The following is a 461,373-nucleotide window of genomic DNA, read 5'->3' on the forward strand; positions in this document are numbered from 1 at the left end:
GGCTCCGACGCGGACGAGAAGCCCAAGCGCCGCGTTGTTCGCGTTCGCCGACCCAAGCCGGCCTCCGACGACTGACCTCATCCCTGTCCCCTCCCTTCGCCCCGCCTGTGGCGGGGCTTTGTCGTGTGCGGCTACTGGTTGCTGCCTGTCTGCGGCTCGTCGAGCAGGTGCTTGATGAGTCGGGCGATGTCGTCCGGCGAGAGGTGGCGGCGCAGGGCTGCGGCGATGGAGTCGGGTCGGCTCACGGGGACGCTGACGGTCTTGGGGCGGAATCCGGCCTGGACCATGGCGGCGTGCGCGGAGAGGCGGCCCGCGAGGACTTCGGCGTGCAGCTCCGGCTTGTCCTTGCGGAGGCGGCGGAGTGCCGCAGTCTTGGTCGTCCCCACCGGTCGGGAAGTGTTTCTGTTAGAAACACTTTCTTCGGGGCGTCCAGTCGCCTGTTGCAGTGCCTGGTCAAGCAGGTCGGTCGCCTCTGGGTCCGGTTCGACGAGCCGCTTGATCAGATTTACCGACGCGCCCAGCCCCTTAGTCGGCGGGGTGGTCACGAAGTCCACGAACCGGCCGTGCTTCACCAGCTCGCCCCGCGGGGTGATGAACTCCCGCCAGGCTCCCTCGAGCAAGACCTCCTTCACCAGGCCCGGCACAGCCTCGAGACCGTTGCCGGTACGGCGTAGCGATGAACCCAGCGCCTCCACCAGGACGGCGTTTCCCTTGGCACTCATGCCGTCACCAGCCACTGCGTCAGCAGCTCGATACGCTTCTCCAGCGTCGCGATCGTGGCCTGGTTGATGCTCTTCTCGCGGCAGAGCTTGTTCAGCGATGCGTGCACCTGCGAGTACTCGACCCCGGAGGCATGCACGTAGCGGGCGACAAGGTTGCGGATCCTCAATCGCAGCTGGGTCTTCTGTTCGGCCCGTGTCATTTCCGGCAGCCGCGGAGCCGGCGACGCCTTGGCGGCCTCGGGCTCGGCGGCCGGGCGGTTGCCCATCAGCCGGGCCAGGCGCGCCACTTCCTCTACGGTTGTCGACCGGATCCCAGCCAGCTCGGCGAGCTCCCGCGCCCGCTGCAACTCGTCCGAGGTGAACTCCTCAGCGCGGAAGATCGTGGAGTGGAGCGTGGCTTCCGACGATGCGACCGGCATTACCTCGCTGAACGTCCGCGGCTCACGCGGCAGGTCGAACTCCTCCTGCTGGTAGCGGAGCTGGCGCTCTTCCTCGGCGAGGACCTTGTCGACAGTGCGCTCGATGTCGCGCGCGTAGTCGAGGAGCGTGTCCAGTGACGGGATGTAGAGGCGTGCGGTCGTCATGTCCTCGGTTCCCCGCATGCGGACGAAACGGCCGACGACCTGGCGGAAGAACATCTGTGTGGTGATCCGCGAGGTGTAGACACCGATCGCGAGGCGCGGGATGTCGACTCCCTCGGCAACCATCTGCACGGCGACGATCCAGCGGGACGTCGCCTTCCCGAATCGCTCGATGGCCTTCGACGCTTCCGGGTCATCCGATACAGCGACGACCGCGGGCTCGCCGGTGATCTGCTGCAGGAGCTCTGCGTACCGGCGGGCGTGGCCCTGGCTGGAGGCGACGACGAGGCCGGCGGCGTCTGGCATCTCCTCGCGGGCCTGCGTCAGGTCGGTGTTGGCCTTCTGCAGGACGGACGAGATCCAACTTCCAGCTGGGTCGTAGGCCGCGAGGAGCGCCTTGGACTGCTCGTCTCCGGCTTCGGACAGCAGCGCCTGAGAGACGACTCCGGCGCTGCTCCATCGCATGTCGCCGTCCAGTACAGGGAACGACACGGGCCGCACGACGGTGCGGTCCTGGAGGGCCATGCCGTAGTCGTAGTTGTAGGAGGGGACGCAGTCGGCGCCGTCGTAGCGGACGAACGGGATGGGTCGCTTGTCCGAGCGGAACGGCGTGCCAGAGAGCAGCAGCCGACGGGCAGCGGGCGCGAATGCTTCCTGCAGGGCGCGGCCCCATGACAGGTGCTCCGCATCTCCGGCGTGGTGGATCTCGTCGAGGATGACGAGTGTGGGCGCCTGTGTGGACAGCTTGCGCCACAGCAGGGGCTGCGAGGCGACCGTGGCGTAAGTGACCACGGTGCCGTCATAGTCCCTGGCGAGGCTTCCCGCGCCGTTGGTGTAGTCGTGGTCCAGCTGAATACCAAGGCGGCTTGCCGCTCCGGCCCACTGCTTGCGGAGGTGCGCGGTCGGGACGACGACCACTATCCGGCTGACCACTCCGCGGTCGATGAGGTTCTGCGCGGCAATGAGCGCGAACGTCGTCTTCCCGGCGCCCGGGGTGGCGACGGCCAGGAAGTCGTCGCGGCTGCCCAGGAACCGGGCGAGAGCGTCTTCCTGCCAGGGGCGGAGCTTCATGTGGCGGTCGCCTTTCTTGAGGTTGCAAGCGGGGCAGAGGGCCTGGCCGTTGATTACGTCGGTGGGTCCGCCGGCTGAGTAGGGGGTTACGTGGTCGCCGTGCCAGCCGGGTTCGAGTTCGGCGTCACAGGTGGCGCAGTTGGCGTTCGCGGCGAGGTAGAGGGCAACGCGCTCGGCAGACGTAAAGCGGCGTCCGGTCATGCCGCTTCCTCGAGTTCGTCGCGGTAGCGGCGGATGTTGACCTCGAGTGCGGTGAGGCTGATTCCGAGGCGTGCGGCGGCGTCTCGGCGGCTGTAGCCCTGCTGGTTGATGAGCTCGAGGGCGTTCTCGCCGACGACGATGTGCCGGGCGGGCTCCTGGGTGGCGGGGACGAAGTGGGGGTTGTCGTAGTCGTCTTCGTCCCAGTAGCTGGTGGGGACCCAGTCTTTGGCGGCGGCCCGCTTGCGGGTGGCGTGCGCGAAGTGTGCGGGCACGCCGTTGTCTTCGGGTGTGAGCCCGGCGAGCTCGGTGCAGAGGTTGCGGACGTAGGCGGCGACCCATAGGCGGGTGCGCGGCTCGGTGTTGGTGTCGGTGTTCTGGAGGAAGACGATGAACTGCTTGTGTTTGCCGAGGCGCCGGCCGAGTTCGGCGGCGGGCCATCCGTCGGCGGCGAGTGCGCGGAGGCGACGGATGGTGCCGAGTGCCGGGGTTTGGGCGCCGCATCGGTTCTCTGCCTGGGGGGTGGGCTGTACGGCGAGGATGCGGGCTTCGGTGTTGCGGTGGATGTCGCTGGCCCCGCGCATGATCCGGTAGAAGAGGTCGGGGACGATGTTGGCGGCGGCTTGGATTTCGCGGTCGGACATGCCTGCGTTGCGGAGTCGGGTGATGTGGTTGGCGGCGCGGTGGGGGCTGGTGCGGGTGCCTCGGCCGGTTTCTCGGAGGTAGTGGCGGCGGCGGTTTTCGGCGGTGGTGGCTTTGGTGCAGGGGGTGCAGCGGCATCCGCGGCGGTAGCGGCGGGGGTCGCCGTGGTCGAATGCTTCGGCGGGGATGGCGGGCCTCACGGCGTGTCCTTTCGGGTGGTGGTGGGGAGTGCGTGGATGTCGTTGAGGGTTCGGCGGGCCCAGCGGGGGTCGTGGTGGCGGATGAGGAAGAGTTCGCGGGTGAGTCGTGCGCGGGCTTTGGCGCGTCGGTGGCGGCGTCGGATGATGCGGGTGGCGGCCCAGGCGGTGAGGAGGAACGCGGCCACGTGGAGGGCGAAGGCCACGGCGGGGCTCATGCGGTCACCTCGTGTACGGGGATGCCTGCCTGCTTGGCGAGGCGCATGCAGTTGCGGGTGCCGTAGGAAGGCCCGGTCGGGTCGGGGAAGGCGAGCATCCAATCGGCGCGCGGAAGCTTGGCCGCCATGTCTGCGTTGCGGCGGGGTCCGGCTCCGGGGCAGTAGTCGTCCAGGGAGCCGGGGTGGAAGATGTCGCCGGGCTTCTTGCGGCGCCGGTGTACGGTTCCGGGCGGGCAGTCGGGTCCGCAGTTGTCCCAGTCGGCAGCCATGGGGTCTTCGGTGACGTCGAGGCGTCCGCCGCAGTCCCGGATCCAGTCGGAGGCTGCCTGGTCGGCGGAGTTGGGGCCGGGGCAGGCGCCGTGGCGGACGATGATGGGGCCGTCGGTGATGTTGAGGGCGATGTCGGCGAGGGTTCCGGGGACGATGCCAGGCTCGGGCAGGTTCCGGCCGCCGGCCAGCAGGATGATCAGCGGGGCGTTCATGCTGCCTCTCCTCGCTGTGCGGCGCGGGTGCCTTTCCAGGTGCGGACTCCGCTGTGGTGGGCGGTGGGCCGGTTGGTGCAGGCCCAGCCGGCGGTGCGCACGTAGCCCTCGTCTTTGAGGAGGGTCATGAGCCGCCCCCAGTGGGCCTGGGGGTTGGGCGGGTCGGGGAGCTGATGGGCGTCGGCTATCTCGAAGCAGGTGAAGACGCGACCGGATTCGGCGGCGGCGACGTACTTGGGCCAGACGATGTCGAGCCAGGTCTCGTAGTCCTCGGACCGCGGGCGGGAGGCGGGTGTGGGGTCGGGTTCGGGCATGCCGTCGAGGGCGGGCTGGATGTGGTCCATGTCGCCCATTGGCACCACGGCACCGACACAGTCGGATGTTTCACGATCTCCGGGATGTTTCACGATCTTCGTCATGGCGGGTTTCTCCTGCTCAGGCGCCTCGGTCGCCGATGCGAGAAGGTGTCAATCTCGATCTCGAGGCGGTACCCGGTGTGCTTCTCTGGGTGGTGGGCTGCCGCCGGTTCGGTCGGCGGCAGCCCGGGGCGCTATCGGGTGGTGCCGTGCTTCTCGAGCTCGGCGTCGGTCATGAGGTCGTGCGGGGTGCGGCCGGTGCGGAGCACGTCGCGGACATCGTCGGCGGCCTTGCGGTAGGCGTGCGCGCGGGCGGTCTGACACTCGTTGGCGACGTTGACCTCGACGAAGAACTCGGTCGGCAGGCCCGCGGTCAGGGTCGCGGCGTGCTTGTCCCAGCGGTCGGCGAGGTCGGTGAGTGTCTGCCGGAGGTCGGCTTCGCGGGTGGCGGCCGGGTCGTAGCCGGGGCCGGTGTGGGTGAGTGCCGCGAGGAGGCGGCGGATGGTGTCGCGCATCTGTGGTCTCCTTGGGGTGGGGCCGCCCCGCACTGCCCGCGGGGCGGCTTCTGGCGTGCGGGGTTATGGGGTGGGCTCGCCGGCCCACGGGTCGTCGTTCGGCGGCGTCTGCTGCTTGCGCCCGCCGTTCTTGCCGGTGATCTCGGCGGCGGTTATGCGGGCCTGCGGGAACGCTTCGTCGACAGCGATCTCGCGGCGCTGGATCGACTTGTGTGTGATGAGGAGCTGGGCGATGTCGGCGCCGGTCCACTGGGTGCGCGGCCGGCCGAGCTTCTGCTCCAGTCGGTCGGCGTTGATGCCGAGCTTCTGGAAGACCGCTATGGCCCCTTCGATGCGCTGCTCGATCGGCTTGCCGTCGCCCTTGTTGAGGGTTTCCCGGCAGAGTTCTTCGGCCTCGCCGATGAAGAAGTCCGGGATGACCGCGAAGATCGCCTCACGGAGTCGGCGGGCACCGTTGTTGGCGTTGTTCTCGTAGATGTCGCGCAGGTCGATGAGGGCCTCGACCTTGCCCTTGGCGAACTTGGCGTGCGGGACGATGAAGGTGAGAACGTGTCGGGTGTTGGCCTCGACGTCCCACGCCCACGCCTGCATCTCGGACTGGCGGTATTCGTCGTCGCGCCGCATCTCGGAGACGCCGTACTGGATGTTGCCCCACGTCTGGGCGAGGGTCTTGGCGAGGTGGATGGTCGATCCTTCGACCGCTCCCCCGGCCCGCGGGAACTTGTAGAACGCCTTCTCAGCGAGGGCCATGGTTCCGCAGGCGGCCTGCATGTTGCTGCGGGAGCGTCCGACGTCGCGGGGGAACTGGCGGGCCACGTAGATGGCGGCCTGCACTTCGGCGACGGCGCGGGACTGCTCGACGGCGGTCTGCTGGCCGACACGGTCGGGGCCTTGGGCCTGCTGGACGGGGAAGTTCATGAGAGGTAGAGCTCCTTGTCGCGTGCCTCGGCGTAGCCGGGGAGTTCGAGGTAGTTGGGTTCGTCGTCGGCGTAGCCGGGCCAGTAGCCGGTGGCCGTGCATTTGGCGAAGGTCTCGATGGCGTGCCGGTTCTTGGCGCCGGCGATGACGCGGGAGCCGAGGGTGATGCCGATGACGTTGACCAGGTAGGGGGGCTTCTTCTCCTGTGCGATCAGGAGGAGTTCGGCGTTCTGGTCGCCGAGTCCGAGGGCGCGGGCGCCGGTCTCGTACCAGTCGGCTTGCTGGTTGTAGCCGTACTTCTCGATGTCTTTCTGCATCGCGTCGTTGCTGGCGTCGGTGGTCGTCTTGTAGTCGGGAATGATCAGGCGGCCTCCTTGGTGGGAGGGCAGCCAGTCGAAGCGGACGCGGCAGCGGATGCCGGAGGCGTCGTCGATCCAGAACCCGGACTGTTCGGGGGCTCCGTAGGCGGGGTCGAGGAGGGCGGCGGCGAGTGGGTGGCGGCGGATGGCTGCGGCCATGTCCTTGACCATCTGCATCTCGTGCTTTTTGAGCGGGATGCCTCCGCGCTCGCGGATCTCGGCGATGTGCGCTTTGGCTTTGCCCGTGTCCCAGCGGGCGCCGGGCACGACTTCGAGGTCGGGGCCGTTGCCGAGGACGAGCTTGTGGGCGGCGTTGCCGTAGTCGAAGGTCTTGCTGGCCGGCTGCGGGTGGTCCTGCTCGTAGCGGAACTTGGCCGGGCAGGACGGGGGCAGCAGCTTGCGGGCGCCGGAGGAGGACAGCGAGGTCTTGTCCGCGTGGTACGCCTCGTTGGTCAGGTCGGTGTGCAGGCCGAGGGCGGGCGCCTCGACGGCCGGTTCGGCGATGGTGGTCATGCGGCGCCGCCTTCGATGAGCGAGGTGTAGTAGCAGTGGCCGGGGCGCTCGCTGTGCAGTTCGACGAGGCCCCTGCGGTGGAGGCGTTCGAGGAAGCGGCGTGCGACGGACCGGTAGACATGGGTGCCAGCGGTCCGGTGGAGCACGACCATGGCTCGGCCCGGCGTCCACTCCCCGCCCTGGCCGTCGATGGCCTGTACCAGCGCGAGCTCCATCTGCTGCGCGTTGACGGGGTGTCGACGGGGCGCCTTTGGATTGAGCCGGTAGGCGCGACCCCCCGCGACTGTGGCGGGGATGAGGTGCCCTCGCCGGGCGAGGTCTCGGAGGTCTCGCCGCGTGGCGTTGCGTCCGATGCCGCTCCACGGGGTGGTGCGGTAGAGGGTGCGGGCGTCCCGAGTAGTGATGGGTGTCCGTGTCCCGTTCTTGATGAGGGCGAGCAGGGTGTCGCGGCGCTGGGTGACATCCAGGACGTGCCTGGCCTCGACCGTGGCGGTCACTTGCCACCGCCGTTGATGCAGCCTTCGCAGCGGTAGGTGCCGTCGCCCTGGGGCTCGAAGGGCCCGTCGGTGTCGCCGCATCCGGTGCAGGTGATTTCGGTGGGCATCAGAAGGGGTACCTTTCGACGGGCCGGGGGCCGAGGGGGATGCGGAGGCTGCGGTAGGGGTTCCAGCAGCGGCAGGGGGCGATGTCGGGGTCTTCGCCGTCGGGTCCGATGCCGGGGCCGTACTGGAGCTCTCCGGTGCCCTTGCAGTGGGTGCAGTTGGGCTTGGGCTGGCGTTGGATGTAGATGGCGCGCTGGTGGAGTTCGATCTGCCAGCGGCCGATGCGAGTTCGCATGGGTCTCCTTGGGTGGCCGCCCCGCCGCTGGTGCGGGGCAGCCGTGCGGACTGGCAGCGGGGGTCAGGCGGCCGACTCGGCGTAGAACGCATCCGGGAACTCACGGACCTGGAGATCGCCAGGGAACTGGTCGATGTCCTTGTGCTGCTTGCCCCAGCAGGATCCGAGCTGCTTGACGAACATGGCGACGCCGCTGATCTGGCACTGGTGGACGATCTCGGCGGCCCACTCGGGGCGCATGGGCCGGGCGCCGCGGCCAGACTCTCCGCCGACGATGACCCAGTCCGGGCCGTGCCAGTCCGTTAGGCGGTTGCGTACCGGGCAGTCGGCCCATCGGTGGCATTCGGGGGTGAACGCGTCCGGGTGGCCGCATGTGCCGTCGTCGCTGTCCACGTGTCCGCAACCGGGGACGGGACGGAGCCAGCGGGTGAGGTCGACGGGCCCGAGGAGGGGTTCGCAGGAGAGGAAGCGGACCGCGGCGGCTGTGTCGACGAGGGCGGGGATGCGGAGGTCGGCGCGCTTCTGGTCCTCCACGCTGACGCCCAGCCACACGTTGGGTAGCGGCCAGACCGTGTCGTACAGCGCCAGTGCGGTCTCCTCGTCGGGCGCGGCCTCGATGAGGCTCTGGCCGCCGTCGATGAGACTGCCGACCAGCGACCGCATCCGGCCGTGCCGCTTGGTCAAGATCTGGTAGGTGTGCTGAGGGGTACGCGCCATGACGGCGAACACCTGGGCGATGTACTCGTCGGGGATGTCCTTGTGGAACAGGTCGGACATGCTGTTTACGAAGACGCGCTTCGGCTTCTTCCAGCGGAACGGCAGGTCGAGCCGTTCGGGGCGGAGGGTGATGTCGAAGCCGTTCTCGAAGTGGTGGCCGGGGATGCCGCGCCACCGCTCGGCGAAGGTCTCCGCGTAGCACCGGTCACAGCCGGGCGAGACCTTGTCGCAACCGGTGACGACGTTCCACGTGGCATCGGTCCATTCGATGCCGGTGGTGTCAGCCATGGTGTGTTCTCCTTGATCTGGTCGCCCCGCCGAATTCGCCTCGGCGGGGCGTTCCTGTGGGTTGTGGCTGGTGGCCCGCGCTCCCGCTGCCCGGTGTCATGCGGCGGGGCGCGGGCGGTCTATGCGGCGTGCGGCAGGGGCACGCTGTCGGGCGCGAACGGCCGCTCGGCGGTGGCGTGCACGGCGGTGATGCGGGGCCGCTTGTTGGCGAGTTGGCGGCGGAGTCGGGCGATCGTGAGGGCGTCGCCGATGTGCTGCTGCTGGAGTCGGCGGATCTCGTCGACGGCCTTGTCGAGGTCGCTCCAGGCTCCGGTGAGTGCGATCCCGGCGGTGTCGAGCTGGGCTTCGACTCGCTTGCATTCGGCGGTGAGTGCGTCTATCGCCGTTCGGGCGGTGGCCAGCGCGCAGGCGAGGTTGGTGTTCTCGGCCTCCAACTTGCGGACCCGGTCTATGGCCCGGTGGCGGCCGGTCACGAGGCGGCCTGCGCCTTCTGCTGCTTGCGCGGCTTCACGTGGGGGCACCGCTTGGCGAGGTCGATCTCGTCCCGGTAGCGGTCCCAGCTCATGAGCTCCAGCCGGTAGCCCTGTCGCTGGTACTTGTCGCGGTCCCGCTTGAGCGGGTAGATCTCTTGCCACGCCTGCTGCTCGGTGGCGTGCGCATCGTCTTCGTAGGCTGCGGTGAGTGCTCCGCAGGGGCAGCCGCATGGTGCCCAGGTGATCCAGACGCAGTTGGTGAGCGGCAGGGTCTTGTCGTCGATCTGGACGAGCAGGTCAGGCATTGGGGGCGTCTCCGTTCGCGAGCTGCTGCGCGGTGTCGAGGGCTTCGTGGAGGGGGTAGCTGTAGGCGTCGCCGTTTCGGAGTGCGTCTCGCCAAGCCGTCCAGTCGTCGTTGATCCAGAAGCGGAGGTTGTCGTCGCGAATGGACCACAGGCCGGTGGTCAACTGTCGGGCGATGGTGATGCCGCTGCCGTCCTGTCGGGGGATGCGGAGTTCGGTGGCGAGGGCGAGTTGGGCTTCCAGCTCGACGGCCCAGTTGCGGGCCTGCTCGAGCTGCTCGACCAGCCACTTCACGTCGTCGCGGGCGTGGGCGGTGAACCGGGCGTTGTGGTAGGTCTGTTCGTCGCCGTGCGTACCGGTGAGGGTGGCGATGTCCCCGTCGTTCACGGGTCCCTCGGAGGGGATGAGGCGGGGCTGGGCTTGGACGGTGTAGGTGCCGTTGCTGTCGTAGGAGGTGCCCCAGTGGCCGGGTGTGGCGGCCTGTTCGCGGGCCTTGATGTCGGCGAGGCGGTCGTTCATCACTCGCCCGCCTTCCGCTTGGCCGCGCGGCGGCGGTATGCGCTCCCGGGGGTGTCCCTGCCGACGTGCCGACGCGCGATCCGGGAAATCGCCTCGTGCTTGGGCAGTTCGGTGAGGTTCTGCTGCCAGTCGGCGAGGGGGCCGACGTCGCGGGCGAAGTTGAGGGCCTCCAGTTCGCTCCAGAAGTCCCAGCCGAGATGTTTGCCGCTCGGGATGTGGGTGACGATCCACATGTCGTGTGCGGACTCTTGGTAGAGGCGTCGGTGTGCGACGAGGCCGGGTGTGTCGGTGGGTGTTGCCTCTACCTCGATCTGCGCACCCTTGGTGGTCCGGACCTTGACGATCATCACTCGCCCGCCTTCCGGACCTCAGCGGCGGTGCACGGGGTGGTCATTGCCGATCCGTACTCGACCGGGCCGTTGCGGAGCGCAGCGGCGCCACAGGCAGTGCAGGTCCAGCGGGACACGGATGACAGGGCGTGCGGCGGGTCGTCTTCGAAGCGGTGGCCGTTCGCCACGGCTTTCTCGGGAGCGGTGGTCACTGTTCCCCCTTGGGGTGTTGGAGTCGATATCCGAGGGCGATGAGCCCTGCGGCGGTGCCCCAGCAGATGGCGAGGGCGGTGAGGCATTGGGCGGTGAAGCGGGTCACTGGGTGTTCCGGCGGCGGTCGATTTCGGCTTGTGCCGCTTCGGCGATGGCTTCGTCGATCTGGCCGACGTAGGGCCGCCGGGTGCGGGACTCGTCCCGCATGCGTTCGAGGTCGGCGATGGTGATCTCCGGGTTGCGGAGGGCGGCGGCCACATCGAAGGTCACGGCGCCTCCCGGCGGGGCGGGTGGAGCAGCCGGTATGCGGCGTGCTCGTCCTGCTGGGCCTGGACGTTCGCCCGGCACGACTCCACGGCGTCGGTGAGGATCGCGATGCGAATGACGAGGAGCATCAGCAGCGCCGGATCCACAGCGATCAGCGGGGCGCTCATGCGGCACCACCCACGTAGCGGACGTACAACCCGGTCTCGTCGCCCAAGTCCCGGGCGACCGCCTCGAAGCCACCCTCGGCGTAGGGGCCGTACCTGCCGGTGCGCACCGTGTAGGCCATGCCCTGGGCTGTGCTGTGGGTGCGGTAGGTGCCAGCCAGGAGCCACCTGCGAGGGTTGGCGCGGGCAGCAACAGCGACGCGCTTGTGGACGATGCGCTTGCGGTGGGGGCGCTTAGGCATTGGCGCCACCTCCGGCCTGGTTGACCCGGTAGGCGGTGTCGTGCTCGTCGGGGACCTCGACGAGGTGCCCGCGCTTGGCGAGCAGGGCCAGGTCGCGGCGGGCTGTGCCGCGCTGCACGATGCCGAGCGGCCGATACACCTCCTGGGCGCGGCGGGTGGTCCAGGTGCCGCCCTCGCGGCGCACCACGGCGAGCAGGGTGCGGATACGGGCACGGGTCTCGTTGCTGCTCATGCGGCACGCTCCCCGTGTCCGGCCCACACAGCATTGATCGCAGCGTTGTAGGCGGTGACCTGGGCGGGCAGCCACGCGGTCTCATCGCGGCCGAACAGGGTGTGGAAGCGCTCGTCTACGTCGGCCAGTTCGTACTGCACCACGTCGGCTGCGGGCAGCCCGGCTACGGTGATTTCGTCGATGAGGGTCACGCCGCCACCTCCGCCGTCTCCTCGGCGCGGGCAGCCGCCTCGAACGCGGCTATCACGTCGGCGGCTGTGCGCTCGGGCTTGTCGTTCCACAGGACACCGAGGTCCCAGATCGCCATCGCCCGCTTGTAGCCGGGCATCAGGTGCTGCATGAACCGCCGTACAGCGGCCTCCACGAGCGGGACGTCCCACCTGTCGGGCTTCGGCACCCCGGTGAGGGCGATGCTGATGGCGCCGACGGCGCACACCGGGCACTCGGCCGGGGTGGGCTCTATGCCAACCCCGGTCTCCGGGATGCGGTAGTAGTCGCCCTTGTTGTGGCCGTTCTCGCGGATGATGTTGGCGGCCTCGCGGTAGGTCGCGGCGAAGTTGATGGTCACGACGCTTCACCCCGCTCGATCACGCGGCGGACGGTGTGGGTGCCGTCGGCGTGGCGGACGATGGTGTCGCCGAACTTGGCGACGATGCGGTCCTGGTAGTCGCTGCCGATGCGGAGGCCAGTGACGGTCAACTTTCCGTCCACGACCTCCCAGTAGCCCTTGGCGAACACGCCAGCCTTGTCGAGCCAGTCGTCGACGGCGCCGATGTTGCAGCGGCTGAGCGGCAACTCGAAGGTGTCGGTGTCGGCCGGGGCGGGGTCGACGTGGGTGAGGCAGATGCCGCCCGCGTAGCCGTCGACGGACACGACGGCAGCTCCGTGGCCGAGCGTCCATGCTTTGGTGCGGGTGCGAGTGATCAGCGGGGCGTCATCTCGCGTGACGGGGTAGGCCATGACCGGAGTACCGACCGGGTAGCGGGCGTTGAACTGCTCGGCGTTCACGCGGCCACCGCCTTGAGAGTGTGGGCGGCGAGTTCGAGCAGCACGGCCCCGTGGCAGTGGTCGGGCTGGCCGGGCTCCGGCAGCGGGCACGTACACGCGAGGTCCCGACCGCGCAACAGGTGGAGATCGGCGAGCACCCGGCGGCGATCGAAGACCTGATTGCCGATTCGGTAGGTCTCCTCAAACCATCCGCCCTGAGTGCCGACCCGCAGCCACTCGCGGTACGCCTGGGTCACGGCGCTGCGCGGGTTCCCCATCTCGGCCTCGATGGCCTGCTGGATGGTGAACGGGTTCCCGAAGCGGGACGGGCGGGAGACGATGACGGCGCCAAGCGGGTTGGTCGTGGCGTCGGCGAGCCGCCACCCGGGGGTGCGCTTGCGCTGGATGCGAGTGGGGGCGTTCATGCGGTCCTCCCAGGGATCCATCCGGGGTAGTCGGCTTCGGTGGAGACGTGCACGTTGGGGTGGGTGGCGAGGTAGAGGGACAGCGACAGGGCCGACACCTGGGCGTCAGCACCCAGCGCGGACTCGCGGGCAATCGCCTTCCGCAGCGGCACCTCAGCCGCCACCTGCTCGGCAGGCACATCCAGGGCGGTGATCGGATGGGGCTTGGTCGTCGCCATCACCGGTCACCCCGCTCGGAGGCGTCGGCCAGACGGCGAAGGTCTGCCGTCACCCAGTCGGCGCCGCTCTCGAACGTGTCGATGTAGCCGTCCGGCAGGTCGCGACCATCGGCCTCATCGGCGGCCTGGCGCAGCACCTTGGCGTCGTGGGCCCGCATCACGCGCCCCGCATCGTCCGGCTGCGCGTCGACCCAGGTCGTGGCCTGTGACAGCAGGTACAGGGCGCCGAGCGCGGCCGTGCCGGGATCCTCGTGATCCTCGATCAAGTTGGCCAGGGCTGCCCGCCCCTCGACGGCCGCGCGCTCCAACTCGGCAACGCGCTTCTTGGCTTCGGTGGCGCGGCGGTAGTAGTCGCCTGCCGCCTCAGCCCGGTCACGGAGACGCTCCAGCTCGCCGTCACGCTCGCCCAACAGGCGGGTGAGGCGGGAGACCTCGGCCTCGGCGGCCTTCAACGCCACATCCCGCTCGGCCAGCGCGGCGTTCGTCTGCTGCCGCTCCGCACGGATCCGGTTCAGCTCGGCGAGCAGGGCCGCAATGTCGTCCGGAGCGTGGGCCGTGAACTCGGCGTGCTGCTTGTCGCCGAACACACCTACCGAGCCACGGATCACGGAGTGCTTCGTCTCCAACACGTCCTCGACCACGTGGGACTGCTCGGGCGGGAAGACGCTCTTGGGGCCAACCGAACTGGCCCGCCAAGTGCTGCCCGTCATGACCCGGTCGCCGTTGAGTCGGTCGATGCGCTTGCGGATCTCGGTCTCGCGCTCCGGCAACAGAGGGGCGGGGGTGACGCCGGGGCACTGGTGGGCGACTCGGCCGAACATCCAGCGGTGAGCCGGGTGTGTCGCCGTGCGGTCGCACGTCTTGGGGACGAGGTTCGTGCTCATCGCGCACCGCCGATCAGGGTGCGGGCCAGACGGGCAATCGCCGCATCCAGCGACGGCGGCACCTCGTTGCCCAACACCAGCGCCATCTCACGCTCATCCAGAGCGGACGCCAGCTCCGTGCGGGCCTTCTGCTCCCGCTCATAGCGGAGTCGGGCATCACGGTCGTTCTGCCGGGCAGCCCAGTACGTGTACAGCAGCTCGTTCCACGCGTCGCCACGCTCGGCTTCCGGCAGCGACTCGTAGGCCAGCCGGCCGATGTCCTCCGGGGTGAAACCCTCCGGGCGGTCCGCCAGCAGCGTGTCCTCAGCCGCGTCGAACATCGCGGCCAGCGGGGAGACACGGCGGAGACCGGTGGTCAGCTCCTCGAAGATCGCGCCGGGTTCAGGGTTCTGAAAGAATGTGGACACGGTCCACGCTCCTGTTCTTCAGGGTTCTGGGTGTGTGGATCCAGGCCGGCGTCGGGTGGCCCCCCGGCGTCGGCCGCAAAGCCGCTAGGCGGCGGACTTGACCGGCTTGGCGTACTTGCTGGGCTTCCGCTCGCCGTTCGCCTGCACCCACCGAATGTGGGCGGCGGTCATGCGCGGCGACTTGCCGATGTAGGTGCAGGGAATCCGGCCGTCCTGGATGTTCTCGACGACCCAGTTGGTCGTCTTGCCGAGGAACGGCGCGGCCTCTTCCGGAGTGAATGCCTTCAGCTCCAGTTCGGCAGCACTCGTCACAGTGGCGACCGACTCCAGGGCGGCGATGAGACGCTCGACCTGCTCGGCGGTCGGGAGGGACTCGGCCGGCGAGCTGTCGCCGGCGGGGATGCTGGCCAGGTTGCTCCTGGTCACGGGGGTTCTCCTTTGAGGATGGCTGCGAGCGGCACGTGCAGCTCTTCAGCGATGCGGTGGAGGGTCCCGTCTGCCGCTCCGCGTTGTCCGGTTTCGACGCGTGAGAGGTAGCCGGGCGACTTGCCGATGAGGTGTGCGAGCCGATTCAGGCCCAGTTCACGCGCCTCACGAATGGCTCTGATTGCGGCCCCGTTCGGTGTCACAACACCTAAAGTAGGCCCCTTGCCGCATCGATGCAAGGTGTTACTCGGGGTTAAATGGGTGTTCCTCGGAGATCGTTAGGTGTTATTGGGTGCAAGGGGGCCGCCTAAGAGGGCGATGTCTTGATCACCGTTACGCCTGTTAGCACTTAAGTGGGCAACAAAAAACCCCACCCAACACCGATCGATACAGGTCGATTGGGGTGAAGGGTGGGTGCGTGTTGCCTAACCGTGCGGCATGATGAACCCATGGGTAGGGACTGGAAGCGCCTCGCTGACGCCGTGCGGGCTGCGCGTACAGCACTAGGGATGACGCAAGTCGAACTCGCCGACGCGGCAGGCGTCGCCGAAGCAACCGTTCAGAACCTTGAGGGCGGCAAGGACCGCAACCGCCTCCCCACTTCCCTCCCCAGAGTGGAGCGAGCTCTCAGGTGGGGTCCAGGATCGGGTGCAGCCATCCTCAACGGCGGCGAGCCAGCCTCTCTGCCGCCGACCCTCGACACTGAAACCGGAGCCGCAGAGAGCGCCCCCGCGGCAGCAGAGGGCGCTCCCCCTGGCGGGCTTCCCCTGCGGATCGTCCAAGAACTCGCCGATGGGCAACTTCTGGACACGACCGTCATGGACCTCACGCCGCTCGGCTCCGAGGCCCGCATGATCGTCGTCGTGAAGGGCAAGCCCGACGCCAGCCCCGAGCAGATCCGGCGCGACCTACTCGCATGGCAGAAAGCACAGCGCAAGCTGCAGAACCTTGGAGGCGACGACGAGGACGACCCTCCCGTGGCCAACGAGGCGTAGGGCGCCTCTTCTTGCCGCTGCCAGGGCCTCCACATGTGGAGGTCCTGTGTGCTTTGATGGCTCGATACCGACGAGAGGGCCACGCTCGAGGGTTGTGGGGGCCAATGAAGGTCCAAGTACGCCGTGTGTCCGCGATGCCGCACAACACCGAGGTGTGGATTGACGACCAGCCGGACGCCTTCATCATCAACGTCGATAAGGAGCTGCCCGTCGAACGTCTGACTCAGGTCCTGGAAGCCGCCTTCAACATAGCGGTCGATCACTGGCATCGAACGCCCAACGTCGTGGAGCGCCCACACCTCCGCCTCCACACGGGATGATCGCAGCACTGCACCGGCCCGCCCACACCCCCACTGGGCCGGGCCGGTCGTTCATTGGAGGTGAGCAGTGGCATACGCCGAGAAGCGCGGCAGGTACTGGCGCGGCCGGTACAAGCTGCCCAACGGCAAGTACGGGTCCGTCTCAGAAGATGACGACGGTCAGCCTTTCCGGACGAAGAACGCCGCGAAGCAGTACGCGGCCGGCCTGGAGACCGACGTCAACCGGAAGACGTTCATCAACCCTCGTGACGGGCGAATCACTGTTGCGGAGTGGTCTGAGCTGTGGCTGGAGTCCATTGATGTCGGCCCCATCTCGGAGCGCGGCTACCGGTCCCGCCTGAAAGCAGTGATCATTCCCGAGTGGGGTTCGGTGGCGATGGGGGATGTGTCCGCTGTCGCCGTCGCCACATGGATCAAGAAGATTCGGCAGCAGTACAGCCTGGACCACGCCAACGGAATCGTGTCTACCTTTCGGATCATGTTCGACGATGCGATCAAGTCGAAGATCCGGAGTGACAACCCGGTGCCCTCCCGCAGGTCCGGCCGCCGCGGTCGGTTCCAGCCCAGGCCGAAGACCGAGAAGGTCATCGCCACCCCTCGGCAGGCTCTGCTGATCGCCCGCAATGCGATGTCTCTGCGAGGCTTCAACGAGTACGTCATGGTGCTCACCATGGCCTACACGGGGCTCCGCATCGGAGAGATCGCCGGGATCCATCGCAGCCACTTGGCGCTCAAGGACGAAGGGGCCGGCGCCCGAATCCACATGGCGCATCAGAGCCAGTACGTTGACGGCTCATTCACCGAGATTGACCCCAAATACGGATCCGGCCGAGGACTGATCATTCCGCAGTTCCTGGCGGACTTGCTCCAGCAGCTGCTGGACTCCCGCCCGGAGTCAGAGTGGGTCTTCACTGCGCCCAACGGTGGCCGTCTCCTGCGGGGCGGCGGCTGGTACAAAAGCACGTGGCACCCGATCGTAGAGGGCTGTGGTGCCCGTCCAAGCGGGTATGGCGGCATGCCGGCGCATGCAGGGCTTCGCCCGGTGCTGGGGGTGGAGGGCCTGACTCCGCACGGGTTGCGGCATTCGGAGAAGGTGTGGCTCGACGAGGAGGGGCATCCGAAGGTGGCGGTCGAGGCTCGGATGGGGCACACTCTCCCGGGCGTCGAGGGGACCTACTCGCACGTAACCCTCGGCATGGAGCTGAAGATCGCGGCGAGCCTGCAAGGTCTGTGGGAGCAGTCCCAGAGGCTGGTGGTCGGTCGTCGCGAGTTCGGGCCCCTTCCTCCCCCGCTGGCAGTGAATCGAAGTTGATCTCCCAGAATTCTCCCACTCGACTCGGGAGGCCCTCTTTCGCGATCTACGAAGAGTCGACGTCGGCCCTCGGATCACACACCAGGAGGTGCGGTGACCTGCACAGAAAGGGATAGAATCTCCCGAGCCATGCAGACGAACATCACCTACAGCAGCTTTGTCGCGCTCGGCGACTCCTTCACCGAGGGAATGTCGGACGCGCTCCCCGACGGCACCTACCGAGGCTGGGCGGATCTGCTCGCCGGGCGGCTCGCGGCCCGCGCCCCCGGGTTCCGCTACGCCAACCTCGCCGTACGCGGCAAGCTCATCGGGCAGATCGTCGAGGAGCAGACGGGCCCGGCGGCGGACATGGGCGCCGACCTGGTGACCCTGGTCGGCGGGCTGAACGATGTGCTGCGACCGAAGTGCGACGTGGACCGGGTGTGCGGACTGCTGGAGGAGGCCGTCGAGCGGCTGGCGCCCAGCTGCAAGCGGCTGGTGCTGATGCGCAGCCCGGGGCGGCGCGGACCGGTGCTGGAGCGGTTCCTGCCCCGGATGGAGCGGCTGTTCGCGTTCATCGACGAGCTGGGCGCCCGGCATGACGCGACCGTTGTGGACCTGTACGCGTCCGAGTCCGTCGGGGACCCCCGGATGTGGCACGAGGACCGGCTCCATCTGAACGCCGAGGGCCACCGGCGGGTCGCCGAGGCCGTATGGCAGGCGCTCGGCCTCGAGCCGGAGGAGGACTGGAACGCGCCCCTGCCGCCCGCGGTGCCCGTCGGGTGGCTGGCCCGCCGCTCCTCGGATGTGCGGTTCGCCCGCCAGCACCTCGGACCGTGGATCGGCAGGCGGCTGACCGGCCGCTCCTCGGGCGACGGGCGGGCCCCCAAGCGCGCCGAACTGCTGCCGTACGAGGGCTGATCCGTAGGGCCGGCTTCCGTGCCCTTCGGCAGGGTCCCTCGGCCACCGGTCTGGCCTGCGAGGACGGCCAGTAGACTCTGTGCACGTGACTGGTAAGCCGCGCATTCCGAACGTCCTGGCCAACCGCTACGCCTCCACGGAGCTGGCCGTCCTGTGGTCCCCCGAGTACAAGGTGACGCTGGAGCGGCGGCTGTGGCTCGCCGTGCTCCGCGCCCAGAAGGACCTCGGAATCGAGGTGCCGGACGCCGCCCTCGCCGACTACGAGCGGGTCCTGGAAAACGTCGACCTGGCCTCGATCGCCGAGCGCGAGAAGGTCACCCGCCACGATGTGAAGGCCCGTATCGAGGAGTTCAACGCCCTCGCCGGCCATGAGCACGTCCACAAGGGCATGACCTCCCGTGACCTCACCGAGAACGTGGAGCAGCTCCAGATCCGGCTCTCCCTGGAGCTGGTGCGGGACCGTACGGTCGCGGTGCTGACCCGGCTCGGCAAGCTGGCCGCCGACCACGCCGAGCTGGTGATGGCCGGGCGGTCGCACAATGTCGCGGCGCAGGCCACCACGCTCGGCAAGCGGTTCGCCACCGCGGCGGACGAGCTGCTGGTGGCGTACGAGCGGCTGGAGAACCTGCTGGGCCGCTATCCGCTGCGCGGCATCAAGGGCCCGGTCGGCACCGCGCAGGACATGCTGGACCTGCTCGGCGGCGACGCGGCGAAGCTGGCCGAGCTGGAGCGGCGGATCGCCGCCCACCTCGGCTTCGGGCAGGCGTTCACCTCCGTCGGCCAGGTCTATCCGCGCTCGCTGGACTACGACGTCGTCACCGCGCTGGTGCAGCTGGCCGCGGCCCCGTCCTCGCTGGCCAAGACCATCCGGCTGATGGCCGGGCACGAGCTGGTGACCGAGGGCTTCAAGCCCGGCCAGGTCGGCTCGTCCGCGATGCCGCACAAGATGAACACCCGCTCCTGCGAGCGCGTGAACGGCCTCGCGGTGATCCTGCGCGGCTACGCCTCGATGACCGGCGAGCTGGCGGGCGACCAGTGGAACGAGGGCGATGTCTCCTGCTCGGTGGTGCGCCGGGTCGCGCTGCCGGACGCGTTCTTCGCCTTCGACGGGCTGCTGGAGACCTTCCTGACCGTGCTCGACGAGTTCGGCGCCTTCCCCGCCGTCGTCGCCCGTGAGCTGGACCGCTACCTCCCCTTCCTCGCCACCACGAAGGTGCTGATGGGCGCCGTACGGGCCGGGGTGGGCCGCGAGGTCGCCCATGAGGCGATCAAGGAGCACGCGGTGGCCGCGGCGCTGGCGATGCGCGAACGGGGCGCCGAGCGCAATGAGCTGCTCGACTCGCTCGCCGCCGATGAGCGGATCCCGCTGGACCGGGCCGCGTTGGGCGCGCTGATGGACGACAAGCTCTCCTTCACGGGCGCGGCCGCGGACCAGGTGGGCGCGGTGGTCGCCCGGATCGAGGAGATCGTCAAGGAGCGCCCGGAGGCCGCCGCGTACGCCCCCGGCTCGATCCTCTGACGCCGGCGATGACCCCCGCGCCGACCCCCGCCGAGCTGGAGGCCGCCCGCGACCGCCTCGTCCCCGATGTGGTCGCGGACGGTCTGCGCGTCCTCTTCTGCGGTATCAACCCCGGGCTGATGACGGCGGCCACCGGCCACCACTTCGCCCGCCCCGGCAACCGGTTCTGGCCCGCCCTTCACGCCTCCGGGTTCACCCCCCGGCGGCTCGATCCGTCCGAGCAGTCGGAGCTGGTGCGCTATGGACTCGGCATCACCAACGTGGTGGCACGCGCCAGCGCCCGGGCCGATGAGCTGACCGACGAGGAGTACCGCGAGGGCGGCCGGATCCTGGAGGAGAAGGTGCTCCGGCTGCGGCCGCGCTGGCTGGCGGTGGCCGGGGTCACCGCCTACCGGGTGGCATTCGGCGACAAGAAGGCGAAGATCGGGCCGCAGCCGAGGAGCATAGGCGAGACCCGGATCTGGGCCCTGCCGAATCCGAGCGGCCTCAACGCGCATTGGACGCTGCCGGCGATGGCGGAGGAGTACGGCCGCCTGCGCGCTGCCGCCGAGGCCGACGACTCATGAGGTGATGCCGTCGGCGCGGTCACTCGAACCGTGCTGTGTCGCCCGCCCCTCGACGTACGATCTCGGCTTCGCCGCCGGACAAGTCGATGACCGTGGTCGGCTCGGTGCCGCAGTCACCCGAGTCCACCACGGCGTCCACCACGTGGTCGAGCCGTTCTTTGATCTCCCAGCCCTGCGTCATCGGCTCGTCCTCATCGGGCAGGAGCAGGGTACTGGAGAGCAGCGGCTCACCGAGGTCGGCGAGCAAGGCATGAGTGGTGGCATGGTCGGGAATCCGGACTCCGACCGTCTTTTTCTTCGGGTGCAGCAGCTGCCGCGGCACCTCCTTCGTCGCCGGGAGGATGAAGGTGTAACTGCCGGGCGTCGCTGCTTTGATCACGCGGAACACGTCCTTGTCGACGTGCACGAACTGGCCCAGCTGCGCGAAGTTCTGGCACACCAGCGTGAAGTGGTGTCGCTCGTCGAGGTTCCGGATCGACCGGATCCGGTCGATCCCGTCACGATTGCCCAGTCGGCATCCCAGTGCGAAGCAGGAGTCCGTCGGGTAGGCGATGAGCGCGCCGGAGCGGATCATGTCAGCCACATTGCTGATGGTGCGCTGCTGTGGGTTCTCGGGGTGCACATCGAAATACTTCGCCATCCACCGAGCCTATGCGATCAGGACACCTTGGTCGTTTCGTGCCCCGGACGCGGCCGAGCCCGACGATGTCATATCGTGCCCTCCTCCCCTATCGCCACCAGCAACTGGAACGGCAGCTCGCGGTCGCCCTGCCCGACCCCCAGCCCGACCCAGCGGCCGTCGACGCGCCAGACGCGCAGCTCGGGTACGTAACCGCACAGGGTGTCCAGCGGGGGCGGGACCGGCTCGCCCATCGCCGAGCGCTCCAGGGAGTCGGTGAGGTCGAGGACATCGGGGGCGCCCCACCGTAAGGTCAGCACCTGGTCCAGCGCGCTCAACTCGGCCTCGAACTCCTCCAGCACCTCCTCGACCCGGCTCAGATCCGCGTCCCAGAAGTCCTCGCTGACGCGGAGGTCGGCCACATGGAAGCCGGGGCCGCTCTCCACCCATCCGTCGGCGGTCCGCCGCGCGGGGAAGTCCCGCACGCGCAGCTGATCGATCGTGCTCACATGGTCCGCCGTACTGGTCATGATGTCAGTAAACCGTGTAGGTCGGACATCTGGCCGCCCGTCAGATGACCATCTTGGTGGCCGGGCGGCCCGGGTCGGCAGGCGGCACTCGCCGCTCCCGCGCCCAGCGGATACGATCCGGCAGATACGCACTGGGAGGGAGGCCGACGTTGGGGCGGCTCACCGGCGGGGATCCGTCTCTGCTGCGACGCATCAACTCCGCCGTGGTCCTGCACGCGCTGCGCGCGGCGACCGCGTCCGGCGCGGCCGCCGGGGGTGGCCAGGACGAGGCGGGTGGCTGCGCCGGGAGCTCGAGCCTCACCGATCTGACCCGGGTGACCGGGCTGTCCCGGCCCACCGTCGAGGGGGTGATCGACGGGCTCGCCGACAGCGGTCTGGTGGTCGAGGTGCCCGCCGAGGAGGGCGGCGTACGGCGTCAGGGACGCCCCGCGCGGCGCTTCCGCTTCCGGGCCGAGGCCGGGCATCTGCTGGGCATAGAGATAGGGCCGCACCGGGTGGCCGCGCTCCTGTCGGACCTCGATGGTCGCCCGCTCGGCTCGATCGTGCGCGAGGTGTCGGAGAAGGCGTCCGCGGACGAGCGGCTGGAGCGGGTGCGCACCACCGTGGCGGATCTGCTGCGACGCGCCGGGGTGGCCCGGTTCTCGCTGCGCGCGGTCGGGGTGGGCAGCCCCGGCGTCGTCGAGGCCGACGGCACCGTCCATCTGTGCACCGCGCTCCCCGGCTGGACCGGGCTGCCCCTGGGCGAGCGGCTGCGGCGGTCCTTCCGCTGTCCGGTGCTGGTGGAGAACGACGCGAACACGGCCGCGGTGGCCGAGCACTGGAAGGGCGCGGCGGTCGGTTCTGACGATGTGGTCTTCGTGCTGGCCGGGTTGAGCCCGGGGGCCGGGTCGCTGATCGGCGGGCGGCTGCACCGCGGCTTCGGCGGCGCGGCCGGGGAGATCGGGGCGCTGCATCTGCTGGGCCAGGAGGCCGCCCCGGAGGAGGTGCTCTCCACGACGGGGGAGCCGCTGAACCCGCTGGACGAGGCGCAGGTGGCGCATGTCTTCGCGCTGGCCAGGGACGGCGACGAACGGGCGCGGGCGGCCGTGGACCGCTTCGTGCGCAGGCTGGTGCACGACACGGCGGCCCTGGTGCTGGCGCTGGACCCCGAGGTCGTGGTGGTGGGCGGCTGGGCCGCCGGTCTCGACGGGGTGCTGGCCCCGCTGCGCGATGAGCTGTCGCGCTACTGTCTGCGGCCCCCGCAGGTCGCGCTCTCGCTGCTCGGCGAGGCGGCGGTGACCACGGGGGCGCTGCGGTTAGCCCTGGACCATGTGGAGCAGGAGCTGTTCGCGGTCGACAGCACGGTGACGACCCGCCGCGCGAGCCGCTGACGCGGGAGGCGGGGCGGGCGTTTCGGGTTTCGGCGTGCGTACGGGGCGGCGAGGCGACGCGGGCCGGGCCTACGACGCGGGGCGGGCCCGGGTCAGCCCGCCAGCAGTTCGTCGCCCGCGTCGCCGAAGGTGAGCCGGCAGGTGTCGGCCCGGTAGGTGGCCACGGCGACGGCCGCGGTGCGGCCCTGGGCCACATAGCGGGTGGTCACGAGGAGGACGGGGGCGCCGGGCAGCCGGTCGAGCTCCTTGGCGTCGTCCGCGCGGGCCGAGCCGAGCTCCACGGTCTGCTCACGGCCCTCGAGCTCCAGCCGGCGCAGCTCGCGCAGCACGGCGCGGGCGCGGGCCAGCCCGCTGGGGGTGTCGATGGCGGCGAGGCCGGGGACGGACTCGGCCGGTACGTACAGCAGCTCGGCGGCGAGCGGCTGGCCGTGGCTCATCCGGGTGCGGCGCACCCGGTGAACCGGGGTGTCGGGGTCGGTCTCCAGCAGCCGGGCGACCTCGGCGGGCGGGGCCACCTCGGTGCCGTCGACGGTCTGCCAGGTGTTCTCGCCGGAGGTGTCGGTCCAGCCGTGGGCGTAGTCCCCGACGGCCACGCCGACGCGGGGCGGGGCGACGGTGGTGCCGACGCCGCGGCGGCGCTGGAGCCTGCCCTCCAGCTCGAGCTGCTCGAGGGCCTGTCGGAGGGTGGCGCGGGCGACGCCGAAGCGGGCGGCCAGCTCGCGCTCGTTGGGCAGGATCTCGCCGACCGCGAACTCCGAGTCGAGTGCGTCGCTGAGCACGGTCTTCAGATGCCAGTACTTGGGCTCTGGCACCGATTCCAGCTGCGTGGTCCCCACCCTGTCCCCCTTGATTCCGACGGCCGATGGTCGCGCACGCCTTCACAGTTATGCGCGGCTTCTTTATTAAAGGTTGTTGCAGTATCAATGCGACCATAAGGCGGCCTGCGTACTTGGTCAAGACCAATCCCTGACCGGTTATCGTCGGTGACCGTCGGAACGGGATGCGTCACCAGGCGGGAGCTGAGCTGAGCTGATGGGGATGGACCAGGTCACGGTGGTCACGGGGGGCAGTCGCGGCATCGGCGCGGCGGTGGCGGTGCGGCTCGCGCGCGCCGGGCACGGCGTCGCGATCGGCTACGAGCACGCGCGGGACGCGGCGGAGCGGTGGGCGGAGGCGGTGCGCGCGGAGGGGATGCGGGCGATGGTCGTCCAGGCCGACACCAGCGACGCGGAGCAGGTCGAGGCGATGTTCGACCGGGTGCGCGAGGAGCTGGGCCGGATCACCGGTCTGGTCAACAACGCCGGGATCACGGGGCCGTTGGGCCGCTTCACCGAGACCTCGCCGGAGGTGATGCGCCGCGTCGTGGACGTCAATGTGACCGGGGCCCTGCTGTGCGCCCGGCGCGCGGCGCGCGAGATGTCCACGCGCCACGGCGGGCAGGGCGGCGCCATCGTCAACATCTCCTCGGGCGCGGCGACGACCGGCAGCCCCGGGGAGTATGTGCACTACGCGGCGAGCAAGGCGGCGGTCGACGCGATGACCGTCGGGCTGTCGAAGGAGCTGGCGGCGGAGGGGGTCCGGGTCAACTCGGTGCAGCCCGGGATGACGCTGACCGACATCCACGCGCGGATGGGCGACCCCGAGCGGCCGTGGCGCGTCCAGGGGCGGGTGCCGATGGGGCGCCCGGGCGAACCGGAGGAGATCGCGGGCGCGGTGGCGTGGCTGCTGTCGCCGGAGGCGTCGTACACGACGGGGGCGGTGCTGCGGGTCGCGGGCGGGCTGTAGCGGCGTGCACGGTCGACGGCGTGCGCAGTCGGCAGCGTGCACGGTCGACGGCGTGCGCAGTCGGCAGCGTGCACGGTCGACGGCGTGCGCAGTCGGCAGCGTGCGCGGTCGACGGCGTGTGGGAGTCCCGATGCGGGCCATCGGGTCTACCGTCCGGTAACTCTTGCTGACATGCTGTCTCATACGCCGCGTGCGCCTGCCGGAACGCCGATCGTGAGGAGCCACCCGATGCCCGCGTCCCTCTCCTTCTCCGTCGCCGCCCCCGGCGGCCCCCGCACCGCCCGGGTCGTCCACGAACGGCGCGGCGCGGGACGGCCGTTGGTGCTGCTGCACGGCATCGGCCACCACTGGCAGGCATGGGAGCCGGTGCTGGACATCCTCGCCGTCGACCGCGATGTGATCGCCGTGGATCTGCCCGGCTTCGGGGCGTCGGACGCGCTGCCGGACGGCATCCCGTACGACCTCGACGGCGTCGTACCCGTGCTCGACGCGCTCTTCGAGGCCCTCGGCGTCAAGCGCCCCGACGTGGCCGGGAACTCGCTCGGCGGGCTGATCGCCCTGGAGCTGGGCCGGCTCGGGCTCGTACGGTCGGTCACCGCGCTGTCCCCGGCCCGGTTCTGGACCGAGGCCGAGCGGCGTTACGCCTTCAGTGTGCTGGCCGCGATGCGGGCCGGGGCGCGGGCGCTGCCGCCGCCGATGGTGGCGTGGCTGGCCCGCGGCGCGGCCGGACGGGCCGCGCTGACCGGCGCCATTTACGCCCGGCCCGCGCGGCGTTCACCGGACGCCGTCGTCGCCGAGACGCGGGCGATGCGCGAGGCGGTCGGCTTCGGCGCCACGCTGGCCGCCGGAAGCTCCGGGCTGTTCACCCACGACATCCCCGATGTCCCGGTCACCATCGCCTGGGGCTCGCGCGACCGGGTGCTGCCGCGCCGCCAGGGCGTCCGCGCCAAGCGGGTGATCCCCGGCGCCCGGCTGGTCCGCCTCCCCGGCTGTGGCCATGTGCCCATGAACGACGATCCCGCACTGGTCGCCCGCGTCATCCTGGACGGCAGCCGCTGACGGCCCCGCCGGCTCCGTACATCGGCCTCCGCACCGCACGCGCCCGGGGTCTTTACTCCGGGCGGCCGCGCCGTTGTTCACTGGGCGTTCGTAAGAGCGGCATCTTGCACCGATATCAAACACAACAGCACAGCGGTTCTACGAACGACGGAGGGCACCATGGGGCGGGAATCGGGCACAGGGATCGGGCGGCGCACGGTATTGCAGGGATCGGCGGCCGCCTCGGCGGCGCTCGCGGTGCCCACCGTGGCATCGGCCGCCGCGGCGGCCGCGTCCGGCGCGCCCGCTCAGGCGCTGTCGGGGCGGCCGAGTACCCAGTGGGGCGTGCAGGTGGGCGATGTGACGACGTCGTCGGGGCTGGTGTGGGTCCGCTCCGACCGTCCGGCCCGGATGATCGTGGAGACCTCGGCGACCGAGTCCTTCGCGCGGGCCAAGCGCTGGCACGGTCCGCTGGTCGGCCCCGGCACCGACTTCACCGGGCGCACCGCGCTGCACGGTCTGCCCGCCGGGAGCCAGGTGCACTACCGGGTGCTGCTGGCCGACCCGGAGGACCCGCGCCGCACCAGTGAGCCGGTGCACGGCACGTTCCGTACGGTTCCCGAGCGCCGTAAGGGCGTGCGTTTCGTCTGGTCGGGCGATCTGGCGGGCCAGGGCTGGGGCATCAACCCGGACCACGGCGGCTACCGGATCTTCGAGGAGATGCGCCGCCGGGAGCCGGACTTCTTCCTGTGCAGCGGCGACAACATCTACGCGGACGGCCCGATGACGGAGACCGTCAAGCTGCCCGACGGCTCCACCTGGCGCAACCTCATCACCCCGGAGAAGACCAAGGTCGCCGAGACGCTGGACGAGTACCGGGGCAACTTCCGGTACAACCTCCTCGACCCCGCCCTGCGCCGGTTCCACGCCGAGGTGCCGACCATCACCCAGTGGGACGACCACGAGGTGCTCAACAACTGGTACCCGGGCGAGATCCTGGTCGACGACCGCTACACCGAGAAGAACGTCAACGTGCTGGCGGCCCGCGCGCGCCAGGCGTTCGCCGAGTACTTCCCGATCAGCACGCTGCGGCCGGACGCGAGCGGCCGGGTCTACCGGGTCCAGCACCAGGGCCCGCTGCTGGACGTCTTCGTGCTGGACTGCCGTACGTACCGCGACCCCAACTCGCCGAACCGCCAGCCGGAGGACGCCCAGGGCATCCTCGGCGCCGAGCAGCTGGCGTGGCTCAAGCGCGAGCTGTCGCGCTCGCGCGCGGTGTGGAAGGTCATCGCCTGCGACATGCCGCTGGGCCTGGTGGTCCCGGACGGGAAGACCGACTTCGAGGCCGTCGCGCAGGGCGACCCGGGCGCCCCGCTCGGCCGTGAGCTCCAGATGGCCGAGTTGCTGCGGCACATCAAGCACCGGAAGATCACCGGCACGGTGTGGCTGACGGCGGACGTCCACTACACGTCGGCGCAGCACTACGACCCGTCGCGGGCTGCGTTCAAGGACTTCGCGCCCTTCTGGGAGTTCGTCTCCGGTCCGCTGAACGCGGGGGCCTTCCCGGCGGTGAAGCTGGACGGCACGTTCGGCCCGGAGCAGCCCTTCGTCAAGGCGCCGACGGTGGCGAACGTCTCGCCCGCCGAGGGCTTCCAGTTCTACGGCGAGGTGGACATCGACGGCGACAGCGCCGAGATGACGGTCCGGCTGCGCGAGGACGGCGGGAAGGTGCTGTTCACCAAGACTCTGCGCCCGGGTCTGGTCGGCCAGTAGCCGCGGTGCGCGGTGCGCGGCCCCGTACGGTTCGCCGACGGTGCCGCGCACCGTAAGGCCGCCGCGTTCCGGTGCTTTGCACCGTAAGGCCGTCGCGTTCCCGTGGCGCGCACCGTAAGGTCGCCGCGTTCCCGTGGCGCGCACCGTAAGGCCGCCGCGTTCCCGTGGCGCGCACCGTAAGGCCGCCGCGTACCGTACGGGCATGGGATCCAGCGACGCCCCCGGTCCGGCCTCCCGGCTCACCTATCCGGAGGTGGGCGCCACCCGGCGGTGGCCGCTGCCGTCCGGCTATCGCCATCTGCGGGTGCGGACCCGTGTCGGCCACGGGCGGGCCACGTTCGAGGCGGCCGGGCGGGCGGTCATGGACTGGCGGATGCACCGCGCGGTGGGGGTGTCGATCCGCGCCGCGGACCCGGTCGCCGCCCCGGGGCGGCCGGTCGTGGTGGGCCTGGGGGTCGGGCGGCTGCGGCTGCGCGCGCCGTGCGAGGTGGTGTGGACGGTCGCCGAGGAGACCCGGACCGGCTTCGCGTACGGCACGCTGCCCGGCCATCCGGAGCGCGGCGAGGAGTCGTTCGTGGTGGAGCTGGGGCCGGATGGCTCGGTGGTACTGACGGTGACCGCGTTCAGCCGTTCGGAGTCCTGGTTCGGCCGGGCCGGAGGGCCGCTGGTGCCGCTCTTCCAGCGGGCGTACGCACGGCGGTGCGGCAGAGTACTGCGCAGGTGGGCGGTAGGGTGACAGAACCTCAGGCTTCAACCTTTTGATTTCGGACAAAATAAGCTTCTGTTATCAGATGCGCCCTTAACCCATAGGTCACAGTCCGTTCGTGATCACGCAACACCTTTGCGCAAGGGTGTTTGCATGACATTTCGAGCGACCCCCGAGCCCCCTCACCGGCACCGCCCCCGCTGGCGGCACGATCTGGTCGCATGGTGGTCACGGCGTCAGGGCCACGCGCCGCCGGGCGGCTCAGGCTCGCCCGCGGCCGACGCCCACCCCACCCACGCCGCGGGCGCCCCGGAGACCACGGCCCCCGAGGCCACCACGCTGTGGCGGATGCGTACGACCGTACGGGACGAGCCGGGCACCCTCGCCGCGCTGTGCGCGGCACTGGCCGGGCACCAGGTCGACATCCTGGCCCTCCAGACCCATCCGCTGGCGCACGGCACGGTGGACGAGTTCCTGCTGCGCGCGCCCGAGGCCCTGCCGTCCGACGGGCTGACCGACGCCGTCGCCGCCGCGGGCGGCCGTGACACCTGGGTCGAGCGGGCCGACACCCACGACCTGGTGGACGCGCCGACCCGGGCGCTGACCCTGGCCACCCGCACCGCCCTGGACGCCGCCGAACTCCCGCTCGCGCTGCGCCAGTTGTTCGGCCGCTGCACCATTCACTCCGTACCCGCCAAGTCCCTCAGCGGACGGTCCCTGGACAGCACACCGCCCGCCGAAGGTGTCCTGGAGGAGACCGTGATGCGGCTGCGCGACCCGTCCGGCGGCGCGATCATCATCGAGCGGCCGTATCTGCCGTTCACCCCCACCGAGTTCGCCCGGGCCCGCGCGCTGGTCGAGCTGGACGCCCGGCTCGGCCCGCGGATCCCGCACGACGGCGATGTGCTGACGCTGCCCGAGGGCAACGCCATCACCGTGCGCCGCGCCGACACCGGCGACCTGGCCGCCGCCCGCGAGATGCACGCCCGCTGCTCCTCCGCCACGCTCGGGCTGCGCTACCACGGGCCGGTCGGTGACGCCGACCGCTACCTCGCCCATCTGCTGAGCCCCCGCTTCGGCCGCACCCTGGCCGCGTACACCGCCTCCGGGCGGCTGGTGGCCCTCGGCCATCTGCTGTGGGACGGGGACGAGACCGAGCTCGCGCTGATCGTCGAGGACGAGTGGCAGCGCCGCGGCGTCGGCGGGGAGCTGCTGCGGCGGCTGGTGGCGATGGCCGCCGAGACCGGCTGCGGATGCGTCTACGCCGTCACCCAGTCGGCCAACACCGGTATGGTCGCCGCGATGCGCGCCCTCGAACTGCCGCTGGACTACCAGATCGAGCAGGGCACGCTGGTGATCAGCGCCCGCCTCGACCCGGCACCGGCACCCGAGCCGGTCCTTCCGCTGCCGGTCCCGCCGCACGCGCGCTGAGCCCGACCGGGTCCCCGTGCCCCGCCCGGCGGGCGTCGCGCCCCGCCGGGCCCCCGTCGAGCGCCCGGTCCAGATCGCGCCAGAGGTCCGCCACGTCCTCGAGCCCGACCGACATCCGCAGCAGCCGGTCGCCGATCCCCGAGGAGCGGCGGTCCCCCTCGGCCACGATCCGGTGGCTGATGGAGGCCGGGTGCTGGATGAGGGTGTCCACACTGCCCAGGCTCACCGCCGGAGTGATCAGCCGCACCCCGCCGATCACCGCGTGCGGATCGCCGTGGGGCTCGAAGGCCACCATCGCCCCGCCGATCCGCGGATAGTGGACCCGGGCCACCCGTGGATCGCCGGCCAGCCGCCGGGCCAGCTCGGCCGCGGTCGCCGACGCGGCCCGCATCCTTACCGTCAGCGTGGACAGCCCGCGCAGCAGCAGATATCCGGCGAGCGGATGCAGCACCCCGCCGGTGGCGAACCGCACCTGGCGCAGCACCCGGGCGAACTCCTCGTCGCAGGCCACCACGCCGCCCATCACATCGCCGTGTCCGCCGAGGTACTTGGTGGCGCTGTGCAGGACGAGGCTCGCGCCCCGCTCGGCCGGGCGCTGGAGCACCGGTGTGGCGAAGGTGTTGTCCGCGAGCAGCGGGACCGTGCCGCAGGAGTGGGCGACGGCCCGCAGATCGAGTTCGGCGAGTGTGGGATTGGCGGGGGTCTCCACCATGACCAGGCCGGTGTCGGGGCGGATCGCGTCCGCGATCCCGGCCGGGTCCACCCAGGTGACCTCGGTGCCCAGCAGCCCGGTGTCCAGCAGATGGTCGCTGCACCCGTACAGCGGGCGGACCGCCACCACATGCCGCAGCCCCTGGGCCCCGCGCGCCAGCAGACACGCGCTGAGCGCCGCCATGCCGCTGGCGAACGCGACCGCGCTCTCGGTGCCCTCCAGCCGGGCCAGGGCGGTCTCGAAGCGGGCCACGGTGGGATTGTCCAGACGGGCGTAGACCGGCGGACCGTCCGGCCGGGCGCCGGTGGCGGCGAACGCGTCGATCCTGGCGGCCTCCTGGCGGCTGTCGTACGAGGGGTACGTCGTCGACAGATCGAGGGGTACGGCGTGCAGGCCCATGCCCGGGAGGTCCTCGCGCCCGGCGTGGACGGCCTCGGTGGCGAACGCGTGCCGCGCGGCGATGTCGTCGTGCGGCCCCTGTGTGCCCGGCGCGGTCTCCGTGCTCCGTATGGTCTCCGTGTCGGCTGTGCTCTCCGTGCTCTGCCTGATGTCCATGCGTGAAGGGTGAACAACCACCGGGTTCTCGCGGCCGACGTCCGTGCTACGTTCGGCCGATGGCCGAAACCATCGCTCTCGATCCGGTGGATCTTCAGATTCTGCGGCTGTTGCAGAACGACGCCCGGACCACCTACCGCGATCTGGCAGCCCAGGTCGGCGTGGCACCCTCGACCTGTCTGGACCGGGTGGCCCGGCTGCGCCGCTCCGGGGTGATTCTCGGCCATGAACTCCGGCTGGACCCCACCAAACTGGGGCGCGGTCTCGAGGCCCTGCTCTCGGTGCAGCTACGGCCCCACCGCCGGGAGCTGGTCGGCCCGTTCGTGGAGCGGATCCGGGCGCTGCCCGAGTCCCGGGCGCTGTTCCACCTGGCCGGGCCGGACGACTATCTGGTGCATGTGGCGGTGGCCGACACCGCCGATCTCCAGCGGCTGGTGCTGGACGAGTTCACCTCGCGCCGTGAGGTGGCCCGGGTCGAGACCCGGCTGATCTTCCAGCAGTGGAGCTGCGGCCCGCTGCTGCCGCCCGCCCGGGACGGCTCGGCAACCTCGTAGCACACCCCTGTTCCCATGCGTCACACCGCCGTGGTGCTGACGTCGCACCCCGGAACGTACGAGGATGGGCCGCATGTCCGATACCAAGAACGCTCCGCTGCCCCGTCAGGTCGCCGACAGCTACGTCGACGCCCTCATCGAACTCGACCCGATCACCGGCACCTACCTGGGCGTTCCCGAGAGCTCCCGGCGACTTCCGGACTTCTCCCCCCAGGGGGCGAAGGCCATCGCCGACCTCGACCGCACCACCTTGGACCGGCTGGCCGAGGCGGAGGCGCGGCCCGGCGCGGACAGCGACGCCGAGCGCCGCTGCGCCCGGCTGCTGCGGGAGCGGCTGACCGCCGAACTCGATGTGCACGAGTCCGATGAGCACCTGCGCGCGGTCAGCAATCTGAGCTCCCCGCTGCACTCGGTGCGCGGCATCTTCACCGTGATGCCCACCGACACCGAGGAGGACTGGTCGGCGGTGGCGGCCCGGCTGCGCGCCGTACCGGCCGCGCTGGAGGGGTACCGCGCCTCGCTCGCCGAGGGGCTGCGGCGCAGTCTGCCGGCCGGCCCCCGGCAGGTGGCCACGGTCCTCGGGCAGCTGGCGGAGTGGATCGGCACGGACGGCGGCTGGTTCGCGGACTTCACCTCCGAGGGCCCCGACGCGCTGCGCGGTGAGCTGGACGAGGCGGCCGCGGCTGCCACGGGCGCGCTGGTCGCGCTCCGCGACTGGCTGCGCGACACCTATGCCCCGGCCATCGAGGGCGCCCCCGATGTGGTGGGGCGTGAGCGCTACCGCCGCTGGGCCCGGATGTGGAACGGCACCGATCTCGACCTGGACGAGGCGTACGCGTACGGCTGGTCGGAGTTCCACCGGATCCACGCCGAGATGCGCACCGAGGCCGAGAAGATCCTTCCCGGCGCCGACCCGTGGGAGGCGCTGCGCCACCTCGACGCCCACGGCGCCCATATCGAGGGCGTCGAGGAGACGCGGGTGTGGCTTCAGGAGCTGATGGACGAGGCCATCGAGCAGCTCGACGGCACCCACTTCGACCTGGCCGAACGGGTCAAGCGGGTCGAGTCGATGATCGCCCCGCCGGGCAGCGCGGCGGCGCCGTACTACACCCAGCCTTCGGTGGACTTCTCCCGCCCCGGCCGGACCTGGCTGCCCACGATGGGCGAGACCCGCTTCCCCGTCTACGACCTGGTCTCCACCTGGTACCACGAGGGCGTCCCCGGCCACCATCTCCAGCTCGCGCAGTGGGCGCACGTCTCCGACCAGCTCTCCCGCTACCAGGCCACGGTCGGCATGGTCAGCGCCAACGCGGAGGGCTGGGCGCTGTACGCGGAGCGGCTCATGGACGAGCTGGGCTATCTCTCGGACCCGGAGCGCCGTCTGGGCTACCTGGACGCGCAGATGATGCGGGCGCTGCGGGTGATCGTCGACATCGGGATGCACCTGGAGCTGGAGATCCCCGCGGATTCGCCCTTCCACCCCGGTGAGCGGTGGACTCCGGAGCTGGCGCGCGAGTTCTTCGGGCTGCACTGCGGCCGTCCGGCGGAGTTCCTCGACAGTGAGCTGGTGCGCTATCTCGGCATGCCGGGCCAGGCCATCGGCTACAAGCTGGGCGAGCGGGCCTGGCTGACGGGGCGGGAGGCGGCCCGTAAGGCGCACGGCGACGCCTTCGACGCGAAGAAGTGGCACATGGCGGCGCTGTCGCAGGGGTCGCTGGGTCTTGACGACCTGGTGGAGGAGCTGTCGGCGCTCTGACTTCGGGGTCGCTTCCGCGCTTGTAGCGGGGCGGGCCGCATCCGTACGGATGCGGAGCGCCCCGCAGAGCGCTCCGCGGGAAGTGCCGCGATGCGTCGTCGGCCGGCTGCGGCGCCGTCGTGGCTGGTCGCCCACGCGGCGGAGCCGCATATCGACACAGCCGCGGCGGAGCCGCACATCGACACAGCCCCGCGCCCCTTCGGGCCCGCTTAGTGCGCGGTGGTCGTGCGGTGCCGTACCGCCGAGCCCTGGCGGCCCTTGACGACCTCCAGCTGGGCGGGGATCCGCCGGCGCAGATCGGCGACATGGCTGACGATGCCGACCGTACGGTCGCGTTCGCGCAGCGAGTCCAGCACGTCCATCACCTCGTCCAGGGTCTGCTCATCGAGGCTGCCGAACCCCTCGTCGATGAAGAGGGTGTCCAGGCGGACCCCGCCCGCCTCGTCGGTGACCACATCGGCCAGGCCCAGCGCGAGGGCGAGCGAGGCGGAGAAGGTCTCGCCGCCGGAGAGGGTGGCGGTGTCGCGTTCGCTGCCCGTCCAGGCGTCGACGACATGCAGTCCGAGACCGGAGCGGCCGCGCCCGCCGGAGCGGGCGTCGGAGTGCACCAGGGTGTAGCGCCCGGAGGACATGTGGCGCAGCCGTACGCTCGCCGCCGCGGCGACCTGCTCCAGCCGGGCCGCCAGCACATACGCCTCCAGCCGCATCCTGCGCTCGTTGTCCGCGGAGGTGCCCGCCGCGAGCGAGGCGAGACGGGCGATCCGGTCGTGCTCCGCGCGCAGCGGGGCGAGCCGGCGGGCGTCGGCGACCGCCCGCGCGGAGAGCGCGTCGAGCTCCTCGCAGCGGGTGCGGGCCGCGGCGTCCGCGGCCGAGACCTCGCGCAGCGCGCGGATGGCCGCGTCGGCCGCCGTCTGCGCCGCCGCGGGGTCGGCGGGCGGCTCCTGGGCGGCCGCGAGCACCCTCGGGTCGGACAGCTCGGCCGCGACCGCCGCCGACTCCGACTGCCACGCGTCGAGACGGCGGCGCGCCTCGCGCTGCCGGTCCGGGTGCAGCACGGCCTCGGCGGCCTGCTCCGGGGTCTCGAACCCGGCCCGGTAGGCGGCGTCGGCGAGCCGGGCGTCGGCCTCCTTCAGCCGGTTCGCGGCCGCGTCGGCGGCCCGCGCCGCCTCGGCGGCGTGGGCCAGCAGCCCCGCCTGCCGCTCGAGCCGGGCCGCCCGCCGCGCGACGGTGGCGTCCGCGCCGCGCGCCTGCTCGAGCTCGGCCAGCAGCGCGGCCCGCTCCCGGGCCAGGGCGTCGCGGTGCGAGGTGCGGGCGGCCGCCCGCCGCTCGGCCTCCTGCCGCTGTTCCGTACGGCGGGTGTGCTCGCCCTCGGCCCGGTCCAGGGCCTCGCGGGCGGCGTGCGCGTCGGCCGCCGCGTCTCGGGCCTCGGCGTACGCGGTCCGCAACTCGGCCAGGGCCCGGTCGAGTTCGGCCGCGTCCTCGCCCTCCGCCGTGGCCTCGGCGCCCGCGCGGGCCTCCCGCAGCGCGTTCCGCGCCCGCTCGGCCTCCTCGCGGACCTCCTCGGCGCGCTGGTAGTCCGCCAGCGCGGACTCCTCCGCCGTACGGTCCACATGCCCGGCCCCGGGCCGGGCCGGGCTCGGGTGCTCGGTCGCCCCGCACACCGCGCAGGGCTCTCCGGCGCGCAGCCCGGCCGCCAGCTCGGCGGCGATGCCGCGCAGCCGGGCCTCTTTGAGGTCGAGCCAATTTTGCCGCGCGGCGGCGGCCCCTTCCCGCGCCCGCAGCAACTCCTCTCGCGCCTGCCCCTCCTGTCCGGCGAGCCGGTCCCGCCGCCGGGCGGCCTCCAGCCGCCGCTCGGCGGGCTCGATCCGCCCGCCGAGCTGCTCGGCCCGGGCCACGGCTTCCTGCGCCGCCTCGACCCGCCGCTGATGCGCCCGGTGGGTCTCCTCCCACCCGGCGAGCCACTCGGCGGCCTCCTCGACCGCCTCGTCGTCGGCACGGGCCTCCCGATCGAGCGCGGCGATCTCACGGAGGATCGCCTCCGCCCGAGCCTCCCCCCGCCGCGCGGCCCCCAACGCCCCCAATTCCTCCCGCACCCGCCGCTCAACCTGTCCCAGCCACTCGGCGTCGGCCTCGGCGAGCACCACCGAGGCGTCAACGCCCCGCGACTCGGTCCGCCGGTCCCGCTCGCCGTACGCACCGCCCGAGCCCGGAGCCGCCCCGCCACGACTCGCCGCGATCGCGACCTGACCCGCCGCATCGGGGTGTGACGCACCCTCGCCCCGGGAGGTGGACCCGGACGCCCGCGACGACGCGCCCCGCGCCTCCGTGGCGGCGATTTCGCCGTCGGCCGCGGCGTGTTCCCGCGCACCGGGCTCGCCCGAGCCCGGCCCTTGCGGCGCCACGCCCGAAGCAGCCGCCCCGTCGGACGACGCCGGATCCGGCGCGCCCGGGACGGCGCCCCCGCCGCCCCCCGCGCCCGCCCCGGAACCGGCCTGCCCATCCACGAGGCCCTCGTCCGGCGCCCCGCTCTCGGAGGCCGTGGCCCGGCCGGTGACGCGCACACCCGACGCGCCTTCTGCTGCGGCGGAGACAACCCCCGGCCCCTGCGACGGCATGCCCGGGGCCGCCCCCGGCTGTGCGGCGGTGCCCCCCACCCGGGCGAGCGCGCCCGTTCCGGTACGCCCGTCCCTGAGCGACCGCGCATTGGCGGAACCCGGCGGCTCCGAGGCTCCCGCTCCCGCGGCTGACGTCCGGTCCGGCACCTCGTCCGCGGCGTCTCCCGCGCCCGCTTCCGAAGCGGTCCGTCCGTGCTCGCCACGCCCGACCGCCGTACCCATCGCGGCGGCCTCATCCGGGGCCCCGGGGCCCTGCGCGGGCAGGGACACGGCAGGCGACGTGGCCCGGGCAGGGGGTGTGCGTTGGTCGGGGATGTCCGGGATCGGCGCGAGGGTCATGGCCGCCAGGCCGGGTTCGGCGGACAGGCGGGTGCGGGCCTGGTGTTCGGTGGATTCGGCAGTGCGGTGGTCGCGGGCGGCGGCGGTGCGGAGGTCGAGTGCGGGGACCACCGCGTCGGCGGCGCGGGCGCGTTCCAGCAGCTCGCGCAGGCGGTCGTGGTCGGGTCGCTGCCGTTCGAGGTCGTCCGCCCGGCGGCGGGCCTCGGTGTGGCGGCGCTGGAGTTCGGCCCGTTCGCGGGTCGCGTCGGCGGTCCGCTGGGCGGCGTCGTGGGCCGCCTCGGCGGCCCGTACGGCGGACAGCGCGATGTCCAGCCGCTCGCGCGCGCCCGTGCGCGCCACGGCGGCCCACTCCAGGACGGCGTCGGCCAGCCCCGGCTCACCGGGGGTCAGTTCGGGCAGCGGGTGGCCGTCCAGCTCCGTGGTGCGGCCCGCCGCCTGTGCCATGCGGTGGGCGAGCGCGAGCAGCCGCTCGTCCCCGGCCGCGACCCGCTTCTCCGCCGCCCGCCGCTGGTCCGCCAGCCGTTCCTCGACAGCGGCGAAGCGGCCGGTGTCGAACAGCTTGCCCAGCAGCTTGCCGCGCGCCAGTTCATCCGCGCGCAGAAAGCGGGCGAAGTCGCCCTGCGGCAACAGCACCACCTGGCAGAACTGCTCCCGGCTCATGCCGAGCAGCTGCGCGATCTCCTCGCCGATCTCCTGGTGCGAGCGGCTGAGGGCCTTCCACTTCCCGGCACCGGCACCAGCACCGGCACCGGCACCGGCACCGGCCGAGGATGTCGGCGGGACGTACTCGCGGAGCAGGGTCTGCGCCTTCTCCCGCGTCATCCCCGTGCCCCGCTTCTTGGGGCGCGGTTGCTCGGGGCGCCGGGTGATCTCCAGGCGCCGCTCCCCGACCGTGAATTCGAGAACGACCTCGGTCGGGGTCAGCGGTTCGGCGTGGTCGCTGCGCAGCGAGAGCCCGCTGCCCTGGCGGGCGCCGGGCACCTGGCCGTACAGCGCGTAGCAGACCGCGTCCAGGACGGACGTCTTACCGGCGCCGGTCGGCCCGTGCAGCAGGAAGAGCCCGGCGGCGGACAGCTCGTCGAAGTCGATCTCCTGGGTGGCGCCGAACGGCCCGAAGGCCGTGACGGCGAGCCGGTGCAGCCTCATCGCGCCGCCTCCCCCGCGGTCGTCCCCGCGGTCACGGCACCCGCCGTCGTCGTCCCCGCGCCGTTCTCCTCGCCCGCCGCGACGCCCTCGTGCGCCACGACGCCCTCGTGCGCCTCGCTCCGTACCGCCTCCAGCGCGTCGCCGAGCAGCGCGCGCTCCGCCTCGTCCGGGCCGCGGCCGCCCCGCACATGGGCCACGAAGTCCTCGGCGATCTGCCGGTCCGAGCGGCCGCGCAGCCGCTGTGCGTACGAGGCGAGCGGATCCTCGGGGGGCCGCTCGGGGTCGAAGACCAGCGTCAGCACATGGGGGAAGCGCCGCGCCAGCCGGGCCATCGGCTCATGCGGCCGCACCGCGTCGGTCAGCGTGGCCTCGACCCACGCCTCCTCGTGGCGCTCGAGGTCCGGTTCGGCGAGCAACTCCTCGATCCGGCCGCGGATCCGGGCCAGCGGCCGCGGCACCGGGCACTCCACCCGTTCGCACGACGGCGCCCGGCCCGCCGCCCCCAGCTCCACCACCCACATGGACTTGCGGTGCGCCGCCTCGGAGAAGGAGTACGCGAGCGGGGAGCCCGAGTAGCGGATGCGCTCGGTGATGGTCTGGCAGCCGTGCAGATGGCCGAGCGCCGCGTAGTCGACGCCGTCGAAGACCTCGGCGGGTACGGAGGCGACGCCGCCGACCGTGATGTCCCGCTCGCTGTCGCTGACCGCGCCACCGGTGACGAAGGCGTGCGCGAGGACGACGGAGCGGGTGCCGGACGGCCGGGTGGCGAGGTCGGCGCGCACCCGGTCCATGGCGGCGCCCAGCACCGCCGTATGCCCGGCCGCCGAGGCGCCCAACTCCTCCCGCACCAAACCCGGTTCGAGATACGGCAGACCGTAGAAGGCCACCTCGCCGTGGTCGTCGGAGAGGACGACGGGCGTGGCGCAGCCGGCGGGGTCGGTACGCAGATGGATCCCGGCCCGGTCGATCAGCCCGGCGCCGACGCCGAGACGGCGGGCCGAGTCATGGTTGCCGGAGATCATGACCGTCGGCACCCCGAGGTCCGCGAGCCGGTGCAGGGCGTCGTCGAAGAGCTCGACGGCGGCGAGCGGCGGCACGGCGCGGTCGTAGATGTCGCCCGCGACGACCACCGCGTCGATGTGCCGATCGCGCACGGTGGTGACGAGGTGGTCGATGAACTCCCGCTGCGCGGCAAGGAGGCTGACCCGGTGAAAGGAGCGTCCGAGGTGCCAGTCGGAGGTGTGCAGAATTCTCACAAGTGGTCTCCGACCTGCACTTCTGCCCTTCCTCCCACCCCAGTGGCCAGCATCACACCCGCGGCGCGTACGCGGTGCGGGCACCGACCACGTTAGCCGCGGTCGGTGCCCGGTCTCTCACGGACCTCGTATTTCCCGCCTCGTGTCGCCCATGCGGCGGCCCCATGCGGCGGCCCGTTTCCCGGCCATGGCTAGCCCTGGTGGTCCCTCCACCGCGCGTCCTCGGAGTCCTGGAGACCTTCGAAGGGGCGGGTGTCGAGGTAGTACCACTCCGCGGACGGGCCCGGCTGTGACGGGCCGTAGAACGCGTCGTACAGCGCACCGGACGACGACCGCTCATGCGGCTGCGGCGGCCACGACGGGGACACGGGCGCGGATACGGGCGCGGACGCGGACGCCGGCGGGGATTCGGTCGAGGGCTCGGGGCCGGACCTTCGCTTCGGCTTCGGCCCCGGCCTCGGCTTCCGGCCCGGCCCCGGCCCGGGAAGGTCGGGCAGCAGCAATTCCACCCGTACGGTGCCCGGCGCCCGCTTCTGCGCCACGAACTCCTCGATCTGGCTGCGGCAGGCGTGGTCCAGATGGGTCACCCCCATCAGGTCCAGCCGGATCCGCGGTGTCCCCGCCGACCCCACCGCCTCCAGCGCGTCGATCACCTTGGGCAGCCGCAGAAACGTGGCGTTGCCGGTCATGACCAGCTTCGCGGTGTCGCCCTCCACCCGGTGCTCGATGGAGGTCCGCGACATCCGCAGCGCCGCCAGGACGATCCCGGCCGCGAGCCCGACCAGCACCCCCTCCAGCAGCGCGGTGGCGACGATCGTGCCCGTGGTGATGGCCATCACCACGAACTCACCGCGGTCCTGGCGCCACATCTTCGGGAACTGCTCGGGCGCGAGCAGCTTCCAGCCGCTGTGCACCAGCACACCCGCCAGCACCGAGATCGGGATCAGGGCGAGAACGCTCGGCAGCAGCAGCGCGAAGGCCAGCAGCCACAGGCCGTGCAGGGTGCGGGAGAGCCGGGTCCTGGCCCCGGCCTGCACATTGGCCGAGCTGCGGGCGACGACGGCGGTCATGGGCAGCGCGCCGAGGATGCCGCAGACGGTGTTGCCCGCGCCCTGGGCGATCAGCTCGGTGTTGTAGCGGGTGCGCGGACCGTCGTGCATCCGGTCCACGGCGGCGGCCGTGAACAGGCTCTCCGCCGAGGCGATGACGGTGAAGGTGAGGACGGCGGTGAGCACCGCCGGATCGGCCAGCCCCGCGAACTGCTCAGGACCGGGCACCTGGACGGCGGACAGCAGATCGCCGACCTGAAGGGTCTTCACCTCCACACCGGGCAGCGCGGCGACCACGATGCCGATGGCGACGGCCACCAGCGCGGCGGGAATCCGGCTGACCCGCCCCGGCACCTTCTTCCAGACGAAGCTGAGGACGACCGTGGCGATGCCGAGCAGCGCGGCGATCGCCGTCTGCCCGCTCGTGAAGGTGTCGAGGACGTGCGCGGGGAAGCCGAGGATGTTCTCGATGGCCGTGCCGGGGGCCGTGGCATCGGCCAGCGGATAGGACTGGCTGAACATCAGCGGCAGCCCGATCCCGGCGAGCATGCCCTGGACCACGGCGATCGAGATGGCCTGGAACATGCGGCCCAGCCGGATCATCCCCAGGCCGATCTGGAGCAGCCCGGACATCAGCACGATCACCCCGAGCATGGCGATGCCATGGGCCTCGACGGTCTCCGCCACAAGTGCCGTGAGCCCGGCGGCGGGCCCGCTGACCTGGAGGGCGCTGCCCCGGGTCATACCGACCACCAGCCCGCCGACGACACCGGTGATGATGCCGAGTTCGGCCGGGGTGCCGGAGGCGACGGCGACACCGATGCACAGGGGCAGGGCCACGAGGAAGACGACCAGCGAGGCGGTGATCTCGGTGCCGAGGTCGGCGCCCTGGAGGGTCCCGCCGAGCTTGCCCTTGCCTTTTCCCTCGCTCTTGCCCCTGGCGATGTCCCCCGCCCCGCCGTCGGCCTTATGGAAGCCAGGAGACTCGGCCGTTTCTCTTACGGTTCCGGCGGCGGGCGCATATGCCGGCATCGGCTGCGTCGACTGGGCGTCGCGCGCCCCTTCCGGCGGGAACACCTCGTCGATGTCGTACGGCGGCGAGGAAACCGGCTGAATCCGGCCACGGGCATGTCGTCCGCTCGTCATGAGTACGCCCGGACGTCACCGTCGTTATCGAGATCGAGTTCCTTGCCCGCGTTGCGCGGCCGGAATTCGAAGAATTGCCCATCGGCCAGTTTCCGGTATTCGCACGGAGCCCTCATCATGCCTCCCTGACGGGTGGTTGGACCAGATGCGAATCACCGTAGGGAGGGCCGTACCAGGCGAAGGCTAAACGAACACTAGAGCATGACAAGTTCTTCTCCAATATTCGGTTCCGCACTCGCAACATTACAAAAACCAGGAAGCCATTCCGGTATTGCGGTACACAGGTCCCCATGACCGTACGAGCGCTACTCATCGAGGATGACGAGACGATCGCCGAACCCCTCGTCGAGGGACTGGGGCGGTATGGACTGATGGTGGGTCATGTCAGCACGGGCGCAGCCGGGCTGGAGGGGCCGTACGGGGACATCGTTCTGCTCGACCTGGGGCTGCCGGACATGGACGGCATCGACGTCTGCCGCGGTATCCGGAAGGTGTCCGACGTGCCGATCATCATGCTCACCGCGCGGGGCGAGGAGGCCGACCGGGTCCTGGGGCTGGAGCTGGGCGCGGACGACTACTTGGCGAAGCCGTTCAGCATGCGGGAGCTGATCGCCCGGATCCGCGCGGTGACCCGGCGCTCCCAACGCACCGCCGCGGCGCCCAGCGCTCCGGCCGCACCCGCCGCCACCGCACCGGCCCCCACCGTCACCCCGCCGCCCGCCGCCCAGCCGCCGCCCCGGGAGCAGGAGCCCTTGGTCGTGGACCGCCGGACGCGTCAGGTGTGGGTGGGCGGCGCCCCCGTCAGCCTCACCCCCAAGGAGTTCGAGCTGCTGGCCCTGCTCACCGAGGACCCCGGCGCGGTGTACTCGCGCCAGCAGATCCTCGACCGCGTCTGGGACCCGCACTTCCACGGGCCGACCAAGACCCTGGACGTGCATATCGCCACTCTGCGCCGCAAGCTGGGCGACCCGGCCTGGATCCAGACCCTGCGCGGGGTCGGCTTCCGTCTGGCGGTCCACTCGGGAGTCCCGGCAGGAGCCCCTGCGGGAGCCCCGGCGGGGACCCATTCGGGGGTCCCGGAGGCCGCCCGGCCGTGACCCGACGTCTGCTGCTCGGGTATCTGAGCCTCGCCGTACTGACCCTGCTGAGCCTCGGCATACCGCTCGGCTATGTCTACGGCAGAGCCGAGCGAGCGCAGATCATCTCCTCGGCGGAGGACGAGGCCGAGTCGGTGTCCGCGTTCGCCTCGCTGTCCATCATGGCGGGACGGGAACAGCGCGAGCTGCCGCACCGGGCGCGGCACTGCGCCGAGCGCATCCGGGGCAGGGTGGTCATCGTCGGCGACGACGGCCGACTGCTGGCGACCTCGCATCGCCTGTCCGCCGCCGAGTCGCGAAACCTGGTGTCGCGCCCCGAGATCGCCGCCGCGCTGCGCGGCCGGGACGCGATCGACGTCCGGACCTCCACCATCGGCGGCGTCCGTTATCTCTCGGTCGCCGCCCCCGTCGTCCACGGCGAGGAGTTGCAGGGCGCGGTGCGGCTCACCGTGCCCACCGACGCGGTGGAGGCCCGGGTCCACCGGACCTGGCTGCTGCTGGCCGTGGGCGGGCTCGCGATCCTCACGGCCGTCGCCGCCGTGGGGCTGGTCTTCGCCCGCTGGGCCAGCCGCCCGATTCTGGAGCTGGAGCGGTTCGCGCACCGCCTGGCCGACGGCCGGTTCACCACACCCGCGCCCGTGACCTCCGGCCCGCCCGAGGTGCGCAGCCTCGCCGCCACCTTCAACCAGACCGCCGCCCGGCTGGAGCATCTGCTGGCCTCCCAGCGCGCGTTCGCCGCCGAGGCGTCCCACCAGCTCAAGACGCCGCTGGCGGCGCTGCGGCTGCGCCTGGACAATCTGGAGGCGGAGATGACCGGGCACGCCCGGGACAGCCTCGGCGCCGCGATAACCGAGACCGACCGGCTGGCCCGGATGGTCGAGGGGCTGCTGGCGATGGCGCGGCTGGAGGAGAGCGCCGTCACCCCCGAACCGGTCGACCTGGACCAGGTGTGCGCCGAGCGCCTGCTCACCTGGAGCCCGCTCTTCGACCAGCACGGGGCCCATCTCGCGCTGCTCGGCGACCGGGTCGGCCAGGTGCTCGCGGTGCCCGGAGCCATCGAGCAGATCCTGGACAATCTGCTCTCCAACGCGCTGCGTGCCACCCCCCTGGGCTCCACCGTCACCATGGTGCTGCGCTGTTCGGCCACCGACCGCCGCCATCTCCCCGCGCGGCCCGCCTGGATCGAGCTGCATGTCATCGACGAGGGGTCCGGCATGACCGCCGATCAGCGGCGCCGCGCCTTCGACCGCTTCTGGCGCGCCCCCGACGCCCCGAAGGGCGGCACCGGTCTGGGTCTGTCGCTGGTGCAGCGGCTCGCCCATGCGAGCGGAGGGGAGGCCACCCTGGCCCGGGCGCCCGGTGGCGGCCTCGACGCCGCGATCCGGCTGCGGCCCGCGCACCGCGCGGCCCAGGGCCACCCCTCCCAGGGCCGCCCGTCCAGAATCGGCCTGCCCCGGAGAGTCCGGGGCGACCGGAGCGCACCGGGGTCCGCTCCGTCCCCGCCCTCGGTGCGCTCACCGGCGTAAGTCCAGGCCGTACCCAGGCCATGCCCAGACCGTGCCCGGACCGCCCTTACGCGTCCTGGTACGCCTCGCCGCCGAGCTCCAGTGCGGCGGTGCCGGCGGTGGTGTCCGCCAGCCAGTCGCGGAAGGCGTCCACATCCGCGTCGGGCAGCCCGAGTTCGATCGTCACGGCCTCGGCGTAGCGCACCTCGCGGACCGCCCGCCCCGTCGCCCGCAGATCGTTCTCCAGCTTTCCGGCCCGCTGGTGGTCCACGGTGACGGTCACCAGCCGGAACCGCTGCCGGGTGACGGTGCCCAGCGCGTCCAGCGCCTCGCCGACCGCGCCGCCGTAGGCCCGGATCAGACCGCCCGCGCCGAGCTTCACGCCCCCGTAGTAGCGGGTGACGACGGCCACCGCGTACCGGATCTCGCGGCGCAGCAGCATGTGCAGCATCGGCACCCCGGCCGTGCCACCCGGCTCCCCGTCGTCGCTCGCCTTCTGCACACCGCCGTCCGCGCCGATGACATAGGCGAAGCAGTTGTGGGTGGCGGTGGGGTGTTCCTTCCTGACCCGCTGGATGACGTCCTGCGCCTCCTGCTCGGTCGCGGCGGGCGCGAGCGTGCAGAGGAAGCGTGATCTGTTGATCTCGATCTCGTGCACGCCCTCGCGCGCGACCGTCCGGTACCGCTCCTGCATCAGGCCACCCTATGTCCCGGCTCTCGCGCGCTGGTCACGCGTACGCGACAGCCGCTTGGGGAAACCCACGGTGCTGGGAGGACGCGCCCGGTCAGCCCTCTCCGCCGTTTCCGCCACGGCCGAACCGGGCCGGTCGGTGCAAGGGCCCCCACGCGCCCCGCTGGCGTGCCACCACGTCCTCGGCTTCGGCGATCACGCTCTCGGCGATCCAGGCGACCGGCTCCACATCGCGGACCAGGGGTTCGTTGTCCGGCCCCCGGCCGGTCTCCTCCCCCTTGAGCACCCAGGGGCGGACATCGGCGGAGCCCTGGTCGTCGTCCCGGAGGTGGATGTAGTCGCACAGCCTCCGGGCGACCCAGACGGTCGTGGGCAGGTCCTTCGCCCACTCCTCGAAGACCAGGGGGGTGGCCGACAGGCCCGGCATCTTCATGCCGGTGAGCCCGTCCCGGCTGACCGCACTGCCTTCCAGGTCCGCCTCGGGCCCTCGGGACCAGCGGACGAAGACCGGAGGGCCCTGTTCGATCAGCTCCACGAGCTGGTGCAGAGCGGTGTAGGTGGGGAGTGTGGTGCCTGGCATGATCGCCCCTGAGTACCCGTGGCCGACGCATCCAATCCGCCGCCCTCCCCCGACCACACGGACGCCGCCCGACCGCACGGACGCCGTCCGGCCCCGCTGATCGGCGGGAGGACGGCGTCCCGCTGGGGAAGGGCCGTGGCGGGCGTCCGGGTCAGCGGCGTCCGGGTCAGCGGCCCAGGGCCTTGGCCAGCTGGTCCTTGGTCATGTTGGAGCGGCCCTCGATGCCGCGCTGCTTGGCCTCGTTGTACAGCTGGTCGCGCGTCGGGCCCTTGGGACCCGTCCGGTTGCCGGAGCGCTGGCCGCCACGCTGCGGCGCGGATTTCGGGTCCTGGGTCGAGGTCCTGCTCGCGGCCCGGGACTCGCCCGAGCGGGCGCGCTCCTTGTTGACCGTACGGGCGGCAATTTCCTTCGCCCGGCCGGTGGACGCGCCACGCTGCTCGGCGCCTTCCTTGATGTGCTCGTACTGCCGTTCACGCTTACGGCTGGATCCTGCGGGCATGGTGTCTTCCTCTCCTTCCGCCCCCTCGGTCGGTGGCGGTCGGCGGCTCGAGATCGCCGACCGCAGGAGTCGGGTTCCCCTTGCTCCCTCCCCTGTAACCAGCATGCGTCTCCTGGGCGTCGGCCGGATGCCGTGCGGTGTGCGGATTCCACGGGATTGGTCTTTCGGCAGTGTCCGCCGGTCCGCCGCCTTCGTAAGGTCCCGGCAGCCGCCCGTGGGCATCGGGACTCTGCACATGGGCGCCGTCCTCAACCCGATCAACAGCTCGATGATCGCGCCCGCCCTGGTGGCGATCGCGGGCTCCGAGGCGGGCGAGTGCGGCGGCACTCGGACTGCCCGGTTCCGCGGTGTACATCACCAGCCGCAGGTCGGTGCCCGGCAGCAGCAGGGTCTGGCAGTCCAGCTCCAGCTTGCCCAGCTCGGGGTGGCACACGTACTTGCGCAGCGTCGCTATGGGGCGCACATCGTGGTCGCGCCAGCCGGCGGCGAAGTCCGGGCTGTGCGCGGCGAACTCGTTGATCAGCTCACCGAGCGCACGGTCCGCCGGATAACGCACACTGGCCGCGCGGAGCTGAGCCGCGACCTGCCGGGCGAACTCACCCTCCGCGCCCGCCGGTGCCGACCAGAGGACTTCGCACAGCCGGATGGACAGCCGCACGATGTTGCGCTCCTCGACCGGCAGCAGCCCGAAATCCATGATCAGCGCGACTGCCGCGTCGTTCCAGGCCACGATGGACTGCCGCTCGTCGAGCACATAGGCGGGGATGGGCCCGAGCCGGTCCAGCAGCCGGTGCGCTTCGCCGGGCACCGGGCCCCGGTCGGCGTCCGTGCCGGGCGGGACCTGCCCGGCCAGCCGCGCCAGGTGCTCGCGCTCCGCGACGGTGAGCCGCAGCGCCGTACCCAGCGCGGCCAGCACCTGCGGGGACGGACGCGGTGCGCGGGCCTGCTCCAGCCGCTCGTAGTAGTTGACCGACACCCCGGCCAGCTCGGCCACCTCTTCGCGGCGCAGTCCGGGAGTGCGCCGGGCGCGTCGGCCCGGCGGGTGGGTGACGGTGGCCGGCACCTGGTCCGGGCGCAGTGCCTCCCGTCTGCGGCGCAGGAAGTCAGCCAGTTCGCCTCTGCTCACCCCGCGATGGTGGCACGAGGCGCCCGGTATAGCCACGGACTGGTGGTCCGGGGCTCAGCCGTCCGTTCCCCGGCGGCGGGTCCGCGTCCAGTGTGGACCGGTCACGCCTCGTCGAACACTGGAGGACATCGTGCCGAGCACTCCCGAAGAAGCGTTCCGTCGACTGCTGGATCGGATGCTGGCCAAGGACACGGACGCCGTCGCCGACTTGTGGGCGGAAGACGGCACCGCCGAGTTCCCGTTCGCCACGGGAAGCTCACCGCGCCGACTGGCCGGGCGGGAAGAGGTCCGCGGCTACATGGCCGCCCTCCCGGAGCTGATGGATGTGCGAGAGATTCCCGCGGTCACCGTGCACCACACGGAACGGCCGGAGACCATCGTGGTGGAGTTCACCGGGAACGGGCACACGGTGCGCACCGGGGAGCCCTATCAGCTGGACTACATCGCGGTGATCACCGTCCAGGACGGCCTGATCACCCACTACCGGGACTACTGGAACCCGCTGGCCGTCGCCGAGGCGGCCGGGACACTACCCGAGCTGCTCGACTCGCTGCGCTCCGGAGCCGCCGGATGACGGGTGTACTGGTCACCGGCGGCACCGGGAAAACCGGGAGCGCGCTGGTCGAACTGCTGCGCGGCAACGGTGTCCCGGTCCGAGTGGCCAGCCGCAACCCGTCTGCCCATGATCCTGACGCGATCCGGTTCGACTGGGACGCCCCGGCCACCCATACGGCCGCGTTGCGCGGGATGGACCGGGTCTTCCTGGTGCCTCCGGTGGAGAGCGTGGATCCGATGCCGCCGGTCGGGCCGTTCCTGGCCGAGGCGCAACGCCTCGGCGTGCGCCGCGTGGTGCTCCTCGGCTCCGCCATCGTGCTGCCGAACGCTCCCGGCGCGCTGGAGCTGGCCGCGCGGGTGCGGGCCCGGCCGGGGTGGGTCGTGCTGCGCGCGTCCGGGTTCATGCAGAACTTCCTGAGCCCACACCCAGTGGGCGAGCGCATCCGGCGGCACGGCGAGATCCGCACCGCCGCCGGTGACGGCCGAGTGGGCTGGATCGACGCGCGGGACATCGCGGCCGCAGCCTCCGCCCTGCTGGCCGACCCCGACATCGAGCCCGGCGCCCGGCGCGACCACCTGCTCACCGGGCCGAAGGGCCTGAGCTACCAGGACGCGGCGGCGATCATCAACGCCCGCACCGGGCGGTCGGTCCGAGTGGTGACGATCGGGGCCGACGAGCAGGCGGCCCATTACCGGGCCGCAGGCATGTCTGCCGAGTTCGCCGCCGCCCTCGCCGCTGTGGAAGACAGCATCAGGGCCGGTCGGGAAGACCAGGTCAGCACCGCGGTGCTGGACCTGACCGGCCGTCCGCCCCGCACCTTCGCCGAATTCGTCCAGGAGCACGCGGGCGAGTGGGGGCACACTGGGGCGTCCGAGTGCTGAGCTCGTCGCATCTCTGGAGAGGTCGAGATGGGCGTCCTATGTCGCTGTCCGCGATGCGGTTCATGATCGCCGCGGCCTTCAGCAGGGTCGCCCGCTCGCCCGCTCGCAGACTGGCCGTAACCGGACCCAGCTCGCCCCGGGAATCACCTCGCTCCCGCCCACCGTTGTCGTACACAGAAACCTTGCCCGAATCCCAAGGAGGCCGAGCGTGTACGGCGACTCAGCAACGGTCCGCAAGATCCTCACCGAGCTGGGCGACACCTGGGCCGTCGTGGGCCTGTCGACGAACCCGGGGCGCGCGGCCTACGGCGTCGCCGGCGTCCTCCAGCGCTTCGGCAAGCGCATCGTGCCCGTGCACCCGAAGGCCGAGACGGTGCACGGCGAGCGCGGCTACGGCTCGCTCGCCGAGATCCCGTTCCCGGTCGATGTGGTCGACGTCTTCGTCAACAGCGACCTGGCGGGCCCGGTCGCCGACGAGGCCGTCACCATCGGCGCCAAGGCCGTCTGGTTCCAGCTCGGCGTCGTCGACCCGGAAGCGTACGAGCGCACCCGCGCCGCCGGGCTGGCCATGGTCATGGACCGCTGCCCGGCCATCGAGATCCCCCGGCTGGGCTGAGCCGCACCGGCGGCGATCCGCCCGGGCGGGCTCCGCCACGATCGACCGTCACTCGCTGGGACGCTCCGAGGACAGCGGCTTGCCCAGCATGCGGCAGACCGCCGCTTCGACGAGGGCCTTGTTCGCGGTCGCGGCCGCCTTTTCCTTGATGCCGAAGTTCGTGTTCGTCAGGACCGCGACGCTGCGGTGTCCGCCGGCGTCGGTGTAGACCTCGCTGGAGTAGCCGGGCAGGCCGCCGGTGTGGCCCCAGACGGTGCCGCAGGACGTGTGCGCCTTCATCAGGCCGAGTCCGTAACCGCCGCCTTCCTCGGGGGCGGAAACGGTGGTGCGCATCTGCTCCATCTGGGCCTCGGGCAGCAGCTCGCCGGACATCAGCGCGGTCAGGAAGCGCTGCCAGTCCTGTGCGGTGGAGACCATGGCTCCCGCCGCCCCGGCCCAGCTCGGGTCGATGCCGGTGGTGTCGATGTTGCTCCCGGGACGTGCGGGGCCGACGAACCCGACGCCTTCGGGCAGGTCCACGGTCGGGGAAAGGATGTCCTTCAGCCGCTCCGCGTCCGGCTCGTAGCCGGTCACATGCCGCTTCCCGGCGCTCCAGTCGGCGTTCGTGGCCAGGAACGAGTCCTTCATCCCCAACGGCTTGGTGATCTTCTGCTCGATCAGCTCGGCCAGGCCGCGCCCGGTGGCCTTCTCCAGGATCAGCCCGAGAGCCGCGTAGTTGGCGTTGCTGTAGGAGTACTTCTCACCGGGCTCGGCCGGCGGATCCTGCTCGGGCGTGATGGCGAGGAGGTCCTCCGGCCGCCAGGTGCGCCGCTCCCGGCCCGTCAGGGAGGGCAGGAATTCCGGTGTCAGCAGGAAGTCGCCCAGCCCGCTGGTGTGGTTGAGCAGCATCCTGACGGTGATGTCCGCGCCGCCCTTGACCAGTCCGGGCAGCCACTTCTCCACCCGGTCGTCCAGGCCGACCCTGTGCTCGGCGACCAGCTGGAGGACGAGGGTCGCGGTGACCGTCTTGGTGTTGGACCCGACCCTGAACTGGTCGTCGACGGCGAGGCGGTGGTCGTCCTTCGTCCAGGCGGCCTGCCGTGCGATCTCCACGGGCGCCCCGCTGCCGCGGTCGACCCGGACGATCACCCCCAGGGAACCCTTGTCCGCCGCCTTCTGCGCGAGGTCGGCCAGCCGCTTGTCGCCCGACGCGTCCGCCGCGCCCTGCCCGGCCGACGCCTTCGCCGCACTCGACTCCGTGTCCGAGCAGCCCATGAGCACCCCGCTCATACCGGTCACCAATGCCACGGCCAGCGCCCCGCGCAGGATCCGGTGGCGAGAGGAGGTGTGTGCGGACATGACGGTTCCCTTCGGCGGATGACGGTTGCTCCGTGCGTCGGGGCTTGGGCGCTCTTCCCGCCGCCCGGCCTCACGGCGGCCCCTCCGCACAGCGACCATTCAGCCAGCGCACAACCACCCGGCACATCGCTCGATGGCGGGCCTTCAGCAGGCCGCGGGTCATTCGAGAGAGTGACATGGGCGGGCGCGGCGTCGCGCTGCCCCGTCCATGGCGCACGGTCAGGGCAGCGTGTTCCTGGCCAGCACCGCCGCCTGCGCCCGGCTCTGGCAGCCGGTCTTCGTGAGCATGCGGCTGACGTGCGTCTTCACCGTGTGCAGGCTCACCACGAGCCGGTCGGCGATCTCGGCGTTGCTCAGCCCGTCCCCGACCAGGCGCAGCACGTCGCGCTCCCGCTCGGTGAGGTCCCTCAGCCGGGCCAGTTCCTGGTCACTGGGCCGCTGGCGGGCCCTCAGATGCCCTTCGATGATCCGGGCAGTGACCGCGGGGCTCAGTGCGCGGTGCCCGGCCGCCGCCGCCCGTACCGCCCCGGTCAGCTCCTCGTACGAGCTGTTCTTCAGCAGGAACCCGGACGCCCCGGCCGCCAGCGCCTCGTCAACGTACTCGTCCAGGTCGAACGTCGTCAGCATGAGCGCCTGGCTCCGCCCGGGTCCGAGGAGCCCTCGGCGGCCCAGCTCGGCCAGTGCCCAGAGCCCGTTCCGGCGCGGCATGCGGATGTCGAGCAGCAGCACGTCCGGCCTCAGCCGGGCGCACGCCTCGACGGCTTCCTCGCCGTCACCCGCGGTGCCCGCCACGGTGAGGTCGGCCTGGCTGTCCAGGATCGCGCCCAGGCCGGCGCGGATGATCGGCTCGTCGTCCACCACGAGCACGCTGATCTGCTCAGACACCGGCATCCTCCAGCGGCATCGTGGCGACGACACGGAAGCCGCCGTCATCGGTCGGTCCCGCGGTGAGCTCTCCGCCCAGCGCGCCCACTCGTTCGCGCATGCTGACCAGGCCGAGCCCGATCCCCGCCCCGGCCGTGCCGCGCCGCGCCCCGCGGCTGTTCTCCACCTCGCAGCGCAGTCGGCCGGCGGTGCCGTCGACGGTGAGCCGGACCGGCGCCCCGGGCGCGTGACGGCGGGCGTTGGCCAGTGCTTCCTGCACGATGCGGTACCCCGCTGTCTGCACCGGAGCCGGCAACGACTCCAGCGCGGTCCCCGTCGTCCCCATCCGCACCTCGACCGTCCCTCCCGCGGCGCGGTGGCTGTCCAGCAGTACGCTCAGCTCACCGAGTCCGGGCACCGGTTGCAAGGGGGCCGCGTCCGCGGGATCACGGAGCATGCGCAGCAGATCGCGCAGCTCACCACCGCTCTGCCGGCCGGCCGCCGCCAGCCCGTCGACCTGGGTACGGGCCCAGCCGGGCAGTTCGCCGCCGCGGGCGCGCAGGGCCTCCGCGTGCACGACGAGCAGGGTGAGCGAGTGCGCCACCACGTCGTGCATCTCGCGGGCGATCCGCGCCCGCTCCCGCTGCGCGGCCTGCGTCGCCTCCAGGCGCCGCGCGCGACTCGCCTCGGCCGCGCGCTGCTCGGCCGCGGCGAGCAGCGCGCCCTGGATACGTGCGGCGAAACCCATCGCCCACGCCAGTGGCATCGGAGCCAGCGCGGCGAGGACGTCCAGGCCGCCCCGGAACTCACCGGCGCCGGCCGTCATCCGATTCACCCACAGGCCGAGCAGGACCATCGCGCCGCCGCCGAGCAGCGCGGACATGGTACGCAGCCAACTCGCGCAGTGGCTGCCCAGGTTGAAGAGGAGCACGGCGAGCGGCACGAAGGCCAACGGGGTCAGCTTGGCCCCCTCGCCCGCGCTCCCCACCAGAGCCGCCACGAGCGCACCGAAGCCCGTGACGAAGGCCGTCACCGGCAGCCGCCGTCGCGGCACCAGGACCACCGCGGCCACCGCCTCGTACCCGATGAGCGACGACCACGCCGGGCCGGATGTGTCGACGTACGGCTGCGACAGCAGCGGCGGCAGAAACGTCAGGGCGACCAGGCCGGCATCAACGCCCCACCCGGGCCACTTGCCGTCAACCACGTTCATCCGTCCGACGCTATGCGCTCACGCACCGCTCTTCATCACTCCAAGGAGCGACTCGGGTCGGCACCGACCGGCCACGGCCCAAAGAGGCCACCCGGCGTCAGGCGCCCAGGCCCTCCAGGACCACCGCGCCCGGAAGCCCCGCGAGCAGCTTGCCCGGCACGATGAGCTTGCCGCGTCGGCTGCCGCTGCCGATGAGGGCGTACGGGATGTCGGCCACGGCGGCGTCCACCAGGAGCGGCCAGTCGGCGGGGAGCCCGATCGGGGTGATGCCGCCGAATTCCATGCCGCTCTCGCCCGTGGCCGTGTCGATCGGGGCGAACGACGCCTTGCGGGCACCGAGGTGGCGGCGGACCACGCCGTTGACGTCCGCGCGGGTGTGGGCCAGGACCAGGCACGCGGCCAGGGTGGTCTCGCCGCCCCGCTTGCCCGCGACCACCACGCAGTTGGCGGACTGCTCCAGCAGCCAGGAGCCGTAGTTCTCGACGAGTACGGCGGTGTCGGCCTTGTCCGGGTCCGTGTCCACGAAGAGCACCCGCTCCACCGGCTCCGAGCCGCGCCAGGTGCGCAGCGCCTCGGCGACGGGAGCGGTCAGCAGGTCCAGGCACTCGACGGCGGGACGGACCTCGTCGAAGGCATCCATCGGCGTACTCATGCCGCCAAACTAGCAGTCGGAGCAGGGCACGAGGGCCGGACCCGGCGGCCTCAGCGCGCGGGTGGCACCGACACCGCCATGGTCATCTCCACCGGCTCGGTCCCGTCGTTGCGGTAGGTGTGCGGGGTGTTCGCCTCGAACGCCACCGAGGTGCCGACCGGGGCGGTGTGGGACTCACCGCCGAGCACCAGGGTGAGCTCGCCGGCCGTCACATGGATCAGCTCGACCGTGCCGGACGGATGCGGATCGGAGCTGCTCTCGTCGCCGGGCATCAGCCGCCATCCCCACATCTCCAGCGGGCCGTCCGCCTCGGTGCCGACGAGCAGCGCGGTGTAGCTGCCCGCCTCGGTGGACCACATCCGCACCGCCTGGTCGGGCGGGACGAAGGTCACCCGCGGCCCCTGCTCGTAGTCGAGCAGCGTGGTGATGCTCACGCCGAGCGCGTCGGCGAGCTTGACGGTGGTGCCCACGCTCGGATTCGTACGGGCCTGCTCAATCTGGATGATCATGCCCCGGCTGACCCCGGCGCGGGCCGCCAGGGCGTCGAGGGTGAAGCCGCGCTCATTGCGCCACCGTTTGAGGTTGCGGGCGAGCGACTGCGTGAGCTGGTCGAGGTCCGTCACGTTCCGGTCCGTCCATCCGTCCAAAATAGTGAATGGCGTAGTCGAGTGTAGTGAACTACCGTGGGCTGTACTCCCACGTCCACCACACTGTACGGCGAGGTTCCACGATGTCCGCACTCTTCGCTCTTGCCACCAGCCTGCTCTGGGGGCTGGCCGACTTCGGCGGAGGGTTGCTCACCCGGCGCACACCCGCGCTCACCGTGGTCGTCGTCTCCCAGATCATCGCGGTCACCGTCCTCGGCGCCATCGTGGTCGCCACCGGCGGATGGTCCGAGGCGGGCCCGCAGCTGTGGTTCGCCGCGGCGGCCGGTGTGGTCGGCCCGGCCGCGATGCTGTGCTTCTACCGGGCCCTCGCGCTCGGCCCGATGGGCGTCGTCTCCCCGCTCGGCGCGCTCGGCGGGGTCATCGTGCCGCTCGGTGTCGCGCTGGTGCTCGGCGAGCGGCCCGGGCTGCTCCAGGTCTCGGGGGTCGTGGTGGCGGTCGCGGGTGTGGTCCTGGCGAGCGGTCCGCAGACCGGTGGGGCGCCCGTCCAGCGGCAGACGCTGCTGCTCACCCTGGTGGCCGCGCTGGGCTTCGGCTCGGTGATGGCGCTGATCGCCGAGGCGTCGCACACGCTGACCGGGCTGTTCCTCGCGCTGTTCGTGCAGCGGGTGTGCAATGTGGCGGTCGGCGGCGGCGCGCTGCTGATCTCCGTCCGGCGCGGCAACCCCGGGCTGCCCGAGGGCGGGATGGGCGTGATGTGGGCTTCGCTGCCCGCACTCGCCTTCGTGGGCCTCGCCGACGTGGCGGCGAACGGCACGTACAACCTCGCCGCACACCACGGCCCGGTCACCGTCGCCGCGGTGCTCGCCTCCCTCTACCCCGTGGTGACCGCCCTCGCGGCCCGCGGACTGCTCGGCGAGCGGCTGCGAGTGGTCCAGGCCACGGGCGCCGGGCTCGCCCTGGTGGGCACGCTGCTGCTGGCCACGGGCTGAGCCGACCGCGGCCCGGCCCCCGCCCGGCCATGCGTAAGCGGCCATGCGTAAGCGGCCATGCGTAAGCGGCCCCGCCCAAGCGGCCATGCATAAGCCGACGTGCTCCAGGAACCCACTACGTCATGGGGCACGTAAACGAGAAGCTGTACGTGTTGGGGGCCGAGGCCCGGGGGATCGTGAACGCCGCGGCGCGGGCGTGGCAGGGGCCGGGGCGGGAGCGGGACCTGCTCGTGCAGTCGCTGAAGGCGGCCGGGGCGGCCACGCTCGCCTGGGCGGTCTCGGGGTGGTGGCTCAAGGACCCGGTGGCGCTGATGGCGCCGTGGGTGGCGGTGGTCCTGGTCCAGGCCACCGTCTACCGCTCGCTGTTCAAGGGGTTGCAGCAGCTGGTGGCCATCGCCGTGGGCACGCTGCTGGCCGCGGGGGCCGAGGCCCTGACGGGGAACACCCTGATCTCGGTGGCCATGGTCCTGCCCGTCGTGATGCTGCTCAGCAACTGGCCCCGCCTCGGTGACCAGGGCATCTACGGTCCCACCACCGCGCTGTTCACCCTCACCTCCGGCCCCGTGTCCAGCCTCACGGTCTCCCACCGGCTGCTCCAGGCCCTGCTGGGTGCCGCGATAGGCATCGCGGTCAACGCGCTGATCGTCCCGCCGGTCCATCTGCGGAACGTGCGGGAGAACCTCAGCAGCCTCGCGCGCGGTGCTGAGGCCGCCCTCGCGGGCATGGCCGAGGGGCTGGCCCATGACGACTGGTCAGAGGAGACGGCCACCGACTGGCGGCGGCTGTCCGATCGCCTCCAGCAGCGGCAGGCGAGCCTGCGATCCGCTCGGCTGTGGAGCCATGAAAGCCTCAGGCTGAATCCCCGGCTGCCGTGGAAGTCGCGCAAGAAGCTGCCGCCGCTTCCCGACGAGAGCGAGGACCAGCGGTGGGGGGCGATCGCCGCCCAGATCGGCGGGATCGCCAACACCATGATCGACATCGTCGACGAGAACCGCACCACTCCCTCCCCCGATCAGCAGGCGCTCGGCGACTACGGCCGGCTCCTGTGCGATCTGGCGACCGCGTGCGCGGCCCGGGCGGATCTGATCTGTCTGCCGTCCGCCCCCGACGACGAGGACGCGCACGCCCGGCTGGAGGAGGCGCTCGGCTCCGTGGAACGACGCCACGACGCCCTGCACAAGGTGCTCTGCGATCAGCGCAGCGTCTCCACCGCCACCACCGCCGTCCTGGGCACCCTGCTGGTGCAGGCCCAGAACATCTGGCATCACATCGCCCCGGACACCTGGCCCCGCGCCGCTGACGGGGCATAGCCCCCGGTCGTCGGGGTACACCGGTGCAGTCCCCCGCGGTGGTGTCGGGGCGGAGTTGTGAGGAGTGGTGCCCATGAAGCCGATCGGCCAGGCACGGCCGGGATTCCCCTGCTGGGTGAGTCTCGCCGCCCCCAGCCTCAAGGCGGCGCAGGAGTTCTACACCGCGGTGCTCGGGTGGACCTGGCGCCCCACCGGGCTGGATGAGGAGTTCCGTACGGCGCTGTTCGGCGGGGCGCCGGTGGCCGGGATCGGGGCGCTCGCGGACAGCCTCAGGGGCGCGGCCGCCTGGACGCCGTTCTTCGCCGTGGCGGACGCGGACGCCACCGCGGCACACATCCGTGAGCGCGGCGGCACCGTCGGCGTCGGCCCGCTCCCGTTCGGCACCGGCCGCCGCGCCGCGCTGGCCGCCGACCCCGACGGCGCCGTCTTCGGCTTCTGGGCGGGAGAGGCGCTGCCCGGCTGGCCGTCGGGTCCGGCGGAAGGCGCCCCGGCCTGGCTGGAGCTGCGCACCCGTGACGCGTTCGCGGCCGCCCTCTTCTACGGCGAGGTCTTCGGCTGGGCGGCACCGGAGGGCAGCTGCTCCGTGGAGTACGAGAACGACGAGGTGATCGTGCGCGAGGAGGGCCGCAAGCTGGCGGTGGTCCACGGCGGCGCCGTCGAGCAGGCCCCCGACCCACGGGTCCGGCCGCGCTGGTACGTCCACTTCCGCGTCCCCGATGTGACGGCCGCCGTGGCGGCGGCCCGCGCCGCCGGTGGCTCGGTCGCCCTCCCGCCGGACGCCTCTTCCACGGGCCGTCAGGCGATCCTGTGCGACCCCGACGGGGGGCTGTTCACCGTCACCGCGGCCTGAGCGGACGGCCTGCCTCGGCACCCCGGCTCGGCTCGGCGAGATGGCGGAAAGACGACCCGGGCGCGTGACGAGGCCGGTCCGGCCGGGAAGTCGTGGAGGCGGAGAGCGCGGGGGAACACGCTGGCGTCAGGACGGAGAGCGGTGATGACCACCACGGCGGAGGAAGCCCGGACCGGTCCGCCCGCGTCGCGCGTCATCCGGCTGCCGGGGATCGTACTGGGGGTGGGGCTCGGCGGATTCCTCGACGGGATCCTGCTGCACCAGCTGCTCCAGTGGCACCACATGCTCAGCAGCACCAACCACGACCGCATCGGGGTGCGGTTCTACAACCCGCACACCGTCTCCGGTCTGCGAATGAACACCGTGTGGGACGGCATCTTCCACGCCGTGTGCTGGATCTCGGTACTGCTGGGGCTGGCCATCCTCTACGCCCGGGTCACCCACGACCGGCGCCGGGTGTGGGGCTCCCGCGTCCTGTGGGGCTGGATGCTGGTCGGCTGGGGGCTGTTCAACCTCGTCGAGGGCGTGCTGGACCACCAGATCCTCGGCATCCACCATGTCCACGGCGGCCCGGAGCAGCCGTGGTGGGACGCCGGCTTCCTCGTCCTGGGCGCCCTTCTGGTGGCCGGCGGCTATCTGTTGCGGCGCGGCGGGGCGCCCTCCGTCCCCGGGGCGCCCCGCGCCGCCGGGCGCGTGTGATGGGCGCCGGCGCGGCGCATCCCGGCCATGGGCACGGTGGGGGCGGCGGCCCCCTGGAGGTATGGCTGCCGGCCCTCGCCCTGCTGGGGTGCGCCGCGGGCTACGCGCTGACGGTCCGCCGCGCCCGCCGCCGTCACCCCGCCCGGGGCTGGCCGCTCGCGCGGACGCTGAGCTTCGCGGCCGGGCTCGTCCTGGTGGCCATGGCGCTGCTGCCGCCGCTCGCGCCGTTCGCCCATGAGGACTTCCGCGGCCATATGGCCCAGCATCTGCTGCTCGGGATGTACGCGCCCCTGGCGCTGACGCTCGGGGCCCCGGTCACCCTGCTGCTGCGCGCCCTGCCCCCGGACCGCGGCCGACGGCTGACCGCCGTGCTCCGCTCCCGCCCCGCGCGGCTGCTGGGCCACCCCGTCACCGCCCTGCTGCCGACCACCGGCGGGCTGGTGCTGCTGTACTTCACCCCGGTCTACGACGCCGCCATGGGCCACCCCGGATGGCACTGGCTGCCGCACGCCCACTTCCTGCTCTCGGGCTGGCTGTTCGCGTATGTCATCGCCGGTCCCGATCCGGCCCCCGCCCGGCCGGGGGTGCCGACCCGGCTGGTGGTCCTCGGCGTCGCCATCGCCGCCCACGCCGTCATCGCCCAGCTGATGTACGGGGGCTTCTGGGTCGAGGTGCGTGCCCCGATCGCCGAGGTCCGGGGCGGCGCGGAGATCATGTACTACGGCGGCGACCTCGCCGAGCTCCTCCTGGCCGCGGCCCTCGTCACCACCTGGCGGCCCGTGCGGACGCCCCGGAGGACACACGGGTCACGCGTACGCCCGCCGCGGCGGCCGAAGGAGGGGGATCCGCGCCCCACGGGCCCTGCCGAAATCCGGGTGGCGGTGGGGTTACCACCGTCAGGTCCCGGGTACCTGGGCGTCACGCCATCGGAGTGAGCCCCCGGGGGACCACGGTGGCCAGGCCCTTCCGGTCCAGACCGCGGGCCGGAAGAGCCGCTTCGGCTGATGCGTCGGCTCGGGCCGACGCTTCAGTCGTCGATTCCCCCGCTCTCGCAGATCTGCCGGGCGATGTCCCGCAGCTTGACGTTGCGCTCCTGGGACACCCGCCGGATCAGCGCGAAGGCGTCGTCCTCGGTGATCTTCAGGCGTTCCATGAGGATGCCCATGGCCTCCCCGATGGTGTGCCGGGTCTGGATCGCCTGCTGGAGCTGATCGGCGGTGCGGGCACTGGAGAAGGCGACCGCGGCATGCGAGGCGAGCAGCCAGCCGGCCGTCTCGCTGGCCTTGGTGAAGACGGCGGGGCGCCGTGAGTAGAGGTTCAGGGCGCCGAGGTTCTCCTGCTCGGTGTAGAGCAGGAACCCCATCATGCTGCCGATGCCGAGTTCGCGGGCCTCGCTGACGAAATCCGGCCAGCGCTCCTCGGGCTCGGTGAAGTCCTTGATCCGGAACACCCGCTCGCCGTCCAGCCGCCGGGCGGCGTCGAAGCAGGGCCCCTCGCGGAGCCGGCCCTGGAGCCGGTCCGACCGCACCACCAGCCCTTCGGTGGGGGCCAGGGACTCCACGCGGTTGCCGTGGAGCACCAGGATGCCGGCCGCGTCGCAGCCCTCCACGATGTCCACCGCACACGCGCTGATCCGATCCAGCGTGGCCTCCACGGAGTTCTGCGCCAGCAGATCCCGCGCCATGGTGGCCATGCGCTCGGCAAAGGCTTCCCAGTCCATGACCACCATCCGATCACACCCGGCTACTCGCCGCTTCTGAACGCTTCCCGGTACTGCTTCGCCCGGTCCGCGTACACCTGGGCGTTCAGTCTGATGCCTTCCCGTTCCTCGTCGGTCAGGGGGCGCTTCACCCGCGCCGGCACCCCGGCCACCAGGGAACCGGGCGGTATCTCCATGCCCTGCGGCACCAGGGCCTGGGCCGCGACCAGGGACCCCGCGCCGATCCGGGCGCCGTTGAGGACCGTCGCCCCCATGCCGATCAGCACCTCGTCCTCGACCGTACAGCCGTGCACGACCGCGTTGTGCCCGACCGAGACCCGCTCGCCGATGGAGACCGGGAATCCGGGGTCGACATGCACCGTGCAGTTGTCCTGAATGTTGCTGTCCGCACCGAGGACGATGGGGCCGCCGTCACCCCGCAGCACCGCCTGGTACCAGACGCTGGATCCCGCCGCCAGCACGACATCGCCGATCACCACCGACGTGGGGGCCACGAACGTGTCGGGGGCGATCTGTGGCTCCTTCCCGTCGATGCCGAAGATCAAGGCGCGCACCGTCTCTCCCACCTGGTCGTTCCCCTTCGCGTCCCGTGCCCCGGCCGATAGCTCCGGCAGAGCCCTAGTCCCCGGCCGGGACCGGCTCCGGCTCCGCGGTCTCGGAATCGGCCGCCGTGACCGCCGCGGCCTTGGCCTTCTTGGAGCGCCACTTCATGACCAGCATCGAGCCGAGGCCGAAGAGCAGGGCCAGCACGAGCCCGAGCCAGGAGAAGCGCTTCAGCCAGTCCTCCGCGACCTTGCCCAGGGAGTAGATGACCGCGGTGGTGCCACCGGCCCAGACGATGCCACCGAGCACATTGGCGATGAGGAACTTCCAGTACGGCATGTGCAGCACGCCCGCGAGCGGCCCGGCGAAGATGCGCAGCAGCGCGATGAACCGGCCGACGAAGACCGCCCACATGCCCCACTTCTGGAAGGAGCGCTCGGCGGTGGCCACGTGCTCGGCGCTGAAGTGCTTGGGGAATTTACGGCCCAGCCAGGCGAGCAGCGGCTGTCCGCCCTTGCGGCCGATGAGATAGCCGATGGAGTCGCCGATCACCGCGCCCGCGACAGCGCACGTCCCCAGGATGTAGGGGTTGATGTGGTCCTGGGAGGCCGCCAGCAGCGTCGCGCTGACGAGGACGATCTCGCCGGGGAGTGGGATTCCCAGGCTCTCCAGGCCGATGACGATACCCACGAGCAGATACACGCTGACCGCGGGCACGGTCTCGAGCCATTGATCGATATGCAACGCCGGTTCCTCCCCATGTGGCGACCGCTTCCCGGCGTGCGCCGGACCAGGGACGCGGCGCACGCCGGGAAGCCTACTCAATCGGCGCGCGGTCGCCATCATCCCCAGGTCGTGCTCCGACTCGCGTCGGCTCCGGCGAAGGGAGGACGGACTCAGGGCTGGGCTCGGGGCCGGGCTCGGGGCTGGGCCCAGGGAGATGGGCTCGGGGCTGGGGAGGTCGGGCTCAGGACTGGGGGCGCAGGGTCCACACGATGGACATTTCGCCCGTAACCGCACCGTCCTCGCGCGTGATCGCAACGTTCACCGGGAATTCAGGCCGCTCCCCCGCGTCCAGCTCGGCGACCACCTCGGCGGCGGGCCGGCCGAGGGTGGCGGTCGCGGTGACGGGCCCCTTGGCGAGCTTCTTGTAGTCGATCTCGGCACGCACGGCCAGCGGTACGGCACGGCCGAGCTGATCGCCGAACGCCGCCAGCACGATGGCGCCGCTCGCGGACTCCGCCAGGGTGAACATCGCGCCCGCGTGGGGACCGCCGACATGGTTGTGGAAGTCGGGCTGATCGGGCAGGCACAGCACCGCGCGCTCGGGCGACGCCTCGCGGAACTCCAGGTTCAGGGTGCGCACCATGGGCACGGTGGCGGCGAGCATCTCACCGACGGAAGGCAGGGTTTCTGACATGCCCCGGAAGTTACCATCCAGTAGCAAACGGGGAAAGGGGCAGTTCACGGGGCAGCCGTAGCAGGTGTCGTCGGCCCCCTCTATCGTTGCTGGCCATGTGGCCAGGACAGCAGCCGCCCGGGGGCGAGCAGAACAACCCGCACGATCAGAACCCCTATCAGCAACCGGGGTATCAGCAGCCGGGATACCACCAGCCCAACCCGTATCAGCAGCCGGGATACCAACAGCCGAATCCCTATCAGCAGCCGCCCCAGCAGCAGCCGGTGCCGTCCGGCCAGCCGGTGCAGCCCGGCCAGCCGGGGCAGCAGCAGCCCGGTTACGGCCCGCCGCAGGGTCCGCCCGGCCAGCAGTGGGGCACTCCGTCCGGCCCGCCCGGCGCACCGCAGCCGCCGCGCGACAACAAGAAGCGCACGACCACCATCGCCATCGTCGCGGCCATCGCGGTCGTCGCGGCCGCGGCCATCACCGGCGTGCTGGTCCTGGGCAAGGACGACAGCGGCGGCGGTGACGAGTCGAAGGGGAAGGACAAGACGCCCGCCTCCTCCTCGGCCCCGGCCTCCGAGGAGCCGACCGAGGACCCGGGCGGCGGCGGTGCGGACAACCCGCGCGCCGGCGGTGACACCACCGACGTCAAGGCGGTCATACCCGGCTGGAAGCCGGTGGTCAGCCCCAAGCGGCACAACGCCTTCGACGTCCCCCCGGACTGGACGATCGAATCGCCGGGCCTGAGCACCGGTTTCGAGGACGACAAGGGCAAGCCGCTCGTGGTCATGTCCGCTCCGGCGCGGTACAAGAAGGACTACTGCTCGGTCAAGGACAAGGACGGCTACGTCGACAAGAGCCACGCGGCCGGGGCGGGCTCGAAGGGCGCCCAGGGTGCCAAGAGCGAGGCGTCGGCCGCCAAGATCGAGGCCGAGAACTGGGTCTTCGCCGCCTTCGACCAGAAGCAGACCGGGACCCGCAAGGTCACCGACGCCAAGAAGTTCAAGAGCGCCCACGGCCTCGAGGGCTACACCGCGTCGGCCACCGTCACCGGGGTGAAGAAGACCGACAAGTGCACCACCGACGGCAAGTCCGTCACCGTGACCTACACGGACACCAACGGCGACTTCGCCACCTGGGTCCTGTACTCGGTCAAGGGCACCAAGGAAGAGGTCCCGGACTCCACCATCAAGAAGATCATGAGTTCGCTGCGGCCGGTGAAGTCGGAGGTCTCCTGACCTGCTGACCGCTCCGGTCCTGGCGGCCGGAATTCGGTTGGACGCCGGGGCCCGCCCCCAGGGATAGTCCGGATGTGACGACTCCTCCGGCCCCGCGCCTCCGACCGCGCCGCCCCGCGTGGGCCGGCCGCAACTACACACTGCTGACCACCGCCGCCGTGGTGACGGGCCTCGGGAACGCCGGAGCCCTCATCGCGGCGGCGTTCGCGGTGCTGGAGGCGGGCGGGGACGGCGGCGATGTCGGGCTGGTGGCGGCGGCCCGCACCCTTCCGCTGGTCGTCTTCCTGCTGATCGGCGGCGCGGTGGCGGACCGGCTGCCCCGCCACCGGGTGATGGTCGCGGCCAACAGCCTCAACTGCCTCTCACAGGCGGTCTTCGCCGTGCTCGTCCTGTCCGGCGAGGCGCGGCTGTGGCAGATGGCGGTGCTGTCCGCGCTCGGCGGCACCGGGCAGGCGTTCTTCTCCCCCGCCGCCGAGGGCATGCTGCTCTCCAGCGTCAACGGCGAACAGGCCGCCCGCGCCTTCGCGCTGTTCCGGATGGGCATGAACGGTGCGCAGATCGGCGGGGCCGCGCTCGGCGGCGCGCTGGTCGCGGTGGTCGGCCCGGGCTGGGTGCTGGCCGTCGACGCCGCCGCGTTCGCGGTCGCGGGCGCCCTGCGCTCGCTGCTCGACGTGCGTGCCGTCGCCCAGCGGGAGCCCGGCGGCGGCATACTGCGGGATCTGCGCGAAGGTTGGCGCGAATTCGTCGGACGGCCCTGGCTGTGGTCGATCGTCGTCCAGTTCTCCGTCGTCAACGCGGTGGTGGGAGCGGCGGAGGCGGTGTTCGGCCCGCTGGTGGCCGAGGACCAGCTGGGCGGGGCGCGCCCCTGGGGGCTGGCGCTCGCGGCGTTCGGCGCGGGCACCGTCCTGGGCGGTCTGCTGATGGTGCGCTGGCGGCCGCGCCGGATGCTGCTCGCGGGCTCCCTGTGCGTACTGCCGCTCGCCCTGCCGTCGGCCGCGCTCGCCGTCCCGGTGCCGGTCGTGCCGCTGGCCGTGGTGATGTTCCTGGTCGGGGTGTCGGTCGAGGTGTTCGGGGTGTCCTGGATGACCGCGCTGCACCAGGAGATCCCCGAGGACAAGCTGTCGCGGGTCTCGGCGTACGACTGGTTCGGCTCGGTCGCCATGGTGCCGCTGGCCACGGCGCTCGCGGGCCCGGCCGAGGAGGCGTTCGGCCGGGCGGGCTCGCTGTGGGGCTGCTCGGCGCTGATCCTGGCGCTGACGCTGGCGGTGCTGACGGTCCCGGACGTACGGCGGCTGCGCCGGCGCGAGACCGAGCCCGTCGCCGAGGGCGGACCGGCCGCCGCCACGGACACCGCCCCGGAGCCGGTCAGCCCACGCTGAACGCCCCGTCCGGCGGCTCCGGCGAGGGCGTGGCGTCCTCGTCCCGCACCGGCGCCGCGCCGCCCATGAACCGCTCCAGCGCCTCCCCGTACTCGACCCTGGCCGGGAAGGCGTCGGCCGCGGTGCGGCGGGCCAGCACGGCGACCGGCGGTTCGGACTGGGAGGCCACCAGCACGGCGTTGCCGAACCGGCGGCCGCGCAGCACCGACGGCTCCGCTATCAGGGCGAGATGTGCGAACGCGGTGCGGTAGGTGGCCAGTTGGGAGCGGAGGAAGGCGAACGGCGCCCCGTCGGCCAGATTCGCCGCGTACCACCCGCCCGGCCGCAGCGCGCGGGCCGCGGCGCGGGCGTACTCGACGGAGGTCAGATGCGCGGGCACCCGCGAACCGCCGAAGACATCGGCCACGATGACATCGGCGGACCCCTCGGGCGCGGCCTCCAGCGCGGTCCGGGCGTCCTCCGGTCGCACCGTGATGCCCGTCCCGGACGGCAGCGGAAGGTGCTCGGCGACCAGCTCCAGCAGCCCCCGGTCGGCCTCGATCACCACCTGGTGGGAGCCGGGGCGGCTGGCGGCCAGATAGCGAGGCAGCGTCAGCGCCCCACCGCCCAGGTGCAGTACGTCGAGCGGGGCGCCGGGATCGGCGGCCGCGTCCAGGACATGGGCGATCCGCCGCGCGTACTCGAACTCGAGATGGCCCGGATCGTCCAGGTCCACATACGACTGCGGGGCGCCGTCCACCGTGAGCAGCCAGGCCCGCGGGCGGTCCAGGTCCGGCATCAGCTTGGCGGTGCCGCCGTCCACGGCACGGCTCACGGGTATCGGCTCGTTCACCCTCTCATTGTGCCGCCCATTGTGCCGTCGCGCGCAGGCCGTGCCTCCGCTCGCCCGCCCCCACCCACGCGGGGAAGGCGGACGAGCGGGGCCGGTTGGCTTACGGCAGCACGGTGGTCACCGTGCCCGCGCCCACTGTGCGGCCGCCCTCGCGGATCGCGAAGCCGAGGCCCGGCTCCAGCGGAACGGCACGGCCGAGCTCGACCGTCATGGTGACCGTGTCACCGGGGCGCGCCACCGCGGTGGCCCCGAGGTCCACGGCGCCGACCACATCGGCCGTACGGAGGTAGAACTGCGGGCGGTAGCCGGTGGACACCGGTGTCCGCCGGCCGCCCTCGGCTGCCGACAGGACGTACACCCGCGCGGTGAAGCGCCGCCGCGGTACGAGGCTGCCGGGCGCGGCCACCACATGGCCGCGGCGCACCGCGTCCCGCGCCACTCCGCGCAGCAGCAGCGCCACATTGTCGCCCGCCTCGGCCGACTCCATGGACTTGCCGAAGGTCTCCACGCCGGTGACCACCGTGGTCACGTCGGTGCCGGGCACCTCGACCCGGTCGCCGACCCGTACCGTGCCGCGCTCGATGGCGCCGGTGACGACCGTGCCGCGGCCGGTGATGGTCAGCACGTTCTCCACCGGTAGCAGGAACGGCGCCCCGGTGTGGCGCACCGGCGTCGGCACGTAGATGTCCACGGCGTCCAGCAGCGCCTCGATCGCCCCGGTCCAGCGCGGGTCGCCCTCCAGCGCCCGCAGCCCGGAGACCCGTACGACGGGCGTGGTGTCGCCGGGGTAGCCGTGCGCGGAGAGCAGCTCGCGCACCTCGAGCTCGACGAGGTCGGTGAGCTCGGGGTCGCCCGCGTCGGCCTTGTTGAGGGCCACCACGATGTGGTCGACGCCGACCTGGCGGGCCAGCAGCACGTGCTCGGCGGTCTGCGGCATCACACCGTCGAGCGCGGAGACCACGAGGATCGCCCCGTCGATCTGGGCGGCGCCGGTCACCATGTTCTTGATGAAGTCGGCGTGGCCGGGCATGTCGACATGCGCGTAGTGCCGGGTGTCGGTCTCGTACTCGACATGCGCGATGTTGATGGTGATGCCGCGCGCGGCCTCCTCCGGCGCCCGGTCGATGCGGTCCGCCGGCACATAGGCGCCGCCGGTGCCGCGCTCGCTCAGCACCTTGGTGATGGCGGCGGTCAGCGTGGTCTTGCCGTGGTCGACATGGCCCATGGTGCCGATGTTCAGATGCGGCTTGGTGCGCACATAGGTCTGCTTGGACATGCGACGGTCTCTCCTCGTCAGCGGGGGTGGGAAGCGCGGACCCCAGAACCTCGCCGACCCTCCCCCTGGGGGATCCGTCGGAGTTGTCCGAGGAGGGTCAGCTTCGGGCGCCGTCGAGGCAGGCGGCGGGAACGGCGGCGGGCGGGTCCGTGGTGAGGGCGGCGACCGCGGCCGGAGCGAGAGCGGGGACGGCAGCCTTCGGCGCGTCCGCGACCGCGGACGTCGGCGTGAGGAAGGCGAGCCGGAACATGCTGTGATCTTCGCGCACTGTTCGGTCCGCGTCGAATGGTTTTCGGTGCGTTTGGATGCGTGTGGGGTGGGTGGGGCGGGTGGTTCGGAACCGCTGCCGACCGGGTTCGGAACGTCTCTCAACGGGGTTCGGAACCGTCTGTCGACGGTCTGCCGACAATCGGACGACAACCCGACGACATCGCGGCGTCCGCCGGGCCCGGTCGGTTACGCTCCACCGATGCTCGATATCGCCCCGCCGCCCGCGAAACCGGCCACGCGTCGCGCCCGCGCCGTGCTCCTCTCGCCGTGGTCGCGGCTGGGGTTGCTCGCCGCGCTGCTCACCGGTTCCGCGATCGCGGTCTGGCTGTGGCAGCCGCAGCGGCTGCTGACCCACGGTGGCTGGCCGGAGTTGTCGGGCGGGACGGCCGTGGTGCTGTTCACGGCCGCGTACGGGGTGGGCACCGCCGCGCTGGTGCCCCGGCCGCTGCTGAACCTGGCGGCCGGTGCGCTCTTCGGCATCCAGTACGGGCTGGCCACGGCCATCGGCGGCACGGTGATCGGCGCCGGGATCGCCTTCGGCCTCGGGCGGCTGCTGGGGCAGGACGCGCTGCGGCCGCTGCTGCGGGGGCGCTGGCTCTTGGCGGCGGACCGGCAGTTGAGCCACCACGGGTTCCGATCGATGCTGGCGATCCGGCTGTTCCCCGGCGTACCGTTCGCCGCCGCCAACTACTGCGCGGCCGTCTCCCGGATGAGCTGGCCGTCGTTCCTGCTGGCCACCGGGCTGGGCAGTGTGCCGAACACCGCCGCGTACGTGGTCGCGGGCAGCCGCGCCACCACCCCCACCTCGCCCGTCTTCCTCCTCGCGCTGGCCTTCATCACGGTGCCCGCCGTCGCGGGGGCGCTGGTGGCCTGGCGCAAACGCGGCCGTATCCGGCCCGTGCGGCTCGGGGAGCGCCCCGCGGAGGACGCGGCGGCGGCGGACGAGATGGCGCCGCGGGGCTGACGGACGGCCCCGCGGGGCTGACGGGGCCCGGGGCCGTCAGCCGCCGGCGGGGCGTCCGTCAGCCGCGGGGGGTCCGTCAGCCGCCGGTCGGTCCGGTGGCTGAGGCCGACGTGGCCGCGGCGCGGGCGGACAGCGGCTCGGCGATGTCCTCCAGCAGGCGCCGCTCCGCCGGAATCGCGAGAAAGACGGCGACCAGCCCGGCCGCGACCATGAGTGACGCCCCGATGGAGAAGGCCAGCGCGGTGTCGGCGACGACTCCGCTCGCCGTCAGCTCCGAGAAGATCAGCGGACCGCTGATGCCCCCGGCCGCCGTGCCGATGGCGTAGAAGAAGGCGATGGCCAGGGCGCGGGTCTCCATCGGGAAGACCTCGCTGACCGTCAGATACGCCGAGCTCGCACCGGCCGAGGCGAAGAAGAGGACCACACACCAGCAGGCGGTCATCGTGGTCGCGTTGAGCCAGCCGTTGCCGAACATCCAGGCCGTGATGAACAGCAGCACACCGGAGAGGATGTACGTCCCCGAGATCATCGGCCGGCGGCCGACCGTGTCGAAGAGCCTGCTCAGCAGCAATGGCCCGAGGAAGTTGCCGAAGGCGATGACCGTGAAGTAGTAGCCGGTGTCGCCGCTGGGCACGCCGAAGAACTTCACCAGGATCGAGCCGAAGCCGAAGGTGATGGCGTTGTAGAGGAACGCCTGCCCGATGAAGAGGGCCAGCCCCAGGAACGCGCGCCGGGGGTACGCCCGGAAGAGCGTCCGGGCGATCTCGATGAAGCCGGTGCTCTTCCGCGTGCGGATGGTGATGGCCTGGTCCGGCTCGGGGAGGCGCCGCCCGGTCTCGTCCTCGATCCGCCGTTCGGCCGCCGCCACCAGTTCCTCGGCGCCCTCCGCCCGGCCGTGGATGAACATCCAGCGCGGGCTTTCCGGGACGTTCCGCCGGACCAGCAGGATGACCAGGCCGAGGACGACGCCGAGGGCGAAGGTGAGCCGCCAGCCGACGTTCAGCGCGAAGAAATTGGTGTTGAGCATCAGCACGGAGAGCAGCGAGCCGCCCATCGCGCCGAGCCAGAAGCTCCCGTTGATGACCAGGTCGACGCGGCCCCGGTACTTGCTGGGGATCAGCTCGTCGATCGCGGAGTTGATGGCCGCGTACTCCCCGCCGATGCCGAAGCCGGTGAGGAAGCGGAAGAGGAAGAACCACCAGGCGGAGAAGGAGATGGCGGTGAGCGCGGTGGCGGCCAGATAGACCCCGAGCGTGATGAGGAAGAGCTTCTTGCGGCCGTAGCGGTCGGTGAGCCAGCCGAAGAACAGCGCCCCGGTGCAGGCCCCGGCCACGTAGAGGGCCGCCGCCATCCCCGTGACCTGCGCGTCGGTGATGGGCAGCCCGCTGCCGGGCTCGGAGAGACGGCTGGCGATATTGCCGACGACGGTCACCTCGAGACCGTCCAGGATCCATACGGTGCCGAGGCCGATCACGATCATCCAGTGCCAGCGTGACCACGGCAGCCGGTCCAGCCGTGCCGGGACGTCGGTGGTGATCGTCCTGCCCGGCCCGTTTCCGGCGCCGCCCCCGGCCCCGTCCCGTCGGCCACCCTGCCCTCCGTCGTGCCCGATCGCGGTCATACGGTTCGGCTCCTCGGCTGTCCTCGGCTGATCCTCACCAGGCGCCCGCGGCCGGGCGGCTACTGCCGAGTACCCAGGGTCAAAGCGCTGAACCGATGGTCTGACCAGGCCCTTGATGGGCCGCGCACCCGGGGACGCTACGCTGCCCCCACAACCGGCCGTTGATCCTCGACGGTCGGCCTCCCACTGACCGCCCCGCCTGAATCGGTCATGCCTGGACATCTGAGACCAGGGACCGAGCAGCGCACGATCAGCCTTGGATAGCGAAGACTCAATGTCGTGGTTTGAATCATTCATCCTCGGGCTGGTCCAGGGGTTGACTGAGTTTCTTCCGATCTCCTCCAGCGCCCATCTGCGGCTCACGGCCGCGTTCGCCGGCTGGAACGACCCTGGGCCCGCCTTCACCGCGATCACCCAGATCGGCACGGAGCTCGCGGTGCTCATCTACTTCCGCAAGGACATCGTCAACATCGTGTCGGCCTGGTTCCGCTCGCTCTTCAGCAAGGAGTGGCGCGGCAACCACGACGCCCAGATGGGCTGGCTGGTGATCGTCGGCTCGCTGCCCATCGGTGTGCTCGGGCTCACCCTCCAGGACGCGATCGAGGGTCCGTTCCGCGATCTGCGGCTCATAGCCACGACCCTCGTGGTCATGGGCGTCGTGCTGGGCTTCGCGGACCGGCGTGCGGCCCGCGATGAGACGGGCGGCCGCCATCGCGTCGCCAACCAGCGCAAGACGCTCCAGGAGCTGAGCATCCGGGACGGGCTCATATTCGGGGTCTGCCAGGCGATGGCGCTGGTGCCGGGCGTCTCCCGGTCGGGCGCCACGATCAGCGGCGGACTGCTGATGGGCTACACGCGCGAGGCCGCGGCCCGCTACTCCTTCCTGCTCGCGGTGCCGGCGGTGCTGGCCTCGGGCGCCTTCGAGCTGAAGGACGCCTCCGAGGGTCATACGGAGTGGGGCCCGACGATCTTCGCGACGGTCATCGCCTTCGTTGTCGGCTATGTGGTGATCGCGTGGTTCATGAAATTCATTTCAAGCAAGAGCTTTATGCCGTTTGTGATCTACCGGATTCTGCTGGGCCTCGCGCTCTTCGCACTCGTCGGCTTCAGTGTGCTGAGCGCGCACGCGGCCGAGTCGGCAGGCTGACGCACTTCTCGGATGTCCACTCGGATGTCCCCTCGGATGTCCGCTCAGACATCCGCTCGGACATCCGCTCAGACATCCGCCGGACAGGCAGGGAGATGGGCCGCCGGCCGAGGAGGGAGGAGTCCGGCGGCCCCTTCGCTCAGGTCTGGCGCCCCTGAGCGGCATGGCACGAGTCAAGCGCCATGCCGGGCAGCGGGGAAGGGTGTGCGGTAGATATATGCAAGCACTCGCATCACACCGGGTGTGAATTCCTCACCCAGCGCACACCCCTGCCCTGAGCTGCGGCCTTACGGGGACGATGTCCCCGACGGCCCGGTGACGATCTCCACCAGCTCGCCCAACGAGTCGATCCGCCAGTCCGCCATCGCCGCGTCGGCCGTATCGCTCCACAGATACGCCCACGGCCCCCGGCGGATATGCGCGGCCCGCAGCCCGGCGACCTTGGCCGGCCGGATGTCGAAGGCCGGGTAGTCACCCACGTACACCGTGTCCTCCGGCGCGGCGCCGCCGAGCTCCAGCACCCGCCGGAAGAACTCCGGATCGGGCTTGACGACCCCCCATCCACTGGACGTCGCCACGGCGTCGACCGGGAGCTCCATTCCCCGCAGCAGCTCCCCCATCCGCAGTGACTGGTTCCCGGCCAGGACCACCCGCAGCCCGGACTCCCGCAGCGCGCCGAGCGCGGACCGTACGTCCGGGTACAGATCGGACTCGTCCAGCCGCTCCCCCCGCCCCGCCGCCTCCCGCGCCCGCCGCTCGGCGTCGATGTCCACGCCGGGCCGCAGCAGCCGGATCGCGTCCCCGTCGTCCCGTCCCTGCGCGACGACGGCCCCCACCAGCGCGGACAGGGTGTGCCGGGGCACCCCGAGCCAGTCGGCCCAGGAGCCCCAGTAACGGTCCTCACGGACGAGGGTCGAGCCGATGTCGAACACCACGCTCTCCATCGCCACGACCCCTTCCTACGGCCCGGGATCCTCCCTACGGCCCGTAACCCTCACACCTTCTCCGGCCCCCGGCCCTCCCAGTCCGCGTAACGGATCCGGGCCAGATCCAGCACCTCACCGACCGTGCCCCATTCGTTCTTCCCCAGCCGGGACAGCGGCCGCAGCCTGGTGATCTCGGCATGCCCGTCGACCATCACCTCGTCGTCGATCGCGGCGTGCACCACCCGCCCGAAGACCACCGTCGAGTTCCCGAGCCCCATCGTGCTGTGCACCACACACTCCAACGCCACCGGCGACCCCGCCACCCGAGGCGGCTTCACCCGCAAGCTCGCCTCCTGCTCCACCCCCACCGCCTCGAACTCGCTCACCCCGTGCGGAAAGTCCGTCGCGGTCGCGTTGACCTGCTCGAACAGCCCCTCGGGAGCGAGGTTCACCACGAACTCCCCGGTGTCCTCGACATTCCGCAGCGAATCCTTACGCCCCAGGGAGGTGAACTGCACGACGGGCGGAGCCGCGGCCGCGACGGTGAAGAACGAGTGCGGGGCGAGGTTCGCGGCACCGTCCTGGCCGACGGTCGACACCCAGGCGATCGGCCGGGGCACGATGACCGAGGTCAGCAGCTTGTAGAAGGGGACGGTGCCCATGGTCTCGGGCTCGAAGTCGATACGCATGCGCCCCAGTATCCGCTGGCCCGGCGGCGCATCCCAGTGGGCTCCGTGGATGAGGGCATCCGGCACGAACCGACCCCGTGGCATCCATCACAGACGAACGTCAGAATCTGGAGAAGAACGCACCGATGATCATGCCCGAGCTCGTACCCGGGCGAGAGCCGAACCGCATCACCGCGCTCTGTCCAGGACCTGCGACAAGGCCCGCACCATCGGGGAATATGTCCGTGCGGGCACTCCGATGGTCATGAATCTGACGGCGATGCAGGGCAACAACATAAAGGAATTTATCGACAATGCCGCGCCGGCCGATACCACCCGCCAGGATCGGTCAGGAATCGCAGAGGCCGGTGCAGGCATACAGCCCCGGAGCAAGATTTCCGAATCCTCTCGGACAGGCGCCTGCAACTACCACACGACGAGTCGAAGGCTCATGCCCAACGACTCGACGGAACGGATTCCCGAGATGTCATTGCGTTTCTCCGTCTGCGAAAGAGCAAGAGAGATTTCGGTGTCGGGTGGCGTGTGGCGGGGACCTTCTGCGACGGCATCCGCTCCCGTTCATCCCGCCGACGACCGCCAATACCGGGTATAGCGCGAGCCCGCCGGGACGGGCCCCGTCCCGCTCGCCACGGGAGCGAGCCATAGGTTGAGCCAGTGGCAGCCTCCAGAGAGATCTTCGCAATCGATGCGCTACAGAACCTCCTGACCGATGCCTATGCCGCACCGGTCGCCGTCGACCGCTGGGAGCGGATGGAGCCGTGGACCGTGGCCAGGGTCTGGCTCCGAAGTGCTGTGACGGTTCCGGACTCCGTCGTTGTGAAGTGGGTATCAGGCGGGCTACGGGACGCCCGTACTGCTTCGTGGCGGCTGCGTACCGAGCTGGCCGCGCTTCAGTTCCTCGGCCAGGACCTCGGGACCGGCCTCGCTCCCGGTGTCGTCGCCGCTGATACAGCCGCCGGTTTCCTCGTCCTGGAAGACCTGGCGCCGCGCGTGAGCCTCGATCAACTGCTGCGACGGGACGGCGCGGCAGCGCACGGCGACCGACTGGCCGCGTTCGCCCGCGCCCGCGGTGCGCTCAGCGCGGCCACCGCCGGGCGAGCCGCGGCCTACTACGCCCGCCGGGCCCAGCTGGGACCGGTGGACCCTGCGTCGGTGGGCCGACTCCAGCTCAGTACGGTTCGACCGCGGCCGGAAGGCCGGAGTCGAGCAGGCGGCTGTGCGGGCCCGCGCGGGGCGGATCACTCGTGGCGGGGAGGACGGGGGTCTTCCAGGCGGGAGAGCCACGTCGTGAGCAGCGCTTCGAGCGTCTCGGCCTCCGCGGGCGTCAGCAGGTTCAGCAGGTGGCGTTCGTTGCGCATATGGTCGGTGAACGCCCGGTCGATCAGTTCGCGTCCGGGTTCGGTGAGGGCGACGATCCGGCCGCGCTGGTCGTCGTCCGCGCGGCGGCGGGTGACGAGTCCGGCTCGTTCGAGGCGGTCGATTCTCTTGGTCATCGCGCCGGTGGTGACCATGGTGTGCGCGGCGAGCTCGCCAGGGGCGCGTTCATAGGGTTCGCCGGCGCGGCGCAGTGCGCACAGGACGTCGAACTCCCCCTCGGTGAGGTCGTAGCGGCCGTATACGCGGCAGAGTTCTTCGGTGAGTTGACCGGCCAGGCGGTGCAGTCGGCCGATCACTCCCTGCGGAGAGGTGTCGACGTCGGGCCGTTCGCGGCGCCAGTCGGCCTGGATGCGGGCCACGCGGTCCAGCGGTTGCCGATGTTCCATGGAAGACAAATATAGCTTCCCGGGAAGCTATATTTGTCTTCCATGGAAGCTAATGCGCGTTGGGTGGCGCTGACCGCGGTCGCGCCGGTGGCATGGGGAGCCAACTACTTCGTCACGCACGAATTCCTCCCCGCCGGGAGCCCGCTGTACGGGGCCGCTCTGCGGGCGCTGCCCGCTGGGCTCGTCCTGCTGGCGTTGTGCCGGTGGCGTCGGCCGCACGGTGCGTGGTGGTGGCGGTCCGCGGTGCTGGGATCGCTCAACGTGAGCGTGTTCTTCGTCCTCGTCTACGTCGCCTCCCAGCTGCTGCCGACGAGCGTCGCGGCGACCGTCATGGCGGTGTCCCCGCTGACGATGACGCTCATCGCCTGGCCCCTGGTGTCCGAACGGCCCCGGACCGCCCATCTGTCCGGTGCCGTGGTCGGGCTCGCCGGGGTGTGCCTCATGCTGCTCACGGGAGCGGAGGGGGTGAGCGTGCCGGGGGTTCTCGCTTCGGCGGCCGCCATGCTGGTGTCGTCCTTCGGCCACATCCTGACCAAGCGGTGGAGCGCCCATACCGATGTGCTCGCCTCGACCGCCTGGCAGCTGACCGCCGGAGGGCTGTTCCTGCTTCCGGCCGCCGCGGTGGTGGAGGGGCCTCCGCCCGCGCTCTCCACACCGGCGCTCGTCGCCTTCGGCTATGTCTCCCTGGCCGCAACCGCGCTGGCCTTCACCGCCTGGTTCACCGGGCTGCGGCATCTGCCCGCGGGGACCGTGGGTCTGATCGGGCTGCTCAACCCCGTCACGGGCGTGCTGCTCGGCACAACGGTCGCCACGGAGGTGCTGACCGGTCAGCAACTGTGCGGACTGGTCCTGGTACTGGCCGGAGTCGTCCTCGGCCGGCCCACCCGCGCGGGCCGACGTGGCACCGGCCGGACGCCCGCCCCACCCGGCTCTCACCCGCGCCCCGCACGGGATCCCTCGCCGTCCCGCTCCCAACCCCGGTGAGGCCACTGGGAGTTTGGCTAGGGTGTTCCTGAAAGGCAGCGCCGGGAAGCCCTTATGAGGTACGGGTGGCCCCATGCCACGCACGTTGAGTTCCACGAAAACCCGCGCCGCGCTCCGCGAATCGTCGCGTATCTCCCTCGAATTGCTTTTGATCCTCGTCATGGCCACGGCGGTCCTATGGGCCCTGGGCCAGATGTGGTCGGTCATCTGGCCGCTCGTCGTCGGCCTGCTCCTCACGACGCTGACCTGGCCCCTGGCCCGCCTTCTGCGCGGGTGGGGGTGGCCTCCCGCGCTGGCCGCCTCGGTCGTGACCTTGCTGTTCCTCCTGGTCGCCACGGGTATCGTGGCGCTGATCGCGGTGCCCGTGGCGTCCCAGTCCGGTGAACTGGCCGACGGGGTGACCGAAGGCATCGAGCGGGTGCGTGAGTGGGCCGCCGGGCCGCCGCTGAACATCGACGATGCCCAGATCGCGCAGGCCACCGACAGCGCGGCCGCCCGGTTGCAGAGCAGTGCGGGCAGCTTGGTCAGCGCTGTCGTCGCCGGAGTGAGCACCGTGGTCGACGGTGTGATCACCGCCGTCCTGGCGCTCTTCTTGATGTTCTTCTTCCTCAAGGACGGCCCGCGGTTCCTGCCGTGGCTCGCCCGTCAGCTCCCCGGCCGGCTCGCCATCGACATCCCCGCCGTGGCCGCGCGCAGTTGGGACACCCTCGGGGCCTTCGTGCGTTCCCAGGCGCTGGTCGGCCTGCTCGACGCCATCCTCATCGGGCTCGGACTGTGGGCTCTGGGAGTACCGCTGGTGCTGCCGCTGGCGGTCCTGACCTTCATCTCCGCGTTCATTCCCGTCGTGGGGGCCTTGTTCGCGGGTGTGGTCGCGGTGCTCATCGCGCTGGTGTTCAACGGTCCGACGGACGCGCTGATCGCCCTGGCGATCATCGTGGTGGTGCAGCAGCTCGAGGGCAATGTGTTCCAGCCCATGATCCAGAGCCGCGGCCTCGGCCTGCACGCGGCGGTCGTCCTGCTGGCGGTGACACTGGGCAGCAGCCTGGCCGGGATCGTGGGCAGTCTGCTGGCCGTACCGGTGGCCGCGCTGATCGCGGTGGCCTGGAACTACGTGCGCGAACAGCTCAGCCACCCGCCACAGGAGCCGGAGAGCGACGAGCAGCCCGCGGGTGGCGCCGTCGTGTCGTAACCACTCGGCGTCGTCCAGGACGCCGGGGGCGAGGCCCCCGGCGTCCTGGGGCGGATCCTCACAGCGCTCCGAGCCAGGACTCCACTGTCATGACCCGCGCGCCACGTGCGGGGAAGACCCGCTCCATGAAGAAGTCATGGACGTCCGCCTCGGCGTCCGCGCAGGCGTCGCTCAGGACGGTGGCCCGGTAGTCGCGGTCCAGGGCGTCGTAGAGCGTTCCCGCGACCATCGCGCTGCTCGCCACGCCTGTCAGCGCGAGCGATTCGACATGGTGGGCGCGCAGCACCAGGTCGAGTTCCGTTCCGGCGAACGCGCTGGTGCGGCGCTTGGTGATGACGACATCCTCCGGTCGCGGTGCCAGTTGCGGAATGATGTCCGTCTCCCCGGATCCCTCATGAAACAGGGAGCCGGCCTGGTGAAACGCCGTGAACAGGGTGTTGTTCTCGGAGACATCGGCTCCCGATACCCGCAGCTCCGTACGCACGAGGACGACGAGGAAGCCGTGCTCGCGAGCCGCGCGTACCAACTCCCGCATGGGAGGCACGGGCGCTCGGCTGAACGGATGGTTGGCGAGGATGCCCGTCTGCATATCACCGATGATGAGTGCGGTGTCGGTGCGGCCGGTCACCCGATCTTCTCCGTGTCGTGGGGCTGGGGCAGTGGATCCCGGGCGGTTGACTGTTCCGCCTTTCGCCCGGCCGTCAGCAGGATCACCAATCCGGCGGCGAGCATCAGGGCGATGGCCAGGAGGGCGTAGGTGAAGTCGCCGGTCGCGTCCGCGATGGCGCCCGTCATATAGGGGCCGATGAAGCCGCTGACGTTGCTCACCGAGTTGATCAGCGCGATGCCCGAGGCCGCGGCGGCACCGGTCAGGCACAGCGGCGGCAGCCGCCAGAAGTGCGGCATGGCGGTGAAGACGCCGGAGACGCTGACGCAGAACGCCCCGATGAACAGGACGTCGTTGTGGGTGAAGGTGGCCAGCAGCAGGCCCACGACACCGAACGCCAGGGGTACGGCTGTGGAGAACACCACGGACCGGCGCGCCGCCACCTTGGCCCAGGCGAGCATGGCGACGATGGCGATGGCCGAGGGGATGCCGGCGAGCAGCACGCTGCCGACATCCGAGATGTTGGACGCGTTCCCGGTGAGCGTGGAGATCATCGTCGGCAGGAAGAACGCGATGGGGTACAGGCCGAAGACGATGGCGAAGAAGGCGAAGGCCAGCATCCACACGCGTCCGCTGGAAAGCGCCTGACGCATCCCGGTGAGCGCGCCGTGTGCGTTCTGCTGGGCGGTTTCCAGGGTGAGTCGCTGCTGGATGGCGTCCTTCTCCTGGGGCGTCAGCCACTTCGCGTCGGCGGGGCGGTCCGGCAGCAGACCGTAGATCAGGGTTCCGGACAGGACGGTGAAGAGGCCCTCGGTGAAGAACAACGATCGCCACCCGGCGTACCCGGTGAGCTGTTCACCCCAGGACAGCATGGCCGCGGCGAGGGGCGATCCGATGATGCCGGACAGCGGAATCATGATGAAGAAGATCGACATGGCCCATGTCCGCTGTCTCCTGGGGAACCAGAAGGTCATGTACAGCAGGATTCCGGCGGCCAGCCCGGCCTCCGCGAAACCGAGCAGGATTCGCATGACGTAGAGCTGGGCAACGCTGTGCACGGCCGCGGTTCCCATGGTGACGAGGCCCCAGGAGACCAGGATCCGGGTGATCCATTTCCGCGCTCCGAACCGGCGCAGCATCATGTTGCTGGGGATTTCCACGAGGATGTAGCCGATGAAGAACAGGCCGGAGGCCAGGCCCATCTGTCCGGCGGTGATGCCGAGGCTCTTGTTGAGCGACTGTGCCACGTAGCCGAGATTGGCACGGTCGATGTAGCTCATCACGTAGGCGAGGCCGATGAGCGGGATGATGCGGATGCCTACTTTGCGCCATACACGACGCATGTCATCGTCTGTCATTGTCAGGGCGGTGACCTCGGCCATGACGGGGTCCTCTCGGTGAGCGGGGTCCGAGGATGGTGAGGTGGGGGGTGGATGGTGAGTCGGGGGCGGGGACGGTGAGTGGGGGACGGGACCGTGAGTTGGGGCGGGGACGGGGCTAGCGGCGCCCGGCGGCGCGCCGTCGCCGTGTCGCTGCCGTGTCGACCGCGCCGTCCGGAGTGACGACGACTCCGTAGTCGCGGATCGCGCCGGAGGCGGTGACCTTCCCGTCCAGTACGTCTTGCAGGACACGGTCGGGATCCCGGGTGAAGGGGTCCCCGTGGCCGCCTCCGCCGGCGGTGACGTGCCGGTGGCGTTCGCCGGCGGCGAGGAGCTGGACGACCTTGGCGGGGAGTATCTGCTCCAGTGGGGTGCCGGGGTTGAGGATGTTGGACGACGGCGTGCCCTGGGCTCCCCCGTCGAGGCCGTAGGGCAGGTGGGTGCGCCGGTCGGAGCGGATCTGCACGGACACCGTGGGAGCGAGCACCGTCATGTCGCGGAAGGTCGACAGGCCGCCGCGCCACCGGCCGGGGCCGCCGGTGTCGGGCAGGTAGCCGTAGCCGTCGATGCGCACATGGCCGGACTGCTCGAGTTCCTCCACCGGTACATTGGCCAGGTTGGCGCCGAGCGGGCTGACGCCGTCCACACCGTCGCGATCGGGACGGGCTCCCCAGGCCCCGCACAGGATGTCCCACAGGACGTTGGTGGTTCCGTTCTCCCCGGTGATGCCGATGGCCACGGAGTCCGGGCCGCCGTCGCCCGCGGCCGGGACCCGGTCGGGGAAGACGGGGGCCAGCGCGCCGAGGACGGTGTCGATGATGCGGTAGGCGACCAGGCCGCGGGCGCCACGGGCCGAGGGCCTTCGGCCGTTGAGGATGGAGGCCGGGGGAATCGTGAAGGTGAGGGGCCGGTAGAAGCCGCTGTTGGCCGGGATGTCGGATCCCAGGGCGCCCTGGATGGCCGCGTAGGAGGCGGACCGGGTGAAGGACGCGGTGGCGTTGAGGGCCGAGGCGACCTGGGGGGAGGACCCGGTGAAGTCCACGTGCAGGGTGTCCCCGGTGATGGTGACGGTGACGCGAAAGGGGATGGGCGGCGAACCCATGCCGTCGTCGTCGATGAAGTCCTCGAACGCGTAGGCACCGTCGGGTGCCTCGGCGAGCGCCGCGCGCAGCAGGGTCTCGGAGTAGGCGAGGAGTTCCTCGTTCAGTGCGGCCAGCCCGTCGGTGCCATGGCGTTCGGCCAGTGCCCTCAGCCCCTCCCCGCCCGCGTGACACGCGGCGAGCTGTGCTTCCAGATCGCCACGGAGCAGCTCCGGCTCACGTACGTTGCGGAGGATGAGCGCGAGGAAGGTCTCGTTGAGCGTGCCCGCGTCGTACAGCCGGGACGGCGGTATCTGCACGCCTTCCGCGAAGATGCTGGTGGACTGCACCGCCATGGATCCCGCGGCCCAGCCTCCCACGTCCACGTGGTTGACGACGGTGACCGAGTAGCCGAGCAGCTGCTGCCCGGAGGTGAACACCGGGGCGATCGCGAAGATGTCGGGCAGGTGCATACCGCCCAGGTCGGGATCGTTGAGCAGGTAGACGTCGCCCGGGCGGACGGAGTCGCCGAAGGCCGTGAGCACGGCGCTCATGGCTTCGGGAATGGAGCCGAGGTGCACCGGACAGGTGTTGGCCTGTGCGATCACCCGTCCCGAGGCATCGCACAGCGCGGCCGAGAAGTCCATGCTGGAGGCGACGATCTGGGAGTGCGCGGTACGCAGAATGGTGATCGCCATTTCGTCCGCGAGTCCGGTCACCGCGTTCCGGTAGACCTCGAACGTGGCGGCGTCGCTGATCGGGCGCGGGCTCATGAGGCTGCCTCCGGGGCTGCGGTCGTCCAGCTGATGACGATGTTGTTGAAGCGGTCGCGGTGGGCGGTGGCCGCCGGCGGTACGAGGGTGGTGGAGTCCATGTCCTCGATGACGAGGGGGCCTTGCCGGGGCTCCGGCGACAGTGCGGCGCGGGGGATGACCGGCGTCGGCTCGGTCCGGTCGAACCGGCACTCCCGGGTCGTTTCGGCCCGGGGCGCCGAAGTCGTTTCGGCCCGGGGCGCCGAAGTCGTTCCGGCACGGGGCGCCGACGGCGGCAGGCTCAGGAGCCGCTCGACGCCGACGGGGTTGCGCACCCGCCCGCGGACGCGGAGGTTGACGATCTCCACGAGCTCGTCGGTACCGGCGCGGCCGTAGGTGCGGTGGTGCTCGGCGTGGAACCGCTGCCGTACGGAGGCCATCAGGCCGGAGTCCAGCGTCCCGTCGGGGACGGTGACGGACAGCTCGAACCGCTGACCGCGGTAGCGCATGTCGAAGACCCGCTGTACCTCGGTGTGTGCCGAGGGGGCGGTCTCCCGCAGGGCCTCGGTGACTTCCTTGGCCATGCGGTCGAACTCCGCGCCGAGCAGGTCGAGCGCGTCGAGGTCCGTCCGGTGGGGCACCACCGCCTGCCGTTCGGTGTCGGCGACGAGGAGCCCCAGACTGCTGAACAGCCCGGTGTGCACGGGGACGATGACGGTGTCGATGCCGAGCTCCCGGGCGATGGCCGCGCCGTAGAGGGGCCCGGCACCGCCGAAGGCCACCATGACCGCCTCCCGCGGATCGCGGCCGCGTTCGCTGGTGACGGCCTTGACGGCCTTGGTCATGCTGGACACGGCGACCTCGTAGGCCCCGCGCGCGGCCGCCGGGATGTCGACGCCGAGGTCCTGGGCCACCGGGGCGATGGCCCGCCGGGCAAGGTCCGGCTCGATGGCCACGCGTCCGCCGGCCAGGGCCCTCGGGCTGAGGTAGCCCAGGACCACATTGGCATCGGTCAGCGTGGGGCTGGTCCCTCCATTGCCGTAGCATGCGGGACCGGGCCGGGAGCCGGCGCTCTCCGGTCCGACCCGCAGGGATCCGGCGACGTCGGTGGAGATGACGCTGCCCCCGCCCGCACCCACTTCGGCGATGTCGATGGAGGGCACGCGCAGCGCGTATCCCGCCCCCTTGCCCATGCCTCGGGTGATGTTCATGCCCCCGCCGACCTCGTAGTCACCGGCGACGAACGGCTCGCCGTGCTCGATGAGGGATGCCTTGGCCGTGGTGCCGCCCATGTCGAAGGCGACCACCGAGTCGAGGCCCATGAGCTGGGAGAGTTTCCGTACGGCGATGACGCCGGCGGCGGGTCCCGACTCGATGATCTGTACCGGGCGCCCCACCACCGAGGGTGCGTCGAGGAGCCCACCGCTGGACTGCATGATCATCAAGGGCGCGGAGACGCCCGCCTCCCGCAGCCCCTCGCCGAGCGCCGTGACATAGTCATGGACCTGGGGCCCCACATAGCTGTTGACGACCGCGGTACTGGTGCGCTCGTACTCCTGCATCTGCGGCGTGATGTCGACGGAGGCGGTCACATAGGTGCCGGGCAGGAGGGCCCGCAGTTCGGCGGCGACTCGGCGCTCCTCCTCGGGACGGACATAGGAGTTGATCAGACACACCGCCACCGCCTCGATGCCCGCGGCCCGGATCTCGTCTGCCACCCGCGCCAGTTCGGCGGAGTCCGCCGGGGGCTCGAGGTGGCCGTCGGCGGTGATGCGCTGGTCGATCTCGTAGCGGTGGCGCCGGGGAACGAGCGGGGTCGGCCGCTGCCAGGAGAGGTCGTACAGCAGGGGACGGCGCAGGCGCCCGAGTTCCAGCACGTCCCGGAATCCCCGCGTGGTGACCAGGGCGGTATGTGCTCCCCGCATCTCCAAAATGGCGTTGGTGGCCACCGTGGTGGCGTGCAGCATCGCCGTGACCTGGTGCGGAAGCGCGTCCGCCGCGGAGAGCGCGGCCCGGGTTCCGCCGAGGACGCCGCTGCCGAAGTCCGGCGGTGTGGAGAGGACCTTCACGGGGACGACCCGGCCATCCGGGCCCAGGGCGATGACATCGGTGAAGGTCCCGCCGATGTCGGCGGCGACGCGCCAGCTTCCGTCGCGATCGGTCACAGCGGGTCCTGACATGTTCGGCTCCTTGAAAGGCGGCCCTGGAGGGGGCTCCCTCGCGCCACCCCTCCGGCAGTTGCGATGACCATAAGGCAGATCTGAGATCTCAGCAATGAATGAGTAAGATCTCTTTGTTGTCCGTGCGACACCTCGCCGTACCGCGAGCGTCGACTCCCCTTCCCGCTACTCCGCGGCGGACAGCCGGGACGCCACGCCGCCCCCGCCCCCACTCCCCCGCCTCAACTCCCCGAGCCGCCGCCCCACTTCCTCGAGGTCGGCGGCGGACCCCCCGTACACCATGCGGACATGCGTATCCGGCCCCGCGAAGGCGTCCCCCGCGATGGCCGTCATGCCGTGGTCCAACAGCAGCCGCTCCAGCCGTCGCCCGCGGAATCCGAGCGGGGCGCAGTCGACGAAGACGAAAACGCCGGCGTCGGGGCGCACCGAAGCGAGGCCCGCGCTCTCCAGCCCGCCGCGGAGGATGTCACGCCTGGCCCGCATGGTGGCGAACTCTTGTTCGATCCAGTGTTGCGGGCCGGTCATGACGGCATGGGCCGCGGCCTGGGCCACGTCGCCGACGTTGATGGCATCCCATTCGAAGGCATGGTGTATCGGCCTCAGCAGATGGGCGGGGGCGTGCACATAGCCGACCCGCCAGCTGGTGAAGGCGTAGTTCTTACTGAGACTGGTGACGGTGACCAGGTCCGGATGGTGATCGCGCAGCAGCATCTGCGGCACATAGCCGGGCCCGTCCCATACATAGCGCTCGTAGGACTCGTCGGAGAAGACGATCAGACCGTGGCGCGCGGCGATGTCCAGAAGCTGGCAAAGCCGCTCCCGGCTGGGCACATAACCGGTCGGATTGTTGGGGTTGCAGATCAGCAGTGCCCGGGTGGCCGGAGTGATCGCGGCCTCGACGGCCGCCGGGACATGGTCCCAGCCGCGGCCCTCGTCGGACGGTACGTACACCGGCCGGGCTCCCGCCAGGCGGATCATGCCGTCGAAGAAGTAGCTCGGAGCGGGGATCACGACGTCGTCGCCCGGCGACAGCAGAGCCCTCAGCGCCACGCTCATCCCGTGCTGGGCGCCGTGGGTGATCAGCAGTTCGCGCCCCGGGTCCACGGCGAGCCCGTACGTGGCCTCCAGACGCGAAGCGATCGCCTGGCGGAGTTCTTCGGACCCGCGGCTGTTCCGGGGGAACACCTCACCGGCGGCGGTCCGCGCCGCCTCCACGACGTGTTCCGGCATGGGCAGCATCGGCACACCCCGGAAGGGGACCATGGCCACATGGTGCGGCGGCGCCGTCCGGGCACGGTCGGCGAGTTCGAGCGCCGGCAGACGTTCCAGCTTCATCAGGGGTTCCCTTCACGGATCGTGGTGCGCCGGGAAGCCGGGCAGCCGGGCCCAGACGGTCTTGCCATCGGGATGCCGTTCGGCCGTCAGACCCCCGCCGTATTCGGTGAGCAGTGCGTCGACGATCGCCGTTCCGCGGCCATGGGTGGCCTCCGGGGAGGCGGCCGTCGGCCTCGGAACGTCGCGCGAGTTGTCGCGGACACCGAGTTCCAGCGTTCCGTCGTCACCGAGCCTGAGAGTGACGACGATGCTCGGTGTGAACACACCGGCGTGGTTCACGGCGTTGGTGACCAGCTCCGAGGCGATGAGGCCGATGGTGTGGACCAGCTCGCCTCCCGCCGGGATTCCCCATTCGAGGAGGGTCTCCACCAGGGCACTCCGGACCCCGGGCACATCAGCGGCGGAAGGCGGTAGCGAGAAAGTCCGGTCGGTCCGGCAGAGCGCTGTGGTGTTCATAGTGATCATCTCGATGTGGCGGCGGGCGGGAGTCTGGAATTCCACCCCCATCTAAGATCTTAGATCTCTATACTGAGATCTTACATCTGCTCGGAGAACCACTTCAACCCCCCGGGGAACGCGAAACCGAACCCGGCCCTCCGGGATCAGGTGACGCTGATGCTGACCTCGGCGAGCGACGCATGGGACACCAACTGGTCGATGATCTGCTCCTGGGCGGTCCGCGTTCTGGCGCCCATGGCCGCACGGGCCGCGGCCGGGTCACGGTCCCGGATGGCCTCGAGGATCTCCCGCCGCTGATGCGCGGCCGGCTCCGAGAAGGGCAGGGACTTCAGCGTGATCCGCAGGACTCGCTCCAACTCGTCGAAGACCCGGATGACCGCCTGGGCCAGCATGTCGTTGCCGCACCGGTTGGCGATGATCGCGTCGAACTCGAGGTTGGCGCGGAGGAACGCGTCGAGACTGGCCGGGTCCCCCGTCTCGTACGTGACCGACAGGAGCTCCTCCATCCGGGCGAGATCGCGCCCGGGGCAGCCGAGCTCCGCCGCGAGACCCGCCGCCTCGACCTCCAGCAGCCGACGGAAGGCACAGAGGTCGCGGGTCCCCTTGAGGGTGACCGGCAGGATGCGGTAGCCCGAGCGGGGCAGCGCCTGCACCAGACCGTCCCGCTGCAACCGGGTCAGCGCCTCCCGGGCGGGCATCGTGCTGGCGCCGGCCCGGCGCGCGAGGGTCGACTTGGTGACATGAGCGCCGGGCTCCAGATCGAGCTCGATGATCTGGCGCTTGATGGTGGCGTATGCGCGCTCGGTGGCGCTGAGGCTCGGATGATCTTCGCTGAGGATGGCCGGCAGGTACTTCACACTTCTACTTTAGCGCAATTGCGATCCCACAACCCCAGCCCGGAGATCTCAGCTCCGCCCGACGAGGGTGAACCCGCCGCCTCCCCGCCGGACCTCCACGGCGCCCGTGGCACCCGCGAAGTGCGCGGGAACGAGCAACTCCCTTTGATCGGCCGCGCGTCGCAGCACGCGCAGTCGGCTCGCCACCGCTTGTTCCGAGTCCAGGCAGGCGTTGCTGTTGCAGCAGGGCTGGAGGATCTGCACCGGGCTGTGCAGCAGGTCTCCGACGAAGACGGCCCGGTCGCCGCCGGAGTCGAGCCGCAGCACGGACGAGCCGGGGGTGTGGCCGGGCGCGGACTCCAGGGTGAGGTGCTCGTCGATGCGGTGGGAACCGTCCCACCGCACGGCCTGTCCGGCCCGGTGGATGGGCGCGACGCTGTCCTCGTAGATCAGCCGGCCGTCCGCCTGCGAGCCGTTGCCGTATCCGCCGTCCGGCCCGAAGTGGACGTCGTCGGCGGCCGGGATGAGGTACTGGGCATTGGCGAATGCCGGTATCCACTCCCCGTCCGCCTCGACGGTGTTCCCGCCGACATGGTCGATGTGCAGATGGGTGTTGACGACGACGTCGACGTCCTGCGGGCGGACACCGGCCTTCGCCAGGCAGCCGAGAAGATCGCCCTGCCAGTGGTGGAACGGCGGCGAGCCCGGCCGTTCGCGCCCCTTGCCCACTCCGGTGTCGACCAGGACGGTCCGCCCGCCGCTGCGCAGCACCCAGGTCTGCAACGCGATCACCAGCCGGTCGGTATCCGGCTCCCAGTGGTCCGGCACCAGCCAGTCCTCATTGTCCTTCCACACCTCACCGGCGGTCTCCGCGACCAGACCGGAGACGGGCACGAACGGGCCCTGCCACTCCACGACCCGGATGACCTCGACATCGCCCAGCACGAGGCGGTGCACACTCTCGTTCGTCATGCACTCGACCCTAGGAAGGCCGTAAGAGCCTCTCCATGCGCATCCGGCTCACTGAGATACGCATCCGTCTCATGTGTCATACGGAAGATACTCTGCATCAATGGATGTGGTGAGCGACGCGATCTCCGCCATGCGTCTGGGGCACCCCTCGTCCCGCCGGTTGCGGATGAACGGCGGCGGGTGCACGCGGCTTCACTCGTTCGGCGGCGCGGGCTTTCATGTGGTGCTCAAAGGCGGTTGCCGGCTGCTGCCCGACGACGGTGACCCGGTGTCCCTCGGCGTGGGTGACGCGGTGCTGCTCCCCCATGGCACAGGCCATGTGCTCGCCGACTCCCCGGCCGAGACGGAGATCCTCTGCGGCCAGTACCGGCTGGACTGTAGCCGCATCCACCCGCTTCTCGCGGAGATGCCCCGGGTCGTCCACCTTCCCAGCCGTGTGGGCGGCCACCTCGAGCTGCGCGCCGCGATCGACCTGCTCGCCGGTGAACTGGACGAACGCCGGCCCGGCTCCTGCATCGCGCTGCCGAACCTGCTCGATCTGCTCCTCGTCTACATGATCCGTTCCTGGATGGCCGAGGCCACCAGCGGAGCCTGGCCCCGCGTCCTGGGCGACCCGGTGACGGCCGCCGCGCTGCGGGCGCTGCACTCGGATCCGGCCGCCCCGTGGACCACCGAGCGCCTGGCCGGGGAGGTGAACGTCTCCCGCCCCACCCTGGCGCGCCGGTTCACCACCCTGGTCGGGCGCCCTCCGATGGCGTACCTCACGTGGTGGCGCATCATTCTCACCGCCACCCTGCTCCGGGACACTTCGGACACCCTGGCCTCCATCGCCGACCGGGTCGGCTACGGCAGCCCGTACGCACTCTCACACGCCTTCCAGCGGGAGTTCGGTACCACCCCGGGCCGGTACCGCAAGGCGGCGGCCCGGGGTGGAGAGGGGCAGGGGGTCAGCGGTCGCAGTTGAGGGCGTGGAGGGGGATGGCGTCGCTCATCACGCGCATACCGGTGTCATTGGGGTGGAGGTGGTCGCCGCTGTCGTAGGCGGGGAGCATCCGGGTGGGCGCCGCGGGGTCCTGGACGGCCTTGTCGAAGTCGACGACCGCGTCGAACTCGCCGCTGGTGCGGATGAAGTCGTTGACCTGTTGGCGGACCGTCTCGTCGACGGCCTCGTACTCCCGCCAGCCCTCGTACGGCATGACGGTCGCCCCGACCACGCACGTGCCACGCGCGTGGGACCTGGCGATGATCTGCCGGTAGCCGGCGATGAGGTCGTCGGCGGTGGGGCCCGGCGTGGCCTTGATGTCGTTGATGCCCTCCAGCAGGACCGTCGTGCGCACACCGGCCTGGGAGAGCACATCCCGGTCGAGTCGCTTCAGCGCGCTCTCGGCCGAGCCGTCGGCGAGGATCCTGTTGCCGGAGATTCCTTCGTTGGCGACGCCCTTGAGCCGGGAGCGGGGGTCGGCGAGCAGCCGTCGGGCGAGGAAGTCCGGCCAGCGGCGGTTGGTGTCCTGAGTCGAGGCGGAGCCGTCGGTGATCGAGTCGCCGAAGGCGACGACGGCGCCGGTGCCGCGCGGGGGCCGTACGACGGCGGCGTCCAGGTAGTACCAGGAGGTGATCTGCTGGGTGTAGGCGGCGGGATCCTCCTCCGCGGCGTGGTCGCCGGCCGGTGCGACGTACTGGGTCGCGCGGGCCCCCTTGTGGCCGGTCGCGAGGGTGCCCGCGCCGCGCACATAGAGGCTGATGGCGAGGTCGGACTGGGGCTGGACGCGGCCCGGCAGCGGATCGCTGTACACGACGCCGCCCACCGGTACGGTCACCGACGACGCGCCGCGGAAGGTCAGCCGTCCGTTGCTGCCGGGCACGACCGCCGCCCCGGACTCGCGTACACCGGCGTAGGCGTGGCCGAAGGTCACCGGCTGGTCGCCGTAGGCGTTGGAGAGCCGGATCCGCAGGTCCCGGCCGCCGACGCTGGTGTGGACGACGAACCGGTAGGTCAGGTCCTGGGCGGCGGTTCCCGCCGGGTACGCGCTGGAGGCCCAGGTGACGACGGAGGAGCGCGGGGCGGGGGGTGTCACGGACTGGGCGGCGGACTGGGCGGCGTAGGACTCGGTTCCGGTGGCCACGAAGGCTCCGAGGGCGGCGGCGGTCGCGGCCAGGAGGCCGAAGGCGCGTGCGGGTAAGCCCGGTCTCTGCATGATGCGGCCTTTCCTTCTCTCGACAGTTCAGTGATCGGATGAATTGATACGCAATTCCGGTCCGGCTGTCGAGAGAGAGGGCCAAACTGCCCGGGATCAGCCGCTCACCACTTCCATGGTCATCGGATCTATTCGATGGACGTATGGACGGCGTCGTCAGCGCACGCGCGTGTACCGATGCACACCGTCGGCGCGGGCCGCCGTCACCCGGCCCCGCAGCACCAGGACGTCCAGATGCGCGGCCGTCTCATGGACCGCGAGCATCTGGTTGAAGGCGCTCAGCTCCCCGAACGGCACGGCCCGGCGCGTCCATCCGAGCTTCCGCGCCACGGCGTGGGCGTCGAGCGTGTCCTCGCCCAGCGCCGTCAGGCTCCGGGCCAGCCGGTCGTCGTGGTGGGCGAGCAGTTCGGCGACCCGGGTGTGGGCGGAGTCGGCGACCGGTCCGTGCGCGGGCAGCAGTCGGGCGTCGGCGTAGCGGGTCATCAGCCGCAGCGAGTCCAGGTAGTCGGCGAGCGGGTGGCCGCCCGGCTCGGCGAGTTCGAAGCCGATGGACGGGGTGATGTGGGGCAGGACGTGGTCCCCGGAGAACAGCAGCCCGCGCTGTTCGTCCAGGAAGACCACATGGCCCTTGGTGTGCCCCGGAGTGGGCACGACCCGCAGTTCGCGCTCGCCGAAGCGCAGCGTCTCCGCGCCGAGCCAGTGATCGGGGGCCTCCCAGAGGCTCGGGTCGTAGCCACCGTGGTCCATCGCCTCGATGCGGTCGGCGAGTTCCCCGGCGCCCGCCGCCCGCAGGGTCCGCAGCGAGCCCACGGGCTGGTCGCTGCGCAGCCGGTCGAGCATCTCCAGGCCCGGGCGCTCCCCCGCGCCGAGGTAGACGCGCGAGCCGAGCAGCCGGCGCAGCTCCACCGCCTGGGTGTAGTGGTCGCGGTGGATGTGGGTGACCAGGATGTGGCTGATGTCGCCGGGGTCGCGGTCGATGGCGGCCAGGGCCTCCTCGAGCGTCTTGCGCGCCTCGGGAATCGCCCAGCCCCCGTCGATCATGACGATGCCGCCGTCGTCGTCCAGATCCTCCAGGAGGTAGACATTCACGGCGTGCAGGCCGTCGTTGGGCAGCGGCAGCGGCACGCGGTGCACCCCGGGCCCCACGGTCTGGATTCCGGCCGTCGCCCATGGAGCCTGGTCGAACCGCGCTGTCATGATCCTCCTTCGCGGGTGTGCAGCCTGACGGCCAGGTCCCGGGCCCCGCCCCGGTCGAGCTTGCCGACCTTCGTCTGGGGCAGCTCCTCGACGTCGTAGACGTACTCGGGCCACTTGGTCTTGGACAGACCGACGCTCTCCAGATGGCCGGTCACCTCGGCCAGTTCGACGCCGCCACCGTCCTCGGCGACGACGAGCAGCGCCACGCGTTCACCGAGGACATCGTCGGGGACCGGCGTGACACAGGCCCTGGCCACGCGCGGATGGCTGGCGACCGCGCGCTCGATCTCGGTGATGTCGATGTTGCGGCCGCCCCGGATGATGATGTCCTTCTCGCGGCCCATGATGGTGATGGTGCCGTCCTCGTGGACCATCAGCAGATCGCCGGTGGGCAGATAGCCGTCCGCCGTGAGCGCGGGTGGATCGGTTCTGCCCTCGCGGGCGTACCCGAGGTAGAGGGAAGGGCCGCGGACCTGCGCCCGGCCGGTCACCCCCGGTCCGGCCACCTGACCGTCGGAGGTGAGCGCGCGCACGTCCGTACCCGGGAAGGGGCGGCCGTCCCTGCCGAGCCGGATCTCCTCGGGGTCGTCGGGGCTCGGCGTGGTGTGGCCCAGGCACTCGGACATGCCGAAGACGCGGAGGATCTTCGTGCCCAGGGACCGTTCGGCCCGGGCCAGCGCCCCACGGTCCATGGGCCCGCCGCCGACGGTGATCGACCGGACGCCCCGGAGGATGCCGGAGCCGGCCGCTTCGGCGCCCATCTGCAATGCCATGGTCGGTACGCACATGGTCCATCGGACGCCCGCGTCGGCCATCCGCCGCAGCGCGACCGCCCGGTCCCACTTGCCCGTGAGGACGAGCGGCCCGCGCAGCAGGAGGGAGAGATAGACCCCGAAGCAGTAGGCCGCGGTGGACGACAGCGGCACGATCGCGGCGATGGCGTCGCCCGGCGCCAGCCCGTTGGCGTCGATGGTGCTCGTGGCGGCGTAGCGCAGGGCCCGCTCGGACTGTACGACGCCCTTGGGCCGCCCGGTCGATCCGGAGGTCAGACCGATGAGGGCGCCGCCCGACCAGCGCGACACCTCGTGTCCGCCGGGTACGGACCGGCACGCCCAGCCGTCCAGCACCGTCCGCGCCGGGCCCGGCAGCCGGGTGTGCACCGTCCACTCGTCCATCGCCGAGGGCTCGGCGACGACGGCGTCCGGGCGGATGTCCTCCCACGCGGCGGCGAACTCGGCGGGTGTGGTGTGCCGATTGACCACCGCGAGAACCCCGCCCCGCAGGCCCACGGCGAGGGTGGCGGCGATGGTGCGCCATGAGTTGTCCGCCTGGACCAGGACCGTGCCGACCGATCCGTCGGCCGCGTCGGCGGACAGCGCTCCGGCCAGCCGTACGGCCTCCTCGAACAGTTGCCGGGCCGTATGGCTGCCGGTGTCGTCGATCACGGCGATGAAGTCGGCTTCGTCCGCCTTCTGCTGGAACTCCCGCACTACCTGTCGCATCCTGCCCCTCGTTGCGCTGTGCCGAACTCCGTTTGCCGAAACGCTTTGGTGTCTGACCTGCCGCCGGACCGGGCCGGGCGGCCTAAGCGCTTCGCTGGAAGTGCCCCGACCTGCCGTCGATCGTCTGCGGCGCCGTCGTGGCTGGTCGCGCCCGCGCGGCGGAGCCGCACATCGACACAGCCCCGCGCCCCTTCGGGACGCCACCGAACCGCGGCCGACTTCCACCGATCCGCTGAGAACGCTCAGGCGGCGAACATCTCCGCCTCGTGCCCCATGACCGCGATCCGGCGGCCCTTCATGTCGCCGACCTGGGCGACGGCATCGGCCCACTCGGGGCTCGCGAGGGCCTTCCTCAGGTCCTCGGGGGAGTCGAAGCTGAGTACGGAGATCCCGTCCCAGCCCTCGGAACGCGGCTCCAGAGCGGCGTCGATCTCGGTGTGGCGCCAGGCACGCAGCCCGGGCAGGCGGTAGGTCAGCTCCGCGTGGTCGCCGCGCCACCACGTGATGAATTGTTCATGCGTCCACTCCGGGGGCCGGGCCGCCAGCAGGACCAGGTTGTACATGACAGTGCTCTCCATGGGGTCGAGGTCAGGTGAAGCGGATCTCGGATGAGCGCCCGATCAGCAGGCGCTGAAGCCGGCCTGCGTCGTTCACCCGCCCGGCGGCGACGAAGGTGGCCTCGGGGACACCCGCGCGGCGCACCTCGCCCAGGAAGAGCTCGTCCTGGCCGAGCGTGGTCGCCGACAGCAGATGGTGGGTGCGGGTGCCCTTCTCACGCTGTTCGAGATAGCCCACCAGGGCGGCGCGGTCCCCGGCGAAGTCGGTGGCGTTGCCGTCGCCGGTGGAGAACAGGATGGACAGCGAGAAGTCGTCGCTGATCAGGTCGAGAATACGGGACGGCTCATCGCCGTCGAGAATCTCGAACCACGCGGTGAGGAAGGGGGCCGCGGCCGGGGTGTCCGTCATGCCCGGCTCCCGTCGCCCTGCGGAGCCCAGTCGACCAGTTCGAACGAGGTGGTGAAGAAGGACTGGTAGCGCGCGATGAGCCCGCCGGGCGAGATCACCGCGGCCGAGAGGAAGGAGCCGGTGTACCGCCCGGCCTCCGTCACCACGCCGTACACGGTCTCGAGGTCGCCCTCCCGGCTGTGGCGCAGGATCTCATGCGACCGTTCCTTGGGATTCCGGCCGGCGATGTACGCGGCGAAGTCCTCCTTGGACTCGCCGGTGATCTCGCTGCCCGGCAGGGCGATGAGAAAGCGGAAGTCGGGTTCGAGCAGGTCCAGCGTCCGTTCCGGATGCGGGCTGTCCATACTGGCCATGTACGTGCGCAATGCCATGAGACCGGGGCTCCCAGATCAACCTGAGTTCAGTTCAATTCAGTGATCTGGATCGTAATCCGGGGGAAACGCGGCTGACAAGAGTCCGTACGGACGCGAAACGGCCCCCGGCGGATATCCGCCGGGGGCCGGAACGGCAGGGGGCCGCTCAGGGGATCAGGTGGCGACCATACGCACGCAGGCGCCCTCGATCAGTTCACTGACCTCCGACAGCGGCGTCGGCCCCGAGGGCCGGTACCACCGCCAGACGCTGACGATCAGACCGAGCACCCCCGAGCCGAGCAGTTGCGCGTCCCGGAGCGGGAACGCACCCATGGACATACCCTTCACCAGCAGGTTCGTCCAGTTCCGCTCGACGAGCTGGACCAGCTTGCGGGCCTCGACGCGCTCGGCCTCCTCCCGCTTGGACTTGCGCGTGCCGGAGAGCAGGTCCATGTGGTTGTGCAGGATCCGCATCTGGAGGACCTCGTGGTCCGAGACGTCGTAGGCCGCGCGGATGGCCGCCCGGAGCGCCTCGGTCGGATCCTCGACGCCCTCGGTCGCCTCCGTGAACTTGTCGTGGGAGCGCTGGAGCTCCAGCCGCATGATGGTGAGCAGGCAGTGCGTCTTGGACTCGAAGTAGTGGTAGAGCGCCGTCTGCCCGATGCCGACCCGCTCGGCCACGGTGGACCACTTGGTGGCCTCGAACCCCGTCTCGCCGAAGCAGTCGACGGCGGCGGCCAGGATGGCGGCACGCTTGGACCTCGGTCCCGCTTCGGGTTCAACGATTCTCGTCGCCATGCCTCGTCTCCTGGCCGCAGTCCACCTTGTCCGTACCCGAGAGTAGCCCCAAGCTGAACTCAGTTGCCAATCGACGTGAATGGGCCGTGTTCAAAGGCGCTCCACTACCGTCGCGTTCGCCATGCCGCCGCCCTCGCACATCGTCTGGAGGCCGTAGCGTCCGCCGGTCCTGCGCAGTTGGTGGACGAGCGTGGTCATGAGCCGGGCGCCGGTGGCGCCGAGCGGATGTCCGAGCGCGATGGCGCCGCCGAAGGCGTTGACCCGCTCCGGGTCGGCGCCGATCTCCTTCTGCCAGGCGAGGACGACGGAGGCGAACGCCTCGTTGATCTCCACCAGATCGATGTCGCCGATCGCCAGTCCGGCCCTGTCCAGGACCTTCTCGGTGGCGGGGATCGGACCGGTCAGCATGTGGATCGGATCGGAGCCGACGACGGCCATGGTGTGCACGCGCGCGAGCGGGGTCAGGCCGTGGCGGCGCACCGCCTCCTCGGAGGCGATCAGCAGGGCGGCGGCGCCGTCGGAGATCTGGCTGGAGACGGCGGCGGTCAGCCGGCCGTCCTCGGTGAGGCTCTTCAGCCCGGCCATCTTCTCCAGGGTGGTGTCGGCGCGCGGCCCCTCGTCGGCGGTGAGCCCGAAGGCCGGGGTGATCTCTTCGTCGAAGGCGCCGTCGGCCTGGGCGGCGAGGGCCCGCTGGTGGCTGGTGAGCGCGAACTCCTCCATCTCCGCGCGGGAGATGGCCCATTTCTCGGCGATCAGCTCGGCCCCTCGGAACTGGGAGACCTCCTGGTCCCCGAAGCGCTCGCGCCAGCCGTCCCCCGCGAACGGGCTGCCCATACCGGCCTGTTCTCCGACGTACATGGGGCTGGCGATGGGCACCAGGCTCATCACCTCCACCCCGCCGGCGACCACCAGATCGGCGGTCCCGGAGCCGACCGCCTGGGCGGCGAAGTGCACGGCCTGCTGGGATGAGCCGCACTGGCGGTCGATGGTGGTGCCGGGGACGTGCTGGGGCAGCCCGGCCGACAGCCATGCGGTACGGGCGACGTTGCCGGTCTGCGCGCCGATCTGGCTGACGCAGCCGAAGTACACGTCGTCGACGGCGCCCGGGTCGGCCCCGGTGCGCTCCAGCAGGGCGCGCAGCGCGTGAGCGCCGAGATCGGCGGGGTGGACGCCGCTGAGCGCGCCCTTGCGGCGGCCGACGGGGGTGCGGACGGCTCCGACGATGAATGCTTCCGACACGGTGGGGCTCCAGGGGTTTCGGGCGGGAGTCAGGTGCTGGGGGCGGCGGATGTGAAGTCGGGTGTCCGTTTGCCCAGGAAGGCGGCGACACCCTCACGGCCGGCGGCGGAGGCGGCCGCGGCGGCGATCGCACGGGCCTCGCGGTCCAGGTGCGTACCGAGGTCCGCGGTCAGCCCGGTGGCGACGAGGCGTCGGGTGGCGCCGAAGGCGGCGGTGGGTCCGTCGCGCAGCGCCTCGGCCGTGCGCAGCGCCTCGGCGGCGAGCCGGTCGGCGGTGACGACCCGGCTCACCAGTCCGATGTCCTCGGCTTCCGCCGCCGCGATACGGCGGTTGGTCAGCAGCAGGTCCAGGGCCCGCTTGGGGCCGACGAGCCGGGGCAGGAACCAGCTCACTCCGGCGTCCGGTGAGTAGCCGATCCGGGTGTACGCGGTGGTGAAGGAGGCGTCGTCGGCGGCCAGGGTCACATCGGCGGACGCGGCCAGGCCGATACCCGCACCGGCCACGGCTCCCTGGACGGCGGCCACCACGGGCGCGTCGCCCGCCGCGAACGTGCGCAGCGCTTCGTGGAGCGCGCCGGTCACCGCGATGAGGTGCCGCTCCAGTGGCTCTCCGGAGAGCCGGGAGAACTCCCCGAGGTCGCCGCCGACGCAGAAGGACTTCCCCTCACCGGTCAGCAGCACGGCCCGGACGGACTCGGTGGCGCAGACCCGCGCCGCGTCCAGCAGCCCGTGTGCCATGTCCAGCCCGATGGCGTTGCCCGCCGCGCCCCGGCGCAGGGTGACACGGGCCAGGCCGTCGTCGATCTCGATGCCGACGCTCATCGCGCGGTCCATCCGCCGTCGACGGTCAGGACCTGGCCGGTGCAGTACGAGGAGGCGTCCGAGGCGAGGAACAGCAGCGCGCCGTCCAGTTCATGGGCCCCGCCGCCGCGCCGCAGCAGGGTGTTGCGCTCGACCCAGCGGCTGGAGCGCTCGTCGCCGAAGAGGTCCGCGGTCATCTCGGTGCGGAACCAGCCCGGGGCGAGCGCGTTGACGCGGGTTCCGCTCGCGCCCCACTGACCGGCCAGCTCCCGGGTCAGCCCGATCAGCCCGGCCTTGGACGCCGCGTAGCTCGCGCCGCCCAGCGGGGCGGCGGTGACCAGGCCGAGGATGGAGGAGACGTTGATGACGCTGCGGGGCGGGTCGCCGTCCACGGCGGGAGCCTCGGCCACCAGGCGCGCCAGGTGGAAGGGGGCGGTGAGGTTGACGCCGAGGACATCGGCGAAGGCGTCCGGGGATTCGTCCTCGGCGCGGGTCTCCCCGGACGTGGCCGCGTTGTTGACCAGGACGTCGATGCGGCCGGTGGCCCCCAGCGCCGTCCCGGTCAGCCGCGCGCGGTCGGCGGCGAGCGAGACATCGCAGGCGACGGGGTGGATACGGGTGTCGGAGTCGGCGAGTTCGTTCAGCTTCTCGACGCGCCGGGCGGCGGCGAACACGGTGGCCCCGGCCTGTGCGAGGACGGCGGCGAAGCGTGCGCCGAGCCCCGCGGAGGCGCCGGTGACCACCGCCGTCCTGCCCCGGAGCGAGAACAGCTCCGCGGCGGCGAGCGGCGCGCTCATCCCTCCACCCCGATCGGCAGGGCGGTCGCGCCACCGTCGAGCACCAGGGTCTGGCCGGTCATCCAGGAGGAGGCGTCGGTGGCCAGGAACAGCGCCGCGTGTGCCACGTCCTCGACCGTGCCCAGGCGCCGCAGTGGCAGCTTCGCGGTGAGGATCGGCTCCCGGACCTCCCACACCGCCCGTGCCAGCTCCGTCTTGATCAGTCCGGGGGCGATGGCGTTGACGCGGGCGCGCGGCCCGAGTTCGTAGGCGAGCTGCCGGGTCATGTGCAGCATGGCGGCCTTGGTGGCGTTGTAGTAGCCGATGTGCGGATCGACGATGAGCCCGCCGACGGAGGCGATGTTGACCACCGCTCCCCCGTGCTCGGCCATCCAGGCCCGCCAGGCACACCGGGTCCAGGCGATCATGCCGTACTGGTTGACCCGGACGGTCTTCTCCGCGCGCGGCAGGTCCAGGTCGAGCAGATCGCCGTGGTACGGGTTGGTTGCCGCGTTGTTGACGAGGACGTCGACCCGGCCGAAGCGGGCCATGGTCTCCTCGACGCACCGCTCGGCCTGCTCCGGTTCACCGGCGTTCGCCACCACCGTGTGTACGTCACCGTCGCCCTTGACGCGCAGCAACTCCTCGCGCGCCTCGGCGAGTCCGGCCGGTTTGCGGGCCGCGATCACCACGTGGGCACCGGCCGCCCGGTAGGCGGTGGCGATGCCGAGGCCGATGCCGCGGGATCCGCCCGTGATGACGGCCACCTTGCCGTCGAGGCTGTTGGCGCTCACGCTGCCCCTGCCTTCGTATCGGTCTTCTTCTTGTACGGCGCGAGCTCCTGGCGGGCCACCGTCCGCAGATGGACTTCGTCGGGGCCGTCGGCGATCTTCAGTGCCCGTGTGATGGCGTACAGCCGGGCCAGTACGGTGTCGTCGCTGACCCCCGCCGCGCCGTGCGCCTGCACCGCTCGGTCGACGACCTTGTGGGCGACCTCCAGCGCCGCGACCTTGATCGCGGCGACCTCCATACGGGCGGCGGCGTTGCCGGCGGTGTCCATCAGCCAGGCCGATTTGAGGACGAGGAGCCGCAGCTGCTCGATCTCGATGCGGCTGCGGGCGATCCACTCCCGGACCACGCCCTGGTCGGCGAGGGGTCCGCCGAAGGCGACGCGTTCGGTGACGCGCTCGCACATCAGCCGCAGGGCGCGCTCGGCGAAACCCACGGCGCGCATCGCGTAGTGCATCCGTCCGGGACCGAGCCGTCCCTGGGCGAGCGCGAAGCCCTCGCCCTCGCCGACGAGGATGTTCTCCACCGGCACGCGGACGTCCTCGAAGAGCACATCGCCGTGTCCGAGGCGGTCGGTGTAGCCGAACATCGGCAGGTCGCGCAGGATCTTGACGCCCGGGGTGTCCCTGGGGATGAGCAGCATGGACTGCTGCCGGTAGGTGGGCGCCTCCGGGTCGGTCTTGCCCATCAGGATGATCAGCTTGCAGTCGGGGTCGAGGATCCCGGAGGTGTACCACTTGCGGCCGTTGACCACGTAAGCGTCGCCGTCGCGGGTGATACGGGTGCGGATGTTGCGGGCGTCGGAGCTGGCGACCTCCGGCTCGGTCATGGCGAAGCACGATCGGATCTCCGCGTCGAGCAGGGGCCGCAGCCAGCGTTCCTGCTGTTCGGGGGTGCCGTACAGCGCGAGCAGCTCCATGTTGCCGGTGTCGGGCGCCGAGCAGTTGAACACCTCGGGACCGATGATGGATTCGCCCGCCAGCCCGGCGAGCGGCGCGTATTCCAGGTTGCTGAGCCCCGCGCCCCAGTCGCCGTGCGCCATGAAGAGGTTCCACAGGCCCTCGGCGCGGGCCTTGGCCTTCAGCTCGGCCATCACCGGCGGCAGGGCGTGCGGATCGTCCCCTTCGGCCAGTTGCCGGTCGTACGTGGCTTCCGCGGGGAAGACGTACTCGTCCATGAACGACCGCATACGGTCTTGGAGTTCACTCGCCCGTGGCGAGTATCCGAAATCCACGAGTGCTCCTGTTCGGTGGGGTACGGACCGCTGCCGGGTCAGCCGAGGATGTCGCGGGCGGTGCGGATCATCGCGGCGATGGTGGGCGGCAGGCGTTCCTGATCCGGGTCGTGGTGTTTGCCCTCGCGGTGGCGGCGCAGGTTGTGGCCCATGATCGCGGCCATCTTCATGCGGCCGAGCGCCCGGAACCAATCCATCGCGGGCAGCGCGGGCCCGCCGTCGCCGTAGGTGTCCAGCAGTTCCGCCTCGCCGGGCAGACCGGGCACGGCGTGTCCCAGTTGGGGGAAGTTGCGGTGGTCGGCGAAGAGCAGGAACCAGCCCAGGTCGATGCGGGGGTCGCCGACGCTCCAGATCTCCCAGTCCACGACGGCCACCGCCCGCTCGCCCGCGCACAGCACATTGCCGAGCCGGAAGTCCCCGTGCAGCAGCACCGGCGGCAGGCCGCTTGGCACGCCATCGGCGAGACGTACCAGCAACTCCTCGCCGCCGGGCCGCAGTTCGGCGGGAACGGCACGCAGGGTGCGGCTCCATCGGTCCAGCTCGCCGGAGGGGTCGAGCGGTGCGGGCGGGTCGAGCCCGGGGGTGTGCACATCGGTGCCGTGCAGCCGCCGCAGGACGGACGCGATCTCCAGCATCCGGGCGCGGGCCGTCGCGGCGGGCACCTCGTGGTCGTCCAGCACCGGCTCGACGGCCGCCCCGTCCGCGAACTCCATGGCGAACCAGGCGGGTTGTGTCTCGTCTACGGCCACCACGCCCGGTACCGGCACCGCGGACCCGGCCAGCGCGCCCAGCACCCGTGCCTGGCGCAGCACGTCGTTGCGTCCGACGGGCCGCTGCCCCGGTGGCACGGCCTTGACGACGTACCGGGCGTCCCCGGCCGCGACCTCGTAGGTCAGCCCGGAGTGGCCGCCCGGCAGCACCCGCAACTCGCCGATGGCCGCGCCCGGGTGGTGGCGGGCGAGCCGGTCGCGGACCCGTGCGGCCAGCTCCGGCACCTCGGTGGCCATGTTCATCGGACGGGCTCCTTGGGCAGGCCGAGGACGCGTTCGGCGAGGATGGTGCGCTGGATCTCGTCGGTGCCGCCCGCGATGCTGTAGCCGGGGGCGCCCAGCAGGTGCTCGGTCCAGGCGTAGGTGCCCCACTCCCCCGTGTCCGCCACCAGGCTCGGCCCCAGCAGCTCGGACACCAGGTCGCTGGTGCGCCGCATGGTCTCGGTGGCGTACAGCTTGCCGACCGACGCCTCCGCGCCGGGCTCGCGCCCCGCGACGAGGGCGGCGGTGACCCGCAGCCCCATGAGCCGCTGGACGAGGGTGCGGATGTGGAGGTCGGCGGCGCGCTGCCGCTCGGCGCCGGTGAGGGGGCGCGGCAGGTTCGCGGCCAGGTCCAGCGCCCGGTCGGCGTTGTCCAGGCCGAGGCCGCCGGAGTCGAGCCGTTCGGCGGCCAGCACGCTGAGCGTGACCCGCCAGCCCTCGCCGACCGGCCCGAGCCGGTCGGTGTCCGGCACCCGCACACCGTCGAGGTAGACCTCGTTGAAGCTGGTGCCACCGGTCATCTGCCGGATGGGCCGTACGGTGACGCCCGGCGCGTCCATGCGCACCAGGAAGACGGTGATGCCGGCGTGCTTGCGGACGTCCCCGTCGGTGCGGCACACCGCCACGCCCCAGGTCGCGACGCGGGCGCCGGAGGTCCACACCTTGTGCCCGGTCAGCACCCAGCCCTCGCCCTCGCGCACCGCCCTGGTGCGCACCGCGGCGAGGTCGGAGCCCGCCTCGGTCTCCGAGAACAGCTGGCAGGCCAGTTCGTCGGTGCGCAGCAGGGGCACGAGCCAGCGGCTCTTCTGCTCCTCGGTGCCCCACAGGCCGATCGCGGGGGCGACGAGTGCCTGTGTCACGGGGAAGATCTCGGGGCGGTGGGGTATGTCGAAGGCCGCCTCCTCGGCGCGGTAGAGCTGCTCGTAGTACGCGGGCAGCCCCCGCCCTCCGTACTCCCGCGGCCAGTTGAACGCGGACCAGCCGTGGTCGTAGCGGGTGCGTTCCCACTCCTGGACGCGGGCGGTGTGCTCGCGCTCCTGCTCCTCGGTCCAGTTGTCGAACACGGCGACGGAGTCGGAGCCGCTGCCCCACTCCCCGTCGGCGGCGCGGGGCCGGGCGACTCCGGTGAGCCACCGCCGGGCCGCGGCGCGGAACTCATCGGGTTCCGGGATGCCGCTCATCTGCGCTGCCACCTCCTTTCAGCGGATGGTTCAGCGGGACAGGACCGTGCAGGCGCTCACGCCGGGGGCGCCGTACACATGGGTGAAGCCGACCCTGGGCTCGTCCGGGACCTGGCGTTCGCCCGCCTGTCCGCGCAGCTGCTGGACGACTTCGTAGACCTGGCGCAGTCCCGAGGCGCCGATGGGTTCGCCGTTGGCGATGCAGCCGCCGTCGGTGTTGACCGGCAGCGTTCCGCCGATCCCGGTGGCGCCCGAGGCGACCAGCCCCTCCTGCTCGCCGTCCGCGCAGAACCCGCACTCGGCCATGTGCATCACCTCGGCACCGCTCTCGGTGTCCTGCAACTGGCAGACGTCCACGTCGCCGGGGCCGACTCCCGCCTCCTCGAAGGCGGCGGCCGAGGCGTCACGGCTGACGCTGGCCAGTTCGCCCCCGGGGATCCACGGGCTGAACACCTCGAACGAGCCGAAGCGCCGGGTGCGTACGACCGCCGAGCGCAGGGTGACCGGCGTGCCGTCCAGCGCGCGGGCGGCCTCGGGCGAGCAGAGGACCAGCGCCGCCGCGCCCGCTCCCGGGGAGCAGAACATATAGCGGGTCAGCGGGTCGCTGACCATCCCGGACTCCAGGATCTCCTGGGTGGACAGCGGCTTTCGGCGCCATGCCTCGGGGGTCAGAGCTCCGTTGCGGTACGCCTTCTCGGCCACCAGGGCGAGGGTCCGCGGGGTGATGCCGTGGTCGTGCATATAGCGCTGGATCTTCATGCCGAAGAACTGGGTGGTCACCATGAGCCCGTCGCTGCCGTACTCCGCTCCCAGGCCCCAGTCCTCGGGCCGCGGATCGAAGGCGCCGCGCGGGTGTTTGTCGAAGCCGACGGCGAGGACGACGTCGGCCATGCCGGAGCGGATCGCGTTCACGGCGGAGACCAGCGCGCTGCCGCCGGTGGCACAGCCGTTCTTGACGTTGACGAACGGCAGGCCGGTCAGGCCGAGTTGGGCCACCAGGGTGTCCGCGAGGCCCGCGCTGTCGCTGCCGCCGAACGCGGCCCCGACCCGCGACCACGGGATCCCGGCGTCCGCCAGCGCGGCGTTCACGGCGGCCACGGCCAGCTGCCGGCCGGTCGCCTCGGACCGGCCGAACGGGGTGCGCCCCGCGCCGCAGATCAGCACATCGGTGCTCAAGAGCCCTCCTCGCTCAGGGTCGTGGGCCGGGCCCGGGGCACCCCGGGGCCGGCGGTCACGGAAAGAGCCATGCCGATGCGGATGTCGTCGAGGTCGTCGACGTCCAGGACGGCGGCCACCCGTACGTCATCCGCCAACTCGACGTAGCCGAGGGCGAACGGCGCGAAGCCTCCGGGCGGGGCCTGGTAGGGCGGCGACTTGGGCGCGTACCGCTGCACCGTCCAGGTCCACAGCGTGCCCGTGCCCTGGAGGACCGCCGGATCGGCCGGCCCTCCGCAGCGCGGGCACGTGTCGTCCGCGGGATACACCGTCACCGAGCAGCCGGAGCAGCGTGCACCCTGGAGCCCGCCGGCGGCGGGGCTCCGCGGATCCGTGGTCATCCGGATCAGCGCCCCTGCCACTTGGGTTCGCGCTTCTCCAGGAACGCCGAGACGCCCTCGTTCGCGTCCTCGGAGTTGAGCGCCACGCCCACGGCGAGGTGCTCCATCACCATCAGCGACTGGGTGTCGGCGTCCAGGCTGCGGTCGATCGTCATCTTGGTGAGCCACATCGTGAAGGGGCTCTTGTCCGCGAGGTGGCTGATGAACTCCTCCACCGTCGCGTCCAGCTCGTCGGCCGGGGCCGACTTGTTGATCAGCCCGAACTCGGCGGCCTCGACCCCGGAGAGCAGCTTGCCGGTGAGCATCAGCTCCTTGGTCTTACGGATACCGATCATGCGCGGCACCCGGTAGATCGGACCGGCCCCGCCGAACAGCGCACGGCGGATGTGGAAGTCGCCGATCTTCGCGTCGTCGGCGGAGATGGCGAAGTCACAGGAGATCATGATCTCGAAGCCACCGGCGGTGACGTGGCCCTCCAGGACCGCGACCGAAGGGGTCTTCATCGAGTACAGGCGGTCGCACACCTTCGCGGACTTCACCGCGACGTCGATCGCGTTCGACTTGCCGACGTACTCGGCCTTCAGGCTGTCCAGGTCGAAGCCCGAGCAGAAGGTGCCGCCACGGCCGCGCACCACCAGGACCCGCAGGTCGGGGTCCTCGTCCACCTCGGTGATGATCTCGTCGAGCCGGTCCAGGATCGGCACCGTGACGCAGTTCTTCTTCCACGGACGGTTGAGCCACACCCGGGCGACGTGTCCATCGCGCTCGAACTGGATCTCGTCTTCCGTTGTCATCCCTCACCCCTCTGAAACTGAACTGAATTCACTACAACTCTGATTCCAATGCCGCACGGTGTCAAGCCCTTGATCGAGACATACCTATTGCGGTTCAGGCGGCGGGACGGGGGGTGGCGGTGCGGGCGGCGGGACCGACGAGCCCGGCGAGCCGGGCCCGGTGCTGGTCCGCGGTGCCGAACAGCACCTCGGCGCCGCGCGCCCGGCGCACATACAGATGGGCCGGGTGCTCCCAGGTGAAGCCGATACCGCCGTGCAGCTGGACATACTCGGCCGTCGCCAGGCGGAAGGTCTCGGAACAGACCACGGCGGCGGCACAGGCGGCCACCGGCAACTGCGGGGAGGCGACGGCCGCGCAGGCGGTCGCGTACGCGGACGCCGAACGCGCCGCCTCCAGCGCCACCAGCACATCGGCCAGCCGGTGCTTGACGGCCTGGAAGGACCCGATGGGACGGCCGAACTGGTGGCGCTGCGCCACGAACGCGACCGTGGCGTCCAGCGCGTGGCCGCTGCCGCCGACCTGCTCGGCGGCGAGCGCGGCCCGTCCGGCGTCCAACGTCGCCGACACCGCGCCCTCCGTGCCGTCCGCCGTGCCCTCGGCGCCGTCGGCCGCGCCTACGGCGGCGGCCGGGGCGCCCCGGAACTCCACCAGCGCCTGGCGCCGGGTCTCGTCCAGGACGCGGCGCGGAGTCCGCCGGCAGCTGTCAGGGGCGGGCTCACAGGCGAAGAGCCGGGGCCCGGCGGGCGTTCCGGCCCGCACCAGGATCAGCTCCGCACCGGCCCCGTCGAGTACGAAGTCGGTCTGCCCGCGCAGCACCCAGCCGCCGCTCCCCCGCTCCGCGGCGACGCCGGGCACGCCGTCGTCGAACCCGGCCACGGTGGCGGTGAGCGTGCCGTCGGCGATCCGGGGCAGATAGCGCTCGCATGCCGTACGGTCGCCGCTGAGCAGCAGGGCGTGCGCGGCCAGGACCACCGTGGGCAGCAGCGGCCCGCAGTACAGGGCGCGCCCGGACTCCTCCAGGGCCACGGCCAGCTCGGCGAAGGTGAAGCCCGACCCGCCGTACTCCTCCGGAACGGCCAGCCCATGGACCCCGATCTCACGCGCGAGCCGCGCCCAGAGCGCTTCGTCGTATCCACGCGGGGTGGCCAGATGTGTGCGCAGATCCTCGACGCCGCTCGTCTCGGCGTAGAAGTCCCGCAGGACGGTTCGGAGTTGTCGTTGTTCATCCGTTTCGGACAGCAGCTGGGGGGCGATCTCGGGGTGGCGATGGTGCATGGGATCTCCATCGTGGTCGTACGACGGCCGGAAGATACAAGAATTGAACTCAATTCAAGACCGTAGGCATCGAACTCCGCGTGGGCAAGACCCGCACCGCGGGCAGCACCCGCACCGCGCCCGCCCCGGACACCCGGCTCAGGCGGTGAACCGGCCGCCGTTGGCGAGCAGCACCGCGCCGACCAGGTTCGCCGCGGCGTCGCTCACCAGGAAGAGGGCGATCTCGGATATCTCCTCGGGCGTCGCGTACGGGCGCACCCGCGGGTCGGCGAAACCGGCCCGCAGCGCCTCGGGGGTGCGGGCCGCCATCCCCGTCTCGGTCGGCCCCGGCGCCACGACGTTCACGCGGATCCCGGACGCGATGACCTCCTTGGCCACGCCCTGGGCCAGCGCGTGCACACCCGCCTTGGAGGCCGCGTAATGGGGGTAGCCGACGGGGGCGTCGAAGGCCGACGACGAGCCGATCACCGCGATCGCCCCGGCCCCGGCGGGCCGCATGACCCGCACCGCGGCGCGCAGCACATGGAAGGTTCCGTCCAGGTTCACGCGCAGGACCCGCCGCCAGGAGGCGTCGTCGAGGGAGTCGGTCAGCTCGACCGGCCGCCCTTCGACCACCGCGTCCGCGATGCGCCGCTTCGCCTCCGGATCGTCCACCCCCGCCGCGTGCACCAGGACGTCGAGCCGCCCGTACCGGCGCAGTACCTCCTGGAAGGCGCCGTCGACGGCCGCCGCGTCCGTCACGTCGAGCGCGATCGGCCTGGCGCCGGGCAGCTCCTCGGCGACCGCCGCGGCGCCCTCCCCGTTCACATCCGCCAGGACGACGGCCGCCGCCCCTTCCGCGGCCAGCTGCCGGGCGACCGCCGCGCCCATGCCGGAAGCGGCTCCCGTCACCATCGCGACCCGGCCGGCGAACCTCCCGGCGCGGACATCCCCGCGTGTCACATGGACTCCCTTCACTTGCCAGGACCATCTATTGAACCGACTTCACCTCTGTTACCGTGGCAGCCGCAGCGCTGACAAGACCCGGGACGGTGAAGATGAGGGCACTGCGGTTGACGGCCTGGGGCGAGGCTCCGGCATCGGTTGAGGTCGAGCGGCCCGTCCCCCACGGCGCCGAGGTGCTGGTGCGGGTCGAAGCCGCCGGACTGTGCCGCTCCGATCTGCACGTCATGGACGCTCCTCCGGGAGCGCTCCCCTACCGGCTGCCGTTCACCCTCGGCCATGAGATCGCCGGGCAGGTCACGGACCTGGGGCCGGACGCCGACGGGGTGGCGGCAGGTGACCGTGTGGTGGTCTACGGGCCGTGGGGCTGCGGCTCCTGCGCGCGTTGCGCCGCGGGCTCCGGCAACTACTGCGACCGGCGTGACACCCTCGCCTGGCACGGGGCGGGACTGGGCCGGGACGGCGGCATGGCCGAGTATCTGCTCGTCCCGTCCGCCCGCCATCTGGTGCCGATCGGCGACCTGCCGGCCGACCAGGCCGCCCCGCTCTCCGACGCGGGCCTGACCTCCTACCACGCCGTGTCCGGGCTCCGGCCCGCACTCGGCGAGGGCACCACCGCCGTCGTCATCGGTGTCGGCGGGCTCGGCCACCTGGCCGTCCAGATCCTCCGTGCCACCACCGAGAGCCGGGTGCTTGCGGTCGATGTCCGGGAGGACGCCCTGGCCCTCGCGGACCGTTCCGGCGCGGACTTCTCCACCCTGATGCGGCCGGACACCGCCCGCGCGCTGCGGGCGCGAAGCGGTGACGTGGGAGCGGACGCCGTGCTCGACTTCGTCGGCACCGCACAGACACTGGAACTCGCGGTCGGCGTCCTGCGCCCCGGTGGCGAACTCGCCTTCGTCGGAAGCGGGGGCGGCAGCCTGACGGTGGCCAAGCCGGGTGTCCTCCCGGCCGGCTTCCGGCTCTCGCTGCCCTTCTGGGGAACTCGACACGAATTGGCCGGGGTGGTCACGCTGGCACGTTCGGGAGCGCTCCGCGTCGAGACGGAACACTTCCCGCTGTCCGCCGCTGCGGAGGCGATCGACCGGCTTCGCCGGGGCGCGGCTCGGGGCCGGACCGTGCTCGTCCCCAACTGATCACATTCGCGGTGAACCGATGGCTCCGGCTCAGGGATGCCGGGCTCAGGGATGCCGGGCTCAGGGATGCGGAAGGGAAGTTCAGCATGCGCTTCGACGGAAGAGTGGCGATCGTCACCGGCGGCGCCCGGGGCATGGGTGCCACGCATGTACGGGAGCTGGTCGCGGAGGGCGCCCGGGTCGCCGTCTGTGACCTGCTGGACGACGAGGGGGAGGCCCTGGCCGGGGAACTGGCCCCTGCGCGGTACTGCCACCTCGACGTCACCGACGAAGCGGAGTGGCGGTCCGTCGTCCGCACGGTCGAGGACACCCTCGGACCCGTGGACGTCCTGGTCAACAACGCGGGGATCATGCACTACGGCGGTGTGGAAGGGCAGTCGCCCGAGCACTTCCGCCGGATCATCGACGTCAATCTGGTGGGCGCCTTCCTCGGCATGCACACCGTCCTCCCCGGTATGCGCGAGCGCGGCCACGGAGCCGTCGTCAACGTCTCCTCGGCCGCCGGGATGACGGGTTTCGCCCATGGCATCGGCTATGTGGCGAGCAAGTGGGGGGTGCGCGGGATGACCAAGGCCGCCGCACTGGACATGGCGGGCAGCGGGGTGCGTATCAACTCCGTCCACCCCGGGGTCATCCGTACGCCCATGGGTGAGAGTGCCTCACCCGAACTCTTCGCTCATCAGCCCGTGGCACGCATCGGCGAGCCCGAGGAGGTCACCCGCATGGTGCTCTTCCTCGCGAGCGACGACGCCTCCTACACCACGGGTGGGGAGTTCCTCATCGACGGTGGCCAGACCATCGGCCTCGGCGGCCACTCCGCCACGACGGCGGACTGACGCGGCACGGTGGTCGGCGGCCACCGCGGCCGCCCCTATACGTCCTTGCGTACGGTGAACAGGGAACCGATCCCGATCAGGCAGACCAGCATGACGAAGAACGCCGGGGAGAGCAGGTTCCCGGTCTTGTCCACGAGGAAGGCCGCGATGTACGGAGCCGTACCGCCCGCGAGGACGGTGCCGAGGTTGTACCCGATCGCCATGCCGGTGTAGCGGACCCGGCGCTCGAACAGATGCGGCCACAAGCTGGCCGCCGGGACCTGCACGAACGCACTGCCCAGCATCAGCAGGACATACGCCGCCCCGGCCAGGGCCAGGCTGTGCCGGCCCATGAGCATCATCGCGGGGTAGGCGGTCACCAGAAAGGCCAGCAAGCCGCCCATCAGGACGCGGCGGCAGCCGAACCGGGCGGAGAGCCAGCCGGCCGGGACCATGAGCAACACGGTGACCAGCACGACGCCCGAGCTCAGCCAGTACACCTTCGTGGTGTCGAATCCGAGGTTGGTGGTCATATAGATGCCGATGTACGTCAGCCCGAGGAAGATGGCGCCGCCCTGGGCCATGGCCAGGCCGACGGACTGCAACAGCGGCACACGGTGAGTGGACAGGACCTCCCGGATCGGAGCCGTGGGGATATCGGCGCGCTGTGCGGCCTCCTTGAATTCCGGGGTGTCCTCGATCCGCAGCCGGGCCCACAGACAGATCAGGGTGAGCGGCACGGCCATCAAGAAGGGTAGCCGCCAGCCCCACTCGGCCATCTGGTCCTTGGTGGTGAAGGCGGAAATCGCTCCGGCCGTCGCGGCCGCGAACATGAACCCGAGGTTGGACCCGATGGGTGTGACGGCGCCGAGGAAGGCCCTGCGTTGAGGTGGCGCCGACTCGTAGATGTAGGTGTAGGCGCCGACGGACTCGCCGCCCGAGGAGATGCCCTGCACCATCCGGGTGAGGAAGAGGAGCACCGCGGCGACCACCCCGATCTGGCCGTAGGTGGGCAGCAGCCCCGTGACGCTGCTGGCCACCCCCATGCACAGCACCGAGGAGACCAGCGCCTTGCGACGCCCCCATCGGTCGCCGATCCATCCGAAGAAGACACCGCCGATCGGCCGCACTACCAGGCCGGTGGCGAACACCGCGAGCGCCGCCAGCATCGAGGCCGTCGGATCGTTTCCCGGGAAGAACTGCGGAGCGATCGCCACGGCGAGATAGCCGTAGATGCTGAAGTCGTAGTACTCGATCAGGGTGCCTATGCTCCCGGCGAGCATCGCGCGCCGCACCGTCCGTGGATCGTACGACGCCGACTCCTCCCCTGGAGGTGCGGGCTGTTGTGTGGTGCTCATGTTCCGGCTCCCTTCCCAACGGCACGGTCCGGTGCCCTGCCGACGCCCGGGACGCTACAGAACTGAACTCAGTACAGCTAGCCATCGAACAGGAGTTTTCTGCGGGAAGCGCGTCGGACGCCGTGGGCACGAGTGGGCGCGCGGACCAAAAGGGCTCTGAGCATACACAGCCCGACCTGCGACTCAGGCGGCGGCGAAGCGCCACGCGGGACGGCCATGGCAGCGACACACGCCCGATCGGTTGATGATCTGAATTGGATTCGGTTTACTCGTAAGGGGCGGACGCACCATGTGCGCCGTCCGCGCCTCAGACCTACAGGTAGGCAGTAGCCAAGCTCGGGAGTGCAACGTGCCCATCGGGTTCGAGATCGAGGAAAGAGTCGCGGAGATCGCGCGGCGCACCACCGAGTTCGTACGGGACGTGGTGATACCCGAGGAGCGGGTGTGTGACGGCGATGTCCATGCCGGGCCGGAGCCGCTGCGCCGCCGGCTTCAGGACGCGGCCCGCGAGGCGGGGGTGTTCGCCCCGCACGTCGACGCCGAATGGGGCGGACTCGGACTGGACCTGCGCGGGCAGGCAGTGGTGTTCGAAGCGGCCGGGTACTCGCTGCTGGGGCCACTCGCGCTCAACTGCGCGGCGCCCGACGAGGGCAACACACACCTGCTCGAGGTGGTGGCCACGAAGGAGCAGAAGGAGCGGTATCTGCGCCCGCTGGCGGCCGGTGAGACGCGCTCGTGTTTCGCGATGACCGAGCCGGCGCCGGGCGCCGGCTCCGACCCGCGCGCCCTCGCGACGACCGCGACGAGGATCGACGGCGGCTGGCGGATCGACGGCCGCAAGTGGTTCATCAGCGGCGCCGACGGGGCGGCCTTCGCCATCTGCATGGCCCGCACCAGCGGCGACCCGGGCGACCCGGGCGGCGCGACGATGTTCCTCGTCGCCGCCGACAACCCCGGCATGAAGATCGTCCGGAATATCGACACTCTGGACCGGGGTCTCTTCGGCGGCCACAGCGAAATCGCCTTCGAAGGCTGCGAGGTCGGGGACGAGGCCGTGCTGGGCGAGGTGGACCAGGGCTTCGGGTATGCCCAGGTACGCCTGGGGCCCGCGCGGATGACCCACTGCATGCGCTGGCTCGGAGTGGCCCGGCGGGCGCAGGACATCGCCCTGGAGCGCGCGGCGGACCGTTCGGCCTTCGGCAAACCGCTGGCCGAACTGGGCATGGTGCAGCAGATGCTGGCCGACTCCGAGATCGACATCGAGACCGGCCGGGCGGTGCTGTGGCGGGCCTGCTGGGAGCTGGACCAGGGCCGCCCGGCCGCCCAGCACACCTCCATCGCCAAGACGTACGTCTCCGAGGCGGTGCACCGGGTGGTCGACCGGGCCGTCCAGATATGCGGTGCGCTCGGCATCTCGGGGGACGCCCCGCTGTCGCGGCTGTACCGCGAGGTGCGTCCGTTCCGTATCTACGACGGCCCTTCCGAGACCCATCGCTGGGCCATCGCCAAGCGCGCGGTGCGGGCGGCGCGGGAGCGGAGGGCGGCTCGGTGACCCTCCCCGGGACGACGCCGGCCGGCGTCGACGTGGCCGCGCTGGAGCGCTACTTCGAACGCCACGTACCCGAGTGCGCGGGCCCGCTCGAGGTCACGCTCCTGGAGGGCGGGCGCTCCAACCTCACCTACACGGTGACCGATGGGACACACCGGTGGGTGCTGCGCCGGCCGCCACTGGGGGTGCTGACGCCGACGGCGCACGACATGGACCGCGAATACCGCGTCGTCGCGGCGCTCGCCGACACCGCGGTGCCGGTCGCCCGGGCCGTGCTGTCGTGCACGGACCCGGAGGTGATCGGGGCGCCGTTCTGCGTCGTCGGCTTCGTGGAGGGCACGGTGCTGCGCGACGGCGACGAGGCCGCCGTACTCCCGCCGGACGACGCGCGGCGCGCCGCTGACACGCTGGTGGACGCCCTGGTCACGCTGCACTCGGTGGACGCCGTCGGCGTCGGGCTCGGCGACTTCGGCCGGCCCGACGGCTATCTGGAGCGCCAGGTGCGGCGATGGCGCGGGCAGTGGGACAAGGTCGCCACGCGGAGCCTGCCCGACCTCGACGAACTGCACGGCAGACTGGCCCGCTCGCTGCCCGCGAGCGGCGCCCCGGCCATCGTGCACGGCGACTACCGCCTGGACAACGTCATCCTGGCACCCGGCGGCTTCGGGCGGATCGCCGCGGTCCTCGACTGGGAGATGGCCACGCTCGGCGATCCCCTCGCCGACCTCGGGATGCTGCTCATGTACTGGGACCGGACCTGCGAACCGGTCCTTGCGGCGCGGCATGTCCCGACGGCCAACCCCGGTTTTGGATCGGGGCGCGAACTGGCGGAGCGATACGCCGAGAAGTCCGGACGGGACATCGGCGCCCTGCCGTATTACCAGGCCCTGGGCTGTTTCAAGCTGGCCGTCATCGCGGAGGGCATCCACGCCCGCTTTTCGGCGGGACAGACGGTCGGCACGGGGTTCGAACGGGTCGGGTCCGCGGTGCCCGCGCTACTGCGCTCGGGGCTGGAACTCCTGCCGTGACCACTGACACGCAAGACGAAGGAGATCCCGTGCGAGACCGACTGTCCGGACAGATCGCCCTGGTCACCGGCGCGACCGGCGGCATAGGAACCGCCATCTCGCGGCGGTTGGCCATCGAGGGCGCCACGGTGGTGGTGACCGACGTGGACGCCGGCCGCTGCGAGCGGCTGGCGGAGGAGCTGACGAAGGAGCTGGCGGCCGACGGAGCGCCGGCGCTGGGCCTCGCGCTGGACGTGAGCGACGAGGAGGCGTGGCGCGGAACGGTCGAGCGCGTGGTCTCCCAGCTGGGCGGCCTGTCCGTGCTCGTCAACAACGCGGGGATCGCCCAGATGCGCACCGTGGAGACGGAGACCCAGGAGTCCTGGGACAAGGTCATCGCGGTGACCCAGGGCGGTGTCTGGCTCGGCATGAAGCACGGTGGCCCCGCGATGGAACGCTCCGGCGGCGGCTCGATCATCAACATCGCGTCGATCTTCGGCACGGTGGGCGGCTTCGGCAGCCAGTTCTCGTATCACGCCGCGAAGGGCGCGGTCCGGCTGATGACGAAGAACGCCGCGCTGCACTGGGCCACCCGCGGCGTCCGGGTCAATTCGATCCATCCCGGCTTCATCGAGACCCCGCTCTCGCGCGAACTGTGGCGGGGCACGCCTCGTCACACCGCGATGGTCGAGGGCACCCCCATGGGGCGGCTCGGCAGTCCGGAAGAGGTCGCGGGGGCCGTCGCGTTCCTCGCGTCCCAGGACGCGAGCTTCGTGACCGGCTCCGAGCTGTATGTGGACGGCGGCTGGACGGCACGCTGACGGGACACCACCCGCCGTGGCGGACGAGCGGGTGGCGGCCGGGTGTCGTGGCGGACGAGCCGGGTGCCCGGCCGCCGCGTGCTCAGTCCGTCGCGTGCGACGCGGTCGCGGTGGCGGTGGCGGTGGCGGTGTCCGCGGCGGTCAGTCCGAACACCAGGGCCGAGGCGATGCCACCGGCGTAGGCACGGTTCCACAGGCCGCCGGTGTCCGACCCGGCGGCGAGCAGTCCGGGCAGCGGTTCGCCGTCCCCGCGCAGTACGCGGGCCCGGTCGTCGATGCGGACACCGTGAAAGGGGAAGGTGATGGCCGGTACCGCCTCGATCACGTAGTACGGCGGTTCGTCCAGCGGGAGGCGGTCCAGTTTCCGGCCGGGCGAGGGCTCCAGCCCCGCCGCGGCGTGTTCGTTGAACAGCTTGACCGCGTCGCGCACGGCATCGCCCCGATACCCCCATTCCTCCGGGAGGTAGGCCAGTTCGTCGAGGTCTTCGGCGAGTCCCACCCGGCCGCCCCGCTTGCCGGCCAGGGCGAACTTGTCCACGGCGACCGCGCCCTCGACGTAACTGCCGACGACCCAGTCACGGAAGACCCGGGCGTCGGCGATGAGCAGGCCCCGGCCTTCGGGCTGCTCCAGCAGCGCCATGGCAGTGAGGTGGTCCCCCAGCGTCTCGTCGACGAACCGGTCGTTGGCCACGTTGAACAGGAGGGCGTGCTCGCTGTAGTAGAGCGACAGGTCGACGAAGTCCGCCGGATCGGCGAAGGGGATCCCGCTGGGGATGAGATGGCCGTAGAAGCCCGCGTCATCGTGGCCGGTGGCGGCACCGACCGAGGTGGCCAGACGGTAGCCACCGCCGCGGCTGAAGGGGTTGGAGCGGAGCTCCATGCCCCCGGCCCGGGGGTGCACATGCGTGGCGCGGAGTTCCGTATCGCCCTGGAACCCACCGGTCGCGATGAGTGTGGACCCGGCACGCACCTGGGTGCGGGTGCCATCGGCCAGTCGCAGTTCCGCCCCGGTCACGACACCGTCGTCGACCACCAGCCTTTCGGCGCGGGTCTCCAACAGCAGCGTGCCACCGCCTCGGCGGATGGCTTGACGACAGGTGGCGACATACTGATGGGTGTCGAACTGGTGCCCGCGACCGAAACTGAGAACGCGCTGTGCCTCCTTGATGTCCACGCCGAGGGAACGGATCCACGAGACGCCCTCGGGGAACCGCTCCACCAGGGCGCGCTTGAGAGCGGTGTCTCCATACGGATTCTGCTGGTCCATGACGTCGTGGCTCGGCGCGGTCCATGCGTAACCCGCGAAGAGCGCGGAACCGCCGACGTCCTTACCGATCTCCACGACCGTGACGGACAGACCGTTGTGAACCGCGCGGGCACCGGCGGTCAGCCCCGCCATACCCGCACCGATGATCAGCAGATCGACTTCTTCCGCGCGCACGCGACTCCCCTCCGACCATGGGACAACCCTCCCAGCAAAACTGAATCCAGTTCAAAGAACAAGCGTTGCGACCAGATCAGCCTGCCAGAACCAGCATCACCATGACCGAAGTGGATTCGCCTGATGAGAGTGTCAGCGGTAGTGGGCCGCCAGTTCGGCGATGGAGGTGAAGGTCTGTGTTCCGGCGCTGCCACCGATGACGCGGACGCCGTCACCGGTTGTGGTGTCGAAGTCGAAGACGTAGGTCTTGTTCGTGCCGGCGGCCGAGGAGGTCGGGTAGGCCGGTGTGACGCGTTGACCGGTGACATCGGTCCAGGTGCCGTTGCGGCGGACCTGGATCCTGGGTGGGCCGCTGAACCAGCCGCCGTCGCCGGGGGGCGCTCAGCGCTCCTGTAGCGCGGCCAGCGCGTGGACGGTCGCGGCGGTGTCCGGGTACAGCCGCCGGTAGAGGGCGTACAGCTCGTCGTAACGCCCGGTGTGTTCGGGGCGGGGCGTCACCGTCTCGCGCACCGGGTTCCAGTCGTCGATGGAGGCGTCGCCGACGAGCTGGGCGGCAAGCAGAGCGTCGCCGTAGCCCGCGCCGATGGTGGTGGTGCGCAACTCCTGCGGGCGGCCGGTGATGTCGGAGACGATCTGCGTCCACAGCGAGCCCTGGGTGCCGCCACCGACGGCGACCACCCGGCGGATGTCGCCGCCGACCGCCTCGATGACCTCGATGTTCTGGCGGATGGCGAAACCGGTGGCCTCGAGCGCGGCCCGATAGAGGTCGCCGCGGGTGTGGGACAGGGTCAGCCCGGCGATCACTCCACGGGCGTCGGGGTCCATGATCGGGGTGCGCTCGCCGGAGAAGTACGGCAGCATCAGCAGGCCGTTGGCGCCGACGCCCGACTCGGCGGCCAGCGCGGTGAGTTCGGCGTGGCCGCCGTCGGCGAACAGGTCCTTCAGCCAGTTGGCCACCGCGCCGGAGGTGGCCATGCCACCGGCCAGGTTCCGGGTCCCGGGCACGGCGCCGACGGTGCCCCACAGGGACGGGCTGGTCAGCGGCTCGGGCACGGTGTGGATGAGGAACATGGTGGTGCCGTACATCAGCATCAGATCGCCGATGTTCTGCGCCCCCACGCTCAGGGCCTCGGCCCAGGCGTCGATGGTGCCGGTGGTGACGGGGATACCGGCGGGCAGACCGGTCGCCGTGGCGGCCTCGGGGGTGAGGGCGCCGGCCGCCTCGCCGGGCCAGCGCAGCGGCGGCAGCTCGATCCCGGGGGCGACCTCGGCGGCCCAGGGGGCGTACCACTCGCCGGCGAGCGTGTCGTACAGCGGGGTGCACTGGCTGGCCGAGTGGTGGTCCAGGACGTAGTTCCCGGTGAGTTTTCTGACCAGCCAGGAGCTCGGCATGTACAGGCGCCTGGCCCGCGCGTAGAGATCGGGTTCCTCCTCGGCGATCCACGCGATCTTCGGCCCGGCGGCCTGGGTGGTCAGGGCGGAGCCGCCGCGACGGATGATCTCGTCGGCGCCGAGCCGCGCCTCGATGCGCTGGATCTGCCGGACCGAGCGGGTGTCCACACCGTAGAGCACGGCGGGGCGCAGCGGGGCGTCGTGCTCATCGGTCAGCAGGACGCAGGGGCCCATGCCACTGACCCCGACGGCGACCACGGTGGTGTCCTCCGCGGCGGTCAGCTCGCGGGCGAGTTCGGTGAACTCGCGCCACCAGACGGAGGCGTTCATCTCGAAGTGGCCGGGACCCGGTCTCGCGGGCGTGTGCTCCCGGGTGGCGGAGCGAATCAGTGCGCCATCGAGACCGACGAGGACGCCCTTGCTGCTCGAGGTGCCGATGTCCACTCCGATGACTGCGTTGCAAGGCATGGCGAGCACGCTGACAGAAAACGATTTCATCGTCAAGAGAGACCACGCGAACGGCCATTGCCCCGGCGAAAAGCCATATCAGCAGCGCGCATCGGCACCCAGGGACACTCCGGGATACCCCGCGAGTGGCCGCATGTCTCACCCCTTGACACCCCCTGGGGCCCGCTCTACGTTTCGGTGAAATGGATTTCAGACGTGCTGCGCCGCGTCGCTCGTGGCGCCCGCCCGTCAGGCCCGGGCAGGCCCGGCCGTGCTCTCCCTGACCTGTAGCTTTGTGCGCAGCACCACGGTCTGCACCGGCGACACGCTGCCGTCCATGCGCTGGAGGAGGAGGTCGGCGGCGGTGCGGCCCAGCTCGTACGAGGGCAGTTCGACCGCGGTGAGCGACGGGCGTACCAGCGATGCCCAGGGAACGTCCCCGAAGGAGAGCACACCGACGTCGGGTGGGGTGCGGCCGGTCTCGCGGAGGGCGTCGAGGACACCGATGGTCATGAGGCTGTTGGCGACGAACACGGCATCGGGCGGCTCGGGCAGCGCAAGCAGTTCGCGCATCGCCGCGCGGCCGCCGTCCACCCGGAAGTCGGCGTGCCGTACGTAGGTGTCGTCGGCCGCGGCCGGGCCGCCCTGGGCGGCGCGCAACGCCGTGCGGTGGCCCGCGAGGCGCTCCTCGGAGGTGGAGACGCCTTCGGGCCCCGTGACGCAGGCGATCCTGTGGTAACCGGCCTGGAGGAGGTGGCGGGTGGCCACCTCGCCACCGTGGTGGTTGTCGACCCGGACCGCGTCCACCTCGGCGTCGCGCGGACGACGATCGACGGCGACCACGGGCACACGCCGGTCGGTCAGCGGCCCCAGATCCGTCTCGTCCTGGGACGCCGCCGCCACGATCACGCCCGCCATCTGCTCACCGAGAGCCACCTCCAGGTAGCGGCGCTCCTTGTCGGTGTCCTCGTCGGAGTTGCAAAGGACCACGGAGAGGCTGGTGCGCTGCGCGGCGTCCTCGACGCCACGGGCGAGCGAGGTGAAGATCGGGTTCTCGATGTCCGGGATGATCAGCGCGATCACACTGGACCGCTGCTTGCGCAGCGACCGCGCCACCCGATTGGGCGCGAACCCGAGGGCAGCCGCGGCCTCTTGTACGGACAGGGCACGTGCCGGTGTGACCTTGCCGCCGTTGAAGACACGCGAGACGGTCGCCGGAGAGACACCGGCGGCTCGCGCCACGTCATGGATCGTCACCAACTGTGTCCGCATCCTTTCACCGTGTACGGTCAGGCTTCACCCTACCCCGTGGTGAAAAGGATTTCACACAGGTAGCCGCGGGCCACCTGGGGTCCGCGCACTTGGACGTGGCCCACCCGCCGGTCGTCCAGCGGGCGGTCCGCGCCGTCCACGATGCGCACCTCGCACCCGGGCACCGGCAGACCGACGTCCATCAACTCCACGGCGTCCGGGCCCCGGGCCGTCTCCACCGCGTGGCCCCGGCTGAGAGCCGCCCGGTCCAGCACACGCTCCACCGCCATCTCGCCCAGGGGCGGGAAGGTGACCGCCAAAGTGGCCTCGGCCAGGCCGTAGACCGGCAGTGGTGCCCGCTCGTCGAGGCCGGACGTCCGCGCCTTCGCCACGAACCTCCACCACACCGCCGGGGCGATCGGCTCGGCACCGACCAGGAGCAATCGCACGGAGGTCAGATCGAGCCGCGCGAAGACCTCATCCGGGATCCGCCGTACGGCCAGGGCCAGGGCGAAGCTGGCGGCGGACAGGAGGGTCGCCCCGGTGGCGGGCCGCCGTCTCCAGCCACAGCGCCGGACGCTTGGCGAACGACAACGGCTCCAGCCGTACCTGCTTGGCGCGCGCGGCGAGCGGGCCCAGGTGGGTGCCGATGAGCCCCATGTCGTGGAAGTACGGCATCCAGCTCGCCACCACATCGTCGGGTGTGATGGCCGCGGCGAGCCGCATCTGCTCCAGGTTGGCCAGCACGGCGGCATGCGTCAGCTCGACGTCCTTCGGGGCTCCGGTGCTGCCCCGAGGAGAACTGGACGAACGCCACGTCGTCGGGCGTGGCCTGCGGCAACCGGGTGGGCGGGCGCCCCTGCCGCAGATCGTCCAGTCGCAACGCCTCGACACCATCGGGCAGTTCGCCCAGCAGCGTCTCCGTGGCCTCGTCCACCGCCACCGGCGGGCGGCCGAGCGATTCCCACACCGGCGCCACCCGCCGGACATCGGACGCGAGCGACACCGGGACGAGACCGGCCAGCAACGCACCCCAGAACAACGCCTGGAAGTCATCGCCGCGGTCGGCGAGCAGCGGGACACAGGTGCCCGGCGCCACCCCGGCCGCGAGACAGCCACCGGCGACGCACATCGCCTCGTCCCGCAGCTCCGCGAAGGTGACGGTCCGCTCGCCACCGTCGCCTCGGACATGCACCAGCACCTGGTCCGGGGCCGCCTCTGCCGCGCCCGTCGAGACCTGCGGGAGCGTGGTCTCGCCATTCGGTCCGGTTCTGGGCGCTCTGGCGTCCCGTCCTGCCGTAGGTGCCCGGCCGGTCACGGACGCCGCGGGTCACCATGATGTCGACGAGTTCGACGAGGTAGTCGGCGGAGAGCTCCTCGCCTTCGACCCGGCGGGTGGTGGGGTGGGGGCGGCCGGGGCCCGCGGCCGTGAACTGGGGTGCGTTGCCGAAGGCCGCCTGGGCGCGCGGGTCGGCGCCCGCCGCGAGCAACGCGTCGACGGCCGCGGCCGAACGCGCCGCCACGGCGTGGTGCAGGGGTGTCGCGCCGTACTCGTCGAGCGTGCCGACGTCAGCGCCCTCGTCGAGCGCGGTACGCAGCGCATCCACGTCCCCGGCGGCGCACGCCCGCAGCAGGGTGCGGCCGGCCGGGTCGGGTGTGCTGCGGGGCGGGAGTTCGAGGATGGCGAAGGCCACTTCCTGGTGCGGCGGTGCGGCGCTGGCCAGCATGACGAACCGTGCGCCGGGGAGCCGCGTCGCCACGCCGCCCAACCGCCGCCCCGGCGCCGGGTGCCGGGTGCCGGGTGCCGGGGCACCGAAGAGTTCCGCGAGGTCCGCGTCGTCGACATACGTCCCCTCGGGGTCGTACTGCACGACCACATAGCTCCCGCCGGTCAGCTCCTCCCGCAGCTCACCGGACTCGGCCTCCGCGAGGCACCGCAACAGCTCGTCAAGATCCATGGCCGGAGTCTCGCAGGTGGGTCCGTCAGCCACCGGGCCGCCGGACCCACCGCGGGCGACCGGCGTCTCAGGCGAACACCGACAGCAGCAGGGCCATGGCCAGACCCAGCACACTGACCAGGGTCTGCACGGCGGTCTGGGTCTTGGTGGCCTGGGTGAGGTCCATTCCGAACGACTCCTTCACCAGCCAGAACCCCGCGTGGTTGACGTAGTTGAGACCGAGCGAACCGGCGCCGATCGCGACCACGAGCAGGGAAGCCTCCAGGCCCCCGCCGTCGCCGATGAGCGGGGCCACGATGCCGGTGGCGGAGACGATGCCGACAGTGGCGGAACCGGTGGTCAGCGACAGCAGCAGGGCGATGAGCCAGCCCAGCAGGATCACATTGATGTGAGCGCCCTCGGCGGCCGACGCGATGGCATCGCCGATGCCCGAGTCCTGAAGGACCTGCTTGAACGCCCCTCCCCCGCCGATGATGAGCAGGATGGCGGCGATGGACTTCAGGCTGTCGGTCAGGGAGGCCCGGGTCTCCTCACCCGAACGGCCGGAACCGGAACGGGCGGAGCCGACCATCGTCACCCCCAGGGCGAAGACGAAACCGGCGAGCATCGCCACCAGCGGTTCTCCGGCGAACACCAGCGCCGCGCCCAGCCCGCTCGACTCGTCCAGCACCGTCTCGGCCAGGGTGCGCAGCAGCATCAGGACGACGGGCACCAGCACGGCCGCCACGGCCAGACCGGTCGGCACACCGGTCCGGCGGGACACCTCCGCGCTCGCCCGCGCACCGGGCGCCGAGGTGCCGGTTTCAGCGGGCTGACGCTCAGCCCCCGTGAACTGCGCCACCAGCTCGGCGTCCGGAGCCACATCGGGAAGCCGGGGCGCGATCCAACGGGCGTAGACGGGCCCGGCCAGGATGACGGTGGGCACGGCGCAGACGATGCCGACGCCGAGGGTGAGGCCGAGGTCGGCGTGCAGGCCGGTCATGGCGGTCAGCGGGCCGGGGTGGGGCGGCAGCATGCCGTGCAGGGTGGACAGCGAGGCGATGGCGGGCACGCCGAGGAGCACGTACGGGCTGCCCTTGGCACCGCCCTGTTCCTCCATCCTGCGGGCGACACTGAAGATCAACGGCAGCAGCACGATCAGGCCCACCTCGAAGAACATGGGCACACCGATGACGAACGCCGCGGCACCCACCAGCCAGGGCAGTCTGCGGGGCTCGGCGCGGGCGACGAGGGCGCGGGCGATGGCGTCGGTGGCGCCCGAGTCGGACAGCAGACGGCCGAGCATGGCGCCCAGGGCGAGGGTGACGCCCACGTCGCCGAGGGTGCCGCCGGCGCCCTCCTCGATGGATCCGGCGAGTTTCGCGGCGGGCTCCCCGGCCGCTATCCCCGTGCCCACACTGACCAGGATCAGCGCGACGAACGGATGGACCCGCAGCCTTGAGTTGATGAGATAGATCAGTGCTGCGATCGCCACCGTGAGGATGAGCAGCAGCCACCAGGTGTGTGCGGTCATGCGGCGCCTTTCCAGGACATAGGGGTTCGTACCAGGGCATGCGGGGGGTTCGTACGCCACCAGGGCATGGGTGGGTCAGGGGGTGTGGTTCAAGGGCGACAAGAGTGAGAGGCGACAAGGGTGGGAACGGCGTGTGGCGGCCGCCGCCCGGCGGGGTGTTCGGTCAGTCCAGTCCCAGGTGTCCGACCAGCTCCGCCACGTTCTTGTCCTGCCGGGCCAGATACGCGGCAAAGGCGCCACCCGTGGTGAAGGCGTCGGTCCAGCCGTGGCGGGTGAGCTCGGCCTTCCACTGCCGGGAGGTGTGCAGCGCGGTCAGCACCGCGATCCAGCGTTCGCGGTCCGCGGAGCTGATGCCGGGCGGGGCGACGATCCCCCGCCAGTTGTCGAAGACCAGGTCGATCCCGGCCGCCTTCAGCGTCGGTACACCGGGCAGCGCGGCCACGGGCCGGTCGCTGGTGACCGCGAGCACCCTGAGCTGCCCGGCCGCGATCTGGTCGAGGAACTCGCCGATGCCGCTGGTGGCGAAGTCGACCCGGCCGTCCAGCAGCGCGGGGAGCAGATCGCCGCCACCGCCGTCGTAGGCGTCGTAACGCACCGTCTTCGGCTGGATGCCGACGGCGCGGGCCAGCGCCATGGGCAGCAGGTGGTCCGGGCCGCCCGGCGACGAGCCACCGCCGACCGTGACGTCTCCCGGGTGCTTCCGCCACTCCGCGACCAGGTCCCCGATGGTGCGGTACGGCGAGTCCTCGCGGACCACCACCGCCTCGGGCTCCTCGATCAGGCGGGCGATCGGGGTGGTCCGCGCCACGGTCACCTTCGCGTGGGCGACATGGGACGCGCCCAGCACGCCGAGGCCCATCTGGAGGGCGAGCCGTCCGTTGCCCCGTTCGTCCACGACGCGCTGGAGACCGACCGTGCCACCGGCCCCGGGCAGGTTGAACACCTCCATGCCGGAGGTGGTCCCGGTCTCCTCCAGCACCCGGGCCACGGTCCGGGCCGTGGTGTCGTAGCCGCCTCCGGGTGTGTTCGGCACCAGGATCCGCAGCCCGTCGTCCCGGGTGTCCCCGGTGCCCGGCCAGGTGCCACAGGCGCCGACGAGCAGGGACAGCACGGCGGCCAGGGCGCCGGACAGGACGCGGGTACGGGTACGGGTGCCGGTGCGACGTCTCATGGCACCTCCCTTTCGCTTCCCATACGGCGGACGCCATGATTGTGCGGCCTGGTGGACAATGCGCCCAGGTTGTGTCAGCAGGAGAGATTGAGTTCATTGTGGTCGCCGCGTTCCGTCGCCAAACGCTCGCGGGCGAGATGCTGCTCCTCCAGCTCGCCATCGTCGTGGTGGTGCTGATGGCGGTGGCGGCGGTCTCGCTCGCGCAGTCGGAGGCCACCTTCAACCGGGTGGAGGGCCGCCGGGTCGGTGCGCTCGCCGAGCAGCTGGCCGCCCAGCCGCTGGTGCGCAGCAGGCTGGTGGGGCCGTCGCCGGCGGAGGCGCTGGCCCCGCTGGTGTACTCGGCGCGGGTGCAGTCGCGGGTGACGTCCGTCACGGTGGCCGACCGCCACGGGCGCGTCGTCAGCTCGACGAATCCCACCGTGCTCGGCGACCGGCTGCCGCTGGGCGAGGGGGTCGGCCGGGGCCGTGGCTGGTCGGGCACGCTGGACTGGGACGGCAGCCGGGAGCTGGTGGCGCAGGTGCCGGTGCTCGGCGCGACGGGGGACGACCTGGGGCGGCATCTGGGCACGGTCATGATCGGCGAGGCGTCCCCCACGGTGTGGCAGCGGCTGAGCGGCGCGTCCTCGTATCTGCCCGTCTACCTCGGCGTGGCGAGCGCGCTCGGCGTCGTCGGCTCCTGGCTGCTCGCCCGGCGCGTCAAACGGCAGACGCTGGGCCTGGAGCCGCGCGAGATCACCGGCCTTGCCGAGCACCGCGAGGCGATGCTGTACGGCATCGCCGAGGGCGTCGTCGCCCTCGATCCGCAGCACCGGGTGACCCTCGTCAACGACATGGGCAGGCGGCTGCTGGACCTGCCCGAGGACTGTGTCGGCCGCAACCTGGCCGAGCTCGGCATCGAGGGACGGCTGCTGGACGTCCTCGCCGGGGCGCGGAAGGAATCGGCGGACCCGAAGGACGAGGTCGTGGTCCGGCACGGCCGGGTCCTGGTGATGAACCGCATGACCGTGGTCAAGGACGGTCGGCCGCTCGGCTCCGTGACCACCCTGCGGGACCGCACCGAGCTGGCGAGGCTGGAACGCGAGATCGGCTCCTTCCGCTCCACCTCCGAGCTGCTGCGCGCGCAGACGCATGAGTTCGCCAACCAGCTGCACACCATCTCCGGGCTGATCCAGATCGGCGAGCAGGAGGAGGTGGTGCGCTACATCCGGGCGCTGAACCAGCGCCGCCAGTCGCTCGACATGTCCATCGGCCGCCGGGTCCGGGACACCGCCATCGCCGCCCTGCTGATGGCGAAGGCGTCCCAGGCCGCCGAGCGGAGGGTGGCCCTGCGCCTCTCGGACCGCACCGCGCTGGACCGGCTGACACCCGAGGACGCCGCCGATGTGGCGACCGTGGTCGGCAACCTGGTCGACAACGCCATCGACGCAGCCACGTCCGAGCACGGCGGTGGGAACAAGGACGGCGGCGGGGCCGGCGACGAGCCGTGGGTGGAGGTCGAGCTGCGCCAGGACCACACCAGTGTGGAGATCGTGGTGCGCGACTCCGGCCCCGGCGTCGCCCCCGGACTCGCCCAGGAGGTCTTCGCCCACGGCTTCACCACCAAGGCCGCCCGGGAGGGCGAGCGTGGCATCGGACTCGCGCTCACCCGGCTCGTCTGCGAGCGGCGCGGTGGTGAAATCGCGGTGACCAACACCAGTCAGGGCGCGATGTTCAGCGCCCGCATGTCCGTCAGCCACCCCGCCGACGCGGTGGCGGAAGGAGCGACCCGATGACCGAGTCGGCCGGCACGATCGATGTGCTCGTCGTGGACGACGACTTCATGGTGGCGCGCGTTCACCGCACCTTCGTGGAGCGGGTGGCGCCGTTCCGCGTCGTCGGCACCGCCCACACCGGCGAGCAGGCGATCGAGGCGGTCGACGCGCTCCGGCCCGACCTGGTCCTGCTCGACCTCTATCTGCCGGACCTCTTCGGCCTGGACGTCATCCCCCGGCTGCGCACCGCCGGGCACGACTGCGACGTCATGGTGATCACCGCGGCGCGGGAGGCCGACGCGGTGCGCGGCGCCGTCCGTCAGGGCGTGGTCGACTACCTCCTCAAGCCCTTCGACTACGAGGACCTCCAGCCCCGCCTGGAACGCTATGCGACCCAGCGCGGGCGGCTGCTCACCACGGTCGTCCGTGGCCAGGCGGATGTGGACCGCGTCCTGGCCGGGGCGTTCGCGCCCCCGGCGGGCGGCGCCCTCCCGAAGGGTCTGAGCGTGGAGACCGCCCAGCTCGTCGAGCGCGCCCTCCGCGAGGCGGACGGCACCGTCTCCGCCGCCGAGGCGGCCACCGCCATCGGCATCTCGCGGGTCAGCGCCCGCCGCTACCTGGAGTACTTCCACGCCACCGGCCACGCCGATGTCTCCCTGCGCTACGGCACCGCCGGGCGCCCGGAGCGCCGCTACAGCCGGCGGGCGTAGCGCCCCGGGAGGTCCGCGCGACGGCTCATATCGGGCCGGGCGGGCGACCACTGGCTGAGACGGCCGAACGAGCCTTGTGAGAACTCTTGACTCGGCTGGGCGCGTCCACCAAGATCCCCGCTGGAATCGATTCCATGGAATCGATTCCGGAGCCCGCCGCCCCTGCCGTCAACTCCCCAACCTCACCACCAGGGCAGCGAGTTCGCCGCACCCGCACGAGCCCGCCCCAGTAGAAAGGTCGCATGTGGACGCCACCGTCACCCTCAAGGACGTCGCAGCCCGCGCGGGTGTCTCCGTGGGGACCGCGTCGCGGGTGCTCTCCGGTCACTCGGCCACCTCACCCGCGGCCCGAGAACGGGTGCGGGCGGCGGCCACCGAGCTCGGCTACCGGGTGAACGCCCGGGCGCAGGCGCTGCGTTCGGCGCGCAGCCATGCGGTGGGGCTGCTCGTCTCCGACGTACGCAACCCGTTCTTCGCGGACATCGCCCACGGCGCCGAACAGACCGCGCTCGCCTCGTCGTACGTCACACTGCTGGCCAACGCCAACGAGGACACCGCACAACAGGACACCTACCTGGATGTGTTCCTCACCCAGCGGGTGGACGGCATCATCATCGCTCCCCAGGGAGAGGGCCGTGGCGATCTGCGCGCTCTGGAAGAGGCGCGGGTGCCACTGGTCTTCGTGGACCGCGTCGTCGACGGGTTCGATGTGCCCAGCGTGACGGCCGACAACGCACAGGGCGTCGAGCTCGCCGTCGCCCATCTCGCCGAGCAGGGCCACACCCGCATCGGATACATCGGCGGACCGCCGTCGGTGTCCACCGGGCGGGCGCGGCTCAGCGCGTTCCTGGAGGCGATCGCCCGCCACCACCTGGACGACGACCCCGCGCTGATCACGGCGGGGGACTTCCGCCGGGCGAGCGGTGGCACGGCGGCCGCGAAACTCCTCGCGCACCACCGGCCGCCGACCGCGCTGCTCGCCGCCGACAGCCTGATGGCGGTCGGCGCCCTGGCCGAGGTGCGCCAACGGGGCTTGCGGATCGGCGAGGATCTGGCCCTGGTCGCCTTCGACGACATCGAGTGGTTCGGCGAACTCGATCCCCCGCTCACGGTGGTGGCCCACGATGCCCGCGCCTTAGGGGCGACCGCGATGCGGCTCCTGCTCGATGTCATCGACGGCGGTACGGCCGAGTCGGTCGTCCTGCCGATGCGGCTGATCCCCCGCCGGTCATCGGCGGCGCGACCGCACACCGCTGCCAGTCGCCCCTCCGCCTGACGACCCGCCCCGTTCATAACCCGCAGCCCGTAACCCACAGTCCGTAACCCACAGTCCATAACCCGCGCACTCCGCGGACCCGCCCACCCCGCGGTCCCGCCGCCTCGGCGTGGCGTCCGCGGGGCGGCTCACCCTGCCCGACGCACCGACGAAAGGCTGACCATGCGCATCGCACTCGGCAACGACCACGCGGGGCTGACCCTCAAGGAACACGTCCGCCAGGTGTTGCTACGTCTGGGACACGAGGTGGCCGACTTCGGTCCCGACACCGACACCCCCGTCGACTTCCCCGACATCACCTTCGCCACCTGCGACGCCGTACGCGGCGGGGATGCCGACCGCGCCGTACTGGTGTGCGGGACGGGTGCGGGGGCGCTGATGGCCGCCAACAAGATCGCGGGCATTCGGTGCGGCCTCGGCCATGACGTGTACTCCGCCCACCAGGCCGTCGAGCACGACGACGCCAACGCGCTCGCCATGGGCGCGTGGCTCATCGGACCCGCCATGGCCACGGAGGTCCTGGAGGCGTTCCTCGGCGCGACGTTCGACGACGACGCCGACACCGTGCGCCGCGTGGCCAAGCTCCGCGATCTGGAGCTGCGTTCGGCCCGCGAGCTCGCCGAACACATCTGATCCCCGCCGGCCACATCCGACGTCCCCGGCACACCCGTCCCCGGCACACCCCGTCCCCGGCACGCCTCCGCTCGAAGGGAACCGGTATGACCGCTCCTGCCTCACCCTCGTCTCCCCCGCCCCCGCCCCCGCCCGCCGCACGAGGACGCGTCAGGACAGCCCTCGCGTCCGCCGTCGGCACCTGCGTCGAGAACTACGACTTCGTCGCCTACGGCACCGCGTCCGCCCTCTACTTCGGCGACGCCTTCTTCCCCAACTCGGACCCGGTGGTCGGCACCCTGCTGGCCTTCGTCACCCTCGGCGTCGGCTTCCTGATGCGCCCGATCGGCGGGGCCGTGGGCGGCTACCTCGGAGACCGTCACGGGCGTAAGCCGGTCCTGGTCGGCGCCCTGCTCACGATGGGCATCGCCACCGTCCTGATCGGCATGCTGCCCACCTATGAGCAGGTCGGAGTGGCAGCGCCGGTACTGCTGGTGGTCATCCGCTGTGTCCAGGGGCTGGCGTTCGGCGCCGAGTGGGGCAGCGCCGTGATGATGACGTACGAACACGCGCCCCGCACCCGCCGCGGCCTGTATTCGGCGATACCGCAGGCCGGAAACCCCCTGGGCATCGCGCTCGCCAACATCGCCTTCCTGCTCTCCTCCACCCTCGACTCCGACTGGGCCTGGCGGCTGCCCTTCCTGGCCAGCGCCCTGCTGATCGTGGCCGGAGTGGTGATCCGGATGAAGCTCACCGAGTCCCCGGAGTTCGAGGCCGCCCGGGCGAAGGGCACCACCGTCCGCAACCCGCTGCTCAGCGTGGTGCGCGAGGACTGGCGCAATATCCTGCGCATCATCGCGCTGCGCGTGGTGGAGTCCTGCGCCTACTACCTGACGGCCACCTATCTCCTCTCCTACATCACCGACCGCGACGACGGCGACCGTGGGGTGGCGCTCGCCGGAGTGGTCACCGCCAGCCTGCTCGCCACCGCCACCACCGTGCTCTCCGGCGCGCTCACCGACCGCGTGGGCCGCCGCACGGTGTACCTGGTGGCATGCGTGCTGGCCGCGGTCTTCGGCTTCCCGATGTATCTGATGGCCAACACGGGCGCTCCGGTGCTCATCGTGCTGATCTTCCTGATCGGCATCGGGGTGATCCACGCGGCGCTGACGGGCACCCAAGCCGCCTGGTTCGCCGAGCTGTTCAACACCGCCACCCGTACGTCCGGGGCGTCCCTCGGCTACCAGACCGCGGCGTCGGTGGCCGGTTTCGCGCCGTTCCTCGCCGTGCTGCTCGCGGAGTCCTTCGGCTGGGCGGGCCCGGCCGGACTCTATGTGTGCATCGCGCTCGTGGGACTCCTCGGGGTGCTGTCCACCCGCGAGACCTGGAGCCCCGAGCAGCGCGCGGTCCTCCCGGCCGGTCAGCCGCGGCGAGCGGCCGATCGCGAACGGCACCCCTCCCGCTGAGCCGAGGGAACGGCACCCCTCCCGCTGAGCCGAGGGAACGGCACCCCTCCCGCTGAGCCGAGGAGCAGTCGGCGTGGGCCCGGACACGGCGCCGGGCCCACCGGTCAACGGCGTCGGGCAACGACGTCAGGGCTTGCGGGCCACCGCCCCGTACATCGCGATGTCCTCGTCCTTGATGTCCTCGGTGGCGGTGGCGTCCGGGCGCCACTTGTGGACCTGGGTGAGGCCGGGCTCGACCAGCTCGAGGCCGTCGAAGAACCGCTCGGCCTCGGCCTCGGTGCGCAGCCGCATGGGCATGTCGCGGGCCGCGTACTCACGGGCGACCCGGGCCACCTCGTCCGGCGCGAAGTCGGCGGTGCCGATGGACATCGCCAGGTAGCTGCCGGAGGGCAGCGGCTCCAGGAGGCGGTTGACGATTCCGTAGGCGTCGTCTTTGTCCAGGACGAAGTGCACGATGGCGATCACCGTCAGGGCGACCGGCTGCGTCAGATCGAGGGTCTCGCGGAGTTCGGGGGCCCGCAGGATGGTGGCGGGCTCGCACATGTCCGCTTCGACATACGCGGTCCTGCCCTCGGGGGTGCTGGCGAGCAGGCCCTGGGAGAGCGTGAGCACGATGGGGTCGTTGTCCACGTAGACGACCCGGGAGTCCGGGGCCACCGCCTGGGCGATCTCATGGAGGTTGGGCGAGGTCGGGATGCCGGTGCCGATGTCGAGGAACTGCCGGATGCCCGCCTCCTCGGCCAGATAGCGCACGGCTCGGTTCATGAAGTCGCGGTTGGCCCGCATATGGATCGGCAGGGCGGGCCACTCGCGGGACATGGCGATGCCCGCTTCCTTGTCGGCCGGGTAGTAGTCCTTACCGCCGAGGATGTAGTCGTAGATACGTGCCGAATGCGCGCTCTCGGTGTCGATGCGGTCGGCCGACCATCCGTTGTCGCTCAAGGCGTCCCCTCCCAGTGGATCGTCAGTTCGCTGTTGGTGTGGCCCCCGGTCGCGCGGGCCTGGACGGGCCCGCGCGACCGGGAAGGATGTGGTGCCGTGGCGGCTAAAACAGGAAGTCGGCGTCGCCGTCCTTCACACCCGCCAGAAACCGGGTCATCTCGTTCGTGGTGAAAACCAGTGCGGGGCCGTCGGGGTCGGTCGACTGGCGCAGCGCCACCCGTCCGCCGTGCAGCTTCTTGGCCTCGACGCAGGCACCCCCGGCGTCGTCGCTCCACGGCTTGGACCAGCCCAGGGCGCCGAGGTGGTGGGAGGGCATGCCGCTGCGTATGTGGTGGTGCACTTCAGAGCTCCTTGCGAATTGCGCCGAGGACGGCCTCGGTTTTCCTGGCGGGCACCGACTGGGCGCCCATCCGGTCCAGGACCTCGCGATACACCACCACGTCGTCTTCCTTGTCCAGATACACCGCGCCGACCAGGCCGCTGAGGTAGACGATGTCGGGCAACTCCGGGGCCCTGAACCGGAAGACATGGAACGCACCGGCCCGCATGGCCGGATGCGGTCCGCTCCCGAACGGCATGATCTGCACGGTCACCTGGGGAAGGGCGCTGACCTCGATCAGATGGTCGATCTGGGCGCGCATCACGGCCGGGCCCCCGACCGGCCACCTCAGCACCGTCTCGTCCATCACGACCCACAGCCGGGGAGGGGATTCCCGGGACAGCAGTTCCTGGCGCTGCATCCGCAGGGCGACCCGGCGCTCGGTGGCCTCCGACGGAGCGTGCGGATTTCCGGCGCTGAGCAGCGCACGGGCGTAGTCCTCGGTCTGGAGCAGCCCGTGCACGAACTGCGCCTCGTAGGCGCGGATCTGAAGCGCCGCCTGCTCCAGATTCAGATACGCGGCGAACCAGTCCGGCATCACATCGCGGTAGGTGTGCCACCAGCCGCGCTTGTTGGCCTCGCGGACCGACTTCAGGAAGGTGTCGAGCTCATGCCGGTCGGTGATGCCGTACGTCTGGAGCAGCTTCTCCACGTCCGCGAGTCTGAGCCGGGCCACCTTGGCGGCTTCCATCCTGCGGATCGTGGAGTGGCTGACCCCGATCGCCGCGCCCGCCTGGTCGTAGGTCAGGCCGGCACGCGTCCGCAGCTCCTCCAGCTGCCTGCCGAGGATCATGCGGAGGACAGAGGGGGCACCGCCCCATGCGGTTTCCGCCGCCAACGCTCTACCTCCCCACACCGGGCTACGGCTGAAGTCTGTCACGGTCGCCGACCGCGCGAACGACATCCCCCCGATGGCAACTTGCAATTTTCAACTTACCGCTTGCAAGTCGTTCGTTGCACCTGTCACAGTGGTCACACCGTCCGATCACGGTGGGAACGCTTGCGTGGGTACGTCCGTAGGCACTGCGCAGTGCGGGAACGGCACGGTCATGATGCGCAGGCAGACGAAAGGCGGCCGCTCGTGGCTCCCCTCGCCCTTCCCCTGACTCCCCTTCGGACGTCCCGGGAGCAGGACACCCACCCGGGATGTGCTTTACGGCTTCCGTCCACCGCTTCGTCGGTGAGCACGGTCCGCGCGGCCGTGCGCGAGCGGCTGCGCGCCTGGGGCGTGAGCGCCCAGGTGTGCGATGACGCGCTCCTCGTGGTCTCCGAGCTGGTCACCAACGTGATCACACACACGCGCAGCGATCACCTGGAGTGCAGGCTGAGCGTCGGCGCGGGACTGCTGCGCCTCGAGGTCGAGGATGAGATCCGGGCCCACACCCTCCCCGCGCCCCGCACCCCCGACCCCGATGAGCACTGCGGACGAGGGCTTCTGCTGGTCGGCGCGGTGAGCAGCGCCTGGGGCGTCAGGGACGCCCCGCACGGGCCGGGGCGGATCGTATGGGCCGAGCTGCCGTCGCGCACGGAAGAGTGTCACTGACTCATGGACCGACAGTTTGTTGCCCCTGAGGCGCCTGAGACACGCGAGATGCCTGAGGCCCCGTCACTCGGCGCGGCGCGCCTCTGGCGAGGCCACCGCGGACGCCTGCGACTCCCCGACGGACTGCCCGCCAGACTGGGATACGACGCGGTGGGGATGCCCACGGACATCGGCAGGCGGGTCATGAAGTGTCTGCCCCGCATCGGCTGTGTCTTCGCCGACGACCAGCGGTGGTGGTGGATCGTGCCGTCGGGGTCGAACATCGACGTCGCCTGGCCGCCGTTCACCAGCTACGCGGTCGGGGCGCGGATGACCGACCTGAGCGGCGAGTACTCCGGGCGTTCCCGCCTCCCCCGCCTGATCCATCACCCCCAGGACGACTCGCCGTACACCCCGCCGATTCCGCTGTACTTCATGACCTGTCATATCGCGGGCATCCGGCCCCGCTGGTCACCTGGGGACGCCTCCGGGCCGTCCCGAGCGATCTAGGTCCCCTCCCGCGCGCTGCCGCTCCGCATGCGACCCTGCCTCGCCGACAACGTTGTCCCAAGGTATGGACAAACACTGGAGTGAGTGCTCTGGTAATGCGTGCAGCAAGTGTTCCCTGTGGAAGAGTTCCGCCGTCCTCCGGGCGGCGGCGCCAACCGGACCATGGAGCAGCAGCGTGCTGAAACACTTGTTCCTTCGTTTCCCCTCCCTCCGTCCAAGACGGACCTGGCGGCGGCGCGTGGCGGCCGCCGTGGTCCCCGCGCTGGCCGCCACCGGTCTGCTCGTCTCCGGCGCCGGCCCCTCCCACGCCGCCCAGGCCTGGGATCCCAAACCCTCCCCGATGACGACTCCATGGACGAACCAGGTCCCGGTCTACAACCCGCTGCCGGAGTATCCGCGCCCGCAGCTCACCCGGCCCGACTGGTCCCCCCTCAACGGGATCTGGGACTTCGCGGTCACCTCCCGCGACGCCGGACAGCCGGCCACGTTCGGTGAGCGGATCCGGGTGCCGTTCGTGCCCGAGTCGGCGCTCTCCGGCGTCCAGCGCGAGATCACCCAGAATGACAAGCTCTGGTACCGGCGCACCTTCACGGTCCCCTCCGGCTGGAACGGCCGCCGCGTCCAGCTCAACTTCGGCGCGTCCGACTGGGAGACCACGGTCCGGGTCAACGGCAAACAGGCGGGAGCCGCCCACCGCGGCGGCTACGACGCCTTCAGTTACGACATCACGCCCCTGCTGAACGGCGGCACCAACACCGTCGTCGTCTCCGTGTACGACCCCACGGAGACCGGCGGTCAGGCCATCGGCAAGCAGCGCGTCCAGGACGTCACCCCGCACCCCGGCCACAGCATCGTCTACACCGCCTCGTCGGGGATCTGGCAGACCGTCTGGCTCGAGCCCACCGCCCCCGCGCACATCACCCGCCTGGACATGGTCCCGCGCCTGGCGGACAACACCCTGCGGGTCACGGTGCGCGGCGCCGGAGGAGCCGACGGCGCGGGCGTCAAGGTCACCGTCTCCAGCGGCGGTACGACGGTCGGCAGCGCCACCGGCACCGTGGGCGGCGAGCTCTCCGTGCCGGTGCCGAACGCCCGTCTGTGGACGCCGGAGGACCCGTTCCTGTACGACGTCACGGCCGAGCTGACCGGCGCCGCCGGAGCCGACAAGGTCGGCAGTTACACCGGCATGCGGTCGATCGCGGTGAAGGACGTGGGCGGGGTCCGGCGGCCGGTGCTCAACGGCACGTTCGTCTTCCAGACCGGCACCCTGGACCAGGGCTACTGGCCGGACGGCATCTACACCGCGCCCACCGACGAGGCCCTCAAGTACGACCTCCAGAAACACAAGGACCTGGGTTTCAACATGGTCCGCAAGCACATCAAGGTCGAGCCGCAGCGGTGGTTCTACTGGGCGGACCGGCTCGGGCTGCTGGTGTGGCAGGACATGCCCTCGATGGACAGTGGCAAGACCCCGGACACCGCGGCCCGCGCCCAGTGGGAGAGCGAGTACCGCGCCATCATCGACCAGCACCGCAGCTCGCCCGCGCTCATCCAGTGGGTGGACCAGAACGAGGGCTGGGGCCAGTACGACCAGGCCCGCATCGCCGACATGGTCAAGGCGTACGACCCCTCGCGCCTGGTCGACAACATGAGCGGCGTGAACTGCTGCGCCGCCAAGGACGGCGGCAACGGCGACGTCATCGACAACCACAACTACGTCGGGCCCGGCAACACTCCGACGGAGCCGGTGCGCGCCTCGGTGCTCGGGGAGTACGGCGGCCTCGGCTACCGGGTGCCCGGCCATGAGTGGTATCCGGGTGGCGGGTTCAGCTACGAGGACCAGCCGAGCATCCCCGCGCTCAACAACCGGCTCGTCGGCCTGCTCGACGGCATCCGGGAGAGCGGCATGCCCGCGGGTGGCCTGTCGGCCTCCGTCTACACCCAGATCACGGACGTGGAGAACGAGGCCAACGGGCTGATGTCCTACGACCGCCAAGTGGTGAAGGTCGACCAGGCCCGGGTCCGGGCCGCCAACCAGGCCCTCATCGCGGCCTCCCGGTCGGCCGGCGCCACGGTGAAACTGCCCGTCGGGCAGAACGTGTCGATCCGGGTCACCACCCCCGGCTACACCGACCGCTACATCCGCCACTACGACGGGCTGGGCTTCACGGAGGTGGTGAACGCGGCCAGCGCCGATCTGCTGAAACGGGACGCCACCTGGACGGTCCGGCAGGGTCTCGCGAACAAGCTCTGCTACTCCTTCGAGTCCCGCAACTACCCCGGTGAGTATCTGCGCCACCGCGACTTCCGCGTCCGGCGCGAGGCGGGCGACGGCTCCACCGTGTCCAAGGAGGACGCCACCTGGTGCCCGACCCAGGGCAGCGGTGGCATCCGGATGTCAGCCGCCAACTTCCCCGGACAGTATCTGCGGCACATCAACGCCGAGCTGTGGCTGGCCCAGTCCGGCGGCAGCCACGCCTGGGACAACCCGGCCGGCTTCACCGAGGACACCACCTGGGCGATCGAGTCGCCCTGGGCTCCCTAGCACGACCGCCGCGGGCCCCGGCCGAAGGGGCCCGCGCCCTCCGGCGGCCGCCCCCGCGCGGGCGGCCGCCCGTCTCTCCTCCCCCACGTTCAGCCGCCACTTCACTCCTCCTCCACGCTCATGCGCACGGCCCCCCACGGAAAGGCGGGTACGTCATGTCAGCGCGGCTCCACCGTGTCCTCCACGGACTTCTGACCCTGGCCATCGCCCTGGCCGGTCTGGTCGCCCTCCCCACGCCGTCCCGTGCCGCGACCGCGGTCTGCGCGCTGGCGTGCGACACCCTCGACCCCTCGAAGGCGCAGCGCGAGACCTTCCCCGTACCGCAGGTGAACCTGGGCGGCCGGATCCTGAAGCTGCACGTCTCCGACCCCGACTCCATGGCCTGGGCCAGCATCGACAACGGTGTGAGCGGTGATGCGGTCTGGCTCGACCGGTCCTGGGACCGGGGCGCCACCTGGGAGGGCCTGCTCGGCAAGGCGAGCATCCCCGGCACCTGGACCGGCACCCGCACCCTGATGTACAACCTCACCGACCCGGTGGGACACCGGCGCGGCTGGATCCGCGCCTGCGCCGACGCCGCCGGTGTCACCTGCACCGGCTGGGTCTACCCGAAGGTGTGCGACGGCTCGCTCTGCGACGGCGCCGACCCCGCCACCGCGGCGGGCGACGACCGCCCGGTGCCCGCCACCACCCTGTTCGGGCGCACCATCAGCCTCCATGTCGACCAGAAGAACGCGATGGCGTGGGGCGTCATCGAAAGCGGTGGCACGGGCGACGAGATCTGGCTGGACCGCTCCTGGGACACCGGCGCCACCTGGCCCGAGGGCTCCTCCCTCGGCCGTACGAGCGTGGCGTCGGGCAAGACCTCGACACGGACGGCCATGTTCGCCACCCGGGATCCGCGCGGGCTGATGTTCGGCGGCGCGGTCCGGGCGTGCGGACGTGAGGCGAGCCACCAGGAAGGCAGCTGCACGGCCTGGGTCAGACCCGCGCCGAGCCGGGCGCGCGCCGCCGCTGACGCGCTGATGGCCTCGTACCACCCGTACGAGGGCTGGTGGCGCAGCAGTTGGTGGAACTCGGCCGTCGCGGTCACCTCGCTCATCGACTTCGCCCAGCGCACCGGGCGGCACGACTACGACTGGGTCATCGCCCGCACCTTCGAGCAGAACCGCGGCACCTTCGCCCCGGGCGAGCGCAGCTCCGACGCGGTGGAGGGCCACTTCATCAGCCGCGCCATCGACGACGCGGCCTGGTGGGGCGTGGCCTGGCTGGCCGCGTACGACCACACCCACGAGCGGCGCTACCTGGACGAGGCGGTCACCATCGCCACTTACGTCCACCAGTACTGGGACACCGGCAGCTGCGGCGGCGGTGTGTGGTGGGACCGGGAGCGCACCTACAAGAACGCCGTGACCAACGGGCTGTACCTGTGGCTGACCACGTCACTGCACCGGCGGATCTCCGGCGACACCGTATGGGGCGGCCGGGCGGCCACGGCGGCGACCTGGTACCTGGGCAGTGGGTTGATCAACAGTGCGGGCCTGGTCAACGACGGGCTCACCGGTGATTGCCGCAACAACGCGCAGACCGTGTGGAGTTACAACCAGGGCCTCGCCATCGGCGCCTTCACCCAGCTGTGGCGGTCCACCGGCAACACCCGGTACCTGGACACCGCCCGCCGCCTGGCCGACGCCGCGACCACCTCGGCGGCGCTGACCCGCGACGGCGTCCTCACCGAGTCCTGCGACACCGGCGGCAACTCCTGCGACGACAACCAGAAGCAGTTCAAGGGCGTCTTCATGCGCCACTTCGCCGACCTCGCGGACGCCACCGGGTCCGCCGGCTACCGGGCGTACATCAAGAAGCAGGCCGACTCGATCTGGGCCACCGACCGCGACCCCCTCAACCGGCTCGGCCAGCGCTGGGCGGGCACCAGCCCCAACCAGGTGGACTGGCGCACCCAGGCCAGTGCCCTCGGCGCGCTGACGGCCGCGGACGGCCTGTGACACCTCCCCCACGAGCCAACCCGCACGAGCCGTACTCGCATCGACGCAAGGAAGCGCCCATGAGCCCTCGCACCACCCGCCGCCGGGCGGCGCTGCTCACCGCCCTGCTCGCCGTCCTGTGGGGCCTGATCTCCGGCCCGCCCGCGGCCACTGCGGCCCCGCACACCGCCGCCGCGGGCACCTTCCGCAACCCCCTCAACACCGGCCCCGACCCATTCGTGGCCACCTGGAGCGGGAACTACTACCTGACCACCACGCAGGGCGACAGCATCCGGATGTGGCGCTCCACCTCCCTGGGCAGCCTGCTCGACGCCGACCCCATCACCGTGTGGACGGACACCGACGCCTCCCGCAACCAGCACATCTGGGCTCCGGAGTTCTACCGCTTCGGCAACCGCTGGTACCTCTACTACACCGCCGACGACGGGACCGACGACCACCACCGGCTCTATGTGCTGGAGTCGGACCGCGACGACCCGGCGGGCCCGTACCACTTCACGTCCCGTCTGACGCCGCCCAACCACTCCGCCGACTTCGCCATCGACCCCGGCATCCTCGAGCACAACGGACGCCTCTACCTCGCCTACTCCGGTATCAACCAGTACCAGCACAACGGCCTCAACATCGCCCCGATGTCCAACCCGTACACCGTCTCGGGCAACGCGGTCGCCATCAACGCGGCGGGCGGCTGCCCGGAGGTGCGCGAGGGCCCCGAGTTCCTCTACCGCAACGGCCGCACCTGGATGACGTACTCCACCTGCGACACCGGCAAGCCGGACTACCAGGTCTGGATGATGTCCCTGCCGTCCACCGCCGACCCGCTCGTGCCCGGCAACTGGACCCAGCGCTCCGGCGCGGTGTTCTCCCGCGCCGATGACCACGGCGTCTACGGCCCCGGCCACCACGCGTTCTTCCGCTCGCCCGACGGCAAGGAGGACTGGATCGTCTACCACGCCAAGACCACGTCGGTGAACACCTACAGCAACCGCACCACCCGCGCGCAGAAGATCACCTGGAACGCCGACGGCAGCCCGAACCTGGGCCGCCCGCTCGCCATGGGCGCCACCCAGGACCTGCCGTCCGGCGACCCGGGAGCGGGCACGTACTGGATCAATGACGACGGCCGGTCCAGCGGCGACGGAAGCGTGTCGTACACCGGCTCCTGGAACTCGGGGACCGGCTGCGCCACCCAGTGCTTCTGGAGCGACGACCACTGGAGCGACCGGGCGGGCAACACCGCCACGTTCTCCTTCACCGGCACCCGGATCGCCCTGCTGTCGGTCCGCGACACCGGCAACGGCATCGCCGCCCTCAGCATCGACGGCGGCCCCGAGCAGCGCGTGGACTTCTACGGTGCGATCCGCACCGGCGAGACGCTCCAGTACCTCAGTCCCCGGCTCGCCTCCGGCCGCCACACCCTGCGCATCCGGGTCACCGGCGAGCACAACGCCCAGTCGGGCGCCTCGTTCGTGAGCGTGGACCGCGCCGAGGTGTACACCCGCTGACACCCGGCACATCCGCGGCCCCCGCCCGGCGGCGGGGGCCGCACCCGCCGCGGGGTCGGGTGAGACATGACGCCGTGCGCAATCCCACCGGCGCTTGCCTTACCGTGGCGCACGTGGATCTCAACTTGCTCGTGGCGCTCGACGCGCTGCTGGAGGAGAACAGCGTGACCGCCGCGGCGGACCGGCTGAACCTCTCGCCACCGGCGATGAGCCGGACGCTGGCCCGGATCCGTCGCGCGACCGGCGACGACATCCTGGTGCGCGCCGGCCGCACCATGGTCCCGACCCCGCGCGCCCTCGAACTGCGCGAGGAGACCCGCGATCTGGTCCGGCGGGCCACCGCCGTGCTCACTCCCGTGCGCCGGCTCGACCTCGCCGCCCTGAACCGGCACTTCACCGTGCGCGGCCATGACGCGCTGCTGGCCGCCCTCGCCGCCCCGCTGATCGCCAGGGTCGGCGCCACCGCCCCGAACATCCATCTGAGCCTGCTGGCCGAGTCCGCCGCCGACCAGCCCGACCTCGCCCGGGGCCAGGTCGATCTGGAGATCGGCGCGGACGAGCCGGGCCGCCCGGAGATCTCCTCCGAGGTGGTCGGCGCCGACCGGCTGGTCCTGGCGCTGCGACGGGGGCATCCGCTCGCCAAGGGCCGGGTCGGCCTCGACAGGCTCGTCCGCATGACCTTCGTGACCGTCTCGCGCCGGGGCCGACTGCACAACGCCATCGACGACGCCCTCGCCGAACGGGGGCTGCGACGGCGGGTGATCGCGTCCCTGCCGACGAGCGCCGCGGCGCTGGACGTGGTGTCCCGTTCGGACGCCGTGGCCGTCGTCGCCGAGCGGGTCTGCCGACCCGCCTCGGCGAGGCTCGGCCTCGTCACCCGGCGGCTCCCGCTGGAGCTGCCACCGACCCGGGTGGTCCTCACCTGGCATCACCGGCACGACAGCGACCCCGCCCACGCATGGCTGCGCGGCCAGGTGCGGGACGTGCTCCGCGAGGCGACCGACGGCACTGCGTGAGTCGCTTGGCACACTATTCTTCGTATTGTCAGATGACTGGGGTCAGAGGGCGAGGGTCGCGCGCAGCGCCGGTTGCAGCCGTTCGCGGTGTGCGCGCACCATCTCGTCGCACAGCTCCCAGATCTGCTCGACACGCAGGGCGGCGGCGGTCGCCGGGTCGGTCATGGCCGCGTGCCGGATGTGGCGTGGCTCGTTCTCCAGGGCGGCGCGCACCACGAGGTCGTTCATGCTGAGGTAGGTGCGGTTGAGCGCGGCGAGCTGCGGCGGCAGCGCACCGGCCCGGGTCGGCCGCACCCCGGACCGGTCGACCAGACACGGCACTTCGACCACGCCGTGGGACGGAAGGTTCTCGATGAGGCCGTGGTTGGGCACATTGCCGTAGACGGTCCTGGGGGTGCCGGTCACCATGGAGTGGATGATCTGCGGGGCGTACTCCATGGTCCCCTCGACGTCGATGGGGGCGCCGGTCGCCAGGGCGTCGCGGGTTTGTTCGTACGCGGCGACGTTCTCGTCCACGATGCCGAGGTACGCGCCGACGGGCAGCCGCAGCCGCTCGATCTCGCTGTCGTGGTGCAGATACCAGGGCACATACTCGGAGGAGTGCTCGCTGGTCTCGGTCGGGTAGTAGCCGAGCCGCCGGTACATGTCGACGCGGACCCGCCGCCGCAGCTGCTCGTTCTCGGCGATCAGCGCGTCCAGCCGGGGGTAGAGATCGGTGCCGTCGTGCTCCAGACGGAGCACCCACGCCTGGTGGTTGACCCCGGCGGCGCGGTAGGTGACCTCGTTGAAGGGGACCTTCAGCAGGTCGCACAGGTCGTGGATGGTCCAGTGCACCGAGTGGCACAGGCCGACCACCCGGGTAAGACCGGTGGCCGCCACGAGGTACTGCACATTCATGGCCATCGGGTTGGTGTAGTTGAGCAGCCATGCCCCGGGGCATACGGCGGCGATGTCCTCGCCCAGCGCCTTGAGGAACGGGAAGGTGCGCAGGGCGCGGAAGATGCCGCCGACGCCGAGGGTGTCGCCGATGGTCTGCCGCACACCGTGGCGCGCCGGGATCTCGAAGTCGATCCGGGTGGCCTCCCCCATGCCGATCTGGACGAGGTTGATGACGAAGTCGGCGCCGTCGAGCGCCTCGCGCCGGTCGGCGTGTGCGGTGATGTGCGCGGCGGCGCCCCGCCGCTCGGCGATGTAGCGCGCGGCGGCCTCGGCGGTGGCCAGGCGTTGCGGATCGATGTCGTGCAGGGCGATCCGCGCGGTCTTCAGCTCCGGGAAGGCGAAGAGATCCGCCAGCAGGCCCTGGGTGAAGACGACGCTTCCCGCGCCGATCAGCACGATCTTGGGGTTGATCATGACGGGAGGTCTCCGTTGGCGGTGAGGTGGGTGAGGGCTTCGTCCCAGGTGGGCTGGGCGGTGGTGCCGCCCGCGGCGCGGGTGGACAGCGCACCGCAGGCGGCGGCGAGGTCGAGCGCCTCGGCGATCGGCCGGCCCGTGAGCCGTCCGGCGAGGAAGCCCGCGTTGAAGCTGTCGCCCGCGCCGACGGCGTCCTGGGGTGTGACACGGATCCCGGCGGTGGTGTGCAGGGTCCGGCCGTCGTGGCACAGGGCGCCGTCCGCCCCGTTCTTGACGGCCACCAGCGGGACCTGCCGCGCGAGCACTTCGGCGGCCGCCACGACGGATGTGCCGTCGGTGCCGGCCAGCCGGTGGGCCTCGGCGGCGTTGGGCAGCAGGAGGTCGGTCCGGGCGAGGACGGGCGCCAGCGCGGCGGGGTCCCATCGGCCCGAGGGGTCGTCGTTGGTGTCCAGCGAGGTGGTGGCGCCCGCCGCGCGGGCGGTGTCGAACAGGTCCGGCAGATCGGCGGCGAGCCCCGGCATGAGGAAGAAGGACGCGGCGTGGAGATGCCGGGCCGAGGTCAGCAGGTGTGGGGGGATGTCGCGGCCCGAGGTGGCGGCGAGGGTGCCCGGCGCGGTGAGGATGGCCCGGTCGTCCCCGCGGGTCACGATGACCGTGAGCGGTGTCGGCAGGCCGCCGTCCAGGTGCAGTCCACTGACGTCGACGCCGTGCGCCGCGAGCCGGTCGCGCATGTAGTGTCCGGCGCCGTCGTCCCCGACGCGTCCGGCGAAGGCCACGCGCAGCCCCAGCCGGGCGGCGCCGCACGCGGTGATCGCGGCGGATCCGCCGAGGGTGAGCGCGCCGCTGTCGACGAGCTGTTCGCGCTGGCCGAAGGCGAGCGCGGTGTCGAGCGGTCCGACGATGACGTCCGGGTTGGCGTCCCCGATGACGAGCAGGTCGAAGGTGGGTGGCATACGGGTTCCTGAAGGGTGAGGGAGGGCTGGGCGGTGCCGGTCAGCCCTTGAGGCCGGTGGAGGTGATCGACCGGACGAAGGTCTTCTGGGCGGCGAGGAAGGCGAGCAGCACCGGCAGGACGGTGATGACGTTCCCCGCCATCACGGCCGACCACTGGGTGTGGTGCTGCCCCCGGAAGGTGGTCAGACCCAGCTGGAGGGTGTAGTTGGCGTCGTGGTTCAGCGCGATGAGCGGCCAGGACAGGTCGTTCCAGGTGGTGAGGAAGGTCAGGACGGCGACCGTGCTCAGCGCCGGGCGGGACAGCGGGACGACGATCTGGAACAGCACCCGCAGCCGCGAACACCCGTCGATCCAGGCGGCCTCCTCCAGCTCCCGGGGCAGGGAGAGGAAGAACTGCCGCAGCAGGAACACCGCGAACGGCGTCACCAGCGACGGCACGATCAGCGCCCCGAGGGTGTCGACGAGCCCCAGCTTCCGCATCACCAGGAACGTCGGGATCATCGTCAGCTGGAACGGGATGGCCATGGTGGCCAGCATCAGCACCAGCAGCACCCGGGACCCGCCGAACCGCATCCGGGCGAAGGCGTAGCCGCCCAGCGTCCCCAGCAGCAGATTGGACACGACCGCGACCGCCGAGACGATCAGGGAGTTGGCGAACCAGCGCGGGAACATCGCGTTGCCGAGCACGAAGCGGTAGCCGCCCAGGTGGATTCCGGAGGGCCAGAGCGCGGGCGGGAAGCGGTTGATCTCCGCGTCGCTCATCACCGAGCTGAGCCCCAGCCAGATCAGTGGTACGGCGAAGAGCAGCGCCAGTGGCGCGAGCAGCAGATGCCACGGGCTGAACGGCAGCCGCGGCCACCGCCGTGAGGAGGACCGATCCGTCATGACGTGGCTCCCTCGATGCGGTGGTCGCCACGGCGCCGGACCAGCCGCAGCGCCGCGGCGGCCACCAGCAGGGCGACGCCGAGGACGTAGGCCGCGGCGGCCCCGTAACCGGCGGTGAAGTTGCGGAACGCCTGCTCCCAGACGAAGTAGACGATCACGGTGGTGGACCCGAGCGGACCGCCCTTCGTCGTCACGTACACCAGGTCGAAGACCTGTAGGGCGCTGATCGTCTGCCAGAGCAGCAGGAACACGCTGACCGGCGCGATGGTGGGCAGGGTGACATGGCGCAGCACATGACGGCGTTCCGCGCCGTCCAGGGTGGCGGCCTCGGTGAGCTCGCGGGGCACGTCCTGGAGGGCCGCCAGGTAGATGACGACGCAGAAGCCGGTGCCGCTCCACAGCGAGATGCCCACCAGGACCAGCAGCGCCTGGCCCGGGTCGGACAGGAAGCCCTGCGGGGAGACTCCGAGGCGGTGCAGCAGCGAGTTGGCCGCGCCGAACTCCGGGTCGAGGATGAAGGAGAACAGCACGCCCTGGGCGGCGGCCGAGACCACGAACGGCACGAAGAGCAGCGTGCGGTACAGACCGGCGAACCTGATCCGGCGGTTGAGGACCAGCGCGAGCACCAGCCCCAGACCGATGCTCAGCGGTACGTACAGCGCCGTGTACTCCAGGGTGTTGCGCACGGCCTGGCCGAACTGCGGATCGTCGGCCAGCTGGCGGTAGTTGTCCCAGCCCACCCAGACGCTCGGGGTGAGGAGGTCGCTGTACTGGAACGACAGCAGCAGGGACCACAGGACGGGGATGACGCTCAGGCCCAGGATGACCAGGACGGAGGGGAGGACGAACGCCCAGGCGGTGGCGGCCTCCTGGCGGCCTCTGCGGCGTGCGGGACGGGCCGGTGTGCGGGGCGCCGGACGGGTGATGGGGGTGGGCAGACGGGACATGGGAGCTCCTCAACGCACCTTCGCGATGGCCGCGTCGGCCTCGTCGGCGCACCGCCGCAGGGCCTTCTCCGGTGTGCTCCTGCCGAGCAGGACGGCGGTGATGGCCTCGCCGAACGGCATGGAGATCTTGGGGTAGGCCCGGTCGACGGGCCGTACCCGGGCGGTCTCCAGCACCTCGGTGAACACCGGCAGACCGGGCACCTCGGCCGCGTACGCCCGCCACTGCGGACGGCGCTCGGCCGGCCGGCTCTGCGGCAGGCTGCCGACCTGGGTGTCCCACAGATACCCCTGCTCGGGCTCCATGAGCCAGCCGACGAACGTACGGGCGGCCGTCAGCCGCGCGGAGCCGTTGTCGAACACGCTCCAGGTGTCGGGGCCGGAGATGGTGACCGACCTGCCGTGGAAACTGGGCAGCGGTACGACCTGATAGTCGATCTTCGCCTGGCGGATGTCGGGCAGCTGCCAGGGGCCGGTGGCGACCATGCCCAGCCGGCCGGCGGCGAACGCCTGGTACATCTGCTCACCACCGGGTTTGGGATCGACGTAGACACTCCTGTCCTTGGCGAGTGCCGCGAGCACCTCGAGGGACCGGACCCCGGGTTCACCAGCGAACCCGATCTCCCGCTTGCCCTCGGCGATGACCTCGCCACCCAGATCCCAGATCATGGGCCACATCCGCCACACCGTGTCCTCGTCGCCCGCGGCGGGCCAGCCGGTGCCGAACGTGCCCCTGCCGCGGTCGGTCAGCTTCCTGGCCGTCTCGAGGAACTCCGGCCACGTCCAGCCGGGGCCGGGCAGCTCCACCCCGGCCCGACGGAAGAGGGCCTTGTTGCACACCACGGCGAGCGAGTCCAGCACCGCGGGCACCGCACGGACCACACCGTCGACCGTGACGCCCTCCCGGGCGGCGGGCCAGTACTGCTTCCACGGCACCTGCCCCGATTCCACGACCGTCGTCAGATCCGCCAGCTGGGGGCTTCTGGCGACGCTGGCCAGGTCGGAGCCGAAGATGTAGGCGACATCGGGCGGCGATCCGGCGACGAGACCGGCCATCACCTTCTGGAGCATGTCGTCCGCCAGCACGCCGCCGCTCAGGTCAATCCGTATCTTCGGGTGGCTACGGTGGAAGTCGGCCACGAGCCGCTTGACCGCTCGCAGGGCGGTACTGGTCTGCCCGTGCCACACCTCGATGTGCACGGTTCCGTGGGAATCCACCCCCAGGCCCGTCCCGCATCCCGCCACGGTGGCGCCCATGGCGCCGGTGAGCGCCATCGCCCCGCCGCCGCGCAGCAGGCCACGCCGGGACGGACCGCCGCGCACAGGAGGAGGGATACGCGAACGGTTCAGGCTCATCGCTGAGAGCTCCATGATCCGAGGGCACGGCCCCGCCTCGGTCACGGACAGCGACCTGGCGACTCGGGCCGGACTCACGGCGGAGCCGCATACCGGCTGGGCGTACCTCTGCCGCCGAGGATTCGACATCGGCGTGCCAGGGAGTAAACCGATCAGACCGAATCACGTCAAGAGCGTGAAACTGTTCAGTGTTGGCTTTGAACGCGCACAAGCAATCAGCGAGTGGACGTTCTTGGGCGGGCATCGCACCCGGAAACGGGCATATCGCCGCGCGGGGACCTGTCGGTTCCCGCGCGGCGAGCTCGCTAGATCCGCCGAAGCCCCACCAGCACGCGCTCCATCAGGGAGACGTCCGGTACGTCGCCCTCCGTGGAAGCCGTCCGGTGGACGGTGATCAGGCCGTGCTCGGCCATGTCGCCGAGCAGGACCTTGGCCACCCCCAGTGGCACCGAGAGCATGGCCGCCACCTCGGCCACCGACCGCGGCTCCTGGCACAGCGCGATCACCGGGCGGTGGTCCGCCTGGAGGGTGTCCATCGAGCGGTGGCCCAGCTCGGTGGTGGTCACCAGGGTCTCGACCTCGAAGTGATGGTCGGACCTGGTCCGGCCGCCCGTCCACGAGTAGGCGCGGACCAGCGAGGCCGGGCCCTGGCTCCCGTCGTGCTCCGCGTCCCAGACGCCCGACCGCTCCGGCTCCGACGACCCCCGAGGGGAGGTTCCCCCGGGCTCCTCGGGCCGGGCATGCCCGCCCCGGCGGCCGGACCGGGCGCCCTCCGGCGCCCCGTCGGACCGGGGTGGCTTCCGCCCGCGTCGCCCTTTGCCGAAGCTGAAGGCATTGAGCACGTCGGCGAAGGTCTGTTCGTCCTCCGCCCCCTGTTCTCTCCCAGGTCCCCGCCCAGAAGGGCCTTCACCGGTGCTCATCTTCTCCCCGTCCGGCCTATTGGGCTGCTGTCCGCTTTATGCCCCGAAGGTGCAATTCCTGGAGCTCGGCGCGGAGTTCCGGAGTCAGCATCTCGCCGACCTGATCGACCAGTACCGTCATCTCGTACGCCACCTGACCGATTTCGCAGTCCGGCGCCGCCAGCACCACGAGGCACGAGCCGTCCTTGATCGACATCAGGAGCATGTTCCCGAGCTCCATCTGAATGACGGAGGACCGCACATCACCGGTGTCCATGCACTCGGCAGCGCCCTGGATCAGGCTGATGGCCCCGGCGGCAATGGTGGCGACCTGCTCGGCCCGATCGGCCGCCAGCCCTTCCGACGCGGTGAGCAACAGCCCGTCGGCCGAGACCACCACGGCGCATGCCACATTGGGCACACGCTCGGTGAAGTTGGTGACCAGCCATCCGAACTGGCTCACCTCCCGCAGCTGGGGTGAGGTCATGGGTTCTTCCTGTCCATCTTCGCTGAGACCTTATGTCTCGTCGCGTCCGTCGGGCTGAGCCCGCCGGATGCCCGACTGGTAATTGCTGAGGAACGAATGGGTGCGGCCGGCGTTCCGCCGCGCGGCGGCCTCGTCCGCGGTGGCGCGCGGCGCGGACCGCTCTCCGGTGGCGCGCGGCTTCTCCCGGTCCGCCGCCTGGCCCTGGCGCGGCACCCGCCGGGGCAGCCCGGCCTGGGTGACGCCGCCCGCCTCCGCGGCGCCGGGCCGCTCGTGGACGATCTGGCCGGGCTCGTCCGCGGGGTCCGGCCGGCTCTCGTCGGGCGGCTCCTCGTCGTGGGAGCCCTCCGGTGCCGTCTCGGGCGACGCGAACCATGGCGAGGGGGCGTCATCCGGGACGGTCGGACGCGAACGCTGCGGGGGCACCATGGGCTGCCCCGGCGGCTGTGCGGTACGGCGGTCCGCGGGCGTTCCGCCGTCGCCGGGCAGGGCGCCGCTCTTCTCCGGTGCGCCGTCGTCGACCGGGGCGCCCTCGCCGACCGGGGTGGGACGGCCCGGCTTGGTGGGGTGACCTGGCGTGGCCGGGTGGCCTGGCTTTACGGGGTTCCGGCGCGGCAGTCCGCCGGTCTGCTGGGGATCCGTGAACACCCGCGAGGAGCCGGGGCGGGTCGGCAGGGAGCGGCCCGTGTGCTCGGACGCGGCCGGGGCATCACCGGTGCGCAGCGAGCGGGGGGCGTCGGGCACGCGGCGCGGCAGGGGCGCCGCCGGGGCGCCGCCGAGCTCACGGTGCGGCCGCGCCGGCTCGGACGTCCTGGCGGAGGTCTTCCGGACGGGCAGCGAGCTCTCCCGGCCCGCGATAGCGGGCTTGTCACCGAGCATCAGCCTGGCCGGTACGAGCACACCCGCGCGCAGCCCGCCACCGGTGTCCCGCTCCGAGATCAGCTCCACGGTGACGCCGTGGCGACGGGCCAGCCGACCGACGACGGTCAGGCCCATCTGCCGGGACGTAGGTACCTCCACGGATGCGTCCCCCGCTACGCGCCGATGAGCCTTGGCCAATTCGGCACCGCTCATCCCAAATCCCTCGTCGCGGACCTCGATCAGTGCGGAACCGTCCAGCTGAAGTGTATTGCTGACGGTCACCTGGGTCTCCGGCGGGGAGAACGCGGTGGCGTTGTCCAGCAGCTCAGCGATCATTCGCGCCAGGTCACCGGCAGCGTACCCGATCACCTCGGCGGTGGGAACGGGCTCCACCACCACCCGGCGGTAGTGCTCGATCTCGGAGACCGCGGCGCGCAGCACACTGTCCAGCTGCACCCGCTGCTCGGAGGGGCGGACGGGGGTGCTGCCGCACAGGACCATCAGGTTCTCGTTGTTGCGGCGCATTCGGGTCGCCAGGTGGTCCAGCTTGAAGAGGCTGGCCAGCTGGTCCGGGTCCTCTTCGTGCGATTCGAGCTGCTCCATCAGGCGCAGCAGCCGGTCCACCAGGCTCTGGCTGCGCCGGGAGAGGTTGACCAGGGTGTCGCGCAGGTCGCCGCGGAGCGCGGCCTGTTCGGCGGCCAGCCGCACGGCCTGACCGTGCACCGCGTCGAACGCCCTCGCGAGCTGCCCGAACTCCTCGGTGGTGTGGACCGGTACGGCGCTGATCGAGGTGCTGGACGCCTCGCCCTCACGGATGCTGGACACCGCCTCCGGGAGCCGGTGCTCGGCCACGTCGAGCGCGGTGGAGCGCAGCACGGTCAGCGACCGCAGCAGATGGCGGGCGATGGCGATGCCGATGGCGAAGGCGAGCAGGAGCACGGCGAAGAGCAGCACCGACTCCGCACCGGCCCGGTCGCTGGTCTCGTCCTGGAGCTTGGCGGAGGTCGCGCGGAGCCGTTCGGCCAGTCGCTTCTCCACCGTGTTGATGAGGCTTCCCTGCGCCTCCGAACTGCGGTGCCAGGTGTGGTCGGAGAACGGCGGGGCGTCGGCGGAGTTCTGCCCGGCGTGCAGCGAGCCCGCCTGGGACAGCACGGCGTCCAGCAGCTTGGTGCGCCGTTCGACCTCCGGGCCGGTGACCGTGCGGTCGTAGGCGCGCTGGTCCGCCGCGGTGGCCACGGCGCGGAAGTCGCTCAGCTTGTCCCGCATGCGGATGTCGGACTCCTGGAGCGCCCTGATGAGTTTGGGGTCCTCCAGCCTGCCGGGCTCGGGCGCCGCCATGACGATCACATGCTGGAGGTGGACCTGCTCCTGGACCATCTCCAGGTCGTACAGCGCGCTGGCCGGTCCGGACAGCTGAGCGTCACCGAATCCGCTGCCCAGCGCCTGGTCCAGGTCGAGCAGGCTGTTGATGACCTTGCTGTACTCGGTCACCGCGGTCCATGAGCCCAGGTCCTTGGACGTCACCCGCTTGCGCAGATCGGGCAGTCCCTCCAGGAGCTTGGAGGCGTCGCGGTAGCGGTTGGCCGAGACCCCCTTCAGCCCGTGGGTGCGCTGCGTGGTGCGGATGACGGCGGCCTGAGCGCGGTCCACGCGCCGGGTCTGCTGCCGGAGCATGGCCGGATCGGCGGATCCACCGCCGCTCAGCCGCTCGGCCGACAGGGTGCGCTCCATCTGCAGATCGCCGATCAACGGCCTCAGCCCGGCGCGCAGCTTGACCAGCCGCTGCACGTCCGCGTACGTGTTGGCGCGCTCGACGTCGCGCTGGATCTGCACGACGCCCAAGGCCACGGCGAGCAGAGCGGGCACCACCAGAACGGCGCCCAGCTTCACCGGCAGCCGCCAGTTGCGCCACTCCACGACGCCGGCCCACCACGACGCCGAGCGGTCGCGCGCGGCCGCATGCCTGCCCGGGGTCATGAGGCGCGCTCCGCGCTCGGACCGGCTTGCCCACAGGGATGTATCACGATGCCGTTTCTCCTGGGATTTCCCCGGATGGGGAAAGTCGAACGCCCGGCGGCGCGCCGCCCCATCGCTTCGGCGATGAGCCGACGCGCCTGCCTTTACTCGAACAACTTGCTACTTTTCTCCGCCAGTTGATAGAGGCCGTACAGAAACGGCACCGCCACCCACAGCCATGCCACGACCATCACCACGGGGGAACCCGCCTTGGTCGCGTTCGACGAAGGGCCGTCTGCGTCAGTCACCGGTCTACCGCCTCTCTGCCGAAATGGGATCGGGGGTTTCCTCCGGGGGTACCGACTCCTCCGGGGCCGCCGGCTCCGGCTCATGGAACTTCGGATTCACCGGACGTACCAGCTCGTTCGCGATGAAGCCGATGACGAGCAGACCCACCATCAGCGAGAACGAGAAGGTGTAGAGAGCCGGGCCGGAACGCCCGTCCTCATGCGCGGAATCCGCGATGGAATCGACGATGAGCGGTCCGGCGACTCCGGCGACCGACCACGCGGTCAGCAGCCGGCCGTGGATCGCGCCGACCTGGTAGGTGCCGAACAGGTCCTTGAGATAGGCCGGAACGGTGGCGAAGCCACCGCCGTAGAACGACAGGATCACCATCGTCGAGGCGACGAACAGCGCGGTGCTGCTGTCCTTCTCGAGCATGATGGTGAGGTAGAGCAGTGCTCCGGCGCCCAGGTACAGCCGGTAGATGTTCTTCCGGCCCACCACGTCGGAGACCGAGGACCACACGAAGCGACCGGCCATGTTGGCCAGGGACAGCAGCGCGACAAACCCGGTGGCGGCGCTCGCGCTCACCGGGCTCGCGGTGTCGTGGAAGAAGTCCTGGATCATCGGGGCGGCCTTCTCCAGGATCCCGATACCAGCAGTAACGTTCATGCACAGCACGACCCAGAGCAGCCAGAACTGCGGCGTCCGCACCGCGTTCCTGGCCGATACGTTCGCGGTGGTGACGAGCCGCTTGCCCGCGTCGACGCGGGGCGTCCAGCCGGCCGGCCGCCAGCCCTCCGGCGGCACCCTCACCAGCACCACGCCCAGCGACATGAACACGGCGTAGGCCAGGCCGTGCACCAGGAACGTCTTGGCGATGCCGCTGGTGTCACTGCCGAACGCCTTGAGCATCTCCGTCGACCAGGGAGAGGCGATCAGCGCGCCACCGCCGAAACCCATGATTGCCGTACCGGTGGCCATGCCCGGCCGGTCCGGGAACCACTTCATCAAGGTGGACACCGGTGCGATATACCCGATGCCGAGGCCGACTCCGCCGATGCCGCCGTAGCCGAGAACGACCAGCCAGTAATTGCGGGTGGCGACGCCGAGTGCGGCGACCAGGAAGCCGGTCGAGAAGGCCACGAGCGCCACGAACATGGCCCAGCGCGGCCCTTTTCGCTCCACCAGCGTTCCCCCGAACGCGGCGGAGAGACCGAGTACCAGAATGCCGATCTGGAACGGAAGGGCACTAGCCGTGCCCGAGATGTCCAGGGAATCTTCCAACGGAATCTTAAAGACACTCCAGGCGTACGCCTGGCCGATGGAGAAGTGAATCGCTAGTGCCGCCGGAGGAATCAGCCAACGATTCCAGCCCGCGCCTGCGACGATGCGAGAGCGGTCGAGAAAACCCACAGATCAACCTACCTCCGGCTTCTTGGAAACACCCCCGCAGACTGCATTCCTTGACCCATCCAAACACCTCGGGGGAGGGAGTGGCGAGCCGGGAGCTGCCGTCATATGCCAACGGCAGACGCGCTGCCCAGACGACATGCTCACCGCACTCATGCTCGCGCACGATGGGACGTTCTACCCGAGGTGAGGTTCTACCAGTGGCGACACTTGGGACACAACGCCGGGTGCCGAAATGTCCTCAAGGCGCAACCCTGGACACCCGTTGTCAACCTGACACCAAGTCAAAATGGACAACACGGGAAGGTAGGACAAAGTATTGGTTCAGCGACCTCTCCCACTATATTCGAGATCGCACCGAAGCCGGATGCACACCCTGACATGTGCCTACCTGCCCCGGCGAGGAGCAGGGTGCCACGTTGACTGCGTCCGGCGCCTTACTACACTTACCGCGTCAAGGGCCCGCCGGTTGCCCTCCCCTGACGCCCGAGCACGGGCACCCCCGAACCGACGTTTTCGTCAGAAAAACCCCGGAGAAAACCATGAATAAATCGGTGCGATCGCCCGCTTCCTTGCCATCCGAGCGGGCCACCGGAACGGGGTTCGCCGATCGCGGTGACGACATCGGGGAGCCCGACTTCGAGGCGATCCAGCAGAGCCCGGAGTTCAAACTCCTGCGCAAAAGACTGCTCTGGTTCATTTTCCCGATGAGCGCGTTCTTCTTGTGCTGGTACATGACCTTCGTTCTCTTCTCGGCCTACGACCACGACTTCATGAGCCGCAAGCTGTTCGGCGCGGTCAACACCGGCACCGTTTTCGGTCTGCTTCAGTTCGTGACGACCATGGTGATCGTCCTGACATACCGGCGCTTCGCGCGCAAGAAACTTGATCCCCAGGTGGACACGATCCACGAGCTGGCGGGAGTCGGCAAGGAATGACAGTGCAGATCGCAGCCCGCACGACCGGCAGCCCGATGATCAACCTGAGCGTCTTCTTCGCTTTTGTCGTCATCACGCTGTTCGTCGTCTACAAGGCCACCAACAGAAATTCGACCACCTCCGACTACTACGCCGCGGGCAGCGCCTTCAGCGGCGTCCAGAACGGCATCGCCCTCTCCGGCGACTTCCTCTCCGCCGCCTCCTTCCTCGGCATCTCGGGAGCGATCGCCGTCCACGGCTACGACGGGTTCCTCTACTCCGTGGGGTGGCTGGTGGCCTGGCTGGTCGCCCTGCTGCTCGTCGGTGAACGGCTCCGCAACACCGGGCGGTTCACGGTCGGCGATGTGATGGCCTACCGCATGAAGCAGCGCCCGGTGCGCGCTGCGGCGGCCAACGCCACCCTGGTGATCACGTTCTTCTACATGCTCGCCCAGATGGCCGGCGCGGGTGGTCTGATCGCCCTGCTGCTCGATGTGCACAGCAAGGGCGGGCAGGCCCTCATCATCACCGGCGTCGGCCTCGTGATGGTCTTCTACGTCCTGGTGGGCGGCATGAAGGGCACGACCTGGGTGCAGATCATCAAGGCGGGCCTGCTGCTGATCTGCGTGACCTTCATGAGCGTGTTCCTGCTCGGCAAGTTCGGGTTCAGCCTCTCGGCGATCCTCGACCAGGCGTCCCAGAACAGCCCGCTGGGCGGCGACCTGCTCAACCCGGGCGGCTGGTACGGCAGCAATGCGATGGACCAGCTCGACTTCGTCTCGCTCTCCCTGGCGCTGGTCCTCGGCATCTCCAGCCTGCCGCACGTGCTGATGCGCTTCTACACCGTGCCGGACGCCAAGGAGGCCCGGCGCTCGGTGGTGTGGTGCTCCTGGTCGATGTTCATCTTCTATCTGTCGATCCTGCTCGTCGGGTACGGCGCCACCGCGCTGGTCGGTACGGACAAGATCGTGAAGGCGCCCGGCGGCGAGAACTCCGCCGCTCCCCTGCTCGCCTTCGAGATCGGCGGTGCGATGCTCCTGGGCATCGTCTCCGCGGTGGCTTTCGCGACGATCCTGGCGGTGGTGGCCGGGCTGACCCTGGCCGCCTCGGCCTCGTTCGCCCATGACGTGTACGCCAATGTGATCCGGCGCGGAAAGGCCGATCCGCGGTCCGAGATCCGGGTCGCCCGTCTGACGGCGCTCGTGATCGGCTTCCTGGCCATCCTCGGCGGCATCGTCACCAACGGCCAGAACGTCGCGTTCCTGGTGTCGCTGGCCCTGGCGCTCGCCGCGTCCGCCAATCTGCCTACGATCCTCTACACGCTGTTCTGGAAGCGTTTCAACACGACCGGGACGCTGTGGAGCATCTACGGCGGGCTGGTGTCCGGCCTGGTGCTCATCATCTTCTCCCCGGCCATCTCGGGCAGTTCCACGTCCATCGTCAAGGGCGTGGACTTCCACTGGTTCCCGCTCACCAACCCCGGCCTGGTGTCCATTCCGCTCTCCTTCCTCTGCGGCTTCCTCGGCACGGTCTTCAGCAAGGAGCCCGCCGACCCCAAGAAGCAGGCGGAGATGGAAGTGCGGTCGCTGACCGGCATCGGTTCGAAGGCTTAAGCGACAGGGCCGTGGGCGGCCGGGGCCGCCTACGGCCGACGGGCCGTTCCGGGGGTGTTTTCGGTGTCCCTCAGGACCTCCGACGGCGCGACCCGGGCCGAGGAACTCGGCGCCGCCGACCGGCCGCGGGTGGGCACCTTCGCGCCGTCCCGGGGGCTGGACGTCTCGCTCCCGGGCCCGCGGCCGGGGCGCTGACCGGCGGACTCCGACGGCGCCGAGGGGATGGGTGAATCCGAGGGACCGCCGGAAGCCGACGGGAGCGGAGGCGTCGTACGGCCGGTCGCGGGGGGCGGGGCGAGCGGGACCGTCGGGCGCGCGGGTGGCTCGGGCGCCGCCGCGCGGAGCGGCAGCGCGAGGAGAGCGGCCACGGCGCAGGACGCCCCGACCCCGGCCGCGGTGCGGAGCAGCTTGCGGCGGGTCGCGGCACGGCGGATGGCCTCGTACCGCCCGGGCGGCGGGCCGAGGTAGTCGGAGGGGGGCCGCAGGATCACCGCGAGGGGGTCGTCGGGCTCCCGTTCGGGGCCGATGTGCTCCGGCTCCGGGCCGTTGTGCTCCGGGCCGTCCTCAAAGCGTGGGGTCAAGGCTTCTCCTCAGGTGGACGCGGAGCAGTTCCCGGGCCGCGTGGAGGTCGGCCTTGACGGTTCCTTCCTTGCGCCCGGTCAGTACGGACACCTCCCGGATCGGCATGTCAGCGTAGTAGTGCAGCAGGATCGGGACGCGCAGCCGTTCCGGCAGCGACTGCACGAGCAGGCGCACCGAGGGGTCGGACTGTTCGGTGTGGGGGCGGACGGCGGCTTCCGTGGTGGCACGGCGCATGGCCCTGCGCTCGCGCTGCACCTTGCGCCAGTGGTCCCGGACGAGATTGGCCGCGGTGACGTAGAGGAAGCCACGGGGCTCCTCCACGGACGTCCAGCGGGCCCAGAGCCGGGTGAACGCCTCGGAGGCGATCTCATGGGCCGTCTCGTCGTCGTCGACGAGACGGCGGCACCAGCCGGCCAGGCGCGGGTAGAGGGCGGCGAACAGCTCGGACGCCGCCCTGTCACGGGACCGTTTCAACGCACTCCATGGTCGTGACGGCACTCGGCCGTGAGGGCACTTCGTCAGGGAAGGACCCCGGGCCGGCGGTGTGGGTTCCGTTGGGCCCGGGATCCGGGGGTGGGTCAGGGTCCTGCGGACGTCAGCGTGGCGAAGCGGACGTCAGCGTGGCGAAGACGATCACGTTGTCGAGGTAGCCGTCGCCGGAGCGCGGGCCGCCACAGGTGATCAGCCGCAACTCCGGGCGGTCCACGTTCCCGTAGACCTCGTCCGCCGGGAAGTCCGCCTTGGCGACGGTCCGTACGGCGCTGACGGCGAACCGTGCCGCCGTGCCGTTCTCCAGGCGTGCCTCGATCCGGTCGCCGCGGCGCAGCCGCGCCAGGTGACGGAAGACCCCGTCGCCATAGGCGCCGACCGTGACGTGGCCGAGGACGACCGACGGGCCGAGCTGCCCCGGTGTCGGCGAGTGCCGGTACCAGCCCGCGCGGTCGTGGGCCGTGACCGGCGGGACCGCCACGCTCCCGTCCGGCGCCAGCCCCAGCCGGATGACCGGGGTGTCGACGCCGATGGCCGGGATCCGCAGCCCGACCGGGACCGAACGCCCAAGGGGCCGCGCCGCCTGCACGGGGGTCGGCGGTGGCCTCCTCCCGGAGTGCGGTGCGGCCGTGGTCCGCCGGGCCGGGTGGCCGCCGCAGCCCGCGAGCAGCGAGGCCATCGCCGCGGTGGCGAAGGCGCGCCTGGAGAACGGGGTCATGCCCCGGTCGCCCGCCGGCGCCGGACGACGAGGACCGCCGCGCCGCCCGCGGCGAGCACCGCGGCGGCGCCCCCGCCGATCAGCGCGCCCTCGTTCCCGGACGACCCGGAGGACTCGGCCGTCACTCCGGTGTTCGGCGCGCCCTTCGGCACGACGGCGACCTGGCCGCGGTCCCGCTTCTGGGCCGGTTCCTCCCTCGGGGCCGGGGTCACGGGGGAGGGCGTGCGGGCCGGCGCGTCGCTCGGGACCGGGCCGGCGGAGGCCGCGGCGGTGCGGCGGGGGGCGGGGGTGGTCGCGTCGTCGGCGAACGCGGGCACGGTGGTCGCCAGTACGGCGGTGCACGCGAGTGTCATCGCGCTGAGGACAGTGCGGCGCATGGAGTCGCTCTCTTTCGTCGGTCCGCCCGGCCGTTCGGCGGGCTGGGTTACGGATCGAGCGGAGAGACGAGGCAGCGGCGCGGCGCGTTGCAAAGAGATGGCAAAGCGTGTCCAGCGGCCCTGCCGGGACGGGCCTTCGGGCGGAAAGACGTCCAGGCCGGCCCGTACGGACCGGCCTGGACGGTGTGCTCGGAGCGGATCAGACGAGGTCGAACCGGTCCAGGTTCATGACCTTGACCCACGCCGCGACGAAGTCGTGCACGAACTTCTCCTTGGCGTCGTCGCTCGCGTAGACCTCCGCGAGGGCGCGCAGCTCGGAGTTGGAGCCGAAGACGAGGTCGGCACGGGTGCCGGTCCACTTGACCGCGCCCGAGGCGTCACGGCCCTCGAACGTGGTCTGGTCCTCGGACGTGGACTTCCAGGTCGTGCCCAGGTCGAGCAGGTTGACGAAGAAGTCGTTGGTGAGCTTGCCCGGGGTCTCGGTGAGGACGCCGTGCTTGGACCCGTTGTGGTTCGCGCCCAGCACGCGCAACCCGCCGACCAGGACGGTCGTCTCGGGGGCGCTCAGGGTGAGCAGGTTCGCCCGGTCCAGCAGCAGGTACTCGGCGGGCAGGCGGTTGCCCTTGCCGACGTAGTTGCGGAACCCGTCGTACGTCGGCTCCAGCGCGGCGAACGACTCGGCGTCGGTGTGCTCGTCGCCCGCGTCGACACGGCCCGGGGTGAAGGCCACCTCGACGTCGACACCGGCGTCCTTGGCGGCCTTCTCCACGGCGGCGGAGCCACCGAGGACGATCAGGTCGGCCAGGGAGACCTTCTTGGCGCCGGAGTTGAACTCGCCCTGGATGGCCTCCAGGGTGTGCAGGACCTGGGCGAGCTCGTCCGGGTTGTTGACCTCCCAGCCGCGCTGCGGCTCCAGGCGGATCCGGGCGCCGTTGGCGCCACCGCGCTTGTCGCTGCCGCGGAAGGAGGCGGCGGACGCCCACGCGGTGCCGACCAGCTGCGAGACGGTCAGACCGGAGTCGAGGATCTTGGCCTTGAGCGCCGTGACGTCGGCGGCGTCGATGGGCTCACCCTCGGCCTCGGGCAGCGGGTCCTGCCACAGCAGGGTCTCCTCCGGGACCTCCGGGCCGAGGTACAGCGACTTCGGGCCCATGTCGCGGTGGGTCAGCTTGTACCAGGCGCGGGCGAAGGCGTCCGCGAACTCCTGCGGGTTCTCGTAGAACCGGCGGGCGATCGGCTCGTAGATCGGGTCGAAGCGCAGCGACAGGTCGGTGGTGAGCATCGTCGGACGCCGCTTCTTGTTCGGGTCGAAGGCGTCCGGGACGATCTCCGGGGCGTCCTTGGCCACCCACTGGTTGGCGCCGGCCGGGCTCTTGGTGAGCTCGTACTCGTACTCGAAGAGGTTCTTGAAGAACCCGTTGCTCCACTGGGTGGGGGTGGTGGTCCAGGTGACCTCGAGGCCACTGGTGATGGCGTCCTTGCCCGCGCCCGTGCCGTGGGTGCTCTTCCAGCCGAGGCCCAGTTGCTCCATCGGAGCGGCCTCCGGGTCCGGGCCGACGGCGTCCGCGGGGCCCGCGCCGTGGGTCTTGCCGAAGGTGTGGCCACCGGCGATGAGGGCGACGGTCTCCTCGTCGTTCATCGCCATCCGGCGGAAGGTCTCACGGATGTCGCGGGCCGCGGCGATCGGGTCCGGGTTGCCGTTGGGGCCCTCGGGGTTGACGTAGATCAGACCCATCTGGACCGCGCCGAGCGGGTTCTCCAGCTCACGGTCGCCGGTGTAGCGCTCATCGCCGAGCCAAGTGGTCTCCGGGCCCCAGTAGACGTCCTCCTCGGCCTCCCAGACGTCGGCGCGGCCGCCGCCGAAGCCGAAGGTTTCGAAGCCCATCGTCTCCAGGGCGACATTGCCGGTGAGGACCATGAGGTCGGCCCAGGAGATGGACTGGCCGTACTTCTTCTTGACCGGCCACAGCAGCCGGCGGGCCTTGTCGAGGCTGGCGTTGTCCGGCCAGCTGTTGAGCGGGGCGAAGCGCTGCTGACCGGCACCGGCGCCGCCGCGGCCGTCGCTGATGCGGTAGGTGCCGGCGCTGTGCCAGGCCATACGGATCATCAGCGGGCCGTAGTTGCCGAAGTCCGCGGGCCACCAGTCCTGCGAGGTGGTCAGCACCTCGGCGATGTCCCGCTTCACCGCCGCGAGGTCGAGGGCCTGGAACGCCTCGGCGTAGTCGAACTCCTCACCCAGCGGGTTCGCCGCCGGGGGGTTCTTGGCGAGGATCTTCAGATTGAGCCGGTCCGGCCACCACTGACGGTTGCCGCCGCCCTGCGTGGGGTGGGGAGCGCGCCCGTGCGCGACCGGGCAGCCTCCCGCTTCCTCTGTCTTCGGGTCTACGACGATTGCCTCATGGTTCTCGGACATGGAAATCCTTCCACGCTAGGGCGGATCATGGTGCTCAGGAACTGGTGGCGGTGGAACAGTCGGGGCACTGGCCCCAGTAGATGACCTCGGCCTCGTCGACGGCGAAGCCGTGGTCATCGGACGCGGTCAGGCAGGGTGCCTCACCGGCGGCGCAGTCGACATCGGCGACGGCACCACACGACCGGCATACGACGTGGTGGTGGTTGTCCCCGACGCGTCCTTCGAACCGGGCCGGGTTGCCGGCCGGTTCGATGCGGCGTACGAGGCCCGCCGCGGTCATCGCGTGAAGGGCCTCGTACACGGCCTGGAGGGAGATGTGGCCGACACGGTCGCGCACCCCGGAGGCGATCGCCTCGACCCCGAGGTGATCACCGTCCCGGACGGTCTCCAGCAAGGCGACACGGGCGGCCGTCACCCGCAGGCCGGCACCGCGCAGCTCCTCGGCAGTGGTCGGAGTCTGGGATGCGGTCATGCCGCAGAACCTACCCGCACAAACGCGAACGCTACAAGGAAACGAGCCGTTAAAGTCTAGCGCCGCGCGTACCATTTTGTCCTGATTCAGCCCGATTTTATCCTCCTGGGCCCTCAGAGGCGCTTGGCGCTGCGGAAGAGCCCGGCGTAGAAGCCGTTGCCGTCGATGCGGGAGACACCGCCGTTGTCGCCGATGGTGGGGCCGTTCTGCTCCTTGCGGCTGGAGACGAACACGCGGTGGCCGTCGGTGTCCAGCCCCAGGTAGAGGGCGACATGGTCCATATGGTCGCCGGTGCGGTGATCCATCTTGAAGAACAGCAGGTCACCGGGTTGGAGGACATCGATGTTGGTGGGCCGGGTGTACCAGGGGCCGGGGCCCTGGATCTTGATCACATCGACGCCGACCTTGGAGCGGGCCATGCCGTTGGCGGTGCGCGGCAGGCCGTCGCCGAGGGTGTTGCTCGCCATCAGGGGGTAGCGGGCCCGGTAGCCCATCACCATGCGGATGAAGCCGGAGCAGTCCAGCGCCCGGTAGCGCTCCTTGCGCGCGGCCAACGTGGTGCCGTCGCGGAAGGTGTAGGAGATGCCCAGGTAGTCGTAGAAGTCGTTCTGCTCAAGACGGTCCACGCCGTCCGGTTTGAACGGCCCGAAGACCGCGTCGCCCTCGTACGGGATGCCCTGGGCGTCCTTCTTGACCGGCGCACCGGTCACGTACTGGAAGGCGATCGCGAAGAGGTCCTCCTTCTTGCTGCCGTAGTTCTCCTTGAACCAGTCCTTGAACCACTGCTCCTTCTCCGCGCCCTCGGCCCACGGCTCCGGCATCAGCCGCACCCAGTCCTCGGTGATCACCTTGGACTTGGTGCTGGCGGGCTCGCTGAAGGTGCGGGAGGGGCCGCGCAGGGTGGCGGTGCGGGCGTGGTCGGTGAAGGTGGCGAGGATCTGGCCGTTGCCGCCGCGCAGGATGGTCCGGGCGGGGTTCTTCAGCCGCTCCCAGGTCTGCTTGCCGCTCTGCTGGCCGGTGCCGTTCTCCAGGTTCGGCTCGTCGACGACGGCCTGGGTGGCGGGCGTCTTGTCCTGCTCGTCCTTCCTGAGCTCCACGGTCAGATAGCCGCTGGCGCCGAGCAGCGCGAGCACGGTGACGGCGTGCAGTACGGGGCGTTTCTTCTTCAGTGGCATGGGATCGGCTCCGGTGGTGGGTCAGGCGGACGGCATGACGCCGAGGAGGATTCCGGCGGTGAGGACGACATAGGCCATCAGCGTCACCGACCCGGTGGACAGCAGGGTGGCCCCCCGTGGCTGGCGGACCAGCTGGTAGGCGATCAGGCCGGGGACGATGAAGCCGAGGGTCTGGTTCGCGTACATCAGCGGGAACTCGATCGACAGGATGATCATCACGGTCGCCTGGAGGGTCACGCCGAGCAGCACGACCGCGGCGAAGAGCCGCTTGCCGTAGAGGATCACGTACTTCTGCATCAGCAGCGTGCCCACGTAGGTGAGCACCGTGACGCCGACGACCATCGCGGCGCGCTGGAGATCCTCGACGAGGGTCAGCGCCAGCCAGCCCGGGGTGATCATGCCGCCGGGCGAGAGGTTGGTGGTCAGGTAGCAGACCAGAGAGAAGAGCAGCCCGATCGCGATGCCGATGGCGGCGATCTCAGGGGTGAGGACGGAGGGGATCAACGGTGCTGCTCTCCTGGGTTCTGCCACTGCTGGGAGTCGTCGGCGGGCGGGGCGGGCGGGACACGCGGCTCGAACAGGCCGCGGGGCTGCGGGGCACCGGGGGGCCGCGGGGCGTCGGGGGCCGGTACGACGGCGGGCCAGGGCTCCCGGGAGCCCTGGTCAGGTGCCGTCCGCGGGTACGGCCGCTCGGGGGTGCGCTGAGCGGGTACGTGCACCGGCGCGTACCGGGTCTCGTACGCCTCCGGGTAACCCTGGTAGGGGTCCAGGCGGGGCGCGTACAGCTGGACCGTGTCCACGTGCTCGACATGGCGCTCGTCGCCCGCCGGCGCGGCCGGTGCCGCCGGGGTGTCATCGGCGCTCTCGTCGGGCGGCAGCTCGGCGAGGTGCTCCAGGAGGATCTCGCCCTGGCCGTGGATGTTGCCGATGGCGACCAGGGAGGAGTCGGGGCCGAGGCGGCCGAGCAGCTCGGCCATGAACTCCTCGGGATCCCGGCGGTCGCCGCCGAGGTCGACCGCGCGGTCCCGGTACTGGGCCGGGATGGCGTCGATGGCGGACTTGGCCGGGTGGCCGATGACGAAGACCTGCTCGGGGTCGAGGTCGGGGATGATCTCGCCCATCTGGCCGTTGCGCTCGACCCGGTCGGGGCGGCAGTTGATGACCACGTTGAGCGGGCGGTGGATGGCACCGAGGTCGAGCAGCTGGTTGATGTTCATCAGCGTCGACTCGGGGTCGTTGGCCGCGAAGACGTTGGCGAAGCGCAGCTTCTTGCCGTCCTCGGTGGCGTAGCGCTCGACGGAGAGGACGCCGGGGTCCGGCGGGGCGTCGTACATGCCCTGGAGGGCGGTCGCGCGGTCGACGCCCACCAGCTCGGCGACGGTGAGCGCGATGGCCACGTTCTCCTTGAAGGTGAACCAGCTGAAGCCGCGCAGCTCCTCGTCGCTGACCGTCTTGGGGTCGGCGTAGATCAACTGGCAGTTCCGGGCGTCCGCCTCCTCCTGGAGGATGTCGAAGCGGTCCTGCTCGGCGGTGACGCAGATGCCGTTCTCCGGCATGGACCGGCACAGCGAGCGCGCCACGTCGTCCAGCGTGGGGCCCATCTCGGCGAGGTGGTCCTCACGGACGTTGCACAGCACGCCGATGGTGGAGCGGATCAGCTTGGACTGGTTGATCTCCTGGAGCGCCGGCATGACCGCCATGCACTCGATGACGAGCGCGTCCGGGTTGTAGGCGGCGGCGCGGCGCACGATGCCGATCTGCTCGACCACGTTGGCGATGCCGAACTTGCGGTAGACGGGCTCCTCGGTGGCGTCCGGGTGGATGAAGCGGGCCGCCGTACCGGTGGTCTTGGCCACGGTGGTCAGCCCGCCGCCGCGCAGGGCGCCCGCGCACAGCCGGGTGATGGAGGACTTGCCGCGGATGCCGTTGACCAGGACCCGGGTGGGGATCACGTCGAGGTTGGTCTGGTGCCGCCGCTGTTCGACGATGCCGGCGATCAGCAGAACGGCCTCGCACACCACGAGCACGGTGTAGAGGAAGAGCACGGTGGGGCCTCAGTTCCTTCCGACGCCGGCGGGGGTCCGGCTGCCGCCGTCCCGTTTGCGGGGCTGTCCCTGGAGCTGCTGCCGGATCAGCTCCAGGCTGCGGACCACGGCGCCGACCTCGTCGTGGTGGCGTGGGAACAGCACGGTCTTGCGGTCGCCCGCGGCGAGCGCCTCGGCCTGTCCGGCCAGGGCGCGCAGGGGCCGTACGACGACGATGTGCAGCCAGCCCAGACAGGCGGCCGCGGCGGTCAGCCCCAGCAGCCCGGCCAGCACGGTCCGGTTCTGGAGGCTGTACTCGGGAATCGCCAGGCCCGAGGCGGGCTGCCAGCTGGCCAGGCTCCACTGGAGCGACTTGGCCGCGCCGCCGCCGCTGAACGGCGCGACGGCCGCGACCCGTACCGCGCCGCCGCGCTGGACGGTGGCGTTGGCCTGCTTGGTGGCGAGCAGCGAGCTCATGTGCGAGGGCGCCTTCTCGAAGGCGATATAGCCGGAGTCGCCGCCGATGACCCGGCCCTTGGCGTCCACGACGCGGACCTCGCCCATGCCCTGGCGGCCCAGCAGCGCGTTGACGAACTCGATGCGGAACTCGCCGACGACGGCGGCGCCGCCCCGGCCGGGCGCCTGGGCGGTCGCGGTGACCACGGGCTTCTTGCCGCCCTCGCCGGTCACCTCGATGGCCTGCTTCGAGGGGCCCTTTCCGTCCTCGTGGTGGGGGCCGTCACCGGCCCGCGCGAGGATCTCGCCGTCGGCGCCGAGGACGTACATCGACTGGTAGCGGTCGTGGTCCTGCATGGTGCGCTCCAGGACCTTCTTCATGTCCTCGGGCGTGGTGCGGTCCCCGATCAGGGCGGCGACCGCGGAGAGGTCGGCGTGGCCCTCGTTGAGCGCGCGGCGTACCCGGTCGCTGAGGGTGATGGTGCGGGACTTCTGGTCGTGGACGAGCTGGACCGGGACCTTGACGGAGGAGTCGGCGCGGTTGAGCACCAGCATCAGCGGGACCGACCAGACGAGCAGCAGGACGGCGCAGACGGCGAGCAGGGCGCGGGCGCCCAGGCCCTTGCGCACCGCCGGGCCCGGGGCGTCGGCGGGCTCGCCCTGGAGCTGTCGGCGCAGCCGCTCGAGGGCTGCGCCCACCCGGGCGGCCTCGCCGGCCCTGGGCACGCTCACCGGGCGGGCGAGGTCGCCGCGGGTGAGGCGGCGGCTCTCCAGGAACAGCCGGATCAGCGGGCGCTGCACGGTGCCGAGCAGCACCATCACCGCGAGCCCGCCGATGAGCAGCAGGGCGCCGGCGGCGGCCACGCCGAAGGCGGGGCGGGTGATCTGGGAGACCTTGGCGGAGACGTCGACCTCGGTGACGACGGTCAGCCCAAGGCTGCTGGCGGTGGTGGGCTCACCGGGCTGGGGCGGGGTGAGCGTGGCGTAGCCGCCGACGGTGCGGACGTCCTCGGCGGCGCCCCCGGTGAGGTGGCCGCTGACGCCGGTGTAGCCGCCCGAGCCGGGCTCCTTGGCCTTGACGGGGTGCTGCCGGCCCTTGCGCGCGGCGGTCTCGGCGAAGGAGGCGAGCTGCTTCCTGGCCCCCTCGCCGTCCAGGGCGCCGTGGCTGGAGAGCAGCCGGCCGGTGGAGTCGACGACGCCGATGGCGCGGCCCGGGCCGAGGTCGACGCCGGGGAAGCTGAGGGTGCTCGAGGCGACGAGCAGTTGCTGCGGCCGGCCCTTCCAGGACAGCAGGGCGGGGATGATCAGCCGGGTCTGGCCGTTCTCCAGGCGGACCATGCGCGGGGCCAGCCCGTCACCGCGGGAGAGCTTGCTGAGATCGATCGCGGTCAGCGGCACGTTCTCGCCGCGGGCGGCGAGCATCTTGCCCGACTTGATCTCGATGACGGCGGTGCCACGCCACTTCTGGTAGACCTCGCCGACCTTGTCCAGGACGGTGTCGGCGGAGACCGGCTTGCCCTCGTTGAAGAGGGTCGCGGTGCCGGTGAGGTCGGTGACCGACTCGTCGAGCGACGCCCGCAGGGCGATGGCGCCGTCCTCGGCGACGTACTGCTGCGAGGTCAGGACCGCCTTGGGGACCAGGGCGTTGTCCGGTTTGCCCAGGGTGAGGGCGGTGATCCCCGCGAGGGAGAGAAGCAGAACCGACAGTACGGCTATAGGGGGACGAATACCTCCCACAAGCGACATGTCGGCCCTTCGGCGGACCTTGTGCCGCCGCTTCGAACGCGAAGCGGCCACGGATGGGCTCCTCTCATGCAACTCACACCACACAGAGCGCACTCGAGTGCGATCCGGACCGTCAGACAGCCAGACGGATCAAAGGGTTGCACATCTTAAAGAAAAAATGAGAAAACCTGTTTGGTCCTGACCAAGGCTGGGCAAACGACGGTCTGCATTCTTTGCCGGTCGTTCATCCGGACGTCACTCTTCGCCCGATTCATCCCGATATGCCCTTGTACAGCGGGCGGTTACGATGAGGCGGTCATGGCGAAGGTACGAGCGAAGGCGATCACCGTGGCGGCCGTCACGGTCGCGTTCGGCCTGCTCGTGGCGGCATTGAGCACGAATACGATCGCCCGGTGGGGCGGAGACGACAACAGCCGCGCGTCGGACGGCGTGCGAGCCCCCGAGGTCCCGCTGGAGCGCAGAATCACCGACTTCACGGCCGGGCTCGCCCCCGACGGCGACTACCGGGAGCCGCGCCGCGCCGAACGCCGGGACGTCGCCCACGCGGTGGGCCTGATCCTCGACGGACACCCGGACCGCGCCCGCCCGCTCCTCGCCGACGTCGGCTTCCGGCTCCGTACGCTCACCGACACCGGCACCGGCCGCCGCTACGCCGAGCTGTCCGACCGCACCGCGGACGGCCCCGGCCCGCGCGGCTGGGCCCGGGTCTATGTGGACCTCTCCGCGCCCGCCCGCTGGTCGGTCCAGGTGCCGCACCCGGTCTCCGACGCGGACACCGAACGGCTCGGCGCGCGCGTGCTCCTGGGCTCCCCCGGCGGCGTCCTGGTGCTCGCGGGCGCCCACCGCAGGGCCGGGGACGACGATGCCGCCGACGCCGCCCACCGCACGGACTCGGTCTTCGACGCGGTCTGCGACGAGCTCGCCCGGCGCGGTCTGCCGGGCGTCCAGATCCACGGCTTCGCCGACGACTCCGCGCCGGGCCGGGACGTCGTCGCCTCCACCGGCAAGGGCCGGGCAGGCCGCCCGGACGCCCGCCGCCTCGCGGCCGCCCTGACCGCACGGCACTTCTCCGTCTGCCGCGCCTGGGTCCGCAGCTGCCCCCTGGAGGGGCGCGACAACGTCCAGGGCCGCAGGGCCGCCACCGAGCATGTGCCGTTCCTGCACATCGAGTTCGCGCGCTCGGTGCGCGCGAGCGACCCACGGATCCGGCGCGCGGTGGCGGCCATCGGCACGGTCACCGGGCGGTGGGCGAAGGACGATTCCGGCTGACCGGCCGGCCGGTTCCCACGGTGACCGCCCGGTGGGCCACGGACGACTCGGGCCACGCGGCGCCCGGCGAATCGTGACGCCTGCGGCGGGCTAAGCGGATCGGCGGAATGCGGCTGCGGTTCGGTGGCGCCCCGCAGGGGCGCGGGGAACTGCGCGACCAGCCACGACGGCGCCGCGGACGATCGACGGCAGGTCAGGGCACTTCCAGCGGAGCGCTTAGCCGCGGGTCGCGGCCACCGTGAACGCGCTCTTCACCGTCTGCGTCACGCCGTTGCCCTCCGCGTCCGTCCCCGTGACACGCAGCGAGGCTTCCCGCCCCGCCGCCGCGGCCGGTGTGGTCCAGTCCGCGCGGAACCGGCCCTTGCCGAGCGCCGTGACGGCCGCCGCCGTCCACCGCTCGCCCCCGTCGAAGGACACCTCGACCCTCGCCCTGGTGACCGCGGGCGCGGCCGCCACGCCCGGTGCGTGCCCGAAGCCGACGACGAGGTGGTCGTCTCCGGCCGGGCTGGTGCCGTCCAGCGCCGCGGCGAGCCGGTAGTGCGGGACGACGACCGGCAGCGCCGAGCACTCGGCGGGCCCGTCGTACTCGCCCGCCTCCGAGACACAGGTCCAGTTGTCCGGCACGGTCTGGGCGCCCGAGTGGCCCGAGGAGAAGGTCCACTCGGTGTGCGTGGTCAGCGACTGGTGGAACTCGCCGTTCGTCCTGGTCTGGTCGTACACCACCGTGTACGGGGCCTTCCGCGGCGGCACGGTCAGGACGCCGCCGGAGACGCCGTCGCCCTCGTACAGGGTCGTGTCGCCGGAGACCACCGCGAAGTGCGAGGAGGTGATGTCGGACGGGAACGCGAGGGCGTGGTGGTCGGCGGAGTCCATGACCGTGGTCGGGGAGAAGGTGAGGGCGTCGCCCTTGCGGCACGCCGCGCAGTACCACGCCTCGTCCTCTGCGGCGCCCCGCGCGGGCTCGGTGAAGCCCGGGGCGAGCGGGCCGCGCAGCCAGTCGACCGTGGTGGTCCGGCCGGGCCGCAGAGTCTGCTTCTCGGACACGAAGCGCCGCTCCCCGGCCTTGAGCCAGTCGTGGTAGGAGGCGCCCGCCGAGCCGCCCACGTACTCGATCCGCCGCGCCGGCGTCTTGAACGGCTCGGACAGCGCCTCGCCGCTCGACTCGTACGGCAGATACATCAGGCGTGCGACCTCCTGGGCGCGGCCCGGCGTATCGCTGTGGTAGTTGGTCCGCACGGTGGCCAGTTGGCGTCCGGTGACCTGGTAGTGCTGGTTCTTCGCGATCACACCGGCGGGGTTGGCCAGCTTGAGGTCGTAGGAGTAGGGCGTGGCCGCGTCCGCGGGCGCCTTGCGGTGGGTGTAGACGTTGAAGCGCAGATCGCCGGTGGTGACGGGGCGGCTGGAGGGCTGTACGTAGACGGGCGCGCCGCTGGAGACGCCGACGCCGCCGTTGACCGCCACCTCACCCTTGGTGTCGTCGCGCAGGTAGTGGAGGATCAGCTGGTGCTCCTCGGCCGGGCGCGGGGTCGAGAAGGTGACCCGCTCGGTGGCCTTGCGCAGGTCGAGCACGACATCGGTCCCGGCAGCGCCGTCGGAGACGGTGAACTCGGCGGTGGCCATGTGGATGCCGGTCGACTCGCCCGCGCGGTCGAAGGTCGGGGCGGAGACCATGGCGCTGTAGCGGCCCGCGGGCACCTCGGCCCTCGCCTCGCCGTCGACGGCCTGGAGGGACGGCTCCCGGTAGCGGGTGGCGTCATCGACGTTGGCCAGGGCGAACGGCGTGGTCCCCGGGAGGGGCTTGCCGTCCGTACCGAGCACGGTGACCTTCACGGGGTGGTCGGCCCGCGTGTGGTCCCGCCGCGCCCGGTCCGCCCGCGCGGCCGGACGTGCAGCGGCCCGTCCACCGGCCGTGGCGACCGCCGGTACGACGGAGGTGACGCCGCCGAACAGCGGGCGGTCACCGACCGAGCCCTCCGCCGCCTCGGCGCCGACCTGCTTCGCCAGCGCCGCGCCGAAGGCGGGACCCGAACGCGGCGCCGTGGCGCCTGCTTTGGCCGCGACCCGTACCGGGGTGGTGGTCACCCCGGCCTCGGCGAGGGCGGAGACGTTGAACAGCGCGGGGTCCAGGGTGCGGCCCAGATACGGCAGCGCGGTCAGCGGAATGACGAAGACATCGTTGTCCAAGCGGCGGGTGACGTAGTCCGCCTCCGCTCCCGGCCGTGGCGCCACGACGACGCTCCCGTCCGCGCCGAGCGTCACGCGCTCGCCGGTGACCAGGGTGACGGTGTGGGCCGTGGCGTCAGGAGCCGCAGCGGCAACGGCGGTTGGCGTGCGCTCCGCAGGGGCGGCCAGGGCGCCGGGAGCGGGGCCCGCCGCCAGCCCGAGGGCGGCCAGGGCGCATCCGGTCGCGAGGGCACGGGCGCCGCGCGCTCCGGTTCCGCGCGCCGCGGTCCGTCTGATCCGTCGGTACGACATGAGGCAGATCCTTCCGTGACGGGGGATCAAGGACGTTGACCCCACAGGTTCGTCCCCGGAAGAGATCACTTACAGGTACGGACCAAAGCTGGCCGAGAAGTGCCGTTCCGAGGCGTTAACCGAGCGCCCGTCACCACCCGCCATCTCCCGCAGCCTCCGTGGAGCGGCCACGGTGAATTCGGCCCTCATTCCCACGGAATTCACGCATCCGCCAAGGCCAATGGAAAGGATCTTTCCCCTTTCCCAGGCAGGAGGAGCCGGTGACCGCCGAAAGATCCAACGCGGAGGAGCCACGCTTAAGCATCCGTGGCCCCTCGCGACGCCTCCCCCTGCGGGGCCGTACCCTCCGTTCGCTGGTGACCGCACTCGCCTTCCCCGTGGCCGGGCTGCTGGCGCTCACCGCGGGAGGGCATCTCCTGCTCCCCTTCGACGGGGTCACCACCCTCGAGGGCAAGATCGCCTCCAAGTCGGAGTTCTTCGAGGACGAGAAGGTCCAGCGCATCCTGATGAAACACGGCATCAGGGTGCACATCACCCGTATGGGGTCCCGGGACATCGCCACCACCGGCTTCGACGGCTATGACTTCGCCTTTCCCTCCGGCCAGCCGGCGGCCGACATGATCAAGAATGACCGCAAGAGCAAGAACGCGTACGCCAAGGGGCACTCGGCCTTCGTCAGCCCCATTGTCCTCGCCACCTACCGCGAATACGCCGAAACGCTGCGGGACAACGGTCTCGCCAGGCCACGGCAGGGCATCGGCGCGGACGAGAACAGCCCGCTCTACTACACCCTCAATATGAAGAGGTTCATCGGGCTGAGCGCGGGCGGGAAGAAATGGAGCGACATCGGCATCGAGAAGCACCGCACCACGAACGGCAACCGGATCCTGGCCCAGACCTCGAACATCTGCGAGGCCAACCACGCCGGGACGTATCTGGGGCTGGTCGCCTTCGTCGAGAACGGGAACTCCGTCCCGACGGACAACGCGGCGGCGGACCGTGTGGCCCGGATGATCAAGCCCACTCTGGTGTCCCAGGGGCTTCCCTCGGAGCAGATGTTCAAGACGTACGAAGTACCCGAGGGGAAGGGCCTCGCCCCGATCGTGGTGGTGTACGAGCACCAGTACTTCGCCTATCAGATACGGCAGCGGCAGCAGACCGGAAAGCCCGACTCGCAGCGGGTGCTGCTCTACCCCTCGACCCAGTTCCTGACCGAGCCCGAGTACATCGCGCTCACCCCCAAGGGGGACCGGCTCGGGGAACTGCTCGCCAGTGATGGGCAACTCCAGCGCCGGGCGATGGAGTTGGGCTTCCGCGTCCTGGACTCCAGCGGCAAGGCGACCAGCACCGAGCTGTACCGGTTCCTGGAGGACCAGGGCATCCCGGCGCCCGCCTCGGCGGCCGACGACACCAAGGCGACACTGCCGAGCCTGCCGCTGCTGGAACGGATGATCACGTCCGTCGGCGACTGCCCGCCACCGAATCAGACCCCGGAGACATCCTCATGAGGCGGCGTCCGCACGCCCGGACCCCGCACCCCCGAGCCCCGCACCCCCGGACCCGTCGTCCCCGGACCCCTCGCCGCCGGGTGGTCCTCGCGCTCTGTCTGGCGCTGCTCGGCCCGGCCACCGCCTGTGGCTCCGGTGACGAGGACTCCACCACCCTGCACGTACTGGCGAGTTCGGAGCTGCGGGACATGGAGCCGCTGCTGGACGACCTGCGCCGGGACACGGGGGTGGAGCTGGACATGGAGTACAAGGCCACGGTGGACGCCGGGGACGGGCTGACGCCCGGTGCGTACCACCACGACCTGGCCTGGCTCTCCTCCGACCGGTACTTCCAGCTCAGGCTCAAGGAGTCCAAGAGCACCGCGAAGCCCCTCTCCACCACGACCATGCTCTCCCCCGTGGTCGTCGGCGTGAAGCCGGAGACGGCGCGGGCCCTGCGGGCGAGGGCGAAGGGCGGACAGGTGTCCTGGGCGGACATCGCCGACGCCGCCGCCGCGGGCTCGGTGCGCTTCGGCATGGCCGACCCCAAACGCACCAACAGCGGCCTCTCCGCGCTCGTCGGCGTCGCCACCGCCGCGGCCGGGACCGGCAGCGCGCTGCGCGCCGAGGACATCTCCTGCGACCGGCTGCGCGGCTTCCGCACCGGCCAGAAGCTCACCGCGGACAGCAGCGCCGATCTGCGCGAGCAGTACATCGCCCACCAGGACCGGCTGGACGCCCTGATCACCTACGAATCGGAGCTGCTCTCGCTCAACGCCGGCGGCAAGCTCCACGAGAAGCTGGAGATCGTCTATCCGAAGGACGGCATGGTGCTGTCCGACTATCCGCTGCTCCTCCTCGACCCGGCCAAGCGCGCGGCGTACGACAAGGTGGTGAACTGGCTCAAGAGCGCCTCGGCGCAGAAGAAGATCATGGAGCGCACGCTGCGCCGGCCGCTCGGCGCGGACGTCCGCAGGGACCCGAGGCTGCGGGCGGACATCGGCAACGCGCTGTACTTCCCGGACCAGCGGGCGGTGGTGGACCAACTGGTCGAGGACTACGGCGATCCCCGGCTGCCCACCGCCCACCATGTGATCTTCCTCCTCGACTTCTCCACCTCGATGCGGGGTCCGCGGGTGGCCTCGCTGCGCGCGGCGTTCGCCGGGCTCAGCGGCGCCGACACCTCCGCCACGGGGAAGTTCGTGCGGTTCTACCAGGGTGAGCGGGTCACCGTGATGCGCTTCGGGGGCCGTGTGCTCGCCGAGCGCGATGTCACCGTCGGCGGGCGGCGCGACCTGGACTCCGTGAAGTCCTTCGTCGCGGCGGACGACTTCGACAACTCCACCGCCATCTGGTCCGCGCTGGACCACGCCTACGGCAAGGCGTCCGGCATCGCCCGCGACCACCCCGGACAGCCCATCTCCATCGTCCTCATGACGGACGGGGAGAACACCTCCGGCATCACCCGCCAGGAGTTCGAGCGCCGGTACGCGGCACGGGCGGAGACCGTCCGCGGCGTCCCCACCTTCCCGCTGCGGTTCGGCGAGGCGGACACCGCGGAGCTGACCCGGGCGGCGCGTACGACCGGCGGGCGCATGGTGGACGCGGGCGCCCGTTCCCTCCCCGACGCCTTCAAGGAGATCCGTGGCTGTTGACAGCGGAATGTGGTGGAGCGTCTGGTGGCCCTGGATGCTCGTGTGGCTGGTGACCGCCGTGAGCCTGATCGCCGTCGTGGCCTGGCTGGCGGTCCGGGTGCACCGGTACCGCAAACGGCTCAGATCGAGCGCGGAGAAGCCCACCGAGGGCATCTGCCTCTACCTCCACGACCGGGCCATCATGAACCTCTACGAGATGGGCCGTTACGAGAAGGCGCTGGAGCGGGAGGTCCAGCACCGGATCACCCGCACCGCGGACGGCTCGCTGCGGGCCCGGCTCTTCGGCGTGGGCGTCAGCGGCGGCCGGAACGTCAGCCGCGAGGAAATCAGCATGTACATCGAGAGCGCCAAGCCCATCACGGCGATCGGCCTCATCGTGGACACCCTCGAACGGACCGACGCCATCGTCCACGGCGACCTCAGGACCGGCACCATCACCCGGAACCACGCCCTGGAACGGGCCCTGGACACGATCGACCGCCCGGGCCCGGGGGCCGCGGAGAGCGTCCGGCTGCGCGACATCGAGGACTTCGTCTCCATCAGGGGCCGGTTCCGCAAGGCCGGCCAGACCCCCTCGCGCACCGTCTTCCTCGCCCCGTACGGCGACCCCGAGGACCCGGCCGAGGGGCCCCAGGTGCGCGTGGTCTGCACCACCGACGGGCTGCGCAACGACGACAGCCACGAGGGCACGTTCCCGGCGCGCTGCCTGGGCAAGGTACGGGACTGGAACCCGGGGACCGGTGAGCTGACCATCGAGGCCATCGCCATCTTCAGCTAGCCGTACGAGAGCCGGTACCGCACGATAACCGGACGGTGTTCACAAAGGGCTTTTCTCAGGGCCACTCAGCGCAATGCACCGTGACTTCTCACATCACCGGAGAGGGCGTCGGAATGCCGATCCGAGCGACTATTTGACCGCTACATCGGACTTGAAACGACCTTCCGCCGAGATTTTGGTGACATTGAGCGTCCCAGCACTGTCCTCTTACGACATGCCTGCTTTACGTTTCTCTTTTCCCGCACCACCACGCACAGCACCACCAGGCACACGTACAGGGGAACCGTGCTCACTCAGGACTCGACCACGCAAGGCGCCTCGAGCGCACCGGATACGGAGCCGCCACAGACCGGCGAGCGGCCCAAAGCGCCCGCCCGGTCCAAGAAGGCCGCCATTCTCGGCTGGGCCGTCACGCTCAGCCTCAATGTCGTCGCACCGATCGTCACGTACAACGCACTGCGCGACCACGGCTTCAGCGAATTCGCCGCGCTGCTGATCAGCAGTGCCTGGCCGGTGGTCGACGGCGCCGTCCATCTCGCCTGGCGCCGCCGCCTCGATGAACTCGCCATCGTCACGCTGGTGTTCATCGTGATCACGGCCGTGGTGTCGACCGTCGGCGCGCACTCGGCCCGGGCGCTGCTGATCAAGGACTCGTGCGTCACCGGGCTGTTCGGGGTGCTCTGCCTGGCGACGCTGCTGGCGCCGCGCCCCCTGATGTTCTACCTGGGGCGCAAGTTCGCCACCGACGGCACCGAGGCGAGCACCGCCTGGTGGAACGGGCTGTGGCACGTCGATGGCTTCCGCAAGGCCATGATGACGATGACGACCGTCTGGGGCGTGGTCTACTGCATCGAGTCCGCGGTCCGGGTCGTCCTGTCGTACACCCTCAGAACCGACACCATGGTGGTCCTGAGCCCGGTGCTGATCTACGCCGTGCTGGGCTCCCTCGGCACATGGACGGCCCTTTACGGCAAGCGGTCGCGCCGCAAGGGCCAGGCGCGCGCCGCCGCGGCGGCGGCAGCGGCGGCCGAGGGCTGACCGACCCCGGGCGCGGTGAACTCCGGTGCCCGGCACCGACGTTGGTGTGGGAAGCTGTTCACCAGTCGAACGCGGGCGGGGGCCGTGACGGTCGTCGAGAGGAGACTTGCGTTGACGGAGAACGGCTTCCGCGCCGAGGAGATCGATACCAGCAGGCCGCATCCTGCCCGGATCTACGACTACCTGCTGGGGGGCAAGAACAACTACGAGGTGGACCGCGAGGCCGGTGACCGGCTCGCCGCCGCGGCACCCGAGGTGTGGAGCGGCGTACGGGCCAACCGCGACTTCCTGCGCCGCGCCGTGCGCCATGTGGTCGACAGCGGGATCCGGCAGATCCTCGACATCGGCACCGGGCTGCCCAGCTCCCCCAATGTGCATGAGATCGCCCGCGAGTTGGCGCCGGACGTGCGCGTCGCGTACGTCGACAACGATCCGATCGTCAACACGTACGCCAATGTGCTGCTGCGCGGTTCGGCCGCGACCAGCATCGCGCTCGCCGATCTGCGCGACCCGCGGGCCGTCCTGGACCACCCCGAGGTCCGTCAGGTCATCGACTTCGACCAGCCGGTCGCGGTGCTCCTCGTGGCCATCGTGCACTTCCTCACCGAGGCGGAGCAGCCCGAGCGGGTCGTCGCCACCCTGCGCGACGCGCTGCCCGCCGGGAGCTTCCTGGTGCTCTCCCACGCCACCGACGACTTCGCCGACCGCAGCGCCGCCTCGGCCGTCTACGACACCGCCACCGCCACCTTGAGCCTGCGGTCCCGCGACCGGATCGAGCGGTTCTTCGACGGGTTCACCCTGGTCGAGCCCGGTCTGGCCGAGGTCCCGTTCTGGCGCCCGGACGCCCCGCCGCCGACCCGGCCCGGGGAGGTCGGCTACTACGGCGGGGTGGCGCGCAAGACCGGCTGAACCGCCGCGCGCGGTCGGCGGTCGGCGTCAGGAGGGGCAGGCGTTCCTGGAGCCGTTCCGGTAGGTGCGGTAGAGGCCGGGCGCGCCCGGATCGCCGGAGCCGGCGCTCGACGGGAACTCGACCACGGGCACGGGCTTGCACACGGCCCATTGGTCGTTCCTGCCCGGACCCTCGAACCCGTACGTCCCTCCGGCGCCGACCAGGCAGGAGCTGCACCCGTCACCGGCGATGCTGGGGATGATGAGGGTGTTGTACACATCGTCCTTCGTCGGGATGCTCAACGCCTCCGGCGCCTTCTTGCCGCCCTCGTTGATCTCGGCGAAGGTGCGGTCCACGGCGCCCGCGAGCAGCGTGAAGGCATCGTGGTACATCACGGCGTAGCCGTCGTCGAGCGCCTTCTTGCCCAGCTTGTGCTGGGCCCCGATCTCCTCGAAGCTGTCGAGGAAGCGGCCGAGCGCCTTCTTGGGCTTGGCCTTCCCCGCCCACCAGGCGGGGTCGACGGCGGAGGCGTCGACGATCGTGGCGCGTGCCTCGTCCAGCCATCGGCGGGGCGCGTCCCCGGTGAGCGTGGGTTCCAGGCCGATGCCGACCTTCAGGATGCGCAGCGTCGTGGTGCGCCCGCAGCTGCCCTCCTGCGCCATGCGCTCCATGAAGGCGGGGAGGTCCTGGTCGCGGCCCGCGAAGAAGACGGTGTCGGACTTCTCGTTGCAGATCTTCTGGACGGCGTCGGTGAACCGCTGGGGGATGCCCTTGTCGGTTCCGGAGGTGCCGGTGAAGTTCGAGTTGTGATTGGTCAGGTCGTACGCGTCGCCGAAGTGCCGTTCGAAGACGCTGCGCAGGTTCTGGGAGTAGACGTCCTCGCTGCGGTGGTCCCAGACCAGGAAGCCTCTGTGCCGGGCCGGTTTCCGGTCCAGGTAGAGCTTGAGGGCGCGGGCGAACTGGTCGTTGTTGGGCGAGGTCTTGAAGAAGTACGGGGAGTTCATGTTGGCCGCGGTGATGACCGGGCCGACGGTGGGGATGCTGTGCCTGCTGAGCGCGGCGATCGCCTTACGGGTCTCCGGTGTGCTGCTGGGGATGCCGGTCACGCCGACCAGCGGCGCCCGGGTGTCCTTGGTCAGCTCGGCCAGACGGTCGACGACGGGCTCCCATTGGTCGAGGTTGCGGCCGTCCGGGGCGAGCAGCAGCTGGTAGTGCGGTCCGCCGAAGCGATTGGCCTGCCGCTGCGCGGCCAGGGCGCCCGCGATGCCGCGGCGGATCATGTCCGCCGTCATGGCGCTGTGGTCGTCCGCGGTGAAGGGCATCATCAGCGCGATCCGTACGTACGGGATCCTGGGTCCGCTCGGCGGGTCCTCCCAGTCCCGCTTCACCCGGGCGTTCTCGTCCGCCACCGCCCCGATGAGGCTTTCGATGCCCGGGTCCGCCTCGAAGGCTTCCTCGGTGACGCCCACGCAGTCCCCGTCGATGTCCCGCAGGTCGTCACCGCACCTGCCGGGGCCCTGTGCCATGGTGACGGCGATGGTGATCGCGGCGGCGACCAGGGCGCCGATTCCGACGACGGCCAGCCATTCGAGCGGCCCCCACTCACGAGGATGACGGCGGAACAGACGGAGCAGCATGCTTCCTCACTGACCGGAGATAGGGAAGGGGCGCTTCTTCCGTGCCGCCGCGGGCCAGTTGCGGGCCGCCTGGCCCAGGACGGCGTGCCAGGACGGATGGCGCGGTGAGAGATAGGCCAGCTCCTCGCCGACCGCCTTGCACATATCGGGATCCGGCTCGGCGTGCGGCTCGGAGACATGCCACAGGGCGTGCAGCAGCCGGTTGACGCAGCGCTCGATCTCGTGCAGCTCGGCGTACCGGCCGTCGTGCGCGCCGAGGGCGATCTGCATCCGTTCGTCGGTCCACTCCTCGGCCGGTGGGGTGGGCGCGGTCGCCGCGTACTGGAGGCACAGCAGCCAGTGGGCGGCGGCATTGGCGTCCTTCTCCGACTGGAACTCCTCCGTCAGCATGGCCACCACCGTCTCGGCGTTCCCGGCCGCGAGGGTGTGCCGCAGGGCGTCGGCCTCGCCGCTCTCACCGCGCTGGGCGTGGTGCATCCGCAGGAAGCGGTGGATGTCCTGCCAGCTGCGGCCGTCCTCGGCCCGTGAGGAGGTGCGGCGCGCCTCGTGCACCAGCAGGGTGCGCAGCAGCGCGTCGGTGACCAACGGCTGGTCGGGCGGGGTCAGTTGCTGCCACTGCTGCTCTTCGAGGTAGTCGGTGGCGGAGTTGGCCGGCAGTTGGTCCGGGCCCTGGAGCCGCAGATGCTCGGCCAGCGCCTCGGCCGCGGTGCTGTCGCGGGCGAGCGAGAGCAGGGTCAGCCGGTCGCGCTGGCGCCGGTCCGGGAGCAGCCGCTCCAGGAGCGCCTCGGTGACCGGGCGGCCGTCCTTCGCGTTCAGTTCGAGGAGGTCCCGCGGGTCCACGCCGCGGCCCCGCTTGGTGGCGTCCAGGACCGCCGCGCACAGCACGGTGGTCACCGCGGGGTGCCCGCCGGTCAGGGAGTGCACGGCGGAGGCCAGATAGGGGTGGAGCGGCCGGGCGGGCCGGCCGGGCACCAGGAGGGGCAGGATGTCGTCCCGGCTCAGCGGGGTGAGCGGGACGGCGAGCAGGCCGGCGGACGGGGCCAGGCCCCTGCGCTGCCAGCCGGAGGACTTCACCAGGTCGGGCAGGTCGCGGCGGACGGCGTCGGAGGCGTCCTCGGGTAAGCCGCCGAGGCGGGTGGCCACCACGACGAGCTCCTCGTGGTCGGGGCGCTCGGGCAGCGCCCGGTGTTCGAGGAGCAGATCGAGGAAGTCCTGGCCGGGCGGGCAGTGGGCGTCGTCGAGCAGGATGAGCGGCCAGGGTTCGCGGTTCCACCGCTGGAGCCTGCCGTAGGAGGAGGCGACATCGTGGAGGAAGGCGGCCATCAGGCTCTGCTCGGCCGCGTGCCGGTAGTCGCCGCCGCGCTGGAACCACTCCCCCAGCAGCACCAGCGGATCCTGTCCGTCCGCGCCCCGCGGGAAGCGCCCCCGGTACCACTCCTGTGCCGCGGCCGGCTGGTGCCGCTCGGTGTACTCGGCCACCACGGCGGCGGTGACCGCGTCCCGGCCCCACTCCGCGTCGGCCTCCGCGTCGATGGTCTCCAGACGGCCTTCGACGGCGGTGGCCCAGGCGTGTCTCAGCGCGTTCTCGTCCCCGCCGGCGAGGCGGCAGGCGAGCAGCAGCCGGGCGAACCGCAGACACGCGGCGTCCCGCTGCTCGCCGTTGCCGTGGTACCAGCCGGAGACGGCGAACAGGCCGGGCGCCAGGACGGGGAAGCGACGGCGCAACGCGGGGGCGAGCCCACACACCAGCTCCGCGAGGATCTCCACCAGGGTGGCCGCGGTGGGGGCGCCGCCGTCGGCCGGGGCATGCGGGAAGGTGGCGGACTCGGTGGCCACGGCCCGGACGTGGGCCAGCGGCAGCCGGTCCCGATAGCGCGCCGCCAGCTCCTCCAGGACGGCGGTGCGCCCCATGCCGTGATACCCCGTCAGCAGCACCACGGGCAGATCGCCCTGGTGCTCCCGGCCGGTCCGGGACCGCTCGTCGTAGGCCAGGCCGGTCAGCCGGGGAACGAGCGAGCGCAGCAACGGGTCCCGTCCATAGAGCGGTGACCCTTCCGATACGCCCATCCCGTTGCGACCCGCCTCAGTCGTGCTCTGCTGCCCGGCAGCCGTGACCTCGGAGACGGGCGGCACCGCTCCCCCGAGACATCAGCCGCTGACATCCGTACCAACTACGCCTACAATCCTGAATTTACCCCTTGGGTAAACATCCCACCAGGTGAACGCGGCACCGTCGGAGAGAGTGCCGGTCAGGGATGCGGATAGATGTCGAGGTCGACGCTCTCGGGGAGCGAGTCCGCGCCGCGGATCTCGCCCGGGTAGACCAGCCGCACCCGGCGCAGCCGCCGCAGCCCGGCGAGGGAGGCGAGATCGAGCTCCGCCACCTGCGACAGATGGATCTCCTCAAGCCCCGGAAGCCGCCGGGCGATCCGCCGCAGCGGAACCGCGACACCGGCCCTGGCCCACACATCCAGGTGGGTGACCTGGGGTATCTCGGTGCGGGGCGCGAACAGCAGCATGCTCAGCTGCTGCGGGGAGAGCGTCAGCTTGCGCAGCTGGGGCAACTCGGCGATGAGGGAGCCCCATTCGTCCGGCGCCAGCCGCTCGCTGGCGTCCTGGAGTCGCAGCTCCGCCAGCTCCCGGCACTCGACGATCCCCGCGAGCTGTGCCGCCGACGACGGCAGTGAGAGCAGCCGCAGCTCGGCGGGGCGGGGCAGGTCGGACAGGCCGCGCCAGGGCACCTCGGGCCCGATGAGGAGCCCTTCGAGGCGGGGGCAGTCCGCCAGCTTCAGCAGCGGCTCGAACTGCGGCAGGTCCCGCAGCTCCAGCCGCCGCAGCCGGGGCAGCCGGGTCAGCGGCGCGGGGTCCTTCACGTTCCGGCAGCCCTGGAGGGCGAGGGTCTCAAGACCGGGGTAGGCGGAGAGCAGGTCGAGGTCCTCCAGCTGGAGGGTGTTGCGCAGGCGCAGCTCGCGCAGCTGCCGCGGGTCGAGCGCGGCGCGGATCGCCTCGGGGGCGAAGTCGCCGTGCAGGCCGACGCGTTGATAGCCGGACATGGTGCGCAGGGCCTCCAGCTCGGCGTGGGAGCGCACCGTGACGATCTCCTCGGGCGCGGTGTCGAGCAGCGGCCGTACGATCTCCTCGGCGTACACCTCGGTGTCGAACCGGTCCCAGTGGGCGAGGAGTTGAGCGCGCACCGCGGGCTGGCCGGTGCCCAGGAACTCCCGGAGCCTGGGGATGGCGGCGTCCCCGCCGATCTGGCAGATCGCGTGGACCGTGGCCAGCTCCTCGTCGCCCTCCAGGTCCTTGGCGTCGGGCAGCAGGCCCAGCAGCAGCGGGCCGGTCTGCGCGAGTGACCTGGCCTCCCGCAGACTGCGCGGCGGAAGCAGCCGCGCCGCCCGGTCCTCGATGGCCTCGCGGACCGTGGGCTCCAGGCGGGTGGCCTGTTCGAGGGAGGCGAGCGCGAGGAGCCGTAACCGCGCCTGGATCGTCGCGTCCTGCTCCCGGTCGCCCCGCTCCCGCAAACGGGTCAGCAGGTCGGCACGCTCTTGGTGTCGAGCCTGTGCGACGGCCATCTGCACCACGTCCTCCCACTGGTCCAGGTGTGCGTTGTTCACCAGCATGCCCATATCGCGCTCCTCCAGCACGGCCCTGGCGCCCAGGAAGTCCTGGAAGGTGCGGTGAATGAAGTTGACCGCGCCCGGGGCGGGCTCGCGCAGCAGACCGGAGCGCTCCAGCAGGTGCTGAAGGGTCTCCTCCGCCGTTCCCACTTCCGCGAGGCGGGGCACGGACGGCTGAAGCCGCCGCACCACGTTCACCGCGTCCGGGCGGTCCAGCTGGGTCCGCTCGTTGCGGATCAGCCAGTACGCGAGCCTCTGGAGCGGCTCGGTGGCCGACTTCTGGTCCAGAACGGGCTTACGGCTGCGCCCGTAGACCTCGCGCTCCAGGTCGCGCCGCTCCAGGAGCATGGACAGCGCCGCCTCGTACAGGGAGGCGCGGCCCTGGGGCAGGAAGCCGCGCCGCTCCCGGTGCAGGGCGCAGATCAGGCCGCACATCAGCGGGTTGGTCGCCAGGCGGCTCAGCTCGGGGCTGCTGCGCAGGGACTGTGTGAGCGAGTCGCCGAGCTCCTGCGAGGCCCCGGCGGCCGTGTGCCAGCGGCGGATGAACTGCTTCATGTCGGCGGGCCGCATCGCGGCGAGCGCGAACTCCTGGAAGCCCTCGCGGGCCAGCCAGCCCCGTTCGAGGGCGGCGGGGCGGGAGGTGAGCAGCCACAGATTGCCGGGGAAGACGGCGAGCAGCTTCTTCAGCCAGGCCCGTACGCGGGTCCGGTCGTCCTTCGGGATCTCGTCGGCCCCGTCGATCAGGAGTACTCCGCGCCCGTGCCGCAGCACCCGCGCGGCCCAGCCGTCGGGCTCGGTGCCCACCAGCGGGCAGCCGATCCAGCGCAGGAAGTCGTCGGGCATCGGCAGCTCGGAGTCCTTGCGCGCCAGGGTGCGCAGCGGCAGCACGAACGGGACCCGCCCGAACAGCTGGGACAGCCCGCCCGGCACCCGCTCCTGCTGCGCCGTGGAGAGCGCCAGCCACTGGACGAGGGTGGTCTTGCCGGTGCCGGCGACCCCGCGCAGCAGGACCCGCTCCTGGGTGGCGAAGACCGCCTCGGCCGGGCCCGGGGCCCGCTCGGTCTCGGTGTCCCGGTCGGCGCCGGGCTCGCCGTTCACCACCGGCACCCGGTCGGTGCCATCGCGGTAGGGCCTGGCCTGGAGGCTCAGATACGCGGTCTCCAGCGGCCAGTCCTGGCCGTCCGGTTCGCGCAGGTCCACGCCGTAGATGGTGAGCCTGCCGTGGCACTCGACGACGTAAGCCGCGTACTCCTCCTCGAACTGTTCGTCCTGGCGGCTGATGTCGGGCAGCCGCCGCAGGATGGCGTCCAATTTCTCGCTCTGCTCCCGGATCTCGCGGCTCTGCTCGATCTGGGCTCGGGCCGCGAACCCGGGCCGCCGGCTGAAGAAGCGCATGAGGTGGACGCAGGCCGTCTCCAGGAGCCGGTCGTGGAAGCGGGCCGCGTCGTCGCTGAGGAGCCTGCGGGTGTCGGGGCCCGCGCGCCGGGACAGCTCGGCGGCCAGCCGCTCCGGGCCGAGCGCGAAGGCGTGCACGTCGTCCATGTCGAGATCGCCGAGCGCGTGCAGGGTGCGGGTCAGCGCCTGCCCCACGGAGTCGTGCTCATCGGGGCCGATCGGCGGATCGTGCGGCCCGGCGGCCCGCACGGCGCGGCGGACCAGCTCGCGGGCGAGCTTGTGCAGATCGTCCTCGGTGAGGGTGCGGTGCTCCTTGGCGAACGAGAGGAGCCGGCGGATCGGTACGGGCCGTTCGCCGTACTCCGCGCCGGGCGCGCTCGCGGGCGGCAGCAGCAGTCGTTTGATCACCGGCACGACCACTGCCGAAGCGATCCGCAGCCCCACCGTGCCGCCGTCCACAGCAGCCCCTCCCTCGCGGCGTCGGCGCGCGTCCCCCGCCGAGCCCGTGCAACCGCTCACATCCCGCTCACCATAGCCGCGAAGACCCCTCCGGGGTCAGGGTTCAGGTCAGGGTCGGCGAGGCGCGAAGTGCCGTGGCACCGGTACGGTTTGGCCCATGGATGTTTCCTTAACACGTTCCGCCGACGACAACTCCGGGGCGTCGGCGGTCATCACGACCACCGCGCGCCGGCTGCTGGTGAAACTGGGCGCCGGAGGGCTGTCCCCGGCCGCCGTCGCGCATGAGAGCGGCCTCTCCGTCAGCGAGGTGGAGGCCGTCTTCCCGCACCGGGACGATCTGCTGACCGCGCTGCTCATCGACGCCTACAACGACTCCGGCGCCGCGATGGAGGAGGCCGACCGGGCCGCCCGGGACGCGGGCGCGTCGGCAGGCGCGCGGCTGCTCGCGGTCACGCGGGCGCTGCGCCGGTGGTCCTTCGCCAACCCCGGCGAGTTCACGCTGGTCTACGGCTCGCCGGTGCCGGACTACCACGCCCCGCAGGAGACCGTCCCGCCCGCCTCGCGCACCCCCGCGGTGCTGGCCGGCATCGTGCGCTCCGCGCTGGAAGCCGGTGAACTCACCGCGCCCCGGCGGGAGGTGCCGGGGCCGCCGCTGCTGCTGCCGGAGGCGGTGCAGCTGTTCGGCGGGGTGCCCGAGGCCCCGTTCTCGGACATCATCGAGCGCGGCATCGTGCTGTGGAGCAGCCTGATCGGGCTCCTGGTGTTCCAGGTCTTCAGCCGCACCCATGACAGCGTCCGGGACGAGACCGCGTTCTTCGACTACGCCGTCGCCGTCGCGGCCGAAGGCATCGGACTCGTGGTTCCCTTGGGCGAGAACACCGACTGAACCGTTCGCCGCGTCCGCGGCACCTGTGGGGGAAAGGGCCGTGAACACCATCAAGACTCTCTGCTTCGTCATCGCGGCGCTGTCGTCGTACGCCGCCCTCGTCTACCGGCTGTTCCAGGTCAGACGCGGCTGGCGGGACAGCGCCTACCGCACGCTGTTAGTCACCCTGCTGTTGCAGTGCCTCACCTTCACGATGGGTGCCGTCGCCATGGGGAGCGAGCGCTTCCTGGGCGTCGGCAACCTCGCGATCCTGGTGATGCACCTGTCGGCGGTCGCCTTCTGCGTCAGCGCCCAGATCATCCTGCTGCGCTGGGCGGCCGACGCCGAGGAGTCGGGGCGCAAGGCCCGGTACTGGCTGATCACGGGAATCACCCTCAACGCGCTCCTTACGGCGCTCTTCCTGATCGCCGACGGCCCCGGCCGGCCGGCCGAGGACTTCAACACCGGCAGCGGCCAGCCGCTGGTCCTCACCTACCTCCTGGTCTTCATGGTCTCCCAGGCGGTTCCGTGCGTCACCATCCTGCGCCAGTGCGGGCCCTACGCCCGTATGGCGAGCAAGACCTCGCTGCGGCAGGCCCTGCGGCTGCTCTCCGTCGCCGCGGTGATCCTCTTCCTGTACTGCCTGGCCCGGGTGGTCAACGTCCTCACGGCCGCGTGCGGGCTCGACATCGGCGCCTGGACCCTGGCCGCCTCCGTCTTCAGCGCGCTGGGCATCGTCACCCTCTCGCTCGCCCTGACGATCTCCTCCTGGGGGCCGTCGGCCACCAGGCTGCTGGAGTGGGCGCGCGGCTACCGGTCCTACCGGGCGCTGTATCCGCTGTGGCGGGATCTGTACGAGTCCTCGCCGGACATCGTCCTGGAGCCGCCCGGGGCCGCGGTCTCCGACCTCAACTACCGGCTGCACCGGAGGGTCATCGAAATCCGGGACGGATGGCGGGAGTTGCGCCCCTACATCGACCGCACCACGAACGGCGACGGCGGGGCGGGCCCCAGGGGGAGCGAGGAGTCCCGACAGGCGTTCGCCGAGGCGGCGCAGATCAAGCAGGCTCTGCACGCCAAGCGCACCGGCACGATTCCCGAGGACAACGCGGACACCGGCGACTTCGGGGACCGCGACACGGACAACTTCACCGCCGAGGTCGTCTGGCTCACCAAGGTGGCCTCCGCCTACCGGCGGCTCGGCAAGGCGCGCTGAGGGCCGGCACGGCGCGCTGAGGGACCGTAGGCGCGTTCGCGCCGAGGGTGGATCCCGCCCGGTCTGCCCCCGTCAGGCCGAGCGGGACTTCCCCCGTTTCCCCCGTGTCCCCCGTTTTTCCTTCTTCCGAGCCGAGTGGGTGGCCCCACTCGGTCCGGCCCGGGTCCGGACCCGGAAGACCGGGCCGGACCAGGCCGATAGAGCTGGCAACCAACTCGGCCACCCCCGTGAGCGGAGTTAGCTGGCAGCTATCGGCGAGGTCCACGGTGGCGGAGTTGCGTCCGATTGTCAACTGACCGCTAATCTGCGAAACTGACGATTAGCCGGGGGCAAAGCCGAGGAGGTGAGGGAGGGAGATTCGCATGTCCGAGACTGACGACCGGCCCATGCTGGCAGTGCGTCTGGACAACCTCTTCAAGACGGTTCGTCCCAAGGGCAAGCACTGGACCAACGCCGAGGTGGCGGAGGAGCTCAAGCGGGCCAACCCCGAACTGAAGGTCGGGGGTGTGTATCTGTCGCAGCTGCGGACGGGCAAGCGCTCCAATCCGTCACCGGACCTGCTGGCCGCCCTCGCACGCTTCTTCGGCGTGTCGGTGGCCTACTTCTTCGACGACCAGGTCGCCGAGTCGGTGCTCAGCGAGATCGCCGCCATCGAGGCGCTGCGCCAGGCCGGGGTCCGCGCCGTGGCGATGCGCGCGGCGGGGATGAAGAAGGAGAACCTCGAGGCCATCACGACCATCATGGATCAGTACCGGCAGCTCCAGGGCCTTCCGCCGGTCGCCGACACCTCGGACTCGGAATGAGAGCCTGTGTCATATCCCCGGCCGGATCAGCGTGCGGCGTCTGGTGCGTGCGATCGCAAGGCGCCGGAGCGCCCTCGTGGCGGAGCCACATGGGCGTTTCGGCAACGCCGCGAGCGTGCGTGCCAGGCGTCGCACGCCCGGCCGGGGATATGACACAGGCTCTGAGGGGTGCGGCTGGGTGAGGGGCGCAGGCAGGGGACGGTCGGCCGATCACGACCGCCGCAGTCAGCTCAAGAAGCTCCGGAAGGCCGGTGCGCGGCGGATCGCCGACCTCGACCTCCCGGAGGTGGCCGATGTGGCCGATCTCTGCCGCCATCTCGGCGAGGTCCGTGGCCGCCCGATCACGCTGGTCCCGATGCCGATGCCGGCGACGCACCCCTGCGGCATGTGGGTCGCCGCCCGCGACGAGGACCTCATCTTCTATGACGCCAACACGACCAGCGCGCATCAGGAGCACATCATCTTGCACGAGCTGGGCCACATCATCTGCTGCCATCGCGGGGCGGGTTGGCTGGACGAGGCGAGCGCCCGCCTCCTCTTCCCCAACCTCGACCCCGACCTCGTGCGTGACATGCTCCTGCGCGCGACCTACGACGACGTCCAGGAGCAGGAAGCGGAGATCATCGCCTATCTGCTCTCCCAACGGGTGGGCGGCACCGAGGAGCGGCATGGTGCGCCCGCGGCGGGAGCCGCCGGGGCAGCCGGGCAGGACGCCATGCTCAGCCGGATCGAACGCACCCTGATCTGAGGTTGATCCGACGGTGCCTCACTCATCCCCCGGTGGCCGCCACCTCCTCGGCCAGGATCGCCACGGTGCGCCGGATGTCGTCCTCACGGTGCTCGCTGGTGACGAAGAACCGCAGCCTGGCGAGCCCCTCCTCCACGGCGGGGTGGAAGATCGGATCGGCGATCACACCGCGGTCGAACAGCCGGTCCGCGATGCGCAGGGTTCTCGCCGAGTCGCCGAGGAGACACGGCACGATCGGGGTGTGGGCGCTGGTGCCCGTCGCCAGACCGGCCGAGGCGGCCAGGCCGAGGAAGAGCTCCGCGTTGCGCCGCAGGGCGCGCACCCGGTGGGGTTCGGCGACGATCAGCTCGGTGGCGGCCAGCGCCGCGGCCGCGTTGGCCGGGGTCAGGCCGACGCTGTAGACGAAGCCCGGCAGCGTGTGCCGCAGCCACCGCACCATCCGGGCCGAGCCGCCGAGATAGCCCCCGCAGCTGGCGAACGTCTTGGACAGGGTGCCCATCCACAGGTCCACATCGGCCCGGTCGACGCCGAAGAACTCGCCGACGCCACGGCCGCGTTCGCCCACGGTGCCGATGCTGTGCGCCTCGTCGACCATCAGCAGGGCGCCGTAAGCCCGCTTCAGCTCGATCACGGCGGGCAGGTCCACCAGATCGCCGTCCATGCTGTACGCGCCCTCCACGACGATCAGCACCCGTCTGAACCGGGACCGGTTGCGCCGCAGTGTGTCCTCCAGCGCGCCGATGTCGTTGTGGGCGAACGGGCGCCGCGCCGCGCCGGACAGGGCGCAGCCCTGGAGGATGCTGTCGTGGGCGAGCGCGTCGTGCACCACCAGGTCCCGCGCCCCGACGAGGTGCCCGATCGCGGTGACGTTGGTGGCGTGGCCGCTCACCAGCGCCAGGCAGTCCGCGGTGCCGAGGAAGTCGGCCAGCGCCCGCTCCAGCCGTACGGTCAGATCCCGTTCGCCGGAGAGCACCCGGCTCGCCGAGACCGAGGTCCCGTACCGGTCCACCGCCTGGTGCACGGCCTCGTTGACCGCCGGATGGCCGGAGAGCCCCAGGTAGTTGTAGCTGCCGAAGGACAGATACGGCCTGTCGTCGATCATGGTCGTATCGCGGATGGTGCCCTGGTGGACGCGGAAGTACGGGAAGTCCGCGCCGCTGCCGGTGATCGTGCTCAGGCGCTCCTCGAACTGGCGCACCTCGGGGAAGTCATCGGCGCACGCGGTCGCCGCGTCCCAGTCCCCGTCCTCGTCCCCCCGTGTCTCCCGGGGCAGTGGCTCCCCGGGGACGGGCTCCCCGGTGGGATCCCCGGTGAGATGCGGATCGACCAGCCCGACCAGCCGTGCCACGGTGAGGTCGGGGGCGAAGATCTCCTCGGTGCGGAATCCGGGTATCCGCTTGCCGATGTTGACCTCCAGCTCCTGGAGCATCAGGGAGTCGAAGCCGAGGTCGGTCACCAGCTCCATCCGCTCGGTCAGATCGGCGAGCGGGAAGACGCCGGTCCGCGAGAGCTCTTCGAGCACGATGGACGCCGCGGATCCGCCACCGGCCCGCCCGTCCACCGGCCCGGTCCGGCCCTCCCCCACCGCCACGAGGGCGGGCGGGGCCTCCTCCGGGGCGCGTGCCGACTCGTCCACCGCCCAGTGGTGACGCGGGGCGAGCGGGCTCGGTGGCAGGGTGCAGGGGGGTATGTGCTCCATCACCGGGCGGAGCCCCGCGCCGGTGACCGCGCGCTCGGCGAGCCGGGCCAGCGCGGCAGGGCGTTCCCCGGCGGACAGCGAGCCGGGCACCGCCGCCTCCGGCTCCGCACCGGGTGGCACCGTGCCGGTCAGCTGCCCCGGCCCGAGCTGCCCGGTGCGGCCGGCCGCCACGGCCTCGGCGGCGGCGGTCAGCTTGGTGACGGCGTCGGCGGTGTCCTCGGCCACCAGGGCGAGGCGTTCGGCGAGCGGAGCCCGGCGGGCCAGGGTGTCCGCCACCCCGGCCAGCGGCGGCCGGTCCTCGCCGAGGGTGTCGGCCAGCTCCCGGGCGTAACGGACCAGCCCGGCCCGGTCGCGGGCGCTCAGCACCAGCAGTTGCGGCCCCTCGTCCGGTGCGGGGCGGGCCGGTGCGGTGGCGCACTCCTCGACCACCAGATGGACGCCGGTGCCACCGAAGCCGAACGCGCTCACCCCCGCGCGGCGCGGCTGCCCGGACTCCGGCCATACGGTGGGCTTCGTCGGGACGATCAGCCGCGCGGCGTCGAGCCCCGAGCGGTCGGCGAGGTCGAACTCCGGCTGTGGCGGTATCACTCCCCGGTGCACGGCCAGCACGGTCTTGACGAGCCCCGCCACCCCGGCGGCGTTGAGCGCGTGTCCGACCACCGCCTTCACCGCGCCGAGGAAGGCGGGCGCGCCCCGCGCGCCCCGCAGTTCGCCCAGGACCCCGACCTCGACCGGATCGCCCACGGTGGTCCCGGTGCCGTGCGCCTCGAGGTAGCCCACCGCGTCCGGGGTCAGATCGGCGTCGCGGTAGGCCCGGCGCAGGGCCCTGAGCTGACCGGCCGCCTGGGGGTGCATTCCGCCCTGTACGGTCCCGTCGTTGGCCGTGCCCACGCCCCGTATCACCGCGTAGACCCGGTCGCCCGCGGCCAGCGCGTCGGCCAGGGGGCGCAGCACCAGGATCCCGGCGCCCTCCCCCAGGACGAAGCCATCGGCCTCCGCGCCGAACGGCAGGCATCTGCCGGTGCGCGAGATGGCGCCGATCCGGCACAGCCCCACCAGCAGATCGGGGGTGAGGATCAGCTGGGCGCCGCCCGCGAGGGCGATGCGGCAGCGGCCCGCGCGCAGTGCGAACACGGCGTTGGCCACGGCCATGAGGCCACCGGAGCACGCCGAGTCCAGCGCATAGCTCTCGCCGTGCAGATCGAAGACCGAACTGACGGTGTTCGGCCCCATGTTGAGCAGGAGTCCGGCGACGGACGAGCCGTGCAGCCCGTCCACCGCGCGGACCGTCTCCGGCCACCGGGGATCGGCGGCCCGCGCCCCGAACTCGCCGCCGGTCAGCTGGCGCATCCGGATGCGCAGGGTACTGATCTCGCGATAGCCGCTCTCGGTGAGCGCCGTGATCACCGAGGTCTCCTCGCGGTCGAAGCCCTCGGCCTCCCATCCGGCGTCCTGGATGGCCTCCCGGGCCAGGTCGATCAGCAGCCGCCCCTGCGGATCCATCGATCTGGCCCGGCGCGGCGGGATGCCGTAGTGCGCCGCGTCGAAGTGGCCCACGTCCGGCAGCAGCGCCATGGTGTCCGTATAGGCCGAGGACGTGTCACGTAAGTTGTCGCTGAGGAAGGTGGCGGTGCGCCACCTCGAGTCCGGGACGGTGGCGAACTGCGCCCGCGGTTCATTGAGCAGCCGCCAGTACTGGTTGACGTTCCGCGCCCCCGGGAACCGGCAGGCCATTCCCACGATCGCGACGTCATCGCGCCGCGTTCTGTTTGCGCCCACTGTGGATTCCTTCGCTGTCACGGCCGTCGCCCGGCGGTGGCCAGTCGCTCGCGCCACCACTCCACCGTCGCCTTGACCTGATCGTCGACGGGGGTGGCGCGCACCGCGAACTCGGCTTCGTAGGCGCTCGCGTCCATGATGAACGGCCGGTCGAACTGGTAGCGGACCTCCTTGAGCTCGCGGAGCAGCGGGGAGAACAGCGACGCGAGACCCAGCACGGCCGACGGCAGCCTGCGCACCGCGACCGGTCCGGTCCCCGCCTCGGTGGCGAGGCGGTCGACCATCTCCCGGGTGGACAGCGCGGGCGCCGTCGGTACGTGCCAGGCGCGCCCCCAGGCCCGCTCCTCGCCCGCCACCTCGGCCAGGGCGGCGGCCACGTCGGGGACATAGCTCCAGCTGTGCGGGGTGTCGGGGTCCCCGAGCGAGGAGACCGACTTGCCGCGCAACACGGGGGGCATGACCCGCGCGGCAAGGTGCCCGCCGTCGGTCACCCCGGGCCCGAAGAAGTCCGAGGCCCGCACCTCGACCGCCTTGATACGGCCCTGCTCATGGAGGTCGCGCGCCTGCTCCCACACGGTGGCGCGCACCCGCCCCTTGGTACCGGTGGCCGCAAGCGGCAGTTCCTCGGTCATGGGGCCGTCCACCGGGCCGTAGCCGTAGAGGTTGCCCAGCATGACCAGGACCGCCCCGGTGGCCTCGGCGGTCGCGCGGAGCGACGAGGCCAGGGGCGGCCATTCACTCGCCCAGCGGTGGTAGGGCGGTGCGCCACAGCTGTAGAGGGCGGCCGCGCCCCGCACGGCCTCGGTCAGTCGCTCCCTGTCCGTCGCGTCCAGCGCGACGTGCTCGATACCCGGTTCCGGGCTCCGGCCCGACCTGGTGATGACGCGTACCGTATGGCCTCTTTCGGCGAGCAGCCGAGCAGTGGCCGCCCCCGCGGGCCCGAATCCTATGACGACATGAAGGTTCACGCGCGCACACTAGCGCGAGTATCCGTCAGTTTCGCGGGACGCTTTCCCGGTGTGGCCGCACCGTGATCCCCCGGCCTGACAACGGCCCCCGGGTCACGGGGGCCGCTCACTTGGTGGCTGGTGCTGTGCGCGTCAGGTGGCGGGGGACTCCCCGCACTTGACGGCGGCCACGAACGACGACCAGGCGCACGGCTCGAAGACGAGCGCCGGGCCGTGCGGGTCCTTGCTGTCGCGGACGGGGACCTCGCCGCGCGAGGCGGCGAGGTTTGCGGCGACCTCGATGCACTGGCCGCCGTTGCCGCTGTATGAGGACTTGTACCAACGGGGGGATTCGGTCGTCACGGGGTGCCCTTTCGTAACTGCTCGATCATGGCCACGGATGCCGCCTGAGAGAGGGCTTCGGCCTGTAGCTTGATAGGCCGTCAGGTGGGGCATGGCTTGTGCGGGGGTGATCGCTTCCCGACGTACGGCGTCCGTCTGCAACGTCGCCGCATGTTCCGGTGTCTGGAGCAGACCGGGGATGACTCCGACCTCGTAGAGCCTGATCTCCGCCGCGCGTGCCTCATGCGTCACGTACTCCCGAACCCTTCCCACAGCGCCGTGTGCCGAAGGGCGCGGCTCTGGCGTTCAAACCCACCGAGCCACATTCGGGCCTGTGCGCCGCGTGCGTCGCGGCCGGAACCGAAGATGACGATGCGCGTCTACACCATGGCGCACAACGGGATCGTCACCACCCGCCGCGCGATCGTATCCGTCCTCGCCGAGGAGAAAAGCGACGCCTGTTCGCTGGGGCAGGCGTGGCCGCCGTGCCAGTGCCCCCGCCACCGCGACCACAACAACCTCGCGACCTTCGGCGAGTCGAGAGGCAGGCTCGCGCAGCGACAGAGCCCGTGGAACCGGTGACGCGCGCGGCGATTGTCGGCCATCCCACCGTAAGGCGATTGCCTTAATAAGACGACCGTCTTACGGTGATCGGAGGTCCCCGACATCGGAGGAGTCCCCCCATGACCGAAGCCATCCCGAACTACCCCTTCGAGCAGCCGAATGTGCTGGAACCCCCGAAGGAGTGGGCCGAGACCCGGGCCAAGTGCCCCGTGGCGCACGTACGGATGCCCAGCGGGGATGTCGTCGGGCTGCTGACCGGGTACGAAGAGGTCCGCGGGCTGCTGACCGACCCGCGGTTCAGCCGCAACCTCGAACGGGAGGGCGCGGCGCGCATGTCGACCACCGAGGACGGCGGGGTGTTCAGCCGCCCCTCCGTGGGCGACGTGGACAACAAGGAGGGCCCGGGGCACCGGCGGTGGCGGCGGCTGATCAGCCGCGCGTTCACGGTGAAGAAGATGGAGGCGTGGCGGCCGCGCATTCAACAGATGGCCGACGCGCTGGTGGACGACATGGTGGCCAAGGGGGCGCCGGTAGATCTCCGGGCGGCGCTGGCGCTTCCCCTTCCGGTGCAGGTGATCTGCGCGCTGCTGGGCGCACCGAGCGAGGACCAGGACAGGTTCGCGCGCTGGTCGGAGACCCTGCTCACGCTGACCCGCTACACCCAAGCCGAAGTCGACGACGCCCAGCGGGAGTTCCGCGCGTACGCCTCGGACCTGATCGAGCGCAAACGCGCCCACCCCGGCGACGATCTGCTCAGCGAGCTGACCCAGATCTCCGACAGCGAGGATGGCCGGCTCAGCCATGACGAGCTCATCGCCACCGCGGTCGGGCTGCTGCTGGCCGGGCATGAGACCACCTCCAACATGATCCTGAAGATGACGGCGATGCTGCTCTCGGAGCGGGAGCGCTACGAGGCCGTGCTCGCCGCTCCCGGACTGGTGCCGGACGTAGTGGAGGAGGCACTGCGGATGGACGCGAACGGCGGTGTGGGCATCCCCCGGTTCATCACCGAGGACACCGAGGTCAACGGGGTGCCGGTGAAAGCCGGGAGCACCTTGTTCGTCAATCTGCACGCCGCCAACCGGGACGAGCGCAAGTTCCCCGACCCCGACCGGTTCGATCCGCACCGCGAGAACCGCGCCCAGCACCTCACCTTCGGCGCGGGACCGCACTTCTGCGTCGGCCAGACGCTCGCCCGGGTGGAGCTCCAGGTGGTCCTCGGCACCTTCGTCCGGCGCCTGCCCGAGCTGCGGCTGCGGGACACCGCGGCGGACCTCCGCACCCGGGAGGGGGTCTCGGCGGGCGGCTTCGAGGACATGTGGGTCACCTGGTGAACAAACCGTCACCTGGTGAACAACCGTGAGAAGCTCGGCCGCTGAAAACCACCGTGGACGAAAGGAGCGAGGAAGGTACCATGCGGATCACTGTTGACGGGGATGCCTGCTGTGCCAGCGGGCTCTGCGTGGCCAGGGCCGATCAGGTCTTCGACCAGCGAGAGGAAGACGGGAGTGTCGTCGTGTTGGACAGTGCTCCGCCGCCGGAACACCACGAAGCCGTCCGCGCGGCCGCCGCGGTGTGCCCGACCGGGGCGATTCGCCTAGCGGAATGACCCCTCCCGGCCCGGCTGCCCCGCCGTCTCCCCGCTCGGCGCTCGCGCGCGACAAGCTGATGCGCACCGCCGAGCGGCTCTACGCCGAGCACGGTTTCGCCAACGTCTCGGTCCGGCAGATCAGCGAGGCAGCCGGCCAGCGCAACAACTCAGCGGTTCAGTACCACTTCGAGAGCCGTGACGGGCTCATCAGGACGATCCTGTCGAGCCACACCCGGCTGGTCGAAAAACACCGCATCCCCATGGTGGAGGCGCTGCGCGGGCAGGACACCGTGTCCCTGGAGGAGCACTACCGCTGCCTCATCCTGCCGACCGTCGAGAACCACATCGAAGCGGGCACTCCCACCTGGTCCGCCCGCTTCTTCGCACAGGCGCTGGTCGAGCCCGCGCTGCGCGACTACGTCCTCCAGGAACACCTCGACACCCCGTCGTACCGGCTGCTCAACGAGCTCGGTGGCATTCGCCGGGACGGCGTCCGCCCCGAACTCTTCGCCCGGCACGGCACGATGGTGCGCCAGCTCTCGGTGCACGCCTTCGCCGAGCTGGAGTACGACCTGGCGAACGGCCGTATCGACCCCGCCGCGGCGGAGGACTCCTGGCGGACGCTGGGCCAGGATCTGATCACGGCGCTGTGCGGGCTCACCACCGCCCTGCTCGGCCCGCTGTGACCGTGCGGGGCGGCCGGGGCCGGGGACGGGCTCACCGGGGCCCGGCCGCGGCGCCGACCGTGTGCATATGGCTCAGCCCCTGCCGGTAGGAGTCGAGCAGCCTGGTCTCGGCGTACGGGGTTCACCACGATCATCCGCGCGTACCAACCCTTGCGGCGCTCCAGCAGCCCCTGTCCCTCGACCTGCCGCAGCAGGGGGGGGCGAAGTCGCTCCCCTGTGGTGCGGTGCCGCCGCCGGACGCGGTGGACACGGACGGCGCGGTGGGGAGGGGCGGCGCGGTGGCCTGAGACATGGAAGACTCCGGTCCTGAATCGGTCAGCAACACTCCGACCTGCTTAAACGTACGGACCAGAGACCATGCGGCACCATGGCGGCAGCGCCCCGGGCGCGTGGGGGCCAGCCCCCGGAACCCCGCAGGGGGTCAGCACCGCCCCCGCCCCGCCGGGCAGGGCCTACGGCTTGTGGCCGACCGCCTCCGCGTAGAACGAGCGGTCCACGACCTTGTCCTCGGGCAGCGGGTCGCCCTCCACCACCCCGGCGGTGGCGTACGCCTTCTGGAGGCGGTCCACGGTGCCCGCGCGAATCTCCCAGTCCATGCGCAGCGACGGCACGGCGGCCAGCGTGTCCGGCTCGGTCTTGAGCACGTCGCCGAGGTCGTCGAGGAACGCCTTGTCCTTCTTGTAGTCCCCGGCGAAGTAGGTGTTGACGGTGCGGATGTAGGCGCGCAGGAACGCGACCCCCGCGTCCGGGTCCCCGGTCAGCAGATCGGGGCCGAACAGGAGCCCGCCGAGCGGCTCGCCCCTCGGCTGACCGCCGAGGAAGGCGTAGTCCGCGTCGCCGTCCACCTGGCGCCACACCGGGTCGAGCAGCCAGGCCGCGTCCACTCCGCCGTTCTTCAGCGAGGCGAGCACCTCGGCCGGGCCGAGCTGCTGGAAGCGGACGCTGTCCATGTCGGCCTTGTGCGCGGAGAGCACCTTCTCCATCGGGTACGTGATGACCGAGCCCTTGCCGATGAGGGTGCCGACCGTACGGTCCTTGAGGCTGACCCCGCCCGCCGTCTCCCCCGGCCGCAGCCTGGCCCAGAATCCGCTCCTGGAGCCGGGCGCGGGCGTGAAGTTGCCGGCGACCCAGCGAATGTCGAACCCCTGCCGGATGCCGTTGAGCACGGCGGCCTCCGGCGCCGCGTACTGGACGTCGACATCGCCCTTGGCGAGCAGTGGCAGCGCGTCCGGGGTGGGCAGCAGCTTCACCTCGACGTCGAGCTTCTCCTTGCTGAATTCGCCCTTCGCCACGCCGATCCGCAGGGGCGCCAGATACTCGGCGGTCAGCGTGGAGGCGGAGACGACGACCTTCGTCTTCTTCTTCAGCGGCTTCGGCGCGGGCGCGCCGGGCGCGCAACGGGCGGGCCCGCGGCCGGCGGACCTGTCGGAGGGGTCGGTCCAGCCCTTGGCGCAGCCCGCGACGGGGGTGATCGGGCGGGGCTTGCCGCGCGTGCCCGGGCCCGCCGACTCCGAGGTCTGCGCGTCGCAGGCGGCGAGGGAGCCGAGGGAGCCGAGGACGCCCAGCAGGGTCACGCCGGTGAGCAGGGCGCGGGCGAGGGAGGGTGTCCGTGCCATGGATGCCGCCTTCCGGGGGCCGGGGGCCGGGTGTCGGAGCCGAGGTGGAGGTCAGGACTGGGGCCGGCCGCGGTCCCGCGGCGCCCAGGGGGTGAGCCGGCGGCCGACGAACCGGACGAGTTCGGAGAAGACCACGCCGAGCACGGCCACGCAGACGATGCCGACGAACATCACGTCGTTCTGGAACAGCGTCCGCGAGTCGAAGATCAGGTGGCCGAGGCCGTCGTTCGCGGCGATCTGCTCGGAGGCCACGATGACCAGGACCGCCACCCCGGCCGCGACCCGCATGCCGACGAGGACCTGCGGCAGCGAGGCGGGCAGCAGGACATGGCGGAACATCTGCCAGGGACCGGCGCCGAATACCTGTCCGGCCTCCCGGTGGCCCTCGGCGACGCCCATCACGGCGGCCATCGTGGAGATCCACACGAAGAAGAAGACGGTGGTCGCGACGAGCGCGATCTGGGGACCTTCGCCGAGGCCGAACATGTTGAGGAACACGGGGAGCAGCGCGAGTTTGGGCACGACGTACAGGGCGTCGAGCAACGGTTCCAGCGCCGCGCGGACCATCCGCAGCGCGCCCATCAGCAGCCCGAAGAGATAGCCCGCGGCGGTGCCGAGCGCATAACCGGCGATCACCCGCTTCAGCGTGGCCCATACGTCCGGCCACAGCTTGCCGTCGGCGGCGCGCTGCCAGCCGTCCGCCGCGATCGTGGACGGCGCGGGGTAGATACGCGAGTCGATCCAGCGCTGATCCGCGGCGAGCTGCCACAGCAGGATCAGCGCGGCGGGCACGGCGAGGGCGAGGGAGAGTTCGATGGCGCGGCGGCGCCGGTGGGCGCGGACCGGATCGCGCTCCCCCGGCCCGGGGCGCCGCACCAGCAGCGTCGTCTCGGCGGACCCGCCGCCCCGTTCGCCTTCGCCGGGGTGTTGACCGGGCCGCGCGGCCGGGACCGAGGCCGCCGCGTTCTCGCCCTTCATGAGGGCTTCCCCACCGGGTCCGCCGGAGCGGCGGCACCGGCCCCGCCCCGCTGTACCTCGTCGCGCAGGAGTTCCCACAGCTCGGACCGCAACGCGGCGAACTGCGGAGCGTGGCGCATCGCCCCGGTGCGCGGGCGTTCGAACGGCGGGTGCCGTTCGGCGATCACCCTGCCGGGCCTGGCCGACATCACCACCACCCGGTCCCCGAGCACGATCGCCTCCTCCAGGCTGTGGGTGACGAACAGTGCGGTGGTGCGGGTGGCCTGGCAGACCGCGAGCAACTCGTCCTGGAGGATGGTGCGCAACTGGGCGTCGAGCGCGGCGAACGGTTCGTCCAGGAGCAGCACCTCCGGCTCCACCGCGAGCGCGCGGGCGATCGCCACCCGCTGCCGCATCCCGCCCGACAGGGTGGCCGGGTAGGCGTCGGCGAAGTCGGACAGACCGAGCCGGGCCAGCCAGTCCCGGGCCCGCGCGTCGGCCGCCCTGCGCGGCACCCGCCGCACATCGAGGCCGAAGCGGACGTTGGCCAGCACGGTCTTCCAGTCGTAGATGCCGTAGTCCTGCGGGATCATCGCGGCCGGATGCCGGCGACGCGCGCGAATCTCGACCTCGCCACCGCTGGGGCGGACGAGTCCGGCGACGATGCGCAGGAACGTGGACTTGCCGCATCCGGACGGGCCGACGATGCAGCAGAACTCCCCGTGCCGAATGTCCATGTCGAGTGGTCCGAGGGCGTGCACCTGCCGGGTTCCGTGCCCGAAGGTGCGGGTCACCGCGCGGGCACGTACTTTCGGCGCGGCCCCGGGTGTGGTGTGCGGCTCCACCCTGTAACTCCTGATCCGGTCGAGCGGGTGTCGTGCGACAACGGCTGCGCGCACCGCTTTACGATATGACGGTCCGTCAGATTCGGGCAAGGGTGGCGACGGGACTGGCAACTCGGGGGCAGCGACGGCTCAGGACGGACGACCGCTCAGGACAGGCGGCGGCACAGCAGCGCGTCCGGGCTGCCGGAGCTGCCCACCCGCGTGGTGAAGGCGATACCGGCGGCGTACTCGCCGTCCGCGCACTGGCCCTTGTAGGCGCCGTGGGCGAAGTCGCCCCCCGCGGCGTCGGCGGGCCGGTTGTCGGAGCGGTCGAACCAGACCGCACGTCCCGTGGCGCCCAACGAGGTCCGGGCCGGGGCACACAGCCCGGCGGACACCCGGCTGCCACGGCGGCTGTAGCCGATGAGGAACTGGTCCGAGGGGCACTGGAACTTGGTGTAGCCGGAGGCCCAGTCGCCACCGGCGGGTACGTACCGTTCGTCCGTGACGACCGTATGGGCGGTGCCGGGGGCGCGCGGGTCGTCGGCGCCGGTGTCGGTGCACAGCCCGCGCCCGGAGGTGTGGCTGAGGCCGATCAGCCGCAGCCCATCGGGGCAGGCTGCCTTGTAGGCGCCCGGATCCCAGTCGCCCCGGGCCCGTTCGATCAGGGACTGCACATGGTCGCCGTGGTCGGTGACGAGCATGCGCCAGGTCGGGACGCGGTCGACGGGGCCGGTGCGTTCGGGCGCGGTCATCAGCCGCTGCCACGCCGTGCCGCGCCAGTCGCCCTGGTCGAGGATTCCGTATCTGCGGCCCGTGGAGTCGTAGCGCAGCAGCGCCCAGTCGTCGTGGCCTTCCCAGCCCACGAGTGGCCAGTAGGCGAAGTCGGCGTCACGGTCGGCGAAGTAGTCGGTGATATGGGTGAACCAGGCGCGCGGCGCGGTGCCCGTCTCGGCCGAGCCGATACCGAACTCGCTGATCCACACGGGTGCCGTGTAGTGCTTCCCGCTGTCCTCGGCGACGAAGAACGCCTGGTCGGTGAGGGTTCGATACAGCTCATCGCGGCTGAGGTCCTGGTACCGGGGGTCATGTGTCTCGCCGACGCCGGTGGCACCGCTGTGGCGCGGGCCGGTGTATCCGTAGAAGTGGGCCGAGTACACCAGCTTGTGGGCGCCTGTGAGGGTGTGCGAGAGGGTGCGCGCGGGGGCCAGGGTGGGGCGCTCATGGGGCAGCCCGTCCACCGGAATCCCGGTCCAGTTGATGCCCTCGATCACGATGAGGAGGTCGGGGTCGGCCTCGGTGAGGATGCGGTCGGCGGCGCGCTGCGCGGCGGTGTACCAGTCGTGCGCGTCGCCAAGGCCCCAGTTGGGGTCGTCCAGGACGTCGCGGCGCACCTCGTTGTAGAGGTCGGCGCCCACCACACGTGGTTCGTCGGCGTAACGGCGGGCCATGAAGACCCAGTCGTCGATCCACGCTTGCGTGGACTGGCTGCTGTTCCACCGCTCGTTGCCGTCGATGCCGCAGCACCACCGGGTGGTGTTGGTGTGGTTGTTGAGGATGACGGCGAAGCCGTCCCGGCTGAGGGCGGACACCACGGCGTCGAAGATCTGAAGGGGTGTCTTTCCGCGCAGTTGGGTGTTGGCGGCTACGGCGCTGTCCGGCACGGTCGCCGCGGCATGGATCATCTCGTTGGAGAACGGCAGCCGGATGCTGTTGATGCCCAGCCGATGGAAGTCGGCGAGCAGTGTCGGCAGGGGCGCCCGGTCCAGGCCGAGGGGGATGCCGGAGGAGTTCTGCCCGGAGTGGTGGTTGGCGGGGTCGTCGACACTGCCGCTCCCCGTCCACGAGCCCTGCGCGCCGTCCCAGTTGGCCGACTTGAGCCGGAAGCGGTCGCCCTTGGCGTCCACGATGTACCGGCCGCGGGTCGACAGCGGCGGCTGCCAGGCGTCGGCCGCGGGGGCGGGGGCGAAGGTGGCCGTGGCGGAGGTGGTGGGGGCCGCCTGCGCGGCGGGCTGTTGGGCGGTGGCGACCGGTCCCGGCGCCGTGGCCAGCAGGGCGAGGATCGACGCGATTCCCGTCAGGTACCTGAGGGTTCTCCTGGTCGGCATGCGGCCTTCCCGTGGGTGAGCGATGGTGCCCGAACGCGGCTCCGCCGGACCCGGCGCGCCCGGGCACCATACTGACGCCCCATCACATCACCGTCCAGACAGCGTGCGATCAGCTCGACGGCTCGACCACCAGCCGTGCCCCCTGCGTTTCGCCGGACGAGGGCCCGGTCTCCAGCAGGAGTTCGCCGGGTTCGACGGCGAGGCCCAGGTCCCGGGTGACGGAGGCGAGGGTGTCGGCGTCGATCGCGAACACGGCCTCGGCCTCCTCCCCCGGCCGCAGGTCGAGGCGGGCGAAGCCACGGAGCTCGCGCACGCGGGGCCACGAGGAGCCGCCCGACAGCCGTCGCACATAGAGCTGGGCCGTCTCGCGCACCGGCCGCTCACCGGTGTTGCGCACGGTCACCCGGCAGCTGAGCGTCGGGGCGTCCGCGGTCACACGGGCGCGGGAGAGCCGTGGTGGCGCGTACGCGACCGTGGTGTACGAAAGGCCGTGACCGAAGGCGTAGCGGCCGGTGGCGGGCTGGTCCACATAGCCGCGGTACCGGTGGTCCTTGGCGTTGTAGAACACCGGCAGCTGCGCGGCCGACCTGGGGATGGACACCGGCAGCCGCCCCTCGGGCCCGGCCGCGCCGAACAGGACGTCGGCGACGGCCCGCCCGCCCCACGGGCCCGGGTACCAGGCGCTCAGCACCGCCGCGGCCTTCTCCGAGAGGTCGGGCAGGGCGTGCGGACGGCCCTGGACGAGGACCACGACGACCGGCACACCCGTGGCGGCCACCGCGTCAAGGAGCGCCACCTGCCCGACGGACAGGCCCAGTTCGGCCAGGTCGACACCTTCGCCGCAGGTCATACCGGCGGGGTTGGCGGAGCTCACCACCGCCGCGCCGTTGGTGTCGAAGGTGGTGTCACCTGACCGGGCGCTGGATCCGCCCAGGACGAGCACCGCGATGTCCGCCGATCCCGCCAGCGCGACCGCCTCGGGGACCCCGGAGAGGTCGCCGCCGACCAGCTCGCACCCGGGCGCGTAGGTGACCTCGGTGTCCGGCGGGGCGGCCGACCGGATGCCGTCCAGGACCGTGACGTGGTCGGAGCCGGGGCGCTGTGGCGCGGTGTAGTCGCCGATCTGCTGGGCGACGGAGTCGGCGTTCGGGCCGAGGACGGCGATCCGGCGGGTCGAGGGTGCCAGCGGCAGGACTCCCCCGTCGTGGGCGAGCAGGGTGATGGACGCGCGGGCCACGCGTTCGCTCAGCTCATGCGGGTCGGAGGGCCGGTCCACGGCAGGCGCGTAGGGCTGCTCGAAGAGGCCCAGGCGGAACTTCAGCGCCAGCACCCGGGCCACGGCGGTGTCCAGGGTCCGCTCCGCGACGAGCCCCCGGGCCACCGCCTCGGCCAGCCGCGGGAAGCAGGCGTCCCAGAGGCTGAGGTCGCATCCGGCGTTCAGGGCCAGGGCGCCCGCGGCCACCGGGTCGCCCGTGAGCCGGACCAGACGGTCGATGGCGCCACCGTCCGCCATCACGATGCCGTCCAACTCCAGCCAGCCCCTGAGGAGTTCGGTCAGCAGCGGCCGACTGGCGACGCAGGGCAGGCCGTCGAACTCGTTGTAGGCCGCCATCACCCCGGCCGCACCGGCGCGTATCCCGGCCCGGGCCGCCGCCAGATGGATCTCGTGCAGTTCGCGGGCGCCCAGTTCGGTGGCCGCGCTGTTGCGTCCGCCGACCGTGGCCCCCTGTCCGGCGAAGTGCTTGAGCACCACGGCCACGTCCGCCGTGCGCATCCCCCGCACCAGCGCCTCGGTGAGCCGGGCCGCCAGATACGGGTCCTCGCCGAAGCACTCCTCCGCACGGCCCCAGCGCGGATCGCGCACCAGGTCGAGGGCGGAGACCAGCGCCACGTGGCCACCGCGTGCCCGCATCTCCGCGCCGACCGCGGCCGCCGCCGCCTCGTAGAGCCCGGGGTCCCAGGTGGCGCCCACGGCGAGGTTGACCGGCAGCACGGTTCCGTCCAGGGCCTGGTGGCCGTGCGGAACCTCCTCGACGAGCAGCACGGGTATGCCAAGACGGGTGTTCTCCACGACATGTCGCTGTACGGCATCGGCGACCCGCGCCCCGTCCGCCGCCGTGATGCCGTCGGCGAAGCCGACGCCGGACCAGGCGTCGGCCCGCTGGAGCCCGTACAGGGCACCCATCCCGCCGTACGCGGCGACCTCGGCGCGGAAGGCGTCGGTGAGCCGGTGGCCGCTGTCGGTGCGCTCGTAGGCGTGCCAGCCGTACATCCGCTGGTTGACCTGGCCGACCTTCTCGGTGAGCGTCATCCGCCCCAGCAGATCGCGGACCCGCTCCGCCACCGGCGCGGTCGGGTCGCGGTAGAGCTGATCGGTCACGTCAGCTCCAGGACGCGCACACCGTACGGGCCGAGCGTCACATCCGCCGTCGCCGCGCCGGACGCGAGGTCGTGCAGCGTTCCCTCGGTGGCGGGGCGGACGGTGACCTCCTCGGGGCTCTGGCTGACCAGCCATACGAAGCGGCGCCCGTCGTCGTGGACGAGGAGGTCCGCGCCGACGTGGGGGCTGTCGACCGTCACCGGGCGGTGGACCCCGGCCACATCGGCGAGCGCCGCGTACAGCCGGTGGGTCTCCTCGGGGTTGGCGCGGGCGGTGCGGGCGGCCATGTGCTCCAGGGGGTAGGTGGCCAGAACGGTGCGGCCGCGCCCGGTGTCGCGCACCAGGAGGGCGGGCCGCCCGTGGGCGTCGACGGCCACCACCCGGGCGTCACGCGGAACCACCGGCAGATACGCCCGGCTGTCCTCGTTGCCCGCTACGGGGAAGCGCAGCGAGGTCCCGGCCGTCAGCCCGCCGAAGTCCTCGGTGAACGTCATCTCCAGGACGTCGTCCTCGATGGGCTCGGACACGCCGTAGGAGAGCTGTAGTTCGACGCCGAACAGCCCGTCCAGGTCGTCGAACCACGGGCCGCGGGTCCCCGGGTGCTCGCCGGAGCAGAACGAGAGGTAGACGGTGGCGCCCGCGTGGGCGCGGCGTTCGAGCTCACGCCGGGTGCGCGTGGTGAGCTGGCGGGTGGCGGGGAGCAGATACAGGGCCGCGTCGCCGGGCAGTCCGTCGGCCTCCCGGGTGAAGCCCACCGGCAGGTCCGCGGCGCGGGTGGCCACATAGCTCTGATGCAGCGATGTGAAGATCAGCGGCCGGTCGGCGGGCCTGCTGTAGGGGTAGCCGCGCTCCAGGAAGGCGGGCACGACCAGGGCCGCGTGCGCGTCGGCGCGTCGGCAGTGTGCGAAGTCCACGGCCCTCAGCACCTCGGCGAACGCGGCGAGTTCGAGCAGCGGGGCCTTGGGGGCGCCGGTGTGGTCGGTGATGCCGAAGTGCATCTCGAAGGGGTGGTGGTCGTACGGCGAGCGGTCCCACAGGTCGTCGTAGTCGGTGTTGTTCCAGGCGATCCAGCCCGTGGCGCCGCCGAGCAGCGAGTTGTGCAGGGTCTGCCGGTAGTAGACCGCCGCGTTCCGGTCGGACACGGTGTCCGTGGAGAGCCCGAACTCCTCCAGGACGACGGGCTGTCCGGTGACCGACGCCAGTTCGCACTCGAAGGCGGCGCGCAGGTGCTGACGGGGCCGGTCGGTGTCCGAGCGGTAGACGTGCGGGCCCACGAAGTCCACGTACTCGGCGGTGTCGCGCAGCGAGAAGCCGTTGTCGCGGCCGGTGACCTCGATGCCCCACGCGCCGTCGCCGAGGGAGACGGGCTGGGTGCCGCCGGCCGCCCGTACCGCGTTGCACATGGCCTGCGCCCAGGCGGTCACCACCTCGGCAGAGGGCGGATCCACCTGGTAGACGCGGCCGTAGCCGGGCATCTCATTGGTGATGAGCCAGCCGGTGACCGCCGGGTGGTCCTTGAAGCGGCGGGTCATCTGGGACACGAACCACGCCTGGCGGCCGACCATCCACACGTCCTCGTAGAGGTCGCGGCCACCGCGCCAGGCGGGGTCCCAGTTCTCGCCCGACATGTGGCCGACGATGAAGGTGGGCACCGTGCCCATGCCCGTCTCGGTGTGGGCGTCGAGGAAGTCGCGGAAGCGCTCGCACAGCGTCTCGTCCACGCGGTGGGGCTCTGGGTGGAAGTCGGGCCAGTAGAAGAACGACCGGGTCATCGTCAGGCCGTGCTCGCGCAGCACCCGCAGTTCCGCGCGGACCGTCGTCGGGTCGTAGTCGCGCCACATCAGGGGCCCGCCGGTGCGGGACCAGAAGTTGGCGCCGAGCCAGGGCAGGACGGCGGGGTGGTGGGTGAGCTGGGCGCTGTGGCGTCGCATGGTCCTTCTCGGATGTCGGTGGTACGGGTGGGGGGTGGCCCGGCGCGGGGCCGGGGTCGGGGTCGGGGTGTCAGCCGGGGGCGGGTCCGGTGGACTCGCGGACGACCAGCCGTGGCCGGTCGTCGAGCGCCATCTCCTCGACGTTCTCGCCGCAGCGCGCGAGGAGCAGCCGGGCGGCGGCCGCGCCGACCCGCTGCACCTGCTGGTCGACCGTGGTCAGCCGGGGGTGCAGCCAGCGGCCGAGCGGCAGGTTGTCGTAGCCGACGACCGACAGATCGTCGGGGACGCGCAGCCCGGCGCGCTGGGCGGCGCCGATGCCGCACATCGCCATCGAGTCGTTGGCGTAGACGATCGCGGTGGCGCGGTCGGCGGCGTCCAGCAGGGCCTGGGTGGCGGCGACGGCGGACACTTCGGTGAAATCGGTGTGCAGGACCGCGTAGGGCCGCAGACCCGCCTGCCGGAGGGCGGTTTCGAAGACACCGCCGCGCAGCCGGGTGTGCTTCAGGTCGGCGGGGCCCGCCACATAGGCGATCCGCCGGTGTCCGAGCCCGAGCAGGTGGCGGACGACCTCCTCGACGGCGGCGTCCTGGTGGCCGAGGCCGACGCGTGGCACGGCGGCGGCGCGGTCGGGGGGACCGAGCAGCACGGCGGGCAGGCCGAGGCGGGCCAGCAGGGCGGGGCGCGGGTCGTCGGCGCGGGCGTCGGTCAGGACGGCGCCGTCGACGCGGCCCTCGGCCGCGAGCCGCTTGTAGAGGGCGTTCTCCTCCTGGGCCCCGGCCACCAGGTGCAGCAGCAGACCGTAGCCGCGGGGCGCCAGTTCGCCCTCGATACCGGTGATCAGCTCGCTGAAGTGCGGGTCCGCGCCGAGCACATCGGTGGGGCGCCGGACCACGAGGGCGAGGGTGCGGGTGCGGGCGCTGCGCAGGGCGGCGGCGGACGCGCTCGGCGACCAGCCGAGCTCCGTCGCGGTGTCCAGGATGCGCTGCCGGGTGGCCTCCGACAGCCGGCCCTTGTCGTTGAACGCCTGGGACACGGCGGCGGTGGACACCCCGGCGGCGGCCGCCACCTGTTTGATGGTGGGGCGCCGTCCCGGTTTCGCGGCGGTCGTGCTCACGCCTTGACCGCCCCGTTGATGAGCGCCTGCTGCATGCGCTTCTGGAGCACCGTGTAGACGACCCATACGGGGATCAGGGTCAGGACGGTACCGGCGGTGAGGACCCCGTAGTCGGTGCCGGTGATGGCCTTCAGGGTGGGCAGGGCCACCTGGACGGTGCGCTGCTCGGGGTCGGGGCCGATGATGATCAGCGAGTACAGGTACTCGTTCCAGAAGGTGAGGAAGTTCAGCAGGAGCACGGTGGCGATGCCGGGCAGGCACATCGGTATGTAGATGTGGCGCAGCACCGTGTACGTGGACGCCCCGTCCATCCGGGCGGCCTCCTCCATCTCCCTGGGGATGGTCCGCATGAACTGCACCAGGATCACCACCGACAGCGGCATCGCCGTCGCGGGCAGGAAGAAGACCATGAACAGCCGGGTGTGGAACAGCCCGGTGGCGGCGGCGAGCAGGAAGGTGGGGAAGAGCGCCGCGAACGTGGGGATCAGGAAGCCCAGCGAGAAGACCTTCTCCATCGCCGAGGCCAGCCGTCCCGTGGAGCGGGCGAGCGCGAACGCCGCGGGCAGCGCCAGCAGCAGGGTCAGCGCCAGGGCGAGGACCGTCACCAGTGCGGAGTTGACGACGGCCGTGCCCAGGTCGGCGCTGTCGTAGGCGGTACGGAAGTTGCCGAAGCCGAGCGACTCGGGCAGTGCGAAGGGATGGGCGAAGATCTCCTCGTTGCTCTTGAACGCGGAGGCGAGGAAGTAGTAGAGCGGCACGATCAGCAGTACCGCGTAGGTCCACACCAGGATGTGTGCGGGCAGCCAGCGCTTGCCGAGTTTCATGGTGAGCCGCCTCAAGGTCAGTAGTTCTGGCGGAACGCGCGGCGGATGGCGAGCAGCCCGACGAGCCCGGCCAGGAAGAGGATGACGCCGACGGTCTGGCTGTAGCCGAGGTCGGCGGCGATGAACGCCTTCTGGTAGACGAGGAACGACAGCGTCGTGGACGAGCTGCCGGGACCGCCCTGGGTGAGCAGCAGCACATGCTGCGCGGAGCCGAAGAGGGTCCACAGGAACTGGAGCATGGTGACGACGCCGACATAGTCGCGGATCACGGGGAAGTGGATGCGCCACATGGTCCGCCAGTGCCCGGCCCCGTCCAGCTGGGCCGCCTCGCCGAGGTCGTCGGGGACGCTGTCGAGCCGGGCGGCGAACAGGACGGCGGTGAAGCCGATCCCGCTCCACACGTCCAGGGCGATCAGACAGGCCAGGGCCGTGGACGGCGAGGCGAGCCAGGCGTCGGTGAGCGAACCGAGCCCCACCGACTGGAGCGCGCCGTTGGCCAGTCCGTCCGGGGACAGCGCCGCGTAGAACACCATGGCCTTGGCGGGGGTGGAGATCAGGCCGGGGATGAACAGCAGATAGCGGATCACCCGGTGTCCGGGCGGCTTCTGCGCCACGTAGTAGCCCAGCATGTAGGCGCACACGATCATGATCGGCAGTGCCACCGCCAGTTGGACGGCGGTGTTGCGCACCGCGTCCCAGAAGACGGGGTCGTCCAGGACCGTGCGGACGTTGCCGAGCCCGGCGAACGACACCGGCTGGAGCATGCCCGGCCAGTGCAGGGCGGCGATCACGAAGATGGCGATCACCGGGCCGATCATGAAGACCGCGTACCAGACCAGCGCCGGGACGGCCAGGATCGTGCCGCCCTGCCTGGGTGTGCCGGTACGGCCTGTGGTGGCGGGCGGCGCGGGGTGGCGGATCGCGGCCCCGCCCGGGGGCGACGTCAGCGTCGTCATGAGGTGGCTCCCGTGGAGTCGGGCTCGGGATATGAGCGAACGGGCGGGCGGTTCACGCGGAGCGGTACGCGGTCTCGAGCGCGGCGCGGACCTTCGCGGCGCTGGTGCCACGGGTGAAGGAGGTGCTGGTCGCGGTGATCAGCGGCTGGGCCGCGGCGGGCGGGACGTACACATCGGGCAGCAGCGCCTGGCTCACCGTCGAGCCCAGCCGCTGCGCCGCGGCGACCAGCGGGAAGTCGGTGCTTACGGTGTCGGAGCGCAGCGCCATGTCGCGGCCGCTCTCCTTGATGAACCGGGCGACGGTGTCGGGCCGGTACATGAAGCGCAGGAACTTCTCGACGGCGTCGATCTTCTTGGTGCCGTTCGGGCTGATCCAGAACCCGATCAGGGTGTAGGTGCGCAGGATGGTGGGCTTCTCGTGCACGGCGCCGTCGGCCAGCGGCCATCCGCCGACCTCGGTGTGCCGGGCCACCTTCGGGGGCACCTTGGCCAGCGCCGAGGACATCGCCGACTCGATCGCCGCGGCCTGCGTGTTGAACTGCGTGGTCATCGAGTCCGAGGTGAGGCCCTGGGCCTTGTCGGCGAAGACACCCGCGTCGCGCAGGGTCACGAAGTACTCGATGCCCTCCCGGGCGCCTCTGCTGCCGAAGTCCCCCGTGGTGTAGGCGTGCCGGGCCTCGTCCTCGGTGAGGAAGGTCTGGATGATCTGGGCGAGCAGCTTCTGCCCGGTCCAGTCGTTGCCACCGACGGTCACGGGCGCGATCCCCTTGGCGCGCAGCTTGCGGGACGCGGCGATCAGTTCGTCGCCCGTGGTGGGTATCGCGTCGACGCCCGCCCGGTCCAGCAGGGCCCGGTTGTAGGCGATCGGCCAGTTGGTGGCGAAGTAGGGGAAGGCGCGCACCCTGCCCTTGGCGTCGGTCCACTCGGCGAGCGCCTGCGGGAGCACGCGCTCCCGCAGCCCCCAGTCGTCCAGATAGCCCTTGACGTCGACCGTGGCGCCGACGTCCGTCCACGCCAGCGTCTTGTCGTAGAGGTTGACCATGACGACGTCCGGCTCCTTGCGGGCCAGCCGCGAGGTCTCGTAGACCTGCGCGAGGTCGTCGCCGTTGATGAGGTTCTTGACCTTGAGTCCCGGATGTTCCTTGCGGAACCGGTCGAGGGCCGCGAGGTAGGTGGGGGATCCCGGGGCGGTGGTGCCCAGTTGGCTGTGCACGACGAGCGTATCGGGATCGGAGTCCGCGCCGGTGAGTGCGGAGCAGGCGGAAAGGCCGGGCAGGACGGTCGCGGCGGCGAGGCCGGAACCGGCGGCGAGGAAGCCGCGCCGAGTCAGCGGTGAGTGCACTGCGGGGGTCTCCAACCAGGCGGTTAACGAGTGGTTAATCGATCTACCTCGAGGGTGTGAGGAATGTAGGAGCCACTTCGCCTCTGGTCAAGACCTTGCCGGGACCGAAACCACACGGGACCCGCGGAACCCCATCCGCCGCGGGGAGCGGATGGGGTGCGGGTCGTCCGTGGCGAGTCCGTGGTGGCGGGCCCGTGGTGGCGGGTCCGTGATGGCGGGCCCGTGGTGGCGGGCCCGTGGTGGCGGGCCCGTGGTGGCGCTATTCCCAGGCCAGCCGTATCGGGGCGCCGGGGTCCGCCACCTGCGTCCATGTCTCGGCGATGCGCATGGTCGTCCTGCGCACGCCGTCGTACGGCGGCCAGCCGGGGTCGCCCGTCCTCGCGAACCGGATCCAGGTGGCGTGGACCCGGGAGGCGAGGTCGGCGGGCGGCTCGGTCGGGCCGAGGATCGCCTCGGGTCCGTGCAGCCGCGCGAGCTCGGTGCGGTCGAACACGAACGGCAGCTCCATGACGTGCGAGGCCCCGAGCCGTCCGTCCAGCGCCTTGGACCGCCAGGCGAACTCGTAGACGTGGGTACGCGACGAGGGGTGCCGGGCATGGGCGGTGGCGAGCCGCCGGGTGCCCGCGCCGAACAGGGCGTCCGTCATGATGGCGGCCCGCAGCTCGCCCGGGGACGCCCCGGGCCGCTCGCGGCGGTAGACCTCCACCAGCTTCTCGGGGGCGGGGTGCGAGCGTGCCGCCGTGGCGTGGACGTCCTCCTCGGTCGAGGACGTGAGGCGGCCCGACGGGGCCAGATAGAGGTTGCCCTCCTCGGCGGTCGTGCCGAGCAGCAGATCGACACCCGCGCCACGTCCGGTGGCCACCGCCTCGGCCGGCTGCTGGTCCAGGACGAGGCTGAACGCGCTCAGGCCGACCAGCGGATCGAAGCGCCCGTCGACCGTGAGATCGATCCCGGCGAGTTGCGGCATGGCCTCGACGAAGCGCTCGTCGGGGACCGACGCCAGCGCCTCCGCGGTCGCGGCGGTCCCCAGGGCGCGGCCGAGGGCCTGGGTCACCCGGCTCGCCTGGGCGCGGCTGAACGCCCCCAGGCCGCTGCCGCTCTGGATGATCGCGCGATGGAAGAGTCCTTCGGCCCGTGGGTCGGCCACCACCCCGCCCACGATGGTGGCGCCCGCCGACTGGCCGAAGAGCGTCACCCGGGACGAGTCGCCCCCGAAGGCCGCGATGTTCCCCCCGACCCAGCGCAGCGCCGCGATCACATCCAGCAGGCCGCGGTTGTCGGGGGCGTCGGGGAGGTGCAGAAACCCGGGTATTCCGAGCCGGTAGTTGAGGGTGACCAGGACGACGCCGTCCCGGGCGAAGGCGGTGCCGTCGTAGAGCTCGGACCGGGTGGACCCGGCCACGAAGCCGCCGCCGTGCACGAACACCATCACGGGCAGGTCGTCGCGCGCGGTGTCGGGCGTCCAGATGTTCACCGCGAGGTAGTCCTCGCCCGGGACCCAGCCCTGTCCGAAGTACGGGGACATGTCGAGCCGGCCGAACGCGTCGCGCCTCGGCTGCGGTGCCGTGGGGCCCGCGGCGGTGGCATCCCGGACACCGTCCCACGGCGGGTGCGGCGTCGGCGGTGCGAACCGGGCGGCGCCACGTGGCGGGGCGGCGTAGGGGATGTGCCGGAAGACGGTGGCGTGTTCCTCCTGGCGGCCGCGGACCGCGCCGTGGGAGGTCACGACGACGGGGGCGGTGGTGTGGTTCGTCATGCGTGGTGTGTCTCTTTCTCGGTATCGCTGCGGCCGCCGGTCACAGGCGTGCGAAGGCGGCCCACTCCTTGATGGCGAACGTGCCGCCCTCGCGCCGCACCTCGGCGGCGCCGTGGCCACCGAGGTGCGCCGGGAAGACGAGGGCGTGCTGATCGGCGGCCCGGCCGAGGACCCGGCGGCGGGTGGCGCGGGATTCGGCCGGGTCCTCGCAGAAGCAGCTGTTGGTGTCGGGATCCGCGATCTGCACCGGGCTGTGCAGCAGGTCTCCGACGAAGAGCGCGCGGTCGCCCCGGGAATCGAGAGCGAGCACGGAGGATCCCGGTGTGTGTCCGGGGGCGAGTTCCAGACGCAGATTGGCGTCGATATCGAGGCTGCCGTCCCACAGCAGCGCCTTGCCCGCTTCCCGGATGGGGGCTACGGAATCCTCGAAGACGTTCTGATTGCCCCTGCCGAGCAGTGGCTTGTGCTCGTTCTCCGGATTCCAGAACTCGAAGTCGCGCTCGGGGATGAGATACGTGGCGTTCGGGAAGGTCGGCACCCACTGCCGACCGTCGAGACGGGTGTTCCAGCCCACGTGGTCGACGTGCAGATGGGTGTTGACCACGATGTCGACGTCGTCCGGCCGCACCCCGGCCCTGGCGAGATTCCCCAGGAAGTCGGTGTCCAGATAGCTCCATACCGGTGCGTAGGGCCGGTGCTTGTGGTTGCCCACTCCGGTGTCGACGAGAATGGTCTTGCCCTCGCTGCGCAGGACCCAGGTCTGAATCGCGGACCGCACGTTATCGGTGCCGGGATCGTAGAAGTCCGGGACCAGCCAGGAGGCATTGTCCTTCCAGACCTCCTCAGGGCTTTCCGGAAAGAAGGTCCGGGGCGTCAGGTCGACGGATCCGTAGTATTCCTCGACGCGTGTGACGGTGACATCGCCCAAGGTTATCTGCTGCATGGATATTCGCCTTGTTCATGAGAAGTCCGATTCGCAGCAGAATCCTCGTCCGAATGGGTCATGGGCGGTATCCGTCACCTGACTGCAGTCGCTGACCGAGGCGGGCAGCACGACCGATAACACATCACGAGGCGCCGAAAACTTTTCGGAAACAGAGGGGGCGAGATCTTTTGCGCCATCGATGACCACGCGTACACGCTGGTACGCCCCAGATCAGAGGCGGCGCGGCACCACCAGCGGCGGAAGTTTCTACCGGAATCATTCCGGAAGAAGCGTTGACGTTGCGTCAGCCCCGCAGCATACTCCGCATCGATCGTTGCCCATCGGCACACCACTGCCACCCGCACCCCGAAGAAGGGACAGCAATGGTCATCGATTCCCGTCAGGCCCATCAGGAGCGCGGAGATCGCCGTCCTCGGTTACGCGTCCGAAGGGCGTGCAGCCTCGGTGTCGTCGGCCTCCTCACCGCGGCCGGTGTCCTGGCCCTGTCCGGTCCCGCCAGCGCCGCGAGCACCCTCGGCGGCGCGGCGGCCGCCAAGGGCCGCTACTTCGGCGCCGCCGTGGCCGCCAACCACCTCGGCGAATCCGCGTACGCCAACACGCTGGACACCGAGTTCAACGCCGTCACACCCGAGAACGAGATGAAGTGGGACGCCGTCGAAAGCTCCCGGAACTCGTTCAACTTCGGCAGCGCCGACCAGATCGTGAACCACGCCCAGGGCAAGGGCATGAAGATCCGCGGCCACACTCTGGTCTGGCACTCCCAACTCCCCGGCTGGGTGGGCGGTTTGAGCGCCACCGAGCTGCGCTCGGCCATGAACAACCACATCACCAAGGTGATGCAGCACTACCAGGGCAAGATCCTTGCCTGGGACGTGGTCAACGAGGCGTTCCAGGACGGCAACAGCGGTGCCCGGCGCAGCTCGCCGTTCCAGGACAAGCTCGGTGACGGCTTCATCGAGGAGGCGTTCCGCACCGCGCGTGCGGCCGATCCGAGCGCCAAGCTCTGCTACAACGACTACAACACCGACGGCCAGAACGCGAAGAGCAACGCCGTCTACAACATGGTGAAGGACTTCAAGGCGCGCGGTGTGCCGATCGACTGCGTCGGCTTCCAGTCGCACTTCAACAACCAGTCCCCGGTCCCCGGTGACTACCAGCAGAACCTCCAGCGCTTCGCCGACCTCGGCGTCGATGTGCAGATCACCGAGCTGGACATCGAGGGCTCCGGCACGGCCCAGGCCGACAGCTACCGCCGTGTCACCCAGGCGTGTCTGGCCGTGTCCCGCTGCACCGGCATGACCGTATGGGGCGTCACCGACAAGTACTCGTGGCGCGCCAGTGGCACCCCGCTGCTGTTCGACAACAACTACGCCAAGAAGCCCGCTTACACCGCGGTGCTCACCGCGCTGGGCGGCACCAGCGGTGGTGGCGGAGGCGGTGGCGACGGCAAGTCGTGCACCGCGTCGTACTCCGAGACGCAGCGGTGGGGCGACCGCTTCAACGGCCAGGTGACGGTGACGGCCGGATCCTCCGCCATCAGCGGCTGGACGGTGACGGTGACCGTGCGTTCCGCGCAGAGCGTCTCCACCACCTGGAACGGCACTCCCAGCTGGGACAGCAGCGGCAAGGTCATGACGATGAGGCCCAACGGCAACGGCGACCTGGGCGCCGGAGCGGCCACCAGCTTCGGCTTCACGGTCATGGCGAACGGGGACTGGTCGGCCCCCACCATCGGCTCGTGCACCGCCTCCTAGCCGACCGGCAGGGGACCGCACCCGCACTTACAGGAGGGATCATGACCGGACGCGGGAAGGCCACGGCAAGACGCGCAGGCACAAGAAGCACCGGGAAAGCGCGGCGGTTCGCGCTCGTCGCCGCGGCCACGGCCGCCCTGGCGGGGTTCTCCGCCGCGCCGTCGCCCGCCGCCACGCACGGCGCGGCGCACACCGAGCGGGCCTGGGCCAACTGCCCCAATGGATATGTGGGTCTGACGTACGACGACGGGCCGAACCCGGGGTCGACCCAGGCGCTGCTCAACGCCCTGCGCGCGGGTGGCGCGAAGGCCACCTTCTTCATCTGGGGGCAGCACGCCGACCAGTATCCGGACCTGCTCAGGGCCGAGCAGACGGCCGGCATGTGGATCGCCAATCACACCACCTCGCACCCCCATCTCACCCAGATCGGCGAACCGGCGGCGTACAACGAGATCGCGGGCGCCCAGAACACCATCAAGCGCATCACCGGGCAGACACCCACCCTGTTCCGGCCGCCCTACGGGGAGACCAACGCGCAGGTCAGGGCCGATGAGGCCCGTCTCGGGCTGACCGAGGTGCTGTGGAGCGTGGACTCCCAGGACTGGAACGGGGCCGGCACCCAGCAGATCGTCCAGGCCGCCGCCACCATGCGGGCGGGCAGCATCATCCTCATGCACGACGGCGGGTACCAGACCACCGTCGCCGCCGTGCCGCAGATCCTCAGCGGGCTCGCGGCACGGGGGCTGTGCCCCGGCAGGATCACGGCCGGGGCGGGTGGCGGCGCGGTCGTCACGGCTCCCTGAGCGCCGTATCCGGCTGACCGCTTCCGGCCGCGTCGCGCGGCAGCGGCCGCGGGCCCGTCCCGGTGTTCGCCGCGCCACCGGCGCCCCCGTGTTCGCCACCGCGGCAGGCGGTGCGCGACGGGGGCGCCGGCAACAGGCGCTGGAGCAGCGGGCCGGTCATCATCGTGGTGACCACGGCCATGGCCACCATCACGGTGAAGACACGGCCGTCGATGACACCGAGGCCCAGGCCCACGTTGAGCAGGACGAGTTCGGTGAGCCCGCGCGCGTTCATCAACACGCCGAGAGTGACGGCCTGCCGAGGGGTGGCCCCGGTGAGCCGGGCGGCGGCCGCGGCACCGATGAACTTGCCCGCGCAGGCCGCGACGAGCACGGCGAGCAGCATGGCCAGGCCCTGGCCGCCGAGTCCCTGGAAGTTGACGGACAGCCCGGTGACGGTGAAGAAGACCGGGAGCAGCAGCAGGCTCGACTGCTCGATGCGCGCGGGCACCTCCGGAGCGTGGGCCTCGAGCAGGCGGCGCGGTACGACGGCGCCGAAGACGAAGGCGCCGAACACGGTGTGCAGTCCCATCGCGTCGGTGGCCCAGGCCGACAGCAGCAGACCGCTGAAGACCACGCCTTGGACCAGTGTGCTGTCCCGGTTCCAGGACCGCTCGGGCGCCAGCAGCCGGTGCAGCGCGGGCCTGACCACGTACAGCATGCCGACGACGAAGAGGGCGGAGAGCAGCGCCATCCGGGCGAGCGGCCAGGAACCGTCGGCGTTCACCACGACGACCACGACGGCGAGGATCCCCCATGCCAGCAGGTCCTGGAGGGCGGCGCAGGCGAGCGCCATGGTGCCGATGCGCTCCCGGGCCAGACCGTGGTCGGTCAGGATGCGGGCGAGCACCGGGAAGGCCGTGATGGACATGGCCGCGCCCAGGAACAGCGCCGGACCGAGCAGCCCCATCCGCCCCTGCTCGGTGATTCCCCAGGACGCGAAGGCGACGGCCAGGCCCGTGCCCAGGGAGAACGGCAGGGCGACGGAGCTGAGTGAGACCGACACCACCTGCCGGCCACGGCCACGCAGTTGCGCCACGTCGAGGTGGTGTCCCACTCCGAACATGAAGAGCACGAGGCCCAGTTGGGCCAGCAGCTGGAGGAAGGGGCGGGCCTGGTCCGGGAAGAGGACCGCGGTCGGATTCCCGGGCAGCAGCCCCAGCAGACTGGGCCCCAGCATCAGGCCCGCGGCGATTTCCCCCAGCACCGCCGGCTGCCGCAGCCGCTGGGCGATCCGCCCGCAGACGACGGCCGCGGGTACGACCACGGCGAGGCCGATCAGCACATCACGGATGGTCTCTTCCAGCGCACTGCCACTCATGGCCATGGCCCTCCCCCGTCACCGGTTCCGCCCAGTTTCGGCGAGCCACCTCGCGTACGGAAATGCGCACTTGGACGTGTGGACGCGGGGCCGACGCCGATCGCGTGCGACCACGGCCGTACGTCCGTTCCCCTGTTTTCCGGGCAGGCCGAAGCCCGGCACCGGGACGGGGGATTCACCACGGTGCCGGGCGGCTCGGTTCAGACCGTTCGCAGCGCCTCCGTGGGTGGCATCCGGGCCGCCCGCAGGGCGGGCAGCAGCCCGGCGATGGCGCCGATGGCCACGGCCGCGCCGAGTCCACCCGCCCAGGCGAGCACCGGCACCACGGTCTCCCAGCCCTTGACGCCCGCGTAGACGAACGTCGCCAGCGTGCCCAGCACGACCCCGACCGCGCCACCGAGCATGGCGAGTAGGATCGCCTCGGAGAGGAATTGGAGCCGGATGGTGCCACGGGTGGCGCCGAGCGCCCGCCGCAGTCCGATCTCCGAGCGGCGTTCGAGCACGGAGATCACCATGGTGTTGGCGACACCGATGCCCCCGACGAGCAGGGCCACCGCCCCCAGCCCGAGGAACAGTCCGTCCAGCGCCGACCGCGCGGCGGCCCGGGCCTCGAGCGCCGCCGACGGCTGGGTGACGCTGACCTCGCTGGGGTTCTGCGGGTTGGCCGTGGCGGCCAGGACGTTGCGGACCTCCTTGACCTGGTCGGTGTTGGACCGTACGTACACCGTGGAGGGGTGGCCGTCGAAGTCCAGGTACTTCTTCGCGGCCTCATAGCCCACCAGCACCGCCGAGTCGATCTCCGGTGTCAGCTTCGCGGGCTTGAGCACCCCGGACACGTAGAACCACTGGCCGCCGACCCAGATGCGCATGCCCGGGTGGATCCGGGAGATGCCCAGCCGGCTGGCGGCGTCCCAGCCGAGGACGGCCACCGGCTGCCGCGCGGTGGCGGCGTTGAGGTATCGGCCCTGGGCCATCGAGGTGCGCACCGCGGCCGGGAGGCGCAGGCTGGCGGCGTTCACCGTAAGGGAGTTGGTGTTCAGGCTCGGGATGTGCGGGCTGCGGTACGCCTCGGCGTCGGTCTTGCCGGTGCTCTGCACCGCCTCGACCGGGCCGATCCGGGAGATCATGCCCGGCGCCTCGACGGGGAGCTTGGCGTCCCCGCCGCCCAGCGACTGGCCCGGAGTGACCTTCAGCAGATTGGTGCCCAGCTTGTCGATCTCGGCGAGCAGACCGGCCTGCGATGAGGACGACAGCCCGAGCACCGCCACCATCGCGGCGACGCCGATGGCGATGCCCAGCGCCGACAGGGCGGCCCGCATCCGGCGGGTGCGCAGGCCCACGCTGGCGGTCCGGCCCAGGTCGGCGGGGTGGAGCCGGCCGGGGGCGGGGGCCGTGGAGGTCATGGCAACCGCCTCTCGATGTCCAGCGGGTCCTCCGCCGACATGACGTCCGCGACGATGTGGCCGTCGAGCACCTCGATCCGGCGTGGCAGCCGGGCGGCCAGCTCCCGATCGTGGGTGATCATGACGATGGTGGTGCCCTCGGCGTTGAGCTCCTTGAACAGCTTGAAGATCGCGGCACCCGCGACGCTGTCGAGGTTGCCGGTGGGCTCGTCGGCCAGCACGATCGCCGGATCACCGGCCAGGGCACGGGCGATCGCCACCCGCTGCCGCTCGCCACCCGACAGCTGCGACGGCCGGTGGTGGATCCGGTGGCTGAGGCCGACCCGGTCCAGGGCCGCGGCGGCCGCCGACAGCCGGGCCGGGCGCCGGACGCCGGAGTACAGCATCCCGTCCGCCACGTTCTCCAGCGCCGTGGCGTGCTCGGCCAGGAAGAACTGCTGGAAGACAAAGCCGATCCGGGTGGCGCGCAGCCCGGCCAGCGCCCGGTCGGACATCGCGGCCACGTCCTCCCCCACGACCCGTACCGTGCCGGAGGTCGGCCGGTCCAGGGTGCCCATGACCTGCAACAGGGTCGACTTGCCGGAGCCGGAGGGGCCCACGATGGCCACCAGATCGCCCCGGTGGATGGTGAATCCGGCTCCGTCCAGCGCCACGACCGGGGAGGCGCCCGGATAGACCTTGGTCACGTCCTCCAGTTGCAGGACCGCCTCGCCGCCGGTCCGGACGTCGACCGGCCGCGTCTCGGTCTCCACGCCGGTCATGAGGCGGGCACCGCGATCTTCTGGCCGACCTCGAGTCCGGCGCCGCTGACTTCCACCTTGCCCTCGCTGTCGTCGAAGAGCCCGGTGCGCACCGGGATCAGCTTGTGCTTGCCGCCCGCGTCGACGACCTCGATGGCGTAACCGCCTCCGGCGAGCGCCAGCAGCGCGTTCACCGGCACCGACAGCACGTCCTTCACGGTGTCGGAGACGATGGCCACCTGGACGGGCGCCTGGTCGAGCCCGCCGGTGGCCTTCGGGTCCTTCGGCTTGATCTGCACCTCGATCGTGGTCTTGTCGTCGGCCTGCTTCGCCACCTTCCCCACCGATGACACCTCGCCGTCGGTCGACTTGCCGTTGGGGAGGGTGATGGTCACCTTGTCGCCGACCGCCACTCCGGTCTGCTGGCTGGCGTTGAGCTCGACCGTCACCTGCCGCTTGGTCGAGGAGACCTGGAGGACGTTCTGCCCCTGCCCGGCCGGGCCACCGCGTACGGCCCCGGACTTGATGACCCGGACCTCCTCGGCGGGCAGGAACACCGCCTGTCCGAGGGACAGTTCACCCGTCTTTTTCAGGCCGACGTCCTCCTGGAGCTCCTTGAGGGCGTAGTACGTCTGCATGCTGAAGTAGTCCGAGTCGGGGTCGATCTGTGCCTTGGTGGCGTACTTGAGGCTGACGAGCGCGGCGTTGAGCTGCCGCACGTCGGCGCCCTCGGCGCCGTAGGCCAGATCGCGGTAGACCGGCTCGGCGGCGCCCTGGAGCATCACCACCGGCTTGCCGCTCACGCGGTAGAGCACCTTGCCCTGGCTGATCACATCGCCCACGGCGGGCAGCTTGGTGATGGTGCCCTTGGCGTTGTTGACCACGTCGTACGAGCCCGCGTAGCCGAGCGTCCCGTTCTCCAGGGTGCGGGCCGACAGGGAGCCCTGGGTGACCTTCGCCAGCCCGGTGGGGGCGCTGGTCCTGGTCGACGAGTCCTTCTCGGACTTCTTGAACGGATCGGCCACGACGACGCCCGCGCCCGCCGCGACCACGATCGCCACGACGACGATCGCGGTCAGCCCACGCCGCTTGCGCCGCGCCGGTGGTGGCACGCTCTGCCGCTCCGGGGGGCTCGCTTCCTCGTCCTCGGTCGGGCTCTGGGTCGCACTCACGCCGAGCCCCCACCGGGCTTGTTGGGCTCCATGTTGCGCAGGGACTCGGGCTGGTACTGCTTGCAGGCGTCCTCCGCCTTCTTGAACTGCGGAGTGGTCGGGTCGACCTCCAGCTTGAAGCCACCGCTCTCGTCCGGGTCCGGGAAGCTGGGCACGCCGTTCTTGCGCATGCACTTGGCGTACTTGAGCTTGTCCTTGGTCGGCCACACATCGCCCGGACCGCCGCCACCTTCCTGCGGGGGCGGGGCCGGCATGTACTGCTTGCAGGCCTTCTCGGCCTTCTTGAACTCCGACGACTGCGGGTCGATTCCGGCGCCCATGCCCTCACCGGGCTTCGGGTCCTTGAAATCGGGCAGGCCATTCTTCCGCATGCACTCCGCGAATTTCAGCCCGTCCCCTTGCGCGCCGGCCTCCGGCTGCTTGGACTGCGAGTTCTTCCCGGAGCCCACGCTGGCCACGCTCTTATCGGGTTTGCCGTTGTCGCCACAGGCAGTGGCGAGCAGGGCGACCCCGGTCAGCAGCGCCGCCAGTGCGGTGGTGCGCCGCAGCCTCTTCTTGGGTGCGGCACTGCCAACCGACGGCCGCTCCGTGATAACCACCATGCCACTGTCCCCATTCCTTCGGGATTTCCTGTACCTCCTGTTTTAGCGAGGGGGCGGTTTCGCCGAGGTTTCAGTGGGGGTTACGGCCGGAGATGCGCGGGTCCCGGGGCGCCGGGCATGCGGAAGTCCCGGGCCGCCGGGCAGGCGGAAACCTCGGTCCACCGAGCAGGCGGAGGTCCCGGGGCGCCGGGCAGGCGGAAGCCCCGGGCCGCCGTACAGGTGGTTCGGCGGACCGGGGCGGAGGAGCCACCCGGCAGGGCACCGGGCGGGGCACCGGGCGGGGTTACGCCGGCCCCGGCGCTCCTGCGGGCAGGTTCTGCCGGCAAGCCTTGTGGGCGTCCCGGAACTCGGGCGACTTGACGTCGATCCCGGCCTCCTCGGGGGCGAAGCCGCCGCCCTTCGGGTCGGGGAACTCGGGCACGCCGTTCTTCCGCATGCAGTCCACGTACTTCGTCAGATCGGGCATCCCACCGGGCGGCGGGGAAGCCCGGCGCCCTTCCGGCATCAGACGCTCGCAGGCTTTCTCCGCCTTCTTGTACGCATCGCCCTTGACGTCTATGCCGCTGCTCGGGTCCAGCAGAATGGAGCCGTCCGCGGCGGGGTCGGGAAAGTCCGGCACGCCATTGTCCCGAAGGCATTCGACGAAGGCCATGCTTTTGGCCTTCTTGTCCCCCGCCCCGGCGCTCCCGGAGGACTTCGGGGAATCGTCGGAGCCGAGCGCGAAACCCAATCCGCCCGCCACCATCCCGATCGCGAGAGCAGCCCCCAGCGAAACGAGCAGAATGCCCAATCTGCCCTGTCGGCGCGTGCCCTCGGGCGGCTCACCCGCGGCCGCGTTCTCCTTCTCGTCCATACTCTCTCTCCACCCTCTCCCTAATTCTTCGTCAGCAGCTGCGCGGAAATAAGCCGACCGATCGTTTCGAGGGGCTCTCCGGTGAGCATCCCGTCGTGATCGGAGGCGATCCGTACCGGTTCGATATGCCCGTCGACGTACGGCGCCCAGCTGTCCGGAGCCAGCGGCGCGGGGGCCGACGCGGGCCGACCCTCCGTGGCGACGAAGAGCAGCAGTTCTCCGCGGAAGACGCCGGGCGTGTGGTGCTGGAGGAGCCGGTTGTTGTTGGCGTTGACCCTCTGGATCTCGGAGAGCATCCGCACCCGCTTGGGCCGCCCGCCACGGGGCCCTTCAGTGGGCTCGCCGGCGGGCCCACCGAAGGCTCCGTCGGTGGGCCCGTCGGTGGGCCCGTCGGCAAACCCGTCAGCGGGCTCGCCGGTCGGCTCCGCGTCGTCTACGCCGGGGTAGCCATCGAGGCTGACCAGGAGGTCCACCGTTTCACCCCGCTGCTGGAGCAGTGCCGCCATCGCATGGGCCACGGTGCCACCGAACGACCAGCCGAGGAGGTGATAGGGCCCGGCCGGCTGCACGGTCCGGATCCTCGCCACGTAGTCCGCGGCCATCTCCTCGACCGTCGGTGGCAGTGACTCATCCGTGCCGAAACCGCGGGCCTGCAACGCGTAGACCGGCCGGTCCGGCGGCAGGTGATCCGCGAGTTCCGCGTAACAGCGCCCCAGCCCGGTGCTCGGGTGGACGCAGAACACGGGCGGCCGGTCGCCTTCCGTCCGGAGTGGCAGCAACAGGCCGGTGGCGTCGGAGTCGGTGCGGGCGGTGCCGTTCTCCGCACCGTCGAGCAGTCGGGCCACGTCGGCCACCGTCGGGGCGGTGAACACCGCGCGGATGCTGACCTCGGCGCCGAGGACGGCCCGGATCTGGGCAATCAGCTTCATCACCAGGATCGAGTCGCCACCGAGCTCGAAGAACGACGCCTCGGCGCTCACCACCTCCTCCAGGCCCAGCACCTCGGCGAAGAGGGCACACAGGCGCTCCTCGGCCGGCGTCTCCGGGCCGCGTCCCGCCGTTGCCGCGCCGGTGAAGTCGGGTGCGGGGAGTGCGGCCCGGTCCAGCTTGCCGTTCACCGTGATCGGCAGCGCGTCAAGCGTCACAAACGCGGCCGGGACCATGTAGTCGGGCAGCCGATCAGCGAGGAACGCCCGCAACCGAGGCACATCCACGGCGTCATCCGACACGATGTAGGCGACCAGCCGCTTGTCCCCCGTACGGTCCTCCCGGGCGATCACCGCCACCTGACCAACACCCTGGTGGGCGGCGAGGGCGGTCTCGATCTCACCGGGCTCGACACGGAAACCACGCACCTTGACCTGGTCGTCCACGCGGCCGCCGAAGACGAGCTGGCCGTCCGCGGTCCACTTGGCCAGGTCACCTGTGCGATACATCCGCCCGCCCGTGAAGGGACACGCGACGAAGCGCTCCGCGGTCAGCCCGGGGCGGCCGAGATAGCCACGTGCAAGGCCCGGACCCGCGACATACAGCTCACCCAGCACCCCCACGGGGACCGGGTGGAAACGCTCGTCCAGCACATAGACAGCGGTGTTGGGGTTCGGACGGCCGATGGGCACCGGGCCCGAGCCGGACGCCTCCAGGGGCTCGCTCATCGTCGCGCACACGGTGACCTCGGTCGGCCCATACGCATTGACCATCCGCCGCCCCGGCGCCCACCGCTCGACCAACGACGGCGGGCACACCTCGCTGGCCACCACCACCGTGCCCAAGCCCTCGGGCAACTCCTCCACCGTGGCCAGCACCGACGGCGACACCGTCACATGCGTGACACCCAGCGCCGCGGCGGTCGTGCCCAGCGAGCCGTTGGGCGGGAGCATGTCCTGGTCCGCCATCACCAGGGCGGCGCCCGAGAGCAACGCCATGAACAACTCCCATACCGAAGCGTCGAAGCTCAGCGACGCCAGCTGCAACACCCGCGCATCAGCACCCACCGCAAACCGCTCGATCTGCGCGCTGACGAGGTTTCCGATGCCGCGATGCGTGACCGCCACGCCCTTGGGACGGCCCGTCGAGCCCGATGTGTAGATCACGTACGCCACGTCGTCCACGCCCACGGAGACCACCGGCGCCGGGGCCGCGTCCGCGGCTTGCACTGCGGACGGATCCCACACGATGCACTCGACCCCGCCCGGAACCAGCCCCCGAGTCTCCTCGGAGCACACCACCAGCACCGGCCCGGCATCCTCGACCATCCACCCGACCCGCTCCACCGGATACGCCGGATCCACCGGCACAAACCCAGCCCCCGCCTTGGCAATCCCCAGCAGCACCGGCACCACATCCGCCGACCGCTCCAGGACCACCGCGACCAGGTCACCGCGCCCCACACCCCGCGCGGCCAACACCCCGGCCACCCGATCCGACCGATCCCTCAACTCCGCGTACGACCACTCCTCACCACCCGCGCCCACCACAGCCACCGCATCCGGGGACAGCTCAGCCCGTGCGTCGAACAACTCCGCCAATGGCCGCACGGGAACGTCCCGCTCGGTGGCGTTCCATCCCTCCAGCACCCGCTCCCGCTCCACGCCATCGAGCACCTCGAACTCACTCACCCGAGCGGTAGGGTCGGCCGCCACCTGATCCAGCAACCTCGCCAGCCGCTCGGCGAGCCCCTCCACCGTCCGCTCATCAAAGAGGTCGGTGGCATACAGGAACGCGCCGCGGATCCCGCCCGGATTGCCGTCGCCGTCGCGGTGCTCGGCCAGATCGAGGGCCAGATCCACCCGTGCCGAAGCCTCCGTCCCCGACTCGAACGGACGCACCCGCAACCCCGGCAGATCCCACAACCGCCCCTCACCCGAAGGCGCACCCTGAAGACCCAACGACACCTGAAACAGCGGATTACACCCCAACGAACGCGCAGGATTGAGATCCTCCACCAACCGCTCAAACGGCACATCCTGATGGGCATACGCGTCCAGATCCGCCTCCCGCAGCCGGGACAACAACTCCACGAACGTCGGATCGCCACCCACATCGCTCCGCAACACCAACGTATTGACGAAGAACCCCACCAGCCCGTCCAAGGCCGCATCCCCACGCCCCGCCACCGCCGTACCGACCGGAATATCCTTCCCCGCACCCATCCGCGACAGCAGTGCGGAGATGGCGGCGTGCATCACCATGAACATCGTCGCCCCGCCCCGCTGGGCGAGCTCCGTGAGCCGGGCGTGGGTTTCCGCGGTGATGGCGATCGGCACTTCGCCACCGCGGAAGGACGGCACCGCCGGCCGGGGCCGGTCCGCGGGCAGGACGAGCTCCTCCGGCACACCGGCCAGCGCCTCACGCCAGTAGCCGAGCTGGCCACTGATCACACTGTCCGGCTCCTCGAGGGTGCCCAGCACCTCACGCTGCCACAGCGCATAGTCCGCGTACTGCACCGGCAACGGCTCCCAGCCGGGCGCACGGCCCGCCCGACGCGCCGCATACGCCACCCCGACCTCCCGACCCAACACACCCATCGACCAACCATCAACCGCGATGTGATGCGCCACGATCAACAACACATACTCCGACGGACCCGTCTTCAACAGCCGCGCCCGCCACGGCAGATCAACGCTCAGATCAAAGCCCCGGGCGGCATAGCCACCGAGCACCTCCCGCAGATGTTCCTCCCTGGTCTCCACCACGATCAGCGGCGGCCGACCCCCCTCGCCCGCCAGCACATGCTGACGCGGTTCACCAGCGGTCTCGGGAAAGACCGTACGCAGACTCTCGTGCCGGTCGGCCACGTCCCCGAGCGCCGCCTCCAGAGCAACCCTGTCCAGCTCACCGGAGAGCCGGAGCGCCAGCGGGAGGTTGTACACCGCACCGTCGCCGACGCCTTCGAGCCGGTTGAGGAACCACATCCGCTGCTGGGCGTACGACAGTGGCAGCACCTCCGGGCGCGGCCGAGCGGTCAGTGCCTGCTGGGCGGTGCCGTCCTCCGCACCGTCGAGCAACCGGGCCACGTCGGCCACCGTCGAAGCGGTGAACATCGCACGGATGCTGACCTCGGCGCCGAAGGCGGCCCGGATCTGGGCAATCAGCTTCATCACCAGGATCGAGTCGCCACCGAGCTCGAAGAACGACGCCTCGGCGCTCACCACCTCCTCCAGGCCCAGCACCTCGGCGAAGAGGGCACACAGGCGCTCCTCGGTGGGCGTCTCCGGGCCGCGTCCCGCCGTTGCCGCGCCGGTGAAGTCGGGTGCGGGGAGTGCGGCCCGGTCCAGCTTGCCGTTCACCGTGATGGGCAGCGCGTCGAGCGTCACAAACGCGGCCGGGACCATGTAGTCGGGCAGCCGATCAGCGAGGAACGCCCGCAACCGAGGCACATCCACGGCGTCATCCGACACGATGTAGGCGACCAGCCGCTTGTCCCCCGTACGGTCCTCCCGGGCGATCACCGCCACCTGACCAACACCCTGGTGGGCGGCGAGGGCGGTCTCGATCTCACCGGGCTCGACACGGAAACCACGCACCTTGACCTGGTCGTCCACGCGGCCGCCGAAGACGAGCTGGCCGTCCGCGGTCCACTTGGCCAGGTCACCTGTGCGATACATCCGCCCGCCCGTGAAGGGACACGCGACGAAGCGCTCCGCGGTCAGCCCGGGGCGGCCGAGATAGCCACGTGCAAGGCCCGGACCCGCGACATACAGCTCACCCAGCACCCCCACGGGGACCGGGTGGAAACGCTCGTCCAGCACATAGACAGCGGTGTTGGGGTTCGGACGGCCGATGGGCACCGGGCCCGAGCCGGACGCCTCCAGGGGCTCGCTCATCGTCGCGCACACGGTGACCTCGGTCGGCCCATACGCATTGACCATCCGCCGCCCCGGCGCCCACCGCTCGACCAACGACGGCGGGCACACCTCGCTGGCCACCACCACCGTGCCCAAGCCCTCGGGCAACTCCTCCACCGTGGCCAGCGCCGACGGCGACACCGTCACATGCGTGACACCGAACTCCGCCACCACCTCGCTCAACGACCCATTGGGCGGAAGCGTGTCCGAGTCCGCCATCACGAGAGCCGCGCCCGAGAGCAACGCCATGAACAACTCCCACACCGATGCGTCAAAGCTCAGCGACGCCAGCTGCAACACCCGCGCATCAGCACCCACCGCAAACCGCTCGATCTGCGCGGCCGCCAGGTTCCCGATGCCACGATGCGTGACCGCCACGCCCTTCGGCCGCCCCGTCGACCCCGACGTATAGATCACATACGCCACATCATCGACATCCACCGAGGTCGCGGGCGCGGGCTCCGCCACCACCTCAGACGGATCCCACACCCAGGACTCCACCCCGGCCGGAAGCAACCCCCGAGTCCCCTCCGAGCAGAGGACCAGCGCAGGCGCCGAATCCTCGACCATCCACTGGATCCGCTCGACCGGATACGCCGGATCCACCGGCACAAACCCCGCCCCCGCCTTGGCAATCCCCAACAACACCGCCACCACATCCGCCGACCGCTCCAACACCACACCCACCAGATCACCGCGCCCCACACCCCGCGCGGCCAACACCCCCGCCACCCGATCCGACCGATCCCTCAACTCCGCGTACGACCACTCCTCACCACCCGCACCCACCACAGCCACCGCATCCGGGGAGACGGCCGCCCGCTCGTCGAAAAGCTCACCCAACGGCCGCACGGGAACCTCTCGCTCGGTGGCGTTCCACTCCACCAGCACCCGCGCCCGCTCGCCCGGGCCCAGCACGGCGACCTCACTCACCCGAGCCGCAGGATCCGAGGCGACCTGCTCCAGCACCCGCACCAACCGCTCGGCGAGCACCTCCACCGTCCGCTCATCAAAGAGATCGGTGGCATACAGGAACGCGCCGCGGATCCCGCCCGCATTGCCGTCGCCGTCGCGGTGCTCGGCCAGATCCAGGGCCAGATCCACCCGTGCCGAAGCCTCCGTCCCCGACTCGAACGGACGCACCCGCAACCCCGGCAGATCCCACAACCGCCCCTCACCCGAAGGCGCACCCTGAAGACCCAACGACACCTGAAACAGCGGATTACGCCCCAACGAACGCGCAGGATTGAGATCCTCCACCAACCGCTCAAACGGCACATCCTGATGGGCATACGCGTCCAGATCCGCCTCCCGCACCCGGGACAACAACTCCACGAACGTCGGATCGCCACCCACATCGCTCCGCAACACCAACGTATTGACGAAGAACCCCACCAGCCCGTCCAAGGCCGCATCCCCACGCCCCGCCACCGCCGTACCGACCGGAATGTCCTTCCCCGCACCCATCCGCGACAGCAGCAGCGCCAGCGCCGCCTGGACAACCATGAACATCGTGGCCCGCCCGCGCTGGGCGAGCGCCACCAGTCGGGCGTGGACCTGCGGGCTCACCCTCACCGGCATGGAACGGCCTCGGAAGGAGGAGACGGCGGGCCGGGGCCGGTCGGTCGGCAGGACGAGCTCCTCCGGCGCACCGGCCAGCGCCTCACGCCAGTAGCCGAGCTGGCCACTGATCACACTGTCCGACTCCTCGAGGGTGCCCAGCACCTCACGCTGCCACAGCGCGTAGTCCGCGTACTGCACCGGCAACGGCTCCCAGCCGGGCGCACGGCCCGCCCGACGCGCCGCATACGCCACCCCGACCTCCCGACCCAACACACCCATCGACCAACCATCAACCGCGATGTGATGCGCCACGATCAACAACACATACTCCGACGGACCCGTCTTCAACAGCCGCGCCCGCCACGGCAGATCAACGCTCAGATCAAAGCCCCGGGCGGAGTGCGCCGCCAGGACCTGCGGCAATTCCTGCTCCGTCGTTTCCACGACCACGAGCGACGGTCGGCCGGCGCCACCCGCCAGCACATGCTGACGCGGTTCGCCATCGGTCTCGGGAAAGACCGTACGTAAACTCTCGTGCCGGTCGCCGACATCCCCGAGCGCCGCCTCCAGAGCAACCCTGTCCAGCTCACCGGAGAGCCGGAGCGCCAGCGGAAGGTTGTAGCCCGCGCCTTCGCCCACGCCTTCGAGGCGGTTGAGGAACCACATCCGCCGCTGGGCGTACGACAGCGGTACGGAGTCAGGCCGGGGGCACGGCGCCAGCGCGGGGCGGGCCCGGCCGTCCGGGTCGCCTTCCTCCTCGATACGGCGGGAGAGGAGGGCGACCGTGGCGGCGGTGAAGAGCTCACGGATGGTGATCCGGGTGTTGAGCACCGCCCGGACCCTGGCAATGAGCCGCATCGCCAGGAGTGAGTCACCGCCGAGCTCGAAGAACGAGACATCGGCACTGACCCGCTCCACGCCGAGCACCTCGGCGAAAAGCCCACAGAGGATCTCTTCAGTGGGGGTCGCCGGGCCCCGGCCCGCCACGGTGGCTGTGGCGTCGGGGGCCGGGAGCTTCGCGCGGTCCAGCTTGCCGTTGACCGTCAACGGGAGCGCATCCAGCACGACGACCGCCGGGACCATGTACTCCGGCAGCCGGTCCGCCGCGAACTCCCGTACGGCTGCCAGGTCCAGCTCCCCATTGGGGACCACGTACGCGACCAGCCGCTTGTCCCCCGGCCCGTCGCCACGTACCACCACCGCGACCTGGCCCACGCCCTCACAGGCGGCCACCACCGTCTCGATCTCACCCGGCTCGACGCGGAAACCACGCACCTTGACCTGCTCATCGACCCGCCCCGCGAAGACCAGATCACCATCGGCCGTCCACTTCGCCAGGTCGCCACTGCGATACATCCGGCCACCCGGCGCAGCGAACGGGCAGGCCACGAACCGCTCTGCCGATAGCCCCGGCCGACCGATATAGCCCCGGGCCAGCCCGGCACCGGCGATATAGACCTCGCCGACCACGCCAACCGGCACCGGCCGCAGGAACGGATCCAGCACAAACACCTTGTTGTTGGGCAGCGGCCGACCGATAGGGGGCGCAGCCTCCAACCCGGCCTTCAGCGCGGTCGCGGTAGCGGTGGTGATGACGGTGGCCTCGGTCGGCCCGTAGGTGTTCCACACCCGCGCACCCGCCGACCACCGACCAGCCAGCTCCGCACTCAACCGCTCCGCGCCCAGAACCCAGTTCCGCACACCCTGGACGGCATCCGGGTCCAGCACCCCGAGCAGCGACGGCACCACACTCGCCACCCGCACCCCACACCGACCGATCATCTCCGCCAACGCCTGCGGATCCCTACGCTCCTCCGCACTCGCCACCGCCAACGTCCCACCAGCCGCAAGGGTGACGGCGACATCGAGGACGGCGGCGTCAAAGCTGAACGACGCGAACTGCAACGCCACCACACCCGCGTCCATCCCCAACACCGGACGCATCGCCTCAGCCAGATTCGCCACACCACCATGAGCGACGGCCACACCCTTCGGCCGCCCCGTCGAACCCGACGTATAAATCACATACGCCAACTGATCCGGGACAACGACCGTCCCCAACGGCTCCGCCGAGTAGGCATCGGCACCCTCGAGAAAGACAGCACGAGCATCACCGAGCGGGACGCCATCGAGGCAATCGACCGTGCCCAGGACCACCTCGGCCCCGCTGTCCGCGATCACAAAGCCCAACCGGTCGGCCGGATACTCCGGATCCAGCGGAACGAACGCCCCACCCGCCTTCCACACCGCCAACTCCGCCACCACCATGTCCACCGACCGCGCCAAACACAACGCAACCCGCGACTCCCGACCAACACCAGCACCGGCCAACAACCGCGCCAACCGATTCGCCCGCCCGTCCAACTCCCCATAGGACAACGCCTCACCACCACACCGCACCGCCACCCCATCCGGCGCCTCCGCAACCCACCCCTCAAACCGCTCCACCACCGAACCGCCACACAGCGCAGCCTCCGTGGCATTCCACTCCGCCACCACCCGAGCCCGCTCCACCTCCCCCACCACATCCAGCCGACCGACCAACGTCTCCGGATCGGCCGCCATCTGCCCCAGCACCCGGAGTACCTGGTCGACCAGCCCCTGGGCCGTCTCCTCGTCGAACAGGTCCGGCCGGTAGCTCAGCCGCATGCCCAGGCCGCCGCTCGGGCCGACCACCAGGCCGAGCGGGTAGTTGATCGACTCCCGGAGCCCATGCTCGGTGAACTTCAGGCCGCCCGGTCCGCGTCGATCGGCCTCATCGCCCGATGGCTTATCGCCCGATGGCTTGTCGCCCGGCGGCTTCCGCGCGTTCGTGCCCGAAGGGAAGCTCTCGAACGCCATGATGGTGTCGAACGTCGCCCCGGGCCCGGCCTGCCGCTGGATATCGCTGAGGCTCAGATACTGGTAGTCCACCAGCGCCGCCTGCTCGGCCTGGAGCTCCGTCAGCAGTTCGGCCACCGACTGCGCAGGGTCGAAGCGCACGCGTACCGGCACGGTGTTGATGAAGAGCCCCAGCATGCTCTCCATGCCCGGCAGGTCCAGCGGCCGTCCGGCCACGCTGGCGCCGAACACCACATCCCGTCGGCCGGTCAGCTTGCCGACGACGAGAGCCCAGGCGGCCTGAACGACCGTGTTCAGGGTGAGGCCGTGGAAGCGGCGCGTCAGGTCGCGCAGCGCCTGGTCCAGCTCCTTGCTCGCCCTGCCGGACACCATGGCGGAGTGCGCCGGCGCCCCGTTGTACTCGGCCGGGGCCACCAGTGTCGGCTCATCCGCCCCGGCCAGCATCTTCCGCCAGGCCGCCATGGCTTCTTCCTTGTTCTGGCGGGCGAGCCAGGCGAGGTAGTCACGGTACGGGGTGACGGGCGGCAGACCGTGTGCGCTGCCCCCGGCCTCGTAACACGTCCACAACTCCCGCATCAGCACCGGCAGCGACCAGCCATCCAGCAGGATGTGATGCAGCGTGACCATCATCCGGTACACATCCGGCCCGACCTTGACCAACAACACCTTCAGCAACGGCGGCACCGCCAGATCGAAACGCCGCTCCCGCTCCTCGATCCCCAACCGCTCCGACTCCACACGGGCCGCTTCCGCGTCCAGCCCGGACAGGTCCTCCTCACGCCACGGCAGGGTCACCCGGCGCATGACGAGCTGGACCGGGGCCCCGGAGGCACGCCGCTGGAAGCCCGCGCGCAGGCTCTCGTGGCGGTCGAGCAGCGCCTGCCAGGACGCCCGCAGCACCGCGGAGTCCAGCTTGCCCTCCAGGCCGGTGATCATCTGCTCGACGTAGACGTCGATGCCCTCCTCGTCGTACACCGCATGGAACAGCAGACCCTCCTGTAGCGGCGACAGCGGCCATACCCCCACCAGAGCGGAGTCGGTCATCTCAAGCTCCTTCGTCCATCTGCTGCGCTGTCGCTTCGAACTCGTCCAACTCGCTCTGGCTGATGTCCACCAACGGGAAGTCGGAGGGGGTGTGGCCACCGATACCGGTGTCGGCGTCGACGTCCGTGGTGTGCGTGGTCAGTCCGGTGAGCATCGCTGCCCAGCCGTCCAGCAGGCTCCGGGCGGCCGACTCCGCCAGCAGCTCGGACGGCCAGGACACGATGAGGGTGAGCTGCGGGCCGTCGGGCAGGTCGTGGACGATGCCCATGACCTCCAGGGCGTGCATGACCGCGATCCGGTCGTTGGCGCCGCCACCTCGGCCACCGTCACCGGCGGTCTGCCAGGCATGTTGCTCGGCGGGCCGCTGACCCTGTTTGCCCTGGTGCTGCTGGCCGGGGAACCGGCCCAGGTAGTTGAAGCCGATCTGGGCGGTGGGCAGGGTGGTGAGGGCGGGCGCGGTCTCGGGGTTGAGATACCGGAGCATCCCGTAGCCGAGCCCGTCTCCGGGGACGGCGCGGAGCTGTTCCTTGATGCGCTTGATGGCCCGTCCCGCCACGGCCCCGCCGGAGCGCAGCTCCATGACGTCGACGACGCCGACGTCGAGCCGCACCGGGTAGCTGCTGGTGAACCAGCCCACCGTACGCGTCAGATCCACGCCCTCCGCCAACGGCACCCGGCCATGGCCCTCGAGGTCCAGCAGGACCCCGGGCGTGTCCTCCTGGCCCTGGCGGCGCCGCCACTCGGCCAACGCCGCGGTCAGGCCGGTCAGCAGTATGTCGTCGACGCCCGCGTGGAACGCCGTCGGCACGGTGGTCAACAGCGCCGATGTGACCTCCGTGGACACCTTCACCGACAGCTGCCGGACGGTGGCGCCGAGGTCCCGCTCCGGGTCCACGGGCCGCGAGGTGAGGAGGGGGTCGTGGCCGTCCAATAGCTCGGTCCAGGCGGGAAGTTCGGCGAGCCGCAGTTGCCCGGTGGCCTCGGTCCGCAGGGCCCGGGCCCAGTGCCGGAAGGAGGTGGGCACCGGCTCCAGCACGACCTCACGGCCGGCCGCCAGCTCCGTATACGCCTCGGCCAGGTCGGGCACGAGGACGCGCCAGGAAACGCCGTCCACGACCAGGTGGTTGAGGAGGATCAGCAACCGGCCTGGGGTGTCCGGGCCGAGGTCGAACCAGACCACCTGCATCATCACACCCGCGCGCGGATCGAGCCGGTCCGCGGCGGCCCGCGACTGCTCGGCGATCAGGCGCTCGAGGTCATCCCCGGCCGCACTCGCATCGATCCGGTGCACCCACGGGGCCACGGACACGGTCGGGGGGACGTGCAGGCGAGCCTCGGGCTCGGTCTCCAGCCGCGCCCGCAGCATGTCGTGGTGATCGACCACCGCCTGAACGGCAGCGGTCAGCGTCTCGAGCCGCATCCCCGCCGGAGCCACCACCACCGTGGACTGGAACACCGCACCTATGCGGTCTGCTCCGGCCCGGTCCAGCAGCTCATGCATGACGGGGGTCAACGGCACCTCGCCCGTGCCCGGGTCGCCGCTCCCCTCCAGGCCACCGGGGGCAGCGGCATCATCGGCCACCAGCGCCAACTCCGCCGGGGTTCGTCGCTCGAACACCTGCCGGGCGCTCACGGCCAGACCGGCCTTACGCGCCCTCGACACCAGCAGCATCGACATGATCGAGTCACCGCCGAGCTCGAAGAACGACGCATCGGCGCTGACCTCATCGAGGCCAAGCACCTCGGCGAAGAGCCCACAGAGGATCTCTTCGGTCGGGGTGGCCGGCCCCCGGCCCACCACGGTGGCTGTGGCGTCGGGGGCGGGGAGCGCGGTGCGGTCCAGCTTGCCGTTGACGGTGAGTGGCAGCGCGTCCAGCACGACGACCGCCGGGACCATGTACTCCGGCAGCCGGTCCGCCGCGAACGCGCGTACCGCCGCCACGTCCAGTTCCCCGTTGGGGATCACATACGCGACCAGCTGCTTGTCCCCCGGCCCGTCGTCACGTACCACCACCGCGACCTGGCCCACGCCCTCGCAGGCGGCCACCACTGCCTCGATCTCGCCGGGCTCGACGCGGAAGCCACGGACCTTGACCTGCTCATCGACGCGACCCGCGAAGACGAGGTCACCGTCGGCGGTCCACTTCGCCAGGTCGCCACTGCGATACATCCGGTCGCCCGGGGCGGCGAAGGGGCAGGCCACGAAACGCTCGGCGGACAGGTCCGGGCGACCGATATAGCCCCGGGCCAGGCCCGCACCGGCGATGTAGACCTCGCCCGTGACGCCTACGGGTACCGGCTTGAGGAACTGGTCGAGCACATAGACGCGGGCGTTGGGGAGGGGGCGGCCAATCGGCGGGGCCTCCTCCAACTCGGCGTCCAGCGGAGTAGCGGTCGCGGTCGTGATGACAGTGGCCTCGGTCGGGCCGTAGGTGTTCCACACCCGCGCACCCGCCGACCACCGCCCAGCCAGCTCCGCACTCAACCGCTCCGCGCCCAGCACCCAGTTCCGCACACCCTGGACGGCATCCGGGTCCAGCACCCCGAGCAGCGACGGCACCACGCTTGCGACTTGCACGCCACACCGGCCGATCATCTCCTCCAGCGCCTGCGGATCCTTGCGCTCCTCCGCATTCGCCACCGCGAGAGTGCCGCCAGCGGCGAGGGTGACGGCGACGTCGAGGACGGAAGCGTCAAAGCTGAACGACGCGAACTGCAACGCCACTACGCCCGCGTCCATCCCCAGCACCGGACGCATCGCCTCGGCCAGATTCGCCACACCACCATGCGCGACAGCCACACCCTTCGGCCGCCCCGTCGAACCCGACGTATAGATCACATACGCCAACTGATCCGGGACAATGACCCTGCCTAGCGGCTCCGCCGAGAAGGCATCGGCACCGTCGAGGAGTACCACGCGGGCGTCACCGAGGGGGACGTCGGTGAGGCAGTCGGCCGTACCGAGGACGACCTCGGCGCCACTGTCCGCAATCACGAAACCCAGCCGATCGGCCGGATACTCCGGATCCAGCGGAACGAACGCCCCACCGGCCTTCCACACCGCCAACTCCGCCACCACCATGTCCACCGACCGCGCCAAACACAGCGCAACCCGCGACTCCCGACCAACACCGACTTCACTCAAAAGCCGCGCCAAGCGATTTGCCCGTCGGTCCAACTCCCCGTACGGCAGGACCTCTTCACCGCACCGCACCGCCACCCCATCCGGCGCCTCCGCAACCCGCGCCTCGATGCGCTCCACGATCGAACCGCCGGGCAGCGCAGCCTCCGTGGCATTCCACTCCGCCACCACCCGAGCCCGCTCCACCTCCCCCACCACATCAATCTCACTGACCCGCACCCCCGGATCAGCCGCCACCGCCTCCAACACCCGCACCAACCGCTCCACCAACCCCCGCGCCGTACCCACATCAAACAAATCCACCGCAAACAACAACGCCCCACCCAACCCCGCCGGCGCCCCCACACCATCACGGTGCTCGATCAGCGTCACCGACAGGTCGAAGCGGGCCACGGGGTCCGCGGTCGACGGCAGCGTGTCGACCTCCAGGCCGGGCAGCTCCCACTTCTCCGGCGCGGCGCTCTGGAGCGCCAGCATGACCTGGAACAGCGGGTTGCGCGCCAGCGACCGTTCCGGGCTCAGCACATCCACCAGCCGCTCGAACGGCACGTCCTGATGCGCGTACGCGGCCAGATCGGTCTCCCGCACCCGCGCCAACACCTCGTTGAACGTCGGGTCGGCGCTGACGTCCGTCCGCAAGACCAGCGTGTTGACGAAGAACCCGGCCAGGGCATCCATGGCCTCGTCGCCACGACCTGCGATCGCGGTGCCGATGGGGATGTCCGTGCCCGCGCCCAGCCGGGCCAGCAGCACCGCCAGTGCGGCCTGGGCGACCATGAACATGGTGGCGTTGCCCTGCTGGGCGGCCGCCACCAGCCGGGCGTGGGTCTCGGCGTCCACGTGCAGGGGCACCGTGCCGCCCCGGAAGGACGACGCGGGCGGGCGCGGCCGGTCGGTCGGCAGCGTCAGCTCCTGGGGGGCGTCGGCCAGGGCCGCGCGCCAGTAGTCCAGCTGACCGCTGATCACGCTGTCCGGGTCCTCGATATCGCCCAGCACCTCACGCTGCCACAGCGCATAGTCCGCGTACTGCACCGGCAGCGGCGGCCACCCCGGCGCGTCGCCCGCCCGACGGGCGGCGTACGCCACGCCGATGTCCCGCGCCAGCACGCCCATCGACCAACCGTCCACCGCGATGTGGTGCGCCACGATCAGCAGTACGTACTCCATGGGCCCGGTCGCCAACAGCCGGATGCGCCACGGCAGATCGGCGCTCAGCTCGAAGCCACGCCCGGATTGCGCCGCGAGTGTCGCGCCGAGCTCGTCCGGTGTGGTCTCCACGACGATCAGCGGTGGTCGACCCGCCTCGCCCTCCAGCACCCGCTGCCGGGGCTCGCCGTCCGTCTCGGGGAAGATCGTGCGCAGGCTCTCGTGCCGGTCGGCGACATCGCCCAGCGCGGCCTCCAGCGCGGCGATGTCCAGGTCTCCCGAAATCCGCAGCGCCAGCGGCAGGTTGTAGCCCGCGCCTTCACCGACGCCTTCGAGCCGGTTGAGGAACCACATCCGCTGCTGGGCGTACGAGAGCGGCAGCACCTCCGGCCGGGTCCGCGCCGTCAGCGCGGACCGGCTGGTGCCGTCCTCGCGGGCGTCGAGCAGCCGGGCGACCCCGGCCACCGTCGGCTCCGTGAACAGCCTGCCGATCCCGATGTCGGTGTCCAGCACTGACCGGATCCGGGCGATCAGCCGCATGGCGAGCAGAGAGTCGCCACCGAGCTCGAAGAACGAGTCTTCCGCGCCGACCCGCTCCAGGCCCAGCACCTCGGCGAAGAGCCCGCAAAGGATCTCCTCGGCCGGAGTGGCCGGGCCCCGGCCGGAGGTGGTGGCGGCGAAGTCGGGGGCGGGGAGCGCGGTGCGGTCCAGCTTGCCGTTGGCGGTGACGGGGAGGGTGTCGAGGGGGACCAGGGCGGTCGGGACCATGTACTCGGGCAGCCGCTCGGCCATGTACTCCCGCAGCCCGGTCAGGCCACTCTCGCCATCGCCGCTGCGTACGACGTAGGCCACCAGGCGCTTGTCGCCCTGCCGGTCCTCACGGACGACGACCGCGACCTGGCCCACACTCTCATGCGCGGCAAGCACTGCTTCGATTTCCCCCGGCTCCACCCGGAAACCACGGATCTTCACCTGCTCATCCGCCCGACCCGCGAACACCAACTCACCATCGGCCGTCCACCGCGCCAGGTCACCCGTGCGATACATCCGCCCACCCGTGAACGGGCACGCCACGAAGCGCTCCGCCGACAGCCCCGGCCGACCGAGATAGCCATGAGCGAGCCCGGCGCCCGCGAGATAGAGCTCGCCGTTGACGCCCGGGGGCACGGGGTTGAGGTGCTCATCGAGGACGAATGCCTTGGCGTTGTCGCGCGGTCGGCCGATCGGCAGCACTGCCGGAGCCACCGCCTCAGGAGCCACCCGATACGTCGTGGCACACAAGGTGGCCTCGGTCGGACCGTACAAATGCCGCACCACAATCCCCGGGCAAGCAGCCCTCACCTGAGCCACCGCACCAGCAGGCACCACATCGCCGCCGGTCAGCACCTCCGCCAGCCCCGACAAGCACTCCGGCGACTCCTCCGCCAACACACCGAACAGACCAGCCGTGACATGCACAGCCGTCAGCCCATGTGCCTTCACCAAGCTCGCCAACGCCATCGCGTCCAGCCGACCCGGCGGCGCCACCACCACCCGACCACCGCTCACCAACGGCACCCACACCTCAAACACCGCCACATCAAACGCATGCGGCGCATGCATCAACACCCGACCCCGCGCCGCCGCACTCCAACACCCATCCACCACCAACGCGGCCACCGCACCATGGCTCACCGCCACACCCTTCGGCACACCCGTCGACCCCGACGTAAACATCACATACGCCACATCCCCAGCCGAAACCACCCCCTCCGGCACCGGCGCGCCCTCCGGCCCACCGAACAACTCATCCACCGCCACCGCACCCGGCACCCCAAGACCCCCATCCGCCACCACCCAACCCACCTGCCCCAACACCAACCCCCGCCGCGCCACCGGCCACCCCACATCCACCGGCACAAACCCAGCCCCCACCCTCAACACGCCCAACCACACCGCCACCAACTCCACCGAACGCTCCATCACCACACCCACCAGATCACCGCACACCACACCCCGCGCAGCCAACCCACCCGCCACCCAATCCGCACGCTCGGCCAACTCGCCATACGACCACTCCCGGCCGTCCGCCCCCACCACAGCCACCGCATCCGGCGCCTCCGCCACCCGCGCCGCGAACAACTCCACCAACGACACCCCGGACACCGAACGCTCAGTGGCATTCCACTCCCCCACCACCCGCGAAAACTCGCCCTCCCCCAACACATCAATCCCACTGACCCGCACCCCAGGATCAGCCGCCACCTGCTCCAACACCCGCACCAACCGCCCCGCCAACAACCGCACCGTGCCCTCATCGAACAGATCGGTCGCATACAACAGCCCACCCACGAGCCCGGCCGGATCACCTTCGCTGTCCCGGCGTTCGGCCAGGGTCAGCGACAGGTCGAACTTGGCGGTGGACTCCTGCGAGGTGGCCTCCAGCGGCCCGACGCGCAACCCGGACAGATTCCACCGGTCCTGGGACGCGGGCAGGTTCTGGAGGACGAGCGTGATCTGGAACAGTGGGTTTCGGGAGAGCGACCGGGTCGGGTTGAGGTCTTCGACCAGCCGCTCGAACGGCACATCCTGATGCGCGTACGCCGCCAGATCGGTCTCCCGCACCCGCGCGAGCAACTCGTCAAAACCCGGGTCGGCGCTCAGATCGGTGCGCAGCACCAGCGTATTGACGAAGAACCCGGCCAGCCCGTCCAGCGCCGCGTCACCACGGCCCGCCGTCGCCGTGCCGATGGGGATGTCCGTACCCGCACCCATCCGCGACAGCAGAACCCCCAGCGCCGCGTGGACGACCATGAACATCGTCGCCCGGCCACGCCGCGCCAGCTCCACCAGCCGGGCGTGGGTCTCCGCGTCCACCTCCACCGGCAGAGTGCGCCCGTGGAACGTCGGCGTGGCCGGTCGGGGCCGGTCGGTCGGCAGGTCCAGCTCCTCGGGCGCGCCGGCGAGCGTCCGCCGCCAGTGGTCCAGCTGCCCGCTGATCACACTCTGCGGATCGCCGAGGTCACCGAGTACCTCGCGTTGCCAGAGCGCGTAGTCCGCGTACTGCACGGGCAGTGGCTCCCAGCCCGGGAGTCGGCCCTGGTGACGGGCGGTGTAGGCGGTCTCCAGGTCCTGCGCGAGGACGCCCATCGACCAGCCGTCCACCGCGATGTGGTGCGCCACGATCAGCAGGACGTAGTCCGTGGGGCCGGTCCTCAGCAGTCTGATCCGCCAGGGCAGATCGACGCTGACATCGAAGCCACGGCCCACGTGGGCCGTGAGGGCGTCGTCGATCTCGTCCTCGGTAGTGTCCACCACGACCAGCGACGGCCTGCCCGCGGCGCCTTCGAGCACCTGCTGACGCGGAACGCCTTCGCTCGCCGGGTAGATCGTGCGCAGGCTCTCATGTCGGTCGGCGACATCGCCCAGCGCGGCCTCCAGCGCCGCGAGGTCCAGGTCACCGGACATCCGCAAGGCCAGGGGGAGGTTGTACACCGCGCCCTCGCCCGCTCCTTCGAGCTGGTTGAGGAACCACATGCGCTGCTGCTCGAACGACAGCGGCAGCACCTCCGGCCGGGGCCGCGCCGTCAGCGCGGCGTGGGTCTGGCCGGTTGCCGCGCCCACCAGCCGGGCCACGCCGGCGGCCGAGGAGGCGGCGAAGAGCTCCCCGATGGTGAGCTCCGCCCCCAGAACGGCGCGGATGCGGGCGATGAGCCGCATGGCGAGCAAGGAGTCGCCACCCAGCTCGAAGAAGGACGCCTCCGCGTTCACCCAGTCCAGCCCGAGCACCTCGCCGAAGACCCCGGCGACGATCTCCTCGACCGGAGTGGCGGGGCCGCGCCCGGTGGCGCCGCCGAACTCCGGGGCGGGGAGCGCGGTGCGGTCCAGCTTGCCGTTGGCGGTGACGGGGAGGGTGTCAATGGCCATCACGGCCGCCGGGACCATGTACTCGGGCAGCCGCTCGGCCACGTACTCCCGCAGCCCAACCAGGCCACTCTCGCCATCGCCGCTGCGTACGACGTAGGCCACCAGGCGCTTGTCGCCCTGCCGGTCCTCACGGACGACGACCGCGACCTGACCCACACTCTCGTGCGCGGCAAGCACGGCCTCGATCTCCCCCGGCTCCACCCGGAAGCCACGGATCTTCACCTGCTCATCCGCCCGACCCGCGAACACCAGCTCACCATCGGCCGTCCACCGCGCCAGGTCACCCGTGCGATACATCCGCCCACCCGTGAACGGGCACGCCACGAAGCGCTCCGCCGTGAGGCGAGGGTGTCCCGTGTACCCACGGGCGAGTCCCGCTCCGGCGAGATAGAGCTCGCCCCTCACCCCGACCGGAACGGGCTTGAGGTGCTCATCGAGGACGAACGCCTTGGCGTTGTCGCGCGGTCGGCCGATCGGCAGCACTGCCGGAGCCACCGCCTCAGGAGCCACCCGATACGTCGTGGCACACAAGGTGGCCTCGGTCGGACCGTACAAATGCCGCACCACAATCCCCGGGCAAGCAGCCCTCACCTGAGCCACCGCACCAGCAGGCACCACATCACCACCCGTCAGCACCTCCGCCAGCCCCGACAAGCACTCCGGCGACTCCTCCGCCAACACACCGAACAAACCAGCCGTGACATGCACAGCCGTCAGCCCATACGCCTTCACCAAACCCGCCAACACCGCCGCGTCCACCCGACCCGGCGGCGCCACCACCACCCGACCACCACTCACCAACGGCACCCACACCTCAAACACCGCCACATCAAACGCATGCGGCGCATGCATCAACACCCGACCCCGCGCCGCCGCACTCCAACACCCATCCACCACCAACGCGGCCACCGCACCATGGCTCACCGCCACACCCTTCGGCACACCCGTCGACCCCGACGTAAACATCACATACGCCACATCCCCAGCCGAAACCACCCCCTCCGGCACCGGCGCGCCCTCCGGCCCACCGAACAACTCATCCACCGCCACCGCACCCGGCACCCCAAGACCCCCATCCGCCACCACCCAACCCACCTGCCCCAACACCAACCCCCGCCGCGCCACCGGCCACCCCACATCCACCGGCACAAACCCAGCCCCCACCCTCAACACGCCCAACCACACCGCCACCAACTCCACCGAACGCTCCATCACCACACCCACCAGATCACCACGCCCCACACCCCGCGCAGCCAACCCACCCGCCACCCAATCCGCACGCTCGGCCAACTCGCCATACGACCACTCCTCGCCACCGGCACCGACCACAGCCACCGCATCCGGGCAGGCAGCGGCTCGCGCCGCGAACAACTCCACCAACGACACCCCGGACACCGAACGCTCAGTGGCATTCCACTCCCCCACCACCCGCGAAAACTCGCCCTCCCCCAACACATCAATCTCACTGACCCGCACCCCAGGATCAGCCGCCACCTGCTCCAACACCCGCACCAACCGCCCCGCCAACAACCGCACGGTGTCTTCGTCAAACAGATCGGTCGCGTAGAGCAGCGAGCCCATCAGCCCCGTCGGCGCCCCCTCCTCGTCGCGGCGCTCGGCCACCGTCGCCGACAGATCGAACCGGGCGGCCGGGGAGGCGGCCGGGAGACCGCTCACCTCCAGCCCGGCCAGCTCCCACGGCCGACGGCCCTGCGGCAGGTTCTGCATGGTGAGCGACACCTGGAAGAGCGGGTGTCGGCCCAGCGACCGGGTGGGGTTGAGATCCTCGACCAGCCGCTCGAACGGCACATCCTGATGCGCGTACGCGACCAGGTCGGTCTCCCGCACCCGGGCCAGCAGTTCGGTGACCGACGGGTCGCCACTCAGGTCGGTGCGCAGCACCAGGGTGTTGATGAAGAACCCGGCCAGCCCGTCCAGCGCCGCGTCACCACGGCCCGCCGTCGCCGTGCCGATGGGGATGTCCGTACCCGCACCCATCCGTGACAGCACAAGCGCCAGCGCCGTGTGCATCACCATGAACATCGTCGCCCGGCCGCGTTGGGCGAGCTCCACCAGCCGGGCGTGGGTCTCCGCGTTCACCTCGAACGGCATTTCGCCGCCGGTGAAGGAGGACACCGCAGGTCGGGGCCGGTCGGTCGGCAGGTCCAGCTCCTGCGGGGCACCGGCGAGCGCCTGCCGCCAGTACTCCAGCTGCCCGCTGATGACACTCTGCGGATCGCCGAGGTCGCCCAGCACCTCGCGCTGCCACAGGGCGTAGTCCCCGTACTGCACCGGCAGGGGCTCCCACCCGGGCAGTCGGCCCGCGCGCCGGGCCGCATAGGCCGTGCCGATGTCGCCCGCGAGAATGCCCATCGACCAGCCGTCGGCCGCGATGTGGTGGACGGCGCCCATGAGGACGTACTCGGCCGGGCCGGTCACCAAGAGCCGTACCCGCCACGGCAGTTGGCGTCGGACATCGAACGGCTGGTTCGCGTACGCCGCGAGCTGCGCGGCCGCCTCATCCGCGGCGGTGTGCACCACCGTCAGCGAAGGTCGGCCCGCCGCACCGTGCAGGACCTGCTGGCAGGGGACGCCCGCGGTCTCCGGGAAGACCGTGCGCAGGCTCTCATGCCGGTCGGCCACATCGCCGAGGGCGGCTTCCAGCGCCGGGATGTCGAGGTCGCCGGAGAGCCGCAGGGCCAGGGGGAGGTTGTACGCGGCCCCCTCGCCGGTGGTCTCGAGCCGGTTGAGGAACCACATCCGCTGCTGCTCGAACGACAGCGGCAGCGTCTCGGGCCGCGGTCGCGCCGTCAGCGGCGCCCGGGACTCGCCGCCGAGCTCGCCCACCAGCCGGGCGACGCCGGCGACGGTGGGGGTGGCGAACAGATCGCCGATGCTGACCTCCGCGTCGAGGACGGCGCGGATGCGGGCGATGAGCCGCATGGCGAGGAGGGAGTCGCCGCCCAGCTCGAAGAAGGAGGCGTCGGTGCCGACCCACTCCAGGCCGAGGACCTCGCCGTAGAGGCTGCTGAGGATCTCCTCGGTGGGTGTGGCCGGGCCACGTCCCTCGGCCGCGTCGGTGAAGTCGGGGGCGGGGAGGGCGGCGCGGTCCAGCTTGCCGTTGACGGTGACCGGCAGGGCATCCAGGGCGACGACCACGGCCGGGACCATGTGGTCCGGCAGCCGCTCGGCCACGTACTCCCGCAGCCCGCCAGTATCCAGATCCCCGTCGGGGACGACGTACGCCACGAGCCGCTTGTCGCCGGGGCGGTCCTCCCGTACCACGACAGCGACGTGGCCGACACTCCGATGACCGGCGAGAACGGCCTCGATCTCGCCGGGTTCGACGCGGAAGCCACGCACCTTGACCTGGTCGTCGGCCCGGCCGCCGAAGACGAGTTGACCGTCCCCGGTCCACTTGGCGAGGTCGCCGGTGCGATACATCCGCCCGCCCGTGAACGGACACGCCACGAAGCGCTCCGCCGTCAGCCCGGGGCGGCCGAGGTAACCCCGCGCGAGCCCCGGCCCCGCGACATACAGCTCACCCAGCACCCCCACGGGGACCGGCCGCAGTCGCTCGTCCAGTACGTAGACGGCGGTATTGGCGATCGGACGGCCGATCGGCACCGGTCCGGACGGCTCCAGGGGAGCGCTCATCGTCGCGCAGACCGTGACCTCGGTCGGCCCGTACGCATTGACCATCCGACGGCCCGGTGCCCACCGCTCCACCAGCCCCGGCGGACACACCTCACCCGCCACCACCAGCGTCCGCAGACTCCCCGGCAGCTCCTCCACCGTCGCCAGCACCGACGGCGGCACCGTCACATGCGTCACACCAAACTCCGCCACCACCCCACTCAACGACCCCCGCGGCGGCAACCTGTCCACACCCGCCATCACCAACGCACCACCCGAAAGCAACGCCATACACATCTCCGACACCGCAGCGTCAAAACTCAACGACGCCAACTGCAACACCCGCGCATCAGCACCCACCGCAAACCGCTCGATCTGCGCAACCGCCAAATTCCCCAGGCCACGATGCGTCACCGCCACACCCTTCGGCCGCCCCGTCGACCCCGACGTATAGATCACATACGCCACATCATCGAGATCCACGGACACCACAGGCGCCGATTCACCCTCCGCAGACGCATCCCACACCAAGCACTCCACCCCGACCGGAACCAACCCCCGAGTCCCCTCCGAGCACACCACCAACACCGGCCCGGCATCCTCGACCATCCACCCAATCCGCTCCACCGGATACGCCGGATCCACCGGCACAAACCCCGCCCCCGCCTTCACCACCCCCAACAACACCGCCACCACATCCACCGACCGCTCCAACACCACACCCACCAGATCACCGCACCCCACACCCCGCGCAGCCAACACCCCCGCCACCCGATCCGACCGCCCCCCCAACTCCGCGTACGACCACTCCTCACCACCCGCACCCACCACCGCCACCGCACCCGGCGAAACGGCCACCCGCGCATCGAACAACTCACCCAACGGCCCCACCGGCACAACCCGGTCAGTCGCGTTCCACTCCCCCACCACCCGCGCCCGCTCACCGCACCCCAGCACCTCGACCTGGCTCACCCGAGCCGCCGGATCCGAGGCGACCTGCTCCAGCACCCGCACCAACCGCTCCGCCAGCGCGTGCGCGGTGGGCTCGTCGAAGAGGTCCGTGGCATACAGCAGATCGCCGTCGATCCCCGCCGGGTTGCCCTCGCCGTCCCGGTGTTCGGCCAGGGTCAACGACAGGTCGACCCGGGCCGCCGCGGCCCCGGGTGTCATCGACCGCACCTCGACGCCCGGCAGCTCCCACTCCTGCGGTGGCATCGTCTGCACGGAGAGCATCACCTGGAACAGCGGGTGCCGGGCCAGTGAGCGGGTGGGGTTGAGTTCCTCGACGAGGTGTTCGAAGGGCAGGTCCTGGTGTGCGTAGGCGGCCAGGTCGGTCTCCCGCACCCGGGACAGCAGCTCCGCGAAGGTCGGGTCACCGCTCACATCGGTCCGCAGGACCAGCGTGTTGACGAAGAAACCGGCCAGCCCGTCCAGTGCCGCGTCGCCACGCCCCGCGACCGCCGTGCCGATCGGAAGGTCCTTCCCCGCACCCATCCGCGACAGCAGCAGCGCCAGCGCGGCGTGCACGACCATGAACATCGTGGCGTCGCCGCGTCGCGCGAGCTCCACGAGCCGGGCATGGGTGGGCACGTCGATCCGTACCCCGGCCGCCCCGCCACGGTGTGAGGACACGGCGGGCCGGGGGCGGTCGGCCGGAAGTGTCAGCTCCTGGGGCGCGTCGGCCAGGGCCCGCCGCCAGTGGTCCAGTTGGGCGCTGAGCAGGCTGTCGGGGGTGTCCAGGTCGCCGAGGAGACGGCGCTGCCAGAGCGCGTAGTCGGCGTACTGCACCGGCAGCGGCTCCCACACCGGCGCCCGGCCCTCCCGACGGGCGGCGTACGCCACTTCCAGGTCCCTGAGCAGCAGATCCATCGTCCAGCCGTCCACCGCGATGTGGTGTGCGACGATCAGCAGGACGTACTCTGCGGGGCCGGTCCTCAGCAGCCGGATCCGCCACGGGAGGTCGGCGCTGAGGTCGAAGCGCTGCTCGGTCTGCTCGGCGAGCACCTGCTCGACCCGGTCGGCGGAGGTGTCGAGGACGACCATGCGCGGGCGCCCGGCCGAGGGTTCGAGGATGTGCTGGCGCGGCACGCCGTCCGTTTCGGGGTAGATCGTGCGCAGGCTCTCGTGCCGGTCGGCGAGGTCGCCAAGGGCGGCTTCGAGCGCCGGCAGGTCGAGGTCGCCGGAGACGCGGTAGCGCAGTGGCAGGTTGTACGCGGCTTCGCCGCCCTGTTGGGCCTCCTCCATCTGGTTGACGAACCACATCCGCCGCTGCCCGAACGACAGCGGTACGACCTCCGGCCGGGGCTGCGGGGTGAGCGGGAGCCGCACACCGCCCCCACTGGTGAGCTGCCGGGCGACCGCGGCGACGGTCGGCCCGGCGAACAGCTGCCGGATGCTCAGCTCGGTGTCCAGGACGGCGCGGATCCGGGCGATCAGCCGCATGGCCTGGAGCGAGTCGCCACCCAGCGCGAAGAACGACGCGTCGACGCCGACCTGGTCGAGGCCGAGGATGTCGGCGAACAGCCCGCACAGCGCCTCTTCGACGGGGGTGGCGGGGGCGCGGCGGCCGGTCAGGCCCGCGTAGTCGGGGGCGGGCAGGGCGTCGCGGTCGAGCTTGCCGTTCACCGTGACGGGGAGGGCGTCGAGCGCCATCACGGCGGCCGGGACGAGATGGTCGGGCAGCCGTTCCGCCACGTACTCCCGTAGCCCGGCCGTGTCCGCGTCCTCGCCGGGGACGACGTAGGCGACGAGGCGGCGGTCCCCGGGGCGGTCCTCGCGGACCACGACGGCGGACCGGCGGACGGCGGGGTGGGTGGCGAGGACGGCCTCGATCTCGCCGGGTTCCACCCGGAAACCGCGGATCTTGATCTGAGTGTCGGCCCGTCCGACGACGACGAGTTGGCCGTCGGGAGTCCAGTGGGCCAGGTCCCCGGTGCGGTACATCCGCCCGCCGGGGGCGCCGGGTTCGTCGGCGGCGGCGAACGGGCAGGCCACGAAGCGCTCGGCGGTCAGCGCAGAGCGGCCGAGATAGCCGCGGGCCAGGCCGGGGCCGGCGAGGTAGAGCTCTCCCGTGACCCCTGCGGGGACGGGCTGAAGGCACTCGTCCAGGACATACGTCTGCCCGTTCTCGAGCGGCCGTCCGATCGGCACGGGGGCGTCGGCGTCGGCCGGGGTGAGCGGGTCGCTCAGGGTGACGCAGACGGTGGCCTCGGTGGGGCCGTACGCGTTCAGCATCCGCCGCCCCGGCGCCAGCCGTGCCACCAGCGCGGGCGGGCACACCTCGCCCGCGGCCGCGACGGTGGTCACGGTGGCGGGCAGTTCGTCGGCGGCGGCGAGCACGGACGGCGGCGCGGTCAGATGTGTGACGCCGAACTCGGCGGCGACGTCGGCCAGCGACCCGTACGGCGGCAGCATGTCCTGGTCCGCCATGACGAGGGTGGCCCCGGCGGGCAGGGCGGTGCAGAACTCGGCGAACGCGGCGTCGAAACTGGGCGAGGCGAACTGGAGGACGCGCGCGCCGGGCCCGGACCCGAACCGGGAGATGTGGCTTGCCGCCAGGCTGCCCACTCCGCCGTGGGTGACCACGACGCCCTTCGGGGTGCCGGTGGAGCCGGAGGTGTAGATGACGTACGCGGGGTGCGGCAGCCGCTGCGGCCGGACGCGGTCGGCGTTCCCGGGGGCGGTGGCCGGGCGTGTCGCCAGCGCGGCGGTCACTTCCGGGGCGTCGAGGACCAGGCGGGGCGGCGTGTCGGCGTCCGGCACGTCCTCGGGGCCATCGCTGCGTGGCGTGGCCCCGGGCCCGCCAGTGCTCAGTACGGCCTCGGTCCCGTCGCTGCGTATCTCGGCCTGGGTCCCGTCGCTGCGTATCGCGGCCTCGGTCCCACCGACGCCCAGCACGGCCTCGGTCCCACTCGTGCACAGCACCAGCTTCGGCCGGGCGTCGGCCAGCATGAACGCGACCCGCCGCGCCGGATACCGGGGGTCTATGGGCAGATAGCCCGCTCCCGCCTTGACCACGGCCAGCAGCACGGCCATCAGCTCGACGGACCGCTCCATGGCCACGCCGACCAGGTCCTCGGGGCCGATGCCACGGGCGATCAGCTCGTGTGCCAGCCGGTTGCCGCGCTCCTCCAGCTCTGCGTACGTCAGGCCGCGCTCCGCCCCGACGACGGCCAGGGCATCGGGGGTTCGCCGCACCTGTGCCTCGAACAGCTCGGCCAGCGTGCCCTCCGGCACGTTCCGGGCCGTGTCGTTCCAGTCCTGGACGACGGTCGCCCGCTCGGCCGGGTCGAGGATCCGCAGCCGGCTGAGGGGCACGGTGGGGTCGGCGGCGATCTGTTCCAGCACCGCCGCCAGCCGCCCGGCCAGGGCCTGGACGGTGGCCTCGTCGAACAGCTCGGTGGCGTAGAAGATGTCGCCGCCGATACCGGCCGGGCTGCCGTGCTCGTCGCGGTGTTCGGACAGGTCGACGGAGAGGTCGAAGCGGGCGGCGAGGGAGCCGGGCGGGGTGGGGCGGACCTGGAGGCCGGGCAGGTCCCACTGCGCGGGCGGGACGTTCCGCAGCGACAGCATGACCTGGAACAGCGGGTTGCGGGCCAGCGAGCGCGACGGCGCGAGGTCCTCGACGAGGTGCTCGAAGGGCACGTCCTGGTGTGCGTACGCGCCCAGGTCGGTCTCCCGCACCCGGGCCAGGAGTTCGGTGAAGGCGGGGTCGCCGCTCAGGTCGGTGCGCAGCACGAGCGTGTTGACGAAGAAGCCGGTCAGCCCGTCCAGCGCGGCGTCGCCACGGCCCGCGGTGGCCGTGCCGATGGGAATGTCCGTGCCCGCGCCCATCCGGGCGAGGAGCGCCGCCAGCGCGGCGTGCACGACCATGAACACCGTGGCCCCGCCGCGCTGCGCGAGCCCGACGAGGCGGGCGTGGGTGGAGGCGTCGATCCGTACGGGAACCAGGCCGCCCGCGTACGACGACACCGCCGGGCGCGGCCGGTCGGCCGGAAGCGCCAGCTCCTGCGGCGCGTCGGCGAGAGCGTCGTGCCAGTAGGCGAGCTGGTCGCTCAGCAGGCTGTCCGCGTCGCCCCGCTCCCCCAGCAGCCGCCGCTGCCAGAGGGCGAAGTCGGCGTACTGCACCGGCAGCGGCTCCCAGACCGGCGCCCGCCCCTGCCGACGTGCTGCGTAGGCCGTGCTGAGGTCCCGTGCGAGGACACCCATCGACCAGCCGTCGGCCGCGATGTGGTGGGCCACGATGAGCAGCACGTACTCGGTGGGTCCTGTGGCCAACAGCCGTACCCGCCACGGCAGTTCGGTGCCGAGCTCGAAGCCGCGGCCGGCGTGCGCGCTCAGCTCCGCCTCGACCTGGTCCGCGGGGAGGTCGACGACCACGAGTGGCGGATGCGCCGCGGGGCCGTCCAGCACCCGCTGCCGCGGAACGCCATCGGTCTCCGGGAACACCGTGCGCAGGCTCTCGTGGCGGTCGGCGACGTCGGCGAGGGCGGCTTCCAGCGCGCCGGTGTCGAGGTGGCCGGAGAGGCGTAGCGCGAGGGGCATGTTGTAGACACCCGCGGCCGCCCCGGCGACCCCGGCGGCCCCGGCGACCTCTGCGCCCTCCGCGCCCTCCGCGCCCTCTGTGTCTTCGCCGGTGGTCGCGAGCCGGTTGAGGAACCACATCCGCTGCTGCCCGTACGACAGCGGCAGTTGCTCGGGGTGCCGGGGGCGCGGCTGTGGCTCCAGCGGTGGCCGTGCGTCGCCGTGCTCGGCGTCGATCCGGCGGGCGGTGTCGGCGACGGTCGGGGTGGCGAACAGATCGGCGATGCGCAGTTCGCTGTCGAGGACGGGACGGATGCGGGCGATGAGCCGCATGGCGAGGAGGGAGTCGCCGCCGAGCTCGAAGAAGGAGGTGTCGGCGCCCACCTGGTTCAGCCCGAGGACCTCGGCGAAGAGCCCGCAGAGGATCTCCTCGGTGGGGGTGGCGGGCGCGCGTCCCTCGGCGATGCCCGCGGTGTCGGGGGCCGGGAGGGCGGCGCGGTCCAGCTTGCCGTTGACGGTGAGCGGCAGCGCGTCGAGGGTCACGATGGCCGGGATCATGTACTCGGGCAGTCGGTCGGCGGCGAGGCGGCGCAGAGCCGCCAGGTCGAGCTCACCGGTGGGGACCACATACGCGACGAGGCGCCGGTCCCCGGGGCGGTCCTCGCGGATGACCACGGCGGCCTGGGCCACGGCCGGGTGGCCGCTGAGGACGGCCTCGATCTCACCGGGCTCGACGCGGAAACCACGGACCTTGACCTGCTCATCGACGCGACCCGCGAAGACGAGGTCACCATCTGCGGTCCACTTCGCCAGGTCACCGCTGCGATACATCCGGTCGCCCGGGGCGGCGAAGGGGCAGGCCACGAAACGCTCGGCGGACAGATCCGGCCGACCGATATAGCCCCGGGCCAGGCCCGCACCGGCGATGTAGACCTCGCCCGTCACGCCCACAGGCACCGGCTTGAGGAACTGGTCGAGCACATAGACGCGGGCATTGGGGAGGGGGCGGCCAATCGGCGGGGCCTCCTCCAACTCGGCGTCCAGCGGAGTGGCGGTCGCGGTGGTGATGACGGTGGCCTCGGTCGGCCCGTAGGTGTTCCACACCCGCGCACCCGCCGACCACCGACCAGCCAGCTCCGCACTCAACCGCTCCGCACCCAGCACCCAATTGCCCACACCCGGCACGGCATCCGGATCCAGCACCCCCAACAGCGACGGCACCACACTGGCCACCCGCACCCCACACCGGCCGATCATCTCCGCCAACGCCCGCAGGTCGTTGCGCTCGGCGGTGGTGGCGACGGCGAGGGTGCCACCGGCGGCGAGGGTGACGGCGACGTCGAGGACGGAGGCGTCAAAGCTGAACGACGCGAACTGCAACGCCACTACGCCCGCGTCCATCCCCAGCACCGGACGCATCGCCTCGGCCAGATTCGCCACACCACCATGCGCGACAGCCACACCCTTCGGCCGCCCCGTCGAACCCGACGTATACATCACATACGCCAACTGATCCGGAACGATGACTGTCCCCAGCGGCTCCGCCGAGAAGGCATCCGCACCCTCGAGGAGGACCGCGCGGGCATCACCGAGGGGGACGTCGGTGAGGCAGTCGGCCGTACCGAGGACGACTTCGGCGCCACTGTCCGCGATCACGAAACCCAGCCGATCGGCCGGATACTCCGGATCCAGCGGAACGAACGCCCCACCGGCCTTCCACACCGCCAACTCCGCCACCACCATGTCCACCGACCGCGCCAAACACAACGCAACCCGCGACTCCCGACCAACACCGACTTCACTCAAAAGCCGCGCCAAGCGATTTGCCCGTCGGTCCAACTCCCCGTACGGCAGGACCTCTTCACCGCACCGCACCGCCACCCCATCCGGCGCCTCCGCAACCCGCGCCTCGATGCGCTCCACGATCGAACCGCCGGGCAGCGCAGCCTCCGTGGCATTCCACTCCGCCACCACCCGCGACCACTCCGCCTCACCCAGCACATCCAGCCGACCGACCAACGTCTCCGGATCGGCCGCCATCTGCCCCAGCACCCGCACCAGGCGGTCCAGAAGTCCCTGGGCCGCCTCGGGGTCGAACAGGTCCGGGCGGTAGTCCAGCCGCAGCCGCAGCTCCTCCGTCGGGTGGACGCCCAGCGACAGCGGGAAGTTGGTGGACTCGCGCATCGCCGTGCCGGTGATCCGCAACCCAGCGGCCGCCGCCGTGGCGTCCTGCCCTCCGATGGGGTGGTTCTCGAACGCCATGATGGTGTCGAAGGTCGCGCCGGACCCGGTCTGCCGCTGGATCTCGGTGAGGCTCAGATGCTGGTGGTCCAGCAGCGCCGACTGCCGTTCCTGTACCTCCGCCAGCAGCTCGGCGACCGTACGCGCCGGGTCCAAGCGCACCCGTACGGGCAGTGTGTTGATGAAGAGCCCCAGCATGCTCTCCATGCCGGGGAGGTCGGCGGGGCGCCCCGCCACCGTCGCGCCGAACACCACATCGCGGCGGCCGGTGAGCCGACCGAGCACCACGGCCCAGGCGGCCTGGATCACGGTGTTCAGGGTCAGGCCGTTGCGGCGGGCGAGGTCGCGCAGTTGGCCGGCGAGTTCCGCTCCGGCGTCGGTGGCCGCCTTGCCGGAGGCGACCGGGGCAGTGGACTGTCCGCCCGGTGCCACCAGTGTCGGCTCGTCCGCGCCCGTCAGCTCCCGCCGCCATGCGTCTCGCGCGGCTTCCTTGTCCTGGCGGGCGAGCCAGGCGAGGTAGTCACGGTACGGGGTGACGGGCGGGAGGCCACCGGCGCTGCCCCCGGCCTCGTAACACGTCCACAACTCCCGCATCAGCACCGGCAGCGACCAGCCATCCAGCAGGATGTGATGCAGCGTGACCATCATCCGGTACACATCCGGCCCGACCTTGACCAACAACACCTTCAGCAACGGCGGCACCGCCAGATCGAAACGCCGCTCCCGCTCCTCGATCCCCAACCGCTCCGACTCCGCACGGGCCGTATCCGCATCCAGCCCGGACAGGTCTTCCTCACGCCACGGCAGCTCCACGCCCCGGGCGATGACCTGCACCGGCTGCGCCACCCCGGCCAGCTGCCGAAAGCCCGCGCGCAGGCTCTCGTGCCGGTCGAGCAGCGCCTGCCAGGACGCCCGCAGCACCGCGGGGTCCAGCCTGCCCTCCAGGTCCAGCACGAGTTGCTCGACATAGACGTCAATGCCCCGCCCGTCGTACACCGCGTGGAAGAGCAGGCCCTCCTGCAACGGCGACAGCGGCCAGACGTCCTGGACTCGCATCTGAGTCATCGTGCTCCCCCCTTGTCCGCGAGTTCCGCTTCGAGCGCGTCGATCTGGCTCTGGTCGAGCGTGATGAGTGAGAAGTCCGACGGTGTGTGGCCGCCGCCGGAACCGGTGGTGTGGGTGGCGAGGCCGGTGAGCATCGCCAGCCAGCCATCGGCGAGTCGCCGCATGTCGTCGGGGTGGTGGAGGTGCTGGGGCCAGGCGAGTGTCAGCGTGAGCAGCGGGCCGTCCGGCAGGTCACGGACCAGGCCGACGGCCTCCAGGGCATGGGCCAGCGGGACCTCGTCGCCCACTCCACCGCCGAGACCGCCTTCGGGGGCGGCGGACCAGGCGGCGGCCGTCTGGTCCGGTGTCCCGTCGGCGAAGCGGCCCACGTAGGTGAAGCCGATCTGGGCGGTGGGCAGCGCGGCGAGCGCGGGCGCGGTCTCGGGGTTGAGATGGCGGAGCAGACCGTGGCCGAGGCCATCGCCCGGGACGGCGCGGAGCTGTTCCTTGATGTGCTTGACGGCCCGTCCCGCCACCGGCCCGCCGCCGCGCAGCCCGGAGAAGTCCTGTGTCGCGGGGTCGAGCCGCACGGGGTACGTGCTGGTGAACCAGCCCACCGTACGGGCCAGATCGAGACCGCCGGACGTCCGACCGTGGCCTTCCACGTCCACCAGGACCCCGCCTTCCGCATTCTGTCCGCGGTGCCGCCGCCACTCCGCGACGGCGGAGGCGAGGGCGGTGAGCAGCACATCGTCGATCCCGGCGTGGAAGGCGGCCGGGACCGCCGTCAGCAGGGTGGCGGTGAGCTCGGCCGAGGCCGTCACGGAGACCCGCCGCAGCGTGGCGCCCACGTCGCGGGCCGGGTCCAGGGGGCGGGCGCCGAGTGGCGCGTCGGAGCCGCGCAGCAGTCGGGTCCAGGCGGGGAGCTCGGCGAGCCGCGGTGGACCGGTGGCTTCGGTCCGCAGGGCCCGGGCCCAGTGCCGGAAGGAGGTGGGCACCGGCTCCAGCACGACCTCACGGCCGGCCGCCAGGTCCGCGTACGCCTGGGCGAGGTCCGGGATGAGGACGCGGAGGGAGAGCGTGTCCACGGCGAGGTGGTGGACGGTGAGCAGGAGCCGTCCGGGGGCGCTCGGGCCGAGGTCGAACCAGACCACCTGCATCATCACACCCGCGCGCGGATCGAGCCGATCCGCGGCGGCCCGCGACTGCTCGGCGATCAGGCGCTCGAGGTCACCCCCGGCCGCGCTCGCATCGATCCGGTGCACCCACGGGGCCACGGACACGGTCGGCGGGACGAGGATGCGGGGCTCGGGCTCGGTGTCCAGTCGGGCCCGTAACATGTCGTGGTGATCGACCAGGGCCTGAACGGCACCGGTCAGCGTCTCCAGCCGCATCCCCGCCGGAGCCACCACCACGGTCGACTGGTACACCCCAGCTATGCGTTCTGCTCCGGCCCGGTCCAGCAGCTCATGCATGACGGGGGTCAATGGCACCTCGCCGGTGCCCGAATCGCCGCTCCCCGCCAGGCCATCGGCGGTGGCCACATCACGGGCCACCACGGCCAGGTCCGCCGGGGTCCGTCGCTCGAACACCTGCCGGGCGCTCACGGCCAGACCGGCCTTACGCGCCCTCGACACCAGCAGCATCGACATGATCGAGTCACCGCCGAGCTCGAAGAACGACGCATCGGCACTGACCTCATCAAGGCCAAGCACCTCGGCGAAGAGCCCACAGAGGATCTCTTCGGCCGTCGTCTCCGCGGCCCGGCCCGACGTCATCTCAGCGGTGTCGGGGGCGGGGAGCTCGGCACGGTCCAGCTTGCCGTTGACCGTCAAGGGCAGCGCATCAAGCGCCATGACGGTCGGGACCATGTACTCCGGCAACCGGTCCGCCGCGAACTCCCGTACGGCCGCCACGTCCAGCTCCCCGTTGGGGACCACGTACGCGACCAGCCGCTTGTCCCCCGGCCCGTCGCCACGTACCACCACCGCGACCTGGCCCACGCCCTCACAGGCGGCCACCACCGCCTCGATCTCACCCGGCTCGACCCGGAAACCACGCACCTTGACCTGCTCATCCACGCGACCCGCGAAGACCAGATCACCATCGGCGGTCCACTTCGCCAGGTCGCCACTGCGATACATCCGGTCACCCGGGGCGGCGAACGGGCAGGCCACGAACCGCTCGGCGGACAGATCCGGCCGACCGATATAGCCCCGGGCCAGGCCCGCACCGGCGATGTACACCTCGCCCGTCACGCCCACAGGCACCGGCTTGAGGAACGTGTCCAGCACGAACACCTTGCTGTTAGGCAGAGGGCGGCCTATTGGCGGTGCCGTACCCAGTCCGGGATCGAGGGGCATGGCGGTGGCGGTGGTGATGACGGTGGCCTCGGTCGGCCCGTAGGTGTTCCACACCCGCGCACCCGCCGACCACCGACCAGCCAGCTCCGCACTCAGTCGCTCCGCGCCCAGAACCCAGTTCCGCACACCCTGGACGTTGTCCGGGTCCAGCACCCCGAGCAGCGACGGCACCACGCTCGCCACCCGCACCCCACACCGGCCGATCATCTCCGCCAACGCCTGCGGATCCCTACGCTCCTCCGCACTCGCCACCGCCAACGTCCCGCCAGCAGCGAGGGTGACCACCACATCGAGGACGGCGGCGTCGAAGCTGAACGACGCGAACTGCAACGCCACCACACCCGCGTCCATCCCCAACACCGGACGCATCGCCTCAGCCAGATTCGCCACACCACCATGCGCGACAGCCACACCCTTCGGCCGCCCCGTCGAACCCGACGTATAGATCACATACGCCAACTGATCCGGAACGACGACCGTCCCCAGCGGCTCGGCGGAGAAGCCGTCCGCCTCCTCCAGACGCACAACACGGGCACCACCGACCGGCACCTCGGCCAAGCTCTCCGACGTACCGAGAACCACTCCGGCCCCGCTGTCCGCGATCACAAAGCCCAACCGGTCGGCCGGATACTCCGGATCCAGCGGAACGAACGCCCCACCGGCCTTCCACACCGCCAACTCCGCCACCACCATGTCCACCGACCGCGCCAAACACAACGCAACCCGCGACTCCCGACCAACACCAGCACCGGCCAACAACCACGCCAACCGATTCGCCCGCCGATCCAACTCCCCATACGACAACGCCTCACCACCACACCGCACCGCCACCCCATCCGGCGCCGCCACAACCCGCGCCTCGATGCGCTCCACGATCGAACCACCGTGCAGCGCAGCCTCCGTGGCATTCCACTCCGCCACCACCCGAGCCCGCTCCACCTCCCCCACCACATCAATCTCACTGACCCGCACCCCCGGATCAGCCGCCACCGCCTCCAACACCCGCACCAACCGCTCCACCAACCCCCGCGCCGTACCCACATCAAACAAATCCACCGCAAACAACAACGCCCCACCCAACCCCGCCGGCGCCCCCACACCATCACGGTGCTCGGCCAGGTCCAGCGACAGATCGAAGCGGGCCGGGACCTGGGCGGCCGCCGGTATCCGTCGAACCCGCAGCCCCGGCAGGCCCCATTGCGGCGCCGGTAGGCTCTGGAGGGCCAGCAGGACCTGGAACAGCGGGTTGTGGGAGAGCGAGCGTGACGGGTTCAGGTCCTCGACCAGTCGCTCGAACGGCACGTCCTGATGCGCGTACGCGGCCAGATCGGTCTCCCGCACCTGGGCCAGCAGCTCCGTGAAGGACGGGTTCGCGCTGAGATCGGCGCGGACGACCAGGGTGTTGACGAAGAACCCGGCCAGGTCGTCCAGCGCCGGGTCGCCACGGCCCGCGATCGGCACGCCGATGGTGATGTCGTCGCCCGCACCCACCCGGCTGAGCAGCACGGAGAGGGCGGCGTGCACCACCATGAACATGGTGGCGCGACCACGGCGGGCCACGTCCAGCAGCCGGGCGTGGGTTTCCGCGCCGATCTGGATCGGCACTTCGCCACCCCGGAACGACGACATCGCAGGACGGGGCCGGTCGGTCGGCAGCGCGAGCTCCTGGGGCGCACCGGCCAGCGCCTCACGCCAGTAGCCGAGCTGGCCGCTGATCACGCTGTCCGGGTCCTCGGGATCGCCCAGCACCTCGCGCTGCCACAGCGCGTAGTCCGCGTACTGCACCGGCAGCGGCTCCCACCCGGGCGCGCCGCCCGCCCGCCGAGCCGCATACGCCGCCCCCAGGTCCCGCGCCAGCACACCCATCGACCAGCCGTCGACGGCGATGTGATGCGCGACGATCAGCAGCACGTAGTCCGATGGTCCCGTCTTCAACAGCCGTGCCCGCCACGGCAGATCGACGGTCACATCAAACCCACGGTCGGCGTGCAACCCGAGTTCGGCCGCGAGGAGTTCCTCGCTGGTCTCCACGACAACGAGTCGCGGTCGGCCCGCCTCGCCCTCCAGCACCCGCTGGCGCGGCTCGCCATCGGTCTCAGGAAACAACGTGCGCAGGCTCTCGTGCCGGTCGGCCACATCGCCCAGCGCGGCCTCCAGCGCGGTGACATCCACCTCTCCGGTCAGCCGAAGGGCCAGCGGCAGGTTGTAGACCGCTCCGGCCCCCGGGTTGGTCTCCTCGAGCCGGTTGAGGAACCACATGCGCCGCTGGGCGTACGAGAGCGGCAGCGCCTCCGGCCTCGGCCGCGGCGTCAGCGGGGGCCGGGCGGCCGTACCTCCAGCCGCCGCGACGAGGCGGGCGACTCCGGCCACCGTGGGAGCGGCGAACAGCTCGCCGATGTTGAGCTCGGTGTCGAGGACGGCGCCGATCCGGGCGATGAGCTTCATCGCGAGGATCGAGTCGCCACCGATGGTGAAGAACGACACCTCGGCGCCCACTCGTTCAAGGCCGAGAACCTCGCGGTACAGGCCACAGAGGATCTCCTCGGTCGGCGTGGCGGGACCGCGCCCGCCGGCGTCGGAGAAGTCGGGGGCGGGGAGGGCGGCGCGGTCCAGCTTGCCGTTGACGGTGACCGGCAGGGCGTCCAGGGCGACGACCGCGGCGGGGACCATGTGGTCCGGCAGCCGCTCGGCCACGTACTCCCGCAACCCCGCAGTATCCACATCCCCGTCGGGGACCACGTACGCCACGAGCCGCTTGTCACCGGGGCGGTCCTCCCGTACGACCACGGCGACCTGCCCGACACTCCGATGCCCGGCGAGAACCGCCTCGATCTCACCCGGCTCCACCCGGAAACCACGCACTTTGACCTGGTCATCAGCGCGCCCACCGAAGACCAGCTCACCATCGGCCGTCCATGTGGCGAGGTCGCCGGTGCGATACATCCGCCCGCCCGTGAACGGACACGCCACGAAGCGCTCCGCCGTCAGCCCGGGGCGGCCGAGGTAACCCCGCGCGAGCCCCGGCCCCGCGACATACAGCTCACCCGCCACGCCTTCGGGCACGGGTCGCAGAAACTCGTCCAGCACGAACACCCGCGTATTGGCGATCGGACGGCCGATCGGCACCGGCCCGGACGGCTCCAGAGGCCCACTCATCGTCGCGCAGACCGTGACCTCGGTCGGCCCGTACGCATTGACCATCCGACGGCCCGGTGCCCACCGCTCCACCAGCCCCGGCGGACACACCTCACCCGCCACCACCAACGTCCGCAAACTCCCCGGCAGCTCCTCCACCGTCGCCAGCACCGACGGCGGCACCGTCACATGCGTCACACCGAACTCCGCCACCGCCTCACTCAACGACCGCTTCGGCGGCAACCTGTCCGCACCCGCCATCACCAACGCGCCACCCGAAAGCAACGCCATACACATCTCCGACACCGCGGCGTCAAAGCTCAACGACGCCAACTGCAACACCCGCGCATCAGCACCCACCGCAAACCGCTCGATCTGCGCAACCGCCAAATTCCCCAGGCCACGATGCGTCACCGCCACACCCTTCGGCCGCCCCGTCGACCCCGACGTATAGATCACATACGCCACATCATCGACACCCACCGAAACCGCAGGCACAGACTCCGCCACCACCTCAGACGGATCCCACACCAAGCACTCCACCCCGACCGGAACCAACCCCCGAGTCCCCTCCGAGCACACCACCAACACCGGCCCGGCATCCTCGACCATCCACCCAATCCGCTCCACCGGATACGCCGGATCCACCGGCACAAACCCCGCCCCGCCTTCACCACCCCCAACAACACCGCCACCACATCCACCGACCGCTCCAACACCACACCCACCAGATCACCGCACCCCACACCCCGCGCAGCCAACACCCCCGCCACCCGATCCGACCGACCCCCCAACTCCGCGTACGACCACTCCTCACCACCCGCACCCACCACCGCCACCGCACCCGGCGAAACGGCCACCCGCGCATCGAACAACTCACCCAACGGCCCCACCGGCACAACCCGGTCAGTCGCGTTCCACCCCTCCACCACCCGCGCCCGCTCACCGCACCCCAGCACCTCGATCTCGCTCACCCGAGCCGCCGGATCCGCCGCCATCTGCTCCAGCACCCGCACCAGCCGCCGTACCACGCCCCGGGCGGCGTGCTCGTCGAACGCGTCCGGGCGGTAGTCCAGCCAGAACTTCAGCTCGTCCGCCGGGTCCACCCCCAGCGTCAGCGGGAAAGTGGTGGCCATCCGGGTCGTGCTGTCCGTCAGTCGCAGCGGGGCGGCCGGTCCGGTCTCGCCCGCGTGGAAGTTCTCGAAGGCCATCAGGGTGTCGAAGGTGGCGCCAGGTCCGGCCAGGCGCTGGATCTCCTTGAGGCCGAGGTGCTGGTGGTCGAGCAGCGCCGACTGCTGGGCCTGCACCGCGCCGAGCAGGCGGGCGATGGAGTCTGCTGGGCGCAGCCGGACCCGTACGGGGATGGTGTTGATGAAGAGCCCCAGCATGTCCGCCATCCCCGCCAGCTCCGGCGGGCGGCCGGCCACCGCGGCGCCGAACACCACATCGCTGCGGCCGGTGAGCTTGCCGACGATCTGGGCCCAGGCCACCTGGAGCACGGTGTTCAGCGTGACGCCGTGGCCTCGGGCGAGCTCTCGCAGCGCACCGGCCAGATGGTCGCCGGTCTCGGCGAGGACCTTGCGGGTGAGGACGGGTTCGGCGTTCGGATCGAGCGCGGCGACCGTCGTCGGCCCGGACACGCCATCCAGCGCCCGCTGCCAGGCGGCACGCGCCGCGTCCCGGTTCTGGCGGCGCAGCCAGGCCAGATACTCGCCGTAGGGCGTGGTCGGCGCCAGTGCGCGGATGTCGCCGCCGGGGGCGCAAGCGGCCCACAGCTCGCGGATGAGGATCCGCAGCGACCAGCCGTCGAGCACGATGTGGTGCAGGGTCACGACCATGCGGTGGCGGTCGCGGCCGGTCTTCACCAGCAGGATTCGTGCCAGGGGCGGGGCGGTGAGGTCGAAGCGGCGGGCCCGTTCCGCGCTTTCCAGACGGTCCGCCCGGTGCCGCGCCGCCTCGGCGCCGAGGTGCGACAGGTCCACCTCGCGCCAGGGCAGGGTGACGTGGCGGACGATCACCTGGACGGGTTCGTCCACGCCGACCAGGCGGCGGAAGCCGGTGCGCAGACTGCCGTGCCGTTCGACGAGCGCCTGCCAGGTGGCGCGCAACTTCCCGGCGTCCAGGGGCCCTTCGATCTCCAGGACCTTCTGTTCGACATAGATGTCCCGCTCCCGCTCATCGAACATCGCGTGGAAGAGCAGGCCCTCCTGGAGGGGTGACAGCGGCAGTACATCGACTACGCCGCCCGCCACCTCGGCCTCGAGCTCCTCGATCTGGTCCTGGTCGAGTGCCATCAGCGGGAAGTCGGATGGCGTATGGCCACCGCCGGTGTGTGCGGCGAGGCCGGACAGCGTCTCCGCCCACGCTTCGAGCAGGCGTCGGGCGGCCGGTGCGGTGAGGAGGGGCTCCGGCCAGTCCAGGCTGAGGACCAGTTCGGTTCCCTCGAGACCGGCCGCCGCTTCGAGCGGGTGGGTGGGCGGCCGGTCGTCGTCGCCCGGGGCGGTGAAGCCGAGCTGCGGGGTGGGCAGGGCGGCGAGCGTGGCGGCGGTGTCGGGGTTGAGGTGGCGCAGCAGGCCGTAGCCGAGTCCATCGCCGGGGACGACCCGCAGCCGCTCCTTGATCTGCTTCATGGCCCGGCCCGCGGCAGGCCCGCCGAGGCGGATCTCCGCGAGGTCGAGGGCCCCGGTGTCGAGCCGTACGGGGTGCCTGTGGGCGAACGAACCCACGGTGCGGGAGAGATCGGCGCCACTGCCCAGGGCGGCACGTCCGTGGTCCGGCACCGCCATGTCCACGAGGAAGCCACCGGCCCGGTCCTGGCCGTCGCGCCAGGCGGCGAGGGCCACGGTCAGCCCGGTCAGCAGGACGGTCTCGGCGCCGGTGTGGAACGCGTCCGGCAGGGCGGTCAGCACCGCCGCCGTGGTGTCGGCCGGGATGCGTACGGAGGCGCACCGCACCGGAGCGTTCGCATCGCGGGCCGGGTCGGCGGGCCGGGTGGTGAGCAACGGGTCGCCGGCGGCGAGGAGTTCGGTCCAGGCGGGCAACTCCGCACGCCGTTGGGCGCTGTCGGCCTGCGTGGCCAATGCCCGTGTCCAGTGACGGAACGACGTCGGCACCGACGCGATCTCCCGCCCCGCGATCGCGGCGGCCATGTCCTCCAGCACGATCCCCCAGGACATCGCGTCGACCACCAGCCGGTCCGCTACGACGAGCAGCCGCCCGGGCGCGTCCGGCCCGCTGTCGCACCACACGGCACGGGCCATCACCCCGGCCCGCCGGTCCAGCCGCCGCCCGGCCTCGGCCGACTCGGCGGCGAGCAGCTGCTGGAGCCGATCGGCGTCCATGCCTGCCGTCGCCACCCGCCGCGTCCACGGGCGGACGGACACCGAGCCCGCCGGGGGTACGGTCAGCCGCCGCTCCGGCGTGGTCTCCAGCCGGGCCCGCAGCATGTCGTGGCGATCGACGACGGCCTGTAGCGCACGGGCGATGTCGTCCAGGTCGAGCCCGGCCGGGACGTCCAGCACGGCCGACCGGAATCCCGCGGCCCTCTCGGGTCTCGCGGGCCCCTGAAGTCCTTCGTGGTCCAGCAGTTCGTGCATGGCCGGGGAGAGCGGCAGATGTCCGGCGCCCCGCGCCCGGTCACCTGTCGCGGCGCTCTCGTCCAGCGGTTCGGCGATGTCGGCGAGGCGGGCCGGGGTGGCGAGCTCGAACACCTGGTACGGGGCGATCACCAGCCCGGCGCGCCGGGCCACCGACACCAGCAGCATGGTCAGAATCGAATCGCCGCCGAGCTCGAAGAAGGATGCCTCCGCGCTGACCCGCTCCAGGCCGAGGATCTCGCCATAGAGCCGGCACAGCACCTCTTCGGTGGGCGTCCGCGGACCACGGCCCTCGGCGGCGTCGGTGAAGTCGGGGGCGGGGAGGGCGGCGCGGTCCAGCTTGCCGTTCACCGTGACCGGGAGCGCGCCCAGCGCGACGACCGCGGTGGGCACCATGTACTCCGGCAGCCGCTCGGCCACGTACTCCCGCAGCCCGCCGGTGTCCACATCCTCGTCAGGGACGACGTAGGCGACGAGCCGCCGGTCCCCGGGGCGGTCCTCCCGTACGACCACGGCGACGTGGCCGACACTCCGGTGCCCGGCGAGAACGGCCTCGATCTCCCCCGGCTCCACCCGGAAACCCCGCACCTTGACCTGCTCATCGGCCCGGCCACCGAAGACCAGCTCACCGTCGGCCGTCCGCCGGGCGAGGTCGCCCGTGCGATACATCCGCCCGTCCGCGAACGGGCAGGCCACGAACCGTTCCGCCGTCAGCCCCGGGCGGCGCAGATAGCCCCGTGCGAGCCCCGGCCCCGCGACGTACAACTCGCCCAGCACGCCCTCGGGCACCGGCCGCAGGCGCTCGTCCAGCACAAACACCCGTGTGTTGGCGATGGGCCCGCCGATCGGCACCGGTCCGAACGGCTCCAGAGGCGCGCTCATCGTGGCGCACACGGTGACCTCGGTCGGGCCGTACGCATTGATCATCCGACGGCCCGGCGCCCACCGCGCCACCAGCGCCGGCGGGCACACCTCACCCGCCACCACCAGCGTCCGCAGGCTCTCCGGCAGCTCCTCCACCGTCGCCAGCACCGACGGGGGGACGGTCGCGTGCGTGACGCCGTATTCCGCCACCGTCCCGCTCAACGACCCTTGCGGCGGCAACCTGTCCGCACCCGCCATCACCAACGCGGCACCCGAAAGCAACGCCATGCAGATCTCGGACACCGCGGCGTCGAAGCTCAACGACGCCAGTTGCAGCACCCGCGCATCGGCGCCCACCGCGAACCGCTCGATCTGCGCGGCCGCCAGGTTGCCGATGCCACGATGCGTCACGAGCACGCCCTTGGGACGGCCGGTCGAGCCCGACGTGTAGATCACATACGCCACATCATCGGCATCCACGGACACCGGGGGCGCCGATTCACCCTCCGCGGCCGGATCCCAGACCAGGCACTCCACCCCGGCCGGCACCAAGGCCCGCGTCTCCTCCGAGCACACCGCGAGCACCGGCCCGGCGTCCTCGACCATCCATCCGATCCGCTCGGCCGGATACGCCGGATCGACCGGGACGAACCCCGCCCCGGCCTTCGCCACCCCCAGCCACACCGCCACCAGTTCGGCGGACCGGTCCAGCACCACCGCCACGAGGTCACCGCGCCGGACCCCGTGCGCGGCCAGCGCCCCGGCGACTCGGTCCGCCCGCGCCCCCAGCTCCGCGTACGACCACTCCAGACCGTCCGCGCCGATCACCGCCACCGCGTCCGGCGACTCGGCCACCTGGGCGTCGAACAACTCGCCCAGCGGTCGCCAGGATTCGGTCGTGCCATGCATGGATGTCTCCCTCTGCCGCGGTACGCGATGGCGGTGGTCGGCGCTACGTGTGCTCAGCCGTGCTCAGCCATGTCCGGGCGGCGGGCCGCCGGGCATCGCCCGCATGCCCGGATGAGGTCCCGGGCCCGGGAAGGGCGCAGGACCGGGCCCTGGCCCCGGGAACGGGCCGGCCCCCGGGCCCGCCGGATACGGCCCATGGGGAGGACCGACCGGAGCATGTCCGTGGGGCCCCGGTCCATGGCCATTGCCCACCGGCCCGTGGCCATGGGGCGGCACCGGCCCATGGCCATTGGGTGACGCCTCATGCCCACCCGGCCCCCCGCGCCCCGCGAACTGCGTGCGGTACAGCTCCGCGTAGAGCCCACCCAGGGCGAGGAGTTCCTCGTGGGTGCCGCTCTCCCGCACCCGGCCGCCGTCGATCACGAGGATCTGGTCGGCGTCGCGGATCGTGGACAGCCGGTGGGCGATCACCAGGGAGGTGCGCCCCGCGAGCGCGGTCTCCAGTGCCCGTTGCAGCGCGGCCTCGGACTCGGAGTCGAGGTGTGCCGTGGCCTCGTCGAGGACGACGACCGGTGGCGCCTTGAGCAGGAGCCGGGCCATGGCGATGCGCTGTTTCTCGCCGCCGGAGAGCCGGTAGCCGCGGTCGCCGACGACGGTGTCGAAGCCGTCGGGCAGGGACTCGATCAGGCCCCAGATCTGGGCGGCCTTACAGGCGTCGATCATCTCCTGCTCGGTGGCCTCCGGACGGGCGTAGCGGAGGTTGTCGCCGATGGTGGTGTGGAAGAGATAGGCGTCCTGGGTGACGACGCCGATGGTGTCGTAGAGGGACTCCAGCGTGAGGTCCCGGAGGTCGTGTCCGTCGATGCTGACGGTGCCTTCGCCGGGGTCGTACAGCCGGGGTACGAGATGGGTGATGGTGGTCTTGCCGGCGCCTGAGGGGCCGACGAGGGCGGTGAGCTTCCCGGCGGGCAGCCGGAAGCTCAGCTCGCGCAGGGTCCAGTCGTTCCTGGTGCGCTCCGACCGCGGGATGGCGATCGATTCGAGGGAGGCGAGCGAGACGTCCGCGGCGGCCGGGTACGAGAACGAGACGCCGTCGAAGACGATTTCGGGCGCGCCGTCGCGGGGCAGGGCGATCGCGTCGGGCTTCTCGGAGATGAGCGGCTTGAGGTCGAGGATCTCGAAGAGCCGGTCGAAGCTGACGAGCGCGGTGACCACGTTGGCCTGGGCGCTGGAGAGCTGGTTGATGGGGCCGAAGAGCCGGGTGAGCAGCGTGGCCAGGGCCACCAGGGTGCCGATCTCGAAGGCGTCGTCGATGACGAGGCGGCCGCCGACGCCGTAGACCACGGCGGTGGCGAGCGCGCTGAGGAGGACCATCGACAGGAAGAGCAGCTTGCCGTTGACGGCGGTCAGGACGCCGAGGTCGCGGACCTTGCCGGCCAGCTTGGTGAACTGGCGCAGCTCGCGGCTGGGCCGGCCGTACAGCTTGGTCAGCAGCGCGCCGGTCACGTTGAACCGCTCGTTCATCAACGCGCCCATTTCGGCGTTCTGCTCCATCTGGGAGCGCATGAGCCGCTGGAGCCGGCGCCCGACGACCTTGCCGGGGAGGATGAAGAAGGGCAGCACCACCAGGGAGATCAGGGTGATCACCCAGGACAGGTAGAACATCGTGATGAGGACGAACAGCAGGGTGAGCACGGCCGAGACGACCGTGGACAGCAGTGACGTCAGGGCCTGCTGGGCCCCGACCACGTCCGCGTTGAGCCGGCTGACCAGGGCGCCGGTCTGGGCCCGGGTGAAGAACGCCAGCGGCTGGCGCTGCACATGGTCGAAGACCTTGGTGCGCAGTTCGTAGACGAGCCCTTCACTGACCCGGGCCGAGTACCACGCCTCGCCGAACCCCAGCAGCGCGCCGAGGACCGCCAGTCCGCCGACCGCCACGGCGATACCCACGACGACATCGGAATCATGTTCGGCGATGCCATTGTCGATGAGGTATTTGAAGAGGATGGGGACGGCCACCACAATGGCGGCGTTCGCCACGGTCATGAGCAGCAGCAGACAGATGCTGACGCGGTACGGCCGGGTATACGGAACTATCCGTTTCGCGGTCCCGGCTTTTATTTTCTGCTTGGTCACCGATGGGTCGGGGCCCACCGCGCGAATCATCATCGGCCCTGGGCCGCCTATGGACACGACGCTCTCCTCGGCTTGGGTCGGTCCGACCTATGTGAGCTGGTCGATGAGGCTCTTGGGGCGCATGTCGCGCCAGTTCTCCTCGATGTAGTCCAGGCAGTTCTTGCGGGCGTCCTCGCCGAATACGACGCGCCAGCCGGCCGGTACCTCGGCAAAGGCGGGCCACAGCGAATACTGGCCCTCGTCGTTCAGCAGGACCAGAAAGGAACCGTTTTCGTCGTCGAACGGATTGGTCATCTTCACTCCTTCCAACTTCCCTGGAGCGGGCCGGAATTCAAGGTAACGAGGGCCCATCGGGAGCGGCAAGGTCGACTATTGAAGTGGCGTCCAACCGCGTATTCTCTGCACTTGGACAACGGGTGAAACCCCGCGGAAACCGGAGCCGGGGCATTCTGGATCTCGTTGTCCAGGGGGCAGGGCCGAGCAGGCCGGTTGGACAGACCGAGGAGGGGGAGCGGGTGCGCGTGCTCGTGGTGGAGGACGACCAGGAAATGGCGCAGGCGGTGGCCGTCGGCTTACGGCGGGCGCAGATGGCCGTCGATGTGGCGTTCGACGGGGCGGGCGGCCTTGAGCGGGCGCTGCTCAGTGACTACGACGTGATCGTGCTGGACCGGGATCTGCCCGGGATGCACGGCGATGAGATCTGCTCCGAGCTGATCGCGTCCGGCTGCCGCAGCAGGGTGTTGATGCTGACCGCGGCGGCCTCGGCGGAGGATCTGGTCGACGGGCTCAATCTGGGGGCCGATGACTATCTGGCGAAGCCGTTCGACTTCCCGGTGCTGATCGCCCGGATCGGCGCCCTGGCCCGGCGGGCACATCCGGCCGTGCCGCCGGTGGTGCACCACGGCGACCTGGTGGTGGACACGGCGCGCCGCAAGGCCGCACGGGCGGGCCGGCCGCTGGAGCTGGCGCCCAAGGAGTTCGGCGTGCTGGAGCTGCTGCTGTCGGCCAAGGGGCGGGCGGTCTCGGCGGAGGAGCTGCTGGAGCGGGTGTGGGACGAGGCGGCCGATCCGTTCACCAGCGCCGTGAAGATCACCATCAGCAGGCTGCGGGCCAAGCTGGGCGAACCGCCGGTGATCGAGACCGTCGCCAAGCGCGGCTACCGGATCTGAGGCCGACGATGCCTTCGCTGTCGCGGCTGATGGCTCCGCTGTCCCGGCTCACCGCCCGGCTCGCGCACTCAGCCCTGCCCCGGCGTACGGTCCGGCTGAAGCTGACGCTGCTGTACGGGGCGCTGTTCCTGCTCTCCGGGGCGGCGCTGCTGACGATCACGTATCTGCTGGTGCTGGGCGCGGGCGGCGGTTCGCTGTCCGGCGGGCAGCCCGCACCGGGCGGCGGTGGGCCGCGGGCGGGCGAGACCGACGGCCACTCGCCGCCGGTGCCGCCGCCGCGGGGGCGCATCGGGGAGAGCACCCGCGATGTCCTCCCGGCCGCGGCGCGGGAGATCATGGAGCTCCAGCGGGACGCCATGCTGCACGACCTGCTGGTGCAGTCCGCGATCGCGCTCGGGCTGATGTCGGTCATCTCGATCGCGCTGGGCTGGGTGGTCTCCGGACGGATACTGCGCCCGCTGCGCACGGTCATCGGCGCCGCCCGGGAGATCTCGGCGACCAGCCTGCATCAGCGCCTCGCGCTCGAGGGCCCGAGCGATGAACTCAAGGAGCTGGGCGACACGTTCGACGGTCTGCTCGGCCGGTTGGAGACCTCGTTCGAGGCACAGCGCCGGTTCGTCGCCAACGCCTCGCATGAGCTGCGCACTCCCCTCGCCCGGCAGCGGACGCTGGGGCAGCTGGCCCTGTCGGATCCCGACGCGGACGTGGCATCGCTGCGCACGGCGCATGAGCGGATCCTCGCCGCGGGCGCCCAGCAGGAGCGCATGATCGAGGCGCTGCTGACCCTGGCCCGTAGCCACGCGGGGATCGAGGTGCGCAGGCCGTTCGACCTGGACCGGCTGGCGCGGGAGGTCGTGGCGGCCCGCCGGACGGACGCGGAGCAGCGGCGGATCACGCTGCGCTGTGCGCCGGCGGCCACGGTCGCGGCGGGCCACCGGCCGCTGGCCGAACGGCTCGTCATCAACCTGGTGGACAACGCGCTGCGGCACAACGGGCCGTACGGCTGGGTGGAGGTGGCCACGGCGGACGAGCCCGGCCGGGCGGTCCTGACCGTGGCCAATTCCGGTCCGGTGGTGCCACCGAGCGCGCTGGACCAGATGTTCCAGCCGTTCCAGCGGCTCGGCGACCCGCGGACCAACAAGGACGGCCTGGGCCTGGGGCTGTCGATCGTGCAGGCCATCGCGGTGGCCCATGACGCCACGCTCGCCGTGGAGGCCCGCCCGGAGGGGGGCCTCGTCTTCACGATCGGCTTTCCGCACCCGCCGGTCCACCGGCCGGGACCGGCAACGGACCACCGGCAGGCACCCGGCCACCAGCGGGAACCGTCACCCGCTCACCGCCCGGGACCGCCAGTGGCCCACCGCCCGGGACCGCCACCGCAGCGGCGAGGGGAGCGGTGAAGAAGTCGACGAGCGCGGCGTTCACCGCGGCCGGCTTCTCCAGATAGCCGTAGTGTCCGCAGCCGGGGATCTCGGTGTAGCGGGCGCCCGGGATGGCGTCGGCGACCTCCCGGGTGAGCTGCGGCCGTACGATCAGGTCGTGCTCGAAGCCCAGGACCAGGCACGGGCAGCGGATGGCCGCGTACGCGGGCAGCCGGTTGGGGATCAGCTGGAGGCCGAGCTGGCCGCGGACCGAGGCCAGGTCGACGGCGGAGAACTCGAAGATGTCCAGCCAGTCCCGCAGCCGTTGCTCATCGGCCAGGGTCTGCGGGGACAGGCTCTGCAACGCGTTGACATAGGCGGCGTAGCGGGGCGGCAGCTTGACCCCGCTGTCGGCCAGGTCCATCTCCGCGATCGCCTGGGCGGTGGCGAAGGTGTCGGCCCGGCCGCTGGTCGCCATCAGCACGGCCGACCGGACGAGTTCGGGCCGGGCCAGGATCAGCTCCTGGACGATGATGCCGCCCAGGGAGAAGCCCACGACCCGGCACGGGCCCGCGCCGAGGTGCTCGATGAGGCCCGCGATGTCCGCCGCCATGTCGTCGAGGGTGAAGCCCTCGGTGCAGGGATCGCTCGGCGGGATCCCGCGGTTGTCCACGGTGATCACCTTGAAGCCGGCCGCCTTGAGCGCGGGCACCTGGTGGGTGCGCCACATTCGGCCGGGGGCCCCGGTGCCGGTCACCATGACGACCGGGTCCCCCGTTCCGTGCTCCTCGTAGTTCAGCTGGATCCCGTTGATCCGGACGACAGGCATCGTCAGGCCGGCCCCGGCTGCCAGAGCATGCCGTCGTCGGAGGTGATGAGTCCGCCGGGGAACATCGGCACATCGGGGCCGAGGTCCTCGCCGAGGAAGGCGCGGCTCTGCACCTGAGCGCCCTCCTGCATCGCCTGGCGCACCGCGGAGGAGCGGAACAGCGGCGTCATGTTCCCCTCCGCGTCGGCGGACATCTCGTCGATGGCGGAGACGAACTCGGCCGACTTGGACTTCATGCGCAGCGCGGCCGACTCGGCCCCGTCGAGGTCGAACTCCGAGGACGACACGCCCGCCACGAGCTCGACGAACGACTCCAGCTCGGTGTGCTGGTTGCGGGTGACCTTCTTGGCCGACCAGAAGTAGGAGTTCTCATCCACGTGCATGTCGTAGAAGGACATCAGGAACTCGTAGAAGACGCCGTACTCCCGGCGGTAGCGGGCCTCGAACTCGGTGAACGCCGCCTCCTCCGAGACGATCCCGGCCAGGCTGCTGCTGATCGAGCGGGCCGCCAGCAGGGCGCTGTAGGTGGCCAGGTGGACGCCGGAGGAGAAGACCGGGTCGACGAAGCAGGCGGCGTCGCCGATGAGCACGAGGCCGGGCCGCCAGAACGTGGTCTGGTGGTACGAGTAGTCCTTGCGCACCCGCAGCTGGCCGTACTGGCCCTCCGTCACCCGGGTGGCGTCCGACAGATACTCCTTGATCAGCGGGCATTCGTCGATGAGCGCCAGCAGGGCCCGCTCCGGATCGCCCTGGATCTTGTCGGCGTTCTCCCGGCGGACGACCGCGCCGACGCTGGTGAGGTCCGGGGTGAGCGGGATGTACCAGAACCAGCCGCTCTCGAACGCCACGGACAGGATGTTGCCCGAGTTGGGGGCGGGCAGCCGCTTGCCGCCCTCGAAGTAGCCGAACAGCGCGAGGCTGCGGAAGAACTGCGAGTACTCCCGGGTGCCGCCCACCCGCTTGTGCAGCCGGCTGCCGTTGCCCGACGCGTCCACGACGTAGCGGGCGTGCACCTCGTGCTCGGCGCCGTCCGCGTCGGTGTACCGCACGCCGGTGACCCGGTCGCCGTCCTCGAGCACATCGGTGACCGACACCCGGAAGCGCACCTCGGCGCCCTTCTCCACCGCGTGCTCCAGCAGGATGTTGTCGAACTTCGAGCGCTCGACCTGGTACGCGTGCGAGGTGGCCCCCGCGATCTTCGGGGACACCGAGAAGGAGAACGTCCACGGCTCGGCGTTGGCACCCCAGCGGAACGTGCCGCCCTTCTTCGGGGTGAACCCGGCCGCGGCCAGCTTCTCCGCCACCCCGGTCATCCGGCAGACGCCGTGGATCGTGGACGGCAGCAGCGACTCGCCGATCTGATACCGCGGAAACGTCTCCTTCTCCAGAATCAGGACCCGGTGGCCCCGCATGGCGACGAGCGCGGCCAGCGTCGACCCACCCGGACCGCCCCCGACCACCACGACGTCGTACTCCTGACGACCCTCACTCATCATTGCTTCCCCCTCCTGGCGTCGTTGCTCTTCTCGTAGCCCGCCGGGCGCGGCCGCGGTCACGCGCCCCGCCCCGCGAACCGGCCGACCTTGCCGATGACGTCCTCGCCGTACAGGCGCAGCGCCTGCTGGAGCGCGAACTCGGCCATATAGCGGCGGAACTCCTCGACCGGCTCCTCGGCCCCGCCCAGCATCCGCCGGTTGGGCACGACCGCGGGGCCGCCGAGCCGCTCCACGGCGCCGACGACGGCCGTGTCCATCTCCTCCGGCTCGACCACCTCGTCGATCAGCAGCCGGGCGTCGGGTTCGGTGGCCCGGATCCGCCGGCCCTGAAGGATGACCTGCCGGGAGATCCGCGGTCCGGTGTGCCGGCCGAGCCGGAAGTTCGCCGCCCCCGGCACGATGCCCTCCCGCGCCGCGGGCAGGCTCAGACAGGCGTCCGACGCGGCGAGCACATGGTCGAAGACGAGCAGCAGCTGGGTGCCGCCGCCGATGGCGAACGTCTCGACGGCCGCGACCCACGGCTTTTCGACCGTCGGGGTGTGCCAGGGCGCGGTGTCGGTGCGCACTCCCCTGACCAGCTTGTGGAGATAGCCCAGCTCGCGGCGGAGCAGAAAGCCGACCAGCGAAATGGCCCCGGCGTGCAGGCTCTTGAGGTTGATGCCCGCGCTGAACACCCGCCGGCCCCGGTAGCGGGGGTGGCTCATCGGGCCGCCGCGCACCACCCCGACCCTCACCTCCGGGTCGAGCAGCGCGAGGTCGACGGCGGTCTCCATGTCGTCGACCTGCTGCTCGTCCTCGGCGTTCAGGCAGTCGTCCCGGCACATCGTCAGATACGCCGCGCCGTCGCGCCGCTCCATCCGTACCGACGTCGTCTCGAGGACACCGGTCCTGGTGAACTCCGGCAGCAGCCGCAGCGCCCGTGGCGTCGGCCGCAGCATCGCGTCGAGCAGATGCGGACCCGACCGGGGCGAGCCCAGCACGGCGCGCAGGAAGATGCCCTGGTCGATCTCGTACCCCTCCTTGTCCGCCTGCCGCCGGGCGCGGTCGGCCGCGAGCTGCCCGGCCGTGGGCAGCAGCGCGGGGAAGGCGTCCGCGGCGGCGCCGACGAGTTCGGCGATGCGGAGCTCGTCGGCGCCGCCGCTGGTGAGGTGGTCGTAGACGGCGTCGGCGTGGGTGTGCAGATAGCGCGTCCGCAGCGCCCGGGCGGTGTCCTTGGCCGCGGCGAGCTCGGCCCGCTCCTCAGGTCCCCGGGCGCCGGGTTCGGGCAGCTTCGCCACCAGTTCGTCGACGCGGTGGGCCGCCTGCCGCAGCTCCGGCCAGAGCGGGACGGTCATGACGCCTCCACCGCGGGCCGCCGCAACACCCGGTCACAGGCGGCCAGATGGGGGCCGAGAGCATCCTCGAAGCTGGTCGTCGCGGCGTCGAAGAGCAGCTGCCTACGGATCGCGACCTCCTTTCCGGCCAGCCCGCTGACCAGCCCGGCGACGGCCGCGACCGCACCGGCCGGGTCGTCGGCCAGCTCGTCGGCCACGCCGAGCGCGAGCGCCTCGGGGGCCTCGATGGGCACGCCGAACAGCAGCGCCCGGCGGACCCGCGCGGGTCCGGCCAGCTGGACGAGCCGGTAGCCGGCCATACCGGGCCAGGTCGCCGTGGCGTCGCCGTGGACGAGCAGCCGGGTGCCCGGGGTGACCACCCGGACGTCGCAGACGAGGAAGGCGTCCAGGGCCGCGCCGCCGCAGTCGCCCGTGGCCACCGCGACGGTGGCCCGGGGCAGCCGCTCCAGTCGGCGCAGTGTCCGCTCCCACTTGCTGACGCGCATCACATCGAGGTCGCCGGTCCAGCCCGCTGCCGGGGCCCCGCCGACCTGTACGGCGACGACTCCGCGGCCGGGGCGGTCCTCGGCCTTGTCGCACACGGCCTGTACGGCGTTGACGGTCGCGGCGGTCGGCGGCTCGGCCCCGTCCACCGTCACGGTCAGCAGTTCTTCCATGACACCCTCCGCGCTCACCACTGGACCAGCGCCGTCTCGATCGTGGAGCCGGGCCCCATGGTCATCAGCACGCCGTACTCACCCGGTTTGGCGACTCCCTCGTCCAGGAGCCGTTCGTAGGAGAACAGGAAAGAGCCGCTGGACACGTTGCCGTAGTCGCGCAGCACACCGACCGTGTGCCGGACGTCGTACCGGGTGAGCCCCAGGTTGACGACGACGGCGTCGATGACCTTTTTGCCGCCCGAGTGCACCAGCCAGTGCGCGATGTCGCTGCGGCGCAGCCCGGTGTCCGCCAGCAGCCGGTCCACGACCAGTTCGGCGTGGGCGCCGACCACGTACGGGATCTGCGGATCCAGGTAGAAGCTGAAGCGGCCCTGCTCGCGGTCCCAGTCGTAGCGCATGGCGTCGGAGGCGTCCGGGATGATGCAGCTGGCGAACTCGAGGATGCGCGGCCCCTCGGGGTCGGCCACGCCGTCCGGTCCTGAGCGGAGCGCGATCGCGCTCGCGCCGTCCCCGAAGAGGCTGTTCACGACGGCGGTTCGCATCGTGGAGTCGATCGCGTACGCGGCGGAGCAGGCTTCGGCGCAGAGCACGACGGCGAGTTCACCGGGGTGGGCGGCGGCCCAGCCCGCGACCACGCCCAGGGCGTTCAGCCCGGCGTTGCAGCCCATGCCCACGATGTCGGAGCGGCTACAGTGCCGGTCGATGCCGAGCTCCTTGATGAGCAGGGCGCTCAGCCCCGGGGTGAGCAGTCCGGTGGAGGTCACACAGCACAGGTGGCGCAGCTCGGCCAGCTCGGCACCGGCCCGCTTGAGGCAGGCGCGCAGCGCCTCGGCGCCCATCTCGATGGCCTTGGCCTTGTGCTTGTCGAGCAGGTCGCCCTGCGGTTCGGGGACGCGGCCGCCCTTGCCGTCCGGCGGCGGGAGCGTCAGATGGCGGCGGTCGATGGCGCTGTTGAGGAAGACCGAACGGATCTTGGGGTCGGTGATCTCGAAGGCGTCGAGCACCTCCTGCTGGGTGTACGACGTGGATGTCACCGCCGTCCCCACGCCGAGGGCGCGGGGCCGCAACTCGGCTGCCATGGTCATCGGAAGGTCCACCCCCACATACGCGGCTTGCTCCGGGGGCGGCGACTGCGACTCAGTCCGGACACGTTGCCTCACCTTTCTCACTGGGATCCGCTGGTGCTGTGCGGCGCGTTGGCGCGTTGTGTGACGCGCTGTGTGACGCGTCATGCGGCGCGCTGGACGCGTTGTGCGACGCGCAGTGCGCCTCGATGAAGCGCGCGAGCCGCGCCGTGCCCTCGTCGATCTCGGCGGGCGTCAGATAGCTGATGGACAGCCGGATGCCGTGGTGGCCACCGGTGCCGGGGTAGAAGTGCGCCATCGGCGTCCAGATCACGCCGAAGTCCTGTGCGGATGTGGTCAGTACGGTGTTGTCCACCCGGAACGGGACCCGCATGGTGAGGAAGAAGCCACCGCTGGGCTCGTTCCAGCGCACCCCGAGCGCCTCCCGGCGGGCGGCGGGCAGCCGGGCGTCCAGCCGCCGCAGCATCTCCCGCATCGCCTCGCCGTAGTACGTGGCCGCTTCCGCGTTGAGCTCCGACAGGCGGCCCCGGGCGCCCAGCAGCGCGCCCGCCACGGCGGCCTGGCTCAGTGATGAGGTGTTGACCGTCACCATGCTCTTGATCTTGGCGAGTTCGTCCGCCAGCAGCCGCTCACCGCCCGTGGCGTCCCGGACCCGCTGGTCGGCCACGACGAAGCCGACCCGGGCGCCGGGGAAGACGGTCTTGGAGTACGAGCCCAGGTGCACCACGCGGCGGGCGCGGTCCCGGGACTTCAGCGTCGGCAGCGGGGTGCCGGGGCTCACCTGCCGGTACGGGCTGTCCTCCAGCACCAGGAAGTCATGGCGCTCGGCCAGCTCCAGCAGCTCCTCGCGGGCCTTCGGGCCCATGGTGTTCCCGGAGGGGTTGGAGTGGTCGGGCACCACGTAGAACGCGCGGGGGCGGCGGCCGCGCGCACGTTCCGCCAGCACCGCGGCCTCCAGATCGCCGGCGTGGAACCCGTCCTCGTGCTCCTCCACCGGGCGCACGGCCACGTCCAGCAGCCGCGCCGCGCCGGTGATCCCCACGTAGCAGGGGCTGGAGACCAGCAGGACGTCGTCGGGGCCCGCGAAGAGCGCGCGCAGCACCAGCAGCATGGCCTCCTGGGCGCCGACGGTCACCACGATGGACTCGGGCGGCACATCGGTGTCCTCGTCCACGCGCAGCGAGTCGGCGATGATCTGGCGGATCTGCCCGGCGGTCGGCCCGTACTGGTACAGCGCGGTACGGATGTCGGCCGGTGAACTCCCCTGCTCCGCCAGGTGGTCCAGGTAGCGGCGGATGTGGGTGAAGACCTGCTCGGTGTCGAAGAAGCCGTCGTACGGCCGGCCCGGGGCGAAGGAAATCGCGTCCGGATAGCGATGGGTCACCTCGTTGAGGAAGTTCATCGTGTCCAGCACCGGCTCGGAAACGCTGCCGTGCAGCTCTGCCATTTCGAGGTATTCCCGTTGACGGGTCTGCGCGGCGACGGTGGTTCCTGCCATGAATTCCCCCGGGCGGCAAATGAATGAGGCGGCTCGAATGCGAGCGACGTGATCGAGGCCGGATGAATGAGGCCGGATGAATGAGATCGGCTGAATGAGGGCGGCTCGGATGCTTCAGCATCACACGCCCGTCACCCTTTCGACAACGCCGTCCAATTGCTCGAACCGCGCGCTTGGACGGGCTTGTCCGCAGCCCTGAGGAGCGCTATCCCGCGGGCACCGATTCAGCCCGTGCCCGCTCCCATCCGTCCCATCCGTCGGCGCCCAGCTTGGCCCCGATCCGCTCGGCGTCGGCCGTGGGAACGGGCACCCGCACCCGTAGCCCGCTCTCCTCCGCGGCCTCCACGGCGACGTCGTCCACGGCGATTCCGAGCGCCGCGACGGCGCCCAGCAGCCGGGCCAGCTCCCCCGGACGGTCCGGGACCAGGATCCGTAGGCCGGTCTCGGCCGCGGGCGGGCCGACGCCAGGGCGCGGCAGCCCCGCGAGCCCGGCGACGCCCCGGGACAGCAGCTCCTCCAGGGTCCGTACGCCCTGGTCATGGCCTGCGCCGCTGTCCTCGGCGAACTCGTCTTCCTCTGCCGGTACGTCTTCCTCGGCGAGTACGTCCAGCGCCGCCGCCACCCGGGCCAGATCGGCCCGCAGCTCCTTCACCACCCCGGCCATGGCGGCCGCGTTGGACCGCAGGATGTCGCTCCACAGCCGGGGGTCCCCGGCGGCGATCCGGGTCACATCGCGCAGCCCCTGCCCGGCCAGCAGCGGCACCCCGGCCGGGCCGTCGCGCAGCCGTGCGGCCATCACGCTGGCCAGCAGATGCGGAACGTGCGAGGTCAGCGCCACCACCTCGTCATGCTCCCGGCCGCGCATCACCACCGGCGCGGCGCCGCACAACTCGGCCAGCTCCAAGCCTCGGTCGAGGGCGGCGCGCGAGGTCAGCCGGTGCGGCGTCAGCGCCCAGGGGCGGCCCCGGAACAGCTCGGCCCGCGCCGCCAGCGGCCCCGACCGCTCCCGCCCGGCCAGCGGATGGCCGCCGACGTAGCGGGAGGGCTCGGGGGCGCGGGCGAGCACGGCCCGCTCCGGGCCCGCCTTCACGCTCGCCACATCGGTGTAGGCGCGGGCCAGACCGCGGGCCTGGGCCGCGATCAGCACCTCGGCGATCCGGCTCGGCGGCACCGCCAGCACGGCCAGGTCGACCGGCTCCGGCGGGTCCTCCGCCCGGCCCGCGCCGAGTGCGGCGGCGGTTCTGGCGGCGGCCCGGTTCCGGTCGGAGAGATACACCGACACGCCCCGACCGGTGGCGGCGAGCGCGACCGACGTACCGATGAGGCCGGTGCCGATGACGGCCATCGTGTGCATCACAAGACATCACCCGTCCAAGAGGACCGCGACCCGGAAACACAAAACACGGCACAGCTTATGGAGAAGGCCCGGGGTCCACGAGTTCCGCCAACCGCCGGAATAGCACCGATGGCTGGACGCGCTTATGGCCGCCTAGAGTTCTGCGGGCTCGGTTTTCTTCCGCATCTGGGGGACCAACATGAGGAATTCACCGAAAGCTGCGGAGCCGCTCGCGGATCTCGCCATCGACTATGTCGAGTTGTATGTGGAGAACCTGGATACGAGCGCGTTCCAGTGGGTCGATCGGTATGCGTTCACCATCGTCGGCAGCGGCGGTTCCGCGGACCACCGCAGCCTGGCGCTGCGGCACGGGCGGATCACGCTGGTGCTCACCCAGGCGACCTCCGACCGCCACCCCGCCTCGGCGTATGTGCTCAGCCACGGCGACGGCGTGGCGGACATCGCGCTGCGCACCGCCGATGTGCGGGCGGCCTTCGAGGCGGCGGTGGCGAACGGTGCCGGTGTCCACCGGCAACCGGCCCGGCACACCGGTGACGGCCCGTCCGTCACCGCCGCGGTGCACGGTTTCGGGGACGTGGTCCACACCCTGGTCGAGCGCGCGCCGGACACGGGCCCCGGGCTGCCCGCGGGATTCGTGCCGATGGACGGCGAGGAACAGCCGGACGGGCCGGGCGCCGGAGCGGGTCTGGCCGAGGTGGGCCCGGCCGAGGTGAGCCCGGCCGAGGTGAGCCCGACCGAGGTGAGCCCGGCCGAGGTGGGTCTGCTCGACATCGACCACATCGCGGTCTGTCTCGGCACCGGCGGCCTCGGCCCGGCCGTCGCGTACTACCAGCAGGCGCTGGGCTTCCGGGACGTCTTCGCGGAGCACATCGTCGTCGGCGCCCAGGCGATGCACTCGAAGGTCGTGCAGAGCCCGTCCGGCACCGTCACGCTCACGCTCATCGAGCCCGACGACACGGCCCTGCCGGGGCAGATCGACGAGTTCCTGAAGAGCCACCAGGGCTCGGGCGTGCAGCACCTGGCCTTCTCCTCGCACGACGCCGTCGGCTCCGTGCGCGCCATGTCCGACCGCGGCGTCACGTTCCTCTCCACGCCCGACGCGTACTACGACCTGCTGGGTGAGCGGATCGACCTCAGCCCGCGCCGCCTGGCCGATCTGCGCGCCACCGGGGTGCTCGCGGACGAGGACCACGACGGACAGCTGTTCCAGATCTTCACGGCCTCCACCCACCCGCGGCACACCCTCTTCTACGAGGTCATCGAGCGGCAGGGCGCCCAGACCTTCGGCAGCGCGAACATCAAGGCGCTGTACGAGGCCGTGGAGTTGGAGAGGACCGGGCAGCGTGACTTCCGGCGCTGACCGCACCGTTACCGTTCGCGGTGCGGCCGGAGCGGGGGCGGCCGGGGCGGATGCCGACGCCGCGGCCGGTGTGGAGTGCCTGACCGACGCCGAGTGCCTGACCGACGCCGAGTGCCTGACCGACCTCGAGCGCGCCGCCGCTGCCGTCCTGCCGCCCGACGTCCGGGACTTCGTGGCGGGCGGCAGCGGTGACGAACTGACGCTGGCCGCCAACCGGGCGGCGTTCGACCGCACCTTCCTCGTGCCACGGGTGCTGCGGGACGTCTCGCGGTGCGCGACGGACGCCACCCTGCTCGGCCGCCCGGCGGCGCTGCCGCTGGCGGTGGCCCCGGTGGCGTATCAGCGGCTGGTGAACGAGGACGGGGAACTGGCCACCGCCCGGGCGGCAAAGGCCGCGGGGGTGCCGTTCGCGGTCTCCACGCTGAGCAGTGTGCCGGTCGAGGAGATCACGGCGGTCGGCGGGGCCGTCTGGTTCCAGCTGTACTGGCTGCGTGACGGCGCCCGGACGCTGGAACTCGCCCGCCGGGCGGAGGACGCGGGCTGCGAGGCGCTCATGCTCACCGTGGACGTGCCGTGGATGGGCCGCCGGCTGCGGGACATCCGCAATCGGTTCACGCTCCCGGCCGAGGTGCGGGCCGCCAATATCGACGCGGGCGGGACGGCGCACATCCGGCCGTCCGGTGCCTCGGCCGTGGCCGCACACACCAGCGAGGCGTTCTCCCCGGCGCTGACCTGGGCCACGGTGGACCGGCTGCGGGAGCACACGCGGCTGCCGCTGGTGCTCAAGGGCGTCCTGGCACGGGAGGACGCGCTGCGCGCCGCCGAGTCGGGCGTCGACGCGCTGGTGGTCTCCAACCACGGCGGCCGTCAGCTCGACGGCGCCGTGCCGAGCCTGGACGCACTGGCCGAACTGGCGCCCGTGCTCGGCGGCCGCTGCGAGCTGCTGCTCGACGGCGGTGTCCGCAGCGGTACGGACATCCTCAGAGCCCTGGCTCTCGGCGCGGCCGGGGTGCTGGTGGGACGGCCGGTGATCTGGGGGCTGGCCGCGGCTGGTGAGGCGGGTGTGCGGCGGGTGTTCGAGCTGCTGACCGCCGAACTGCGGTCGGCCCTGGGGCTGGCGGGCTGCGTCGATGTCACCGAGGCCCGGGGCCTGCGCACCGTACGGTGAACCGCGGCCCCGCCACCGCATATGCGATCCGGCCAGGACGGGCCTCTCGTCCTGGCCGGATCGCTGGATCGCCGGGTCGGCATGTGGCTTCGGCCGGAGCTGTCCAACCAGCGATTCCCGCTGGTTGGACGGGCCCGGCGGGGCGGGGTGTCCGGCGGGTCTTTCTCCCCTCCCCGCCCCTTCCCGCTACCAGGGGCTCCGCCCCTGGACCCCGGCATCTGGAGCGGAGCGCGCCACGCGACGGACCCGCATATCGATGCCCCGGGAAGCGGCGGAACCCCGGACCGGGCTCTGGGACGAAGCCCGGACCAGGCCCTGAGACGGAACCCCCGTCCGGGGCCGGGTGCGAAACGCCCGTCCAAGGCCCGGGACTGAACCCGGGACCGGGGGCTGAGACGGAACCCCCGCCCGGAACCCGGGACGGAACCCCCGCCCGGAACCTGGGGCGGAGCCCCGTCCGGGCCTGGGACGGAACCCCGGCGGGGTCCGGGATGACCCCCCGCCCGAGTGCTGGGGCGAAGCCCCCGCCCGGAACCCGGGACGGAACCCCCGCCCGGGACCTGGGGCGGAGCCCCGTCCGGGCCTGGGGCGAACCCCCACCCGGGCCCCGGGGCGAAGCCCCCATCCGGAACCCGGGACCGAACCCCCACCCGGGGGTCCGAGGCGGAACCCCCGCCCGGGACCTGAGATGGAACTCCGGACCGGGCCTGGGACGGAACCCCGGCGGGGTCCGGGATGACCCCCCGCCCGAGTGCTGGGGCGAAGCCCCCGCCCAAGGCCTGGGGCGAACCCCCACCCGGACCCCGGGGCGAAGCCCCCATCCGGAACCCGGGACCGAACCCCCACCCGGGGGTCCGAGGCGGAACCCTGGACCGGAACCCGGGACGAAACCCCGTCCGGGGTCTGGGGCGGAGCCCCGGGCCGGGGTCTGGGGCGGAGCTCCAGTTTCGGGGAGGGGCGGGGTGGGGAGCGGCCCGCCGGAGGCGGTACGGTCCCTCGGGTGTTCCCTAGGCGAGCTGGAGGTCCACCCGGACCGCGATCTCGTCCCACATCCCCGCGCACTCACGGGCGAGGCTGGCCACGATGCCACTGCAATGCGGCGGCACGTTCGCGATGATCTCCTGCCACTCCTCCGTACTGAGCATGTTGATGTTGAGCAGCCGGAGCAGCCTGCGGCCCGTCTCGTTGAACCGCAGGGCGGGGTCCGAGGTGAGACGGTGCACGGCCGCGAGGCGATCGGCCATCGGGACCACCTCGGCGGTGGCCGCGCCCGCCGTGGACCGGCTCAGCGCCTCGGTCCGCCGGCCCCCGGCCTTCGCCGCGCCACGCGACTTCGGCAAGGGGTCCTCGCCCCTGCTCATCCGGTTCCTGACGTCCCGTGCGGTTTCCGGAGAGATCCCCGCGGCCCGGGCGATCTGGCGTAGCGACAGCCCCGGGTTCGCCGTGATCAGCCTGCTCGCCAGCTCGCGCCCGGCGGCGCTGTTGATGGGACGGACCCGGCCGTCCTGACCGATACGGCTGCCACCGGCAGCCTCCTCGGCCGACGTCCGCCGCCGGATCTCCGCGACGGTGCCCGCCGAGATGCCCGAGACCGACGCGATCATGCGGTCCGACCACTGGGGATGCGACACGATGATGCGCGCGGCCGCCGACTTCCGGTCCGTCATCGACAGCGGCAGACCATGGGTGATGTTGGAGCCGACGGCCAGGACGAACGCGTCGGCCTTGCTGCCGTCGAAGAACTTGACCTTGATCTTCTCGTCGCCGCGGAGCTCCGCGGCCCGTAGCCGGTGGGCGCCGTCGACCACCCGCATCGTGGTCCGGTGGACGATGATGGGCGGTAACGTGACTTCCGTCTCCGCCAGCGCTTGGATGTGCTCCGGGTCCTCCCCTGAACTTCGCGGTGATTCCGCCATCGAAATCGACGCGATGTCGACTTCGACGACCCCTTCCTCAAGTTGCTGCTCGAACATCGCCAACCCCCCGCTCCAAGGCGAGCTCGCCTCGAAAGGAATTTCTATCCGGGGGGTGGCAGGAACGCTTTGGACACCACTTCGAAGATCGCCAATCGTGGCCGATCAATATCGACCACCCCCCGTTGCTCCACTTCGCGAAATCGCGAAAGGCCGTTCAATCTTTCGACGCAGACTCTAACAGCGGTCAGGCGGTTTGACACCCCGTATCCACGCGCGGCGCGCCGCTGTTACTCAACCAGAACTCATGGTTTCGGCCGGAGCGATCACCAGCGGAAGCGATGGCGTTCCATAGGTGATTACTGATACCGGCGGGACGAGACGCGTCACATGAGGTGAATGCAGCCCAGTTCGGCCGCTCACCTGGCCCTTCGCGTTCCTTCCCAGGGCCCCGGAGCACGCATGAAATGCTTTCATGGGGCATGCGGGAACGCCAAATCGGGGGAATCGCGGGAATGCCGATCCGGAATCCACGCCGTCGTCCCGCCGGCGGGACAGAAAGCATTGGCTAGAGGTTCTACGGAGCGCTGCTCACGCCCCCAGGGCAGGCGGGTCGGCGGCGGAGCCGGGAATATGCGGGACCGGGTCTTCGGCCGCCTCGTCGAGCATCTGGATGATCCAATCCATAAGCCCGAGACCGGCGGTCTCCGCCGCCCGCTCCCAGCGGATTCTGCGCTCGGCGACCACGTTCACCTGCACAACGCCCGGCTCCGGTGCGGCTTCCGGACACTGACGCCGCATCCGTATCTGCCGGCGTAACGCATTGCGGGTCCAGCCGCCCTCCTCGGCCCGGGTCAGCCACTCCTCCTGCTCGGCCTCGGGGAGGGCCGCCACTTCCGCGTGGTGCTGAAAACTCAGCTTGCCCCGCCGCCTGCCCGGCTCGAACTTACGTGCCACCCAGGCGTAGTTGCGGAGCGTCTGGTAGTCGAGCGAGGTCTGCTTCAGCGCCTGGCGGTAGCGGTCGGGGTAGTGCTCCTGGCCGAAGATGAGCCAATCGCCCAGCCACCACGCGGAGGAGTCGGCGATGACGTGGATCTGCTGGCCGAGGTGGCGCCACTCGGGCAACGGCAGATCGGGAGGGAGTGACAATCCCGTTCGCCGGGTGGTCGTCCGCCCGTTCGCGGGGATGGACATCGTGCACACCTCACCTGCCCTCGTCTTCGGCGGCCTCATCCTCCACAGAGGGGGGTTTCGGCGAGGTTTCATCGCACCTGGCCGGTTCCCACCGGCCGGGAAGCACCTCACGCGCGGGCGACCGAGGGCGTTACGGTTCCGAAACCCATGCACCGATCTACTGGGCGGATGGATGCGGAATCAGTCTCACCGCGAGCCGACAGAGGAGGCTACATGGACACCGCAGCCCGGCGGTGTGCCGAATGCGGCGCCGAGTTCACCTGGACCAGCAGGAACCCGACGCGCAGGTTCTGCGGCTCCAGATGCAAGACCCGGTGGTGGCGGGCCCACCGCCGTGGCGCGGACACCGCGCACACCCACACCGCGGACACCGCGGACACCACGCACACCGCGGACACCGCAGACCGGACGCACCAGCGGTCGCAGGCGGTGCCGGTGCCCCCGCTCAGCACCGGCCATGAGTGCCCGAACTGCGGTCAGCACATCACCGTGCTCAATCTGATCGTCGCGGCCGACGGCGGTTCCGGGTCCGGCACCCTCACCGGCTGACGTCCGGCCGCAGGGCGGGCAGCACCGCGGAGCCGACGCTTTCGATCAGTTCGGTGGGCGGGTCGTAGGAACCGACGTGCTGGAGGAACACATCGGTCACCCCGTCGGCGTGCAGCGCGGTGAGCCGTTCGGCGATCTCCTTGGCGGTGCCGAAGAGGCAGAATTCCTGGGCGAAGCGCAGGGCCATCTCGTCGCTCACCCACGCCGAGCAGATCTCGACGGCCGCGTCCCAGTCCTCGGCGTGGACGAGGTCCGGATAGACCCCCTCCACCCGCGCCGGGACGTCCACTTCGATCCCGGCCAGGGCGAGGAAGGGCGCCCCGCCGTTCTGGGCGATCGAGGCACAGATCGGCTTGAGCAGCCGGGCTTCGGCCTCCACATCGTCGGTCACCGCGCAGAACGCCGAGACCGTCAGCGGAATCGCCTCCGTGCTGCGCCCCGCGGCCTCGGCGCCCTCCCGCACCCGGGCGGTGGCGCCGGCGAGCGTCGTCCGTGAGACGCCGCTGAGCAGGACGACACCATCGGCGATCTCCCCGGCGAGCCGCAGATTCCGCGGACCGCTGGCGGCCACGTGGATCGGCACGTCCGGAGCCGGGTCCCGGAGCCGGGACCGTACACCGTTGAAGTCACACTCCTGCCCCTGGAGCAGCGCCCGCAGCGTGGCGATCCCGGCGCGCAGTTCGGCCCCGGTGCTGGAGCGCAGGCCGATGGGGCCGACCGAGCTGTTGCCCACGCCGAGGCCGAGGGTGAACCGGCCGGGGGCCAGCTCGGCGACGCTGCGCGCGGCCGAGGCGACGACGGCCGGGTGCCGGGTCACGACGTTGGTGACCGCGCTGCCCAGGCCGATCCGTTCGGTACCCAGCGCGGCGGCGGTCAGGACCGTGTACACATCCCGCCACAGCAGCTGGGAGTCGGGAAACCACACCTGGTCGAAGCCCAGTTCCTCGGCCCGCCGGGCGGTCCCGGCCAGCCGGTCCACCCGGTCGCACGGCGGTATGCGCACACCGACGCGTATCCCACTGTTCTCGTTCACGGTCTCCTCCTGAGGGCTTGGTGTGAGTGTTTGGTACGGCACGACGTACGGCGGTCAGCGCATCTGCGCCGTATCGCCCGTATCGCTGTCGGCCACGTGCGGAGCCGGAGCGCGGGACGGCTCGGTGGTGTCGTCCACTTCCCGCAGGAACAGGCCCGCCACCACCGAGACGGCCGACATCGCCGCCATGTACACCGCGATGCCCACCCATCCGCCGGTGGTGTGCAGCAGATACGTGGCGATGTCGGGAGCGAACGCGTTCCCGGCGATCAGCCCGACGGTGAAGCCGATCGACATGCCGGTGAACCTCAGCCGGGCCGGGAAGACCTGTGAGAAGTACGCCGGAACCACGCCGTAGTTGGCGGAGTAGCCGATGAACAGCAGCGTGAAGCCCAGCAGCATCAGCCCGTAATTCCGCGTCTGGAGCAGCGCGAGCCAGGCGAATGGCAGCACGATCAGCGAGGCCGCCCCGGCGATGAAGACGGTGCGGTTTCCGAACCGGTCCGCCAGTTTTCCGGCGAGTGGGACGCAGACGACGATGACGAGGGTGGCCGGCAGCAGCACGGCGATCATGGTGTCCTTGTCCAGGTGCAGCCCGGTGCGGGCGTACTCCAGGCTGTAGACGGTCGCCAGTGTGAAGGCCACCCCCGCGCTCAGGATCCCGGCGGCCATCAGCGCGACCCGACCGCCGCACTCGCGGAACACCTCGACCACGGGCAGCCGGTCCACCCCGTTCCGCGCCTTGACCGCCTCGAACTCGGGGCTCTCGTCCAGGCTGAGCCGCACGAACAGACCCACGCCGACGAGCACCGCGCTCAGCAGGAACGGACACCCCGAGGAAGACGAGGTTGGCCAGGAGCAGCCCGGCCGAGGTCCCGGTATTGAACAGCGAGCCCCGGAAGCCACGTTTCCCGCGCTCCGCGTGTTCGATGGTCATCAGCACCGCCCCGCCGTATTCGCCACCGACGGAGAACCCCTGGGCGAGCCTGGCGACCCGGCCGGGGCCATGAACATCGGTTGCTGTCATGAGGGTCCTTTGTCCGGAGGGACGGTCCATGGGGACGGGAGAGGGACGCGAGAGGGACGGGCGGGGCGACGCCTAGGGGTGTCCGGCGGTACGCGTACGCCTGCGGCGGGCTGTTCCCCTCCCCGCCCCTTCCCTCAACTGGGGCTCCGCCCCAGACCCCGGGGGTCCAGGAGACCCCGGGGGTCCAGGGGCGGAGCCCCTGCCACGCGGCGGAGCCGCATATCGAGGAAGGTCGGCAACAGGCCCCCGGGCCGAAGGATCCGGGGCTGGGAAAGCCGGATGGCGAGGCTCAGTCGCCGGTGCGCCGCAGTACGCCGTCGATGAGGCAGTCGAGCCCGAAGAGGAACTGTTCGTCGCTGGGCAGCGTGGTCATCTCCTCGGCGAGCTCCACCAGGTGGGGGAAGTCCTCGCGCGGCAGGGCCCCGTAGAAGTGCCTGCGCTGACGCCGCAGCTCCTCGGCCTCGGGGTGGTCGGCCTTCCCCCACGGGCGGGGCGCCTGATAGCTGGCGAAGCCCAGGCTGTACTGCACGATCAGGCCGTAGACACGCACCGCGTCCCGGTCCGCGAACCCCGCCTCGCGCAGCCTCCCGATGACCGCCTCGAACGCGCCCCGCATGGACCGCGGGCCGGTGCTCACCCGAGTGGCGAAGAGCCGCACGATGCTGGGGTGCTCCCGCATCATCTCGAGGAAGGCCAGCGCCAGGGCCCGTACGACCGCCTCGGGCGAGGTCTCCTCCGCGGTGGGCAGCCGGAAGTTCCCCATGACGTAGTCGGCGATCCCGTCGAGGATCTCCTCCTTGCCGCGGAAGTAGCTGTAGAGCGTCATCGCGCCCACGCCGAGGTCCGCGGCGAGCCGCCGGATCGTCAGGTCGTCGATGTCCTCCTCGTCGCAGATCCGGGTGGCCACCTCGATGATCCGCTCAGCGGTGAGCGCCCTGCCACGCGACCGCTGACCCGCCACTGGGACTCTCCTCTTCGCACACCACCGCGGACCGGCGACACCGACGCCGTCGGACACCACACCGTACAGGCGTCCCACCGATCGGGCGGCGATCAGGAGGTGTTGTCCGGGCGGGACGTGTTGTCCGGGCGGGCGGCGTCGAGCGCGATGTCCGTGATCATGTCTTCCTGGCCGCCGACCATCCCACGGCGGCCCACCTCGACCAGGATGGCGCGGGTGTCCAGGCCATGGCGGACCGCGGCGGCCTCGGCGTGGCGCAGGAAGCTGGAGTACACCCCCGCGTAGCCGAGGGTCAGGGTCTCCCGGTCGACGCGGACCTCGCGGTCCTGGAGGGGCCGTACGAGGTCGTCGGCGGCGTCCATCAGAGGGAACAGGTCGCAGCCGTGCTTCCAGCCCATCAGGTCGGCGACGGCGATGAACGCCTCCAGCGGGCAGTTGCCCGCCCCCGCGCCCTGGCCCGCGAGGGAGGCGTCGACGCGGGTGACGCCGTTCTCCACGGCCACCACGGTGTTGGCCACGCCGAGGGCGAGGTTGTGGTGGGCGTGGATGCCGAGTTCGGTGCCCGGGTCGAGCACATCGCGGTAGGCGTGGAAGCGGTCGCGGACACCGTCCATGGTGAGTCGGCCGCCGGAGTCGGTGACATACACACAGTGGGCGCCGTAGGACTCCATCAGCCGTGCCTGGCGGGCGAGTTCGGACGGTTCCGCCATGTGCGACATCATCAGGAACCCGGCCACGTCCATGCCCATCTCGCGGGCGGCGGAGATGTGCTGGGCGGAGATGTCGGCCTCGGTGCAGTGGGTGGCGACGCGCACGGAGCGGATGCCGAGGGCGTGCGCCTGCTTGAGGTCGTGCAACGTGCCGATGCCCGGCAGCAGCAGGGTGGTGGGGATCGCCGTGCCGGTGGCCCCGACGACGGCCTCGATCCAGTCCCAGTCGGTGTGGGCGCCGATTCCGTAGGTGACGCTGGAGCCGGACAGGCCGTCGCCGTGGGCGATCTCGATGGCGGCCACCCCGGCGGCGTCCAGCGCGGCGGCGATGGTGCGGGCCTGCTCGACGGTGTAGCGGTGGCGGATGGCGTGCATGCCGTCCCGCAGGGTCACGTCCTGGATGTACAGGGCGGGCGGGACGGGCGGGGTGTCGGCGGGCGGGGTGTCGGCGGTCGCGCCGGCGTCGGTCGTGGTCATCGTGCGGCCTCCTCGCCGGAGCGATGTGCGGCCAGGCGCTCCGCGGTGCGCAGCGCGGCCGAGGTCATGATGTCGAGGTTTCCGGCGTAGGCCGGGAGGTAGTGGGCGGCCCCCTCGACCTCGAGGAAGACCGAGACCTTCACCGCGTCGGTGTGCGCGGCCTCGGCGGGCAGCAGGGAGCGCATCGGATCGCCGGACCCCACCTGGTCGAACTGCACCTTCTGCTTGAGGCGATAGCCGGGCACATACGCCTGGACGCGGCCGACCATCTGCTCGACGGAGGCGGTGACCTCCTCGGTGGCGCAGCCCGAGACGAGACAGTGCACGGTGTCGCGCATGATCAGGGGCGGTTCGGCGGGGTTGAGGATGATGATGGCCTTGCCGCGGGCGGCGCCGCCGACGCGCTCGATGGCGGCGGCGGTGGTCTCGGTGAACTCGTCGATGTTCGCGCGGGTGCCGGGGCCCGCGGAGCGGGAGGAGATGGAGGCGACGATCTCCCCGTAGTGGACGGGGGTGACCGCGCCCACCGCGGCCACGATCGGGATCGTGGCCTGGCCACCGCAGGTGACCATGTTGACGTTGGGCGCGCCGAGGTGGGCGTCGCCGTTGACCGGCGGCACCACATAGGGGCCGATGGCGGCCGGGGTGAGGTCGACGAGGGTGCGGCCGAGGGGGCGCAGCACCTCCTCGTGGCGCTTGTGGGCACCGGCGGAGGTGGCGTCGAAGACGATGTCCACGTCGGCGAACTCGTCCATCGCCACCAGCCCGTCCACGCCCTCGTGGGTGGTGGCCACCTTCAGGCGGCGGGCGCGGGCCAGGCCGTCGGAGGCGGGGTCGATCCCGGCCATCGCGGTGATCTCCAGGGTGTCGGAGAGCCGCAGTACCTTGATCAGGAGGTCGGTGCCGATGTTGCCGGAGCCGATGATCGCCACTTTGGTGCGGGTGCTGGTCTCGCTGCTCACCGGTGGTCTCCTTCCGCGGCGAACCCGACTCCTACCGTGCCCAGGAGCGAGATACGGGCGTGGAACGCATCGCCCGGGACGGCCGGGACCATCGGTCCCAGGGCTCCGGTCAGGACGAGGTCGCCCGCGCGCAGCGGGTCGCCCCGCTCGGCGAGGACCGAGGCCAGCCAGACGGCCGCGTTGAGGGGGCCGCCGAGGCAGTCGGCGCCGGTCCCTTCGGAGACCACCTCGTCGTTGCGCGTCATGGTCATCTGCACGGAGCGCAGGTTGAGCTCGGACAGTGGCACCGGGGAGGCGCCGAGGACGTACAGCCCGCAGGAGGCGTTGTCGGCGACGGTGTCCACGATGGAGATGTCCCAGCCCCGCACCCGGCTGTCGACGATCTCCAGCGCGGGCAGCGCGAAGTCGGTGGCGCGCAGCAGATCCACGACGGTGCAGTGGCGGTGTGGCAGGTCACCACCGAGCACGAGCGCCACCTCGGCCTCCACCTTGGGCTGGAGCAGCCGCCCGGTGGGCACCTCGCCGCCCTCCGGCACGGCCGCGTCCGCGAAGAGCGCGCCGAAGTCCGGCTGGTCCACGCCGAGTTGACGCTGTACGGCAGGAGACGTCAGGCCGATCTTCCGGCCGACGATCCGGCGGCCGGTGGCCTGTTCGCGTCGTAGGTTGAGCCGCTGCACCTCGTAGGCGGCCTCGATGTCGCCGTCGTCCAGGAGCGTGCGCACCGGCGCGCAGGCGATCCCGTCGCGGGCGGCGCCCGCGAGCGCGTCGGCGGCCTTGACCACGGCCCCGGGGAGGAAGTCCGTCGGGACGTGGTCGGGAACATTCGGCACGGGCTACCTCCTGGAGAAGAACATGGGGCCGGGGCCCGGCGCCCCCGATGTGGCCTCCGGTATAGACGCGCCGCCCGCCACGGGCCAACTTTCGTTCCGTCACACGGAACGGGGCGCGCGGCGACGTGCCGGGCGAGGTGACACTGACCTCGCGCACCCGTGTCCGTCCAGCGTTCCGTACCGCCTGACGGAACGCTCCGGGCGATGGCCCTTCCCCCGGCGAACGTCTCTTGACGGCACCCAAGGAGTTCCGTACAAAGTACGACCAGAAGTGCGGGCTCGCCGCCCCGCCACGTCAGGAGAGTGCGCATGCTGACCGCCCACTACACCGCCAGCCGGTTCGGCCAGCTGCACTACGTCGAGTGCGGCGAGGGCGAGCCGGTGCTGCTGCTCCACCAGACCCCGCGGTCCTGGGCCGAGTACCGCGATGTGCTTCCGCTGCTCGGCGCCACACACCGGGCGATCGCGATGGACACCGTGGGCTACGGGGCGTCGGCGAAACCCGCGGACGACCAGAGCGTCGAGATGTTCGCCGACGGGGTCGAGGACCTGGTCGACGGGCTCGGGCTCGATACGTTCCACCTGGTCGGACACCACACCGGCGGAGTGATCGCGGTGGAGGTGGCGGCCCGCCTGGGCTCCCGGGTGCGGAGCCTGACGCTCTCCGCGACCCCGTTCATCACCCCGGAGAAGCGCGCCCGCGCGGTGTGGAAACGCCCGGTCGACTGGGTGCCGCCGAAGCCGGACGGCTCCCACCTCCTGGAGCTGTGGAACCGGCGCAGACACTTCTACGAGCCGGGGCAGGAGGCCGCGCTCAACCGCTTCATGGCCGACGCCCTGCGGGTGCTGGACCGGGTGGAGGACGGCCATATCGCCATCCGGCTGTTCGCGATGGACGAGCGGCTGCCACGGATCGTCGCCCCGGCCACGGTCATCTGCGGACAGGACGACGACCCGTCGATGCCCAGCTTCGAGCCGATGGTGCGGGCGCTGTCGGCGAAGGGGCACATCGTGCCCGGGGCCGGTGTGCCGTTCCCCGAACAGCGGCCGGAGGAGTTCGCCCGGCTCGTACGGGAAGCCGCCGCCTCCGCCGAGCCGGCGGGCGGCTGAGAACGGCGTGGTGTCAGGGCCCTCCGGGCCCGGGGAACAGCGAGCGGTAGAAGGGCGTCGCGCGGAAGCCGTCCCCGTGGTGGGTCGAGCTCCAGCTCAGCGGCACCACCGGGCCGCCGGCCCGGTGCAGCTCGCCGGTGAGCGCGTAGTCGGGGTGAACGCCGTCGTCGCTCAGCGTGGTGGTGAAGTCGAACTCGAACCGGTCGCCCGGCCGCACCGGCAGGCCCTCCACGGACAGCGGGGCGTAGACCGGGGTCCAACTGCTCGGCTGCACCAGCGAGTCGATGGGCTCATCGCCCTCGGCCACCCACAGCCGCATGGCCAGTGCGAGCCCGGAGAAGTTGCCCTCTCGCGTGAACATCAGCTCGGCGGCGTCGATGCCCTCCGGGTCCAGATCGCCGTTGAACTCCAGCGGCTCCACCTCGACCGGGTCCGACAGATACGACCGGTCCCGCACCGCCGGGCTGTCCTGCAACCCCTCGAGTACCACCCGCAGATCAAAGGGGCGGCCCACCGAGGCGAACACCTCCTCCACATAACGGAAGACGAACGGCGGAAAGCCGAGCGGCCTGCCACCGTTCGCGCTGCCCAGATCCAGCGCGACGGCCGTGGTGACGCTCCGGTGCGGGATGAACACCCCGCCGGGCTTCACCAGCCGCTTCCGCGCGTCCCGTAACACTGAGCCCGCGCCCTCGGAGCCGCCGAGCGTGCCGATGATCTCCGAGACACACACATCGACAGGCTCGGGCAGCTCGATCTCGGTGGACAGCCCCTCGATCACCGTGATCCGGTCGGCGAAGCCCGCCTCCTCGATGGTCTCCCGGGCGATCTGCGCCGACTTGGGGATGACCTCCACCGCCCACACATGCCGCGCCCCGGCACGGGCGGCGGCCAGCGCCCACACCGCGTCCTTCCCCGTGCCGATGTCGAGCACCGTCCGGCCCGGGGCGTAGCGCCGGACGGCCTCGACGTACCGGTTCATCCGGCGCTCGTCCTTGATCATCGCTTCGTACACGACGTCGTCGTACACCGGGTACTCGCCGATCGAGGCGAACAGCCACACCGGGTTCGACTCCGGATCGCATGCCCGCACCGGCACCTCGCGCCCCGGCGCGGCTAACTCCGCGATGAAGGAATACCGCATTTTTCAACCTTTCCTGGGGGGGGTTCAAGACCAGCATGCAGGCCGGAAAACCCGGAATTCCCTAGGAATGGAATGCACCATGAACGAACAAAGTCCGAACATAGCCTGGTTAAAGCGATGTAAAAGCGCTGGGGTGCGAACCGAACAAACGCTCAACGTCAGGCCGCCCGGGCGGCGCGCGACAGGTCTGTGGAACGGATACGGGCGGGAAATTGGCATGTTCGCGATGATTCAAGGGTTGCTTCGGGAAGTGAATTCGGCTTAATTTCGCGGATGAGCCGCCGGATCCGGCCCCGGGCCGTCCGAAAACAGCCGTCACCAATAGTCAGGCTGGTTATCCCTGATTATTGACGCGACAGGCTTATCACGCGAAACGGCGGAACGGGCGGCCGCCCGTTCCGCCCTCAACGGATCAGGTGCCGTTCATCTGGCCGCTCCCGCGTGGTCACAGGTCTTGACCACAGTGCGGGCCGGGGTCACCGATTCCTCACATGATGCGCGGGAGAGCGAATGGACGCGGCGGAGCGCAACCACCTGGGCAGACGGGCACTTTTGCGGGCCACCGCCGTGATACCGGCCGCGGGGACGGTGGCCGTCGCGTCGGGGGCGACAGCCGGCTACGCCGCCACCCGAAGGCGGACGGCCACCATGCGGAGGGCCACCACTACGACTCCGTGTCACCGCGCTTCAGCCTCGCGATCCTGCCGGACACGCAGTACCTCTTCGACGCCGACAGCTCCGACCCGGAACCGCTCCGGGCGACCTTCCGGTACCTGGTGTCCCAGCGCGAGGACGCCAACATCGCCTTCATGGCGCACCTGGGCGATGTCACGGAGCACGGCTCGAGGGAGGAGATCTCGCTGGCCGCGACGGTGTTCGGGACCATCCACGGCAAGGTCCCCTACAGCGTGCTCGCCGGCAACCACGACATCGACTCCGGCACCGACGACCAGCGCGGCGACAGCGCCTACCTCGACGCCTTCGGCCCGCGGCGGTTCTCGTCCATGCCCACCTTCGGCGGCGCCTCGGCCGACGGCTACAACAGCTACCACGTGCTGCGCGCGGGCGGCCGGGCGTGGCTGGTCCTCGCGCTCGACTGGCGGGTCTCCGCCTCCGGGCTGGATTGGGCGCGGAAGGTGCTCCACGCGCACCCCAGCCTGCCCGCGATCCTCACCACCCACGATCTGGCCTGGGCCGACGACGACGGCGCCGCACAGCTCTCGGACAACGGCCGCCGGCTGTGGGACGGCCTCATCCGCGGCAACGACCAGATCTTCCTCGCGCTGGGCGGACACTACTGGCCCCCGGGGCGCACCGTCCTGACCAACGACGCGGGCCATGACGTCCACATCCACATCACCAACTACCAGGACCGGTACTACGGCGGCGCCGGGATGATCCGCCTTTACGCCCTCGACCTCGTCCGCAACGTGATCGACGTCGAGACCTTCTCGCCCTGGTTCCTCAGCCGCGATCCGGAGAAGCGCACACCTCTGGAGGCGGAGACCATCGAACTGACCGGGCCCGCCGACCGGTTCAGCCTGAGCATCGACTTCGAGCGCCGCTTCTCCGGCTTCGCGCCGGTCGTGCCGCGTAAGCCGCGCCCGGCGTCCGCGGTGATGCCGCGCGGCACCGTCGCGTACTGGCGCTTCGACGCTTCGGGAACCACCTCCCGTGGGACGGGGGCGGACACACCCGTCGGTACGGACACGGTGATCCGCGATCTGTCCGGCCATGGCAACGACCTCCGGGTGACGCGGCTCCACGACAGCGCGCCCGAGATCCTGACGTGGTCCGGTGAGCACCACGGCGACCAGCCGGCCCATGCCAGTCTGCGCTTCGACGGCGGCAAGGCCCCCGACCGCGGCGCGGTCCTGACCACCTCCGCCACGGCGCCGCTGAACTCCGAGAAGTTCACCGGTGGTTACACCATCGAGACGTTTATCAAGCTCCCGGACCCCTTCGAGGGTGACCACGCCTGGATGGGCATCCTCAGCTGGGAGGGGCGCAACGGCGACGCGGGCAAGACCACCGGCTGGTCGCCCGACGAGCCGACGTGCAGCCTCAATGTGACCCCCGAACGCTTCCTCCAGTTCGTGGTCTATCCGCAGGTGCAGGACGCCGATCCCACTTCCTGGAGCCACGCGCTGCCGGTGGGCCGGTGGACCCATGTCGCGGTCGTCAACGACGGCCACCACACGGTGGTGTACGTCGACGGCTCGAAGATCGCCCGCAATCCGAGCCAGCCGTCGACGGGGATCGCCACCCTCGGCAAGCCCTTCGTGATCGGTGCCACGCAGTTCGAGGAGAGGTTCGGGCAGGGCTTCTACGGCTGGATCGGCGACACCCGCATCGTCAAACGAGCCCTGCGGCCACGGGACTTCATGGCCTCCCCCGCCTAAGCGCTCCGCTGGAAGTGTCGCGATGCGTCGTCGGTCGACTGCGGCGCCGTCGTGGCTGGTCGCGCCCGCGCGGCGGAGCCGCACATCGACACAGCCCCGCGCCCCTTCGGGGCGCTGCCCGGACCGTAGCGGACTTCCTCCGACCTGCTCAGTGTCTTCCGGAGACACGTGCCCTACACCGACGACGTGAGTCGGTCACGGAGTTCGTCGGCGGCCGGGTGGCCGATCTCCTCGGCGATCTCAAGAGCCTGTCGCCAGGCCTGCCGGGCAGCTTCATGATCACCCGCGGCGAGATGGGTGTCGCCCAGATGGTTCAGTATCTCCGTCTCGTTGAACCGGTCGCCGACCCCTCGGACAAGGTCGAGGGCCCGCTCGTAGCAGCCGGTGGCATCCGCGTACCGAGCGAGGTGGTGATGTGCGTAGCCGAGGCTGTCCCACGCCCCGGCCTCCGCGTGCCGGTCGTCGATTTCCCTGTTGAGGGCCACCGCCTGCGCACAGTAATCGAGTGTCCGCTGGTACTGACCGAGCATGGCGTGCAGCCACCCGGCGTTGTTCAGCGCCATGGCCTGTCCGCCCCGATGCCCGATCCGCCGGTACAGACTCAGCGCCCGTTCGTTGTGGTCCAGCGCCTCCCGGGGCCGCCCTTGCCGGTCGCACACCCACCCCAGACCCCGGTAGGTGTGCGCCTGCCTGACCCGGTCGCCCAGGTGGTCGTAGAGTTCCAGGGCCCGGTCGAAGTGGCTGTGGCCCTCGTCGAGGCGACCCATCTGGGTGTACGCCATGCCGAGGCTGCGATGTGCGCCGGCCTCCCATGACCGCTCACCCAGCCGTCGCGCCGCCTCGAGCGCGGTACGTTGGCTGGCCGCCCAGTCGTGCCAGTGCCCCCGATAGTCGAAGAATGTCTCGAGGGCCCAGGCCAGCTGCCAGGCGTGCGCGTCGAGGCCCAGACCGGCCGCCAGATCAACGGCCGCGTACAGCATCCGGTGCTCAGCGGTGAACCAGTCCAGGGCCGCACCGTGGTCCGCCATCTCCTCCGGGACGACCCCCGGCTGGGCGGCGGCCAGGGGGATCTGGTCCCGGTGTGCGTCCAGCAGCCCTGCCGCGGCATGGGCGGTGTGGAGGTAGAAGTCAACGAGCCGGTGCAGTGCGGCTTCGCTGACGGAGACCGGTTGACCGTGGCCCTGTTCGGTGGCGTAGAGGCGGATGAGGTCGTGCATGCGGTGGCGGCCTGGGGTGTGTTCCTGGGTCAGGTGGGCGGCCCGCAGTTTGCGCAGGAGGACGCGCACCCGTGCCACGGGGAGTCCGGTGAGGCTCGCGGTGGCGGGCACGCTGATGTCGGGGCCCGGCGCGAGGCCGATCAGCCGAAACGCCTGTGCGGTATCGGGGTCGAGTGCGTGGTAGGAGGATGCGAACACGGCGCGCAGGTCTGCGGCCATGTCGCCGGTGTCCAGGGCGTCGAGTCGGGTGGCGGCTTCCTGGACTTCCTCGGCCAGGGCCGACAGCGGCAGCTCCGGGCTGGCCGCCGCGCGGGCGGCCAGGATGCTGATGGCCAGGGGCAGGCCCGCGCAGTACGTCAAGAGCGTGGCCACGGCCTCGGGTTCGGCGGCCGTCCTGCGATGGCCGAGATGGCGGATGAGTAACTGGTGTGCCTCGGTGTCCGGGAGTACGTCGAGGTCGAGGGGGCGGGCTCCATGGCTGACGGTCAAGCCGGTCAACTGACGGCGGCTGGTGATGAGCACGGTGCAGGTGGGGCTGCCAGGAAGCAGGGGCAGCAGCTGGGTGGTGTCGCAGGCGTTGTCGAGCACGATGAGCAGGCGCTTGTCCGACGTCAGGCTCCGGTAGAGCCCGGTCTGCCCGTCGAGCTCCGCGGGAATCTCCGCGGGATCGACGCCGAGGGCGTCGAGGAAACCGCGGACCGCCACCGCCGGCGGGACCGGCTCGCCGGAGGGGTCGAAGCCGCGCAGGTTGATGTAGAGCTGCCCGTCGGGGAAGTGTTCCAGACGGTTGTGGGCCCAGTGAAGGACGAGCCAGCTCTTGCCGACGCCGCCGACGCCACCGATCGCGGACACCATCACCGTGCCACCGGGAGCGGTTTGGGAGTCCAGTAGGTGGTCCAGGGTGGCGAGTTCGGGGTTCCGTCCGATGAACACCGGTGGCGGCGCGGGCAGTTGCCGTGGCACGGGTACCGGGCGACGGCCAGAACCGCCTGTGGAGGGGGTCGCCGGGGCGGCAAGCGCGGGATCGGCGGTGAGAATCCGCTGGTGGAGTTCTTGCAGCGCCGGACTCGGGTCGGTGCCCAGTTCCTCTGCGAGTCGACATCGGATTTCCTGGTAGTGGTGCAGGGCCTGGGCAGGGCGGCCGCTGCGATACAGGGCCACCATGAATTGTCCGGCCAGACGCTCGTCCAGCGGATGTGCCTCCGAGCGGGTGGACAGTTCGGCCAGCAGTCCGGTGTGGCGGCCCATGCGGAGCCGGATGTCGGTGTGGTCCAGCTCCGCGGCGGTCCGTTCCCGCTCCAGGGCCTCGCGAAGAGTGGTGAACCACGGGGTGTCCAGGGCGGCGAAGGCCCTTCCCCGCCATAACCCCAGCGCCCGGGCGAACAGCTCCGCGGCACGCTCGTCGTCGTCGGCAGCGCGGGCCTGCCCGACCAGCTGACGGAAGCGGTGCAGATCCACCGCCGTCTCCTCGACCGAGAGGACGTAACCGCCGGATCGCCGGCCGATGGTCACCTGCTCGGCGGCGGGAGCCAGTGCCTGGCGGAGACGGGAAATATAGCTGTACAGCGTCCCCTGAACGCGTCGCGGAGGACGCTCTCCCCACACCCGGTCGACGAGCTGGTCAACGGCCACCACGTGATTCGCCTCGACCAATAGTGCGACGAGTACGCACTGCTGCCGGGCATGTCCCAGGTTCACCTCTGAGCCGTCGACACGTACTTCGACACTGCCCAATAAGCCGAATGACACCATCGATTCTTCCCCCCGTTGTCGCATCCCCTGCAACCTTCATAACCGCTGTGACCGGACGATTCAAGGTTCGTCCAAGGTCTGTCCACGTCCTCCCGAGCACATTGGTTGCCGCGGCGGTCAAGAAGATCGACCACCGCATGGTGAATCAACGCAAAGGAGAGCGTCCGTGAACACGGAAAAGCTGGAGTACGAGCCGCCCGTGCTGGCCGAGGTCGGCGACTTCGCCGAGCTGACCCGGATCACCTGCTGCGGCAGGTGGATCGACAACATCTGGGTCTCCGCCTGGTTCGACTTCTAAACCGCCTGGTCCGCGCGACGGCCGGCCTCACGGCCCGGGTGAAGGGCGCATTCCGCGTCCGTCACCCGGGCCCTTCCGGACCGGCTGCGGCCATCAATCCGAGGAGCTGATTCTTCATGGTCACAGAGCAGTTGGGATACGAGCCTCCGATGCTGGTCGAGGTCGGCGACTTCGCCGACCTCACCCGTTTCGGCTGCTGCGGCAGGTGGCTCGACAACCCGTTCGGCTACGGGTGGTTCGACTTCTAAACCCTCGGCCCCGACCATTCCCAGGCGAAATGGCGGACCCAGGAATGATCCTGGGTCCGCTCGACAGGGAGATCGACATGGAATTTCTGATCCTTCCGGATCACCCGGCGAGTGAGGGAATCACGGCGCTATTGCCGGACGCAGCGCGCTCACGAATGATTCCGCATAGCTCCGGTCGCCCGTTGATCGTGGGCCGTTGGGCCGACAACGAGGTTGTGGCCGCCTCCGTCGGGAAGAACTCCGCGGCACTTCTGGGAACCACCACGGTGACCTCCGCCGCATTGGCCGCTCGACTCCGCACCGTCCGCACGGTCCACGATCTGGACACGCTGGCCCGCTCGCTGCCGGGCTGCTTCCACCTGGTCGCGTCGATCGGCGGGCGAGTGCGAGCCCAAGGCACCGTCTCGACCGCGTGCCAGCTCTTCTATGGCCGCGTCGATGGCGTGACCGTGGCAGCCGACCGGCCGCAGACCATAGCGTCGATGACGGGTGCCGGCGTCGACGAAGAACTGCTCGCGTTGCAGTTGCTCACCCCCTTCGGCCCGCCCTGGCCGCTGAACATGACGAGCGTGTGGCGGGGAGTGCGGACCCTGCTCCCGGGCCACTACCTGGACATCCGCGCTGACGGAACCGAGCGCACCACCCGCTACTGGACACCGCCCGACCCCGAACTCCCGCTGGAACCAGGTGTCGCCGCGCTGAGCGAGGCGCTGGAGACGGCCGTCGCGGCACGTACGTCACGGGGCGCCACCATCAGCGCCGACCTCTCCGGCGGCAAGGACTCGACGAGCCTGTGCTTTCTCGCGGCCCGGCATGACACGCGGCTGGTGACCGTCCACGCCCAGTCCTCGGACCCCGCGAACGAGGACAGGGTCTGGGCCGCCCGGTGCGCGGACCGGCTGCCCCACGCCCGGCACTTGGTGGTCCCCATGAAGGCCACGCCCGGGATCTACGCGGAAGTGGCGAACGGCGACACGGCCCAGCCCAGCGATACGCCACTGTCCTTCACCCGCCGGCCGATGATGGAACACCTCGCGCGCCTTGTCGCCGACCACGGCTCCGCCATACATCTGCAGGGCATCGGCTCGGACGAGCTGTTCATCCCCAGTGCGCTGTCACTGCACGCACTCGCTCGCAGCAGCCCGCTCAGCGCGATTCGTCCGGCTCGGGCGATGAAGTCGATGCGCCGCTGGTCGTGGGCGAGCACGCTACGCGTCCTCCTGTACAACCAGTCCTATCCACGGTGGATGGCCTCGGCGGCCGAGGGCATCACCGCCGAACGCGCCTGGGGCACCGCCGTCGACTGGGAGATCGCACCGAAGATGCCGCCCTGGGCCACCCCGGATGCCATCGACGCGGTACGCCGCCGGATCCGCAAGGCCGCATCGCAGAACCCCGAACCGCTGGCCCCGCTGCCCGTACACCACGAAATGCTGCGATTGACCCAGGTCAACGGCACAGCCGTGCGGACGAGCTCGCGGATCGGCGCCGGATTCGGCGTCTCCTTCCAGGCCCCCTTCATCGACGACCGGGTGCTCGAGGCGGCGATGTCCATCAGGCTGGCCGACCGTATGGCGCCCGGCCAGGTCAAACCGGTCCTCGCCGCGGCGATGCGCGGCATCGCACCCGATGACCTCCTCGCCCGGCAGAGCAAGGCCGACGCCAGCCCCGAGCTGTACATCGGGCTGCGCCGCCACCGGCGCCGTCTCACGGAACTGTTCGAGGACTCGCGGCTCGCACGGCTGGGGCTGGTGGACGCCGACGGCATCCGCACAGTCCTGAACAGCCTGCACATCGACACCAGGCCGCTCATGCCCTTCGAGCTGACGCTCGCGGGCGAACTGTGGCTCCGCGCGCTGCCGACCCATGCGAGGTCTGCCGGAACTCCCACTCCCCAACCCGTCCGAGGAGCATCGTGACCTTCTCCCTCGCCTCCCATGTGACCAGCACCGAAACGGACACCGGTATGGTGCTGCTCGACGAGCGCACCGGCCGGTACTGGCAGCTCAACGACACCGGCGCGCTGGTGCTCCGCTGCCTCCTCGCGGGCGGCACCGTCGCGTCCGCCGCCTCGGCCCTGCGCGAGCGCTTCTCCGGAGCGCCCGAAGCGGCGACGGCCGACGTCGAGAAACTGGTCGATGCCCTTCGGGCCGCGAAGATGGTGGCCTCATGAGCGTGCGAGCCCTGAGCCTTGAGACTCCCACCACTCCGCCGTGGCATCTGCGTCCGGCCGCGCTGACCGCGGTGGGGATCGCCCGGTTGCTCACCTATCTGCCGCCGCAGCGCCTGCGCAAGGTACTGGAATGCGCGCGGCGCGGGTCCCGGCCCGCGACGGAGACCCAGACCCTGCGAGCCCGCAACGCGGTGGTGGCGGTCAGCGTGCCGTGCGCCGGTCCCCGGTGCCTGCAACGTTCCATCGCCACCGCGCTGCTGTGCCGGATGACCGGCACCTGGCCGGACTGGTGCACCGGCGTACGCACGCAGCCCTTCCAAGCCCACGCCTGGGTTGAGGTCGACGGCAAGCCCATCGGCGAGAACATCGATGAAATCCGTTACTTCCATGTGCTCATGACGGTACGGAGCCGTCGGTGAACGGCGATGGCGGCGCCGGTACGGCCGTTCTGGCCCGAGGGCTCGGCAAGAGCTACGGCGCCGTTCCGGCCGTGCGCGACCTCGACCTGACCGTCTCCTCCGGCGAGATCTTCGGCTTCCTCGGACCCAACGGCGCGGGCAAGAGCACCTCCATCGGCATGCTGAGCACGCTTCTGCGCCCCACCGCGGGCCGGGCGGAAGTGGCGGGCCACGACATCCGTCACGAGCCCGATGAGGTGCGCCGCCGCATCGGGCTCGTCTTCCAGGAGACGACCCTCGACGTGGATCTGACCGCCGGGCAGAACCTGCGGTTCCACGCGGACCTCTACGGCCTCCCCCGGCGCGAGGGGCGCGATCGCGCCCTCACCATGCTGGATCTGATGGGCCTGGCCGAGCGCCACTCCGATCCGGTCCGCACCTTCTCCGGCGGTATGCGCCGACGGCTGGAGATCGCCCGAGGGCTGATGCACACCCCGCGTGTGCTGTTCCTGGACGAGCCCACGACGGGACTCGACCCGCAGACCCGAGCCGTGATCTGGGAACACCTCCACCAGTTGCGGGAGGAGCAGGGCATCACCGTCTTCCTGAGCACACACCACCTCGAGGAGGCCGAGCACTGCGACCGCATCGTCATCATCGACGGCGGACACCTGGTGGCCGAGGGAACACCGTCCGCCCTGAAGGCCGTCGTCGGCGCCGACCTGGTAGTGCTGCGCACCGGCGACGACGACACGGCCGTACGGACCATCCGCGAGCGCTTCGGGCTGGAGGCGACTCCCGAGCCCCGGGGGATCGGCCTGCGAGTGTCGGACGCGCCGGGCTTCGTGCCCCGGCTGTGCGCCGAACTCACGGTTCCGGTCCACTCGGTGACCGTGACGCCGCCAACCCTGGACGACGTCTTTCTGCACTACACCGGCCGCACCATCCGGGAAGTCGACGCCGGCGGCCGCGGAACGAAGGGATAGACCGTGGCCTCCACCGAAGCACCCTCCACAACCACGCCGACGGCGCTCCTGCCCACAGCCTCCTGGAGCGGCGGCACCCACGTCCGGAATCTGCGCACGGTCCGGGTCATGTGGCAGCGCGAACTCATCCGGCTCTCCCGAAGCCCCGTCGGCCTCCTCATGAGCCTGCTCACGCCTCTGATGTTCTTGATGGTCCTGGGGACCGGACTGAACTCCGCCATGCGCGACGCGGGCAACGACGCCGACTTTCGCTCCTATTTCCTGCCCGGCATGCTCCTCATGGTCGTCCAGGCACCCGCGGTCAACACAGGCGTATCGATCGTATGGGACCGCCGGGCCGGTTTCCTCCGCGAGATGCTTGTCGCCCCGGTGCGCCGCAGCGCGTTGATCGCCGGTATCTGCCTGGGCGGCGCGACCGCCGCCACCGCATACGGCGCGCTGGTGCTCGCCATCGCCGGGGTGCTCGGCGTCACCTACGACCCGCTTCTGTTCGCACCGGTGTTGATGGAATTGCTGGTGACCACGCTGGCACTCACCGCGCTGGGGGCACTGGCCGCCGTGAGCATCACACGCATAGAAACCTTCCAGGCCGTGGTCGGCATCTCGATGATGCCTCTCCTCTTCCTGTCCGGAGCGCTCTTCCCCGTCAGCGGGCTCCCCGGATGGCTGAACGGCGCGGTATTGGCGAACCCCCTGACCTACGCCGTCGATGCGATGCGCCGCACGCTGTCCGACGCCGGCACCGGCGGCGGGCCGCACTGGTGGGGCTGGCAGCCACCCATCGCGGTGGAGATGGCGTTCGTCGGCGCACTGGCGCTGATTGCCCTGGCCACCGCGGCACGGCGCTTCTCCAGGATCGACTAGTTTCCCTCCGCTCGGCGTCTTCTCGATCAAAGGGGGTAGGTGGCGATCGTCCCGCCCACTGCGTCACCTCCCCCTATGACCAGGAGAGACACGTGCCCAGAACGCTTGTCACGGGTATCGCCGCCACCGCCGTCGCCACCGTCCTGCTCACCGGCTCCGGGGCCGTGAGCGCCACCGCCACGGCCACCGCGCCACGCGAGCCGCACGCCACCGATGTCCATCGGGTCCACATCCAGGACGACTTCGACTCGCTCGGCCCCGAGGTCCGGGCGCTGAAACTGGACTCGGGGCGCACCGCCCACTACATCGACGACGGCCCCCGGGACGGCAAGCCGGTGCTCTACATCGGCGGCACCGGCACCAGCGCGCGGGTGGCGCATATGACGGACTTCCTGCGCTCCACCCGGGAGTCCCTGGGCCTGCGGCTGATATCGGTCGAGCGCAACGGCTTCGGGGACACCGAGTTCGACAAGAGCCTGGGGAAGGCCGACTTCGCGAAGGACGCACTCCAGGTGCTGGACCGTATCGGGGTGCGCAAGGCGAGTGTGATCGCCATCTCGGGCGGCGGTCCGTACGCCGCCGAGCTGGCGTCGCTGGCCCCGGACCGCATTCAGTCACTGCACCTGGCCGCCGCCCTGCCGCCGTACGGTGCGCTACGTCCGTACTGCTCGATGTCCGACGAGGAGCTGGGCAAGTCCCTGGAGAAGCAGATCGCCGATCCCCGGGTCTGGTGGGCGCTCCCGGACGACAGCCCGACCAAGCGCATCCCCGGCTTCGCCGACACCGCCTTCGAGGACGGCGCCCGCACCTACAACCAACGCGGCCAGAAGGCCGACCCCGCAGCTCAGGTGCATGAGCAGAAGCTCTACTGCCAGCGGCCCGGCCCCGATCTGTCAAAGCTGAAGGCCCCCGTCACCATTTACAGCGGGAAGAAGGACACGACCGTGCCGCCCAGCACGATCGACACCTGGAAGCAGCACCTGCCCGGCAATCCGGCCGTGCGCAGCTATGCCGACACGGGACACGATGTGCAGTACCGCCACTGGGACCAGATCCTCGTCGACCTCGCCGGGCACACGGACCGCACGGTCATCTGCTACCGGGGCCACAGCTCCATGCCACCGGCCCGGATCGCCGACCCGCTGGTCGCCAAGAGGCAGGCCACCCTCGGCAGCTGCGCCTGGCAGAAGCCCGCCGCGGACAGTCCCGTCGGCTGACCCGGGACCGCGCCGGCTCCACCACATCGTGGCGCCACCGCCGAGCCAGTTGTCATCGGTGCCGGTCCAGGCGCTGTGCCCGGTGGTGCCCAGGAGCCAGCCTCCGGGCCGCAGCCAGGTGGCGATCCTGGCGAGGAGCGGAGGCTGTTCGTCCAGGGGGATGTGGATCAGAGCGTAGAGGGAGACCACAGCGTCGAAGGCGGCGGCCGGGAACTCCAGGGCCGTGGCGTCGGCCTGGCGGAACTCGGCCTCCGGTACGAACTCCCGCGCCCGGCGGATCTGCTCCCCGCTGATGTCGACACCGGTCACCCGGTGCCCTGCGGCGCTGAGCACGCGGGCGACCGGGAGGCCGGAGCCGCATCCCAGGTCCAGCACGGTGGCGGTGGCCGGGATGCGCTGTTGGAGGGTGTCGAGCCAGGGCCGGTACTTGGTTTCGGTGGCGTAGGACTCCTCGTAGTGGCGGGCGAGCGCGTCGTACCCGCGTCTGACCACATCCTTGGGATCGTCGATGTCCACGGCCGGGCACGGTAGTTGGGGGCGGATGCGTTCCGCGAACGGTTTTCGTGCGTCGGTGCGGCGCCGTTCGCGCCTTCGGCGCCTTTGAGCATGGGTCCGGGGGTGCCCTGGCCGGGCTCCGCCGCCGACCACCGGGCCGGCGGGGGCGAGGCCCGGTGGCGGCCCCCGCCGGCCCATGCTGAGGACCGGGCCGGACTGCGGCGGGGGTGGGGGTACCCCTGGAAAACGTTTGACAAATTAGTTGCGCCAGATCAAGCATTTCCGAGGGGGTGCCCCGGGAGAGGCTGCCCCACCGGCCCGGCGGACGGCGACGACGCCGCGCCCCCACCCCCGCCGCCGCTGCTCACCTGCGCCGAAGGCGCGAGACGATGCCCGCGCCTGGTCGCCCGTCCCCAGCGCCGTCAGACCCTGCGCACTGCGGCGACGAACTCCGCCCAGGCCCCGGCCGGAACGACCAGGGCGGGACCGTCCTTGTCCTTGGAGTCGCGGATGCCGACCTGGGCGGTGTGGGGCAGGTGCGCGATCTCGACGCACGCGGTCCCGTTGTTCTCGCTGTAGGACGACTTGAACCAGGCGCCTTCGGGGGCGACATCAGAAGCTATGCGGTGTGTCATGTCAGATCTCCCGTACTAGTCGTTGCAGGAAAGCGGGTGTCTCGCCAGGCGCGAGAGCGCCTGCCCGCAGGGCCTCGAACCTGCGGGAGAAAGTCCAGATGGTGGTGTCCTTGTCGCTGATCTCCGACCCGTCGGCGGCGTCGCTTTGCACCACCGTCGGAAGCGGGCTGCCGAACTCCAGCAGGGTGAAGTTGGCACCTGTCCTGTAGGTGGCCGTGGCCATCGGGAGAATCTGGACGGTCACGTTGTCGAGTTGCGCGAAAGCAAGAAGCGCCTCGTACTGCTCACGCATCACTTCCGGGCCGCCCACCACCCGTCGCAGTGTCGCTTCCTCCTGGATGACCCAAAGCTCCACAGGGCTGTCTCTGCGCGTCAGAGCCTTCTTGCGCTCCATGCGAATCTGAATGTGGCGCTCGACGAACTCCGTCGTCGTCTCCTCAACCGGCTTGGCGGTCTGGAACATCTCCCGGGCGTATCGCTCGGTCTGCAACAACCCGAGGACCACATTCGGCTGCCAAGCCCGGATGCTCCGAGCACCGCTTTCCAGCCCGATGTACATCCCCATGCCGGACGGCAGCACGCTGCGATAGAGCGACCACCAACCCCGGTTGAGTGAGTCCCGGTGGATCTCGACCAGGAAATCCACGTCATCCTCATCCTCGACTCCGTAGCGGTCCAGCAGAGTTCGCAGCTCCACAGTGGTCTTGAGGCCGGTCAGCCCGTTCTCCACGCGATGGAGCTTCGAGGGGGAGAACGTCAACCCGTCCACCGCCTCCGCCAGGGTGAATCCGGCCTTGTCCCTCAACCGCTTGAGCTCCCAGCCGAGTTGCATGCGACGGACCGTGGGTCCTGTTGGTGCTGCCACGAGTATGCCTCCCGGTGGGTTGAGCCTGCCATGCCGTGGTGCGAGTTCCGAGTCTGGCACCGGAAACCCGCTTTGTTCTGACAACAGCCCACTCGGTCACATATGCCATCTCAAGCGAGAAATTCAATCGCTCTTGCACAGCAACTCTTTCGACCGTGAAGCTGTTTCCGCCACCGCCTCATCACTCGCGGTAGCCGAACCTCGGAACGCCATGGAGCCCTCATGCCTTCATCACGCCCCCGTCTGCTGCCCTGGCCCGGACTGAACGGGCAGCCCTGCTACCTGGTCACCGACGACACCGGCACCAGCCACCTCTCCCGACTGGCCGACGAGATGGAGGCCGTACAGCTACGGACCGGGGCCGAGCTTCTCGGGCATGCGCGCCCGCTGCTCCAGGACCGCAAGGCTGACGTCGGTGAGCTGCGGTTTGCGGGGCATCGGCTCGCCGAGGCGCTGCATGACGCGCTGCGGGTGGCGGAGAGTCGGGGGCGGCGGCTGGAGGACCGGGAAGAGACCGCACCCGAGCGGAGTTAGTAGAAGCATGAACAACAGCGTGGACGTCGTGGTCATCGGTGCCGGGCAGGCGGGGTTGTCCGGGGCCTATCACCTGAGGCGCGCCGGGTACGAGCCCGGCACCGGCTTCGTGGTGCTCGACCACGCGCCCGCGCCCGGCGGGGCGTGGCAGTTCCGGTGGCCGTCGCTGACGTACGGCAAGGTGCACGGGATGTACGACCTGCCCGGCATGCGGCTGACCAGCGATGAAGCGGATCCCGAGCGGCCCTCGGCCGAGGTGATCCCGGCGTACTTCACACGCTACGAGCGCGCCTTCGATCTGCGGGTGGTCCGCCCCGTGCACGTCGACGCCGTACGGGACGGGGACGACGGCCGGCTGCTGGTCGAGACCTCGGCCGGGACCTGGGCCGCGCGGGCGCTGATCAACGCGACCGGGACCTGGGACCGGCCGTTCTGGCCCCGTTACCCCGGGCAGGAGACCTTCCGGGGGCGGCAGTTGCACACCGCGCAGTACCCGGGGCCCGAGGCGTTCGCCGGACAGCGGGTGATCGTCGTCGGGGGCGGCGCCTCCGGGGTGCAGCATCTGCTGGAGATCGCGGAGGTGGCGGCGGAGACGACCTGGGTGACCCGGCGCCCGCCGGTGTTCCGCGAGGGGCCGTTCGGCGAGGTGCAGGGGCGGGCGGCGGTGGCGCTGGTCGAGGAGCGGGTACGGCGGGGGCTGCCACCCCAGAGCGTGGTGTCCGTGACCGGGCTGCCCCTGACGGAGCCGATGCTGCGCGCCCGGGAGAACGGCGTCCTCGACCGGCTGCCGATGTTCGAGCGGATCACCCCGGACGGGGTGGCCTGGGCGGATGGGCGCCATGTCGAGGCGGACACGATCCTCTGGGCCACCGGCTTCCGCGCCGCGATCGACCATCTCGCCCCGCTGCGGCTGCGTGAGCGGGGTGGCGGGATCGCCGTGGAGGGGACCCGGGCGGTCCGTGACCCACGGGTGCATCTGGTCGGCTACGGGCCCTCGGCCAGTACGGTCGGCGCCAACCGGGCGGGCCGGGCGGCCGTACGGGAGATCCAGGAGCTGCTGGGTGCCCCTGACGACAGCCAGTGGTCACCGGAGAAGGTCGCTGTCGGGCGTTGACCGGGTGCGGGGCGGGCCGGTGCTGCCCCGGACCACGAGGGTGGGGTCGAGGACGATGTCCCGGTCGGCGGTGCGCCCCTCGTCGAGTCGTTCGGCTGCTGCCCGGACGGCGACTTCGGCCGCCTCGGCGGCGTCCTGGCGCACCGAGGTGAGGTCGATGAAGGACAGCCGGGCGAGTTGGCTGTCGTCGTAGCCCACGACGGACACGTCATCGGGGACGCTGACGCCCGCGCGCAGGAGCGTGCCGAGCAGACCGTGCGCACAGCGGTCGTTCCCCGCGATGACGGCCGTGGGCAGCTCGGGCCGCGCGAGCAGGTCCCGGGCCACCCGGGCGCCGGATTCCTCGGTGTAGTCACCGGGATGGACCTGGATGTGCTCTGCGAGCCCGTGGTGACGCATGGCGGCGCGGTATCCGCGTCGTCTCTCCTCGGCGGCGGGCATGGCGCCGCCGTCGATGTGCGCGATGGCGCGGTGCCCTTGTGCGACGAGGTGGTCGACGGCCTGGTGCATCCCGTTCCGCTCGGCGGTCCGGACGACGTCCGTACCGGCGGCTCGCGTCCGCGGGTTGATCTCCACGATGGAGGGCCGGCCGACGTCCGTGGCCGGCTGGTGCCGCTCGAACGTCGTGCCGATGGTGATGATGGCTTCACAGCGCAGTCCGAGCAGTTCGTCCATCGCCTGACGCTCGTCGCGGGTTTCGACCATGGCGTTGAGCACGAGGGTGTAGCCGTGCTTCCGGGCGGCGGGGTACAGGGCCTCGACGATGCCCACGTCGTGCGGCTGGCGCATGGTGAACAGCACGCCCAACTGGCGGCTCCGCGTGCGGCGCAGAAGCTGGGCGGCGGTGTCGGGGCGGTAGCCCAGTTCCTCGGCCGCCTGGAACACCCGTCGGCGCGTATCGGCGCTCGCACCGGGCTGGTTGCGGAACACCAGTGACACCAGGGCCTGTGAGACACCGACGCGCGCGGCGACGTCGGACATGGTCGGGCGCTTGGGGCGCCCCGCCGGGGTTACCCGCCCGTCCGAGGGGCCGGTGCTCCCTGGATCCCCCATCCCTGCCTCCTCGCGCTTCATGTCTTGACATGCATCACACGCCGCCCTCATAGTACGTGGCACTTGTACGTACTAGTTGTACTGACAAACGGACAAAGTCTCTCCGCAGCCGCACGATCGTGGCTGGCTGGGCGGCCACTCACCCGACATCGGGAAACAACCGCACGTGTCGGGGCGCCACCACACCTCCGCTGCCTCCACGAGGAGCCAACGACGATGAACACCCGACTCGGCCCCGAGCACTCGGGCATCGCAGCCCAAGAACCCGAACTACCGCCGGACACCAAAGGCCCCCATGCACGACGTCTCGGACTGGTCGCCGTCATCGTGACCTTCGGCGGGCTGCTGTTCGGCTACGACACCGGCGTCATCAACGGTGCCCTCGATCCCCTCACCGCCGACCTCGGTCTGACCGCCCTCACCGAGGGCATCGTCGTCAGCATCCTCATCTTCGGTGCCGCCTTCGGCGCCATGATCGGCGGAGCGCTGTCCGACCGGCACGGCCGCCGCCACAACATCCTGCTGTTGGCCCTGGTGTTCACGATCGGCACCCTGGGCTGCGTCCTGTCACCGAGCTGGCAGGTGCTCGCCCTCTTCCGCTTCATCCTCGGCCTGGCCGTGGGCGGGGCCTCGGCGACGGTTCCGGTCTACCTGGCCGAGATCGCCCCGGCCGAGCGCCGCGGTTCCATCGTCACCCGCAACGAGGTGATGATCGTGACCGGCCAGTTCGCCGCGTTCGTCATCAACGCGATCATCTTCAACCTATGGGGAGAGGTCGACGGAATCTGGCGGCTCATGCTCCTTGTCGCCGTCCTTCCGGCGATCGGGCTGTTCATCGGCATGCTGCGGCTGCCGGAGAGCCCGCGCTGGCTGGTCTCCCAGGGCCGTGACGAAGAGGCGCTCGCGGTGCTGTCCCAGGTCCGCACCGCCGAGCGGGCCCAGGCCGAGATGGCCGAGGTCCATCGCCTCGCCGAGGAGGAGCGGGTCGCCAAGACCGCGGGCAGGGTGGATCTCGGGGTGCGATGGGTGCGTGTGCTCATCCTGATCGGGGCGGGTCTCGGATTCTGCCAGCAGTTCACCGGCATCAACTCCGTCATGTACTACGGTACGCAGCTGCTCGGCGACGCCGGGTTCTCGGGCGACTCCGCCATCATCGCGAACACCCTCAACGGCGCCTTCAGCGTCATCGGCATCACGGTGGGCCTGTTGGTCATCAACAAGCTCAGCCGACGCACCATGCTGCTCGGTGGGTTCGCCCTGACCACGACATTCCACCTGCTCGTCGGTCTCTCCGCGCTGCTGATGCCCGAGGGCGGCGCCAAGGCGTGGCTCATTCTCGTGTTCGTCGTGCTCTTCGTCTTCTCCATGCAGGCCACCATCGGTCCGCTGGTCTGGCTCATCCTCTCCGAGATGTTCCCCCTGAAGATCCGCAGCCTGGCCATCGGTATCAGCATCTTCGTGCTGTGGATGGCGAACGCCCTGGTCGCCCTCGGCTTCCCGCCCGTCGTGGCGGCCATGGGCATCTCGAACACCTTCTTCGCCTTCGCGGCCTTCGGTGTGCTGGCCATCGTCTTCATCGCGACCTGCGTCCCCGAGACCAAGGACCGCTCACTGGAAGAGCTGGAGGACGACTTCCGTGCCCGCTACTCCTGACCCGATCCGCTCCGGCAGAAGGGCTCCCACACCATGACCGTCATGACCGCCATCGCCGAGGGCCGCGAGGGAGACCACGCGCTGGCCGCGGGAATCGCCGAGGCCCGGCTGCTGGGCACCGATCTGGTACTGGTCAATCTGCGTCTGTCGGCGCTGGACCGCTCCGGGGTGCCCGAGGACCCGAAGATCACGATCGTCGAGCGCAGCGGCCCCGGTGACCGCGACCCGGTCGACGCCGTTCTGGACGAGATCGAGGCCCGGCCCGACGTCGACCGGCTGGTCATCGGCCTCCGCCGGCGCTCGCCGGTGGGCAAGGCACTGCTGGGCAGTGTGAGCCAGCGGCTGCTGCTGGAGAGCCCCGTCCCCGTCGTCGCGGTCAAGCCCCCGGCCTGACCGGGCCCCGCCGTCAGGACCCTTCCCGATGCACACGAGGAGACCGGCGAACCCCAGGTCAGGCGCCCGGTCTGGACGTGAACGTCGAGTCCCGCACCACCAGCTCCGGCTGGAGCACGATCCGCCGGTGCTGGTGGGTGGCGGCCTCGTCGCCGGTCTCCTCGATCAGCAGCTCGGCCGCCGTACGCCCCATCCGGAACGCCGGCTGACGCACCGACGTCAGCGGCACGGCGGCCGCCGCGGCGAACTCGATGTCGTCGTAGCCCACGAGCGCCACCTCCCCCGGCACCGACACCCCGGCCGCGAAGAGGGCCTGGAGCACCCCAAGCGCCAGCAGGTCATTGGCGCAGAACACCGCCGTCGGCCGCGGGGAGATCCCCAGCAGCCGGGCGCCCGCGTCGCGGCCCGAGGCCACATCCAGCCGCTCGGCCTCGATGTGCACCATCGCCTCCTCCGACAGCCCCGCCTCGGCGAACGCGCTGAGCAGCCCGGTGCGCCGGTCCTGGCACTGCGGAAGCAGCATCGGGCCGCTGACGTAGACCGCGGAGCGGTGGCCCTGGGCGATGAGATGGCGCCCGGCGAGCGCGCCGCCCTCGATGTCGTCGACCGACACCGAGCAGCCGTCGGAGCTGGGCACCTCGCGGTCCACGAAGACGAACGGGATGTCGTGGCGCCGGAAGCCCTCCAGGTTGGCGCCGGTGACATCGGCCGGGGTGACGAGCACCCCGCGCACCCGGTGCTCGGCGAACAGGCTGAGGTAGTCGGCCTCCTCCTCGGGGCTCTGCGCGCTGTTGCACACCATCACCCCAAGACCCGCCTCCCGCGCCGCACGCTCCGCGCCGCTCGCCACGTCCACGAAGAACGGGTTCGCCATGTCCAGCACCAGCAGCGAGATGATGCGGCTGCGCCCGGCGCGCAGCTGGCGCGCGGACTCCTGGCGTACGTAGCCCAGGCGCTCGATCACGGCCTGTACCCGGTCGCGCGTGGCCTCGGCGACCATCTCGGGCCGGTTGATCACGTTCGAGACGGTTCCGACCGACACTCCCGCCTGCCGCGCGACGTCCTTGATCCCCACCATGCGTCCCACGACCCGGGCCTCCGCCTTCCCGCGACCCACCGCGGTCGCGGGAACATGGTAGTGCGCTGTTCGACCGGTCGGGCAGGACCGGGCCGCCGCGGGCCTGGGCCCCGGCCCCGGCCCCGGCTCAGCCTCGGGCCCCGCTCAGCCTCGGGAGCGCACCAGGCTCGATCCGCGCACGACGAGCTCGGGCTGGAGGACGATCTGCTGGTGGCGGTGGTCCCCGGCCCGCTCCCCGGTCTCCTCGATCAGCAGCTCGGCCGCCGTACGCCCCATCCGGAACGCCGGCTGACGCACCGACGTCAGCGGCACCGCGGCCGCCGCCGCGAACTCGATGTCGTCGTACCCCACCAGCGCCACCTCCCCCGGCACCGACACCCCGGCCCCGTACAGCGCCTGGAGCACCCCCAGCGCCAGCAGGTCATTGGCGCAGAACACCGCCGTCGGGCGCGGGGACATGCCCAGCAGCCGGGCCCCCGCGTCCCGGCCGCAGGTCACATCCAGCCGGTCCACCTCGACATGGCGCAGCGCGGACTCGCCGAGCCCCCGCTCGTGCAGGGCTCGCAGCGCGCCCTCGCGGCGGTCGCGGCACTGGGCCAGCCGCATCGGCCCGCTGACATAGGCGAGGGAGGAGTGGCCGAGGCCCAGGAGGTGGCGGGCGGCGAGCTCGCCGCCGGTGACGTCGTCGACCGACACCGAACACCCCTCGGCGCTGGGCAGCACCCGGTCCACGAGGACGAAGGGGATGGGCTGCCGCCGGAAGGAGGCGAGGTTGCGCCCGGTCATATCTGCCGGGGTCATCAGCACCCCGCGCACCCGCTGCTCGGCGAAGAGCCCGAGGTAGTCGGCCTCCTCCTCCGGGCTCTGCGCGCTGTTGCACACCATCACCCCAAGACCCGCCTCCCGCGCCGCACGCTCCGCGCCCCGCGCGACGTCCACGAAGAACGGGTTCGCCATGTCCAGCACCAGCAGCGCGATGATGCGGCTGTGGCCCGCCCGCAGCTGGCGCGCGGACTCCTGGCGTACATAGCCCAGGCGCTCGATGGTGGACAGCACCCGGGCCCGGGTCTCCTCGGACACCGAGTCCGGGCGGTTGATGACGTTGGAGACCGTGCCGACCGAGACCCCGGCCTCGCGCGCCACCTCCTTGATGCCCACGCCTGGCGCCATCGTCAGGAGGGGAGGGTGAAGTCGACGACGCGGAGGGCGGAGGGTGTGGTGCCGCTGGACTTCCGCTGGTACATGAACGACAGGACGCCGTCCTGGGCGAGCCGGGTGTCGTCCACGACGACCTCGCCGAAGGCGTTCAGACCGCCGCCGTCGTAGACGGTCTTCCAGTCCGTCCAGCCCGAGGACTTGGACGCGGCCACGATCCGGCCGTACGGCATCACGGCGTAGGCGTTGTCGTAAGCGTCGAAGACCAGGTGGCTGCGCTGGGTGGAGCCGGGGGCCACCGGGATCTCGGTCTTCTTCCAGGCGCCCGCCGAGTCCTTGAAGACGTGGAAGGTACGGCCGTTCTTCGTCCGGTCGGCCACGTAGTCGGTGGTGCACTGCCCGAAGCGGCCGGGGACATAGCTGATCAGGGCGTGGGGCGCGCCCGCGGAGTCGGTGGCCTGGCTCTCCTGGTTCATCAGCGAGTGGTCGGGGTTGAGGGGGTCGACGACCGTTCCGGCGTCGCCGACCGCCACCGTGTCCGAGCCACCGGTGGTGCCGACGACGGCGCCCGCCGCGGTGCGCCAGGTGCGGCCCCGGTCGGAGCTGTAGACATAGCCGGTGTCGTGGTTGGTGAGCCCGCCGCTCGCGCACATCACCGCGTTGTTCTGCTCGCGCCAGGTGTAGAAGGCGTGCAGCCGGCCGTCTGGCCCGTAGTCGATGCCGTGCAGATACATATTGCGGGCCGTGCTGGAGCCGTGCTCGCTGCTGTAGGTGCCGGTGGCGGAGGACCACTCGCCGAGCGCCCGCCACTTGGTGCCGTCGTACTCGGCGAGCGCGTTGCGGCCGTTGCCGGAGACGCCGACGCGGTAGCTGAGCTGGAGCCTGCCCTCGGGGGTGGCGATGAACTGGGGGTAGGTGAACTGGGAGGTGAGCGCGAGGCCGTCGAGGGTGGTCTGGACGGCGCCGAACCGGCCGGTGGTCCAGGGGTGTCCGGCGGGGTCGTCCACCAGCCCGGCCACCGACTTCACGGAGAAGAAGCCGCTGCTGTGGGAGTCCATGTTCAGGTGCAGCCGACCGTCGGTCCGCGAGATCCCCATGGAGATGACGTTGTGGGAGTCGTCGGCGGTGAGCCGGTGCGGCAGGGTGACGGTCTGCCAGCTCTGCCGGGTGAGTGCGCGGCGCCCGATGACCGCGCTGCGGTCGGCGGTGTACCAGGCGGCGTACTGATAGCCCTTGTAGGTGAGCAGCCCGTTCTTCTGGAAGGCGTTGTTGTTGACCAGGCCGTCGTACGAGACGAAGTAGACGGCCTTGGGGTCGAGTTGGGTGTCGGCGAGCTGGCGCACGGCCGGGCCGGGGGCGGCGACGGAACCCGCGCCTGTGCTCGTGTCCGCGTTCGCGCCCGGGGTTGCGGCGGCTAGCAGGGCGGTGGCCAGGACGGCGATGGGCGGTGGTCTCATGTCCGTTCCTTTCCTGGTGCGTTTGTGGGGGGCGGAGCGAGCTTCTGTCCCCGCCCCGCCCCTTCCCGAACCAAGGGCTCCGCCCCTGGACCCCGTGAATTCCGGGGGCACCCCCGCCCCCGCCCGTTAAGCGCGGCGCCGTCGTGGCTGGTCGCGCCCACGCGGCGGAGCCGCACATCGGCACAGCCCCGCGCCCCTTTGGGGCGCTGCTGGCCGCCCGCTCCGCCGCGTCCCGCGGCTACGCGAGGTGGAAGACCTCCGTGAGCGGCTTCATCGCCTCGTCCGGTTTCGCGCCGTCGAGCGCCTCGAAGAACGGTGCCATCTCGGCCTGCCAGCGGGCGTTGACCTCCGTGGCGGCCATCGCCGCCTGGGCCGCCTCGAAGTCCTCGGTCTCCAGATAGCCGACGAGCAGCCCGTCCTCGCGCAGGAAGAGCGAGTAGTTGTGCCAGCCGCTCTCCGCGAGTGCCGCCCGCATCTCGGGCCAGACGGCCGCGTGCCGCTCGCGGTACTCCTCGATCCGGTCCTGGCGGACCTTCAGCAGAAAACACACCCGCCGCATCGCCGACCGCCCGCCTCAGAAGTGGTACTTGTCGATGTTGGACTTCTCGAAGACGGTGGGCGGGCCGAGGATGACCTCGCCGTTCTTGCCGACCGTGTACTCGCCCAGCTTCCCGGCCTTGAACTTCTCGCCCTCGGCCCCGGTGATCTGGCCGGAGGCGAGTGCGGCCGCGGCGTACGAACCGAGGTAGCCGAGCTTCTTGGGGTCCCAGAGCGCGAACTGCTCCACGGTGCCGTCCTTGACGTACTTGCGCATCTGGTTGGGCGTGCCGAGGCCGTTCAGCACCACCTTGCCCTCGTACGAGGAGCCGCTGATGTAGCGGGCGGCCGCGGCGATACCGACCGTGGTGGGCGCGATGATGCCCTTGAGCTTGGGGTACGCCTTGAGCAGGCCCTGGGTCTCCTGGAAGGACTTCTGGTCGTCGTCGTCCCCGTACACCGTCTTGACCAGCTTCATGTTCTTGTAGGCGGGCTTGCTCAGCTCGTCCTTCATGAAGCGGATCCAGGTGTTCTGGTTGGTGGCGTTCTGGGTGGCGGAGAGGATCGCGATCTGGCCCTTGTAGTCGAGCTGCTTGGCGAGGTGCTGGACCTGGCTGCGGCCGATCTCCTCGGAGCTGGCCTGGTTGATGAAGAGCTGGCGGCAGGCCGGGGCGGTGTCGGAGTCGTACGCCACCACCTTGATGTCCTTCTTCATCGCCTGCTTGAGCGGGCCGCACACCGCGTTGGGGTCGTTGGCCGCGATCAGGATGGCGTCCTGGCGCTGCTGGACGAGGGTGTTGATGTACGACACCTGGGAGGAGGCGCTGGCGTCGGACGGGCCGACCTCCTTGCCCTTGCCGCCGAACTCCCCGGCAGCCGTGATCCCCGCCTCGTCGATGATCTTCTCGTAGGGGTTGTTGATCTGCTTGGGCAGGAAGGCCAGCTTGAGGCCCTTCTTCAGGGGGGCGCCGGGGTCGGCCTTGGCGTCGGTCTTGGCGGGGCCGCCGTTGTCGCTGTCCTTCTTGGTGGTGCCGCCACAGCCGGCCAGGGCCACGGCCAGGGCACAGACCGCGGCGGCGGTGGCGACGCGGGTGCGCGCGCGAGAGCGCTGGATCATGAGAGGACCTTTCGCGGTGCGTGGGTGGATCAGCTGGTCGAGGCGGCGGCGCGCCGGTGACGCCAGGCGCTCACGGTGGTGATGAGGCGGGGGGTGAGGACGGAGGCCACCAGCAGCAGCCCGGTGACGATCACCTGGACCTCGTTGGCCACGTCGTTGAGGGTCAGCAGGTTCTTCAGGACGCCGATGAGCAGCACCCCGGCGACGGCGCCGAACAGTGTGCCCTTGCCACCGTCGAAGTCGACGCCGCCCAGCAGGACGGAGGCGATGACGAGCATTTCGAAGCCCTGGCCGTTGTCGGCCCGCGCGCTGCCGTACCGCAGGGTGAACACGACCCCCGCGAAGGCCGAGATCAGCCCGCTGACCACGAACAGCAGCAGCTTGAGGCGCTTGACGCGGATGCCCGCGAAGTACGCGGCGTCCTCCTGGGCGCCGATGGCGAACAGCGACCGGCCCACGCCCGTGGCGTGCAGCACCACGGCGGCGATGGCGGCCAGCACGATGAACAGCGTCACCGGATAGGTGAGGAAGGTGCCGGGCACGGTGGTGGTGTCCACGGCCCACTTGGCGTACGTCTCGGGGAAGTCGGTGATCGCGCCTGCGCCGAGCACCACCGAGGCCAGCCCCCGGTAGAGCGCGAGCGTCCCGATGGTGACGGCGAGCGAGGGGAGCCCGACCCGGGTGACCAGCCAGCCGTTGAGCAACCCGCCGGCCACCCCGACCAGCAGCACGATCGGCACGATGGTCTCGAACGCCCAGCCCGCGTCCCACAGTTGGCCGGTGAGCGCGCTGGACAGGCCGAGCATGGAGGCCACCGACAGATCCACCTGCCCGGCCACCACCAGCAGTGTCATCGGCAGCGCCATCAGCGCCACCTCGGCGATGTCGTTGAAGGCGAAGGCGAGGTTGTCGCGGCTGGCGAAGCCGTCCGTGGTGCCGAGTCCGGTGAGGAAGACGGCCACCAGCAGCACCCCGACGGCGGTGTCCCACCTGAGCTTCATCGTGTGCTCCTCTTCCTCAGCGCGCGGGTCATGCGCACCCGTACGATCCGGTCCACGCTGATGGCCGCCAGCAGCAGCGCACCGGCGATGGCGTCCTGCCAGAAGGAGTCGACCTTCAGCACGGCCAGGGCGCTGCCGATGGTGGTGAGCAGCAGCGCGCCCAGCGCCGCGCCCCACACCGTGCCGGTGCCGCCGACGATGGCGACGCCACCGACCACCACCGCGCTGACCACGGTGAGTTCCCAGCCGTGGGCGTTGTCGGCGACGACGGTGCCGAAACGGGCCAGCCACAGCGCGCCCCCGAAGCCCGAGACCGCGCCGGAGAACACATACGCGGCCAGCACCCGGCGCCGGATCGGCACCCCGGCCAGCCGGGCGGCCTCCGGGCTGGAACCGATGGCGTACAGCTCACGGCCGCCGCGGTAGGTGCGCAGGACATACGCGGTCCCGGCGAGCACCACGAAGGCGATCAGCGGGAGATACGGGATGCCCAGCACGCTGCCGCTGCCGAGGTCCAGCACGGACTCCGGCACATCGGCGGCATTGATCTGCTCGCCTTGCGCCCACCAGTAGTCGACGCCCTGGATGATGTAGAGCATTCCGAGGGTCACCACCAGCGCGGGCACCCGTCCGAAGCTCACCAGCGCACCGCTGACGATGCCGCAGCCCGCGCCGACGAGGAGGCCGAGAGCCAGGACCGTCAGCGCCCCGTGGTCGGTGCCGGAGACGAACTTCCCGCAGGCGAAGGCGGACAGGCCCACCACGGAGCCGACCGACAGATCGATGTTGCGGGTGATGACCACGACCGACTGTCCGACCGCGAGCAGCACCAGGATGGCGGCGTTGAGCAGCAGGTCCTTGATGCCCTGGTCGTCGAGGAAGCGCGGTTCGGCGATCCAGGTGAACAGCACCAGCAGCACGAGGGCCCCGGCGATGCTGATCTCCCGCGCGCGGAAGACGGCGTCGACGAGCGAGCGGGCCGAGCGTGCCGCCTCCGGCGCGGTGGCGGGCTTGTCGGGTTTCTCGATGGTCACGCTCACGTGCGGGTCCCTTCTGCGGTGGCGCCGTCGGCGCCGGTGGGCCCGGTGGCGTGGGGGTGCCCGCTCGCGCCGGTGGCGTCGGTACGCCCGCTCGCGCCCGTGTCACCGCTGGCGTCGGTACGCCCGGTCGCGGCGGTGGCGCCTGTGCGCCTGCTCGCGGCGGTGGCATCGGTACGCCCGCTCGCGCCCGTGTCACCGCTGGCGTCGGTACGCCCGGTCGCGGCGGTGGCGCCTGTGCGCTTGCTCGCGACAGTGGCATCGGTGGGCCCGGTCGCGGCGGCCTCGCCGGGGAGCGCGGTCGCGGCGGCCTCACCGGCGACACCAGCGCCTTCGGCGCCACCCGTGAGCCCGGTCGCGGCGGCCATCACCGACTCCTCGGTGGCCTCGGCGCGCGGGATCTCGGCCACCAGCCGGCCCTCGTGCATCACCAGGACCCGGTCGGCCATGCCCAGCACCTCGGGCAGATCGGAGGAGATCATCAGCACCGCGAGCCCGTCGGCGGCCAGCGACGACAGCAGCCGGTGCACCTCGGCCTTGGTGCCGACGTCGATCCCGCGCGTGGGCTCGTCCACGATGAGCACCGTGGGCTCGGTCGCCAGCCACTTGGCGAGCACGACCTTCTGCTGATTGCCGCCGGAGAGCACCCCGACGTGGTCGGCGAGGCTGCCGTACTTCAGCTGGAGCCGGACCGCCCAGTCGGCGGCGCGGCCGCGCTCCAGCGCCCGTTTCACCAGCCCCGCGCGGCCCAGCCGGTCCAGGCCGGTCAGCCCGATGTTCCGCTCGATGGACATCTCCATCACCAGCCCCCGCTGGCGCCGGTCCTCGGGGACGAGCGCGAGCCCGGCGTCCATGGCGGCGGTCGGCGAACCGGGCCGCAGCACCTCCCCGCCGACCCGCACCTCGCCCGCGTCCGCCCGGTCCACGCCGAACACGGCCTGGGCGACCTCGGTGCGCCCGGCGCCGACCAGCCCGGCGAGCGCGACGATCTCACCGCGCCGCACCTCGAAGGAGACGTCCCGGAAGACGCCCTCACGGGTCAGCCGGCGCACCGCGAGCGCGGTCTCGCCGACCCGGCTGTCCTGCTTGGGGTAGAGCTCGGCCAGGTCCCGGCCGACCATGCGGCGGACCAGGGCGTCCTGGGTGAGCCCGGCCAGCGGCTCGGAGGCCACCAACCGGCCGTCCCGCAGGGTGGTGACCCGCTGGCAGAGCTCGAAGATCTCCTCCAGGCGGTGGGAGATGAACAGCACGGCGGCGCCCTCGGCGCGCAGCGTCTCGACGACCGAGAAGAGCCGGGCGGTCTCGCTCCCGGTGAGCGCCGCCGTCGGCTCGTCCATGATCAGCACTCGGGCGTCGAAGGAGAGCGCCTTGGCGATCTCGACGATCTGCTGGTCGGCGATGGACAGGCCCCTGGCGGGCCGGTCCGGGTCGAGTTCGACGCCGAGCCGTGCCATCAGGGCGGCGGTGGAGGTCCGTACGGCCTTGTGGTCGATCCGGCCGAGGGCCCGGCGGGGCTGACGGCCCATGACGATGTTCTCGGCGATGGACAGATCGGGGAAGAGCGTCGGCTCCTGGTAGATGACGGCGGTGCCGACGTCACGGGCGCCGGCGGGGCCGTGGAAGACCACCGGTTCGCCGTCCAGCAGCACCCGGCCGGAGTCGGGCCGGTGCACCCCGGCAAGGATCTTGATGAGCGTCGACTTGCCCGCCCCGTTCTCACCGGCCAGGGCATGGGCCTCACCGGCGAAGAGCTCGAGCGAGACGTCCCGGAGGGCCCGTACGGCGCCGAAGGATTTGTTCACCCCCTCGAGGGCGAGGACCGGCACACCGGTCGAAGCAGGCTGGCTCACGGAGTCTCCTGACGCGTACGCAGGGGCAACAAATGAAATGTTTCAATGCCGGATTCCGGGAAGCTAGCCGCGCCCTATGCGGCCGTCAAGGGGGTGTGCACGGGATATACCCACATCTCCCCAGCCCCCTTGACGCGCGCTGAGCCCCGGCCCTACGGTCCATGCGCCTTGGGTTGAATCGTTTTCATCGGTCGTTCCCATCCAGTCGTCCCTGGAGGAAGCCCATGATCAGCAGACGCCACCTGCTCGCCACCACCGCCGCCACCGGTACGGCCCTCACGGGTCTGCCCGCCCTCACCCCGTCCGCCACCGCCGAGGAACGCCCCGGCGCGGGGCTGCGGGTCCGGAGCACCACGGTGGAGTACGCACCCCACCCGCTCGGCCTCGACACCGCCCGCCCCCGGCTGAGCTGGATCCTCGACTCGGACGCCCGCGACCAGCTCCAGAGCGCGTACCACATCCGGGTCGCCACCTCCCCCGACCGGCTCGGCGAGCCGGACGTCTGGGACAGCGGCAGGACGGCATCGCGCCAGTCGGTCCTGGTCCCCTACGACGGCCCGGCCCTGCGTCCGCGCACCCGCTACCACTGGTCGGTGCGGGTCTGGGACGGCCAGGGCCGCCCCTCCCCGTGGTCCGCCCCCGCCTGGTGGGAGACCGGGCTGATCAACTCCGGTCAGTGGCAGGCCCGTTGGGTCGCCGCGCCCGCCGCGCTGACCGCGCCGCCGTCCCTGGAGGGCGCCTCCTGGATCTGGTTCCCCGAGGGGGATCCGGCCACCGAGGCCCCGGCGGCCACCCGGTGGTTCCGTACCACCGTCCACGCCCCGGGCAGCGTCCGCCGCGCCCGGCTGGTGGTGGCGGCCGACGACGGCTTCACCGCCCAGGTGAACGGCACCGAGGTCGCCGCCCGTGAGGCGGTGGGCGTCCTCAAGGCATGGAGCCATCCGGTCACCGTCGACGTCACCGAATTCCTCGACGAGGGCGCCGCCACCCTCGCCGTCGCGGCCACCAACGCCGAGAAGGGCCCGGCGGGGCTGCTGGCCACCCTGGAGCTCACCACCGAGGACGGCACCACCCATCACCACACGGACGCCACCTGGCGCACGACCGCCACCGAACCCCCCGCCGCCTGGGCGGACCCGGACTACGACGACAGCGGCTGGGCCACCGCCAAGGAACTGGCGGCCTGGGGCGGCGGGCCCTGGGGCAAAGTGCTCCCGCTCCAGTCCCCCGCCCAGCTGCGCCGCACCTTCCGGCTCACCAAGCCCGTGGCGCGCGCCCGGCTCTACTCCACGGCGCTGGGCCTCTACGAAGCCCACCTCAACGGCGTCCGCGTGGGCCGCGACCAGCTGGCGCCCGGCTGGACCGACTACCGCAAGCGCGTGGCGTACCAGACCTACGACGTCACCGACGCCCTCCGCCGTGGGACGAACGCCCTCGGGGTGACCCTCGCCCCCGGCTGGTACGCCGGGAACATCGCCTGGTTCGGCCAGACCCAGTACGGCGACCACCCCGCCCTGCTCGCCCAGCTGGAGGTCACGTACACCGACGGCAGCACCGAGCGCATCACCACCGACCAGCAGTGGCGGGCGGCCACCGGCCCGCTGCTCACCGCCGACCTGCTGATGGGCGAGGAGTACGACGCCCGCGCGGAGACCCCCGGCTGGACCTCACCGGGCTTCGACGACACCGGCTGGCAGCCCGCCGTCACGGCCTCGGACATCACCGCCGAGGTGGTGGCCCAGACCGACGCCCCGACCCGGGTGGAACGCGAGATCAAGCCGGTCAAGGTCACCGAACCCGCCCCCGGTGTCCACCTCTTCGACCTGGGCCAGAACATGGTCGGCAGCGTCCGCCTCACGGTCTCCGGCCCGGCCGGCCACAAGGTCCGGATCCGCCACGCCGAGGTGCTGGGCCCGGACGGCACCGCCTACACGGCCAATCTGCGCACCGCCCGCCCCGTCGACACCTACACCCTCAAGGGCGGTGGCCGGGAGACCTACGAGCCGCGCTTCACCTTCCACGGCTTCCGCTACGTCGAGGTCACGGGCTACCCCGGAACGCCCTCCCTCGACGCGATCACCGGCCGGGTGATGCACACCGCAGCCCCGTTCACCCTGTCGTTCCACACCGACTCGGCGATGCTCAACCAGCTGCACTCCAACATCACCTGGGGTCTGCGGGGCAACTTCCTGTCCATCCCCACCGACACCCCGGCACGGGACGAACGGCTCGGCTGGACCGGCGACATCAACGTGTTCTCCAGCACCGCCGCGTACACCATGGAGTCCGCCCGCTTCCTCACCAAGTGGCTCCAGGACCTGCGTGACGGCCAGACCGACGAGGGCTCCTACCCCGATGTGGCGCCGCACCTCGGCGACGTCGGCAACGGCGTGGCGGGCTGGGGCGACGCCGGGGTGACCGTGCCCTGGAACCTCTACCAGGCGTACGGCGACACCGAGGTGCTGCGCGAGAACTGGCCCGCCATGCGGCGCTGGATCAGCTATCTGGAGCGGCACAGCACCGACCTGCTGCGGCCCGCCGAGGGCTACGGCGACTGGCTCAGCGTCGAGGCGGACACCCCCAAGGACGTCATCGCCACCGCCTACTTCGCCCACGTCACCGACCTCGTCGCCCGCACCGCACACGTCCTGGGCGAGGACCCGGCCCCGTACGAAGACCTCCTGACCCGTATCAAGGCGGCCTTCAACCGCGCGTACGTCTCCGCCGACGGCAGGATCAAGGGCGACACCCAGACCGCGTACGTCCTGGCGCTCTCCATGGACCTGCTCCCGGCGAACCTCCGCACACCCGCGGCCGATCGCCTCGTCGCCCTCGTCAAGGACCGCGACTGGCATCTGTCCACCGGTTTCCTCGGCACCCCGCGGCTGCTTCCGACGCTCACCGAGACCGGTCACACCGACGTCGCGTACCGCCTGCTCCACCAGCGCACGTTCCCCTCCTGGGGCTACCAGATCGACCGGGGCGCGACCACGATGTGGGAGCGCTGGGACTCGATCAAGCCGGACGGGAGCTTCCAGGACGTCGGGATGAACTCGTTCAACCACTACGCCTACGGCTCGGTCGGCGAGTGGATGTACCAGAACATCACCGGGATCGCCCCGGCCGCGCCCGGCTTCCGCGAGATCCTCATCCGGCCCCGGCCCGGTGGCGAGGTGCGCTCCGCCGAGGGCCGCTACGACTCCCTCTACGGCCCGGTCACCACCCGCTGGTCGCAGGGCGGGGACAACGGCGGGGGCGGGGACAACGGCGGGGACTTCACCCTCACGGTGTCCATCCCCGTCAACACCACGGCCCAGATCTGGGTTCCGGCGCGCCGCGCGGCGGACGTGACCGCTCGCGGCGCCCGTCTGCTGCGCATGGCGGACGGCTGCGCGGTGTTCGCCGTGGGGTCGGGGACCCACCACTTCTTGACGCGTGGCCGACCGCGCGGCTAGGTTTCTTGAATCGTTTCATGAAGGAGATTCATGTCTGACGTTCCAGCCGTGAAGGCGGCCCTCAAGAGCCAGGCGGTCGAGACGCCGTCATGGGCGTACGGCAACTCCGGAACCCGCTTCAAGGTCTTCGCCCAGCCCGGCGTCCCGCGCACCCCCCAGGAGAAGCTGGACGACGCCGCCCAGGTGCACGCCTTCACCGGGGTCGCCCCCACGGTCGCCCTGCACATCCCCTGGGACGCGGTCGAGGACTACGGGGCGCTCGCCAAGTACGCGGAGGAACGCGGCCTGAAGCTGGGCGCCATCAACTCCAACGTCTTCCAGGACGACGACTACAAGCTGGGCTCGGTCACCCACCCCGACCCGGCGGTCCGCCGCAAGGCGCTGGGCCACCTCCTGGAGTGCGTCGACATCATGGACGCCACGGGCTCCCGCGACCTCAAGCTCTGGTTCTCCGACGGCACCAACTACCCCGGCCAGGACGACATCGCGGCCCGCCAGGACCGCCTCGCCGAGGCGCTGAGCGCGGTCTACGGGCGTCTCGGCGAGGAGCAGCGGATGCTGCTGGAGTACAAGTTCTTCGAGCCCGCCTTCTACACCACGGACGTGCCGGACTGGGGCACCGCCTACGCCCACTGCCTCAAGCTGGGCCCCAAGGCCCAGGTCTGCGTGGACACCGGCCACCACGCGCCCGGCACCAACATCGAGTTCATCGTCGCCCTGCTTCTGCGCGAGGGGAAGCTCGGCGCCTTCGACTTCAACTCCCGCTTCTACGCCGACGACGACCTGATGGTGGGCGCCGCCGATCCCTTCCAGCTCTTCCGGATCATGTACGAGGTGGTCCGGGGCGGCGGGCTGACCTCGGGCGTGGCCTTCATGCTCGACCAGTGCCACAACATCGAGCCCAAGATCCCGGCGATCATCCGCTCCGTGATGAACGTCCAGGAGGCCACGGCCAAGGCCCTCCTGGTCGACCGCGACGCCCTCGCCACGGCTCAGCGCGAGGGCGATGTACTCGGCGCGAACGCGGTGTTGATGGACGCGTACAACACGGACGTACGGCCGCTGCTGGCCGAGGTCCGGGAGGAACTGGGCATCGCCCCGGACCCGATGGCGGCGTACCGGGCCTCGGGGTGGGCGGAGCGGATCGTGGCGGAGCGGGTGGGGGGAGAGCAGGCGGGGTGGGGTGCGTAACGCCTGGCGGCGCGCCTCCCCAAAACCGGGGGGCAAGCCCCCGGGCCCCTCTGGGGCTCCGCCCCAGCCCCCCGGGGCTTCAACGCAAGCCCCTGACCCCCTCGGGCGCGCCCACGCGGGGCGCGCTTTTCGTCACCGCAATTCGCTGAGACCGGTCCACACGCAGAGGACGACATGACCGCAGAACCGCATCCCGAGGCGGGCGCGCTGTTGGAGCGCTCGCACCGTCTGGGCGCCGACCCCCGCAATACCAACTACGCGGGGGGAAACACCTCCGCCAAGGGCACCGCGACCGATCCCGTCACGGGCCAGGACGTCGAGCTGATGTGGGTCAAGGGCTCCGGTGGCGATCTGGGGACCCTCACTCACTCCGGGCTCGCCGCGCTCCGGCTGGACCGCCTTCGTGCGCTCACCGGTGTCTACCCCGGGGTGGACCGCGAGGATGAGATGGTGGCGGCGTTCGACTACTGCCTGCACGGCAAGGGCGGGGCCGCGCCGTCCATCGACACCGCCATGCACGGTCTGGTGGACGCAGCCCATGTCGACCACCTCCACCCCGACTCCGGTATCGCCCTCGCCTGCGCGGCCGACGGCGAGGCGCTCACCAAGGAGTGTTTCGGCAACCAGGTCGTCTGGGTGCCCTGGCGCCGTCCCGGCTTCCAGCTGGGCCTGGACATCGCCGCCATCAAGAAGGCCAACCCGCAGGCCATCGGCTGCATCCTCGGCGGCCACGGCATCACCGCCTGGGGCGACACCTCCGACGTGTGCGAGGCGAACTCGCTCCGCATCATCCGCACGGCCGAGGAGTTCCTCACCGCACGCGGCAAGGCGGACCCGTTCGGCCCCGTCATCCACCCCACCCTCCCCGAGGCCGAACGCCGCGCCCGTGCCGCCGCCCTGGCCCCCGTGCTCCGAGGACTGGCCTCCACGGACCGCCCCCAGGTGGGCGACTTCACGGACGACGACACCGTCCTGGACTTCCTCTCCCGCGCCGAACACCCCCGCCTGGCGGCTCTCGGCACCTCCTGCCCGGACCACTTCCTCCGTACCAAGGTCCGCCCCCTGGTCCTGGATCTCCCTCCGGACGCGCCCCTCGACGACGCGATCGTCCGACTCAAGGAACTCCACGCCGCGTACCGCACCGACTACGCGGCCTACTACGAACGCCACGCCACCCCTGACTCCCCGCCCATGCGCGGCGCGGATCCCGCCATCGTGCTGATCCCCGGCGTCGGGATGTTCAGCTACGGCAAGGACAAGCAAACGGCCCGCGTGGCAGGCGAGTTCTACGTCAACGCGATCAACGTCATGCGCGGCGCCGAAGCGGTTTCCGCCTACTCCCCCATCGAGGAGTCGGAGAAGTTCCGCATCGAGTACTGGGCACTCGAAGAAGCCAAGCTCCAGCGCATGCCCAAGCCGAAGCCCCTCGCCACCCGCATCGCCCTGGTGACCGGCGCCGGGTCCGGCATCGGCAAGGCGATCGCCCACCGCCTCGTGGCCGAGGGCGCATGCGTCGTCGTCGCGGACATCAACGCGGAATCGGCGCAGGCCGTGGCCCAGGAGCTGGGCGGCCCGGACAAGGCCACGGCCGTCGCCGCCGACGTCACCTCGGAAGACCAGATCAAGGCGGCGTTCGATCAGGCGGCGCTGGACTTCGGCGGCGTGGACATCCTCGTCAACAACGCCGGGATCAGCATCTCCAAGCCGCTCCTCGACACCACCACCGCCGACTGGGACCTTCAGCACACCATCATGGCGCGGGGCAGTTTCCTGGCCTCCCGCGAAGCGGCCCGCGTATTCACAGCCCAGAACATGGGCGGCGACATCGTGTACATCACCTCCAAGAACGCCGTGTTCGCGGGCCCGAACAACATCGCCTACTCCGCGTCCAAGGCCGACCAGGCCCACCAAGTCCGCCTCCTGGCAGCCGAATTGGGCGAGCACGGCATCCGCGTCAACGGCGTGAACCCCGACGGCGTCGTCCAAGGCTCCGGAATCTTCGCGGGCGGCTGGGGCGCACAGCGCGCGGCCGTGTACGGCGTCCCCGAGGAGAAGCTGGGCGAGTTCTACGCCCAACGCACCCTGCTCAAGCGCGAAGTGCTCCCCTCCCACGTGGCGAACGCCGTCTTCGCCCTCATTGGCGGCGACCTGACGCACACCACGGGTCTGCACATCCCGGTCGACGCCGGCGTCGCGGCGGCGTTCCTGCGCTGACACGCGCGTGAGGGGGACGGGGTCGGAGGGGCCCCGCCCCGGAGGCCCCGGCCCCCGCCCGTACGAACCACGGCAACCACCACGCACCCCACCACCCACCACCCACCACGAGGTCCACGTGCCCACCACAGAACACCGCTTCGCCGCCGTAGACCTCGGCGCCTCCAGCGGCCGCGTCATCGTCGGGGAGGTCGCCCCCGATCGGCTGACCCTCCACGAGGCGCACCGCTTCCCCAACCAGCCAACCCGGGTCCTGGGCACCCTGCACTGGGACATCCTGTCGCTCCACCAGGGCGTCCTGAACGGCCTCAAGGCAGCTGCCGTGCATACGGGCGACACCCTGACCAGCATCGGCATCGACACCTGGGCCGTGGACTACGGCCTGCTCGCCACCGACGGCACCCTGCTCGCCAACCCCGTCCACTACCGCGACACCCGCACCACCGGCGCCGCCGAAAAGGTCGCGGCCACGCTCCCGCCCCCAGCCCTCTACGCCGCCACCGGCATCCAGCACCTCCCCTTCAACACCATCTACCAGCTCATCGCGGCGCAAGGCACCCCCACCCTCACCGCCGCCCACCGCCTCCTCCTCATCCCCGACCTCATCTCGTACTGGCTGACCGGCGAGCCCGGCACCGAACTGACCAACGCCTCCACCACCCAGCTGATCGACCCCCGCACCCGCGACTGGGCCACTCCGGTGGCGAAGGCGCTGGGCATCGACCTGTCGCTCTTCCCTCCCCTCCGCCACCCGGGCGACCCCGCCGGAACCCTGCGCCAGGACGTTCTCACCGAGACGGGCCTCGCCCGCCCCCTCCCCGTGACCGCCGTCGGCTCGCACGACACCGCGTCCGCCGTCGTCGGCGTACCGGCCACCACGCCCGACTTCGCGTACATCGCCACCGGCACCTGGTCCCTCGCGGGACTCGAACTGGACGCGCCCGTGCTCACGGAGGAGAGCCGCGCGGCCAACTTCACCAATGAGCTGGGTGTGGACGGCACGGTCCGCTATCTGCGCAACATCATGGGCCTGTGGATGCTCCAGGAGTGCATCCGCGCCTGGGACACCGAAACCGCCCGCGCGGGCAATACGAGCACCACAGCCCTCACCGCCCTACTCCAAGCCGCAGCCCAAGCCACCTCCCTCCGCTCAGTCGTGGACGCCGGCGACCCCGCCTTCATCGCCCCCCACCACATGCCCGACCGCATCGCCGACGCCTGCCGCCGCACCGGCCAGCCCATCCCCCGCACCCCCGCCGAGACCACCCGCTGCGTCCTGGACTCCCTCGCCCTGGCCCACCGCCGCGCGATCGAGGACGCCACCCGGCTGTCCGGCCGTACGGTCAGCGCCGTACACATCGTCGGCGGCGGTGTGCACAACACGCTGTTGTGCCAGCTCACCGCCGACGCCTGCGGCCTCCCCGTGATCGCGGGCCCGGCCGAGGCGGCGGCCCTCGGAAATGTACTGGTACAGGCGCGGACGGCCGGAGTGATCACCGGTGGCCTGCCCGAGTTGCGCGCCCTGCTTCACAGCACCCAGCCTCTGAGGCAGTATGAGCCCACAGGTGATCATTCGGCGTGGGACCGGGCAGCCGCCCGGCTCGGAGACGCATCGGTCACAAGGGCCGCCACCGGCCAGGGCGACGAGGAGGAACCGTGCGCGTAGCGCTCTTCATCACCTGCGTCAACGACACCCTCTATCCGCGCACCGGCCAAGCCGTGGTCACGCTCCTCGAGCGGCTCGGCGTGGAAGTCGGCTTCCCGGAGGCGCAGAGCTGCTGCGGCCAGCCGCAGTTCAACACCGGCTACCGGCATGAGACCGAACCGCTGATGCGCCGCTACGCCACGGCGTTCCGCGACTACGAATACGTGGTGACCCCCTCGGGGTCATGCGCGGCGATGGTGCGGGACAACTACCCCCGGATGGGCGCGAAGGCCGCCGCCGAGGGGCGGGGCCAGGAGCTCGCGAACGTGGCGGCCGAGGCGGTCCCCAAGACGTACGAACTCACCGAATTCCTCACGGACGTCCTGAAGGTCACGGATGTCGGCGCGTACTACCCGCACACCGTGACCTACCACCCCACCTGCCACGGGCTGCGGATGCTGAAGCTCGGCGACCGCCCGCGCTCGCTCCTCGCCGCCGTGAAGGGGCTGAACCTGGTGGAGCTGCCGGGCGCCGAGGAGTGCTGTGGTTTCGGCGGTACGTTCGCCGTCAAGAACGCGGCGGTCTCGGCGGCCATGGGGGCGGACAAGGCCCGCAACATCACGGCGACCGGCGCCGAGGCCGTGTGCACCCTCGACAACTCCTGCCAGCTGCACATCGGCGGCACACTCGCCCGCCAGGGCTCCACGGTCCGCCCCGTCCACCTCGCCGAGATCCTGGCCAGCACGGAAGGAGACGTCTGGTGAGCGGAACCCACCAGGCCACCTACCTGGGGATGCCCGCCTTCCCCCAGGCGGCCAACGCCTCGACCCGGAACACCCATTTGCGTGCCAACCTCCGCCACGCCACCCACACCATCCGCGCCAAGCGTGCCACGGCCGTGGCCGAACTGGACGACTGGTCGCGGCTGCGCGCCGCGGGCGCGGCCATCAAGGACCGTACGCTGCGCCATCTCGACCAGTATCTGGAGCAGTTGGAGAGCGCGGTCACGGCGGCCGGCGGCCAAATCCACTGGGCGGCGGACGCCGACGAGGCGAACCGGATCGTCACCGAGCTGGTGCGGGCCACGGGCGAGCGCGAGGTCGTCAAGGTCAAGTCGATGGCCACGCAGGAGATCGGCCTGAACGGCGCGCTCGCCACGGCCGGGATCACCGCGTACGAGACCGATCTCGCCGAGCTGATCGTGCAGCTCGGCGACGACCTCCCGTCGCACATCCTGGTCCCGGCGATCCACCGCAACCGGGGTGAGATCCGGGACATCTTCACGGAGAAGATGTCGCAGTGGGGCCGCCCGGCCCCGGACGGGCTGACCGACGCGCCCGCCGACCTCGCCGAGGCCGCGCGGCTCCACCTCCGCGAGAAGTTCCTGAACGCCAAGGTGGGGATCTCCGGCGCCAACTTCATGGTCGCGGAGACCGGCACGCTCGTGGTCGTGGAATCCGAGGGCAACGGCCGGATGTGCCTGACCCTCCCCGAGACGCTGATCTCCGTCGTCGGCATCGAGAAGGTGGTCCCCACCTTCCAGGACCTGGAGGTCTTCCTCCAGCTGCTGCCGCGCTCCTCGACCGCCGAGCGGATGAACCCGTACACCTCCACCTGGACCGGCACCACGGACGCCGACGGTCCGCGCGCCTTCCACCTCGTCCTGCTCGACAACGGCCGCACCGACACCCTCGCCGACACCGTGGGCCGGCAGGCGCTGCGCTGCATCCGGTGCTCGGCGTGTCTCAATGTGTGCCCGGTGTACGAGCGGGCGGGCGGCCATGCGTACGGATCGGCGTACCCGGGGCCGATCGGCGCGATCCTCACCCCCCAACTGCGCGGCACCCAGAGCGAACTGGACGCCTCGCTCCCGTACGCCTCGTCCCTGTGCGGGGCGTGCTACGAGGTGTGCCCGGTCGCCATCGACATCCCGGAGATCCTGGTCCATCTGCGCGAGCGGGTGGTCGAGGGCGGCCCCGCCTCCGTCCGTGGCACCCGTACGGTCATCAAGCCCGCCAAGGGCCACGCCGCCGAGCGCGCCGCGATGCGCGCCGCCCGCTGGGCCCTGGACCACCCCCGGCTGCTGCGCACCGGCCAGCGGCTGGCCTCCCGCACCCGCCGCTTCCATCCGCGGCGGCTGCCCGGTCCGGGGCGGGCGTGGAGCGATACGCGGGAGCTGCCGAAGGTGCCGGAGGAGTCGTTCCGCGACTGGTGGCAACGCACCCGGGGCGGGAGCGGCACCGGGAGCGGCACGGAGGGAAGGAAGGACACCACATGACCCCGCGAGACCCCGGCTCCCGGAACCCCGGCGCGCACCACTCCGTCGCCCAGAGCCCCGCCGCCCAGAGCCCCGGCTCCCAGGGCCCGGACTCGCGCGCCCTGGTCATGGCCCGCATCCGCCGCGCCCTGGCCGATGTGCCACGCGCCGAGACACCCGGCGAGGTGCCGGTCGAGCGCACCTACCACCGCGTCCACGGCGACCGCAGCTCCGCGCAGACCGCGGACCTCCTCGCGGAGAACCTGGCCGACTACCGCGCGATCGTCCACCGCGCCGACACCCCGTCGTCCCCCGACACCCCGTCGTCCCTCCCGGCCCTGATCGCCCGCCTCCTCGCCGACCGCGGCGCGACCAGTGTGGCCGTACCCCCGGGCCTCCCCGCCTCATGGCTGTCCGCCGTCCCCGGCGCGGTGCGCCGGGTTCCGGACACGGCGGAGCTGACCCCGCACGACCTGGACGCGGTCTCCAGCGTGGTGACGGGCTGTGCGGTGGCCATCGCCGAGACCGGCACCGTGGTCCTCGACGCCGGCCCCGACCAGGGCCGTCGCCGCATCACCCTGGTGCCCGATCACCACATCTGCGTGATCCGCGTCACCGACCAGGTCGTGGGCTCCGTCCCCGAGGCGCTCGAACGCCTCGACCCGGCCCGCCCGTTGACCTGGATCTCGGGACCCTCCGCGACCAGCGACATCGAACTCGACCGCGTCGAAGGCGTCCATGGCCCCCGTACCCTCGAAGTGATCCTCACCGGGCCGGAATCCGCTGGTCAGAGCTGATGCAACGCCAGGGGAGCCCAGGAGGCATACCCCTGCCGTGGTGGGGCATATGCCACGGGGACATAGAGGGGAACACCTGCGCAGGGGATGCGGTCTTCCTCACATACCGCCGGTAACACCCCTGTTGGGCGGTTTACGCCGATGCCATTGTCGGTAGGGGCCTCTACTCTTGTGGTCATGCGTCCGACTCCTACTCACCAACCCGCCTTACTGACCAGCCCCGCCACCGACCAGGCCAACGAGGCGATACGCGTCTTTCTGCGGGCCCGGGCAGGCCGGGCACTGCGGCCTTCCGAGCGGGCCGAGTACAGCCGGTTGCTGAAGGTCTACACACGGGCGTTGCGCGGCGAGGTGGAAAAGGCCGCCTGAGCGGCACGGGGGCGATGCGCGCAACGGCCCGCGCCACCCACGAAGGTGAAAGCGGCCGACCACAGGTGAACATCGGGGGGACGCCATGCGGGCCGTGGGGAAGGTCGTCTTAGGGGCGCTGTCAGTGGGGCTCCTGGGGGTCGCCGGCTACGGCGGATACAACCTCTACTCGGGCGTGACCGGCGGCGACACCACCACGGCCCATGACGGTCCGGTGACCGGCGACGAGGCCCGGCGGACCGCGCGGGAGTTCCTGGACGCGTGGGCGGACGGCAATGACATGCTCGCCGCCGGGCTCACCAACGACGCCGAGTCGGCCATCGGCGCCCTCAGCGGCTACCGCGACGACGGGCATGTGAAGAAGGTGACGACCACCCCGGGCACGGCGCGGGGCACCACGGTCCCGTTCACCGTCAAGGCCGAAGTGGTCTTCGGCAAGGCCCGGTCCAGCTGGACCTACACCTCACGGCTGACCGTGGTGCGCGGCCGGACGACCAAGAAGCCGCTGGTCGACTGGAGGCCCTCCGTCCTCCACCCCAAGCTGGGCGCCGATGCGTCCGTACGGACGGATCTGGCGGACAATCCGCCGGTCCGGGTGCTGGACCGGGACGGCAAGGAGCTGCGGCAGGGCCGTTATCCCTCGCTCGACCCGGTGCTGATCGCGCTGCGCGCGAGATACGGCGCGGACGCGGGCGGAAAGGCCCGGGTGGAGGTCTCGGCGGTCAAGCCCGACGGGACCGCCGGGGCCACGCTCCATGTGGTGACGAAGGGCACCCCGGGCACGCTGCGCACGACTCTCGACGCCGGGGTGCAGAAGAGCGCGGAGCAGGCGGTGGCCACGCGCGACGGTGCCTCCGTGGTGGCGCTCAAGCCCAGCACCGGGGCGATCCTGGCGGTGGCCAACTCCGACCAGGCCGAGTTCAACGCCGCGTTGCAGGGGCAGACGGCGCCGGGGTCCACGTTCAAGATAGTCACCGCGGCCACGCTGCTGGAGGCCGGCAAGGTCAGCCCGAGCCGCCCGGTGCCGTGTCCGAAGACGGCGGCGTACGCACAAGGCATGATGTTCCACAACGTGGAGGACAGCGAGAACCCCGCCGCCACCTTCGCCCAGGACTTCGCGGCGTCCTGCAACACCGCGTTCGTATCGCTCGCCGGAGCGGTGCCCGATGGCGCGTTGGCCCAGGAGGCGCGGACCGTGTTCGGGCTCGGGCTGAACTGGCGGGTGGGGGTCACCACCTTCGACGGCGAGGTGCCGGGCGGAAGCGGCGACGCCAAGGCCGCGGCCATGATCGGCCAGGGCACGGTCCAGATGAATCCGCTCACCATCGCCTCGGTCACGGCCACCGCCCGGACGGGCACCTTCAGGCAGCCCGTCCTCGTACCGCGCTCCGTCGACCACCGGGAGATCGCCACCAGCGACCGCGGGCTCAGCCCGGCCACCGTCTCGCAGCTGAAGGCCATGATGCGGCTGACCGCGACCAGCGGCACCGCCGCCCGGGCGATGTCCGGGCTCACCGGGGACATCGGGGCCAAGACGGGTTCGGCCGAGATCGACGGCCAGCCCGAGACCAACGCCTGGTTCACCGCCTACCGGAACGATGTGGCGGCCGCCGCCGTGGTCACCGGCGGTGGGCACGGCGGGGATGCCGCCGGGCCCGTCGTCCGCGCGGTGCTCGACGCGGGCTGAGCCTTCCGCTCAGCTCTCCACGTCTGCCGTCCCCAGCTGCCCCGACGCTTCGTACAAGGGTTGGCCGAAGGGGTTGTCTATGGTCTGGCCCACACTCTAGCCTGGCGCGGCACCCGCGACACAGCAGCACCTGCCCGCACAGAGGGGATTCCGGCGTGAAGCGCACGTCCCGCGATATACGCACCGCCAACCGCTACGGGGTGCTGCGCCATATCGTGGCCCAATCCCCCGTCTCCCGGCAGGAGGTGGCCGCCGCCACCGAGCTGAGCCTGGCCACCGTGGCGAATCTCGTCGGGGAGCTGCTCGACCTCGGGATGCTGGTCGAGGTCGGCTACGAGGACTCCGACGGCGGCCGGCCGCGCGGACTGGTCGCGGTCAACCCAATGGGCGGCGCGCTGATCGGCGTGGATGTGGCGGAGACGTACATCCATGTCGAGCTGTTCGACCTGGCGCTGACCGTCCTGGCCCGCGCGGACGAGGAGTTGCGCCCGGAGGAGAACGACCCGGTCAAGGTGGTGGCGCATATCGCCGCCGCCGTGTCCTCGGTGGTCGAGCAGGCGGACGTGGCCGCGGACCGGGTGCTGGGCGTCGGCGTCAGCATGCCGGGCCAGGTGGACCGCGAGGGCGGGGTCTCGGTCTTCGCCCCCAACTGGGACTGGCATGACGTCCCGCTGCTGCGGCTGCTGGCCGAGCACATCCCCTACCCCCTCCACCTCGACAATCCGCTGCGCGCCTGCACGGTGGCCGAGCAGTGGTTCGGCGCGGCGCGTGGGCGGAACGACGCCGTGGTGGTCAACCTCGGTACGGGCGTGGGGGCCGGGCTGGCGCTCGGCGGCACCCTGCACCGCGGGGTCAGCAACAGCGCCGGGGAGTGGGGACACACCACCCTCATCCTGGACGGACGACAGTGCCACTGCGGCAACCAGGGCTGTGTGGAAACCTATGTCGGCGCCCCCGGCATCATGCGGAACCTGCGCGAGCTGAGCCCGGACAGCCCGCTGCTGCACCCGGACGACCAGACGGCCACCATCGAGGCGCTCGGCCGGGGCCTGGCGGAGGGCGATCCGGTGGCCGCGAAGGTCGTGCACACCACCGCGCGCTATCTCGGCGCCGCGCTCGCCGATCTGATCAATCTGCTCAACCCGGAGGTGATCGTGCTCAGCAGCTGGGTGGCGGCCGCCCTCGGTGAGCCGCTGCTCACCGAGGTGCGCGAGGCGGTGGCGGTGCGCGCGCTGCGCCGCCCGCTGGCGAACACCGAGATCGTGCTGTGCCCGATCCCGTCCAACTCCGTGAGCCTCGGCGCGGCGACCTTCGCCCTGGAGGGCTCGCTCGCGTCGGTGGGCCTGAAGAACCGCCGCACCACACCAAGGAACCGGGGCAACGCCTGAGGAACCGCGGCGCGGCCTTCGCGCCCCTTTCGTTCGACGCCTCGAACCGCCCGGCACCGCCCTGACGCGACGTCACCACCCTTACCGCACCCACTTCGTCCAACCCCTTGCCGAAGTCTTCGTCTATGGCTAACGTCCCGCTGCACCAAGGAACGTGACGGAACCTGGCGGCGACGGAGACGAGGACGTCAAATGTCGAACATCAGCAGAGGCAGGGACTGGGACCGCCGCGGCGTGCTGCGCGCGATGGGCGGGGTGGCGGCCCTCGGCGGACTCGCCGCCTGCGGTTCGAACACCGGCCGCTCGGGCGGCGGCGGTGGGTCGATCAAGCAGATGTACCACGCCTATGGGGAGCAGGGCACGCAGCAGGCCGCGAAGAAGTTCGCCGACGCCTACGGCAAGGCCAAGGTCACCATCGAATGGGTGCCGGGCGAATACGAGTCGAAACTGGCGACCACCCTGCTGGGATCCGGGGCACCGGATGTCTTCGAATACCACCCCGATCTCCAGCTGGTGCGCTCCCGGCAGATCGTCCCCCTCGACGACATCATCGCCGATGTCAAGGACGACTTCCTGCCGGAGGACATCACGGCGAATTCCGTGGACGGGAAGATCTACGGCATCCGCATGATCGACGATCCGCAGTTCTTCTTCTACCGCAAGTCCCTCTTCGAGAAGGCCGGGGTCAAGCCTCCGGCCACCTTCGACGAGCTGATCGACGCCGCGCACAAACTCACCAGCGGAAAGGTCAAGGGCCTTTACATCGGCCAGAACCTCAAGACCATCAGCAAACCGCTGGTGTGGTCGACCGGCCCGCACTATCTGGACGCGGACCACAGAATCGCCTACCACACCGACAATCTCGTGGAGACCCTCACCAAGGCGCGGGAGCTCTACAAGAGCAAGTCACTGCTCCTGGGCGCCCCGACCGAGGTCTGGGACCCGGCCAGTTTCCTCCAGGGCCTGTGCGCCATCCAGTGGTGCGGCATATGGGCGATACCGGCGATCCAGAAGGCGTTCGGCGACGACTTCGGCATCTTCCCCTTCCCCAAGTCCGGCGCCAAGGGGCGCCAGGTGGTCTACAACGGCGGCTGGTCCACCTATGTGTCCGCCAAGGCCAAGGACGTCGACGCGGCCAAGGAATTCGTCAAGTGGCTGTGGATCGACCAGAAGAAATACCAGCAGGAATGGGCACTGGACTACGGATTCCACATTCCGGCGCGCAAGAGCATCGCCGCCGGGGCGGACAAGCTCAAGAGCGGGGTGGCGGCCGAGGCGGTCGAGCTGTTCAACACCCACGGCGTCTTCGACGATCCGTACTGGACCGAGGGGATGTTCAACATCCTGCTCGACGCGGTGGTCAATTCGGTGCGCGACAACAAGAGTCCCGAAGCCGAACTCGACAGCGCCGACAAGAAGATCGAGCGCGCGCTGAAGAAGCTCGGATAGGCCGGCGACCGGAACCGTCATGGCGACCACCACACCCACCCCCAGCGCCGCCAAGGGCCCAGCGCCCCGAGGAGCGGCCCCCGTCCGACGACGGCCGCGGGGTCTCGGCGGCTCCCGCGGCCGCGCCCTCAACTTCTGGCTCTTCACCGGCCCGTTCCTGATCGGGCTGATCGTCTTCGTCTATGTGCCGATCGGCTGGAGCCTCTGGCTGAGCCTGCACAACGCCCAGGGCACCGTCACCCCCACCGAGTTCGTCGGCCTCGGCAACTACGCCGATATGCTCGGCGACGGCGATTTCGTGGACAGTCTCGTCAACTTCACGATCTTCGCCGCGATCATCGTGCCGATCACCTACGCCCTCTCCCTCACCCTCGCGCTGCTGGTCCACCGCATCCGCTTCATGAAGGCGTTCTTCCGGTCGGTCTTCTTCCTCCCCACCGCGTGCAGCTTTGTCGTGGCCTCGCTGGTGTGGAAGATGTCGCTGTTCAACGGCTTGCGCTACGGGATGATGAACACCGTGCTGGGCTGGTTCGGCATCGACTCCATCGCCTGGCTCGCCTCCCCGCACCCGCCCTGGTACTGGCTGGTGATCTGCTCCGCCCGGCTGTGGCTGCAATGCGGCTTCTACATGATCCTCTTCCTGGCGGCGCTCCAGAACATCCCGCGTGAGCTGTACGAGGCGGCGGCGGTGGACGGCGCGAAACCGGGCTGGCAGACGTTCCGCCACATCACCCTGCCGCAGCTGCGCGCCACCTCGGTCGCGGTCGTCCTGCTGCTGCTCATCGCGGCGTACCAGGCGTTCGACGAGTTCTACAACATCCTCGACGAGGGCCGGGCCACCTGGGGCCGGCCGCCCCTGGTCGACCTCTATCTCCAGGCCCTCGGCGCCAACCAGGACTACGGCCACGCCAGCGCGGGCGCCCTGATCCTCGCCCTGCTGATCGCCCTGGTGACCCTGGTCCAGGGCCGGTTCCTCGGCTTCGGAAGGGGTGATGAGAAGTGACCGTCACGACGTCCGGGCCCGCGGGGGCCCGCAGGCGCACCCCGCGCTCGGTCATGGGCAACACCGGGCTGTATCTCGCCCTCGGCGTGGCGACGGTGCTGTTCCTGGTGCCCTTCTATCTGATCGTCCGCAACGCCCTGTCCACCGACGCGGACATCACCGGCGAGAGCTGGCGGTTCTTCCCCACCGATCTCCAGTGGGGGAACGTGAAGGAGCTGTTCGACGACCCCTCGGTGCCGTTCGCGAAGGCCCTGTGGAACTCCACGGTGGTGGCCGTGCTGCACACCCTGGGCACCCTGCTGGTCTGCTCCCTGGCCGGATACGGCCTGGCCCGCATCCCGTACGCCCATGCGAACAAGGTGCTGTACGCGGTGCTGTTCACCCTGATGGTTCCGGCGGCCGTGACCTTCGTACCGAGCTATGTGCTGGTGTCCTCGCTCGGCTGGGTCTCCTCGCTGCGCGGTCTGATCATCCCGGGGCTGTTCAGCGGGTTCACCGCGTTCCTCTTCCGCCAGTACTTCCTCGGCTTCCCCAAGGAGCTGGAGGAGGCGGCCCGGGTGGACGGGCTCGGCTACTGGGGCGCGTACTGGCGCATCGTGGTGCCGAATTCGCTCAACTTCTTCGCCGCGATCTCGGTCATCACCTTCATCAGCGGCTGGAACGCCTTCCTGTGGCCCCTGGTCATCGGCCAGGATCAGAGCTCGTGGACCGTGCAGGTCGCGCTGTCCTCCTATATGACCGCACAGACCATCAACATCCACCTGATCTTCATGGCAACGGCCGTATCGATCCTGCCACTTGTGCTGGTCTTCGTGTTCCTCCAGCGCTGGCTGGTGCAGGGTGTGGCACAGACCGGTATCAAGGGCTGACCGAGGAGAACGATGAGCTCCACGCAGCACACGACACTCCCCTACTACGAGGACGTCTCCCCCGGCGCGGGAGCGCTGCCTCCCCGCCCCTGGACCCCATCCTCCGACGCCGCACGGCTGAGCCTGAACGGGACGTGGTCGTTCCGGCTGTCGCCGACCGCCACCGCCGAGGACGACTCCTTCGCCCGCCCGGGCTACGACGCCCGCGGCTGGGACGAGCTCCCGGTGCCCGGCCACTGGGTGCTGCACGGCCACGGGGCACCGATCTACACCAATGTGCGCTACCCGTTCCCGGTGGATCCGCCGCGCGTGCCCGACGAGAACCCGACCGGCGACCATCTGCGCGTCTTCGACCTCCCCGGCGACTGGCCGGCCGGCGGGGACGCGGTCCTGCGCTTCGAGGGCGTCGAGTCCTGCGCCCGGGTCTGGCTCAACGGCGAGGAGCTGGGCACCTTCAAGGGCAGCCGGCTGCCGCACGAGTTCGCGGTCGGCGGTCTGCTCCAGCCGTCGGGCAACGTACTGGCCGTACGCGTCCACCAGTGGTCCTCCGGAACCTATCTCGAGGACCAGGACCAGTGGTGGCTGCCCGGGATCTTCCGTGAGGTGACGCTGGAGCACCGCCCCGAGGGCGCGCTCGACGACTACTTCGTCCACGCCTCGTACGACCACACCACCGGCGCGGGCACACTGCGGATCGACTCCGACCCCGGCGGCCGGGTCACCGTGCCCGAGCTGGGTCTCGACCTGGCCACCGGGGAGAGCGCCACCGTCCCCGTCGAGCCGTGGACGGCGGAGACGCCCCGGCTGTACGAGGCGCGGCTGACCACCGTGGGCGAGAGCGTCTCGCTGCGGGTGGGCTTCCGTACCGTGGTGGTCGAGGACGGGCTGCTCAAGGTCAACGGGCGGCGGGTGCTCTTCCGCGGCGTCAACCGGCATGAGTTCCACCCCGAGAACGGGCGGGCGGTGGACCTCGCGACCATGCGCCGCGATCTGGTGCTGATGAAGCAGCACAACATCAACGCCGTGCGCACCAGCCACTATCCGCCGCATCCGGCCTTCCTCGGGCTCTGCGACGAGCTGGGGCTGTGGGTCATCGACGAATGCGATCTGGAGACCCATGGCTTCGTCGACCTGGACTGGCGGAACAACCCGGTGGACGACGACCGCTGGACCCCGGCGCTGCTCGACCGCGCCGAGCGGATGGTCGAGCGCGACAAGAACCACCCGTCGGTGGTGATGTGGTCACTGGGCAACGAGTGCGGCACCGGGCGCGGGCTGTCCGCCATGGCCGACTGGATCCGGGAGCGCGACCCGTCCCGGGTGATCCACTACGAGGGCGATCTGTCCTGCGCCGACACGGACATCTACTCGCGGATGTACGCACCGCACGAGGAGGTCGACCAGATCGGCCGGCGCACCGAGCCGCCATGGGGCAATCCGGAGCTGGACGCGAAGCGCCGGGCGCTGCCGTTCATCGAGTGCGAGTACGCGCACGCCATGGGCAACGGTCCCGGCGGGCTGAGCGAGTACCAGCGGCTGTTCCAGGAGCATGAGCGCTGTCAGGGCGGTTTCGTCTGGGAGTGGATCGACCACGGCTTCACCCGGCGCGCCCCCGACGGCCGCTTCTACCACGTGTACGGCGGGGACTTCGGCGAGGAGCTGCACGACGGGAACTTCGTGTGCGACGGGCTGGTCTTCCCCGACCGCACCCCCTCCCCCGGTCTGATCGAGTACAAGAAGGTCATCGAGCCGGTGCGGATCGAGGGCGACGGGGCCGACGGCACGGTCCGGATCACCAACGGCCATGACTTCGCCGATCTGTCCCATCTCGTCTTCTCCTGGACCTATGAGGCCGCGGGCGAGGCGATCGGCTCGGGTGAGCTGGCGGCGCCGCCGCTGCCCCCGGGCGAGTCCGCCGTACTGAAGCTCCCGGCGCCGCCCGAGGCCGAGGCGGGCACGGAGACCTGGTGGACGGTCGAGGCGCGGCTCGCGGCCGCGACGGCGTGGGCCGAGGCGGGCCATCCGGTGGCCTGGGCCCAGTTCCCCGTCGCCACACGGGCCGGCACGCTCGCCTCGGGTGCGGCGCCGCGCCGCGACGGCGGCCGGCTCGTGCTCGGCCCCGGCGTCTTCGACACCGCCACCGGCGCCCTGACCTCGCTCGGCGGGCTCCGCCTCACCGAACCGCCCCGGCTGGACATCTGGCGCGCGCCCACCGACAACGACAACGGCGCGTCCTGGCAGCCGGACGAGCGCTGGGGCCTGATCTGGCGCCGGTTCGGACTGCACCGGATGCGGCACCGGACCGACGCGGTGGAGACGGAGCCGGACGGTGCGCTGACCGTCCGTACCCGCGTCGCGCCCGCCGCCGTGGACATCGGACTGGAGACGGTCTACCGCTGGACCGCCGACGGGGACGGACGGCTGAGCCTGGCGGTCTCCGTCACCCCGCTGGGCGAGTGGACCTTCCCGCTGCCGCGCCTGGGCCTGCGGCTCGGCGTCCCGGCCGCGCTTGGCGACGCCGAATGGTTCGGCGGCGGCCCCGGCGAGGCGTACCCGGACACCCGCGCCGCCGCGCGCGTGGGGCGGTGGGCGCTGTCGGTGGACGAGCTCCAGACGCCGTACGTCCGCCCGCAGGAGAACGGCGCCCGGATCGACGTCCGCTGGGTGCGGCTGACCGCGCCGGACGGATCGGGGGTGCGGATCGAGGGCGAGCCGGCCTTCTGGTTCACCGCGCGCCGCTGGACCACCGAGCAGCTCGACGCGGCCGAGCACACACCGGATCTCGAGCCGTCGCACGAGACGGTGTGGGTGAACCTGGACCACGGACAGCAGGGCATCGGCAGCCAGTCGTGCGGTCCGGGGGTGCTGGACGAGCACCGACTGGACGCGGCCCCCGCCGAGTTCTCCTTCACGTTCACACGGCTGGAATGACCGGTGGAGCCGTGGTTGCGTGGCATCGGTGGCACCCACGCCACGCAACCACGGCCCGGCGGGCCCGGCATCAGGCGGGCCCGGGGCAGGTGTCAGGCGTCAGGTGTCCAGGACGCGGTGCAGGAACTGCTGGGTGCGGGCCTCGGCCGGGCTGCCGAAGACCCGCTGGGGCGTGCCCTGTTCGAGTACGACACCGCCGTCCATGAAGACCACGCGGTCGGCGGTGTCGCGGGCGAACCGCATCTCGTGAGTGACGACCACCATGGTCATGCCCTCGTCGGCCAGGGACCGCATCACCCCAGTGACCTCGCCCACCAGCTCCGGGTCGAGGGCCGAGGTGGGTTCGTCGAAGAACATGATGGCGGGATCCATGGCCAGCGCGCGGGCGATCGCCACCCGCTGTTGCTGGCCACCGGACAGCTGGGCCGGGTAGGCGTCCGCCTTGTCGGCCAGCCCGACCCGGGCCAGCGCCTCCCGGCCCCGCTCGTCGGCCTCCTTACGGCTGGTCTTCCGCACCTTGCGCAGCGCGAGGGTCACATTGCCCAGCGCCGTGCGGTGCGGGAACAGGTTGAACTGCTGGAAGACCATGCCGACGTGGCCGAAGATCTCGGGTGCGCGCTTGCGGTCGTGCAGAGGCACACCGTTGACCCAGACCTCTCCGCGGTCGGCCCGTTCCAGGTCGCACATGATGCGCAGCAGAGTGCTCTTGCCGGAGCCGCTGGCTCCGATGAGCACCACGACCTCGCCCGCACCGACGTCGATGTCGACGCCCTTGAGGACCTCCAGATCGCCGAAGCGCTTGTGCACGCCTGACAGGGCGACTTGGGCGGTGGTGGCGGGGGTCCGCTCCATGGGGGACTTGGTGATCATCAGGCGGTCACGGCCTTTCTCTCCATGCGCCGGACGACGACCGACAGCGGGGAACAGATGACGAAGTACAGGACGGCGATGGCCAGGTACGCCATGCCCGGGTGGCCGTCCCGGTCCACGATGGCCTGGCCCTCGCGGAGGAGTTCGGCGTAGCCGATGACGACGGCGATCGAGGTGTCCTTGACGAGCGAGAGGTACTGCCCCACCAGCGGGGGCAGCACGATGGCCCGGGTCTGGGGCAGGATCACCGACCCAAAGGTCTGGATGCGGGTCAGGCCCAGGACCCGCGCCGCCTCCCACTGGCCGCGCGGGACGGCCTCGATGCCGGAGCGGAAGATCTCCGCGACGTAGGCGCCCTGGAAGAGGGTGAGCGCGAGAAGGGCGGCGCCGAAGACGGAGATGTTCCCGATGCCCAGGTAGGCGGCGCCGAAGTAGATGAAGAGCATCTGCACCAGCAGCGGGGTGCCCCGGAAGACCTCCAGGTAGCAGCGGGCGAGCTGGGCCAGGACCGGGATGCGGCTGGTGCGGATCGCCGCGATGACCAGGCCGAGCAGGGTGCAGGCGGCGATGGCCGCGACGGAGAGCTCGACGGTGGACCACAGCCCGGAGCCGTACAGATCCCGGTTGGACCACAGGACGGACCAGTCCATCACGCCTCCTTGCGGATCAGGACGAGGCGGCGGACCGCGGTCCGCAGGCCTGCCAGGACCGACTGACGGGCGCGGATCGGGCGCAGCGGCGGCTTGAAGGCCGCGCGGCCGATCAGCTCGGCCACCAGCACGACCAGGTTGGTGAGCACCAGGTAGAGCACGGCGGCGATGCCGAACACCTGGATGGTGAGCAGGTTGCGGGCGTTGATCACCATGGCGGTGCCGGTGAGTTCGGGGACGGAGATGGCCGACAGCAGCGACGAGCCCAGGATGATCTGGACGAGCTGGTTGATCACGGCCGGATAGACGTTGCGCAGCGCCTGCGGGAGCACGACGTGCAGGAAGGTCCGGAAGGGGCTGAGGGCCAGCACGCGGGAGGCCTCGCTCTGGCCGCGCGGGACGGCCTGGATGCCGGCCCGGAAAATCTCGGTGAGGTACGCGCCGACGTTGACGCCGAGCGCCGCGATGCCCGCCTGGACGGGGCTGAGCCGCAGCCCGGCCGAGGGCAGGGCGAAGTAGGCGACGAACATCTGGAGCAGCACCGGGGTGTTGCGGATGACCTCGACGTACACAGCGGCCGGGGCACGGACGAGGGCGTGGCGCGACCGGCGGGCCAGGGCGCCCAGCAGCCCGAGGGAACAGGCGAGGACGAAGGCGGCGAGGGACAGCTTCAGGGAGAGCCAGGCCGCTCCGAGGTAGGTGGGCCAGTCCTGGAGGGCGTAGGTCCAGTCGGCGAACATGGGGTTCCTCCACGGGGGGGCGGCGGCCGGGGGCCGCCGCCCGGCAGGGCTCAGTAGGACGGGTTGAGCGGGTAGACGGGCTTGACGCCGAACCACTTCTTGTAGAGGGCCGCGCTCTGGCCGGAGGTGTTGAACTCCCGCAGCCAGGTGTTGATCCACTGCGACCAGTCGGGGTCGCCCTGGCTCACCCCGATCGCGTTGTACTCCAGCGGTACGACCGATTCCTTGGTGACCTTGAGGGCGGGGTCGGCCTTGGCCTGGGAGTTGAGGAAGTTGGAGTCCTCGACCATGGCGTCGGCCTGGCCCTGCTTGACCGCGAGCACTGCCGCCGCCGAAGTGTCGTACTCCTGGATCTGCGCCTTCGGGTTGCCCTCCTGCACCGCGGCGCCGTTGGTGGAGCCCTTGGTGACCGCCACCTTCTTGCCCGAAAGATCCTTTATGCCGGATATGTCGCTGGACTTCTTCACCATCAGCACCTCGCCGGCGACGATGTACGGATCACTGAAGGCGACCTGCTTCGCACGCTCGGCCGTGGTGGTGAAGTTGCAGATCACGGCGTCCACCTTGTGCGTGCGCAGATTGGGGATGCGGTTGGCGGAGGTGGTGTCGACGATCTTCGCCTTGACGCCCAGCGCCTTGGCCATGGCCTTGGCGACATCGACGTCGAAGCCCTGGGGCTTGTTGGCCTTGTCCGTCGAACCGAAGGGCGGGAACGTCAGACAGCTGGCCACCCGCAGCGTGCCGCTGCGGGTCACCTTCTGGAGGGTGGAGTTCTGCGCCCGGGTGGCCGAGCTCTGGCTGGAGGAGCAGGCGGCGAGCAGGGAGGTGGCGGCGAGAGCGCTCACGGAGATCGCGGCCATTTTGCGGGCATGAAGGCGTCGTCGTCCCACGGCGGGACTCCAATCGGGGGGTGAAAAGAGCGGGACAGATCATCGAGGCCGCGATCGGCGATGACCGTCGGGCTCTGGGGATTCTGCAATGCAGAATCGAATTCCGTAATGGGTGCGCACAAGCTAACCGAGCCGGTCAAGGCCGTCAATGGTTGATTTCGAATTCCGGCATCCGATGCTGCTATGCAAAATTATCGAGGTCGGCTACCGTCCCGGCATGACTTCTCGGCCGGACACCCCTCACGGCGGCCAGGACGACCGGCCCGCCGGGTCCGGACCTGGGCGCAACACCTCGTCGTCGCTGCGCCGCGCCCTGTCCATCGTGATGTTCCTGGCCGAGGACGGCGGGCATCCGCGTGGGCCGACCCTCACCGACCTGGCGAAGGGCCTGGGCCTGAGCAAGAGCACCGTCCTGCGGCTGCTGGCACCGCTGCGGGAAGTGCGCCTGGTGGATCAGGACGCCGAGAACGGGCGCTATCGACTGGGCCCCCAGAATGCCTTCCTCGGCCAAGTCTATTTGGAGCGGCTGGACTTCCGTGAAGCCGCTGCCCCGCATCTGCACGAACTCGTCGAAAGCATAGGCGAGACGGTCCACTTGGTGGTCTTCGATCCACCGGAGATCGTTTATATCGACAAGGTCGAAAGCCCTCAGCCGGTGCGCATGCATTCACGCATCGGCAGCCGCCAGCCCGCGTATTGCACCGCCGTCGGCAAGGCGTTCCTCGCCCACTCCTCCGACGCCGTGGTGGAACAGGTGATGGCGCGGGGCATGCCACCCCGCACCCCGGCCACCATCACCACCGCCGAGCGACTGCACGCCGAACTGACGGCCGTCCGGGAGCGGGGGTACGCGATCGACGACGTGGAGAACGAGGAGGAGATCCGCTGCGTCGCCGCGCCGGTCTTCGACCACAGCGGGGCGGTCGCCACGGCGATCAGCGTCTCCGGGCCCGCCTCCCGCGTCACCCGGGGCCGCGTCGCCGAGATCGGGGAGCTCCTCCTCGCCTCCACCAAGACCCTGTCCGGGCGTCTGGGCGGGACGTTGCCGCCCGCCCCCGCCTCATAGCGTGACGTTTATCGTCAACCGGCGTTCCCGGCCAGACCACCGACGGTGACCGCGCGGCGGCCCACCCGTGCCCGCCGCACCTCGCCGTCCCACCAGGTGACCGTCACCAGATGGGTCCCGTCGTCCGCCGGGCCCGCCGCCGCCCGGACCAGGTCGGCCAGCGGGGGCGCGTCGGGGTCGGCCGTGAGGCGGGCGAGGCAGAGGAAGAGGTCGCCACCGGCGCGGCCCGTCGTCTCACCGGCCAGCGCGGGGGAGACGGCGCGCCGGGCGAAGGCCGTGGGGGCGGCGGGCAGGGCGCCGTCCTTCATCAGGCCGTGGAGCGGCAGCAGTTCGGACCGCAGTCTCTCCTCCTCCGCCGGGGGATCCGGGACCGCCCAGCCGGTCTGGCGGACGGCCCGGCCCGGCGCGGCGCCGGTCACCAGGTGGATCCGGACCTCCACGGCGCCGCGCACCAGCACCAGCGAGGTGACGTCCACCTCCTCGCCCTCCTCGCCCTCCTCCCCCGCCGACCGCGCCCGATGGCGCGAGGCGGCCCAGCCGTCGCCCGCGCCCAGCGGCTCAAGCGCCGTGCGCAGGGACATCCGGCCGCTCCCGTGGACCAGGCCGAAGTGGTTGTCGGGGGCGACGCCGTACGGGAAGGGGCCGGTGGCCGTGGAGTAGGCGAGGCGGGCGTAGTGGGGGTCGTCCTGGTCGGGGTCGCCGGGCGGCGGGAGGTGTTCGCTGCCGTGGTTGTGCAGCCGGACCAGCCCGTCGCCCGCGGTGGACTGGAGCAGCCAGTTGGGGCCCGGGACGGCGCGCGTCACATCCGCGCGCTCGGCGGGCCCCGACTCCTCGCGCGCCGTCCAGACCTCGTGGTCTGCCGGGAGCAGCAGGCCGAGGAAGCCCTTGGCGGCCCAGTACGGGGAGGCGGGGCCGGAGTACGGCTGGAGGACGCCGTCGTACGGGCCGTACCAGCCGAGCGGGAGCAGCCCGCGGTCCGTGGCCGCACCCCGGTCGAGGAAGTGGCGCAGGGCGCCGGAGGCGAGGCGGCGGGTGGTCCCGGGGTCAAGCGGGGTGTGGCCGGTGAGGGCGCCCAGCCACAGGGGGGCGGCGGCGGCGAAGCGGTACGTCAGGGAGCGGCCCTGGTGCAGCGGGGCGCCGTCGGCGCCGAAGAGGTGGGCGTAGTCGGCGAGATGGGTGGCCAGCCGGTGCCCGTAGCGGGTGAGCCGCTCGGCGTCCTGGGACAGCCATGCCTCGAGCGCCGGATACAGGTGGAGGGCCCAGCCGTTGTAGTAGTCGAAGGCGCGGCCCGCGCCGTCGCTGTACCAGCCGTCGCCGGTGTACCAGGGCTCGATGCGGTCCAGCCCGCGGGCCACGGCGGCGCGGGCGGCCTCCGGCTCGATGCCCGCCTCGGCGAGGAAGCCGCCGACGGCGACGGGGAACAGCTCCCAGTTGCTGGGCACGGGTTCGGCGGTGAGCGCGTCCAGCAGCCAGGCCGCCACCCGCTCCCGGACGCCCTCGTCGAGCCGGTCCCACAGCCAGGGGCGGGTGAGCCGCAGCCCGAGTGCGATGGAGGCCGATTCGACGAGCGGCTGGCTTCGGTCGGTGATCCGGGGCCAGTCCTCGGGCCCTTCGCCGCCGGGGTGTGCGGTGCCGAGGTGTGCGGTGCCGAGGTGTGCGGTGCAGAGGTGTGCGGTGCAGAGGTGTGCGGTGCCGGTGGCGAGCCCGTCCGCGTACCGCTCCAGCAGCCCGCCGGGGTCGGCGCCGCGCGCGCCCGCGACACGGAAGGCGGCCAGCAGAAACGTCCGTGCGAACCCTTCCAGACCGTCGGAGCGGGGACCGGACCAGCTCGGGCGGCCGCCCGGGAGCGGGTAGAGGGCGCCGCCGGGGGTCGCGTACGGGGCGACGGCGGCGAGCAGACCGTCGGCGGCGGCCTCCCAGTGGGCACGGGTCCAGCCGGTGCGGGGGCTGAGGTCGCGGTCCTCCGGGGGCAGCGCCAGGTGCGGCGCGCGGTGCGCTGCGAGGCCGGTCATCGGAGCACCCCGGCGGGGACGAGGTGCTGGGCGCGCAACTCGCCGATGGGCCCGGGGGTCCCGGCCCAGGCCCGGGCGCCCGGCAGGGCGGCGAGGCAGGCGGTGGCGGCCAGCAGTGCGGTACCGGCGCGTCTCATGGAGGCTCCTCGGCTCGGCTCAGTTCGGCGATGGAGGTTCGGCGAAGGAGGTTCGCCGATGGCGGGGAAGCTACGGTCGGCCGCCTGACCATACGCCGCGTCGGCAAGCGCTTGCCAGAGGGCGCAAACGTCAGCGGGGGCCGCCCAAGAGGCAGCCCCCGCAAGTGTTTTCCGCCGGACGCGGACGGTCGTACGGGACTTACCCGTTCCGCGCCTTCAGGGCATCGAGTGCCCGGTCCGCGTGCACGCCCATCCGGAACTCGCTCTTGACGATCTCCAGCACCTTGCGATCGGTGTCGATCACAAAGGTGACCCGCTTGGTCGGCGCCGCCGCGATTCCGCGCTTCACCCCGAACCGCTCCCGCACGGTCCCCTCCGGATCCGACAGCAGCGGATAGCCGAAGGAGTACGCATGGGCGAACTCCGCCTGCTTCTCCACCGAATCGGCGCTGACCCCGACCGGCTGGGCGCCGAGCTCCTTGAACTCCGCCGCGATGTCCCGGAAGTGACACGCCTGTTTGGTACAGCCGGGGCTGAAGGCCGCCGGATAGAAGAACAGCACCACCGGGCCGTCCGCCAGCAGCCCGCTGAGCGAACGGACGGTGCCGCTCTCATCCGGCAGTTCGAAGTCCTCCACCACATCACCGATGTCCATGAGGGCACGCTACCGGCCGCGCGCCCGGCGGGGCGTCAGCAGCGCAGCGGAGCGTCAGCAGCGCAACCGGGCGGTGTGGCCGTCGATGCGCAGGATGCACTCGGTGAACAGCGCCATCGATGGACTGTCGTCCGTGGGGACCAGCCGCAGCCCGAGGTCCATGATGGACCGGATGATCTGGGCGGTACGGCTTCCGTCGGGATCCTGTCCGCGCAGCGCGGACCACGCCTCGAACTGCGCCCGGACCGTTTCCCACGCCGGGCCCGGCGTGAAGTGACACAGAAAAACCGGCTGGTCGACCCCGTACTGGCGTAACTCGCCGACTGCGGCCTCACCTTGCATAAGCCACCATGTGGCAGTCATCTCGTCCCCAACTCCGTACACGGGAGTGGATACCCATCATACGGGTGCGGAGGTCCCAACGAGGACCGACTCCACATCAGGGGCCCATCCCAGCAGCCGCTCGTCCGCTCCCGGCCGGGCCACGCACTGAACGCCCAGCGGCAGCGAGTTGGCCGCCCGGCCCGCGGGCAGCGCCAGAGCGGGGGCTCCCGCGTAGCTCCAGGGGAGGCTCATCACGGAGTTGCCGGTGCTCTCCAGGCCGTACGGGGCGGGGCCGGTGGCCGCCGGGGTGATCCACAGATCGATGCCGTCCCGGTCCATGGCGGCCACCAGCCGCTCGCGGAAGCCGGCACGGGCGCGCAGGGCCGCGGCGTACGCGTCGTGGCTCATCCGCTGCCCCTCCCGGATCGCCTCGACGGTCTGCTCGCGGTACCGCTCGCCATGGCGCGGGAACCATACGGCGTGGGACCGCGCCAGCTCATAACGGTTGATCACCCGCTGCTCCGCCACGACCCGTTCGAAGTCGTCCGGGAAGGGCACCCGGCGGACCGTGAACCCGGCGGCCGCCAGATGTCCGGCCCACTCCGCGAAGGATTTCCTGGCCTCGGCGTCGGCGCGGTCGAGGTACGGCCCGAGCGGAACGCCGAGCACCGGCCGCCGCCCCGCCGCCGCCTCCCCGCCCTCGCCGGACGGCCGCCATCCGTCGCACAGCACGGCCGCCGCCGGGGCCAGGGTCGCCACGTCGGCGGCGAAGAGGCCCACGGTGTCGAAGGTCGGCGCGTTGGGGATCACACCGTCGGAGGGGATGCGCCCGTGGGTCGGCTTGAAGCCGAGGACCCCGCAGTAGGCCGCCGGGCGGATCATCGAACCGATCGTCTGGGTCCCGACGGCCAGCGGCACCATCCCCGCCGCCACGGCCGCCGCCGAACCACTGCTGGAGCCGCCCGGGGTGTGGCCGAGATGGTGCGGATTGCGGGTGGGCCCGGGAGCGGTCACGGCGAACTCGGCGGTCACGGTCTTGCCCGCCACCAACGCCCCCGCCTCCCGCAGCCGTCCGACGAGCGACGCCTCCGCCCCGGCCAGCACCTCGGCGGGAACGTCCGACCCGGCACCCGTGGGCACCCCCTCGACATGCACGATGTCCTTCACGCCCACCATGACCCCGTACAGCGGCGGCCGCCCGTCCACATCCCCCCACCGCTCATCCGCCACCCGCGCCGCACGCGCCAACCGCTCCCGCCGCCCGGGCTCGGGCACAAAGGCCAGGATCTCCCCGTCCTCAGCCTCGATCCGGTCACAGGTCCGCATGGCCGCGACGGCGCAAGAGGTCTCCATGAACCGAGGCTACGCGGCGCACCGCGCTCCCGTACGGCCCGGCGAACCGGTCCGGTCGGCATGGCCCCGGCCCGAGCCGGCCTGTAGTGCGCTGGCACCAGGACACCTGAGTGGCTGGTCCGGGCGCACCAGGGGAAGACGGCGGCGGGAGACGATGCCCGGCGGGGCGCCGGAGGGAAGTGTTGGAGGCGCGTGAATCCCCGCGCGTTCCCCTTGCCCAGCGGTGTCTGGAGTGATCAACAGGTGGCGACATTTCTTTACCGGATCGGACGGTGGGCCTTCCGGCGGCGTCGGCTCGTCGGGGGTCTGTGGCTGGGCGTCCTGGTGCTGGCCATCGCCGCGGCCGCCATGGCGCCGGAGGGGAAGGAAGAGGACCTCTCCATGCCCGGCACCGAGTCGCAGAAGGCGTTCGACCTGCTGGACGAGCGCTTCCCCCAGAGCAACTCCCAGGCCGCCGAGGCCCGTTTGGTGTTCCGGGCCCCGGACGGGCAGCGGATGACGGCCAGGGAGAACAAGGCGGCCGTCGAGGACGCGCTCGGCTCGCTGGAGGGGGGCGATCAGGTCGCGTCGGTCGCCGACCCTTATGAGGACGACGCCGTCAGCGAGGACGGCACCATCGCCTACTCCACGATCACCTACACCGCGGGCGCCGTCGATCTGACCGAGTCGACGAAGAGCGCCCTCGAGGACGCCGCGAGCCAGGCCCGGGGCGCCGGGCTGACCGTGGAGATCGGCGGCTCGGCCCTGGACGCGGAAGAGGAGCCGGGCGGTACGACGGAGATCATCGGCGTGGCGGTGGCCGCGGTGGTGCTGGTCCTCGCCCTCGGGTCGCTGGCCGCGGCCGGATTGTCGCTGCTGACCGCCTTCGTGGGCGTGGCCATCGCCTTCGGCCTGGTCTCCGCGCTGGCCGTGCCGCTGGGCCTGACGTCCACCGTCGCCATCCTGGCGCTGATGCTGGGGCTGGCGGTCGGCGTCGACTACGCGCTCTTCATCACCTCCCGCTACCGCGACGAGCGCGCCCGGGGCAGCGAGCCGGAGGAGGCCGCCGGCCGGGCGGTGGGCACGGCCGGATCCGCCGTCGTCTTCGCCGGCGCGACCGTCTTCATCGCCCTGGTCGGCCTTGGGGTCGTCGGAATCCCCGAACTCACCAAGATGGGCATGGGCGGCGCGGGCGCCGTGGCCCTCGCCGTACTCGTCGCGCTGACCCTGGTCCCGGCGCTGTTCGGCTTCTTCGGCCGCCGGGTACTGTCCCGCGCCGTCCGCAAGGCACCCGCGTATCGCGGGTCGGGAAGCGAGCGCCCGCACCGGCAGCCCATCGCGGCAACCCCGGCGAAGGGCCTGGGCACCCGCTGGGCGCGGTTCGTGCTGCGCCGGCCGGTGGCCGTGCTGTTGACCGCAGGACTCGGCCTCGGCGCCGTCGCCCTGCCGGCGCTGAGCCTCGAACTCGGGCTGCCCGGGGACGAGTCCAAGTCGGTGGAGACCACCCAGCGCCGCGCCTACGACCTGCTGTCGGAAGGCTTCGGCCCCGGCTTCAACGGCCCGTTGACCGTGGTGGTGGACACCTCGGAGTCCGGGAACACCCAGGCCACCACGAACCTGGTCGTCAAGACCGTACGGGGAGTGGACGGGGTCGCGTCGGTCGGTGATCCGGTTCTCAGCCGTACCAAGGACACGGCCGTCCTCACCGCCGTCCCGCGGACCGCGCCGAACAGCGGCGAGACCAAGGACCTGGTGCACGCGATCCGGGGCGCGGTCTCCGGTGTCGAGGCCGACACGGGCGCCGCCATCCTGGTGACCGGAACCACCGCGATGAACATCGACATCTCCGAAGCCATGTCCGACGCCCTCGTCCCCTATCTGACCGTGGTCATCGGCCTGGCGGTGCTCCTGCTGATGGTGGTCTTCCGCTCGGTCCTGGTCCCGGTCAAGGCCGCGCTCGGCTTCCTGCTGTCGGTGGGTGCCGCCTTCGGCGTGCTCGTCGCCGTCTTCCAGTGGGGCTGGGCGGCGGACCTGATCGGCATCGAGCAGACCGGACCGGTCATGTCGCTGATGCCGATTCTCATCATCGGCATCGTGTTCGGCCTCGCCATGGATTACGAGGTCTTCCTCTTCACCCGGGTGCGGGAGGCCCACGTCCATGGCGCGTCCCCCGGCGAGGCGGTGGTCAGCGGTTTCCGGCACAGCGGACGTGTGGTGGCCGCGGCGGCGATCATCATGATCAGCGTGTTCGCCGGATTCATCGGGATGAGCAGCCCGACCATCCAGACGATGGGCGTCGGCCTGGCCGCCGCCGTCGCCTTCGACGCCTTCGTGGTCCGGATGGCGATCGCACCCGCGGTCCTTGCGCTGCTCGGCCACCGGGCCTGGTGGCTGCCTCGTATCCTGAACCGTGTGCTGCCGAACGTGGACATCGAGGGCGAGAAACTGAGCAGGCATGCCCCGGCCTCCATGACCGCGCCGGACACGGCGGTGCCGCGGCTCCCCGTCGGCCGGGACTGAGCCGGCCATGACGAACTCGGGTGGCGGTGGCCCGCGGCCACGGGGCACCTGGTGGCGGGAGGGCGCGCTCACGGCGACGGCGTTCGCGCTCTGTCTGCTCGGCGGCGTGGTGCAGGAGGACGGCCGCACACTGTCATGGCCGCCCGCCGCCGCCTACTTCATCGCCGTGGTGTCCTGTGCCGTGCTGCCGGTGCGGCACCGGGCGCCGCTGGCCGCCATGGCGGCCACGACCGCGGCCGGGGTGCTGGTGCCGTTCCTGGGCGTTCTGCTGAGCCCGCTCATCGTGGCACCCGCCGTGATCACCGCCTACTCGCTCACCGCGCGCACCGAACGGCACGCGGTGAGCGCGGTGTCGCTCACCTCCGTGGCGCTGCTGGTCGCCTCCACCCCCTTGTTCGGGGCCCTCTCGTGGAAGGACGCGAGCAGGGTGGGGGCGGTGGCGGCGTTCCCGCTGGTGGCCGGCGTGCTCGGACACTCGACGCAGAACCGGCGGGCCTACCTGGCGGCCGTGGAGGAGCGGGCCCGGCGGGCCGAGAAGACCCGGGACAGCGAGGCGCGCCGGAGAGTGGCCGAGGAACGGGTGCGCATCGCCCGGGAACTGCACGACCTCGTGGCCCATCAGATCACCCTGGCCAACGCGCAGGCCTCGGTCGCCGCCCATCTCTTCGACACCCGCCCGGAGCAGACCCGCAAGAGCCTGAAGGAGCTCGTCGAGACCACCGGCGACGCGCTCGACGAACTGCGGGCCACGGTCGGTCTGCTGCGTCAGTCCGGGGACGCGGCCGCGCCCGACGAACCGGCGCCCGGGCTGTCCCGGCTTCCCACGCTCCTCGAGTCCTTCCGCCGCGCGGGTCTGGAGGTTTCGGTGCACCAGGAGGGCACGGCCAGGCCGCTGCCGCCGGGGGTGGACCTCACCGCCTACCGCATCGTCCAGGAGGCCCTGACCAACGTGACCAAGCACGCCGGTACCGGTAGCGCCCGGGTGCGCCTGGTCTGGAACCGCGATCGCGTGACCATCACCGTCGCCGACGACGGAGGGGGCGCCCGTACGGCGCCGACCGCGGCCACGGGGCCCAGTGCGGTCACGGGACCGCGTACGGCCACGGGGCGGAGTACGGCCACGGGGCGGAGTACGGCCACGGGACCGCGTACGGCCACGGGGCCGGACCGTCCGCCCGGTTACGGTCTGATCGGGATGCGGGAACGTGCCACCGCGGTCGGGGGACACCTCTCCGCGGGCAGGCGCCCGGAGGGTGGCTTCCTCGTCTCCACCCAGCTGCCCCTCCCGCCCGCCAAGGACACGGTGCGGCGGACCGACGGAGCAACGCCCCTCGAGGACCGGATGGCTGACGGGGCGACAGACGGCGGTCGGACGGGCGGCGGAGAGGCCGGGGATGCGCCATGACGCTGCGGGTGCTGCTCGCCGACGATCAGGCCCTGCTCCGCGGTGCCTTCCGGTTGCTTCTCGACAGTGCCGACGACATCACCGTGGTCGGCGAGGCCGCCGACGGCAGGGAGGCGGTGAGACTCACCCGGGAGCTGCGCCCGGACGTGGTGATCATGGACATCCGGATGCCCGAGGTGGACGGTCTCACCGCCACGTCGGAGATCTGCGCGGACCCGGAACTGCGGGCCAGCCGCATCCTGATCCTCACCACGTACGAGACCGACGAGTACGTCGCCCAGGCGCTGCGCGCGGGGGCCGGAGGCTTCATCGGCAAGGGCATCGGGGCGGAGGACCTGCTGGACGCCGTGCGTACGATCGCCGGCGGCGACACTCTTCTGTCCCCCGCCGCCACCCGCTCCCTGGTCGCCCGTTTCCTGGCCACACCGGACCACACCCCGCGGCACCGCCCCGAACAGCTCGCCGTGCTCACCCCGCGTGAACGCGAGATGGTCGCCCTGGTCGCGACCGGCCTGTCCAACCAGGAGATCGCCGAGCGGATGTTCCTCAGCCCCTTCACCGTCCGCGCCCATGTGCAGCGCGCCATGACGAAGCTGGAGGCCCGCGACCGGGCGCAACTCGTCGTCATCGCCTACCAGACGGGCCTGGTCCGCGCCGCCCCCGAGGGCGGCACGGACCGCCTGTCGTAGTCGAGTCACGGCATCGGGGCGAACTCGGGCAGCGTAAGGGCCGAGTGGGCCGGTCGTGGCGTCGCGGAGGGCAAGGTGACGAGGCCACGCAGCATGGTGTTGCGTTGCTCCAGGGCCCGCGCCGTGGTGGGGAAGAGCCTGGCCCCACCGTTGTCGACCAGTGCCTGGTTCATGGCGACGAACTCACGGACGTCGCGTTCGTAGGCGGCGAAGGCCGCGGTGTGGTCCCGGTTGGTGGCCAGGGCGTTGGCGAGCACATAGGCACCGACCAGCGCGAGGCTCGAGCCTTGTCCGGTGAGGAACGAGGGTGCGTACGCGGCGTCGCCGACGAGCGCCACGCGGCCGCTGGACCAGTGGGGCATGCGGATCTGGCCGGCCGTGTCGAAGAACAGGTCATCCGCGTCGCGCATGGCGCCGACCATGCCGGGGACCTCCCATCCCGCGCCCGCGAAGACCGCGGCGACCAGGTCCCGCTGGGCCTCGGGGTTCCGGAGGGCGTCGATCGGCGGTTCCGGTTGGTGGAAGGTCAGGAAGGCGTGCAGCTCGTCGTCGTCCCCGACGGCGTAGAGGGCCGCGGCTCTCCCCGGGGTGTTCCACATCATGACCTCACGGGAGAGCCCGAAGGTGTTCGGCATGGTGAAGATGGCGAAGCAGTAGCCGAGGTAGCGGTGGAACCGCTCTTCGGGGCCGAACACGGACTCCCGGGTCTGTGAGTGCATGCCGTCGGCGCCGACCACCAGGTCGAACGTGCGCCGTCGCCCACTGTGGAACGTGACGTCGACCCCGTGTCCGGACTGGTCGAGGGTGTCGATGGAGTCGTCGAACAGGAACTCCACGTCGTCGCGGACGCTTCCGTACAGGGCCGTGGCCAGATCGCCACGACGCACCTCCAGGTCCTGTCCCTCGACACCGCCTGCGACGGCCGACGGGCTGAGCGAGGCCACTTCGCTGCCATCGGCGTCGAGGAAGGTGCAGCGACGCGAGTCGACGTGCGCGTCCCGCAGCCGCGGCAGTATCCCCATCCGCCGGACCACCTCTGTCGCGGTACCGCGGATGTCGATGGGGTAACCACCGTCGCGCAGCGCGCCTGCCTTCTCCACCACCGTGACCGCGAATCCGGACCGGTGCAGCCAGTACGCCAGCGCGGGTCCGGAGATACTGGCCCCGGAGATCAGAACTTCGCCGGTAGGTGTCATGCCTGAGCTTCCTTCTTCGTGATACGGACGACGAGCAGGGACAGTGCGGCAACGAGGCCGGCGACGGCGAACCCTGTGACGAAGGCCGATTCGGCAGGCAGGCCCGTCTTCGGGTCGGCCCCGGCGTCGAGGATCGCGGCGGCGATCTGGACGCCCAGGGCGATGCCGATCACGCGTGTCACCACGAGCACGCTGGTGGCGATGCCGGTGTCCTTGGTCTCGACGGCGCCGGCGGCGCTGGTGAGCAACGCCGTGGTACCCGCGCCCGCGGCCATCGCGGCCAGCGCCTTCGCGAGGACGAGCTGCCATTCCGCGGTGTGCAGCGACACCAGGGCGACCATCGTGGCCGCCGTGACGACGGCGCCCACGATGACCACGGCACGCAGCCCGAAACGCCGTGCCGTGATCCCGCCGACGGAATCGCTCACCGCCCCGGCGATGGCGCCGGGGAGAAGGAACAGTCCGATGTCGGTGGTGTCGGCTCCGAAGCCGTACCCGTCGCCCTCCACCCCGAACAGCTGCGGGAGCAGAAAGCTCACCATTCCGAAACTGGTGGTGATGACGATGGTGAGCATGCACGCGTGCCACATCGCGGGCTTCGCCAGCATGCGGAGATCGACCATCGGCGAGGCGGCCCGGCGCTCGACGACGACCCATCCGGTCGCGAGGGCCGCCACGGCCACCGCGAGGGCGCCGACCGCGAGTGGCGGCAGGCCGTCGTCGCCGGTCACCCGCACGAGCCCGAGCATGAACGCGAGCAACGTACCGCTCAGCAGAACCACGCCCGGCCAGTCGAACCTGTACTCCGATTCGATCGGCGGATCATGCGGCATCAACCGGGCCACGACCAACGTCATCGCGATGATCACGATCGTCGGCAGCGCGAACATCCAATGCCAGGAGAGTCCTTCCGCGATCGGCCCGGCGGTCAGCGTTCCCACCATGCCGCCACCCGTGAACAGCGCCATGACCAGCCCCATCCCCAGCTGTGACTCGCCTGCCGGGAGGTGTTTGCGCACCAGGATGAAGGAAAGGGGCAGCGCACCCACCATGGCGCCCTGCAATACCTGACCGAGCAACAACACCGGCAGATTCGGCGCCAGACCGGCCAGCAGACCACCGGCCGAGACCACCGCCATCAGCCGGACCAGCACCCGCTTTCCGCCGTAGCGGTCGCCGAGTTTGCCTGCGACGGGTGCGATGGCGGCGCCGGTGATGAGCACCGCGTTGGAGACCAGCGCCCCTTCGCCGGAGCTGACTCCCAGCTCACGTTGGAGCAGTGGGAGCGCGGGATCCACCACGGTCTGAAGGGTGCCGAGGGCGAGTGCCAAGATGCCGAGGGCACCGATCGACAGCCTCCCGACGCGGACCGGGGACGGGGATGGGGACGGGGACGGGGACGGGGAAACCACAGCTTGGGACATAGCGTCCCTTTCATCGTTGGTTGCGGGTTCATCGTTGGTCGCGAGCAGGTGCGTGAACCTGCTTGATGTGTGCGCGATGCGCGAGATTCGCGCGCCTCCAACACTTCCCTCCGGCGCCCCGCCGGGCATCGTCCCCCGCCGCCGTCTTCCCCTGGTGCGCCCGGACCAGCCACCCAGGTGTCCTGGTGCCTGCGCACTACAGGCCGCCCCGAGCCGGCCGGCCGGAGGGTGTGTTTGCCACGGGAGGGAGAGACCGCGAGGTGATCGGGCCGCTGCTGAACGGGGACGGGCCCGGTGGTGTGGTCGTGCGGCGCGGCGGGGTGCTCGCCCGCTGGGGCGATCCGGGCCGGGTGGAGATGGCCTTCAGCGCGACCAAGAGCGTGCCGGCCCTCGTCGCGGGCATCGCCTTCGACGACGGACTGCTGCGGCTGGACGAACCCGATTGCGGCTCCGTGGAGCACGGCTACGACAACGCGTTCGCGGACATCGGCGGCGTCCGCGTTCCCGTGGTGTCCGGTGGCGCCCACCGGGGCGGCGGGCTGCGGATCAGCGCGCTCGACCTGGCCCGTATCGGCCGGCTCTGCCTGAGCGGTGGGGAGTGGGCCGGGCGCCGGATCGTGTCACGGTGCTGGATCGAGGCATTGTGGACACCGTGTGCCGTCAAGCCGGAGTACGGGCTGACGTGGTGGCTCAACGACGGCCGCGTGGTGTGGCCACAGGCCCCGTCGACCGGGCGCTGCGCCCGGGGCAACGGCGGCAATCACCTCTTGTGGGTGGACCCGGCCCGTGATCTCACCCTCGTCTCACGCTGGGGTGCCGATGTGGAAGCCCTCGTCGCGGCGGTCTCGGAGGCGGTCCGCCCCTGCTGATGACACCGGCGAGCACACCGCTCAGCGGGCTTCCACATCGGCCGTGGGCGTCAGCTGCCGCCCGTCACCTTGACGTAGTCGACGACCAGCTGCTGCGGGAAGGAGGTGTTGCCGTCCGGGTCACCGGGCCAGTCACCGCCGACGGCCAGGTTGAGGATGATGTAGAAGGGGTGGTCGAAGACCCAGCGGTTGCCGTTGAGGTCCGAGGGCGTGCGGGTCTGGTAGACGTTGCCGTCGACGGACCAGGTGATCTTGTTCGGCGACCAGTCGATGGCGAAGGTGTGGAAGTCGTCGGAGAACTTGCCGCCATTGGGCAGGGTGTAGCCGGCGCCGATGCCGCCCGAGCCGGAGTAGCCGGGGCCGTGGATGGTGCCGTGGACGGTGCTGGGCTCGAAGCCCACGTTCTCCATGATGTCTATCTCGCCGCAGTTGGGCCAGCCCGCGCTGCCGATGTCGCTGCCGAGCATCCAGAAGGCGGGCCACATGCCCTGGCCCTGCGGCAGCTTCATCCGGGCCTCGACATGGCCGGAGGCCGTGGTGAACTTCTGGGAGGTGTTGAGGCGGGCGGAGGTGTACTCACATTGGCCGTACCAGCAGTTGTAGTTGGCCGGGTTCTCCTTGCGGGCGGTGATGACGAGGTTGCCGTTGCCGTCCAGCGCCGCGTTCTTGTTGCCGTCGGTGTAGAACTGCCGCTCGTGGTTGTTGACGTTGTCACCGGTCTCCAGGCCCCACTTGGAGCCGTCGACCGCGCTGCCCGCCGCGCCGTCGAAGTTGTCGGTGAACTCGGCCGCGGCGGCTTTGGTATGGGGGGTGTCCGTGGTGGCCGTGGCCGGTGCGGTGAGCCAGGGAGTGGCGGCGAGCGCGGTCGCGGAGAGCAGACCGATCACGGTGTTGCGCAGCGTACTTCTCATGGAACGGTGGTGCCTTCCTGTGTGGGGGAGGGGACCGGTGGGTGCCGGTCCGGTGGGGGAAGGTGTGTGTCCGGCGGTGGGGGGCCGGGGTCCGCGGGCGCTACGACACGGGCATACGCGTGGTGGGGGCCACGCGCGTCGGCGCTCCTCGCGGGGTGGTGGCTGGGCGACAGACGGGAGGGGGGCGCGTCGGCGCTCCTTGAGGGGCGGTGGCCGGGCGACAGATGGGAGGAGGGCGCGTCAGCGCTCCTTGAGGGGTGGTGGCCGGGTGGCGGGCGGGACGGTGCGCGCCCTCGGTCAGGAAGTGGCGGACGGGCAGGGCGGCGGCGCCGAGCGCCACGGCGTGGGGGCCGAGCCCGCACAGCCCGATGTCGGTCTGCGCGTAGGGTCTGCGCAGCGCTTGCGCGGCCACCGTCTCGCGGATCCGCGGCAGCATACGGGCGCCGAACATCAGCCCGGCCCAGCCGCCGAGGATGATCCGCTGGGGGTTGAAGAGATTGACGAGATTGGCGATTCCGGCGGCCAAGTACACCGCCGCCTCCTCCAGGACGCGCTGTGCGGCCGACGAGGTGTCGGCGGCCGCGAGCAGCGCGGCGAACGCGGACTCGTCGTCGGCGCCGGGGGTGACACGGCCGCGCCGGGCCCGGCGGTAGCGCTCCAGGACCGCCTCGGCCCCGACGTACGCCTCCAGGCAGCCGCGCGCGCCGCACCGGCAGCGGCGGCCCCCGGCCTGGACGGTGGTGTGGCCCCACTCGCCCGCGCTGTCGGTGGCGCCCCGGTAGGGGGAGCCGTGGGTGATGACGCTCGCGGAGACGCCGGAGCCGATGAGCGCGACGACGCCGTGCTGGACGCCACGGCCCGCGCCGAACCACATCTCGGCCCGGCCCAGGGCCTCCGCGCCGTTGTCGATGTGCAGGGGCAGCGCGGTGCCGGTGCGCAGCATCCGTTCCAGGGGGACGCCGTCCCAGCCGGTGGCCGAAACGCCGACGCCGACGCCCAGGATGTGCCCGTGGGGGATCCCGGCTTCCTCGATGACGGCGTCCAGGAAGGTCAGGATGTGGCGGACGGCGGTCTCGGCGCCGTGCTCAGGGGAGGGACCGGAGGGTAACGGGTGGACGGCTCCGGCCCGTTGGGTGAGGGCGAGGTCGAACAGCCCGACCCGGACCCGGGCATCGGCGACCTCGACGCCGATGACGTACCGGTGCCCGGCGGCCGGCCGCAGCCGGTGGGATTCCGCCTCTTCCGTGACGACGCCTTCGGCGATCAGTTCGCCGATCACCGCGCTCACGGTGGTGGCGCCGAGCCCCGTACGGTTGATGAGCTCCTGGCGGCTGAGCGGAGCGTGCAGATACAGCGTCCACAGCAGCGAGGAGCGGCCGCCGTGCCGCGGATCGCGCACGGTGGTGCGCAGCGAGGGCTGGGCTGTCCGCGCCTTGGCCGTCATCGGTCACCTCCGGGGAGACACAATGTCCAGCCCTGTTCAATGCATGTCAATAGGTCTGGACCTTCTTGCATCAAAGAATTTGAGGCGGCGTCCGACCCAACTCGCCCTGAACCGACAGAAGTCGAACCCTCAGCGCGCTCCACCGGTGGCGAGGAAGTGCGCCAGCGGCAGTGTGGCCGCGCCCAACGCCACGGCATCGGGCCCCAGTTCGGCCAGCCCGATCTCGGTCTGGGCGTACGGCCTGCGCAGTGCGTAGGAGGCGGTGGCGGCCCGGATCCTGGGGAGGACGCGGCCGCCGAGGAGCAGTCCGGCCCAGCCACCGAGGATGATCCGCTCGGGGTTGAAGAGGTTGATCAGATCGGCGATGCCCGCACCGAGGTAGGCGGCGGTCTCCTCCAGCACCTCGCGCGCCCGCGCCTCGCTCCCGGCGGCCCCTACGATCGCGGCGAACGCGGCCTGCTGGTCCTCACCGGCACCGTCCGCGCCGCCCACATCGCCCTCAGCGGCACCGTCCAAGCCGCCCACACCGCCCTCAGCGGCACCGTCCAAGCCGCCCTCACCGCCACCGACCGCACCGTCCGCGCCGTCCACACCGGCTCCGCGCGCCCCGTGCCCGTAGCGGTCGAGCACCGCCTGCGCCCCGACGTACGCCTCCAGACAGCCGACCGCACCGCATCGGCACGCGCGCCCGCCGACCTGGACGACCGTGTGCCCCCACTCCCCCGCGCTGCTGGTCGCACCCCGGTACGGCACCCCGGCGGTCACGATGGCCGCGCCGACGCCGGAACCGATCAGCGCGATCACCGCGTTGTCCGCGCCGCGCCCCGCCCCGAACCACATCTCGGCCTGCCCCTGCGCGGTGGCGCCGTTGTCGATGAACAGCGGCAACTGGGTGCCGGTGCGCAGCAGCCGCTCCAGCGGCACCGCGTCCCGCCCGGCGGTCGGGCCGTGGACGAGGATCTCGTCCCCCTGTTCGACGACGCCGGGGACGCCGACCCCGACGCCGATGACGGCCTCCGGCGAGGCGCCGCTCTTGTCGACGACCGCGTTCAGGCCGGTCAGGATGTGGCCGACGACCGGCTCCGGATCCCGCTCCAGCCCTCCGGGCGTCAGCGGATGCTCCCAGCGGGCCAGTTCGGTCAGCGCGAGGTCGAACAGCTCGACGCGGACATGGGTCTCGCCGACGTCGACCCCGATGAGATGGCCGCCGCCCGGCGTGACCCGCAGCAGTGTGCGGGGGCGGCCGCCGTCGGACTCGACGGACCCGGCCTCCTCCACCAGTTCGTCGGCGAGCAGCTCGCCGACGACATTGCTGACCGAACCGGAGCTGAGCCCGGTGAGCGTCCCCAGTTCCTGACGGCTCACCGGGCCCCGGAAGTACAGCTGGCGCAGCAGCGTCGAACGGTTGCCGCGCCGCAGGTCGCGGACGGTCCGTCGGTTCATCTGACCCATCGGGCTCCTTCCCCCCTGCCCGAACCTACCGGACGCGGCCGCTCTTGACGCCGACTGGTTTCATCGCTTAACTCACGGCCTGAATGAAGTCTCGCGCTTCACTTTTTGAACGGTCAAGGGTGGGTTGACGGGGTGCCGCCCCTCATCCGGTCAACGGCGGCCGAGCGGCGCCGCCTTGTGTCCGCCGTACGGTTCACCGCTCCGAACCGGGGGCCTGGAACAGCGCGAGCAGATCCTCCCGCCCGAACATCCGCGCCGTCTCGACGGCCGAGGGCGATCCGGCGCGCGGGTCGGCACCCTTGGCCAGCAGCACCCTCAACACCTCCGCCTCACCCTTGAACGCGGCGCCCGCGATGGGGGTCTGACCCCGTTCGTTCACCCGATTGGGGTCGGCGCCGCGCTCCAGCAGGGCCGACACCGTCGCGGGATGGCCGTAGTAGGCCGCGAGCATGAGCAGGGAATCGCCCTTGTCGTTGGTGAGGTTGGCCGGGACGCCCGCGTCCACATAGGCGGCGAGCGTATCGGTGTCACCCTGCCGGGCCAGGTCGAAGACCTTGGCCGCCAGTTGGAGCACCTCCGGGTCGTGGGCGGGCTCGCTCTCGGGGTTCGATTCGGTCATGGCCTGTCGCCTCCGGCTTCGCTACCTGGGTATGTGATCATCCACCCTAAGGACGGCGGCCGGCCCACCCGGGCAGGCGGGCGCCCCGCCCGGCAGGCGGTCGACCCGTAGCGCCACGCCTCCATGGTGATGATTACACCGATAATCCACCCAATTGCACCTTTCGCCCGGTGGATGCATGCTGTGATCCTGGAACCACTCATGGTGACTGACCGTCCCCCATCAGCCAGGAGACCGTGATGATCCTGTCCATTTCCGGCGTCGTGCTGCTCGGCATCATCGTCTTCATCTTCTTCCGCAAGGACGGCCTGAAGGGGTCGCACGCGGTCATCTGTGCGCTCTTCGGCTTCTATCTCGCGTCCACCGCGATCGCCCCGAGCATCAAGGCGGGCGGCGCGAGCCTCGCCGGCCTCTTGGGTGGGATCAAGATCTGACGTGGGCCGGAGACCGCTCCCCCGCCTCCGTCTCGGCAGCGCCGGGGGCACCCCGCCCGTCCCGCCCGGCCGCGGCCGGGCGTTCGCCCGCAGCACGGCCGACGGCGTCGCCGATGTGCTCCAGCCGCTGGTCGCGCTCTCGCGCGGGTTGCGCGTGCTCGCCGCCGTCGGCCGACGCAAGTGGACGGAACTGCCGGGCGACCGCCGGGGACCGGTGTGCACCCTCGTGGTCGCCTGCGGCTTCGTCCTCTACCTGCTGCCGTACGGGCCCCTGGCGGCGGCGATCAGCCTGATCGGCGCGGCGGGCTGGGCCGGGCGGGGGCGCGCCGGCGCCGCCTCCGAGACGCCCGCCGACGGGACCGAGCGGCTGCGCACGCTCTACGAGGCGCTGGTGCCGTACTTCTCCGCCTCCGAGGACCCCAGCCCGCTCTACAGCCACGGCGGCGACTGGTCCGAGGCGTTCGACTCCTTCGCCTTCGACGAGAGCGGACGGCTCACCCGGCTGCGCCTCCACTACCCCGCGTACTTCACCGACGGCGAGCCCGCGGCCCGCACCCGGATCGAGCAACTGCTGTACGCGAAGTCGGGGCGCGGCCGTGAATATCTGTTCGAGTGGGACGAGGAGGCCAACAGCCTCACCCTGACCGTGCTGCCCGCCCTGTCCACCGCGATCCACGCCCAGCGCTTCGTCACCGCGCCCGGGGAGACGGTGCTGGGCTTCACCGACCCCTCGTCGGTGCAGCGGACGCTGCCGGTGCTGGCGGGGCCGGAGACGTGCGGGGAGGACGAGGAAGACGAGGAGAGCGCGGAGGGCACGCGGGAGGTCGGCCTCAAGAAGGCGGCAGCGGACGGGCCGGAGACCCATGACGTACCGCCGGTGGTCTGGCGCACCGGCCCCCGTTCGACCGAACCGCATCTGCTCGCGCTCGGCCAGCCAGGAAGCGGCACCACCACCCTGCTGCGCTCCATCGCGCTCCAGGCGCTGCCCCATGGCGAGGTGCTGGTGGTGGACGGCGGCGGCACCGGCGAGTACGCGTGTCTGAGCGGACGTACGGGGGTGCTGGCCGTGGAGTGCGGGCCGGCCGGGACGCTGGCCACGCTGGAGTGGGCGGGCCATGAGACCGAACGCCGGCTGATCGCCGCCAACCGCGCCCGCCAGCTGGGGCACGCGCCGCCGGAGGACATCCAGCGCCCGCTGTGGATCCTGCTGGACCGGCCGTCGGTGATGAGCCATCTCGCGGCGGCGGACGGCCGTACCGATCCGCAGGAGCTGCTGGCCGTGCCGCTGCGGCACGGACGGGCGGCGAACGTAAGGGTGGTGGTGGCCGATCAACTGGACGCCGCGGAGGCGCTGAGCGAGGCCGTACGGAGCCACACCCGGGCCCGGGTGGTACTGGGCCCGGTCCCGTCCGAGCAGGTCACGGCCGTCCTCGGGGCGCCGCCGCACACCACGCCGACGCCCGAGGTGCCTCCGGGCCGCGGCTACGCCCGCCTCGGCGCGGGCCCGGTGCACCGCCTCCAGGTGCCGGCCACGCCCGATCCGTACGACGAGGCGGCCAGTGAGGCCGAGCGGCAGGCGGTGCTCCGGCTGCTCCCGGCCCCGGACCCGGCGGCACCCCAGGCCCCGGCACCTGTCGGGGGCTAAGCGCTCCGCTGGAAGTGCCCTGACCTGTCGTCGATCGTCCGCGGCGCCGTCGTGGCTGGTCGCCCACGCGGCGAAGCCGCATATCGACACAGCCGCGGCGGAGCCGCATATCGGCACAGCCCCGCGCCCCTTCGGGGCGCACCCGAACCGCACCGGACTTCAATGAGGCGGCTTAGCCGGCCGGGGGGCCACCGCCGCGTCGCCTTACGGCGGCTCAGGCCACATACGTCCGCGGCGCCTCCGCCTCGATCGTGGCGCCCGTGGCCACCAGGTCGGCGGCCGCGGCCAGCCGGGTGGCGGCCTTGTCCGCGACCGCTCCCCCGACCGTGAACGGCAGCCGTACGTACCCCTCGAACGCGCCGTCCACCCCGAAGCGCGGCCCCGACGGCACCCGGACCCCCAGCCGGGCGCCCGCCTCGGCGATGCGGGAGCCGGAGAGGCCACCGGTGCGGGCCCAGAGGGTGAGCCCGCCGTGCGGGACGGTGAACTCCCAGTCGGGCAGATGGCGCCGCAGGGCGTCGACGAGCGCGTCCCGGTTGCCGCGCGCGAGCTCCCGGCGGATCCCGATGGCCTCCTCCCAGCCGCCGGTGTTCAGCAGCCAGGCGACGGCGAGCTGTTCGATGACGGGGGTGCCCAGGTCCGCGTAGGCGCGGGCGGCGACCAGGCTGCGGATGACATCGGGCGCGGCGCGCACCCAGCCGATCCGCAGCCCCGCCCAGAAGGTCTTGCTCGCCGAGCCGACCGTGATCACGGTACTGCCCGCCGGGTCGAAGGCGCAGACCGGCCGGACCAGCTCCACCTCGTCGTCCAGCCGCAGCTCGGCCATGGTCTCGTCGGCGATCAGGACCGTACCGGCGGAGCGGGCGGCGTCGACGAGCTGGCGGCGCTGGTCCTCGGTGGCGAGGGCGCCGGTGGGGTTGTGGAAATCGGCGATGACGTAGGCCAGCCGGGGCGCGGCGGCGCTGAGCACCTGGCGCCAGGACGGGATGTCCCAGCCCGCCAGCCGGTCGGCCATGGCGACGGGGACGAGCCGGGCGCCCGCCTCCCGCATCAGCTGGAGGATGTTGGCGTAGCTGGGCGATTCGACGGCGACCCGCTCCCCGGGCCGGACCATCAGCCGGCAGGCGGCGGCGACGGCCCCCATGGCACCGGTGGTGACCATGATCTGCTCGGGCATGGTCGGTATGCCGCGGGCGGTGTAGCGGTCGGCGAGCGCCTGGCGCAGGGCGGGCAGCCCGGCGGGGTAGTCGCCGTGGGTGTGGGCGTAGGGCGGCAGTTCGTCCAGGGCGCCGCGCATGGCGCGGGTGAGCCAGGGTTCGGGGGCGGGCAGCGCGGCACAGCCGAGGTCGATCACGGAGGCCGCGGCCTCGGGCGGGAGCGGATCGAGCCCCCGGGTGGGCAGCGGGCTTCCGGCGGGCATGGCGGTCCAGCTCCCGGCGCCGCGCCGGGACTCCAGGAACCCCTCGCCGCGCAGCGCCTCGTAGGCGGCGGCGACGGTGGTGCGGCTGACCGCGAGCGCCGCGGCGAGCTCGCGCTCGGCGGGGAGGCGGGCCGCGACCGGAACCCGGCCCTCCAGGATGAGCAGCCGTACGCCGTCGGCGAGGGAGCGGTAGGCGGGGACGCGGCGGCCCCCGGTCAGTGAGGCCGCGGCCCCGGCGGCCACGCCGTCGCGGGTGTGCTGTGACCCGAGCAGCCGGGCCAGTTGGGGTGCCCCGACAGCGGACGTCCATGGACTCATCGAATGCGGTCCACCTTTCGGAGATTGGCCGTGGAACTGGACTGGTTCCAGGCCACAGAGTGACATGCCCCAGGCCACTCACACCAGGAGCACGCGTTGTCCGACCTTCCACGCCACCGCCTTCCACGCCGTCTTGCCCAGCTCTACGTGGGGCTGGTGCTCTACGGGGTGTCCATGGGGCTCCAGTTGCGCGCCATGGTCGGTCTCGACCCGTGGGACGCCTTCCACCAGGGCATCTCCGAGCACACCTCGCTGTCGATCGGCACGGTGACGGTCGTCGTCGGCGTCGCCGCGCTGCTGCTGTGGATCCCGCTGCGCCAGCGGCCGGGGCTTGGCACGGTGTCGAACGTGCTGGTGATCGGGCCTGTGATGGACGGCACACTGTGGCTGATACCGGAGCCGGAGGCGCTGGCGGTGCGGATTCCGCTGCTGCTCTTCGCGATCGTGCTGTGCGGCGTGGCCACCGGGCTCTACATCTCGGCGCGGTTCGGGGCGGGTCCGCGGGACGGACTGATGACGGGACTGCACCGGCGCACCGGGTGGTCGATCCGGCTGGTGCGGACCGGGATCGAGCTCGCGGTGCTGACCACCGGCTTCGCGCTGGGCGGCTCGGTGGGGGTGGGAACGGTGCTGTTCGCGCTGACCATCGGGCCGCTGTCGCAGTACTTCCTGCGGGTCTTCGCGATTCCCGCACCCGGCGGGACGGGCTCCGGGATCGTGGCGCGCGGCGGCGCCAGGGCCCAGGTCCGGGACCTGATTTAGGTCTGGGGCCGCCGGGGCGGTAGTGTACGCCCTTGGCCTACCAGGCGGACCGTTACTGCGCGCTAAAGTACCAGAAACGCTGGGTGACATCTGCTGCCAGATGTGACAAACCGGGCGCCTGTGGGTAGAACAACGGGGCGGCACGACGGGCGACGCATGTCCCAATACGGGAATCTTCACCGCCGACCGGACGTTGACCGGATGACGACGACAGCGACACCTGTCCTGTGGGCGACAAGCCCGGGAGGCACGATTCATGAGTGAGCGAGCTCTTCGCGGCACGCGACTCGTGGTGACCAGCTACGAGACCGACCGCGGCATCGATCTGGCCCCGCGCCAGGCGGTGGAGTACGCATGCCAGAACGGCCATCGATTCGAGATGCCGTTCTCGGTAGAGGCGGAGATCCCGCCGGAGTGGGAGTGCAAGGCGTGCGGCGCCATGGCACTCCTTGTCGACGGCGACGGTCCAGAGGAGAAGAAGGGCAAGCCCGCGCGCACGCACTGGGACATGCTCATGGAGCGGCGCACCCGCGAGGAGCTGGAGGAGGTGCTGGCCGAGCGGCTGGCGGTTCTGCGCTCCGGTGCCATGAACATCGCCGTGCATCCGCGGGACACCCGTAAGTCTGCCTGAACCGAGCGGCAGCACTGCGGTAACAACTGAAGTACAAGGGCCGGGGCCACTGCTCAGCAGTGGCCCCGGCCCTTGTGCGCCCTTCGCGCCGGCCGATGTGCGCCCTTCGCGCCGGCCGTGCCGTGGCTCAGCCCCGGTCGCGCGGCCGCAGCCCGGGCCCCGGCTCTCCGTCGCTGTCCCGGTCCCGGTCGTCCCCGTCCCGTATCACCTCGCCCTGGATGACCGTGCCCTGCTCCGGGCGCTCCCGCCCGTCCCGGCGCTCCCACTGCTCACGGGCCTGCTGGAAGGGGTCGGACGGCGATCCGGGGACGAAGCCCATCCGGCGCGACAGCGCGCTCTCCGCGCGGCGCCGCAGCAGCGCCCGGGTCGGCGGGAACAGGCACACCAGCGCGGCCACGTCCGAGACCAGCCCCGGCACCATGAGCAGCAGCCCGCCGAGCATCGTGAAGGAGCTTCCCGGCCGCGCGGCGGGCTCCTCGGCGCCCGGCCGCATCGACCCGGCCAGGCTCTGCCACGCCCGGCGGCCGCCGCGCTTGACCACGGCCCCGCCCACCACCACGCCCGCGACCAGCAGCAGGAAGACGGTCAGCCCTCCGGCGACGTCCGCCACCAGGGTCAGCAGCCAGATCTCCAGCACCAGCCAGGCGGCGATCCCCAGCGGTACGAAGGTGCGGGCGCGTGAGCGCTTCGGGCGGGTCGGGTCGCTCTGCTGCGATGCGCCGGTCATCATGCCTCCAAGTGTGCCCGGGCCCGTGACCGATACGGAGCGCGGGTCGCACGGCCAAGGGGATCGAGGGATCTCATGGATTCCAACGCGCGAGGGGTCCCACAGGGTCCAGGAGCCTCGAGGAGACCGGGCGGAATCCGCGAAAGCGCGAGGTATCGGCGGCGGCGGGCCGGGTACCCGCCGCCGACGGAGGTGTCGAATGACGGCTGTGCTGGAGGTCCTCGTGTGGTGGGCGGCGCTGACCGGGGTCTGGCTGGTGCTGATCAGCACCGTGGACCCCCTGGAGCTCCTGGTCGGGTCGGCCTCCGCGCTGGCCGCCGCCGTGCTCGCGCGCGCCGGGCGCCGGGCGGTGACGGACCGGTGAGCACCTCCGACGGCTGGCTGGCGGCGGCCCTGGTGCCGCTGCTCGCGCTCGTACCGGTGCTGTGGCGGATCGCCTACGGCTCGCCCAAGGACCGGCTGATCGGCCAGAACCTCACCTCGCTGCTGGCCGGTCTTGTGCTGCTGCTGGCCGCACAGGGCTTCCACCGGACCTCGTACAACGATGTGGCGCTGGTGGTCAGCGTGCTCGGGCCCACCGGCACGCTGATCTACGCCCGCTTCCTGGACGTCCTGCCCGACTCCCGGCTGGTGCGCTGGACGGCGCTGGTCGGAGTGCCCGCCACAGTGCTGCCGCTGTGCGTGGCGACCGGGCCCGGCCGGGCCATGGTGAAGCTGCTGCTGATCGGCGCGCTGCTGATCGCGGGCAGCGTGGTGACCAGCGGCCGCGGCGGTAAGGGGGGCGTCACGGCATGACCGATGTGCTGATCGCCGTGGCGCTGCTGCTGGCCGCGGGCGCCGCCACCGCCGCCGTGCTCAACCGTGACCCGGTGCGGCAGGCGCTGGTGCTGTCCTTCCTCGGCCTGACGCTGGCCCTGCTGTTCACCTTCCTCCAGGCGCCGGACGTCGCGCTCTCGCAGCTCGCCGTCGGCTCGGCGGTGACGCCCCTGATGATCCTGCTGACCGTGCGCAAGGTGCGGCGCCGCCCGGGGAGCGGTGACGGCGTGGACGAGACGGCGGGCCGGGAGCGATGAGCTCCCGGGTCCGGCTGTGGGTCTTCCTGGTGGGCGCCGCCGGGTTCGCCGCGCTGTTCGCCGCGGCCTGTTTCGACCTGCCGGCGTTCGGCACCGTCCCGCACCCGTACGGCGCGCGAGCCGTGCACGCCGCACTGAGCCATCACACGGCCAATGTCATCGCGTCCGTCAACTTCGATCTGCGCGCCTTCGACACGCTCGGCGAGGAGACCATCCTCTTCTCGGCCGTCATCGGCACCGTGGTGCTGCTCCGCCAGGCCCGGGACGAGCACCGCAAGGATCCCGAGCCCGCCACGGTCCATCCCCCGGTGCGCCGGTTCGCGCTGCTGACGCTGCCGTTCGCGCTGCTGTTGGGCCTCTACGTGATCGCGCACGGCCAGATCAGCCCGGGCGGCGGCTTCCAGGGCGGGGTGGTCACGGCCACCGCCCTGCATCTGCTCTACATCGCCGCCGACTACCGGGCCCTGGAGCGGGTCCGCCCGCTGACCCTCTACGAGATCGGGGAGGCCGCGGGCGAGGCGGCGTACGTGATCAACGGGCTCGCGGCCGTCCTCGCGGGGTCGGCGTTCCTCGCCAACGTCCTGCCCTTCGGCACCATCGCGACCCTGTCCTCCGGCGGCACGGCGATGGTGCTCAACGCGGCCGTCGGCCTGGAGGTCACCAGCGGGATCGTGGTCCTGCTGGCCCGGTTCCTGGATCAGGCGGTGGAGATCGAGGAGCCCGGGGAAGACGACGGGAGCCCGCGGGACACAGGAGACAGCGGGGGCAACGGAGACGACGAGAGGGAGCCAGCGTGACGGTCCTGCCGTATCTGGTCGCCGGATGGATCTTTCTGATCGGTGTGTACGGGCTGGTGACCAGCCGGGACCTCATCCATGCCGTGGGATGCCTGGCCGTCACCCAGTCCTCCACCTATGTGCTGCTGCTCGCCGTCGGCTACCGGAACGGCGGCACCGCACCGGTCTTCGCCGACGCGCCCACGGACAGCCGGGTGGTCGACCCGGTCGTCCAGGCGCTCACCCTCACCGACATCGTGGTCGGCGCGACCGTGACCGCGCTGCTGCTCGCGCTCGTCGTCCAGCTCCGCAAACGCCATGGCACGGTCGACCCGGACGCCCTGTCCGAGCTGAAGGGCTGACCGGGTGGACACCGCACGACTGCTGCCGCTGGTGGTGGCGGTGCCGCTGCTGGGCGCGGCGGTGCTGGTGGCCACCGGACGGCGGCTGCCCCGGCTCGTCTCCGACATCGTGGGCTGCGCCTTCGCCGCCGCCACCGCCGCCATGGCGCTCCTGGTGCTGTTCCGGGCCGGTCACCCCGGACCGGGGACCTATCCGGTGGAGTGGGTGGGCGGCTGGCGGCGGGTGGGCATCGTGCTGGTCGGCGATCCGCTGGGGGCCGGGCTCGCGGCGCTGGTCTCGCTGCTCGTCGTCGCCGTCCTGGTCTACTCCTGGCGCTACTTCGAGGAGCCCCCGCGCCGTCACACCGGCTCCTTCCCCGCGCTGGTCCTGGTGTTCCAGGCGGGCATGTGCGGTTTCGCGCTGACCGGGGACCTGTTCAACGCGTTCGTCTTCTTCGAGCTGATGGGCGCGGTCGCCTACGCGCTGACCGGCTTCCGCGTCGAGGAGCCCAAACCGCTCCAGGGCGCGCTGGCCTTCGGAGTGGTGAACTCCCTCGGCGCCTACGTCACCCTGCTGGGCATCACGCTGCTGTACGCGCGCACCGGGGAGCTGGGGTTCGCCCAGATCGGGCGGCGGCTGGACGCGGAGGGGCCGGACGGGCTGGTGCTCGCCGCGTTCGTCCTGGTGACCACCGGGCTGCTGGTGAAGGCGGCCGCCGTTCCGTTCCACTTCTGGCTGCCCGACGCACACGCGGTCGCGCCGACGCCGGTGTGCATGCTGCTGTCCGGGGTGATGGTGGAGCTCGGTGTCTACGGGGTCGCCCGGGTCTACTGGACGGTCTTCTCCGGGCCCGGCGGGCTCTCCCACCCCGACTTCACCCGCGCGCTGCTGGTGCTGGGCGTCCTCACGGCGCTGCTGGGCGCGGTGATGTGCTGGCAGCAGCGCCATCTCAAACGGCTGCTGGCGTTCTCGACCGTGGCCCACACCGGGCTGTTCCTGATCGGCGTGGCCGTGCTCACCCCCGAGGGGATGTCGGGCACGGCGCTGTACGTGCTGGGCCACGCGGGGGTGAAGGCGGCGCTCTTCGCCTGCGCCGGGGTGCTGCTGGACCGGTACGCGACCGTGGACGAGCACGAGCTGTTCGGCCGGGCGCGGGAGTTGCCCGCCGTCGGCGTGCTGTTCGCGCTGGGCGGGCTGGGCCTGTGCGGGCTGCCGCCGTTCGGCTCCGGGCTCGGCAAGGCCGCCGCCGAGGAGGCCGCGGGGCACACCGCCGGATGGCTGCCCGCGCTCTACGTCCTGGTGTCGGCGGTGACCGGGGGCGCGGTGCTGCGCGCCGGGCTGCGGATCTTCGCCGGAGTGGGCCGGCGGCCCCGGGACGAGGAGGAGGGCGGCCCGGAGACCACCGGCGAGGAGGAGCCCGAGACCGGCGGCCGTCTTGTGCGCATCCCGGTGCCACTGCTGGCGGTGCCCGCCGCGCTGCTGGCCGCGTCGCTGGCCCTCGGGGTGATCCCGGCCGTCGGGTCCGCGGTGGGCCGGGCCGGGGCGCTGTTCACCGACACCGGCGGCTACCGTCGGACGGTCCTCGACGGACACACCGCGGCCGCCCCGGCACATCTGCCACCGCACTGGCAGCTGACCGGGATCCTGCTCGGGCTGCTCTCCACGGCCCTCGCCATCACCCTGGCCACACTGGCGGTGCGACGGCCGGTCCACACCGGGACGGCCGCGCTGCTCGCGCCTGTACGACGACTACAGTCCGGGCATATCGGCGACTACGTCGCCTGGCTGATCGCCGGGACGGCGCTGCTCACGGTGCTCACCGTCCCGGGGGTCCGCTGAGCCACCGGAACCGGGGCGCGCCCGGTCCCCCGGGTCAGCGGTGGCGCAGTGCCGAGATCAGCTGGCTCTTGGACATCTGGGACCTGCCCTCGATGCCCGCCTTCTGGGCCTCGCGGTACAGGTCCTCCTTGGTCCGCGTCTCCATGCCGCCCGACTTGGCGCCCCCACGGGCCGCCATGCGGCGCCCCGACGTCTTTCCGCTCTTGGCGGTCGCTTTGGCCATGTTCCGCCTCCTTCCGCCTCAAGTGTCCGGTACGGGGCGGAACATCGCCCGCGGGACTACTCCGAGCGCGGAGGGCGGCCCTGCGGCCGGGGACCGGAGGGCCCAGGACTCCTCGGACTTCTAGAAATCCTTGGAATCCTTGGAATCCTTGCGGCCCAGCACCTTGTTGACCCGCGAGCCCACACCCCAGGACATGACCCGCCAGGCCGCCTCCGTGACGATGTCGCGGCTCATCTTGCTCTCGCCGCGCTCGCGTTCGATGAAGGTGACCGGGACCTCGATGACGTGGAAGCCCGCCTTGATGGCCCGCCAGGCCAGGTCGATCTGGAAGCAGTAGCCCTGGGAGGCGACCTCGTCCATGCCGATGCCCTCGAGCGTCTCCTTGCGGAACGCGCGGTAGCCCGCCGTCATGTCGCGGATCGGGACGTCGAGGAGCAGTCGGGAGTAGGTGCTGCCGCCCCGGGAGATGAACTCGCGGGACTTGGGCCAGTTGACGATGCGGCCGCCGGGCACCCAGCGGGAGCCGATCACCAGGTCCGCGCCCTTGAGCGCGGTGAGCAGCCGGGGCAGCTCCTCGGGCTGGTGGGAGCCGTCGGCGTCCATCTCCACCAGCACGCCGTAGCCGTGCTCGATGCCCCAGCGGAACCCGGCCAGATAGGCAGCGCCCAGGCCCTCCTTGCCCTTCCGGTGCAAGACCTTGACGTGGTCGTCCTCGGCAGCCAGCTCATCGGCGACCTTGCCCGTGCCGTCCGGGCTGTTGTCGTCCGCGACGAGAATGTGCGCGTCCGGAACCGACTCCCGGACCCGCGCGACGATCGGCTTGATGTTCTCCGCCTCGTTGTAGGTCGGGATGATCACCAAGGTCGTGCCGAGCGGACCGTACTTCCGCCGGCCACCGTCATCCTGGCTCTCGTTGCTACGGCGCGGCTCCTCGGCCTCGGCGCCGGCCTCCCCGGCCTTCGCGCTCGGCTCGTCGGCCTTGGTGCCAGGCTCCTCGGCCTCGCGTGCGTCGCTCACGGCTACTGCCCCTTCTTGTCCGTACGTCCCCGACGGCCGATCATGATCGCGGCCGCGCAGGACAGAACGCCCACCATAGCGAGCACCCACTCGGGGGTCGCACCGACGCGGTCGGCCAGGGTCTTGCCGTCACGCAACGGGATGCGCGCGGTGAGCACATCTTGCGTGAATTCTTTCGTCCGCTGCTCGATCGTGCCATCCGGGGAGACCACGGCGCTGATCCCGCTCGTGGCCGCGGTGATCACCGGACGGCCGTGTTCGATCGCCCTCAGCCTGGACATGACCAGCTGCTGCTCGGGCTGGCCGCTGCGTCCATAGGTGGCGTTGTTGGTCTGGACGACGATCGCCCGGGCGCCCGCGTTGACCGTGTCGCGCACGATCTCGTCGTAGGCGACCTCGAAGCAGATCACGTCGCCGAGCCGGGCCGGGCCGACGTTCAGCACACCGGTGTGGTCGCCGGGGTAGAAGTCGCGGGGCACCCGCTGGAGCCGGGTGATGATCTTGCTGAGCTCCTGGCGGAAGGGGACGTACTCACCGAAGGGCACCGGGTGCTGCTTGGTGTACGAGGCGCCGGGGCCGCTCTTCGGGTCCCAGACGATGCCCTGGTTCTCCACATAGCCCTGTTTGGTCGGATGGTCGACCAGGGCACCGACCAGCACCGGAACGCCGATCGACTTCACGGCCTCGTCGATCCGGGCGTACGCCTCCCGATACTGGAAGGGATCGAGGTCGGAGGCGTTTTCCGGCCATATGACGAGATCGGGCTTGGCGATCCGGCCCGCCTTGATGTCCTTCGCCAGGTTCAGGGTCGCCTTCGCATGGTTGTCGAGGATCTTCATGGGGCGGCCCAGGAAGTCCATACCGGGCTGCTGCACATTGCCCTGAACGACCGCGATGTCGACCGAGTCGTCGGCGGCGGTGGGAATGGGCACCGCGAATCCGGCGGCCGTCACGGCGGCCGCGACGGCCACGGCCCCGGCGGCGGGCAGGGCGCGGCGCGGCGAGAAGCCCCCGGCCGCGCGCAGCCGCCACAGGGTGAGCGCGGCACCGGCGAGCGCGCCGCCCGTCAGGGCGACGCCGAAGGTGACCAGGGGGGCGCCGCCGAGCGCGGCGAGCGGGGTGTAGGGCGAGCCGGTGTTGGCGAAGGCCAGCCGGCCCCAGGGGAAGCCGCCGAAGGGCACCCGGTCGCGGGCCCACTCCTCGGCGACCCACAGACAGGCCGTCCACAGCGGCCACAGGGCCGGTACGGGCAGCCGGGAGACCAGGGCCAGCCCCGCCCCCATCAGGGCGAGGAAGGCCGCCTCGATGATGGACAGGCCCACCACCGCGTCCCAGCCCACCACGCTGAGCCACTTCAGCAGCAGCAGGAAGAACGGCCCCCCGAAGGCGAAGCCCGTCCAGGCGCCCTGGCGGGCGGTCCGGCCGTGGGTGAGCAGGGCCAGGGCGGCGACGGCCACCAGGGACAGCGGCCACACCCCGAACGGCGGGAAGGCGAGGCCGAGCGCGAGCCCGCTGACCGCCGCGAGCGCGCTGCGCCGCGCCTCCCGGCGGGCGAGCAGGCCGAGGCGGCGCAGCCGGCCGGGCCGCCGCCCTCCGGCGGACGACGCGGAGGCGGACCCGGAGGCGGCGGAGGCGGTCTCGGACGCATCGGGCACGGACCCGGAGGCGGCGGACGCGGTCCCGGACGCATCGGGCACGGACCCGGAGGCGGCGGAGACGGCCTCGGACGCGGCGGACACGGTCCCGGATGCGCGTCCGGACGCGGCGGCACCCCGCGCGGCAGACGCGGCTCCGGACACGGCAGACGCGGCACCGGATGCGGCAGTCCCCGGCGCGGCGGCCCCGGTCGCGCCGGATTCCCCGCCCTCGGCGGCGTCACGATCCTCGACGGCGTCACGGCCCCCCACGGCGTCACCGCCCTCCACGGGCTTACGGCCCTCGGCGGCGTCACCGCCCCCGAGGGGATCACGACCCCCCACAGCGTCACCGCCCTCGGCGCCATCGGCGCCCTCCGTGGGCGGCGTGGCGGCGGAGCCGGTCGTCCGCTGACCCGGTCGGTCTGCGTCCGGCCCGGTGGGGGCGGCTTCGGCGGTGGTGTCGGAACCCGATGGCACGGTGCGGCCTTCCTACAGGTCGTGCTGTGGTGAGGTGACCGTATAACGCGGGCGCGCGGAAGTGGTCCCGAGGTGCGGATTGTGACCTCGGGGTAGAGAAACGCTTCGGCCATGGCGGGGGTTCCCTCGCCCGGCGGCGGCCCCGCCCCCGCGTCGGGGGGCGGTCCGCCGGTGTGCGCGTGCGGAGTGGGGGCCCGACGCCCTTCGGGCCGACCTGGGACCCGCTGGCTGCGGATCGACCGAGAGCCGTTGTCTACTGAGCGTCCGGGCCCCTCCCGGGTCGCACCTGCCGACCCGGCGATCCCTCCCTCGCCCCCGTGCACTGGACCTGGCTCCCAGTGGTGGCGCACCACGGTGGCGCGTCTCCCTCTGGCCCAGCGGCGTTCGACGACTTCGTGAAGATTCCCCGGTCGGGCGTCCTGTGGTGGACGAGCCCGAACCTACCGGCCACCGACCGCACCCTGTCAACAGCCACATGACCTGCGCCGTTTCCTCAAATGACCAGGTCAGTACGGACGGTGTTCAGATGCCACGACAGGCCGGGGGCTCATCGTTCGGCGGTACGGGGCGCCCGCGCGTCACTCGTCCGGCCGGAGGTGGACGGTGCGTCCGCCCACCACCGTGCGGACGCAGACGGGCAGTTGACCCCCGGGAGTGAGGTCGGGCAGACCGGGGGTGCCGGAGCGGGGATCGGTGGACCAACCGGCGACGCGCGTGTCGGGCACCTGCACGATGAGCTCACCGGTCCGCCAGATCGCGTAGTCGGCGGGTGCGCCGGGCGCCAGGACGCCCGCGTCGTCCCGTCCGATGGCCCGCCAGCCGCCGCGGGTGTGGGCGGTGAAGGCGGCGCGGACGGAGATCCGGTGCTCCGGGGTGCGGTGGAAGGCGGCGGCGCGCACGGTGCCCCAGGGGTCGAGCGGGGTGACGGGGCTGTCGGAGCCGAGCGCCAGGGGCACTCCGGCGCGCAGCAGCGCCGCGTAGGGGTTGAGGGTGCGGGCCCGCTCGGGGCCGAGCCGCTGGGCGTACATGCCGTCCTCGCCGCCCCACAGGGCGTCGAAGGCGGGCTGGACGGAGGCGGTGAGGCCGAGGTCGGCGAAGGCCGCGACGGTCTCGGGGGTGAGCATCTCGGCGTGTTCGACGCGGTGCCGGGCGGCGCGCACGCGGGCGAGCCCGACCGTGTCGGCGGCGGTCCGTACGCCCTCGACGACGGCCGTGACGGCGGCGTCGCCGATGGCGTGGAAACCGGCCTGGATCCCGGCCTCGGTGCAGGCGGTGACATGGGCGGCGACGGCCGCTGCGTCCAGGTAGGCGGTGCCGGTGTGCGGCGTGTCGGCGTAAGCCTGGTGGAGACACGCCGTGTGCGAGCCGAGCGCCCCGTCGACGAAGAGGTCGCCCGCCGCGCCGATGGCGCCGAGTTCGCGCACCTTGTCCAGGTCGGAGGCGCCGCGCGCGGCCTCGGCCCAGTAGCCGTACACCCGCGGCCCCGGCTCTTCGGCGGCGAGTCGGAGCAGCCCGGTGAGGTCGTCCTCGGAGGAGATGTCGGGCCCGGCGCATTCGTGGAGGGTGCCGATGCCGAGCGAGGCGGCGCGGGCGAGGGCGGCCCGCTGGGCGTCGGCGCGCTGCCGCTCGGTGATGACCGCGTGGGCGGCGGCGCGTACGGCGTGGTGGGCGGCGCCGGTCAGCGGCGTGTCGGGGTGGTACCCGGCCAGGTCCGACACGCCGGGGACGAGGTCGAGGAGCGCGGTGGTGACGACGGCGGAGTGCACATCGATGCGGGTGAGATAGAGGGGGCGGCCGCCCGTCGCCTGATCGAGTTCGGCCCGGGAGGGCGGCCGTCCCTCGGGCCAGCGGGCGGCGTCCCAGCCGTGGCCGAGCAGCACCCGGTCGGCGGGGTGGGCGGCGGCGTGGGCGCGCACCCGCTCCAGCGCGTCGGCGAGCGTACCGGCGCCGGAGAGATCGAGTCCGGTGAGGGCGAGTCCGGTCGCGGTGGTGTGCACATGCGCATCGGTGAAGGCGGGCGTCACCAGCGCCCCGTCCAGCTGGATGACCTCGTCCACACCGTCCGCGAAGCCGTCCGCGGCCCCTTCGGAGCCGACCCAGGCGATGGTGCCGCGCTCGACGACCATCGCGGTCGCGAACGGATCGGCGGGGCTGTGGACCTCGCCTCCGCGCAGCAGGACGGTACGGCCTTCGGGGGCCTGGGCGGGGGTGGGGTCGTTCACGGCGGGCTGCCTCGATGGGGGTATGCGACGAGGGGTGTCGGAAGGGCGTTTCAGACGCGCGGCGGGCGCGCCTCGTAGGGCGTGGAGAGGACCACGGTGGTGCGGGTGGAGACACCCGCCAGCGAGCGGATCCGGCTGAGCAGGTGCTCCAGCTCCAGCGGGGTCGCGACGCGCACCTTGAGGATGTAGTTCTCGTCCCCCGCGACGCTGTGGCACGCCTCGATCTCGGGCACCTCGGCGAGCCGCTCGGAGATGTCGTCGGGCGCGCTGGGGTCGAAGGGTTTGACCGAGATGAACGCGGTAAGGGGAAGCCCGACGGCCTCGGGGTCCACGACGGCGGCATAGCCGCGGATCACGCCCCGCTGTTCGAGACGGCGAACCCGCTGGTGCACGGCCGATGTGGACAGGCCGGTGGCCTTGCCCAGGTCCGTGTAGCTCATCCGGCCGTCCTTGACGAGCAGCTCCACGATCTGTCTGTCCAACTCCTCCACAGCCGATCACCTTATGTGGTCGGGAGGGCTCCGGCACAACGGGTGGGCACCGGGTGGGCACAGCGGACATAGCCGCCGCTACGCCGCACCTGCGCCGGGCATGTGACGAACGCCACATGTCCTCATGGGTGTCCTATGAGATGTGGCGATTACCTATGCGGCCGCGAGGGAAATGCTTGCTGTGGTCGAGGCCGACGCGCCTGGCCAGCCCACCCGAGGGGGAAACTCATGCCTCATCTCGAGCGCCTCGACGCAGGCGACATCGATACCGACGAGATCCACGACACCTACGAGATGTTCCGGGTGATCTGCCCGGACTGCGCACGCCCCATCGCGCTCCTCGCCGACGAGGACGTTCTTCCCGAGCACGCGCTGTGCTCGTCCCCGTGGGACCCGTTCGGGCTCACGGTCTGCGCCGGCACCGGCCGCCGGGTGGCCGACGCCGAGCCCGCCGACGCGTCGCTGGACGCGCTCGAGCGGGACGCCGCGCTGCTGCTGACGCTTCCGGCGGGCCTGGACTGGCGGACACAGCCGTTCTCCCACCTCGGCGGCCCCGGTTCGCGACCGGTGCGCTTCCCGGTGACGCGGCGGTAGCGAAACGGCGGGGGCGCAGGCCGCGCCCCCTACCGACACACCGGCCTCAGCCGACCTCAGGCCCCGCGAGAGCGCGGGCGATCACCACCCGCTGGATCTGGTTGGTGCCCTCCACGATCTGGAGGACCTTCGCCTCGCGCATATAGCGCTCGACCGGGAAGTCCACCGTGTAGCCGTATCCGCCCAGCAGTTGGACGGCATCGGTGGTGATCCGCATCGCGGCGTCCGTACAGAACAGCTTGGCCATCGCCGCCTGCTTGGAGAACGGCCGCCCCGCGTCCCGCAGCCGTGCCGCCGTCAGGTACAGGGCGCGCCCGGCCTCGATCTGCGTGGCCATGTCGGCGAGCATGAAGCGCAGGCCCTGGAAGTCGGCTATCGGCCGGCCGAACTGCCGCCGCTGCGCGGTGTACGCGAGCGCCTCGTCCAGCGCCGCCTGGGCGACGCCGACGGCGCAGGCCGCGATGCCGAGACGGCCCGCGTCGAGCGCGGACAGGGCGATCGCGAACCCCTGGCCCTCCTCGCCGATGCGGCGCGCGTCGGGCACCCGCACCCCGTCGAGGTGGATCTGGGCGGTCGGCGAACCGGCCATGCCCATCTTGTGCTCGGGCGCGGCCGCCGAGAGCCCGGGGGCGTCGGCGGGCACGAGGAAGGCGCTGATGCCGCGGGTGCGCTCGGGGCCGGTGCGGGCGAGCACGGTGTAGAAGTCCGCGATGCCGCCGTGGGTGATCCACGCCTTGGTGCCCTCGAGCGTCCAGGTGTCCCCGTCGCGGGTGGCCCGGGTGGTGAGCCCGGCCGCGTCGGAGCCGGAGGAGGGCTCGGAGAGGCAGTACGCGCCGAGCAGTCCGCCGCCCAGCATCGCGGGAAGGTGCTCGGCCAGCTGCTCCTTGCTGCCGTAGCCGGCGAGGGCGTGGCAGGCCAGGGTGTGGACGCTGACGCCGAGGCCGACGGTCAGCCGGGCCGCGGCGAGCTCCTCGAGGACCTGGAGGTAGACCTCGTACGGCTGGTCGCCGCCACCGAACTCCTCGGGGTGGACCAGCCCCAGCAGCCCGGACTCGGACAGCAGGGTGAACAGCTCGCGGGGGAAGCGCCCGGCGGCCTCCTCCTCGGCGGCCCGGGGCTTGATCTCCCGTTCGATCAGCTCGCGGACGAGCGAAATCAGGTCGCGGGCCTCTTCGGTGGGCAGCTCACGCTCCACCGGCTGCGGGCCGTGATCGGTCATGGCGGCGCTCTCCTCTCCCCTGGTCAGGCGCTGCGGCGGCGTGCGCCGGGGTGAGGCGGCGCCACCGGTGTTGCTGCCGCCTGCCGGTCCGCCCGTCGGATCGCGAACGGTGATGACCTGCACCGCGGCGGTTGGAGTATGCCCGATCCGGAGCCTTCCGGTACCGGTCGCCCGATCTTCAACCACATTCGCGCACGGGCACCTACCACCTTCCTCCACGCACCCCCACAACGTCGCACGCATGGAGCAAATTGGCCCAGACCATTGACCCCACTGGTCTAGTCCTTCTACCTTTTCCCCACCCTGCCCTGCGCGTTCATGTCAAGCTGTGGGCAGGTCGTCGGGCAGTTCACTCTCCCCTCACCCCCCACCGAGGAGATTCCATGCTCAGACCAGGCAGACTGTCCGCCGCGCTCGCGGCGATCTGTACGGCGGTGCTGACCGCCACCCTGCTCGCGGGCTCGGCAGCGGCCGGTGAACCCCGGAGCGCCGGCATACCCCAGGCCACGTCCGAGGCCGCCAAGACCCCCACGACGAAGGCCGCCGGGAACAAGGTGGTCGGCTACTTCACCGAATGGGGCATCTACCAGCGCAACTACCACGTCAAGAACGTCGAGACCTCGGGCTCGGCCGCCAAGCTCACCCACATCAACTACGCCTTCGGCAACGTCACCGGCGGCAAGTGCGCCATCGGCGACTCCTACGCCGACTACGACAAGGCGTACGACGCGGCGAGCAGCGTCGACGGCCAGGCCGACACCTGGGACGCGGGCGCCCTGCGCGGCAATTTCAACCAGCTGCGCAAGCTCAAGAAGCTCCACCCCGGCCTGAAGGTGCTGTGGTCCTTCGGCGGCTGGACCTGGTCCTCCGGGTTCAGCGAGGCCGCCAAGAACCCCGCGGCCTTCGCCCAGTCCTGCTACGACCTGGTCGAGGACCCGCGCTGGGCGGATGTCTTCGACGGCATCGACATCGACTGGGAGTACCCCAACGCCTGCGGCCTCACCTGTGACACCAGCGGTAAGGACGCCTTCAAGAAACTGATGTCCGCCGTGCGCGCCAAGTTCGGTTCGTCCAACCTGGTGACCGCGGCGATCACGGCCGACGGCTCCTCCGGCGGCAAGATCGAGGCCGCCGACTACGCGGGCGCCGCGCAATACGTCGACTGGTACAACCCCATGACGTACGACTTCTTCGGCGCGTGGGCCGGCCAGGGCCCCACCGCCCCGCACTCCCCGCTCAACTCCTACAACGGCATTCCGCAGCAGGGCTTCACCACCGACGCCGCCATCAGCAAGCTCAAGGGCCTCGGCATCCCGGCGTCCAAGCTCCTGCTGGGCATCGGCTTCTACGGACGCGGCTGGAGCGGCGTCACCCAGGACGCCCCCGGTGGCACGGCGACCGGCGCCGCGCCCGGCACCTACGAGGCGGGCATCGAGGACTACAAGGTGCTCAAGGGCTCCTGCCCGGCCACCGGCACGGTCGCGGGCACGGCCTACGCGCACTGCGGCAACCAGTGGTGGAGCTATGACACCCCCGCCACCATCGCCGGGAAGATGAACTACAAGCAGCAGCAGGGCCTGGGCGGCACCTTCTTCTGGGAGCTCAGCGGCGACACCTCGAACGGTGAGCTGATCAAGTCCATCAGCTGACCCCACCGCAACGCCCCTGATCGAAGCGGGCGGGGAGCCATCACCGGCTCCCCGCCCGCTTCGTCGTGCGCGCCCGCGCACAACCAGGCCATCGGTGTCAAGCGTTCAAGCGGCGCACGAGGGGGCGCGAGGAGCGTATGTGGAGAACACCCCCCGGTAACGCCGCGTACTCCCTCCGTGAACGCGCTCCGTCCGGGGCTCGTACGCCAACGCGGCTTGTTCTGGCTATTGCGGGGCATCCGCCCCACAAGGAAATCTGAGCGCATGGGTGGCCCGCTCCACTCCGCGCGCGTGAACCAAAGGAACGATCATGAGCTCCGAGCAGTGCCCGAGCTGTGGCGGCCAACTCGCCGTGAATCAGGACGGGTGGAAGATCTGCCACTCCTGCGGCTATGCCTCCCCGCCCGGGGTCGTGCCCGCCCCCTCCCTGCCCGCGCATACCTGACCTGCCGACTCCCTCCCGCCGTCCGATCCGTGAAAGCCTGAGACCCCGCACCCCCCGTGTTCCGCCCCTCCGTACCGCTGAGCGAGGCACCATGGTCAATCCCTGGCTGGCGATGGCGTCAGGCACCGACCCCGCTGAGCGCACCCGCGACGTGCGCCGCGCCCATGAGGCGTTTCTGACGGAGGGGGCGGTGAGTCCGGCCGTACGGCCGGTGGTGGCGGAGTCCTGGCGGCGCTCGGCCGACGCCCGGGTCACCCAGGAGTGCAAGGCGCCGATCGACCTGGCGGACGACGCGCTGGACACCTATCGCGCGGACCATCCGCTGGCCCGGGTGATGCCGCTGTTCCGGGAGTTGCTGGGCACCATCGCCCACGACGGGGCCCATCTGCTCGCGGTCTGCGACGAACAGGGTCGGCTGCTGTGGGTGGAGGGGCACGCGGGGGTGCGGAACCGGGCCGAGGAGATGAACTTCGTGGCCGGGGCGCGCTGGGACGAGCGCCACGCGGGCACCAATGCGCCCGGGACGGCGCTCACCGTCGACCACGCGGTGCAGATCTTCGCCACCGAGCACTTCAACCGCAGTGTGCAGCCGTGGACCTGCGCCGCCGCCCCGCTCCACGATCCGCACACCGGGCGGCTGCTGGGCGCGGTGGACATCACCGGCGGGGACCATCTGGCCGCCCCGCACAGCCTCGCCCTGGTCCAGGCGACCGCCCGCGCCGCCGAGGCCCAGCTGGGCGCCGAGCTGCCGCGGACGCGTACGCCGCGGATCTCGCTGACGGTGCTGGGGCGGGACGAGGCGCTGCTGGTCGTCGACGGGCGGCGGCTGCGGCTCGGGCGGCGGCACAGCGAGATCATGGTGCTGCTGGCCGGCCATCCGGAGGGGCTGTCCGGCGACCGGCTGACGCTCGAGCTGTACGGGCCCCGGGCCGACGACCGCTCCCCGGTGACGCTGCGGGCCGAGCTGTCCCGGCTGCGCCGTCTGGTGGGTCCGCTGCTCGGCTCGCGCCCGTACCGGCTCTGCACACCCGTGCGCACCGATCTGGCCGACGCCGCCGAGGCGTTGGCCTCCGGCGACGCGTACACGGCGCTGCGGGCGTACACCGGACCGCTGCTGCCGCTGTCGGAGGCGCCGGGGGTGTGCCGGATGCGGCGGGTGCTGGAGGACGGGCTGCGGCGCGCCGTGCTCTCCCACGGCGACCCTGAGCTGCTGCGACGCTGGGGGCAGACGCCGTGGGGCGAGGACGATCTGGAGGTCGCGGAGGCGCTGCTGACCACGCTCCCGGCGCATGCGCCGGGGCGGGTGGCGCCGGCGGCGCGGGTGCGGCGGCTGCGGGAGCTGTACGGGCTGCCGGGCGGCGCCCACCACCAAGGCGGCCATGAGGACGGAGCCGCGCGGCACCACAGCGGCCATGAGCACGGAGCCCCGCGGCAAGGAGGCGGCCACCGGGACGCAACGTCCGCGCAACGTGGCCGCGCCTAGCCTCCCCGTCGGCTCCGCCCGCGTCGGCGCGGGCGGAGCCTGGACGCGCGTACCAACGACGCGTCCGGCAACGGGACCCACCACGCGTACACCAGGGAGGCCGCCCCATGACGCGTTTCGCAAGCCCCGGCTCCGAGGGCTCGGTCGTCACCTATCAGCCGCGCTATGACCACTGGATCGGCGGGGAGTACGTACCGCCGGCCCAGGGCCGCTATTTCGAGAACCCCACCCCCGTCAACGGGCAGCCCTTCACCGAGATCGCCCGGGGCACCGCCGAGGACGTCGAGCGGGCCCTGGACGCCGCCCACGCGGCCGCCCCCGCCTGGGGCCGTACGGCGCCCGCCGAGCGCGCCTCGGTGCTGCTGAAGATCGCCGATCGGATGGAGCAGAACCTGGAGGCCCTCGCGGTCGCCGAGAGCTGGGAGAACGGCAAGCCGGTACGGGAGACGCTGGCCGCCGACATCCCGCTCGCCATCGACCACTTCCGCTACTTCGCGGGGGCCATCCGGGCGCAGGAGGGCAGCCTCTCCGAGATCGACCACGACACGGTCGCGTACCACTTCCACGAGCCGCTGGGCGTGGTCGCCCAGATCATCCCGTGGAACTTCCCCATCCTGATGGCCACGTGGAAGCTGGCCCCGGCGCTGGCCGCCGGCAACGCGGTGGTGCTGAAACCGGCCGAACAGACGCCCGCGTCGGTCCACGTCTGGATGAACCTGGTGGCCGATCTGCTGCCGCCGGGTGTGGTCAACATCGTCAACGGCTTCGGTGTGGAGGCCGGGAAGCCGCTGGCGTCCAACTCCCGGGTGGCCAAGGTCGCCTTCACCGGCGAGACCACCACCGGCCGCCTGATCATGCAGTACGCGAGCGAGAACCTGATCCCGGTCACCCTGGAGCTCGGCGGCAAGAGCCCGAACATCTTCTTCGACGATGTCTCGGCCAGCGACGACGACTTCATGGACAAGGCCCTGGAAGGGTTCACCATGTTCGCCCTCAACCAGGGCGAGGTGTGCACCTGTCCCTCGCGCGCCTTGGTCCAGGGCGGCCACTACCAGGCGTTCATGGACGCGGCCGTGGCCCGTACGGAGAAGATCACGCAGGGGCATCCCCTGGACACCGACACCATGATCGGCGCCCAGGCCTCCAACGACCAGCTCGAGAAGATCCTGTCGTACCTGGACATCGGCCGGCAGGAGGGCGCCCGCGTCCTCACCGGCGGCAGCCGCGCCGAGCTCGGGGGTGAGCTGGAGGGCGGCTACTACGTCGAGCCCACGATCTTCGAGGGCGACAACCGTATGCGGGTCTTCCAGGAGGAGATCTTCGGGCCGGTGGTCGCGGTGACCCGGTTCGGCGACTTCGACGACGCGATCGGGATCGCCAACGACACCCTCTACGGGCTGGGCGCGGGAGTGTGGACCCGGGACGGCTCGACCGCGTACCGGGCCGGGCGCGCCATCCAGGCCGGCCGGGTGTGGACCAACTGCTACCACGCCTACCCGGCGCACGCCGCCTTCGGCGGCTACAAGCAGTCCGGGATCGGCCGCGAGACCCACAAGATGATGCTGGACCACTACCAGCAGACGAAGAACCTGCTGGTGTCGTACTCGCCGAAGAAGCTCGGCTTCTTCTGAGCACCACAAGAGGGCGCCTGACCAGGCGGATGCCGGTCAGGCGCCCTGCCTGCGCGCGATCCGGACCGCGAGTCGAAACACACGCGGAATCGCCTGGTGGCGTAGTAGAACGTGTCCGACAGCAGTTGAAGCCCTTCCGCCGAGGCGCGCGGCGCCACCCGCACCCCCCACTCCGTGGCCTTCGAAACCTGGCTCTTCGGTGCGGCGGGCATCATCACGCACCGGTCCCGGGCCACCGTCCCATCCCTGGACGAATTCTTGATCATCGGGCCGCGTGACCGAGGATGCTGGATGAGCATTGTCGGCATCGAGATGGCCGAGCGCACGGTGCTGCCCGAAGAGGAGTTGCAAGGGCCTCATGTGAAGGCCCTGACGGACGCGGCCGGCGCGCTGGTCATGGTGGACAACGATCTGTTGTCCTACCGCAGGGAGAAGGTCCGCAGCACCACCGAGTCGAACATCCTGACGGTCTTGGCTCAGGAGAACGGGTCCTCCGCCCGCGATACCGTCCATAGCCTGGTGGTGGGAACAGATCTGACCGCACACCACGCCGGGCCTCCGTGAGCTCGCGTGCAACCGTCTCGCAACGTGGCGGGGGTTGGACTGGGCCGACGTACTGGGAGTACGACGTACTGGCAGCAGACGGGGAAGGCGGGTGCCGGTGATGACGGAGACCTCACGTATCGCCCTGACGGAGTCCGCGGCCGATCTGATCCGCCGACTGCGGGCCGAGCACGGGCCGCTGATGTTCCATCAGTCGGGCGGCTGCTGCGACGGCAGCGCGCCGATGTGCTACCCGCTCGGCGAGTTCCGTACGGGTGGGTCGGACGTACTGCTCGGGGAGTTGGAGGTGGACGGGGTCGAGGAGCCGGTGGGCTTCTGGATGTCGGCCTCGCAGTTCGAGCTGTGGGCGCATACGCATCTCACGGTGGATGTGGTGCCGGGCCGTGGCAGCGGCTTCTCCCTGGAGGCGCCGGAGGGTGTGCGCTTCCTGATCCGCTCACGGCTGCTGGACGACACGGCCGGCTGAGCACGGCGAGCCGAGCACGGCGAGCCGAGCGCGGCGCACCGCCGGATGGGCACGCGGGGGTGGGCACCACCCTCTCGCGCCCTCAGCTCGCGTCGGCCAGCGCCAGCGTGTGCAGCCGCTCCGGCGGGCCCGGCCGTGCGTAGTACCAGCCCTGCGCGGTGTCACAGCCCAGCCCCCGCAGATGCTCGGCCTGTACGGCCGTCTCCACGCCCTCGACCGTCACCGCGAGGTCCAGCGTGTGCGCGAGCGAGACGATCCCCTCGACGATCTTGACATCGACCGGATCGGCCGGAGCCCGCTGCATGCCCCGGGTGAAGGAACGGTCCAGCTTGAGCTGGGAGACCGGGAGCCGGCGCAGATACGACAGGTTGGAGTAGCCGGTGCCGAAGTCGTCCAGGGCGATGTCCACGCCGAGGTCGGCGAGTTGCCGCAGCGGCCGCAGGGCGGTCTCGTCGGCGCCGATGAGGTCGTTCTCGGTGACCTCCAGGCACAGCGCGCTGGGGCACAGCCCGGCGTTCTCCAGGACCGCCACCGTGTCGGAGACCAGCGTGGGATGGCTCAGCTGGCACGGCGAGAGATTGACGTTGACGCGCAGCGACTCGTCGTCCTCGGCGGCGTCGCGCCACTCGCGCGCCTGCCGGGCGGCCTGCTCCAGCACCCAGCGGCCGAGCGGGACGATCAGCCCGGTGTCCTCGGCGAGCGGGATGAACTGGTCGGGGCCGAGCACTCCGTGCAGCGGGTGCAGCCAGCGTACGAGCGCCTCGGCGCCGCGCACGGTGCCGTCGGTGAGCCGTACCAGCGGCTGGTACTCGATGAAGAACTCGCCCTTCTCCAGGGCGGAGGGCAGCCCGTTGGTGAGGCTGTGCCGGGCGATCACCCGGGCGTTGGAGTCGGCGTCGGCGATCTCGTAGCGATTGCCGCCCGCGGCCTTGGCCCGGTACATGGTGATGTCGGCGCTGCGCAGCACCTCGGCCCGGCCGATCTCCCCGGCCCGGCCGTCGACCACGCCGATGCTGGCCCGTACCCGCAGCTCACGGCCCTCGATCCGGACGGGTTCGGCGAGCGCGGCGAGCATCCGGCGGGCCAGCCCGGCGCCGTCGGCCTGCGCCGCGGGGCCGGTGACCAGGGCGAGGAACTCATCGCCGCCGACCCGGGCGAGCAGTTCGGTGGGAGCCTTCACACAGCGCCGGAGGCGTTCGGCCACGGCCTCGAGCATCCGGTCGCCGACGGCATGACCGAGGCTGTCGTTGACGGCCTTGAAGCCGTCCAGGTCCAGGTAGCACACGCCGAACGGCTCGGCGTCGGCGTCGGCGGCCAGCACTTGGTCCAGCCGCTCCAGGAAGAGGGTGCGGTTGGGCAGTCCGGTCAGCTCGTCGTGGGTGGCCTCGTAGCGCAGCCGCTCCCGCAGCTGCCGGTGCTCGGTGATGTCCTCGGCGAGGGCGAGCTGGTACTGCGGGGCGCCGCTGGAGTCGCGCAGCAGGGTGACCGTCAGATTGGTCCACAGCTCGCTGCCGTCGTCGCGGTAGTGCGGCTTCTCGATGCGGAAGTGGTCGCGCTCCCCGTTGACCAGCTCGCGGTAGAGCTCATGGGCGCCGGGTACGTCGTCGGGGTGGACGAACTCGGTGACGTTGCGGCCGGGGCGGAAGAAGTCCATCCCGCCGAACATCCGGGCCATGGCGTCGTTGACGACGAGCACCTCGCCGTCGAGTCCGGCGATGCCCACGCCGATGACCGCGCCCTCGAAGACGGCCTGGAACTTGGCCTCGCTCGCGTGCAGCGCCTTCTCGGCCTCGGTCCGGGCGACCAACGCGGCCCGCGAGATGGCCTCCTGCTCATCGCGCTCGCGCTCGCGCAGCTCACGGACGAATCCGGCGGCGAGGGCGTGCTGGAGCCGCACACAGCGGGCGCGCGCCTCGTCGTCGGCCAGGGGCTCGTGGGAGGGCTCGTCGGACGGTCCCGGGAACGATTCACCGGAGGGCTGGGATCCGGAGGGCTGGGAGACGGAAGGCTGGGAGACGGGCGCTCCGCGCGACGAGCAGGACACCAGATGCGCGTCGATGACGCCCAGGATGGCGGGCAGCGCGTCGGGCTCGGTGCACTGGGCGTCCACCAGCGCGGCCCCGACCTCGTACGCGGCTTCGGTGTCGAAGGGGGAGGAGCGCAGGGCGGCGCTCAACCGGTGGGCCAGCGGCAGCAGATAGTCCTCGAACTCGTCGGGGGCCATCGTGGTGGCGGCCAGTGGGTGGACGGCCCGGCACCAGATGCCCGCGAATCGCCTCAGCGGATCGTTCTCCCTGGAGGCGGGGTGTCCGGCGGCGTCCCCGGCGCCGCGGTCACATCTCGGCCCGCCCGATTCGGACGTCATATCGTGCACTCCCCGGGGCAGCCGCCATGGGCTGTGTCCCTGTAGCCTGCCGCGTCCTCGCCTGCGGCGTCGATGCCCTCCGGCCGCCAGTCCACGTCCTGCACTTCCTTCGCCCTCTTCCGGCTTCCGGGGCCGCCCTCGGGTCGTCCGCGTCCTCGGGGAAGTGGAGCACGACGAAGAGCGGCACGGCAACCCGCTGCTGAGGCGAGATTACTGATCAACCGTTCGATGGGGAAAGGAAAAACGGAAAACTCCAATCCGGATCTGATCATGGAGACGGGCCCCGCCGGGGGCTGTCGGGCATCTGTCAGCGGCACCTGCCAGCGGCCCGAACCCCGCGCTGACCTCGGCCCTCCACAGGGCGGGCCTTTGAAAGCGCCTCGGCGAAACCCCTTCGGGGAGCCCCGTTCTGACGGTGCGCCAACCCCGCCTGGGAGCAGTCGAATGAGGAAATCCATCACGTCCGCCGCGCTTGAACGTCACACCGGGGTCTCCGCGGCCGGGACAGTGGCACGCCCGGCCCGTACGCCCGGCCCTCCGCCCCACGGACCGAAATCCGTGCAGCCTTTTCGCCCGCATGCGGTGAATCGCCATGAATAGGGGTACCCGGCCGCTGGATCTCCACGAGGAGGCTCTTCTCGAGAGAGGTACGTCTCCTCGAGGAGGCACGACGACGCACGGGACGCACAAGGACGCACGGAGTGACCCCATGGCCCCACCAGGTGTCGCCCAGGAACCACTGCCGCGCCGCTGTCTGACCCTGTTCACCGGCTTCGACGGGATCGACGGCGAGGACGAGGCGGGGATACTGCGCCGGGCGATGGCCCAGGTCGGCGCGCTCGGCACCGGCCGCGCCGAGGCGGGCTACCTACGGCTCGGCGAGGGCCTGGTCCGCTGTCCGTACGACGGTCAGCGGGCCACCGAGGCCCTGGACACGCAGGTGAGGGAGCCGGCCGGACGGGACGGGCCGGTACGGTTCCCCCGGCCGGCCTGGGGCTGGGCCTTCGGGCTGCGCGAGCGGGACGGCCCGCGCGGGCCGCACGGGCCAGGCGGACCGCATGCGCCGGACGGGCTCTACGGCGCACTGGTGGTGAGCCGCCGCGACCGGCCCGGCGAGGACGAACGTCTGCTGCTCACCCTGCTCGTACGGCAGACGGCGGCGGCGCTGGCCACCGCCGCCGCGCACCGCCCAAGGCCGTGAGCCGCGCGGCCACCGGTCCCGGCCTGCGGATCCTGCCCGCCCTGTGCGCGGAGACGGCGGTCCTGGTGGCCCAGGGCGCACCGGGCGAGCGGTCGCTGCATGCGGCGCTGAGCCGTGAGCTCGGCACCGGCAGCGGCGCGATCGGGGTCGGCGGGTCCTGCGGCACCCCGCACGAGGTGCCCCGCTCGTACCAGGAGGCGCTGCGGGCGCTGGAGGTACGCCGCCGTTCGCACAGCCCGTACGGCCACACCGACCTGGTGGAGACCCTCTGCGCGTACTTCGACCGCGGCGGCAAGATCATGCGGAGCGGCCCCGAGTGAGCGGGCCACCGCCGGGCACCCGGAACCGACGCAACCGCACCACACCACAAGGCGGGATGGGCAATGAGCGACAAGAACAAGACTGTGGCGCGCGCTCTGCTCGACCAGCAGGGCACGACCTTCGCCGCCGAGGCCGGGATCAAGCTCCGCGACACCCCCGGCCCGCTCTACCAGCTGCTGGTGCTCGCGCATCTGCTGTCCGCGCGGATCAGTTCCGACATCGCCGTCGCCGCCGCCCGCGCCCTCTTCGACGCCGGGATGCGCGACCCGCGGCGCATGGCGGAGGCCACCTGGCAGCAGCGGGTGGACGCGCTGGGCGAGGGCGGCTACCGGCGTTACGACGAGCGGACCTCCAGCCAGCTGGGCGAGGCGGCCGAGCTGGTGAACCGGGAGTACGGGGGCGATCTGCGGCGGCTGCGCGAGGCCGGGGACGTGAAGAAGCTGCTCCAGGGGATCAAGGGCATCGGGCCGGCCGGGGTGAACATCTTCCTGCGCGAGGTGCAGGGCGTCTGGCCCGAGTTCGCCCCGTACTTCGACAGCAAGGCGCTGGACGGCGCCGAGCGGGTCGGGCTGCCGAAGAGCGCGCGGTCGCTGGAGGGGCTGGTGGCCCAGAAGGACCTTCCCCGGCTGGCCGCCGCCCTGGTCCGGGTCGCGCTGCACGCGGACGCCGCGCACGAGGTGCGCGCTGCGGCGTAGCGCGGTCACGTGAGGAACTGCGAGCACTGGTACGGGCCGGCCGTCCGCTCGCCGTCGTCCAGGGAGACCCGGACGTCGTCCGGCCGGATGGACTCGTCCCGGTGCAGGAAGGACTGGGCACGGGCGAGGGTGCACACCAGCTGGCCGTTGGGCAGCCGGCGGCTTCGGCGCCACGCTGGGGATCGGTGTGCTCGCGGGGCTCTACCGGCCATCCGCGCCGCTCGCCTCCACCCCACCGTGGCGCTCAACGCCTCCTGAGCGGACCGGCCTGTGCTCAGCGGATGCCGAGCTCCTTCAGCACCCGCCGCTGGGCGGCGGTGGGCTTGGCCGGGAAGTAGAGGTAGCAGACGCCGCCGGTGCCCGAGACCACCTTGCCGTCGGCGTTGTACCGCTTCGTCCGCAGCCAGATATTTTCCCACTGCCGCCGCTTGTAGATGTGGCGGACCGCCGCGTTGTCGGCCGAGGCCGGGTCGTTGGCGATGACGTCGCCGTCCGCCGTGAAGCCGATGACCGTCATCAGATGGCCCGAGGTGCCGTACCCCGCGCCGTCCAGCTCCGTCTTGAGGAAGGACTGCGAGGTGATCAGCGGAATGCCGACCTCGATCAGCTTCTCGGCGTCGTTGAGCGAGCCGAGCCGGGTGACCACGCCCTGGAGATCGCGGTAGGTGGCGGCGTAGGCGGCGTTGAACGGCCAGTTGCCGCAGCCCTCGTACTGGTAGTCGAAGGTGGACCGGGCGGCGTGGCAGACCTGCGGATCGGCGTAGTCCGGGTTGACCCAGGCCAGGTCCTCGGCGGAGGGCTTGCGACCCCAGTACTCGATGATCATCTGCGAGGAGGTGGGGCTGCACCACGCCTCGCCGCCGTTGTCGTACTCCGGGTACTGGCCCTTGTGGATCTCCTGCGAGTAGCGCGGTACGACGAGTTCGCGCCCCTTGGCCAGGCTCGGCGTGGAGGCGGGCACCTCGAACCGGTCGGGGACATCCGAGCCCATCGCGCCGACCCGCCACACCGTGGGGGTGAGGGTGGTGCCGGGCTTGCGGTGGAGGGTGAGCCGCACCTGGTACGTCGCCAGCCGCAGCCCGCTCGCCGGGTCGTCGATGGAGAAGGTGTCGGTCCACACCGAGCTCTTGTCGTCGCTCTGGTCGTCCACCGAGGTGCGCCGGATGGAGGAGGAGCCGTCGTCGGAGGCCCAGCGGCCCATCACGTACCAGGGGGTCGCGGAGCCGTCGGTGTAGGTGCCCTTGAGCTCGATCTGGATCCAGGTGCCGGCGGGGGTGCGGGCGTTCCAGGAGACGATGGCCTCGGTCGCGGGCACGGAGAGGGTGCGCACCGGAGAGGTCCAGGTGGCGTACTCCCAGGTGGCCTTGGTGCCGGTGTGCGGATCGGTGTAGTCCACGCTGCCCAGCGGGCGGGAGATGACGATGCCGGGGCGGGCGCCGGACTCGGCGCGGACGCCCTTGGCGGCACCGGCCAGCCAGTCGGCGTGGCTGGTCCAGCCGTGGTACTCCGCGATCCGCTCGGCCTTCGGGCCCGCCGGGGCCGCGGCGTCCCCGGGGGTTACCGAGGTGCCCGCCGAGGGGCGGGCCGTTCCGGCGGCCGCTGTGGCCGTCGTGGTGACGGCGGCGGCGCCCGCGACGCCGAGTGCGGCGGCGAGCACGGAGCGGCGGGGCGTGGATCCAGATCTGGTCATGCGGGGTTCCCCCAGTCGTCGTCCGGTCCAGTGGGCGGCGGGTGCGACAGTCGCACAACTATGGCCGCTGCGAGTGGTCTCAGGCCAGTGATTCCCCCAGCGCCCGCTCCATCAATATTGGTGTGAACCAATGGAGTGAACGAGCCCGAAGGGCCGTATGGTGGTCCCCGATGCGAACTTACCGACGAGTTGGCGGCCTGGACGCGCTGGCGCGGCGCCTGCGCGCGCTGCCGCCGTCCTGCGGGCCGGTCCGGCTGATCGCGATCGACGGCCACGCGGGCTCCGGGAAGACCACCTTCGCCGGGCATCTGGCCGAAGCGCTCGGCGGCGCGCCGGTGCTGCACACGGACGACTTCGCCACCCATGAGGAGCTCTTCGGCTGGGCCGAGCGGCTGCAAGCCCATGTCCTCGCCCCGCTCGCCCGGGGCGCGGCCGCGGCTTACGCCCCGTACGACTGGGTGGAGCGCCGCTTCACCACCGCCCGGCGGCGGCTCGACCCCGCGCCGGTGGTGCTGCTGGAGGGCGTGGGCAGCGGCCGCCGCGCGGTGCGCCCGCGGCTGGCGCAGCTGTTGTGGATGGAGCTGCCCGAGCGGGACTCCTGGCGGCGCGGTCAGCTGCGGGACGGCCCGGAGCAGACCGCGTTCTGGGACAGATGGCTGCCCGCCGAGCGTGCGCATTTCACCGCCGATCCGTCCCGTCCGTACGCAGGAGCCTTGGTACAGCAGCGGAAGGAGGGGTATGAGGTGCTACCGGGACCCGCGGCGACCGACGGAAACATCCCCTGGTCTCACACAGCGTGAGCCGATGCCACCGACCGGGCCTGACGCCGCCGCCCGAGGCATGACGCGCACTCCAACTCGGCTTGACCTGGGGCCCATACAGGTCTTACGTTCTCAATGTGCGACTCGTACGAGTCGTCCCACAACGCGAAGCCCCCGGTTGTTCCCCCGTGATCGGGGGCTTCGTCCTGTCTGGCGCCGGTTTTCCGCTGCTTTGCGCGGCCACTTCCTCACCCTGAGTGACGACCCTCCCCGGGCCTTGTGCGCCCCTTACACGCCCCCGCGCACACCCGTCCGGCCTTGTGGGATTGCGACGAACAACAGTGCGGCACCCTCGGCCCATGCGAGTTGCGCAGGTACGATGCGAAAGGGGCAGTCGCCCCTGCGGCATCCACGGGGGCAGGGGTTGTGGGGGACGTGATGGATTTCGGCACGCAGGGTTCGCACGCCCCGGCCGACCTCGCCTGGCTGCGAGCCGTCGATGCCTACACGATGGGCGCGTACGCACAGGCCGAGGAGGAGTTCCGGGCCGCCACCCGGCTCGATCCGGGAATGGCCGACGCCTGGCTCGGACTGCACGCGCTGCGGGCCGACACCGCGGCGGCGCTGCTGCGGATGTACCGGCACCGCGACCGCTTCGGCGAGCAGCGCGCCCGGCACCGCCGCACCCTCAACTCCTGGTACTGGCTGGGCTGGTGGGTCCAGCCCGTGCTGGAGACCAGCCGGGACCTGCTGCTCGCCCACGCCTCCCACTGGCTCGACGGCCGCCATGTGCCCGAGCTGGACCGGGCGCTGGCCGGCTGCCCCCCGGTCGAGGCGGATCCGCAGGCTCGCTTCCTGCACGCCTGCCGCGCCTATCTGGTCAAGGACTGGGAGCAGCTGGTGCGCCACACCGAGCCGCTGCTCGACGATCAGTTCCTCGGCATCGAGGCCGGTCTGTTCGCCGGAATGGCGCGGGTCCGGCTGGAGATGTACAGCCAGGCCGAACCGCTGCTCGCCGCCGCCTTAATGCGCTGTCGCAGCGAACAGCCCCAGCGCAAGGAGCTGCGCTACTGGCTCGCCCGCGCCCATGAGGGCACCGGGCGCAGCGCCGCCGCGCTCCCGCTCTACCGCGCGGTGCACCGCATCGACTCCACCTTCATGGACACCTCGGCGCGGCTGGCGGCGATAGCCGAGTCCGACGGGCTGGACGAGCCCGCGGACCTCGCCGCCGTATCGCTGGCCGGGGCCGGTGGCCAGGACGCCACGGACGGCCGGGACGCCACCGCCACCGACCCCGCCGACACGCTGTCCGACGGCCGCGATCCGCGTGCCGCGGCCGAGGGCCCCGAGGGTCCGCCGCTGATGGGCCCCGCGGTGATGGGCGCGGGCGGCACCCGCGACCGGGCCGGACTGCCCTCCCAGCCCGGCCCCTCCGATCCGGTGCTGCTGGAGAGCGCGCTCCAGGAGCTGGAGCGCATGGTCGGCCTGGAGCCGGTCAAGCGGCAGGTCCGGGCGCTGTCGGCGCAGCTCCACATGGCGCGGCTGCGCGCCGGACAGGGCCTGCCGGTCCAGCCGCCCAAGCGGCACTTCGTCTTCTCCGGGCCCTCCGGCACCGGCAAGACCACCGTGGCCCGCATCCTCGGCCGGGTCTTCTACGCCCTCGGGCTGCTCGGCGGCGACCATCTGGTGGAGGCCGGGCGCGCCGATCTGGTCGGCGAGTATCTGGGCCAGACGGCGGTGAAGGCCAATGAGCTGATCGACTCGGCGCTCGGCGGGGTGCTCTTCGTCGACGAGGCGTACAGCCTGTCCAACTCGGGCTACAGCAAGGGCGACGCGTACGGCGACGAGGCGCTTCAGGTGCTGCTCAAGCGGGCCGAGGACAACCGCGACCGGCTGGTGGTGATCCTCGCCGGCTACCCCGAGGGCATGGACCGCCTGCTGGCCGCCAACCCCGGCCTCGGCTCGCGCTTCACCACCCGTGTCGACTTCCCCAGCTACCGCCCGCTGGAGCTCACCCGGATCGGTGAGGTGCTGGCGGCGGAGAACGGGGATGTGTGGGACGAGGAGGCCGTGGAGGAGCTGCGCAGCATCAGCGGCCATGTGGTGGACCAGGGCTGGATCGACGAGCTGGGGAACGGGCGGTTTTTGCGCACGCTGTACGAGAAGAGCTGCGCTTACCGGGATTTGCGGCTGTCGGGGTGGAGCGGTACGCCGAATCGGGATGACCTCGCGACGTTGCGGCTGCCGGATCTGATGCAGGCGTACGGGGAGGTCCTGTCGGGCCGCGGCCCCATGTACCGGGACCCGCAGGACCCGCCCCTGGGGTAGGCGATGGCGCGCCTGCGGCGGGCTTTCCCCTACCCCTGGACCCCGGACGCCCTTTGGGCGTGTCCTCAATCGCCGGACGGGCTGAAATCAGCCCGTCCGGCGATTGAGGACCGGGGTCCGGGGCGGAGCCCCGGTTGTGGGGAGGGGCGGGTAGGGGAAAGGCCCGCCGCAGGCGCAAACCGCAGCGCGACCGCGCCGCTCAGCCCACCATCGCCCGCTCCTCCTCGGAGAGCACGGGCGCCGCCTCGCCCCTGGGCTCGGCCACCCGGTCCCGGGCCCCGCCCCGGTGCGCGGGGTCGTGGACCTCGCCGACCAGCTTCTCCAGGACGTCCTCCAGCGCGACCAGCCCCAGCACCGTGCCCGACGCGTCGGCGACGGCCGCCAGATGGGAGGCGGCCCGGCGCATCGCGGTGAGGGCGTCGTCCAGCGGAAGCTCCGCCCGAAGCGTCTCGATCGGATGCCAGACCCGCTGCGGCACGGCCCGCTCCGGGAACTCCAGCTCCAGGACGTCCTTCACATGCAGATAGCCCATGAAGGCGCCTCCGGGGCCGCGCACCGGGAAGCGCGAGTAGCCGGTGCGCACGGTCAGCTCCTCGATCTGCCGGGGGGTGACCGAGGGATCCACGGTGACCAGGCCCGCCGGGTCCAGGAGGACGTCGGTGACCGGGCGGCTGCCCAGCTCCAGGGCGTCCGCGAGCCGCTCCTGCTCCCCGGGGTCGAGCAGCCCGGCCTGCCGGGAGTCCTCGACCAGATGGGTCAGCTGCTCGCTGGTGAAGACGGCCTCGACCTCGTCCTTGGGCTCCACCCGGAACAGCCGCAGCACCAGCCGGGCGCACGCCCCCAGCAGCGCGGTGACCGGGCGGCACAGCCGCGCGAAGGTGACCAGCCCGGGGCCCAGCCACAGCGCGGTCCTGTCCGGCGCCGCCATGGCCAGGTTCTTCGGCACCATCTCGCCGATGACCAGATGGAGGAAGACCACCAGGGCGAGCGCGATGGCGTAGCCGAGCGGGTGGATCAGCTGCTCGGGCAGGTGGACGGCGTGGAAGACCGGCTCCAGCAGTTCGGCGACGGTCGGTTCGGCGACCGCGCCGAGGGTCAGCGAGCAGATGGTGATGCCGAACTGGGCGGCCGCCATCATCTGCGGCAGGTTCTCCAGGCCCGTGAGCACCGTACGGGCGCGCGCGGAGCCCTCGGCCGCGCGCGGCTCGATCTGGCTGCGGCGCACCGAGACCAGGGCGAACTCGGCGCCCACGAAGAAGCCGTTGGCCAGGACCAGCAGGACAGCGAAGAGAAGCTGTACCAGGCTCATCGTCCGTTCCCCTCCCCGGGCACGGCATGGGCGGTCATCTGCACAGGCGGCGTAGTACCCGGCTTTGTGCGGACGATGCGTACCCGTTCCGCCCGGTGGTGGCCGACCTGCCGGACGGCCAGCTTCCAGCCGGGCAGCTCGGCGATGTCGCCGGGGGCGGGGATCCGCCCCAGCAGATCGGCCACCAGCCCGGCCACGGTCTCGTACGGCCCGTCGGGCGCGTCGAGGCCGATCCGGCGCAGGGTGTCGACGCGGCAGCCGCCGTCGGCGTCCCAAACGGTGCGGCCGTCCTCGGTGAGGGTCTGCACCAGGTCGGGGGTCTCCGCGGCCTCGTCGTCGTGCTCGTCGCGCACCTCGCCGACCAGCTCCTCGACGATGTCCTCCAGGGTGACCACACCGGCCGTGCCGCCGTACTCGTCGACGACCACGGCTATCGGCTGTTCACTGCGCAGCCGCTCCAGCAGCGGCTGGACCGGCAGCGTCTCGGGGACCAGCACCGGGGACTGCGCGATCCGGCTGACGGGGGTGCGCAACCGGTCGTCGGACGGCACCGCGAGGGCGTCCTTGAGGTGCACCATCCCGATGACCTCGTCCAGCCGGTCGCGGTAGACGGGGAACCGGGACAGCCCGGTGGCCCGGGTGAGATTGAGCACATCCACGGCGGTCGCCGTGGAGTGCAGCGCGCTGACCCGCACCCGCGGGGTCATCACATGCTGGGCGGTCAGCTCGCCGAGCGAGAGGGTGCGGACGAACAGATCGGCCGTGTCCTGCTCGAGCGCGCCGGCCCGCGCCGAATGGCGGGCGAGCGAGACCAGCTCACCGGGGGTGCGGGCGGAGGCCAGCTCCTCGGTGGGCTCCACGCCCAGCGCCCGCACCAGCCGGTTGGCCACGGTGTTGAGCAGGGCGATCACGGGCCGGAAGAAGCGGGCGAAGGCGTACTGCGGGCCCGCGACGAAGCGGGCGACCTGTAGCGGCCGGGAGACCGCCCAGTTCTTGGGCACCAGCTCGCCGATGACCATCTGGACGGCGGACGCCAGCAGCATGCCGAGCACGATGGCGACACCGGAGACGGCGCCGTGCGGCAGCCCGACCGCCTCCAGCGGCGCGGTCAGCAGATGGCCGAGCGCGGGCTCGGCCAGCATGCCGACGATCAGCGAGGTGATGGTGATGCCGAGTTGGGTGCCGGAGAGCTGGAAGGACAGCTCGCGCAGCGCCTCGACGACGGTACGGGCGCGCTTGTCACCCTCGTCGGCGGCTCGCTCGGCGTCCGGCCGCTCGACGGTGACCAGGCCGAATTCGGCGGCCACGAAGAAGCCGTTGGCGAGGATCAGGACGAGTGCCGCGGACAGCAGCAGGAGGGACAGGGTGATGCTCATGCCGCCGCCTCGTGGTCGGCGGCGGCGCAGGTACTACAGGACGATCCGTCCATCTGCTGAGGGAGTCACTCCTCGGGTCGCAGGGGAGCCCGCCAGGGGCGCACGCGGGCGTGCGCGCTGGAGAGGCGGGGCGGGGCACCGTTCGGCCCCGGCAACAGAGTAATCAAGGATGGGGCATGACGGGCAGGCCCCTCACGCCGTTGGAGTGCCGATCCGCTCGTCGGCCGGTTCGCGGGGGCCCGCCCGGCAGCGGGCGGAAGCGGACGTGAAGGGGCTGCTCAACGCCGACAGGCCCTAGGGCCGGGCGGCCCTGACGGGTGGCTCAGTCCGCGGCACGGCCCGTCCCGTGCCGCTCGGCGAGGGCGCGCAGGGCCCGCGCGTCGCTGATGGCGTGCGCCTTGGCGATGCCCGGCTGGATGCCCATCGCGGGCAGGCTGGTGCCGTCGGCGAGGTCCAGATAGACCCAGGGGTCGCCCGGGCGCAGATTGACCCGGAGCACCTCCGCCCACTCCAGCCGGCGCTTGGTGGTGAGGTTGACCACCGTCACACCGCCCTCCTCGGCCACCACCTTGGGGCGGCTGAGCAGCATCAGCACTCCGAAGAACAGCAGTCCGGTGAGGATGAAGCTGGCCCGCTCCCCCGGCCCCAGCCGCTCCAGCAGCAGGGCCACCGCCGTGAGGACGACCAGGACGGCGACACCGACGGTCATCAGGACGGCCCGGGTCCTGGTCGGCCGGAAGGTGACGGGCAGGGCGGGGGTGGGCGCGGCGGCGGACACGTGGTCGGCCTCTCGGATGGGAGGGACGGGAGAGAACGGGATGGGGGCAGGGGCGGCGCGGGCCGTCAGAGGCGGCAGGCGTGGATGCCGGTGGTGAGGATGGCGCGGGCCCCCAGGTCGTAGAGCTCGTCCATGATCCGCTGGGCGTCCTTGGCGGGGACCATCGAGCGGACCGCGACCCAGCCCTCGTGGTGCAGCGGGGAGACGGTGGGCGACTCCAGGCCCGGGGTGAGCGCCACGGCGCGCTCCACCTGCTCCACCCGGATGTCGTAGTCCATCATCACGTAGCGCCGGGCCACCAGGACGCCCTGCATCCGGCGGAGGAACTGCTGGACCTTGGGGTCGTCGCTGGGGTCGCCGGTGCGGCGGATGACGACCGCCTCGGACTCCAGGATGGGCTCGCCGATGATCTCCAGCCCGGCGTTGCGCAGGGTGGTGCCGGTCTCGACCACATCCGCGATGACCTCGGCGACACCGAGCTGGATCGCGGTCTCGACGGCGCCGTCGAGGTGGACCACGGCGGCGTCCACACCGTTGTCGGCGAGGTGCTTGGTGACCAGCCCGGCGAAGGACGTGGCCACGGTCATCCCGCCGAACTCGCTGACGTCCTTGGCCGTGCCGGCACGGGTGGCGTAGCGGAAGGTGGACCCGGCGAAGCCGAGCTGCATGATCTCCTCGGCCTGGGAGCCGGAGTCCAGCAGCAGATCGCGGCCGGTGATGCCGATGTCGAGCCGGCCGGAGCCCACGTAGACGGCGATGTCGCGGGGGCGGAGGAAGAAGAACTCCACCTCGTTCTCCGCGTCGACCAGGACCAGCTCCCTGCGGTCCTTGCGCTGCCGGTAGCCCGCCTCATGGAGCATCGCCGACGCAGGCTCGGACAGTGAACCCTTGTTGGGGACGGCGATGCGCAGCATGAGTGCTCTTTCCTTCGGTAGCTCGGGTGAGGGTGCTGGTGGGGGGTGTCAGAGGTGGGCGTAGACGTCGTCGAGGGTCAGCCCCTTGGCGACCATCATCACCTGAAGGTGGTACAGGAGCTGGGAGATCTCCTCGGCGGTCGCCTCGTCGCTCTCGTACTCGGCGGCCATCCACACCTCGGCGGCCTCCTCCACGACCTTCTTGCCGATGGCGTGCACACCGGAGTGGACCAGCTCGGCGGTGCGGGACGTGGCGGGGTCGGCCGTGGCGGCCTTCTTCTGGAGCTCGGCGAAGAGCTCCTCGAACGTCTTCTTGGGCATCGTGTCCGTCATCCTACTTGGGTCGTGCGACGCCCCTCAGCGCCAGGGTTCGGCGACCGAGCGCAGGGTGGTGGCGGTGGCGACGGCCGCGGTGACCGCCTCGTGGCCCTTGTCCTCGCTGGAGCCCGCGAGCCCGGCCCGGTCCAGGGCCTGCTCATCGGTGTCGCAGGTCAGCACGCCGAAGCCGATGGGCACGCCGGTGTCCACACTGACCTGGGTCAGCCCCTGGGTGACGCCCTGGCACACATAGTCGAAGTGCGGGGTGCCACCGCGGATGACGACGCCCAGGGCCACGATCGCGTCGTAGCCGCGGCCCGCGAGCACCTTGGCGACGACCGGCAGTTCGAAGCTGCCCGGCACCCGCAGCACGGTGGGCTCGTCGATGCCGAGCTCGCCCAGCGCGCGCAGGGCGCCGTCGAGCAGGCCGTCCATCACCTTCTCGTGCCACTGTGCGGCGATGACGGCGACGCGCAGGTCCCCGCAGTTCTTCACGGACAGTTCGGGGGCGCCCTTACCGCTCACGTCTCTCCTCGGTGTTTCCGGTGTTCTGGTGTTCTGGTGGTTCTGGTGGTTCTGGGGTGGTGCGTTGCTGTGGCTACTGGTTGCCGCAGGCCGATATGGGCTCGGTGCGGTCGCCCTCCAGCCAGGGCAGGTCATGCCCCATCCGGTCCCGCTTGGTGCGGAGGTAGCGGAGGTTGTGCTCCCCGGCCTGGACGGGCATCGGCTCCCGGCCGGTGACCCGCAGCCCGTGCCGGACCAGCGCCGTGGTCTTCTCCGGGTTGTTGGTCATCAGCCGCAGCGAACGCACTCCGAGGTCGGCGAGGATCTCCGCGCCCGCCGCGTAGTCCCGCGCGTCGGCGGGCAGGCCGAGCTCCAGATTGGCGTCCAGGGTGTCCCGGCCCAGCTCCTGGAGCTCGTACGCGCGCAGCTTGGACAGCAGTCCGATGCCGCGCCCCTCGTGGCCGCGCAGATACAGGACGATGCCCCGGCCCTCGGCGGTGACCCGCTCCAGCGCGGCGTGCAGCTGGGGGCCGCAGTCGCAGCGCAGCGAGTGGAAGACATCGCCGGTGAGGCATTCGGAGTGGACCCGGACCAGCACGTCCTCGCCGTCCCGGATGTCGCCCTGGACCAGCGCGATGTGCTCGACGCCGTCGGCCGCGCGGTAGCCGTACGCCCGGAAGTCGCCGAAGGCGGTGGGCAGCCGGGTCTCGGCCTCGCGCCGCACAAGCGGTTCGGCGGGCTTGCGGTACGCGATCAGATCGGCGATGGAGACGATCGCCAGGCCGTGCTTGTGGGCGAAGGCGACCAGGTCGGGCAGGCGCAGCATGGCACCGTCCTCCCCCGCGATCTCGCAGATCACGGCCGCCGGACGCAGTCCGGCCAGCCGGGCGAGGTCGACCCCGGCCTCGGTGTGGCCGTCGCGCTCGAGCACCCCGCCGGGGCGGGCGCGCAGCGGGAAGATGTGGCCGGGACGGACGAGGTCGCCGGGGGTGGTGGCCGGGTCGGCCAGCAGCCGCAGGGTGGTGGCCCGGTCGGCGGCGGAGATACCGGTGCTGACGCCGTGTTCGGCGGTGGCGTCGACCGAGACGGTGAAGGCGGTCCGCATGGACTCGGTGTTCTCCTCGACCATCTGCGGAAGTCGCAGCCGGTCGAGTTCGGCGGCCTCCATGGGCGCGCAGATGAGCCCACGGCACTCGTTCATCATGAAGGCGACGATCTCGGGGGTGATCGTCTCGGCGGCGGCGACGAGGTCGCCCTCGTTCTCCCGGTCCTCGTCGTCCACGACCACCACGGGGCGGCCCGCGGCGATGTCGGCGATGGCGCGCTCGATGGGGTCCAGAGCCAGTTCGTCGGGCCAGTGCGCGGTGCGCAGGGGGGCGGCCGGGCCGCTACTCGGGGAGGCGGCCGGGCCGCCGCTCGGATGCGGGTCGGTCACCGCGTATGCCTCACTCATGATGTGGCCTCCTTGTCCTGCGTGCCGTTGTCCCGTCCGAGCAGCCGCTCGACGTATTTGGCGAGTACGTCCACCTCGAGGTTGACCGGGTCACCGGCCTGCTTGACGCCGAGCGTGGTGAGCGCGAGGGTCGTCGGGATGAGGCTGACGGTGAAGTAGTCGGAGCCCGCGTCCACGACGGTGAGGCTGATGCCGTCCACCGTGATGGAGCCCTTCTCGACGACATAGCGGCTGAGTTCGGCGGGCAGCGAGATCTTCACGATCTCCCAGTGCTCGGAGAGCTTGCGGTCCACGATGGCGCCGGTGCCGTCCACATGGCCCTGCACGATGTGGCCGCCGAGCCGCCCGCCCAGCGCCATGGGGCGCTCCAGGTTGACCCGGGAGCCGATGTCGAGCGCGCCGAGACCGGAGCGGTTCAGGGTCTCGGCCATGACGTCGGCGCTGAACCGGGTGCCCTCCGCGTCCTCGATGATGTCGACGACGGTGAGACAGACGCCGTTGACGGCGATGGAGTCGCCGTGCTTCGCCCCTTCGGTGACGAGGGGGCCGCGTACCTGGAAGCGGGACGCGTCACCGAGGTGCTCGATGGCGACGATCTCACCCAGTTCTTCGACAATTCCGGTGAACACTTCAGTTCTCCTCGGCGAGGGGGGCGGTGGCGGGAACGGCGATGGGGGCGGCGGTGACGCGCAGATCGGGACCGAGCCGGGTCACATCGGCCGTCTCGAGGCGCAACGCCTGCGCGATGGTGGTGATTCCGGCGTCGGCGAGGGCGGCGGGGCCCGCGCCGAGCAGGACGGGGGCGAGGTAGCCGACGACCTTGTCGACGGCGCCCGCGGCGAGGAACGCCCCGGCGAGGGTGGGCCCGCCCTCCAGCAGGACGGAGCGCACCCCGCGGCCGTGCAACTCGGCCAGGAGCGCGGGGATCCGGAGGCCGGTTTCCGCGCGCGGCAGCCTTACGGTCTCCACGCCCGGCCGCCGCGGCAGATGCGCGATGCCCGCGTCCTCGGCGACGGCGATCAGCGTGGGCGCGGCGTCGTCCAGCACCCGGGCGCCGGGCTTGATGGTGGCGCCCGTGTCCACGACGACCCGCAGCGGCTGGGTGGCGCCCTCCCGGTCCCGTACGGCCAGGTGGGGATCGTCGGCGCGCAGGGTGCCGGAGCCGACGACGACGGCGTCGGCCTCCGCGCGCAGCCGGTGCACATCGGCGCGGGACTCGGCGGAGGTGATCCAGCGGCTGGTGCCGTCGGCGGCGGCGCTGCGGCCGTCCAGGGTCGCGGCGAACTTCCACAGCACGAAGGGGCGGCCGCGGCGCATCGCGGTCAGCCAGGGCTCGTTGACCGCCTCGGCCTCGTCGGCCAGCAGCCCGACGTCGACCGCGACCCCGGCGGCGGCCAGGGTCGCGGCGCCGCCCTTGGCCTGGGCGGTGGGGTCGGCGACGGCGTAGTGGACGCGGGCGATCCCGGCGGCGATCAGGGCCTGCGAGCAGGGGCCGGTACGGCCGGTGTGGTCGCAGGGTTCGAGGGTGACGACGGCGGTGCCGCCACGTGCCCGCTCCCCCGCCGCGCGCAGCGCGTGAACCTCGGCGTGCGGACCGCCGGCCCGCTGGTGCCAGCCCTCGCCGACGACGCGGCCACCGGCGTCGAGGACGACGCAGCCGACGACGGGGTTGGGGCTGGTGTGGCCGAGGCCGCGGGCGGCGAGCGCGACGGCATGGCGCATCGCTTGGGCTTCGGCTGCGGTGGCCACCGGGTCCTCCTGCCTCTTCGGGCACGGACTCCGGGGCGGTCGAGATGACACGAAAGCGGAAACGCCGCCGCCAGCACGCCGGGATCGGCAATGCGTCCGCATCCCGCGTACGCGAGGGCGGACCGCCGAGGCGGCGCACCGGTGATGTCGCTACCGCCGCGCACTGCCTCCCATCCGGACTTTCACCGTCGGTCCAGGAATTTCACCTGGTCAACCGGCCGCTGGCGGCGGACGGGTCGCGGACTGTAACCGCCGGTTCGGATTTTCACCGACCCCGGAGTGCGCTGACGTCACTGGTACGGGCCCAGTGTGCCATGGCCATCGGCCCAGCTGGGAGGCGCCCCCCGTGTGGCCTCCCTCACCCACCCAAGCCCCGGAGGGGCCCTGACCCCGGTGCGGAGCGGTTCCACCACCCGACGGCTCGGAGCGGCCCCCGCCCGCTACCGGCGGCCCGGGGTCGGGCCGTTCGAAGCGTCTTTCTCCCCGCCCCGCCCCTTCCCGAATCGGGGGCAAGCCCCCGAGCCCCGCCCGTGGAGCTCCGCCGAGGCGTCGGCGCCCGGCAAGTGGCGGGTGGAGGTGGGCGCCCCTTCCCGAACCGGGAGCAACCCCCCGAGCCCCGTTCGCAAACGGGCGCCGTGGCCCCGGTACCCCACAGACGGCAGGCGGCGGCCACCCCCAACCCCCGACGGCCGGACGTCGCGACGCGGAAACCGTTCCCGGCCTGGGGGGCGGGAGCCTGCCCCCCGATTCGGGAAGACCGCCAACCACCGGCCCGCCCCCTACCCCCGCCGCCGGGGGTCGCGGCGCGGAGGCCGTTCCCAGTCCGGGGGCCGGGGGCTTGCCCTCGATTCGGGAAGGGGCGGGGCGGGGAGACGCACCCGCTACCGGCCGTCCCGGGACCGCCGTAACCGTCAGCCACCGGCCCGCCCCTGACCCCCGCACGGCACCCGGACCCCGGCGGCCGGATGCCGCGGCGCGGAAGAAACCATTCCCGGCCCGGGGCGGGCGAGGGCTCCCCCCGATTCGGGATTGGGCGGGACGGGGAAACGCACCCGCTACCGGCAGCCCAGGGACCGCCCGTAACCGTCAACCACCGGCCCGCCCCTACCCCTGCCGCCCGCGCCGCTGGGCGTCGCGGCACGGAAACCATTCCCGGCCCGGGGGCCGGGGGCTTGCCCTCGATTCGGGAAGGGGCGGGGTGGGGAGACGCACCCGCTACCGGCCGTCCCGGGACCGCCGTAACCGTCGGCCACCGGCCGGCCCCCGGCCCCTGCCGCCCGCTCGGCCGCGGGTTGTGGCGCGGAGGCCGTTTTCGGTCCGGGGGGCCGGGGGCTTGGCACCGGTTCGGGGAGGGGCGGGGTGGGGGAATGGAGCCGTTAGCCCTGGGCGATGCTGTCCAGTTGTTCCACCGCCGGCCGCAGGGCCCACAGGTCGCCCCCGGGCGGGGTCTGGAGCTTGGGCAGGGCCGCACGGGCCTTGCGGTCACCCGCGTCGGCCGCCGCATGGACGATGTCGCTCGCCGCGTAGGCGCGGAAGTCGAGCTCCGGGTACGGCCAGGACGCGGCGCCCGTGGCCGCCGGGAGCAGGACGTCCACCGCCTTGAAGAGGTTCCCGCCGCGGGGCCCGGTGTAGTGCCACAGGTCCACCCCGACGTGCTTCCCGATGGCGGCCATCCGGGTGTACGCGACCAGGTTGAAGGTCGAGTAGTGGAAGCTCCGGGTGCGCTTCAGCTCCTGCGGCTGCGTGCCGTCGGCCGCGATCTGCGTGTCGATGCGCTTGGTGCGGGCGTCGCGGAGCACCTGGCGGGCGCGGTCCCGGTCGCCCACGGCGGTGGCGATGGCGGCGACCTGCATGTCGTAGAAGGTGCCGTGGTTGTTCTCGGCGGCGCCCTCCTCCTTGCCGAAGTCGCTGTTCACCAGCCAGTCCAGGAACTGCTTGTTCCAGGTGCGGAAGCCCGCGTGGTCGCTGTCGGACCAGCCGGGGGCGCCGGTGTCGAGGAGCGCGGCGGCGTCGAGGAGGCTGGTGAAGCCCTGGGAGAAGTCGATGATCCCGATCGAGCGGCCGTCGTACTTGCAGGGGATGAACTGCGCGTGGTTCAGGTTCGGGTTCATCCGGGTCGCCGGGGTGACGAACCAGGTGCGCAGGATGTCCGCGGCATGTTCGGCGTAGGCCCGCTTACCGGTGTAGTACCAGGCAAGCGAGAGCTCGTAGGCGGACTCGAAGACCTTCCCGACCTCGGGACGGTCCGTCATCTTGTCCACGTCGGGGTTCCGTTGGCCATCCTTCTGAACGTAGGGGCAGCCGTACGGATTGTCCTCGGTCTTGGGTTGGCTGGGCCACCAGTAGGGGGCCTGGCTGAAGTAGTCGTGTTTGTCGCCGCTGGGCGGCACCTGGTCCTTGTCGGTGACCGTCCAGGGGCCCTGCTTCATCCACTGGTCGGCCTGGGTGGTCAGATCGCGTACGGTCCGCCGCAGATTCCGGTCTCCGAGCTGGAGTTTCAGCTTGGTGAGGGACAGTCGGGGCCCGTCGAGCACCACCGTACGGGGTACCGGGCCGGACTGCCGGACGCGTTCGGCGCCCTGCGCGGAGGGGGCGGCGGGGATCGCCAGGACGGCCAGGAGGGCGGAGGCGGCGACGATCGCCCGGGCGATCCGCCCGCGTCCCGCTGGAGGTGCACCCATCGAGCACTCCAATCAGATAGCTGAACGCTATTCAGAATTGAGATCGGGCTCAGAGTAAGGCGGCTCCATGGGCACGACAAGAGATCGCACAGGAATGAACTCACCCCACGGATGCGGCGGACCGAACGGCTACGGAGCGCCGAACAGCTCGTTCTGCGTCGCGTCCAACGCCGTCAGCACGGCACCCCGCAACACCCCGCCGCCGCCCACCACCCCCGCGCGCACCCGCGTCCGCAGCGGCGACAGCCGGCCCACATGCTCCTCCACCCGCCGGGCGAGCCCCTCGCCCCCGGCCCGGCCGACCTCGCCGCCGAGCACCGCGCACCCCGGGTCGAGCACCGCGCAGATCGCGGCGACACCCAGCGCGATCCGGGCCGCCAGCGCGTCCAGGAACGTCTCGCCCCGCTCCCCCGCCTCCAGGGCCACGCGGATCACCGCCTCCGCCGCGCCGGAACCCTCCGTCCTCCCGTCCCCACGGGAGCCGCCCGCCGCGGTCTCCAGGCCGTGCTGCCGGGCGAGTTCACAGACCGCGGCACTGCCCACCAGGGAGTGGAACCCGCCGTCGCAGCCGGTGGCGGAGGGCAGCCCCGCGGTGCCCGGGACCGGCAGAAAGCCGATCTCCCCGGTGCCGCCGGACGCACCGCGCCGCAGCACCCGGTCGAGCACCACGGCCGCGCCGATGCCGTGGCCGAGCCACAGCAGTACGAAGGTGTCGCGGTCGCGCACCGCGCCCAGCCGCTGTTCGGCGACGGCCGCGAGATTGACCTCGTTCTCCAGCAGCACCGGTGCCGCGAGGCCGCCGTGCAGCGCGATGGCCAGCTCACGGTGCCAGGAGGGCAGCCCGCCCGGCGAGTTGAGCTCCCCGGTGGCGGGGTCGATGAGGCCGGGCATCCCGATCCCGATGTGGTGCAGCCGCGCCGCCCCGGCCCGCTGGGCGGCTCGCTCCACCAGAGCCACCACGGCCGCCACGGTGTGCGCCGGATCCACGTCCGGGGCCACCGGAAGCGACTCCTCGGCCACGGTCCGGCCCAGCAGATCGGCCACGCACACGGCGACGCCGTCCGTACGGACGTCGACCCCGGCCACATGCGCGCTGTCGGCGACGATCCCGTACACCCGGGCGTTGGGCCCCCGGCGCTCCGCCCCCGACTCCCCCACGACCGCCACCAGACCGGTCTGCCGCAGCCGCTCGACCAGGTCCGCGATGGTGGGACGGGACAGCCCGGTCAGCGACTTGAGCTCCCCCGCGGTCAACGGCCCCTTGTCCTTGAGCAGATGGAGGGCGAGGCGGTCGTTGATGGCCCGCGCCGTACTCGGAGAGGCGGTGCGGCCCGCCACGGACACGCTCGTCGAGGTCATGCCGGGATCCTTCCAGAAGGCCACGGGAAAAGCTCTATCTATCAGGGAGCCTCCCTGATAGTTTCCGGTGGGCCACGGCGCAGGCCGGGCACAAGCACGGGTACGGGGACAGAGCACAAGCACGGACACGAGTCGGCGCTACGGGGAGGGTGCGACAAGTATGGGCAGGCTCAAGGGGTCCGGGGCGTCCGAGATGCGCACGGTACGGCGGGCGCGGATCGCCGTGGCGGCGGTGTTCGCCGTGCACGGCGGGGTGACCGGCAACTTCGCCACCCGTATCCCCTGGATCCAGGAGCGGCTGGACCTGAGCGCCGGTCAGCTCGGCCTCGCGCTCGCCTTCCCCGCCATCGGGGCCTCGGTCGCGATGCCCCTGGCCGGGCGGATCAGCCATCGCTTCGGTGACCGCGCGGCGCTGCGCGGACTGCTCGCCCTGTGGACCGTCTGGCTGGTGATGCCCCCGCTCGCCCCCGGGCTGGTCTGGCTCTGCGGTGCGCTGCTCATCTTCGGCGCGACCGCCGGGATGGCCGACGTCGCGATGAACGCCCTCGGTGTGGAGATCGAGAACCGCCTCGGCCGCTCGATCATGTCCGGGCTGCACGGCATGTGGAGCGTCGGCGCGCTCACCGGCTCGGCGGCGGGCACGATCGCCGCGCACGCCGAGGCCGACGCCCGGCTCCATCTCGCCATCGCCGCCGGGGTCCTCACGGTGCTCGGCGCGGTGGCCTGCCACTGGGTCCTGGATCTGCGCAGCGCCCCCGAGGAGCATCCGCCGCCCCGCTTCGCCCTGCCGCCCCGCTCCGCCCTGATCATCGGCGCGGTGGGATTCTGCGCGGTCTTCGCGGAGGGGGCGAGCCTGGACTGGTCGGCGGTCTATCTGCGCGACGTCCTGAACACCTCCCCCGGCGTCGCCGCCGCCTGCACCACCGCCTTCTCCTGCACGATGGCCGGTGCCCGGCTCGTCGGGGACGCGGTGGTGGGCCGCTTCGGGCCGGTGCGGACCGTACGGACGGGCGGCGTCCTCGCCACCGCCGGGGGCCTCCTCGTGGTCACCGCCTCCGGGCCCGCCCTCGCCATCGCCGGATTCGGCCTGATCGGCCTGGGCATCGCGGTCGTGGTGCCGCTGGCCTTCGCCGCCGCCGGGCGCGGCGGCCCGGCCCCGAGCCAGGCCATCGCGGGTGTCGCCACGATCACCTACACCTCGGGGCTGATCGCTCCGGCGGCGATGGGCTCGATCGCGGATCTGACCTCGCTGACGATCTCGTTCTGCCTGGTCACGACGTTGGCGCTGGGGCTGGTGGCGGGGGCCGGGGTGCTGCGGACCCCGGCGGGGACGGACGCCACGGGCTCGGCCCCGCACCCCGACCCGTCGACGTCCCGGGCCACGCTCTCCTGACGGGGGCGATCCCGGTCCGACACGGAGGCGATCCCGGTCCGACACGGGGGCGATCCCGGGCCGACGCATCGGCGCCGACACCGCCATGGTTCGGTGAGCGCCGAAAGGATCCGGCCGTACGGTCGGTGATATGACCGATACGAGCGACGGCCCGGCCCCCGACCGCCACACCCCCTTCCGCCGGCTCCACGACGGCGACCGGCCCCTGCTGCTGCCCAACGCGTGGGACCACGCCTCCGCCGCCGCCCTCGTCCGCCGCGGCTTCCCCGCCATCGGCACCACCAGCCTCGGCGTGGCCGCGGCGGCCGGGCTGCCGGACGCGACCGGCGCCGCCCGCGACGGCACCCTCGCCCTCGCCCGGGGCATCGCCCGGCTCCCCGCGCTGGTGACCGTCGACATCGAGGGCGGGTTCGGCGACCGGCCCGAGGAGGTCGCGGCGGTCGCGGCGGAGCTGGACCGGGCCGGGGTGGTCGGCGTGAACATCGAGGACGGACGCCCCGACGGCACCCTCGCGCCGCTGGCCCGGCAATGCGCGGTGATCGAGGCCGTCAAGGAGCGGGTGCCCCGGCTGTTCGTGAACGCCCGGACCGACACCCACTGGCTCGCCGCGATCGGTGGCGGCACCCCGCCCTCGCCGGCCACCACCGCCGAGCGCATCGAGGCGTATGTGCGGGCGGGCGCGGACGGGATCTTCGTGCCCGCGCTCATCGATGAGCAGAACATCGGCGCACTGGCCGCCGACCTCGGCGAGACCCCGCTGAACATCCTCCTTACGCCCGGCCGCCACACCTATGAGCGGCTGGCGGAGCTCGGGGTGCGGCGGATCAGCTGCGGTTCGCTGCTCTTCCGGGCCGCCCTGGACCATGCCGTCGAGCTGGCCTGGTCGATCGCCCACCCGGACGCCCCCGGCCATGCCGATCAAGCTGCCGGCCTGCCCGGCTACACCGAGGCGCAGTCACTGGCCGACGACTTCACGGGAGCCGATCCCACATAGCTGCAAACCGCATATTTTCGGCCAACTAACATTGTTGCGATTCCCCCGTAGCGATGAAGTGGAGCAGTCATGGGCCTCGGCGTGGGCTGGACCCTGCACGGCGATGGGCGCACCCCCGCCCCCGGTGCCGTCGTCAAGCCGGATGAGCGGCTGTCGTGGCCGAGAACGGTGGGGCTCGGCGCGCAGCACGTCGTGGCCATGTTCGGGGCCAGCTTCGTCGCCCCGGTGCTGATGGGGCTCGACCCCAACCTCGCGATCATGATGTCCGGGGTCGCGACCGTCCTCTTCCTGCTCGCGACCCGCGGCCGGATCCCCAGCTATCTGGGGTGCAGCCTGTCCTTCGTCGGCGTGGCCGCCGCGATCAGGGCGCAGGGCGGCGGCAGCGCGGCCGTCACCGGGGCGATCCTGGTGGTCGGCGGTGTGCTGCTGCTGAGCGGTCTGGCGGTACGGACGTTCGGCGCCCGGATCATCCACGCGGCGATGCCGCCGGTGGTGACCGGTGCGGTGGTCATGCTGATCGGGTTCAATCTGGCCCCGGTGACCGCCGGTACGTACTGGCCCGCCGATCAGTGGACCGCGCTGCTGACGATGCTGCTCACCGGGGCGGCGGTGGTCTGTCTGCGGGGCTTCTGGTCGCGTGTCGCGATCTTCCTGGGGCTGGTCTTCGGCTATGCGGTCTCCTGGGCCCTCGACCGCGTCTTCGGCAAGATCCACTCCATCGACGGCAGCGGACGGGTCACCGACCACTGGCGGCTGGATCTCTCCGGGGTGTCCAAGGCGGACTGGATCGGTCTGCCGTCCCTGCACGGGCCCACCTTCCACTGGTCGGCGGTGCTGGTGGCGCTGCCGGTGGTGATCGCGCTGATCGCCGAGAACGCCGGGCATGTGAAGGCGGTCGGCGAGATGATAGGCGATCCGCTCGACGACCAGCTGGGCACGGCGATCGCCGCGGACGGCGCGGCGACCATGATCTCCACCTCGGTCGGCGGCCCGGCCAATACGACGTACTCCGAGAACATCGGGGTCATGGCGGCCACCCGGGTGTACTCCACCGCCGCGTACTGGGCGGCCGCGGGCTTCGCGCTGCTCTTCGGGCTGTGCCCGAAGTTCGGCGCGGTGGTGGCGGCGGTGCCGGGCGGGGTGCTGGGCGGGATCACCGTCATCCTCTACGGCATGATCGGGCTGCTCGGCGCGCAGATCTGGGTGCACAACAAGGTGGACCTGCGCAACCCGGTCAATCTGGTGCCGGTCGCGGCGGGTGTCATCATCGGCGTCGGCGGCGTCAGCCTGAAGATCGGCAACAACTTCGAGCTGAGCGGGATCGCGCTCGGCACGATCGTGGTGCTGCTCGGCTACCACGTGCTGCGTGCCCTGGCCCCGGCACACCTGAAGCGGCAGGAGCCTCTGCTGGACGCGGGCACCAGCGAATACGACGACGAGCGGTCGGCGTAGGCCCCCGGGGGGTGTCCGACGGGGCGTGACGCCTGCGGCGGGCTGCTCCCCTCCCCGCCCCTTCCCACAACTGGGGCTCCGCCCCAGACCCCGCTCCTCAAACTCCCCCAGCTACCGCTGGGAGGTGCCCCCTGGAGGGGCTGGGAAGCGGGGCTCCGCCCCAAGACCCCGCTCCTCGAACTCCCCCAGCTACCGCTGGGTGGTGCCCCCTGGAGGGGCTGGAAGGGCGAACACCCCCCAGGGCCTCATCCTCGCGGGGTGAGGTCCTGGAGGCCCACCACCCGCAGCAGCTCCAGCCGCTCGGCGGACTCGCTGCCGGGGCGGGCGGTGTGGACGATCAGCCGCTGGGCGTGTTCCGAGCTCAGCAGGACCTCGCAGTCCAGCTCCATCGTCCCCACCACCGGGTGGGTGAACCGCTTGACCGTGGAGTGCCGTACGGCCACCTCATGGGCCTCCCACAGCGCCGCGAACTCCGCGCTCACCGACAGCAGTTCGGCCACGAGCCCCGCCGGGCCGGGGTCGTCGGGGCGGGCGGCGAACACGGCCCGGAGGGTGGCCACATGCAGCCGGGCGTGCTCCTCGAGCTCCTCGCTCGGGAAGATCCCGGGGGTGCCGGAGGCGGCGTCGCGCCGGGTGAAGAAGGACCGGACGATATTGCGGTCGCCGGGCGGCCGCCCCATGATGTCGCCGACCAGCGCCGCCGCCATCGCGTTCTGCGCCAGCACCTCGCCCCAGTCGGTGATCACCTGGGCCGGGGTGTCGTACAGCCGGTCCAGCACCCTGAGCAGACCGGGCCGCACATGCTCCGAGGTCCTGCGGTCGCGCGGCGGCTCCTCCCCCACCAGATGGAAGAGGTGGTCCCGCTCGTCGTCGGTGAGCCGCAGCGCCCGGGCCAGCGCGGTCAGCATCTGGCGGGACGGACGCGGGCCGCGGGCCTGCTCCAGCCGGGTGTAGTAGTCCGGGGACATGCCCGCGAGCTGGGCCACCTCCTCCCGGCGCAGCCCGGGCGTACGGCGTCGGGGGCCGGGTGTCAGCCCCACCTCGGCGGGGCCCAGGCGGGCGCGGCAGCGGCGCAGGAAGTCGGCGAGTTCCGTTCGATGCACGCTCCCATCGTCGCCGTGCCCGCGTCCCGTATCCAGGGTCTGCGGATCCCTGGATGAGGAGGTCTCTCCCGGCCCCGCCCCGCCCGCCGCAGGCTGGGGCCGAGCGACGAACGAGACGAAAGGCGGAGCTCATGCCCTTGATTCTGGTGACGGGTGCGACCGGTCACGTGGGACGGCGGTTCACCAAGCGGCTGCTGGAGCGGCGCGCGGCCGGTACCGAGGTACGGGTGCTGGTGCGCGACGAGGAGCGCGGCGCCCCCTTCGCGGCCCAGGGCGCGAGCCTCATGGTCGGCGATCTGCGCGAGGAGAAGGATCTGCGGCGGGCCATGGAGGGGGCGCACGCGGTGGTCAACATCGCGGCGGCCTTCCGCGGGGTGCCGGACGAGGAGGCGTGGGCGGTCAACCGGGACGCGGCGGTGGCGCTCGGGCGGGCCGCGGTCGAGGCCGGAACGAGCCGGTTCCTCCAGGTCAGCACCAATCTGGTGTACGGCGCCTCGCGCGGGCGGCCGCTGACGGAGGACGACGAGAGCAGGCCCGGCGGTCTGCTGTGGGGCGCGTACCCCGCCTCCAAGGCCGAGGCGGAGCGGGAGCTGCTGGCGCTGCACCACGAGCACGGCCTCGATCTGCGGATCGGCAGCCTGGCCTTCGTCTACGGGGACGGCGATCCGCATCTGGCGAACGTCCTGCCGCACGCGGCGGAATGGGCCGGGAGCCAGCGGCTCGCCATGGTCCACCACGCGGACGCGACGCAGGCGCTGCTGCGGCTGCTGCGCGCCCCGGGCGGCACGGCCGGCGGCTCGGTGTCGGGCCGCAAGTACAACATCGTGGACGACGCCCCGGCGACCACGGTCGAGCTCTTCCAGATCAACGGGGTGCCGCTGCCCGAGGGCATGACCGAGCGGACCGACGAGGACCCCTGGTTCGGGATCACCTCCAACCTCCGGCTGCGCGACGAGCTGGGCTGGCGGCCGCTGTATCCGTCGATGTGGACGGCGCGCGACGCGGGTGTGCTGTGATACGGCGGTTGACGGGGCGTTAGGCCGTCCAGGGGAAGCGGCGGCGTACGGCGGGACCGCGCCCGTCCGGCCTGCCACGCTGGCGTCCATGACGATGCCCACGCCCGCGCGGCTCGCACCGCGCACCGTGAGAAGCGTCGTGGCGCGCATGAGCGCGCTCGGCGCGGCGCTGCCGCCGGGGGACGGGGTGGCGGTCTTCAACGGGGTGTATCTGTCGGTCACCGAGGAGGTCGGCCGGCGGCTCGCGGACGGGTACTTCCACGACCCGTCCGCCACCGAGGAGCTGGATGTGCGGTTCGCCGAGCGCTATCTGGCGGCGGTCGACGCGGTGACCACCGGCGGGCGGCCGCCCGCCTGCTGGCGGCCGCTGTTCCAGCTGCGGTGCCATCCCGGGGTCCGCCCGGTGCAGTTCGCGCTCGCCGGGATCAATGCCCATATCGGCCATGACCTGGCGCTCGCGCTGCTGGACACCTGCCGGGCCCGGGACCTCGAACCGGAGGCCCTGGAGGGCGACTTCGACCGGATCGGCGCCCTGCTCACGGGGATGGAGGAGCGGATCCGGGAGGAGCTGATGCCCGGCCCCGACCTGCTGGACGTGGCCGATCCGCTCACCCATCTCGTGGGCTCCTGGAGCCTGGAGAAGGCGCGGGACGCCGCATGGGCGGCGTTCCGCGCGCTGTGGGGGCTGCGCGCGGTGCCGGAGCTGGCCGAGGAGTTCGCGGAGCGCGTCGACGCCACCGTGGGTCTGGTCGGGCGCTTTCTGCTCACCCCTCTGCCGTCCGCGTGCTGAAGCGGGCCCCGGACCGGCTCAGTCCTCGGGGAGCTCGACGGGTGCGATCTCGTCGTACAGGTCGCCCGGCCCGGGGTTCTTCGGGTCGGTGGAGCCGCCGAACTGGTGCATGACGCCCCACACCGCGTTGAGCGCGGTCTGGATGGCGCCCTCGGCCCAGCCCGCCGTCCAGGAGATGTCGTCGCCCGCGAGGAAGACGCCACGCTTGTCGGCGGGCAGCCGGTCCTGCATGAAGTGGGTGAACAGCCGGCGCTGGTAGCGGTAGTGGCCGGGCAGATTGGCCTTGAACGCGCCCATGAAGTACGGCTCGTTCTCCCAGGACACGGTGACCGGGCTGCCGATGATGTGCTTGCGGATGTCGACATTCGGATAGATCTCCGAGAGCGACTTGAGCATGACCTCCATCCGCTCGTTCGCCGACAGCGGCAGCCACTTCAGGCTGTCGTCGCACCAGGTGTAGGAGAGGCAGATGACGGCGGGCCGGTCCGGGCCGTTGTCCAGCAGATAGGTGCCGCGGGTCATCCGGTCGGTGAGCGTCATGCTCATCGTGTCCCGCCCGGTGACCTCGTCCTTGTCCAGCCAGAACGGCCGGTCCACCGGCACGAAGAGCTTGCTGGACTCCATGTAGTGGGTGCGCTCGATCGCCGTCCAGTGGTCGATCGGGAAGAGCGAGTCATCGCAGTCGATCTGGGAGAGCAGCATCCAGGACTGCGCGGTGAAGACCACCGCCCGGTACGAGCGGATGTCACCGCTCGCGTCCGTCACCACGACGCGGTCGCCCGCGGCCCGGTGCAACCGGGTCACGGCCGGGCGGGGCGCACCCTCGTGCAGCGAGGCCAGCGAGGTGCCCTGGGGCCAGTGGACGATCTTCTCGGGCTCGCGCTCCCACAGCCGCAGCGGCAGCTGCTGGCTGCCGCCGACGATGCCGCGGTGGTGGTCGTCGGCCTCGGTGTAGACGACCCGCAGGATCTCCAGGATGGAGTTGGGGAAGTCGGTGTCCCAGCCGCCGGTGCCGAAGCCGACCTGGCCGAAGATCTCCCGGTGGCGGAAGGAGGTGAAGGCCGAGGAGTCGCAGAGGAAGCCGTAGAAGGTCTGGTTGTCGAGCTTCTCGACCAGCCGCGCCCAGATCTCCCGGATCCGGGGCACGTCCCGCTCGCGGATCGCGCGGTTCATGTCGGAGAAGTCCGCGCCCTCCTCCAGACAGGCGTTCCAGGCGTCGGCCACCTCGCGGTAGACCGGCGGCAGATCGTCGATGGTACGGGCGTAGTGGGACTCGCCCTTGAGGTCGACGACGGTCGAGGGGGTCTCGGGGGCCAGCGGGTTGGGGAACGGCTGGGTCTTCAGGTCCACCAGGTCGATGTAGTGCTGGAGGGCGGTGGAGGACGGCGGGAAGCGCATCGCGCCCATCTCGGCGGTCAGCGCGTCGTCACAGCCGTCGAAGCCGACGGTGCGCAGCCGTCCGCCGATCCGGTCGGCCTCGTAGACCACGGGCCGCAGGCCCATCTTCATCAGCTCGTACGCGGCGACGACACCGGAGAGACCGCCGCCGACGACCGCGACCTCGGCGCCGTGCTCGGTCGCCGGTATCTGGCCCAGGCCCGCGGGGTGGGCGAGGTAGTCGTCGTAGGCGTAGGGGAAGTCCGGGCCGAACATGGTGATGGGCGGCAGGGCCTCGAGCGCCTGCGCCTCCTGCTCGTCATGGACGGCGGTGGGCACCGTGGACGTCATGGGGTACGGACTCCTTGCTGCTTGGTGCTCAAAGGGGTGGTTCGGGTGCGGCAGGGGCCGGACGGATCAGCCGAGGGAGGTGTAGAGACCGGGGCGGCGGTCGCGCAGATACGGGTTGATCCGGCGCGAGGTCGTCAGCAGTTTGGGGTCGACGTCGCCGAGGAGGAGCTCCTCACCGCGCCCGGCGCGCAGACAGGTGGCGCCGTCGGGCCCGGCCAGACAGCTCAGCCCGACGAAGTCGAACTCGCCCTCGCGGCCGCTGCGGTTGACGTACGCGATGTACATCTGGCTCTCGAAGGCCCGCACCGGGATCAGGGATTCGGCGACGAACTCGAAGGGGTGCATCTGCGCGGTGGGCACCACCAGCAGATCGGTCCCGGCCAGGGCGTGGGCCCGTACGTTCTCGGGGAACTCCACGTCGTAGCAGACCAGGATGCCGACGGTCAGCTCGCCGATGGTGGCCTGGACGACGGGGGTCTCCCCGGGGGTGAACGACTCCCGCTCGAAGCAGCCGTAGAGATGGGTCTTGCGGTAGTTGGCCAGCTCGGTGCCGTCCGCGCCCACCAGCCGCGCGGAGTTGTGGACCGCGTCCGCGTGGCGCTCGGGGTAGCCGTAGAGGACGGCGAGGCCGTGCGTCGCGGCGATCTCGGCCACGGCCCGGCCGCTCGGCCCGTCCGCGGGCTCGGCCAGCTCCCGCACGCCGCCGCCGATGGCGTAGCCCGTGAGGAACATCTCCGCGGTGACCAGCAGCCCGGCGCCGTCGGCGGCCGCGCGGGCGGCGGCCTCGTCGAGGACCTTGAGGTTACCGGCGGGGTCGCCGGGGTGACCGGAGTTCTGGAGCAGAGCGGTGCGCAGCGGCGGCATGGCAGACCTTGGGAGGAGGAGTACGGGCATAAAAACAGTACGTTGCCTCCGGATCGCCCAACAAGACGACTTCATTGCGTCCGGCGTCGATTCATGACGCAGGGGGACCTGCGCACGACGATTCATTGCACGCGCCCCCGAAGGGGCGCGGGGCTGTATGCGGCTCCGCCGCGGGGGGCGCCCCAAAGGGGCGCGGGGAACTGCGCGACCAGCCACAACGGAGCCGCAGCCGCTCACCGACAGGCCAGGGCAGGCGCCCAAGAACCGCGCACCCAGCGAAGCGCCTACGTAGGCGCACCCGAGCTGAACCTCCGCAGCAACGGCGACAGCACCAGCACAGACTTCGTGCGCTCCACAAACGGCTCCCCCGCAATCCGCTCCAGCACCCGCTCAAAGTGGCGCATATCCGCGGCGAAGACCTGGACGACGGCGTCCGCGTCACCGGTGACGGTGGACGCGGACACCACCTCGGGGTAGCGCGACAGACCCCGGCGGATGTCCTCCGGCGAGGTGTTGTGGCGGCAGAAGAGCTCGATGAAGCCCTCGGTCTCCCAGCCCAGCGCCACCGGGTCGACCCGCACCGTGAAGCCGGTGATGGCTCCCTCCGCGCGCAGCCGGTCCACCCGCCGTTTGACGGCGGGCGCGGACAGCCCGACGATTTCGCCGATGTCGGCGTAGGAGCGGCGGGCGTCCTCGGCGAGGGCGTGGACGATGCGTTCGTCGAGATCGTTCAGTCGCACTGGGGGGCAATCACTTCTCTGCTGTGGCCAGTCGGGATCGGCGCATGCCGTATCCGAAGTACAGCACAAGGCCAACGGCCATCCACACGCCGAAGACCACCCAGGTCACGAACTGAAGGCTGCCCATCATCCACAGACACAGCACGAAGCCGACCACCGGGAAGAGCGGGGACAGCGGCACCCGGAAGGTCCGGGGCATATCGGGCCGGGTCCGGCGCAGCACGATCACGGCGATGTTGACCAGCGCGAAGGCGAAGAGCGTGCCGATGCTGGTGGCGTCGGCGAGCTGGCCGAGCGGGATCGCGGCGGCGAGGACGCCGCAGAAGAGCGAGACGATGACGGTGTTGGCGCGGGGCACCCCGGTCCGGGCGTGGACCGTGGAGAAGACCTTGGGCACCAGCCCGTCCCTGGACATCGCGAAGAGGATGCGGGTCTGCCCGTAGAGCACGGTCAGCACCACGGAGGCGATCGCGATCACCGCGCCGGCCGCCAGCAGCACGGCCCAGAAGTTCTGTCCGGTGACATCCTTCATGATCGAGGCGAGCGCGGCCTCGGAGCCGGAGAACTTCTTCCACGGCAGCGCGCCCACCGCCACGGCGGCCACCAGGCAGTACAGCGCGGTGACGATGATCAGCGAGAGCATGATCGCGCGGGGCAGGTCGCGCTGGGGGTTCTTGGCCTCCTCACCGGCCGTGGAGGCGGCGTCGAAGCCGATGTAGGAGAAGAAGAGGGTGGCGCCGGCGGCGCTGACGCCCGCCATGCCCAGCGGCATGAACGGGGTGTAGTTGCCGGCCCGGATGCCGGTGAAGGCGACGGCGCAGAAGAGGATCAGCGCCGCGATCTTCACCCCGACCATGATGGCGTTGGCGCGGGCGCTCTCCTTGGCGCCGCCCAGCAGGAACGCCATGGCCAGCAGCACCACGAGCAGCGCGGGCAGGTTGAAGATCCCGCCGTCCCCGGGCGGGGCGGCCAACGCGTCGGGGATGGTGATGCCGAGGGTGCCGTCGAGTAGTTCGTTGAGGTACTCGCCCCAGCCGACGGCCACGGCCGCCACCGAGACGCCGTACTCCAGGATCAGACACCAGCCGCAGATCCAGGCGATCAGCTCGCCCATCGTGGCGTAGGCGTACGAGTAGGAGGAGCCGGAGACCGGGATGGTGCCCGCCAGCTCGGCGTACGACAGCGCGGAGAACAGCGCGGTGAGCCCGGCGATGACGAAGGACACGACGACCGCGGGGCCTGCGTCCGGCACGGCCTCGCCGAGCACCACGAAGATGCCGGTGCCCAGGGTGGCGCCGATGCTGATCATGGTGAGCTGCCATACGCCCATCGAGCGCCGGAGGCTTCCGCCCTCGCCCTGGCCGCCCTCGGCGACCAGCCGCTCCACCGGCTTGCGCCGCATCAGCCGGGCGCCCAGCCCGCCGACCGGAGGGTCTGGTTCCGGTTGCTGGGTGGCGGGTGGTGCTGCGCCGTGCTCCAACACTTGGGTGGCTCCTTATTCGCTGCCATCAGGTGGTGGCGACCGACTGCGGACATACGGGTACCCGGGAGGGAAACCCGCAGGTGGGAATCGCCGAGCAGCCGGTCTTCGCCACTCCACGTCAGCGCAAGACCCTATGAGCCGTCCGCCGACGGCCGTAATGGACCATGATTGCGCATACGTGTCGCAACGTTGCGCGCGGGGGCGCCCGACGGTGAATCGTTGCGAAACACTGAGCTCGCCAGCGCGCGTTTCACCCGAATGCCGCGATACTGCACCATTTTAGCGGTCGTTGGTGGGGACGTGACCACTGACAGTCTGCAACCACCCGATCACTCCCGCCTCGGTACCGAGCCGGTGTTCCGGCCTCGCGACCAGGGGGGTGACAGCGAGCGCTACCCGCTCGAATACTGCGCGAGAGTGTGGGAGGACTTCATCCGGACGCTGGGCCGGATCGAGGCGGACTTCCTCCAGCGCTCCAATACCACAGAACCGGGCGTCAAGGCATGACGTACACCGAGCCGAGGCCGGGCGGCTACGGGCCCCCTCCCACCGGCCACCGGTCCGCCCCCGCACCCCCTCCCGGGGAGCGGTTCGAGGTGGCAGCCGATTATGAGATGAATCCTTTCCCCCTGCCCGACCCGGAGACCATCGAGGGCCGCTGGGACCTGGAGGGGGACCTGGCCCGGCTGCTCCAGACGTCCTCCGCCGAGGAGGCGGTGCACACCACCGGCCCCATCGGACCACCGGTCACCCCCCTGCGAGCCCCCTCCCCCGCGCATGTGCGGGGGCGCGGCAAGCGCCGCCGGGTCCGCTTCCGGCTGCCGACCATGCCGTGGCTCCATGTGATCAGCCTGATCTTCGCGGCGGTCACCACGGTCATCGTCGCCATGCTGAGCGTGCTCGGCGGCATGATCTCCTACCGCCCGCTGCGCTATCTGGCCTCCCCGAGCACCACGGAGTCCATGGCGGCGTGGTGGCCCCTGCTGGTCTACGGACCCTGGCTGGTCGCCTCGCTGTCGGTGCTGCGGGCCGCCCTGCACCGGCGGGGCGCGGCGCACTCTTGGGCCGTGGTGGTGCTCTTCTCCACCATCGCGGTGTTCCTGTGCGTGGCACACGCCCCGAGGAACGCGCCCAGCATCGCCGTGGCCGGCCTTCCCCCGGTCGCCGCGCTGGTCTCGTTCCACCAGCTGGTGCGGCAGATCACGCTCACCAGCCCGCCACGCCACGCGCTGCCCCGGACCCGGGGCGAGCAGCGTGGCATGGCGAGATGAGCCACCGTCGCGATACAGCGCAACAGCCCCACTCACCCGAGCCGAGTGGGGCTGTTGCGCTGTATCGCTCCCAGGAGCCGCCCTCTCAGTCCCAGGAGACGCCGCCTCAGTCCCAGGAGACGTGGAGGGGCTTGCCCTCGGCGTAGCCCGCGGCGCTCTGGACGCCGACGACCGCCCGCTCGTGGAACTCCTCCAGCGACCCGGCGCCCGCGTAGGTGCAGGAGCTGCGCACGCCCGCGACGATCGAGTCGATCAGGTCCTCGACGCCCGGCCGGGCCGGGTCCAGGAACATCCGCGAGGTGGAGATGCCCTCCTCGAACAGCCCCTTGCGGGCCCGCTCGTACGCCGACTCCTCGCTGGTGCGTTTGCGCACCGCGCGCGCCGACGCCATGCCGAAGCTCTCCTTGTACGGGCGGCCGTCGGCGGTGTGCTGGAGGTCGCCGGGCGACTCGTACGTGCCCGCGAACCAGGAGCCGATCATGACGTTGGACGCCCCGGCAGCCAGCGCCATGGCGACGTCGCGGGGGTGCCGGATACCGCCGTCCGCCCAGATGTGCTTGCCGAACTTCCGCGCCTCGGCGGCGCATTCCAGCACCGCGGAGAACTGCGGCCGGCCGACGCCGGTCATCATGCGGGTGGTGCACATGGCACCCGGCCCGACGCCGACCTTGACGATGTCGGCACCGGCCTCGATGAGATCGCGCACCGCCTCGGCGGCGACCACGTTGCCCGCCACCACCGGCACCCGCGGGCCCAGCCCACGGACCGCCTTGAGCGCGCTGATCATCGACTCCTGGTGGCCGTGGGCGGTGTCCACGACGAGGGTGTCCACCCCGGCGTCGAGCAGCGCCTTCGTACGGCCCTCCACATCGCCGTTGACCCCGACGGCGGCCGCGATCCGCAGCCGGCCCGCCGCGTCCACCGCGGGCGTGTAGACCGTCGCGCGCAGCGCTCCCTTGCGGCTCAGGATGCCCGCCAGCTTTCCGTCCGCGTCCACGGCGGGCGCCAGCTTGCGGTGGGCGGCGTCCAGGCGGCTGAACGCCTCCTGGGGGTCGATGTCGGCGTCGAGCACCATCAGCTCCCGCGACATCACCTCGGACAGCTGGGTGAAGCGGTCCACCCCGGTCAGGTCGGACTCGGTCACCACGCCCACCGGACGCCCGTCCTCGACCACCACACCCGCGCCGTGTGCCCGCTTGGGCAGCAGCGACAGCGCGTCGGCGACGGTGCCGGTCGGGGCGAGGACGATCGGGGTGTCCAGCACCAGATGGCGGCTCTTGACCCAGCGGACCACATCGGTGACGACGTCGATCGGGATGTCCTGCGGGATGACGACGAGGCCACCGCGCCGGGCGACCGTCTCGGCCATGCGGCGGCCGGCGATCGCGGTCATGTTGGCGACGACGAGCGGGATGGTGGTGCCGGTGCCGTCGGGGGCCGACAGGTCCACTCCCTGGCGGGAGCCGACCGCGGAACGGCTCGGCACCATGAACACATCGTCGTACGTCAGGTCGTAGGGAGCCGGAGATGACTTTACGTAGCGTCCGGTGCCGGGCTCAAGGAATTGCATACTTCTACATTTTCACATGAAGGGAGGCAGGTCACCCCCAGGATGACACAGCAAACGACCCCCGTGATCATGTAATCCTCCAAGGAGCACGACGCTGCCGCGGCGCCTCGCCGGCGGACGGCGCCGGCTCAGGAAAACGCGAAGACTTCCTTGTCCGTCTCCACTCGGTCTTCGTCTATGTCGATTCCGAATCCCGGCCGGGTGGGCAGCGGGATCACTCCGCCCTTCGGAACGAGAGCCTCCACTTCGAAGTAGTGCTTTTCGGGAGTGAAGCGGTAGAGGTACTCGACAGACGGACAGAGCTGCGGCGATTGGCTTGCCACGATATGCAGCGCGGCGTGAATACCGTGCCCGTGCGGGAACACCTGAACGCCGAACGGCTCGGCCATGGCGCACATTCGCACCACTTCGGTGACGCCACCGCACCATTCCGGATCGACTTGCACCACGCTCAACAGCCCCTTCTGCAAGAAGGGCAGGAGATCGTAGCGGTCGTACAGATGCTCACCGGCCGCCAACGGAATGGTGGTCGAGGAACAGAGCTGCGCGAACGACGGTACCGCCGCCGCCGGGAATGGCTCCTCCAGCCAATCCGGCCGGAGGTGCTCCACCCGGGCGCACCAGGCCCGGGCATAGGGAAGGTCCCATTCTGGGCGGTGTAGCCCTCGTCGAGCAGTTCCTCCGCCGTGCGCTCGACTTCGCCGTCGGAATGAAACGTGCCATGAGTGCTGGCATAAGCCGGGATATGCGTGCGACCGGCCCCTCCGAGCAACTGCCAGACGGGAACGCCCATCAAGCGGCCGCGCAGATCCCACAGCGCGTTGTCCACGGCGCTTATCGCGATCTTGCGGGTTCCATGGCGTGAGTGCCGGTCGGTGCGCTGCAACACATCCCAGATATAGCCGTTCGCCATCGGGTTCAGGCCGAGCAATCCGCTCGCCATGCCGTCCGCCAGCGGGGCGACCACATCCTGGTCGAGCGGCCCGTATCTGCCGGTCACACCGGCCGTGGTCGCGATCTCCAGGTACCTGGCGGTCCTGCGGTGGGGGTCGGACAGCAGCACCTGGCCCGACCAGCTCCGGCTCAGGATTGTTCCATGCGGAGAAGGACGGGATGCCGATGGCGCTGCCGGGGCCGACGGACGACAGGACGGGGGCCTTGGTGAACACCTCCGGGTAGGGGCCCAGTCCCACCTCGAGATACTGGGACCACATGCCTTGCGCGGTCAGCACCTCGATCACGCGAAGCGCCTCCGGGGACCCCGGCGCCACCGCGATGCTTCCGCCGAGAGCGTCCATGACCAGGCCGCGGACGGCCGAGGCGCGAGTGAAGTCGCCGCGGCAGCGCTCCTCGATGACCCGCTCGATCAGGCTCTCGGTGAAGGTGATGCCGCATGCCTTGATCACCTGTAGGTCGCTGGGCGCGAGCAGCCGCGGGACGTTCGGGTCCGCACCCGCCGACGAGGCGGCGACGTCCCCGAGGGACCAACGGACCGGTGCCGCGGCCCGCGCGACGGCACCCCCGGGTGCGGCATGCTCGAGGAGCTCGGCGACGGCCGAGAACTCGTCGGTGAGGTCCGGGAGTTGGTCCCCGCGGACGGTCACCACTCGGGGGCCTCCCGTCTCGGGGTCCCAGACCCGTCCGACAAGAACGGAACGCGCGGAGTCCGCGGGCAGCAACTGAGCCGAGAGAGGCCCCTCATCGCTCGCGTCGAAAGTGGTGAGTGCGTATGACGTTCATGGCTGCTCCTTCGCACGCCTTCGCCTGCTGCCGGCCGTCCGCGGCGCGTCCACTATGAGGTTCGCCGGGCACCCCGCCACGATGTGTTCCGCTCACCGGAACGGGAGGCCGGTGCGGCGATCGCGGGGCAGCGATGACGGCCCGGCCGCCCCACCAGAGCGGGGGCGGCCGGGCCGTATGAGGTTCCGGACTGTCTCAGTCCGTGGGGCGCGGGTTTCGTCGTGGGGTGGCGCCGCGGTTCACCAGCCGGGCCCGCGCCTGCCCACGTTGCGCGACAGGCCCAGCGCCGTGGCCCGCAGGGTCGGCCAGACCCGCCCTGCGTCGATCCTCGCCGGATGCCCGGCGACCGAGATCGCTCCGACCACCACTCCGCTCGCGTTCCGGACCGGGGCGGCCACGCACGCGACCCCGACCACGGCCTCCTCCCGCTCCTCCGCGAAGCCGCACGCCCGCACGCGCTCGATTTCAGCGCGGAGGGCGACCAAGTCCCGCACCGAGCGTGAGGTCTGACCGACCAGGCCGCCCGATACCAGAGCATCAAACCGGCCGGGAAGGCCATGGGCGAGGATGGCCTTGCCCAGCGCCGTGCAGTGCATCGGCAGCCGGCCGCCCACGCGTGGGGGCTTCCGAGGCTCGTCGAGGGCGTTGATCTTCTGGATGTACACCACGTCGGGCCCCTCCGGCACCGCGAGGTTCACCGTGGCACGCGTCGCCTCGGAGAGGCCGGCGAGGAACGGCGCCGCGGCGTCGCAGAGCGAGCGCTGGACGGAGACGAGCTGGCCCCACTCGAACATCCGCATCCCCAGGCGGTAACCCCGGCGGGTCCACTCGAGCACCTTCCACTCGCCCAACTCGCCGAGCAGGCGGTGCAAGGTGGTCTTGGGGATACCGGTCCGCCGGTGGAGTTCCGCGAGGCTCAGCGATTCATCACCGGGCTCGTAGGCGTTCAGGAGCGCCACGGCCTTCCCGAGGACCGACTTCGGCACGGACACGTGACTCCTCAGCGAGCGGGGCTGCTGACCTTAACCCTGCTCACAGGCCCGCTCAAGCCCTCGGCACTACGCGGCGAAGCCGCCGTCGGAGCCGACCCGTGATCCCCGGGGGGAGCTTACGGCCCGTCCGGGTCGGCGCGGTCGAGAGCGGGGTGGGCGGCGGGGGTGATCCCGAGCAGGTAGTCCGCGGCGGCGGTGTCCGTCACCAGGCTGGTGACCAGGCCGGACCTCAGCACCGCCCCGATCGCCTCGGCCTTGCGGCGGCCACCGGCGATGGCCACCACCTCGGGGATCCGGCGCAGCCGGTCGGCCTCCACGGTGATGCAGCGCTCGCCCAGGTCGCGGCCGATGCGGCGGCCCTCGGCGTCGAAGAGGTGGGCCGACATCTCGGCTGCGGCGCCCAGGCTCTCGTAGTGGGCCCGCTCCTCCTCCGTCAGCATGTCGTAGACCGTGGAGATCCCGGCCTCCCACGAGCCGATGGAGACGCAGGCCACGGTGACCTTGTCGAAGTACTCGAAGGCGCGGGCGATACCGGTCTGGCCGCGCAGGGCGTCCGCGGTGGCGGTGTCCGGCAGCAGCATCGGCGCGTAGATGGGATGCGCCTCACCGCCGGAGACGGCGGCGGCGCGGCGCACCGCCTCGACCGAGCCGCGCTCGGCCGTGCCCGCGTCGTACACGCCCGTGAGCTGGACGACGGTGCACGGGGGCAGCCGGTGCAGCGCGGCCGCCATGTGGATCGTGGACCGTCCCCAGGCCAGCCCCAGCACATCCCCCTCGGTCACCAGCTCGCCCAGCAGGTCCGCGGCGACCTCGCCGAGGTTCTCCGGGTCCGGGGTGTCCGCCTCGGCGTCGGCCGGGGACTCCACGACGACCGCGTGGCGCAGCCCGTAGCGGGCGCGCAGCGCGTCGGAGCGCTCCGCGTCGAGCTCGGCGGGAACCCGGATTTCGATGCGCACCAGATCGCGCTCGAGCGCCGTCTCCAGCACCCGCGCGACCTTGAAGCGGCTGACGCCGAATTCCTCGGCGATCTGGATCTTGGACTTGCCCTCGAGGTAGAAGCGGCGCGCCATGGCGGCCGCCTGCACCAGTTCGGCGGGTCCCATCCGCGTGGCTGAACGGCCCGTCGACACCGCGGTCTCCTCACTATTCACTGTCCGGACTCACCGTTCATCCTGTCAGAAACGGCGGAGTTGGTTTGGCCTTCACCCTTGAGTTCATCGACCGGTAGCTGCGTCGCCTCATGAACCGGGGGTGCCGGTCGCCTTTTCGGCCAGGTGGCGCAGCTCCCGTACGGCCTTGGCCGGGTCGTCGGCACCGTAGACGGCCGAGCCCGCGACGAACACATCGGCGCCCGCCTCGGCGCACCGCTCGATGGTCTCGGCCGAGACCCCGCCGTCCACCTGCAACCACATCTGAAGGCCGTGCCTGGCGATGAGCTGCCGGGTGCGGCGGATCTTCGGCAGCATGATGTCGAGGAACGCCTGGCCGCCGAAGCCGGGCTCCACGGTCATCACCAGCAGCATGTCCAGCTCGGGCAGCAGATCCTCGTACGGCTCGATGGGCGTGGCGGGCTTGAGCGCCATCGAGGCCCGTGCGCCCTTGGCCCGGATCTCGCGCGCCAGCCGCACCGGCGCGGCCGCGGCCTCCACATGGAAGGTGACGGAGCCGGCGCCCGCCTCGATGTACTGCGGCGCCCAGCGGTCCGGGTCCTCGATCATGAGATGGCAGTCCAGCGGGGTCTGCGTGGCCCTGCCCAGCGATTCGACCACCGGCACGCCGAGGGTGAGGTTGGGGACGAAGTGGTTGTCCATGACGTCGACGTGGAGCCAGTCGGCGCCTTCGACCGCCTTCGCCTCATCCGCCAGGCGGGAGAAGTCTGCGGACAGGATGCTGGGATTGATCTGCGGGGCCATGGGTCCAAGCCTCCCACGATCGGCACCGGTCCATGGAGCCGGGATCTGATCATCGGCCCCGCCCGGATCACCTCGGCCCCGCTCAGATCACCCCGGCACCCGCCCGGATCACCTCGGCACCCGCTCGGATCGACGGAAGCCGAGGGAGGCGAGATCATGAAGGTGGTCGAGCAACCCCTACAGGCAACCCACCATGACGAGCGATCCAATACCCCGGCACCCCCGCACCGCGGTGTGCGCGGCGCTGACGGCCGCCATCGTCGCGGCGCCGGTCGCCGGGGCCGGGCCCGCCTCCGCCGCGACCACTGCGGTCACCGCGGCCACCGCACCGCGGCCGGTCTGCGTCTCGCACCAGTCCGGACTGGCCGGAAGGATGTCCAAGGACATCGCCGGCGCGCTGCGCGGCCGGTCCGGAACGGTCGCGATCAGCCTCCGCGACCACACCACCCACACCCGCTGCACCCTGCGCGCGAACCAGAGGTTCGACTCCGCGAGCGTGGTGAAGGTGACGGTCCTGGGGACGCTGCTGTGGGACGCCCAGCGGCACCACCGGGGACTGACCAAGCGCGAGAAGACCCTCGCCAAAGCCATGATCACCAAGTCGGACAACGCCTCGACCAGCAAACTGTGGAAGCAGCTCGGGCCCGCCAGGGTCAAGGCGTTCCTGCGGGCGGCCGGAATGGACGCCACCGTGCCCGGCAAGGACGGCTACTGGGGTCTCACCCGGATCACCGCGAACGACCAGGAGCGGCTCCTGGAGCTGATCACCCACCCGAACACGGTGCTGAACGACGCCTCCCGCACGTACATCCTCTCGTTGATGGGCAAGGTCATCCGGGAACAGCGCTGGGGCACCCCGGCCGGCGCCCCGCGCGGGGTGCGGATCCAGGTGAAGAACGGCTGGCTGGAGCGGTCCTCGCACGGCTGGCGGGTGCACAGCGTCGGTGCCTTCACCGGCGGCGGCCACGACTACACACTCACCGTGCTCACCCAGGACGACCGCACCATGCAGGCGGGCGTGGCCACCATCGAGGCGGTGGCGCGCGCGGTGCACAGGGACCTCAACCCCACCGCCCACGCCGATACGCTCTACGCCCCGACCGACCGGCCCGAGGAAGCGCTTCCGGCCGTTCCGAAGGACTGAACTCCCGTTCCGGAAAGGACTGGCCCCAACGGGGCGCGGTCAGCCGGTGCGGCGCAGCAGGGCCAGATACATGGCGTCCGTGCCGTGCCGGTGCGGCCACAGCTGGATGTCGGGGCCGTCGCCCAGCTCGGGCACCCCGGGCAGCAGCGGCCGGGCGTCGATCCACTCCGCGGAGACGGCCGCGCCGCCCCGCCCCTTGAGGACGTCCTCGACCACCGCCCGGGTCTCGGCCGGATGCGGGGAGCAGGTGGCGTAGCCGACCACCCCGCCGATCCGCACCGCGGCCAGCGCCTCCCGCAGCAGCCCGCGCTGGAGCGGGGCGAAGCCCTCGAGGTCCTCGGGGCGGCGCCGCCAGCGCGCCTCGGGGCGGCGGCGCAGGGCGCCCAGGCCGGTGCAGGGGACGTCCACCAGCACCCGGTCGAAGGACTCCGGGCGCCACGGCGGCCGGGTGCCGTCCGCGGCGATCACCTGGTACGGGCCCGGGTTGCCCGCCAGGGCCCCGGCCACCAGCCGGGCCCGGTGCGGCTGCTTCTCGGCGGCCAGCAGCGAGGCGCCGCGCTCCGCGGCGAGCGCGGCGAGCAGCGCGGCCTTGCCGCCGGGGCCCGCGCAGCCGTCCAGCCAGCGCCGGTCGTCCCCCTCCAGCGGGGCGTTCGCCAGCGCGATGGCCACCAGCTGGCTGCCCTCGTCCTGCACTCCGGCCCGCCCGTCCCGCACCGCCTCCAGCGCACCGGGCTCGCCGCCCTCGGTGAGCCGCACCGCGTACGGCGACCAGCGGCCCGGCTCCGCGCTCTGGTCGCCGACCGCGTCCAGCAGCTCCCCGGGCGTGGACCGGCCGGGCCGGGCGACGAGGGTGACCTCGGGCCGTTCGTTGTCGGCGGCCAGCAGCTCCTCCATACCGGCGCTGCCGCCGCCGAGTGCGTCCCACAGCGCGGAGACGACCCAGCGCGGATGGGAGTGGCGGACGCCCAGATGCTCCTCGGGGTCCTCGTCGTAGGGCGGGGCGACCCGCTCCAGCCAGCCGTCGAGGTCATGCGTGGCGATCTTGCGCAGCACGGCGTTGACGAACTTGGCCCGGCCGTCGCCGAGCACCACCCGGGCCAGCTCGACGCTCGCCGAGACGGCGGCGTGGGTCGGGATACGGGTTCCGAGCAACTGGTGGGCGCCGAGGTTCAGTACATCGAGCACGGGTGGATCCACCTCGCGCAGCGGGCGGTCCACGCATTCGGCGATGATCGCGTCGTAGGTGCCCTGGTGGCGCAGGGTGCCGTAGACCAGCTCGGTGGCGAGCGCCGCGTCCCGGGAGTCGAATCGCGGCCCGCCGGTCTCCGCGCTCTCCCGCGCCTTGCGCAGCAGGGGCGGGAGAACGAGGTTGGCGTACGCGTCCCGTTCGTCGACCGCCCGCAGCGCCTCGAAGGCGAGGATCCGCACGGGGTCCTTCTGCGGGCGGCGGTAGGGCTTGCCAGGCCGGTTCGGGGTGTGGGGGCGGCGACGACGGGGCTGGTCGGTCACGGGAAATGTGCTCCGGGAGACGGATCGGGCTGAAAGGACCAGCCTACGTCGCCGGGGCGTCGGCGGTCGTGGGGCCGCCGTCCAGGGCCGTACCGTCCACGATGGTTCCGTCCACCGTCGTGCCGTTGACGGCGAATCCGTCGTCGACACTCGTCGGCTGCTCGAACTGGGTGCGGTACAGCTCCTCGTAGCGGCCTCCGGCGGCCATCAGCGCGGTGTGCGTGCCGCGCTCCACGATCCGCCCGTCCTCCACCACGAGAATGAGATCCGCTGCCCGGACCGTGGACAGCCGGTGGGCGATCACCACCGCGGTGCGCCCGTCCAGCGCCTCGCCGAGCGCCTCCTGGACATCCGCCTCCGAGGTGGAGTCCAGATGCGCGGTGGCCTCGTCCAGGATCACCACCCGGGGCCGGGCCAGCAGCAGCCGGGCGATGGTCAGCCGCTGGCGCTCGCCGCCGGAGAGCCGGTAGCCGCGCTCGCCCACGACGGTGTCGAGACCGTCCGGCAGCGCCGCGATCAGCCCCTCGAGACGGGCCCGGCGCAGCACCTCCCACAGCTCCTCGTCGGTGGCCTCCGGCCGGGCCAGCAGCAGATTGGCGCGGATCGAGTCATGGAAGAGATGGCCGTCCTGCGTGACCATGCCGAGGGTGGCGCGGATCGAGCCGGCCGTCAGATCGCGGACGTCCACCCCGGCGAGCCGAACGGCGCCGTGGTCGGCGTCGTAGAGCCTCGGCAGCAGCTGCGCGATGGTCGACTTCCCGGCGCCGGAGGAGCCCACCAGCGCGACCATCTGGCCCGGTTCGGCGCGGAAGGACACCTGGTGCAGGACCGGGACGCCACCGCGGGTGTCCAGGGTGGCGACCTCCTCCAGGGAGGCGAGGGAGACCTTGTCCGCGGCCGGGTAGCCGAAGTCCACGCGGTCGAACTCGACGGACACCGGGCCCTCCGGGACCTCCCGGGCGTCCGGCTTCTCCTTGATCAGCGGCTCGAGGTCGAGCACCTCGAAGACCCGCTCGAAGCTGACGAGCGCGCTCATCACCTCGACCCGCGCCCCGGCCAGCGCGGTCAGCGGCGCGTACAGCCGGGTGAGCAGCAGCGCGAGCGCGACGACGGCGCCGGGGTCGAGCCGCCCGTGCAGCGCGAACCAGCCGCCGAGGCCGTAGACCAGGGCGAGGGCCAGGGCGGAGACGAGGGTCAGGGCGGTCACGAAGGAGACCTGGACCATCGCGGTCCGCACCCCGATGTCCCGCACCCGGCGGGTCCGCGCGGCGAACTCGGCGGACTCGTCGGCGGGCCGTCCGAACAGCTTGACCAGGGTCGCCCCGGGCGCGGAGAAGCGCTCGGTCATCTGGGTGCTCATCGCGGCGTTGTGCGCGGCCGCCTCGCGCCGCAGCTTCGCCAGCCGTCCGCCCACCCGGCGCGCGGGCAGCAGGAAGACGGGCAGGAGCAGCAGCGTCAGCAGGGTGATCTGCCAGGAGATCCCGATCATGACGACAAAGGTGAGCAGCAGCGTCACCACATTGCCGACCACCCCGGAGAGGGTGTCGCTGAACGCCCGCTGCGCGCCGATGACGTCGTTGTTGAGCCTGCTGACCAGCGCACCGGTGCGGGTCCGGGTGAAGAACGCCACCGGCATCCGCTGGACGTGGTCGAAGACGGCGGTGCGCAGATCGAGGATCAGCCCCTCGCCGATGTTCGCCGACAGCCAGCGGGTCACCAGCCCGAGTCCCGCCTCCGCCACGGCGATCGCGGCGATGAGCCCGGCCAGCCAGAGCACCGTGCCCTGTCCCGAACGGTGGACGATCGCGTCCACCACCCGGCCGGCCAGCAGCGGCGTCGCCACCGCGAGCACCGCCGCGACCGTGCTCAGCACCAGGAACAACAGCAGCTGACGGCGGTGCGGACGGGCGAAGGCGCCGATGCGGCGCAACGTCTCGCGGGAGAAGGGCCGCCGGTCGTCCTGGGCATTGGCCGTCTGATACAGGGAGTGCCAGGCGGTCGATTGCATGTCCATCACGTACCTCCGAGGTCTCGTGAGGAACGTAAGACTTCAACCTCGGTTGAAGTCAACATCCGCCTCCTGGGCGCCTCCGTGGCGCAGCTGGTCCTGGCGCGGCCTTTGGCGTGGCGTTCAGCGCGGCCTTCGGTGTGGCGTTGGGCGCGGCGGGCCGCTCAGGCCCCCAGCCGCTCGCCCTCCGCGATCCGCACCCCACGCGCCCAGTCCGCCGCGGGCATCGGCTTCTTGCCCTGCGGCCGTACCCAGGTCAGCTCGACGGCATGGCTGCCGGTGCCCACGTACACGGCCTTCTTGGTGACGGCCGGCACACCGGGCGCCAGATCCGTACGGTCCGTCACCGGCCGGGCCGAGACGACCTTCAGCCGCTCCCCCCGAAAGGTGGTCCACGCGCCCGGGGCGGGGGTGCACGCGCGCACCAGCCGGTCGACACGCAGCGCGGGCGCCGTCCAGTCGATCTCCGCGTCCTCAACGGTGATCTTCGGGGCGAGCGAGATGCCCTCGGCCGGCTGCGGCACCGGGCGCACGGTGCCGTTCTCGATGCCGTCCATCGTCGCCTCGAGCAGCCCGGCACCGGCGAAGGCGAGCCGGGTCAGCAGATCGCCGCTGGTGTCGGTGGCCCGCACCTGCTCCGTCACCACCCCGAACACCGGCCCGGAGTCCAGCCCTTCCTCGATCTGGAAGGTCGAGGCGCCGGTCATCTCGTCGCCCGCCAGCAGGGAGTGCTGCACGGGGGCCGCGCCCCGCCAGGCCGGGAGCAGCGAGAAGTGCAGATTGACCCAGCCGTGCGCGGGGATCTTCAGCGCGGCCTTGGGCAGCAGCGCGCCGTAGGCCACCACCGGGCAGCAGTCCGGCGCGATCTCGGTGAGCCGGGCGAGGAACTCCGGATCGCGCGGCTTGGCGGGCTTGAGCACCTCGATGCCCGCCTCCTCGGCCCGCTCGGCGACCGGGCTGGCCACCAGTCGGCGGCCGCGTCCGGCGGGCGCGTCGGGACGGGTCACCACGGCCACCACCTCGTGCTTCTGGGACGCGATCAGCGCGTCCAGAGCGGGCAGGGCGACCTCGGGGGTACCGGCGAAGACGAGCCTCATGGGTGGCGAACTACCTCTCACACAGCGGATACGGCGGGAACGTCGCGAACAGCGTCTGAAGTCTATGGTCCGCCGTCCGAGGGGGCGTACGAGCGGACTGCCGCACGCCCCGGACCGTGACCGACGGGCGGGTGCCGCGTTGGTCAAGGCAGATTGACCGCATCGGGCCGCTGTCGCGGCCCGAGCCCTTTCCCGCCGTCCGTCCGACTCCCCGCCCTTCCCCCCAACTCCCCCATCCCCCAATCCCCCGTCAACGCCGGTTCGAGAGGCTTGTTCATGGCCGACCACGCAACTCATGACGCCCAGGCACGGGCCAGCCTGCACCTCCTGGTCCGGGACATCGAGCGGGTCCGCCGCCAGGTGGACGCGCTGCGCACGCTCACCGCCCAGCTCGGCAATGTCTACCGCCCCCGTCGCACCGGCCCGTCCGCCGGTTTCGTGGTCTACGGACGCGCCCCGGCCCCCACCGTGCGGCTCGCCCAGGAACTGCGGGACAGCGTCGAGACGCTGGTCACGGCCGCGGTCGACTTCGATCGCTCGCTCGGCTTCTCCTGGGACGCGGTGGGCTCGGCGCTCGGTGTCACCAAGCAGGCGGTGCACCGCCGTTACGGCGCCCGCCGGGCCGCCGCGCAGAGCGCGGCCGAGGGCGGCGAACCGTCCACGGGCCGCCCGGCCGAGCCCGCCCCCCTGCCCTCGGTGCCCGCCGCCCGCACGGTCCCCCCGCAGTCGGCCCCGTCCCTCCGCGAGGACCCCCGCCCGAGCGCCTTCCCGAGCCCCCGGCCCTCTCTTTAGAGGCTCGGTTTTCCCCGGCCACCGCTGGGAGGCGCCCCCGCCGGGGCGCAAGAGCCTCCCCAGCGGCCACCGCCGGGAGGTGGTCCCGGGCCGGAAGACCCAAGCCACCGGATGCTTTACGGCACCGGAGTCAGCCGATGTCCAGGGGATCCACCCGCACCGCGGGATCCCTGTCCCCCCGGGCCAGGCGGCGGGCCTTCGCCTCCTTGAGGGCTGCCGCGAGGGCGCTGCCCTGGCCGGGGCGGACCCGTAGCAGGGCGCGCTCCCAGACCTCGCCCGCGGGCGGGTCCCCGGGGCGGCGCGGGCGGCCGGGGGGCGGCGGGGGCAGCGGGACCGGGCCCAGGATCTCGGCCCCCTCGGGCAGTTGGGTCGAGGCGATCAGCTCGGCCACCGCCTCCGCGGGGCCGGTCACGGCCGCCATCCGGGAGATCGGCGGGAAGCCCAGATCGGACCGCTCGGCCAGCTCGCGCGCCGCGTAACCGGCCGGGTCCCAGCGCACCAGCGCCTGGACGGGCCGCAGCGTCGGCTCGGCCATGATCACCACCATGCCGCCCCGGCCGTCGTCCCCCTCCTCCCCATGGCCACGGACCAGCGAGGCCGCCTCCAGCCAGTGGCGCAGCGCGTCCTCACCGGCGCGCAGATCGGGGCGGCCGAGCAGGGCCCAGCCGTCGAGCAGCAGCGCCGCGGCGTAGCCGCCCTCCGCGACCGGTTCGGCGCCCGGTGTGCTCACGACGAGCGCCGGACGGTCCGGGACGGACGTCAGCACATGGTCACGACCCGATGTGCGGACGGGCACGGACGGAAAGGCGCGGCCCAGCTCCTCGGCGGTGCGCCGGGCGCCGACGACGGACGCCCGCAGCCGGACGCCCCCGCATTCGCGGCAGTGCCAGGCGGGCTCGTCCCGCCCGCACCAGCCACACACCAGATGGTCCGCGTCCCGCGCCTCCAGCGGGCCCGAGCAGTGCGCACAGCGCGCGGGCTCCCGGCAGCGCTCACAGGCCAGCTTCGGCACATACCCCCGGCGCGGCACCTGCACCAGCACCGGGCCGCGGGTCAGCGCCTCCCGTACGGTCTGCCACGCGATCGTGGGCAGCCGGGCGGCGCGGGCCTCGGCGTCCCGGGCCACCTCGCCCTCGTCGACCGTACGGATCAGCGGGGCGGCGGCCCGGACCCGCTCGCGGTCGGCCTCGAGCGGCCGGGCCCAGCCGTTCTCCACCAGCTGGGCGGCCTCGACGGTACGGCCGAGGTCGCCCAGCAGAAATCCGGTCTTCTCATGGACGGCGCGCAGCAGCAGCACATCGCGGGCGTGCGGCTGCGGCAGCCGGTCGTCGCTGTGACTGCGGTCCCCGTCGTCCCAGATCCCCACCAGCCCGAGGTCCCGGACCGGCGCGAACATCGCCGCCCGGGTGCCCACCACCGCCCGCACCGAGCCCCGGCTGACCGCCAGCCAGCGGCGGTAGCGCTCCTCGGGCCCGAGGTCGGCGGTGAGCAGCACATGCCGCCCCGGGCCGCCGAGCACCTCCGCGAGCGCGGCGTCCACCCGCTCGGCGGTCCGCCCGTCGGGCACGACGACGAGCGCCCCGCGCCCGGACGCGAGCGTGGCGGCCACGGCGGTGGCCCACTCCCGGGGCCAGTGCGGTCCGGGCAGCGCGGTCCACACGGCACGCGGCCGGTCCCCGCGCACCAGCGCCTCCAGGAACCCGGGCCCGGCCGGATAGCGCGCCCAGCTCCCGGGCGCGGGCGGCTCCGGCGGGGGCAGCGGCGCCGGTGACGGCTCGCCCTCGGCACGGGCGTTGCGCTTGGGCAGGGCCAGCTGGAGCACATCGGCGAGCGACCCGGCGTACCGTTCGGCGACCGCCCGGCACAGCGCCAGCAGCCCCGGCCCCAGCACCTCCTCGGTGGAGACCACCTGCGCGAGGGCGGCCAGCGGGCCCCGGTAGTCGGACTCGGCGACGCGCTCGATGATGTACCCGTCGAGCAGCCCGCCCCCCTCGCGCCGCCCCTCGCGCACCTTCCCCGTCCCGGCCCCGAACCGCACCCGCACCCGCACCCCGGGCCGGGCCTCGGCGTCCATCTCGGCCGGCACCGCGTAGTCCCACAGCTTGTCGAGGTGGACCGGCCCCTTGTCCACCAGCACCCGCGCCACCGGCCGCTCCGGGGCCAGCGCCGCCCCCCGCCAGGTCCGCGGCTTCGCCTTGGGCACCTTGGCCTTGCGCACCGTCTCCCGAATGAGCGCGAGCTGCTCCCCCTCCGGCGCCTCCGCCGGATCCCTCGGCCGCTCGTTGTCCCTGCTCACAGATCAAGTCTTAGCAGACCGCACGGACAGCTACGCAGGCGAAGGCCCGGGCGCCGCGGGGGCGTCCGGGCCTTCGTCGGGGTCCGTGAATCGAGCCGGGCTTACAGACCCGCCGCCGCGCGGAGGGCGTCGACGCGGTCGGTGCGCTCCCAGGTGAAGTCGGAGTGCTCACGGCCGAAGTGGCCGTACGCCGCGGTCTGGGCGTAGATCGGGCGGAGCAGGTCGAGGTCGCGGATGATGGCGGCCGGGCGGAGGTCGAAGACCTCGGAGATGGCCTTCTCGATCTTCTCGGCGTCGACCGCCGCCGTGCCGAAGGTCTCGACGAAGAGGCCGACCGGCTCGGCCTTGCCGATGGCGTACGCGACCTGCACCTCGCAGCGCTGGGCGAGGCCGGCGGCCACCACGTTCTTGGCGACCCAGCGCATGGCGTAGGCGGCGGAGCGGTCGACCTTGGAGGGGTCCTTGCCGGAGAAGGCGCCGCCGCCGTGGCGGGACATGCCGCCGTAGGTGTCGATGATGATCTTGCGGCCGGTGAGGCCCGCGTCGCCCATCGGGCCGCCGATCTCGAAGCGGCCGGTCGGGTTGACCAGCAGGCGGTAGCCCTCGGTGTCGAGCTTGATGCCGTCCTCGACCAGCTCGTTCAGCACGTGCTCGACCACGAATTCCCGGATGTCGGGCGCCAGCAGCGAGTCCAGGTCGATGTCGGAGGCGTGCTGCGAAGAGACGACGACGGTGTCCAGGCGGACCGCCTTGTGGCCGTCGTACTCGATGGTGACCTGGGTCTTGCCGTCCGGGCGCAGATAGGGGATGGTCCCGTTCTTGCGGACGTCGGACAGCCGGCGGGAGAGCCGGTGCGCCAGGTTGATCGGCAGCGGCATCAGCTCGGGCGTCTCGTCGCAGGCGTACCCGAACATCAGGCCCTGGTCGCCCGCGCCCTGCTTGTCCAGCTCGTCCTCGTCGCCCTCGACCCGGAGCTCGTAGGCGGAGTCCACACCCTGGGCGATGTCCGGGGACTGTGAGCCGATCGACACCGAGACGCCGCAGGAGGCGCCGTCGAAGCCCTTCTTCGACGAGTCGTAGCCGATTTCGAGGATCTTGTTCCGCACGAGCGTCGCGATCGGGGCGTACGCCTTGGTCGTCACCTCGCCGGCCACATGCACCAGGCCGGTGGTGATCAAGGTCTCGACCGCGACCCGGGAATGCGGGTCCTCCCGCAGAAGGGCGTCGAGAATGGTGTCGCTGATCTGGTCAGCGATCTTGTCGGGGTGACCCTCGGTGACAGATTCCGAGGTGAACAGGCGGCGGGACACATCGCTCCCTGGGGTTGCAGCGGCTGCTGGCTGATCATGGTCGGGACCGCGCGGGGGCTGCGCCCGATGCGGTTCCTGGGCCAGTTTATCCGGCACGTCCACCGGTCAAGCATCCCCGTCCCACAGAACGGGCAGGCCCGTGACCGGGAACATACCTTGCCTCAAGCCGAAATACAGCCCCACCCCGCCGTGGCAGGGATGTGTCATGAGCCCGATCGGCCGTGTCCCGCCCCCTGTCGAGCCTGTTGTCGCGCCTGTCGAGAATTCCGGGGAGCCCCGCGTCGGGCCTGTCGAGAAATCCCGGGGAGCCCCGCCGGACCGGATCCGGCGCGGCCCCGGGTCCGCCCTCAGCCCAGGCGCCGGGCCACCAGGTCCCAGACCGTGTCGGCGAGCGCGCCCTTGGGGCCGTACGGCACGGGCGTCTCGGTGCCGTCGGCGCCGAGCACCACGGCCTCGTTGGTCTCGGCGCCGAAGGTCTTGTGCTCCCCGACCTCGTTCACCACGAGCAGATCGCAGCCCTTGCGGACCAGCTTCGCGCGCCCGTTCGCGAGCACGTCGTCGGTTTCGGCGGCGAAGCCGACCACGATCTGGCCGGGGCGGGCGCGCTCCGCGGAGATCTCGGCGAGGATGTCCGGATTCCGCACCAGGGCGAGCGGCTCGGGCTCCTGGCCCTCGCGCTTCTTGATCTTCCCTTCGGCGTACTGGGCGGGGCGGAAGTCGGCGACGGCGGCGGCCATGACCACGGCGTCGGCGTCCGCGGCGGCCTTGAGGACGGCCTCCCGCAGCTGTGCCGCGGTGCCCGCGCGCACCACATCGGCGCCGGCCGGGTCGGGCAGCTCGCTGTTGGCCGAGATGAGCGTCACCCGCGCGCCCCGGGCGACGGCGGCACGGGCCAGGGCGTACCCCTGGCGGCCGGTGGAGCGGTTGCCGAGGAAGCGCACCGGGTCCAGCGGCTCGCGGGTGCCTCCGGCGCTGACCACGACATGGCGGCCGGCCAGATCGGCGGTGAGCGCCTCGGCGCCGCGGGCCAGCACCCGGCGGCAGACCTCGAAGATCTCCCCGGGGTCCGGCAGCCGCCCCTTGCCGGTGTCCACACCGGTGAGCCGCCCCACGGCGGGCTCGATGACGACGGCGCCGCGGCGGCGCAGGGTCGCCACGTTCTCCTGGGTGGCCGGGTGCTCCCACATCTCGGTGTGCATCGCGGGCGCGAAGACGACCGGACAGCGCGCGGTGAGCAGCGTATTGGTGAGCAGGTCGTCCGCCAGGCCATGGGCGGCCTTGGCGAGCAGATCGGCGGTGGCGGGGGCGATCACGACCAGGTCGGCGGACTGGCCGATGCGGACGTGGGGCACCTCGTGGACGGACTCCCAGACCTCGGTCGTCGCCGGATGTCCGGACAGCGCCGACCAGGTCGCCTCACCGATGAAGTGCAGCGCCGAGGCGGTCGGCACGACGCGTACGTCATGGCCGGACTCGGTGAGGCGGCGCAGCAGCTCACACGCCTTGTAGGCGGCGATCCCGCCACTGACGCCCAGGACCACCTCGGGCTTGTCCATCGCTCGGCTCTCCCCACCGGGTACGTCGTATGCCGCATCGGGCGTTACGTCCTGTCACGGTACGCCGGGTCGGCTCACGTACCCATGACACACCACGGGCCCGGCATCACTGCCGGGCCGGTGGTTCAAGCGCTTCGGAGCCTACTGGGCGGGGCCCTCGATGGCCTCTGAGGTCAGCAGGCCCGCGTTGATCTCACGGAGCGCGATCGAGAGGGGCTTCTCGTGGACGTGGGTGTCCACGAGGGGACCGACGTACTCGAGCAGGCCCTCACCGAGCTGGGAGTAGTACGCGTTGATCTGGCGGGCGCGCTTGGCCGCGTAGATCACCAGGCTGTACTTGGAGTCGGTGGCCTCGAGCAGCTCATCAATCGGAGGGTTGATGATCCCCTCGGGCGCGGTCATGGGAGAGGACACTCTCTAGCCTTCCTTATTTCGCCTGACGGCAAGAGTGAATCGAAGATCAAGCCACTCGCATCAAGGCTAGCAGCTCACTGGCCACGTCCTCGACGGAGGTATTGACCAAGGTCATATCGAACTCTGACTCGGCGGCCAGCTCGGTCCGCGCGGCCTCCAGCCGCCGCTCGATCACCTCGGGCGCCTCGGTGCCCCGGCCGGTGAGCCGGCGCACCAGCTCCTCCCAGCTCGGCGGGGCGAGGAAGACCAGCTGCGCCTCCGGCATGGACTCGCGGATCTGCCGTGCGCCCTGGAGATCGATCTCCAGCAGCACCGGCTCGCCCGCGCCGAGGCGGTCCATGACCGCCTCGCGCGGGGTGCCGTAGCGGTTGCCCGCGAAGTCGGCCCACTCCAGCAGCTCACCATTTGCTATGAGCTTGTCGAACTCCCCGTCGTCCACGAAGAAGTAGTGGACGCCGTCCCGCTCACCGGGGCGCGGGCGCCGGGTCGTGGCGGAGACCGAGAGCCAGACCTCGGGGTGTTCCTTGCGCATATGGGCGACGACCGTGCTCTTGCCGACCCCGGAGGGGCCGGAGAGCACGGTCAGTCGCGGTCGTGCGGAGTGTGCTGCCATGGAGCGATTATCCAGGTTCCCGGGAGTGCCTGGAAACGCCGGGCCGGGTCAGCCGGCGGCGCCGCCGAACTCACGCTCGAGCGACGCGATCTGGTTGGAGCCCAGACCCCGCACACGACGGCTTTCGGAGATGCCGAGCCGCTCCATGATCTGCTTGGCGCGGACCTTGCCGACGCCGGGCAGGGACTCGAGGAGAGCGGACACCTTCATCTTGCCGATGACATCGTTCTCCTGGCCCTGCTTGATGACCTCGTGCAGGGAGGCGCCGGAGTGCTTGAGTCGATTCTTGACCTCGGCGCGCTCCCGGCGAGCCGCGGCGGCCTTTTCTAGCGCGGCTGCGCGCTGTTCAGGGGTAAGGGGCGGAAGAGCCACGCCTACGTCACCTCGGATGTCGAACTGTCGGATATGGACCGGTGAGGAACCTAGTCGCCCCTCACCTGGGGAGCAACGCGCAACGCAGCGCGCGTTCGCTCTCGTCGGAGACTAGCGGCCGATCCCGCTCCAGTCAGCGAGAACAGACGAAAAGTCCTGGTCAGACTCGCTCGACTCCGACATTTACGGACAAAGTAGCCGGGTTATTCGGCCACGGCACGCACTTCATCAGCCATTCGGGATGCCGCGGCGACCAGCGACGCGGCATCCGGACCGTGCCGGAGCACCCCCCGGCTGACGCTCGGAAGAACATTTCGCACCGCCGCGCCGAAGACCGCCGGAAGATCGGCTGGGGTCGCGCCCTGGGCCCCGATGCCGGGGGCCAGCAGCGGCCCGTCGATCGCCAGATCGGCGCCCAGCCGGTGCGCGGTGCCGCCGAGGGTGGCCCCGACCACGGCCCCGTACGAGCCGAGGCGGCCCTCGGCGGCCTCGGCGGCGTTCTCGGCCTTGAGCGCGGTCAGCACGGTGGCCGCGACGGTCGTCCCGTCGGGCCGCACCGCGTGCTGCACCTCGGCGCCCTCCGGGTTGGACGTCAGCGCCAGCGCGAAGACGCCCGCCCCCGCCGCCCGCGCCGCGTCCAGCGCCGGGCGCAGCGAGCCGAAGCCGAGGTAGGGGCTGACGGTGACGGCGTCCGAGAAGAGCGGGCCGGCCGGATCCAGATAGGCGGAGGCGTACGCGGCCATGGTCGAGCCGATGTCGCCGCGCTTGGCGTCCATCAGCACCAGCGCCCCGGCGGCGCGGGCGTCGGCGACGGCCCGTTCCAGCACCGCGATGCCGCGGGAGCCGAACCGCTCGAAGAAGGCCGACTGCGGCTTGAGGACGGCGACCCGCTCGGCGAGGGCGTCCACGACGGTCCGGGTGAACCGCTCCAGACCGGCCACATCGTCCCCCAGGCCCCAGTCGGCCAGCAGGGAGGCGTGCGGGTCGATGCCGACGCACAGCGGGCCGCGGGCGTCCATGGCGGCGCGCAAGCGGGTGCCGAAGGGGGTGGGTGCGGATCTCGTCATCGGTCTCTCCTTCGGGATGCGTACGGGGTGTCCTGCCGATGCCCAACCGTGGGGGCTCCGCCCCACTCCCCCGCCGGGGCTCCGCCCCGAGCCCCGCTCCTCAATCGCCGGAGGGGCTGGGCGGGGCGGCCGCGCCGACGGCCTCGGCGAGGGTGGCGTACGGGCTCGCGGCCAGGCGGGCCGCGAGGCCGCGGTGGATCTCACGGCACCAGAACGGCCCGCGGTAGATGAACGCGCTGTAGCCCTGGACCAGCGTCGCCCCCGCGAGGATCCGCTCCCAGACGTCGTCCGCGGTCTCGATCCCGCCGACCCCGACCAGGGTCAGCCGGTCCCCCACCCGGGCGTACAGACGGCGCAGCACCGCCAGGGAGCGCGCCTTCAGGGGCGCGCCGGACAGGCCGCCGGTCTCGGCGGTGAGCCGGGCGGGAGAGGCGAGGCCGAGGCCGTCGCGCGCGATGGTGGTGTTCGTGGCGATGATGCCGTCCAGGCCGAGCTCGACCGCCAGATCGGCGACCGCGTCCACGTCCTCGTCGGCGAGGTCCGGCGCGATTTTGACCAGAAGTGGCACCTTGCGACCGGTGACCGTGCGGTCCGCGGCCTCGCGGACCGCGGTCAGCAGCGGCCGCAGATGGTCCACGGCCTGGAGATTCCGCAGTCCGGGGGTATTGGGCGAGGAGACGTTGACGACGAGGTAGTCGGCGTGGGCGGCGAGCCGCTCGGTGGACGTCACATAGTCGGCGACGGCCTCCGCCTCCGGGACGACCTTGGTCTTGCCGATGTTGACGCCGACCGTCGTACGGAAGGCCGGGCGCCGGGCCGCGAGACGGGCCGCGACCGCCGCCGAGCCCTCGTTGTTGAAGCCCATCCGGTTGATCAGGGCGCGGTCGGCGACCAGCCGGAAGAGCCGCCGCTTGGGGTTGCCGGGCTGCGGCTGGGCGGTGACCGTGCCGATCTCGACATGGTCGAAGCCCAGCATGGCCATGCCGTCGATCCCGGCGGCGTTCTTGTCGAATCCGGCGGCGAGCCCGAACGGCCCGTGCATCCGCAGGCCCAGCGCCTCGGTGCGCAGCGCCTTGTCGCGGGGGGCGAGGAGGGCCGCGACGAAGGTGCGCAGGACGGGGACGCGGGCGGCCAGCCGGATCCAGCCGAAGGCCAGGTGGTGGGCCTCTTCCGGGTCCATGCGCCGGAAGAGCAGGTTGAAGAGCAGCGAGTACATGAGGGGCTTTCTGCGCGCGGCGGAAGCGGGGGAAGAGTGGCGGCTCGCGAAGAGGGGGACACCGGCCGGTGTCCCCCTCCCTCGCCTCACTCCTCGCGGGCGGCGGTCAGATGTTCCGCGTGTTCCTGGAGCGATCGGACGCCGACCGCGCCCCGGCCCAGCGCCTCGATGCCCTGGACGGCGGCCGCGAGCGCCTGGACGGTGGTCAGGCACGGGACGCCGCGGGCGACGGACGCCGTACGGATGTCATAGCCGTCGAGCCGGCCGCCGGTGCCGTACGGGGTGTTGACGATCAGGTCGACCTCGCCCTCGTGGATGAGCTGGACGATGGTCTTCTCGCCGTTCGGGCCCTCGCCCTCGCTGTGCTTGCGCACCACGGTCGCGTTGATCCCGTTGCGCTTGAGCACCTCCGCCGTGCCCGAGGTGGCCAGCAGCTCGAAACCGAGGCCGACCAGCTCCCGGGCCGGGAAGATCATCGAGCGCTTGTCGCGGTTGGCGACGGAGACGAACGCGCGCCCCTTGGTCGGCAGCGCGCCGTACGCCCCGGCCTGCGACTTGGCGTAGGCCGCGCCGAAGACCGAGTCGATGCCCATGACCTCACCGGTGGAGCGCATCTCCGGGCCGAGGATGGTGTCCACCCCGCGCCCGGAGGCGTCCCGGAACCGGCTCCACGGCATCACGGCCTCCTTGACGGAGATCGGGGCGTCCATCGGCAGCGTGCCGCCGTCGCCGCTGGAGGGCAGCAGCCCCTCGGCGCGCAGCTCGGCGATGGTGGCGCCCAGCGAGATCCGGGCGGCGGCCTTGGCCAGCGGTACCGCGGTGGCCTTGGAGGTGAAGGGCACGGTACGGGAGGCGCGCGGATTGGCTTCCAGCACGTAGAGGATGTCCCCGGCCATCGCGAACTGGATGTTGATCAGCCCGCGGACGCCGACCCCGCGCGCGATGGCCTCGGTCGAGGCGCGCAGCCGCTTGATGTCGAAGCCGCCGAGGGTGATCGGGGGCAGCGCACAGGCCGAGTCGCCGGAGTGGATTCCGGCCTCCTCGATGTGCTCCATGACGCCGCCGAGGTAGAGCTCCTCGCCGTCGTAGAGCGCGTCCACGTCGATTTCTATGGCGTCGTCGAGGAAGCGGTCGATGAGCACGGGGTGCTCGGAGATGAGCCCGGCGTGCCGCTCCAGGTACGCGGCGAGCGAGGGCTCGTCGTAGACGATCTCCATTCCGCGGCCGCCGAGCACATAGGAGGGGCGGACCATGACCGGGTAGCCGATCTCGGCGGCGATGCCCTTGGCCTGCTCGAAGGAGAAGGCGGTGCCGTACTTGGGCGCGGGCAGCCCGGCCTCGGTGAGCACCCGGCCGAAGGCGCCGCGCTCCTCGGCGAGGTTGATCGCCTCGGGCGAGGTGCCGACGATCGGCACGCCGTTGTCCTTGAGCGCCTGGGCCAGGCCCAGCGGGGTCTGGCCACCGAGCTGGACGATGACCCCGGCCACCGGGCCCGCCTGCGCTTCCGCGTGGACGATCTCCAGTACGTCCTCCAGGGTGAGCGGCTCGAAGTAGAGCCGGTCGGAGGTGTCGTAGTCGGTGGAGACGGTCTCCGGGTTGCAGTTGACCATGACGGTCTCATAGCCCGCGTCATGCAGCGCGAAGGAGGCGTGGACGCAGGAGTAGTCGAACTCGATGCCCTGGCCGATGCGGTTGGGACCCGAGCCGAGGATGATCACCGCGGGGGTCTCGCGCGGGGCGACCTCGGACTCCTCGTCGTAGGAGGAGTAGAAGTACGGGGTCCGGGCGGCGAACTCGGCGGCGCAGGTGTCGACCGTCTTGTAGACGGGCCGGATGCCCAGCGCGTGCCGCACCTCGCGGACCACGTCCTCGCGCAGCGAGCGGATCCCGGCGATCTGGGCGTCGGAGAAGCCGTGCCGCTTGGCCTCGGCGAGCAGCTCGGGGCCGAGCTTGCCGGCGGCGGCGATCTCGTCCGCGACCTCCTTGATCAGGAAGAGCTGGTCCACGAACCACGGGTCGATCTTCGTGGCGTCGAAGACCTCCTCCGGAGTGGCCCCGGCGCGGATGGCCGCCATGACGGTGTTGATCCGGCCGTCGGTGGGGATCACGGCCCGCTGGAGAAGCTCGGTCTTGTCGCCGGGCTCCCCGGTGAAGTCGAACTGGCTGCCCTTCTTCTCCAGCGAGCGCAGCGCCTTCTGGAGCGCCTCGGTGAAGTTGCGGCCGATGGCCATGGCCTCGCCGACCGACTTCATGGTGGTGGTGAGCCGGGCGTCGGCGGCCGGGAACTTCTCGAAGGCGAAGCGCGGCACCTTGACCACGACATAGTCGAGCGTGGGCTCGAAGGAGGCCGGGGTCTCCTGGGTGATGTCGTTGGGGATCTCGTCCAGGGTGTAGCCGACGGCCAGCTTCGCGGCGATCTTGGCGATGGGGAAGCCGGTGGCCTTGGAGGCGAGCGCCGAGGAGCGGGAGACGCGCGGGTTCATCTCGATGACGATGACCCGGCCGTCCTCGGGGTTGACCGCGAACTGGATGTTGCAGCCGCCGGTGTCGACGCCGACCTCGCGGATGACGGCGATGCCGATGTCCCGCAGGATCTGGTACTCGCGGTCGGTGAGCGTCATCGCCGGGGCGACGGTGATCGAGTCACCGGTGTGCACGCCCATGGGGTCGAAGTTCTCGATGGAGCAGACGACCACGACGTTGTCGTTGCGGTCGCGCATCAGCTCCAGCTCGTACTCCTTCCAGCCGAGGATGGACTCCTCCAGGAGCACCTCGGTGGTCGGCGAGAGGGCCAGGCCCTGGCCCGCGATACGGCGCAGCTCGTCCTCGTCGTGGGCGAAGCCGGAGCCCGCGCCGCCCATGGTGAAGGAGGGGCGGACCACGACGGGGTAGCCGCCGAGCTCCTCGACGCCCGCGAGGACGTCGTCCATGGAGTGGCAGATGACCGAACGGGCGGACTCACCGTGGCCGATCTTGGCCTGGACGGCCTCGACGACCTCCTTGAACTGGTCGCGGTCCTCGCCCTTGTGGATCGCCTGGACATTGGCGCCGATCAGCTCGACGCCGTACTCCTCGAGGATGCCCGCCTCGTGCAGCGAGATGGCGGTGTTGAGCGCGGTCTGGCCGCCGAGGGTGGGCAGCAGCGCGTCGGGGCGCTCCTTGGCGATGATCTTCTCGACGTATTCCGGGGTGATCGGCTCGACATAGGTGGCGTCGGCGATCTCCGGGTCGGTCATGATCGTGGCCGGGTTGGAGTTGACCAGGATGACCCGCAGGCCCTCGGCCTTCAGCACCCGGCACGCCTGGGTGCCGGAGTAGTCGAACTCGGCGGCCTGGCCGATGACGATCGGGCCGGAGCCGATGACCAGAACGGACTGGATGTCGGTGCGCTTAGGCACGCTGGCCCTCCATCAGGGACACGAAGCGGTCGAAAAGGTACGCGGCGTCATGCGGACCGGCGGCGGCTTCGGGGTGGTACTGGACGCTGAACGCGGGGCGGTCGAGCAGCCGCAGCCCCTCGACCACGTTGTCGTTGAGGCAGACGTGGGAGACCTCGGCGCGGCCGAAGGGGGTGTCGGACGGCGCGTCGAGCGGGGCGTCCACGGCGAAGCCGTGGTTGTGGGCGGTGACCTCCACCTTGCCGGTGGTGCGGTCCTGCACCGGCTGGTTGATCCCGCGGTGGCCGTACTTCAGCTTGAAGGTGCCGAAGCCGAGCGCGCGGCCGAGGATCTGGTTGCCGAAGCAGATGCCGAACAGCGGCGTGGAGCGCTCCAGCACGGCCCGCATCAGGGCGACGGGGTGGTCGGCGGTGGCCGGGTCGCCGGGGCCGTTGGAGAAGAAGACCCCGTCCGGGTTCACCGCGTAGACGTCCTCGGCGGTGGCGGTCGCGGGCAGCACGTGCACCTCGATGCCGCGCTCGGCCATCCGGTGCGGGGTCATGCCCTTGATGCCCAGGTCGATCGCGGCGACGGTGAACCTCTTGGTGCCGATCGCCGGGACGACGTACGCCTCCTCGGTGGCCACCTCGCCGCTGAGGTCGGCGCCCTTCATCTGCGGGGCCTCCCGCACCTTCGCCAGCAGGGTGGCCTCGTCGGCGAGCGCCCCGCCGGAGAAGATGCCCACGCGCATGGCGCCGCGCTCGCGCAGATGGCGGGTGAGAGCGCGGGTGTCGATCCCGCTGATGCCGACGACGCCCTGGGCGCTGAGCTCCTCGTCGAGCGAGCGGCGGGAGCGCCAGTTGGAGGGCGTACGGGCCGGGTCGCGCACCACATAGCCGGAGACCCAGATCCGCTTCGACTCCGGGTCCTCGTCGTTGACGCCGGTGTTCCCGATGTGCGGGGCGGTCATCACGACGACCTGGCGGTGGTAGGAGGGGTCGGTCAGGGTCTCCTGGTAGCCGGTCATCCCGGTGGAGAACACGGCCTCGCCGAAGGTCTCCCCCACGGCCCCGTAGGCCCGGCCGCGGAAGGAGCGGCCGTCCTCCAGGACGAGGACTGCGGGGCTGGTGGCCCCCCTGTTGGAGGTGGTCATCGTGCACCTTCCTGGTTGTGCTCGGTGTTCTTGACGGCCAGGGCCTCGACCCAGACCGGGTGCTCGGCCGCGTGGTCGGAGCGGAAGCCGGAGTCGATCAGCCGGTCACCGTGGCTCCAGGTGATCACCAGCAGCCCGCCCTCGGCGAGGACCTTGCCCGCGATGCCCTTGTCGAGCCGGGCGCCGCGCAGCTCGGCGGCGGGGATGAAGAAGTCCTGCGCGCCCGGCCGTACGACGCTCACGCCCTGGTCGGTGAGGGTGAGCTCGACCCGGCTGCGGGTGCCGAGGCCATGGGCGACGATCCGGTCCAGCCACTGCCCGGCGGTGGTGGAGCCGTGGTAGCGGCCGCTCATCGACACCTTGGGCTCGCCGGGCTCGGCCGGGGCCTGGGGCAGCTCGGGGAGGTCGCCCTGGAGGGTGCCGCGCCACTTCCAGCCCTCGCGCATCAGCCAGTAGACCAGCGCGATGACCAGCAGCAGCCCGACGACCCAGCCGAGCCGGGCGGCCCAGTCCGTCACGTCCTGCGATTTCTGCTCGGCCGCGAGGCCCGCGAATCCCGCGAGGCCCGCCACCGGATGACTCGGAGTCGTCACGCCAGCTTCCCGTCCACAACCGTCGCCCGGCCCCGCAGGAAGGTGTACGTCACGCGGCCCGGCAGTTCGCGGCCCTCGTAGGGGGTGTTGCGGCTGCGGGAGGCGAAGCCCGCGGGGTTCACCACACCACGGTAAGCCGAGTCGAGCAGGGTGAGGTTGGCGGGCTCCCCGGCGGCGATGGGACGGCCGTGACCGGTCAGGCGGCCGATGGCCGAGGGCCGCGCCGACATCCGGTCGGCGACGCCCGTCCAGTCCAGCAGCCCGGTGTCCACCATGGTGTGCTGGACCACGGACAGCGCCGTCTCCAGGCCCACCATGCCCATGGCCGCCGCGCCCCACTCGCAGTCCTTGTCCTCGTGCGGATGCGGGGCGTGGTCGGTGGCCACGCAGTCGATGGTGCCGTCGGCGAGCGCCTCGCGCAGCGCCATCACATCGGCCTCGGTGCGCAGCGGCGGGTTCACCTTGTAGACGGGGTCGTAGGAGCGTACGAGCTCGTCGGTCAGCAGCAGGTGGTGCGGGGTGACCTCGGCGGTGACGTTCCAGCCCTTGGACTTGGCCCAGCGGACGATCTCCACCGAGCCCGCGGTGGACAGATGGCAGATGTGCACCCGGGAGCCGACGTGCGCGGCGAGCAGCACATCGCGGGCGATGATCGACTCCTCGGCGACGGCCGGCCAGCCGCCCAGGCCCAGCTCGGCGGAGACGACGCCCTCGTTCATCTGGGCGCCCTCGGTGAGCCGGGGCTCCTGGGCGTGCTGGGCGATGACGCCGTCGAACGCCTTCACGTACTCCAGCGCGCGGCGCATGATCACCGCGTCGTCCACGCACTTGCCGTCGTCGGAGAAGACCCGCACCCCGGCGGCGGAGTCGTGCATCGCGCCCAGCTCGGCGAGCTTCTTGCCCTCCAGGCCCACGGTCACCGCCCCGATGGGCTGTACGTCGCAGTAGCCGGACTCCTTGCCCAGCCGCCACACCTGCTCGACGACGCCCGCGGTGTCGGCCACCGGGAAGGTGTTGGCCATGGCGTGGACGGCGGTGAAGCCGCCGATCGCGGCGGCCCGGGTGCCGGTGAGGACCGTCTCGGAGTCCTCCCGGCCGGGCTCGCGCAGATGGGTGTGGAGGTCGACCAGGCCCGGCAGCAGGATCTGCCCGGTGGCGTCGATCACGGTGGCGCCGTCGGCGTCGAGGCCGGTGCCGACCGCGGCGATGCGCTCGCCCTCGATCAGCACGTCACGCGGCTCACCGCCGAGCACCTTCGCCCCGCGCAGCAGCGTCTTGTGGGTGTCGCTCATGGTCACTTGCTCTCCTCGGTGCGGGCGGCGGCGACGGCGGACTCGTTCCCGCCGAGCAGCAGGTACAGGACGGCCATGCGGATCGAGACCCCGTTGGCGACCTGCTCGACGGCGGTGCAGCGGTCGGAGTCCGCGACATCGGCGGTGATCTCCATGCCGCGGTTCATGGGGCCGGGGTGCATCACGATGGCGTGCTCGGGCATCCGCGCCATCCGGTCGCCGTCCAGGCCGTAGCGGCGGGCGTACTCCCGCTCGGTGGGGAAGAACGCGGCGTTCATGCGCTCGCGCTGGACCCGCAGCATCATCACGGCGTCGGTCTTGCCGATCACCGCGTCCAGGTCGTAGGAGACCTCGCAGGGCCAGCTCTCCACGCCGAAGGGGACCAGCGTCGGCGGGGCGACCAGGGTGACCTCGGCGCCCAGGGTGGACAGCAGATGGACGTTGGAGCGGGCCACCCGGCTGTGCAGGACGTCGCCGACGATGGTGATCCGGCGGCCGGACAGGTCCTGGCCCACGCCGGACGCCCCGGAGGCCAGCCGGCGGCGCATGGTGAACGCGTCGAGCAGCGCCTGGGTGGGGTGCTCATGGGTGCCGTCGCCGGCGTTCACCACGGCGCCGTTGATCCAGCCGGAGGTGGCCAGCCGGTGCGGGGCGCCGGAGGCGTGGTGGCGGATCACCACGGCGTCGGCGCCCATCGCCTCCAGGGTGAGCGCGGTGTCCTTCAGGGACTCGCCCTTGGAGACCGAGGACCCCTTGGCGGAGAAGTTGATCACGTCGGCGGAAAGCCGCTTGGCGGCCGCCTCGAACGAGATGCGGGTGCGGGTGGAGTCCTCGAAGAAGAGGTTGACGACGGTACGGCCGCGCAGGGTCGGCAGTTTCTTGATCGGCCGGTCGGCGAGCCGGGCCAGTTCCTCGGCGGTGTCGAGGATCAGGACGGCGTCGTCGCGCGAGAGATCGGCGGCCGAGATGAGGTGGCGCTTCATCCGGTTGCTCCGTGGGTGAAGGAGGTGTGCGGGCGTGCGGGCGGGCAGGCGCGGGGACCGGTGGCCTGGCGGCACCGGTGGTACGTCGGGCGGGTTCCCCTCCGGTCGCCGGGGTGGCACTCGCCGTCGGTGCGGGGCGCTACTTCCCGTCCGCCGGGGTGGTCTCGCGCAGCCCGAGGAGCACGCTGTCGCGGCCGTCCTCCTCGGTGAGCTGGACCTTGACCGTCTCCCGCAGCGACGTGGGGAGGTTCTTGCCGACGTAGTCGGCGCGGATCGGCAGTTCCCGGTGGCCGCGGTCGACGAGGACCGCGAGCTGCACAGCGCGCGGCCGCCCGATGTCGCCGAGGGCGTCGAGGGCGGCGCGGATGGTGCGGCCGGAGAAGAGCACATCGTCGACGAGGACCACGAGGCGGCCGTCGATGCCGTCGTCGGGGATCTCGGTGCGGGCGAGCGCGCGGGCCGGGCGCAGCCTCAGGTCGTCGCGGTACATCGTGATGTCGAGCGAGCCGACCGGGATCCGGCCGGGCTTGCCGGTGATCTCTTCGAGCCGGGCGGCGAGCCGCCGGGCGAGAAAGACACCACGGGTGGGAATGCCGAGCAGCACCACGTCATCGGCGCCTTTGGCGCGCTCGACGATCTCGTGGGCGATGCGGGTGAGCACGCGCGCGATATCCGGTGCTTCCAACACCGAGCGCGCGGCGTCCGAGGTACGGGCGTCCATACGAGGACCTCCTTCTCCGCCTCACGGGACGGACCTTAAAGGACGGTCGGATTTGCGCCATTCACACTAGCAGGGATACCGAGTGCCCCCGTCAACACCCCTGGCCGGAGCCCCTCCGCTCCGTTCGGCTTGACGAATGGAAATTACGCTGCGTAACCTCACAGTGAGTGACCAGCCGCGCGGCACAGCCGCACGTCGATACAGCGTCCGGGGAGCTTTATGTCCAGCGAATACGCCAAACAGCTCGGGGCCAAGCTCCGCGCCATCCGCACCCAGCAGGGCCTCTCCCTCCACGGTGTCGAGGAGAAGTCCCAGGGCCGCTGGAAGGCCGTGGTGGTGGGATCGTACGAGCGCGGCGACCGCGCCGTGACCGTGCAGCGTCTCGCCGAGCTGGCCGACTTCTACGGCGTCCCGGTGCAGGAGCTGCTTCCGGGCACGAGCCCGGCCGGGGCCGCGGAGCCGCCGCCGAAGCTGGTACTGGACCTGGAGCGACTGGCCCATGTGCCGGTCGAGAAGGCGGGCCCGCTACAGCGGTACGCCGCGACGATCCAGAGCCAGCGTGGTGACTACAACGGCAAGGTGCTCTCGATCCGTCAGGACGATCTGCGCACCCTCGCCGTCATCTATGACCAGTCGCCGTCCGTGCTGACCGAACAGCTGATCAGCTGGGGCGTGCTGGGCGCCGACGCCCGCCGCGCGGTCCAGCACGAAGACGTCTGAGTCCCTCTTTCCCCTGTTCACCTGCAGAAACGTGCCGCCGGGGGCAGTGGAGCCCTGACTGGGTCCTCCACCGCCCCCGGCGGCTTTGTCGTGTGATGAACGCGGCTATGCCTGGTGCCGGCTATCCCTGGTGCTCCCGGGGCTCCTGCTCACGACGCAGACTCGGCTTCAGCTCCTTGATGCGGCCCAGCAGGCCGTTGACAAAGGCCGGCGAGTCATCGGTGGAGAACTCCTTGGCGAGCTGCACCGCCTCGTCGATCACCACCGCGTCCGGGGTCGCGTCCTCCCACACCAGCTCATAGGCGCCCAGCCGCAGGATGTTCCGGTCGACGACCGGCATCCGGTCCAGCGTCCAGCCCACCGCGTAGGTGGCGATCAGCTCGTCGATCCGGCCGATGTGCTGGGCATAGCCCTCGACGAGCTGCATCGTGTATTCGCTGACCGGCGGCTGCCGGTCGTCGGTCCGGGCGAGCCGGATCCAGTCCGCGAGCACGGTCTGCACGGTGCTGCCGCGCTGATCGGCCTCGAAGAGGATCTGGAAGGCGCGCTTACGGGCCTTGTTGCGGGCAGCCACGGTTAGTTGTTCACCCGACCGAGGTACTCACCGGAGCGGGTGTCGACCTTGATCTTCTCACCGGTGGTGATGAACAGCGGCACACCGATCTCGTAGCCGGTCTCCAGCTTGGCGGGCTTGGTGCCACCGGTGGAGCGGTCGCCCTGGACACCCGGCTCGGTGTACTCGATCACCAGCTCGACGGCGGCGGGCAGCTCGACGTACAGCGGGTTGCCCTCGTACATCGCCACGACGGCCTCGAACCCCTCGAGCAGGTAGCGGGCGTTGTCGCCGACGACCTCGGGGGTGATGTAGATCTGGTCGAAGGTGTCCATGTCCATGAACACAAAGCTCTCGCCGTCCTTGTACGAGAACTGCATGCCGCGCTTGTCGACATTGGCCGTCTCGACCTTCACACCGGCGTTGAAGGTCTTGTCGACCACCTTGCCGGACAGCACGTTCTTGAGCTTGGTGCGCACGAAAGCGGGGCCCTTGCCGGGCTTGACGTGCTGGAACTCGACGACGGACCACAGCTGGCCGCCGTCGAGCTTGAGCACCATGCCGTTCTTGAGGTCGTTCGTGGATGCCACGGTTGCGGGTTCTCCTGGACTACAGCTGGTGGAGACCAGAGAGCCGCCGGCGCGCCCGGTTCCGCTAGAGCGCGAGCAGCTCTTTGGTCGTGATGGTGAGTAGCTCGGGTCCGCCGTCCGCCTCGGGGCGGACGACGAGCGTGTCATCGATCCGGACACCGCCCCGGCCCGGGAGGTGGACCCCCGGCTCGACGGTGACCGGCACACAAGCGTCCAGTTTACCCATGGCGGACGGTGTGAGCCGAGGGTCCTCGTCGATTTCCAGGCCCACACCGTGTCCGGTGCACGGTTCCAGCCCGTCTCCGAAGCCCGCGGCGGTCAGCACCTGACGGGTCACCCGGTCCACGTCCCGGTACGCCCGGCCCGGCAACAGCGCCTCCCGCCCGGCCCGCTGAGCGGCGAAGACGGCATCGTACAACTCGACCTGCCAGTCCGCGGGCGAGGGCCCGATGACGAAGGTGCGGCCCACCTGGCAGCGGTAGCCGCGGTAGTCGGCGCCGAGGGAGATGGTGAGGAAATCGCCCTCCTCGACCCTCCGGTCGGTGGGCAGATGGGCGGGACGCCCGGCGTTGGGCCCCGCCGCGACCACGGTGGGGAAGGCCGGGCCGTCCGCGCCGTGGTCGACCAGCCGGCGCTCCAGCTCCAGCGCCAGATGCCGCTCGGTGCGGCCCACCAGGATCGACTCCAGCAGCTCGCCGAGCGCCTGGTCGGCGAGCTCCCCGGCGATCCGCATACAGGAGATCTCCTCGTCGTCCTTGATGAGCCGCAACTGCTCGACGGCGCGGCCCAGATCGGCGAGGCGGACGCGGGGGGCGGCGGCGCCGAGCGCCCGATGGCGGGCGACGGTCAGATCGTGCTCCTCGACGGCCAGCGACTCGGCGCCGTCCGCCGCGGCCAGATCGGCGGCGGCCACGGCCGGATCGCCGTCCGCGCCGGGCACCACCAGCAGCCGCGGCTCGTCGGAACGCGGTGGCCCCGCGGAGAGCGGGGGCGCGGACGGGACCTCGGTGGCCACCAGCACATCCTGGACGGGTCCGAGCAGCAGCACGGCCCCGGGCGGCACGGCGCCGCACAGATAGCGCACATTGGCGGGCCGGGACACCAGCGCCGCCGCGCTCCCGGCCGCGGTGCACTGATCGTGCAGACGGGCACGTCGGGCCGCGTACACCTCGGACATGTCCCCGAGCGTACGCACGCCTGCCGGGTACGGCCGGTCGAGCGGGTCCGGACGGGGGGTTGTTACCAGCTGGGTGGGCTCGCGATGGAGCGGGTGACGACCTCGTCGAGCATGCGGGCCGTGGTCTCCACGTCGTACGTGGAGTTGTCGATGATCGGCAGGCCGGAGCCGTACCACCCCGCCATCCGGCCGTGGATCCGCGCCACCTCCTCGTCGCTGAGGCGGCGGTTCCCGCTGCGGGCCGCGTTCCGCTCCAGGACGATCTCCAGGCCCGGAAGGACCACCACCGGCAGCAGCCCGGGGCCCACATGGCGCTTCCAGCCGCCGAGGCCGACGACCGGGCGGTCGGGGAAGACGGCGTCGTCGAGGATGCAGGAGATCCCGTTGGCCAGGAAGTTACGGGCGGCGAAGCCGCAGGTGCGGCGGGCGAGACGGTACTGCGCCTCGGAGTGCTCGTTCCACCCCGACTGGGGGTTGGCGAAGCCGGACCGGACCCACTCCCGCACATCGTCCAGGCTGATGTGCGCGGTCGGCACCCGGCGGCGGTCGGCCCAGTAACGCGCGACCGTGGTCTTGCCCGCCCCGGCCGGTCCGATCAGCAGCACCGCCACCGCCGCCTGCGAGACATCGGCGAGCGACGGGTCCGACGGGGGATGCGGCAGCGGCACCGGACCGCCGGGCGGCAGCTGGACATGGCCGGTGGTGTTCACCGTCTCCAGCGGCGCCCCGGGAGGCGCGGGCGGGGCCGGCGGAGGGGACACCGGATGCTGCGCGGGCGGTACCGGGTGCCCGGCCACGGGAGGCACGGGCGGGGCGGGGGGGTTGGGGTGAGGTCCCGGGTGATGGTTCGCATTCGCGCCCTGCGCCCATCCCGCGCCCTGCGGCCCGGGAACCGGCCCCGGCCGGTGGGGCGGTGGCAGCGGAGCTCCCGCATGCTGCATCCGGTGGCACTCCGTCTCGTACAGGCAGTTCTCGTCCGACAACTGTCAGGTGCTGATACGGCGCTGGGGCCGCTCCTACCGAACGGTACCTGCCCAAAGCTCCGCTGTGTGAACGGACCGCAAACCCGCTGTGTCCCCGCCGCCCCTCGCCAGCCAGGCATTTCGTCCCTCAAGGGCCGCAACCGCCAGGGCCCGGGGGCTGTTCGAAAGCCCGCGGCGGAGCCGCGGGCTTTCGAAGGCGATGACAGAGCTGTGACGCGGGAAGACGGTGACGGACCGGGTCAGCCGGAGACCTCGGCGTACGCCGCGAGCAGCACCGCCGGGTCCGGGCCCTCCAGCACGGTGGGCTTGGCGATACCGTCCAGGACGATGAAACGCAGCAGGTCACCGCGGGACTTCTTGTCGACCTTCATGGTCTCCAGCAGCTTGAGCCACTGGTCGCCGCGGTAGGTGAGCGGCAGGCCCACGGCCTCCAGGACGGTGCGGTGCCGGTCGGCCGTGGCGTCGTCCAGACGGCCCGCCAGCCGGCCCAGCTCGGCGGCGAAGACCATGCCCACGGAGACGGCCGCGCCATGGCGCCAGTTGTAGCGCTCGTTCTTCTCGATGGCGTGGGCGAGCGTGTGTCCGTAGTTGAGGATCTCCCGCAGCCCGGACTCCTTGAGGTCGCTGGAGACGACCTCGGCCTTGACCCGGATGGAGCGCTCGATGAGCTCGGCGGTGTGCGGGCCGGCGGGCGTACGGGCGGCGACCGGGTCCCGCTCGATGAGCTCCAGGATCTCCGGGTCGGCGATGAAGCCCGCCTTGATGACCTCGGCGAGCCCGCTGACGTAGTCGTTGACCGGCAGCGAGTCCAGCGCGGCCAGATCGCACAGCACCCCGGCCGGGGGGTGGAAGGCGCCGACGAGGTTCTTCCCCTCGGCCGTGTTGATCCCGGTCTTGCCGCCGACGGCGGCGTCGACCATGCCGAGCACGGTCGTGGGGACGGCGATCCAGCGCACTCCGCGCAGCCAGGTGGCGGCCACGAATCCGGCGAGGTCGGTGGTCGCGCCGCCGCCGACACCGACGATCACATCGGTGCGGGTGAAGCCGGTCTGCCCGAGCGCCTTCCAGCAGTACGCGGCGACCTCGGCGGTCTTGGCCTCCTCCGCGTTGGGCAGCTGGATCGCGATGGCGTCGTACCCCTGCTCGGCGAGGTCCTGGCGGATCGCCTCACCGGTCTCGGCCAGCGCCTCGGGGTGCAGAACGGCGACGCGCTTGGCGGCCGTGCCGAGCAGCCCGGGGAGCTCGCCGAGCAGCTGCCGGCCGATCAGCACCTCGTACGGCGCGGTGCCCGCGGTGCCTCCGACCTGGACGCGCGTGGGGGTCTCGGCCACAGGGGATGTCATGCGTTCTTCAGCTCCAGTACGTCCAGGACGGCCTCGGCGACGGCCTCGGGGGTGCGGTCCTCGGTCGACACCACGGCGCGGGCGACCTCGGTGTACAGCGGGCGGCGCTGCTCCATCAACTCGCGCCAGCGCTGGCGCGGATTGACCGCGAGCAGCGGGCGCGGGGCGTCAAGGCCGGTGCGCTTGACGGCCTCGGCGACGCCCATCTCCAGGAAGACGACGGGGAGGCCCGCGAGCAGCGCCCGGGTGCCCTCGTCGAGGACGGCGCCGCCGCCCAGCGCGAGCACGCCCCGGTGCCCGGCGACGGCGGCCCGCACCGCCTGCCGCTCCAGCTCGCGGAAGTGCGGCTCGCCCTCGTCGATGAAGATCTCCGAGATCTCCTTGCCCGCCGTCGCGACGATGTCGGTGTCGGTGTCGCGGAAGGTGGTGCCGAGCCGCTCCGCGAGCACCTGCCCGACGGTGGTCTTACCGACCCCCATGGGCCCGACCAGCACAACGGCCGGACCCCCGCCGATCTCCCCACTCACCGGATGGCCAGGTTCTCGAGGAAGCCCTTCACATTGCGGCGGGTCTCGGGAACCGAGTCGCCGCCGAACTTCTCCGCGACCGCGTCCGCCAGCACCAGCGCGACCATCGCCTCGGCGACGATCCCGGCGGCCGGGACGGCGCACACGTCGGAGCGCTGGTGGTGGGCCTTGGTGGCCTCGCCGGTGGTCACATCGACCGTGGCCAGCGCCCGCGGCACGGTCGCGATCGGCTTCATCGCGGCCCGGACGCGCAGCAGCTCGCCGGTGCTCAGCCCGCCCTCGGTGCCGCCCGAGCGGCCCGTGGAGCGCCGGATGCCCTCGTCCGTGGAGACGATCTCGTCATGGGCCTTGGAGCCGGGCACCCGCGCCAGGTCGAAGCCGTCGCCGACCTCGACGCCCTTGATGGCCTGGATGCCCATCAGCGCGGCGGCCAGCCGTGCGTCGAGCCGGCGGTCCCAGTGCACATGCGAGCCGAGGCCCACCGGTACGCCGTACGCGAGCACCTCGACGACACCGCCGAGCGTGTCGCCGTCCTTGTGGGCCTGGTCGATCTCGGCCACCATCGCCTTGCTCGCGTCGGCGTCCAGGCAGCGCACCGGGTCGGCGTCCAGCCTCTCGACGTCGGAGGGCTTGGGGAGGACGCCGTACGGCGCCTTCGCGGCGGCCAGCTCCACGACGTGCGAGACGATCTCGATGCCGGCCGTCTCCTTGAGGTAGGAGCGGGCGACGGTGCCCAGCGCCACCCGGGCGGCGGTCTCGCGGGCGCTGGCGCGCTCCAGGATCGGCCGGGCCTCGTCGAAGCCGTACTTCTGCATCCCGGCCAGGTCGGCGTGGCCGGGGCGGGGGCGGGTGAGCGGGGCGTTACGGGCGACGCCCTCGAGGATCTCGGCGTCCACCGGGTCGGCGGCCATGACCTGCTCCCACTTGGGCCACTCCGTGTTGCCGACCATGATCGCGACCGGGGAGCCGAGGGTCAGCCCGTGACGTACGCCGCCGATGAAGGTGACCTCGTCGCGCTCGAACTTCATCCGGGCACCGCGGCCATAGCCGAGCCGCCGTCGGGCCAGGGCGTCCGCCACCATGTCGGTGGTGATCGGCACCCCGGCGGGCAGCCCCTCCAGCGTCGCCACGAGTGCGGGGCCGTGCGACTCCCCCGCGGTCAGCCAGCGCAACCTGCTCAACGGTGCTCCCTCATGCGCGTGCCTCGACGTCGTGCGGCGCGGCCCGGTCCGCGCGACTCCGGCCCGCACCTCCGATCCTCCCACGACCGGGGCGTCCGCTCGGTTCGTGGTCCATGAGGTGGACGCTCGCGGCGCCCCGGAGAGGGGCCGGGGACGGGCCGGACGGGCACGACGAGGAGCCGGACGGGGCCGACGAGGGGCCCGTGGGACGGCTCAGCGGGCCGTCAGCGCCTCGCGCATCGCGGCCAGCGGCGCCGGGGCGCGGCCCGTCATCTGCTCGACCTGGAGCACCGCCTGGTGCACCAGGAGGTCCAGGCCGCCGACCACCGAGCCGCCGCGCGCCGCCCAGGCGGCGGCCAGCGGGGTGGGCCAGGGCTCGTAGAGGACGTCGAAGAGCGCGCCGGGGCGGTCCGGTACGGCCGCGGCGAGCGCGTCGGCGGTGCCCGCGGGGGTGGTGGCGATCACCAGCGGCGCGCCGAGCGCCTCGGCCGCGTCGCCCCAGTCCGCGGTGCGCACCACGACGCCCAGCCGCTCGCCCCACTGCCGCATCTCGGCGGCGCGGGCCTCGCTGCGGACGTACGCGGTGACCTCGCCGTCGCAGATCCGGGAGAGCGCGGCCAGCGCGGAGGAGGCCGTGGCGCCGGCGCCCAGCACGGCGGCGCGCTCCACGCGCCCGACGCCGCGCTCCCGCAGCGCCGCCAGCATGCCGGGGATGTCGGTGTTGTCCCCGCGCCTGCGGCCGTCGTCGCCGAAGACGACCGTGTTGACGGCCTCCACCGAGGCCGCGGTGTCGCTGATCTCGTCCAGCAGCGGGATGACGGCGCGCTTGAGCGGCATGGTCAGGGACAGCCCGGCCCAGGCCGGTCCCGCGTCCTCGCCGAGGTGCTTGAAGAAGTCCGGCAGCCCGGTCTCGTCCACCTCGAAGCGGTCGTACGTCCAGCCGGTCAGGCCCAGTTCGCGGTAGGCGGCGCGGTGCAGCACCGGTGACAGGGAATGGGCGATCGGCGAACCGAGCACCGCTGCCCTGCGGTTTTCCGACATCATCCCTCAGCCATTGTTCTTGCGCTGCTTATTGAACTTGTCGACCCACTTGAGATGCTCCGTGTAGGTCCTAGAGAAGTGGCTCTTGCCGTCGACCGCGACAAAGTAGTACCACCCGTCGGAGGTCGGGTTCATGGACGCCTTCAACGCGTCCGCACCCGGATTGCCGATCGGACCCGGCGGGAGCCCCTTGTAGAAGTAGGTGTTGTACGGGTTGTCGTATCCCTTGATCTCACTGATCGGGATGTCCAGCTTGCTCTGATTCTTGATGTAGTTGTACGAGGAGTCGAACTCCACCTTGCCGTTGGTCTCCGGGTTCGCGGGCTTCAGCCGGTTGTAGACGACCTCGGCCATCTTCCGGAAGTCGTCATGGGTGACGCCCTCCGCCTGGACCAGGCTGGCCACGCTGATGAGCTGGAGCGGGGACTTCAGGCCCAATTCCTTGGCCTTGCCCTCCAGATCCAGGCCGGAGTAGTTCCGATTGGCCTCGGCGACCATCTTCCGCAGTACGTCCGCGGGTTTGGCGCCCTCGCCCACGCTGTAGCGGGACGGGTACAGGAAGCCTTCCAGCGGATCCTTGATCTTGCTGTTGTCGTCGGCCCAGGAGGGCAGCCCGAGGTTCTTGGCCTCCTTCTTGGCGACGCCCGCGGTGGTCCCCGCCTTGAGGCCGATCTTCTTGTCGATCGCCGCGTAGATCGTGGCGTCGCGCATGCCCTCGGTGACGATCAGGGCGTTGCTGCTGCTGGGGTCGAGCATCAGCTTGACCGCCGCCGCGCCGGACATCTCCTTGCGCAGGGTGTAGGTGCCCGGCTGGACGAACTTGCCGCTGTCCTCCACGGCGTCGACGAAGGCGCCGCTGCTCTTGACCACGCCCTTGTCGGCGAGGATCGAACCGATCTCGGCGTTGCCGGAGCCGGACGGAACCTCCACCTCGATCCGGCCGGTGCCCTGGCCGGAGTAGTCGGGCGCGGGGCCGAAGCGGGTCTGCCAGAAGTCGTAGGCGTAGTAGCCGCCTCCGCCGACCACACCCACCAGGACGACGGTCACGAAGAGGCAGGCCACGCCGCTGCGGCGCTTCTTGGGCTTGCCCTTCTCGCCGGAGCGCTCGCCGTCCTCGCCGTCGTCGTCCGCATCCTCGGCGTCGCCCCGGCCGCCGCCGTCGTTGAAGAACGGATGGTCGTCCTCTTCGTCCGCCTGGAGGGGCGGCTCCTCGGGGGCCTGGCGCTGGCGCGGCACCTGGTGCTCCGCGGGCACCGTGGGCATCTGCTGGGTGCCCTGTTGTCCCTGGTAGGGGTCCTGGCCCGGGTAGGAAGCGCCCTGGCCGCCATAAGGGTCCTGCGGGTCCATCCCGCCGTACGAGCCGTCCTGGCCCGGGTAGGGGCCGCCCTGGCCGGGGTACTCCTGCGGGTGGCGCTGATGCGGGTAACCGGCGTCCTGGCCGTCCCACTGGGGCTGCTGATGCTGCTGCTGGGGGTCCTGCGGATAGCCGTGCGGATACTGCTGGTGTCCGTAGGGGTCCTGGCCGTACGGGCCCTGGCCGTAGCCACCCTGACCGTAGGGATCCTGGCCGTAGGCGTCCGGTGCGTACGGATCCTGTGCGTAGGTGTCCTGCTGGGCGTAGGGGTCCTGCGCGTACCGGTCCTGTGCGTAGGGATCCTGGCCGGCCGCCGCGTGGTGGCCGCTCCACTCTCGGTCCCCGTACAGCGGATCCTCGGGGTGCCACGGTTGGGAGCCGGGTCCCCGGCCGTACTCAGTCATCGATCCCCTAGCGACGGAGGTGGTCACCGCTCGGCGTGTTCGTGGGCACGGGCGGCGGCGGCCATGCCGCGCGGAACGTTACCGTATCGCGATCAGATGACCACTTCGACGGCTTCCCCCGGGGCCCTCCCCGAGACCCGCTCGGTCTCCAGCGCGCTCTGAAGGATCACCACGGCCGCCGCCTGGTCAACGACGGAACGGCCCTTCTTGGACGTCACCCCGGAGGCGCGCAGCCCCTGGGACGCTGTGACAGTGGTCATACGCTCGTCGACGAGCCGCACCGGCACCGGGTTGACCCGCCGTGCCAACTCGCGCGCGAAGGTGCGCACTTTGGCCGCGGCCGGCCCCTCGCGCCCGTTGAGCGAGCGCGGCAGGCCGACCACCACCTCGATCGGTTCGTACTCCTCGACGATCGCCACGAGCCGCTTGTGGGCGGCCGGGATGTCGCGTCCCGGCACGGTCTCCACGGGGGTGGCGAGGATCCCGTCGGGGTCGCACGAGGCGACCCCGATCCGGGCGTCCCCGACATCGATGGCGATCCGCCTGCCGCGTCGCACGATGATCAGGCCGATTCCGCGACGAGCCGCTCGACGGCCTCGATGGCCTCGCCGACGGCCCCCGGGTTCTGGCCGCCGCCCTGGGCCACGTCCGGCTTGCCGCCGCCTCCGCCGCCGAGCGTCTTGGCGGCGGTGCGGACCAGGTCACCGGCCTTGAGCCCGCGCTCACGGGCGGCCTCGTTGGTGGCGATGACGGTCAGCGGACGGCCACCCGCCACGGTGAAGAGGGCGACGACGGCCGGGCGGTCGCCCGGGACGCGGCCACGGACGTCCAGGACCAGCTTGCGCAGATCGTCGGCGGAGGTGCCGTCCGGCACCTTGGCGGCGATCAGGGCCACGCCCCGGACGTCCTTGGCGCCCTGGACGAGACCGGCGGCGGCCTGGAGCACCTTCTCGGCGCGGAACCGCTCGATCTCCTTCTCGGCCTCCTTGAGCTTGCTCAGCATGCCGGAGATCTTCTCCGGGAGCTCCTCGGGGCGGCCCTTGACCAGGTCGGTGAGCTGGGAGACGACCGTGTGCTCCCGGGCGAGGAAGTTGTAGGCGTCCACGCCCACCAGGGCCTCGACCCGGCGCACCCCGGAGCCGATGGAGGACTCGCCGAGCAGCTTCACCAGGCCCAGCTGGGCGGTGTTGTGCACATGGGTGCCACCGCACAGCTCCTTGGAGAAGTCGCCGATGGTCACCACGCGCACCCGGTCGCCGTACTTCTCGCCGAACTCGGCGATGGCGCCCTGCTTCTTGGCGTCGTCCATGCTCATCACCTCGGCGGTGACGTCGAGTTCGCGGGAGAGCACCTCGTTGATCTTCTGCTCGACGTCCGTGAGGACCGCGCCGGGCACGGCGGTCGGCGAGCCGAAGTCGAAGCGGAAGCGGCCGGGCGAGTTCTCCGAACCGGCCTGGGCGGCGGTCGGGCCCAGGGCGTCGCGCAGCGCCTGGTGGGTGAGGTGGGTGGCGCTGTGGGCGCGGGCGATGGCCCGGCGTCGCTTGATGTCGATCCGGGCGTGGGCCCCGGCGCCGACCGTCACCTCGCCGACCTGGACGACGCCCTTGTGCACGCTGACCCCGGGCACCGGCTGCTGGACGTCCCGGACCTCCACCACGGCGCCGGTGTCCAGCTTGATCCGGCCGGTGTCGGCGAGCTGGCCGCCGCCCTCGGCGTAGAACGGGGTGCGGTCCAGGACGACCTCGACCTCCTCGCCCTCGGTGGCGGCGGGCGAGGACACCCCGTCGACCAGCAGGCCGACGACGGTGGACTCGCCCTCGGTGTGGAGGTAGCCGGTGAATTCGGTCTGGCCGGAGCTGTCGGCCACCTCGCGGTAGGCGGACAGGTCGGCGTGGCCGGTCTTCTTGGCCTTGGCGTCGGCCTTGGCGCGCTCCCGCTGCTCCTTCATCAGGCGGCGGAAGCCCTCCTCGTCCACCGAGAGGCCCTGTTCGGCGGCCATCTCGAGGGTGAGGTCGATCGGGAAGCCCCAGGTGTCGTGGAGCAGGAACGCCTTGTCGCCGGGGAGCACGCTGCCGCCGGTGGCCTTGGTGTCGGTGACGGCGGTGTCGAGGATGTTGGTGCCGGCCTTGAGCGTCTTGAGGAAGGCCGACTCCTCGGCGAGGGCGACGGTCTCGATCCGCTTGCGGTCGGTGAGCAGCTCCGGGTACTGCTGGCCCATCGTCTTGAGGACGACGTCGACCAGCTCGCCGACGACCGGCTCGGTGGCGCCGAGGATGCGCATGTTGCGGATGGCGCGGCGCATGATGCGGCGCAGCACATAGCCGCGGCCCTCGTTGCCGGGGGTGACGCCGTCGCCGATGAGCATGACGGAGGTGCGCATGTGGTCGGCGACCACGCGCAGCGAGACGTCGGAAGTCCGGGCGGCGCCGTAAGCGACCCCGGTCAGCTCGGTGGCCTTGTCCATGACGACGCGCAGGGTGTCGGTCTCGTACATGTTCCGCACGCCCTGGAGGATCATCGCCAGGCGCTCGAGGCCGAGGCCGGTGTCGATGTTCTTGCTGGGGAGCTCGCCGAGGATCGGGAAGTTGTCCTTGCCCTCGCCCGGACCGCGCTCGTACTGCATGAAGACCAGGTTCCAGATCTCCACGTAGCGCTCGTCGTTGACGGCCGGGCCGCCCTCCTCGCCGAACTCCGGACCACGGTCGTAGTTGATCTCGGAGCAGGGGCCGCAGGGGCCGGGGACGCCCATGGACCAGTAGTTCGGGCCCATGCCGAGGCGCTGGATCCGGTCGGCGGGGACGCCGATCACCTCGCGCCAGATGCGCTCGGCCTCGTCGTCCTGCTCGTAGACGGTGATCCACAGCCGCTCGGGGTCGAGGCCGTAGCCACCCTCCTCCTGGGAGCTGGTCAGCAGCTCCCAGGCGTACTTGATGGCGCCTTCCTTGAAGTAGTCGCCGAACGAGAAGTTCCCGCACATCTGGAAGAAGGTGCCGTGGCGGGTGGTCTTGCCGACCTCTTCGATGTCCGGCGTACGCACGCACTTCTGCACGCTGACGGCGCGGTCGAAGGGCGGCTTGACCTCACCGAGGAAGTACGGCTTGAAGGGCACCATGCCCGCGGGGACCAGCAGCAGCGTCGGGTCGTCCGCGATGAGCGACGCCGACGGCACGACGGTGTGCCCGCGCTCCTCGAAGAAGCGCAGCCAGCGGCGGCGGATTTCAGCCGACTCCATCAGTGGTCCTCATTTCCGGCTTTGTGGAGCTTGTAGGGGGTGGTGCGGGTCAGCTCGGCCCGGCTCCGCTGGGCCGGGAGCCGCTTGCGGTCGTCCGGCGGTGGCGCGGAGAGCCCGAGCGCGTCCTTGAGCGCGGCCTCGCGGTCGGCCATGCCGTCCCGTACGTCCAGGGCGAAGACCTTGATCCGCCGACCTGCCAGCACCGCGCGGTCGGCGGCCTGCGCCGCCAGGCTCTCCGGGGTGAGCTGGTTGAGCTTGCGGTTGACCTTGGTGGTGGCCCACACCCCGGCGGCGACGCCGGTGGTGAACCAGAATGTGCGGCGGAACATCCGGTCTGTCAGCCCTTCGATCCACGGTTGCGACGGCCGCCCCGGCGGGCGGACGGCAGGGTCTTGCCGATGACGACGTTGCGCGTGGGCGCGGGCTCGTCCTCCTCCGCCCGCCCCTTGCGGCCGATCGCCCGCCGGACGCCGTAGCCGAACGCGGCCACCTTGACCAGCGGTCCGCCGAAGGCGGTGGAGACGGTCGAGGAGAGCGCGGAGGCGTTGGAGGTGACCTCCTGGACGTCGGAGGCGATCGAGTCCACCCGGGCGAGCTGGGTGTTGGCCTCGCGCACGGTCGCGGACGCCTCGCTCAGCAGCGGCACCGCCTGGTCGGTGACCTCCGCCACCAGCCTGGTGGCCGCCTTGAGCGTCTGAGCCAGCCTCACCAGCGCCAGCGCCAGGAAGGACACCAGGATCGCCCAGAAGACGGCCACGAGGATCCCGGCCACCTCTCCACCGGACACGTCGCACCGCTCCCTGTCGCCGCTCGTCGTCGTTGTCTCGTATTGGTCGTGCTCGGCGCGCTGACGTGTCGTGATGACGCGTCGTTCGGCGTCGTCCGCCGCTCGCCGCTCTCGGGCGGTATCCGGGTGCGGGCGGCAGGTATCGACCTTATCGCGCCGCGGACGCGCACCCGAAACGCATAACGGCCGCCGGGCGCCCGGTCCGGACCCGCCATCGGACAAGCCCGCGGGTTCCCCGTCGACCGGTGTCGAGGGGGAACCCGCGGGCTCGGGTGCGTACGGTGCGCTCCGCCGGATCAGCGGGCGTAGTACTCGACGACGAGCTGCTCGTCGCAGATCACCGGGATCTCCTTGCGGTTGGGGTCCCGGTCCAGGCGGAAGGCGAGCGCCTTCAGGTTGACCTGGAGGTAGCGCGGGGTCTCGCCGTCGGGGGCGTAACCACCCTCGCGCGCCACCTGGAAGGGGACCTTCTCGCGGCTGCGCTCGCGGACCATCACCACGTCGTCCGGGCGGACCCGGAAGGACGGCTTGTCGACCTTGCGGCCGTTGACCTCGATGTGGCCGTGGGTGACCATCTGGCGGGCCTGGTAGATGGTGCGGGCGATGCCCGACCGCAGAACGAGCGCGTCCAGACGGCGCTCGAGCTCGACGACCAGGGCCTCGCCCGTCTTGCCCTCGGCCTTCCGGGCGCGGTCGTAGGCACGGGCCATCTGGCGCTCGCTGATGTCGTACTGGGCGCGCAGCCGCTGCTTCTCCAGCAGCCGGACCTTGTAGTCACTGGTCTGCTTGCGGCCACGGCCGTGCTCGCCCGGCGGGTAGGGGCGGGCCTCGAAGTACTTGACGGCCTTCGGGGTCAGAGCGATGCCGAGCGCCCGCGACTTCTTGACCTTGGGACGCGACTGGTTCACGGGGAACGAACCTCCATGTAAGTTAGGTGAGCCTTACCTTAGCCGAGGAGAACGCATGTTTCGACCTGGGATCCCCCTGCCCAGCACTGGTCAGAGCCCCGAGGAGGGTCAGCCGCGTCCCATGGAAAGCACCCTGCGGCCCACACCGGCAGAGCGCGTACGTACTCTCGTTGAATCCAAGGCTACGGCTTCGTTGACGATTCCCGGAATCGAGGCCCTGGACGACCTGGGGGCGGACGGTCCCACCGCCCGTACGGTCGCCCCGGACGGGGATGTGCTGCTGCTGGTGCCCAGCGCCTCCCCCGCCGCCCGCGCCGCCGCCCACGCCCAGGACGACGAGCTGACCTGCGTGATGGAGATCACCGACGTCGCCCCCGTCGCGATGCCCCACCGGATCCGCGGCCGCGCCTGGGTGGCCGGCTGGCTCACCCCCGTCCCCTGCGGTGAGCGCACGCGCACCGCGGCGGCGCTGCTGGCCGAGCGGCATCCGGTGGGCGAACTGCTCGGCCTCGACCAGGCGGCGCAACCGTCGCGGCGCGGTGGGCCGGCCGCCGGGGTGGGGCCCGCCGGGAGAGCCGCCTGGACGCTGCTGCGGCTGGAGGTCGGCGAGGCGTGCGTGGACGACCTGTGGGGCGCGGACGGCGTCGAGCCGGACGACTTCACCTCGGCCGACCCCGATCCGCTGGTCCGGCACGAGGCCGATCTGCTCCAGCATCTGCACGCCGCCCACAGCGAGCAGGTGCGCCAGCTGTGCGCGCTGCTCGGCGACCGCTCCGGCCTGGTCTGCTCCCGGGGCCCGGCCACCCCGGTGGCGCTGGACCGCTTCGGTCTGCGGGTGCGCTTCACGGACGAGGCGGACCGGCCGTTCGACGCGCGCTTCGACTTTCCCGAGCCGGTGCGGAACGTCTCCGAGCTGCGGTACGCGATGCACGCCCTGTTCGACGCGGCGGCGAGCTGAGGGCGTCGTCCTCGTAGCGGGTGGGGAGACGGGGGCGGCTGCCGACGGGGGCTGACCGCCAGGACGAGGAGCGGGGCCGGACGTCGGCTGACCGCTAGGACGAGGTGGCCGCCGGACCGTCGCCGGACGGCGGCGGGTCGCCGCGCAGCCGCGCCCGCACCCGCTCCACCACATCCGCGTACCGCGCCTCGGCCCCGTACCGCGTGGGCTCGTAGTACCGCTTGCCGTGGATCTTGTCCGGTGCGTACTGCTGCGCCGCGATGCCGCCCGGCAGATCGTGCGGATAGAGATAGCCCTGTGCGTGGCCGAGCTTCTTGGCGCCCTGGTAGTGGCCGTCGCGCAGATGCGGCGGCACCGGCCCGGCCAGACCCGCCCGCACATCGGCGAGCGCGGCGCCGATGGCGGTGGTGGCGGCGTTGGACTTGGGCGCGAGCGCCAGGGCGATGGTGGCGTGGCTCAGGGTGAGCGCGGCCTCCGGGAAGCCGATCAGGGCGACCGCCTGCGCCGCCGCCACGGCGGTGGGCAGCGCGGTGGGGTCGGCCAGGCCGATGTCCTCGCTCGCCGAGATCATCAGCCGGCGGGCGATGAACCGCGGGTCCTCCCCCGCCTCGATCATCCGGGCCAGATAGTGCAGCGCCGCGTCCACGTCCGAGCCGCGGATGGACTTGATCAGGGCGCTGGCCACGTCGTAGTGCTGGTCACCCGCGCGGTCGTACTTCACCGCGGCCCGGTCGACCGCCTCCTCCAGCGAGGTGAGCGTGACCTCGGGCTCGCCCTTGTCCAGGGCCGCCCCGGCGCCCGCCTCCAGCGCGGTGAGCGCCCGCCGGGCATCGCCGCCCGCTATCCGCAGCAGATGCGCCTCGGCGTCCTCGGGGAGGGTGACCGCCCCGCCGAGCCCGCGCTCGTCGGTGAGCGCGCGCCGCAGCAGCCCGCGCAGATCGTCGTCGGTCAGCGGCTCCAGGGTGAGCAGCAGCGAGCGGGAGAGCAGCGGGGAGATCACGGAGAAGTACGGATTCTCGGTGGTGGCCGCGATCAGCGTCACCCATCGGTTCTCCACGGCGGGCAGCAGCGAGTCCTGCTGGGCCTTGCTGAAGCGGTGGATCTCGTCCAGGAAGAGCACGGTGTCCCGCCCGTACGCCCCGGAGGAGCGGCGCGCGCCGTCGATGACGGCCCGGACCTCCTTGACCCCCGCGGTGATGGCCGACAGCTCGACGAAGCGCTTCTGGGTGGCCTGGCTGACCACATACGCCAGCGTCGTCTTGCCGATGCCCGGCGGGCCCCAGAGGATCACCGACGACGGCCCGGCCGGACCCCCGCCGCCCTCGCCCACGAGCCGCCGCAGCGGGGACCCGGGGCGCAGCAGATGCTGCTGGCCCACGACCTCGTCGAGGGTGCGCGGACGCATCCGCACGGCCAGCGGACTGCTGGCCGGATCCTTCTCCTGGCGGTCCTCTGCGGCGGCGGTGAACAGGTCTGGCTCCACCCGGGAAGCCTATGACACCGCACCGACAACGCCGCCGCGCGCAGGGTTCGGAGGGTGCGGGCTCAGCCCTGAGCGCCCGTCCAGAAATCCCACCAGCGGGTCAGGATCAGCATGCCGATGACGCCGATCCACACCACCGGGACCACCCAGTGGAACTCCATGAGCCCGCGCCGCAGCCCGTCCGGCGCCGGAAGGTAGCCGTGCTTGAGGTTGTGGCCGGTGACGTAGCAGAACATCACGATGGTGGCGACCCAGGCCAGGCAGCACCACAGGCACAGCGAGCCGATGACGTACAGCGACTCGTACTGGAGCCAGGTCACGAAGCCGACGCCGAAGAGCGTGCCCGCGTTGAAGGTCAGCCAGTACCAGCGCGGGAAGCGCGCCCCGGTCAGCAGTGACATGCCCACGCAGATCACGATGCCGTAGGCGACGAGGCCGAGCATCGGGTTCGGGAAGCCGAACGCCTGCGCCTGGTCGCTCTCCATGATGTTGCCGCAGGAGACGACGGGGTTGAGGCTGCACCCGGGCGTGAAGACCTTGCCGTCGGCCTTGTACTCGAGGATCTTGTTCTTGTCGATCGTGATGACCCAGGCGGCCAGCAGTCCGAGCGCCCCGGTGATCACGAGCAGGAGGGCGAAGGCACGACTGCCACCCGTCCCGGCCCGCGCACCCTCCCGCGCCTCGCCGGACTCCACGTCGTCCATCACTGTCGTCGCCATACTCGCCGTCCGTCGCTCTCCGCCGTCTCCAGCCCCGTCGGGCACGGCCATTGTGCCGCACCCGCGGTCGCCGTAAGGCGCGCTTATCACGGTCATGCCATGGTGCCCTGTCCTTCGTTCGGAGGGCATAAGACGGACCTCCCGGTCGTCCCCGGGACCGGCACGGCACCGGCACGCTCCGGGCCATGGCAGACGAAGCGGTACGGGTGCGCGGCCTGCGCAAACGCTATGGCGTGCGGTGACCGCGCTGGACGGCGTTGACCTGGGCATTCGGCGGGGAGAGGTGTTCGGCGTCCTGGGCCCCAACGGGGCGGGCAAGAGCACGACGGTGGAGATCCTCCAGGGCCATCGGAACCGCGACGCGGGCGAGGTCACGGTGCTGGGCCGGGCCCCCGCCTCCGGGGGACGCGAGTGGCGGTCCCGAATCGGCGTCGTTTGGCAGGATGAATCCGGCCCGGCCGAGTTGACGGTGCACGAGACCGTGCGCCATTTCGCCCGCTACTACCCCCGGCCGCGCGACCCCGAGGAGGTCATCGGCCTGGTCGGGCTCGAGGACAAGGCGGCCAGCCGGATCAAGGCGCTGTCGGGCGTCAGCGGCGCCGGCTGGATGTGGCCCTCGGTGTGATCGGCGGTCCGGAGCTGCTGCCGGACGAGCCGACGACCGGCTTCGACCCGGCGGCGCGGCGCCGGTTCTGGGAGCTGATCCGGCGGCTGGCCGACGAGGGCACCACGATCGTGCTCACCACGCACTACCTGGACGAGGCGGAAGGGCTGTCCGACCGGCTGGCGGTCATCGCCGCGGGCAAGGTCGTGGCCGGGGGCGCGCCCGCCGAGCTGCGCGAGCGGCACGGCGGCCGGGCGACGGTCCACTGGAGCGAGCCCGGCGGCGGGGCGCGCCAGGAGGAGACGGAGACCCCGACCCGTACCGTCGCGGAGCTGATGGGCCGCTTCGACGGGGAGATCCCGGGGCTGCGGATCGCCCGGCCGCCCCTGACGGTCGTCGGCGAGGCGGACAGCGGCCCGCGGGCGGAGGCGCTGTCCGCCTCGCTGCGGCCCGATGTGGTGCTGATGGACCTGCGGATGCCGGACGGCGACGGGGTGGAGTCCATCGCCCGGATGACCGCCGCCGGGCTGCCGTCCCGGGTGATCGTGCTGACCACCTATGAGACGGACGGGGACATCCTGCGCGCGGTGGAGGCGGGTGCGGCGGGCTATCTGCTCAAGGACATGCCCCGCGCCGAGCTGGCCGAGGCCGTGCGTTCCGCCGCGCGCGGCGAGACGGTGCTGGCCCCGTCCGTCGCCGCGCGGTTGATGGACCAGCTGCGCGACCGGCCCGAGCGTCCCCGCCTCTCCGAACGGGAGACGGACGTGCTGCGGCTGGTGGCGGAGGGCTGCACCAACGCGGAGATCGGCCGCCGTCTCTTCATCGGCGAGTCGACGGTGAAGACCCATCTGCTGCGGGCCTTCGGCAAGCTGGGCGTGGCCGACCGCACCGCGGCGGTCACCAGCGCGATGCGGCTGGGACTGCTGTAGGAAGCGGCGAAAGGGGGCCCGGGGCGTTCCCCGGGCCCCTTTTGAGGCTCGCTCAGGCGATTTTTGAGGCTCCCTCAGGCAAGGCGTGCGCGGACCGCCTCGACCACCTCGGTCAGGGGGACCGGGGACTGCTCGCCGGAGTCCATGTCCTTCAGCTGGACCACGTTCTCGGCGAGGTCGCGCTCGCCCGCCACGATCGTGTAGCGGGCGCCGCTGCGGTTGGCGGCCTTCATGGCGGCCTTCAGGCCCTTGCCGCCGTAGGCGAAGTCCGTGGCGACGCCCGCCGTACGGAGCTCGCCGACCAGGCCGAAGAGGACCTTGCGGGCCTCCTCCCCCAGCGGTACCGCGAAGACGCTGACCGCGGCGGGGAGGTTCAGCTCGACGCCCTCGGCCTCCAGCGCGAGCACCGTACGGTCCACGCCGAGCGCCCAGCCCACCGAGGGCAGGGCCGGGCCGCCGATCATCTCGGACAGGCCGTCGTAGCGGCCGCCGCCGCCCACCGCGGACTGGGAGCCCAGGCCGTCGTGGACGAACTCGAAGGTGGTGCGGGTGTAGTAGTCCAGGCCGCGCACCAGCCTCGCGTCGTCCTCGAAGGCCACGCCCCGCGCCGTGATCAGCTCGCGGACCTCCGCGTGGTACGCCTTGCACTCCTCGCACAGGTAGTCGCGCAGCAGCGGGGCGTCGGCCAGCTGCGCGCGCACCGCCTCGCGCTTGTCGTCCAGCACCCGCAGCGGGTTGATCTCCACGCGCCGCCGGGTGTCCTCGTCCAGGTCCAGGCCGCGCAGGAAGTCCTGGAGGGCGGCCCGGTAGACGGGGCGGCAGGTGGCGTCGCCCAGCGAGTTCAGCAGGATGCGGAAGTTCCGCAGCCCGAGCGACCGGTAGGCGTCGTGGGCCAGGACGATCAGCTCGGCGTCCAGGGCCGGGTCCTCGGCGCCGATGGCCTCCGCGCCGACCTGCGAGAAGTGGCGGTAGCGGCCCTTCTGCGGGCGCTCGTAACGGTAGTACGAGCCCGAGTACCAGAGCTTGACCGGCAGCGATCCGGCCTTGTGGAGATTGGCCTCCAGGGCGGCGCGCAGCACCGAGGCGGTGCCCTCGGGGCGCAGCGCGAGCTCGTCGCCGCCCTTGGTGGTGAGGGTGTACATCTCCTTGGTCACGATGTCGGTGGACTCGCCGACGCCGCGCGCGAAGAGCTCCACGTTCTCGAAACCGGGGGTCTCGATGTAGCCGTAGCCGGAGCGCTTGAGCGGTGCGGCGATCGCCTCGCGCACCGCGAGGTAGGTCGCGGAGGCCGGCGGGATCAGGTCATACGTGCCCCGGGGGGCTTTGAAGGTGCTCAACGGAAGTCTCTCGTCACATTCCTCGTCGCGGAGCCGGGCGCCGGGCGCCGTCTCCCGGGCCGGCGGCCACCTCGCGCAGATACGGGTTGGTGGCGCGCTCACGGCCGATGCTGGTCTGGGGGCCATGGCCGGACAGCACCACGGTCGAGTCG

Annotated in this window: 387 protein-coding genes, 13 pseudogenes and 1 riboswitch (2 of these 401 cut by a window edge); of the genes and pseudogenes, 139 read left to right on the forward strand and 261 right to left on the reverse strand. The window is 71.4% G+C overall.

Annotated elements, in window-relative coordinates; translation table 11 throughout:
* Positions 1-75, forward strand: partial view of a type II toxin-antitoxin system prevent-host-death family antitoxin gene (locus tag KHP12_RS10955; protein WP_211832808.1) — the final stretch only. Its footprint begins 309 nt before the window's first position; 75 of the gene's 384 nt are visible here — the last part of the coding sequence; the start codon falls outside the window, past its left edge; the stop codon is at positions 73-75.
* Between the two features lie 56 nt (positions 76-131).
* Here KHP12_RS10955 and KHP12_RS10960 read toward each other — a convergent pair whose 3' ends face one another.
* The 29 genes from KHP12_RS10960 to KHP12_RS53330 form a co-directional block, all read right to left on the reverse strand.
* Positions 132-722 (reverse strand): hypothetical protein, encoded by a 591-nt coding sequence (locus KHP12_RS10960; protein ID WP_211832810.1) that lies wholly within the window; start codon positions 720-722, stop codon positions 132-134.
* On the reverse strand, positions 719-2,575 hold the full coding sequence (locus KHP12_RS10965) for a DEAD/DEAH box helicase family protein (RefSeq protein ID WP_211832812.1): 1,857 nt from the start codon (positions 2,573-2,575) through the stop codon (positions 719-721). The genes KHP12_RS10960 and KHP12_RS10965 overlap by 4 nt, the downstream gene beginning before the upstream one ends.
* On the reverse strand, positions 2,572-3,414 hold the full coding sequence (locus KHP12_RS10970) for a hypothetical protein (RefSeq protein WP_211832814.1): 843 nt from the start codon (positions 3,412-3,414) through the stop codon (positions 2,572-2,574). Before KHP12_RS10970 ends, KHP12_RS10965 begins: the two co-directional genes overlap by 4 nt.
* Positions 3,411-3,629: a hypothetical protein gene (locus tag KHP12_RS10975; protein ID WP_211832816.1), complete on the reverse strand. Its 219-nt coding sequence runs from the start codon at positions 3,627-3,629 to the stop codon at positions 3,411-3,413. The genes KHP12_RS10970 and KHP12_RS10975 overlap by 4 nt, the downstream gene beginning before the upstream one ends.
* Positions 3,626-4,111, reverse strand: a complete 486-nt coding sequence (locus KHP12_RS10980) for a hypothetical protein (RefSeq protein ID WP_211832818.1) — start codon at positions 4,109-4,111, stop codon at positions 3,626-3,628. The genes KHP12_RS10975 and KHP12_RS10980 overlap by 4 nt, the downstream gene beginning before the upstream one ends.
* A complete protein-coding gene (locus KHP12_RS10985; RefSeq protein WP_246648508.1) occupies positions 4,108-4,464 on the reverse strand; it encodes a hypothetical protein in 357 nt (118 codons plus the stop codon). Before KHP12_RS10985 ends, KHP12_RS10980 begins: the two co-directional genes overlap by 4 nt.
* A gap of 197 nt (positions 4,465-4,661) precedes the next feature.
* Complete coding sequence (locus tag KHP12_RS10990) at positions 4,662-4,982, reverse strand: hypothetical protein (RefSeq protein WP_211832820.1); 321 nt, start codon at positions 4,980-4,982, stop codon at positions 4,662-4,664.
* 63 nt (positions 4,983-5,045) lie between these two features.
* Positions 5,046-5,900 (reverse strand): hypothetical protein, encoded by an 855-nt coding sequence (locus tag KHP12_RS10995; protein ID WP_211832822.1) that lies wholly within the window; start codon positions 5,898-5,900, stop codon positions 5,046-5,048.
* On the reverse strand, positions 5,897-6,772 hold the full coding sequence (locus KHP12_RS11000) for a PD-(D/E)XK nuclease-like domain-containing protein (RefSeq protein ID WP_211832824.1): 876 nt from the start codon (positions 6,770-6,772) through the stop codon (positions 5,897-5,899). The genes KHP12_RS10995 and KHP12_RS11000 overlap by 4 nt, the downstream gene beginning before the upstream one ends.
* A complete protein-coding gene (locus tag KHP12_RS11005) occupies positions 6,769-7,269 on the reverse strand; it encodes a hypothetical protein (protein WP_211832826.1) in 501 nt (166 codons plus the stop codon). Before KHP12_RS11005 ends, KHP12_RS11000 begins: the two co-directional genes overlap by 4 nt.
* Positions 7,270-7,375: 106 nt before the next feature.
* Positions 7,376-7,609, reverse strand: a complete 234-nt coding sequence (locus KHP12_RS11010) for a hypothetical protein (RefSeq protein WP_211832828.1) — start codon at positions 7,607-7,609, stop codon at positions 7,376-7,378.
* Between the two features lie 63 nt (positions 7,610-7,672).
* On the reverse strand, positions 7,673-8,614 hold the full coding sequence (locus KHP12_RS11015; RefSeq protein WP_211832830.1) for a DUF5131 family protein: 942 nt from the start codon (positions 8,612-8,614) through the stop codon (positions 7,673-7,675).
* Between the two features lie 119 nt (positions 8,615-8,733).
* Positions 8,734-9,087 carry a hypothetical protein gene (locus KHP12_RS11020; protein ID WP_211832833.1) on the reverse strand — a complete coding sequence of 118 codons (354 nt, stop codon included), beginning with the start codon at positions 9,085-9,087 and terminating at the stop codon, positions 8,734-8,736.
* Complete coding sequence (locus tag KHP12_RS11025; protein WP_211832835.1) at positions 9,084-9,392, reverse strand: hypothetical protein; 309 nt, start codon at positions 9,390-9,392, stop codon at positions 9,084-9,086. The genes KHP12_RS11020 and KHP12_RS11025 overlap by 4 nt, the downstream gene beginning before the upstream one ends.
* Positions 9,385-9,909, reverse strand: coding sequence for a hypothetical protein (locus KHP12_RS11030; protein ID WP_211832837.1), 525 nt, complete (start codon positions 9,907-9,909; stop codon positions 9,385-9,387). The genes KHP12_RS11025 and KHP12_RS11030 overlap by 8 nt, the downstream gene beginning before the upstream one ends.
* Positions 9,909-10,256, reverse strand: a complete 348-nt coding sequence (locus KHP12_RS11035; protein WP_211832839.1) for a hypothetical protein — start codon at positions 10,254-10,256, stop codon at positions 9,909-9,911. Before KHP12_RS11035 ends, KHP12_RS11030 begins: the two co-directional genes overlap by 1 nt.
* Before the next feature lie 297 nt (positions 10,257-10,553).
* Positions 10,554-10,721 carry a hypothetical protein gene (locus KHP12_RS11040; protein WP_211832841.1) on the reverse strand — a complete coding sequence of 56 codons (168 nt, stop codon included), beginning with the start codon at positions 10,719-10,721 and terminating at the stop codon, positions 10,554-10,556.
* The gene (locus KHP12_RS11045; RefSeq protein ID WP_211832842.1) at positions 10,718-10,885 is read right to left on the reverse strand and encodes a hypothetical protein; all 168 of its coding nucleotides are present in this window, start codon (positions 10,883-10,885) and stop codon (positions 10,718-10,720) included. Before KHP12_RS11045 ends, KHP12_RS11040 begins: the two co-directional genes overlap by 4 nt.
* A complete protein-coding gene (locus KHP12_RS11050; RefSeq protein ID WP_211832844.1) occupies positions 10,882-11,124 on the reverse strand; it encodes a hypothetical protein in 243 nt (80 codons plus the stop codon). The genes KHP12_RS11045 and KHP12_RS11050 overlap by 4 nt, the downstream gene beginning before the upstream one ends.
* Positions 11,117-11,356 (reverse strand): hypothetical protein, encoded by a 240-nt coding sequence (locus tag KHP12_RS11055; protein ID WP_211832850.1) that lies wholly within the window; start codon positions 11,354-11,356, stop codon positions 11,117-11,119. Before KHP12_RS11055 ends, KHP12_RS11050 begins: the two co-directional genes overlap by 8 nt.
* Complete coding sequence (locus KHP12_RS11060; protein ID WP_211832852.1) at positions 11,353-11,547, reverse strand: hypothetical protein; 195 nt, start codon at positions 11,545-11,547, stop codon at positions 11,353-11,355. The genes KHP12_RS11055 and KHP12_RS11060 overlap by 4 nt, the downstream gene beginning before the upstream one ends.
* Complete coding sequence (locus tag KHP12_RS11065) at positions 11,544-11,924, reverse strand: DUF6197 family protein (RefSeq protein ID WP_211832854.1); 381 nt, start codon at positions 11,922-11,924, stop codon at positions 11,544-11,546. Before KHP12_RS11065 ends, KHP12_RS11060 begins: the two co-directional genes overlap by 4 nt.
* Positions 11,921-12,364: a hypothetical protein gene (locus tag KHP12_RS11070; RefSeq protein WP_211832856.1), complete on the reverse strand. Its 444-nt coding sequence runs from the start codon at positions 12,362-12,364 to the stop codon at positions 11,921-11,923. The genes KHP12_RS11065 and KHP12_RS11070 overlap by 4 nt, the downstream gene beginning before the upstream one ends.
* Positions 12,361-12,768 carry a DUF4326 domain-containing protein gene (locus KHP12_RS11075; protein ID WP_211832858.1) on the reverse strand — a complete coding sequence of 136 codons (408 nt, stop codon included), beginning with the start codon at positions 12,766-12,768 and terminating at the stop codon, positions 12,361-12,363. Before KHP12_RS11075 ends, KHP12_RS11070 begins: the two co-directional genes overlap by 4 nt.
* The gene (locus KHP12_RS11080) at positions 12,765-12,986 is read right to left on the reverse strand and encodes a hypothetical protein (protein WP_211832859.1); all 222 of its coding nucleotides are present in this window, start codon (positions 12,984-12,986) and stop codon (positions 12,765-12,767) included. Before KHP12_RS11080 ends, KHP12_RS11075 begins: the two co-directional genes overlap by 4 nt.
* The gene (locus KHP12_RS11085; protein ID WP_211832861.1) at positions 12,986-13,756 is read right to left on the reverse strand and encodes a hypothetical protein; all 771 of its coding nucleotides are present in this window, start codon (positions 13,754-13,756) and stop codon (positions 12,986-12,988) included. The genes KHP12_RS11080 and KHP12_RS11085 overlap by 1 nt, the downstream gene beginning before the upstream one ends.
* Positions 13,757-13,866: 110 nt before the next feature.
* The gene (locus KHP12_RS11090; protein ID WP_211832862.1) at positions 13,867-14,277 is read right to left on the reverse strand and encodes a hypothetical protein; all 411 of its coding nucleotides are present in this window, start codon (positions 14,275-14,277) and stop codon (positions 13,867-13,869) included.
* Positions 14,278-14,361: 84 nt separating this feature from the next.
* A complete protein-coding gene (locus KHP12_RS11095; protein ID WP_211832864.1) occupies positions 14,362-14,703 on the reverse strand; it encodes a hypothetical protein in 342 nt (113 codons plus the stop codon).
* Positions 14,700-14,906: a helix-turn-helix domain-containing protein gene (locus KHP12_RS53330; RefSeq protein ID WP_211832866.1), complete on the reverse strand. Its 207-nt coding sequence runs from the start codon at positions 14,904-14,906 to the stop codon at positions 14,700-14,702. The genes KHP12_RS11095 and KHP12_RS53330 overlap by 4 nt, the downstream gene beginning before the upstream one ends.
* Positions 14,907-15,152: 246 nt before the next feature.
* On the opposite strand from KHP12_RS53330, the gene KHP12_RS11105 reads away from it, so the two are divergent.
* From KHP12_RS11105 to mug, 6 genes are all read left to right on the forward strand, one after another.
* Positions 15,153-15,698 carry a helix-turn-helix transcriptional regulator gene (locus tag KHP12_RS11105; protein ID WP_211832872.1) on the forward strand — a complete coding sequence of 182 codons (546 nt, stop codon included), beginning with the start codon at positions 15,153-15,155 and terminating at the stop codon, positions 15,696-15,698.
* A gap of 125 nt (positions 15,699-15,823) precedes the next feature.
* Positions 15,824-16,018, forward strand: coding sequence for a hypothetical protein (locus KHP12_RS11110; protein WP_211832874.1), 195 nt, complete (start codon positions 15,824-15,826; stop codon positions 16,016-16,018).
* A gap of 67 nt (positions 16,019-16,085) precedes the next feature.
* The gene (locus tag KHP12_RS52865; protein WP_211832876.1) at positions 16,086-17,330 is read left to right on the forward strand and encodes a tyrosine-type recombinase/integrase; all 1,245 of its coding nucleotides are present in this window, start codon (positions 16,086-16,088) and stop codon (positions 17,328-17,330) included.
* 129 nt (positions 17,331-17,459) lie between these two features.
* Positions 17,460-18,230 (forward strand): SGNH/GDSL hydrolase family protein, encoded by a 771-nt coding sequence (locus tag KHP12_RS11120; RefSeq protein WP_086880201.1) that lies wholly within the window; start codon positions 17,460-17,462, stop codon positions 18,228-18,230.
* Between the two features lie 85 nt (positions 18,231-18,315).
* Positions 18,316-19,749, forward strand: a complete 1,434-nt coding sequence (gene purB / locus KHP12_RS11125; protein ID WP_086880202.1) for an adenylosuccinate lyase — start codon at positions 18,316-18,318, stop codon at positions 19,747-19,749.
* 8 nt (positions 19,750-19,757) lie between these two features.
* Positions 19,758-20,315 (forward strand): G/U mismatch-specific DNA glycosylase, encoded by a 558-nt coding sequence (mug, locus tag KHP12_RS11130; RefSeq protein ID WP_086880203.1) that lies wholly within the window; start codon positions 19,758-19,760, stop codon positions 20,313-20,315.
* A gap of 19 nt (positions 20,316-20,334) precedes the next feature.
* Here mug and KHP12_RS11135 read toward each other — a convergent pair whose 3' ends face one another.
* Together KHP12_RS11135 and KHP12_RS11140 are read right to left on the reverse strand one after the other, a co-directional pair.
* Positions 20,335-20,955, reverse strand: a complete 621-nt coding sequence (locus tag KHP12_RS11135) for an L-threonylcarbamoyladenylate synthase (protein WP_210610287.1) — start codon at positions 20,953-20,955, stop codon at positions 20,335-20,337.
* 68 nt (positions 20,956-21,023) lie between these two features.
* Positions 21,024-21,464, reverse strand: a complete 441-nt coding sequence (locus KHP12_RS11140; RefSeq protein ID WP_086883085.1) for a hypothetical protein — start codon at positions 21,462-21,464, stop codon at positions 21,024-21,026.
* A 149-nt stretch (positions 21,465-21,613) separates the two neighbouring features.
* Between KHP12_RS11140 and KHP12_RS11145 the strand changes: the two genes are divergently transcribed.
* Positions 21,614-22,834, forward strand: a complete 1,221-nt coding sequence (locus tag KHP12_RS11145) for an ROK family protein (protein WP_086883084.1) — start codon at positions 21,614-21,616, stop codon at positions 22,832-22,834.
* A 92-nt stretch (positions 22,835-22,926) separates the two neighbouring features.
* On the opposite strand, the gene KHP12_RS11150 is transcribed toward KHP12_RS11145, so the two are convergent.
* Positions 22,927-23,670, reverse strand: coding sequence for a GntR family transcriptional regulator (locus KHP12_RS11150; protein WP_086883083.1), 744 nt, complete (start codon positions 23,668-23,670; stop codon positions 22,927-22,929).
* Between the two features lie 202 nt (positions 23,671-23,872).
* On the opposite strand from KHP12_RS11150, the gene KHP12_RS11155 reads away from it, so the two are divergent.
* The 5 genes from KHP12_RS11155 to KHP12_RS11175 all read left to right on the forward strand — a co-directional run bounded on the left by KHP12_RS11155 (position 23,873) and on the right by KHP12_RS11175 (position 29,567).
* Entirely contained in the window at positions 23,873-24,619 is a 747-nt protein-coding gene (locus tag KHP12_RS11155) for an SDR family oxidoreductase (protein WP_086883087.1), read from the forward strand.
* A 228-nt stretch (positions 24,620-24,847) separates the two neighbouring features.
* Complete coding sequence (locus KHP12_RS11160) at positions 24,848-25,678, forward strand: alpha/beta fold hydrolase (RefSeq protein WP_086883082.1); 831 nt, start codon at positions 24,848-24,850, stop codon at positions 25,676-25,678.
* A gap of 159 nt (positions 25,679-25,837) precedes the next feature.
* Positions 25,838-27,430, forward strand: coding sequence for an alkaline phosphatase D family protein (locus KHP12_RS11165; protein ID WP_086883081.1), 1,593 nt, complete (start codon positions 25,838-25,840; stop codon positions 27,428-27,430).
* A 202-nt stretch (positions 27,431-27,632) separates the two neighbouring features.
* Positions 27,633-28,166, forward strand: coding sequence for a DUF1990 domain-containing protein (locus KHP12_RS11170; protein ID WP_211832878.1), 534 nt, complete (start codon positions 27,633-27,635; stop codon positions 28,164-28,166).
* Positions 28,167-28,289: 123 nt separating this feature from the next.
* On the forward strand, positions 28,290-29,567 hold the full coding sequence (locus KHP12_RS11175) for a GNAT family N-acetyltransferase (protein WP_086883079.1): 1,278 nt from the start codon (positions 28,290-28,292) through the stop codon (positions 29,565-29,567).
* On the opposite strand, the gene KHP12_RS11180 is transcribed toward KHP12_RS11175, so the two are convergent.
* Positions 29,494-30,834 carry a trans-sulfuration enzyme family protein gene (locus KHP12_RS11180; RefSeq protein ID WP_246643100.1) on the reverse strand — a complete coding sequence of 447 codons (1,341 nt, stop codon included), beginning with the start codon at positions 30,832-30,834 and terminating at the stop codon, positions 29,494-29,496. The genes KHP12_RS11175 and KHP12_RS11180 overlap by 74 nt on opposite strands.
* 59 nt (positions 30,835-30,893) lie before the next feature.
* Between KHP12_RS11180 and KHP12_RS11185 the strand changes: the two genes are divergently transcribed.
* The gene (locus KHP12_RS11185) at positions 30,894-31,388 is read left to right on the forward strand and encodes an Lrp/AsnC family transcriptional regulator (RefSeq protein ID WP_037960739.1); all 495 of its coding nucleotides are present in this window, start codon (positions 30,894-30,896) and stop codon (positions 31,386-31,388) included.
* A 73-nt stretch (positions 31,389-31,461) separates the two neighbouring features.
* Positions 31,462-33,144 carry a DUF885 domain-containing protein gene (locus tag KHP12_RS11190; RefSeq protein ID WP_086883078.1) on the forward strand — a complete coding sequence of 561 codons (1,683 nt, stop codon included), beginning with the start codon at positions 31,462-31,464 and terminating at the stop codon, positions 33,142-33,144.
* Between the two features lie 209 nt (positions 33,145-33,353).
* On the opposite strand, the gene KHP12_RS11195 is transcribed toward KHP12_RS11190, so the two are convergent.
* The 3 genes from KHP12_RS11195 to KHP12_RS11205 all read right to left on the reverse strand — a co-directional run bounded on the left by KHP12_RS11195 (position 33,354) and on the right by KHP12_RS11205 (position 40,695).
* Entirely contained in the window at positions 33,354-37,244 is a 3,891-nt protein-coding gene (locus KHP12_RS11195; RefSeq protein ID WP_211832880.1) for an AAA family ATPase, read from the reverse strand.
* Positions 37,241-38,500, reverse strand: a complete 1,260-nt coding sequence (locus tag KHP12_RS11200; RefSeq protein ID WP_308016747.1) for an exonuclease SbcCD subunit D — start codon at positions 38,498-38,500, stop codon at positions 37,241-37,243. The genes KHP12_RS11195 and KHP12_RS11200 overlap by 4 nt, the downstream gene beginning before the upstream one ends.
* Before the next feature lie 191 nt (positions 38,501-38,691).
* On the reverse strand, positions 38,692-40,695 hold the full coding sequence (locus KHP12_RS11205) for a SulP family inorganic anion transporter (protein WP_244203096.1): 2,004 nt from the start codon (positions 40,693-40,695) through the stop codon (positions 38,692-38,694).
* 290 nt (positions 40,696-40,985) lie between these two features.
* Between KHP12_RS11205 and KHP12_RS11210 the strand changes: the two genes are divergently transcribed.
* Together KHP12_RS11210 and KHP12_RS11215 are read left to right on the forward strand one after the other, a co-directional pair.
* Complete coding sequence (locus KHP12_RS11210) at positions 40,986-41,792, forward strand: response regulator transcription factor (RefSeq protein ID WP_210610283.1); 807 nt, start codon at positions 40,986-40,988, stop codon at positions 41,790-41,792.
* A complete protein-coding gene (locus tag KHP12_RS11215; RefSeq protein ID WP_210610280.1) occupies positions 41,789-43,318 on the forward strand; it encodes a sensor histidine kinase in 1,530 nt (509 codons plus the stop codon). Before KHP12_RS11210 ends, KHP12_RS11215 begins: the two co-directional genes overlap by 4 nt.
* A gap of 46 nt (positions 43,319-43,364) precedes the next feature.
* Here the strand turns inward: KHP12_RS11215 and KHP12_RS11220 are convergent, their stop codons facing one another.
* From KHP12_RS11220 to KHP12_RS11235, 4 genes are all read right to left on the reverse strand, one after another.
* A complete protein-coding gene (locus KHP12_RS11220; protein ID WP_086883106.1) occupies positions 43,365-43,991 on the reverse strand; it encodes a YigZ family protein in 627 nt (208 codons plus the stop codon).
* Between the two features lie 91 nt (positions 43,992-44,082).
* Positions 44,083-44,568: a DUF6098 family protein gene (locus KHP12_RS11225; RefSeq protein WP_086883107.1), complete on the reverse strand. Its 486-nt coding sequence runs from the start codon at positions 44,566-44,568 to the stop codon at positions 44,083-44,085.
* A gap of 166 nt (positions 44,569-44,734) precedes the next feature.
* The gene (locus KHP12_RS11230; protein ID WP_037964851.1) at positions 44,735-45,067 is read right to left on the reverse strand and encodes a hypothetical protein; all 333 of its coding nucleotides are present in this window, start codon (positions 45,065-45,067) and stop codon (positions 44,735-44,737) included.
* Positions 45,045-46,193 carry a helix-turn-helix transcriptional regulator gene (locus KHP12_RS11235; protein ID WP_420878081.1) on the reverse strand — a complete coding sequence of 383 codons (1,149 nt, stop codon included), beginning with the start codon at positions 46,191-46,193 and terminating at the stop codon, positions 45,045-45,047. The genes KHP12_RS11230 and KHP12_RS11235 overlap by 23 nt, the downstream gene beginning before the upstream one ends.
* Before the next feature lie 127 nt (positions 46,194-46,320).
* Here KHP12_RS11235 and KHP12_RS11240 point away from each other — a divergent pair, with 127 nt between their 5' ends.
* From KHP12_RS11240 to KHP12_RS11250, 3 genes are all read left to right on the forward strand, one after another.
* Positions 46,321-46,767, forward strand: a complete 447-nt coding sequence (locus KHP12_RS11240) for a nuclear transport factor 2 family protein (RefSeq protein WP_208653100.1) — start codon at positions 46,321-46,323, stop codon at positions 46,765-46,767.
* Positions 46,764-47,630: an NAD(P)H-binding protein gene (locus KHP12_RS11245; RefSeq protein WP_086883108.1), complete on the forward strand. Its 867-nt coding sequence runs from the start codon at positions 46,764-46,766 to the stop codon at positions 47,628-47,630. The genes KHP12_RS11240 and KHP12_RS11245 overlap by 4 nt, the downstream gene beginning before the upstream one ends.
* Positions 47,631-47,838: 208 nt before the next feature.
* Positions 47,839-48,246, forward strand: coding sequence for a CoA-binding protein (locus tag KHP12_RS11250; RefSeq protein WP_086883109.1), 408 nt, complete (start codon positions 47,839-47,841; stop codon positions 48,244-48,246).
* Between the two features lie 48 nt (positions 48,247-48,294).
* Here the strand turns inward: KHP12_RS11250 and KHP12_RS11255 are convergent, their stop codons facing one another.
* The 5 genes from KHP12_RS11255 to KHP12_RS11275 form a co-directional block, all read right to left on the reverse strand.
* Positions 48,295-49,584 (reverse strand): serine hydrolase domain-containing protein, encoded by a 1,290-nt coding sequence (locus tag KHP12_RS11255; RefSeq protein ID WP_086883110.1) that lies wholly within the window; start codon positions 49,582-49,584, stop codon positions 48,295-48,297.
* 219 nt (positions 49,585-49,803) lie between these two features.
* Positions 49,804-50,475, reverse strand: coding sequence for a response regulator (locus KHP12_RS11260; protein ID WP_086883111.1), 672 nt, complete (start codon positions 50,473-50,475; stop codon positions 49,804-49,806).
* Positions 50,462-51,661: a sensor histidine kinase gene (locus KHP12_RS11265; RefSeq protein ID WP_086883112.1), complete on the reverse strand. Its 1,200-nt coding sequence runs from the start codon at positions 51,659-51,661 to the stop codon at positions 50,462-50,464. The genes KHP12_RS11260 and KHP12_RS11265 overlap by 14 nt, the downstream gene beginning before the upstream one ends.
* 97 nt (positions 51,662-51,758) lie before the next feature.
* Positions 51,759-52,313: a YbaK/EbsC family protein gene (locus tag KHP12_RS11270; protein WP_086883113.1), complete on the reverse strand. Its 555-nt coding sequence runs from the start codon at positions 52,311-52,313 to the stop codon at positions 51,759-51,761.
* A gap of 50 nt (positions 52,314-52,363) precedes the next feature.
* Complete coding sequence (locus KHP12_RS11275) at positions 52,364-52,936, reverse strand: helix-turn-helix domain-containing protein (RefSeq protein ID WP_086883114.1); 573 nt, start codon at positions 52,934-52,936, stop codon at positions 52,364-52,366.
* 107 nt (positions 52,937-53,043) lie between these two features.
* Between KHP12_RS11275 and KHP12_RS11280 the strand changes: the two genes are divergently transcribed.
* The 5 genes from KHP12_RS11280 (at position 53,044) to KHP12_RS11300 (ending at position 57,704) form a co-directional block, all read left to right on the forward strand.
* Complete coding sequence (locus tag KHP12_RS11280) at positions 53,044-53,910, forward strand: DMT family transporter (RefSeq protein WP_086883115.1); 867 nt, start codon at positions 53,044-53,046, stop codon at positions 53,908-53,910.
* Between the two features lie 122 nt (positions 53,911-54,032).
* Entirely contained in the window at positions 54,033-55,220 is a 1,188-nt protein-coding gene (locus KHP12_RS11285; RefSeq protein ID WP_086883116.1) for an FUSC family protein, read from the forward strand.
* Positions 55,221-55,293: 73 nt separating this feature from the next.
* Positions 55,294-56,070, forward strand: coding sequence for a VOC family protein (locus KHP12_RS11290; RefSeq protein WP_208653099.1), 777 nt, complete (start codon positions 55,294-55,296; stop codon positions 56,068-56,070).
* Positions 56,071-56,214: 144 nt separating this feature from the next.
* The gene (locus tag KHP12_RS11295; RefSeq protein ID WP_086883117.1) at positions 56,215-56,769 is read left to right on the forward strand and encodes a DUF2243 domain-containing protein; all 555 of its coding nucleotides are present in this window, start codon (positions 56,215-56,217) and stop codon (positions 56,767-56,769) included.
* Complete coding sequence (locus KHP12_RS11300; protein WP_211832882.1) at positions 56,769-57,704, forward strand: cytochrome c oxidase assembly protein; 936 nt, start codon at positions 56,769-56,771, stop codon at positions 57,702-57,704. The genes KHP12_RS11295 and KHP12_RS11300 overlap by 1 nt, the downstream gene beginning before the upstream one ends.
* Before the next feature lie 92 nt (positions 57,705-57,796).
* Here KHP12_RS11300 and KHP12_RS11305 read toward each other — a convergent pair whose 3' ends face one another.
* From KHP12_RS11305 to KHP12_RS11320, 4 genes are all read right to left on the reverse strand, one after another.
* Positions 57,797-58,489 carry a GAF and ANTAR domain-containing protein gene (locus KHP12_RS11305; protein ID WP_086883124.1) on the reverse strand — a complete coding sequence of 231 codons (693 nt, stop codon included), beginning with the start codon at positions 58,487-58,489 and terminating at the stop codon, positions 57,797-57,799.
* Between the two features lie 23 nt (positions 58,490-58,512).
* Positions 58,513-59,055, reverse strand: a complete 543-nt coding sequence (locus tag KHP12_RS11310; protein ID WP_086883119.1) for a gamma carbonic anhydrase family protein — start codon at positions 59,053-59,055, stop codon at positions 58,513-58,515.
* Positions 59,056-59,107: 52 nt separating this feature from the next.
* Positions 59,108-59,776 (reverse strand): DedA family protein, encoded by a 669-nt coding sequence (locus KHP12_RS11315; protein WP_086883120.1) that lies wholly within the window; start codon positions 59,774-59,776, stop codon positions 59,108-59,110.
* Positions 59,777-59,999: 223 nt separating this feature from the next.
* The gene (locus tag KHP12_RS11320) at positions 60,000-60,452 is read right to left on the reverse strand and encodes a DUF4442 domain-containing protein (protein WP_086886338.1); all 453 of its coding nucleotides are present in this window, start codon (positions 60,450-60,452) and stop codon (positions 60,000-60,002) included.
* Positions 60,453-60,547: 95 nt separating this feature from the next.
* On the opposite strand from KHP12_RS11320, the gene KHP12_RS11325 reads away from it, so the two are divergent.
* Both KHP12_RS11325 and KHP12_RS11330 read left to right on the forward strand, forming a co-directional pair.
* Positions 60,548-61,672: a DUF8017 domain-containing protein gene (locus KHP12_RS11325; protein ID WP_086886337.1), complete on the forward strand. Its 1,125-nt coding sequence runs from the start codon at positions 60,548-60,550 to the stop codon at positions 61,670-61,672.
* 74 nt (positions 61,673-61,746) lie between these two features.
* Entirely contained in the window at positions 61,747-63,051 is a 1,305-nt protein-coding gene (locus KHP12_RS11330; RefSeq protein ID WP_086886336.1) for an MFS transporter, read from the forward strand.
* On the opposite strand, the gene KHP12_RS11335 is transcribed toward KHP12_RS11330, so the two are convergent.
* The 3 genes from KHP12_RS11335 to KHP12_RS11345 all read right to left on the reverse strand — a co-directional run bounded on the left by KHP12_RS11335 (position 63,038) and on the right by KHP12_RS11345 (position 65,409).
* A complete protein-coding gene (locus tag KHP12_RS11335; protein ID WP_086886335.1) occupies positions 63,038-63,883 on the reverse strand; it encodes a spermidine synthase in 846 nt (281 codons plus the stop codon). The genes KHP12_RS11330 and KHP12_RS11335 overlap by 14 nt on opposite strands.
* 100 nt (positions 63,884-63,983) lie before the next feature.
* Positions 63,984-65,159, reverse strand: a complete 1,176-nt coding sequence (gene tuf, locus KHP12_RS11340) for an elongation factor Tu (protein WP_086886334.1) — start codon at positions 65,157-65,159, stop codon at positions 63,984-63,986.
* 97 nt (positions 65,160-65,256) lie between these two features.
* A complete protein-coding gene (locus KHP12_RS11345; protein WP_167442813.1) occupies positions 65,257-65,409 on the reverse strand; it encodes a hypothetical protein in 153 nt (50 codons plus the stop codon).
* Between the two features lie 219 nt (positions 65,410-65,628).
* On the opposite strand from KHP12_RS11345, the gene KHP12_RS11350 reads away from it, so the two are divergent.
* Positions 65,629-66,393, forward strand: a complete 765-nt coding sequence (locus KHP12_RS11350; RefSeq protein WP_211832883.1) for a TVP38/TMEM64 family protein — start codon at positions 65,629-65,631, stop codon at positions 66,391-66,393.
* A 76-nt stretch (positions 66,394-66,469) separates the two neighbouring features.
* Here KHP12_RS11350 and KHP12_RS11355 read toward each other — a convergent pair whose 3' ends face one another.
* A complete protein-coding gene (locus KHP12_RS11355) occupies positions 66,470-68,014 on the reverse strand; it encodes an MFS transporter (RefSeq protein ID WP_246643101.1) in 1,545 nt (514 codons plus the stop codon).
* Positions 68,015-68,288: 274 nt separating this feature from the next.
* Between KHP12_RS11355 and KHP12_RS11360 the strand changes: the two genes are divergently transcribed.
* Positions 68,289-69,161, forward strand: a complete 873-nt coding sequence (locus tag KHP12_RS11360; RefSeq protein WP_086885063.1) for an undecaprenyl-diphosphate phosphatase — start codon at positions 68,289-68,291, stop codon at positions 69,159-69,161.
* 287 nt (positions 69,162-69,448) lie between these two features.
* Here the strand turns inward: KHP12_RS11360 and KHP12_RS11365 are convergent, their stop codons facing one another.
* The 4 genes from KHP12_RS11365 to KHP12_RS11380 all read right to left on the reverse strand — a co-directional run bounded on the left by KHP12_RS11365 (position 69,449) and on the right by KHP12_RS11380 (position 72,539).
* Positions 69,449-70,105: an HAD family hydrolase gene (locus KHP12_RS11365; protein ID WP_211834836.1), complete on the reverse strand. Its 657-nt coding sequence runs from the start codon at positions 70,103-70,105 to the stop codon at positions 69,449-69,451.
* A 50-nt stretch (positions 70,106-70,155) separates the two neighbouring features.
* A complete protein-coding gene (locus KHP12_RS11370) occupies positions 70,156-70,776 on the reverse strand; it encodes a flavin reductase family protein (protein WP_037953824.1) in 621 nt (206 codons plus the stop codon).
* An 837-nt stretch (positions 70,777-71,613) separates the two neighbouring features.
* Complete coding sequence (locus tag KHP12_RS11375; RefSeq protein WP_211832891.1) at positions 71,614-72,018, reverse strand: hypothetical protein; 405 nt, start codon at positions 72,016-72,018, stop codon at positions 71,614-71,616.
* On the reverse strand, positions 72,015-72,539 hold the full coding sequence (locus KHP12_RS11380; RefSeq protein WP_086885065.1) for a MarR family winged helix-turn-helix transcriptional regulator: 525 nt from the start codon (positions 72,537-72,539) through the stop codon (positions 72,015-72,017). Before KHP12_RS11380 ends, KHP12_RS11375 begins: the two co-directional genes overlap by 4 nt.
* A gap of 42 nt (positions 72,540-72,581) precedes the next feature.
* Between KHP12_RS11380 and KHP12_RS11385 the strand changes: the two genes are divergently transcribed.
* Both KHP12_RS11385 and KHP12_RS11390 read left to right on the forward strand, forming a co-directional pair.
* A complete protein-coding gene (locus KHP12_RS11385; protein ID WP_211832892.1) occupies positions 72,582-73,523 on the forward strand; it encodes an EamA family transporter in 942 nt (313 codons plus the stop codon).
* Between the two features lie 73 nt (positions 73,524-73,596).
* Entirely contained in the window at positions 73,597-74,712 is a 1,116-nt protein-coding gene (locus KHP12_RS11390) for an AI-2E family transporter (protein ID WP_211832894.1), read from the forward strand.
* Positions 74,713-74,770: 58 nt separating this feature from the next.
* On the opposite strand, the gene KHP12_RS11395 is transcribed toward KHP12_RS11390, so the two are convergent.
* The 8 genes from KHP12_RS11395 to KHP12_RS11430 all read right to left on the reverse strand — a co-directional run bounded on the left by KHP12_RS11395 (position 74,771) and on the right by KHP12_RS11430 (position 84,311).
* On the reverse strand, positions 74,771-75,340 hold the full coding sequence (locus KHP12_RS11395) for a cysteine hydrolase family protein (RefSeq protein WP_244203406.1): 570 nt from the start codon (positions 75,338-75,340) through the stop codon (positions 74,771-74,773).
* Positions 75,337-76,662: an MFS transporter gene (locus tag KHP12_RS11400; protein WP_086885876.1), complete on the reverse strand. Its 1,326-nt coding sequence runs from the start codon at positions 76,660-76,662 to the stop codon at positions 75,337-75,339. Before KHP12_RS11400 ends, KHP12_RS11395 begins: the two co-directional genes overlap by 4 nt.
* 154 nt (positions 76,663-76,816) lie before the next feature.
* Positions 76,817-78,550, reverse strand: a complete 1,734-nt coding sequence (locus tag KHP12_RS11405) for a hydantoinase B/oxoprolinase family protein (protein ID WP_210610274.1) — start codon at positions 78,548-78,550, stop codon at positions 76,817-76,819.
* Positions 78,547-80,709, reverse strand: coding sequence for a hydantoinase/oxoprolinase family protein (locus KHP12_RS11410; protein ID WP_210610273.1), 2,163 nt, complete (start codon positions 80,707-80,709; stop codon positions 78,547-78,549). The genes KHP12_RS11405 and KHP12_RS11410 overlap by 4 nt, the downstream gene beginning before the upstream one ends.
* 165 nt (positions 80,710-80,874) lie before the next feature.
* Complete coding sequence (locus KHP12_RS11415) at positions 80,875-82,044, reverse strand: pyridoxal phosphate-dependent aminotransferase (protein WP_211832896.1); 1,170 nt, start codon at positions 82,042-82,044, stop codon at positions 80,875-80,877.
* A 12-nt stretch (positions 82,045-82,056) separates the two neighbouring features.
* Entirely contained in the window at positions 82,057-82,551 is a 495-nt protein-coding gene (locus KHP12_RS11420) for an ATP-binding protein (protein ID WP_211832898.1), read from the reverse strand.
* A gap of 95 nt (positions 82,552-82,646) precedes the next feature.
* Positions 82,647-83,360, reverse strand: a complete 714-nt coding sequence (locus KHP12_RS11425) for a GntR family transcriptional regulator (RefSeq protein ID WP_211832900.1) — start codon at positions 83,358-83,360, stop codon at positions 82,647-82,649.
* Between the two features lie 48 nt (positions 83,361-83,408).
* On the reverse strand, positions 83,409-84,311 hold the full coding sequence (locus KHP12_RS11430) for an MBL fold metallo-hydrolase (RefSeq protein WP_086883173.1): 903 nt from the start codon (positions 84,309-84,311) through the stop codon (positions 83,409-83,411).
* A gap of 100 nt (positions 84,312-84,411) precedes the next feature.
* On the opposite strand from KHP12_RS11430, the gene KHP12_RS11435 reads away from it, so the two are divergent.
* Positions 84,412-85,275 carry an AraC family transcriptional regulator gene (locus KHP12_RS11435; protein WP_086883174.1) on the forward strand — a complete coding sequence of 288 codons (864 nt, stop codon included), beginning with the start codon at positions 84,412-84,414 and terminating at the stop codon, positions 85,273-85,275.
* Here KHP12_RS11435 and KHP12_RS11440 read toward each other — a convergent pair.
* The 19 genes from KHP12_RS11440 to KHP12_RS11530 all read right to left on the reverse strand — a co-directional run bounded on the left by KHP12_RS11440 (position 85,259) and on the right by KHP12_RS11530 (position 102,940).
* On the reverse strand, positions 85,259-86,506 hold the full coding sequence (locus KHP12_RS11440; RefSeq protein ID WP_086883175.1) for an SGNH/GDSL hydrolase family protein: 1,248 nt from the start codon (positions 86,504-86,506) through the stop codon (positions 85,259-85,261). The two genes, KHP12_RS11435 and KHP12_RS11440, sit on opposite strands and share 17 nt — an antisense overlap.
* 156 nt (positions 86,507-86,662) lie before the next feature.
* Positions 86,663-87,703, reverse strand: a complete 1,041-nt coding sequence (locus KHP12_RS11445; RefSeq protein ID WP_086883176.1) for an MBL fold metallo-hydrolase — start codon at positions 87,701-87,703, stop codon at positions 86,663-86,665.
* Positions 87,700-89,205 carry a class I adenylate-forming enzyme family protein gene (locus KHP12_RS11450; protein WP_086883177.1) on the reverse strand — a complete coding sequence of 502 codons (1,506 nt, stop codon included), beginning with the start codon at positions 89,203-89,205 and terminating at the stop codon, positions 87,700-87,702. The genes KHP12_RS11445 and KHP12_RS11450 overlap by 4 nt, the downstream gene beginning before the upstream one ends.
* Before the next feature lie 242 nt (positions 89,206-89,447).
* Positions 89,448-89,768, reverse strand: a complete 321-nt coding sequence (locus KHP12_RS11455) for an EthD family reductase (RefSeq protein WP_086883178.1) — start codon at positions 89,766-89,768, stop codon at positions 89,448-89,450.
* Positions 89,769-89,793: 25 nt separating this feature from the next.
* A complete protein-coding gene (locus KHP12_RS11460; RefSeq protein WP_086883179.1) occupies positions 89,794-90,171 on the reverse strand; it encodes a hypothetical protein in 378 nt (125 codons plus the stop codon).
* Positions 90,168-90,542 carry a nuclear transport factor 2 family protein gene (locus KHP12_RS11465; protein WP_086883180.1) on the reverse strand — a complete coding sequence of 125 codons (375 nt, stop codon included), beginning with the start codon at positions 90,540-90,542 and terminating at the stop codon, positions 90,168-90,170. Before KHP12_RS11465 ends, KHP12_RS11460 begins: the two co-directional genes overlap by 4 nt.
* A gap of 156 nt (positions 90,543-90,698) precedes the next feature.
* Positions 90,699-91,322: a TetR/AcrR family transcriptional regulator gene (locus KHP12_RS11470; RefSeq protein ID WP_086881089.1), complete on the reverse strand. Its 624-nt coding sequence runs from the start codon at positions 91,320-91,322 to the stop codon at positions 90,699-90,701.
* A 90-nt stretch (positions 91,323-91,412) separates the two neighbouring features.
* The gene (locus KHP12_RS11475; RefSeq protein ID WP_086881090.1) at positions 91,413-92,561 is read right to left on the reverse strand and encodes an acetyl-CoA C-acetyltransferase; all 1,149 of its coding nucleotides are present in this window, start codon (positions 92,559-92,561) and stop codon (positions 91,413-91,415) included.
* A gap of 29 nt (positions 92,562-92,590) precedes the next feature.
* Positions 92,591-93,382: an enoyl-CoA hydratase/isomerase family protein gene (locus KHP12_RS11480; RefSeq protein WP_244202688.1), complete on the reverse strand. Its 792-nt coding sequence runs from the start codon at positions 93,380-93,382 to the stop codon at positions 92,591-92,593.
* Positions 93,379-94,158 carry an SDR family NAD(P)-dependent oxidoreductase gene (locus KHP12_RS11485; RefSeq protein WP_086881092.1) on the reverse strand — a complete coding sequence of 260 codons (780 nt, stop codon included), beginning with the start codon at positions 94,156-94,158 and terminating at the stop codon, positions 93,379-93,381. The genes KHP12_RS11480 and KHP12_RS11485 overlap by 4 nt, the downstream gene beginning before the upstream one ends.
* The gene (locus KHP12_RS11490) at positions 94,155-94,931 is read right to left on the reverse strand and encodes an SDR family oxidoreductase (protein ID WP_086881093.1); all 777 of its coding nucleotides are present in this window, start codon (positions 94,929-94,931) and stop codon (positions 94,155-94,157) included. The genes KHP12_RS11485 and KHP12_RS11490 overlap by 4 nt, the downstream gene beginning before the upstream one ends.
* Positions 94,928-96,160 (reverse strand): acyl-CoA dehydrogenase family protein, encoded by a 1,233-nt coding sequence (locus KHP12_RS11495; RefSeq protein ID WP_086881094.1) that lies wholly within the window; start codon positions 96,158-96,160, stop codon positions 94,928-94,930. The genes KHP12_RS11490 and KHP12_RS11495 overlap by 4 nt, the downstream gene beginning before the upstream one ends.
* Before the next feature lie 38 nt (positions 96,161-96,198).
* Positions 96,199-97,173, reverse strand: coding sequence for a phosphotransferase family protein (locus tag KHP12_RS11500; protein ID WP_086881095.1), 975 nt, complete (start codon positions 97,171-97,173; stop codon positions 96,199-96,201).
* Positions 97,170-98,372, reverse strand: a complete 1,203-nt coding sequence (locus KHP12_RS11505; RefSeq protein WP_211832902.1) for an acyl-CoA dehydrogenase family protein — start codon at positions 98,370-98,372, stop codon at positions 97,170-97,172. Before KHP12_RS11505 ends, KHP12_RS11500 begins: the two co-directional genes overlap by 4 nt.
* A 30-nt stretch (positions 98,373-98,402) precedes the next feature.
* Positions 98,403-99,548, reverse strand: a complete 1,146-nt coding sequence (locus KHP12_RS11510; protein ID WP_086881097.1) for a thiolase family protein — start codon at positions 99,546-99,548, stop codon at positions 98,403-98,405.
* Positions 99,545-99,928, reverse strand: a complete 384-nt coding sequence (locus KHP12_RS11515) for a Zn-ribbon domain-containing OB-fold protein (protein ID WP_086881111.1) — start codon at positions 99,926-99,928, stop codon at positions 99,545-99,547. Before KHP12_RS11515 ends, KHP12_RS11510 begins: the two co-directional genes overlap by 4 nt.
* A gap of 5 nt (positions 99,929-99,933) precedes the next feature.
* Positions 99,934-100,722: an enoyl-CoA hydratase/isomerase family protein gene (locus KHP12_RS11520; protein ID WP_037953706.1), complete on the reverse strand. Its 789-nt coding sequence runs from the start codon at positions 100,720-100,722 to the stop codon at positions 99,934-99,936.
* Between the two features lie 94 nt (positions 100,723-100,816).
* A complete protein-coding gene (locus KHP12_RS11525) occupies positions 100,817-101,998 on the reverse strand; it encodes an acyl-CoA dehydrogenase family protein (RefSeq protein WP_086881098.1) in 1,182 nt (393 codons plus the stop codon).
* Between the two features lie 138 nt (positions 101,999-102,136).
* The gene (locus KHP12_RS11530) at positions 102,137-102,940 is read right to left on the reverse strand and encodes an SDR family NAD(P)-dependent oxidoreductase (protein WP_244202689.1); all 804 of its coding nucleotides are present in this window, start codon (positions 102,938-102,940) and stop codon (positions 102,137-102,139) included.
* A gap of 95 nt (positions 102,941-103,035) precedes the next feature.
* On the opposite strand from KHP12_RS11530, the gene KHP12_RS11535 reads away from it, so the two are divergent.
* Positions 103,036-104,076: an NAD(P)-dependent alcohol dehydrogenase gene (locus KHP12_RS11535; protein ID WP_086881099.1), complete on the forward strand. Its 1,041-nt coding sequence runs from the start codon at positions 103,036-103,038 to the stop codon at positions 104,074-104,076.
* A gap of 86 nt (positions 104,077-104,162) precedes the next feature.
* Positions 104,163-104,912 (forward strand): SDR family oxidoreductase, encoded by a 750-nt coding sequence (locus KHP12_RS11540; protein ID WP_086881100.1) that lies wholly within the window; start codon positions 104,163-104,165, stop codon positions 104,910-104,912.
* A gap of 35 nt (positions 104,913-104,947) precedes the next feature.
* On the opposite strand, the gene KHP12_RS11545 is transcribed toward KHP12_RS11540, so the two are convergent.
* Positions 104,948-106,249: an MFS transporter gene (locus tag KHP12_RS11545; RefSeq protein WP_086881101.1), complete on the reverse strand. Its 1,302-nt coding sequence runs from the start codon at positions 106,247-106,249 to the stop codon at positions 104,948-104,950.
* 349 nt (positions 106,250-106,598) lie between these two features.
* Here KHP12_RS11545 and KHP12_RS11550 point away from each other — a divergent pair, with 349 nt between their 5' ends.
* From KHP12_RS11550 to KHP12_RS11560, 3 genes are read left to right on the forward strand one after another with little or no spacing between them, the layout of a single operon-like run.
* The gene (locus KHP12_RS11550; RefSeq protein ID WP_051573220.1) at positions 106,599-107,801 is read left to right on the forward strand and encodes an acyl-CoA dehydrogenase family protein; all 1,203 of its coding nucleotides are present in this window, start codon (positions 106,599-106,601) and stop codon (positions 107,799-107,801) included.
* Entirely contained in the window at positions 107,798-108,826 is a 1,029-nt protein-coding gene (locus tag KHP12_RS11555; protein ID WP_086881102.1) for a phosphotransferase family protein, read from the forward strand. Before KHP12_RS11550 ends, KHP12_RS11555 begins: the two co-directional genes overlap by 4 nt.
* 29 nt (positions 108,827-108,855) lie before the next feature.
* Positions 108,856-109,626 carry an SDR family NAD(P)-dependent oxidoreductase gene (locus KHP12_RS11560; RefSeq protein WP_086881103.1) on the forward strand — a complete coding sequence of 257 codons (771 nt, stop codon included), beginning with the start codon at positions 108,856-108,858 and terminating at the stop codon, positions 109,624-109,626.
* 82 nt (positions 109,627-109,708) lie between these two features.
* Here KHP12_RS11560 and KHP12_RS11565 read toward each other — a convergent pair whose 3' ends face one another.
* From KHP12_RS11565 to KHP12_RS11595, 7 genes and pseudogenes are all read right to left on the reverse strand, one after another.
* Complete coding sequence (locus KHP12_RS11565) at positions 109,709-111,067, reverse strand: FAD-dependent oxidoreductase (protein ID WP_086881104.1); 1,359 nt, start codon at positions 111,065-111,067, stop codon at positions 109,709-109,711.
* Positions 111,068-111,448: 381 nt separating this feature from the next.
* Entirely contained in the window at positions 111,449-112,927 is a 1,479-nt protein-coding gene (locus KHP12_RS11570) for an FGGY-family carbohydrate kinase (protein ID WP_211832904.1), read from the reverse strand.
* Between the two features lie 228 nt (positions 112,928-113,155).
* Positions 113,156-114,178, reverse strand: coding sequence for a LacI family DNA-binding transcriptional regulator (locus KHP12_RS11575; protein WP_246648517.1), 1,023 nt, complete (start codon positions 114,176-114,178; stop codon positions 113,156-113,158).
* 59 nt (positions 114,179-114,237) lie between these two features.
* A pseudogene (locus KHP12_RS11580) lies at positions 114,238-115,475 on the reverse strand (AMP-binding protein); the annotation flags it as partial.
* Positions 115,476-115,605: 130 nt separating this feature from the next.
* Positions 115,606-116,115: pseudogene (locus KHP12_RS52870) on the reverse strand (ankyrin repeat domain-containing protein); the annotation flags it as partial.
* A gap of 67 nt (positions 116,116-116,182) precedes the next feature.
* Positions 116,183-117,628 carry a GntP family permease gene (locus tag KHP12_RS11590; RefSeq protein ID WP_086881107.1) on the reverse strand — a complete coding sequence of 482 codons (1,446 nt, stop codon included), beginning with the start codon at positions 117,626-117,628 and terminating at the stop codon, positions 116,183-116,185.
* Between the two features lie 163 nt (positions 117,629-117,791).
* A complete protein-coding gene (locus tag KHP12_RS11595; RefSeq protein ID WP_086881108.1) occupies positions 117,792-118,799 on the reverse strand; it encodes a Bug family tripartite tricarboxylate transporter substrate binding protein in 1,008 nt (335 codons plus the stop codon).
* Between the two features lie 98 nt (positions 118,800-118,897).
* Between KHP12_RS11595 and KHP12_RS11600 the strand changes: the two genes are divergently transcribed.
* The 5 genes from KHP12_RS11600 (at position 118,898) to KHP12_RS11620 (ending at position 124,614) form a co-directional block, all read left to right on the forward strand.
* Positions 118,898-120,571, forward strand: a complete 1,674-nt coding sequence (locus KHP12_RS11600) for a sensor histidine kinase (RefSeq protein WP_086881109.1) — start codon at positions 118,898-118,900, stop codon at positions 120,569-120,571.
* On the forward strand, positions 120,568-121,260 hold the full coding sequence (locus KHP12_RS11605) for a response regulator (protein ID WP_138916359.1): 693 nt from the start codon (positions 120,568-120,570) through the stop codon (positions 121,258-121,260). The genes KHP12_RS11600 and KHP12_RS11605 overlap by 4 nt, the downstream gene beginning before the upstream one ends.
* 244 nt (positions 121,261-121,504) lie before the next feature.
* Positions 121,505-122,536, forward strand: a complete 1,032-nt coding sequence (locus tag KHP12_RS11610; protein ID WP_086880247.1) for a LacI family DNA-binding transcriptional regulator — start codon at positions 121,505-121,507, stop codon at positions 122,534-122,536.
* Between the two features lie 162 nt (positions 122,537-122,698).
* A complete protein-coding gene (locus tag KHP12_RS11615; protein ID WP_086880248.1) occupies positions 122,699-123,169 on the forward strand; it encodes an RpiB/LacA/LacB family sugar-phosphate isomerase in 471 nt (156 codons plus the stop codon).
* A gap of 86 nt (positions 123,170-123,255) precedes the next feature.
* Entirely contained in the window at positions 123,256-124,614 is a 1,359-nt protein-coding gene (locus tag KHP12_RS11620) for an MFS transporter (protein ID WP_086880249.1), read from the forward strand.
* Positions 124,615-124,740: 126 nt separating this feature from the next.
* Here KHP12_RS11620 and KHP12_RS11625 read toward each other — a convergent pair whose 3' ends face one another.
* The 3 genes from KHP12_RS11625 to KHP12_RS11635 all read right to left on the reverse strand — a co-directional run bounded on the left by KHP12_RS11625 (position 124,741) and on the right by KHP12_RS11635 (position 126,773).
* Entirely contained in the window at positions 124,741-125,556 is an 816-nt protein-coding gene (locus KHP12_RS11625) for an SAM-dependent methyltransferase (RefSeq protein ID WP_086880250.1), read from the reverse strand.
* A 103-nt stretch (positions 125,557-125,659) separates the two neighbouring features.
* Positions 125,660-125,872: a DUF397 domain-containing protein gene (locus KHP12_RS11630; RefSeq protein WP_086880251.1), complete on the reverse strand. Its 213-nt coding sequence runs from the start codon at positions 125,870-125,872 to the stop codon at positions 125,660-125,662.
* Between the two features lie 25 nt (positions 125,873-125,897).
* Complete coding sequence (locus tag KHP12_RS11635) at positions 125,898-126,773, reverse strand: Sco1979 family transcriptional regulator (RefSeq protein ID WP_037953671.1); 876 nt, start codon at positions 126,771-126,773, stop codon at positions 125,898-125,900.
* 264 nt (positions 126,774-127,037) lie between these two features.
* Between KHP12_RS11635 and KHP12_RS11640 the strand changes: the two genes are divergently transcribed.
* The 6 genes from KHP12_RS11640 to KHP12_RS11665 all read left to right on the forward strand — a co-directional run bounded on the left by KHP12_RS11640 (position 127,038) and on the right by KHP12_RS11665 (position 135,039).
* Positions 127,038-127,478, forward strand: a complete 441-nt coding sequence (locus tag KHP12_RS11640; protein WP_210610515.1) for an ATP-binding protein — start codon at positions 127,038-127,040, stop codon at positions 127,476-127,478.
* A 48-nt stretch (positions 127,479-127,526) separates the two neighbouring features.
* The gene (locus KHP12_RS11645; RefSeq protein ID WP_245010220.1) at positions 127,527-127,967 is read left to right on the forward strand and encodes a hypothetical protein; all 441 of its coding nucleotides are present in this window, start codon (positions 127,527-127,529) and stop codon (positions 127,965-127,967) included.
* 238 nt (positions 127,968-128,205) lie between these two features.
* A complete protein-coding gene (locus KHP12_RS11650; protein WP_086882944.1) occupies positions 128,206-130,512 on the forward strand; it encodes an AbfB domain-containing protein in 2,307 nt (768 codons plus the stop codon).
* A gap of 155 nt (positions 130,513-130,667) precedes the next feature.
* Positions 130,668-132,518 carry a glycoside hydrolase family 76 protein gene (locus tag KHP12_RS11655; RefSeq protein ID WP_086882945.1) on the forward strand — a complete coding sequence of 617 codons (1,851 nt, stop codon included), beginning with the start codon at positions 130,668-130,670 and terminating at the stop codon, positions 132,516-132,518.
* Positions 132,519-132,577: 59 nt separating this feature from the next.
* Positions 132,578-134,023, forward strand: coding sequence for a family 43 glycosylhydrolase (locus tag KHP12_RS11660; RefSeq protein ID WP_211832914.1), 1,446 nt, complete (start codon positions 132,578-132,580; stop codon positions 134,021-134,023).
* Positions 134,024-134,136: 113 nt separating this feature from the next.
* Complete coding sequence (locus tag KHP12_RS11665; protein ID WP_086882962.1) at positions 134,137-135,039, forward strand: LysR family transcriptional regulator; 903 nt, start codon at positions 134,137-134,139, stop codon at positions 135,037-135,039.
* 42 nt (positions 135,040-135,081) lie between these two features.
* Here KHP12_RS11665 and KHP12_RS11670 read toward each other — a convergent pair whose 3' ends face one another.
* From KHP12_RS11670 to KHP12_RS11715, 10 genes are all read right to left on the reverse strand, one after another.
* The gene (locus tag KHP12_RS11670) at positions 135,082-136,392 is read right to left on the reverse strand and encodes an alpha-glucosidase/alpha-galactosidase (protein ID WP_086882946.1); all 1,311 of its coding nucleotides are present in this window, start codon (positions 136,390-136,392) and stop codon (positions 135,082-135,084) included.
* Positions 136,389-137,345, reverse strand: a complete 957-nt coding sequence (locus tag KHP12_RS11675; RefSeq protein ID WP_086882947.1) for a carbohydrate kinase family protein — start codon at positions 137,343-137,345, stop codon at positions 136,389-136,391. Before KHP12_RS11675 ends, KHP12_RS11670 begins: the two co-directional genes overlap by 4 nt.
* A 40-nt stretch (positions 137,346-137,385) precedes the next feature.
* On the reverse strand, positions 137,386-138,231 hold the full coding sequence (locus KHP12_RS11680; protein ID WP_086882948.1) for a carbohydrate ABC transporter permease: 846 nt from the start codon (positions 138,229-138,231) through the stop codon (positions 137,386-137,388).
* A complete protein-coding gene (locus KHP12_RS11685; protein WP_086882949.1) occupies positions 138,228-139,178 on the reverse strand; it encodes a carbohydrate ABC transporter permease in 951 nt (316 codons plus the stop codon). The genes KHP12_RS11680 and KHP12_RS11685 overlap by 4 nt, the downstream gene beginning before the upstream one ends.
* A gap of 9 nt (positions 139,179-139,187) precedes the next feature.
* Positions 139,188-140,531, reverse strand: coding sequence for an ABC transporter substrate-binding protein (locus tag KHP12_RS11690; protein WP_086882950.1), 1,344 nt, complete (start codon positions 140,529-140,531; stop codon positions 139,188-139,190).
* Between the two features lie 305 nt (positions 140,532-140,836).
* The gene (locus KHP12_RS11695) at positions 140,837-141,451 is read right to left on the reverse strand and encodes a DUF742 domain-containing protein (protein WP_086882951.1); all 615 of its coding nucleotides are present in this window, start codon (positions 141,449-141,451) and stop codon (positions 140,837-140,839) included.
* A gap of 16 nt (positions 141,452-141,467) precedes the next feature.
* Complete coding sequence (locus KHP12_RS11700; RefSeq protein ID WP_037953651.1) at positions 141,468-141,917, reverse strand: roadblock/LC7 domain-containing protein; 450 nt, start codon at positions 141,915-141,917, stop codon at positions 141,468-141,470.
* 30 nt (positions 141,918-141,947) lie between these two features.
* On the reverse strand, positions 141,948-144,752 hold the full coding sequence (locus KHP12_RS11705; RefSeq protein ID WP_211832921.1) for a sensor histidine kinase: 2,805 nt from the start codon (positions 144,750-144,752) through the stop codon (positions 141,948-141,950).
* A gap of 143 nt (positions 144,753-144,895) precedes the next feature.
* Positions 144,896-145,039 carry an MFS transporter small subunit gene (locus tag KHP12_RS11710; RefSeq protein ID WP_167442578.1) on the reverse strand — a complete coding sequence of 48 codons (144 nt, stop codon included), beginning with the start codon at positions 145,037-145,039 and terminating at the stop codon, positions 144,896-144,898.
* A 4-nt stretch (positions 145,040-145,043) separates the two neighbouring features.
* The gene (locus KHP12_RS11715) at positions 145,044-146,432 is read right to left on the reverse strand and encodes an L-lactate MFS transporter (RefSeq protein WP_086882953.1); all 1,389 of its coding nucleotides are present in this window, start codon (positions 146,430-146,432) and stop codon (positions 145,044-145,046) included.
* Positions 146,433-146,971: 539 nt separating this feature from the next.
* Between KHP12_RS11715 and KHP12_RS11720 the strand changes: the two genes are divergently transcribed.
* Together KHP12_RS11720 and KHP12_RS11725 are read left to right on the forward strand one after the other, a co-directional pair.
* Complete coding sequence (locus KHP12_RS11720) at positions 146,972-147,367, forward strand: DUF485 domain-containing protein (protein WP_037953644.1); 396 nt, start codon at positions 146,972-146,974, stop codon at positions 147,365-147,367.
* A complete protein-coding gene (locus KHP12_RS11725) occupies positions 147,364-148,959 on the forward strand; it encodes a monocarboxylic acid transporter (RefSeq protein WP_086882954.1) in 1,596 nt (531 codons plus the stop codon). The genes KHP12_RS11720 and KHP12_RS11725 overlap by 4 nt, the downstream gene beginning before the upstream one ends.
* Before the next feature lie 29 nt (positions 148,960-148,988).
* Here KHP12_RS11725 and KHP12_RS11730 read toward each other — a convergent pair whose 3' ends face one another.
* From KHP12_RS11730 to KHP12_RS11775, 10 genes are all read right to left on the reverse strand, one after another.
* On the reverse strand, positions 148,989-149,540 hold the full coding sequence (locus KHP12_RS11730) for a hypothetical protein (protein ID WP_244202957.1): 552 nt from the start codon (positions 149,538-149,540) through the stop codon (positions 148,989-148,991).
* Complete coding sequence (locus KHP12_RS11735) at positions 149,524-150,015, reverse strand: RNA polymerase sigma factor (protein WP_086882955.1); 492 nt, start codon at positions 150,013-150,015, stop codon at positions 149,524-149,526. The genes KHP12_RS11730 and KHP12_RS11735 overlap by 17 nt, the downstream gene beginning before the upstream one ends.
* Positions 150,016-150,136: 121 nt before the next feature.
* Positions 150,137-150,748, reverse strand: coding sequence for a class F sortase (locus tag KHP12_RS11740; protein WP_086882956.1), 612 nt, complete (start codon positions 150,746-150,748; stop codon positions 150,137-150,139).
* Positions 150,745-151,125 (reverse strand): Tat pathway signal sequence domain protein, encoded by a 381-nt coding sequence (locus tag KHP12_RS11745; RefSeq protein ID WP_210610267.1) that lies wholly within the window; start codon positions 151,123-151,125, stop codon positions 150,745-150,747. Before KHP12_RS11745 ends, KHP12_RS11740 begins: the two co-directional genes overlap by 4 nt.
* 199 nt (positions 151,126-151,324) lie before the next feature.
* Complete coding sequence (gene katG / locus KHP12_RS11750; protein ID WP_086882958.1) at positions 151,325-153,538, reverse strand: catalase/peroxidase HPI; 2,214 nt, start codon at positions 153,536-153,538, stop codon at positions 151,325-151,327.
* 34 nt (positions 153,539-153,572) lie between these two features.
* The gene (locus KHP12_RS11755) at positions 153,573-154,010 is read right to left on the reverse strand and encodes a Fur family transcriptional regulator (protein WP_086882959.1); all 438 of its coding nucleotides are present in this window, start codon (positions 154,008-154,010) and stop codon (positions 153,573-153,575) included.
* Positions 154,011-154,123: 113 nt separating this feature from the next.
* A complete protein-coding gene (locus tag KHP12_RS11760) occupies positions 154,124-155,185 on the reverse strand; it encodes an NlpC/P60 family protein (protein WP_037953632.1) in 1,062 nt (353 codons plus the stop codon).
* Between the two features lie 21 nt (positions 155,186-155,206).
* Positions 155,207-155,689, reverse strand: a complete 483-nt coding sequence (locus tag KHP12_RS11765) for a poly-gamma-glutamate biosynthesis protein PgsC/CapC (protein ID WP_020866790.1) — start codon at positions 155,687-155,689, stop codon at positions 155,207-155,209.
* Positions 155,686-157,230, reverse strand: coding sequence for a poly-gamma-glutamate synthase PgsB (gene pgsB / locus KHP12_RS11770; protein WP_210610265.1), 1,545 nt, complete (start codon positions 157,228-157,230; stop codon positions 155,686-155,688). The genes KHP12_RS11765 and pgsB overlap by 4 nt, the downstream gene beginning before the upstream one ends.
* A gap of 9 nt (positions 157,231-157,239) precedes the next feature.
* A complete protein-coding gene (locus tag KHP12_RS11775) occupies positions 157,240-159,411 on the reverse strand; it encodes a HAMP domain-containing protein (RefSeq protein WP_167442352.1) in 2,172 nt (723 codons plus the stop codon).
* Between the two features lie 297 nt (positions 159,412-159,708).
* Between KHP12_RS11775 and KHP12_RS11780 the strand changes: the two genes are divergently transcribed.
* Positions 159,709-160,680 (forward strand): hypothetical protein, encoded by a 972-nt coding sequence (locus KHP12_RS11780; protein ID WP_211832923.1) that lies wholly within the window; start codon positions 159,709-159,711, stop codon positions 160,678-160,680.
* A gap of 216 nt (positions 160,681-160,896) precedes the next feature.
* Here the strand turns inward: KHP12_RS11780 and KHP12_RS11785 are convergent, their stop codons facing one another.
* Positions 160,897-163,155, reverse strand: a complete 2,259-nt coding sequence (locus KHP12_RS11785; RefSeq protein WP_211832925.1) for a hypothetical protein — start codon at positions 163,153-163,155, stop codon at positions 160,897-160,899.
* 356 nt (positions 163,156-163,511) lie between these two features.
* Between KHP12_RS11785 and KHP12_RS11790 the strand changes: the two genes are divergently transcribed.
* The 5 genes from KHP12_RS11790 to KHP12_RS11810 all read left to right on the forward strand — a co-directional run bounded on the left by KHP12_RS11790 (position 163,512) and on the right by KHP12_RS11810 (position 169,022).
* Positions 163,512-164,663, forward strand: a complete 1,152-nt coding sequence (locus KHP12_RS11790; RefSeq protein ID WP_210610263.1) for a hypothetical protein — start codon at positions 163,512-163,514, stop codon at positions 164,661-164,663.
* A gap of 80 nt (positions 164,664-164,743) precedes the next feature.
* Entirely contained in the window at positions 164,744-166,297 is a 1,554-nt protein-coding gene (locus KHP12_RS11795; RefSeq protein ID WP_086880674.1) for a vWA domain-containing protein, read from the forward strand.
* Entirely contained in the window at positions 166,287-167,075 is a 789-nt protein-coding gene (locus KHP12_RS11800; RefSeq protein WP_244202634.1) for a hypothetical protein, read from the forward strand. The genes KHP12_RS11795 and KHP12_RS11800 overlap by 11 nt, the downstream gene beginning before the upstream one ends.
* A 285-nt stretch (positions 167,076-167,360) precedes the next feature.
* The gene (locus KHP12_RS11805; protein ID WP_308016751.1) at positions 167,361-168,113 is read left to right on the forward strand and encodes a VC0807 family protein; all 753 of its coding nucleotides are present in this window, start codon (positions 167,361-167,363) and stop codon (positions 168,111-168,113) included.
* A gap of 111 nt (positions 168,114-168,224) precedes the next feature.
* Positions 168,225-169,022 carry an SAM-dependent methyltransferase gene (locus tag KHP12_RS11810; RefSeq protein ID WP_086880673.1) on the forward strand — a complete coding sequence of 266 codons (798 nt, stop codon included), beginning with the start codon at positions 168,225-168,227 and terminating at the stop codon, positions 169,020-169,022.
* A 27-nt stretch (positions 169,023-169,049) separates the two neighbouring features.
* Here KHP12_RS11810 and KHP12_RS11815 read toward each other — a convergent pair whose 3' ends face one another.
* From KHP12_RS11815 to KHP12_RS11825, 3 genes are all read right to left on the reverse strand, one after another.
* The gene (locus tag KHP12_RS11815) at positions 169,050-170,639 is read right to left on the reverse strand and encodes an ABC transporter substrate-binding protein (protein ID WP_086880672.1); all 1,590 of its coding nucleotides are present in this window, start codon (positions 170,637-170,639) and stop codon (positions 169,050-169,052) included.
* A gap of 6 nt (positions 170,640-170,645) precedes the next feature.
* Positions 170,646-172,664, reverse strand: a complete 2,019-nt coding sequence (locus KHP12_RS11820; protein ID WP_244202633.1) for an ATP-binding protein — start codon at positions 172,662-172,664, stop codon at positions 170,646-170,648.
* A gap of 224 nt (positions 172,665-172,888) precedes the next feature.
* Positions 172,889-176,110, reverse strand: a complete 3,222-nt coding sequence (locus KHP12_RS11825; RefSeq protein ID WP_086880670.1) for an NACHT domain-containing protein — start codon at positions 176,108-176,110, stop codon at positions 172,889-172,891.
* Between the two features lie 157 nt (positions 176,111-176,267).
* On the opposite strand from KHP12_RS11825, the gene KHP12_RS11830 reads away from it, so the two are divergent.
* The 4 genes from KHP12_RS11830 to KHP12_RS11845 all read left to right on the forward strand — a co-directional run bounded on the left by KHP12_RS11830 (position 176,268) and on the right by KHP12_RS11845 (position 179,742).
* Positions 176,268-176,996, forward strand: coding sequence for a TetR-like C-terminal domain-containing protein (locus KHP12_RS11830; protein ID WP_086880669.1), 729 nt, complete (start codon positions 176,268-176,270; stop codon positions 176,994-176,996).
* 40 nt (positions 176,997-177,036) lie between these two features.
* On the forward strand, positions 177,037-178,191 hold the full coding sequence (locus KHP12_RS11835; protein WP_086880668.1) for an MAB_1171c family putative transporter: 1,155 nt from the start codon (positions 177,037-177,039) through the stop codon (positions 178,189-178,191).
* Positions 178,192-178,553: 362 nt separating this feature from the next.
* Positions 178,554-178,994: a helix-turn-helix domain-containing protein gene (locus tag KHP12_RS11840; RefSeq protein WP_086880667.1), complete on the forward strand. Its 441-nt coding sequence runs from the start codon at positions 178,554-178,556 to the stop codon at positions 178,992-178,994.
* 178 nt (positions 178,995-179,172) lie between these two features.
* On the forward strand, positions 179,173-179,742 hold the full coding sequence (locus KHP12_RS11845) for a toxin (protein ID WP_086880666.1): 570 nt from the start codon (positions 179,173-179,175) through the stop codon (positions 179,740-179,742).
* Positions 179,743-179,764: 22 nt separating this feature from the next.
* Here the strand turns inward: KHP12_RS11845 and KHP12_RS11850 are convergent, their stop codons facing one another.
* From KHP12_RS11850 to KHP12_RS52875, 4 genes and pseudogenes are all read right to left on the reverse strand, one after another.
* Complete coding sequence (locus KHP12_RS11850) at positions 179,765-183,175, reverse strand: aminotransferase class I/II-fold pyridoxal phosphate-dependent enzyme (RefSeq protein ID WP_245011294.1); 3,411 nt, start codon at positions 183,173-183,175, stop codon at positions 179,765-179,767.
* A 62-nt stretch (positions 183,176-183,237) separates the two neighbouring features.
* Positions 183,238-184,188, reverse strand: a complete 951-nt coding sequence (locus KHP12_RS11855; RefSeq protein ID WP_086882472.1) for an NAD-dependent epimerase/dehydratase family protein — start codon at positions 184,186-184,188, stop codon at positions 183,238-183,240.
* A gap of 132 nt (positions 184,189-184,320) precedes the next feature.
* A complete protein-coding gene (locus KHP12_RS11860; protein ID WP_086882473.1) occupies positions 184,321-184,530 on the reverse strand; it encodes a DUF397 domain-containing protein in 210 nt (69 codons plus the stop codon).
* Positions 184,531-184,701: 171 nt separating this feature from the next.
* A pseudogene (locus tag KHP12_RS52875) lies at positions 184,702-184,782 on the reverse strand (hypothetical protein); the annotation flags it as partial.
* A gap of 93 nt (positions 184,783-184,875) precedes the next feature.
* Here KHP12_RS52875 and KHP12_RS11865 point away from each other — a divergent pair.
* The 4 genes from KHP12_RS11865 (at position 184,876) to KHP12_RS11880 (ending at position 187,350) form a co-directional block, all read left to right on the forward strand.
* On the forward strand, positions 184,876-185,091 hold the full coding sequence (locus KHP12_RS11865) for a hypothetical protein (protein WP_086882474.1): 216 nt from the start codon (positions 184,876-184,878) through the stop codon (positions 185,089-185,091).
* A 101-nt stretch (positions 185,092-185,192) separates the two neighbouring features.
* Positions 185,193-186,407 (forward strand): cytochrome P450, encoded by a 1,215-nt coding sequence (locus KHP12_RS11870; protein ID WP_210610257.1) that lies wholly within the window; start codon positions 185,193-185,195, stop codon positions 186,405-186,407.
* Between the two features lie 80 nt (positions 186,408-186,487).
* Positions 186,488-186,682, forward strand: a complete 195-nt coding sequence (locus KHP12_RS11875; protein WP_086880876.1) for a ferredoxin — start codon at positions 186,488-186,490, stop codon at positions 186,680-186,682.
* On the forward strand, positions 186,679-187,350 hold the full coding sequence (locus tag KHP12_RS11880) for a TetR/AcrR family transcriptional regulator (protein WP_086880875.1): 672 nt from the start codon (positions 186,679-186,681) through the stop codon (positions 187,348-187,350). The genes KHP12_RS11875 and KHP12_RS11880 overlap by 4 nt, the downstream gene beginning before the upstream one ends.
* Positions 187,351-187,469: 119 nt before the next feature.
* Here the strand turns inward: KHP12_RS11880 and KHP12_RS50935 are convergent.
* The 13 genes and pseudogenes from KHP12_RS50935 to KHP12_RS11940 form a co-directional block, all read right to left on the reverse strand.
* Positions 187,470-187,642, reverse strand: a pseudogene (locus KHP12_RS50935) (acyl-CoA desaturase); the annotation flags it as partial.
* Between the two features lie 160 nt (positions 187,643-187,802).
* On the reverse strand, positions 187,803-188,966 hold the full coding sequence (locus tag KHP12_RS11885) for an ABC transporter substrate-binding protein (protein WP_086880874.1): 1,164 nt from the start codon (positions 188,964-188,966) through the stop codon (positions 187,803-187,805).
* A 51-nt stretch (positions 188,967-189,017) separates the two neighbouring features.
* Positions 189,018-189,944, reverse strand: coding sequence for an ABC transporter permease (locus KHP12_RS11890; RefSeq protein WP_244202660.1), 927 nt, complete (start codon positions 189,942-189,944; stop codon positions 189,018-189,020).
* On the reverse strand, positions 189,941-190,768 hold the full coding sequence (locus tag KHP12_RS11895) for an ABC transporter ATP-binding protein (protein ID WP_037961396.1): 828 nt from the start codon (positions 190,766-190,768) through the stop codon (positions 189,941-189,943). Before KHP12_RS11895 ends, KHP12_RS11890 begins: the two co-directional genes overlap by 4 nt.
* 146 nt (positions 190,769-190,914) lie before the next feature.
* A complete protein-coding gene (locus tag KHP12_RS11900) occupies positions 190,915-192,855 on the reverse strand; it encodes a glycoside hydrolase family 5 protein (RefSeq protein WP_211832926.1) in 1,941 nt (646 codons plus the stop codon).
* Positions 192,856-192,964: 109 nt separating this feature from the next.
* Complete coding sequence (locus tag KHP12_RS11905; protein ID WP_211832927.1) at positions 192,965-195,235, reverse strand: glycoside hydrolase family 3 N-terminal domain-containing protein; 2,271 nt, start codon at positions 195,233-195,235, stop codon at positions 192,965-192,967.
* Positions 195,232-197,166 carry a cellulase family glycosylhydrolase gene (locus KHP12_RS11910; RefSeq protein WP_211832928.1) on the reverse strand — a complete coding sequence of 645 codons (1,935 nt, stop codon included), beginning with the start codon at positions 197,164-197,166 and terminating at the stop codon, positions 195,232-195,234. Before KHP12_RS11910 ends, KHP12_RS11905 begins: the two co-directional genes overlap by 4 nt.
* A 70-nt stretch (positions 197,167-197,236) precedes the next feature.
* Positions 197,237-198,280 (reverse strand): LacI family DNA-binding transcriptional regulator, encoded by a 1,044-nt coding sequence (locus tag KHP12_RS11915; protein WP_211832929.1) that lies wholly within the window; start codon positions 198,278-198,280, stop codon positions 197,237-197,239.
* On the reverse strand, positions 198,277-199,104 hold the full coding sequence (locus KHP12_RS11920; protein WP_086880469.1) for a carbohydrate ABC transporter permease: 828 nt from the start codon (positions 199,102-199,104) through the stop codon (positions 198,277-198,279). The genes KHP12_RS11915 and KHP12_RS11920 overlap by 4 nt, the downstream gene beginning before the upstream one ends.
* 17 nt (positions 199,105-199,121) lie before the next feature.
* Entirely contained in the window at positions 199,122-200,060 is a 939-nt protein-coding gene (locus tag KHP12_RS11925; protein ID WP_086880468.1) for a carbohydrate ABC transporter permease, read from the reverse strand.
* A 52-nt stretch (positions 200,061-200,112) separates the two neighbouring features.
* Entirely contained in the window at positions 200,113-201,402 is a 1,290-nt protein-coding gene (locus KHP12_RS11930; protein ID WP_211832930.1) for an ABC transporter substrate-binding protein, read from the reverse strand.
* A gap of 259 nt (positions 201,403-201,661) precedes the next feature.
* Positions 201,662-203,158, reverse strand: a complete 1,497-nt coding sequence (locus KHP12_RS11935; protein WP_086880466.1) for a carboxylesterase/lipase family protein — start codon at positions 203,156-203,158, stop codon at positions 201,662-201,664.
* 40 nt (positions 203,159-203,198) lie between these two features.
* Positions 203,199-204,101 carry an MBL fold metallo-hydrolase gene (locus KHP12_RS11940; RefSeq protein ID WP_086880465.1) on the reverse strand — a complete coding sequence of 301 codons (903 nt, stop codon included), beginning with the start codon at positions 204,099-204,101 and terminating at the stop codon, positions 203,199-203,201.
* Positions 204,102-204,466: 365 nt separating this feature from the next.
* Here KHP12_RS11940 and KHP12_RS11945 point away from each other — a divergent pair, with 365 nt between their 5' ends.
* Together KHP12_RS11945 and KHP12_RS11950 are read left to right on the forward strand one after the other, a co-directional pair.
* Positions 204,467-205,858: a glycoside hydrolase family 10 protein gene (locus KHP12_RS11945; protein WP_086880464.1), complete on the forward strand. Its 1,392-nt coding sequence runs from the start codon at positions 204,467-204,469 to the stop codon at positions 205,856-205,858.
* 41 nt (positions 205,859-205,899) lie between these two features.
* Entirely contained in the window at positions 205,900-206,661 is a 762-nt protein-coding gene (locus KHP12_RS11950) for a polysaccharide deacetylase family protein (RefSeq protein WP_244202605.1), read from the forward strand.
* On the opposite strand, the gene KHP12_RS11955 is transcribed toward KHP12_RS11950, so the two are convergent.
* The 12 genes and pseudogenes from KHP12_RS11955 to KHP12_RS12020 form a co-directional block, all read right to left on the reverse strand.
* Positions 206,648-208,021 carry a cation:proton antiporter gene (locus tag KHP12_RS11955; RefSeq protein ID WP_244202604.1) on the reverse strand — a complete coding sequence of 458 codons (1,374 nt, stop codon included), beginning with the start codon at positions 208,019-208,021 and terminating at the stop codon, positions 206,648-206,650. The genes KHP12_RS11950 and KHP12_RS11955 overlap by 14 nt on opposite strands.
* 200 nt (positions 208,022-208,221) lie before the next feature.
* Complete coding sequence (locus KHP12_RS11960) at positions 208,222-209,424, reverse strand: ABC transporter permease (RefSeq protein ID WP_086880462.1); 1,203 nt, start codon at positions 209,422-209,424, stop codon at positions 208,222-208,224.
* Positions 209,421-210,185 carry an ABC transporter ATP-binding protein gene (locus KHP12_RS11965; protein ID WP_051573770.1) on the reverse strand — a complete coding sequence of 255 codons (765 nt, stop codon included), beginning with the start codon at positions 210,183-210,185 and terminating at the stop codon, positions 209,421-209,423. The genes KHP12_RS11960 and KHP12_RS11965 overlap by 4 nt, the downstream gene beginning before the upstream one ends.
* Positions 210,182-211,336, reverse strand: coding sequence for a peptidoglycan-binding protein (locus tag KHP12_RS11970; RefSeq protein ID WP_086880461.1), 1,155 nt, complete (start codon positions 211,334-211,336; stop codon positions 210,182-210,184). Before KHP12_RS11970 ends, KHP12_RS11965 begins: the two co-directional genes overlap by 4 nt.
* Positions 211,333-211,938 carry a hypothetical protein gene (locus KHP12_RS11975; RefSeq protein WP_086880460.1) on the reverse strand — a complete coding sequence of 202 codons (606 nt, stop codon included), beginning with the start codon at positions 211,936-211,938 and terminating at the stop codon, positions 211,333-211,335. Before KHP12_RS11975 ends, KHP12_RS11970 begins: the two co-directional genes overlap by 4 nt.
* Positions 211,939-212,221: 283 nt before the next feature.
* Positions 212,222-212,791, reverse strand: a complete 570-nt coding sequence (locus KHP12_RS11980) for a hypothetical protein (RefSeq protein WP_210610251.1) — start codon at positions 212,789-212,791, stop codon at positions 212,222-212,224.
* A gap of 20 nt (positions 212,792-212,811) precedes the next feature.
* Positions 212,812-223,086: a non-ribosomal peptide synthetase gene (locus KHP12_RS11985; RefSeq protein WP_211832931.1), complete on the reverse strand. Its 10,275-nt coding sequence runs from the start codon at positions 223,084-223,086 to the stop codon at positions 212,812-212,814.
* A gap of 1 nt (position 223,087) precedes the next feature.
* On the reverse strand, positions 223,088-243,745 hold the full coding sequence (locus tag KHP12_RS11990) for a non-ribosomal peptide synthase/polyketide synthase (RefSeq protein WP_211832932.1): 20,658 nt from the start codon (positions 243,743-243,745) through the stop codon (positions 223,088-223,090).
* A pseudogene (locus KHP12_RS11995) lies at positions 243,742-250,220 on the reverse strand (amino acid adenylation domain-containing protein). Before KHP12_RS11995 ends, KHP12_RS11990 begins: the two are co-directional and overlap by 4 nt.
* Positions 250,221-254,591 (reverse strand): annotated as a pseudogene (locus KHP12_RS50940) (amino acid adenylation domain-containing protein); the annotation flags it as partial.
* 63 nt (positions 254,592-254,654) lie between these two features.
* The gene (locus KHP12_RS12015) at positions 254,655-256,760 is read right to left on the reverse strand and encodes an ABC transporter ATP-binding protein (RefSeq protein WP_211834838.1); all 2,106 of its coding nucleotides are present in this window, start codon (positions 256,758-256,760) and stop codon (positions 254,655-254,657) included.
* A 54-nt stretch (positions 256,761-256,814) separates the two neighbouring features.
* Entirely contained in the window at positions 256,815-257,021 is a 207-nt protein-coding gene (locus KHP12_RS12020) for an MbtH family protein (RefSeq protein ID WP_020866836.1), read from the reverse strand.
* Between the two features lie 221 nt (positions 257,022-257,242).
* Between KHP12_RS12020 and KHP12_RS12025 the strand changes: the two genes are divergently transcribed.
* Both KHP12_RS12025 and KHP12_RS12030 read left to right on the forward strand, forming a co-directional pair.
* Positions 257,243-257,896 carry a response regulator transcription factor gene (locus tag KHP12_RS12025; protein ID WP_037962653.1) on the forward strand — a complete coding sequence of 218 codons (654 nt, stop codon included), beginning with the start codon at positions 257,243-257,245 and terminating at the stop codon, positions 257,894-257,896.
* A gap of 8 nt (positions 257,897-257,904) precedes the next feature.
* Positions 257,905-259,296, forward strand: coding sequence for a sensor histidine kinase (locus KHP12_RS12030; protein WP_244203205.1), 1,392 nt, complete (start codon positions 257,905-257,907; stop codon positions 259,294-259,296).
* Here KHP12_RS12030 and KHP12_RS50945 read toward each other — a convergent pair.
* From KHP12_RS50945 to KHP12_RS12060, 7 genes and pseudogenes are all read right to left on the reverse strand, one after another.
* Positions 259,295-260,086: pseudogene (locus tag KHP12_RS50945) on the reverse strand (alpha/beta fold hydrolase); the annotation flags it as partial. The gene KHP12_RS12030 and the pseudogene KHP12_RS50945 sit on opposite strands and share 2 nt — an antisense overlap.
* A gap of 2 nt (positions 260,087-260,088) precedes the next feature.
* Positions 260,089-261,582 carry a tryptophan 7-halogenase gene (locus tag KHP12_RS12035; protein ID WP_241788019.1) on the reverse strand — a complete coding sequence of 498 codons (1,494 nt, stop codon included), beginning with the start codon at positions 261,580-261,582 and terminating at the stop codon, positions 260,089-260,091.
* A gap of 56 nt (positions 261,583-261,638) precedes the next feature.
* Positions 261,639-262,916, reverse strand: a complete 1,278-nt coding sequence (gene dpgC / locus KHP12_RS12040; RefSeq protein ID WP_086884486.1) for a (3,5-dihydroxyphenyl)acetyl-CoA 1,2-dioxygenase DpgC — start codon at positions 262,914-262,916, stop codon at positions 261,639-261,641.
* On the reverse strand, positions 262,913-263,572 hold the full coding sequence (gene dpgB / locus KHP12_RS12045) for an enoyl-CoA-hydratase DpgB (RefSeq protein ID WP_086884485.1): 660 nt from the start codon (positions 263,570-263,572) through the stop codon (positions 262,913-262,915). The genes dpgC and dpgB overlap by 4 nt, the downstream gene beginning before the upstream one ends.
* A 14-nt stretch (positions 263,573-263,586) precedes the next feature.
* Entirely contained in the window at positions 263,587-264,660 is a 1,074-nt protein-coding gene (gene dpgA / locus KHP12_RS12050; protein WP_051573855.1) for a 3,5-dihydroxyphenylacetyl-CoA synthase DpgA, read from the reverse strand.
* Positions 264,661-264,712: 52 nt separating this feature from the next.
* Complete coding sequence (locus tag KHP12_RS12055; protein ID WP_244203204.1) at positions 264,713-266,158, reverse strand: aminotransferase-like domain-containing protein; 1,446 nt, start codon at positions 266,156-266,158, stop codon at positions 264,713-264,715.
* Between the two features lie 205 nt (positions 266,159-266,363).
* Positions 266,364-267,512, reverse strand: coding sequence for a prephenate dehydrogenase (locus KHP12_RS12060; protein WP_086884484.1), 1,149 nt, complete (start codon positions 267,510-267,512; stop codon positions 266,364-266,366).
* 181 nt (positions 267,513-267,693) lie between these two features.
* On the opposite strand from KHP12_RS12060, the gene KHP12_RS12065 reads away from it, so the two are divergent.
* Positions 267,694-268,875, forward strand: a complete 1,182-nt coding sequence (locus tag KHP12_RS12065) for a VOC family protein (protein ID WP_211832934.1) — start codon at positions 267,694-267,696, stop codon at positions 268,873-268,875.
* A 79-nt stretch (positions 268,876-268,954) separates the two neighbouring features.
* Complete coding sequence (locus KHP12_RS12070; protein ID WP_218053939.1) at positions 268,955-270,043, forward strand: alpha-hydroxy acid oxidase; 1,089 nt, start codon at positions 268,955-268,957, stop codon at positions 270,041-270,043.
* 1,007 nt (positions 270,044-271,050) lie between these two features.
* On the opposite strand, the gene KHP12_RS12075 is transcribed toward KHP12_RS12070, so the two are convergent.
* Positions 271,051-272,016, reverse strand: a complete 966-nt coding sequence (locus KHP12_RS12075; RefSeq protein ID WP_210610239.1) for a ParB/RepB/Spo0J family partition protein — start codon at positions 272,014-272,016, stop codon at positions 271,051-271,053.
* Between the two features lie 531 nt (positions 272,017-272,547).
* On the reverse strand, positions 272,548-273,150 hold the full coding sequence (locus tag KHP12_RS12080) for an LmbU family transcriptional regulator (protein WP_086885963.1): 603 nt from the start codon (positions 273,148-273,150) through the stop codon (positions 272,548-272,550).
* A 213-nt stretch (positions 273,151-273,363) separates the two neighbouring features.
* On the opposite strand from KHP12_RS12080, the gene KHP12_RS12085 reads away from it, so the two are divergent.
* Complete coding sequence (locus KHP12_RS12085; RefSeq protein ID WP_211832935.1) at positions 273,364-273,699, forward strand: DNA gyrase inhibitor YacG; 336 nt, start codon at positions 273,364-273,366, stop codon at positions 273,697-273,699.
* On the opposite strand, the gene KHP12_RS12090 is transcribed toward KHP12_RS12085, so the two are convergent.
* The 7 genes and pseudogenes from KHP12_RS12090 to KHP12_RS12115 all read right to left on the reverse strand — a co-directional run bounded on the left by KHP12_RS12090 (position 273,689) and on the right by KHP12_RS12115 (position 279,699).
* A complete protein-coding gene (locus tag KHP12_RS12090; protein WP_244203419.1) occupies positions 273,689-274,732 on the reverse strand; it encodes an LLM class flavin-dependent oxidoreductase in 1,044 nt (347 codons plus the stop codon). The genes KHP12_RS12085 and KHP12_RS12090 overlap by 11 nt on opposite strands.
* Positions 274,733-274,786: 54 nt before the next feature.
* Positions 274,787-275,542 (reverse strand): MFS transporter, encoded by a 756-nt coding sequence (locus tag KHP12_RS50950; protein ID WP_308016755.1) that lies wholly within the window; start codon positions 275,540-275,542, stop codon positions 274,787-274,789.
* Positions 275,543-275,618: 76 nt separating this feature from the next.
* Positions 275,619-275,789: pseudogene (locus KHP12_RS52880) on the reverse strand (hypothetical protein); the annotation flags it as partial.
* 259 nt (positions 275,790-276,048) lie between these two features.
* Positions 276,049-276,720 carry a TetR/AcrR family transcriptional regulator gene (locus KHP12_RS12100; RefSeq protein ID WP_086886055.1) on the reverse strand — a complete coding sequence of 224 codons (672 nt, stop codon included), beginning with the start codon at positions 276,718-276,720 and terminating at the stop codon, positions 276,049-276,051.
* A gap of 92 nt (positions 276,721-276,812) precedes the next feature.
* Positions 276,813-277,907 carry a 4-hydroxy-2-oxovalerate aldolase gene (gene dmpG / locus KHP12_RS12105; RefSeq protein WP_210610237.1) on the reverse strand — a complete coding sequence of 365 codons (1,095 nt, stop codon included), beginning with the start codon at positions 277,905-277,907 and terminating at the stop codon, positions 276,813-276,815.
* A complete protein-coding gene (locus tag KHP12_RS12110; RefSeq protein ID WP_037962670.1) occupies positions 277,904-278,869 on the reverse strand; it encodes an acetaldehyde dehydrogenase (acetylating) in 966 nt (321 codons plus the stop codon). Before KHP12_RS12110 ends, dmpG begins: the two co-directional genes overlap by 4 nt.
* Entirely contained in the window at positions 278,866-279,699 is an 834-nt protein-coding gene (locus tag KHP12_RS12115) for a 2-keto-4-pentenoate hydratase (protein WP_208652840.1), read from the reverse strand. Before KHP12_RS12115 ends, KHP12_RS12110 begins: the two co-directional genes overlap by 4 nt.
* A gap of 309 nt (positions 279,700-280,008) precedes the next feature.
* Between KHP12_RS12115 and KHP12_RS12120 the strand changes: the two genes are divergently transcribed.
* Positions 280,009-280,809 carry an alpha/beta fold hydrolase gene (locus KHP12_RS12120; protein WP_086879801.1) on the forward strand — a complete coding sequence of 267 codons (801 nt, stop codon included), beginning with the start codon at positions 280,009-280,011 and terminating at the stop codon, positions 280,807-280,809.
* 13 nt (positions 280,810-280,822) lie between these two features.
* Here KHP12_RS12120 and KHP12_RS12125 read toward each other — a convergent pair whose 3' ends face one another.
* The gene (locus tag KHP12_RS12125) at positions 280,823-281,953 is read right to left on the reverse strand and encodes a 50S ribosomal protein L11 methyltransferase (RefSeq protein WP_086879802.1); all 1,131 of its coding nucleotides are present in this window, start codon (positions 281,951-281,953) and stop codon (positions 280,823-280,825) included.
* A gap of 674 nt (positions 281,954-282,627) precedes the next feature.
* On the opposite strand from KHP12_RS12125, the gene KHP12_RS12130 reads away from it, so the two are divergent.
* Positions 282,628-284,355 carry a LamG-like jellyroll fold domain-containing protein gene (locus KHP12_RS12130; protein ID WP_308016757.1) on the forward strand — a complete coding sequence of 576 codons (1,728 nt, stop codon included), beginning with the start codon at positions 282,628-282,630 and terminating at the stop codon, positions 284,353-284,355.
* A 173-nt stretch (positions 284,356-284,528) separates the two neighbouring features.
* Here the strand turns inward: KHP12_RS12130 and KHP12_RS12135 are convergent, their stop codons facing one another.
* On the reverse strand, positions 284,529-287,270 hold the full coding sequence (locus tag KHP12_RS12135) for an AfsR/SARP family transcriptional regulator (protein WP_086879813.1): 2,742 nt from the start codon (positions 287,268-287,270) through the stop codon (positions 284,529-284,531).
* 220 nt (positions 287,271-287,490) lie between these two features.
* On the opposite strand from KHP12_RS12135, the gene KHP12_RS12140 reads away from it, so the two are divergent.
* The 8 genes from KHP12_RS12140 to KHP12_RS12175 all read left to right on the forward strand — a co-directional run bounded on the left by KHP12_RS12140 (position 287,491) and on the right by KHP12_RS12175 (position 293,508).
* A complete protein-coding gene (locus KHP12_RS12140; RefSeq protein WP_107471661.1) occupies positions 287,491-287,622 on the forward strand; it encodes a lasso RiPP family leader peptide-containing protein in 132 nt (43 codons plus the stop codon).
* 116 nt (positions 287,623-287,738) lie between these two features.
* Positions 287,739-287,870, forward strand: a complete 132-nt coding sequence (locus KHP12_RS12145) for a lasso RiPP family leader peptide-containing protein (protein ID WP_107471662.1) — start codon at positions 287,739-287,741, stop codon at positions 287,868-287,870.
* 188 nt (positions 287,871-288,058) lie between these two features.
* Positions 288,059-289,789, forward strand: a complete 1,731-nt coding sequence (locus KHP12_RS12150) for an asparagine synthase-related protein (protein ID WP_244202523.1) — start codon at positions 288,059-288,061, stop codon at positions 289,787-289,789.
* On the forward strand, positions 289,786-290,043 hold the full coding sequence (locus KHP12_RS12155) for a lasso peptide biosynthesis PqqD family chaperone (RefSeq protein WP_086879804.1): 258 nt from the start codon (positions 289,786-289,788) through the stop codon (positions 290,041-290,043). The genes KHP12_RS12150 and KHP12_RS12155 overlap by 4 nt, the downstream gene beginning before the upstream one ends.
* Positions 290,040-290,462, forward strand: coding sequence for a lasso peptide biosynthesis B2 protein (locus tag KHP12_RS12160; RefSeq protein WP_211832936.1), 423 nt, complete (start codon positions 290,040-290,042; stop codon positions 290,460-290,462). Before KHP12_RS12155 ends, KHP12_RS12160 begins: the two co-directional genes overlap by 4 nt.
* Positions 290,459-291,427 (forward strand): ABC transporter ATP-binding protein, encoded by a 969-nt coding sequence (locus tag KHP12_RS12165; protein ID WP_086879806.1) that lies wholly within the window; start codon positions 290,459-290,461, stop codon positions 291,425-291,427. Before KHP12_RS12160 ends, KHP12_RS12165 begins: the two co-directional genes overlap by 4 nt.
* A 3-nt stretch (positions 291,428-291,430) precedes the next feature.
* Positions 291,431-292,291: an ABC transporter permease gene (locus KHP12_RS12170; RefSeq protein ID WP_086879807.1), complete on the forward strand. Its 861-nt coding sequence runs from the start codon at positions 291,431-291,433 to the stop codon at positions 292,289-292,291.
* Positions 292,292-292,383: 92 nt separating this feature from the next.
* A complete protein-coding gene (locus tag KHP12_RS12175; protein ID WP_086879808.1) occupies positions 292,384-293,508 on the forward strand; it encodes an alpha/beta fold hydrolase in 1,125 nt (374 codons plus the stop codon).
* 132 nt (positions 293,509-293,640) lie between these two features.
* Here KHP12_RS12175 and KHP12_RS12180 read toward each other — a convergent pair.
* The 3 genes and pseudogenes from KHP12_RS12180 to KHP12_RS12190 all read right to left on the reverse strand — a co-directional run.
* Positions 293,641-294,201: pseudogene (locus tag KHP12_RS12180) on the reverse strand (class I SAM-dependent methyltransferase); the annotation flags it as partial.
* Between the two features lie 224 nt (positions 294,202-294,425).
* The gene (locus KHP12_RS12185) at positions 294,426-294,638 is read right to left on the reverse strand and encodes a DUF397 domain-containing protein (RefSeq protein ID WP_086885401.1); all 213 of its coding nucleotides are present in this window, start codon (positions 294,636-294,638) and stop codon (positions 294,426-294,428) included.
* 1 nt (position 294,639) lies between these two features.
* Entirely contained in the window at positions 294,640-295,470 is an 831-nt protein-coding gene (locus KHP12_RS12190; RefSeq protein WP_244203332.1) for a helix-turn-helix domain-containing protein, read from the reverse strand.
* 255 nt (positions 295,471-295,725) lie between these two features.
* On the opposite strand from KHP12_RS12190, the gene KHP12_RS12195 reads away from it, so the two are divergent.
* Both KHP12_RS12195 and KHP12_RS12200 read left to right on the forward strand, forming a co-directional pair.
* The gene (locus KHP12_RS12195; protein ID WP_086885403.1) at positions 295,726-296,037 is read left to right on the forward strand and encodes a hypothetical protein; all 312 of its coding nucleotides are present in this window, start codon (positions 295,726-295,728) and stop codon (positions 296,035-296,037) included.
* Between the two features lie 7 nt (positions 296,038-296,044).
* Positions 296,045-297,151, forward strand: a complete 1,107-nt coding sequence (locus tag KHP12_RS12200; RefSeq protein WP_086885404.1) for an NAD(P)-binding domain-containing protein — start codon at positions 296,045-296,047, stop codon at positions 297,149-297,151.
* On the opposite strand, the gene KHP12_RS12205 is transcribed toward KHP12_RS12200, so the two are convergent.
* Complete coding sequence (locus tag KHP12_RS12205; protein ID WP_308016759.1) at positions 297,122-298,204, reverse strand: LacI family DNA-binding transcriptional regulator; 1,083 nt, start codon at positions 298,202-298,204, stop codon at positions 297,122-297,124. The two genes, KHP12_RS12200 and KHP12_RS12205, sit on opposite strands and share 30 nt — an antisense overlap.
* Before the next feature lie 63 nt (positions 298,205-298,267).
* Here KHP12_RS12205 and KHP12_RS12210 point away from each other — a divergent pair, with 63 nt between their 5' ends.
* Both KHP12_RS12210 and KHP12_RS12215 read left to right on the forward strand, forming a co-directional pair.
* Positions 298,268-299,857: a sugar porter family MFS transporter gene (locus KHP12_RS12210; RefSeq protein ID WP_276328676.1), complete on the forward strand. Its 1,590-nt coding sequence runs from the start codon at positions 298,268-298,270 to the stop codon at positions 299,855-299,857.
* Positions 299,858-299,899: 42 nt separating this feature from the next.
* The gene (locus KHP12_RS12215; protein WP_244203333.1) at positions 299,900-300,250 is read left to right on the forward strand and encodes a universal stress protein; all 351 of its coding nucleotides are present in this window, start codon (positions 299,900-299,902) and stop codon (positions 300,248-300,250) included.
* Positions 300,251-300,308: 58 nt separating this feature from the next.
* On the opposite strand, the gene KHP12_RS12220 is transcribed toward KHP12_RS12215, so the two are convergent.
* The 8 genes and pseudogenes from KHP12_RS12220 to KHP12_RS12255 all read right to left on the reverse strand — a co-directional run.
* A complete protein-coding gene (locus KHP12_RS12220) occupies positions 300,309-301,328 on the reverse strand; it encodes a LacI family DNA-binding transcriptional regulator (protein ID WP_086885407.1) in 1,020 nt (339 codons plus the stop codon).
* A gap of 144 nt (positions 301,329-301,472) precedes the next feature.
* Positions 301,473-302,498 carry a LacI family DNA-binding transcriptional regulator gene (locus KHP12_RS12225; protein WP_086885408.1) on the reverse strand — a complete coding sequence of 342 codons (1,026 nt, stop codon included), beginning with the start codon at positions 302,496-302,498 and terminating at the stop codon, positions 301,473-301,475.
* A 2-nt stretch (positions 302,499-302,500) separates the two neighbouring features.
* On the reverse strand, positions 302,501-303,940 hold the full coding sequence (locus tag KHP12_RS12230; protein ID WP_086885409.1) for a BNR repeat-containing protein: 1,440 nt from the start codon (positions 303,938-303,940) through the stop codon (positions 302,501-302,503).
* 238 nt (positions 303,941-304,178) lie between these two features.
* Entirely contained in the window at positions 304,179-304,499 is a 321-nt protein-coding gene (locus tag KHP12_RS12235) for an L-rhamnose mutarotase (protein WP_086886032.1), read from the reverse strand.
* A gap of 15 nt (positions 304,500-304,514) precedes the next feature.
* Positions 304,515-305,594, reverse strand: coding sequence for a rhamnose ABC transporter substrate-binding protein (gene rhaS, locus KHP12_RS12240; RefSeq protein ID WP_086886031.1), 1,080 nt, complete (start codon positions 305,592-305,594; stop codon positions 304,515-304,517).
* A gap of 29 nt (positions 305,595-305,623) precedes the next feature.
* Entirely contained in the window at positions 305,624-306,595 is a 972-nt protein-coding gene (locus KHP12_RS12245) for an ABC transporter permease (RefSeq protein ID WP_211832937.1), read from the reverse strand.
* A complete protein-coding gene (locus tag KHP12_RS12250; protein WP_086886029.1) occupies positions 306,592-307,635 on the reverse strand; it encodes an ABC transporter permease in 1,044 nt (347 codons plus the stop codon). The genes KHP12_RS12245 and KHP12_RS12250 overlap by 4 nt, the downstream gene beginning before the upstream one ends.
* Before the next feature lie 332 nt (positions 307,636-307,967).
* A pseudogene (locus KHP12_RS12255) lies at positions 307,968-309,482 on the reverse strand (sugar ABC transporter ATP-binding protein); the annotation flags it as partial.
* A 224-nt stretch (positions 309,483-309,706) separates the two neighbouring features.
* On the opposite strand from KHP12_RS12255, the gene KHP12_RS12260 reads away from it, so the two are divergent.
* From KHP12_RS12260 to KHP12_RS12325, 14 genes are all read left to right on the forward strand, one after another.
* A complete protein-coding gene (locus tag KHP12_RS12260) occupies positions 309,707-312,937 on the forward strand; it encodes an alpha-L-rhamnosidase (RefSeq protein ID WP_210610235.1) in 3,231 nt (1,076 codons plus the stop codon).
* A 30-nt stretch (positions 312,938-312,967) separates the two neighbouring features.
* Positions 312,968-314,128: an L-rhamnose isomerase gene (gene rhaI, locus KHP12_RS12265; protein WP_210610233.1), complete on the forward strand. Its 1,161-nt coding sequence runs from the start codon at positions 312,968-312,970 to the stop codon at positions 314,126-314,128.
* A gap of 174 nt (positions 314,129-314,302) precedes the next feature.
* Positions 314,303-316,342 (forward strand): bifunctional aldolase/short-chain dehydrogenase, encoded by a 2,040-nt coding sequence (locus KHP12_RS12270; protein WP_211832938.1) that lies wholly within the window; start codon positions 314,303-314,305, stop codon positions 316,340-316,342.
* A gap of 118 nt (positions 316,343-316,460) precedes the next feature.
* Positions 316,461-318,008 carry a rhamnulokinase gene (locus KHP12_RS12275; protein ID WP_211832939.1) on the forward strand — a complete coding sequence of 516 codons (1,548 nt, stop codon included), beginning with the start codon at positions 316,461-316,463 and terminating at the stop codon, positions 318,006-318,008.
* Positions 317,999-318,751 (forward strand): (Fe-S)-binding protein, encoded by a 753-nt coding sequence (locus KHP12_RS12280; RefSeq protein ID WP_086880887.1) that lies wholly within the window; start codon positions 317,999-318,001, stop codon positions 318,749-318,751. The genes KHP12_RS12275 and KHP12_RS12280 overlap by 10 nt, the downstream gene beginning before the upstream one ends.
* Before the next feature lie 29 nt (positions 318,752-318,780).
* Positions 318,781-320,265 carry a lactate utilization protein B gene (locus KHP12_RS12285; protein WP_211834840.1) on the forward strand — a complete coding sequence of 495 codons (1,485 nt, stop codon included), beginning with the start codon at positions 318,781-318,783 and terminating at the stop codon, positions 320,263-320,265.
* A gap of 107 nt (positions 320,266-320,372) precedes the next feature.
* Entirely contained in the window at positions 320,373-321,041 is a 669-nt protein-coding gene (locus KHP12_RS12290; protein ID WP_244202662.1) for a LutC/YkgG family protein, read from the forward strand.
* Positions 321,042-321,218: 177 nt separating this feature from the next.
* The gene (locus tag KHP12_RS12295) at positions 321,219-321,410 is read left to right on the forward strand and encodes a hypothetical protein (protein WP_078559756.1); all 192 of its coding nucleotides are present in this window, start codon (positions 321,219-321,221) and stop codon (positions 321,408-321,410) included.
* Between the two features lie 85 nt (positions 321,411-321,495).
* Positions 321,496-323,097, forward strand: a complete 1,602-nt coding sequence (locus tag KHP12_RS12300) for a penicillin-binding transpeptidase domain-containing protein (RefSeq protein WP_086880885.1) — start codon at positions 321,496-321,498, stop codon at positions 323,095-323,097.
* Positions 323,098-323,252: 155 nt separating this feature from the next.
* Positions 323,253-324,485, forward strand: coding sequence for an ROK family transcriptional regulator (locus KHP12_RS12305; protein WP_086880884.1), 1,233 nt, complete (start codon positions 323,253-323,255; stop codon positions 324,483-324,485).
* A gap of 192 nt (positions 324,486-324,677) precedes the next feature.
* Positions 324,678-325,934 (forward strand): ABC transporter substrate-binding protein, encoded by a 1,257-nt coding sequence (locus KHP12_RS12310; RefSeq protein ID WP_086880883.1) that lies wholly within the window; start codon positions 324,678-324,680, stop codon positions 325,932-325,934.
* A 19-nt stretch (positions 325,935-325,953) separates the two neighbouring features.
* Entirely contained in the window at positions 325,954-326,937 is a 984-nt protein-coding gene (locus KHP12_RS12315; RefSeq protein WP_086880882.1) for a carbohydrate ABC transporter permease, read from the forward strand.
* A 53-nt stretch (positions 326,938-326,990) separates the two neighbouring features.
* On the forward strand, positions 326,991-327,806 hold the full coding sequence (locus tag KHP12_RS12320; protein WP_107471705.1) for a carbohydrate ABC transporter permease: 816 nt from the start codon (positions 326,991-326,993) through the stop codon (positions 327,804-327,806).
* 12 nt (positions 327,807-327,818) lie between these two features.
* Positions 327,819-330,737: a glycoside hydrolase family 2 TIM barrel-domain containing protein gene (locus KHP12_RS12325; RefSeq protein ID WP_086880880.1), complete on the forward strand. Its 2,919-nt coding sequence runs from the start codon at positions 327,819-327,821 to the stop codon at positions 330,735-330,737.
* A 99-nt stretch (positions 330,738-330,836) separates the two neighbouring features.
* Here KHP12_RS12325 and KHP12_RS12330 read toward each other — a convergent pair whose 3' ends face one another.
* The 4 genes from KHP12_RS12330 to KHP12_RS12345 are packed head-to-tail and all read right to left on the reverse strand — an operon-like array spanning position 330,837 to position 333,857.
* Complete coding sequence (locus KHP12_RS12330; RefSeq protein WP_276328623.1) at positions 330,837-331,607, reverse strand: amino acid ABC transporter ATP-binding protein; 771 nt, start codon at positions 331,605-331,607, stop codon at positions 330,837-330,839.
* Positions 331,607-332,257 carry an amino acid ABC transporter permease gene (locus tag KHP12_RS12335; RefSeq protein ID WP_037965080.1) on the reverse strand — a complete coding sequence of 217 codons (651 nt, stop codon included), beginning with the start codon at positions 332,255-332,257 and terminating at the stop codon, positions 331,607-331,609. The genes KHP12_RS12330 and KHP12_RS12335 overlap by 1 nt, the downstream gene beginning before the upstream one ends.
* Positions 332,257-332,997, reverse strand: a complete 741-nt coding sequence (locus KHP12_RS12340) for an amino acid ABC transporter permease (protein WP_037965082.1) — start codon at positions 332,995-332,997, stop codon at positions 332,257-332,259. The genes KHP12_RS12335 and KHP12_RS12340 overlap by 1 nt, the downstream gene beginning before the upstream one ends.
* A gap of 50 nt (positions 332,998-333,047) precedes the next feature.
* Positions 333,048-333,857, reverse strand: coding sequence for an ABC transporter substrate-binding protein (locus tag KHP12_RS12345; RefSeq protein WP_086885656.1), 810 nt, complete (start codon positions 333,855-333,857; stop codon positions 333,048-333,050).
* A 247-nt stretch (positions 333,858-334,104) separates the two neighbouring features.
* Between KHP12_RS12345 and KHP12_RS12350 the strand changes: the two genes are divergently transcribed.
* Positions 334,105-334,953, forward strand: coding sequence for an IclR family transcriptional regulator (locus KHP12_RS12350; RefSeq protein WP_244203365.1), 849 nt, complete (start codon positions 334,105-334,107; stop codon positions 334,951-334,953).
* A 14-nt stretch (positions 334,954-334,967) separates the two neighbouring features.
* Here KHP12_RS12350 and KHP12_RS12355 read toward each other — a convergent pair whose 3' ends face one another.
* From KHP12_RS12355 to KHP12_RS12375, 5 genes are all read right to left on the reverse strand, one after another.
* Positions 334,968-336,965, reverse strand: a complete 1,998-nt coding sequence (locus tag KHP12_RS12355) for a DUF2264 domain-containing protein (protein ID WP_211832941.1) — start codon at positions 336,963-336,965, stop codon at positions 334,968-334,970.
* Positions 336,962-337,102, reverse strand: a complete 141-nt coding sequence (locus tag KHP12_RS12360) for a hypothetical protein (protein WP_167442762.1) — start codon at positions 337,100-337,102, stop codon at positions 336,962-336,964. Before KHP12_RS12360 ends, KHP12_RS12355 begins: the two co-directional genes overlap by 4 nt.
* A gap of 199 nt (positions 337,103-337,301) precedes the next feature.
* Positions 337,302-337,757 (reverse strand): peroxiredoxin, encoded by a 456-nt coding sequence (locus KHP12_RS12365; protein ID WP_086885658.1) that lies wholly within the window; start codon positions 337,755-337,757, stop codon positions 337,302-337,304.
* A 54-nt stretch (positions 337,758-337,811) separates the two neighbouring features.
* Entirely contained in the window at positions 337,812-338,120 is a 309-nt protein-coding gene (locus KHP12_RS12370; RefSeq protein WP_086885659.1) for a hypothetical protein, read from the reverse strand.
* Positions 338,121-338,156: 36 nt separating this feature from the next.
* Complete coding sequence (locus KHP12_RS12375; RefSeq protein WP_210610224.1) at positions 338,157-339,434, reverse strand: amidase; 1,278 nt, start codon at positions 339,432-339,434, stop codon at positions 338,157-338,159.
* Between the two features lie 243 nt (positions 339,435-339,677).
* Here KHP12_RS12375 and KHP12_RS12380 point away from each other — a divergent pair, with 243 nt between their 5' ends.
* Genes KHP12_RS12380 through KHP12_RS12390 form a run of 3 tightly spaced genes read left to right on the forward strand, consistent with a single transcriptional unit; the run spans position 339,678 to position 344,027 of the window.
* Positions 339,678-341,933, forward strand: a complete 2,256-nt coding sequence (locus KHP12_RS12380) for an MMPL family transporter (protein ID WP_211832942.1) — start codon at positions 339,678-339,680, stop codon at positions 341,931-341,933.
* A 7-nt stretch (positions 341,934-341,940) separates the two neighbouring features.
* Positions 341,941-343,338, forward strand: coding sequence for a sensor histidine kinase (locus KHP12_RS12385; protein ID WP_211832943.1), 1,398 nt, complete (start codon positions 341,941-341,943; stop codon positions 343,336-343,338).
* On the forward strand, positions 343,335-344,027 hold the full coding sequence (locus KHP12_RS12390) for a response regulator transcription factor (RefSeq protein WP_086882870.1): 693 nt from the start codon (positions 343,335-343,337) through the stop codon (positions 344,025-344,027). The genes KHP12_RS12385 and KHP12_RS12390 overlap by 4 nt, the downstream gene beginning before the upstream one ends.
* A gap of 5 nt (positions 344,028-344,032) precedes the next feature.
* Here KHP12_RS12390 and KHP12_RS12395 read toward each other — a convergent pair whose 3' ends face one another.
* Positions 344,033-345,223 (reverse strand): FAD-dependent monooxygenase, encoded by a 1,191-nt coding sequence (locus KHP12_RS12395; RefSeq protein ID WP_086882869.1) that lies wholly within the window; start codon positions 345,221-345,223, stop codon positions 344,033-344,035.
* Entirely contained in the window at positions 345,220-346,647 is a 1,428-nt protein-coding gene (locus KHP12_RS12400; protein WP_086882868.1) for an MFS transporter, read from the reverse strand. Before KHP12_RS12400 ends, KHP12_RS12395 begins: the two co-directional genes overlap by 4 nt.
* A gap of 260 nt (positions 346,648-346,907) precedes the next feature.
* Here KHP12_RS12400 and KHP12_RS12405 point away from each other — a divergent pair, with 260 nt between their 5' ends.
* On the forward strand, positions 346,908-347,516 hold the full coding sequence (locus KHP12_RS12405) for a serine hydrolase domain-containing protein (RefSeq protein ID WP_246648526.1): 609 nt from the start codon (positions 346,908-346,910) through the stop codon (positions 347,514-347,516).
* A 50-nt stretch (positions 347,517-347,566) separates the two neighbouring features.
* Here the strand turns inward: KHP12_RS12405 and KHP12_RS12410 are convergent, their stop codons facing one another.
* From KHP12_RS12410 to KHP12_RS12425, 4 genes are all read right to left on the reverse strand, one after another.
* A complete protein-coding gene (locus KHP12_RS12410) occupies positions 347,567-348,427 on the reverse strand; it encodes a glycoside hydrolase family 16 protein (RefSeq protein ID WP_210610222.1) in 861 nt (286 codons plus the stop codon).
* A gap of 100 nt (positions 348,428-348,527) precedes the next feature.
* Entirely contained in the window at positions 348,528-349,871 is a 1,344-nt protein-coding gene (locus KHP12_RS12415; RefSeq protein ID WP_211832944.1) for an ROK family transcriptional regulator, read from the reverse strand.
* 129 nt (positions 349,872-350,000) lie between these two features.
* Positions 350,001-351,323 carry an ROK family transcriptional regulator gene (locus KHP12_RS12420; protein ID WP_086884479.1) on the reverse strand — a complete coding sequence of 441 codons (1,323 nt, stop codon included), beginning with the start codon at positions 351,321-351,323 and terminating at the stop codon, positions 350,001-350,003.
* A 193-nt stretch (positions 351,324-351,516) separates the two neighbouring features.
* On the reverse strand, positions 351,517-351,942 hold the full coding sequence (locus tag KHP12_RS12425; RefSeq protein WP_086884478.1) for an ankyrin repeat domain-containing protein: 426 nt from the start codon (positions 351,940-351,942) through the stop codon (positions 351,517-351,519).
* Positions 351,943-352,181: 239 nt separating this feature from the next.
* Between KHP12_RS12425 and KHP12_RS12430 the strand changes: the two genes are divergently transcribed.
* Positions 352,182-352,376, forward strand: coding sequence for a hypothetical protein (locus KHP12_RS12430; protein WP_037965369.1), 195 nt, complete (start codon positions 352,182-352,184; stop codon positions 352,374-352,376).
* Between the two features lies 1 nt (position 352,377).
* On the forward strand, positions 352,378-354,021 hold the full coding sequence (locus KHP12_RS12435) for a hypothetical protein (protein WP_211832945.1): 1,644 nt from the start codon (positions 352,378-352,380) through the stop codon (positions 354,019-354,021).
* Between the two features lie 214 nt (positions 354,022-354,235).
* Here KHP12_RS12435 and KHP12_RS12440 read toward each other — a convergent pair whose 3' ends face one another.
* Entirely contained in the window at positions 354,236-355,759 is a 1,524-nt protein-coding gene (locus tag KHP12_RS12440; RefSeq protein WP_037965292.1) for an SCO1417 family PLP biosynthesis transcription factor, read from the reverse strand.
* Between the two features lie 96 nt (positions 355,760-355,855).
* Here KHP12_RS12440 and yczE point away from each other — a divergent pair, with 96 nt between their 5' ends.
* Together yczE and KHP12_RS12450 are read left to right on the forward strand one after the other, a co-directional pair.
* Positions 355,856-356,521: a membrane protein YczE gene (gene yczE, locus KHP12_RS12445; RefSeq protein ID WP_086884476.1), complete on the forward strand. Its 666-nt coding sequence runs from the start codon at positions 355,856-355,858 to the stop codon at positions 356,519-356,521.
* Positions 356,522-356,777: 256 nt separating this feature from the next.
* Entirely contained in the window at positions 356,778-357,152 is a 375-nt protein-coding gene (locus tag KHP12_RS12450; RefSeq protein WP_014056358.1) for an RNA polymerase-binding protein RbpA, read from the forward strand.
* A gap of 127 nt (positions 357,153-357,279) precedes the next feature.
* On the opposite strand, the gene fxsA is transcribed toward KHP12_RS12450, so the two are convergent.
* Complete coding sequence (gene fxsA / locus KHP12_RS12455) at positions 357,280-357,882, reverse strand: FxsA family membrane protein (protein ID WP_372455190.1); 603 nt, start codon at positions 357,880-357,882, stop codon at positions 357,280-357,282.
* A 196-nt stretch (positions 357,883-358,078) separates the two neighbouring features.
* Here fxsA and KHP12_RS12460 point away from each other — a divergent pair, with 196 nt between their 5' ends.
* From KHP12_RS12460 to KHP12_RS12485, 6 genes are read left to right on the forward strand one after another with little or no spacing between them, the layout of a single operon-like run.
* Entirely contained in the window at positions 358,079-358,243 is a 165-nt protein-coding gene (locus tag KHP12_RS12460; protein WP_167442678.1) for a hypothetical protein, read from the forward strand.
* The gene (locus KHP12_RS12465; RefSeq protein ID WP_086884475.1) at positions 358,240-358,674 is read left to right on the forward strand and encodes an MrpF/PhaF family protein; all 435 of its coding nucleotides are present in this window, start codon (positions 358,240-358,242) and stop codon (positions 358,672-358,674) included. Before KHP12_RS12460 ends, KHP12_RS12465 begins: the two co-directional genes overlap by 4 nt.
* Positions 358,671-358,952, forward strand: coding sequence for a Na(+)/H(+) antiporter subunit B (locus KHP12_RS12470; protein WP_086884474.1), 282 nt, complete (start codon positions 358,671-358,673; stop codon positions 358,950-358,952). Before KHP12_RS12465 ends, KHP12_RS12470 begins: the two co-directional genes overlap by 4 nt.
* Positions 358,949-359,749: an MnhB domain-containing protein gene (locus KHP12_RS12475; protein ID WP_086884473.1), complete on the forward strand. Its 801-nt coding sequence runs from the start codon at positions 358,949-358,951 to the stop codon at positions 359,747-359,749. The genes KHP12_RS12470 and KHP12_RS12475 overlap by 4 nt, the downstream gene beginning before the upstream one ends.
* The gene (locus KHP12_RS12480; protein ID WP_037965275.1) at positions 359,746-360,090 is read left to right on the forward strand and encodes a sodium:proton antiporter; all 345 of its coding nucleotides are present in this window, start codon (positions 359,746-359,748) and stop codon (positions 360,088-360,090) included. Before KHP12_RS12475 ends, KHP12_RS12480 begins: the two co-directional genes overlap by 4 nt.
* A 4-nt stretch (positions 360,091-360,094) precedes the next feature.
* On the forward strand, positions 360,095-361,909 hold the full coding sequence (locus KHP12_RS12485) for a complex I subunit 5 family protein (RefSeq protein ID WP_086884472.1): 1,815 nt from the start codon (positions 360,095-360,097) through the stop codon (positions 361,907-361,909).
* Between the two features lie 34 nt (positions 361,910-361,943).
* Here the strand turns inward: KHP12_RS12485 and KHP12_RS12490 are convergent, their stop codons facing one another.
* From KHP12_RS12490 to KHP12_RS12510, 5 genes are all read right to left on the reverse strand, one after another.
* Positions 361,944-362,132 (reverse strand): Rho termination factor N-terminal domain-containing protein, encoded by a 189-nt coding sequence (locus KHP12_RS12490; protein WP_020866919.1) that lies wholly within the window; start codon positions 362,130-362,132, stop codon positions 361,944-361,946.
* 120 nt (positions 362,133-362,252) lie between these two features.
* Positions 362,253-362,993, reverse strand: a complete 741-nt coding sequence (locus tag KHP12_RS12495; protein ID WP_244203202.1) for a polyprenol monophosphomannose synthase — start codon at positions 362,991-362,993, stop codon at positions 362,253-362,255.
* A gap of 158 nt (positions 362,994-363,151) precedes the next feature.
* A complete protein-coding gene (gene lnt / locus KHP12_RS12500) occupies positions 363,152-364,846 on the reverse strand; it encodes an apolipoprotein N-acyltransferase (protein WP_372455296.1) in 1,695 nt (564 codons plus the stop codon).
* Positions 364,847-365,841: 995 nt separating this feature from the next.
* Positions 365,842-367,389, reverse strand: coding sequence for an amidohydrolase (locus KHP12_RS12505; RefSeq protein WP_246649044.1), 1,548 nt, complete (start codon positions 367,387-367,389; stop codon positions 365,842-365,844).
* 146 nt (positions 367,390-367,535) lie between these two features.
* Positions 367,536-367,976: an Lrp/AsnC family transcriptional regulator gene (locus tag KHP12_RS12510; RefSeq protein ID WP_020866923.1), complete on the reverse strand. Its 441-nt coding sequence runs from the start codon at positions 367,974-367,976 to the stop codon at positions 367,536-367,538.
* A gap of 228 nt (positions 367,977-368,204) precedes the next feature.
* Between KHP12_RS12510 and KHP12_RS12515 the strand changes: the two genes are divergently transcribed.
* Complete coding sequence (locus KHP12_RS12515) at positions 368,205-368,570, forward strand: hypothetical protein (RefSeq protein WP_086886552.1); 366 nt, start codon at positions 368,205-368,207, stop codon at positions 368,568-368,570.
* 46 nt (positions 368,571-368,616) lie between these two features.
* Here KHP12_RS12515 and KHP12_RS12520 read toward each other — a convergent pair whose 3' ends face one another.
* Complete coding sequence (locus KHP12_RS12520) at positions 368,617-369,789, reverse strand: acyl-CoA dehydrogenase family protein (RefSeq protein ID WP_086886551.1); 1,173 nt, start codon at positions 369,787-369,789, stop codon at positions 368,617-368,619.
* Between the two features lie 383 nt (positions 369,790-370,172).
* Here KHP12_RS12520 and KHP12_RS12525 point away from each other — a divergent pair, with 383 nt between their 5' ends.
* The 6 genes from KHP12_RS12525 (at position 370,173) to KHP12_RS12545 (ending at position 376,027) form a co-directional block, all read left to right on the forward strand.
* On the forward strand, positions 370,173-371,438 hold the full coding sequence (locus KHP12_RS12525) for a glycoside hydrolase family 18 protein (RefSeq protein WP_086886550.1): 1,266 nt from the start codon (positions 370,173-370,175) through the stop codon (positions 371,436-371,438).
* Between the two features lie 310 nt (positions 371,439-371,748).
* A complete protein-coding gene (locus KHP12_RS52385; RefSeq protein WP_262704163.1) occupies positions 371,749-371,883 on the forward strand; it encodes a hypothetical protein in 135 nt (44 codons plus the stop codon).
* 91 nt (positions 371,884-371,974) lie between these two features.
* Positions 371,975-373,366, forward strand: coding sequence for a GAF domain-containing protein (locus tag KHP12_RS12530; protein ID WP_211832947.1), 1,392 nt, complete (start codon positions 371,975-371,977; stop codon positions 373,364-373,366).
* Between the two features lie 107 nt (positions 373,367-373,473).
* Entirely contained in the window at positions 373,474-374,997 is a 1,524-nt protein-coding gene (gene adh / locus KHP12_RS12535) for an aldehyde dehydrogenase (RefSeq protein WP_086880628.1), read from the forward strand.
* A 174-nt stretch (positions 374,998-375,171) separates the two neighbouring features.
* Positions 375,172-375,561 (forward strand): terpene synthase family protein, encoded by a 390-nt coding sequence (locus KHP12_RS12540; RefSeq protein WP_086880627.1) that lies wholly within the window; start codon positions 375,172-375,174, stop codon positions 375,559-375,561.
* A gap of 100 nt (positions 375,562-375,661) precedes the next feature.
* On the forward strand, positions 375,662-376,027 hold the full coding sequence (locus tag KHP12_RS12545) for a DUF779 domain-containing protein (protein ID WP_086880630.1): 366 nt from the start codon (positions 375,662-375,664) through the stop codon (positions 376,025-376,027).
* A gap of 82 nt (positions 376,028-376,109) precedes the next feature.
* Here KHP12_RS12545 and KHP12_RS12550 read toward each other — a convergent pair whose 3' ends face one another.
* The gene (locus KHP12_RS12550; RefSeq protein WP_086880626.1) at positions 376,110-378,392 is read right to left on the reverse strand and encodes a putative bifunctional diguanylate cyclase/phosphodiesterase; all 2,283 of its coding nucleotides are present in this window, start codon (positions 378,390-378,392) and stop codon (positions 376,110-376,112) included.
* 709 nt (positions 378,393-379,101) lie between these two features.
* On the opposite strand from KHP12_RS12550, the gene KHP12_RS50960 reads away from it, so the two are divergent.
* From KHP12_RS50960 to KHP12_RS12560, 3 genes are all read left to right on the forward strand, one after another.
* Positions 379,102-379,593, forward strand: a complete 492-nt coding sequence (locus tag KHP12_RS50960; protein WP_244202624.1) for a hypothetical protein — start codon at positions 379,102-379,104, stop codon at positions 379,591-379,593.
* Positions 379,590-379,913, forward strand: coding sequence for a CdaR family protein (locus KHP12_RS50965; RefSeq protein ID WP_244202623.1), 324 nt, complete (start codon positions 379,590-379,592; stop codon positions 379,911-379,913). The genes KHP12_RS50960 and KHP12_RS50965 overlap by 4 nt, the downstream gene beginning before the upstream one ends.
* Positions 379,914-379,976: 63 nt before the next feature.
* Positions 379,977-380,609, forward strand: a complete 633-nt coding sequence (locus KHP12_RS12560) for an HhH-GDP family DNA glycosylase (protein ID WP_086880625.1) — start codon at positions 379,977-379,979, stop codon at positions 380,607-380,609.
* 5 nt (positions 380,610-380,614) lie between these two features.
* Here the strand turns inward: KHP12_RS12560 and KHP12_RS52390 are convergent, their stop codons facing one another.
* Entirely contained in the window at positions 380,615-380,746 is a 132-nt protein-coding gene (locus KHP12_RS52390) for a hypothetical protein (protein ID WP_276328620.1), read from the reverse strand.
* Between the two features lie 137 nt (positions 380,747-380,883).
* Positions 380,884-382,299: a C39 family peptidase gene (locus tag KHP12_RS12565; RefSeq protein WP_211832948.1), complete on the reverse strand. Its 1,416-nt coding sequence runs from the start codon at positions 382,297-382,299 to the stop codon at positions 380,884-380,886.
* Positions 382,300-382,469: 170 nt separating this feature from the next.
* On the opposite strand from KHP12_RS12565, the gene KHP12_RS12570 reads away from it, so the two are divergent.
* Both KHP12_RS12570 and KHP12_RS12575 read left to right on the forward strand, forming a co-directional pair.
* The gene (locus KHP12_RS12570) at positions 382,470-383,099 is read left to right on the forward strand and encodes a uridine kinase family protein (protein ID WP_211832949.1); all 630 of its coding nucleotides are present in this window, start codon (positions 382,470-382,472) and stop codon (positions 383,097-383,099) included.
* Between the two features lie 399 nt (positions 383,100-383,498).
* The gene (locus tag KHP12_RS12575) at positions 383,499-385,388 is read left to right on the forward strand and encodes an AAA family ATPase (protein WP_086880622.1); all 1,890 of its coding nucleotides are present in this window, start codon (positions 383,499-383,501) and stop codon (positions 385,386-385,388) included.
* A 199-nt stretch (positions 385,389-385,587) separates the two neighbouring features.
* Here KHP12_RS12575 and KHP12_RS12580 read toward each other — a convergent pair whose 3' ends face one another.
* From KHP12_RS12580 to KHP12_RS12630, 11 genes are all read right to left on the reverse strand, one after another.
* Complete coding sequence (locus tag KHP12_RS12580; RefSeq protein ID WP_086880621.1) at positions 385,588-386,697, reverse strand: hemolysin family protein; 1,110 nt, start codon at positions 386,695-386,697, stop codon at positions 385,588-385,590.
* Positions 386,694-388,067 (reverse strand): hemolysin family protein, encoded by a 1,374-nt coding sequence (locus KHP12_RS12585; RefSeq protein ID WP_051573069.1) that lies wholly within the window; start codon positions 388,065-388,067, stop codon positions 386,694-386,696. Before KHP12_RS12585 ends, KHP12_RS12580 begins: the two co-directional genes overlap by 4 nt.
* A 328-nt stretch (positions 388,068-388,395) precedes the next feature.
* Positions 388,396-388,851, reverse strand: coding sequence for a PH domain-containing protein (locus KHP12_RS12590; protein ID WP_164425106.1), 456 nt, complete (start codon positions 388,849-388,851; stop codon positions 388,396-388,398).
* 65 nt (positions 388,852-388,916) lie between these two features.
* Positions 388,917-389,765 carry an ATP phosphoribosyltransferase gene (gene hisG / locus KHP12_RS12595; protein ID WP_210610216.1) on the reverse strand — a complete coding sequence of 283 codons (849 nt, stop codon included), beginning with the start codon at positions 389,763-389,765 and terminating at the stop codon, positions 388,917-388,919.
* Between the two features lie 48 nt (positions 389,766-389,813).
* Complete coding sequence (locus KHP12_RS12600; protein ID WP_037951821.1) at positions 389,814-390,086, reverse strand: phosphoribosyl-ATP diphosphatase; 273 nt, start codon at positions 390,084-390,086, stop codon at positions 389,814-389,816.
* A gap of 36 nt (positions 390,087-390,122) precedes the next feature.
* Positions 390,123-390,608 carry a 6,7-dimethyl-8-ribityllumazine synthase gene (ribH, locus tag KHP12_RS12605; protein ID WP_020867014.1) on the reverse strand — a complete coding sequence of 162 codons (486 nt, stop codon included), beginning with the start codon at positions 390,606-390,608 and terminating at the stop codon, positions 390,123-390,125.
* A gap of 73 nt (positions 390,609-390,681) precedes the next feature.
* A complete protein-coding gene (locus KHP12_RS12610) occupies positions 390,682-392,040 on the reverse strand; it encodes a bifunctional 3,4-dihydroxy-2-butanone-4-phosphate synthase/GTP cyclohydrolase II (protein WP_244203139.1) in 1,359 nt (452 codons plus the stop codon).
* Positions 392,037-392,669 (reverse strand): riboflavin synthase, encoded by a 633-nt coding sequence (locus KHP12_RS12615; RefSeq protein ID WP_086884112.1) that lies wholly within the window; start codon positions 392,667-392,669, stop codon positions 392,037-392,039. The genes KHP12_RS12610 and KHP12_RS12615 overlap by 4 nt, the downstream gene beginning before the upstream one ends.
* A 1-nt stretch (position 392,670) precedes the next feature.
* Positions 392,671-393,789, reverse strand: a complete 1,119-nt coding sequence (gene ribD / locus KHP12_RS12620) for a bifunctional diaminohydroxyphosphoribosylaminopyrimidine deaminase/5-amino-6-(5-phosphoribosylamino)uracil reductase RibD (RefSeq protein WP_086884111.1) — start codon at positions 393,787-393,789, stop codon at positions 392,671-392,673.
* 156 nt (positions 393,790-393,945) lie between these two features.
* A riboswitch (FMN riboswitch) is annotated at positions 393,946-394,076 on the reverse strand.
* Between the two features lie 1,089 nt (positions 394,077-395,165).
* Entirely contained in the window at positions 395,166-396,470 is a 1,305-nt protein-coding gene (locus KHP12_RS12625) for an alginate lyase family protein (protein WP_211832950.1), read from the reverse strand.
* 129 nt (positions 396,471-396,599) lie between these two features.
* Entirely contained in the window at positions 396,600-397,829 is a 1,230-nt protein-coding gene (locus KHP12_RS12630; protein WP_210610214.1) for an ROK family transcriptional regulator, read from the reverse strand.
* Between the two features lie 160 nt (positions 397,830-397,989).
* Between KHP12_RS12630 and KHP12_RS12635 the strand changes: the two genes are divergently transcribed.
* From KHP12_RS12635 to KHP12_RS12645, 3 genes are all read left to right on the forward strand, one after another.
* On the forward strand, positions 397,990-399,222 hold the full coding sequence (locus KHP12_RS12635) for an MFS transporter (protein ID WP_086885902.1): 1,233 nt from the start codon (positions 397,990-397,992) through the stop codon (positions 399,220-399,222).
* A 130-nt stretch (positions 399,223-399,352) separates the two neighbouring features.
* On the forward strand, positions 399,353-400,216 hold the full coding sequence (locus tag KHP12_RS12640) for an isocitrate lyase/PEP mutase family protein (protein ID WP_086885903.1): 864 nt from the start codon (positions 399,353-399,355) through the stop codon (positions 400,214-400,216).
* Between the two features lie 69 nt (positions 400,217-400,285).
* Complete coding sequence (locus tag KHP12_RS12645; protein WP_210610212.1) at positions 400,286-401,668, forward strand: uracil-xanthine permease family protein; 1,383 nt, start codon at positions 400,286-400,288, stop codon at positions 401,666-401,668.
* A gap of 245 nt (positions 401,669-401,913) precedes the next feature.
* Here the strand turns inward: KHP12_RS12645 and KHP12_RS12650 are convergent, their stop codons facing one another.
* Positions 401,914-402,771, reverse strand: a complete 858-nt coding sequence (locus KHP12_RS12650; RefSeq protein ID WP_086882119.1) for a helix-turn-helix transcriptional regulator — start codon at positions 402,769-402,771, stop codon at positions 401,914-401,916.
* Positions 402,772-402,902: 131 nt separating this feature from the next.
* On the opposite strand from KHP12_RS12650, the gene KHP12_RS12655 reads away from it, so the two are divergent.
* Entirely contained in the window at positions 402,903-403,787 is an 885-nt protein-coding gene (locus tag KHP12_RS12655) for an NAD-dependent epimerase/dehydratase family protein (protein WP_086882118.1), read from the forward strand.
* 88 nt (positions 403,788-403,875) lie between these two features.
* Complete coding sequence (locus KHP12_RS12660) at positions 403,876-404,577, forward strand: DUF5995 family protein (protein ID WP_078559162.1); 702 nt, start codon at positions 403,876-403,878, stop codon at positions 404,575-404,577.
* Positions 404,578-404,595: 18 nt separating this feature from the next.
* Here the strand turns inward: KHP12_RS12660 and KHP12_RS12665 are convergent, their stop codons facing one another.
* The 4 genes from KHP12_RS12665 to KHP12_RS12680 all read right to left on the reverse strand — a co-directional run bounded on the left by KHP12_RS12665 (position 404,596) and on the right by KHP12_RS12680 (position 409,392).
* Positions 404,596-406,305 carry a flavin monoamine oxidase family protein gene (locus tag KHP12_RS12665; RefSeq protein WP_086882117.1) on the reverse strand — a complete coding sequence of 570 codons (1,710 nt, stop codon included), beginning with the start codon at positions 406,303-406,305 and terminating at the stop codon, positions 404,596-404,598.
* Positions 406,306-406,371: 66 nt separating this feature from the next.
* Positions 406,372-407,169, reverse strand: a complete 798-nt coding sequence (locus KHP12_RS12670) for a carbon-nitrogen hydrolase family protein (protein WP_037951705.1) — start codon at positions 407,167-407,169, stop codon at positions 406,372-406,374.
* A 284-nt stretch (positions 407,170-407,453) separates the two neighbouring features.
* Positions 407,454-407,909 carry an Lrp/AsnC family transcriptional regulator gene (locus KHP12_RS12675; RefSeq protein WP_086882116.1) on the reverse strand — a complete coding sequence of 152 codons (456 nt, stop codon included), beginning with the start codon at positions 407,907-407,909 and terminating at the stop codon, positions 407,454-407,456.
* Positions 407,910-407,919: 10 nt separating this feature from the next.
* Positions 407,920-409,392, reverse strand: a complete 1,473-nt coding sequence (locus KHP12_RS12680) for an amino acid permease (protein WP_210610210.1) — start codon at positions 409,390-409,392, stop codon at positions 407,920-407,922.
* Between the two features lie 300 nt (positions 409,393-409,692).
* Between KHP12_RS12680 and KHP12_RS12685 the strand changes: the two genes are divergently transcribed.
* Both KHP12_RS12685 and KHP12_RS12690 read left to right on the forward strand, forming a co-directional pair.
* Entirely contained in the window at positions 409,693-409,899 is a 207-nt protein-coding gene (locus KHP12_RS12685) for a hypothetical protein (protein WP_086882120.1), read from the forward strand.
* A 107-nt stretch (positions 409,900-410,006) separates the two neighbouring features.
* A complete protein-coding gene (locus tag KHP12_RS12690) occupies positions 410,007-410,663 on the forward strand; it encodes a DUF2637 domain-containing protein (RefSeq protein ID WP_372455191.1) in 657 nt (218 codons plus the stop codon).
* Positions 410,664-410,769: 106 nt separating this feature from the next.
* Here KHP12_RS12690 and KHP12_RS12695 read toward each other — a convergent pair whose 3' ends face one another.
* The 6 genes and pseudogenes from KHP12_RS12695 to rpe all read right to left on the reverse strand — a co-directional run bounded on the left by KHP12_RS12695 (position 410,770) and on the right by rpe (position 416,878).
* Positions 410,770-412,233, reverse strand: a complete 1,464-nt coding sequence (locus KHP12_RS12695; protein WP_086882719.1) for a GuaB1 family IMP dehydrogenase-related protein — start codon at positions 412,231-412,233, stop codon at positions 410,770-410,772.
* Between the two features lie 128 nt (positions 412,234-412,361).
* Entirely contained in the window at positions 412,362-413,048 is a 687-nt protein-coding gene (locus KHP12_RS53335) for an enolase C-terminal domain-like protein (protein WP_308016763.1), read from the reverse strand.
* Positions 413,009-413,296: pseudogene (locus KHP12_RS53340) on the reverse strand (hypothetical protein); the annotation flags it as partial. The gene KHP12_RS53335 and the pseudogene KHP12_RS53340, both read right to left, overlap by 40 nt.
* A gap of 916 nt (positions 413,297-414,212) precedes the next feature.
* On the reverse strand, positions 414,213-414,965 hold the full coding sequence (locus tag KHP12_RS12705) for an IclR family transcriptional regulator (protein WP_211832952.1): 753 nt from the start codon (positions 414,963-414,965) through the stop codon (positions 414,213-414,215).
* Positions 414,966-415,081: 116 nt separating this feature from the next.
* Entirely contained in the window at positions 415,082-416,068 is a 987-nt protein-coding gene (locus KHP12_RS12710) for a sugar-binding transcriptional regulator (protein ID WP_075200442.1), read from the reverse strand.
* Positions 416,069-416,203: 135 nt separating this feature from the next.
* The gene (rpe, locus tag KHP12_RS12715; RefSeq protein ID WP_086882716.1) at positions 416,204-416,878 is read right to left on the reverse strand and encodes a ribulose-phosphate 3-epimerase; all 675 of its coding nucleotides are present in this window, start codon (positions 416,876-416,878) and stop codon (positions 416,204-416,206) included.
* Positions 416,879-417,071: 193 nt separating this feature from the next.
* Here rpe and KHP12_RS12720 point away from each other — a divergent pair, with 193 nt between their 5' ends.
* On the forward strand, positions 417,072-418,022 hold the full coding sequence (locus tag KHP12_RS12720) for a serine hydrolase (protein WP_211832953.1): 951 nt from the start codon (positions 417,072-417,074) through the stop codon (positions 418,020-418,022).
* Between the two features lie 39 nt (positions 418,023-418,061).
* Here KHP12_RS12720 and KHP12_RS12725 read toward each other — a convergent pair whose 3' ends face one another.
* From KHP12_RS12725 to fmt, 3 genes are all read right to left on the reverse strand, one after another.
* Entirely contained in the window at positions 418,062-419,531 is a 1,470-nt protein-coding gene (locus KHP12_RS12725) for an RsmB/NOP family class I SAM-dependent RNA methyltransferase (protein ID WP_211832954.1), read from the reverse strand.
* A 43-nt stretch (positions 419,532-419,574) separates the two neighbouring features.
* Complete coding sequence (locus KHP12_RS12730) at positions 419,575-421,545, reverse strand: ABC transporter ATP-binding protein (RefSeq protein WP_211832955.1); 1,971 nt, start codon at positions 421,543-421,545, stop codon at positions 419,575-419,577.
* A 158-nt stretch (positions 421,546-421,703) separates the two neighbouring features.
* Positions 421,704-422,636 (reverse strand): methionyl-tRNA formyltransferase, encoded by a 933-nt coding sequence (gene fmt, locus KHP12_RS12735; RefSeq protein ID WP_211832956.1) that lies wholly within the window; start codon positions 422,634-422,636, stop codon positions 421,704-421,706.
* Between the two features lie 276 nt (positions 422,637-422,912).
* Here fmt and KHP12_RS12740 point away from each other — a divergent pair, with 276 nt between their 5' ends.
* On the forward strand, positions 422,913-423,428 hold the full coding sequence (locus KHP12_RS12740) for a hypothetical protein (RefSeq protein WP_210610208.1): 516 nt from the start codon (positions 422,913-422,915) through the stop codon (positions 423,426-423,428).
* Between the two features lie 130 nt (positions 423,429-423,558).
* Here the strand turns inward: KHP12_RS12740 and KHP12_RS12745 are convergent, their stop codons facing one another.
* From KHP12_RS12745 to pyrR, 14 genes are all read right to left on the reverse strand, one after another.
* Positions 423,559-425,724, reverse strand: coding sequence for a primosomal protein N' (locus tag KHP12_RS12745; protein ID WP_210610206.1), 2,166 nt, complete (start codon positions 425,722-425,724; stop codon positions 423,559-423,561).
* 101 nt (positions 425,725-425,825) lie between these two features.
* Complete coding sequence (gene metK / locus KHP12_RS12750) at positions 425,826-427,034, reverse strand: methionine adenosyltransferase (RefSeq protein ID WP_037951673.1); 1,209 nt, start codon at positions 427,032-427,034, stop codon at positions 425,826-425,828.
* Between the two features lie 347 nt (positions 427,035-427,381).
* Positions 427,382-428,590, reverse strand: a complete 1,209-nt coding sequence (gene coaBC / locus KHP12_RS12755) for a bifunctional phosphopantothenoylcysteine decarboxylase/phosphopantothenate--cysteine ligase CoaBC (protein ID WP_211832957.1) — start codon at positions 428,588-428,590, stop codon at positions 427,382-427,384.
* A 141-nt stretch (positions 428,591-428,731) separates the two neighbouring features.
* On the reverse strand, positions 428,732-428,992 hold the full coding sequence (gene rpoZ / locus KHP12_RS12760) for a DNA-directed RNA polymerase subunit omega (RefSeq protein WP_020867048.1): 261 nt from the start codon (positions 428,990-428,992) through the stop codon (positions 428,732-428,734).
* A 58-nt stretch (positions 428,993-429,050) separates the two neighbouring features.
* Complete coding sequence (gene gmk / locus KHP12_RS12765) at positions 429,051-429,617, reverse strand: guanylate kinase (protein WP_086885643.1); 567 nt, start codon at positions 429,615-429,617, stop codon at positions 429,051-429,053.
* Between the two features lie 48 nt (positions 429,618-429,665).
* Positions 429,666-429,989 carry an integration host factor gene (locus tag KHP12_RS12770; RefSeq protein ID WP_009713618.1) on the reverse strand — a complete coding sequence of 108 codons (324 nt, stop codon included), beginning with the start codon at positions 429,987-429,989 and terminating at the stop codon, positions 429,666-429,668.
* A gap of 203 nt (positions 429,990-430,192) precedes the next feature.
* Complete coding sequence (gene pyrF / locus KHP12_RS12775) at positions 430,193-431,056, reverse strand: orotidine-5'-phosphate decarboxylase (RefSeq protein ID WP_086885642.1); 864 nt, start codon at positions 431,054-431,056, stop codon at positions 430,193-430,195.
* A gap of 100 nt (positions 431,057-431,156) precedes the next feature.
* Positions 431,157-432,272: a quinone-dependent dihydroorotate dehydrogenase gene (locus KHP12_RS12780; protein WP_086880252.1), complete on the reverse strand. Its 1,116-nt coding sequence runs from the start codon at positions 432,270-432,272 to the stop codon at positions 431,157-431,159.
* A gap of 86 nt (positions 432,273-432,358) precedes the next feature.
* Positions 432,359-435,670 carry a carbamoyl-phosphate synthase large subunit gene (gene carB / locus KHP12_RS12785; RefSeq protein ID WP_086880253.1) on the reverse strand — a complete coding sequence of 1,104 codons (3,312 nt, stop codon included), beginning with the start codon at positions 435,668-435,670 and terminating at the stop codon, positions 432,359-432,361.
* Positions 435,663-436,802, reverse strand: coding sequence for a glutamine-hydrolyzing carbamoyl-phosphate synthase small subunit (gene carA / locus KHP12_RS12790; RefSeq protein ID WP_086880254.1), 1,140 nt, complete (start codon positions 436,800-436,802; stop codon positions 435,663-435,665). The genes carB and carA overlap by 8 nt, the downstream gene beginning before the upstream one ends.
* Positions 436,799-437,395, reverse strand: coding sequence for a PH-like domain-containing protein (locus KHP12_RS12795; RefSeq protein ID WP_208652871.1), 597 nt, complete (start codon positions 437,393-437,395; stop codon positions 436,799-436,801). Before KHP12_RS12795 ends, carA begins: the two co-directional genes overlap by 4 nt.
* Positions 437,392-438,687, reverse strand: a complete 1,296-nt coding sequence (locus tag KHP12_RS12800; protein ID WP_086880256.1) for a dihydroorotase — start codon at positions 438,685-438,687, stop codon at positions 437,392-437,394. The genes KHP12_RS12795 and KHP12_RS12800 overlap by 4 nt, the downstream gene beginning before the upstream one ends.
* Positions 438,688-438,689: 2 nt before the next feature.
* A complete protein-coding gene (locus tag KHP12_RS12805) occupies positions 438,690-439,670 on the reverse strand; it encodes an aspartate carbamoyltransferase catalytic subunit (protein WP_086880257.1) in 981 nt (326 codons plus the stop codon).
* 139 nt (positions 439,671-439,809) lie between these two features.
* Positions 439,810-440,391: a bifunctional pyr operon transcriptional regulator/uracil phosphoribosyltransferase PyrR gene (gene pyrR, locus KHP12_RS12810; RefSeq protein WP_037951650.1), complete on the reverse strand. Its 582-nt coding sequence runs from the start codon at positions 440,389-440,391 to the stop codon at positions 439,810-439,812.
* 219 nt (positions 440,392-440,610) lie between these two features.
* On the opposite strand from pyrR, the gene bldD reads away from it, so the two are divergent.
* Positions 440,611-441,111: a transcriptional regulator BldD gene (gene bldD / locus KHP12_RS12815; RefSeq protein WP_014056259.1), complete on the forward strand. Its 501-nt coding sequence runs from the start codon at positions 440,611-440,613 to the stop codon at positions 441,109-441,111.
* A gap of 121 nt (positions 441,112-441,232) precedes the next feature.
* On the opposite strand, the gene nusB is transcribed toward bldD, so the two are convergent.
* The 14 genes from nusB to rpsD all read right to left on the reverse strand — a co-directional run bounded on the left by nusB (position 441,233) and on the right by rpsD (position 455,191).
* On the reverse strand, positions 441,233-441,685 hold the full coding sequence (gene nusB / locus KHP12_RS12820; RefSeq protein WP_086880258.1) for a transcription antitermination factor NusB: 453 nt from the start codon (positions 441,683-441,685) through the stop codon (positions 441,233-441,235).
* 2 nt (positions 441,686-441,687) lie between these two features.
* The gene (gene efp, locus KHP12_RS12825) at positions 441,688-442,254 is read right to left on the reverse strand and encodes an elongation factor P (protein WP_037951647.1); all 567 of its coding nucleotides are present in this window, start codon (positions 442,252-442,254) and stop codon (positions 441,688-441,690) included.
* Between the two features lie 64 nt (positions 442,255-442,318).
* Entirely contained in the window at positions 442,319-443,431 is a 1,113-nt protein-coding gene (locus KHP12_RS12830) for an aminopeptidase P family protein (protein WP_210610204.1), read from the reverse strand.
* Positions 443,432-443,493: 62 nt separating this feature from the next.
* Positions 443,494-444,372: a Pro-rich N-terminal domain-containing protein gene (locus tag KHP12_RS12835; RefSeq protein ID WP_210610201.1), complete on the reverse strand. Its 879-nt coding sequence runs from the start codon at positions 444,370-444,372 to the stop codon at positions 443,494-443,496.
* 281 nt (positions 444,373-444,653) lie between these two features.
* Positions 444,654-445,745 (reverse strand): 3-dehydroquinate synthase, encoded by a 1,092-nt coding sequence (gene aroB / locus KHP12_RS12840; protein WP_211834841.1) that lies wholly within the window; start codon positions 445,743-445,745, stop codon positions 444,654-444,656.
* Positions 445,746-445,753: 8 nt separating this feature from the next.
* Complete coding sequence (locus tag KHP12_RS12845) at positions 445,754-446,236, reverse strand: shikimate kinase (RefSeq protein ID WP_244203283.1); 483 nt, start codon at positions 446,234-446,236, stop codon at positions 445,754-445,756.
* Positions 446,237-446,280: 44 nt separating this feature from the next.
* Positions 446,281-447,465, reverse strand: coding sequence for a chorismate synthase (gene aroC / locus KHP12_RS12850; RefSeq protein ID WP_138916564.1), 1,185 nt, complete (start codon positions 447,463-447,465; stop codon positions 446,281-446,283).
* A 213-nt stretch (positions 447,466-447,678) separates the two neighbouring features.
* A complete protein-coding gene (locus KHP12_RS12855) occupies positions 447,679-448,506 on the reverse strand; it encodes a shikimate dehydrogenase (protein WP_211834842.1) in 828 nt (275 codons plus the stop codon).
* A 6-nt stretch (positions 448,507-448,512) separates the two neighbouring features.
* Positions 448,513-450,264, reverse strand: coding sequence for an endolytic transglycosylase MltG (gene mltG / locus KHP12_RS12860; RefSeq protein WP_211832958.1), 1,752 nt, complete (start codon positions 450,262-450,264; stop codon positions 448,513-448,515).
* A 92-nt stretch (positions 450,265-450,356) separates the two neighbouring features.
* Positions 450,357-450,821 (reverse strand): Holliday junction resolvase RuvX, encoded by a 465-nt coding sequence (ruvX, locus tag KHP12_RS12865; RefSeq protein WP_211832959.1) that lies wholly within the window; start codon positions 450,819-450,821, stop codon positions 450,357-450,359.
* 5 nt (positions 450,822-450,826) lie between these two features.
* Positions 450,827-453,496: an alanine--tRNA ligase gene (gene alaS, locus KHP12_RS12870; protein WP_211832960.1), complete on the reverse strand. Its 2,670-nt coding sequence runs from the start codon at positions 453,494-453,496 to the stop codon at positions 450,827-450,829.
* Positions 453,496-453,825: a DUF6167 family protein gene (locus KHP12_RS12875; RefSeq protein ID WP_037951636.1), complete on the reverse strand. Its 330-nt coding sequence runs from the start codon at positions 453,823-453,825 to the stop codon at positions 453,496-453,498. The genes alaS and KHP12_RS12875 overlap by 1 nt, the downstream gene beginning before the upstream one ends.
* Before the next feature lie 8 nt (positions 453,826-453,833).
* Positions 453,834-454,283, reverse strand: coding sequence for a DUF948 domain-containing protein (locus tag KHP12_RS12880; RefSeq protein WP_037951634.1), 450 nt, complete (start codon positions 454,281-454,283; stop codon positions 453,834-453,836).
* 296 nt (positions 454,284-454,579) lie between these two features.
* The gene (rpsD, locus tag KHP12_RS12885; RefSeq protein WP_037951633.1) at positions 454,580-455,191 is read right to left on the reverse strand and encodes a 30S ribosomal protein S4; all 612 of its coding nucleotides are present in this window, start codon (positions 455,189-455,191) and stop codon (positions 454,580-454,582) included.
* Positions 455,192-455,384: 193 nt separating this feature from the next.
* On the opposite strand from rpsD, the gene KHP12_RS12890 reads away from it, so the two are divergent.
* Positions 455,385-456,149, forward strand: coding sequence for a DUF2470 domain-containing protein (locus KHP12_RS12890; protein ID WP_211832961.1), 765 nt, complete (start codon positions 455,385-455,387; stop codon positions 456,147-456,149).
* Between the two features lie 94 nt (positions 456,150-456,243).
* Here KHP12_RS12890 and KHP12_RS12895 read toward each other — a convergent pair whose 3' ends face one another.
* Positions 456,244-457,632 carry a replication-associated recombination protein A gene (locus KHP12_RS12895; RefSeq protein ID WP_037951631.1) on the reverse strand — a complete coding sequence of 463 codons (1,389 nt, stop codon included), beginning with the start codon at positions 457,630-457,632 and terminating at the stop codon, positions 456,244-456,246.
* A gap of 62 nt (positions 457,633-457,694) precedes the next feature.
* Positions 457,695-458,336, reverse strand: coding sequence for a vitamin K epoxide reductase family protein (locus KHP12_RS12900; RefSeq protein ID WP_372455297.1), 642 nt, complete (start codon positions 458,334-458,336; stop codon positions 457,695-457,697).
* A gap of 200 nt (positions 458,337-458,536) precedes the next feature.
* Here KHP12_RS12900 and KHP12_RS52395 point away from each other — a divergent pair.
* Together KHP12_RS52395 and KHP12_RS12910 are read left to right on the forward strand one after the other, a co-directional pair.
* Positions 458,537-459,344, forward strand: a pseudogene (locus tag KHP12_RS52395) (ABC transporter ATP-binding protein); the annotation flags it as partial.
* A pseudogene (locus tag KHP12_RS12910) lies at positions 459,330-459,884 on the forward strand (response regulator); the annotation flags it as partial. The pseudogenes KHP12_RS52395 and KHP12_RS12910, both read left to right, overlap by 15 nt.
* 74 nt (positions 459,885-459,958) lie before the next feature.
* Here the strand turns inward: KHP12_RS12910 and hisS are convergent.
* Entirely contained in the window at positions 459,959-461,221 is a 1,263-nt protein-coding gene (gene hisS / locus KHP12_RS12915; protein WP_037951628.1) for a histidine--tRNA ligase, read from the reverse strand.
* A gap of 13 nt (positions 461,222-461,234) precedes the next feature.
* Positions 461,235-461,373, reverse strand: the 3' portion of a protein-coding gene (locus KHP12_RS12920; protein ID WP_086885224.1) for an MBL fold metallo-hydrolase. The gene runs 578 nt beyond the window's last position; 139 of the gene's 717 nt are visible here — the last part of the coding sequence; its start codon lies beyond the right edge, outside the window — the gene reads right to left on this strand; it ends in the stop codon at positions 461,235-461,237.

Source organism: Streptomyces asiaticus (assembly GCF_018138715.1).
GTDB lineage: Bacteria > Actinomycetota > Actinomycetes > Streptomycetales > Streptomycetaceae > Streptomyces > Streptomyces asiaticus.

Bases quoted from the DNA above. Each gene is read 5' to 3' on its own strand.
- KHP12_RS11480 (WP_244202688.1), bottom strand. From the start codon at position 93,382: ATGAGCGTCGGCATCGAGATCGACGACGGCCTGGCCCGTGTCACCCTG.
- KHP12_RS11690 (WP_086882950.1), bottom strand. From the start codon at position 140,531: ATGAGCCTGAACCGTTCGCGTATCCCTCCTCCTGTGCGCGGCGGTCCG.
- KHP12_RS11605 (WP_138916359.1), top strand. From the start codon at position 120,568: ATGACCGAGTCGGCCGGCACGATCGATGTGCTCGTCGTGGACGACGAC.
- KHP12_RS11870 (WP_210610257.1), top strand. From the start codon at position 185,193: ATGACCGAAGCCATCCCGAACTACCCCTTCGAGCAGCCGAATGTGCTG.
- KHP12_RS12360 (WP_167442762.1), bottom strand. From the start codon at position 337,102: ATGAGACGCGCCGGTACCGCACTGCTGGCCGCCACCGCCTGCCTCGCC.
- KHP12_RS12450 (WP_014056358.1), top strand. From the start codon at position 356,778: ATGAGTGAGCGAGCTCTTCGCGGCACGCGACTCGTGGTGACCAGCTAC.
- KHP12_RS11935 (WP_086880466.1), bottom strand. From the start codon at position 203,158: ATGACGAACCACACCACCGCCCCCGTCGTCGTGACCTCCCACGGCGCG.
- KHP12_RS12030 (WP_244203205.1), top strand. From the start codon at position 257,905: ATGCCTTCGCTGTCGCGGCTGATGGCTCCGCTGTCCCGGCTCACCGCC.
- KHP12_RS11050 (WP_211832844.1), bottom strand. From the start codon at position 11,124: ATGCCTAAGCGCCCCCACCGCAAGCGCATCGTCCACAAGCGCGTCGCT.
- KHP12_RS12505 (WP_246649044.1), bottom strand. From the start codon at position 367,389: ATGGTCGTCGAGCGCGGCACCATCGCCTGGGTCGGCTCCGAAGGGGCC.
- KHP12_RS12670 (WP_037951705.1), bottom strand. From the start codon at position 407,169: ATGCCGCCGCTGCGCACCGCTCTGCTCCAGAACTCCGGTCACCCCGGC.
- KHP12_RS12325 (WP_086880880.1), top strand. From the start codon at position 327,819: ATGAGCTCCACGCAGCACACGACACTCCCCTACTACGAGGACGTCTCC.
- KHP12_RS12320 (WP_107471705.1), top strand. From the start codon at position 326,991: ATGGGCAACACCGGGCTGTATCTCGCCCTCGGCGTGGCGACGGTGCTG.
- KHP12_RS11420 (WP_211832898.1), bottom strand. From the start codon at position 82,551: ATGGGGGTGGAATTCCAGACTCCCGCCCGCCGCCACATCGAGATGATC.
- KHP12_RS12340 (WP_037965082.1), bottom strand. From the start codon at position 332,997: ATGTTCGCCGACTGGACCTACGCCCTCCAGGACTGGCCCACCTACCTC.
- KHP12_RS11850 (WP_245011294.1), bottom strand. From the start codon at position 183,175: ATGGCCTGCCGGTTCCCGGGGGCGCGGAACGTCAACCAGTACTGGCGG.
- KHP12_RS12440 (WP_037965292.1), bottom strand. From the start codon at position 355,759: ATGAGTCCATGGACGTCCGCTGTCGGGGCACCCCAACTGGCCCGGCTG.
- KHP12_RS11520 (WP_037953706.1), bottom strand. From the start codon at position 100,722: ATGACAACGGAAGACGAGATCCAGTTCGAGCGCGATGGACACGTCGCC.
- KHP12_RS11815 (WP_086880672.1), bottom strand. From the start codon at position 170,639: ATGCTGCTCCGTCTGTTCCGCCGTCATCCTCGTGAGTGGGGGCCGCTC.
- KHP12_RS11045 (WP_211832842.1), bottom strand. From the start codon at position 10,885: ATGAGCGCCCCGCTGATCGCTGTGGATCCGGCGCTGCTGATGCTCCTC.
- KHP12_RS12375 (WP_210610224.1), bottom strand. From the start codon at position 339,434: ATGGAGACCTCTTGCGCCGTCGCGGCCATGCGGACCTGTGACCGGATC.
- KHP12_RS11205 (WP_244203096.1), bottom strand. From the start codon at position 40,695: ATGACGAGCGGACGACATGCCCGTGGCCGGATTCAGCCGGTTTCCTCG.
- KHP12_RS11670 (WP_086882946.1), bottom strand. From the start codon at position 136,392: ATGATCAACCCCAAGATCGTGCTGATCGGCGCGGGAAGCGTCGTCTTC.
- katG (WP_086882958.1), bottom strand. From the start codon at position 153,538: ATGTCCGAGAACCATGAGGCAATCGTCGTAGACCCGAAGACAGAGGAA.
- KHP12_RS11080 (WP_211832859.1), bottom strand. From the start codon at position 12,986: ATGGCGACGACCAAGCCCCATCCGATCACCGCCCTGGATGTGCCTGCC.
- mug (WP_086880203.1), top strand. From the start codon at position 19,758: ATGACCCCCGCGCCGACCCCCGCCGAGCTGGAGGCCGCCCGCGACCGC.
- KHP12_RS12580 (WP_086880621.1), bottom strand. From the start codon at position 386,697: ATGAGCCTGGTACAGCTTCTCTTCGCTGTCCTGCTGGTCCTGGCCAAC.
- KHP12_RS11260 (WP_086883111.1), bottom strand. From the start codon at position 50,475: ATGCCGGTGTCTGAGCAGATCAGCGTGCTCGTGGTGGACGACGAGCCG.
- KHP12_RS11840 (WP_086880667.1), top strand. From the start codon at position 178,554: ATGTCCGAGACTGACGACCGGCCCATGCTGGCAGTGCGTCTGGACAAC.
- carA (WP_086880254.1), bottom strand. From the start codon at position 436,802: ATGACCACCTCCAACAGGGGGGCCACCAGCCCCGCAGTCCTCGTCCTG.
- KHP12_RS11545 (WP_086881101.1), bottom strand. From the start codon at position 106,249: ATGAGCACCACACAACAGCCCGCACCTCCAGGGGAGGAGTCGGCGTCG.
- KHP12_RS11485 (WP_086881092.1), bottom strand. From the start codon at position 94,158: ATGAGCGCGCCGCTCGCCGCCGCGGAGCTGTTCTCGCTCCGGGGCAGG.
- rpoZ (WP_020867048.1), bottom strand. From the start codon at position 428,992: ATGACCGCGCCCGAGGGGATCATCAACCCTCCGATTGATGAGCTGCTC.
- pyrF (WP_086885642.1), bottom strand. From the start codon at position 431,056: ATGACGAGATCCGCACCCACCCCCTTCGGCACCCGCTTGCGCGCCGCC.
- KHP12_RS11885 (WP_086880874.1), bottom strand. From the start codon at position 188,966: ATGGCACGGACACCCTCCCTCGCCCGCGCCCTGCTCACCGGCGTGACC.
- KHP12_RS11645 (WP_245010220.1), top strand. From the start codon at position 127,527: ATGCCTGAGGCCCCGTCACTCGGCGCGGCGCGCCTCTGGCGAGGCCAC.
- KHP12_RS12460 (WP_167442678.1), top strand. From the start codon at position 358,079: ATGACGGCTGTGCTGGAGGTCCTCGTGTGGTGGGCGGCGCTGACCGGG.
- KHP12_RS11175 (WP_086883079.1), top strand. From the start codon at position 28,290: ATGACATTTCGAGCGACCCCCGAGCCCCCTCACCGGCACCGCCCCCGC.
- KHP12_RS11535 (WP_086881099.1), top strand. From the start codon at position 103,036: ATGAGGGCACTGCGGTTGACGGCCTGGGGCGAGGCTCCGGCATCGGTT.
- KHP12_RS12205 (WP_308016759.1), bottom strand. From the start codon at position 298,204: ATGGGGGATCCAGGGAGCACCGGCCCCTCGGACGGGCGGGTAACCCCG.
- KHP12_RS12075 (WP_210610239.1), bottom strand. From the start codon at position 272,016: ATGTTCGAGCAGCAACTTGAGGAAGGGGTCGTCGAAGTCGACATCGCG.
- KHP12_RS12015 (WP_211834838.1), bottom strand. From the start codon at position 256,760: ATGATGATTCGCGCGGTGGGCCCCGACCCATCGGTGACCAAGCAGAAA.
- KHP12_RS12260 (WP_210610235.1), top strand. From the start codon at position 309,707: ATGATCAGCAGACGCCACCTGCTCGCCACCACCGCCGCCACCGGTACG.
- KHP12_RS11160 (WP_086883082.1), top strand. From the start codon at position 24,848: ATGCCCGCGTCCCTCTCCTTCTCCGTCGCCGCCCCCGGCGGCCCCCGC.
- KHP12_RS11300 (WP_211832882.1), top strand. From the start codon at position 56,769: ATGGGCGCCGGCGCGGCGCATCCCGGCCATGGGCACGGTGGGGGCGGC.
- KHP12_RS12330 (WP_276328623.1), bottom strand. From the start codon at position 331,607: ATGATCACCAAGTCCCCCATGGAGCGGACCCCCGCCACCACCGCCCAA.
- KHP12_RS11575 (WP_246648517.1), bottom strand. From the start codon at position 114,178: ATGCGGACACAGTTGGTGACGATCCATGACGTGGCGCGAGCCGCCGGT.
- KHP12_RS11470 (WP_086881089.1), bottom strand. From the start codon at position 91,322: ATGGCGACGAGAATCGTTGAACCCGAAGCGGGACCGAGGTCCAAGCGT.
- KHP12_RS12385 (WP_211832943.1), top strand. From the start codon at position 341,941: ATGACGAACTCGGGTGGCGGTGGCCCGCGGCCACGGGGCACCTGGTGG.
- KHP12_RS10995 (WP_211832822.1), bottom strand. From the start codon at position 5,900: ATGAACTTCCCCGTCCAGCAGGCCCAAGGCCCCGACCGTGTCGGCCAG.
- dpgA (WP_051573855.1), bottom strand. From the start codon at position 264,660: ATGACCATGGCAGCCGAGTTGCGGCCCCGCGCCCTCGGCGTGGGGACG.
- KHP12_RS11155 (WP_086883087.1), top strand. From the start codon at position 23,873: ATGGACCAGGTCACGGTGGTCACGGGGGGCAGTCGCGGCATCGGCGCG.
- KHP12_RS12230 (WP_086885409.1), bottom strand. From the start codon at position 303,940: ATGAGACCACCGCCCATCGCCGTCCTGGCCACCGCCCTGCTAGCCGCC.
- KHP12_RS11540 (WP_086881100.1), top strand. From the start codon at position 104,163: ATGCGCTTCGACGGAAGAGTGGCGATCGTCACCGGCGGCGCCCGGGGC.
- KHP12_RS10965 (WP_211832812.1), bottom strand. From the start codon at position 2,575: ATGACCGGACGCCGCTTTACGTCTGCCGAGCGCGTTGCCCTCTACCTC.
- mltG (WP_211832958.1), bottom strand. From the start codon at position 450,264: ATGACTGAGTACGGCCGGGGACCCGGCTCCCAACCGTGGCACCCCGAG.
- KHP12_RS12830 (WP_210610204.1), bottom strand. From the start codon at position 443,431: ATGTCCGAGGTGTACGCGGCCCGACGTGCCCGTCTGCACGATCAGTGC.
- KHP12_RS11255 (WP_086883110.1), bottom strand. From the start codon at position 49,584: ATGTCCGCACACACCTCCTCTCGCCACCGGATCCTGCGCGGGGCGCTG.
- KHP12_RS12640 (WP_086885903.1), top strand. From the start codon at position 399,353: ATGACCGATACGAGCGACGGCCCGGCCCCCGACCGCCACACCCCCTTC.
- KHP12_RS12625 (WP_211832950.1), bottom strand. From the start codon at position 396,470: ATGGGTGCACCTCCAGCGGGACGCGGGCGGATCGCCCGGGCGATCGTC.
- KHP12_RS11360 (WP_086885063.1), top strand. From the start codon at position 68,289: ATGTCGTGGTTTGAATCATTCATCCTCGGGCTGGTCCAGGGGTTGACT.
- rpe (WP_086882716.1), bottom strand. From the start codon at position 416,878: ATGGCCCCGCAGATCAATCCCAGCATCCTGTCCGCAGACTTCTCCCGC.
- KHP12_RS11280 (WP_086883115.1), top strand. From the start codon at position 53,044: ATGTCCGCACTCTTCGCTCTTGCCACCAGCCTGCTCTGGGGGCTGGCC.
- KHP12_RS11785 (WP_211832925.1), bottom strand. From the start codon at position 163,155: ATGTCGTACCGACGGATCAGACGGACCGCGGCGCGCGGAACCGGAGCG.
- KHP12_RS12550 (WP_086880626.1), bottom strand. From the start codon at position 378,392: ATGACGTCCGAATCGGGCGGGCCGAGATGTGACCGCGGCGCCGGGGAC.
- KHP12_RS12430 (WP_037965369.1), top strand. From the start codon at position 352,182: ATGATCCTGTCCATTTCCGGCGTCGTGCTGCTCGGCATCATCGTCTTC.
- KHP12_RS12200 (WP_086885404.1), top strand. From the start codon at position 296,045: ATGAACAACAGCGTGGACGTCGTGGTCATCGGTGCCGGGCAGGCGGGG.
- KHP12_RS11190 (WP_086883078.1), top strand. From the start codon at position 31,462: ATGTCCGATACCAAGAACGCTCCGCTGCCCCGTCAGGTCGCCGACAGC.
- KHP12_RS12300 (WP_086880885.1), top strand. From the start codon at position 321,496: ATGCGGGCCGTGGGGAAGGTCGTCTTAGGGGCGCTGTCAGTGGGGCTC.
- KHP12_RS11740 (WP_086882956.1), bottom strand. From the start codon at position 150,748: ATGACCCCGTTCTCCAGGCGCGCCTTCGCCACCGCGGCGATGGCCTCG.
- KHP12_RS11745 (WP_210610267.1), bottom strand. From the start codon at position 151,125: ATGCGCCGCACTGTCCTCAGCGCGATGACACTCGCGTGCACCGCCGTA.
- KHP12_RS12085 (WP_211832935.1), top strand. From the start codon at position 273,364: ATGGACACCGCAGCCCGGCGGTGTGCCGAATGCGGCGCCGAGTTCACC.
- KHP12_RS11015 (WP_211832830.1), bottom strand. From the start codon at position 8,614: ATGGCTGACACCACCGGCATCGAATGGACCGATGCCACGTGGAACGTC.
- dmpG (WP_210610237.1), bottom strand. From the start codon at position 277,907: ATGACCACGACCGACGCCGGCGCGACCGCCGACACCCCGCCCGCCGAC.
- KHP12_RS11680 (WP_086882948.1), bottom strand. From the start codon at position 138,231: ATGACGGATCGGTCCTCCTCACGGCGGTGGCCGCGGCTGCCGTTCAGC.
- KHP12_RS12470 (WP_086884474.1), top strand. From the start codon at position 358,671: ATGACCGATGTGCTGATCGCCGTGGCGCTGCTGCTGGCCGCGGGCGCC.
- KHP12_RS12370 (WP_086885659.1), bottom strand. From the start codon at position 338,120: ATGACTGCCACATGGTGGCTTATGCAAGGTGAGGCCGCAGTCGGCGAG.
- KHP12_RS11945 (WP_086880464.1), top strand. From the start codon at position 204,467: ATGGTCATCGATTCCCGTCAGGCCCATCAGGAGCGCGGAGATCGCCGT.
- KHP12_RS12185 (WP_086885401.1), bottom strand. From the start codon at position 294,638: ATGACACACCGCATAGCTTCTGATGTCGCCCCCGAAGGCGCCTGGTTC.
- KHP12_RS11290 (WP_208653099.1), top strand. From the start codon at position 55,294: ATGAAGCCGATCGGCCAGGCACGGCCGGGATTCCCCTGCTGGGTGAGT.
- KHP12_RS11965 (WP_051573770.1), bottom strand. From the start codon at position 210,185: ATGACCGGCGTGGAGACCGAGACGCGGCCGGTCGACGTCCGGACCGGC.
- KHP12_RS12780 (WP_086880252.1), bottom strand. From the start codon at position 432,272: ATGTACTCGCTGCTCTTCAACCTGCTCTTCCGGCGCATGGACCCGGAA.
- KHP12_RS11900 (WP_211832926.1), bottom strand. From the start codon at position 192,855: ATGCCGACCAGGAGAACCCTCAGGTACCTGACGGGAATCGCGTCGATC.
- KHP12_RS11000 (WP_211832824.1), bottom strand. From the start codon at position 6,772: ATGACCACCATCGCCGAACCGGCCGTCGAGGCGCCCGCCCTCGGCCTG.
- KHP12_RS11385 (WP_211832892.1), top strand. From the start codon at position 72,582: ATGGAAGCTAATGCGCGTTGGGTGGCGCTGACCGCGGTCGCGCCGGTG.
- KHP12_RS12695 (WP_086882719.1), bottom strand. From the start codon at position 412,233: ATGCAATTCCTTGAGCCCGGCACCGGACGCTACGTAAAGTCATCTCCG.
- KHP12_RS11350 (WP_211832883.1), top strand. From the start codon at position 65,629: ATGCTCGATATCGCCCCGCCGCCCGCGAAACCGGCCACGCGTCGCGCC.
- KHP12_RS11990 (WP_211832932.1), bottom strand. From the start codon at position 243,745: ATGACTCAGATGCGAGTCCAGGACGTCTGGCCGCTGTCGCCGTTGCAG.
- KHP12_RS12215 (WP_244203333.1), top strand. From the start codon at position 299,900: ATGACCGCCATCGCCGAGGGCCGCGAGGGAGACCACGCGCTGGCCGCG.
- KHP12_RS12720 (WP_211832953.1), top strand. From the start codon at position 417,072: ATGACGAGCGATCCAATACCCCGGCACCCCCGCACCGCGGTGTGCGCG.
- KHP12_RS12565 (WP_211832948.1), bottom strand. From the start codon at position 382,299: ATGACCAGATCTGGATCCACGCCCCGCCGCTCCGTGCTCGCCGCCGCA.
- KHP12_RS10960 (WP_211832810.1), bottom strand. From the start codon at position 722: ATGAGTGCCAAGGGAAACGCCGTCCTGGTGGAGGCGCTGGGTTCATCG.
- KHP12_RS52385 (WP_262704163.1), top strand. From the start codon at position 371,749: ATGAGCTCCGAGCAGTGCCCGAGCTGTGGCGGCCAACTCGCCGTGAAT.
- KHP12_RS11955 (WP_244202604.1), bottom strand. From the start codon at position 208,021: ATGAGTGGCAGTGCGCTGGAAGAGACCATCCGTGATGTGCTGATCGGC.
- KHP12_RS12560 (WP_086880625.1), top strand. From the start codon at position 379,977: ATGAGCGACAAGAACAAGACTGTGGCGCGCGCTCTGCTCGACCAGCAG.
- KHP12_RS12395 (WP_086882869.1), bottom strand. From the start codon at position 345,223: ATGACACCTACCGGCGAAGTTCTGATCTCCGGGGCCAGTATCTCCGGA.
- KHP12_RS11120 (WP_086880201.1), top strand. From the start codon at position 17,460: ATGCAGACGAACATCACCTACAGCAGCTTTGTCGCGCTCGGCGACTCC.
- KHP12_RS11685 (WP_086882949.1), bottom strand. From the start codon at position 139,178: ATGTCCCGTCTGCCCACCCCCATCACCCGTCCGGCGCCCCGCACACCG.
- bldD (WP_014056259.1), top strand. From the start codon at position 440,611: ATGTCCAGCGAATACGCCAAACAGCTCGGGGCCAAGCTCCGCGCCATC.
- KHP12_RS11925 (WP_086880468.1), bottom strand. From the start codon at position 200,060: ATGACGACGCTGACGTCGCCCCCGGGCGGGGCCGCGATCCGCCACCCC.
- KHP12_RS11655 (WP_086882945.1), top strand. From the start codon at position 130,668: ATGTCAGCGCGGCTCCACCGTGTCCTCCACGGACTTCTGACCCTGGCC.
- KHP12_RS11410 (WP_210610273.1), bottom strand. From the start codon at position 80,709: ATGTCAGGACCCGCTGTGACCGATCGCGACGGAAGCTGGCGCGTCGCC.
- KHP12_RS12035 (WP_241788019.1), bottom strand. From the start codon at position 261,582: ATGATGAGTGAGGGTCGTCAGGAGTACGACGTCGTGGTGGTCGGGGGC.
- KHP12_RS12125 (WP_086879802.1), bottom strand. From the start codon at position 281,953: ATGCGGTATTCCTTCATCGCGGAGTTAGCCGCGCCGGGGCGCGAGGTG.
- KHP12_RS11460 (WP_086883179.1), bottom strand. From the start codon at position 90,171: ATGACGGACACCCCGGCCGCGGCCCCCTTCCTCACCGCGTGGTTCGAG.
- KHP12_RS12600 (WP_037951821.1), bottom strand. From the start codon at position 390,086: ATGCCCAAGAAGACGTTCGAGGAGCTCTTCGCCGAGCTCCAGAAGAAG.
- KHP12_RS12410 (WP_210610222.1), bottom strand. From the start codon at position 348,427: ATGAGAAGTACGCTGCGCAACACCGTGATCGGTCTGCTCTCCGCGACC.
- KHP12_RS11675 (WP_086882947.1), bottom strand. From the start codon at position 137,345: ATGCCACCCACCTTCGACCTGCTCGTCATCGGGGACGCCAACCCGGAC.
- KHP12_RS11725 (WP_086882954.1), top strand. From the start codon at position 147,364: ATGACAGTGCAGATCGCAGCCCGCACGACCGGCAGCCCGATGATCAAC.
- KHP12_RS12730 (WP_211832955.1), bottom strand. From the start codon at position 421,545: ATGGACATGCAATCGACCGCCTGGCACTCCCTGTATCAGACGGCCAAT.
- KHP12_RS11320 (WP_086886338.1), bottom strand. From the start codon at position 60,452: ATGTCAGAAACCCTGCCTTCCGTCGGTGAGATGCTCGCCGCCACCGTG.
- KHP12_RS11960 (WP_086880462.1), bottom strand. From the start codon at position 209,424: ATGACCTCCACGGCCCCCGCCCCCGGCCGGCTCCACCCCGCCGACCTG.
- KHP12_RS11430 (WP_086883173.1), bottom strand. From the start codon at position 84,311: ATGACGAACGAGAGTGTGCACCGCCTCGTGCTGGGCGATGTCGAGGTC.
- KHP12_RS12545 (WP_086880630.1), top strand. From the start codon at position 375,662: ATGACGGAGACCTCACGTATCGCCCTGACGGAGTCCGCGGCCGATCTG.
- KHP12_RS11270 (WP_086883113.1), bottom strand. From the start codon at position 52,313: ATGAGTACGCCGATGGATGCCTTCGACGAGGTCCGTCCCGCCGTCGAG.
- KHP12_RS11630 (WP_086880251.1), bottom strand. From the start codon at position 125,872: ATGCCCTCCCACCACCTCGGCGCCCTGGGCTGGTCCAAGCCGTGGAGC.
- KHP12_RS11700 (WP_037953651.1), bottom strand. From the start codon at position 141,917: ATGACCTCACCCCAGCTGCGGGAGGTGAGCCAGTTCGGATGGCTGGTC.
- KHP12_RS11590 (WP_086881107.1), bottom strand. From the start codon at position 117,628: ATGACCGCACACACCTGGTGGCTGCTGCTCATCCTCACGGTGGCGATC.
- KHP12_RS11225 (WP_086883107.1), bottom strand. From the start codon at position 44,568: ATGCCAGGCACCACACTCCCCACCTACACCGCTCTGCACCAGCTCGTG.
- KHP12_RS11705 (WP_211832921.1), bottom strand. From the start codon at position 144,752: ATGACCCCGGGCAGGCATGCGGCCGCGCGCGACCGCTCGGCGTCGTGG.
- rhaI (WP_210610233.1), top strand. From the start codon at position 312,968: ATGTCTGACGTTCCAGCCGTGAAGGCGGCCCTCAAGAGCCAGGCGGTC.
- dpgC (WP_086884486.1), bottom strand. From the start codon at position 262,916: ATGACCGTCCCGCTCTGGCCGGAGCTGCGGCAGGCGGCCCACCGCGTC.
- KHP12_RS12285 (WP_211834840.1), top strand. From the start codon at position 318,781: ATGCCCGCCTTCCCCCAGGCGGCCAACGCCTCGACCCGGAACACCCAT.
- KHP12_RS11295 (WP_086883117.1), top strand. From the start codon at position 56,215: ATGACCACCACGGCGGAGGAAGCCCGGACCGGTCCGCCCGCGTCGCGC.
- KHP12_RS12290 (WP_244202662.1), top strand. From the start codon at position 320,373: ATGGCCCGCATCCGCCGCGCCCTGGCCGATGTGCCACGCGCCGAGACA.
- KHP12_RS11285 (WP_086883116.1), top strand. From the start codon at position 54,033: ATGGGGCACGTAAACGAGAAGCTGTACGTGTTGGGGGCCGAGGCCCGG.
- KHP12_RS12190 (WP_244203332.1), bottom strand. From the start codon at position 295,470: ATGCAACTCGGCTGGGAGCTCAAGCGGTTGAGGGACAAGGCCGGATTC.
- KHP12_RS12835 (WP_210610201.1), bottom strand. From the start codon at position 444,372: ATGCAGCATGCGGGAGCTCCGCTGCCACCGCCCCACCGGCCGGGGCCG.
- KHP12_RS11075 (WP_211832858.1), bottom strand. From the start codon at position 12,768: ATGAACGCCCCCACTCGCATCCAGCGCAAGCGCACCCCCGGGTGGCGG.
- KHP12_RS12665 (WP_086882117.1), bottom strand. From the start codon at position 406,305: ATGACGTCCACGGTGCCCACCGCCGTCCATGACGAGCAGGAGGCGCAG.
- KHP12_RS11345 (WP_167442813.1), bottom strand. From the start codon at position 65,409: ATGTTCCGGCTCGCCTTCCTCACGCCGACGTCCGCGGTCGCGGACGCG.
- KHP12_RS12635 (WP_086885902.1), top strand. From the start codon at position 397,990: ATGGGCAGGCTCAAGGGGTCCGGGGCGTCCGAGATGCGCACGGTACGG.
- KHP12_RS12365 (WP_086885658.1), bottom strand. From the start codon at position 337,757: ATGGACATCGGTGATGTGGTGGAGGACTTCGAACTGCCGGATGAGAGC.
- KHP12_RS11465 (WP_086883180.1), bottom strand. From the start codon at position 90,542: ATGGCATTGCGCACGTACATGGCCAGTATGGACAGCCCGCATCCGGAA.
- KHP12_RS12335 (WP_037965080.1), bottom strand. From the start codon at position 332,257: ATGGACTGGTCCGTCCTGTGGTCCAACCGGGATCTGTACGGCTCCGGG.
- KHP12_RS12525 (WP_086886550.1), top strand. From the start codon at position 370,173: ATGCTCAGACCAGGCAGACTGTCCGCCGCGCTCGCGGCGATCTGTACG.
- KHP12_RS12400 (WP_086882868.1), bottom strand. From the start codon at position 346,647: ATGTCCCAAGCTGTGGTTTCCCCGTCCCCGTCCCCGTCCCCATCCCCG.
- KHP12_RS11760 (WP_037953632.1), bottom strand. From the start codon at position 155,185: ATGCCACTGAAGAAGAAACGCCCCGTACTGCACGCCGTCACCGTGCTC.
- KHP12_RS11695 (WP_086882951.1), bottom strand. From the start codon at position 141,451: ATGAGCACCGGTGAAGGCCCTTCTGGGCGGGGACCTGGGAGAGAACAG.
- KHP12_RS11230 (WP_037964851.1), bottom strand. From the start codon at position 45,067: ATGCCCGCAGGATCCAGCCGTAAGCGTGAACGGCAGTACGAGCACATC.
- KHP12_RS11405 (WP_210610274.1), bottom strand. From the start codon at position 78,550: ATGAGCCCGCGCCCGATCAGCGACGCCGCCACGTTCGAGGTCTACCGG.
- KHP12_RS11515 (WP_086881111.1), bottom strand. From the start codon at position 99,928: ATGACCACGGATCCGCGGAGCCCCGCCGCCGGCGGGCTCCAGGGTGCA.
- KHP12_RS11105 (WP_211832872.1), top strand. From the start codon at position 15,153: ATGGGTAGGGACTGGAAGCGCCTCGCTGACGCCGTGCGGGCTGCGCGT.
- KHP12_RS12805 (WP_086880257.1), bottom strand. From the start codon at position 439,670: ATGAAGCGCCACCTCATCTCGGCCGCCGATCTCTCGCGCGACGACGCC.
- KHP12_RS11185 (WP_037960739.1), top strand. From the start codon at position 30,894: ATGGCCGAAACCATCGCTCTCGATCCGGTGGATCTTCAGATTCTGCGG.
- KHP12_RS11325 (WP_086886337.1), top strand. From the start codon at position 60,548: ATGTGGCCAGGACAGCAGCCGCCCGGGGGCGAGCAGAACAACCCGCAC.
- KHP12_RS12475 (WP_086884473.1), top strand. From the start codon at position 358,949: ATGAGCTCCCGGGTCCGGCTGTGGGTCTTCCTGGTGGGCGCCGCCGGG.
- KHP12_RS11245 (WP_086883108.1), top strand. From the start codon at position 46,764: ATGACGGGTGTACTGGTCACCGGCGGCACCGGGAAAACCGGGAGCGCG.
- KHP12_RS11180 (WP_246643100.1), bottom strand. From the start codon at position 30,834: ATGGACATCAGGCAGAGCACGGAGAGCACAGCCGACACGGAGACCATA.
- KHP12_RS12120 (WP_086879801.1), top strand. From the start codon at position 280,009: ATGCTGACCGCCCACTACACCGCCAGCCGGTTCGGCCAGCTGCACTAC.
- KHP12_RS12425 (WP_086884478.1), bottom strand. From the start codon at position 351,942: ATGACCGAATCGAACCCCGAGAGCGAGCCCGCCCACGACCCGGAGGTG.
- KHP12_RS11365 (WP_211834836.1), bottom strand. From the start codon at position 70,105: ATGGAGAGCGTGGTGTTCGACATCGGCTCGACCCTCGTCCGTGAGGAC.
- KHP12_RS12295 (WP_078559756.1), top strand. From the start codon at position 321,219: ATGCGTCCGACTCCTACTCACCAACCCGCCTTACTGACCAGCCCCGCC.
- KHP12_RS12740 (WP_210610208.1), top strand. From the start codon at position 422,913: ATGGCCGACCACGCAACTCATGACGCCCAGGCACGGGCCAGCCTGCAC.
- KHP12_RS12570 (WP_211832949.1), top strand. From the start codon at position 382,470: ATGCGAACTTACCGACGAGTTGGCGGCCTGGACGCGCTGGCGCGGCGC.
- KHP12_RS12515 (WP_086886552.1), top strand. From the start codon at position 368,205: ATGCCTCATCTCGAGCGCCTCGACGCAGGCGACATCGATACCGACGAG.
- KHP12_RS50960 (WP_244202624.1), top strand. From the start codon at position 379,102: ATGGCCCCACCAGGTGTCGCCCAGGAACCACTGCCGCGCCGCTGTCTG.
- KHP12_RS12020 (WP_020866836.1), bottom strand. From the start codon at position 257,021: ATGACCAATCCGTTCGACGACGAAAACGGTTCCTTTCTGGTCCTGCTG.
- KHP12_RS12080 (WP_086885963.1), bottom strand. From the start codon at position 273,150: ATGTCCATCCCCGCGAACGGGCGGACGACCACCCGGCGAACGGGATTG.
- KHP12_RS12160 (WP_211832936.1), top strand. From the start codon at position 290,040: ATGAGCGTGCGAGCCCTGAGCCTTGAGACTCCCACCACTCCGCCGTGG.
- KHP12_RS12490 (WP_020866919.1), bottom strand. From the start codon at position 362,132: ATGGCCAAAGCGACCGCCAAGAGCGGAAAGACGTCGGGGCGCCGCATG.
- rhaS (WP_086886031.1), bottom strand. From the start codon at position 305,594: ATGATCCAGCGCTCTCGCGCGCGCACCCGCGTCGCCACCGCCGCCGCG.
- KHP12_RS11440 (WP_086883175.1), bottom strand. From the start codon at position 86,506: ATGCAGAGACCGGGCTTACCCGCACGCGCCTTCGGCCTCCTGGCCGCG.
- KHP12_RS11975 (WP_086880460.1), bottom strand. From the start codon at position 211,938: ATGGTGGTTATCACGGAGCGGCCGTCGGTTGGCAGTGCCGCACCCAAG.
- KHP12_RS11505 (WP_211832902.1), bottom strand. From the start codon at position 98,372: ATGAGCGGCATCCCGGAACCCGATGAGTTCCGCGCCGCGGCCCGGCGG.
- KHP12_RS12800 (WP_086880256.1), bottom strand. From the start codon at position 438,687: ATGAGCGACACCCACAAGACGCTGCTGCGCGGGGCGAAGGTGCTCGGC.
- KHP12_RS12345 (WP_086885656.1), bottom strand. From the start codon at position 333,857: ATGGCCGCGATCTCCGTGAGCGCTCTCGCCGCCACCTCCCTGCTCGCC.
- KHP12_RS11940 (WP_086880465.1), bottom strand. From the start codon at position 204,101: ATGCAGCAGATAACCTTGGGCGATGTCACCGTCACACGCGTCGAGGAA.
- KHP12_RS11920 (WP_086880469.1), bottom strand. From the start codon at position 199,104: ATGAAACTCGGCAAGCGCTGGCTGCCCGCACACATCCTGGTGTGGACC.
- KHP12_RS11950 (WP_244202605.1), top strand. From the start codon at position 205,900: ATGACCGGACGCGGGAAGGCCACGGCAAGACGCGCAGGCACAAGAAGC.
- KHP12_RS12065 (WP_211832934.1), top strand. From the start codon at position 267,694: ATGAGGAATTCACCGAAAGCTGCGGAGCCGCTCGCGGATCTCGCCATC.
- KHP12_RS11135 (WP_210610287.1), bottom strand. From the start codon at position 20,955: ATGGCGAAGTATTTCGATGTGCACCCCGAGAACCCACAGCAGCGCACC.
- KHP12_RS11525 (WP_086881098.1), bottom strand. From the start codon at position 101,998: ATGCACCATCGCCACCCCGAGATCGCCCCCCAGCTGCTGTCCGAAACG.
- KHP12_RS12610 (WP_244203139.1), bottom strand. From the start codon at position 392,040: ATGAGTGAGGCATACGCGGTGACCGACCCGCATCCGAGCGGCGGCCCG.
- KHP12_RS11865 (WP_086882474.1), top strand. From the start codon at position 184,876: ATGACGATGCGCGTCTACACCATGGCGCACAACGGGATCGTCACCACC.
- KHP12_RS12350 (WP_244203365.1), top strand. From the start codon at position 334,105: ATGACTTCTCGGCCGGACACCCCTCACGGCGGCCAGGACGACCGGCCC.
- KHP12_RS11400 (WP_086885876.1), bottom strand. From the start codon at position 76,662: ATGCGTCGTGTATGGCGCAAAGTAGGCATCCGCATCATCCCGCTCATC.
- dpgB (WP_086884485.1), bottom strand. From the start codon at position 263,572: ATGGAAGAACTGCTGACCGTGACGGTGGACGGGGCCGAGCCGCCGACC.
- fxsA (WP_372455190.1), bottom strand. From the start codon at position 357,882: ATGATGACCGGCGCATCGCAGCAGAGCGACCCGACCCGCCCGAAGCGC.
- KHP12_RS12270 (WP_211832938.1), top strand. From the start codon at position 314,303: ATGACCGCAGAACCGCATCCCGAGGCGGGCGCGCTGTTGGAGCGCTCG.
- KHP12_RS12855 (WP_211834842.1), bottom strand. From the start codon at position 448,506: ATGTCGGAAAACCGCAGGGCAGCGGTGCTCGGTTCGCCGATCGCCCAT.
- alaS (WP_211832960.1), bottom strand. From the start codon at position 453,496: ATGGAGTCGGCTGAAATCCGCCGCCGCTGGCTGCGCTTCTTCGAGGAG.
- KHP12_RS11370 (WP_037953824.1), bottom strand. From the start codon at position 70,776: ATGCGTATCGACTTCGAGCCCGAGACCATGGGCACCGTCCCCTTCTAC.
- KHP12_RS12530 (WP_211832947.1), top strand. From the start codon at position 371,975: ATGGTCAATCCCTGGCTGGCGATGGCGTCAGGCACCGACCCCGCTGAG.
- KHP12_RS12055 (WP_244203204.1), bottom strand. From the start codon at position 266,158: ATGGCAGGAACCACCGTCGCCGCGCAGACCCGTCAACGGGAATACCTC.
- KHP12_RS11035 (WP_211832839.1), bottom strand. From the start codon at position 10,256: ATGATCGTCAAGGTCCGGACCACCAAGGGTGCGCAGATCGAGGTAGAG.
- KHP12_RS11780 (WP_211832923.1), top strand. From the start codon at position 159,709: ATGGCGAAGGTACGAGCGAAGGCGATCACCGTGGCGGCCGTCACGGTC.
- KHP12_RS12630 (WP_210610214.1), bottom strand. From the start codon at position 397,829: ATGACCTCGACGAGCGTGTCCGTGGCGGGCCGCACCGCCTCTCCGAGT.
- KHP12_RS11380 (WP_086885065.1), bottom strand. From the start codon at position 72,539: ATGGAACATCGGCAACCGCTGGACCGCGTGGCCCGCATCCAGGCCGAC.
- KHP12_RS12710 (WP_075200442.1), bottom strand. From the start codon at position 416,068: ATGGGACCCGCCGAACTGGTGCAGGCGGCCGCCATGGCGCGCCGCTTC.
- KHP12_RS10975 (WP_211832816.1), bottom strand. From the start codon at position 3,629: ATGAGCCCCGCCGTGGCCTTCGCCCTCCACGTGGCCGCGTTCCTCCTC.
- KHP12_RS12355 (WP_211832941.1), bottom strand. From the start codon at position 336,965: ATGACCGGCCTCGCAGCGCACCGCGCGCCGCACCTGGCGCTGCCCCCG.
- KHP12_RS12420 (WP_086884479.1), bottom strand. From the start codon at position 351,323: ATGGGTCAGATGAACCGACGGACCGTCCGCGACCTGCGGCGCGGCAAC.
- KHP12_RS11195 (WP_211832880.1), bottom strand. From the start codon at position 37,244: ATGAGGCTGCACCGGCTCGCCGTCACGGCCTTCGGGCCGTTCGGCGCC.
- KHP12_RS11210 (WP_210610283.1), top strand. From the start codon at position 40,986: ATGACCGTACGAGCGCTACTCATCGAGGATGACGAGACGATCGCCGAA.
- KHP12_RS11165 (WP_086883081.1), top strand. From the start codon at position 25,838: ATGGGGCGGGAATCGGGCACAGGGATCGGGCGGCGCACGGTATTGCAG.
- fmt (WP_211832956.1), bottom strand. From the start codon at position 422,636: ATGAGGCTCGTCTTCGCCGGTACCCCCGAGGTCGCCCTGCCCGCTCTG.
- KHP12_RS11025 (WP_211832835.1), bottom strand. From the start codon at position 9,392: ATGCCTGACCTGCTCGTCCAGATCGACGACAAGACCCTGCCGCTCACC.
- KHP12_RS11910 (WP_211832928.1), bottom strand. From the start codon at position 197,166: ATGCGACGCCACAGCGCCCAGCTCACCCACCACCCCGCCGTCCTGCCC.
- KHP12_RS12220 (WP_086885407.1), bottom strand. From the start codon at position 301,328: ATGGTGGGGATCAAGGACGTCGCGCGGCAGGCGGGAGTGTCGGTCGGA.
- KHP12_RS12195 (WP_086885403.1), top strand. From the start codon at position 295,726: ATGCCTTCATCACGCCCCCGTCTGCTGCCCTGGCCCGGACTGAACGGG.
- hisG (WP_210610216.1), bottom strand. From the start codon at position 389,765: ATGCTGCGCATCGCCGTCCCCAACAAGGGTTCACTGTCCGAGCCTGCG.
- KHP12_RS12145 (WP_107471662.1), top strand. From the start codon at position 287,739: ATGGTCACAGAGCAGTTGGGATACGAGCCTCCGATGCTGGTCGAGGTC.
- KHP12_RS12660 (WP_078559162.1), top strand. From the start codon at position 403,876: ATGACGATGCCCACGCCCGCGCGGCTCGCACCGCGCACCGTGAGAAGC.
- KHP12_RS12690 (WP_372455191.1), top strand. From the start codon at position 410,007: ATGAATCCTTTCCCCCTGCCCGACCCGGAGACCATCGAGGGCCGCTGG.
- KHP12_RS11980 (WP_210610251.1), bottom strand. From the start codon at position 212,791: ATGGACGAGAAGGAGAACGCGGCCGCGGGTGAGCCGCCCGAGGGCACG.
- KHP12_RS12645 (WP_210610212.1), top strand. From the start codon at position 400,286: ATGGGCCTCGGCGTGGGCTGGACCCTGCACGGCGATGGGCGCACCCCC.
- tuf (WP_086886334.1), bottom strand. From the start codon at position 65,159: ATGTCCAAGCAGACCTATGTGCGCACCAAGCCGCATCTGAACATCGGC.
- KHP12_RS11500 (WP_086881095.1), bottom strand. From the start codon at position 97,173: ATGAACATGGCCACCGAGGTGCCGGAGCTGGCCGCACGGGTCCGCGAC.
- KHP12_RS11355 (WP_246643101.1), bottom strand. From the start codon at position 68,014: ATGACCGCGATCGGGCACGACGGAGGGCAGGGTGGCCGACGGGACGGG.
- KHP12_RS11220 (WP_086883106.1), bottom strand. From the start codon at position 43,991: ATGCAGGAGCGGTACCGGACGGTCGCGCGCGAGGGCGTGCACGAGATC.
- KHP12_RS12060 (WP_086884484.1), bottom strand. From the start codon at position 267,512: ATGCACACGATGGCCGTCATCGGCACCGGCCTCATCGGTACGTCGGTC.
- KHP12_RS12245 (WP_211832937.1), bottom strand. From the start codon at position 306,595: ATGAAGCTCAGGTGGGACACCGCCGTCGGGGTGCTGCTGGTGGCCGTC.
- KHP12_RS11890 (WP_244202660.1), bottom strand. From the start codon at position 189,944: ATGAAGGGCGAGAACGCGGCGGCCTCGGTCCCGGCCGCGCGGCCCGGT.
- KHP12_RS11455 (WP_086883178.1), bottom strand. From the start codon at position 89,768: ATGTACAACCTGGTCCTGCTGGCGGCCCGGCCCCCGGAGTGGACGCAT.
- KHP12_RS12310 (WP_086880883.1), top strand. From the start codon at position 324,678: ATGTCGAACATCAGCAGAGGCAGGGACTGGGACCGCCGCGGCGTGCTG.
- KHP12_RS11830 (WP_086880669.1), top strand. From the start codon at position 176,268: ATGGATGTTTCCTTAACACGTTCCGCCGACGACAACTCCGGGGCGTCG.
- KHP12_RS12655 (WP_086882118.1), top strand. From the start codon at position 402,903: ATGCCCTTGATTCTGGTGACGGGTGCGACCGGTCACGTGGGACGGCGG.
- pyrR (WP_037951650.1), bottom strand. From the start codon at position 440,391: ATGGACGCCCGTACCTCGGACGCCGCGCGCTCGGTGTTGGAAGCACCG.
- KHP12_RS11010 (WP_211832828.1), bottom strand. From the start codon at position 7,609: ATGCGAACTCGCATCGGCCGCTGGCAGATCGAACTCCACCAGCGCGCC.
- KHP12_RS12235 (WP_086886032.1), bottom strand. From the start codon at position 304,499: ATGCGGCGGGTGTGTTTTCTGCTGAAGGTCCGCCAGGACCGGATCGAG.
- KHP12_RS11305 (WP_086883124.1), bottom strand. From the start codon at position 58,489: ATGGACTGGGAAGCCTTTGCCGAGCGCATGGCCACCATGGCGCGGGAT.
- KHP12_RS11620 (WP_086880249.1), top strand. From the start codon at position 123,256: ATGACCGCTCCTGCCTCACCCTCGTCTCCCCCGCCCCCGCCCCCGCCC.
- KHP12_RS11720 (WP_037953644.1), top strand. From the start codon at position 146,972: ATGAATAAATCGGTGCGATCGCCCGCTTCCTTGCCATCCGAGCGGGCC.
- KHP12_RS11265 (WP_086883112.1), bottom strand. From the start codon at position 51,661: ATGAACGTGGTTGACGGCAAGTGGCCCGGGTGGGGCGTTGATGCCGGC.
- KHP12_RS11415 (WP_211832896.1), bottom strand. From the start codon at position 82,044: ATGAAGCTGGAACGTCTGCCGGCGCTCGAACTCGCCGACCGTGCCCGG.
- KHP12_RS11140 (WP_086883085.1), bottom strand. From the start codon at position 21,464: ATGACCAGTACGGCGGACCATGTGAGCACGATCGATCAGCTGCGCGTG.
- KHP12_RS12575 (WP_086880622.1), top strand. From the start codon at position 383,499: ATGGATTTCGGCACGCAGGGTTCGCACGCCCCGGCCGACCTCGCCTGG.
- KHP12_RS11030 (WP_211832837.1), bottom strand. From the start codon at position 9,909: ATGAACGACCGCCTCGCCGACATCAAGGCCCGCGAACAGGCCGCCACA.
- KHP12_RS11570 (WP_211832904.1), bottom strand. From the start codon at position 112,927: ATGCCTTGCAACGCAGTCATCGGAGTGGACATCGGCACCTCGAGCAGC.
- KHP12_RS11595 (WP_086881108.1), bottom strand. From the start codon at position 118,799: ATGAGACGTCGCACCGGCACCCGTACCCGTACCCGCGTCCTGTCCGGC.
- KHP12_RS11450 (WP_086883177.1), bottom strand. From the start codon at position 89,205: ATGCGACAGGTAGTGCGGGAGTTCCAGCAGAAGGCGGACGAAGCCGAC.
- KHP12_RS10985 (WP_246648508.1), bottom strand. From the start codon at position 4,464: ATGGGCGACATGGACCACATCCAGCCCGCCCTCGACGGCATGCCCGAA.
- KHP12_RS12875 (WP_037951636.1), bottom strand. From the start codon at position 453,825: ATGTTCCGCCGCACATTCTGGTTCACCACCGGCGTCGCCGCCGGGGTG.
- KHP12_RS12900 (WP_372455297.1), bottom strand. From the start codon at position 458,336: ATGGACGACGTGGAGTCCGGCGAGGCGCGGGAGGGTGCGCGGGCCGGG.
- KHP12_RS11615 (WP_086880248.1), top strand. From the start codon at position 122,699: ATGCGCATCGCACTCGGCAACGACCACGCGGGGCTGACCCTCAAGGAA.
- KHP12_RS11390 (WP_211832894.1), top strand. From the start codon at position 73,597: ATGCCACGCACGTTGAGTTCCACGAAAACCCGCGCCGCGCTCCGCGAA.
- KHP12_RS11875 (WP_086880876.1), top strand. From the start codon at position 186,488: ATGCGGATCACTGTTGACGGGGATGCCTGCTGTGCCAGCGGGCTCTGC.
- KHP12_RS11985 (WP_211832931.1), bottom strand. From the start codon at position 223,086: ATGACCGACTCCGCTCTGGTGGGGGTATGGCCGCTGTCGCCGCTACAG.
- KHP12_RS12415 (WP_211832944.1), bottom strand. From the start codon at position 349,871: ATGACGGCCAAGGCGCGGACAGCCCAGCCCTCGCTGCGCACCACCGTG.
- KHP12_RS11435 (WP_086883174.1), top strand. From the start codon at position 84,412: ATGGATGTGGTGAGCGACGCGATCTCCGCCATGCGTCTGGGGCACCCC.
- gmk (WP_086885643.1), bottom strand. From the start codon at position 429,617: ATGGCAGCACACTCCGCACGACCGCGACTGACCGTGCTCTCCGGCCCC.
- coaBC (WP_211832957.1), bottom strand. From the start codon at position 428,590: ATGGACAAGCCCGAGGTGGTCCTGGGCGTCAGTGGCGGGATCGCCGCC.
- KHP12_RS11880 (WP_086880875.1), top strand. From the start codon at position 186,679: ATGACCCCTCCCGGCCCGGCTGCCCCGCCGTCTCCCCGCTCGGCGCTC.
- KHP12_RS10980 (WP_211832818.1), bottom strand. From the start codon at position 4,111: ATGAACGCCCCGCTGATCATCCTGCTGGCCGGCGGCCGGAACCTGCCC.
- KHP12_RS11170 (WP_211832878.1), top strand. From the start codon at position 27,633: ATGGGATCCAGCGACGCCCCCGGTCCGGCCTCCCGGCTCACCTATCCG.
- KHP12_RS11775 (WP_167442352.1), bottom strand. From the start codon at position 159,411: ATGTCGCTTGTGGGAGGTATTCGTCCCCCTATAGCCGTACTGTCGGTT.
- KHP12_RS12845 (WP_244203283.1), bottom strand. From the start codon at position 446,236: ATGGGGGTCGGTAAGACCACCGTCGGGCAGGTGCTCGCGGAGCGGCTC.
- KHP12_RS12315 (WP_086880882.1), top strand. From the start codon at position 325,954: ATGGCGACCACCACACCCACCCCCAGCGCCGCCAAGGGCCCAGCGCCC.
- KHP12_RS11055 (WP_211832850.1), bottom strand. From the start codon at position 11,356: ATGAGCAGCAACGAGACCCGTGCCCGTATCCGCACCCTGCTCGCCGTG.
- KHP12_RS11755 (WP_086882959.1), bottom strand. From the start codon at position 154,010: ATGACCGCATCCCAGACTCCGACCACTGCCGAGGAGCTGCGCGGTGCC.
- adh (WP_086880628.1), top strand. From the start codon at position 373,474: ATGACGCGTTTCGCAAGCCCCGGCTCCGAGGGCTCGGTCGTCACCTAT.
- KHP12_RS12390 (WP_086882870.1), top strand. From the start codon at position 343,335: ATGACGCTGCGGGTGCTGCTCGCCGACGATCAGGCCCTGCTCCGCGGT.
- KHP12_RS11660 (WP_211832914.1), top strand. From the start codon at position 132,578: ATGAGCCCTCGCACCACCCGCCGCCGGGCGGCGCTGCTCACCGCCCTG.
- KHP12_RS12225 (WP_086885408.1), bottom strand. From the start codon at position 302,498: ATGGCGCCAGGCGTGGGCATCAAGGAGGTGGCGCGCGAGGCCGGGGTC.
- KHP12_RS10990 (WP_211832820.1), bottom strand. From the start codon at position 4,982: ATGCGCGACACCATCCGCCGCCTCCTCGCGGCACTCACCCACACCGGC.
- KHP12_RS11445 (WP_086883176.1), bottom strand. From the start codon at position 87,703: ATGACAGCGCGGTTCGACCAGGCTCCATGGGCGACGGCCGGAATCCAG.
- KHP12_RS12520 (WP_086886551.1), bottom strand. From the start codon at position 369,789: ATGACCGATCACGGCCCGCAGCCGGTGGAGCGTGAGCTGCCCACCGAA.